Annotated in this window: 423 protein-coding genes, 2 tRNA genes and 1 other RNA gene (1 of these 426 cut by a window edge); 167 read left to right on the top strand and 259 right to left on the bottom strand. The window is 69.1% G+C overall.

Annotation, left to right across the window (positions count from 1 at the left end):
* The 8 genes from QTI33_RS06425 to QTI33_RS06390 all read right to left on the bottom strand — a co-directional run.
* A protein-coding gene (locus QTI33_RS06425; protein WP_286504947.1) for an ABC transporter permease crosses the window boundary here: on the bottom strand, positions 1–1063 show its beginning. The gene continues 1454 nt to the left of window position 1, outside the view; the window shows 1063 of its 2517 coding nt (coding positions 1–1063); it begins with the start codon at positions 1061–1063; its stop codon lies beyond the left edge, outside the window.
* Between the two features lie 66 nt (positions 1064–1129).
* Positions 1130–3088 (bottom strand): oxidoreductase, encoded by a 1959-nt coding sequence (locus QTI33_RS06420; RefSeq protein ID WP_286504946.1) that lies wholly within the window; start codon positions 3086–3088, stop codon positions 1130–1132.
* Between the two features lie 22 nt (positions 3089–3110).
* A complete protein-coding gene (locus tag QTI33_RS06415; protein WP_286504945.1) occupies positions 3111–4217 on the bottom strand; it encodes an ABC transporter substrate-binding protein in 1107 nt (368 codons plus the stop codon).
* A 21-nt stretch (positions 4218–4238) separates the two neighbouring features.
* Positions 4239–5942, bottom strand: coding sequence for an ABC transporter permease subunit (locus QTI33_RS06410; RefSeq protein WP_286504944.1), 1704 nt, complete (start codon positions 5940–5942; stop codon positions 4239–4241).
* A complete protein-coding gene (locus QTI33_RS06405; RefSeq protein ID WP_286504943.1) occupies positions 5939–7039 on the bottom strand; it encodes an ABC transporter ATP-binding protein in 1101 nt (366 codons plus the stop codon). The genes QTI33_RS06410 and QTI33_RS06405 overlap by 4 nt, the downstream gene beginning before the upstream one ends.
* Before the next feature lie 33 nt (positions 7040–7072).
* Entirely contained in the window at positions 7073–7840 is a 768-nt protein-coding gene (locus tag QTI33_RS06400) for a class II aldolase/adducin family protein (protein ID WP_286504942.1), read from the bottom strand.
* Between the two features lie 36 nt (positions 7841–7876).
* Positions 7877–8512, bottom strand: a complete 636-nt coding sequence (locus QTI33_RS06395; RefSeq protein ID WP_286504941.1) for a helix-turn-helix domain-containing protein — start codon at positions 8510–8512, stop codon at positions 7877–7879.
* Positions 8513–8625: 113 nt separating this feature from the next.
* Positions 8626–9504: a formate dehydrogenase accessory sulfurtransferase FdhD gene (locus tag QTI33_RS06390; protein WP_286504940.1), complete on the bottom strand. Its 879-nt coding sequence runs from the start codon at positions 9502–9504 to the stop codon at positions 8626–8628.
* A 169-nt stretch (positions 9505–9673) separates the two neighbouring features.
* On the opposite strand from QTI33_RS06390, the gene QTI33_RS06385 reads away from it, so the two are divergent.
* Positions 9674–10195, top strand: coding sequence for a hypothetical protein (locus tag QTI33_RS06385; protein WP_286504939.1), 522 nt, complete (start codon positions 9674–9676; stop codon positions 10193–10195).
* A gap of 10 nt (positions 10196–10205) precedes the next feature.
* Here QTI33_RS06385 and QTI33_RS06380 read toward each other — a convergent pair whose 3' ends face one another.
* The 11 genes from QTI33_RS06380 to apbC all read right to left on the bottom strand — a co-directional run bounded on the left by QTI33_RS06380 (position 10206) and on the right by apbC (position 28096).
* Entirely contained in the window at positions 10206–10616 is a 411-nt protein-coding gene (locus tag QTI33_RS06380; RefSeq protein ID WP_286504938.1) for an FHA domain-containing protein, read from the bottom strand.
* A 106-nt stretch (positions 10617–10722) separates the two neighbouring features.
* Complete coding sequence (gene fdhD, locus QTI33_RS06375) at positions 10723–11628, bottom strand: formate dehydrogenase accessory sulfurtransferase FdhD (RefSeq protein ID WP_444814814.1); 906 nt, start codon at positions 11626–11628, stop codon at positions 10723–10725.
* Complete coding sequence (locus QTI33_RS06370; protein ID WP_286504937.1) at positions 11625–13919, bottom strand: FdhF/YdeP family oxidoreductase; 2295 nt, start codon at positions 13917–13919, stop codon at positions 11625–11627. Before QTI33_RS06370 ends, fdhD begins: the two co-directional genes overlap by 4 nt.
* Before the next feature lie 111 nt (positions 13920–14030).
* A complete protein-coding gene (locus QTI33_RS06365; protein ID WP_286504936.1) occupies positions 14031–15224 on the bottom strand; it encodes a YncE family protein in 1194 nt (397 codons plus the stop codon).
* Between the two features lie 47 nt (positions 15225–15271).
* On the bottom strand, positions 15272–18466 hold the full coding sequence (locus tag QTI33_RS06360; protein WP_286504935.1) for an autotransporter family protein: 3195 nt from the start codon (positions 18464–18466) through the stop codon (positions 15272–15274).
* A gap of 117 nt (positions 18467–18583) precedes the next feature.
* Entirely contained in the window at positions 18584–19486 is a 903-nt protein-coding gene (locus tag QTI33_RS06355) for a LysR family transcriptional regulator (RefSeq protein WP_286504934.1), read from the bottom strand.
* The gene (gene fdhF / locus QTI33_RS06350) at positions 19468–22359 is read right to left on the bottom strand and encodes a formate dehydrogenase subunit alpha (protein WP_286504933.1); all 2892 of its coding nucleotides are present in this window, start codon (positions 22357–22359) and stop codon (positions 19468–19470) included. The genes QTI33_RS06355 and fdhF overlap by 19 nt, the downstream gene beginning before the upstream one ends.
* Positions 22356–24188, bottom strand: a complete 1833-nt coding sequence (locus QTI33_RS06345; protein WP_286504932.1) for an NAD(P)H-dependent oxidoreductase subunit E — start codon at positions 24186–24188, stop codon at positions 22356–22358. The genes fdhF and QTI33_RS06345 overlap by 4 nt, the downstream gene beginning before the upstream one ends.
* 51 nt (positions 24189–24239) lie before the next feature.
* A complete protein-coding gene (locus QTI33_RS06340; RefSeq protein WP_286504931.1) occupies positions 24240–25934 on the bottom strand; it encodes an OFA family MFS transporter in 1695 nt (564 codons plus the stop codon).
* Positions 25935–26043: 109 nt separating this feature from the next.
* Entirely contained in the window at positions 26044–26988 is a 945-nt protein-coding gene (locus QTI33_RS06335) for a LysR family transcriptional regulator (protein ID WP_286504930.1), read from the bottom strand.
* 16 nt (positions 26989–27004) lie between these two features.
* Entirely contained in the window at positions 27005–28096 is a 1092-nt protein-coding gene (gene apbC, locus QTI33_RS06330) for an iron-sulfur cluster carrier protein ApbC (protein ID WP_286504929.1), read from the bottom strand.
* 47 nt (positions 28097–28143) lie between these two features.
* Between apbC and QTI33_RS06325 the strand changes: the two genes are divergently transcribed.
* Positions 28144–29376 carry a patatin-like phospholipase family protein gene (locus QTI33_RS06325; protein ID WP_286504928.1) on the top strand — a complete coding sequence of 411 codons (1233 nt, stop codon included), beginning with the start codon at positions 28144–28146 and terminating at the stop codon, positions 29374–29376.
* On the opposite strand, the gene QTI33_RS06320 is transcribed toward QTI33_RS06325, so the two are convergent.
* On the bottom strand, positions 29351–29818 hold the full coding sequence (locus QTI33_RS06320) for a GNAT family N-acetyltransferase (RefSeq protein ID WP_286504927.1): 468 nt from the start codon (positions 29816–29818) through the stop codon (positions 29351–29353). The genes QTI33_RS06325 and QTI33_RS06320 overlap by 26 nt on opposite strands.
* 56 nt (positions 29819–29874) lie before the next feature.
* On the opposite strand from QTI33_RS06320, the gene metG reads away from it, so the two are divergent.
* Genes metG through QTI33_RS06305 form a run of 3 tightly spaced genes read left to right on the top strand, consistent with a single transcriptional unit; the run spans position 29875 to position 33863 of the window.
* Complete coding sequence (gene metG / locus QTI33_RS06315; RefSeq protein WP_286504926.1) at positions 29875–31953, top strand: methionine--tRNA ligase; 2079 nt, start codon at positions 29875–29877, stop codon at positions 31951–31953.
* A 9-nt stretch (positions 31954–31962) separates the two neighbouring features.
* The gene (locus QTI33_RS06310) at positions 31963–32169 is read left to right on the top strand and encodes a hypothetical protein (RefSeq protein WP_286504925.1); all 207 of its coding nucleotides are present in this window, start codon (positions 31963–31965) and stop codon (positions 32167–32169) included.
* A gap of 29 nt (positions 32170–32198) precedes the next feature.
* On the top strand, positions 32199–33863 hold the full coding sequence (locus tag QTI33_RS06305) for a SulP family inorganic anion transporter (RefSeq protein ID WP_286504924.1): 1665 nt from the start codon (positions 32199–32201) through the stop codon (positions 33861–33863).
* Between the two features lie 4 nt (positions 33864–33867).
* Here QTI33_RS06305 and QTI33_RS06300 read toward each other — a convergent pair whose 3' ends face one another.
* Together QTI33_RS06300 and QTI33_RS06295 are read right to left on the bottom strand one after the other, a co-directional pair.
* Positions 33868–34353, bottom strand: a complete 486-nt coding sequence (locus QTI33_RS06300; RefSeq protein ID WP_444814813.1) for an outer membrane protein assembly factor BamE — start codon at positions 34351–34353, stop codon at positions 33868–33870.
* Positions 34354–34365: 12 nt separating this feature from the next.
* Positions 34366–35043 carry a hypothetical protein gene (locus tag QTI33_RS06295; RefSeq protein ID WP_286504923.1) on the bottom strand — a complete coding sequence of 226 codons (678 nt, stop codon included), beginning with the start codon at positions 35041–35043 and terminating at the stop codon, positions 34366–34368.
* A 105-nt stretch (positions 35044–35148) separates the two neighbouring features.
* Between QTI33_RS06295 and QTI33_RS06290 the strand changes: the two genes are divergently transcribed.
* The gene (locus QTI33_RS06290; RefSeq protein WP_286504922.1) at positions 35149–35355 is read left to right on the top strand and encodes a DUF3460 family protein; all 207 of its coding nucleotides are present in this window, start codon (positions 35149–35151) and stop codon (positions 35353–35355) included.
* Between the two features lie 127 nt (positions 35356–35482).
* A complete protein-coding gene (locus tag QTI33_RS06285) occupies positions 35483–36280 on the top strand; it encodes a segregation and condensation protein A (RefSeq protein ID WP_286505140.1) in 798 nt (265 codons plus the stop codon).
* A gap of 27 nt (positions 36281–36307) precedes the next feature.
* Here QTI33_RS06285 and QTI33_RS06280 read toward each other — a convergent pair whose 3' ends face one another.
* The 4 genes from QTI33_RS06280 to QTI33_RS06265 all read right to left on the bottom strand — a co-directional run bounded on the left by QTI33_RS06280 (position 36308) and on the right by QTI33_RS06265 (position 38600).
* On the bottom strand, positions 36308–37309 hold the full coding sequence (locus QTI33_RS06280; protein ID WP_286504921.1) for an NAD(P)H-dependent glycerol-3-phosphate dehydrogenase: 1002 nt from the start codon (positions 37307–37309) through the stop codon (positions 36308–36310).
* Positions 37310–37331: 22 nt separating this feature from the next.
* Complete coding sequence (gene secB, locus QTI33_RS06275) at positions 37332–37796, bottom strand: protein-export chaperone SecB (RefSeq protein WP_286504920.1); 465 nt, start codon at positions 37794–37796, stop codon at positions 37332–37334.
* A gap of 114 nt (positions 37797–37910) precedes the next feature.
* On the bottom strand, positions 37911–38171 hold the full coding sequence (gene grxC / locus QTI33_RS06270; RefSeq protein ID WP_286504919.1) for a glutaredoxin 3: 261 nt from the start codon (positions 38169–38171) through the stop codon (positions 37911–37913).
* A gap of 21 nt (positions 38172–38192) precedes the next feature.
* Entirely contained in the window at positions 38193–38600 is a 408-nt protein-coding gene (locus QTI33_RS06265; protein ID WP_286504918.1) for a rhodanese-like domain-containing protein, read from the bottom strand.
* A 72-nt stretch (positions 38601–38672) separates the two neighbouring features.
* Here QTI33_RS06265 and gpmA point away from each other — a divergent pair, with 72 nt between their 5' ends.
* From gpmA to QTI33_RS06250, 3 genes are all read left to right on the top strand, one after another.
* Positions 38673–39416 (top strand): 2,3-diphosphoglycerate-dependent phosphoglycerate mutase, encoded by a 744-nt coding sequence (gene gpmA / locus QTI33_RS06260; protein ID WP_286504917.1) that lies wholly within the window; start codon positions 38673–38675, stop codon positions 39414–39416.
* 99 nt (positions 39417–39515) lie between these two features.
* On the top strand, positions 39516–40958 hold the full coding sequence (locus tag QTI33_RS06255) for a S41 family peptidase (protein WP_286504916.1): 1443 nt from the start codon (positions 39516–39518) through the stop codon (positions 40956–40958).
* A gap of 53 nt (positions 40959–41011) precedes the next feature.
* Positions 41012–41773, top strand: a complete 762-nt coding sequence (locus QTI33_RS06250; RefSeq protein WP_286504915.1) for a HesA/MoeB/ThiF family protein — start codon at positions 41012–41014, stop codon at positions 41771–41773.
* Positions 41774–41781: 8 nt separating this feature from the next.
* Here QTI33_RS06250 and QTI33_RS06245 read toward each other — a convergent pair whose 3' ends face one another.
* Positions 41782–43827 (bottom strand): AsmA family protein, encoded by a 2046-nt coding sequence (locus QTI33_RS06245; RefSeq protein ID WP_286504914.1) that lies wholly within the window; start codon positions 43825–43827, stop codon positions 41782–41784.
* A 5-nt stretch (positions 43828–43832) separates the two neighbouring features.
* Entirely contained in the window at positions 43833–44036 is a 204-nt protein-coding gene (locus QTI33_RS06240) for a hypothetical protein (RefSeq protein ID WP_286504913.1), read from the bottom strand.
* Between the two features lie 275 nt (positions 44037–44311).
* Between QTI33_RS06240 and QTI33_RS06235 the strand changes: the two genes are divergently transcribed.
* Entirely contained in the window at positions 44312–44716 is a 405-nt protein-coding gene (locus QTI33_RS06235) for a response regulator (RefSeq protein ID WP_286504912.1), read from the top strand.
* Between the two features lie 18 nt (positions 44717–44734).
* On the opposite strand, the gene QTI33_RS06230 is transcribed toward QTI33_RS06235, so the two are convergent.
* Entirely contained in the window at positions 44735–45367 is a 633-nt protein-coding gene (locus tag QTI33_RS06230) for a response regulator (protein ID WP_028249172.1), read from the bottom strand.
* Between the two features lie 107 nt (positions 45368–45474).
* On the opposite strand from QTI33_RS06230, the gene QTI33_RS06225 reads away from it, so the two are divergent.
* The 6 genes from QTI33_RS06225 to QTI33_RS06200 all read left to right on the top strand — a co-directional run bounded on the left by QTI33_RS06225 (position 45475) and on the right by QTI33_RS06200 (position 48965).
* Complete coding sequence (locus tag QTI33_RS06225; RefSeq protein ID WP_444814812.1) at positions 45475–46815, top strand: CHASE3 domain-containing protein; 1341 nt, start codon at positions 45475–45477, stop codon at positions 46813–46815.
* Positions 46816–46989: 174 nt separating this feature from the next.
* Entirely contained in the window at positions 46990–47154 is a 165-nt protein-coding gene (locus QTI33_RS06220) for a DUF1328 domain-containing protein (protein ID WP_286504911.1), read from the top strand.
* Positions 47155–47205: 51 nt separating this feature from the next.
* Positions 47206–47580 (top strand): hypothetical protein, encoded by a 375-nt coding sequence (locus QTI33_RS06215; protein ID WP_286504910.1) that lies wholly within the window; start codon positions 47206–47208, stop codon positions 47578–47580.
* 26 nt (positions 47581–47606) lie between these two features.
* Positions 47607–47987, top strand: a complete 381-nt coding sequence (locus tag QTI33_RS06210; protein ID WP_286504909.1) for a hypothetical protein — start codon at positions 47607–47609, stop codon at positions 47985–47987.
* A complete protein-coding gene (locus QTI33_RS06205) occupies positions 47977–48423 on the top strand; it encodes a hypothetical protein (RefSeq protein WP_286504908.1) in 447 nt (148 codons plus the stop codon). The genes QTI33_RS06210 and QTI33_RS06205 overlap by 11 nt, the downstream gene beginning before the upstream one ends.
* Positions 48420–48965, top strand: a complete 546-nt coding sequence (locus QTI33_RS06200; protein ID WP_286504907.1) for a ferritin-like domain-containing protein — start codon at positions 48420–48422, stop codon at positions 48963–48965. The genes QTI33_RS06205 and QTI33_RS06200 overlap by 4 nt, the downstream gene beginning before the upstream one ends.
* A 65-nt stretch (positions 48966–49030) precedes the next feature.
* Here QTI33_RS06200 and QTI33_RS06195 read toward each other — a convergent pair whose 3' ends face one another.
* The 20 genes from QTI33_RS06195 to serA all read right to left on the bottom strand — a co-directional run bounded on the left by QTI33_RS06195 (position 49031) and on the right by serA (position 67975).
* The gene (locus QTI33_RS06195) at positions 49031–49444 is read right to left on the bottom strand and encodes a BON domain-containing protein (RefSeq protein ID WP_286504906.1); all 414 of its coding nucleotides are present in this window, start codon (positions 49442–49444) and stop codon (positions 49031–49033) included.
* A gap of 20 nt (positions 49445–49464) precedes the next feature.
* Positions 49465–49662 carry a CsbD family protein gene (locus QTI33_RS06190; RefSeq protein WP_286504905.1) on the bottom strand — a complete coding sequence of 66 codons (198 nt, stop codon included), beginning with the start codon at positions 49660–49662 and terminating at the stop codon, positions 49465–49467.
* 120 nt (positions 49663–49782) lie between these two features.
* The gene (locus QTI33_RS06185) at positions 49783–50637 is read right to left on the bottom strand and encodes a DUF429 domain-containing protein (protein WP_286504904.1); all 855 of its coding nucleotides are present in this window, start codon (positions 50635–50637) and stop codon (positions 49783–49785) included.
* Between the two features lie 16 nt (positions 50638–50653).
* A complete protein-coding gene (locus QTI33_RS06180) occupies positions 50654–51076 on the bottom strand; it encodes a BLUF domain-containing protein (protein WP_286504903.1) in 423 nt (140 codons plus the stop codon).
* A gap of 12 nt (positions 51077–51088) precedes the next feature.
* A complete protein-coding gene (gene folE, locus QTI33_RS06175; protein ID WP_286504902.1) occupies positions 51089–51820 on the bottom strand; it encodes a GTP cyclohydrolase I in 732 nt (243 codons plus the stop codon).
* Positions 51821–51887: 67 nt separating this feature from the next.
* Complete coding sequence (locus tag QTI33_RS06170) at positions 51888–52646, bottom strand: endonuclease/exonuclease/phosphatase family protein (protein WP_286504901.1); 759 nt, start codon at positions 52644–52646, stop codon at positions 51888–51890.
* Positions 52646–53110 (bottom strand): dihydroneopterin triphosphate diphosphatase, encoded by a 465-nt coding sequence (nudB, locus tag QTI33_RS06165; protein ID WP_286504900.1) that lies wholly within the window; start codon positions 53108–53110, stop codon positions 52646–52648. The genes QTI33_RS06170 and nudB overlap by 1 nt, the downstream gene beginning before the upstream one ends.
* A gap of 39 nt (positions 53111–53149) precedes the next feature.
* Entirely contained in the window at positions 53150–53368 is a 219-nt protein-coding gene (locus QTI33_RS06160; RefSeq protein WP_286504899.1) for a prevent-host-death protein, read from the bottom strand.
* 99 nt (positions 53369–53467) lie between these two features.
* Positions 53468–55273 (bottom strand): aspartate--tRNA ligase, encoded by a 1806-nt coding sequence (gene aspS / locus QTI33_RS06155; protein WP_286504898.1) that lies wholly within the window; start codon positions 55271–55273, stop codon positions 53468–53470.
* Between the two features lie 33 nt (positions 55274–55306).
* The gene (locus QTI33_RS06150) at positions 55307–55927 is read right to left on the bottom strand and encodes a DUF502 domain-containing protein (protein ID WP_286504897.1); all 621 of its coding nucleotides are present in this window, start codon (positions 55925–55927) and stop codon (positions 55307–55309) included.
* Between the two features lie 11 nt (positions 55928–55938).
* Complete coding sequence (locus tag QTI33_RS06145; protein ID WP_286504896.1) at positions 55939–56283, bottom strand: FmdB family zinc ribbon protein; 345 nt, start codon at positions 56281–56283, stop codon at positions 55939–55941.
* Positions 56284–56368: 85 nt separating this feature from the next.
* On the bottom strand, positions 56369–57817 hold the full coding sequence (locus QTI33_RS06140) for a high affinity choline transporter 1 (protein WP_286504895.1): 1449 nt from the start codon (positions 57815–57817) through the stop codon (positions 56369–56371).
* A gap of 16 nt (positions 57818–57833) precedes the next feature.
* Positions 57834–59399, bottom strand: a complete 1566-nt coding sequence (ubiB, locus tag QTI33_RS06135) for a ubiquinone biosynthesis regulatory protein kinase UbiB (RefSeq protein ID WP_286504894.1) — start codon at positions 59397–59399, stop codon at positions 57834–57836.
* Positions 59396–59947 carry a ubiquinone biosynthesis accessory factor UbiJ gene (locus tag QTI33_RS06130; RefSeq protein WP_286504893.1) on the bottom strand — a complete coding sequence of 184 codons (552 nt, stop codon included), beginning with the start codon at positions 59945–59947 and terminating at the stop codon, positions 59396–59398. Before QTI33_RS06130 ends, ubiB begins: the two co-directional genes overlap by 4 nt.
* Before the next feature lie 58 nt (positions 59948–60005).
* Positions 60006–61055, bottom strand: a complete 1050-nt coding sequence (locus QTI33_RS06125) for a Tim44 domain-containing protein (RefSeq protein ID WP_286504892.1) — start codon at positions 61053–61055, stop codon at positions 60006–60008.
* A gap of 29 nt (positions 61056–61084) precedes the next feature.
* On the bottom strand, positions 61085–61816 hold the full coding sequence (gene ubiE, locus QTI33_RS06120) for a bifunctional demethylmenaquinone methyltransferase/2-methoxy-6-polyprenyl-1,4-benzoquinol methylase UbiE (protein ID WP_286504891.1): 732 nt from the start codon (positions 61814–61816) through the stop codon (positions 61085–61087).
* 70 nt (positions 61817–61886) lie between these two features.
* On the bottom strand, positions 61887–62318 hold the full coding sequence (locus tag QTI33_RS06115; RefSeq protein ID WP_286504890.1) for a gamma-butyrobetaine hydroxylase family protein: 432 nt from the start codon (positions 62316–62318) through the stop codon (positions 61887–61889).
* Positions 62318–62755 carry an HIT family protein gene (locus QTI33_RS06110; RefSeq protein ID WP_286505138.1) on the bottom strand — a complete coding sequence of 146 codons (438 nt, stop codon included), beginning with the start codon at positions 62753–62755 and terminating at the stop codon, positions 62318–62320. The genes QTI33_RS06115 and QTI33_RS06110 overlap by 1 nt, the downstream gene beginning before the upstream one ends.
* Before the next feature lie 5 nt (positions 62756–62760).
* On the bottom strand, positions 62761–66648 hold the full coding sequence (locus tag QTI33_RS06105) for a DUF3683 domain-containing protein (RefSeq protein ID WP_286504889.1): 3888 nt from the start codon (positions 66646–66648) through the stop codon (positions 62761–62763).
* 97 nt (positions 66649–66745) lie between these two features.
* Complete coding sequence (serA, locus tag QTI33_RS06100; RefSeq protein WP_286504888.1) at positions 66746–67975, bottom strand: phosphoglycerate dehydrogenase; 1230 nt, start codon at positions 67973–67975, stop codon at positions 66746–66748.
* A gap of 185 nt (positions 67976–68160) precedes the next feature.
* Between serA and ugpB the strand changes: the two genes are divergently transcribed.
* The 6 genes from ugpB to QTI33_RS06070 all read left to right on the top strand — a co-directional run bounded on the left by ugpB (position 68161) and on the right by QTI33_RS06070 (position 75704).
* Entirely contained in the window at positions 68161–69471 is a 1311-nt protein-coding gene (gene ugpB / locus QTI33_RS06095; RefSeq protein ID WP_286504887.1) for a sn-glycerol-3-phosphate ABC transporter substrate-binding protein UgpB, read from the top strand.
* A 171-nt stretch (positions 69472–69642) separates the two neighbouring features.
* Entirely contained in the window at positions 69643–70524 is an 882-nt protein-coding gene (ugpA, locus tag QTI33_RS06090) for a sn-glycerol-3-phosphate ABC transporter permease UgpA (RefSeq protein ID WP_286504886.1), read from the top strand.
* Complete coding sequence (gene ugpE, locus QTI33_RS06085) at positions 70524–71375, top strand: sn-glycerol-3-phosphate ABC transporter permease UgpE (RefSeq protein WP_286504885.1); 852 nt, start codon at positions 70524–70526, stop codon at positions 71373–71375. The genes ugpA and ugpE overlap by 1 nt, the downstream gene beginning before the upstream one ends.
* 46 nt (positions 71376–71421) lie before the next feature.
* Positions 71422–72429, top strand: coding sequence for a sn-glycerol-3-phosphate ABC transporter ATP-binding protein UgpC (gene ugpC / locus QTI33_RS06080; RefSeq protein ID WP_286504884.1), 1008 nt, complete (start codon positions 71422–71424; stop codon positions 72427–72429).
* On the top strand, positions 72426–73163 hold the full coding sequence (gene ugpQ / locus QTI33_RS06075) for a glycerophosphodiester phosphodiesterase (protein ID WP_286504883.1): 738 nt from the start codon (positions 72426–72428) through the stop codon (positions 73161–73163). The genes ugpC and ugpQ overlap by 4 nt, the downstream gene beginning before the upstream one ends.
* Before the next feature lie 75 nt (positions 73164–73238).
* Entirely contained in the window at positions 73239–75704 is a 2466-nt protein-coding gene (locus QTI33_RS06070) for a DUF3772 domain-containing protein (protein ID WP_286504882.1), read from the top strand.
* Here the strand turns inward: QTI33_RS06070 and QTI33_RS06065 are convergent.
* On the bottom strand, positions 75701–75982 hold the full coding sequence (locus tag QTI33_RS06065; protein WP_286504881.1) for a hypothetical protein: 282 nt from the start codon (positions 75980–75982) through the stop codon (positions 75701–75703). The two genes, QTI33_RS06070 and QTI33_RS06065, sit on opposite strands and share 4 nt — an antisense overlap.
* A gap of 81 nt (positions 75983–76063) precedes the next feature.
* Between QTI33_RS06065 and hemA the strand changes: the two genes are divergently transcribed.
* The 7 genes from hemA to paeA all read left to right on the top strand — a co-directional run bounded on the left by hemA (position 76064) and on the right by paeA (position 82720).
* Positions 76064–77347: a glutamyl-tRNA reductase gene (gene hemA, locus QTI33_RS06060; RefSeq protein ID WP_286504880.1), complete on the top strand. Its 1284-nt coding sequence runs from the start codon at positions 76064–76066 to the stop codon at positions 77345–77347.
* Positions 77348–77435: 88 nt separating this feature from the next.
* On the top strand, positions 77436–78524 hold the full coding sequence (prfA, locus tag QTI33_RS06055) for a peptide chain release factor 1 (protein WP_286504879.1): 1089 nt from the start codon (positions 77436–77438) through the stop codon (positions 78522–78524).
* Between the two features lie 38 nt (positions 78525–78562).
* Complete coding sequence (prmC, locus tag QTI33_RS06050) at positions 78563–79375, top strand: peptide chain release factor N(5)-glutamine methyltransferase (RefSeq protein WP_286505137.1); 813 nt, start codon at positions 78563–78565, stop codon at positions 79373–79375.
* A 30-nt stretch (positions 79376–79405) separates the two neighbouring features.
* Positions 79406–79732, top strand: coding sequence for a Grx4 family monothiol glutaredoxin (gene grxD / locus QTI33_RS06045; RefSeq protein ID WP_286504878.1), 327 nt, complete (start codon positions 79406–79408; stop codon positions 79730–79732).
* A 13-nt stretch (positions 79733–79745) separates the two neighbouring features.
* Positions 79746–80240, top strand: a complete 495-nt coding sequence (locus QTI33_RS06040; RefSeq protein ID WP_286504877.1) for a cupin domain-containing protein — start codon at positions 79746–79748, stop codon at positions 80238–80240.
* Positions 80241–80349: 109 nt separating this feature from the next.
* On the top strand, positions 80350–81345 hold the full coding sequence (locus tag QTI33_RS06035; RefSeq protein WP_286504876.1) for an AAA family ATPase: 996 nt from the start codon (positions 80350–80352) through the stop codon (positions 81343–81345).
* Between the two features lie 49 nt (positions 81346–81394).
* On the top strand, positions 81395–82720 hold the full coding sequence (paeA, locus tag QTI33_RS06030) for a polyamine export protein PaeA (RefSeq protein WP_286504875.1): 1326 nt from the start codon (positions 81395–81397) through the stop codon (positions 82718–82720).
* Here paeA and QTI33_RS06025 read toward each other — a convergent pair.
* Together QTI33_RS06025 and QTI33_RS06020 are read right to left on the bottom strand one after the other, a co-directional pair.
* Entirely contained in the window at positions 82698–83339 is a 642-nt protein-coding gene (locus tag QTI33_RS06025) for a lytic transglycosylase domain-containing protein (protein WP_286504874.1), read from the bottom strand. The two genes, paeA and QTI33_RS06025, sit on opposite strands and share 23 nt — an antisense overlap.
* Before the next feature lie 10 nt (positions 83340–83349).
* Positions 83350–85098 carry a proline--tRNA ligase gene (locus QTI33_RS06020; protein WP_286504873.1) on the bottom strand — a complete coding sequence of 583 codons (1749 nt, stop codon included), beginning with the start codon at positions 85096–85098 and terminating at the stop codon, positions 83350–83352.
* 125 nt (positions 85099–85223) lie between these two features.
* Here QTI33_RS06020 and QTI33_RS06015 point away from each other — a divergent pair, with 125 nt between their 5' ends.
* Positions 85224–85880 carry an RNA pyrophosphohydrolase gene (locus QTI33_RS06015; protein ID WP_286505136.1) on the top strand — a complete coding sequence of 219 codons (657 nt, stop codon included), beginning with the start codon at positions 85224–85226 and terminating at the stop codon, positions 85878–85880.
* Positions 85831–86373 carry a CNP1-like family protein gene (locus tag QTI33_RS06010; protein ID WP_286504872.1) on the top strand — a complete coding sequence of 181 codons (543 nt, stop codon included), beginning with the start codon at positions 85831–85833 and terminating at the stop codon, positions 86371–86373. Before QTI33_RS06015 ends, QTI33_RS06010 begins: the two co-directional genes overlap by 50 nt.
* Before the next feature lie 19 nt (positions 86374–86392).
* Here the strand turns inward: QTI33_RS06010 and proB are convergent, their stop codons facing one another.
* From proB to rplU, 4 genes are all read right to left on the bottom strand, one after another.
* The gene (gene proB / locus QTI33_RS06005; RefSeq protein WP_286504871.1) at positions 86393–87532 is read right to left on the bottom strand and encodes a glutamate 5-kinase; all 1140 of its coding nucleotides are present in this window, start codon (positions 87530–87532) and stop codon (positions 86393–86395) included.
* Entirely contained in the window at positions 87529–88596 is a 1068-nt protein-coding gene (gene cgtA, locus QTI33_RS06000; RefSeq protein ID WP_286504870.1) for an Obg family GTPase CgtA, read from the bottom strand. Before cgtA ends, proB begins: the two co-directional genes overlap by 4 nt.
* A gap of 70 nt (positions 88597–88666) precedes the next feature.
* Entirely contained in the window at positions 88667–88924 is a 258-nt protein-coding gene (gene rpmA, locus QTI33_RS05995) for a 50S ribosomal protein L27 (protein WP_286369136.1), read from the bottom strand.
* Positions 88925–88936: 12 nt separating this feature from the next.
* Positions 88937–89248, bottom strand: coding sequence for a 50S ribosomal protein L21 (rplU, locus tag QTI33_RS05990; RefSeq protein ID WP_286369298.1), 312 nt, complete (start codon positions 89246–89248; stop codon positions 88937–88939).
* A gap of 207 nt (positions 89249–89455) precedes the next feature.
* Between rplU and QTI33_RS05985 the strand changes: the two genes are divergently transcribed.
* The 10 genes from QTI33_RS05985 to QTI33_RS05940 all read left to right on the top strand — a co-directional run bounded on the left by QTI33_RS05985 (position 89456) and on the right by QTI33_RS05940 (position 99035).
* A complete protein-coding gene (locus QTI33_RS05985; RefSeq protein WP_286505135.1) occupies positions 89456–90448 on the top strand; it encodes a polyprenyl synthetase family protein in 993 nt (330 codons plus the stop codon).
* Between the two features lie 59 nt (positions 90449–90507).
* A tRNA-Pro gene (locus QTI33_RS05980) sits at positions 90508–90584 on the top strand.
* Positions 90585–90958: 374 nt separating this feature from the next.
* A complete protein-coding gene (gene pilB / locus QTI33_RS05975; protein WP_286504869.1) occupies positions 90959–92692 on the top strand; it encodes a type IV-A pilus assembly ATPase PilB in 1734 nt (577 codons plus the stop codon).
* Positions 92693–92746: 54 nt separating this feature from the next.
* Entirely contained in the window at positions 92747–93970 is a 1224-nt protein-coding gene (locus tag QTI33_RS05970; RefSeq protein WP_286504868.1) for a type II secretion system F family protein, read from the top strand.
* On the top strand, positions 93970–94821 hold the full coding sequence (locus QTI33_RS05965; RefSeq protein ID WP_286504867.1) for a prepilin peptidase: 852 nt from the start codon (positions 93970–93972) through the stop codon (positions 94819–94821). The genes QTI33_RS05970 and QTI33_RS05965 overlap by 1 nt, the downstream gene beginning before the upstream one ends.
* Positions 94822–94834: 13 nt before the next feature.
* Complete coding sequence (gene coaE, locus QTI33_RS05960; protein ID WP_286504866.1) at positions 94835–95437, top strand: dephospho-CoA kinase; 603 nt, start codon at positions 94835–94837, stop codon at positions 95435–95437.
* 81 nt (positions 95438–95518) lie between these two features.
* Complete coding sequence (locus QTI33_RS05955) at positions 95519–97012, top strand: MBOAT family O-acyltransferase (RefSeq protein WP_286504865.1); 1494 nt, start codon at positions 95519–95521, stop codon at positions 97010–97012.
* Between the two features lies 1 nt (position 97013).
* Positions 97014–98027, top strand: a complete 1014-nt coding sequence (locus QTI33_RS05950) for an alginate O-acetyltransferase AlgX-related protein (protein WP_286504864.1) — start codon at positions 97014–97016, stop codon at positions 98025–98027.
* 31 nt (positions 98028–98058) lie between these two features.
* Complete coding sequence (zapD, locus tag QTI33_RS05945) at positions 98059–98814, top strand: cell division protein ZapD (RefSeq protein WP_286504863.1); 756 nt, start codon at positions 98059–98061, stop codon at positions 98812–98814.
* Positions 98815–98822: 8 nt separating this feature from the next.
* Complete coding sequence (locus QTI33_RS05940; RefSeq protein ID WP_286504862.1) at positions 98823–99035, top strand: DNA gyrase inhibitor YacG; 213 nt, start codon at positions 98823–98825, stop codon at positions 99033–99035.
* A gap of 3 nt (positions 99036–99038) precedes the next feature.
* Here the strand turns inward: QTI33_RS05940 and QTI33_RS05935 are convergent, their stop codons facing one another.
* From QTI33_RS05935 to secA, 4 genes are read right to left on the bottom strand one after another with little or no spacing between them, the layout of a single operon-like run.
* A complete protein-coding gene (locus QTI33_RS05935; protein ID WP_286504861.1) occupies positions 99039–99467 on the bottom strand; it encodes an NUDIX domain-containing protein in 429 nt (142 codons plus the stop codon).
* Positions 99464–100336: an ATP-binding protein gene (locus QTI33_RS05930; protein ID WP_286504860.1), complete on the bottom strand. Its 873-nt coding sequence runs from the start codon at positions 100334–100336 to the stop codon at positions 99464–99466. The genes QTI33_RS05935 and QTI33_RS05930 overlap by 4 nt, the downstream gene beginning before the upstream one ends.
* A complete protein-coding gene (gene argJ / locus QTI33_RS05925; protein WP_286504859.1) occupies positions 100333–101562 on the bottom strand; it encodes a bifunctional glutamate N-acetyltransferase/amino-acid acetyltransferase ArgJ in 1230 nt (409 codons plus the stop codon). Before argJ ends, QTI33_RS05930 begins: the two co-directional genes overlap by 4 nt.
* Positions 101563–101584: 22 nt before the next feature.
* The gene (gene secA / locus QTI33_RS05920; protein ID WP_286504858.1) at positions 101585–104362 is read right to left on the bottom strand and encodes a preprotein translocase subunit SecA; all 2778 of its coding nucleotides are present in this window, start codon (positions 104360–104362) and stop codon (positions 101585–101587) included.
* Positions 104363–104563: 201 nt separating this feature from the next.
* Here secA and QTI33_RS05915 point away from each other — a divergent pair, with 201 nt between their 5' ends.
* A complete protein-coding gene (locus tag QTI33_RS05915; protein ID WP_286504857.1) occupies positions 104564–104872 on the top strand; it encodes a hypothetical protein in 309 nt (102 codons plus the stop codon).
* A gap of 22 nt (positions 104873–104894) precedes the next feature.
* Here QTI33_RS05915 and QTI33_RS05910 read toward each other — a convergent pair whose 3' ends face one another.
* From QTI33_RS05910 to petA, 7 genes are all read right to left on the bottom strand, one after another.
* A complete protein-coding gene (locus QTI33_RS05910; RefSeq protein WP_286504856.1) occupies positions 104895–105572 on the bottom strand; it encodes a PepSY-associated TM helix domain-containing protein in 678 nt (225 codons plus the stop codon).
* A gap of 24 nt (positions 105573–105596) precedes the next feature.
* Positions 105597–105672, bottom strand: a tRNA-Thr gene (locus tag QTI33_RS05905).
* Between the two features lie 44 nt (positions 105673–105716).
* Positions 105717–106286, bottom strand: coding sequence for a ClpXP protease specificity-enhancing factor (locus QTI33_RS05900; RefSeq protein ID WP_286504855.1), 570 nt, complete (start codon positions 106284–106286; stop codon positions 105717–105719).
* A gap of 19 nt (positions 106287–106305) precedes the next feature.
* Positions 106306–106917 (bottom strand): glutathione S-transferase N-terminal domain-containing protein, encoded by a 612-nt coding sequence (locus QTI33_RS05895; RefSeq protein ID WP_286369119.1) that lies wholly within the window; start codon positions 106915–106917, stop codon positions 106306–106308.
* A 91-nt stretch (positions 106918–107008) separates the two neighbouring features.
* Positions 107009–107764, bottom strand: coding sequence for a cytochrome c1 (locus tag QTI33_RS05890; protein ID WP_286504854.1), 756 nt, complete (start codon positions 107762–107764; stop codon positions 107009–107011).
* Between the two features lie 16 nt (positions 107765–107780).
* Positions 107781–109181, bottom strand: coding sequence for a cytochrome b (locus QTI33_RS05885; RefSeq protein WP_286504853.1), 1401 nt, complete (start codon positions 109179–109181; stop codon positions 107781–107783).
* Between the two features lie 13 nt (positions 109182–109194).
* Positions 109195–109818 (bottom strand): ubiquinol-cytochrome c reductase iron-sulfur subunit, encoded by a 624-nt coding sequence (gene petA / locus QTI33_RS05880; protein ID WP_286504852.1) that lies wholly within the window; start codon positions 109816–109818, stop codon positions 109195–109197.
* Between the two features lie 176 nt (positions 109819–109994).
* On the opposite strand from petA, the gene mscL reads away from it, so the two are divergent.
* Positions 109995–110423: a large conductance mechanosensitive channel protein MscL gene (gene mscL / locus QTI33_RS05875; protein WP_286504851.1), complete on the top strand. Its 429-nt coding sequence runs from the start codon at positions 109995–109997 to the stop codon at positions 110421–110423.
* A gap of 8 nt (positions 110424–110431) precedes the next feature.
* Here the strand turns inward: mscL and pdxA are convergent, their stop codons facing one another.
* Together pdxA and QTI33_RS05865 are read right to left on the bottom strand one after the other, a co-directional pair.
* Positions 110432–111487 (bottom strand): 4-hydroxythreonine-4-phosphate dehydrogenase PdxA, encoded by a 1056-nt coding sequence (gene pdxA / locus QTI33_RS05870; RefSeq protein ID WP_286504850.1) that lies wholly within the window; start codon positions 111485–111487, stop codon positions 110432–110434.
* A complete protein-coding gene (locus tag QTI33_RS05865; RefSeq protein WP_286504849.1) occupies positions 111484–112257 on the bottom strand; it encodes a Nif3-like dinuclear metal center hexameric protein in 774 nt (257 codons plus the stop codon). The genes pdxA and QTI33_RS05865 overlap by 4 nt, the downstream gene beginning before the upstream one ends.
* A gap of 162 nt (positions 112258–112419) precedes the next feature.
* Here QTI33_RS05865 and QTI33_RS05860 point away from each other — a divergent pair, with 162 nt between their 5' ends.
* On the top strand, positions 112420–113583 hold the full coding sequence (locus QTI33_RS05860) for a S1C family serine protease (RefSeq protein ID WP_286504848.1): 1164 nt from the start codon (positions 112420–112422) through the stop codon (positions 113581–113583).
* 162 nt (positions 113584–113745) lie between these two features.
* Here QTI33_RS05860 and tatC read toward each other — a convergent pair whose 3' ends face one another.
* From tatC to QTI33_RS05815, 9 genes are all read right to left on the bottom strand, one after another.
* Positions 113746–114543, bottom strand: a complete 798-nt coding sequence (gene tatC / locus QTI33_RS05855) for a twin-arginine translocase subunit TatC (RefSeq protein ID WP_286504847.1) — start codon at positions 114541–114543, stop codon at positions 113746–113748.
* Positions 114544–114605: 62 nt separating this feature from the next.
* Entirely contained in the window at positions 114606–115064 is a 459-nt protein-coding gene (gene tatB / locus QTI33_RS05850; RefSeq protein ID WP_286504846.1) for a Sec-independent protein translocase protein TatB, read from the bottom strand.
* Positions 115065–115077: 13 nt separating this feature from the next.
* A complete protein-coding gene (gene tatA, locus QTI33_RS05845; protein ID WP_286504845.1) occupies positions 115078–115323 on the bottom strand; it encodes a Sec-independent protein translocase subunit TatA in 246 nt (81 codons plus the stop codon).
* A 65-nt stretch (positions 115324–115388) separates the two neighbouring features.
* The gene (locus tag QTI33_RS05840; RefSeq protein WP_286504844.1) at positions 115389–115748 is read right to left on the bottom strand and encodes a histidine triad nucleotide-binding protein; all 360 of its coding nucleotides are present in this window, start codon (positions 115746–115748) and stop codon (positions 115389–115391) included.
* Positions 115738–116127: a DUF4870 family protein gene (locus tag QTI33_RS05835; RefSeq protein ID WP_286504843.1), complete on the bottom strand. Its 390-nt coding sequence runs from the start codon at positions 116125–116127 to the stop codon at positions 115738–115740. The genes QTI33_RS05840 and QTI33_RS05835 overlap by 11 nt, the downstream gene beginning before the upstream one ends.
* Before the next feature lie 14 nt (positions 116128–116141).
* Positions 116142–116525: a phosphoribosyl-ATP diphosphatase gene (locus QTI33_RS05830; RefSeq protein WP_286504842.1), complete on the bottom strand. Its 384-nt coding sequence runs from the start codon at positions 116523–116525 to the stop codon at positions 116142–116144.
* Positions 116522–116923: a phosphoribosyl-AMP cyclohydrolase gene (gene hisI / locus QTI33_RS05825; protein ID WP_286504841.1), complete on the bottom strand. Its 402-nt coding sequence runs from the start codon at positions 116921–116923 to the stop codon at positions 116522–116524. Before hisI ends, QTI33_RS05830 begins: the two co-directional genes overlap by 4 nt.
* A gap of 14 nt (positions 116924–116937) precedes the next feature.
* Positions 116938–117717, bottom strand: a complete 780-nt coding sequence (gene hisF, locus QTI33_RS05820) for an imidazole glycerol phosphate synthase subunit HisF (RefSeq protein ID WP_286504840.1) — start codon at positions 117715–117717, stop codon at positions 116938–116940.
* A 23-nt stretch (positions 117718–117740) separates the two neighbouring features.
* The gene (locus tag QTI33_RS05815; RefSeq protein ID WP_286504839.1) at positions 117741–118580 is read right to left on the bottom strand and encodes a D-hexose-6-phosphate mutarotase; all 840 of its coding nucleotides are present in this window, start codon (positions 118578–118580) and stop codon (positions 117741–117743) included.
* Positions 118581–118669: 89 nt separating this feature from the next.
* On the opposite strand from QTI33_RS05815, the gene QTI33_RS05810 reads away from it, so the two are divergent.
* Positions 118670–119977 carry a dicarboxylate/amino acid:cation symporter gene (locus QTI33_RS05810; protein WP_286504838.1) on the top strand — a complete coding sequence of 436 codons (1308 nt, stop codon included), beginning with the start codon at positions 118670–118672 and terminating at the stop codon, positions 119975–119977.
* A gap of 9 nt (positions 119978–119986) precedes the next feature.
* Positions 119987–120925, top strand: coding sequence for an amino acid ABC transporter substrate-binding protein (locus QTI33_RS05805; RefSeq protein ID WP_286504837.1), 939 nt, complete (start codon positions 119987–119989; stop codon positions 120923–120925).
* A gap of 1 nt (position 120926) precedes the next feature.
* Here QTI33_RS05805 and hisA read toward each other — a convergent pair whose 3' ends face one another.
* From hisA to QTI33_RS05640, 33 genes are all read right to left on the bottom strand, one after another.
* The gene (hisA, locus tag QTI33_RS05800; protein ID WP_286504836.1) at positions 120927–121667 is read right to left on the bottom strand and encodes a 1-(5-phosphoribosyl)-5-[(5-phosphoribosylamino)methylideneamino]imidazole-4-carboxamide isomerase; all 741 of its coding nucleotides are present in this window, start codon (positions 121665–121667) and stop codon (positions 120927–120929) included.
* Between the two features lie 101 nt (positions 121668–121768).
* The gene (gene hisH / locus QTI33_RS05795; RefSeq protein WP_286504835.1) at positions 121769–122425 is read right to left on the bottom strand and encodes an imidazole glycerol phosphate synthase subunit HisH; all 657 of its coding nucleotides are present in this window, start codon (positions 122423–122425) and stop codon (positions 121769–121771) included.
* Positions 122426–122427: 2 nt separating this feature from the next.
* Entirely contained in the window at positions 122428–123057 is a 630-nt protein-coding gene (gene hisB, locus QTI33_RS05790) for an imidazoleglycerol-phosphate dehydratase HisB (protein ID WP_286504834.1), read from the bottom strand.
* The gene (gene hisC / locus QTI33_RS05785) at positions 123054–124145 is read right to left on the bottom strand and encodes a histidinol-phosphate transaminase (protein WP_286504833.1); all 1092 of its coding nucleotides are present in this window, start codon (positions 124143–124145) and stop codon (positions 123054–123056) included. Before hisC ends, hisB begins: the two co-directional genes overlap by 4 nt.
* Before the next feature lie 17 nt (positions 124146–124162).
* Positions 124163–124552 carry a hypothetical protein gene (locus tag QTI33_RS05780; RefSeq protein WP_286504832.1) on the bottom strand — a complete coding sequence of 130 codons (390 nt, stop codon included), beginning with the start codon at positions 124550–124552 and terminating at the stop codon, positions 124163–124165.
* Complete coding sequence (locus QTI33_RS05775; protein ID WP_286504831.1) at positions 124519–125070, bottom strand: WcaF family extracellular polysaccharide biosynthesis acetyltransferase; 552 nt, start codon at positions 125068–125070, stop codon at positions 124519–124521. Before QTI33_RS05775 ends, QTI33_RS05780 begins: the two co-directional genes overlap by 34 nt.
* Positions 125067–126113 (bottom strand): glycosyltransferase, encoded by a 1047-nt coding sequence (locus QTI33_RS05770; protein ID WP_286504830.1) that lies wholly within the window; start codon positions 126111–126113, stop codon positions 125067–125069. The genes QTI33_RS05775 and QTI33_RS05770 overlap by 4 nt, the downstream gene beginning before the upstream one ends.
* A gap of 19 nt (positions 126114–126132) precedes the next feature.
* Complete coding sequence (gene hisD, locus QTI33_RS05765) at positions 126133–127455, bottom strand: histidinol dehydrogenase (RefSeq protein WP_286504829.1); 1323 nt, start codon at positions 127453–127455, stop codon at positions 126133–126135.
* The gene (gene hisG / locus QTI33_RS05760) at positions 127452–128090 is read right to left on the bottom strand and encodes an ATP phosphoribosyltransferase (protein WP_286504828.1); all 639 of its coding nucleotides are present in this window, start codon (positions 128088–128090) and stop codon (positions 127452–127454) included. Before hisG ends, hisD begins: the two co-directional genes overlap by 4 nt.
* Positions 128087–129373 (bottom strand): UDP-N-acetylglucosamine 1-carboxyvinyltransferase, encoded by a 1287-nt coding sequence (murA, locus tag QTI33_RS05755; RefSeq protein WP_286504827.1) that lies wholly within the window; start codon positions 129371–129373, stop codon positions 128087–128089. Before murA ends, hisG begins: the two co-directional genes overlap by 4 nt.
* Positions 129374–129391: 18 nt before the next feature.
* Positions 129392–129634 carry a BolA family protein gene (locus QTI33_RS05750; protein ID WP_286504826.1) on the bottom strand — a complete coding sequence of 81 codons (243 nt, stop codon included), beginning with the start codon at positions 129632–129634 and terminating at the stop codon, positions 129392–129394.
* A 147-nt stretch (positions 129635–129781) separates the two neighbouring features.
* A complete protein-coding gene (locus QTI33_RS05745; protein ID WP_286505134.1) occupies positions 129782–130546 on the bottom strand; it encodes an ABC transporter permease in 765 nt (254 codons plus the stop codon).
* Positions 130546–131493 (bottom strand): ABC transporter ATP-binding protein, encoded by a 948-nt coding sequence (locus QTI33_RS05740; RefSeq protein WP_286504825.1) that lies wholly within the window; start codon positions 131491–131493, stop codon positions 130546–130548. Before QTI33_RS05740 ends, QTI33_RS05745 begins: the two co-directional genes overlap by 1 nt.
* Before the next feature lie 296 nt (positions 131494–131789).
* The gene (locus QTI33_RS05735; protein WP_286504824.1) at positions 131790–132062 is read right to left on the bottom strand and encodes an STAS domain-containing protein; all 273 of its coding nucleotides are present in this window, start codon (positions 132060–132062) and stop codon (positions 131790–131792) included.
* 6 nt (positions 132063–132068) lie between these two features.
* On the bottom strand, positions 132069–132722 hold the full coding sequence (locus tag QTI33_RS05730; protein WP_286504823.1) for an MlaC/ttg2D family ABC transporter substrate-binding protein: 654 nt from the start codon (positions 132720–132722) through the stop codon (positions 132069–132071).
* A 129-nt stretch (positions 132723–132851) separates the two neighbouring features.
* A complete protein-coding gene (locus QTI33_RS05725; protein ID WP_286504822.1) occupies positions 132852–133598 on the bottom strand; it encodes an MlaA family lipoprotein in 747 nt (248 codons plus the stop codon).
* Positions 133595–134089 carry an outer membrane lipid asymmetry maintenance protein MlaD gene (mlaD, locus tag QTI33_RS05720; protein WP_286504821.1) on the bottom strand — a complete coding sequence of 165 codons (495 nt, stop codon included), beginning with the start codon at positions 134087–134089 and terminating at the stop codon, positions 133595–133597. The genes QTI33_RS05725 and mlaD overlap by 4 nt, the downstream gene beginning before the upstream one ends.
* 27 nt (positions 134090–134116) lie before the next feature.
* Positions 134117–134899, bottom strand: a complete 783-nt coding sequence (mlaE, locus tag QTI33_RS05715) for a lipid asymmetry maintenance ABC transporter permease subunit MlaE (protein WP_286504820.1) — start codon at positions 134897–134899, stop codon at positions 134117–134119.
* Positions 134896–135720: an ABC transporter ATP-binding protein gene (locus QTI33_RS05710; protein ID WP_286504819.1), complete on the bottom strand. Its 825-nt coding sequence runs from the start codon at positions 135718–135720 to the stop codon at positions 134896–134898. The genes mlaE and QTI33_RS05710 overlap by 4 nt, the downstream gene beginning before the upstream one ends.
* Before the next feature lie 146 nt (positions 135721–135866).
* A complete protein-coding gene (locus tag QTI33_RS05705; protein WP_286504818.1) occupies positions 135867–137345 on the bottom strand; it encodes a glutamate synthase subunit beta in 1479 nt (492 codons plus the stop codon).
* Between the two features lie 31 nt (positions 137346–137376).
* Complete coding sequence (locus QTI33_RS05700; protein WP_286504817.1) at positions 137377–142119, bottom strand: glutamate synthase-related protein; 4743 nt, start codon at positions 142117–142119, stop codon at positions 137377–137379.
* Positions 142120–142303: 184 nt separating this feature from the next.
* The gene (locus QTI33_RS05695) at positions 142304–142999 is read right to left on the bottom strand and encodes a transposase (protein WP_286504816.1); all 696 of its coding nucleotides are present in this window, start codon (positions 142997–142999) and stop codon (positions 142304–142306) included.
* A gap of 42 nt (positions 143000–143041) precedes the next feature.
* A complete protein-coding gene (locus tag QTI33_RS05690) occupies positions 143042–143902 on the bottom strand; it encodes a class I SAM-dependent methyltransferase (RefSeq protein ID WP_286504815.1) in 861 nt (286 codons plus the stop codon).
* Positions 143899–144471 carry a DUF1415 domain-containing protein gene (locus tag QTI33_RS05685; RefSeq protein WP_286504814.1) on the bottom strand — a complete coding sequence of 191 codons (573 nt, stop codon included), beginning with the start codon at positions 144469–144471 and terminating at the stop codon, positions 143899–143901. The genes QTI33_RS05690 and QTI33_RS05685 overlap by 4 nt, the downstream gene beginning before the upstream one ends.
* Complete coding sequence (locus QTI33_RS05680) at positions 144468–145718, bottom strand: MFS transporter (RefSeq protein WP_286504813.1); 1251 nt, start codon at positions 145716–145718, stop codon at positions 144468–144470. Before QTI33_RS05680 ends, QTI33_RS05685 begins: the two co-directional genes overlap by 4 nt.
* 49 nt (positions 145719–145767) lie before the next feature.
* Positions 145768–146898, bottom strand: a complete 1131-nt coding sequence (locus QTI33_RS05675) for a deoxyguanosinetriphosphate triphosphohydrolase (RefSeq protein WP_286504812.1) — start codon at positions 146896–146898, stop codon at positions 145768–145770.
* Between the two features lie 19 nt (positions 146899–146917).
* Positions 146918–148018: a 3-dehydroquinate synthase gene (gene aroB, locus QTI33_RS05670; RefSeq protein ID WP_286504811.1), complete on the bottom strand. Its 1101-nt coding sequence runs from the start codon at positions 148016–148018 to the stop codon at positions 146918–146920.
* Positions 148019–148073: 55 nt separating this feature from the next.
* Entirely contained in the window at positions 148074–148619 is a 546-nt protein-coding gene (locus tag QTI33_RS05665; RefSeq protein ID WP_286504810.1) for a shikimate kinase, read from the bottom strand.
* A gap of 22 nt (positions 148620–148641) precedes the next feature.
* Entirely contained in the window at positions 148642–150756 is a 2115-nt protein-coding gene (locus QTI33_RS05660) for a type IV pilus secretin PilQ (RefSeq protein ID WP_286504809.1), read from the bottom strand.
* The gene (locus QTI33_RS05655) at positions 150753–151292 is read right to left on the bottom strand and encodes a pilus assembly protein PilP (RefSeq protein ID WP_286504808.1); all 540 of its coding nucleotides are present in this window, start codon (positions 151290–151292) and stop codon (positions 150753–150755) included. The genes QTI33_RS05660 and QTI33_RS05655 overlap by 4 nt, the downstream gene beginning before the upstream one ends.
* Complete coding sequence (locus tag QTI33_RS05650) at positions 151289–151972, bottom strand: type IV pilus inner membrane component PilO (protein WP_286504807.1); 684 nt, start codon at positions 151970–151972, stop codon at positions 151289–151291. Before QTI33_RS05650 ends, QTI33_RS05655 begins: the two co-directional genes overlap by 4 nt.
* 6 nt (positions 151973–151978) lie before the next feature.
* The gene (locus QTI33_RS05645) at positions 151979–152593 is read right to left on the bottom strand and encodes a PilN domain-containing protein (RefSeq protein WP_286504806.1); all 615 of its coding nucleotides are present in this window, start codon (positions 152591–152593) and stop codon (positions 151979–151981) included.
* Complete coding sequence (locus QTI33_RS05640; RefSeq protein WP_286504805.1) at positions 152590–153669, bottom strand: pilus assembly protein PilM; 1080 nt, start codon at positions 153667–153669, stop codon at positions 152590–152592. Before QTI33_RS05640 ends, QTI33_RS05645 begins: the two co-directional genes overlap by 4 nt.
* 241 nt (positions 153670–153910) lie before the next feature.
* On the opposite strand from QTI33_RS05640, the gene QTI33_RS05635 reads away from it, so the two are divergent.
* Positions 153911–156313 carry a penicillin-binding protein 1A gene (locus QTI33_RS05635; RefSeq protein ID WP_286504804.1) on the top strand — a complete coding sequence of 801 codons (2403 nt, stop codon included), beginning with the start codon at positions 153911–153913 and terminating at the stop codon, positions 156311–156313.
* A gap of 11 nt (positions 156314–156324) precedes the next feature.
* Here the strand turns inward: QTI33_RS05635 and cyaY are convergent, their stop codons facing one another.
* Both cyaY and QTI33_RS05625 read right to left on the bottom strand, forming a co-directional pair.
* On the bottom strand, positions 156325–156657 hold the full coding sequence (gene cyaY / locus QTI33_RS05630; RefSeq protein WP_286504803.1) for an iron donor protein CyaY: 333 nt from the start codon (positions 156655–156657) through the stop codon (positions 156325–156327).
* 46 nt (positions 156658–156703) lie between these two features.
* Entirely contained in the window at positions 156704–158632 is a 1929-nt protein-coding gene (locus QTI33_RS05625; RefSeq protein WP_286504802.1) for an acyltransferase family protein, read from the bottom strand.
* Positions 158633–158664: 32 nt separating this feature from the next.
* Here QTI33_RS05625 and lptM point away from each other — a divergent pair, with 32 nt between their 5' ends.
* Positions 158665–158898 carry an LPS translocon maturation chaperone LptM gene (gene lptM / locus QTI33_RS05620; protein ID WP_286504801.1) on the top strand — a complete coding sequence of 78 codons (234 nt, stop codon included), beginning with the start codon at positions 158665–158667 and terminating at the stop codon, positions 158896–158898.
* Positions 158895–160181 carry a diaminopimelate decarboxylase gene (lysA, locus tag QTI33_RS05615; protein WP_286504800.1) on the top strand — a complete coding sequence of 429 codons (1287 nt, stop codon included), beginning with the start codon at positions 158895–158897 and terminating at the stop codon, positions 160179–160181. Before lptM ends, lysA begins: the two co-directional genes overlap by 4 nt.
* On the opposite strand, the gene msrQ is transcribed toward lysA, so the two are convergent.
* From msrQ to QTI33_RS05590, 5 genes are all read right to left on the bottom strand, one after another.
* Entirely contained in the window at positions 160171–160821 is a 651-nt protein-coding gene (gene msrQ / locus QTI33_RS05610; protein ID WP_286504799.1) for a protein-methionine-sulfoxide reductase heme-binding subunit MsrQ, read from the bottom strand. The two genes, lysA and msrQ, sit on opposite strands and share 11 nt — an antisense overlap.
* Before the next feature lie 10 nt (positions 160822–160831).
* Positions 160832–161830, bottom strand: coding sequence for a protein-methionine-sulfoxide reductase catalytic subunit MsrP (gene msrP, locus QTI33_RS05605; RefSeq protein WP_286504798.1), 999 nt, complete (start codon positions 161828–161830; stop codon positions 160832–160834).
* 115 nt (positions 161831–161945) lie between these two features.
* Positions 161946–163262 (bottom strand): c-type cytochrome biogenesis protein CcsB, encoded by a 1317-nt coding sequence (ccsB, locus tag QTI33_RS05600; RefSeq protein ID WP_286504797.1) that lies wholly within the window; start codon positions 163260–163262, stop codon positions 161946–161948.
* Complete coding sequence (locus tag QTI33_RS05595) at positions 163259–165409, bottom strand: cytochrome c biogenesis protein ResB (RefSeq protein WP_286504796.1); 2151 nt, start codon at positions 165407–165409, stop codon at positions 163259–163261. The genes ccsB and QTI33_RS05595 overlap by 4 nt, the downstream gene beginning before the upstream one ends.
* 105 nt (positions 165410–165514) lie before the next feature.
* Positions 165515–166189: a c-type cytochrome gene (locus QTI33_RS05590; protein ID WP_286504795.1), complete on the bottom strand. Its 675-nt coding sequence runs from the start codon at positions 166187–166189 to the stop codon at positions 165515–165517.
* Positions 166190–166259: 70 nt separating this feature from the next.
* Here QTI33_RS05590 and yihA point away from each other — a divergent pair, with 70 nt between their 5' ends.
* Positions 166260–167018: a ribosome biogenesis GTP-binding protein YihA/YsxC gene (yihA, locus tag QTI33_RS05585; RefSeq protein ID WP_286504794.1), complete on the top strand. Its 759-nt coding sequence runs from the start codon at positions 166260–166262 to the stop codon at positions 167016–167018.
* A gap of 49 nt (positions 167019–167067) precedes the next feature.
* On the top strand, positions 167068–167979 hold the full coding sequence (locus QTI33_RS05580) for an alpha/beta fold hydrolase (RefSeq protein ID WP_286504793.1): 912 nt from the start codon (positions 167068–167070) through the stop codon (positions 167977–167979).
* 57 nt (positions 167980–168036) lie between these two features.
* Here QTI33_RS05580 and QTI33_RS05575 read toward each other — a convergent pair whose 3' ends face one another.
* Both QTI33_RS05575 and QTI33_RS05570 read right to left on the bottom strand, forming a co-directional pair.
* Positions 168037–168924, bottom strand: a complete 888-nt coding sequence (locus QTI33_RS05575; protein WP_286504792.1) for an LpxL/LpxP family acyltransferase — start codon at positions 168922–168924, stop codon at positions 168037–168039.
* Complete coding sequence (locus QTI33_RS05570) at positions 168921–169799, bottom strand: lysophospholipid acyltransferase family protein (protein ID WP_286504791.1); 879 nt, start codon at positions 169797–169799, stop codon at positions 168921–168923. Before QTI33_RS05570 ends, QTI33_RS05575 begins: the two co-directional genes overlap by 4 nt.
* A gap of 186 nt (positions 169800–169985) precedes the next feature.
* Here QTI33_RS05570 and metK point away from each other — a divergent pair, with 186 nt between their 5' ends.
* Complete coding sequence (gene metK / locus QTI33_RS05565) at positions 169986–171167, top strand: methionine adenosyltransferase (protein ID WP_286504790.1); 1182 nt, start codon at positions 169986–169988, stop codon at positions 171165–171167.
* 6 nt (positions 171168–171173) lie between these two features.
* Here metK and QTI33_RS05560 read toward each other — a convergent pair whose 3' ends face one another.
* The 5 genes from QTI33_RS05560 to QTI33_RS05540 all read right to left on the bottom strand — a co-directional run bounded on the left by QTI33_RS05560 (position 171174) and on the right by QTI33_RS05540 (position 177591).
* On the bottom strand, positions 171174–171803 hold the full coding sequence (locus QTI33_RS05560) for a phosphoribosyltransferase (protein ID WP_286504789.1): 630 nt from the start codon (positions 171801–171803) through the stop codon (positions 171174–171176).
* Positions 171804–171826: 23 nt separating this feature from the next.
* Complete coding sequence (locus tag QTI33_RS05555) at positions 171827–173956, bottom strand: TonB-dependent receptor domain-containing protein (RefSeq protein ID WP_286504788.1); 2130 nt, start codon at positions 173954–173956, stop codon at positions 171827–171829.
* An 84-nt stretch (positions 173957–174040) separates the two neighbouring features.
* Entirely contained in the window at positions 174041–174256 is a 216-nt protein-coding gene (locus QTI33_RS05550; protein WP_286504787.1) for a hypothetical protein, read from the bottom strand.
* Entirely contained in the window at positions 174253–175437 is a 1185-nt protein-coding gene (locus QTI33_RS05545) for a PepSY-associated TM helix domain-containing protein (protein ID WP_286504786.1), read from the bottom strand. Before QTI33_RS05545 ends, QTI33_RS05550 begins: the two co-directional genes overlap by 4 nt.
* A gap of 21 nt (positions 175438–175458) precedes the next feature.
* Positions 175459–177591 (bottom strand): TonB-dependent siderophore receptor, encoded by a 2133-nt coding sequence (locus tag QTI33_RS05540; RefSeq protein ID WP_286504785.1) that lies wholly within the window; start codon positions 177589–177591, stop codon positions 175459–175461.
* A 172-nt stretch (positions 177592–177763) separates the two neighbouring features.
* On the opposite strand from QTI33_RS05540, the gene QTI33_RS05535 reads away from it, so the two are divergent.
* The 6 genes from QTI33_RS05535 (at position 177764) to groL (ending at position 184373) form a co-directional block, all read left to right on the top strand.
* Entirely contained in the window at positions 177764–179335 is a 1572-nt protein-coding gene (locus tag QTI33_RS05535; RefSeq protein ID WP_286504784.1) for a phospholipase D family protein, read from the top strand.
* Between the two features lie 10 nt (positions 179336–179345).
* Complete coding sequence (locus QTI33_RS05530; RefSeq protein WP_286504783.1) at positions 179346–180008, top strand: HAD family hydrolase; 663 nt, start codon at positions 179346–179348, stop codon at positions 180006–180008.
* 30 nt (positions 180009–180038) lie between these two features.
* Entirely contained in the window at positions 180039–181694 is a 1656-nt protein-coding gene (gene pgm / locus QTI33_RS05525) for a phosphoglucomutase (alpha-D-glucose-1,6-bisphosphate-dependent) (protein WP_286504782.1), read from the top strand.
* A gap of 95 nt (positions 181695–181789) precedes the next feature.
* Positions 181790–182038: a hypothetical protein gene (locus tag QTI33_RS05520; RefSeq protein ID WP_286504781.1), complete on the top strand. Its 249-nt coding sequence runs from the start codon at positions 181790–181792 to the stop codon at positions 182036–182038.
* Between the two features lie 343 nt (positions 182039–182381).
* On the top strand, positions 182382–182672 hold the full coding sequence (groES, locus tag QTI33_RS05515) for a co-chaperone GroES (protein WP_068675691.1): 291 nt from the start codon (positions 182382–182384) through the stop codon (positions 182670–182672).
* 48 nt (positions 182673–182720) lie between these two features.
* Positions 182721–184373: a chaperonin GroEL gene (groL, locus tag QTI33_RS05510; RefSeq protein ID WP_286369040.1), complete on the top strand. Its 1653-nt coding sequence runs from the start codon at positions 182721–182723 to the stop codon at positions 184371–184373.
* An 82-nt stretch (positions 184374–184455) separates the two neighbouring features.
* On the opposite strand, the gene QTI33_RS05505 is transcribed toward groL, so the two are convergent.
* The 3 genes from QTI33_RS05505 to tal form a co-directional block, all read right to left on the bottom strand.
* Positions 184456–184806 (bottom strand): DUF805 domain-containing protein, encoded by a 351-nt coding sequence (locus tag QTI33_RS05505; RefSeq protein ID WP_286504780.1) that lies wholly within the window; start codon positions 184804–184806, stop codon positions 184456–184458.
* Between the two features lie 93 nt (positions 184807–184899).
* Positions 184900–186456 (bottom strand): glucose-6-phosphate isomerase, encoded by a 1557-nt coding sequence (gene pgi, locus QTI33_RS05500; RefSeq protein ID WP_286504779.1) that lies wholly within the window; start codon positions 186454–186456, stop codon positions 184900–184902.
* Positions 186456–187403: a transaldolase gene (tal, locus tag QTI33_RS05495; protein WP_286504778.1), complete on the bottom strand. Its 948-nt coding sequence runs from the start codon at positions 187401–187403 to the stop codon at positions 186456–186458. The genes pgi and tal overlap by 1 nt, the downstream gene beginning before the upstream one ends.
* 113 nt (positions 187404–187516) lie before the next feature.
* Here tal and QTI33_RS05490 point away from each other — a divergent pair, with 113 nt between their 5' ends.
* Positions 187517–188185, top strand: a complete 669-nt coding sequence (locus QTI33_RS05490) for a lipocalin family protein (protein WP_286504777.1) — start codon at positions 187517–187519, stop codon at positions 188183–188185.
* Here QTI33_RS05490 and QTI33_RS05485 read toward each other — a convergent pair.
* From QTI33_RS05485 to QTI33_RS05470, 4 genes are read right to left on the bottom strand one after another with little or no spacing between them, the layout of a single operon-like run.
* A complete protein-coding gene (locus QTI33_RS05485; RefSeq protein WP_353506308.1) occupies positions 188131–188766 on the bottom strand; it encodes an HAD-IA family hydrolase in 636 nt (211 codons plus the stop codon). The genes QTI33_RS05490 and QTI33_RS05485 overlap by 55 nt on opposite strands.
* A 23-nt stretch (positions 188767–188789) precedes the next feature.
* Positions 188790–189836, bottom strand: a complete 1047-nt coding sequence (locus QTI33_RS05480; RefSeq protein WP_286504775.1) for an ABC transporter ATP-binding protein — start codon at positions 189834–189836, stop codon at positions 188790–188792.
* A 13-nt stretch (positions 189837–189849) separates the two neighbouring features.
* Entirely contained in the window at positions 189850–192060 is a 2211-nt protein-coding gene (locus QTI33_RS05475; protein WP_286504774.1) for an ABC transporter permease, read from the bottom strand.
* A 4-nt stretch (positions 192061–192064) separates the two neighbouring features.
* Positions 192065–193084, bottom strand: a complete 1020-nt coding sequence (locus QTI33_RS05470; RefSeq protein ID WP_286504773.1) for an ABC transporter substrate-binding protein — start codon at positions 193082–193084, stop codon at positions 192065–192067.
* A gap of 137 nt (positions 193085–193221) precedes the next feature.
* On the opposite strand from QTI33_RS05470, the gene zwf reads away from it, so the two are divergent.
* Positions 193222–194691 carry a glucose-6-phosphate dehydrogenase gene (gene zwf, locus QTI33_RS05465; RefSeq protein ID WP_286504772.1) on the top strand — a complete coding sequence of 490 codons (1470 nt, stop codon included), beginning with the start codon at positions 193222–193224 and terminating at the stop codon, positions 194689–194691.
* Positions 194692–194828: 137 nt separating this feature from the next.
* Here the strand turns inward: zwf and QTI33_RS05460 are convergent, their stop codons facing one another.
* From QTI33_RS05460 to QTI33_RS05430, 7 genes are all read right to left on the bottom strand, one after another.
* A complete protein-coding gene (locus tag QTI33_RS05460) occupies positions 194829–195821 on the bottom strand; it encodes an ABC transporter ATP-binding protein (protein WP_286504771.1) in 993 nt (330 codons plus the stop codon).
* Positions 195818–196810, bottom strand: coding sequence for an ABC transporter ATP-binding protein (locus QTI33_RS05455; RefSeq protein WP_286504770.1), 993 nt, complete (start codon positions 196808–196810; stop codon positions 195818–195820). Before QTI33_RS05455 ends, QTI33_RS05460 begins: the two co-directional genes overlap by 4 nt.
* A 1-nt stretch (position 196811) precedes the next feature.
* Positions 196812–197723, bottom strand: a complete 912-nt coding sequence (locus QTI33_RS05450) for an ABC transporter permease (protein ID WP_286504769.1) — start codon at positions 197721–197723, stop codon at positions 196812–196814.
* Between the two features lie 88 nt (positions 197724–197811).
* Positions 197812–199395: an ABC transporter substrate-binding protein gene (locus QTI33_RS05445; RefSeq protein WP_286504768.1), complete on the bottom strand. Its 1584-nt coding sequence runs from the start codon at positions 199393–199395 to the stop codon at positions 197812–197814.
* A gap of 27 nt (positions 199396–199422) precedes the next feature.
* Positions 199423–200676: a M20 aminoacylase family protein gene (locus QTI33_RS05440; RefSeq protein ID WP_286504767.1), complete on the bottom strand. Its 1254-nt coding sequence runs from the start codon at positions 200674–200676 to the stop codon at positions 199423–199425.
* Positions 200677–201657 (bottom strand): ABC transporter permease, encoded by a 981-nt coding sequence (locus tag QTI33_RS05435; protein ID WP_286504766.1) that lies wholly within the window; start codon positions 201655–201657, stop codon positions 200677–200679. It lies immediately after the preceding gene.
* Positions 201658–201818: 161 nt separating this feature from the next.
* Positions 201819–203090 carry a porin gene (locus tag QTI33_RS05430; RefSeq protein WP_286504765.1) on the bottom strand — a complete coding sequence of 424 codons (1272 nt, stop codon included), beginning with the start codon at positions 203088–203090 and terminating at the stop codon, positions 201819–201821.
* 282 nt (positions 203091–203372) lie between these two features.
* Here QTI33_RS05430 and coq7 point away from each other — a divergent pair, with 282 nt between their 5' ends.
* Complete coding sequence (coq7, locus tag QTI33_RS05425; protein ID WP_286504764.1) at positions 203373–204002, top strand: 2-polyprenyl-3-methyl-6-methoxy-1,4-benzoquinone monooxygenase; 630 nt, start codon at positions 203373–203375, stop codon at positions 204000–204002.
* A 1-nt stretch (position 204003) separates the two neighbouring features.
* Here coq7 and QTI33_RS05420 read toward each other — a convergent pair whose 3' ends face one another.
* A complete protein-coding gene (locus QTI33_RS05420) occupies positions 204004–204453 on the bottom strand; it encodes an OsmC family protein (protein WP_286504763.1) in 450 nt (149 codons plus the stop codon).
* A 251-nt stretch (positions 204454–204704) separates the two neighbouring features.
* On the opposite strand from QTI33_RS05420, the gene ilvA reads away from it, so the two are divergent.
* Positions 204705–206255 (top strand): threonine ammonia-lyase, biosynthetic, encoded by a 1551-nt coding sequence (gene ilvA / locus QTI33_RS05415; RefSeq protein ID WP_286504762.1) that lies wholly within the window; start codon positions 204705–204707, stop codon positions 206253–206255.
* Here ilvA and QTI33_RS05410 read toward each other — a convergent pair.
* Positions 206252–206743 (bottom strand): type II secretion system protein N, encoded by a 492-nt coding sequence (locus QTI33_RS05410; protein WP_286504761.1) that lies wholly within the window; start codon positions 206741–206743, stop codon positions 206252–206254. The two genes, ilvA and QTI33_RS05410, sit on opposite strands and share 4 nt — an antisense overlap.
* 22 nt (positions 206744–206765) lie before the next feature.
* On the opposite strand from QTI33_RS05410, the gene gspG reads away from it, so the two are divergent.
* The 12 genes from gspG to QTI33_RS05350 all read left to right on the top strand — a co-directional run bounded on the left by gspG (position 206766) and on the right by QTI33_RS05350 (position 218365).
* A complete protein-coding gene (gspG, locus tag QTI33_RS05405) occupies positions 206766–207206 on the top strand; it encodes a type II secretion system major pseudopilin GspG (protein WP_286504760.1) in 441 nt (146 codons plus the stop codon).
* On the top strand, positions 207181–207684 hold the full coding sequence (locus QTI33_RS05400) for a prepilin-type N-terminal cleavage/methylation domain-containing protein (RefSeq protein ID WP_286504759.1): 504 nt from the start codon (positions 207181–207183) through the stop codon (positions 207682–207684). The genes gspG and QTI33_RS05400 overlap by 26 nt, the downstream gene beginning before the upstream one ends.
* Entirely contained in the window at positions 207681–208052 is a 372-nt protein-coding gene (gene gspI, locus QTI33_RS05395; RefSeq protein WP_286504758.1) for a type II secretion system minor pseudopilin GspI, read from the top strand. The genes QTI33_RS05400 and gspI overlap by 4 nt, the downstream gene beginning before the upstream one ends.
* Entirely contained in the window at positions 208052–208702 is a 651-nt protein-coding gene (locus tag QTI33_RS05390; RefSeq protein WP_286504757.1) for a PulJ/GspJ family protein, read from the top strand. The genes gspI and QTI33_RS05390 overlap by 1 nt, the downstream gene beginning before the upstream one ends.
* Positions 208699–209799, top strand: coding sequence for a type II secretion system minor pseudopilin GspK (gspK, locus tag QTI33_RS05385; protein ID WP_286504756.1), 1101 nt, complete (start codon positions 208699–208701; stop codon positions 209797–209799). The genes QTI33_RS05390 and gspK overlap by 4 nt, the downstream gene beginning before the upstream one ends.
* A 129-nt stretch (positions 209800–209928) precedes the next feature.
* Complete coding sequence (gspL, locus tag QTI33_RS05380) at positions 209929–211137, top strand: type II secretion system protein GspL (RefSeq protein ID WP_286504755.1); 1209 nt, start codon at positions 209929–209931, stop codon at positions 211135–211137.
* The gene (locus tag QTI33_RS05375; protein WP_286504754.1) at positions 211134–211703 is read left to right on the top strand and encodes a type II secretion system protein M; all 570 of its coding nucleotides are present in this window, start codon (positions 211134–211136) and stop codon (positions 211701–211703) included. The genes gspL and QTI33_RS05375 overlap by 4 nt, the downstream gene beginning before the upstream one ends.
* Before the next feature lie 8 nt (positions 211704–211711).
* Positions 211712–212506 (top strand): type II secretion system protein N, encoded by a 795-nt coding sequence (gspN, locus tag QTI33_RS05370; protein WP_286504753.1) that lies wholly within the window; start codon positions 211712–211714, stop codon positions 212504–212506.
* Between the two features lie 2 nt (positions 212507–212508).
* Positions 212509–214791 carry a type II secretion system secretin GspD gene (gspD, locus tag QTI33_RS05365; protein WP_286504752.1) on the top strand — a complete coding sequence of 761 codons (2283 nt, stop codon included), beginning with the start codon at positions 212509–212511 and terminating at the stop codon, positions 214789–214791.
* Between the two features lie 17 nt (positions 214792–214808).
* Positions 214809–216224: a type II secretion system ATPase GspE gene (gene gspE, locus QTI33_RS05360; RefSeq protein WP_286504751.1), complete on the top strand. Its 1416-nt coding sequence runs from the start codon at positions 214809–214811 to the stop codon at positions 216222–216224.
* Positions 216225–216230: 6 nt separating this feature from the next.
* Positions 216231–217463 carry a type II secretion system inner membrane protein GspF gene (gene gspF / locus QTI33_RS05355; protein WP_286504750.1) on the top strand — a complete coding sequence of 411 codons (1233 nt, stop codon included), beginning with the start codon at positions 216231–216233 and terminating at the stop codon, positions 217461–217463.
* A gap of 2 nt (positions 217464–217465) precedes the next feature.
* Positions 217466–218365, top strand: a complete 900-nt coding sequence (locus tag QTI33_RS05350) for a 5'-nucleotidase (protein WP_286504749.1) — start codon at positions 217466–217468, stop codon at positions 218363–218365.
* Here the strand turns inward: QTI33_RS05350 and QTI33_RS05345 are convergent.
* Genes QTI33_RS05345 through QTI33_RS05335 form a run of 3 tightly spaced genes read right to left on the bottom strand, consistent with a single transcriptional unit; the run spans position 218362 to position 222138 of the window.
* The gene (locus QTI33_RS05345) at positions 218362–220026 is read right to left on the bottom strand and encodes a putative 2-aminoethylphosphonate ABC transporter permease subunit (RefSeq protein WP_286504748.1); all 1665 of its coding nucleotides are present in this window, start codon (positions 220024–220026) and stop codon (positions 218362–218364) included. The genes QTI33_RS05350 and QTI33_RS05345 overlap by 4 nt on opposite strands.
* Complete coding sequence (locus QTI33_RS05340; RefSeq protein WP_286504747.1) at positions 220023–221090, bottom strand: ABC transporter ATP-binding protein; 1068 nt, start codon at positions 221088–221090, stop codon at positions 220023–220025. The genes QTI33_RS05345 and QTI33_RS05340 overlap by 4 nt, the downstream gene beginning before the upstream one ends.
* Positions 221091–221100: 10 nt before the next feature.
* Positions 221101–222138, bottom strand: coding sequence for a putative 2-aminoethylphosphonate ABC transporter substrate-binding protein (locus tag QTI33_RS05335; protein ID WP_286504746.1), 1038 nt, complete (start codon positions 222136–222138; stop codon positions 221101–221103).
* Positions 222139–222326: 188 nt separating this feature from the next.
* Here QTI33_RS05335 and QTI33_RS05330 point away from each other — a divergent pair, with 188 nt between their 5' ends.
* Positions 222327–224093, top strand: a complete 1767-nt coding sequence (locus tag QTI33_RS05330; protein WP_286504745.1) for an ABC transporter ATP-binding protein/permease — start codon at positions 222327–222329, stop codon at positions 224091–224093.
* Here the strand turns inward: QTI33_RS05330 and queC are convergent.
* The 5 genes from queC to QTI33_RS05305 form a co-directional block, all read right to left on the bottom strand.
* Positions 224072–224773, bottom strand: a complete 702-nt coding sequence (gene queC, locus QTI33_RS05325; protein WP_286504744.1) for a 7-cyano-7-deazaguanine synthase QueC — start codon at positions 224771–224773, stop codon at positions 224072–224074. The two genes, QTI33_RS05330 and queC, sit on opposite strands and share 22 nt — an antisense overlap.
* A 5-nt stretch (positions 224774–224778) precedes the next feature.
* Positions 224779–225216, bottom strand: a complete 438-nt coding sequence (locus QTI33_RS05320) for a TA system VapC family ribonuclease toxin (RefSeq protein WP_286504743.1) — start codon at positions 225214–225216, stop codon at positions 224779–224781.
* A complete protein-coding gene (locus QTI33_RS05315) occupies positions 225213–225440 on the bottom strand; it encodes a hypothetical protein (RefSeq protein WP_286504742.1) in 228 nt (75 codons plus the stop codon). The genes QTI33_RS05320 and QTI33_RS05315 overlap by 4 nt, the downstream gene beginning before the upstream one ends.
* A 71-nt stretch (positions 225441–225511) precedes the next feature.
* Entirely contained in the window at positions 225512–225973 is a 462-nt protein-coding gene (locus QTI33_RS05310; protein WP_444814811.1) for a cyanophycin metabolism-associated DUF1854 family protein, read from the bottom strand.
* A 2-nt stretch (positions 225974–225975) separates the two neighbouring features.
* On the bottom strand, positions 225976–228252 hold the full coding sequence (locus QTI33_RS05305) for a cyanophycin metabolism-associated ABC transporter (protein ID WP_286504740.1): 2277 nt from the start codon (positions 228250–228252) through the stop codon (positions 225976–225978).
* Between the two features lie 127 nt (positions 228253–228379).
* On the opposite strand from QTI33_RS05305, the gene QTI33_RS05300 reads away from it, so the two are divergent.
* The 5 genes from QTI33_RS05300 (at position 228380) to QTI33_RS05280 (ending at position 235621) form a co-directional block, all read left to right on the top strand.
* Entirely contained in the window at positions 228380–230620 is a 2241-nt protein-coding gene (locus tag QTI33_RS05300; protein WP_286504739.1) for a cyanophycin synthetase, read from the top strand.
* A 37-nt stretch (positions 230621–230657) separates the two neighbouring features.
* Complete coding sequence (gene cphA / locus QTI33_RS05295) at positions 230658–233225, top strand: cyanophycin synthetase (protein ID WP_286504738.1); 2568 nt, start codon at positions 230658–230660, stop codon at positions 233223–233225.
* A gap of 148 nt (positions 233226–233373) precedes the next feature.
* Positions 233374–233724 (top strand): hypothetical protein, encoded by a 351-nt coding sequence (locus QTI33_RS05290; protein WP_286504737.1) that lies wholly within the window; start codon positions 233374–233376, stop codon positions 233722–233724.
* A 110-nt stretch (positions 233725–233834) separates the two neighbouring features.
* Positions 233835–234086 (top strand): hypothetical protein, encoded by a 252-nt coding sequence (locus QTI33_RS05285; protein ID WP_286504736.1) that lies wholly within the window; start codon positions 233835–233837, stop codon positions 234084–234086.
* Between the two features lie 38 nt (positions 234087–234124).
* A complete protein-coding gene (locus QTI33_RS05280; RefSeq protein WP_286504735.1) occupies positions 234125–235621 on the top strand; it encodes a CYTH and CHAD domain-containing protein in 1497 nt (498 codons plus the stop codon).
* A gap of 25 nt (positions 235622–235646) precedes the next feature.
* On the opposite strand, the gene QTI33_RS05275 is transcribed toward QTI33_RS05280, so the two are convergent.
* The 9 genes from QTI33_RS05275 to QTI33_RS05235 all read right to left on the bottom strand — a co-directional run bounded on the left by QTI33_RS05275 (position 235647) and on the right by QTI33_RS05235 (position 247378).
* Positions 235647–237386: an IlvD/Edd family dehydratase gene (locus QTI33_RS05275; RefSeq protein ID WP_286504734.1), complete on the bottom strand. Its 1740-nt coding sequence runs from the start codon at positions 237384–237386 to the stop codon at positions 235647–235649.
* Between the two features lie 9 nt (positions 237387–237395).
* Positions 237396–238436, bottom strand: coding sequence for a galactofuranose ABC transporter, permease protein YjfF (gene yjfF, locus QTI33_RS05270; protein WP_286504733.1), 1041 nt, complete (start codon positions 238434–238436; stop codon positions 237396–237398).
* Positions 238433–239476 carry an ABC transporter permease gene (locus QTI33_RS05265; protein WP_286504732.1) on the bottom strand — a complete coding sequence of 348 codons (1044 nt, stop codon included), beginning with the start codon at positions 239474–239476 and terminating at the stop codon, positions 238433–238435. The genes yjfF and QTI33_RS05265 overlap by 4 nt, the downstream gene beginning before the upstream one ends.
* The gene (locus QTI33_RS05260; protein ID WP_286504731.1) at positions 239473–240996 is read right to left on the bottom strand and encodes a sugar ABC transporter ATP-binding protein; all 1524 of its coding nucleotides are present in this window, start codon (positions 240994–240996) and stop codon (positions 239473–239475) included. The genes QTI33_RS05265 and QTI33_RS05260 overlap by 4 nt, the downstream gene beginning before the upstream one ends.
* 1 nt (position 240997) lies before the next feature.
* On the bottom strand, positions 240998–242209 hold the full coding sequence (gene mmsB / locus QTI33_RS05255; RefSeq protein ID WP_286504730.1) for a multiple monosaccharide ABC transporter permease: 1212 nt from the start codon (positions 242207–242209) through the stop codon (positions 240998–241000).
* Positions 242199–243722 carry a multiple monosaccharide ABC transporter ATP-binding protein gene (mmsA, locus tag QTI33_RS05250; protein WP_286505133.1) on the bottom strand — a complete coding sequence of 508 codons (1524 nt, stop codon included), beginning with the start codon at positions 243720–243722 and terminating at the stop codon, positions 242199–242201. Before mmsA ends, mmsB begins: the two co-directional genes overlap by 11 nt.
* Positions 243723–243763: 41 nt before the next feature.
* A complete protein-coding gene (gene chvE / locus QTI33_RS05245; protein ID WP_286504729.1) occupies positions 243764–244834 on the bottom strand; it encodes a multiple monosaccharide ABC transporter substrate-binding protein in 1071 nt (356 codons plus the stop codon).
* 67 nt (positions 244835–244901) lie between these two features.
* Positions 244902–245867 (bottom strand): ABC transporter substrate-binding protein, encoded by a 966-nt coding sequence (locus tag QTI33_RS05240; RefSeq protein WP_286504728.1) that lies wholly within the window; start codon positions 245865–245867, stop codon positions 244902–244904.
* 56 nt (positions 245868–245923) lie between these two features.
* A complete protein-coding gene (locus QTI33_RS05235) occupies positions 245924–247378 on the bottom strand; it encodes an aldehyde dehydrogenase family protein (RefSeq protein ID WP_286504727.1) in 1455 nt (484 codons plus the stop codon).
* 88 nt (positions 247379–247466) lie between these two features.
* On the opposite strand from QTI33_RS05235, the gene QTI33_RS05230 reads away from it, so the two are divergent.
* The 3 genes from QTI33_RS05230 to QTI33_RS05220 all read left to right on the top strand — a co-directional run bounded on the left by QTI33_RS05230 (position 247467) and on the right by QTI33_RS05220 (position 249867).
* Positions 247467–248426: a LysR family transcriptional regulator gene (locus QTI33_RS05230; protein WP_286504726.1), complete on the top strand. Its 960-nt coding sequence runs from the start codon at positions 247467–247469 to the stop codon at positions 248424–248426.
* A gap of 218 nt (positions 248427–248644) precedes the next feature.
* Complete coding sequence (locus QTI33_RS05225) at positions 248645–248998, top strand: alpha/beta hydrolase (RefSeq protein WP_286504725.1); 354 nt, start codon at positions 248645–248647, stop codon at positions 248996–248998.
* A gap of 203 nt (positions 248999–249201) precedes the next feature.
* Positions 249202–249867, top strand: coding sequence for a response regulator transcription factor (locus tag QTI33_RS05220; protein WP_286504724.1), 666 nt, complete (start codon positions 249202–249204; stop codon positions 249865–249867).
* 3 nt (positions 249868–249870) lie between these two features.
* Here the strand turns inward: QTI33_RS05220 and QTI33_RS05215 are convergent, their stop codons facing one another.
* The 3 genes from QTI33_RS05215 to QTI33_RS05205 are packed head-to-tail and all read right to left on the bottom strand — an operon-like array spanning position 249871 to position 251673.
* Entirely contained in the window at positions 249871–250437 is a 567-nt protein-coding gene (locus QTI33_RS05215) for a hypothetical protein (RefSeq protein ID WP_286504723.1), read from the bottom strand.
* A gap of 17 nt (positions 250438–250454) precedes the next feature.
* Positions 250455–250850: a hypothetical protein gene (locus QTI33_RS05210; protein WP_286504722.1), complete on the bottom strand. Its 396-nt coding sequence runs from the start codon at positions 250848–250850 to the stop codon at positions 250455–250457.
* 10 nt (positions 250851–250860) lie between these two features.
* The gene (locus tag QTI33_RS05205) at positions 250861–251673 is read right to left on the bottom strand and encodes a hypothetical protein (RefSeq protein ID WP_286504721.1); all 813 of its coding nucleotides are present in this window, start codon (positions 251671–251673) and stop codon (positions 250861–250863) included.
* A gap of 227 nt (positions 251674–251900) precedes the next feature.
* Here QTI33_RS05205 and QTI33_RS05200 point away from each other — a divergent pair, with 227 nt between their 5' ends.
* Entirely contained in the window at positions 251901–252284 is a 384-nt protein-coding gene (locus QTI33_RS05200) for a hypothetical protein (protein ID WP_286504720.1), read from the top strand.
* Between the two features lie 40 nt (positions 252285–252324).
* On the opposite strand, the gene QTI33_RS05195 is transcribed toward QTI33_RS05200, so the two are convergent.
* The 4 genes from QTI33_RS05195 to QTI33_RS05180 all read right to left on the bottom strand — a co-directional run bounded on the left by QTI33_RS05195 (position 252325) and on the right by QTI33_RS05180 (position 255820).
* Complete coding sequence (locus QTI33_RS05195; RefSeq protein WP_286504719.1) at positions 252325–252666, bottom strand: hypothetical protein; 342 nt, start codon at positions 252664–252666, stop codon at positions 252325–252327.
* 82 nt (positions 252667–252748) lie between these two features.
* Positions 252749–253624 carry a hypothetical protein gene (locus QTI33_RS05190; RefSeq protein WP_286504718.1) on the bottom strand — a complete coding sequence of 292 codons (876 nt, stop codon included), beginning with the start codon at positions 253622–253624 and terminating at the stop codon, positions 252749–252751.
* Between the two features lie 74 nt (positions 253625–253698).
* The gene (locus QTI33_RS05185) at positions 253699–255144 is read right to left on the bottom strand and encodes an NAD-dependent succinate-semialdehyde dehydrogenase (protein ID WP_286504717.1); all 1446 of its coding nucleotides are present in this window, start codon (positions 255142–255144) and stop codon (positions 253699–253701) included.
* 58 nt (positions 255145–255202) lie between these two features.
* Positions 255203–255820, bottom strand: a complete 618-nt coding sequence (locus tag QTI33_RS05180; protein ID WP_286504716.1) for a FecR family protein — start codon at positions 255818–255820, stop codon at positions 255203–255205.
* Between the two features lie 236 nt (positions 255821–256056).
* On the opposite strand from QTI33_RS05180, the gene QTI33_RS05175 reads away from it, so the two are divergent.
* On the top strand, positions 256057–256500 hold the full coding sequence (locus QTI33_RS05175; RefSeq protein ID WP_286504715.1) for a glycine zipper 2TM domain-containing protein: 444 nt from the start codon (positions 256057–256059) through the stop codon (positions 256498–256500).
* A 3-nt stretch (positions 256501–256503) separates the two neighbouring features.
* Here the strand turns inward: QTI33_RS05175 and QTI33_RS05170 are convergent, their stop codons facing one another.
* The 15 genes from QTI33_RS05170 to QTI33_RS05100 all read right to left on the bottom strand — a co-directional run bounded on the left by QTI33_RS05170 (position 256504) and on the right by QTI33_RS05100 (position 273433).
* Entirely contained in the window at positions 256504–257550 is a 1047-nt protein-coding gene (locus QTI33_RS05170; protein WP_286504714.1) for an AI-2E family transporter, read from the bottom strand.
* 11 nt (positions 257551–257561) lie between these two features.
* Entirely contained in the window at positions 257562–259016 is a 1455-nt protein-coding gene (locus QTI33_RS05165; RefSeq protein ID WP_286504713.1) for an efflux transporter outer membrane subunit, read from the bottom strand.
* Between the two features lie 11 nt (positions 259017–259027).
* Positions 259028–260692, bottom strand: coding sequence for a proton-conducting transporter transmembrane domain-containing protein (locus tag QTI33_RS05160; protein WP_286504712.1), 1665 nt, complete (start codon positions 260690–260692; stop codon positions 259028–259030).
* Positions 260689–262206 (bottom strand): complex I subunit 5 family protein, encoded by a 1518-nt coding sequence (locus QTI33_RS05155; protein WP_286504711.1) that lies wholly within the window; start codon positions 262204–262206, stop codon positions 260689–260691. The genes QTI33_RS05160 and QTI33_RS05155 overlap by 4 nt, the downstream gene beginning before the upstream one ends.
* 12 nt (positions 262207–262218) lie before the next feature.
* Positions 262219–262563, bottom strand: coding sequence for an NADH-quinone oxidoreductase subunit K (locus QTI33_RS05150; protein WP_286504710.1), 345 nt, complete (start codon positions 262561–262563; stop codon positions 262219–262221).
* Positions 262560–263504 (bottom strand): hydrogenase subunit MbhD domain-containing protein, encoded by a 945-nt coding sequence (locus QTI33_RS05145; protein ID WP_286504709.1) that lies wholly within the window; start codon positions 263502–263504, stop codon positions 262560–262562. Before QTI33_RS05145 ends, QTI33_RS05150 begins: the two co-directional genes overlap by 4 nt.
* A gap of 58 nt (positions 263505–263562) precedes the next feature.
* On the bottom strand, positions 263563–263856 hold the full coding sequence (locus QTI33_RS05140) for a cation:proton antiporter (RefSeq protein WP_286504708.1): 294 nt from the start codon (positions 263854–263856) through the stop codon (positions 263563–263565).
* The gene (locus QTI33_RS05135) at positions 263853–264134 is read right to left on the bottom strand and encodes a monovalent cation/H+ antiporter complex subunit F (RefSeq protein WP_286504707.1); all 282 of its coding nucleotides are present in this window, start codon (positions 264132–264134) and stop codon (positions 263853–263855) included. The genes QTI33_RS05140 and QTI33_RS05135 overlap by 4 nt, the downstream gene beginning before the upstream one ends.
* Positions 264127–264639: a Na+/H+ antiporter subunit E gene (locus QTI33_RS05130; RefSeq protein ID WP_286504706.1), complete on the bottom strand. Its 513-nt coding sequence runs from the start codon at positions 264637–264639 to the stop codon at positions 264127–264129. Before QTI33_RS05130 ends, QTI33_RS05135 begins: the two co-directional genes overlap by 8 nt.
* On the bottom strand, positions 264636–265223 hold the full coding sequence (locus tag QTI33_RS05125; RefSeq protein WP_286504705.1) for a hypothetical protein: 588 nt from the start codon (positions 265221–265223) through the stop codon (positions 264636–264638). Before QTI33_RS05125 ends, QTI33_RS05130 begins: the two co-directional genes overlap by 4 nt.
* 15 nt (positions 265224–265238) lie before the next feature.
* Positions 265239–268298, bottom strand: a complete 3060-nt coding sequence (locus QTI33_RS05120; RefSeq protein WP_286504704.1) for an efflux RND transporter permease subunit — start codon at positions 268296–268298, stop codon at positions 265239–265241.
* Positions 268295–269404 (bottom strand): efflux RND transporter periplasmic adaptor subunit, encoded by a 1110-nt coding sequence (locus QTI33_RS05115; RefSeq protein ID WP_286504703.1) that lies wholly within the window; start codon positions 269402–269404, stop codon positions 268295–268297. The genes QTI33_RS05120 and QTI33_RS05115 overlap by 4 nt, the downstream gene beginning before the upstream one ends.
* Positions 269405–269436: 32 nt before the next feature.
* Positions 269437–270627: an arginine deiminase gene (locus tag QTI33_RS05110; RefSeq protein ID WP_444814815.1), complete on the bottom strand. Its 1191-nt coding sequence runs from the start codon at positions 270625–270627 to the stop codon at positions 269437–269439.
* A 116-nt stretch (positions 270628–270743) separates the two neighbouring features.
* Positions 270744–272165 (bottom strand): basic amino acid/polyamine antiporter, encoded by a 1422-nt coding sequence (locus tag QTI33_RS05105; RefSeq protein ID WP_286504701.1) that lies wholly within the window; start codon positions 272163–272165, stop codon positions 270744–270746.
* A gap of 122 nt (positions 272166–272287) precedes the next feature.
* Entirely contained in the window at positions 272288–273433 is a 1146-nt protein-coding gene (locus QTI33_RS05100) for a tetratricopeptide repeat protein (protein WP_286504700.1), read from the bottom strand.
* 256 nt (positions 273434–273689) lie between these two features.
* Between QTI33_RS05100 and QTI33_RS05095 the strand changes: the two genes are divergently transcribed.
* From QTI33_RS05095 to QTI33_RS05085, 3 genes are read left to right on the top strand one after another with little or no spacing between them, the layout of a single operon-like run.
* Entirely contained in the window at positions 273690–274742 is a 1053-nt protein-coding gene (locus QTI33_RS05095; protein WP_286504699.1) for an SAM-dependent methyltransferase, read from the top strand.
* Positions 274735–275538, top strand: a complete 804-nt coding sequence (locus QTI33_RS05090; protein WP_286504698.1) for a DUF1295 domain-containing protein — start codon at positions 274735–274737, stop codon at positions 275536–275538. The genes QTI33_RS05095 and QTI33_RS05090 overlap by 8 nt, the downstream gene beginning before the upstream one ends.
* Positions 275535–275960 (top strand): DUF2177 family protein, encoded by a 426-nt coding sequence (locus QTI33_RS05085; protein WP_286504697.1) that lies wholly within the window; start codon positions 275535–275537, stop codon positions 275958–275960. Before QTI33_RS05090 ends, QTI33_RS05085 begins: the two co-directional genes overlap by 4 nt.
* 8 nt (positions 275961–275968) lie before the next feature.
* Here the strand turns inward: QTI33_RS05085 and QTI33_RS05080 are convergent, their stop codons facing one another.
* Positions 275969–276625, bottom strand: coding sequence for a ChrR family anti-sigma-E factor (locus tag QTI33_RS05080; protein WP_286504696.1), 657 nt, complete (start codon positions 276623–276625; stop codon positions 275969–275971).
* Entirely contained in the window at positions 276622–277185 is a 564-nt protein-coding gene (locus QTI33_RS05075) for a sigma-70 family RNA polymerase sigma factor (RefSeq protein ID WP_286504695.1), read from the bottom strand. Before QTI33_RS05075 ends, QTI33_RS05080 begins: the two co-directional genes overlap by 4 nt.
* A 202-nt stretch (positions 277186–277387) precedes the next feature.
* Between QTI33_RS05075 and QTI33_RS05070 the strand changes: the two genes are divergently transcribed.
* The 5 genes from QTI33_RS05070 to QTI33_RS05050 all read left to right on the top strand — a co-directional run bounded on the left by QTI33_RS05070 (position 277388) and on the right by QTI33_RS05050 (position 281737).
* The gene (locus QTI33_RS05070) at positions 277388–278746 is read left to right on the top strand and encodes an NAD(P)/FAD-dependent oxidoreductase (protein WP_286504694.1); all 1359 of its coding nucleotides are present in this window, start codon (positions 277388–277390) and stop codon (positions 278744–278746) included.
* Positions 278743–279540, top strand: coding sequence for a DUF1365 domain-containing protein (locus QTI33_RS05065; RefSeq protein WP_286504693.1), 798 nt, complete (start codon positions 278743–278745; stop codon positions 279538–279540). Before QTI33_RS05070 ends, QTI33_RS05065 begins: the two co-directional genes overlap by 4 nt.
* Positions 279537–280769: an SAM-dependent methyltransferase gene (locus tag QTI33_RS05060; protein ID WP_286504692.1), complete on the top strand. Its 1233-nt coding sequence runs from the start codon at positions 279537–279539 to the stop codon at positions 280767–280769. The genes QTI33_RS05065 and QTI33_RS05060 overlap by 4 nt, the downstream gene beginning before the upstream one ends.
* Before the next feature lie 76 nt (positions 280770–280845).
* Positions 280846–281403 carry a fasciclin domain-containing protein gene (locus QTI33_RS05055; RefSeq protein ID WP_286504691.1) on the top strand — a complete coding sequence of 186 codons (558 nt, stop codon included), beginning with the start codon at positions 280846–280848 and terminating at the stop codon, positions 281401–281403.
* Between the two features lie 46 nt (positions 281404–281449).
* The gene (locus tag QTI33_RS05050) at positions 281450–281737 is read left to right on the top strand and encodes a DUF4148 domain-containing protein (RefSeq protein WP_286504690.1); all 288 of its coding nucleotides are present in this window, start codon (positions 281450–281452) and stop codon (positions 281735–281737) included.
* On the opposite strand, the gene QTI33_RS05045 is transcribed toward QTI33_RS05050, so the two are convergent.
* A complete protein-coding gene (locus QTI33_RS05045; protein WP_286504689.1) occupies positions 281734–282213 on the bottom strand; it encodes an Lrp/AsnC family transcriptional regulator in 480 nt (159 codons plus the stop codon). The two genes, QTI33_RS05050 and QTI33_RS05045, sit on opposite strands and share 4 nt — an antisense overlap.
* A gap of 142 nt (positions 282214–282355) precedes the next feature.
* Between QTI33_RS05045 and QTI33_RS05040 the strand changes: the two genes are divergently transcribed.
* Together QTI33_RS05040 and QTI33_RS05035 are read left to right on the top strand one after the other, a co-directional pair.
* Positions 282356–283552 carry an amino acid aminotransferase gene (locus tag QTI33_RS05040; RefSeq protein WP_286505132.1) on the top strand — a complete coding sequence of 399 codons (1197 nt, stop codon included), beginning with the start codon at positions 282356–282358 and terminating at the stop codon, positions 283550–283552.
* A complete protein-coding gene (locus QTI33_RS05035; RefSeq protein WP_286504688.1) occupies positions 283549–283923 on the top strand; it encodes a RidA family protein in 375 nt (124 codons plus the stop codon). Before QTI33_RS05040 ends, QTI33_RS05035 begins: the two co-directional genes overlap by 4 nt.
* On the opposite strand, the gene QTI33_RS05030 is transcribed toward QTI33_RS05035, so the two are convergent.
* Entirely contained in the window at positions 283920–284318 is a 399-nt protein-coding gene (locus QTI33_RS05030) for a tautomerase family protein (RefSeq protein ID WP_286504687.1), read from the bottom strand. The two genes, QTI33_RS05035 and QTI33_RS05030, sit on opposite strands and share 4 nt — an antisense overlap.
* Positions 284319–284427: 109 nt before the next feature.
* On the opposite strand from QTI33_RS05030, the gene QTI33_RS05025 reads away from it, so the two are divergent.
* Together QTI33_RS05025 and QTI33_RS05020 are read left to right on the top strand one after the other, a co-directional pair.
* Positions 284428–285297 (top strand): LysR family transcriptional regulator, encoded by an 870-nt coding sequence (locus QTI33_RS05025; RefSeq protein WP_286504686.1) that lies wholly within the window; start codon positions 284428–284430, stop codon positions 285295–285297.
* A 24-nt stretch (positions 285298–285321) separates the two neighbouring features.
* A complete protein-coding gene (locus QTI33_RS05020; RefSeq protein ID WP_286504685.1) occupies positions 285322–285993 on the top strand; it encodes a M23 family metallopeptidase in 672 nt (223 codons plus the stop codon).
* 18 nt (positions 285994–286011) lie between these two features.
* Here QTI33_RS05020 and QTI33_RS05015 read toward each other — a convergent pair whose 3' ends face one another.
* The gene (locus QTI33_RS05015; RefSeq protein WP_286504684.1) at positions 286012–286995 is read right to left on the bottom strand and encodes an ABC transporter substrate-binding protein; all 984 of its coding nucleotides are present in this window, start codon (positions 286993–286995) and stop codon (positions 286012–286014) included.
* 139 nt (positions 286996–287134) lie between these two features.
* Here QTI33_RS05015 and QTI33_RS05010 point away from each other — a divergent pair, with 139 nt between their 5' ends.
* On the top strand, positions 287135–289606 hold the full coding sequence (locus QTI33_RS05010) for a sensor histidine kinase (RefSeq protein ID WP_286504683.1): 2472 nt from the start codon (positions 287135–287137) through the stop codon (positions 289604–289606).
* Complete coding sequence (locus tag QTI33_RS05005; RefSeq protein WP_286504682.1) at positions 289603–290742, top strand: adenylate/guanylate cyclase domain-containing protein; 1140 nt, start codon at positions 289603–289605, stop codon at positions 290740–290742. Before QTI33_RS05010 ends, QTI33_RS05005 begins: the two co-directional genes overlap by 4 nt.
* A 9-nt stretch (positions 290743–290751) precedes the next feature.
* On the opposite strand, the gene QTI33_RS05000 is transcribed toward QTI33_RS05005, so the two are convergent.
* The 3 genes from QTI33_RS05000 to QTI33_RS04990 are packed head-to-tail and all read right to left on the bottom strand — an operon-like array spanning position 290752 to position 292345.
* Complete coding sequence (locus tag QTI33_RS05000; RefSeq protein WP_286504681.1) at positions 290752–290874, bottom strand: hypothetical protein; 123 nt, start codon at positions 290872–290874, stop codon at positions 290752–290754.
* A gap of 60 nt (positions 290875–290934) precedes the next feature.
* Entirely contained in the window at positions 290935–291132 is a 198-nt protein-coding gene (locus QTI33_RS04995) for a hypothetical protein (RefSeq protein WP_286504680.1), read from the bottom strand.
* A 46-nt stretch (positions 291133–291178) separates the two neighbouring features.
* Positions 291179–292345: a helix-turn-helix transcriptional regulator gene (locus tag QTI33_RS04990; protein ID WP_286504679.1), complete on the bottom strand. Its 1167-nt coding sequence runs from the start codon at positions 292343–292345 to the stop codon at positions 291179–291181.
* Between the two features lie 103 nt (positions 292346–292448).
* Here QTI33_RS04990 and QTI33_RS04985 point away from each other — a divergent pair, with 103 nt between their 5' ends.
* Positions 292449–292877: a hypothetical protein gene (locus tag QTI33_RS04985; RefSeq protein ID WP_286504678.1), complete on the top strand. Its 429-nt coding sequence runs from the start codon at positions 292449–292451 to the stop codon at positions 292875–292877.
* Between the two features lie 103 nt (positions 292878–292980).
* Entirely contained in the window at positions 292981–293778 is a 798-nt protein-coding gene (locus tag QTI33_RS04980; RefSeq protein WP_286504677.1) for a helix-turn-helix transcriptional regulator, read from the top strand.
* Positions 293779–293845: 67 nt separating this feature from the next.
* Here QTI33_RS04980 and QTI33_RS04975 read toward each other — a convergent pair whose 3' ends face one another.
* Together QTI33_RS04975 and glmS are read right to left on the bottom strand one after the other, a co-directional pair.
* Positions 293846–294661 carry a galactosyl transferase gene (locus tag QTI33_RS04975; RefSeq protein ID WP_286504676.1) on the bottom strand — a complete coding sequence of 272 codons (816 nt, stop codon included), beginning with the start codon at positions 294659–294661 and terminating at the stop codon, positions 293846–293848.
* Between the two features lie 186 nt (positions 294662–294847).
* Complete coding sequence (gene glmS / locus QTI33_RS04970; protein ID WP_286504675.1) at positions 294848–296728, bottom strand: glutamine--fructose-6-phosphate transaminase (isomerizing); 1881 nt, start codon at positions 296726–296728, stop codon at positions 294848–294850.
* A 134-nt stretch (positions 296729–296862) separates the two neighbouring features.
* Between glmS and QTI33_RS04965 the strand changes: the two genes are divergently transcribed.
* Positions 296863–297342: an Lrp/AsnC family transcriptional regulator gene (locus QTI33_RS04965; protein ID WP_286504674.1), complete on the top strand. Its 480-nt coding sequence runs from the start codon at positions 296863–296865 to the stop codon at positions 297340–297342.
* Between the two features lie 19 nt (positions 297343–297361).
* Here QTI33_RS04965 and glmU read toward each other — a convergent pair whose 3' ends face one another.
* Entirely contained in the window at positions 297362–298798 is a 1437-nt protein-coding gene (gene glmU, locus QTI33_RS04960; RefSeq protein WP_286504673.1) for a bifunctional UDP-N-acetylglucosamine diphosphorylase/glucosamine-1-phosphate N-acetyltransferase GlmU, read from the bottom strand.
* 25 nt (positions 298799–298823) lie between these two features.
* Between glmU and QTI33_RS04955 the strand changes: the two genes are divergently transcribed.
* Both QTI33_RS04955 and QTI33_RS04950 read left to right on the top strand, forming a co-directional pair.
* Positions 298824–299699, top strand: coding sequence for a DUF6279 family lipoprotein (locus tag QTI33_RS04955; protein WP_286504672.1), 876 nt, complete (start codon positions 298824–298826; stop codon positions 299697–299699).
* A 64-nt stretch (positions 299700–299763) separates the two neighbouring features.
* Positions 299764–300696: a hypothetical protein gene (locus QTI33_RS04950; RefSeq protein ID WP_286504671.1), complete on the top strand. Its 933-nt coding sequence runs from the start codon at positions 299764–299766 to the stop codon at positions 300694–300696.
* Here the strand turns inward: QTI33_RS04950 and QTI33_RS04945 are convergent.
* From QTI33_RS04945 to QTI33_RS04935, 3 genes are all read right to left on the bottom strand, one after another.
* Positions 300681–301970 (bottom strand): lipopolysaccharide biosynthesis protein, encoded by a 1290-nt coding sequence (locus QTI33_RS04945; protein ID WP_286504670.1) that lies wholly within the window; start codon positions 301968–301970, stop codon positions 300681–300683. The two genes, QTI33_RS04950 and QTI33_RS04945, sit on opposite strands and share 16 nt — an antisense overlap.
* A 108-nt stretch (positions 301971–302078) precedes the next feature.
* Positions 302079–302867, bottom strand: a complete 789-nt coding sequence (locus QTI33_RS04940; RefSeq protein WP_444814810.1) for a Crp/Fnr family transcriptional regulator — start codon at positions 302865–302867, stop codon at positions 302079–302081.
* Positions 302857–303993 carry an acyltransferase family protein gene (locus QTI33_RS04935; protein ID WP_286504669.1) on the bottom strand — a complete coding sequence of 379 codons (1137 nt, stop codon included), beginning with the start codon at positions 303991–303993 and terminating at the stop codon, positions 302857–302859. The genes QTI33_RS04940 and QTI33_RS04935 overlap by 11 nt, the downstream gene beginning before the upstream one ends.
* A 232-nt stretch (positions 303994–304225) precedes the next feature.
* On the opposite strand from QTI33_RS04935, the gene QTI33_RS04930 reads away from it, so the two are divergent.
* Entirely contained in the window at positions 304226–304621 is a 396-nt protein-coding gene (locus QTI33_RS04930; RefSeq protein ID WP_286504668.1) for a BLUF domain-containing protein, read from the top strand.
* A gap of 18 nt (positions 304622–304639) precedes the next feature.
* On the opposite strand, the gene QTI33_RS04925 is transcribed toward QTI33_RS04930, so the two are convergent.
* Positions 304640–304954 (bottom strand): DUF2917 domain-containing protein, encoded by a 315-nt coding sequence (locus tag QTI33_RS04925; RefSeq protein WP_286504667.1) that lies wholly within the window; start codon positions 304952–304954, stop codon positions 304640–304642.
* Between the two features lie 144 nt (positions 304955–305098).
* On the opposite strand from QTI33_RS04925, the gene QTI33_RS04920 reads away from it, so the two are divergent.
* Positions 305099–306082, top strand: a complete 984-nt coding sequence (locus tag QTI33_RS04920) for a LysR substrate-binding domain-containing protein (RefSeq protein ID WP_286504666.1) — start codon at positions 305099–305101, stop codon at positions 306080–306082.
* A gap of 90 nt (positions 306083–306172) precedes the next feature.
* On the opposite strand, the gene QTI33_RS04915 is transcribed toward QTI33_RS04920, so the two are convergent.
* Positions 306173–306790, bottom strand: coding sequence for a 5-formyltetrahydrofolate cyclo-ligase (locus QTI33_RS04915; RefSeq protein WP_286504665.1), 618 nt, complete (start codon positions 306788–306790; stop codon positions 306173–306175).
* Positions 306791–306799: 9 nt separating this feature from the next.
* Between QTI33_RS04915 and QTI33_RS04910 the strand changes: the two genes are divergently transcribed.
* The 4 genes from QTI33_RS04910 (at position 306800) to QTI33_RS04895 (ending at position 310836) form a co-directional block, all read left to right on the top strand.
* Entirely contained in the window at positions 306800–308821 is a 2022-nt protein-coding gene (locus QTI33_RS04910; RefSeq protein ID WP_286504664.1) for a lytic transglycosylase domain-containing protein, read from the top strand.
* A gap of 19 nt (positions 308822–308840) precedes the next feature.
* The gene (locus QTI33_RS04905; protein ID WP_286504663.1) at positions 308841–309473 is read left to right on the top strand and encodes a mechanosensitive ion channel family protein; all 633 of its coding nucleotides are present in this window, start codon (positions 308841–308843) and stop codon (positions 309471–309473) included.
* Positions 309474–309555: 82 nt separating this feature from the next.
* Positions 309556–310119, top strand: coding sequence for an MgtC/SapB family protein (locus QTI33_RS04900; protein WP_286504662.1), 564 nt, complete (start codon positions 309556–309558; stop codon positions 310117–310119).
* Positions 310120–310152: 33 nt separating this feature from the next.
* Entirely contained in the window at positions 310153–310836 is a 684-nt protein-coding gene (locus tag QTI33_RS04895) for a glutathione S-transferase family protein (RefSeq protein WP_286504661.1), read from the top strand.
* Between the two features lie 421 nt (positions 310837–311257).
* Here QTI33_RS04895 and QTI33_RS04890 read toward each other — a convergent pair whose 3' ends face one another.
* The 3 genes from QTI33_RS04890 to QTI33_RS04880 are packed head-to-tail and all read right to left on the bottom strand — an operon-like array spanning position 311258 to position 312809.
* Complete coding sequence (locus QTI33_RS04890; RefSeq protein WP_286504660.1) at positions 311258–311692, bottom strand: hypothetical protein; 435 nt, start codon at positions 311690–311692, stop codon at positions 311258–311260.
* The gene (locus QTI33_RS04885) at positions 311686–312318 is read right to left on the bottom strand and encodes a peptidoglycan recognition protein family protein (RefSeq protein WP_286504659.1); all 633 of its coding nucleotides are present in this window, start codon (positions 312316–312318) and stop codon (positions 311686–311688) included. The genes QTI33_RS04890 and QTI33_RS04885 overlap by 7 nt, the downstream gene beginning before the upstream one ends.
* 8 nt (positions 312319–312326) lie before the next feature.
* The gene (locus QTI33_RS04880) at positions 312327–312809 is read right to left on the bottom strand and encodes an Hcp family type VI secretion system effector (protein WP_286504658.1); all 483 of its coding nucleotides are present in this window, start codon (positions 312807–312809) and stop codon (positions 312327–312329) included.
* A gap of 203 nt (positions 312810–313012) precedes the next feature.
* On the opposite strand from QTI33_RS04880, the gene QTI33_RS04875 reads away from it, so the two are divergent.
* The 4 genes from QTI33_RS04875 to otsA all read left to right on the top strand — a co-directional run bounded on the left by QTI33_RS04875 (position 313013) and on the right by otsA (position 318352).
* A complete protein-coding gene (locus QTI33_RS04875) occupies positions 313013–314278 on the top strand; it encodes a multifunctional CCA addition/repair protein (protein ID WP_286504657.1) in 1266 nt (421 codons plus the stop codon).
* A 62-nt stretch (positions 314279–314340) separates the two neighbouring features.
* Entirely contained in the window at positions 314341–315108 is a 768-nt protein-coding gene (gene otsB, locus QTI33_RS04870; RefSeq protein WP_286504656.1) for a trehalose-phosphatase, read from the top strand.
* Complete coding sequence (locus QTI33_RS04865) at positions 315105–316970, top strand: glycoside hydrolase family 15 protein (protein WP_286504655.1); 1866 nt, start codon at positions 315105–315107, stop codon at positions 316968–316970. The genes otsB and QTI33_RS04865 overlap by 4 nt, the downstream gene beginning before the upstream one ends.
* Positions 316967–318352 carry an alpha,alpha-trehalose-phosphate synthase (UDP-forming) gene (otsA, locus tag QTI33_RS04860; protein ID WP_286504654.1) on the top strand — a complete coding sequence of 462 codons (1386 nt, stop codon included), beginning with the start codon at positions 316967–316969 and terminating at the stop codon, positions 318350–318352. The genes QTI33_RS04865 and otsA overlap by 4 nt, the downstream gene beginning before the upstream one ends.
* Positions 318353–318362: 10 nt before the next feature.
* Here the strand turns inward: otsA and QTI33_RS04855 are convergent, their stop codons facing one another.
* Both QTI33_RS04855 and QTI33_RS04850 read right to left on the bottom strand, forming a co-directional pair.
* Positions 318363–318776, bottom strand: a complete 414-nt coding sequence (locus QTI33_RS04855) for an energy transducer TonB (RefSeq protein WP_286504653.1) — start codon at positions 318774–318776, stop codon at positions 318363–318365.
* A 72-nt stretch (positions 318777–318848) separates the two neighbouring features.
* Complete coding sequence (locus QTI33_RS04850) at positions 318849–319175, bottom strand: hypothetical protein (protein WP_286504652.1); 327 nt, start codon at positions 319173–319175, stop codon at positions 318849–318851.
* Between the two features lie 176 nt (positions 319176–319351).
* On the opposite strand from QTI33_RS04850, the gene QTI33_RS04845 reads away from it, so the two are divergent.
* Positions 319352–320821 carry an aminotransferase-like domain-containing protein gene (locus tag QTI33_RS04845; RefSeq protein WP_286504651.1) on the top strand — a complete coding sequence of 490 codons (1470 nt, stop codon included), beginning with the start codon at positions 319352–319354 and terminating at the stop codon, positions 320819–320821.
* Positions 320822–320830: 9 nt separating this feature from the next.
* Here the strand turns inward: QTI33_RS04845 and QTI33_RS04840 are convergent, their stop codons facing one another.
* The 4 genes from QTI33_RS04840 to QTI33_RS04825 are packed head-to-tail and all read right to left on the bottom strand — an operon-like array spanning position 320831 to position 323889.
* Positions 320831–321757, bottom strand: a complete 927-nt coding sequence (locus QTI33_RS04840; protein WP_286504650.1) for an ROK family protein — start codon at positions 321755–321757, stop codon at positions 320831–320833.
* Between the two features lie 8 nt (positions 321758–321765).
* The gene (locus QTI33_RS04835; RefSeq protein ID WP_286504649.1) at positions 321766–321960 is read right to left on the bottom strand and encodes a DUF2905 domain-containing protein; all 195 of its coding nucleotides are present in this window, start codon (positions 321958–321960) and stop codon (positions 321766–321768) included.
* A gap of 9 nt (positions 321961–321969) precedes the next feature.
* Positions 321970–322752, bottom strand: coding sequence for a histidinol-phosphatase (hisN, locus tag QTI33_RS04830; protein ID WP_286504648.1), 783 nt, complete (start codon positions 322750–322752; stop codon positions 321970–321972).
* A gap of 39 nt (positions 322753–322791) precedes the next feature.
* On the bottom strand, positions 322792–323889 hold the full coding sequence (locus tag QTI33_RS04825) for a class I SAM-dependent methyltransferase (RefSeq protein WP_444814809.1): 1098 nt from the start codon (positions 323887–323889) through the stop codon (positions 322792–322794).
* A gap of 21 nt (positions 323890–323910) precedes the next feature.
* Here QTI33_RS04825 and QTI33_RS04820 point away from each other — a divergent pair, with 21 nt between their 5' ends.
* The 10 genes from QTI33_RS04820 (at position 323911) to QTI33_RS04775 (ending at position 341852) form a co-directional block, all read left to right on the top strand.
* On the top strand, positions 323911–324708 hold the full coding sequence (locus tag QTI33_RS04820) for an SDR family oxidoreductase (RefSeq protein WP_286504646.1): 798 nt from the start codon (positions 323911–323913) through the stop codon (positions 324706–324708).
* Positions 324705–325094, top strand: coding sequence for a dihydroneopterin aldolase (locus QTI33_RS04815; protein WP_286504645.1), 390 nt, complete (start codon positions 324705–324707; stop codon positions 325092–325094). Before QTI33_RS04820 ends, QTI33_RS04815 begins: the two co-directional genes overlap by 4 nt.
* A gap of 1 nt (position 325095) precedes the next feature.
* Positions 325096–326004: a tRNA 2-thiocytidine(32) synthetase TtcA gene (ttcA, locus tag QTI33_RS04810; protein ID WP_286504644.1), complete on the top strand. Its 909-nt coding sequence runs from the start codon at positions 325096–325098 to the stop codon at positions 326002–326004.
* Between the two features lie 2 nt (positions 326005–326006).
* Positions 326007–326657, top strand: coding sequence for a DUF4136 domain-containing protein (locus QTI33_RS04805; protein ID WP_286504643.1), 651 nt, complete (start codon positions 326007–326009; stop codon positions 326655–326657).
* Between the two features lie 4 nt (positions 326658–326661).
* The gene (locus QTI33_RS04800) at positions 326662–327300 is read left to right on the top strand and encodes a histidine phosphatase family protein (RefSeq protein ID WP_286504642.1); all 639 of its coding nucleotides are present in this window, start codon (positions 326662–326664) and stop codon (positions 327298–327300) included.
* A 383-nt stretch (positions 327301–327683) separates the two neighbouring features.
* Entirely contained in the window at positions 327684–334349 is a 6666-nt protein-coding gene (locus QTI33_RS04795) for a polyketide synthase (RefSeq protein WP_286504641.1), read from the top strand.
* A gap of 11 nt (positions 334350–334360) precedes the next feature.
* On the top strand, positions 334361–339367 hold the full coding sequence (locus QTI33_RS04790) for a non-ribosomal peptide synthetase (RefSeq protein WP_286504640.1): 5007 nt from the start codon (positions 334361–334363) through the stop codon (positions 339365–339367).
* 10 nt (positions 339368–339377) lie between these two features.
* Positions 339378–340103, top strand: a complete 726-nt coding sequence (locus tag QTI33_RS04785) for a 4'-phosphopantetheinyl transferase family protein (RefSeq protein ID WP_286504639.1) — start codon at positions 339378–339380, stop codon at positions 340101–340103.
* Positions 340100–340906: an alpha/beta fold hydrolase gene (locus tag QTI33_RS04780; protein ID WP_286504638.1), complete on the top strand. Its 807-nt coding sequence runs from the start codon at positions 340100–340102 to the stop codon at positions 340904–340906. Before QTI33_RS04785 ends, QTI33_RS04780 begins: the two co-directional genes overlap by 4 nt.
* Positions 340899–341852: an alpha/beta fold hydrolase gene (locus tag QTI33_RS04775; RefSeq protein ID WP_286504637.1), complete on the top strand. Its 954-nt coding sequence runs from the start codon at positions 340899–340901 to the stop codon at positions 341850–341852. The genes QTI33_RS04780 and QTI33_RS04775 overlap by 8 nt, the downstream gene beginning before the upstream one ends.
* Positions 341853–341870: 18 nt before the next feature.
* Here the strand turns inward: QTI33_RS04775 and QTI33_RS04770 are convergent, their stop codons facing one another.
* The gene (locus QTI33_RS04770) at positions 341871–345005 is read right to left on the bottom strand and encodes an efflux RND transporter permease subunit (RefSeq protein WP_286504636.1); all 3135 of its coding nucleotides are present in this window, start codon (positions 345003–345005) and stop codon (positions 341871–341873) included.
* Positions 345002–346243: an efflux RND transporter periplasmic adaptor subunit gene (locus QTI33_RS04765; RefSeq protein ID WP_286504635.1), complete on the bottom strand. Its 1242-nt coding sequence runs from the start codon at positions 346241–346243 to the stop codon at positions 345002–345004. Before QTI33_RS04765 ends, QTI33_RS04770 begins: the two co-directional genes overlap by 4 nt.
* 203 nt (positions 346244–346446) lie before the next feature.
* Here QTI33_RS04765 and QTI33_RS04760 point away from each other — a divergent pair, with 203 nt between their 5' ends.
* From QTI33_RS04760 to mdoH, 7 genes are all read left to right on the top strand, one after another.
* A complete protein-coding gene (locus QTI33_RS04760; RefSeq protein WP_286504634.1) occupies positions 346447–346944 on the top strand; it encodes a hypothetical protein in 498 nt (165 codons plus the stop codon).
* A gap of 117 nt (positions 346945–347061) precedes the next feature.
* Positions 347062–348429: a tRNA (N6-isopentenyl adenosine(37)-C2)-methylthiotransferase MiaB gene (miaB, locus tag QTI33_RS04755; RefSeq protein WP_286504633.1), complete on the top strand. Its 1368-nt coding sequence runs from the start codon at positions 347062–347064 to the stop codon at positions 348427–348429.
* A complete protein-coding gene (locus tag QTI33_RS04750) occupies positions 348429–349856 on the top strand; it encodes a sensor histidine kinase (RefSeq protein ID WP_286504632.1) in 1428 nt (475 codons plus the stop codon). Before miaB ends, QTI33_RS04750 begins: the two co-directional genes overlap by 1 nt.
* Before the next feature lie 32 nt (positions 349857–349888).
* On the top strand, positions 349889–350536 hold the full coding sequence (locus QTI33_RS04745) for a hypothetical protein (protein ID WP_286504631.1): 648 nt from the start codon (positions 349889–349891) through the stop codon (positions 350534–350536).
* A 49-nt stretch (positions 350537–350585) separates the two neighbouring features.
* Positions 350586–352016, top strand: coding sequence for a sigma 54-interacting transcriptional regulator (locus tag QTI33_RS04740; RefSeq protein WP_286504630.1), 1431 nt, complete (start codon positions 350586–350588; stop codon positions 352014–352016).
* A gap of 195 nt (positions 352017–352211) precedes the next feature.
* Complete coding sequence (locus tag QTI33_RS04735; RefSeq protein ID WP_286504629.1) at positions 352212–352415, top strand: hypothetical protein; 204 nt, start codon at positions 352212–352214, stop codon at positions 352413–352415.
* Between the two features lie 5 nt (positions 352416–352420).
* Positions 352421–354418 carry a glucans biosynthesis glucosyltransferase MdoH gene (mdoH, locus tag QTI33_RS04730; protein WP_286504628.1) on the top strand — a complete coding sequence of 666 codons (1998 nt, stop codon included), beginning with the start codon at positions 352421–352423 and terminating at the stop codon, positions 354416–354418.
* 63 nt (positions 354419–354481) lie between these two features.
* Here mdoH and ffh read toward each other — a convergent pair whose 3' ends face one another.
* Complete coding sequence (gene ffh, locus QTI33_RS04725) at positions 354482–355867, bottom strand: signal recognition particle protein (protein WP_286504627.1); 1386 nt, start codon at positions 355865–355867, stop codon at positions 354482–354484.
* An 80-nt stretch (positions 355868–355947) separates the two neighbouring features.
* On the opposite strand from ffh, the gene QTI33_RS04720 reads away from it, so the two are divergent.
* From QTI33_RS04720 to QTI33_RS04685, 8 genes are all read left to right on the top strand, one after another.
* Complete coding sequence (locus QTI33_RS04720) at positions 355948–356757, top strand: cytochrome C assembly family protein (RefSeq protein WP_286504626.1); 810 nt, start codon at positions 355948–355950, stop codon at positions 356755–356757.
* On the top strand, positions 356754–356993 hold the full coding sequence (locus tag QTI33_RS04715) for a PP0621 family protein (protein ID WP_286504625.1): 240 nt from the start codon (positions 356754–356756) through the stop codon (positions 356991–356993). The genes QTI33_RS04720 and QTI33_RS04715 overlap by 4 nt, the downstream gene beginning before the upstream one ends.
* 22 nt (positions 356994–357015) lie before the next feature.
* Complete coding sequence (locus QTI33_RS04710; protein WP_286504624.1) at positions 357016–358704, top strand: sensor histidine kinase; 1689 nt, start codon at positions 357016–357018, stop codon at positions 358702–358704.
* Between the two features lie 4 nt (positions 358705–358708).
* On the top strand, positions 358709–360232 hold the full coding sequence (locus QTI33_RS04705; RefSeq protein ID WP_286504623.1) for a sigma-54-dependent transcriptional regulator: 1524 nt from the start codon (positions 358709–358711) through the stop codon (positions 360230–360232).
* Positions 360225–360809 carry a 1,6-anhydro-N-acetylmuramyl-L-alanine amidase AmpD gene (ampD, locus tag QTI33_RS04700; protein ID WP_286504622.1) on the top strand — a complete coding sequence of 195 codons (585 nt, stop codon included), beginning with the start codon at positions 360225–360227 and terminating at the stop codon, positions 360807–360809. Before QTI33_RS04705 ends, ampD begins: the two co-directional genes overlap by 8 nt.
* Before the next feature lie 339 nt (positions 360810–361148).
* Positions 361149–364067, top strand: coding sequence for a ribonucleoside-diphosphate reductase subunit alpha (locus tag QTI33_RS04695; protein WP_286504621.1), 2919 nt, complete (start codon positions 361149–361151; stop codon positions 364065–364067).
* A 149-nt stretch (positions 364068–364216) separates the two neighbouring features.
* A complete protein-coding gene (locus QTI33_RS04690) occupies positions 364217–365440 on the top strand; it encodes a ribonucleotide-diphosphate reductase subunit beta (RefSeq protein WP_286504620.1) in 1224 nt (407 codons plus the stop codon).
* 197 nt (positions 365441–365637) lie between these two features.
* Positions 365638–366117 carry a histone H1-like DNA-binding protein gene (locus QTI33_RS04685; RefSeq protein WP_286368894.1) on the top strand — a complete coding sequence of 160 codons (480 nt, stop codon included), beginning with the start codon at positions 365638–365640 and terminating at the stop codon, positions 366115–366117.
* A gap of 63 nt (positions 366118–366180) precedes the next feature.
* On the opposite strand, the gene QTI33_RS04680 is transcribed toward QTI33_RS04685, so the two are convergent.
* From QTI33_RS04680 to QTI33_RS04650, 7 genes are all read right to left on the bottom strand, one after another.
* Complete coding sequence (locus tag QTI33_RS04680) at positions 366181–367083, bottom strand: carbohydrate kinase family protein (RefSeq protein ID WP_286504619.1); 903 nt, start codon at positions 367081–367083, stop codon at positions 366181–366183.
* A gap of 44 nt (positions 367084–367127) precedes the next feature.
* Positions 367128–368378, bottom strand: a complete 1251-nt coding sequence (locus QTI33_RS04675; RefSeq protein WP_286504618.1) for a zinc-ribbon and DUF3426 domain-containing protein — start codon at positions 368376–368378, stop codon at positions 367128–367130.
* A gap of 45 nt (positions 368379–368423) precedes the next feature.
* A complete protein-coding gene (gene prmA, locus QTI33_RS04670) occupies positions 368424–369308 on the bottom strand; it encodes a 50S ribosomal protein L11 methyltransferase (RefSeq protein WP_286504617.1) in 885 nt (294 codons plus the stop codon).
* 14 nt (positions 369309–369322) lie between these two features.
* The gene (gene accC / locus QTI33_RS04665) at positions 369323–370672 is read right to left on the bottom strand and encodes an acetyl-CoA carboxylase biotin carboxylase subunit (protein ID WP_286504616.1); all 1350 of its coding nucleotides are present in this window, start codon (positions 370670–370672) and stop codon (positions 369323–369325) included.
* Positions 370673–370674: 2 nt separating this feature from the next.
* Positions 370675–371139, bottom strand: a complete 465-nt coding sequence (gene accB, locus QTI33_RS04660; RefSeq protein WP_286504615.1) for an acetyl-CoA carboxylase biotin carboxyl carrier protein — start codon at positions 371137–371139, stop codon at positions 370675–370677.
* Positions 371140–371254: 115 nt separating this feature from the next.
* Positions 371255–371788, bottom strand: coding sequence for a TlpA family protein disulfide reductase (locus QTI33_RS04655; protein ID WP_286504614.1), 534 nt, complete (start codon positions 371786–371788; stop codon positions 371255–371257).
* Complete coding sequence (locus tag QTI33_RS04650; protein ID WP_286504613.1) at positions 371785–372384, bottom strand: hypothetical protein; 600 nt, start codon at positions 372382–372384, stop codon at positions 371785–371787. The genes QTI33_RS04655 and QTI33_RS04650 overlap by 4 nt, the downstream gene beginning before the upstream one ends.
* A 67-nt stretch (positions 372385–372451) precedes the next feature.
* Between QTI33_RS04650 and mpl the strand changes: the two genes are divergently transcribed.
* Together mpl and QTI33_RS04640 are read left to right on the top strand one after the other, a co-directional pair.
* Positions 372452–373855: a UDP-N-acetylmuramate:L-alanyl-gamma-D-glutamyl-meso-diaminopimelate ligase gene (gene mpl, locus QTI33_RS04645; RefSeq protein WP_286504612.1), complete on the top strand. Its 1404-nt coding sequence runs from the start codon at positions 372452–372454 to the stop codon at positions 373853–373855.
* Between the two features lie 7 nt (positions 373856–373862).
* Positions 373863–374363, top strand: coding sequence for a cupin domain-containing protein (locus tag QTI33_RS04640; protein ID WP_286504611.1), 501 nt, complete (start codon positions 373863–373865; stop codon positions 374361–374363).
* Positions 374364–374388: 25 nt separating this feature from the next.
* Here the strand turns inward: QTI33_RS04640 and QTI33_RS04635 are convergent, their stop codons facing one another.
* The 3 genes from QTI33_RS04635 to rodA all read right to left on the bottom strand — a co-directional run bounded on the left by QTI33_RS04635 (position 374389) and on the right by rodA (position 378692).
* Positions 374389–375507, bottom strand: coding sequence for a 3-deoxy-7-phosphoheptulonate synthase (locus QTI33_RS04635; protein WP_286504610.1), 1119 nt, complete (start codon positions 375505–375507; stop codon positions 374389–374391).
* Between the two features lie 291 nt (positions 375508–375798).
* On the bottom strand, positions 375799–377259 hold the full coding sequence (gene tldD / locus QTI33_RS04630; RefSeq protein ID WP_286504609.1) for a metalloprotease TldD: 1461 nt from the start codon (positions 377257–377259) through the stop codon (positions 375799–375801).
* A gap of 278 nt (positions 377260–377537) precedes the next feature.
* Complete coding sequence (rodA, locus tag QTI33_RS04625; protein WP_286504608.1) at positions 377538–378692, bottom strand: rod shape-determining protein RodA; 1155 nt, start codon at positions 378690–378692, stop codon at positions 377538–377540.
* 80 nt (positions 378693–378772) lie between these two features.
* Here rodA and QTI33_RS04620 point away from each other — a divergent pair, with 80 nt between their 5' ends.
* Genes QTI33_RS04620 through ruvC form a run of 8 tightly spaced genes read left to right on the top strand, consistent with a single transcriptional unit; the run spans position 378773 to position 386350 of the window.
* Positions 378773–379363, top strand: coding sequence for a YqiA/YcfP family alpha/beta fold hydrolase (locus tag QTI33_RS04620; protein ID WP_286504607.1), 591 nt, complete (start codon positions 378773–378775; stop codon positions 379361–379363).
* Between the two features lie 36 nt (positions 379364–379399).
* On the top strand, positions 379400–381457 hold the full coding sequence (locus tag QTI33_RS04615; protein ID WP_286504606.1) for a ribonuclease catalytic domain-containing protein: 2058 nt from the start codon (positions 379400–379402) through the stop codon (positions 381455–381457).
* Positions 381454–382311 (top strand): energy transducer TonB, encoded by an 858-nt coding sequence (locus QTI33_RS04610; protein ID WP_286504605.1) that lies wholly within the window; start codon positions 381454–381456, stop codon positions 382309–382311. Before QTI33_RS04615 ends, QTI33_RS04610 begins: the two co-directional genes overlap by 4 nt.
* Positions 382308–383168 carry a shikimate dehydrogenase gene (gene aroE, locus QTI33_RS04605; protein ID WP_444814808.1) on the top strand — a complete coding sequence of 287 codons (861 nt, stop codon included), beginning with the start codon at positions 382308–382310 and terminating at the stop codon, positions 383166–383168. The genes QTI33_RS04610 and aroE overlap by 4 nt, the downstream gene beginning before the upstream one ends.
* Positions 383165–383914, top strand: a complete 750-nt coding sequence (gene mtgA / locus QTI33_RS04600) for a monofunctional biosynthetic peptidoglycan transglycosylase (protein WP_286504603.1) — start codon at positions 383165–383167, stop codon at positions 383912–383914. The genes aroE and mtgA overlap by 4 nt, the downstream gene beginning before the upstream one ends.
* Positions 383915–383940: 26 nt before the next feature.
* Complete coding sequence (locus QTI33_RS04595) at positions 383941–384732, top strand: lysophospholipid acyltransferase family protein (protein WP_286505129.1); 792 nt, start codon at positions 383941–383943, stop codon at positions 384730–384732.
* On the top strand, positions 384733–385797 hold the full coding sequence (locus QTI33_RS04590; RefSeq protein ID WP_286504602.1) for a phosphatidate cytidylyltransferase: 1065 nt from the start codon (positions 384733–384735) through the stop codon (positions 385795–385797).
* A gap of 4 nt (positions 385798–385801) precedes the next feature.
* Positions 385802–386350 (top strand): crossover junction endodeoxyribonuclease RuvC, encoded by a 549-nt coding sequence (gene ruvC / locus QTI33_RS04585; protein WP_286504601.1) that lies wholly within the window; start codon positions 385802–385804, stop codon positions 386348–386350.
* Between the two features lie 64 nt (positions 386351–386414).
* Here ruvC and QTI33_RS04580 read toward each other — a convergent pair whose 3' ends face one another.
* From QTI33_RS04580 to QTI33_RS04435, 30 genes are all read right to left on the bottom strand, one after another.
* Positions 386415–386591 carry a hypothetical protein gene (locus tag QTI33_RS04580; RefSeq protein WP_286504600.1) on the bottom strand — a complete coding sequence of 59 codons (177 nt, stop codon included), beginning with the start codon at positions 386589–386591 and terminating at the stop codon, positions 386415–386417.
* A 13-nt stretch (positions 386592–386604) separates the two neighbouring features.
* Complete coding sequence (gene lpxC / locus QTI33_RS04575; RefSeq protein ID WP_286504599.1) at positions 386605–387528, bottom strand: UDP-3-O-acyl-N-acetylglucosamine deacetylase; 924 nt, start codon at positions 387526–387528, stop codon at positions 386605–386607.
* Positions 387529–387608: 80 nt separating this feature from the next.
* Positions 387609–388814: a cell division protein FtsZ gene (gene ftsZ, locus QTI33_RS04570; RefSeq protein ID WP_286504598.1), complete on the bottom strand. Its 1206-nt coding sequence runs from the start codon at positions 388812–388814 to the stop codon at positions 387609–387611.
* 161 nt (positions 388815–388975) lie between these two features.
* A complete protein-coding gene (ftsA, locus tag QTI33_RS04565; protein ID WP_286368870.1) occupies positions 388976–390205 on the bottom strand; it encodes a cell division protein FtsA in 1230 nt (409 codons plus the stop codon).
* 22 nt (positions 390206–390227) lie between these two features.
* A complete protein-coding gene (locus QTI33_RS04560) occupies positions 390228–391010 on the bottom strand; it encodes a cell division protein FtsQ/DivIB (RefSeq protein ID WP_286504597.1) in 783 nt (260 codons plus the stop codon).
* Positions 391010–391993: a D-alanine--D-alanine ligase gene (locus QTI33_RS04555; RefSeq protein ID WP_286504596.1), complete on the bottom strand. Its 984-nt coding sequence runs from the start codon at positions 391991–391993 to the stop codon at positions 391010–391012. Before QTI33_RS04555 ends, QTI33_RS04560 begins: the two co-directional genes overlap by 1 nt.
* Entirely contained in the window at positions 391990–393441 is a 1452-nt protein-coding gene (murC, locus tag QTI33_RS04550) for a UDP-N-acetylmuramate--L-alanine ligase (protein ID WP_286504595.1), read from the bottom strand. Before murC ends, QTI33_RS04555 begins: the two co-directional genes overlap by 4 nt.
* Before the next feature lie 154 nt (positions 393442–393595).
* On the bottom strand, positions 393596–394657 hold the full coding sequence (gene murG, locus QTI33_RS04545; RefSeq protein ID WP_286504594.1) for an undecaprenyldiphospho-muramoylpentapeptide beta-N-acetylglucosaminyltransferase: 1062 nt from the start codon (positions 394655–394657) through the stop codon (positions 393596–393598).
* A gap of 76 nt (positions 394658–394733) precedes the next feature.
* Positions 394734–396026 (bottom strand): putative lipid II flippase FtsW, encoded by a 1293-nt coding sequence (gene ftsW / locus QTI33_RS04540; protein WP_286504593.1) that lies wholly within the window; start codon positions 396024–396026, stop codon positions 394734–394736.
* Positions 396023–397735 (bottom strand): UDP-N-acetylmuramoyl-L-alanine--D-glutamate ligase, encoded by a 1713-nt coding sequence (murD, locus tag QTI33_RS04535; protein WP_286504592.1) that lies wholly within the window; start codon positions 397733–397735, stop codon positions 396023–396025. Before murD ends, ftsW begins: the two co-directional genes overlap by 4 nt.
* Positions 397736–397739: 4 nt before the next feature.
* Positions 397740–398918 carry a phospho-N-acetylmuramoyl-pentapeptide-transferase gene (gene mraY, locus QTI33_RS04530; RefSeq protein WP_286504590.1) on the bottom strand — a complete coding sequence of 393 codons (1179 nt, stop codon included), beginning with the start codon at positions 398916–398918 and terminating at the stop codon, positions 397740–397742.
* Positions 398919–398972: 54 nt separating this feature from the next.
* Positions 398973–400430, bottom strand: coding sequence for a UDP-N-acetylmuramoyl-tripeptide--D-alanyl-D-alanine ligase (locus tag QTI33_RS04525; protein WP_286504589.1), 1458 nt, complete (start codon positions 400428–400430; stop codon positions 398973–398975).
* A complete protein-coding gene (locus QTI33_RS04520; protein WP_286504588.1) occupies positions 400427–401935 on the bottom strand; it encodes a UDP-N-acetylmuramoyl-L-alanyl-D-glutamate--2,6-diaminopimelate ligase in 1509 nt (502 codons plus the stop codon). The genes QTI33_RS04525 and QTI33_RS04520 overlap by 4 nt, the downstream gene beginning before the upstream one ends.
* Positions 401935–403683 carry a peptidoglycan D,D-transpeptidase FtsI family protein gene (locus QTI33_RS04515; RefSeq protein ID WP_286504587.1) on the bottom strand — a complete coding sequence of 583 codons (1749 nt, stop codon included), beginning with the start codon at positions 403681–403683 and terminating at the stop codon, positions 401935–401937. Before QTI33_RS04515 ends, QTI33_RS04520 begins: the two co-directional genes overlap by 1 nt.
* Positions 403683–404024: a cell division protein FtsL gene (ftsL, locus tag QTI33_RS04510; RefSeq protein ID WP_286504586.1), complete on the bottom strand. Its 342-nt coding sequence runs from the start codon at positions 404022–404024 to the stop codon at positions 403683–403685. Before ftsL ends, QTI33_RS04515 begins: the two co-directional genes overlap by 1 nt.
* A 1-nt stretch (position 404025) precedes the next feature.
* Positions 404026–404952: a 16S rRNA (cytosine(1402)-N(4))-methyltransferase RsmH gene (gene rsmH / locus QTI33_RS04505; RefSeq protein ID WP_286504585.1), complete on the bottom strand. Its 927-nt coding sequence runs from the start codon at positions 404950–404952 to the stop codon at positions 404026–404028.
* 8 nt (positions 404953–404960) lie between these two features.
* Positions 404961–405389, bottom strand: a complete 429-nt coding sequence (gene mraZ / locus QTI33_RS04500) for a division/cell wall cluster transcriptional repressor MraZ (protein ID WP_286505128.1) — start codon at positions 405387–405389, stop codon at positions 404961–404963.
* A gap of 261 nt (positions 405390–405650) precedes the next feature.
* Complete coding sequence (hslU, locus tag QTI33_RS04495) at positions 405651–406973, bottom strand: ATP-dependent protease ATPase subunit HslU (protein ID WP_286504584.1); 1323 nt, start codon at positions 406971–406973, stop codon at positions 405651–405653.
* A gap of 17 nt (positions 406974–406990) precedes the next feature.
* The gene (gene hslV / locus QTI33_RS04490) at positions 406991–407539 is read right to left on the bottom strand and encodes an ATP-dependent protease subunit HslV (protein WP_286504583.1); all 549 of its coding nucleotides are present in this window, start codon (positions 407537–407539) and stop codon (positions 406991–406993) included.
* 53 nt (positions 407540–407592) lie between these two features.
* Positions 407593–409161 carry an STAS domain-containing protein gene (locus QTI33_RS04485; protein ID WP_286504582.1) on the bottom strand — a complete coding sequence of 523 codons (1569 nt, stop codon included), beginning with the start codon at positions 409159–409161 and terminating at the stop codon, positions 407593–407595.
* 31 nt (positions 409162–409192) lie between these two features.
* The gene (gene dksA / locus QTI33_RS04480; protein WP_286505127.1) at positions 409193–410023 is read right to left on the bottom strand and encodes an RNA polymerase-binding protein DksA; all 831 of its coding nucleotides are present in this window, start codon (positions 410021–410023) and stop codon (positions 409193–409195) included.
* Between the two features lie 261 nt (positions 410024–410284).
* A complete protein-coding gene (locus QTI33_RS04475) occupies positions 410285–411331 on the bottom strand; it encodes a CobW family GTP-binding protein (protein WP_286504581.1) in 1047 nt (348 codons plus the stop codon).
* A gap of 80 nt (positions 411332–411411) precedes the next feature.
* Positions 411412–412614: a class I SAM-dependent rRNA methyltransferase gene (locus tag QTI33_RS04470; protein WP_286504580.1), complete on the bottom strand. Its 1203-nt coding sequence runs from the start codon at positions 412612–412614 to the stop codon at positions 411412–411414.
* Complete coding sequence (locus QTI33_RS04465) at positions 412611–413642, bottom strand: tyrosine recombinase XerC (RefSeq protein WP_286504579.1); 1032 nt, start codon at positions 413640–413642, stop codon at positions 412611–412613. The genes QTI33_RS04470 and QTI33_RS04465 overlap by 4 nt, the downstream gene beginning before the upstream one ends.
* On the bottom strand, positions 413626–414243 hold the full coding sequence (locus QTI33_RS04460; RefSeq protein ID WP_286504578.1) for a YdcF family protein: 618 nt from the start codon (positions 414241–414243) through the stop codon (positions 413626–413628). The genes QTI33_RS04465 and QTI33_RS04460 overlap by 17 nt, the downstream gene beginning before the upstream one ends.
* Positions 414240–414929 carry a DUF484 family protein gene (locus QTI33_RS04455; protein WP_286504577.1) on the bottom strand — a complete coding sequence of 230 codons (690 nt, stop codon included), beginning with the start codon at positions 414927–414929 and terminating at the stop codon, positions 414240–414242. Before QTI33_RS04455 ends, QTI33_RS04460 begins: the two co-directional genes overlap by 4 nt.
* A complete protein-coding gene (dapF, locus tag QTI33_RS04450; RefSeq protein ID WP_286504576.1) occupies positions 414926–415801 on the bottom strand; it encodes a diaminopimelate epimerase in 876 nt (291 codons plus the stop codon). The genes QTI33_RS04455 and dapF overlap by 4 nt, the downstream gene beginning before the upstream one ends.
* A 43-nt stretch (positions 415802–415844) precedes the next feature.
* The gene (locus tag QTI33_RS04445) at positions 415845–416345 is read right to left on the bottom strand and encodes an ABC transporter ATP-binding protein (protein WP_286504575.1); all 501 of its coding nucleotides are present in this window, start codon (positions 416343–416345) and stop codon (positions 415845–415847) included.
* A 24-nt stretch (positions 416346–416369) separates the two neighbouring features.
* Positions 416370–416870 (bottom strand): nucleoside deaminase, encoded by a 501-nt coding sequence (locus tag QTI33_RS04440; protein ID WP_286504574.1) that lies wholly within the window; start codon positions 416868–416870, stop codon positions 416370–416372.
* Positions 416871–416893: 23 nt separating this feature from the next.
* Complete coding sequence (locus QTI33_RS04435) at positions 416894–418090, bottom strand: amidohydrolase family protein (protein ID WP_286504573.1); 1197 nt, start codon at positions 418088–418090, stop codon at positions 416894–416896.
* Positions 418091–418253: 163 nt separating this feature from the next.
* Between QTI33_RS04435 and QTI33_RS04430 the strand changes: the two genes are divergently transcribed.
* The 3 genes from QTI33_RS04430 to QTI33_RS04420 all read left to right on the top strand — a co-directional run bounded on the left by QTI33_RS04430 (position 418254) and on the right by QTI33_RS04420 (position 421301).
* Positions 418254–418874 carry a sensor histidine kinase gene (locus QTI33_RS04430; RefSeq protein WP_286504572.1) on the top strand — a complete coding sequence of 207 codons (621 nt, stop codon included), beginning with the start codon at positions 418254–418256 and terminating at the stop codon, positions 418872–418874.
* A 125-nt stretch (positions 418875–418999) separates the two neighbouring features.
* The gene (locus tag QTI33_RS04425) at positions 419000–420610 is read left to right on the top strand and encodes an ATP-binding protein (RefSeq protein ID WP_286504571.1); all 1611 of its coding nucleotides are present in this window, start codon (positions 419000–419002) and stop codon (positions 420608–420610) included.
* A 10-nt stretch (positions 420611–420620) separates the two neighbouring features.
* The gene (locus QTI33_RS04420; protein ID WP_286504570.1) at positions 420621–421301 is read left to right on the top strand and encodes a response regulator; all 681 of its coding nucleotides are present in this window, start codon (positions 420621–420623) and stop codon (positions 421299–421301) included.
* A gap of 4 nt (positions 421302–421305) precedes the next feature.
* On the opposite strand, the gene QTI33_RS04415 is transcribed toward QTI33_RS04420, so the two are convergent.
* The 3 genes from QTI33_RS04415 to QTI33_RS04405 form a co-directional block, all read right to left on the bottom strand.
* Positions 421306–422280 (bottom strand): magnesium and cobalt transport protein CorA, encoded by a 975-nt coding sequence (locus QTI33_RS04415; protein ID WP_286504569.1) that lies wholly within the window; start codon positions 422278–422280, stop codon positions 421306–421308.
* 63 nt (positions 422281–422343) lie between these two features.
* Complete coding sequence (locus QTI33_RS04410) at positions 422344–423123, bottom strand: slipin family protein (protein ID WP_286504568.1); 780 nt, start codon at positions 423121–423123, stop codon at positions 422344–422346.
* A 3-nt stretch (positions 423124–423126) separates the two neighbouring features.
* Positions 423127–424449, bottom strand: coding sequence for an NfeD family protein (locus QTI33_RS04405; protein ID WP_286504567.1), 1323 nt, complete (start codon positions 424447–424449; stop codon positions 423127–423129).
* Between the two features lie 106 nt (positions 424450–424555).
* On the opposite strand from QTI33_RS04405, the gene QTI33_RS04400 reads away from it, so the two are divergent.
* Together QTI33_RS04400 and QTI33_RS04395 are read left to right on the top strand one after the other, a co-directional pair.
* Complete coding sequence (locus QTI33_RS04400; RefSeq protein ID WP_286504566.1) at positions 424556–426241, top strand: MBL fold metallo-hydrolase; 1686 nt, start codon at positions 424556–424558, stop codon at positions 426239–426241.
* On the top strand, positions 426238–426948 hold the full coding sequence (locus QTI33_RS04395) for an RNA pseudouridine synthase (RefSeq protein ID WP_286504565.1): 711 nt from the start codon (positions 426238–426240) through the stop codon (positions 426946–426948). Before QTI33_RS04400 ends, QTI33_RS04395 begins: the two co-directional genes overlap by 4 nt.
* Before the next feature lie 27 nt (positions 426949–426975).
* Here the strand turns inward: QTI33_RS04395 and rnpB are convergent.
* Positions 426976–427312, bottom strand: an RNA gene (gene rnpB, locus QTI33_RS04390) — RNase P RNA component class A.
* Between the two features lie 69 nt (positions 427313–427381).
* On the opposite strand from rnpB, the gene cysK reads away from it, so the two are divergent.
* Positions 427382–428302 carry a cysteine synthase A gene (gene cysK, locus QTI33_RS04385; protein WP_286504564.1) on the top strand — a complete coding sequence of 307 codons (921 nt, stop codon included), beginning with the start codon at positions 427382–427384 and terminating at the stop codon, positions 428300–428302.
* Between the two features lie 74 nt (positions 428303–428376).
* Positions 428377–430038, top strand: coding sequence for an NAD(P)/FAD-dependent oxidoreductase (locus tag QTI33_RS04380; protein WP_286504563.1), 1662 nt, complete (start codon positions 428377–428379; stop codon positions 430036–430038).
* A 53-nt stretch (positions 430039–430091) separates the two neighbouring features.
* Here the strand turns inward: QTI33_RS04380 and htpX are convergent, their stop codons facing one another.
* From htpX to QTI33_RS04345, 7 genes are all read right to left on the bottom strand, one after another.
* Positions 430092–430967, bottom strand: a complete 876-nt coding sequence (gene htpX, locus QTI33_RS04375) for a protease HtpX (protein ID WP_286504562.1) — start codon at positions 430965–430967, stop codon at positions 430092–430094.
* 152 nt (positions 430968–431119) lie between these two features.
* Positions 431120–431890, bottom strand: coding sequence for a DUF3025 domain-containing protein (locus tag QTI33_RS04370; RefSeq protein WP_286504561.1), 771 nt, complete (start codon positions 431888–431890; stop codon positions 431120–431122).
* Positions 431891–431897: 7 nt separating this feature from the next.
* Positions 431898–432689, bottom strand: coding sequence for an NYN domain-containing protein (locus QTI33_RS04365; protein ID WP_286504560.1), 792 nt, complete (start codon positions 432687–432689; stop codon positions 431898–431900).
* Positions 432686–433726, bottom strand: a complete 1041-nt coding sequence (pyrC, locus tag QTI33_RS04360) for a dihydroorotase (protein WP_286504559.1) — start codon at positions 433724–433726, stop codon at positions 432686–432688. The genes QTI33_RS04365 and pyrC overlap by 4 nt, the downstream gene beginning before the upstream one ends.
* Before the next feature lie 26 nt (positions 433727–433752).
* Entirely contained in the window at positions 433753–435192 is a 1440-nt protein-coding gene (locus QTI33_RS04355; RefSeq protein ID WP_286504558.1) for a UdgX family uracil-DNA binding protein, read from the bottom strand.
* Positions 435192–436454 carry a putative DNA modification/repair radical SAM protein gene (locus QTI33_RS04350; protein ID WP_286504557.1) on the bottom strand — a complete coding sequence of 421 codons (1263 nt, stop codon included), beginning with the start codon at positions 436452–436454 and terminating at the stop codon, positions 435192–435194. The genes QTI33_RS04355 and QTI33_RS04350 overlap by 1 nt, the downstream gene beginning before the upstream one ends.
* Before the next feature lie 92 nt (positions 436455–436546).
* Positions 436547–437461 carry a LysR family transcriptional regulator gene (locus QTI33_RS04345; RefSeq protein WP_286504556.1) on the bottom strand — a complete coding sequence of 305 codons (915 nt, stop codon included), beginning with the start codon at positions 437459–437461 and terminating at the stop codon, positions 436547–436549.
* A gap of 132 nt (positions 437462–437593) precedes the next feature.
* On the opposite strand from QTI33_RS04345, the gene QTI33_RS04340 reads away from it, so the two are divergent.
* The 9 genes from QTI33_RS04340 to QTI33_RS04300 form a co-directional block, all read left to right on the top strand.
* The gene (locus QTI33_RS04340) at positions 437594–439717 is read left to right on the top strand and encodes a 3-hydroxyacyl-CoA dehydrogenase NAD-binding domain-containing protein (RefSeq protein ID WP_286504555.1); all 2124 of its coding nucleotides are present in this window, start codon (positions 437594–437596) and stop codon (positions 439715–439717) included.
* A 73-nt stretch (positions 439718–439790) separates the two neighbouring features.
* Complete coding sequence (locus QTI33_RS04335) at positions 439791–440981, top strand: acetyl-CoA C-acyltransferase (protein ID WP_286504554.1); 1191 nt, start codon at positions 439791–439793, stop codon at positions 440979–440981.
* 10 nt (positions 440982–440991) lie between these two features.
* Entirely contained in the window at positions 440992–442200 is a 1209-nt protein-coding gene (locus QTI33_RS04330) for an acyl-CoA dehydrogenase family protein (protein ID WP_286504553.1), read from the top strand.
* Positions 442201–442336: 136 nt separating this feature from the next.
* On the top strand, positions 442337–443473 hold the full coding sequence (locus QTI33_RS04325) for an acyl-CoA dehydrogenase family protein (RefSeq protein WP_286504552.1): 1137 nt from the start codon (positions 442337–442339) through the stop codon (positions 443471–443473).
* Positions 443473–444672 (top strand): CaiB/BaiF CoA transferase family protein, encoded by a 1200-nt coding sequence (locus QTI33_RS04320; RefSeq protein WP_286504551.1) that lies wholly within the window; start codon positions 443473–443475, stop codon positions 444670–444672. Before QTI33_RS04325 ends, QTI33_RS04320 begins: the two co-directional genes overlap by 1 nt.
* 19 nt (positions 444673–444691) lie before the next feature.
* Positions 444692–445690: a Bug family tripartite tricarboxylate transporter substrate binding protein gene (locus QTI33_RS04315; RefSeq protein ID WP_286504550.1), complete on the top strand. Its 999-nt coding sequence runs from the start codon at positions 444692–444694 to the stop codon at positions 445688–445690.
* Between the two features lie 66 nt (positions 445691–445756).
* The gene (locus tag QTI33_RS04310) at positions 445757–447676 is read left to right on the top strand and encodes an acyl-CoA synthetase (RefSeq protein ID WP_286504549.1); all 1920 of its coding nucleotides are present in this window, start codon (positions 445757–445759) and stop codon (positions 447674–447676) included.
* A 39-nt stretch (positions 447677–447715) separates the two neighbouring features.
* The gene (locus tag QTI33_RS04305) at positions 447716–448714 is read left to right on the top strand and encodes a Bug family tripartite tricarboxylate transporter substrate binding protein (RefSeq protein ID WP_286504548.1); all 999 of its coding nucleotides are present in this window, start codon (positions 447716–447718) and stop codon (positions 448712–448714) included.
* Positions 448715–448744: 30 nt separating this feature from the next.
* Positions 448745–449338 (top strand): electron transfer flavoprotein subunit beta/FixA family protein (locus QTI33_RS04300; RefSeq protein WP_286504547.1); only part of this gene is annotated, 594 nt, incomplete at its 3' end.

The raw sequence follows: 449338 nt of genomic DNA, 5'->3' as shown, positions 1-449338 counted from the left end.
TGGGCGCCGGCAGCGCGCTCTCGACCAGGCCGGCCAACAACAGCACGAAGACGTAGTGCACGCCGTAGCCGATGGCCACCCCCAGCGCGCTGGCGATCAGCCCGATGACGGCGAACTCGAAGGCATACGCGCCGGCGATGGTGCGCTGGCTCTGGCCCAGCACGCGCAGCATCGCGCAGTCGTCGAGATGGCTGGCCGCGAAGCCGCGTGCCGCCAGCGCCACGGCGACGGCCGACAGCAGCGCGGCCAGCAGCGCCACCAGGTTGAGGAATTTCTCGGCCCGGTCGAGCGTCTGGCGCATCTCGGGGCGGCCGCTCTCGAAAGATTCGAGGCGGGCGCCACGCAGTTCGCCCTTCTTGATCGAGGCATCGACCTCGTCGCTGAAGCGCTTGACCGCGGCCGTGTCGCCCGCCACCGCGAAGCGGTAGCTGACGCGGCTGGCCGGCTGCACGAGCCCGGTGCGGGCGATGTCGGCCTGGTTGAGCATCACGCGCGGCGCGAAGCTCATGAAGCCGGCGCCGCGGTCGGGCTCCAGCGTGATCACGCGGGCGATGCGCAGGCCGGCATCGCCGAGCAGCAGCGTGTCGCCTACCTGGAGCGCCAGCGCGTCGAGCAGCGGGCCGTCGACCCAGGCCTCGCCGGGCGCGGGCACTTCGCGCGTCGCCTGCCCCGGGCCTTCGGCGTTGGCCGCGACCTGCACCGCGCCGCGCAGCGGATAGCCGGCTGCGACCGCCTTCAGCGCCACCAGCTTGCTCGCCCCGCCCTGCCCCTCGCTGGCGCGCGCCATGGTCGGGAAGCCGTAGGTGCTGGCGCCCTGCAGCCCCAGGGCCCGCGCGCGCTCGACGAAGGCCGGCGGCGTAGGGTTGTCGCTCGCCAGCACCGCGTCGCCGCCGAGCAGCTGGCGCGCGTCGCGCTGCAGCCCGCCCTTGAGCCGGTCGGCGAAGAAGCCGACCGCGGTCAGCGCCGCCACCGCCAGCAGCACGGCGACGATCAGGAGACGGAGTTCACCGGCGCGCAGGTCGCGCCAGAGCGTGCGCCAGCCGAGGCGAAGAAAGGCATTCATGGGCCCGACGATAGCCGATGACGGATTCGCCGGTGTCCCGCCGGGGATGCCGCCGGCCGCCGGCCGTCACAGCCGCCAGGCGACCTGGAGCCCCTCGTAGATCGCTTCCTCCACGGTTCTGGGCGCAAGGCAATCGCCGATGGCGTGGATCTCGGGGGCCATGCCTTCCGATTCGAGGAACAGGCGGTCCTCCGGCAGGTGTCCCTGGCTCAGCACCAGGGTGTCGACCTCCTCGACCACCAGCGGCGCATCGCTCGCGATGTGCTGCATGTAGACGGAGCGCCCCTCGTAGCCGTAAAGCCGGGCGTAGCAGAGGATGTCGACGCCCAGGCGGTGCAGCTGGGCCACGATGTCGTCGCGGACGTAGGAGGGCAGCGATTCGCCGGCATGGGTGCCGTTGACGGCCAGCCTGACCTTGCAGCCGTTGCGAGCCAGCAAGGTCGCCACGCCCGAGCCGATCCAGTCGGAGCGCCAATCCGCCACCAGCACCGACGAACCGACCTCGACCTGGGCGCGCAGGACCTGCCAGCAATCGACGACTTGCAGCTCGCCGCTGCCAATGAGCTCCGGCGTGCGCGGACGGGCGCCGGTGGCGAAGACCAGCGCGTCCGGCGACTCCCTCGCGATCCGCTCCCGGTCGACCCGGACGCCCTTGATCACGCGCACGCCCGAATGCGCGAGTTCGCGCAGCAAGTTGGTTGTCACCCCGCCGAACTCCGCGCGGCCCGGCAACAGTTGCGCCAGCCCGACCTGCCCGCCGAGCGCCTGTGCCGCCTCGTAGAGCGTCACCGCGTGGCCTCGCTGCGCGGCCACGACCGCAGCCTTCATGCCCGCAGGGCCGCCACCGATCACCATCACGCGTTTCGGCTTCGGACTGCGGCGGACGGTTCCGTACCGGAGCTCACGGCCGGTCTCGGGCTGCTGGATGCACGAGATGGGGAAGCCGCGCTGGAACCGGCCGATGCAGGACTGGTTGCAGGCGACGCAGGCGCGGATGTCGTCGGACCTGCCCAGGCGCGCCTTGTTCGGCATCTCGGGGTCGGCGATCAGCGCCCGCGTCATGCCGCACATGTCGGCCTGGCCGGCGCCGAGGACGGCCTCCGCCTCCTGCGGCTGGTTGATCCGGCCCGCCAGCAGCACAGGCTTGGAGAGCGCCGCCTTGAATCGCGCGCCCGCCGGCGCTAGATAGGCATTCGGGATGGTCATGGGCGGGACGATGTGGACCGCGCCGCCCAGGGAAGCCGATGTGCCGAAGGTGAGGCCGAAGAAGTCGACCCGATCCTGGAGCGCGACGCAGGCGGCCAGGGCGGCCTGTTCCGTGAGGCCGTCTTCATCGTGTTCGCCCGCCGAGATGCGAAGACCGACCACGAAGTCATCGCTGGTCGCGACGCGCACGGCATCGAGCACCTGGGCCAGGAACTGCAGCCGATTCTCGTCGCTGCCCCCGTACTCGTCCTCCCGGTGATTGACGCTCGGGTTGAGGAATTGGGAGGGCAGATAGCCGTGGCTGGCGACGATCTCGACGCCATCGAGCCCGGCCGCAAGAACCCGCCGCGCACCCGCCGCATAGCCGGCCACGATGTCGCGGATCATGGCGCGGCTCAAGGGTCGCGGCACGACGCGGAAGCGTTCGTTCGGCACGGCGGACGACGAGTACGCCACGGCCTGCAAGCCATCCGCCGTTTCCATGACCTCCCGCCCCGGATGGAAGAGCTGCGCGAACACCGCGCAGCCTTCTGCATGACAGGCCTGGGCGACGCGCCGGTAGCCTTCGATGCAGTCGTCGTCGGTGGCCATCAGGCTGCGGGCGGTGTAGCGCGCCGTCTCGTGAATGCCCGCGACCTGCATGATGATCAGGCCCGCGCCACCCCGGGCCCGCGCCGCGTGATAGGCCACCAGTTCATCGCTGACCCGGCTGTCGATCGGCAGCACCGTGTCGTGCCCGGTGGACAGGATCCGGTTCTTGATGGAGAGGCCGCGGACCTTCAGCGGCGAAAAAAGACGGGGGAAGGAAGGACCGGTCATGGGGTCGTGCACCTCGTTGCTTCTAGCCCGCGAAGAGCGCCGAGTACTGTCGGAGCGTGGCCTGGTAGTTGTCTGCCCACCACCGGGTGTCCACCTTGCATTGAACGGCCATGTTCTCCGGGCTTCCCGGATTGCTTTGGCGAATGTCCTCGGGACTCGCCGTCGTGGCCTGGTGGGTGGTCGGCCCCACCCCCAGCTGGCGCAGGAGCACCAGTTGCGGTTCCACCGTCTGGACGAAGGCCAGGAAGCGCCATACGTCGTCGCCCGCAGGATTGCCTTTGGGGACCGACCACGCGTCATTCGCGGCAACGCCTTCATGCCAGGTGAAGTCGATCGCGCCGGCCGTCTCCTTGCGCAGCAAGGTGGCACGCGAATGCCAGATCGAGGCCATGCTCACCTCGCGCTGGCGGACCATCTGCTGGCTCTCGGCACCGGAGTCCCACAGGATCACATGGGACTTGAGCGCCTCGAGCCTGCGCAACGCGCGCGGCACGTCCATCGGAAACACCTGGTCCTTCGCGACGCCGTCCGCCATCAACGCGGCTTCGAGCGCGCCGCCCATCCATTTCCACAGGGCTCGCTTGCCGGGAAACTTCTCCACATCCCAGAAGTCGCTCCAGGCGCGCGGCGGGTTCTTGCCGAATCGCCTGGCGTCATAGGTCAGGACGTGGCTGACCAGGTAGGCCGGGACACCGAACTCGCTGGCGGTGCCTGGCAACTGGTCCCGGCCCACGATGGCGTAGTCTATAGCCCGCAGGTAGCCCTGCTTGCCGAGGCTGATCGCGCTGAAGGCGTCGATCGCCATGGCGTCCCACACGGTGCGCTGGTTGTCGACCATTGCCTTGATCTTGCCCTCCAGCGGGCCGACATCGAACACCACGGCGCTGCCGGTGGCCTTGGCATAGGGCGATCCGAACGCCGCCTTCATCGCCTTGGTGGAGTCCCCGCCCCAGTTGGCGACGACGATCTCCTTGGCGGCGGCCAGGCTCTTCGAGGCCGCGCCGAGCAGCAGGGTCGGCGCGATGCCCGCCGCTGCGCAGGCACGGATGAATTCGCGGCGCCCCGCCGGGGTTCGGGGCCGCAGGACCCTCGCCTGTTCGATCAGCTCCAGCAGATACTTCTCGTTCATCTCAGTCTCCCTTTTTGTCTTTCAGATGTCCGTGCCAGTTCGACGGCGGGCCTTCCTGCCCGCCCGCACGGCATGCACGAGCATGGCCACGCAAGTCAGCAGGATGAACACGCTCGAGACGGCGGCGATGGACGGATTGACGTTGTCCCGGATGCCGTCCCACATGCGGCGCGGCAGGGTGACGATGGCGCGACCCGAAATGAACAGCGTCACCACCAGCTCGTCCCATGACAGGATGAAGGCGAACAAGGCCCCCGATGCGATGCCGGTGCGGATCGACGGGACAATGACGTGCCACAGGGTCTGCCAGGTGTTGGCGCCCAGATTCCTGGCAGCCAGCTCGATCTTCCGGCCCAGGGTCGACAGCGACGCCGACACCGTGACCACCACGTAGGGGACGTTCAGGATCGCATGGGCGACGACCAGGCCCACATAGCTGTCCAACAGCCGCAGGTCGGCCCAGAGCTTGTAGAACACCAGGGCGGAGACGATGGGCGGGACGATCATCGGCAGCAGCAGGAACACCCTCACGGCCTCGCTGGCACGCGACGAGATCTTCCACAGGCCGATGGCCGAAAGCGTCCCCAGCACCACCGCGATCGCGGACGAAGCCACCGCCACGACGAAACTCTGGGCCATGCTGCCGCGCCACTCCTCGTCCTCGAAGATCTGCCGATAGTGGCGCAGCGAGACCTCGTCCTGCGGCATCGACAGGTATTCGTGCGGCGTGAGCGACACCGGGAATGCCACGAGGATGGGGACGACCAGCAAGGCGATGAAGCACCACGCCGCGCCGACGACCAGCCTGGACTGCCACTTCGAAGAAGCATTCATTGCCTGTTCCTCACTTGGCGCCGAACAGCTGGCGGACGTCGAGGACCGGGCCACCAGCGCCAGGATCGACAGCACCGCCATCAGCAGGATGGCCGCGAGCGCCGTCGCCAGGCCCCAGTGGGTGAGCGTCAGCATCTCCATGTTGATGTACTCCGAGACCATCACCGTCCTGCCGCCGCCCAGGATCACCGGCGTGACGAAGAAGCCGAGCGAGAAGATGAAGACCAGGATGCCGGCGCCGGCGATCCCCGGCAGGGACATGGGCAGATAGACGCGAAAGAACGTGGTCCAGCCGCCCGCCCCCAGTCCTCGCGCGGCCCGCACGAACACCGGATCGATGCCCTGGAGGTTCGAGAACATCGGCAGCACGGCGTAGGGGACCATGTAGTGCACCATGCCGATCACGACGCCGACCTCGCTGCGCACCATGGCGATGGGATCGCCGATGACCCCCAGCGCCATCAGGGCGCTGTTGACGGGGCCCGTATCCCCCAAGGCATAGACCCATGCGAAGGCCCGGATCAGCACGGAGATCCAGAACGGCAGCAGCACGCCGAACATCATCGCGAGGCGCTGCCGCGGGCCGACATGGACCAACGCATAGGCGATCAGGTAGCCGATCAGCACGGCCAGGAGCGTGGTGAACAGGCAGATCCGCAAGGTCCTGGCCAGGATCCTCAGGACGGCGGGGGTCGTGAAGATTTCGCGGTAGTTCTGCAGGCCGACAGCCGGTTCGGAAAGGCTGATCCACAGCACATGGAGCAGCGGCAGCAGGTACACGACGACCAGCATCGCGACCACCGGCGCGATCAGCAGCCAGTATCGGTCCCACGGGAGCCTGGCCGGCCGCGCCGACGGGCCGGCAGGCGAGACTGCGCTTGCACCGTTCATGGCGACGGGCCTTCCAGCACGGGATGCGCCGCGTCCTCGTCCCAGGTGATGTGAAGCTGCTTGCCGAGTTCGGGTGCCACCGGGGATTGCCAGGCCGGCGCGGTCACCAGGACGGTCCCGAGATCGTCGGTGCGCAGCGTGTAGTGGAAATAGGAGCCGAAATAGTTGAAGTGCGCCAGCACGCCGGTCAGGCGGTTCACCTTGTCCACCGGCTCCCGCTCGCAGAGGCTGATCTTTTCGGGCCGCAGCGCCAGCACGATCCGGTCGCCCGACTGGCCCGCGCCGGCGATCTGTCGGAACCTTCGCTGCCCGGCCTGGTAGACGACGGCTTCCCCATCGCGCTCGACGACCGCGCCTTCGATGAAGTTGCTGTCTCCGAGAAAGCTGGCGCAGAAGCGATTGACGGGCCGCTCATAGAGTTCGTCGGGCCGCCCGATCTGGACCAGCCGGCCGTCGCACATGATGGCGATGCGCCCCGACATCGAGAGCGCTTCTTCCTGGTCGTGGGTGACGAAGAGAAAGGTGGCGCCCAGGCGCTCGTGCAAGGCCTTCAGTTCGATCTGGACTTCGGCCCGCAGCTTGCGATCGAGCGCGCCGAGCGGCTCGTCGAGGAGCACGATGTCCGGCTCGAAGACCAGCGCACGCGCCAGGGCCACGCGCTGCTGCTGGCCGCCGGACAGCTGCTTCGGAAGTCGGTCGGCCAGGTGGTCGAGGCGGACCATTTCCATGGCGTTCCTGACGCGTTCTACCGCCGTGCTGCCGCCGATGCCCCGCACCCGCAACGGAAAATGGATGTTCTCCGCCACGGTCATGTGCGGAAAGAGCGCGTAGCCCTGGAACACCATGCCGAAGTTCCGGCGCTCGGGCGGAAGGTCGACGATGCTCCGGCTGCCGACGCGAATGTCGCCCGATGAAGGCTGCTCGAAGCCCGCGACCATCATCAGCAAGGTCGACTTGCCGGACCCGGAGGGGCCGAGAATCGTCAGGAACTCGCCATGGGGCACATCGATGGAGGTTGCATGGAGTGCCACCACATTGCCGTAGCGCTTCGACACCGCGTCGATGCGGAGCGCGTGCGCCGTGTCTTTCGAATTCATGGGTCTCCCCCGGGGGTCCGCCGAACGCCACGTTCAGCAGCAGTAAGAGGACGCGTCGCCGACCAGGCGACGAACGGATCTCCAGGCCAGGTCCACCACCGCATCGGAACTGGCGATGTCGTATTGGCGGCAGGTCCTGGCCCGGATGTGTTCCGGGGGCAGTCGCAGCGCCGCGCCGCCTGCCATTGCCTGCACCTGCGCCTGGCAGGCGCGCTCGAGGAAATAGATCTGGTCGAAGGCCTGCGCGATCGACCGGCCCACGGCCAGCAGGCCGTGGTTGCGCAGGATCATCGCCATGTGCGGCCCCAGATCCCGGACCAGGCGCTCGCGCTCGTCGAGATCGAGGGCGATGCCTTCGTAGTCGTGGTAGCCGAGCCTTCCGTAGAACTTCAGCGCATGCTGGCTGAGTGGCAGCAAGCCGTCGTGCTGGGCCGACACCGCGATGCCGGCGGCGGTGTGCGTGTGGATGACGCAGGCGACATCCTCGCGCGCGGCGTGGATGGCCGAATGGATCGTGAACCCGGCGGCGTTGACGCCATCGTCGGGCTCGCCCCCATCGACCCGGCGGCCGTCGAGGTCGATCCTGACCAGATCGCGGGCGCGCATCTCATGGAACAGCACGCCATAGCGATTGATCAGGAACTGCGGCGCGGCGCCGGGAACGCGCGCGGAGATGTGCGTGTCGATCAGGTCGGTCATTCGGAAATGCGCGACCACGCGGTACAAGGCGGCCAGTTCGCAGCGCGCCTGCCATTCGGCCTCGGTGCAGTGCCCGATCGCCATGCTTGTCTTTGTTGTCATTCCTCTCCCCTGTTCCATGCGCCCGCGGCGCCCTGCTCAATAGCTCGGCGGCGTCACGACCCAGATCACCACCGTCTGCACCGCCCCGTTGTTCCTGTAGCGATGCGGGACGGAGCTCTTGAAAGAGAAGCTGTCCCCTTCTTCGCAAACGAAATGCTCGTCGCCTACCCAGAACTCGAGTGCGCCGGCCAACACGACGCCGGCTTCTTCGCCCTCATGGAAGTAGCTGGTCTCGCCGCTTCCCGAGCCCGGCTCGAAGACCGACATCAGCAACTCGAGTTCGCCCTCGAGACTTGGCGACAACAGATGGTCGGTGACGCCGTCGGCATAGCTCAGCTTTCGGCGGTCCGCCTTGCGAACCACCATCTTTCGGTGCGAAGCCGCATTCGTCTCGTGAAAGAAGAAATTGATCTTGACGCCGAGCGCTTCGCCGAGGGCCTGCAGTTCCGCGACCGAGGGCTTGGTGAGGTTGCGCTCCAGCTTGCTGAGGTAGGCCACGGAGCGGCCGATGCGCCGGGACAGGTCCGCGAGCGTCATTCGCCTGGCCTTGCGCAAGCCCCGGATGTCTTCGCCGATGCGTTCGTCGTCCAACGCGCCCGTGGAACGCTCGGTGCCTGCGCGCGCCGCCGGCTGCGCCGTCGGGGCCTTGGGGGTGTTTTTCCGCTGGGCCATGAGTGCGCCCATCGTAGGCGCGTCAGGAAAAATTCTCCTGGCTATTTTCCCCTAAGAAAATTTGATGAGCTTTTTTTCCAACAGGATGTAAGTCCTCGCGGGGGGCGAGCCCGTCAGGCCGACGATGACGAGAGCAAGGCCGGCTGCAGCACCAGCCGCTGCACCCCCGCGAAGCAAAGGAAGCGACGGTTCGTCGCCCGCCCGATCGCGCACAGCCCGACCCGCTGCGCGACCTCGTGGCCCATCTGCGTGATGCCGCTGCGCGAAACGACGATCGCCACGCCCATCTGCGCCGACTTGATCACCATCTCGCTGGTCAGGCGGCCGGTGGTGTAGAACACGCGCCCGCCGGCCAGCCGCGGCTGCATCGCGATCCAGCCGGCGATGGTGTCGATCGCGTTGTGGCGCCCCACGTCCTCCACGAAGCACTGCATGCAGGCCTGGTCGCCCTCCTCCAACGTGAACAGGGCGCAGCCGTGCACCGAGCCGGCCGACTTGTAGGTGCTCTCCTGGAGGCGGATCGCGTTGACCAGCGCATAGAGCTGGGCCTGGGTCATGCGGGTGTCGGGCAGTTGCAGGCTGTCGATACCGGCCATGAGTTCGCCGAACACGCTGCCCTGCCCGCAGCCCGTGGTGACCACCTTCTTCGCGGTCCGTTCCTCGATGCGGTCGATGCCGGCATGGGTCTTGACGGCCGCGGCGCCGACCTCCCAGTCGACCGTGACCGACTCGACGTCGGCCGCGGATTCGATCAGGCGCTGGTTCAGCAGGTAGCCCAGCACCAGCAGCTCCGGCTGCGCGCCCAGGGTCATGAGCGTGACCAGTTCGCGCCGGTCGACATAGATCGTCAGGTCGCGTTCGGCAGGAATCGACACCCGGCTCGACGCCCCCTGCTCGTCGACCACCTCGACCTCGCGCGTGAGCGGTGCCCGCGCCTGCGTCAGCCGCGGAAGGGCCGCTGCCGCGGCCGACGGAGATTGAAGATTCACCATGCAGGGACGATAGCCGAAGCCCGCGCACCCGTGGCCGAGTCACATCCTGAAGCAAGCTCGGCACGGATTTCGTGACAAAGGTCCGCACGAAAACGAAACCTTAGTTCTCATTTTCCGGGCTTGACCGGTTTCTGCGCTCCAATGGACGCATTCCACCGGAGATCCCCCCATGAGCTACTACGAACACCTTCACGCACTCGAATCGCTCGAGGTGACCGTGTCCGAGCTGCTGATGGCGACCCCGGACATGAGCGATCCGCTGCTCGACCCCTCGGTCCACCAGGTGCTCAGGCTGCTGCGCGACCAGCATGGGATGGAGGCCGCTTTCGCCTGCGAGTTCGTCGACGGCCGCCTGGTCTCGCACCGCCGGCAGGACGCGCAGCGCGCCCAGTTCATCGACGAGCAGGCCGAGCCGCTCGAACTGGCTTTCTGCAAGCAGGTGCTGCGCGCCAAGGTACCCGCGGGCTGCTACCTGAGCGCACCGGTGGTGCTGGCCAACGGTGCGATCTACGGCACCTTCTATTCGTTCAGCTTCAATCCCGATCCGGCGCTGGAGGCGCGCGACCTCAAGAAGCTGGAGCTGGCCGCGCAACTGGCGGCCCGGCTGATCGCCGAACGCCGCCAGGCGACAGCCATGCCGGCCCAGGCGATGGCGCCGCAAGGCCGGCCGATGGCGGCGCAGTACGCCTGAGCCCTGAAGGTCAGCGGGCGAACACGCGGCGCTCGGGCAGGCGCCGGTTCACGCTGCGCGCCATCGACGCATCGATCCCCACGAGCTCGCCCGGCTGGGTCATGAGCCGAAGCGCATCGACCGGCGGCAGGGCGCGGCTGTAGAGAAAGCGCAGCTGGCAGTCGCCGACCACGATCGCGTCGCCGTTGACCAGGGCGTGCATCCTGACCTTCTCGTTGTTGACGTAGGTGCCGTTGCGGCTGCCCATGTCGGTGAGCATGAAATGCTCGCCGGTCCACTCGATCGCCGCGTGATGCCGGCTCACGCGCTGGCTGTCGATGCAGACGCTGTTGCTGCCGGACCGCCCGATGGTGGTGATCGGACTTGCGATGTTGACCTGGCGCACGCTGCTGTTTCGAGCCAGGATGATCAGTCTTGCCATACCCCGTTCCTGTGGTTCATTGAACTGGGATCGAGCTTAGGACTTAAGTGCGCCTTCGAAAGAAGGAAACAGAAGGCTTAATCCATTCCTGTTCGTTTCAGGGGCGTCAAGTTTTGGCATCCGGCGCCCGGCCGGCCGCGTAGCGCACGCCGCGGGGGGCCCGGCAGAGGCCCCACAGCCGCAGGCCGGCCAGCTGGGCGACCTGCACGCCCATCGCCGTCGGCGCCGAGATGGTGGCGATCGCGGCGATGCCGAGGCGCGCGCACTTGCGCACCAGTTCGTGGCTGCCGCGGCTGGACAGGACGACGAAGCCGGGCTCGCTGAGCCGGCCGGCGCGCGCCAGCGTGCCGAGCAGCTTGTCGAGCGCGTTGTGGCGGCCCACGTCTTCCAGCACGTCGGTCAGCTCGCCGCCCAGGGTGGCCCAGCCGGCCGCGTGGATCGCGCCTGCCTCGGCATTGAGCACCTGGCGCGCCGGCAGCGCCGCGAAGGCACGCAGCACCGTCGGCAGGTCGACCCGCTCGATCCAGGCGCGCCGCGCGACCGGGGGGCTCTGCAGGTCGAGGGCCGCGAAGCTCTCGACGCCGCAGATGCCGCAGCCGGTGCGCCCGGCCATGCTGCGCCGGCGGCCCTTGAGCCGCTCGAAGCTGCGCGCCGAAATCTCCAGGTGCACCTCGATGCCGTCGATGCCTTCGGGCAGGCCGGCCTCGCGCGCATCGACCCGCCGCTGCGAGATGCCGCGGCAGTCGCGCACGTGGTCGAGGATGCCCTCGCTGAGCGCGAAGCCGAGGGCGAAGGCCTCCAGGTCCTGCGGGGTGGCCATCATCACCGCGTGCGAGACGCCGTTGAAGACCAGCGCCACCGGCACCTCGGTCGCCAGCACGTCGCCGCGCGCCAGGCCCGCCGCCGGCGCACCGGCCTCGCCGAACACGCGCACGCTCCGGTGCGACAGCGGCGCCAGGGCCTCGACCTCGACCTCGACCTCGACGTCGGGGTCGACCAGGGCGCTCGTCACAGCGGCCCCGCCGCGTGCGGCAGCAGCACCACCGGGATCGACTTGGACGCCGGCGTGCCGGCCTCCAGCGCCACCGAGTCCAGCGGCACCAGGGGATTGGTCTCGGGGTAGTAGGCCGCGAGGTTGCCGCGCGGAATGTCGTAGGCCACCAGCTTGAACCGGTCGGCCCGGCGTTCCTGGCCGTCGTCCCAGACGGTGTGGATGTCGACCCAGTCGCCGTCCTTCAGCCCCAGCGCCCGGATGTCCTCGGCATGGATGAAGACCACCCGGCGCTGGCCGAAGACCCCGCGGTAGCGGTCGTCGTGGCCGTAGATGGTGGTGTTGTACTGATCGTGCGAGCGGGTGCTCAGCAGCGTGAACACCACCGTGTCGGTCCGCCGGGCGCGCGCCCGGTGCGAGGGCGTGTCCTGCGGCACCGCATGGGTGAAGAAGACGGCCTTGCCGGCCGGCGTGGCCCAGTCGCGCCGGGCGGCTGGATTGGGCAGGCGGAAGCCGCCCGGGGCGGCGACCCGGCGGTTGAAATCCTTGAAGTCGTCGAACACCGCCTCGATCCGGTCGCGGATGCGCCCGTAGTCCTCGATCAGCGCCAGCCAGGGCGTGCGGCTGCGCGCCCCCAGCGTGGCGGCGGCCAGCCGCGCCACGATCGCCGGCTCCGACAGCAGGTGCTCCGAGGCCGGCGCGTTGATGCCCACCGAGATGTGGACCATGCTCATCGAGTCTTCGACCGTCACGCCCTGCAGGCCGCCGGCCTGGCGGTCGACCTCGGTGCGGCCCAGGCAAGGCAGGATCAGCGCCTCGCGCCCGTGCACCACGTGGCTGCGGTTGAGCTTGGTCGTGACGTGCACCGTGAGATCGCAATGGCGCAGCGCCCTCCAGGTCTCGTGGGTGTCGGGCGTGGCGGCGGCGAAGTTGCCGCCGAGCGCGAAGAAGACCTTGCCGCGGCCGTCGCGCATGGCACGGATCGACTCCACCGTGTCCCAGCCGGGCTGGCGCGGCGGCTCGAAGCCGAAGACGTCGCGCAGCCGGTCCAGCAGTTCGGCGGGCGGCTTCTCCCAGATGCCCATGGTGCGGTCGCCCTGGACGTTGCTGTGGCCGCGCACCGGGCAGGCGCCGGCGCCGGGCCGGCCGATGTTGCCGCGCAGCAGCAGCAGGTTGACCAGCATCTGTATCGTGGCGACCGAATCGACGTGCTGCGTGATGCCCATGCCCCAGCAGACGATCGCCCGCTCGGCCTGGCGGTAGACCTCGGCGGCGGCCCGGATCTGTGCCTCGGACAGCCCCGACTCGCGCACCAGCAGCGCCCAGGATTCGGCCCGCAGGTCGGCCGCCAGGGCCTCGAAGCCCACCGAATGCGCGGCGATGAAGGCGTGGTCGAGCGTCGGCTCGCCGGCGTCCTCGCACTCGACCAGGTGCTTCATCATCCCCTTGACCAGCGCGAAATCGCCACCGACGCGCAGCTGGAAGTAGTGGGTGCTGATCGGCGTCGAGCCGAGCGTCGCCATCTCGAGCTTGTCCTGCGGGTCGGCGAAGCGCTCCAGGCCGCGCTCGCGCAGCGGATTGAAGCTCACGATCTTGGCGCCGCGCCGGTGCGCCGCGCGCAACTCGCCCAGCATGCGCGGATGGTTGGTGCCCGGGTTCTGGCCGAAGATGAAGATCGCATCGGCGTGCTCGAAGTCCTCCAGCGTGACGGTGCCCTTGCCGACGCCGATCTGCGGCCGCATGCCGCTGCCGCTGGGCTCGTGGCACATGTTGGAGCAGTCGGGGAAGTTGTTGGTCCCGTACTCGCGCACGAACAGCTGGTAGAGGAAGGCGGCCTCGTTGCTGGCCCGGCCCGAGGTGTAGAAGATGGCCTGGTTCGGATCGGGCAGCGCCTGGAGATGGCGGGCGATCAGCGCGAAGGCGTCGTCCCAGTCGATCGGCACGTACTTGTCGCTCGCGGCATCGTAGGCCATCGGATGCGTCAGCCGGCCCTGGTCCTCGAGCCAGAAGTCGCTCTGCGCGGCCAGCTGCCTGACGGTGTGCTGCGCGAACAGCTCGGGCCCGGCCCGGCGGGCGGTCGCCTCGGCCGCCACGGCCTTGGCACCGTTCTCGCAGAACTCGAAGGTCGAGGCATGGTTGCGGTCGGGCCAGGCGCAGCCGGGGCAGTCGAAGCCATCGGGCTGGTTGGCCGACAGCAGGGTCTTGGCCCCCTTCAGCGCGATGCTCTGCGCCCGCAGTGCCCGGGTCACGCTGCGCAGCGCGCCCCAGCCGCCGGCCGGCCCCTTGTAAAACTCGATTCTCTGTTCCTGCATGGCCGGCAGTGTTGGCGGCCGCCGCTGCAGCGTCAAATTGAATCGGGACATGCCGCGATTCAAAACGGAAATGATGCGGCCCGCGCGGCCGCATCCCCGGCCGGCGGGCGGTCAGTGCGTCAGGCGGCCGCGCATCGCCGCCGGATGGCCCGCCAGCCCGAACGACTTGCCGGTGTCGACCAGCGTGTCGCCATCGACCCGCAGGATCGAGATGTCCTGGTCGATGAAATTGCCCACATACAGGTACTTGCCGTCGGCGCTGAACACCGCGCCCTCGGGCAGCCCGCGCACCACCACTTCGTTGCCGCGCGTGACCTTCTTGCCGTCGATCTTGAGCGCCACCACCGAACCGTTGCGGTTGTAGAAGTAGGCGTTCTTCGCCGAATTGCTGCCGCGCAGGATCACCGCCACCGCCATCTTGCCGGTCGGGCTCACGGCCAGGCCCTCGGGGCCGTCGCCGACCACCACCTTGTCGATGACCCGTGGCGGCACGGCCTCGAGGTCGATGACGCTGACCGTGTCGACCTGGCCATCGGAGGCGCCCGCGTTGCCGTTGTCGGCCGTCAGCGCGAGCCTGCCGTCGGGCGTCACGTCGACGTTGTAGGGCCAGAGGCCGGCGGCCAGGTCGACCTTGCCGTAGCTGACCTTCTCGCCGACGACATCGAGCAGCGCGATCTTGTGGTTGGGGAACTTGGCCGCGAGCGCGCGCCGCCCGTCGGGCGTGAAGCGCACGTGCGACACCGATTCGCCCATCGCGACGGTGTCGATCAGCGTGACCTTCTGACCGGCGATGCGCAGCACGCTGACCGAGTTGTCGGCCCGGTTCGCAACCAGCGCCAGGGTGCCGGCGCGGTTGATCGCGAGGCCCGAAGGCTGCTTGCCGACCACGATCGTGTCGATCAGCTTCGGCGGCGAGGCGGCCAGGTCGATCACGAACAGGCGGTTGTCGGGCACCTGCCTGCGCACGCCGTTCTCCTCGACCACGTTGAGCGAATTGGCGACCAGCGCGAGCCGCTCGTCGGCCGTGATCGCGAGGTTGGTCGGCGGCCCGGCGATGGTGTTGTCGAGCGCCAGGGTGCCCAGCGATCGCGGCGCCAGCGGATCGGTACCGATGTCGATCACCTGCACGCTGTCGCGGCCCTGCGGCGCGAGCTGCACCACGCCGGCATCGTTCCACGACTGCTTCTCGTCGTTGGCGACCAGCATCAACTGGCGCTGCGAGGGTGCGGCGGCGGTGCCGGCGCAGCCCGACAGGGCAATCGCCAGGGCGGCGGAAGAGAAAAGAAACAAGAGGCGGGTTCGCATGGGCAGTGTCTCCGTGTTGTGGTTCGTCGGCAGGTCGGCATGGCGCTTCACCAGGTGTACTTGCCACCCAGTCGCAGGGTCGTGGCGCTGTAGCCCTGGCTGCCCCATTGGTAGCCCAGGTTGCCCCAGCCGGTCCAGCCCCGGCCCAGGTCGGCGTTGACGCCCACCTTCGCCTCGTAGCGGTCCTTCGGGTACATGTCCTTGAGCGCGACGCTGTTGAAGGCCAGCGCGTTGTCCACGCTGTCGTGCCACCAGTTGAGCGTCAGGTAGGGTTGGGTGCGCCGGCCCGCGTCGTTCACCCAGGTGCGCTGCGTGCGCATGCCCAGGCGCGAGATCCAGCCGCTGCCGTCGCTGCCGTCGATGCGCGTGCCGTTGACCTCGGCGAAGCCGTCCTCGCTGTACCGGATGTAGATCAGCTGGGCCTGCGGCTCGACCACCCAGTCGCTGTTCTCGCGGATGCGCATCGCATAGCCGGTCTCGCCCGACAAGGTGAGCACGCGCGAGTCGTAGCGCACCTCGGGCAGGGTGTCGCCCTGCACCGTGTTCTTGAACCAGCCGTAGCTGGCCCAGGCATCGGCATACCAGCCGAGCTTGTTGTCGTCGTTCTGGTACCAGGTGCCGTAGGCGCCCAGGTTCCAGCCGTCGGTCTTGCCGCGGGCCTGGGCCGGGTTGCCGGCCGCGGTGGCGTCGCTCCTGGCTTCGCCGTAGCCCAGCATGCCCCCCAGGTGCAGGCGGCCCGTGTCGCCCCCGACCGACCAGCGCGCGATGTCGCCGCCGCCCTGGACCAGCGAGCTGTCGGTGTCGACATCGAAGGTGCCGTCGCGGGAGGTCGAATCGACCTTGCGGCCGACCACCCGCAGCCAGGCCGAGCGGCGCTTGTCGTCGGGCTCGTCGAAGCGCTGGGTCTCGATCCACTGCGGCTCGCCCAGCCGGTCGTGCAGGCTGTGCAGGAACAGGCCGCCCGCCTGCCGTTGGTTGCCCAGGTAGGCACCGATCTCGGGGCGGTAGAGCGGCACCACGATCGGCGGCACGATGTCGGGGTTCGGCGGCGGCACGGGCGGCGGCACCGGCGGAACGATCTCGCGCTGCGAGCGCAAGTACCAGGCTTGCGGGTTGCTCGCGTCGAGGCTGCTTCGGAACAACTGGTACTCGTAGGGCCCCGCGACCACGCGGCTGCCGAGGACGAAGGCACCGGCGGCCGTGCTGCCGCCGTTGATCGCGTCGACCACCTGGATGCCGTTGCTCAGCGTCACGGCGCCGACGCCGCCGGCGTTGGTGATGCGCAGTCCGGTCAGGCCGGTGGCGGTGCCGCCGTTGATGACCAGGCGGTCCGACGGCGAGCCATCGCCGCCAAGGACGGTGTTGAGCCCCAGCGTGCCGCCCTGCCCCACGTAGTTCGCCACGCTCAGGGTCTTGAAGGCGCCGGCCGACGGCGGCGTGAAGGCCACCAGACCGGCGTTGCTCAGCGTCTGGGTGAGGACCGAGTTGCCGGTCACGTTCCAGCTGCTCGCCGCATCGACCGCGACGTTGGTGATGCCCAGGGCGGCGCCGCTCCAGCGCGAGCCGGTGGCCAGGCCGATGTCGACCCGGCTTTGCGCGTCGGCCCTGGCGTCGCCGGTCAACACGCTGGCGCCGGATGCGTCCAGCCGCAGGAAGGTCGCTTGCGTCCCGAAGCTGTTGGCGAAGGCATCCAGCAGCAGGCCGCTGCCTCCGCTGGCGACCGCGCCGTTCGACAGCTTGAGGTTCAGCGGCCCCTCGACTTCGATCGCGGTGGCCGCGGCGCTGACCAGGGAGCCGCCCGACAGGCTGACGTTGTTGACCAGGGCCGGCGTGTCGTTGTCCGAGTAGAGGCCCACCGTTCCGGCACCCTGGGCCAGCACCGCGGTGTTGGTCAGGGCGATCGAGGACGGGCCGTTGAAAGCTGCCGCCAGCAGCGCGGCACCCCCGCCCGTGGTCGTGACACGCGAATCGCGGGCCGTGATCGCGCCGTTCGAGTCGGCCTGCAGGCCGATCGAGATGCTGCCCGTGGTGCTGATCGTGTTGTCGATCAGGTCGATGGTGCTCGGGGTCGCGCTGGCGGAGCCGGCGAAGGCGCCCACGCCCCGGGCCGGGCTGACCTCGACGGTCGTCCCGGTGCTGGTGATCGCGCCCGCGTTGGCCAGCAGCCCGCCGATCGGCAGGCCGCTGGTCACGCCGAAGATCGAGCGCACCGGTCCGTCGACCGTCACGAGGTAGGCGGTGTTCAGCGTGTAGTAGGTCGGGTTGGTGGTGGCGTCGATCCGCAGCAGGCTGCGGCCCGACAGCGCAATGCGCGATCCCGGGCGCGCCCAGGCGCCGGCCGCGGCGTTGGCACCCTGCACCGTCAGGTCCTCGAGGGCGATCGAGCCGCCGTTGAGCGCCACCAGGCCGCTGCTCGCCGCGAAGCCGTCGGGCGCGGCCGCCAGGTTGACCGCCAGGCCGCGCCCGAGGGTGCCTAGCGGCACGGCCGTGTTGTCGACCGCGATGCCGACGCTGCTGCTGCCGTTGATCTGCAGCGTCGACCCCGGCACCAGCGACACCTGGCCGCCATCGTGCAGGTAGATCCCCATCGCCCCGCGGCCGCTCATCGTCACCGGGATCAGCGCATCGGCGATGACCCGGCTGCCGGCGCCCGAGGCGCCGAGTCCGACCGCATTGCCGAAGAAGCCGCTGGCCCCGCCGCGGCTGATGTTGGTGCCGGCGTGCAGGCGGACCGTGCCGCCGCCCTCGGCGATCGCGCCATGGCCGCTGGACGCGGCGCCGCTGGTCATGGCCACGCCGGTGGCATCGATGCTGCCGCCGATGGCGGCCAGCGCCGCGCCCACGCCGGTGGTGGCGATCGTCCCCCCGTTGGAGAAGTTCACGCTGCTCGCTGCGCCGTTGGCCAGCGCGCCGAGGCCGCCGCCGGTCTGGATGCCGACGCCGCCGGGCACCACGATCGCGCCGCCGTCCGCCCGCAGGGCGGTGCCGGTGGTGGTGGTCAGCGAGATCGGTCCGGGCACCGGCCCCGCCGCCGCGTCGAGGGTCAGCGTGCCGCCGGTGACATTGAGGGCAGGGGTCGGCGTGGTGATGGAGAAGACCGTGCTGCCCACGACCGTGCGCGGGGTCGAGACGTTGACGGTGCCCGTGATCGTCGGCGGGCTGGGCCCGATGTCCTGCGCCAGGACGGTCCCGGAGGCCAGCAGGAAGGCCGCCGGGGTGTATCGACTGCGTGGCCCTTGCATCGGATTCCTCCTCCAGGCTCGCTCCCCTGGGCGGCAATGTAGGCCCCGGCGGGCGGCGCGTACAGTGCCCTTTGGGTCATCGGAAGCTGCCCCAAGGGGCAGGCGAGCCCCCCGAGTTCAGCCCCTGGCCTTGGTCCGTCCGCCGAAGCGCGATTCGAGGAAGTCGAGCAAGGCCCGCAGCGCGGCGCTGTTGTGGCGCCGCTGCAGGTAGGCTGCCGACAGCCACATGTCGCTGCGCACGTAATCCTGCAGCACCGGCACCAGCTCGCCGTGGTCGATGTGCGGCTGCACCAGCATCTCGGGCATGTAGATCACGCCGAAGCCCTGCATCGCGACCTGGATCAGCGGCGCCGCCTCGGTCGCGTCCATGCGACTCTTCATCGCCACGTCGAAGGGTTTGCCGTCGACCTCGAAACGCCACTCCGGGTGGGCCCCCAGCCGGGTCTGGGTCAAGGCATCGTGGCTCGCCAGTTCCCGCGGGTGCACGGGCTTGCCGTGCTTGCGCCAGTAGAGCGGCGAGGCGCACACCACCAGGGCGCGGCGCGCCAGCTTGCGCACGATCAGGTTCTCGTCCTCGACCGGGCCGAAGTGCAGCGCCAGGTCGATGCCCTCCTCCGCCATGTCGGGCGCCCGGTTCAGCAGCTGCAGGCTGATGCTGACGTCGGGGTAGTGACCCATGAACTCGCCGATCAGCTTCGGCAGGTCGCCCTGGCCCGCCCCCAGCGGCGCCGAGATGCGCAGCCGCCCGGTGGGGTGGTTGGCGTGCTCCTGCACCTCGGCCTGGGTCAGCTCGAACATCTCCATCATCGGCTTGCTGCGCTCCAGCAGCAGCGCCCCGGCATCGGTCAGGCTGACGGCGCGCGTGGAGCGGTTGAGCAGCCGCACGCCCAGCCGCGCCTCGAGTTCGGCGATGTACTTGCTCACCGTGGCCTTCGACACATCGAGCTTGGTGGCGGCGCGGGAAAAGCTGCCGTGCGAGGCCACCTCGCGAAAGGTCTTGATCAGGTCGAGGCTGTCCATGGATGGGGTGGATTGTCCCCCGTCGCGCCGGTTCCGTAACCTGCGGCCGCCATCGGCCGGCCGCCCCGCTCGATGCGCACCGCGCAGTACTTGAACTCCGGGATCTTGCCGAAGGGGTCGAGCGCGGCGTTGGTCATCAGGTTGGCCGCCGCTTCGTAGTAGGCGAAGGGCACGAACACCGCCCCGTGCGGCGTGCCGTCGTCGCGCCGCACATGGATCGCCACCTCGCCGCGGCGCGACCGGATGGTGATCACGTCGCCCGGCGCCAGCCCCATCGCGTCGAGGTCGGCCTGGTGCATCGAGGCGGTCGCCATCGGCTCCAGCGCATCGAGCACGCTCGCCCGGCGCGTCATGCTGCCCGTGTGCCAGTGCTCGAGCTGGCGGCCGGTGATGAGCACGAAGGGGTAGTCGGCATCGGGCCGCTCGTCGGCCGGAATGATGTCGGCCGGCACCAGCTTCACGCGGCCGTCGGCGGTCGGGAAGCGGTCGATGAACACGGTCGGCTGGCCCGGATCGTCCGCGCTCAGGCAGGGGTACGTCACGCTCGACTCGCGCTGCAGGCGCTCCCAGGTGATGCCGCTGATGGCGGCATGCATGGCCTGGCGCATTTCGTCGTAGACCGCGGCCACGCCGCTTTCATCGCCTTCGTAGTGCCAGTCCAGGCCCATGCGCTGCGCGATCTGCTGGATGATCCAGAGATCGGGCCTGGCGTCGCCCGGCGGATCGAGCGCCCGCTTGCCGAGCTGCACCATGCGGTCGGTGTTGCTCACCGTGCCGGTCTTCTCTGGCCAGGCGCTGGCGGGCAGCACCACGTCGGCCAGCCAGGCGGTCTCGGTCATGAAGATGTCCTGCACCACCAGATGCTCCAGGCTGGCGAGCGCATGGCGCGCATGGTTCAGGTCGGGGTCGCTCATGGCCGGGTTCTCGCCCATGATGTACATGCCGCGGATCTTGTGCGGATCGTCGTCGGGCGCCAGCGCCTTGTGCATGATCTCGACCACGGTGTAGCCGGGCTTCTGGTCGAGCGGCATGCCCCAGAAATCTTCGAACCAAGCATGCGCTGCGGCGTTGTCGACGCGCTGGTAGTTGGGGAACATCATCGGGATCAGCCCCGCATCGCTCGCCCCCTGCACGTTGTTCTGGCCGCGCAGCGGATGCAGGCCGGAGCCGGGCTTGCCGATCTGGCCGGTGACCGTGACCAGCGCGATCAGGCAGCGCGCGTTGTCGGTGCCGTGCACGTGCTGGCTGATGCCCATGCCCCACAGCACCATCGCGCCCTTGGCGGTGGCGAAGGCGCGGGCGACTTCGCGCAGCGTCTCGGCCGGCACGCCGCAGATCGGCGCCATCGCCTCGGGGCTGTAGCCCTTGACGTTGTCGCGCAGCGCCTCGAAGTTGCTGGCGCGCTCGCGGATGAAGGCCTCGTCGACCAGGCCCTCGTCGATCACCGCGTGGATCAGCGCGTTGAGCATCGCGACATCGGTGTCGGCCTTGAACTGCAGGGTGCGCCAGGCATGCTTGCTGATGTCGGTGCGGCGCGGATCCGCCAGCACGATCTTCGCCCCGCGCTGGGCCGCGTTCTTCATCCAGGTGGCGGCCACCGGATGGTTGGCGGTCGGATTGGAGCCGATGACGAAGATCAGCTCCGCGTGCTCGACGTCGTTCACCTGGTTGCTCACCGCGCCCGAGCCCACGCCTTCGAGCAGCGCCGCGACGCTGGACGCATGGCACAGCCGCGTGCAATGGTCGACGTTGTTGCTGCCGAAACCGGTGCGCACCAGCTTCTGGAACAGGTAGGCCTCCTCGTTGCTGCCCTTGGCGGAGCCGAAACCGGCCAGCGCCTTCGGTCCGTGGGTGTCGCGCAGGTCCTTGAGCGGGCCGGCGGCGAGCGCCAGCGCCTCTTCCCAGCTCGCCTCGCGGAAGACTTCGCGCCAGTCGCCGGGGCGCGGCGCATCGTCGAAGCCCTTGGGCACGCCGGGCTTGCGGATCAGCGGCTTGGTGAGCCGCTGCGGATGGTGAGCGTAGTCGAAGCCGAAGCGGCCCTTGACGCACAGGCGGCTGTGGTTGGCCGGACCGTCGCGGCCGTCGACGCTGACGATTTTTTCGTCCTTGACGTTGTAGGTGATCAGGCAGCCCACGCCGCAGAACGGGCACACCGAATCGACCTGGCGATCGACTGCCTGCGAACCGATGAAGCTCTTGGGCATCAGCGCGCCGGTCGGGCACGCCTGCACGCATTCGCCGCAGGCCACGCAGGTGCTGTCGCCCATCGGGTCGTCGAGGTCGAAGACGATCTTCGAGTGCTCGCCGCGCAGGGCGTAGCCGATCACGTCGTTGACCTGCTCCTCGCGGCAGGCGCGCACGCAGCGGTTGCACTGGATGCAGGCGTCGAGGTTCACCGCCATCGCCGGGTGCGACAGGTCGGGCGCCGGCTGCTCGCGCCGCAGCGCCTTCAATTCAGGACGAACCGCGACATCGAGCTTCGCCGCCCAGTCGCTGAGTTCGCCATGCTGGCGGGTGGCGTCGTCGCCGATCCACTTGTAGCCCGCGTCCGGCATGTCCGACAGCAGCATCTCGACCACCATCTTCTGGCTCTTCAGGGCCCGTTCGCTGGTGGCGTGCACCTCCATGCCGGCGGCGACCGTGCGGCAGCAGCTCGGCGCCAGGGTGCGCTCGCCCTTCAGTTCGACCACGCAGGCGCGGCAGTTGCCGTCGGGGCGCAGGCCGTCCTTGTAGCAAAGGTGCGGAATGTCGACGCCGTGGCGTTGCGCCGCCTTCAGGATGGTCTCGCCCTCGAAGGCTTCCACGGTCCTGCCGTCGAGCCGGAACTCGACCGTCTGCGGCAGCAGTTCGGCCAGCTTGGCAGGCGCGTTCATGCGGTCTCCTGCGGAAAGTATTTCTGGATGCAGCGGATCGGGTTGGGTGCAGCCTGCCCCAATCCGCAGATCGACGCATCGCCCATGACCTGCGCGAGGTCTTCGAGCGTCGTGTTGTCCCACACCGGCGCCGCCATCAGCGCCGCCGCCTTCGCGGTGCCGACCCGGCACGGCGTGCACTGGCCGCAGCTCTCATGCGCGAAGAAGCGCATCACGTTGAGCGCGGCATCGCGCGCGCGGTCGTGCTGGCTCAGCACCATCACCGCCGCCGAGCCGATGAAGCAGCCGTGCGGCTGCAAGGTGTCGAAATCCAGCGGGATGTCGTTCATGGCGGCCGGCAGGATGCCGCCCGATGCGCCGCCCGGCAGGTAGGCGTAGAGCGCGTGGCCGTCCTGCATGCCGCCGCAGTATTCGTCGATCAGCTCCTGCACCGTGATGCCGGCCGGCGCCAGCTTGACACCCGGCGACTTCACGCGCCCGCTGACGCTGAAGCTGCGCAGCCCCTTGCGGCCATGGCGGCCGAAGCCGCCGAACCACTGCGGTCCCTTCTGCACGATGTCGCGCACCCAGTAGAGCGTCTCGAAGTTGTGCTCCAGCGTGGGCCGGCCGAACAGGCCCACCTGCGCGATGTAGGGCGGCCGCATCCGCGGCTCGCCGCGCTTGCCTTCGATGCTTTCGATCATCGCCGACTCTTCGCCGCAGATGTAGGCACCCGCGCCGCGGCGCAGTTCGATGTGCGGCAGCGGGCACGGCGGGTCGGCACGCAGCTTCGCGAGTTCCGCTTGCAGAAGCTCGCGGCAGTCGTGGTATTCGTCGCGCAGGTACAGGTAGCAGGCATCGATGCCCACGATGCGGGCAGCGATCAGCACGCCTTCGAGGAAGCGATGCGGATCGCGTTCGAGGTAGACCCGGTCCTTGAAGGTGCCGGGTTCGCCCTCGTCGATATTCACCGCCATCAGCTTGGGCGCCGGCTGGTCGCGCACGATGCGCCACTTGCGCCCGGTCGGGAATCCCGCGCCGCCCAGGCCGCGCAGGCCCGAGTTCTCCATCGCGAGGATCACCGTCTCGGCCTGCTTGTCGTTGTCGATCAGCGCCGCGGCCAGCTGGTAGCCGCCATGCGCGCGGTAGCTGGCGTAGTCGGTATAGGCAGGATGGACCTCGATCGCATCGGCCAGCGGCGACACGCCTCGCTCGGCCCACGCCGAGGGCTCGAAGCGCGCCACCGGCCGCGCAGGCCCGGGCGGCTGCGCCCGCAGCGCCTCGCCGGAGCGCAGCGCAGCCAGCACCTTGTCGGCCGTCGCCTGCGGCACCGCACGCTGGTGCACGGCCACGGCGGGCGCCTGCTCGCAGCGGCCCAGGCAGGGCGCCGCGATCACGCGCACGTCGCCGCGCCCGGCCTGGCCCAGCAGCGCGGGCAGCCGCGCGATCAGGTCCTGCGCGCCGGCCATCTCGCACGACAGGCTGTCGCACACGCGCACCGTGAGGCCGGGCGCCGCATCGCCGCCGCGGATGATGTCGAAGTGGTGATAGAAGGTCGCGACCTCGAACACCTCCGCCATCGGGATGTTCATGAGCTTCGCGAGGGCGACCAGGTGGTGGTCGTGCAGGCAGCCGTGGGCGTCGTTGACCTTGTGCAGGTATTCGATCAGCAGCTCGCGCGGGTAGCCGTCGCCGGGCCGCGGGCCCAGCAGTTCGCCGACCTGCGCCAGCGCATCCGCTTCGGGCTGCCGCCCCTTCAGCTTGCTCTTCTTGCGGATGCGCTCGCGCAACTGGTCGGGGGTTGCGACGACGACTTCCCTGATGGTCTCTTCGGTGCCTGGGTATTGCATTTGCCTCGGCCTTGGGCGCCCGCCGTTCGGCCGGGCGCCTGTCTCTCACGGTCAGTTGAAGAATTTCGCGGCGGCCACCAGTGTGCGGTAGACGCCCCAGGCCAGCGGAATGCCGACCGCCAGCCAGGCCAGTGCGACCACCAGCGGGCTGACCGCGTCATTGTGGCGCGCCGAGGCCGAACCCATCTCGGCGGCCACGGCCTTTTCATGTGCCAGCCTTTTCTCGTGCGCGAGTTCTTCGTCGCTCATGAAGTGCTTGTCCGCCACGGGCCGCACCAGCAGGTTGCAGACCAGCCCGATCACCAGCATGCCGACCAGGATGTACATGGTCTGGTTGTAGACCTGCTCGCGCGGAATGCCAAGCCCCAGCTGGTATTCGCGCATGTAGTTCACCACCACCGGCCCGAGGATGCCGGCCGTCGCCCAGGCGGTCAGCAGTCGGCCGTGGATGGCGCCCACCATCTGGGTGCCGAACAGGTCGGCGAGGTAGGCCGGCACGGTGGCGAACCCGCCGCCGTACATCGACAGGATGATGCAGAAGGCACCGACGAACAGCAGCTTGCTGCCGGCGCCGGCCGACGACGGGATGCTCCAGTACAAGAGCCCGCCGAGCACGAAGAAGACGGTGTAGGTCAGCTTGCGGCCGAGCTTGTCCGACAGGCTGGCCCAGAAGAAGCGCCCGCCGATGTTGAACAGCGACAACAGCGCCGCGAAGCCCCCCGCCACCGTGGCGATGGCCGCGAGTTCGGTCTTGTCGAGCTCGCCGAACTTCTTGGCGACCCCGATCAGGTTGCCGCCGAACACTTCCTGCAGCATCGGGCTGGCCATGCCGATCACGCCGATGCCCGCGCTCACGTTCATCGTGAGCACCATCCACACCAGCCAGAACTGGGGAATGCCCCAGACCTTCTTCACGTGCACGTGGCGCTGCGTGATCATGGCGTTGCCGGCCTGCGCGGGCGGCGGCGTCCAGCCCGCGGGCTTCCAGCCGGTGGCGGGCACCCGGTAGCCGAGCGCGCCGCCCATCATGAAGAGGAAGTAGACCAGCGCCATCACGACGAAGGTCTGCATCACGCCGACGTCGGTGGGGCTGGCGAAGCGCTTCATCAGGTCGACGGCGAGCGGCGAGCCGATCATCGCGCCGCCGCCGAAGCCCATGATGGCCATGCCGGTCGCCATGCCGCGGCGGTCGGGGAACCACTTGATGAGGGTGCTCACCGGCGAGATGTAGCCCAGGCCCAGCCCGATGCCGCCGATCACGCCCGAGCCGAGGATCATCAGCCAGAACTGGTGCAGATGAATGCCGATGGCCGACAGCATCATGCCGCCGCACCAGCACACGGCCGACACGACGCCAGCCTTGCGCGGGCCCGCGCGTTCGAGCCAGCCGCCCCACAGCGCCGCCGAGCAGCCGAGGAAGACGAAGAACAGCGTGTACATCCAGCCCAGCGTGGCGATGCGCCAGTCGCAGCCGCTGGCGAACAGCTCGGCGAAGAAGCTCATGTCCTTGGCGCAAGCCTGGGCCCCGGTGCCGGCGGTCGACAGCGCCTTCGACAGCGGCAGCCAGAACACCGAGAAGCCATAGGCCATGCCGATGCACAGGTGGATGGCCAGGGCGGCCGGCGGCACCAGCCACCGGTTGAAGCCCGGCCCGGCGATGATCCGTTCCTTGTCGAGAAAGCCGGGCTGCGGCCCGGTTGCGCCGATGCCGTCCCCGTCGAGGACGCCTGCGGATGAAGCTGCCATCTGTTTTTCTCCAGTTGTGGTGTGAACCCGAACGGCCCTCTTTGGGGCCCGTGGAGTGTCGACGCGCTTGTTACAAAACGTCAAGTAGGTATGACACTTGTATCCAAGCTCAGCCGCCCAGGGCACCGCTGTGCATGTCGACCTGGGCCTGCCATTGCGGCGTGCCCAGCAGCGCCAGCGCCGCTGCGAGGGCGCGCGACGGCCGCACGCCTTGCTGGGTCATGAAGCCGATCGGCGTCGTCAGCTCCGGCGCCACCAGCGGCAGCGCCTCGAGTTCGCGCTGGCTGCGCACGGCGGCGACCATAGCGCCCGGCAGCACGCTGCAGACCTCGCCGGCGACGACGCCGAGCACCAGCGTGAGCACCGAGTTGGTCTCGATCGCCGGCGTCACCGTCGCGCCCGCGGCCCGGAAGGCCTGGTCGACGATGGCACGGTTGTGCATGTCCGGCGTCAGCAGGCACAGCGGCTGCAGCGCCGCTTCGGCCCAGCCGATCGGCTGGCCGATCCGCAGCGCATCGGCCGCGGGGCGCGCGGCGCGGCGCAGCAGGAAGTAGTGCTCGATGCTTTGCGGCCACGCCTCCAGCTTGACGTCGCGCAGGTGCATGCGGTCGATGTAGCCCAGCGCCAGGTCCAGCGACAGACTTTCGAGGCCGGTCTCCAGCTCCTGCGAGCTCATCGTCAGCACCGCGGGCACGATGCCGGGGTGGCGCTGCTGCAGCAGCGCCGCGAAGCGCGAGAGCATCGGAATGGCCGTGGGCACGGCGGCCATGCGCAGGTGGCCGCAGGGCCGGCCCTCCTCGCTGCGCAGTTCCTGCTGCAGCACTTCGCTTTCGCGCAGCATGCGCTGGGCGGTCGCCAGAACCAGTTCGCCTTCGTGCGTCAGGCCCACGTAGCTGCGCCCGCGGCGCACGATGACCACGCCGTATTCGGCCTCCAGCGCCCGCAGCGCATTCGACAGCGCCGGCTGCGTGATGTGGCAGGCCTGCGCCGCCCGGCCGAAATGGCGATGCTCGTCGAGCGCGACGAGGTAGCGCATCGACGCCAGCAGGTTCATGCGTGCCGGCGCGGCCTCAGGTGTTCTTGCTGACGGTGATGGTCGGGAACTTGGCCGAGAAGTCCTTCGCCTTTTCGGCGATGCCCACGGCCACCCGCCGGGCGATGGCTTTGTAGATGCCAGCCACCGCACCGTCGGGGTCGGCCACCACCGTCGGCTTGCCGCTGTCGGCCTGCAGGCGGATGTCGATGTCGAGCGGCAGCGCGCCGAGGTAGTCCATCTGGTACTGCTCGGCCATCTTGCGGCCGCCGTCGGTGCCGAAGATGTGCTCGACGTGGCCGCAGTTCGAGCAGACGTGCACCGCCATGTTCTCGACGATGCCGAGGATCGGCACGCCGACCTTCTCGAACATCTTGATCCCCTTGCGGGCGTCGAGCAGCGCGATGTCCTGCGGGGTGGTGACGATCACGGCGCCGGTCATCGGCACCCGCTGCGACAAGGTGAGCTGGATGTCGCCGGTGCCGGGCGGCATGTCGACGATCAGGTAGTCGAGGTCTTTCCAGTTGGTCTGGCGCAGCAGCTGCTCGAGCGCCTGCGTGGCCATCGGCCCGCGCCAGATCATGGCTTCGTCGGCGTCGACCAGGAAGCCGATCGACATGACCTGCACGCCATGGTTGGACATCGGCTCCATGGTCTTGCCGTCCTCGCTCTCGGGACGGCCCTGGATGCCCAGCATCATGGGCTGGCTGGGGCCGTAGATGTCGGCATCGAGCAGGCCCACGCTGGCGCCCTCGGCGGCCAGCGCCAGCGCCAGGTTGGCGGCTGTGGTGCTCTTGCCGACGCCGCCCTTGCCCGAGGCCACGGCGATGATGTTCTTCACGTTGGGCATCAGCTGGACGCCGCGCTGCACCGCGTGGCTGACGACCTTGGTGGCGATGTTCACCGAGACGTTGTCCACGCCGGCCACGGTCCTGGCGGCCGCTACCAGCGCCTTGCGCAGCTCCGGCGCCTGGCTCCTGGCCGGATAGCCCAGCTCGATGTCGAACGAAACCTCCCCGTCGTGGATCTGCAGGTTCTTCAGCGCCTTGGTGCCGATGAAATCCTTGCCGGTGTTGGGGTCGAGGACGGCCTTGAGGGCCTCCGCGAGCGCCTCTTGCGTAACTGCCATTGATCACTCCTGAATGGCGCGTAGTCTAGGGCAGGTAGGCTCGGGCGATGATCCCTGCCCCCGATGTCCCTTCCGCCGCCGCCACCGGCCTGGTGCTGACCGGCGGCGGCGCCCGCGCCGCCTACCAGGTCGGCGTGCTGCAGGCGCTGGCCAGGCTGCGGCGCGCGGCCGGGGCGTCCTCCCAGGCCCCGCCATTTCCGATCATCACGGGCACCTCGGCCGGCGCGATCAATGCGGCCGCGCTGGCGTGCGGCGCCGACGACTTCGAGGCCACGGTGCGCCGGATCGCCCGCGTCTGGGCCGGGCTCGGGCCCGAGCGGATCTACCGCTCGGACGCCTTGCGCGTGCTGCGCAGCGATGCGCCCTGGGCGCGCCTGCTCTCGGCCGGCTGGCTGATCGCGCGCTGGCGCCGCAGCGGCTTGCGCTCCCTGCTCGACAACAGCCCCCTGCGCCGACTGCTGGAAGACCTGGTGCCGCTGGACCGGCTCGGCGAACTGATGGCCCAGGGCCACCTGGACGCGCTGGCCGTCACCGCCTCCAGCTATGGCTCGGGCGAGCACGTGACCTTCTACCAGGCCAGCGAGAAGCAGCAGCCCTGGGTCCGCTCCCGGCGGCTGGCGGCGCCGGTGCGCATCGTCCACGAGCACCTGCTGGCCTCGTCGGCGATTCCCTTCGTCTTCCCCGCGACCGCGCTGGAGATCGGCGGCCATGTCGAATACTTCGGCGACGGGTCGATGCGCCAGTCGGCCCCCCTGGCCGCCGCCATCCACCTGGGCGCGCGCCGCATCCTGGCGATCGGGGCCGGCCGCATGCAGGAGCCGGCCGACGTGCTGGCGCCCAATGCGCTGAGCGGCTACCCGTCGCTGGCGCAGATCGCCGGCCATGCACTGTCGAGCATCTTCCTCGACGCCCTGACCGCCGACGTGGAGCGCCTGCGCCGCATCAACGCGACCCTGGCCCTGATCCCGGCCGAAGCCCGCGCGGCCACTCCACTGGTGCCGGTCGAACTGCTGCTGATCGCGCCGTCGCAGCGCATCGACGCGATCGCCGCGCGCCACGTCCATGCCCTGCCGCCTGCGGTGCGCAGCCTGCTGGGGGAGCCGGCGGTGTCCCCGGCGGCGGCCGAGCTCAAGGGTTCGGCGCTGGCGAGCTACCTGCTGTTCGATGCCGCCTTCACGCGGGAGCTGATGGCGCTGGGCCGGGCCGATACGCTGGCCCAGCGCGATGCGGTGTGCGCGTTCTTCGGCTGGGGCGTCAGGGCGGCGAGCCCAGGCGCTTGACCATCCGCACCGCATCCTCCACGTCCTCGTAGTAGCCCGGGCTCGATCCGCATTCCGTGAAGCCGTGCCGGCCGTAGAAGGACTGGGCCGCACCGTTGCCGGCCCTCGCCTCGAGCCGGATCGCCCGGATGCCGGCGACGCCGGCGGTCGCTTCGAGCCAGGCCAGCAGGGCGCTGCCCAGGCCCGAGCGGCGCTGCGACGCCCGCACCGCGAGCAGCGAGATGTGGGCCTCCTCGTCGCCGTATTGCATGATGGCGAAGCCGAGCAGCACGCCGTCGCGCCGCGCCACCACCACGTTGGTCGCCTCGTCGCGGCTGGCGCGCAACACGCGCCGCTCGGTCCAGCGCCACGACAGGCCGTGCTCGATGGCGTCCCGGGAAAGCTCGGCGATCTCCCGGGCATCGGCCGCCTGGGCAAGGGTGATTTCGTAGGCGGTGATCACGGCTTCACTCCGGTTGCGGCAACGACTATAGCCCCGCGACCTAAAATGCACCCCCTATGTCCCAGCGCAAACTCTTCGTCACCACCGCCCTGCCCTACGCCAACGGCAAGTTCCACGTCGGCCACATCATGGAATACATCCAGGCCGACATCTGGGTGCGCTTCCAGCGCATGCAGGGGCACATGGTGCATTTCGTGGGGGCCGACGACGCGCACGGCGCGCCGATCATGATCGCCGCCGAGAAGGCCGGCGTGACGCCGCAGGCCTTCGTCGGCGAGATCGCCGCCGGGCGCCGCGAATACCTCGACGGTTTCCACATCCGCTTCGACAACTGGCACTCGACCGACAGCGCCGAGAACACCGAGCTCGCCCAGGGCATCTACCGCAAGCTCAAGGCCGGCGGCATGATCGCCACCCGCACCATCGAGCAGTTCTACGACCCGGTCAAGGGCATGTTCCTGCCCGACCGCTACATCAAGGGCGAATGCCCGGTGTGCCACGCCAAGGACCAGTACGGCGACGCTTGCGAGGTCTGCAGCAGCGTCTACGCGCCTACCGAGCTGATCAGCCCCTATTCGACCCTGACCGGCGCGACGCCCGAGCTGCGCAGTTCCGAGCACTTCTTCTTCAAGCTGTCCGACCCGAAGGTGGTCGACTTCCTCAAGACCTGGACCCAGGACGGCAAGCTGCAGCCCGAGATGGCGCGCAAGGCCAGCGAGTGGTTCGAGGCCGGCATGGCCGACTGGGACATCTCGCGCGAGGCGCCTTACTTCGGCATCGAGATCCCCGACGCGCCGGGCAAGTACTTCTACGTCTGGCTCGACGCGCCGGTCGGCTACCTCGCGAGCCTGAAGAACCACTTCGACAAGGGACAGGCCGCCAACCACTGGCACGCGCCGTCGCGCACGGCGCAGGGCTTCGACGACTTCGTCGCCGACCCGGCGGTGGAGCAGGTGCACTTCATCGGCAAGGACATCGTCTACTTCCACACCCTGTTCTGGCCCGCCATGCTGCAGTTCAGCGGCCGCAAGACGCCCAGCCAGGTCAACGTGCACGGCTTCATCACGGTCTCGGGCGAGAAGATGAGCAAGAGCCGCGGCACCGGCATCGACCCGCTCAAGTACCTGGCCATCGGCATGAACCCCGAATGGATGCGCTACTACATCGCGGCCAAGCTCAATGCCAAGGTGGAAGACGTCGACTTCAACCCCGACGATTTCATCGCCCGCGTCAACGCCGACCTGATCGGCAAGTACATCAACATCGCGAGCCGCGCGGCGGGCTTCATCGCCAAGCGCTTCGGCGGCCAGCTGGGCACGCCGTCGGCCGACGGTGCCGCGCTGCTGGCGTCGCTGCAATCGGCTTCGGCGCCGATGCAGGCGCTCTACGACAGCCGCGACTTCGCCCGGGCGCTGCGCGAGATCATGTTGCTGGCCGACAAGGTCAACGAATACGTCGACCAGAACAAGCCCTGGGAACTCGCCAAGAAAGAGGGCATGGAGGCCCGCCTGCAGGACGTCTGCACCACCTGCATCGAGGCCTTCCGCCTGCTGACGATCTACCTCAAGCCGGTGCTGCCCGCGCTGGCCGCGCAGGTCGAGGCCTTCCTGGGCTGCGCCCCGCTGCTGTCGGCCGACGCCGGCCGGCTGCTGGGCGCCGGCCACGCGATCAACGACTACAAGCACCTGATGCAGCGGGTCGACGCGAAGCAACTCGACCAGCTCTTCGAAGCGCCCGAGCCAGCCGCCGCGCCCGCGGACGCGACCGAGCTGCCCGGCGGCGAAGGCATCGCGCCGACCATCACCATCGACGAGTTCGCCAAGATCGACCTGCGCATCGCGAAGATCGTCGCCTGCCAGAAGGTCGAGGGCTCGACCAAGCTGCTCCACCTGACGCTGGACGCCGGCGAGGGCCGCACGCGCAACGTGTTCTCGGGCATCGCCTCGGTCTACCAGCCCGAGCAGCTGGTCGGCAAGCTCACGGTGCTGGTCGCCAACCTGGCGCCGCGCAAGATGAAGTTCGGCGTTTCCGAGGGCATGGTGCTGGCCGCCAGCCACGCCGACGAGAAGGCGAATCCGGGCATCCACGTGCTGGAGCCCTGGCCGGGCGCGACCCCGGGCATGCGGGTGCGCTGAGGGCCGACCATGCCGCATCGCCTGGTCCTGCTCCTCGCCCTGGCCGCCTGCACGGCACTCTCCGGCTGCGCGGTGGTCAGCGTGGCCAGCACCGCCGTCAGCGTCGGTGCCGGCGCCGTGGGGCTGGCGGCCGATGCCGCCATCGGCACCGTGCGCATCACGGGCAAGGCGGTCGGCGCCGCCGCCGATGCGGTGCTGCCCGGCAGCTCCGACTGAGTCTCCCGCGCGGCGTCCACAATGGCGCCATGACCTCGCCCCTGAAGCTCGCCGCCTTCCGTCCTCGACTGATCGACGCGCTGGCGGGCTACGACAGGAGCCGCTTCCTGAAGGACGTCGGGGCCGGCGCCACGGTGGGCATCGTCGCCCTGCCGCTGGCGATGGCCTTCGCGATCGCCAGCGGCCTGAAGCCCGAGGCCGGCATCTGGACCGCGATCATCGCCGGCTTCCTGATCGCATCGCTCGGCGGCTCGGCGGTGCAGATCGGCGGCCCGGCGGGCGCCTTCATCGTGATCGTCTACGGCATCGTCGAGCGCTACGGCGTGGCCAACCTGCTGATTTCCACGGCCTGCGCCGGCCTGCTGCTGTTCCTGATGGGGCTGCTGCGGCTCGGCACGCTGGTGCGCTACGTGCCGGTGTCGATCGTGATCGGCTTCACCAACGGCATCGCTGCACTGATCCTGATCTCGCAGATCAAGGACTGGCTCGGCTTGTCGATCGAAAAGATGCCGGCCGACATGTTCTCGCAGCTGCACACGCTGGCCACGCACCTCGACACCTTCAACCCGTATGCGTTCGGCCTCGGGCTGGCCTGCCTGGTGGGCCTGTTCGCCTGGCCGCACCTGCTGCGCGAGAAGACCCGCGTCGGCCAGACGGTGCGCATCGTGCTCGGCCGCTTCGCCAACACGGCCGCGGCGCAGGCCGGCTCCCGCGTGCCGGGCCCGATCGTGGCCCTGGTCACGCTGACGCTGGTGTCCTGGGGTTTCGACCTGCAGGTCGAGACCATCGGCACCCGATTCGGCGGGATCCCCCAGGGCCTGCCGGCTTTCGCGCTGCCCGACTTCTCCTGGGAGACGGTCAAGCAGCTGGTCACGCCGACCCTCACCATCGCCGCGCTGGGCGCCATCGAGTCGCTGCTCTGCGCACGCGTCGCCGACCAGGTCAGCGGCCTGCCGCGCCACGATCCCAACCAGGAGCTGATGGCGCAGGGCATCGCCAACGCGGTGGCGCCGTTCTTCGGCGGCATGCCGGCCACGGGCACCATCGCGCGCACCGTGACCAACGTGCGCGCCGGCGCCACCTCGCCGATCGCGGGCATCGTGCATGCGATCACCTTGATGGCCGTGGTGCTGGTCGCCGCGCCGCTCGCGCAGCACGTGCCGCTGGCGGTGCTTGCCGGCATCCTCGTCTCCGTGGGCTGGAACATGGGCGAATGGCGCGAGTTCTCGCCGGCCATGCTGAGGCGCTTCAGCCGCCACTACCGGCTGCTGATGCTGGGCACCTTCTTCCTCACCGTGGTGTTCGATCTCACGGTGGCGGTGCAGGCGGGAATCGTGCTGGCCTGCGCGCTGTTCGTGCGGCGCATGAGCCAGCTGTTTTCGGTCGAGCTGGTCGCGCTGGAACCGCCGGTGCTGACCTACCGGCTGCAGGGCGCGCTGTTCTTCGGCGCCGCCGCCAAGCTCGATCCGGTGGTGGCGGCCGTCGAGCGCGCGCCGCGCGGCATGACCGTGGTGCTCGACGCCATGCAGTTGTTCTCGATCGACGCCACCGGCATGGACGCGCTGCGCCAGCTGCACAAGGCGGTGCGCGAGCGCGGCGGGGTGCTGCGGGTGGAATCGCTGCAGGCCCAGCCGCGCGAGGCCTTCGAGCGTTCGGGGTTTGCGGCGGAGATGGCGGCCGCGGCCCCCGGATGAGCGATCAGGGCGCCTCGGTGCTGCGATCGGGCGAAGAGCCCGCGCTCGTCACGCGCTGGTCGTCATCGAGCGTCGCGGTGAACACCATCGGCGAGTTGGGCGGCTGCATCCAGCGCCATTCCCAGGCGGTCTCCTTCTTCAGCGGGTAGGGGATGCGCTGCGCCGGCTTTCCAAGCAGCCGGCGCAGGTCCTCCATCGCCATCCCCGGCTTCACCCGGGCGAAGTTCTCCGGCGTGAGCACCTGGCGCAAGGCCTTCATGCGGCCGTCGGGGCCGATCGTGATCATGTAGTTCTTCTGGCCTTGCGGCTGGCGGTTGTATTCGAACACTCGTCCGTCGGGCGCATCCCAGATGTTCTCCGGCTGGCCGAAGCGCGCGCGCACGTCGGCCTCGGTCGCCACGCCCTCCTCCAGCTCGGCGATGCGCTGCGGGTCGCAACCCGCGAGCGCCAGCAGCGCGGCCAGCCAGCCCACCGCGATCCGCGTGCGCAACCGTGCCGCCCGTCAGTTCTGCGCGAAGCAGAACAGCAGGCCGTTGCCGCCGGTCTTCTTCAGCGCGTCCAGGCTGCAGCCCTGCGTCGCGTGCGAGGAGTTCCAGGACTTGGCGGGCGCGCTCTCGTCCAGCCCGGTACGATCGTGGTGGCCGACGATCGCCGAGCCGTCACCGCCCTTGGTCCAGTTGCCGCAGGTGGTGTCCTTGGCATCGCTGGAGGCGCGGCCGTCGGGCGTCGAGCCGGTCAGGATGTCGTGCATGTTGACCGGATCGCCGCGGCCGCTCACGCCGTCGCCCTTTTCGGTGAGCGCGGTCTGCTTGGTGAGCTTGTTGGCGCCGTGCAGTTCGTCGACGTTGGCCGCGATCAGCTCGCCCTTGACGTTGTACCAGGGGCCGGTGCCGATGCGGTCGCGCGCGTTGACCGCCGGCGCACCTGCAGCCGCACTGGTGCTCAGGTAGGCGCGCCAGGTGCGCCCGCCGGCGCCCACGGCGGTCGCCAGGCTCTGGCAGACGCGGTCGGCGCCGGCCAGGCCGCCGAAGTCGGCGCCCTTGCCCGGATTCGAGCTGGTGACGAAGAAGCTCGCTTTGCTCTGCGGTGTGGCGGGCTTGGTGCTGCTGCACCCGATCATCAGCAAGGCGACCCCTGCGGCTGCGGCTGCGGCAAGGACCATCGAATTGCGGCGCGTCATCGGCATTCTCCTGGGTTGGAATCGGAGCCGCCACGCTAGCGCATGCGTCGGAACGCTTCAAGGCGGATTCCACCCGGTAAAATCCGCGCCAAAGGTCCCATTGCCATGTCCATCTTCGCCCGTCCCCACTACCAGTCCGAAATCACCAACTTCATCGAGCAGATGAAGGAGCAGAAGCCGACGCTGGAGGCCGAGCAGCGCGCCGGCCGCGCCCTGCTGTGGGACAAGCACCTCGACCGCAGCCTGCTCGAGGAGTACAGCGAGGCCAAGGTGCCCCAGCAGCCCTACGTCTACCAGACTCGCGTCAAGTAAGGTGATCATCCGGGCCGTTCCGGGTTCCGGCGGCCGCCGCCAGGGCGATGGCGGCGCGCCGGCCGACGACATCCGCTCGGCGCCGGAAGAGGTCATTGCGGACGACGGCAGCATCGTGCTGGCCGCCATGCCCGAGGTCATCGACCAGGTCGCCCTCGCCCGCCTCTACGGCGAACCCCTGTTCGCCTTGCCGAACGACCTCTACATCCCGCCGGAGGCGCTGCAGGTCTTCCTCGAGGCCTTCGAAGGCCCGCTCGACCTGCTGCTCTACCTGATCCGCAAGCAGAATTTCAACATCCTCGACATCCCGATGGCGGGGCTGACGCGCCAGTACCTGAGCTACGTCGACGAGATCCGCCAGACCAACCTCGAACTCGCCGCCGAATACCTGCTGATGGCGGCGATGCTGATCGAGATCAAGTCGCGCATGCTGCTGCCGCCCAAGAAGTCGGCCGAGGGCGAGGAAGCCGAAGACCCGCGCGCCGAACTCGTGCGACGCCTGCTCGAGTACGAGCAGACCAAGCTGCAGGCGGCCTCGCTGAGCGCCATGCCGCAGGCCGGGCGCGACTTCTGGAAGGCCCAGGTCTACATCGAGCAGTCGCTCAAGCCGCGCTTCCCGGACATGAACGTGGTCGACCTGCGCGACGCCTGGGCCGACATCCTCAAGCGCGCCAAGCTGGTCCAGCACCACAAGATTTCGCGCGAGGAGCTCAGCGTGCGCGAGCACATGAGCATCGTGCTGCGGCACCTGCAGGGGCGGCAGTTCGTCGAGTTCGAGAAGCTGTTCGACGTCACGCGCGGGACGCCGGTGCTGATCGTGACCTTCATCGCGATGCTCGAACTCGCCAAGGAAACCCTGATCGACATCACGCAGGCCGAAGCCTTCGCGCCGATCTACGTGCGGCTGGCGTACTCGCCGGCCTGAGCGCTCGCGGCCGCGCCGCAGCCAGGCTCAGGCCGATTCGACGCCCGGGTCGCGGCCCATCAGGCCGGCCACCGCTTCCGCCGGGGCCATGCGGCCATCCAGCACGGCCACCACGCTGTCGGAGATCGGCATCTCGACCCCCAGATGGCGCGCCCGCAAGACCACGGTGCGCGCGCAATAGACCCCCTCGGCCACGTGGCCCAGCGAATCGACCGCCTGCGACAGCGTGCGGCCCTGCGCCATCAGCAGCCCGACCTTGCGGTTGCGCGACAGGTCGCCGGTGGCCGTCAGGACCAGGTCGCCCAGCCCCGACAGGCCCATGAAGGTGTCGCTGCGGGCACCGATGGCGAGGCCGAAACGCGTCATCTCGGCCAATCCGCGGGTGATCAGGGCGGCCCGGGCATTGAGGCCGAGTTGCAGCCCGTCGGCCAGGCCGGTGGCGATCGCCAGCACGTTCTTGACCGCGCCGCCGACCTCGACGCCCACGATGTCGTCGTTGGCGTAGACGCGCAGCGCGGGGCCGTGAAAGGCCTCGACCAGCGCCTCGCGCACCGCCGCCAGGGGACTGGCGGCGACCAGCGCCGTGGGCCGGCCCTGCGCCACTTCCTGGGCGAAACTCGGTCCGCTCAGCACGCCGGCCTTCAGCGCCGGTGCCACGCGGGCCTGGATCTCGTGGGCCAGCAGCCCCAGGTCGGTGGATCCCGGTTGTGACGGCTCGACGCCCTTCGACAGCCATGCCACGGGACAGGCCAGCTCGCGCAGGGTGCCGAGCTGTTCGCGCAGCGCCGCCATCGGCGTCGCGACGATCACCAGTTCGGCCCCTTCGAACGCCACCGCGGCAGGTCCGGCGACGACGTTCAGGGCCGCAGGGAAAGGAAAGCCCGGCAGGTAGCGGGCGTTGGCGCGCGCCACCGCCATGGCCTGGGCTTGGGCGCCATCGCGGGCCCAGAGCGTGACCGCATGGCGGCCGGCGGCATTGATGGCCAGCGCCGTGCCCCAGGCACCGGCGCCGAGCACGCAGATCTTCATCGGCGCGGGCGCGTGGCCGGATTTACTGCGTGACGATCGGCGAAGCCTGGCCGGCGGCCTGGGCCTGCTGCTGTTCGAACATGGCCTGGAAGTTGATCTCGGCCAGGTGCACAGGCGGGAAGCCGCCGCGCTGGATAACGTCGGCCACGTTGCCGCGCAGGTACGGGTAGACGATCTGCGGGCAGGCGATGCCGAGGATCGGGCCCATCTGGTCTTCCGGCAGGTTGCGGATCTCGAAGATACCGGCCTGCTTGGCCTCGACCAGGAACACGGTCTTGTCGCCGATCTTGGTCTGGACGGTGGCCGACACGGTGATCTCGAAGATGCCGTCGGTCACGGGCTGGGCGTCGACGCCGAGCTGGATGTCGACCGTCGGCTGCTCCTGCTCCAGCAGGATGGCCGGCGAATTGGGCTGTTCGAGCGACAAGTCCTTCAGGTAGACGCGCTGGATCTGGAAAACGGGGTCTTGGGATTGCTGGTCGGCCATGGCTCTAACTTTCGAGGATCAAAACAAGGCCCGCCCGGGAAATGCTCCCGCAGCGGGCTTCTGAGGGGTCAGCCGGCGATTATCGCCCGGCCGCAAGGCAGGCCGGCGACAGGCTCAGGCGCCTTGCAACAGCGGCGTCAGGCCGCCGCGGCCGTCGAGCGCGATCAGGTCGTCGCAGCCGCCGACGTGGGTCTCGCCGATGAAGATCTGCGGCACCGTGCGCCGGCGCGTGAGGTCCATCATGGTGGCGCGCGCCTGGGGATCGCTGTCGATGCGGATCTCTTCGATCTGCTCGACGCCCTTGGACTTGAGGATTTGCTTCGCGCGAATGCAGTACGGGCAAACGGCGGTGGTGTACATCTTGACGGCTTGCATCGGGGCTATTTCGTGGAGGGTTCAGGCCTTTTCAAGCGGCAGGTTAGCGTCTTTCCAGGATTTGAGTCCGCCGGCGACGGCTTGGGCCTGTTCGTAGCCGAGCTTCTTGGCGGTCGCCACGGCGCGCTGGGCCCGCGCACCCGTTGCGCAGACAAGCAACAAAGGCAACGACTTGTTCTTGACCGCGCCCGGCAGCTTCTGCTCGAGCTGGTTCAGCGGCACGTTCTTGGCGCCGGTCACGTGGCCGGCGGCGAACTCTTCCGGCTCGCGGACGTCGACCACCACCGCACGCTCGCGATTGATCAGCTGCACCGCGCCCTGCGCCGTGAGCGAACCGGCGTTGGCGCCGCGCACCATCGGCCATGCCAGCATGCCGCCCGAGCTGAGCGCAATCAGGATCAGCATCCAGTTGTCGACAATGAATTTCACGGTGTTCCTTGAGTGGCAAACCCCGGATTTTAGAATGTCGGCTTTCCGAACGCGTTCCCAAAGGCCTCTCCCATGCACAAACTGGTACTGATCCGCCACGGCGAATCGACCTGGAATCTCGAAAACCGCTTCACCGGCTGGACCGATGTCGACCTCACGCCGACCGGCGTCGAGCAGGCCAAGCAGGCCGGCCGGCTGCTCAAGGCCGAGGGCTACGACTTCGATGTGGCCTACACCAGCGTGCTCAAGCGCGCCACCCGCACGCTCTGGCACACGCTCGACGAGCTCGACCGCACCTGGCTGCCCGTGATTCATTCCTGGCGCCTCAACGAGCGCCACTACGGCGGCCTGCAGGGCCTGAACAAGGCCGAGACGGCCAAGAAGTACGGCGACGAGCAGGTGCTGGTCTGGCGCCGCAGCTACGGCACGCCGCCGCCGCCGCTGGAACCCAACGATCCGCGCAGCGAGCGCGGCGATGTCCGCTACGCCAAGCTGGCCCCGGAGCAGGTGCCGCTGACCGAATGCCTCAAGGACACGGTGGCCCGGGTGCTGCCGTTCTGGAACGAATCGATGGCGCCGGCGATCCGCGCCGGCCGGCGGCTGGTGGTGGCGGCGCACGGCAATTCGATCCGGGCGCTGGTGAAATACCTCGACGGCATCTCCGACGACGCCATCGTGGGCCTGAACATCCCCAACGGCATTCCGCTGGTCTACGAACTCGACGACGAACTCAAGCCGCTGCGCCACTACTATCTGGGCGACGCCGACGCCGCCGAAAAGGCCGTGGCCGCCGTGGCGTCGCAGGCCAAGGCGTAACAAATATTCTTAATTTGTTCAAAGGGTCGCGGAACCCCGGCAGACAACTTGCTTCCAAGCTGTGTATATTGGTTTGACAGGCGACAAGGACACTTTCACATGGGCCAGAAAATGAAGATCACCGGCTGGGTCGCCGCGGGCGCCTTTGCCGGCGTGCTGACCACCGTCTCGTTACAAACCGTTGCGCGCGGATCGCTGGCTCCCCTGCCGCTCGAGGAATTGCAGCAACTGGCTGCGGTGTTCGGCATGGTCAAGAGCGACTACGTCGAACCGGTGGACGAGAAGAAGCTGATCTCGGACGCGATCTCGGGCATGGTCGCCGGGCTCGACCCGCATTCGCAGTACTTCGACAAGAAGTCGTTCAAGGAATTCCGCGAAGGCACGACCGGCCGCTTCGTCGGCGTCGGCATCGAGATCTCCCAGGAAGACGGCCTGATCAAGGTGGTGTCGCCGATCGAGGGTTCGCCCGCCTTCCGCGCCGGCCTCAAGCCGAACGACCTGATCACCAAGATCGACGACACCGCGGTGCGCGGCCTGTCGCTCAACGAGGCCGTCAAGCGCATGCGCGGCGAGGCCAACACCAAGGTGCTGCTGACGATCTTCCGCAAGGACGAGAACCGCACCTTCCCGGTCACGATCACCCGCGAGGAGATCCGCACCCAGTCGGTCCGCGGCAAGGTCATGGAGCCGGGCTACGCCTGGATCCGCCTGTCGCAGTTCCAGGAACGCACGGTCGACGACTTCGTCAAGAAGGTCGAAGAGATCTACAAGCAGGACCCGAACCTCAAGGGCCTGGTGCTCGACCTGCGCAACGACCCGGGCGGCCTGCTCGACGCCGCGGTCGCGATCTCGGCCGCCTTCCTGCCCGAGAACGTCACGGTGGTGTCGACCGACGGCCAGTTGGCCGAGAGCAAGTCGATCTACAAGGCGGCGCCCGAGTTCTACCAGCGCCGCGCCGGCAGCGACCCGCTGCGCAATCTGCCCGCCGCGCTCAAGACCGTGCCGCTGGTGGTGCTGGTCAACGAAGGTTCCGCCTCGGCCAGCGAGATCGTCGCCGGCGCCCTGCAGGACCACAAGCGCGCCACCATCATGGGCAGCCAGACCTTCGGCAAGGGCTCGGTGCAGACCGTGCGGCCCCTGGGCCCGGACACCGGCCTCAAGATCACGACCGCGCGCTACTACACGCCGAGCGGCACCTCGATCCAGGCCAAGGGCATCGTGCCCAACGTGCTGGTCGACGAGAGCGCCGAGGGCAGCCCCTTCGCCGCCCTGCGCATGCGCGAGGCCGACCTCGAGAAGCACCTGGCCAGCGGCCAGGGCCCCGAGAGCAAGGACCCCGAGCGCGAGAAGGCCCGCGACGAGGCCCGCAAGCGCCTCGAGGAAGAAGCGAAGAAGCCGCCGCAGGACCGCAAGGTGCCCGAGTTCGGCGCCACCGACGACTTCGCGCTGGCGCAGGCCGTCAAGAGCCTGAAGGGCCAGCCGGTGCTGGTCAGCAAGACCCAGGTCATCGTCGACAACAAGGAAGAGAAGAAGGACAACTGATCCCGGGCAGGCTCCCCAGGGGGCCCTCCCCGGCGCTCGGTTGCGCGCGGCGCATGGAAGACCAGGACCTGCTGCGCTATTCGCGCCACATCCTGCTGGAGGAATTCGGCATCGACGGCCAGGCGCGCGTGAGCGCCGCCCATGCGCTGGTGATCGGCGCCGGCGGACTCGGCTCGCCCGCCCTGCTCTACCTGGCGGCGGCCGGCGTCGGGCGCATTTCGGTGGTCGACGACGACGACCTCGACCTCACCAACCTCCAGCGCCAGATCGCGCACGCCACCGCCCGCGTCGGCATGCCGAAGGTCGAGTCGGCGGCCGAGGCGATGCGCGCCATCAACCCCGAGATCCGGATCGAGACCCACCGCCTGCGCGCCGACGCCGGCCTGCTCGACCGCCTGGTGGCCGGCGCCGACGTGGTGCTCGACTGCTGCGACAACTTCGCCACCCGCCAGGCGGTGAACCGCGCCTGCGTCGCCCATCGCAAGCCGCTGGTGGCCGGGGCGGCGATCCGCTTCGACGGCCAGCTCAGCGTTTACGACACCCGCGATCCGGCCTCGCCCTGCTACGCCTGCCTGTTCCCGCCGGAGGCCGAGTTCGAGGAAACCCGCTGCGCCGTGCTGGGCGTCTTCGCGCCGGTGGTCGGCACCATCGGCACCCTGCAGGCCAGCGAGGCCTTGAAGCTGCTGGCGGGCATCACGCCGTCGCTGGCGGGTCGGCTGCTGATGTTCGACGGCCGGCGCACGGCTTTCGACACGCTGGGCGTCGCGCGCGACCCCGCCTGCGGCGTGTGCGGCCACCGCCCGCCAGCGCCCTGAGCGCCTGCTCAGCTGCCGCTCGCCGGGGTCGGCTGCTGCTTGGCCTTGGCGGCGCCCGCCTTGGCGGCGCGCGATGACGGCGTCTTGGCCTCGGCCAGCACTTCGGTGCAGTCCGCATCCTTGCCCGGGCCGGTCTCGACCGTCGCGGCCAGCGCCAGCAGCGGATTGATCGCCGCCAGCGCCAGCGCCGCGGCGCCGCGGGCCGCCAGCGGCGCGACCTCCACGCCGGCCTTCGGCGCCGCGAAGGTGCCGCGCACCCGCAGCGGCGTGCGCAGCGCCAGGATGCTCTTGTCCTTCGGCTCCTGCTTGACGCTGAGGTCCATGCGCTCGTCGGCCAGGTTGATGCTGCCGGTGCCATTGAACACCGTGTCGCTGGTGTCGAACAGCAGGGTGCGGCCGGTCATCACGCCTTTCTCCACGTCGAAGGCCACGGCAGCGCAGCGCAGTTCCACGTTGTGGTCGCCTTCGAGCAGGAACTTGATGATCTCGCCGCCGTCGAGACCGAGGAACTCGAGCAGCAGGTTGCTGAACTGGCCGCGCCCGGTGAGCCCCGCGACGTCGCCGGAAGAGTTGGCCAGCCAGGCCGCCACCGAGTTGCCGCGCCCGGACAAGTTGATCCGGCCGTCGAGCTTTCCAAAACTGGTCTTCAGGGTTTCGACCTTCGGAATGAGCCGATTGAGCTGCATCCCGCGGATATCGAGCGCCGCGCGGATGTCGGCCGGGTTCTGCGTTGCATCGATGCGGATCGCGCCGGCGATCCGGCCGCTGGCCACGCCGAGATCGAGCGGGTCGAGGGTCAGCACGCCGTCCTTCAACTTGACCTGCACGCTGCCCTTGTCCAGCGGCAGCTCGCGCACGTTCTGGATCCGCTCCGCGGTGTAGCTGACATCGGCGTTCATGGCCCGCAGCCGCTCGAAATCCAGGGACGCGTCCGGCAGCACCTTGCGCGCGGGGTCGTCGCGCTTGCGCTTGTCGAGCTGGGCGATGCTGGGCGGTGCGGCCACGCCCTCGACCGCGTTGGCCGAGCGGGCGGTTGGCGGCAACCCGATCAGCGGGCCCAGATCGTCCATGTCCATGACCCGCGAGCGCAGCGTGCCGCCCAGGTGCGGCACCTGCTGCGACTTGTCGAACTGCATGTCGCCGCCGATGTCCGACAGGCCCAAGCGGCCCTTCAAGCCGCGCACTTCCCAGAGCGCGCCGTTCTTGCGCAGATTGCCGCTCAATGCGTAAGGGGGCGTCTGAGGCAGCGCGATGCCCAGGGCCGGATAGAGGCGGCCCAGGTTCGGCCCCCGCATCTCGATCTGGGCATCGAGGCCGTCGAGGTCGGCCAGCTCGGCCACCGTCCCCTTGCCCTTCAGGCGGGTCTGGGCGACCTTCAGGTCGATCTCGATCGGAAACGGCGGCTGCCCCACCGAAGTCAGCTGCAAGACGTTGCCGGTGCGTCCCACCGCGGACATCGGCTGCCCCCGATAGCGGCCCTTGATCTGGTAGTCGAGCGGCAAGTCGCCGCGGCTGCTGTCGAAGCTGAAATCCGCGTGCAGGTCGAGCGCCTGCGCCTGGGCAAGGAAGTCGACGCTGCCGCCGTCGACCTGGATCAGGCCGATGACCGGGATGGTGCCCGGGTCGGCACTGTCCTTGCCGAGCGCCCATGTCTTGCGGCCGTCCGCCTCCATTTCGAGTCCGAGCGAAGGGCCGCTCAGCATCAGTCGCGGCAGCACGATGCGGCGGCGCAGCAACTCCCAGAAGCGGATGTCGAACTCGGCCTTGTCGGCCCGAACCAGATAGGGGTCCCGGGCCCACGCAGGGTTGGCGAACTCGATGCCGTCGATCTTGACGGTCGCCTGCCGCCAGCCCAGGGAAACGTCCAGATGGCGCGTGATCTCGAACTTTCGCCCCGTCTTCTCGCTCACGTAGCGGTTGACCGGTTCGCGCAGCGTGTCCCACGGGAAAAAGGCCGCCAGCAGCACGAAGGCGGCGACGAGTCCCAGAACCAGCGCGCCGACCGCCACCCAGCGCCGACGGCGCGGCGGGGAGGCGACGGGCGCGGCGGTCATGGGCATCAGTCGATGGGCGAGCCCGTATGCACCGCGGTGACGCTCTGGGCAACCTCGCTCACGCCGACGGCAGCGATCCCTGCGGCAGCCGCCATCGTGGCGGCCTCGGCCAGTCGCAACTCTGCCATTGCCGGCTCCCCGCCAGCGACTGCAACACCGCCGGCAAGTGCCAGCAGAGCGATCGCGATGGAACCCCAGATGATATTCATGACCGCACCTTGCAGGATTGTGGAATGGACGGCGGGCTGCCGCCAGTGGATGCAAGCATGAATGCCGGTGCGCCGGCGACGGGTCGGCGGCCGAGCGCAAACGCTGTACGGCGTCGCCTACGGGTGCATTCCCATCGGCGCGTAAGAACCCGCCTACAGCCGCAGGCCGCGCAAACCTTCATCATGCGGACGGATAAATCCGTAGCATTGCCACTGCAGGCTTTCCTTGGGGACAATCCAGTCCAGCAAGGCGCGCCCGGGGGACAGCGGTTCTCATGGACCCAAGATTGAAAACCTACATCGTCGAAGACAACGTCACGATCCGAGAGAACCTCGTCGGCACTTTGGAAGAGCTCACGTGCATTTCGGCCATCGGATTTGCAGAGACCGAGTCCGAGGCCAGCCAATGGCTGACCGACCATGCCGACGACTGGGAGCTGGCGATCGTCGATCTGTTCCTGAAGCAGGGCAGCGGGCTGGGCGTGCTGCAGACCTGCCGCGCGCGCCGGCCGAACCAGAAGGTGGTGGTGCTCAGCAACTACGCCACCCCCGACATCCGCAAACGCTGCGCCCAGTTCGGCGTCGATGCGGTGTTCGACAAATCCAACGAGATCGACGGGCTGATCGACTTCTGCATCGAGCAGTCGTCGGCGCCGCGAGTCTCGCAGAACAGCTCCTGACCGACGCGGGGCGCAGGTTCAATCGATCAGCTTGTTCTTCAGCGCGTAGTAGGTCAGGTCGCTGTTCGATGAAAGATTCATCTTCTCCATCAGCCGCGTCCGGTAGGTGCTCACCGTCTTCACCGACAGCGACAGCGTCTTGGCGATGTCGCCCGCGGTTTCGCCCTTGGCCAGCTTGAGGAACACCTGAAACTCCCGCTCCGACAGTTGCTCGTGCGGCGCCGCGTCGTCCTTGCGGTCGAGTTGGCGCGCCAGCAGTTCGGCCACCGCCGGCGTGATGTAGCGCCGGCCGAGCGAGATGGTGCGGATCGCATTGACGATCTCGATCGGATCGCACTCCTTGTTCAGGTAGCCGCTGGCGCCCTGGCGAATCAGGTTCATCGCGTAGTGCTCTTCCGGATAGCCGCTGAGGATCAGGATGCCGACGTCGGGCGCCTTGGCGCGGATCATCGCCAGGGCGTCGATCCCGCTTTGGCCAGGCATCGAGAGGTCCATCACCAACACGTCGAGCTCGGTGGTCCGCACCAGCTCGATCGCCTCGCGGCCGCTGGCCGCCTCACCCACCACCCGCAGGTCGACATGCTCCGAGAAGAACTGCCGCAAGCCGGAGCGCACGATGGCGTGGTCGTCCACAATTCCGATCTTGATCATCTGTTACCTTCGTCTTTGTTTCGCGGCCTTTTGCGTCGCAACATGCCGGTCCCTGGTCGGATCCGATTATTCCCGAATTTGATCTGCAGGCATTGCTCGGAGACCTCATGCGCTGGTTAGCTTTTCCCAAGATGGCCCTCGGCCTGGCGCTCGCCGCCCTGGCGGCGCTGGCGCTGGTGGGCATCAACGAGGCAGGCTACCAGCAGTCGCACCGCGCCCTGCAGGATGTCGGCGACGCGCAGAAGGCCCGCGGCCTGCTCAACCTGGTGCTGCAGAACGTCCTCGATGCCGAAACGGGCCAGCGGGGCTTTCTGCTGACAGGGGAAGCCCGCTACCGCGAACCCTATGACCTCGCCGTCAAGCAGGTGGAGGGCAACCTGGCCACGCTCCAGGGCCTTTACGCCAGGCGCCCCACCGAGCTGACGCGGGTGGGCGAACTCTCCAAGCACGTGGCGCGCAAGCTCGCCGAAATGGAGATGAGCGTGCGCCTGCGCCAGAGCGGCAACGAGGACGCCTGGAAGTTCGTCATCACCACCGACGTCGGCCGCGAGGAGATGGAGGCCATCCGCCAGCAGGTCGGGCAGCTGATCGCGATCAGCAACGAAGAGCTGACGCGCAGCCAGCTCCAGATCGCCCGCTCGCTGCGCCTGGCTCGCATCGGCATCACCCTGGTCACGCTGGCAGGGCTGCTGGCGTTCTACCTCTACCTGCGCCAGACCCATGCGCTGCGCCTGGTTGGCGAGCGGCAGCAGGAGGCCCTGCAGCGCGAGCGCAACGCGCTCGAAGGCGAGGTGCGCGAGCGCACGGCGACGCTGGGCGAACTCGCCACCCACCTGCAGCAGGTGCGCGAATCGGAGCGCGGTTTCCTGGCGCGCGAGCTGCACGACGAACTGGGCTCGCTGCTGACGGCCGCCAAGCTGGACGTCGCGCGCCTGAAATCCAGGCTCAGCGATTCGCCCGACGCCACCCAGCGGCTGCAGCACCTGAACGAGCTGCTCAACAGCGGCATCGCGCTCAAGCGCCGGATCATCGAGGACCTGCGCCCTTCGTCGCTGTCCAACCTGGGTCTGGTTGCTTCGCTGGAAATCCTCGGCCGCGAATTCGCCGAGCAGTCGGGCATGGAGATCGAGATGGTGCTGGAGCCGGTCGACCTCGACGAGGACAACCAGCTGACGGCCTACCGGATGGTGCAGGAGAGCCTGACCAACATCGGCAAGTACGCGCAGGCCAGCGAGGCCAGCATCGTCATGAAGAACTACGGCAACCACGTGGTGGTCGAGGTGGTCGACAACGGCAAGGGCTTCGACACCCGGCACGCCCGTCCGTCGACGCATGGCCTGGCCGGCATGCGGCACCGGGTCGAAGCCGCCAAGGGCAAGCTCAGCGTGGCGTCGACGCCCGGCCAGGGCACCCACCTGAGCGCGATCCTGCCGGCCAGGCAGGCCTGACGCAACGGGCTGCGCGGCCCCGGCGCGCGCCCTTTCGGTTCTCTCCTACGCCCCCAGGCCGCTGCTGCTGACAGGGTCCCGGCGACCATCCCCTTAACGTGGATGCCAGGCCGTTCGGGACGCGAACGCGCTGGTTTTCACACCCACGGGGCCTTCCCTCGAAAAGGAGTCAGCATGTTGCACTACGCCGTCGTGTTCCTGGTCATCGCCTTGATCGCCGCGCTGTTCGGCTTCGGCGGCATCGCGGCCAGTGCCGTGGGCATCGCGAAGATCCTCTTCGTCATCTTCCTCGTCCTGGCGCTCGTGAGCTTCATCGCGGGCTTGATGCGACGCGGCTAGCGTCGTTACGATGGACAGGTCAAACAATCAACTTTCGGAAGGACTCATTTCATGAACACGAACACCAAGACGCCCGCACAGCTCGCCGAGGATGCGCGCCAGACGGCCAACGACGCGATCGACACCACGCGGGCCTATGCGCAGAACGCGGTCAATGCGGCCGGCGAGAAGGTGCGCGACCTGCGTCGCGATGCCGAACCGGCCGTGGAGCAGCTGGCGGCGCGGGTCCAGCAGGCCGTGCAGCGCGGCCTCGATGCCGCCTCGACCACCAGCGCCCGGGCCCAGCGACGCCTGGAGGCCGCCGCCGATGTCACCGGCAAGTACATCGCCGACCAGCCGGTTCGCTCGGTGCTTGTCGCCGCCGCGGCCGGGGCCGCCATCACGGCGCTGATCGTCCTCGCGAGCCGCCGTCGCGACGATTACTGAACCCCCGCACCGGCCGCCGCAGCACCATGTTCCATCCCATTGTCTCCACGGTGCTCGGTCACCCGGAACTCGTCGCCGAGCATCTCGCCAACTACGGGGCGCTGATCCGGGAGGAATCCCAGGCTGCGAGCCAGGGGCTCATCTCGAAGCTAATGGCCGGCGTGATCGCGGCTGTCAGCGGCATGCTGGCGCTGGGCCTGATCGGCGTTGCCGTGATGCTCGGCGTGCTGCATGGCAGCTTCCATTGGGTCTTGGCGGCGGTGCCCGGGGTGGCGGTCTTCATTGCCTTGGTCTCGGCGCTCGTCGCAGCGCGGCCCCGGCCTTTTCATGCCTTCGCCGACCTGCGCACTCAGCTCGACGCGGACGTACGGGCGCTGCGGGTGGCCGGAGAACGCCATGGCCGCTGAACACCAGCTTCTGACCGCCCAGCAACGGCTGGCGCTATCTCGCCGGGCCTTGGTCGCCCAGTTGCAAGGAGATCACCCTGAGCCGGCCAGGGACGAGTTGTACGCCTTGCCCGCACCTTCGGTCCGTCCGGCCGCCTTCGACCACTTCGCCTGGTCTTCGGTGGCCCGCGGGGTGGTGCGCCGCTGGTGGCGCCGGCATCCGGCGAATGCGGCCGGCCAGCTCGCGCGCCCGTTGCTCGATCGCTATGCGCGCGAGCAGCCGGCCAAGCTGGTCGGCGCGGCCGCCGCCGCAGGTGCCCTGGTGGTGCTGGTCAAGCCGTGGCGATTGCTCTCGATCACCGCGGTGCTCGCCGCGGTCGTCAAGACATCCGACGTCGCCGACATGGTGACGACGCTGATGCAGAAAAACGCAAACCCACGAAAGGATCCTCCATGACCTCCGCCGTCAAAGAACGCCATGAACCCCTGAAGCTCGACCAGGCCGCGATCGACAAGGCCTCCTCGAGCCTCGACGAAGGCGCAGTGACCCCCAGCTACGGGCCCTGGCGCGACGACATCGTCAAGCTGCTCAACGACGCCCTGGCCACCGAGCTGGTCTGCGTGTTGCGCTACAAGCGCCACTATTTCACCGCCAGCGGCGAGGCCTCGCCGGCCATCGCCGATGAATTCCTGGTCCATGCCAACGAAGAGTCCGCGCACGCGGACAAGATCGCCGAGCGCATCGTGCAGCTCGGCGGCGAGCCCGACTTCAATCCCCAGAGCCTGCAAGGCCGCAGCCACGCGCAATACGACGCGTCGCTCGAACTGCAGGCGATGGTGCGCGCCAACCTGGTGGCCGAGCGCATCGCGATCGAAACCTATCGCCAGATGATCGTCCTGATCGGCGACAAGGATCCGACGACCCGTCGCATGCTGGAGGAGATCCTGAGCGACGAGGAAGAGCACGCCGACGAACTGAAGGACTGGCTCGGCCACTGATCGCGTTGCCGCAGCCAGCAAAAAGCCCGGGCAACCGGGCTTTTTTGCTGGACGCCGCAGCGCGGCTACATCTTCACCTGGAGCTTGTTGTCGACCGTGCTCACGCCCTTGACGGACTTCGCGATCTCCTCGGCACGCGCCTTGGCGGCGGCGTTGGGGGCGGGTCCGCTCAACGTCACCTGGCCGCCCTTGGTGTCGACGTCGATCTTGATCGCACTCAGGTCCGGATCCTTGGCCAGGCCCGTCGATACGGCCGCCGTGATCGATGCATCGTCCACGGCGCCGGCCACCGATGCCGCGGCCGATTCCGTCTTGGCCTTCGCATCGGCGCCGGCCTGCTCGGTCTTGGCGGTGGCCGAGTCGACCTTCTTGCCCATGGTGTCGCCGTCGGTCTTGTTGCAGGCACCCAAGGCCAGAACACCGGCGGCCAGAAGCAACGCCAGCGCGCCGCGTCCGCTGGGTGTGTTCGATGGGGTCATGGATGGCTCCTTTCGCACGGTCACGGGTTCTGGGGATCGCTCTTCAGGGCGTCCTTGGTCTTTTCCTTCACGTCGCCATAGGTCTTCTGCACCTTGCCGGCGGCCTGGTCGACCAGGCCCTCGGTCTGCAGCTTGTCGCTGCCCGTCACCTTGCCCGCGACTTCCTTGATCTTGCCCTTGGCCTCTTCGACGCGGCCCGACACTTGGTCCTTGTTCATGGCGTTTCCTTCGCAAAATGGATGAATCGGTGGTTCGACCGAACCACTGCCTTCAATCTAGTGCGACGCCGCTGTCGCCACGGCGGGCAGCGGCTCGTCCTGCTGTAGGACCAGGGGAAGTCAGGCCGTCACGATCCAGCCCTCGACCGGGTCGATGGCCTCCGGCAGCCCGTAGCCGGGGCCCGGGCGGCTGTCGCGGCGGGCCTGGGCCCAGGCCGCCTGCATGAGGCACAAGACGGCGTCGAGACGGTCGCCCGTGGCGTCGGCGAGCAACGCCTCGCGCGCGCCCGGCGCCAGCGCGAGCCGCAGGCGGAGCCTTCCGCAGCCCCGCTCCAGCGCGGCCAGCAGGTCGGCGCGCGCCTGCTGGCGCTCGACGGTCTGGCGAGGCGCCGCATCGCTCTTGTAGCTGCGCCGGCCGATCAGTTCGCGCGCCAGCAAGCCCGGGTAGGCCTCCAACGCGATGCGCGACGCGCCCGCCACCCGCCCCGGCGGGTGCAGGCCGGGCAGTGCGGCGCCGGCGGCCAGCAACCGCGGCACGCCGGCATGCAGCATGAACGCCACCGGCGGATTGACCCATTTCATCGAGGGGCTGGATCCGGCCGGGCCATCGGTCTGCCGGTGCGCGAACTTCCCGCCGCTCGGCCGGGCGGCGCAGAAGGCCGCGAAAGTGCGTCGGATCTCGTCGCGCCCGAGGCCGGCATAGTGGGCGATCAGCGCCTCCCACGCCAGCGGCCAGCCGAGTTGCACCACCAGCTCGCGCGGCAGTCCGAACGGGAGATCGAAGGCACCCACCCAGGCCGGGAGCGTGCGCAGCCAGTGCCCCCAGGCGTCGAGCGCGGCGAAGGACTCGAAGCCAGCCAGGTCCACCCGGCTGCCGCAGGCCGCGCCGAGCGCGACCACGATCGGCTTGCGCGCCGTCGGCGCGCTCGAGAAATCGCAGCCGAGCAGTGGCGCTGCAGATGCGGAGGGTGGCACCCGCAGACCGGGGATTTCAGTGGCGCCCGACGATGGCGGCGGTGGCCATCAGTTCCTCGAGCAGCGCCAGCGAGACCTTGCCCGACACCGCGTACGGGTCGAGCTCCGGCCGCTCCGAGTACTTGAGCAGGGTCGAGGCGTTGAGCTTCGACAGGTTGACCTGGCCCATGGTCCAGCCGCCGAAGCGGCGCTCGGAGATTTCTTCGTAGTGCAGCAACACCACGTCCTTGTGGCGCGGATCGCGCTGGATGTGGCCGTAGAGCTCGCTGATGGCCACCCGGCCACCCTCGATGGCCTGCAGGAACACGCCGGCCCCGTAGCAGAGGATGCCGGTGACGCCGCAGGCGGTGTTGTGCGAGCGCGATTGGGCGAGGATGGCCTCGATGGCACCCTGGCTGGTGTCCACCGCGCGGCTGGCGTAGAGAAGGCGTACGAGCATGGTGTGTCCGGCTCAGCGCTTGCGCGGAAGGAGGGAGAGGAATTCGCGCCGCAGGTTGGGGTCCTTCAGGAAGACGCCGCGCATGACCGAGTTGATCATCTTGCTGTCCATCTCCTTGACGCCGCGCCACTGCATGCAGAAGTGCTCGGCCTCGACCACCAGCGCCAGGCCGTCGGGCTGGGTCTTTTCCTGGATCAGGTCGGCCAGCTGCACCACGGCTTCTTCCTGGATCTGGGGCCGGCCCATGACCCATTCGGCCAGCCGCGCGTACTTCGACAGGCCGATCACGTTGGTCTTCTCGTTCGGCATGACGCCGATCCAGAGCTTGCCGATGATCGGGCAGAAATGGTGCGAGCAGGCGCTGCGCACCGTGATCGGGCCGACGATCATCAGCTCGTTGAGGTGCTCCGCATTGGGGAACTCGGTCAGCGAGGGCGGCGGCACATAGCGGCCCTTGAAGACCTCGTTGACGTACATCTTGGCGACGCGGCGGGCCGTGTTGCCGGTGTTGTGGTCGTTGTCGAGATCGATCACCAGGCTCTCGAGCACGTCCTTCATCTTGCCCTCGACCTCGTCGAGCAGCCCTTCGAGTTCGCCGGGCTCGATGAATTCGGCGATGTTGTCGTTGGCGTTGAAACGCTTGCGGGCAGCGAGGAGACGCTCGCGAATCTTCACGGACACGGGCGTGCCCTCGTCTTCATCCCCTGCGGCGGGGCGCGGTACGGCGTCGATGGTCCTGAGCATGCGCCATCGTATCAGCGAATGGATTCCCACAAGCTCCCTAAGGCGCCCTCCCCGCCTGCCGAGGCAGCTATTGTTTTGATAGCGAAAAGTCGGTCACCAGCGGCAGGTGGTCGGACATGCGGGCCCAGATCGGGCCGCGCGGCACCACGCAGGCGACTGGCTCGACCTGGCGTCCGTAGATGAAGTCGAGCTGCGCGACCGGCAGCCGCGAGGGGTAGGTCAGCGTCCGCGGCCCGCGCAGGTCGCTGGAGTCGCGCATGCCCATGGCGTTCATCGCATAGCGCATGCGCGCACCCCAGTCGTTGAAATCGCCGGCCACCACCAGCGCCTCGCCCGGCGGGATCTCGCGCTCGACGAACTCGCGCAGCTGCGCGATCTGGCGGATCCGGCTGCCCTTGATCAGGCCCAGATGCACCACGATGGTGTGCACCGTGCGGCCGTCGAGGTCGATCGCCACGTGCAGCATTCCGCGCTGCTCGAAGCGGTGGTCCGAGATGTCCTGGTGGGTCTTGCGCAGCACCGGCCAGCGCGTGAGCAGCGCGTTGCCGTGCTCCCCATGCTTGGTGATCGCATTGGTCTCGTAGACTGCCGTGTAGCCCTCCGGGGCAAGGAAGTCCGCCTGCGGCAGCTCCGGCCAGCGATGGAAGCGCGCGGCCGCCTGGCGGTTCACCTTGCGGACTTCCTGGAGGCAGACGATATCGGCGTCCAGCTGCTCGATCGCATGGCCGAGGTTGTGGATCTCCAGCCGCCTGGCGGGGCCGATGCCCTGCACGCCCTTGTGGATGTTGTAGGTGGCTACGCGGAAGCTGGTCGCCGGAGGATTCATCACGCAAATTGTGGCAGCAGCAGGATGGCCGCGGCGTTGGTGGAGGAAAAAGTGGCCGCTGCCGCCTCCCGGTAGGGCAGCCAGCGCCAGGCCGTGTGCTCGCAAGGATCGAGCCGCGGCGCCAGCGGCGCCGGCAGGCAGAGGCTGAACAGGTGCTCGGTGTTGGCGCGCACGCCCGGCGCGTAGCGGGCGCGCCAGCGCGGCAGGATCGGGTAGACGTTGCGCCGCTGCCAGTCGAGCAGCCGCGGCGCCAGCGGGCTGCCCTCGCCGCACGGGATGCCGGTCTCTTCCTCGACCTCGCGCGCGGCGGTGCGCGCCAGCGGCTCGTCGTCGAAGTCCTTGCTGCCGGTGACCGACTGCCAGAGCTCGTCGTCGCCGGTGCGCCGGATCAGCAGGACCTCGAGCGCCGGCGTGTGGATCACGACCAGCACCGACTCGGGGATCTTGAACCGGGGACCGTCCATCACACGCCGCTGATCACTGCATCGAGGGCAGCGACGAGTTCATTGGCCTGGGCCATGCAGCGTCTGCCAAGGGCGCAGAACCTCGCCGAAGACCCCGATGCGTTCGGGCAACGCGTTCTGGGCCGCGATCCAGCAGGTTTCGTTGAACTCGTGCTGGCCAGCATCCGTCGACTTCGCCAGCGCCAGCGTCTCGGGCTCGCGTGCGGCCTGTCCGAGGCAGTCGAATTGGCTTCTTGCTTCAGTCGTACTGATCTGCATGAAGAATCCCGTTCACGAGCGATCAGCCATTCTAGCCATCGGCTCAGGGGCAAAAAAAGAGCGCCCGAAGGCGCCCCTGGTCTGCTGCCGCCGTGCACCTCAGGCGGCTTGCGGCGCGTTGCGCAGCTTGATGTGCAGCTCGCGCAGCTGCTTCTCGTCGACCGGGCTCGGCGCCTGCGTCAGCAGGTCCTGGGCGCGCTGGGTCTTCGGGAAGGCGATCACGTCGCGGATCGACTCGGCGCCGGTCATGAGCATCACCAGGCGGTCGAGGCCGATCGCGATGCCGCCGTGCGGCGGCGCACCGTACTGCAGCGCGTCCAGCAGGAAGCCGAACTTCAGCTGCGCGTCCTCGGCGCTGATCTTGAGCGCGCGGAACACCTTGCTCTGCACTTCTTCGCGATGGATACGGACCGAGCCGCCCCCCATCTCGATGCCGTTGAGCACCATGTCGTAGGCCTTGGCGATGCACTTCTCGGGCGCCGTGTCCATCAGATCCTCGTGGCCATCCTTGGGCGCGGTGAACGGATGGTGCACCGCCGACCAGCGCTGGCCTTCCTCGTCGAACTCGAACATCGGGAAGTCGACCACCCAGAGCGGCGCCCAGCGGTCGTCGAACAGGCCGTTCTTCTTGCCGAAGGCACTGTGGCCGATCTTGACGCGCAGCGCGCCGATGGCGTCGTTGACGACCTTTTCCTTGTCGGCACCGAAGAACAGGATGTCGCCGTTGCGGGCGCCGGTGCGGGCGATGATCTCGGCCAGGGTGCCGTCGTCGAGGTTCTTGACGATCGGGCTCTGCAGGCCTTCGCGGCCCAGCGCCGCGTCGTTGACCTTGATGTAGGCCAGGCCCTTGGCGCCGTAGATCTTGACGAATTCCTGGTAGCCGTCGATCTCGCCGCGCGACAGGCCGCCCTCGCCGCCGCCGCCCGGCACGCGCAGCGCCACGACGCGGCCGCCGGCCATGGTGGCGGCATTGGAGAACACCTTGAACTCGACCCGCTTCATGAGCTCGGTGAGCTCGGTGAACTCGAGCTTGACGCGCAGGTCGGGCTTGTCGGAGCCGTACTTGAACATCGCGTCGGCGTAGCTCATGGTCGGGAACACCGGCAGATCGATGGCCGCGGCATTGCGGAACACGTTGCGGATCATGCCTTCGAACATCTCGCGGATCTCCTCCTCCGACAGGAACGAGGTCTCGATGTCGATCTGCGTGAACTCGGGCTGGCGGTCGGCGCGCAGGTCCTCGTCGCGGAAGCACTTGACGATCTGGTAGTAGCGGTCGTAGCCGGCCACCATCAGCAGCTGCTTGAACAGCTGCGGCGACTGCGGCAGCGCGAAGAAGCTGCCGTCGTGCACGCGGCTGGGCACCAGGTAGTCGCGCGCGCCCTCGGGCGTCGACTTGCCGAGCATCGGCGTCTCGATGTCGATGAAGCCGTTGGCGTCGAGGAACTTGCGCGCCTCCATCGTGACCTTGTAGCGCAGCATCATGTTGCGCTGCATCGCCGGACGGCGCAGGTCGAGCACACGGTGCGTGAGGCGGGTGGTTTCCGAGAGGTTGTCGTCGTCGAGCAGGAACGGCGGCGTCACCGAAGGGTTGAGCACCTTCATCTCGTGGCAAAGCACTTCGATCTTGCCGCTCTTGAGGTTGTCGTTGACCGTGCCTTCGGGGCGCGCGCGCACCAGGCCCGTGACCTGCACGCAGAACTCGTTGCGCAGGCCTTCGGCGGCGGCGAAGGTGGCGGCGCGATCGGGATCGCAGACCACCTGCACGTAGCCTTCGCGGTCGCGCAGGTCGATGAAGATCACGCCGCCGTGGTCACGCCGGCGGTTGACCCAGCCGCACAGGCTGACGGTCTGTCCGAGCAGGGCTTCGGTCACGAGACCGCAATAGATTGAACGCATGGCCATAGATGGTTTCCCCGGCGCCGCATGGGCGCATTTTTATTTGATCGCGATCGTCGCGGGGCCGCCAGGAACGACCACCCCCATCGACACGATGTACTTGAGCGCGTCGTCCACGCTCATCTTGAGTTCGATGCAGTCGCTGCGCTTGAGCATCACGAAATAGCCGCCCGTCGGGTTGGGCGTGGTCGGCACGTAGACGCCGAGATAGTCACCGCCGCCCAGGTGGCCGACCACCTCGTGGCCGGGCGTGCCGGTCACGAAGGCGATGGTCCAGGCGCCTTCGCGCGGCCACTCGATCAGCACCGCGGTGCGGAAGGCATTGCCGTTCTCGGAGAACAGCGTGTCGGAGACCTGCTTGACGCTGGAGTAGATGGAGCGCACCACCGGGATGCGCCGCACCACGGCATCGCCCCAGCCGAGCAGGCGCTTGCCGACGAAATTGCTCGCGATGGCGCCGACCGACAGCAGGATGCCCAGGGTCAGCAGCACGCCCAGGCCGCGCACCTTGTGCTCGTTCAGGTACTGTTGCCACGTCTCGGGCAGCAGCCACAGCGTCTGGTCGAGGGTGCCGATGATCCAGTTCAGCACGCCCAGCGTGATGACCAGCGGCACGATGACCAGCAAGCCGGAGAGCAGCCATTTGCGCAGCGCGAGCATGGCGGGGCGCCTCAGTCGCTGCCTGAAGAGGCGGCCGGGGCCGGGGCCGGTGCCGCGGCGGGCGCCGGGGCGCTGGCGGGCGCGGGGGCCGGCGCCGCGGCCGAGCCGTCGACCGGTGCGGCGGCCGGGGGGGCAGCCGTCTTGTCGGCGCCATCGCCGCCCTTCTTGCCGCCGCCGTCGCGGAAATCGGTCACGTACCAGCCCGAGCCCTTGAGCTGGAAGCCGGCGGCCGTGAGCTGCTTGCTGAACGCGCTCGCGCCGCAAGCCGGGCAGTCCGAGAGCGGCGCGTCGGACATTTTCTGCAGCACGTCCTTGGCAAAGCCGCAGGCGCCGCACTTGTAGGCGTAGATAGGCATGGGATTGGGAAGCGAAAGGAGCGGCCGGCGGCCGCTCGCAAAGCCCTCGATTATAAGGGCGCCCCGCCCCCAGGGCGCGCGGGGGTCAGGCCGGGTCGACCGCCAGCGGCCGATGCGGCGTGCGGGTGTTGGACACCCACTGCGGCGCCAGCGAGCCGGCCACCATGCCGCCGAACGAAGCCAGCAGGCCGGCCAGCTGGGCCGGGAACTCCTTGCCCCACGGCAGGCCGAGGAACAGCAGCCAGGTCCCGATCCCCAGCACCACGGCGGCCACGGCGCCCTGGGTGGTCGCGCGCTGCCAGTAGAGGCCGCACACCAGGGGCACGAAGGCACCCACCAGCGGCACCTGGTAGGCCCCGGACACCAGTTCGTAGATCGGGGTGCCCTGCATGCGGATCGCATAGGCCAGCACCGCCGCGCTGAACACCAGCACCGTGATGCGCATCGTCATCAGGTTCGACTTGTCGCTGCCGGCGGGCCGGAACTGGCGCCAGATGTTCTCGGTGAAGGTCACGCTGGGCGCCAGCAGGGTGGCCGAGGCGGTCGACTTGATGGCCGACAGCAGCGCGCCGAAGAACAGCACCTGCATCACGAAGGGCATCTTCTGCAGCACCAGCGTCGGCAGCACCTTCTGCGGATCGTCCTTGAGCAGGTCGGCGGTCTCGGCCGGCATGATCAGCAGCGCGCTGGCCACCAGGAACATCGGCACGAAGGCGAACAGGATGTAGGCGATGCCGCCGATGACCGGGCCGCGCGTGGCCGACTTGACGCTGTTGGCCGACATGACGCGCTGGAACACGTCCTGCTGCGGGATCGAGCCCAGCATCATGGTGATCGCGGCGGCGAAGAAGAAGACCATGTCCTTGTAGCTCGGCTCCGGCCAGAACCTGAACAGGTCCTTGCTGACCGCGAAGGCCACCACCTTGTCGGCACCGCCGGCCATGTGGCCGGCGAAGACCGCGATCACGGCCAACCCCAGCACCAGGATGATCATCTGGATGAAATCGGTGACCGCGACCGACCACATGCCGCCGAACAGGGTGTAGGCCAGGATCGAGACGACGCCGATCACCATGCCCAGCGAGACCCCGATCGCGCCGCCCGAGAGCACGTTGAACACCAGGCCCAGCGCCGTGACCTGGGCCGACACCCAGCCCAGGTAGCTCAGCATGATGATCAGCGAGCAGGCGATCTCGATGGTGCGGCCGAAGCGCTCGCGGTAGTAGTCGCTGATGGTCAGCAGCGTCATGCGATAGAGCTTGCCGGCAAAGAACAGGCCGACCAGGATCAGGCAGGTGCCGGCGCCGAACGGGTCTTCGATCACGCCGTTGAGCCCGCCTTCGATGAACTTGGCCGGGATCCCGAGCACGGTCTCGGAGCCGAACCAGGTGGCGAAGGTGGTCGTGACGATCATGTAGAGCGGCAGGTGCCGGCCGGCGATCGCGAAGTCGGTGGTGTTCTTCACCCGCCGGGCCGCATACAGGCCGATGGCGATGGTGACCAGCAGGTAGACGAAGACCAGGGTCAGCAACACGGCAGCAATTCCTTCCTCAGAAAAGACGCACGCGCACCAGCACCTGCATCGCGATCAAGCCCAATACAAATCCCATGCCACCGTAGATGATCGCCTGCAGCAGCCGGTTGGTCCGCTTCTGGGCGGCCAGCAGTTCGAGCAGTTCGCGCCGGTGGTCCGGGGGGCGATTTTCCAGGAAATCGTGCATCAGCCGCGGCAGCTGCGGCAGCAATTTGGCATAACGCGGCGCCTCGGCGCGCAGCTGCTCGAGCAGCTTGCGGGGGCCGATCTGGTCGGTCATCCACTTCTCGAGGAAGGGTTTGGCGGTGTGCCAGAGGTCGAGTTCGGGATCGAGCTGGCGGCCCAGGCCTTCGATGTTGAGCAGGGTCTTCTGCAGCAGCACCAGCTGCGGCTGGATCTCGACCTGGAAGCGGCGCGAGGTCTGGAACAGGCGCATCAGCACCATCCCCAGTGAGATCTCCTTCAGCGGCCGGTCGAAGTAGGGCTCGCACACGGTGCGGATGGCCGCCTCGAGTTCGTCGATGCGGGTGCCGTGCGGGACCCAGCCGCTCTCCAGGTGCAGCTCGGCCACCCTCTTGTAGTCGCGGCGGAAGAAGGCGACGAAGTTCTGCGCCAGGTACTCCTTGTCCGACTCGGTCAGCGTGCCGATGATGCCGAAGTCGAGCGACACGTAGCGCCCGAAGCTGTCCGGCTCCAGGCTGACCTGGATGTTGCCGGGATGCATGTCGGCATGGAAGAAGCCGTCGCGGAACACCTGGGTGAAGAAGATCGTGACGCCGTCGCGCGCCAGCTTCGGGATGTCGACGCCGGCCGCGCGCAGGCGGTCGAGCTGGGCGATCGGCACGCCCTTCATGCGCTCCATCACCATCACTTCCGGGTGGCAGAAGTCCCAATACATCTCGGGGATCAGCACCAGCTTGAGCTTCTCCATGTTGCGCCGCAGCTGGGCCGCGTTGGCCGCCTCGCGCACCAGGTCGAGCTCGTCGTGCAGGTACTTGTCGAACTCGGCCACCACCTCGCGCGGCTTCAGGCGCTTGCCGTCGGCCGACAGGCCCTCGACCCAGCCGGCCATCATGGCCATCAGCGCCAGGTCCTTCTCGATCACGTCGCGCATGCCCGGGCGCAGCACCTTGACCGCCGCGTCGCGCACCGAGCCGTCGGCCAGGCGGACGGTGGCAAAGTGCACCTGGGCGATCGACGCGCTGGCCACCGGCGTCTCGTCGAACTGCACGAAGATGTCGCTCACCGGGCGCCGGAAGGCGCGCTCGATGGTGGCGATCGCCACCTTGGACGGGAACGGCGGCACCCGGTCCTGCAGCCAGGCCAGCTCGTCGGCGATGTCCGGCGGCAGCAGGTCGCGCCGGGTCGACAGCACCTGGCCGAACTTGACGAAGATCGGGCCCAGCCGTTCGAGCGCCTCGCGCAGCCGCTGGCCGCGCGGCGCGTCGAGGTTGCGCCCGACCGAGACGATGCGTGCGACCACCCGCAGCCAGGGCTTCTGGAAGCTGGTGAGGACGAGTTCGTCGAGGCCGTAGCGCAGTGCGACCCAGACGATGAAGGCGCCGCGGTAGATCCGCCTCATTCGGCTGCAGACCCGCCGGCCTTGCCCGGACGTTGGCCGACGAACTGCCGCAGCGCATCCACCACGCGGCGAGCCCCGGTCGCGACGGTGTGCGCGGGCACGTCGCCGATGGCGCGCGCCAGGTCGTCCTCGACGTCCCAGCGCACGTGGTCGACCAGCCAGTTGATCTCGGCCGCCAGCTGCACGTCGCCCTCGATGCGCACCGCCGGCTTCTCGCCCGAGAAGGCGGCGCGGGCCAGGCCGAAAGGCGAGGTCTCGGTGACGGTCAGCGTGAGTTCGGCGACGGCGCCTTCGGGCGCCAGGTCGAGCAGTCCGGCCGGCGTGGGGACGAACTGCATCGTGACGAAGCGCCACTCGAACTTCACCACCCGGCCCTGCAGCCGCAGCAGGCGCTGCTGGGCTTCGGGCTCCTGCTGGAGCACGTGGTTGAGGAACAGGACGGCGCGGTGCTGGATCTCGTGGACCGCCCACTCCGGCGGCTGCAGGCGGCTGCCGACGCGGTTCGCGAGGTCTTCCAGAAAAGCAAATGGGGACGATGGTGTAACCATGTCCCCATTATTCCCGCTCTTGACCCGGTCTTGCGACCGGGCCAAGGGAAGTTCGCGTCTATTGCAGCGCTTGGACGCCAGCCACCAGCCAGCCGCTGCCGCCCTTGGTGTCCTTGGTCATGTTCCAGACTTCGCGGAACGGGCTCGGGCCCGAGGACATGTCCTCGCGGATCATGCCCGAGAACTCGACGCTGGCCAGGTAGGCGTCGGGCAGTTCCTCGATGCCGAGCAGCTTGGCGTCGAGCATCACGACCTCGGTCTTGTTCGGCTGGCCGCCGGTGTGGGTCTCGCGCTCGGCGAGCTGCTGGCGGATCTCGCCGACCATGCCGTCGGTCATCATGGAGCGCAGGGTGCCGATGTCGGCGCGGTCCCAGGCGTCCTGCAAGGTCACGAAGTTGCGCTTGGCCGCCGTCAGGAAGCCGTCGGCGTCGAAGCCCGTAGGGATGCCCCAGGACTGCGAGCCGGCCAGGGCCGAACCGATCATGCTGCCGCCCGCGGCGGCGGCACCGGCCATCGACGAGCCGCCCGGGCGGTCGGCCGGATGGTCGGCAGGGGACGCGCCGGCATCGAAGGCGGCGGCATTGCTCTCCCAGGGCCTGGCCGAGGCGTCGTTGCCGACGTTGCGCGGGCTGTACTGGGGCGGCGCGGTGGCATCGGCCGGGCTGCCCGCGCCCTGGAAGGCGAAGCCGCCGGCGCGCGGCGAGGCCGCGGCACGCGAGCGGGCCGCGAAGATGCGCCAGACCACCACCGCGGCCAGCACCAGCAGGCCGATCAGCAGGATGTTGCCGAAGGCAGCGCCAAGGCCGAGCGAATGAGCGAGCCAGGCCAGGCCCAGGCCGGCCGCGAGGCCGCCGAGCATGCCGGCCCAGGGGCGCTTGGGCGCCGCGGCGGCGGGCGCCGCCGGCGCCGGCTTGGCGGCCGTGGCGTTGTTCGCGGTCTGCGCCGGCGCGCCGGGCGTCGCAGGTGCGGCAGGCGGCGTCGCCTGGCGCTGCGTCACGTTGCTGGACTGGCGGCCGAACGACTTGCCGCCACCCATGCGGGCGGCACTGGCATCGATGCTCACGACAGCCAATGCGCACACCAGCAACAAGGACCCAAACTTCTTCATGACGTCTCCTCTTCGGCCAAAAAACAGCTTCAACACTTGATTCCAACATGCAGGGCGACCACGCCGCCCGTCATGTTGTGATAGTCCACATGCCCGAAACCGCCCTCCTTCATGAGGGTCTTGAGGTCTTCCTGGGCCGGATGCATGCGGATCGACTCGGCCAGGTAGCGGTAGCTGGCGTCGTCGCCCGCCACCACCTTGCCCAGGCGCGGCAGCACGCTGAACGAATACCAGTCGTAGGCCTTGCGCAGCGGCTTGGCGACCTTGGAGAATTCGAGCACCAGCAACTTGCCCCGCGGCTTCAGCACGCGGTTCATTTCCTTCAGCGCCGCGTCCTTGTGCGTCATGTTGCGCAGGCCGAAGGCGACGGTCACGACGTCGAAATGGTTGTCGGGGAACGGCAGCTTCTCGGCATCGCAGACCAGCGTGGGCAGGACCACGCCGGCGTCGAGCAGGCGGTCGCGGCCGGTGCGCAGCATGGCTTCGTTGATGTCGGTGTGGACCACCTCGCCGCTGGCTCCGACCTTTTTGGCGAAAGCCAGCGCCAGGTCGCCGGTGCCGCCGGCGATGTCCAGCACCTTCGATCCTTCGCCGACGTTGGCAACCATCACCGTATAGGCTTTCCAGGCACGGTGGAGGCCCATCGACATCAGGTCGTTCATGAGGTCGTAGCGCGAGGCGACCGAGTCGAAGACGCCGCGCACGCGCGTGGCCTTGTCGCTTTCGTCGACCGATTCGAATCCGAAATGGGTGGTGCTCATCCCTCCGATGTTAGGCCGGAAGCGCTCACCTCAAGCCGGATACCCCGCAAGGAATCCGGAATTTCGTTGCTCAGTGGCTGCCGCAGGCGTGTCCGCCGTGGCCGGAAGCCGCGGCCTTGTCGGCCATCGGCGCGTCGCGATCGACGCCGGCCGCGGCCAGGCGCTGTTCGTACGCCGCCCACAGCTCGGCCTCCCGCGCGCCCAGGTCGTAGAGCAGGTCCCACGAGAAAATGCCGCTGTCGTGGCCGTCGCTGAAGCTCGGCTGCACCGCGTAGTTGCCGACCGGCTGCAGGTCGACCAGCTCGACCTGGCGCTTGCCCGTCTGCAGCACCTCCTGGCCGGGCCCGTGGCCCTGCACCTCGGCCGAGGGCGAATAGATCCGCATCAGCTCGAACGGGATGCGGAAGGTCGCGCCGTCGGAAAAACCGACCTCCAGCACGCGCGACTGGCCATGCACCGTGATCGACTGGGGGGTCGGTGCGCCCGCCTGCAAACCTGCCATCAGAAACTCCTTGTCGCCAGATGCTGGATCATCTCGCGTTCCAGCGCCGGCAGTTGTTGCGCGATGGCCTGCTCGCGCTGCGGATCGGCCGCGCGCTGGGCCTCGGCCCACACGGGCGAAGGAAAGCGGCTGTCCCAGTCGAAGCGCGCGATCACGTGCCAATGCAGGTGCGGCACCATGTTGCCGAGGGCCGCCAGGTTGATCTTGGCCGGCGACAGGTGGGCGCGCAGGCCTTGCTCCACCACGGCCACGGCCTCCATGCAGAGGGCGCGGTCCTCGGGCGCCAGGTCGGACCATTCGGCCATGTGGTCGGCCCAGACCACCCGGTAGAAGCCCGGAAAGCCCGCCTCGCCCGCATGGATGACGCGCAGCTTGGCGCCCTGGAAGACCACGCGACCGCCCGGCTCGTCGCACAGCGGGCATCCCGCGACACGCAGCGCCGTCACACCAGCACGCGCTCGATGCCACCCTGGTTGGCGGCCGCGACATAGGCCGGCATCCAGTCGGCGCCGAGGATCTTGTTGGCCATCTCGACCACGATGTAGTCGGCTTCGAGCAGGCCGTTGTTGAGGTCGTTGCCGTAGCGGCTCAGGCCCTGCAGGCAGCTCGGGCAGCTGGTCAGGATCTTGACGTTGGCCTCGGGCGCGACCTTGCCGGCATCGCGCAGCGCAGCTTCGCCTTTCTTGAGCTCTTCTTCCTTGCGGAAGCGGATCTGCGTCGAGATGTCAGGACGCGTCACGCCCAGCGTGCCGGATTCGCCGCAGCAGCGGTCGTTCTTGAGCACGTTGTCGCCCACCAGCGCCTTCACGGTCTTCATCGGGTCCTGCAGCTTCATCGGCGTGTGGCAGGGGTCGTGATACAGGTAGCCGCCACCGCCCGCATCGCCGAGCGTGATGCCCTTCTCGAGCAGGTACTCGTGGATGTCGATGATCCGGCAGCCCGGGAAGATCTTGTCGAACTGGTAGCCCTGCAGCTGGTCGTAGCAGGTGCCGCAGCTCACCACCACGGTCTTGATGTCGAGGTAGTTGAGCGTGTTGGCGACGCGGTGGAAGAGCACCCGGTTGTCGGTGATCATCTTCTCGGCCTTGTCGTACTGGCCGCTGCCGCGCTGCGGGTAGCCGCAGCACAGGTAGCCCGGCGGCAGTACGGTCTGCACGCCCGCATGCCACAGCATCGCCTGGGTGGCGAGGCCGACCTGCGAGAACAGGCGCTCGGAGCCGCAGCCCGGGAAATAGAACACCGCCTCGGTCTCGGGCGTGGTCGCCTGCGGGTCGCGGATGATCGGGACGTAGTCGGCATCCTCGATGTCCAGCAGCGCCCGCGCGGTCTTCTTGGGCAGGCCGCCCGGCATCTTCTTGTTGATGAAGTGGATCACCTGCTCCTTGAGCGGCGCCGGGCCCAGCGTCGCTGGCGGGGCGGCGGTCTGCTTCTTCGCCAGGCCGCGCAGCAGGTCGTTGGCCATGCGCTGGGCCTTGAAACCGATGTCGACCATGCCGGTGCGCATCAGCTTGATGGTCTGCGGGCTGGTCGCGTTGAGGAAGAACATCGCCGCCGCATTGCCGGGCCGGAACGACTTCTGCCCCATCTTGCGCAGCAGGTTGCGCATGTTCATCGAGACGTCGCCGAAGTCGATGTTGACCGGGCACGGCGTCAGGCACTTGTGACACACGGTGCAGTGGTCGGCCACGTCCTCGAACTCCTCCCAATGCTTGATGCTGACGCCGCGGCGGGTCTGCTCCTCGTACAGGAAGGCCTCGACCAGCAGCGAAGTCGCGAGGATCTTGTTGCGCGGCGAATAGAGCAGGTTGGCGCGCGGCACGTGGGTGGCGCAGACCGGCTTGCACTTGCCGCAGCGCAGGCAGTCCTTGACGCTGTCGGCGATGGCGCCGATGTCGCTCTGCTGCATGATGATCGACTCGTGCCCCATCAGGCCGAAGCTCGGCGTGTAGGCGTTGGTCAGGTCGGCATGCAGCGCCCGCCCGTCGGGGCCGGCATGCGCGCTGCCGCGCAGCAGCTTGCCCTTGTTGAAGCGGCCTTCGGGATCGACCTTCTTCTTGTAGTCGGTGAAGGGCTGCAGTTCGGCGTCGCTCAGGAACTCGAGCTTGGTGATGCCGATGCCATGCTCGCCCGAGATCACGCCGTCGAGGCTGCGCGCCAGCGCCATGATGCGCACCACCGCCGCATGCGCGGTCTGCAGCATCTCGTAGTTGTCGCTGTTGACCGGGATGTTGGTGTGGACGTTGCCGTCGCCGGCATGCATGTGCAGCGCGATCCAGACCCGGCCCTTGAGGACCTGCTGGTGGATGTCGTTGCAGGCCGCCAGGATCGGCGCGAACTCGGCGCCGGTGAAGATCGCCGCCAGCGGCTCGCGCAGCTGGGTCTTCCAGCTGGCGCGCAGCGCGTGGTCCTGCAGTTGCGGGAACAGGGCCTGGACCTGGTCGAGCCAGCCCTGCCACAGGGCGCGGACCTCGCGCACCAGCGCCAGCCCTTCGCCCACGCGGCCTTCCAGCAGCTCGGCGGCCGGCACGTCGTTGGCGTCCTCGCGCTTGCCCAGCGGCAGGTTGCCGCGGGCAAGGAAATCCTCCAGCGCATCGGCCAGCGCGATCTTGTTCTGCAGCGACAGCTCGATGTTGATGCGCTCGATGCCGTCGGTGTACTCGGCCATCCGCGGCAGCGGGATCACCACGTCCTCGTTGATCTTGAAGGCGTTGGTGTGCCGGCTGATGGCCGCCGTGCGCTTGCGGTCGAGCCAGAACTTCTTGCGCGCCTCGGGGCTGATGGCGATGAAGCCTTCGCCGCTGCGCGAGTTGGCGATGCGCACCACCTCGGAGGTGACGCGCGCCACCGTGTCGGCGTCGTCGCCGGCGATGTCGCCGAACAGCACCATCTTCGGCAGGCCGCCGTGGCGCTTGGACTTGGTCGCATAGCCGACCGCCTTGAGGTAGCGGTCGTCCAGGTGCTCCAGCCCCGCCAGCAGCACGCCCGAGCGCTTCTGCTCGGCGAACATGAAGTCCTTGATCTCGACGATGCTGGGCACCGCGTCCTTGGCATTGCCGAAGAACTCCAGGCACACGGTGCGGGTGTGGGCCGGCATGCGGTGCACGATCCAGCGGCAGCTGGTGATCAGGCCGTCGCAGCCTTCCTTCTGGATGCCGGGCAGGCCCGAGAGGAACTTGTCGGTCACGTCCTTGCCCAGGCCTTCCTTGCGGAAGGTCTTGCCGGGGATCTCGAGCCGCTCGGTGCGCAGTGGCGTCTTGCCGTCGGCGGCGAAGTACTGCAACTCGAACACGGCGCTCTCGGCGTCGTGGATCTTGCCGAGGTTGTGGCCGATGCGCGTGACCTCGAGCCATTCGGCGTCGGGCGTGACCATGCGCCAGGAGGCCAGGTTGTCGAGCGCGGTGCCCCACAGCACCGCCTTTTTGCCGCCGGCGTTCATCGCCACGTTGCCGCCCACGCACGAGGCCTCGGCCGAGGTCGGGTCGACCGCGAACACGAAGCCGCCGCGCTCGGCCGCATCGGCCACCCGCTGCGTGACCACGCCGGCCTCGGTCCAGATGGTCGCCACCGGGGCGTCGAGCCCCGGCAGCGGGCGCATCTCGACCTCGGTCATGGCTTCGAGCTTCTCGGTGTTGATGACCGCGCTGTTCCAGGTGAGCGGGATGGCGCCGCCGGTGTAGCCGGTGCCGCCGCCGCGCGGCACGATGGTCAGGCCGAGCTCGATGCAGCCCTTGACCAGGCCCGCCATCTCGACCTCGGTGTCGGGCGTCAGCACCACGAACGGGTATTCGACCCGCCAGTCGGTGGCGTCGGTCACGTGCGACACGCGCGACAGGCCGTCGAACTTGATGTTGTCCTTGGCCGTGACCCGGCGCAGCGCCCGGGTGGCCTTGCGCCGCAGCGCGGCGACGTCGCGGAACATGGCGTCGAAGGCGGTCACCGCCTGCGCCACCAGGTCGGTCAGCTCGCCGACCGAGACGTCGCGCTGGGCGTCGCTGGCGGGCGTGCGGCGCTTCTGCACCTCGCCCAGGCGGTGGTTGAGCGCCTCGACCAATTGGCCGCGCCGGCGCGGGTTGTCCAGCAGGTCGTCGACCAGGTAGGGATTGCGCTGGACCACCCAGATGTCGCCCAGCACCTCGTAGAGCATCCGGGCCGAGCGGCCGGTGCGGCGCTCGGAGCGCAGGCTCTGCAGCAGTTCCCAGCCGCGCTCGCCCAACAGGCGAATGACGATCTCGCGATCGGAGAAGCTGGTGTAGTTGTAGGGGATCTCACGCAGTCGCGCGGGCTCTGCGGCCTGCGACAACAACGCCGTCAACGCGGTCGGAGCATTCATCGGGGAGTGGCCTCGGTCGGGCGCTGCGCGCCCATCAACCAGGGGTGGGGATTTTAAGGCAGCACCGGCCGGCGTGCGGCGCCAGGGGCATCCGCCCCTAGAAGAGGACCCGGCTGCGGATCGTGCCGGGCACCTTGGCCAGCTTCTCGAGCGCGAGGTCGGACGAGGCGGCGTCGATGTCGGTCACCACGTAGCCGACCTTTTCGTTGGTCTGCAGGAACTGCGAGGCGATGTTGATCTGGTTGTCCGAGAAGATCCGGTTGATCTCCGACAGCACGCCCGGCACGTTGCGGTGCACGTGCAGCAGCCGGTGCTTGCCCGGGTGCGCCGGCAGCGCCACCTCGGGGAAGTTCACGGACGAGGTCGAGGTGCCGTTGTCGCTGTACTTCACCAGCTTTTCGGCCACCTCGAGGCCGATGTTGGCCTGGGCTTCCATGGTGGAGCCGCCGATGTGCGGCGTGAGGATGACGTTGTCGAGCCCGCGCAGCGGCGACTGGAACTCGTCCTTGTTGCTGCGCGGCTCGACCGGGAAGACGTCGACCGCGGCGCCCAGCAGCTTCCTGGCCTTGAGCGCCTCGGCCAGCGGCTCGATCTCGACCACCGTGCCGCGCGAGGCGTTGATCAGGATCGCGCCGGGCTTCATGGCGGCGATCTCGGCGGCGCCGATCATCCATTGCGTGGCCTGGGTCTCGGGCACGTGCAGGCTCACGATGTCGCTCTGCGCCAGCAGGTCGGGCAGCAGCCGCACCTGGCGCGCATTGCCCAGCGGCAGCTTGGTGACGACGTCGAAGAAGGCGACCTGCATGCCGAGCGCCTCGGCCAGCACCGACAGCTGGGCGCCGATCGAGCCGTAGCCGACGATGCCGAGCGTCTTGCCGCGGATCTCGAAGGCGTTGTCGGCCGACTTGAGCCAACCGCCGCGGTGGGCGACGGCGCTCTTCTCGGGCACGCCGCGCAGCAGCAGGATGGCCTCGGCCAGCACCAGTTCGGCGACCGAGCGGGTATTGGAATAAGGGGCGTTGAAGACCGCCACGCCGTGTTCGCGCGCGGCTTCCAGGTCGACCTGGTTGGTGCCGATGCAGAAGCAGCCCACGGCCACCAGCTTCTGGGCCTCGGCGAACACCTCGGCGGTCAGCTGCGTGCGCGAGCGGATCCCGAGGAAGTGGACGTCGGCGACGCGGGCCTTGAGCTCGGCGTCCGGCAGAGCGCCCGGGAGCGACTCGATGTGGCTGTAGCCGGCGGCCCGCAGCACCTCGACGGCCGAAGGGTGGATGCCCTCGAGCAGGAGAAACTTGATCTTGCTTTTGTCGAGTGAAGTCTTGCTCATTCCGGCGGCCAGGAAGTCGGGGGACGATGCTAGCATGGTGCGCCGCAGCATGCAGAGCCTGCCGCGGCGCACCAAAAGGGTTTCCCCCGTTGGTGGAGGCTGGGCCGCGCGCCAAGAATATGTGACGCTGTCGTGTCATACGCGCGACCTAGCATCCGCGCTTTCATTTCCCCTCAGGAGTCTTCATGCGATTCAAAACGCTCGCCATGGCATCGGCGCTGGCCGCAACGCTTTCCACATCCGCGTTGGCACAGACCGAGATCCAATGGTGGCATTCCATGACCGCCGTCAACGGCGAATGGGTCAACGACCTGGCCAAGCAATTCAACGAGAGCCAGAAGGAATTCAAGATCGTGCCGACCTACAAGGGCCAGTACGACGAATCGATGACCGCCGCCGTCGCCGCCTTCCGGGCCGGCAACGCGCCGCACATCCTGCAGGTGTTCGAGGTCGGCACGGCGACCATGATGGCCAGCAAGGGCGCCATCGTCCCGGTCGGCCAGGTCATGAAGGACGCCGGCGAGAAGTTCGACCCCAGCGGCTACATCCCCGCGGTGGCCGGCTACTACACGGCGCCCAGCGGCCAGATGCTGAGCTTCCCGTTCAACAGTTCGACCACCATCTTCTACTTCAACAAGGACGCCTTCAAGGCGGCCGGCCTGCCCACCGACAAGGCGCCCGCCACCTGGCCCGAGGTGGTGGCCGCCGCGGCCAAGCTCAAGGCCAGCGGCCACAAGTGCCCGTTCACGACCGCCTGGCAGAACTGGACCCAGCTCGAGAGCTTCTCGGCCTGGCACAACGTCGAGTTCGCGACCAAGAACAACGGCTTGTCCGGCCTGGACACCCGCCTGAAGGTCAATTCGCCGCTGCACCAGCGCCACATCGAGAACCTCGCGAGCATGGCCAAGCAGGGCCTGTTCATCTACAAGGGCCGCGGCAACGTGCCCGAGGCTTCGTTCGTGTCGGGCGAGTGCGCCATGATCGCCACCTCGTCGGGCTTCTACGGCAACGTGGCCAAGAACGCCAAGTTCGCCTACGGCCTGACCGCGCTGCCCTACTACCCCGACGTTCCGGGCGCACCGCAGAACACGGTCATCGGCGGCGCCAGCCTGTGGGTGATGGCGGGCAAGAAGTCCGAGGAGTACAAGGGCATCGCCAAGTTCTTCAGCTTCATCTCGACGCCTGAAGTGCAGTCGGCCAGCCACAAGCGCACCGGCTACCTGCCGATCACCACGGCCGCCTACCAGCTGACCGACAAGTCCGGCTTCTACAAGGAGAACCCGGGCACCGACGTCGCCGTGACCCAGATGATCCGCAAGGTGACCGACAAGAGCCGCGGCATCCGCCTGGGCAACTACGTCCAGATCCGCGCCATCGAGGACGAAGAGCTCGAACAGGTCTGGAGCGGCAAGAAGACGGCCAAGGAAGCGCTCGACGCCATCGTGACGCGCGGCAACGAGCAATTGGAAAAATTCCAGAAAGCCAACAAGGGCTGACAAGGGTTGGCGCCCTCGCAGCCCTTCCGGCACAAGACGGCACCCCTCCCAACCCTCCCCGCCAAGCGGGGAGGGCTCCTGTCGGCGGTGGTGGATCGCACGGTTGAGACACAGTTAGACTCGCAGCCCCGCCGGGCATAAGAATCGGCGGGGTTTCTTTTTGAGGGATTCATGGAAAAACGCGTCGTCTTTCGCTCGGGCTGGCTGCCGTGGGCGCTGCTCGCGCCGCAGATGATCGTCATCGTCGTGTTCTTTTTCTGGCCGGCCAGCCAGGCGCTGATGCAGTCGATGCAGATGCAGGACGCCTTCGGCACCTCGACCGAATGGGTGGGCCTCGACAACTTCAAGCAGTTGTTCGCCGACCCGAAGTACATCGAGTCTTTTGAGACCACGGCGCTGTTCTCGATCCTGGTCGCCTTCTTCGGACTCACGATCTCGCTGGTGCTGGCCGTCTTCGCGGACCGCGTCGTGCGCGGGGCGATGATCTACAAGACGCTGCTGATCCTGCCGTACGCGGTGGCACCCGCCGTCGCCGCGGTGCTGTGGGTCTTCATGTTCTCGCCCTCGCTGGGCGTGGTCGCGTATGCGCTCGCCAAGGTCGGCATCGACTGGAACCACCTGCTCAACTCGACCCACGCCATGACCTTGATCGTCATGGCGGCGGTCTGGAAGCAGATCTCCTACAACTTCCTGTTCTTCCTGGCCGGCCTGCAGTCGATCCCCAAGTCGCTGATCGAGGCGGCCGCCATCGACGGCGCCGGACCCTGGCGCCGCTTCTGGACCGTGCAGTTCCCGCTGCTGTCGCCGACCACCTTCTTCCTGCTGGTGATCAACGTGGTCTACGCCTTCTTCGACACCTTCGCGATCGTCGATGCCGCCACCCAGGGCGGACCGGGCCGGGCCACCTCGATCCTGGTCTACAAGGTCTACTACGACGGCTTCAAGGCGATGGACCTCGGCGGCTCGGCCGCGCAGTCGGTGGTGCTGATGGCGATCGTCGTGGTTCTCACGGTCGTTCAGTTCCGCTACGTCGAAAAGAAGGTGAACTACTGATGGTCGAGCGAAACCCCTCCCTGGGCATCCTGGCCCACGCCGTGATGATCTTCGGCGTGCTGATCGTCGCCTTCCCGCTCTACCTCGCGTTCGTCGCATCGAGCCACACGGCGCAGGAGATCGTGCAGGCACCGATGCCGCTTTTGCCCGGCGGCCACCTCTGGGAGACCTACAAGTCGGCCCTGTTCGGCCGCACGGCCGGCGCCGGCTCGACCGCGCCGGTGGCGCGCATGATGTGGGTCAGCCTGGTGACGGCGCTGGTCATCACCTTCGGCAAGATCGCGATCTCGCTGCTGTCGGCGTTCGCGGTCGTGTACTTCCGCTTTCCGTTCAAGTCGCTGTGCTTCTGGGCCATCTTCATCACGCTGATGCTGCCGGTCGAGGTCCGCATCGGCCCGACCTACCAGGTGGTGTCGGACCTCGGCATGCTCAACAGCTACGCCGGCCTGACGATTCCGCTGATCGCCTCGGCGACCGCGACCTTCCTGTTCCGGCAGTTCTTCCTGACCGTGCCCGACGAGCTGATCGAGGCCGCCCGCATGGACGGCGCCGGTCCGATGCGCTTCTTCTGGGACGTGCTGCTGCCGCTGTCGAAGACCTCGATCGCTGCGCTGTTCGTGATCCAGTTCATCTACGGCTGGAACCAGTACCTGTGGCCGCTGCTCGCGACCACCACCGAGGACATGTACCCGGTGGTGATCGGCATCAAGCGCATGATCGCCGGCGGCGACGGCCAGAACGAATGGAACATCGTGATGGCGACCGCGCTGCTGGCGATGCTGCCGCCGGCGCTGGTGGTGATCCTGATGCAGAAGTGGTTCGTCAAGGGCCTGGTGGACACCGAGAAGTGACTCGCCCGCCCTCCCCGGTCCACCCCATGCATTCAACTGACTAGATATGGCTGCTCTCTCACTTCGCAACGTCATCAAGCGCTACGGCCACGGCCCGAAAGCCAACCAGGTCATCCACGGCGTCAGCGCCGAGATCCCCGACCACGAGTTCATCGTCATCGTCGGCCCCTCGGGCTGCGGCAAGTCGACCCTGCTGCGCATGGTCGCGGGCCTGGAAGAGGTCAGCGCCGGCGAGATCCGCATCGGCGACCGGGTGGTCAACAACCTCGAGCCCTCGGAGCGGGACATCGCGATGGTGTTCCAGAACTACGCGCTCTACCCGCACATGACGGTGTTCGACAACATGGCCTATGGCCTGAAGATCGCCAAGGTGCCGGTGCCGGAGATCAAGACCCGGGTCGACAAGGCGGCCGGCATTCTCGAGCTCGGCCATCTGCTCGCGCGCAAGCCGCGCGAGCTCTCGGGCGGCCAGCGCCAGCGCGTCGCCATGGGCCGCGCGATCGTGCGCCAGCCGAAGGTCTTCCTGTTCGACGAGCCGCTGTCGAACCTGGACGCCAAGCTGCGCGCCCAGACCCGCCTCGAGATCCAGAAGCTGCACCGCGAGCTCGGCATCACCTCGCTCTTCGTCACCCACGACCAGGTCGAGGCCATGACGCTGGCCGAGCGGATCATCGTGATGAACGGCGGCGTGATGGACCAGTTCGCCACGCCCGAGGAGGTCTATTCGCGTCCCGCCACCACCTTCGTCGCCAGCTTCATCGGCTCGCCGCCGATGAACCTGCTGCGGCACGCACCCGGCGTGCGTCCCGGCATGATCCTCGGCATCCGGCCCGAGCACCTGAGCCTCGATGCCAACGGCTGGTCGGTGCAGGTCGAGCATGTCGAGCTGCTGGGCGCCGAGCGGCTGATCTACGGCCGCATCGGCGAGGAGCAGCTGATCATGCGGGTCGACGAAGGCCAGGCGCCGCCGGCCGCCGGCGACACCGTCAAGATCGCAGCCCGGCAGGACAAGCTGCACTGGTTCGACGCCGGCTCCGGAAAACGAAGCGCATGACCGGCTGGCCCTATCCGCGCTGGATCGCCCATCGCGGTGCCGGCAAGCTGGCGCCGGAAAACACGCTGGCGGCCTTCCGCCTCGGTGCCGCGTATGGCTTCCGGATGTTCGAGTGCGACGCCAAGCTGAGCGCCGACGGCGTGCCCTTCCTGCTGCACGACGCCACGCTCGAGCGCACCAGCAACGGCCGCGGGGTCGCCGGCGAGCTGCCATGGACGGACCTGTCGCAGCTCGATGCCGGCGCCTGGCACTCCCGCCGCTACGCCGGCGAGCCGCTGGCCAGCCTGGAGGGCCTGATCCGCTTCTGCCAGGCCAACCGGCATGCGCTCAACATCGAGATCAAGCCGACACCGGGCACCGAGCGCCGCACCGGCGAACTCGTCGCCAGCCACGCGGCGCGGCTCTGGACCGACGCGACCCAACCGCCCCCCTTCCTGACCTCCTTCGCGCCGGACGCCCTGCGCGGCGCCCTCGCCACCCAGCCCGGGCTGCCGCGCGGCCTGCTGCTGGACACGCTCACCACGGGCTGGCTCGACACCGCGCTCGAGCTCGGCTGCGTGGCGGTGGTCTGCAACTACGCGCTGTGGGACGCCGCCACCGTGGCGCAGGTGCACGCCGCCGGCCTGCGCGCGCTGAGCTACACCGTGAACGACGAATGGGCGGCCGAACGGCTGCTCGCGCTCGGCACCGATGGCATCATCACCGACCGCGTCGATCGCTTCAGTCCGGCCTGAAGGCCGGCCCGGCGCCGGCCCGAGCGCGCCCTCGGCCGACTTCGATCCGGCCCGCCGGCTTCTATGATGAAGGCCATGCGCTGGCTCCCCCGTCTCCCGGCCCTCCTGCTGGCTGTCGCGCTGTGCGGCAGCGTCGCCTGGGCACAGGGCCCCGCAGCGCCCGAGTCCTCCCCGACGGTGGCCTCGCTGCGCAGCCAGCTCGAAGCGATCCCGGCCACGGTGGAGACCAGCGCCGACGTGCGCGGCATGGTCGAGCAGCTCAACGCCATCAGCATCGCGACCGACAAGTTCATCGCCGCGCGCACCGGCGAGCTCAACGACATGAACGCGCGGCTCGGCGAACTCGGCAACGCGCCCGCGGCAGGCACCACCGAGAACCCCGACATCACCCGCCGCCGGACGGCGCTGACCCGGGATCGCAACGCGCTGGATGCCGACATCCGGCTGGCACGGCTGGTGTCGGTGGATGCGCAGCAACGCGCCAACGAGCTGCTGAGCAAGCGCCGCGCCCTGTTCGAGGCCCAGCTGACCGAGCGCGCGCCCTCGCCGCTCGGGCGGGAATTCTGGGAGGACATCGCCGACGCCTGGTCCGGCGACGTCGCGCGGCTCGGGCGGCTGGGCGCCGAGTTCGAAAGCGGCTTCGAGACCGCGCACGGCCCGGGCCACGCCGCCCCGGTGCTGGGCACGCTGGCCGCTGCCCTGCTGCTGGCGCTGCTGGGCAACTGGCTGGCCGAGCGGGCCCTGGCCCGGTTCGCCGCGCGCTTCCTGCCACCCGGGCGCCTGCGGCGCTCGCTGCTGGTGATCGCGATAGTGACCACCAACATGGTGCTGGTCGGCGTGGCCGCGCAAGGTGCTTTCTCGGTGTTCGACAACCATGGCGTCTGGGGCCCGCAGACCCGCAAGCTGGCGCAGGGCGTGGTCCAGTCCAGCATCTTCATCGCCTTCGTGGTCGGGCTCGGGCGCGCGCTGCTGTCCAACGGCCGTCCCTCGTGGCGGTTACCGCCGATCTCCGACCCGATGGCGCAACGGCTCGCGCCCTTCCCCTGGATCATGGCGATGGTGGCGATCGTGGTGTGGGCGCCGACCCAGGTCAACGCCGTGGTCGAGGCCAGCTTCGCCGCCGTGGTCGCCACCCACGTGATGACGGCCCTGATCCTGACCGGCATGATCGGCGCGATGCTGCTGCGCCTGCACGGCGCGCCGGTGGCCGAGCCGCCCGCGGCGGCGCCGCCGAAGGAAGCCCCGCCAGGCCCGGCACCGGCCGCCGACGCGCCCGAACCCGCCAAGGGCAGCCTGGACGAGCGGCCGATGTGGGTCGGCGTGCTGCTCGCCGCCGTGACGTTGATCCTGATCGGCATCTGGGTGCTGGTGGCGATCGGCTACGTCGCGATGGCGAGCTTCCTGGCCAGCCAGCTCACCTGGGCCGGCATCGTGGCCGCGGCCTTCTACGTGCTGTTCAAGTTCGCCGACGACCTGTTCGTGGCGGTGGTGTCGTCGCGCAGCAATTTCGGCCAGCGCCTTCAATTGAGCTTCGGCCTGGAGCCGCGCACGCTCGACCAGGCGGCGGTGGTGCTGTCCGGCCTGAGCCGCGTGATTTTGTTCTTCTACATGGTGATCGCGCTCGCCACGCCCCTGGGGACCAGCCCCGGCGAGGTCTACCAGCGCAGCGGCAAGTTCGGCAGCGGCGTCAAGATCGGCGAGATCCAGCTGGTGCCCGGGGCGATCATCAGCGCCGTCACGGTGCTGGTGGTCGGCTTCATCGCGCTGCGGGTGGTCAAGCGCTGGCTGGAGCAGCGCTACCTGCCGCATACCGGCCTCGAGCCCGGGATGCAGAGCTCGATCACCACCCTGCTCGGCTACGTCGGCGGGATCATGGTGGTCGCCTTCGGGCTCTCGGCGCTGGGCATCGGCATCGAGCGCATCGCGTGGGTGGCGAGCGCGCTGTCGGTCGGCATCGGCTTCGGGCTGCAGGCCATCGTGCAGAACTTCATCTCGGGCCTGATCCTGCTGGCCGAGCGGCCGGTCAAGGTCGGCGACTGGGTGGTGCTGGGCAATGCCGAGGGGGACGTGCGCCGCATCAACGTGCGCGCCACCGAGATCCAGCTGGGCGACCGCTCCACCATGATCGTGCCGAACTCCGAGTTCATCACCAAGACCGTGCGCAACATGACCCTCGCCAATGCCGAGGGACGGGTGCTGATTCGCCTGCCGATGCCGCTCACGACCCACGCGACGCGGGCCCGGGAAGTCATCCTGGCGGCCTTCGCCGACCACCCCGGCGTGCTGGCCAGCCCCGCCCCCTCGGTCACGCTCGAGGGCGTGGAGGTGGGATTCCTGATCTTCCAGGCCGTCGCCTACGTGCAAAGCCCCCGGCTGGCCGGCGGCGTGCGCAGCGACGTGCTGTTCGCCATGCTGGACGGCCTGCGCGCGGCCGACCTGCCGATGGCGGCCTATCCCGGGGCGTCCCCCTATCCGGGTGCGCCCGGTGCACCGGCAGCCGTGGCACCGCCGCCGCCGGTTCTTCCGGGTCTGGCGACCTAGGAACGGCGCCAGCTGCCCGCCAGCAGCCACTGGCTGGTGGCGCAGGCCAGCACCAGGGCGGCGTAGGTCGCCATCTTGCCGTCATGGCCGAAAAAGACCAGCCCGCCCGCCAGCACGGCCACGCCCACTATGAAATTGATAGCACCCTGGCGCCACCAGGACAGCGTTCTCGCGGCCTTTCGCATCGTCAGCCGGCCCAGCAGCGCGCAGAGGAAGCCGACCGCGAAGGCCGGCGCGACGAAATTGAGCAGGTGGTTGAAAAGGTCCAGCGGTGCCATGTCAGGGGATCGCCGATCGGATTGCGGCCTTTTTTCGGGCCGCGGGTGGTCCGGGCCTTGCCCATTTTATAATCAGCGGCTATGTCAGTCTGGGCCCTCGGCTTGAACCACACGACCGCGCCGCTCGACCTGCGCGGTCGTTTCGCGTTCGCCATCGACCAGATCGCCCCGACGCTGCACAGCCTGCGCCACTCTTTCGGCTCGAACCGCCATCCCGGTGTCGAGGCCGCGATCATCTCCACCTGCAACCGCACCGAGATCTATTGCGCCGCCGACCAGATCGCGCTCGAGCACACGGTCGACTGGCTGGCCCACAGCGGCGGCGTCTCGCCGGCCCTGCTGCGCTCGCACGCCTACACCCTGCACGACGACCATGCCGCGCGCCACGCCTTCCGGGTCGCGAGCGGGCTCGATTCGATGGTCCTCGGCGAGCCCCAGATCCTCGGCCAGATGAAGGACGCCGTTCGCGCCGCCGAAACCGCCGGCGCCCTCGGCAGCACCCTGAACCAGTTGTTCCAGCGCTCCTTCGCGGTCGCCAAGGAAGTGCGCACCGCGACCGAGATCGGCGCCCATTCGATCAGCATGGCCGCCGCCGCCGTGCGCCTGGCCGGCCAGCTGTTCGAGGACCTGCAGCACACCCGCGTGCTGTTCATCGGCGCCGGCGAGATGATCGACCTGGCGGCGACGCACTTCGCAGCCCGCCAGCCCAAGTCCATCGTGATCGCCAACCGCACGCTGGAGCGCGGCGAGAAGCTGGCCTCGCGCTTCGGCGGCGAGGCGATGCGGCTGGCCGACCTGCCGGCGCGGCTGGCCGAGTTCGACATCGTCGTGAGCTGCACCGCCAGCACGCTGCCGCTGATCGGCCTGGGCGCGGTCGAGCGCGCGCTCAAGGTGCGCCGGCACCGCCCGATGTTCATGGTCGACCTGGCGGTGCCGCGCGACATCGAACCCGAAGTGAAGGCGCTCGAAGACGTCTATCTCTACACGGTGGACGACCTCGCGCAGGTGGTGCAGCAGGGCCACGCCAACCGGCAGGCCGCCGTGGCGCAGGCCGAGGTCATCATCGATGCCGGCGTCCAGAGCTTCATGCACTGGCTCGACCAGCGCGGCACGGTGCCGCTGATCCGCCAGCTCAACGCCCAGACCGACGAATGGCGCGCCACCGAGCTGGCCCGCGCGCGCAAGCTGCTGGCCCGGGGCGAAGACGTCGACGCGGTGCTCGAAGCCCTGTCGCGCGGCCTGACGCAGAAGATGCTGCACGGCGCGATGGCCGAGCTGCATGCCGGCGATGCCGCCGCGCGCGAGCAGACGGCGCAGACGATCTCGCGCCTGTTCCTGCGCAACGAACCGCGCAAAGAGCGTTAGCGACGCTGGTCGTCCCGGCGGCACCGCGTGCCGCCACGCCCGCCGCCGCGCACCGGCTGCGCCCCTCCCTTCGCAACGCCCCTTTCCCGTGAAACCCTTCCTGCGTCACCAACTCGAGCGCTACGCCCAACGCCTGGCCGAACTCGACTTCCTGCTCTCGCGCGAGGACATCATGTCCGACATGGCGCAGTACCGCACCATCTCGCGCGAGCATGCCGAGGTGACACAGGTGGCCGGCCGCTACAGCCGCTACCTGCAGCGCGAGGCCGACCTGGCCAGCGCCCGCGAGATGCTCGACGAACCCGAGATGGCCGAGATGGCGCGCGAAGAGATCGCCGCCGCCGAGGCCGAGCTGCTGCAGCTCGACGACGAACTGCAGCGCCTGCTGCTGCCCAAGGACCCGGACGACGCCCGCAACGCCTTCCTCGAAATCCGCGCCGGCACCGGCGGCGACGAATCGGCGCTGTTCGCCGGCGACCTGCTGCGCATGTACACGCGCTACGCCGAGCGCACCGGCTGGCGCTGCGAGATCGTCAGCGAAAGCGAGAGCGAGCTCGGCGGCTACAAGGAAGTCGTGATCCGGATCGTCGGCGACGACGTGTTCGGCAAGCTGCGCTTCGAATCCGGTGGCCACCGGGTGCAGCGCGTGCCGGCGACGGAAACGCAGGGGCGCATCCACACCAGCGCCTGCACGGTGGCCGTGCTGGCCGAGCCCGACGAGGCCCAGGCGGTGCAGATCAACCCGGCCGACCTGCGCATCGACACCTACCGCGCCAGCGGCGCCGGCGGCCAGCACATCAACAAGACCGACTCGGCGGTGCGCATCACCCACATCCCGACCGGCATCGTGGCCGAATGCCAGGACGACCGCAGCCAGCACCGCAACAAGGCCAAGGCGCTGCAGGTGCTGTCGGCCCGGATCCAGGAAAAGGACCGCAGCGAGCGCGCCGCCAAGGACGCCGCCATGCGCAAGGGCCTGATCGGCACCGGCGACCGCTCCGACCGCATCCGCACCTACAACTTCCCCCAGGGCCGGCTCACCGACCACCGCATCAACCTCACGCTCTACAAGCTGCTGGCGATCATGGAGGGCGACCTCGGCGACGTGCTGGCGGCGCTGCAGGCGGCGCGCGAAGCCGAACAGCTGGCCGAACTCGAAGCCAGCCTGCCCGCGTGACCCGCTCGCCCGAACACCGGCCCTCGACCGCCGCGCAGATGCTGGCCGCGGCGGCCGCGCTGGGCATCGAGCGGCTCGACGCCCAACTGCTGCTGCTGCATGCGCTGGGCCGCCCCGCGGGCGAACGCGCCTGGCTGCTGGCGCACGACACCGACCCGCTGCCCGACACCGCCTGGCAGGCCTTCGAGCGGCTGTACGAGCGCCGCCTCGCCGGCGAGCCGGTGGCCTACCTGGTCGGCGAGAAGGAGTTCCACGGGCTGTGCCTTCGGGTCGACGCCCGGGTGCTGGTGCCGCGGCCCGACACCGAGACCCTGGTCGAATGGGCGCTGCAATGCCTCGACGGCCGCTCGGCCCCGGCCGTGCTCGACCTCGGCACCGGCAGCGGCGCGATCGCCCTGGCGATCCAGCATGCGCGGCCCGACGCCCGGGTGGCGGCGGTCGATGCCAGCGCCGAGGCCCTGGCGGTGGCCCGCGCCAACGCCGCCAGGCTGGACCTGCCGGTGCACTTCGCCGAGGCCGACTGGCTGGACGGCGCCGGCCACGGGCTGGACCTGATCGTCTCGAACCCCCCCTACATCGTGGCCGGCGACCCGCACCTGGCCGCCCTGCGCCATGAGCCGCTGCGGGCGCTGGTCGCCGGCGCCGACGGGCTGGACGACATCCGCCGCATCGTCCAGGCGGCGCCGGCGCACCTGGCCGACGGCGGCTGGCTGCTGCTCGAACACGGCTGGGACCAGGCCGACGCGGTGCGGCAGCTGTTGGCCGCGCGCGGCTTCGCCGAGGTCCAAAGCCGCGACGACCTCGCCGGCATCGCGCGCTGCTCGGGCGGAATCCGGCGCACAGTGAAATAATCCGCCCAATCCAATTTCCAGGAGTCCCCCATGTCCGATACCCAGCAACGCATCGACGATCTCGTCAAGAGCAATGACCTCGTGCTCTTCATGAAGGGCAATGCCAGTTTCCCGATGTGCGGTTTCTCGGGCCGCGCGATCCAGATCCTCAAGGCCGTGGGTGTCGACACCCGCACGCTCAAGACCGTCAATGTGCTGGACGACGCCGAAGTGCGCCAGGGCATCAAGGAATACAGCAACTGGCCGACCATCCCCCAGCTCTACGTCAAGGGCGAATTCGTCGGCGGTTCGGACATCCTGATGGAAATGTACGAATCGGGCGAGCTGCAGCAGATGCTCAACGGCAGTCCGGCCTGAGCCTGCCCGGGCGATGAGCCACGACCACGCGGATCACGGCCACGCCGAGCCGGCGTGGAAGCACGACGGCGTGCGCGTGATCCCCGGCAACCAGCTCGACACGAACACCGCCCAGACGCCCGGCATGAACCGGGCCGCTGCGATCGACTTCGCGCGCGTCGGGGCCCAGAAGCTCTGGGCCGGCACCGTCACCATCCACGCCAACGCCAAGACCGGCGCCCACCATCACGGCCACCTCGAATCCGTGATCTACGTGGTGCGCGGCCGGGCCCGCATGCGCTGGGGCGAGCAGCTCGAATTCACGGCCGAGGCCGGCCCGGGCGACTTCATCTACGTGCCGCCCTACGTGCCGCACCAGGAAATCAATGCCAGCGAGACCGAGGCGCTCGAATGCGTGCTGTGCCGCAGCGACGGCCAGGCGGTGGCGGTCAACCTCGACATCGAGCCGGCCGAGAAGCCGGAATCAGTGCTCTGGGTCGACCCCACCCATCCGCACGGCGGCGTGTGACCGCCGCGCGACAGAAGCGCAAAACCCGCCAAAACGAGAAAACCTGGGCATCCGGCGAACCCGGGCACGGCTTATGCTGTCCAAAGAGTGTTCGAAACCGGAGGTGTCCATGGATTCCCGCAGTCTCGTCCCCGCATCGCCGTCGTTCCAGCTGCCGGTCGCCAACCTGCGCAGCGTGTTCCAGACGCACGATGTCGAGCGCAAGCTCGCCAAGCTTCCCGAGCGCGAGCACGAACACCTGCGCACCACCTACGAGCGCATGCTCGAGCGGGGACCCGACCGCTTCCAGGTCAAGCCCAGCGGCGTGCCCGAGATGGCCTCGCTCTATGCCCAGCTGCCCAACTTCACCGAGGTCCTCGATGACGTCCGGCGCCATGTCGCCCTGGCGCAGGACAGCCGCGACGGCCTCGAGGTCACGCCGATGCTGCTGCTCGGTGCGCCCGGCATCGGCAAGACCCATTTCGCGAAGAAGCTGGCCGAACTGCTGGGCACCGGAATGTCGCTGGTGCCGATGAACTCCATGACCGCGGGCTGGCTGCTCTCGGGCGCCTCCTCGCAGTGGAAGGGCGCCAAGCCCGGCAAGGTGTTCGAGGCGCTGGTCGAGGGCCAGTACGCCAATCCGGTGATGGTGATCGACGAGATCGACAAGGCCGGCAGCGACAGCCAGTACGACCCGCTCGGGGCGCTCTACAACCTGCTCGAGCACGACACCGCGCACGCCTTCGTCGACGAGTTCGCCGAGGTGGCGATCGACGCCAGCCAGGTGATCTGGATCACGACCGCGAACGACGCGCGCGGCATCCCGGAGCCGATCCTCAACCGCATGAACGTGTTCGAGATCGAGTCGCCCTCGCCCGAGGCGGCGCGCCAGATCGCGCGCCAGCTCTACGACGCGATCCGCGGCGACCACGACTGGGGCCGGCTGCTGGCCGTGGAGCCGGCGCCGGACGTGCTCGACCAGCTCGCCACGCTGGCGCCGCGCGAGATGCGGCGCGCCCTCATGACCGGCTTCGGCAATGCCCGCCTGGCCGGGCGCGACGAGGTCCGGGTCGACGACCTGCCCCGCGTCAACGCGGCGAGAAGCCGGATCGGCTTCGTCCAATAGCGGGGCCCGCGCCGGTCATGGCACCATGGCGGTCTTCATCGACCGCACCATGACCCTGACACAGAGCCTGCTGATCATCGTCGCGCTGATCGCGACCAGCGCCTTCTTCTCGCTGGCCGAGATCTCGCTGGCCGCCTCGCGCCGCCTGCGGCTGCGCCAGATGGCCGACGAAGGCGACGCACGCGCCGAACGCGTGATGCGCGTCCAGGAACAGCCGGGCCACTACTTCACCGTGGTGCAGATCGGCCTGAACGCGGTCGCGATCCTCGGCGGCGTCGTCGGCGAGGGCGCGCTGAGTCCTTATTTCGCCCGCCTGTTCGGACTCTGGCTCAGCGCCGACGCGGCGCAGACCGCCGCCTTCCTGGCCTCCTTCATCACCATCATCTCGGTCTTCCTGGTGTTCGCCGACCTGTTCCCGAAGCGGCTGGGCATGAGCAGCCCCGAACTGCTGGCGGTGCGCATGGTCGGGCCGATGCAGGTGCTGATCACCACTTTCAAGCCGCTGGTCTGGCTGTTCACGGTCTCGACCGACCTGCTCTTCAAGCTGCTGGGCATGCCGCTCGCGCGCGACGAGAAGATCACCTCGGCCGACATCCTCGCCATGACCGAGGCCGGCGCCCGCGCCGGCGTGCTGGCGGTGCGCGAGCAGCAGGTGATCGCCAACGTGTTCGAGCTCGACACCCGGCTGGTCAGCAGCGTGATGACGTCGCGCGACCGCATCGCCTGGTTCCTGCGCGACGACCCCGAATCGGTGCTGCGCGCGCGCATCGTCGCCGAGCCCTTCTCCGCCTACCCGGTGTGCGACGGCGACATCGACCACGTACTGGGCTACGTCGACGCCAAGGACATGTTCCAGCGCGTGCTGAGCGGCCAGCCGCTGTCCTTCGACCATGGCCTGCCGCTGCACAAGGCCCTGGTGATCCCCGACCGGCTCTCGCTGACCGAGGTGCTCGAGCAGTTCCAGCAGGCCCACGAGGACTTCGCGATCATCGTCAACGAATACAGCCTGGTGGTCGGCGTCATCACGCTCAACGACGTCATGAGCACCGTGATGGGCGACCTGGTCGGCGCCCAGGACGAGGAGCAGCAGATCGTCCGGCGCGACGAGAACTCCTGGCTGATCGACGGCGTGACGCCGATCCAGGACGTGCAGCGCGCGCTCGACATCGAGAGCCTGCCGCACGACGACGAGTACGAGACCCTGGCCGGCTTCCTGATGGTGATGCTGCGCCGGGTGCCCAAGCGCACCGACAGCGTCAGCTGGGCCGGCTACACCTTCGAGGTGATGGACGTCGACAGCTACCGCATCGACCAGGTCATGGTGACCCGGGGCACCCGCCCGGGCCCGGCCGTCAGTCCAGCGGCCGGTCCTTGAAGACCCAAAGGCGCTGGTTGGCGAACACCGCGTCGGGATACGGCGAGCGTCCGCGGCTGCCGTTGTAGCGGCCGAGCGTCATGAACAGGTCGCCCCGCTCGCGGTCCAGGTAGTGGCGCAGGATCACGCAGCCGAAGCGCAGGTTGGTCTGCATGTGGAACAGCTTGGACGGGTCGCTGTCGCCGATCACGCGGGTCCAGAAGGGCATCACCTGCATGTAGCCGCGGGCCCCGGCGCTGGACACGGCGAACTTGCGGAAGTTGCTCTCGACCTGGACCAGGCCCATGACCAGGCTGACGTCGAGCCCGGAGCGCCGCGCCTCGTACCAGACGGTCTGCAGGAATTCCTTGCGCGTCGGCCAGTCGGGCAGCTTCTTCTTGAGCCGCTCGCTCATGGCGCCGAGCCAGCGCAGGTAGGCCATGCGGGCTTCGGTGTCGCCGAACTCCGGGATCGGCGGCGCCTTGTTCTGGATCGCCGAGCTCAGCGCGGTGCGCACCGAGTCGATCAGCGGCTCTTCGATCTGCGCCCCGGCGAGGGCGCTCTGCGGCAGCGCCAGCGAAAGCGCCCCCGCGGCCGCGCCGCCGAGGCACTGGCGCCGGGAAAGGCCGGGCGCGTTCAAGGCCGTCGGCTCAGGCCGCCGCCAGGCGGCCGGCGATGAAGTCGGCGATGCCGGCGGCCGGCACCTTGGTCGCCGCCGTGTCGCGGCGATGCTGGTATTCCAGCTGGCCTTCCTTGAGGCCGCGATCGGAAATGACGACCCGGTGCGGCACGCCGATCAGCTCCCAGTCGGCGAACATCGCGCCCGGGCGTTCGCCGCGGTCGTCGAGCAGCACGTCGACGCCGGCCGCGAGCAATTGCGCGTAGAGCGCCTCGGCCGCGGTCTTGACCTCGGCGCTGCGGTCCATCCCGATCGGGCAGACCACCACCGTGAACGGCGCGATCGCGTCGGGCCAGATGATCCCGCGCTCGTCGTTGTTCTGCTCGATCGCCGCCGCCGGCAGCCGCGTGATGCCGATGCCGTAGCAGCCCATCTCGAGGAACTGCGGCTTGCCGGCCTCGTCGAGGAAAGTGGCGTTCATCGGCTTGCTGTACTTGGTGCCGAGCACGAACACATGGCCGACCTCGATGCCGCGCTCGATCGCGAGCAGGCCGCGGCCGTCGGGCGAGGGATCGCCCGCCACCACGTTGCGCAGGTCGGCCACCGCCTCGGGCTCGGGCAGGTCGCGACCCCAGTTGACGCCGGTCAGGTGGAAGTCGACCTCGTTGGCGCCGCAGATCCAGTCGGCCATCACCGCGACTTCGCGGTCGGCGACGATCTTCACGGGCTGCCGGAGGTTGATCGGCCCCAGGTAGCCGGGCTTGCAGCCGAAGTGCTCCTCGATCTCCGCCACGGTGGCAAAGCGGAAGCCCTGGTCGAGGCCCGGCACCTTGCCCACCTTGATCTCGTTCATGTCGTGGTCGCCGCGCAGCAGCAGCAGCCAGACCTGCACCTTCTTGACGTTGCCGGCGTCGTCCAGTTCCTCGGTGGCCAGCACCAGCGACTTCACGGTGGTCGCCAGCGGCACGCCGAGCAGCAGGGCGACGTCCTCGCAGGTGGCCTTGCCGGGCGTCGGCGTCTTCGTGAGCGCGCCGGCGCCCGCAGGACGCGGACCGGCCGGCGCCAGCGCCTCGGCCTTTTCCATGTTGGCGGCGTAGTCGCTGTCGGGGCAGTAGACGATCGCGTCCTCGCCAGTGGCGGCGATGACCTGGAACTCCTGGCTGACGTCGCCGCCGATGGCACCGCTGTCGGCCGCCACCGCCCGGTAGCGCAGGCCGAAGCGGTCGAAGGCCCGGCGGTAGGCCTCCGACATGATCTTGTAGCTGGCCTTGGCGGCGTCGAGGTCGCGGTCGAAGCTGTAGGCGTCCTTCATGATGAACTCGCGCCCGCGCATCAGGCCGAAGCGGGGCCGGCGCTCGTCCCGGAACTTGGTCTGGATCTGGTAGAAGTTCTTCGGCAGCTGCTTGTAGCTGCGGATCTCCTGGCGCGCGATGTCGGTCACCACCTCTTCGCTGGTGGGCTGGATCACGAAGTCGCGGTCATGCCGGTCCTTGATGCGCAGCAGCTCGGGGCCGTAGCCCTGGAAGCGACCGGCTTCCTGCCAGATCTCGGCCGGCTGCACCACCGGCATCGCCAGCTCGACCGCCCCGGCCCGGTTCATTTCCTCGCGCACGATGGCCTCGACCTTGCGGATCACGCGCAGGCCCATGGGCATGTAGGTGTAGATGCCGGTGCCCAGCTTCTTGATCATGCCGGCGCGCATCATGAGGCGGTGGCTGGCGACCTCGGCGTCGGCGGGCGCTTCCTTGAGGGTGGAGATAAAGAATCGGGAAGCTTTCATCGGTCTCGCAGGGGGCTGGAACGGGTGGTCGGGAGGGCAGGTCCTGGGGGGTCCTGGAACCGGTCGCTTGCCGTGCGCAACCCGGCATGCATAATCGACTCAGTTCAAAAAATTGGGGTTTGATTATGCTCGACCGGGACGGCTTCAGGCCCAACGTCGGCATCATCCTGCTCAACCAGAGAAACCAGGTTTTCTGGGGCAAACGCATTCGCACCCATTCCTGGCAGTTTCCGCAAGGCGGCATCGATCGCGGCGAGAGTCCCGAGCAAGCCATGTTCCGGGAACTGCACGAGGAAGTAGGTCTCCATCCGGAGCATGTGCGGATCGTCGCCCGTACCCGCGACTGGTTGCGCTACGAGGTGCCGGATCGGTTCATCCGCCGTGACGCACGAGGCCATTACAAGGGCCAGAAGCAGATCTGGTATTTGCTGCAGCTGACCGGTCACGACTGGGATCTGAACCTGCGCGCCACCGACCATCCGGAGTTCGACGCCTGGCGCTGGCACGACTACTGGGTGCCGCTCGACGTCGTGGTCGAGTTCAAGCGCGGCGTCTACGAGATGGCGCTGACCGAGCTCGCCCGCTACCTGCCGCGGCAGGATTTCCGCAACCGCTTCCTGCGCAGCAATGTGCGGGCCCGCGAATTCGAGCGCCATCCGCCCGGCGCGGGCCACGAACCGACCTTCGAGCTGCCGCCCGGCGCCAGCTTCGATCCCAACCCGAATGCCAACCTTGCCAACGATCCTGCCTCGACCAACGACCCGTCCCCCTTCCCCCGCTAGCCGCGCCGGTCGCGCGCTCCTGCTGGCCTGCGCGCTGGGCGCCGCCGGCCTGGCCCAGGCCCAGCTGTTCGGCGATGTCGACTGGAAGGAAACCGAGGCGCCGCCACCGCCGGCGTTCGACCTGAACAAGCTGGTCCCGATCACCATGCCGCCCTACATGACGCTGAAGTTCGGCGTCGATCCGGCCACCATCAAGATCACCGGCGACGGCGTGGTGCGCTACGTGGTGGTGGCCACCCACAAGGAGGGCGGCGGCCTCAATGCCTTCTACGAAGGCCTGCGCTGCGCCACGGCCGAATACAAGAGCTACGCCCGCTTCACCAACGGCGCCTGGGACCCGACGCCGGCGCCCGAATGGAAGCGCCTGAGCGAACGCAACTCGATCTATACCAAGGCGCTGGCGGCGCAGGCCTTGTGCCGCGGCGATGCCCCGCGGGCCTCGGTGGGCGAGATGATTCGGGTGCTGAAGGCGCCGGTGCGCGAAGTCGAGTAAGCAGCGCCCCGCGGGGCGATCAGCCCTGCAGCAGCACCATGTTGTCGCGGTGCACCATTTCCGGCTCCGCCGCATAGCCCAGCAGGCGCTCGAACTCCGACGAGGGCTTGCGGCACAGCATCCGGGCCTCGACGCTCGAATAATTCGCCAGTCCGCGCCCGAGCTCGACGCCCTGGGCATCGCGGATGGCGATCACGTCGCCGCGCGAGAACTCCCCTTCCACCCCCGTCATGCCGATCGGCAGCAGGCTCTTGCCCTCGCCGCGGACCTTGGCCGCCGCCCCGGCGTCGACCAGGACCGCGCCGCGCAACTGCAGGTGATCGGCCATCCAGCGCTTGCGCGCCTGGTGCTTGGCGGTCTGGGCCACCAGCAGGGTGCCGATCGCTTCGCCGCGCGCCAGGCGCAGCAGGGCGTCGGGCTCGCGGCCCCAGGCGATCACGGTCGACGCGCCGGAGCCCGCGGCGCGCTTGGCCGCCAGGATCTTGGTGATCATGCCGCCGCGCCCGAGGCTGCTGCCGGCGCCGCCGGCCATGGCTTCGAGCTCGGGGTCGCCGGCGGCCGCCTCGTCGACGAAGCGGGCGGCCGGGTCCTTGCGCGGATCGGCCGTGAACAGGCCCTTCTGGTCGGTCAGGATCACCAGCGCGTCGGCCTCGACCAGGTTGGCGACCAGCGCCCCCAGGGTGTCGTTGTCGCCGAACTTGATCTCGTCGGTGACCACCGTGTCGTTCTCGTTGATGACCGGCACCACCCCCAGCGCCAGCAGGGTCACCAGGGTCGAGCGCGCATTGAGGTAGCGCTCGCGGTCGGCCAGGTCGGCGTGGGTCAGCAGCACCTGGGCGCTGCCCATGCCGTTGGCGCGCAGCTGGGTCTCGTAGACCTGCGCCAGGCCCATCTGGCCCACGGCGGCGGCGGCCTGCAGTTCGTGGATCTCGTGCGGGCGGCTGCGCCAGCCGAGGCGCTTCATGCCCTCGGCGATGGCGCCGCTCGACACCATCACGACCTCGCGGCCGTCGCGCACCAGCGCCGCCAGCTGCCGGCACCATTCGCCGATGGCCGCCTCGTCGAGGCCGCGCCCCTCGTTGGTTACCAGGCTGGAACCCACCTTGACGACGATGCGGCGCGCATCGCGCAAGACGGTGGAGCCGGAGGTCTCGCTCATGGTTGCAGGTCGGGAAAGCGTGGGTCGACTTCGACCGGCGGCTGCTCGGCCACCTGCTGCGCCTTGACGTGCTGGTAGATCGCCTGGACCAGCGGCTCGCAGCCTTCGCGCGTGAGGGCGGAGATCTCGAACACCGGCCCCTTGAAGCGCAGCCGCTTGACGAAATCCTTGACCTTCGCGGCCCGCTCGTCGTCGGCCACCATGTCGAGCTTGTTCAGCACCAGCCAGCGCGGCTTCTCGTGCAGCGCCTTGTCGTACTTCTTGAGCTCGCCGGCGATCGCCTTGGCCTGCGCGACCGGGTCCACGCCCTCGTCGAAGGGGGCCAGGTCGACCACGTGCAGCAGCAGCCGGGTGCGCTGCAAGTGGCGCAGGAACAGGTGGCCCAGCCCCGCCCCTTCGGAGGCGCCTTCGATCAGGCCCGGCAGGTCGGCGACCACGAAGCTCTGCTCCGGTCCGACCCGCACCACGCCCAGGTTCGGATGCAGGGTCGTGAACGGGTAGTCGGCGATGCGCGGACGGGCATTGGAGATGGCGCTGATCAAGGTCGACTTGCCGGCGTTGGGCATGCCCAGCAGGCCGACGTCGGCCAGCACCTTGAGTTCAAGCTTGAGGTTCTTCTTCTCACCCGGCCAGCCGGGTGTCTTCTGCCGCGGCGCCCGGTTGATGGCGCTCTTGAAGCGCATGTTGCCGAAACCGCCGTCGCCGCCCTTGGCGATCGTGATGACCTCCCCGGGCGTCAGCAGTTCGTAGAGCACCTCGCCGGTCTCGGCGTCCGAGATGATGGTGCCGACCGGCATCTTCAGCGTGACGTCGTCCCCGGCGGCGCCGAACATGTCGGAGCCCATGCCGTGCTGGCCGCGCTTGGCATCGTGGCGGCGCGAGAAGCGAAAGTCGACCAGGGTGTTGAGGTTCGAGTCGGCGACGGCGAACACATGGCCGCCGCGACCGCCGTCGCCGCCGTTCGGGCCGCCGAACTCCTTGTACTTCTCATGGCGGAACGACACGCAGCCGTTGCCGCCGTCGCCGGCGGCCACGTCGATGAAGGCTTCGTCCACGAACTTCATGAGAATGTCCAGTCTACAAAAGAAGAAGCCCCGGCAAAGCGGGGCTCCGAACAGATCGAAGTGACAGGCCTCAGGCCGGGGTCACGTTGACCGTGTGCTTGTTGAGTGCACCCTTGGTGCCGAAGGACACGGTGCCTTCGACCAGGGCGAACAGCGTGTGGTCCTTGCCGATGCCGACGTTGACGCCGGGGTGGAACTGGGTACCGCGCTGGCGCACGATGATCGAGCCTGCGCTGATCAGTTCGCCGCCGAAGCGCTTGACGCCGAGCATCTTGGGCTTGGAGTCGCGCCCGTTTCGCGTGGAGCCGCCGCCTTTTTTCTGTGCCATGGAATGTGCTCCTTAGCCGGCGATCGCGCCGATTTGCAGTTCGGTGAACTGCTGGCGATGGCCTTGACGTTTCTGATAGTGCTTGCGACGGCGCATCTTGAAGATGCGAACCTTGTCGTGCTTGCCGTGCGACAGGACCGTGACCGTCACCGTGGCGCCGGATACCAGGGGCGTGCCGACCTTGATTTCGCTGCCGGTTCCGACTGCGAGCACCTGATCGATCACGATTTCCTGGCCCACGTCCGCAGCAATCTGTTCTACTTTAATTTTTTCGCCGGAAGCAACGCGATACTGCTTGCCGCCGGTTTTTATGACCGCGTACATTATTGACCTCTTGGATAAAGATGGCTCCACGGCGAATTCCGTAGAGCCCACGATTATAGCACCCTGGCCGTTTTGCGCCACCTGGCGCGCCGAGGCCGTCCGGGGGGCGGGCCGGCCGTCCCTATAATCGTCGGCTTCCGGCCACCCGGCCTCCATGGCCGCCAGCGCCATCGTCGCACCTCCTGCTGCGCGCAAGCGCCCTTGCCTTTGTCAGTTCACGCCGCCGACACCTCCCCCGCCGCCGCCGTTCTCAGCCTGATCGCCGACGACATGGACAGCGTCGATCTCGTGATCGCGCGCCGCCTCGACACCGGCGTGCCGCTGGTCAGCCAGGTCTCGAAGTACATCATCTCCGCCGGCGGCAAGCGGCTGCGTCCGGCGCTGCTGCTGCTGATGGCGGGCGCCCTGGGCTACCGCGGCGAGCAGCGCTTCAACCTGGCCGCCGTGGTGGAGTTCATCCATACCGCCACCTTGCTGCATGACGACGTGGTGGACGAGTCCACGCTGCGCCGCGGCCGCCCCACCGCCAACGAATCCTTTGGCAACCCGGCCAGCGTCCTGGTCGGCGACTTCCTCTACTCGCGCGCCTTCCAGATGATGCTGGACGCCGACGACGTGCGCGTGATGCAGATCCTCGCCGAGGCGACCAACGTGATCGCCGAGGGCGAGGTGCTGCAGCTGATGAACATGCACGACGCCACCCTCGACGAGGACGCCTACCTGCGCGTCATCCGCTCGAAGACCGCCAAGCTGTTCGAAGCCAGCACCCGGCTGGCCGCCGTGCTGGCCGGGGTGACGCCGGAGGTCGAGGAAGCCTGCGCCACCTACGGCCAGGCCCTGGGCACGGCCTTCCAGGTCATCGACGATGTGCTTGACTACGCCGGGGACGCCAGCGAAACCGGCAAGAACGTCGGCGACGACTTGCGCGAAGGCAAGACCACGCTGCCGCTGATCCTCGCGATGCAGCGCGGCACGCCGGCACAGCAGGCGCTGATCCGCGGCGCCATCGAGGCCGGCGACACGACGCAGCTGCCGCAGATCGTCGCCATCGTGCGCGAAACCGGCGCCCTGGAGGCCACGCGCGCCGCCGCTGCCGCCGAGGCGCAACGCGCCATCGACGCACTTCGTGGTTTTTCTGCGAATCCGCATGCCGCGGCTTTGCTACAATTAGCGGCTCAGCTGCTTGAGCGGCGCGCCTGACGAACCACTCACACGAGTGAACGCCACGGTGGCGTCACAGTTCTCGCAATCAGCACCATCGGGGTGTAGCTTAGCCTGGTAGAGCGCTACGTTCGGGACGTAGAGGCCGGAGGTTCGAATCCTCTCACCCCGACCATTTTTCGCATCGCGTCGACCCGCTGGCGTCCATGCCATGTGGACCGCCCGCCGACGACACAGGCCCTGCGGCCCGGTCGCACCCACCCCTGCCCCAGCCAGCGCCGACAGCCTGTGCAGCGTCGCTGCAACAGCCCCTTCGGCGTCCCCGGGCGCTGTGCTACCCTCGACGCTCGGTGCGTCGAATGCACAGGGACAGCGGGCTCGCTCTGGAGCAGGGCAGTGCAAGGAGGTTCGAACCCTCTCACCCCCACCAGCCTTTCAGGGCTGTAATTGCCAAATGCTCCGCGGAACTGTTGCCGCGCAGCGGTTTACAGCGCTTGGGCGATCAGCGATGATCGTGAAGCAAATTTTCACGTTTCTTACATTCGTTGAATGGCCGCAGCCGAACCCCTCGTCAAAGACAGCTCGCCGATCGCCCTTCCTGGGCTTGCGCGCGCCCTGGTTTCGGCCGGCAAGCTCCCGGCCAAGACGGCCGAGGACATCTACCAGAAGTCGCTCAGCGGCAGGACCAGCTTCATCGCCGAGCTGACCGGCAGCGGCGCCGTGTCGGCGGCCGACCTGGCGCACACGCTGTCGAGCGCCTTCGGCGCCCCGCTGCTCGACCTCGACGCCATTGATTCCCAGCGCCTGCCCAAGGACCTGCTCGACCCCAAGTTGTGCCAGGCCTACCGGGTCGTGGTGCTCAGCAAGCGCAACAACCGTCTCATTGTCGCAACAGCCGACCCGTCGGACCAGCAGGCGGCGGAAAAGATCAAGTTCGCCTCCCAGATGGGCGTCGACTGGGTCATCGCGGAGTACGACAAGCTCTCGCGCATGATCGAGGCGGCGGCGGTGAGCGCCTCCGAGACCATCGACAGCATCATCGGCACCGAGTTCGAGTTCGACGAAGTCTCGGCCGACACCTCGAGCGAGAGCAACGACCCGGCGGTGGCCGAGGTCGAGGACGCGCCGGTCGTGCGCTTCCTGCACAAGATGCTGCTCGACGCCTTCAGCATGCGGGCCTCGGACATCCACTTCGAGCCCTACGAGCACAACTATCGCGTGCGCTTCCGCATCGACGGCGAGCTGCGCGAGATCGCCAGCCCGCCGACGGTCATCAAGGACAAGCTGGCCTCGCGCATCAAGGTCATCTCCCGGCTCGACATCTCCGAGAAGCGGATCCCGCAAGACGGCCGGATGAAGCTCAAGATCGGTCCCGAACGCGTGATCGACTTCCGGGTCAGCACGCTGCCCACGCTGTTCGGCGAGAAGATCGTGATCCGGATCCTGGACCCGAGCAGCGCCCGGCTGGGCATCGATGCGCTCGGCTACGACGCCGACGAGAAAGAACGCCTGCTCACGGCCATCGGCCGCCCCTACGGCATGGTGCTGGTCACCGGGCCGACCGGCTCCGGCAAGACGGTGTCGCTCTACACCTGCCTGAACCTGCTCAACAAGCCCGGCGTGAACATCGCGACCGCCGAAGATCCGTCCGAAATCAACCTGCCGGGCGTCAACCAGGTCAACGTCAACGACAAGGCCGGCCTGACCTTCGCGACCGCCCTGCGGGCCTTCCTGCGGCAGGATCCCGACATCATCATGGTCGGCGAAATCCGCGACATCGAAACCGCCGACATCTCGATCAAGGCGGCCCAGACCGGCCACCTGGTGCTCTCGACGCTGCACACCAACGACGCCCCGACCACGCTGACGCGGATGCGCAACATGGGCATCGCGCCCTTCAACATCGCTTCCAGCGTGATCCTGATCACCGCCCAGCGGCTGGCGCGGCGCCTGTGCACCGTGTGCCGGACGCCGACCGAGGTGCCGCGGCAAGCCCTGCTCGACGCCGGCTTCAAGGACAGCGACCTGGACGGCTCCTGGAAGCCCTACCACCCGGTGGGCTGCTCGGCCTGCAACAGCGGCTACAAGGGGCGCGTCGGCATCTACCAGGTGATGCCGATCACCGAGGAGATCCAGAAGATCATCCTGCGGGACGGCACCTCGCTCGACATCGCCAAGCAGTCCGAGGCCGAGGGCGTCAGGTCGCTGCGCCAGTCGGGCCTGCGCAAGGTCATGCAGGGGCTGACCTCGCTCGAAGAAGTGCTGGCCGTCACCAACGAATAAAACACGCGTCGATTCGCACGCATCAGCAGCAGCACACGGAGAAGCGGAGATCCCATGGCAACGGCAACAGCATCGTCCCGGACGGTCAAGGAATTCGTCTTCGAGTGGGAAGGCAAGGACCGCAACGGCAAGACCGTGCGCGGCGAAGTCCGCGCCGCCGGCGAGAACCAGGTGCAGGCGGCCTTGCGGCGCCAGGGCATCCTCACGACCAAGATCAAGAAGCGCCGGATGCGCTCGGGCAAGGCGATCAAGCCCAAGGACATCGCGATCTTCACCCGCCAGCTGGCCACCATGATGAAGGCCGGCGTGCCGCTGCTGCAGGCCTTCGACATCGTCGGCCGCGGCAATGCCAACCCGAGCGTGGCCAAGCTGCTCAACGACATCCGCAGCGACGTCGAGACCGGCACCTCGCTGTCGGCGGCGTTCCGCAAGTTCCCGAAGTACTTCGACAGCCTCTACTGCAACCTGGTCGAGGCCGGCGAGGCGGCCGGTATCCTGGAAGACCTGCTCGACCGGCTGGCCACCTACATGGAGAAGACCGAGGCGATCAAGTCCAAGATCAAGTCGGCGCTGATGTACCCGACCTCGGTCATCGTGGTGGCCTTCGTGGTGGTGGCGATCATCATGATCTTCGTGATCCCGGCCTTCAAGCAGGTGTTCACCTCCTTCGGCGCCGACCTGCCCGCACCGACCCTGATCGTCATGGGCATCAGCGAATTCTTCGTCTCCTACTGGTGGCTGATCTTCGGCGTGATCGGCGGCGGCATCTATTTCTTCCTGCAGGCCTGGAAGCGCAACGAGCGGGTACAGAAGGTCATGGACCGCCTGCTGCTGCGCCTGCCGATCTTCGGCACCCTGATCGACAAGTCCTGCGTCGCCCGCTGGACCCGCACGCTGGCCACGATGTTCGCCGCCGGCGTGCCGCTGGTCGAGGCCCTCGACTCGGTCGGCGGTGCCTCGGGCAATTCGGTGTATGCCGATGCAACGGTCAAGATCCAGCAGGAGGTGTCGACCGGCACCAGCCTGACCACGGCGATGACCAATGCCAACCTGTTCCCGTCGATGGTGCTGCAGATGACCGCGATCGGCGAGGAATCGGGCTCGATCGACCACATGCTGGGCAAGGCGGCCGACTTCTACGAGTCGGAAGTCGACGACATGGTCGCCGGCCTGTCGAGCCTGATGGAGCCCATCATCATCGTCTTCCTGGGCGTGATCATCGGCGGCATCGTGGTCTCGATGTACCTGCCCATCTTCAAGCTCGGCCAGGTCGTCTGATGTGGGTGTCGCAGGGGGTGGACGCCGCACTGGCCGGCGTGCTGGGGCTCTTGATCGGCAGTTTTCTCAATGTCGTGATCTACCGGCTGCCCAAGATGCTCGAGCGGCAGTGGGCGGCCGAATGCGCGAGCCTCGCCGACGGCGACGCGGCGGCAGCGCCCGCCCTCGAGCCCTTCAACCTGATGGTGCCGCATTCGCGCTGCCAGCAGTGCGGGCACGTGATCCGGTGGTACGAGAACATTCCGGTGCTGAGCTACCTGGCCCTGCGCGGCCGGTGCTCCTCCTGCAAGACGCCGATCGGCCTGCGCTATCCGGTGGTCGAGCTGCTGACCGGCGCCCTGTTCGCCTGGTGCGTCTGGCGCATGCCCGGCCAGTACGGCGCGCTCGCCTGGTGCGCCTTCGCCGCCGCGCTGCTGGCGCTGGCGCTGATCGACTGGGACACCACCCTGCTGCCCGACGACATCACCCTGCCGCTGCTGTGGGGCGGCCTGCTGGCGTCGATCGCCGGCTTCACCGGGGTGCCCCTCGCGCAGGCGGTCTGGGGCGCCGTGGCCGGCTATCTGTCGCTCTGGGCCATCTACTGGCTGTTCAAGCTGACCACCGGCAAGGAGGGCATGGGCTATGGCGACTTCAAGCTGTTCGCGGCCTTCGGCGCCTGGTTCGGCTGGCAGGCGCTGGTGCCGATCATCCTGATGGCGTCGGTGATCGGCGTCGTGGTCGGGCTCGCGCTCAAGTTCAGCAGCCGCCTGCGCGAAGGCGGCTACGTGCCCTTCGGGCCCTTCCTGGCCGCGGCCGGCTTCACGGCCATGATCTTCGGACCGGACGCGATCCTGCGCGCGGTCGGGCTCTGAAGGCGGGCGCACCATGCGCATCGGCCTGACCGGCGGCATCGGCAGCGGCAAGAGCACCGTCGCGTCGCTGCTGGTCGGGCTCGGCGCCAAGCTGGTCGATACCGATGCGATCGCCCGCGCGGTGGCGCAGCCCCAAGGCGCCGCCATGCCGGCGCTGGAGGCCGAATTCGGCCGCTCGGTGATCGCGGCCGACGGCGGCCTCGACCGGGCGCGGATGCGCGAGCTGGTGTTCGCGGATCCGGACGCCAAGCGCCGGCTCGAAGCCATCCTGCACCCGCTGATCGGCGTCGAATGCGAACGGCAGGCGGCGACCGCGGCGCCCGGCCAGACGCTGGTCTTCGACGTGCCCCTGCTGGTCGAATCCAGGCGCTGGCGCGCCATCGTCGATCGCGTGCTGGTGGTGGACGCTTCCGAGGCGGTCCAGCTCCATCGCGTGGTGGCACGTTCCGGCTGGGCGCCCGAGGCGGTGCGCGCCGTGATCGCGCAGCAGGCAGAACGCGGCCACAGGCGCGCGGCCGCCGATGCACTGATCTTCAACGAGACCTTGACGCTGGAGGAACTCTCCCTCGAAGTCCGGAGTCTTTGGAATCGCTGGGCCGGCACGGACACGCGATAATCTCCGGTCCGCCGGCGCGCGTGCGCCAGACAACAAGAAAACGGCGTGCGTTTCGACCCCGCGAGACAGCCCTCCCCCAAGATGCTTTTCAATTCGTACGCGTTCATCTTTTTCTTTTTCCCGATCGTGCTGGTCGGGTTCTTCCTGATCGGAAAGCGCAACGCACGAGCGGCCGCCGGATTTCTCGCGCTCGCCTCCCTGTTCTTCTATGGCTGGTGGAGCGTCCAGGCGCTGCCGCTGCTGCTCGGCTCGATCTGCTTCAACTACTGGGCCGGCCTGCGCCTGACCCCCGGCCCGGGACGCAACGACGTCGGCCGCAAGAAGATGCTGGTGTTCGCGCTGGTGGTCAACCTGGGCGTGCTGGCGGTGTTCAAGTACGCGAACTTCTTCGTCGCCAACGTCAACGACGGCCTCCTGGCCGCCGGCTACTCGCCGATCTCGATGCTGCACATCGCGCTGCCGATCGGGATCTCGTTCTATACCTTCACGCAGATCGCCTTCCTGGTCGACTGCTGGCAAGGCAAGGTGCACGAGCGCAGCTTCGTGCATTACGTGCTGTTCGTCACCTACTTTCCGCACCTGATCGCGGGCCCGGTGCTGCACCACGCGCAGATGATGCCGCAGTTCGCCAACCCGGCGACCTACCGGGTCGACTACGACAAGATCGCGCTCGGGCTGGCGATCTTCGTCTTCGGGCTGGCCAAGAAGCTGCTGATCGGCGACCCGATGGGCGAGTACGCCGACCTGATGTTCAACGGCGTCCACAAGGGCCTGACGCCGACGATGGGCACCGCCTGGGTCGGCGTGCTGGCCTACACGCTGCAGATCTACTTCGACTTCTCGGGCTACTCGGACATGGCCGTGGGCCTGTCGCTGTGCCTCGGGGTGCAGCTGCCGCTCAATTTCAATTCGCCCTACAAGTCGACCAACATCATCGAGTTCTGGCGCCGCTGGCACATTTCGCTGTCGACCTTTCTTCGCGACTACCTCTACGTGCCGCTGGGCGGCAACCGCAAGGGTCCGGGGCGGCGCTACCTGAACCTGTTCCTGACGATGCTGCTGGGCGGCCTGTGGCATGGGGCGGCCTGGACCTTCGTCATCTGGGGCGCACTGCACGGCTTCTTCCTGATGGTCAACCACCTCTGGAACGCCAAGGTGCGCCGCAATGCCAAGCCCGGCCGGGTGGCGCGCCTGCTCGGCTGGCTGCTGACCTTCGTCTGCGTGATGATCGCCTGGGTGGTGTTCCGGGCCGAGAGCATGCACGCCGCGACCACCATCTACCAAGCCATGCTCGGGCTGCACGGCACCTCCGATTCGGTGTTCAGCGAACTGGGGGCCGTGCCCTACCGCAAGAACGACTTCTTCCATACGCTGCTGGTCGGGCTGTTCATCTGCCTGGTGATGCCGCCGACCATCACGCTGCAGCGCTGGGTGCCGCAGTTGCAGGCGCTGGCCGGCCGGCCGCGCCTGGCCTGGGTGTTCACGGCGCTGATGGCCGCCTTCACGGTGTACCTGCTGGGCGTCTGCGTTTCGAAGCTGGGCTCGTACAGCCCCTTCCTCTATTTCCAATTCTGATATGACTCCCGCGAAACTCTGGCTGCGGATCTTCGGGGCCGGCTTCATCGTCATCATCGCGCTGCTGATCGTGACCCTGAAAACGCCGCCCTTCTACGGCGACATGACGCGCATCGGCCTGCTGTCGGAGTCCGCCTTCGGCTGGCGGATCGAACCACCGCACGTCGAGCCGAAGTACCTCGATGCGGTGCCGGTGGCCGACGCCGACATCGTCGTGATCGGCGACAGCTTCTCGATGTCGAACCGCTGGCAATCGATGCTCACCCGGGCCGGCTACCGCGTCACGACCACCTTCTGGGGCCAGATCAACGAGGAGCTCTGCGGCGACTTCGACGCCTGGCTCGATCGCGCGGGCTTCCGCGGCAAGCTGGTGATCGTCGAGAGCATCGAGCGCCTGGTGAACGACCGCATGGTTGCCACCCAGACCTGCAAGACGATGGCCAAGCCCTTCACGGCCGGCATCAAGCCCTTCTTCGAATCGCCCCCGTCGGTGCCGGTGCCGGCGCTCAACTGGGACGGCAAGCTGACCTCGGGCGTGCGGATCTACCGCAACACCCGGCGGGCGCGCGAGGCGACCGATCCGATCCTGTCGAACGACCGCATCCTGGTGCGACCGGTTCCCGAGGGCTGCGCGATGTTCAGCCACCAGCTGTGCGACAAGGTCCCATTCTGGCCGGCAGACGACGAGAACGGCGAGCTCACGGTGCAGCATGCGACCCAGATGAAGGCTTTCGGCGACGCCCATCCGCGGCGCACCGTGCTGTGGATGATCATCCCCAACAAGACCACCGTGTATGTCAAGCCGGAACATTCGAAAGATTTCGTGACGGCCTTCGGCGCCGCCGACCTGGGCCCCGACCTGTTCAGCCTCTCGTTCGAACAGAAAAAGAAGGTCCGCGACTATTTCTTCCCCAACGACACGCACCTGTCGATGCACGGGCAACTGGTGGTCGGCCAGCAGATGCTGGAGGCGGTGCGCAAGATCCTGCCGGCTGCCCCTTCGAAGGCCTCTTGAAGCTATCATCTGCAACCGGAAGCCCCCACGCGTGATCCTCTACGAGTACCCCTTCAACGAGCGCATCCGGACCTACCTTCGGCTGGAACACCTGTTCCGTCGCCTTGGCGAGCTGGTGCCGGCCGAGTCGCCGCTGCTGCATCACTACGCCCTCGTCACGATCTTCGAGATCATGGACGTGGCGGCGCGCGCCGACCTCAAGGCCGACGTGCTGCGGGACCTCGACAAGCACAAGAACGTCTTCAACAGCTACCGCGGCAACCCGGCCATCGCCGAATCGGTGCTGGACCAGGTCGTGGGCAAGCTCGAGAGCAACTTCACGACCCTCAATACCGTGCCGGGCAAGGCCGGGCAGGCCCTGACCGAGAACGAGTGGCTGATGAGCATCCGCAGCCGCGCCGGCATTCCGGGCGGCACCTGCGAGTTCGACCTGCCGGCCTACTACGCCTGGCAGAACCGCCGCGCCCACGAACGGCGTGCCGACCTCGAGCGCTGGTCGTCCACGCTGGCGCCGCTGGCCGAATCGATCTATCTGCTGCTCAAGCTGCTGCGCGACGCCGACGTGCCCTACAAGGTGATCGCGGCCAACGGCCAGTTCCAGCAGACCCTGCCGCAGGGCCGCAGCTTCCAGCTGCTGCGCCTGCGCATCGACCCCAAGCTCGGGCTGATCCCCGAGATTTCCGGCAACCGGCTGATGGTGTCGGTCAGGCTGATGCGCCATGGCACCGATGATCGCCTTCATCAAAGCACGGACGAGGCCCCGTTCGAACTGACCCTTTGCGCCTGAGACATTCGATGAGCGGTGCGACGAATTCCATCGGCGAGCGGATCGTCCGTTGCCCGGCATGCGGACTGGACAGCGTCTACGCCGCCAGCAACCCCTACCGGCCGTTCTGCAGCGCGCGCTGCAAGGGCATCGACCTGGGTGCCTGGGCCAGCGAAGAATTCCGGATGCCGGCCGATGCGCCGCCGGACGAAGATCCGTTCGGCGATCCGAAGCGGCAGTAGTGCCTAGGCTGCAGGCGGCTCGAAGACCAGCCCGCGTTCCTCGGCCAGCCAGGCCAGCACCGGCAGTGCGCCCGGCAGCACCGGCGTGACGTCGAGCGGCAGCTGCTGCCAGCACATCGCCTGCCCCTCGCGCATCTCGAATTCCCCGCTCCAGCGATGCACCTTGCACCAGTGCAGGCGCACCAGGGCATGCGGGTAGTCGTGCTCGGTGACCTTCCAGACCGCAGCGCCGGCGATCGTGATGCCGAGCTCTTCGTGCAGCTCGCGCCGCAGCGCCTGCTCGACGCTCTCGCCGGCCTCCAGCTTGCCGCCCGGGAACTCCCAGTAGCCGGCGTAGGGCTTGCCTTCGGGCCGGGTCGACAGCAGCAGCGCACCATCCTCGCGGATCAGGATGCCGACCGCGACCTCGGTGTGCTTGCGCGTTCCGGTCAAGCCGCACGTCCCGCGTAGTCGCGCGCGAACTGGTAGGCCACGCGGCCGCTGCGCGAACCGCGCTCGAGCGCCCAGACCAGGGCCTCGGGGCGCGCGGCCTCGACCGCCTTGGCGTCGACGCCGAACGAGGACAGCCATTGACCGACGATCGCCAGGTATTCGTTCTGGCTGAAGGGATAGAAGCTGACCCAGAGGCCGAAGCGCTCCGACAGCGAGATCTTCTCCTCGATCACCTCGCCCGGATGGACTTCGCCATCGTCGGTATGGGTGTAGCTGAGGTTGTCCTTCATGTACTCGGGCAGCAGGTGGCGCCGGTTGCTGGTCGCGTAGATCAGCACGTTGGGTGTCGACGCGGCGATCGAGCCGTCGAGGATCGACTTCAGCGCCTTGTAGCCCGGCTCGCCCTCGTCGAAGCTCAGGTCGTCGCTGAAGATGATGAACTTCTCGGGCCGGTTGGCCACCACCTCGATGATGTCGGGCAGGTCGGTCAACTCGGCCTTGTCGACCTCGATCAGGCGCAGGCCCCGCGGCGCATAGGCCTGCAGGCAGGCCCGGATCAGCGAGGACTTGCCGGTGCCGCGAGCGCCGGTCAGCAGCACGTTGTTGGCCGGCTTGCCTTCGACGAACTGGCGCGTGTTGCGCTCGATCTTCTCTTTCTGGACGTCGATTTCCTTCAGCGCGTCGAGCGCCATCGCGGCCACGTGGCGCACCGGCTCGAGCGTGCCGTGGCCGGAGCTGCGGCGGCGGTAGCGCCAGGCGATGGAGGCGCTCCAGTCGGCCGGCGCCGCGAGCGGCTGCGGCAGGATCGATTCGATGCGCGCGATGAGGTGCTCGGCCCGCTCGAGCAGGCGTTCGAACTGGACGTTCATGACCGGTAGTCGGCGTTGATGGAGACGTAGTCGTGGCTCAGGTCGCAGGTCCAGACGGTGTCGGCGGCGCTGCCGCGGCCGAGCGCGATGCGCACCGTGATCTCGCTCTGCTTCATGACGCGCTGGCCATCTTCTTCGCGGTAGGCCGGATTGCGCCCGCCCTTGACCGCCACGTGCACATCGTCGAGATAGAGGTCGATGCCGGTCTGGTCGAGGTCGGCGATGCCCGCATAGCCGACAGCCGCGAGGATCCGGCCCAGGTTCGGATCGCTGGCGAAGAACGCGGTCTTGACCAGCGGCGAGTGAGCGACCGCATAGGCGACCTGCCGGCACTCGGCCGCATCCTTGCCGCCTTCGACCCGGATGGTGATGAACTTGGTCGCGCCTTCGCCGTCGCGCACGATGGCCTGCGCCAGCTGGCGGGCGACGTTGCGCATCGCGTCGAGCAGTGCACGGCCTTCGGGCGATTCGAGCGACCCGATGGGCGCATGCGCCGCCTTCTGGGTCGCGATGACCACGAAGGAGTCGTTGGTCGAGGTGTCGCCGTCGATCGTCACGCGGTTGAACGAGGCGTCGGCGAGGGCCTTGGCCAGGGGCTGGATCAGCGCCGGGTCGATCTTGGCGTCGGTCGCCATGAAGCCGAGCATGGTCGCCATGTTCGGCCGGATCATGCCGGCGCCCTTGCTGATGCCGGTGACCGTGACGGTCGCGCCGCCGATCTGCACCTGCTGGCTGAAGGCCTTGGGCACGGTGTCGGTGGTCATGATGCCTTCGGCCGCCCGCGCCCAGTGGTCGGGCGCGGCATCGGCGAGCGCTGCGGGCAGGCCGGCTTCGATGCGATCGATTGGCAGCGGCTCCATGATGACGCCGGTCGAGAAGGGCAGGATCTGTTCGGGCGCCAGGTCCAGGTGGCGCGCCAGCGCGATGCAGGTGGCGCGGGTGCGCGCCAGTCCGTCTTCGCCGGTGCCGGCGTTCGCATTGCCGGTGTTGATCAGCATCGCCCGGATGCCGAAGTCGCGGGCCAGGTGCTCGCGGCAGACCTGGACCGGCGCCGCGCAGAAGCGGTTCTGCGTGAACACGCCGCCGACCGCGGCGCCTTCGTCGATCAGCACGACCGTCAGGTCCTTGCGGTTGGCCTTGCGCACGCCCGCTTCGGCGACGCCGATGCGAACGCCGGGCACCGCATGCAGCGCGGCGGGATCTGGAGCGGAGAGATTCACTGGCATGGAGAGATCCTGTCGATGGATGTCAGCTGAGCTTGCCGTGGCACTGCTTGAACTTCTTGCCACTGCCGCAGGGGCACGGATCGTTGCGGCCGACGCGCGCGAAGGCCGCGGCACCGGCGGAGAGGCCGCCGGCGAGCTGGCGACGCTGGCTTTCCTCGTCGACCCGGACCTCGACCTCGCCGGTTTCGGTCGGCGCGGTGTAGGTGATGTTGGCGAGGTTCTCGCCGCGGCTTTCCATCGCCTCGGCGGCCTCTTCGAGCTGTTCGCCCGACTGCACGCGCACCGTCATGAGCTGGCGCGTGACCTCGTTCTTGACCGAGTCGAGCAGCTGGCCGAAGAGCTCGAAGGCCTCGCGCTTGTATTCCTGCTTGGGCTGCTTCTGCGCATAGCCGCGCAGGTGGATGCCCTGGCGCAGGTAGTCCAGCGAGGCCAGGTGCTCGCGCCAGTGGGTGTCGATGCTCTGCAGCAGCACCATGCGCTCGAACTGGGTGAAGTTCTCCTGGCCGATCAGCGCCAGCTTGGCGTTGAAGACCTCGTTGGCGGCGGCCACCACCTTCTCGACCACCTCCTCGTCGCCGATCGCGGTCGCCGCCTCGACCTGCTGGCGCAGCGGGATCTCGAGGCCCCACTCGTCGCTCAGCACCTTCTCGAGGCCGGCCAGCTGCCATTGCTCCTCGACCGATTCGGCCGGCACGTACTGGCGCACCAGGTCGGTGAAGCAGCCTTCGCGCAAGGCCTCGATCTGGGCCGTCAGCTCGGTCGCGTCGAGGATGTCGTTGCGCTGCTGGTAGATCACTTTGCGCTGGTCGTTCGAGACGTCGTCGTACTCGAGCAACTGCTTGCGGACGTCGAAGTTGCGCGCCTCGACCTTGCGCTGCGCGCTCTCGATGCTGCGGGTCACGATGCCGGCCTCGATCGCCTCGCCGTCGGGCATCTTCAGGCGGTCCATGATCGCCTTGACGCGATCGCCCGCGAAGATGCGCATCAGCGGGTCGTCCAGGCTCAGGTAGAAGCGCGAGGAGCCCGGGTCGCCCTGGCGGCCCGAGCGGCCGCGCAGCTGGTTGTCGATGCGGCGCGACTCGTGGCGCTCGGTGGCGATGATGCGCAGGCCGCCCAGCGACTTCACGAACTCGTGGTCCTTGGTCCACTCGGCGCGCAGGCGGGCGATTTCCGCGGCCTTGGCCGCTTCGTCCCTGGACTCGTCGGCTTCCACCGCCTCGATCAGCTTCTCGACGTTGCCGCCGAGCACGATGTCGGTCCCGCGGCCCGCCATGTTGGTGGCGATCGTGATCATCTTGGTGCGCCCGGCCTGGGCCACGATGTCGGCTTCGCGCGCGTGCTGCTTGGCGTTGAGCACCTGGTGCGGCAGGTCGGCCTTCTCGAGCAGGCCGGCGATGATCTCGGAGTTCTCGATCGACGAAGTCCCGACCAGCACCGGCTGGCCGCGCTCGTGGCATTCGCGGATGTCCTGGATCGCGGCCTCGTACTTCTCGCGCGTGGTCTTGTAGACGCGGTCGAGCTGGTCTTCGCGCTTGCTCTGCCGGTTCGGCGGAATGATCATGGTCTCCAGGCCATAGATCTCCTGGAATTCGTAGGCCTCGGTGTCGGCCGTGCCGGTCATGCCGGCCAGCTTGCCGTAGAGGCGGAAGTAGTTCTGGAAGGTGATCGAGGCCAGGGTCTGGTTCTCGGCCTGGATCTCGACGCCTTCCTTGGCTTCCACCGCCTGGTGCAGGCCATCGCTCCAGCGGCGGCCGCTCATCAAGCGGCCGGTGAACTCGTCGACGATCACCACCTCGCCCTGCTGCACCACGTAGTGCTGGTCGCGGTGATAGAGATGCCGGGCCCGCAGCGCCGCGTTCAGGTGGTGCATCAGCGTGATGTTGGCCGGATCGTAGAGCGAGGCGCCCTCGGGCAGCAGCTTGAACTCGGACAGCACCTGCTCGGCCTTCTCGTGGCCGTCTTCCGTCAGGAACACCTGGTGGGTCTTCTCGTCGACCGTGAAGTCGCCCGGCTGAGTGACGCCTTCGCCGGTGCGCGGGTCGGCCTCGCCTTCCTGCTTGACCAGCAGCGGCACCACCTTGTTGATCGCCAGGTAGAGCTCGGTGTGGTCCTCGGCCTGGCCGCTGATGATCAGCGGCGTGCGGGCCTCGTCGATCAGGATCGAGTCGACCTCGTCGACGATCGCGTAGTTCAGCCCGCGCTGGACGCGGTCGCCCGGCTCGTAGACCATGTTGTCGCGCAGGTAGTCGAAGCCGTACTCGTTGTTGGTGCCGTAGGTGATGTCGCTGCCGTAGGCCTGCTGCTTCTCCTCGCGCGGCATCTGCGGCAGGTTGATGCCGACCGACAGCCCGAGGTAGTTGTAGAGCCGGCCCATCCACTGGGCGTCGCGGTTGGCGAGGTAGTCGTTGACCGTGACCACGTGCACGCCCTTGCCCGTCAGCGCGTTCAGGTACACCGGCAAGGTCGCCGTCAGGGTCTTGCCCTCGCCGGTGCGCATTTCGGAGATCTTGCCGTTGTGCAGCGCCATGCCGCCCAGCAACTGGACGTCGAAGTGGCGCATCTTCATGATCCGCTTCGAGGCCTCGCGCACCGTGGCGAAGGCCTCGGGCAACAGGTCGTCGAGCGACTCGCCCTTGGCGACACGGTCCTTGAACTCCTGCGTCTTGGCGCGCAGCGCCGCGTCGTCGAGCTTCTCGAAGGACGGCTCCAGCGCGTTGATGCGTTCGACCGTCTTGCGATACTGCTTCAGGAGCCGGTCATTGCGACTGCCGAAAATTTGAGTCAGGAAGTTGGTGGCCATGAATGGAGATCGATGCACACTCGCCGGATGCGGGCGCCTCGACCGAAATCCCTAAGATAGACAAGAGAACGAACTTGGGCGCGCTTGACCAAAAGGCAAGCGGGCCGGCGCGCAGGATGCCGGCAAACCGCTGATTTTAGCCACCTTGCCTCGACCTTCCGATCCGCCGCCCATTGCCCGCCAACCGCCCTCGAACCGTCCATGTACCGCCGTCTCAACCCCGCCGTCACCCTGCTCGAAGCCGCCGAGGGCTCGCCCACCCTGGCGGGCCTGGCAGCACGCGCGCGCGACGCCAACGAGCGGCTGGCGGCGGTGCAGGACCTGATCCCGGCTGAAATGCGCGCCGCGGTCCAGGCCGGACCGGCCGAGGCCGAGGTCTGGTGCCTGCTGGTGAACGGCAGCGCCGCGGCCGCCAAGCTGCGTCAGCTGGCGCCCCTGCTTCAGTCGCGGCTCAAGTCGCGCGGCTGGGACGTCTCGACGATCCGGATCAAGGTGATGTCGCGGCGCTGAGCCGCGCCGGGCACTCGGCGCTTCAGAGCTGCGCCAGCGCCAGGCCCACGGTGAGGGCGACCGAACTGCCGAAGATGGCCAGGCCGACCGCGCGGCGGCGGTGCGTGAGCATCCAGAGGATCACCCCCGAGATCGACAGGAAGATCAGGCTGCCGGCCAGGGTATCGACCAGCAGGATCCAGCCGACCGACATGCCGGTGCCCTTGTGCATGTTGGTCAGCGTGGCGACGAAGCCATTCTGGGTGGTCGTGACGCCGACCGAGCGGTTGCCGCGCCAGTACTCGGCCTGGACGATGGCGTCGGGTCCGCCGAAATTGAAGGTCCAGCGCTCGGGCTGCATCAGCGGGTCGGCGTGGCCCTTCTCGCCCCAGGCCACCGGTCGCGCGGGCTCGGTGCGCATCGAGTTCGGAGCTCGACTCTGATCCAGGGCCGCCTGCAGCCAGACGGCCATCTCCGCCGCGCTGGCCGGTGGCGGCTCGGGCAGCGCCAGCTGGGCGCTGGCGCGCTGCTGGGCCAGCGGCAGCTTGAGCACCGCGCGGTGGTTGAGCCAGATGCCGGCGGTGCCGAAGAGCAGGCCGAGGATCGCGCCCCAGAGGCCGATCCAGCCGTGGGTCTTGCGGATCCACTGCACGGCGGCGGCGCGGCGCTGCAGCGCCTGTGCGCGCCGGCCGGCGGCGAGAGCATTCGATGAGGTGTTCATGGGAGCGCCGGATGCGCCAGGAAATGGTGCCGCTTGTCGGAATCGAACTGACGACCTACCGCTTACAAGGCGGTTGCTCTACCAACTGAGCTAAAGCGGCGGGACCTGGATTTTAGCGGGCCGCAACGATGCGGGCCGCGCAGTTCACTTGATGCGCTTGAGCGACGGGCGCGCCCCGCCCCCGGCCGGCGGCCGTGGCGGGTCTTCGGGGTCCGGCGGCGGCGTGCTGCCGGGGGCGGCCGCCTCTTCGCCCTCCCCGGAGACCAGGTGCACCACCTTGCTGGCGTCGCCCTCGGTGCCGCGCGAGGCGTCGCGCAGCGGGGTCCGGGTCGATGCGGTCGACGGCGTCGCGGCGGCCGGTGCGGCAGCACCCCCATCGGCATGCGCCGGTGCCGGCGCCGGGAAGGCCATGCCCTGCCCGTTTTCTCGCGCATAGATCGCGATCACGCGCCCCACCGGCACGCTGATCTCGCGCGCCGTGCCGGCGAAGCGGGCCTTGAACTCGATGAAGTCGTTGCCGAGCTTGAGCGAGCTGGTCGCGTCGAAGCTGATGTTCAGCACGATCTCGCCGTTCTTGACGTACTCGCGCGGCACCTGCACCGTGTCGTCGACCTGCACCGCGACATACGGCGTGAAGCCGTTGTCGGTGCACCATTCGTACAACGCCCGGATCAGGTAGGGGCGGGTGGATGACGACTCGAGCGCGTTGATCATGGGCGACGGCGCAGGCGACTCACTTGCGCATGACCTTTTCGGACGGCGTCAGCGCCTCGATGTAGGCCGGGCGCGAGAAGATGCGCTCGGCGTACTTCAAGAGCGGGGCCGCGTTCTTGCTGAGGTCGATGCCGTAGTAGTCGAGGCGCCACAAGAGCGGCGCGATCGCGACGTCGAGCATCGAGAAGTTGTCGCCCAGCATGTACTTGTTCTTGAGGAACACCGGTGCCAGCTGCGTGAGGCGGTCGCGGATGTGCGAGCGGGCCTTCTCGAGCGCCTTCTCGTTGCCCTTGGTGGTGCGGTTCTCGAGCGTGGACACGTGCACGAACAGCTCCTTCTCGAAGTTGAGCAGGAACAGGCGCACGCGGGCGCGGTCGACCGGGTCGCCGGGCATCAGCTGCGGATGCGGGAAGCGCTCGTCGATGTACTCGTTGATGATGTTCGACTCGTACAGGATCAGGTCGCGCTCGACCAGGATCGGCACCTGCCCGTACGGGTTCATCACGTTGATGTCCTCGGGCTTGTTGTAGAGATCGACGTCGCGAATCTCGAAATCCATGCCCTTCTCGAACAGCACGAAGCGGCAGCGATGGGAAAAGGGGCAGGTCGTTCCAGAATACAGGACCATCATGGCGAAAGACTCCTAAAAATCAAAAAGAGTGGGTCGCGTCTGCAACCCACTCTGCGGGACCCGGCGCACGAGGCGCCGGATCGGCGTGGCATTACTTGACGTCTTTCCAGTACGAGGCATTGAGGCGCCACGTGAAGACGATCGCCATGACGAGGAACAGCAGCACCCAGACGCCGACGCGGATGCGGGTGTTCTGGGCCGGTTCGGCCATCCACTGCAGATAGCTGACGAGATCGCCCATGTTCTGGTCGAACTGGATCGGCGTCATGGTGCCGGGACTCACTTGCTCCCAGCCCTTGAACACTTCGGTCTCATGGCCGTGCGATTCGACCTTGTCGAAGACCGGACGGCGCTCGCCCTGCAGCTCCCACATCACGTGCGGCATCGCCACGGCCGGGAACGCGAGGTTGTTCCAGCCGGTGGCCTTGGTGTCGTCGCGGTAGAAGGTGCGCAGGTAGGTGTAGAGGTAGTCGGCGCCCGTGCCGCCGTGGCCGGCACGCGAACGCGCCACCAGGGTCAGGTCGGGCGGCACCGTGCCGAACCATTCCTTGGCCTGGCGCGGGTCCATGTTGACCCGCATGGTCTCGCCGATCTTGTCGGTCGTGAACAGCAGGTTGTCCTTGATCTGCTGCTCGGAGATGCCGAGGTCCGTCAGGCGGTTGAAGCGCATGAACGCCGCCGAGTGGCAGCTCAGGCAGTAGTTGACGAACAGCTTGGCGCCGTTCTGCAGCGCGGCCAGATCGGTGGTGCGATTCGGCGCCTTGTCCCAGGCGATGCCGCCTTCGGCGGCGTGTGCGCCGGTGACGATGCCGAGCGCCGCGATCAACGTGAGGATCAGTTTCTTCATTCTTGTCGTCTCCCGGTCAGTGAGCGTTGAAAACCACGCGCTCGGGGACCGGCTTGAATTCGCCGAGGCGGCTCCACCACGGCATCAGCAGGAAGAAACCGAAATAGAACAGCGTTCCGATCTGCGAGATGCGTTCGCCGATCGGCGACGGCGGCTGCACGCCCAGGTAGGCCAGCACCACGAAGTTGACGACGAACACGCCGTAGACATACTTGTGCCAGCTCGGGCGGTAGCGGATCGACTTGACCGGGCTGTGGTCCAGCCAAGGCAGGAAGAACAGGATGACGACCGCGCCGCCCATCACGACCACGCCCCAGAACTTGGCGTCGATCGACAGCATCATGGCGACCACGCCGACCGCGACCACCACGATGCCGACCTTGATGAAGGACGGGAAGCGAGCCTTCCAGACGCCGTAGGCGGCGGCAGCGACCACGCAGGCGATCAGCGCATACATCATCTCGCTGGTGATGGCGCGCAGCATCGAATAGAAGGGCGTGAAGTACCAGACCGGCGCGATGTGGTTCGGCGTCTTCAGCGAATCGGCCGGGATGAAGTTGTTGTACTCGAGGAAGTAGCCGCCGGCTTCGGGCGCGAAGAAGATCACGGCCGAGAAGATCGTCAGGAACACCACCACGCCGAAGATGTCGTGCACCGTGTAGTACGGGTGCGACGGGATGCCGTCGACCGGATGGCCGTCGGCGCCGCGGTTGGCCTTGATCTCGATGCCGTCGGGGTTGTTCGAACCCACTTCGTGCAGCGCGATCAGGTGGGCCACCACCAGGCCGAGCAGCACCAGCGGCACGGCGATCACGTGGAAGCTGAAGAAGCGGTTGAGGGTGGCGTCGCTCACCACGTAGTCGCCGCGGATCAGCAGGGCCAGGTCAGGACCGACGAAGGGGATGGCGGCGAACAGGTTGACGATCACCTGGGCGCCCCAGTAGCTCATCTGGCCCCAGGGCAGCAGGTAGCCCATGAAGGCCTCGGCCATCAGGCAGAGGAAGATCGCGCAGCCGAAGATCCAGATCAGTTCGCGCGGCTTGCGGTAACTGCCGTACATCAGGCCGCGGAACATGTGGAGGTAGACCACGATGAAGAAGGCCGAGGCCCCCGTCGAGTGCATGTAGCGGATCAGCCAGCCCCAGGGCACGTCGCGCATGATGTACTCGACCGAGCCGAAGGCCAGCGCGGCGTCGGGCTTGTAGTGCATCACCAGGAAGATGCCGGTCACGATCTGGATCACCAGCACCAGCATCGCGAGCGAGCCGAAGATGTACCAGAAGTTGAAGTTCTTCGGCGCGTAGTACTTGCCCCACTGGTCGTTCCAGAGCTTGGTCAGCGGGAAGCGGTTGTCGACCCAGTTGAGCAGCTTCTCGTTGGCTGGGGCGTTGGGGGAAATTTCGTGGAATTCAGCCATGTTCTTGTTCTCCTCAGGCCTTCTTGTCGTCGCCGATCAGGAGGCGCGTGTCGGAGAGGTACATGTGCGGCGGCACCGGCAGGTTGTCGGGCGCGGGCTTGTTCTTGAAGACCCGGCCGGCCAGGTCGAAGGTCGAGCCGTGGCAGGGGCACAGGAAGCCGCCCTCCCAATTGTCGGGCAGCGAGGCCTGCGGGCCCGGCTGGAAGCGGTCGGTGGGCGAGCAGCCCAGGTGGGTGCAGATGCCCACGACCACCAGGATCTCGGGCTTGATCGAGCGATGCTCGTTGCGCGCGTACTCGGGCGTGAACTCGTCGGGGTTGCGCTTCGATTGCGGATCGGCGAGCAGCGGATCGAGCTTGGGCAGTTCGGAGATCTGCTGGGGCGAACGCTTCAGGATCCAGACCGGCTTGCCGCGCCATTCGACGGTCATCTTCTCGCCGACCTGCAGCGCGCCGATGTCGGCTTCGACCGGGGCGCCGGCGGCCTTGGCCTTTTCCGACGGCTGGAACGAACTCACGAAGGGCACTGCGACGGCCACGCCACCCACTGCGCCGGCGCAGCCTGAGGCAATCAACCATGTCCGCTTGCTGGTGTCGATCCGGGGTCGGCCGGCGGTACTCGCGCTGCTGTCACTCATGGAGATCCTCAATCTTCTTCGGGGGGACTTGGGTCAACCAAGGATTGTAGCGGAGCGTAAAAGGCGAATTCAACGGCGCGAAGCGCCCGGCGCGCGGGCCTTCGACCGGGCGCAGACCGCACCCCCACCCCTATACTGGCCGGCGTTCAAAACCAACCCCAGACGAGGTGCACGACATGAGCTTTCTGAAAGAGTTCCGCGAATTTGCCGTCAAGGGCAACGTGATCGACCTGGCCGTCGGCGTGATCATCGGTGCGGCCTTCGGCAAGATCGTCGACTCGCTGGTGAGCGACATCATCATGCCGCTGGTCGGCCTCATCTTCGGCAAGCTCGACTTCTCGAACCTCTACATCGTGCTGGGCCCCAGACCGAGCGGCGTGGCCGACACGCTGGTCGAACTCAAGAAGGCCGGCGCACCGGTGCTGGCCTATGGCAACTTCATCACCGTGGCGGTGAACTTCGTGATCCTGGCCTTCATCATCTTTCTGATGGTCAAGCAGATCAACCGGCTGCGCAACAAGGCCGAAGCCCCGCCGCCGCCGCCGGCCACGCCTGAAGACGTGATGCTGCTGCGCGAGATCCGGGACAGTCTCAAGCGTCCCTGAGACCTTGGCTAGGCCCGCCCCACCAGCGACCGCGCCATCCGCACAGCCTCGATCAGGCTCGACGCATCCGCCCGTCCCGTCCCCGCGATGTCGAAGGCCGTCCCGTGATCGGGACTGGTCCGCACCAGCGGCAGGCCCAGCGTCACGTTGACGCCCTTCTCGACCCCCAGGTACTTGACCGGGATCAGCCCCTGGTCGTGGTACATCGCGATCACGACATCAAACTCGCCGCGGCCATCGGCCTTGGCACGGGCGCGCATGAAGACGGTGTCGGGCGCATGGGGCCCGTCGGCATCGATGCCTTCGGCGCGTGCGGCCGCGATCGCCGGCGCGATGATGTCGCGCTCCTCGGAGCCGAACAGGCCGCCCTCCCCCGCATGCGGATTGAGGCCGGCGACGCCGATCCTGGGCGCCCGCCCGAGCACCGCGCCGAGCGCACGGTGCGCGATCCGCAGCGTCTGCAGCACGCCATCGACGGTCACGGCCTCGATCGCCTGGCGCAGCGACATGTGGATGCTGACCAGCACGGTGCGCAGTTCGTCGTTGGCCAGCATCATGCGCACCGGCACTTCCGACAATGGCCGGGCCAGGTGGGCCGCAGCCTCGGCCTGCAGCAGTTCGGTGTGGCCTGGATACGGGAAGCCGGCCGCCGCGAGCGCCTCCTTGTGCAAGGGGGCGGTGACGATCGCGGCGATCTCTGCGCGCAGCGCCGCGCGCGCGGCCCAGACCACGCAATCGCCGGCGATGCGGCCGGCCTCGGCGCTGACCTGGCCCTGGACGATCGGTGCGCCCGTCGGCGCCACCACCTGCAGCACCGGGATGCAGCCGGCCGGCGCATCGCGCGCCTCGGCCGGCGTCTCGAGCAGCGCGACCGGCAAGGCCGGTGCGCCGATGGCGGCGATCGCCTGGGCGGCCCGCCGCACGGTCGCCAGGTCGCCGGCCACGAAGCAGCCGCGCAAGTCGCCGGCGGCGTCGCGAAAGGCCTTGGCGATGATCTCGGGGCCGATGCCGGCCGGGTCGCCGAGCGTGATGGCGATGGGGAGGGACGCGTCGTTGTTGCTCACGCCGGATTGTCGATGTCGATGAATTCGTGGGCCAGGCCCAACTGGGCGGCGACATGCGCCGCAACGGCCGGCGCCCCGTAGCGTTCGGTGGCATGGTGGCCGCAGGCCAGGAAGGCGACGCCCATCTCGCGGGCGTAGTGGGCCTGGGGCTCCGAGATCTCGCCCGTGATGAAGGCATCGGCCCCGGCGGCGATCGCGGCCTCGAAGTAGCTCTGCGCACCGCCCGTGCACCAGGCGATGTGGCGAATCGGGCGTGGCGCGCCTTCCACCAGCGTCACGGCCTTGCCGAGCGCCTTCTCGACGTGGGTGGCCAGCGCCTTCGCGTTCGGGAAGCCGTCGCCGTTGTCGCGCGCGCCGAGGAAGCCGAGCTCCTGCTCGCCGAAGCGGCCGGCCGAGCCCGGGTGCGCGACCAGGCCGAGCCGAAGCCCCAGCTGCGCGTTGTTGCCGAGCTCGGGATGGGCGTCGAGCGGGAGATGGTAGGCGAACAGGTTGACGTCGTCGCCGAGCAGCAGGCCCAGGCGCTGTCGCATCCAGCCCGTGACGCGCCCGTCCTGGCCGCGCCAGAACAGGCCGTGGTGGACGAAGATCGCGTCGGCTTCGGCATGGATCGCGGCTTCGATCAGGGCCCGGCTCGCGGTCACGCCGGAGACGATCTTGCGCACCGTGGTGCGGCCCTCGACCTGCAGGCCGTTGGGCCCGTAGTCCTTGAAGCGCGCGGGCGCCAGCAGCAGGTCGAATGCGTGCAGGAGTTCGTGGCGGGTCGTGCTCATCGCGCCATTGTGGCCCCGGCCGGCGCCCGGCGAGTTCCGGGAACACCGGCGCTGTTTCAAGGGTTTTCCCCAATTCCTTCCGAGCGACCGGGCCAGCGGCGGCGGGCCACCGAAGCGCAGAAACCTTTGGGGGACAATCGGCGCTTTGCTCCCCGCTTTTTCATGAAACGCACCTGGCTGCTGTTTGCCCAAGCCGTGACCGTCCTGCTGGCGGCCTATTTCGTCGTCGCCACGCTCAAGCCCGAATGGCTGAACCGGCGCACCGGTCCGTTCAACGGCCTGGTCTCGGTGGTCGAAGCCCCCGCTGCGCCGGCCGGGGGCATCGCCGCCGGCAGCCTGAGCGCCGCGGCCAAGAAGGCTTCGCCGGCCGTGGTCAGCATCAACACCAGCAAGGCGGCCCAGCGCTCGCCGCGCAGCAACGACCCCTGGTTCCGCTTCTTCTTCGGTAACCAGGGCGACCAGCCGCAGATCGGGCTCGGCAGCGGCGTGATCGTCAGCGCCGACGGCTACATCCTGACCAACAACCACGTGGTCGAGGGCGCGGACGAGATCGACGTCACGCTCAACGACAGCCGGCATGCGCGCGGCAAGGTGATCGGCACCGACCCCGACACCGACCTGGCGGTGCTCAAGATCGAGCTCGACAAGCTGCCCGTGATCGTGCTGGGCAATTCCGAGGCGCTGCAGGTGGGCGACCAGGTGCTGGCCATCGGCAACCCGTTCGGCGTCGGCCAGACCGTGACCAGCGGCATCGTCTCGGCGCTCGGGCGCAACCAGCTCGGCATCAACACCTTCGAGAACTTCATCCAGACCGATGCCGCCATCAACCCGGGCAATTCGGGCGGCGCGCTGATCGACGTCAACGGCAACCTCGAAGGCATCAACACCGCGATCTACTCCCGCTCGGGCGGCAGCATGGGCATCGGCTTCGCGATCCCGGTCTCGACCGCCAAGCAGGTGCTGGAGGACATCGTCAAGGCCGGCAAGGTCACGCGCGGCTGGATCGGCGTCGAGCCCAACGACTTGTCGCCCGAACTGGCCGAGACCTTCGGCGTCAAGGCCAGCAGCGGCGTGATCATCACCGGCGTGCTGCAGAACGGCCCGGCCGCCAAGGCGGGCGTGCGTCCCGGCGACGTGATCACGGGCGTGGCCGAGAAGAACGTGGGCAACACGCAGGAGCTGCTGAGCGCGGTGGCCGGCCTCAAGCCGGGCACGGCGACGCGCTTCGCGCTTCAGCGCGGCAGCGACAAGCTGGAACTGGACGTGACGCCGGGCCTGCGCCCCAAGTCGCCGGTGCGCCGGCTGCCGAGCAGCGACGCCGACTGAGCCCGCAGGCCGGCCCTGCCGGCACCGCGCTTGGTGTGCCACGCGCGCGACCCATGAAACCGGCGCGGCCCAATGCCGGGGATACCGCGGAACCGGCTTTGCCGGGCCGCTGGTATCGCCCCCTTCAAGGGGGGAGGCGCCGCAGGCGCTTCGGGGGGTGTTTCAGGACTGGGCCGAGTCGGCCCTTTCCTCTGGCGGCTTGCTGTACCGGGTGAAGTAGCGGGCGCCGATGATGCCGACCTCATACAGCAGGCACATCGGGATCGCCAGCGCGAGCTGCGAGACCACGTCGGGGGGCGTCAGCACCGCGGCGACCACGAAGGCCAGCACGATGAAATAGCCGCGGAACGAGCGCAGCTTCTCGATCGTGACGAGTTCGAAGCGCACCAGCAGCATCACCACGATCGGCACCTGGAAGGCGACCCCGAAGGCGATGTAGAGCGACAGGATCGCCTCCACGTAGGACGAGATGTCGGGCGTCGCGTTGACCGAGGGCGGCGTGAACTTCTGGATGAAGCCGAACATCTTGTCCAGCACGAAGAACTGCACGAAGGCGATGCCGCCGTAGGCCAGCAGGCTGCCGAAGAAGATCAGCGGCAGCGCGAACTTCTTCTCGTGGCTGTAGAGGCCGGGCGCCACGAACATCCAGGTCTGGTACATGAGCCAGGGCAGCGCCAGCAGCACGGACGTCATCGCCAGCACCTTGAGCGGCACGAAGAACGGCGAGAAGACGCCGATGGCGATCAGCTTGGCATCCGGCGGCATGTGGGCGCGGATCGGCACCGCGATCATGTCGATCAGCCCGGCCGGACCGGGCCAGATGGCCAGCAGCACACCGGCCACGACCAGGCCGTAGACGCAATAGAGCAGGCGATCCCGCAGCTCCATCAGGTGCTGGACGAAAGGCTGCTCGGTGCCGGCCAGTTCGTCTTCTTTGTTCTTGTCTGTGGGATCGGCCATGTGGGGACGCTGCGCTCAGAGGTCGGCGCACGCTGCGCGCCGCCCTTCGCTTGCTTTGGCGCCTAATTGATTTTGTGAGGGCGGTAGCGGGCGACGCGCGCCGCGCCCGAGAGCGCCTTGGTGCGCACGCCGTTGCGCGCCTTGTACCACTGCGGCGTGGCGCCCTGCTTCAGGCGCCAGTTCTTGCGTGGGTGCTTGTACTCGGGATAGACGGGCGTGGTGTCCGACAGCGCCGACAAGGTCTGGCCGCTTTCGGAGAACTGCTTCTCGAAGTCGCTGGCGCCAGACTGGATGCTCTGCTCGACGTCGCGCGCAGCCTCCTGCACGGTGTCTTTCATCTTGCGCAGTTCGTCGAGGTCCATCGACCGGTTGACTTCGGCCTTGACGTCGTTGACGTAGCGCTGCGCCTTGCCGAGCAGGGTGCCGACGGTGCGCGCCACGCGCGGCAGCTTCTCAGGCCCGATGACGATCAGCGCCACGGCGCCGATCAGGGCCAGCTTCGAGATGCCGAGATCGATCACGGAACGGTCTGGCTCAGGACTTCTGACGCGCTTCGACGTCGATCGTCGTCTTGTCGGCGGTGCTGTTGCCGCTCACCTGGGCGGTCGGGCCGGTGGTGGCGGCCGGGGCGTCGCTGCTCGCGCCGTCCTTCATGCCGTCCTTGAAGCCCTTGACGGCGCCACCCAGGTCGGAACCCATGTTGCGCAGCTTTTTGGTGCCGAAGATCATCACGACGACGAGCAGCACGATCAGCCAGTGCCAGATGGAAAGTGAACCCATGGATTACTCCTGAAGAATGTGTCGCATTTTAGTCGGGGCCGAATGACCGGCCGAAAGGATGGCTTTCAGCCGCGCAGCCAGGGCCGCGGACCGCCCATGACGTGCACATGGAGATGGTGCACCTCCTGGCCGCCCTCGGCGCCGGTATTGACCACGATGCGGAATCCGCCCTCGGGATACGGCCGGCAGCCCTGCTCGATCGCCAGCTTGGGCGCCAGGGTCATGATCCGGCCCAGCAGCGCCGCGTCGTCGGCCGTGACCTGCGCCATCGACGGGATGTGGCGCTTGGGGACGATCATGAAATGCACCGGCGCCCAGGGCGCGATGTCGTGGAAGACGAACAGTTCGTCGTCCTCGTACACCTTGCGCGAGGGGATCTTGCCGTCGATGATTTTGCAGAAGATGCAGTTCGGGTCAGATGACATGGCTGGTATCCATGGGGCGGCCCGCGTTCATGCGCACCATCCCCTTGATGATGCGATAGAGGAACCAAAGCGAAATCAGGGCCCAGGCGATCCAGCCCGGTACCAGGAAGAGCAGCCAGAGCCACGAGGTCAGGACGTACAGCACGCCGGCCCACAGCACCGAGCGGATGCGCCAGCTGAAGTGCGACGCCTGCCAGGTGCCGGCGGCGTCATCGCGCTTGACCAGGTCGATCACCAGCGCGATCACCAGCAGGCCGATCGAGGCCTGGGCGCCGGGCAGCACGGCGCCGATCGCCACCGCCAGGTGCAGGATGTAGCTGACCCAGCCCCAGGTCTTGAGCGAATCGTCGGGCTCGACGGTCACGATGTCGTTGGGCATGGCGTGCGCTCCTTTCAGTCGTTGGAAGCTTCGCGGTCCTGCGCCTTGCGCAGGGCCTTTTCCTCGATGCCGCTGGTGCCCTCGCGGCGCTCCAGTTCGGCCACCACGTCGGCCGGCGAGAAGCCGTAGTGCGCCAGCGCCACCATGCTGTGGAACCACAGGTCGGCCACTTCGTTCACCAGTTTGGCGCGGTCGCCGCCGTGGTCGGCATCCTTGGCCGCCATCACGACCTCGGTCGCCTCCTCGCCGATCTTCTTCAGGAAGGCGTCGGGGCCGCGGTGCAGCAGGCGCGCAACGTAGCTCTTGTCGGGGTCGCCGCCGCGCGCCGGCAGCCGGCTTTCGATCACGGCGGCCAGGCGCGCCAGGGCGTCTTCGGCGTTGCGGGGTTCGGTGCTCATCTGGGGGACGATGTGTAGATCGAGGCCGGGTCTTTCAAGACCGGCTCGGTCGCGACCCACTGGCCGTTCTCGTACTTGCTGAAGAAGCAGCTGTGGCGGCCGGTGTGGCAGGCGATGCCGGGCTCGTGGCCCTGCTGCGTGACCTTGAGCAGCACCACGTCGTTGTCGCAGTCGATCCGGATCTCGTGCACGGTCTGGACGTGGCCCGACTCTTCGCCCTTGAACCAGAGCTTCTGGCGCGAGCGGCTGAAGTACACGGCGCGGCCGAGCTCCGCCGTCCGGGCCAGCGCCTCGCGGTCCATCCAGGCGAACATCAGCACGTCGTTGCTGCCCTGTTCCTGCGCGATCACCGGCACCAGGCCGTTCGCGTCCCATTTCACTTCGTCGAGCCAGTTCATCGGGCTATTGTCGGTCACAGACGCACCGGGATGCCGCGCGCGGCCATCTGCCGCTTCGCTTCGCCGACGGTGAACTCGCCATAGTGGAAGATGCTCGCCGCCAGCACGGCATCGGCGCCGCCGGTCTGGATGCCGTCGGCCAGGTGCTCGAGGCTGCCGACACCGCCGGAGGCGATCACCGGCACGCTGACGGCATCGCTCACGGCCCGCGTGAGTTCGAGGTCGAAGCCGATCTTGGTGCCGTCGCGGTCCATGCTGGTCAGCAGGATCTCGCCGGCGCCGCGGCGCGCCATGTCGACCGCCCACTGCACCGCATCGAGGCCGGTGTTCTTGCGCCCGCCGTGGCTGTAGACGTCCCAGCCCGGGCCGCACCGGGCGGCATCCTCGGGCGTGCGCCGCTTGGCGTCGATCGCCACCACGATGCACTGGGCGCCGTATTTCTGCGAAGCGTCCTCGATCACCCGCGGATCGGCGATCGCGGCCGAATTGAAGCTGGTCTTGTCGGCTCCGGCATTGAGCAGTCGGCGGACGTCCGCCACCGTGCGAACGCCGCCGCCGACGGTCAGCGGAATGAAGACCTGGGAGGCCACCGCCTCGATGATCGGCAGGATCAGGTCGCGGCCGTCGCTGGTGGCGGTGATGTCGAGGAAGGTCAGTTCGTCGGCGCCCTGCGCGTTGTAGCGGGCCGCGATCTCGACCGGGTCGCCGGCGTCGCGCAGTTCGACGAAGTTGACGCCCTTGACGACGCGGCCGCCGGTGACGTCGAGGCAGGGAATGATGCGTTTGGCAAGCATGGTGTGGTTCGAGCGAAAGAGGTTCAGGCGACCCTGAGCTGTTGCCAGCCCTGCCATTGGGCGCCGGGCGCCAGCAGCACGGGTTCGTCGATGCGGGCGGCCTCGACGCAGAGCATGTGGCGCCAGCCGTCGTCGGGCAGGTCGTCGAGCTTGGCGGCGAGCAGCGGGCCCGGGTTCCAGACCACGGTCTCGGTGCAGCTCGCGCTTTGCGAGATCTCGAGTGTGCCCGAAGGCTGGACCAGCCGCAGCGGCCGGGCGGGCGCGGCGTAGACGCTGTCGAATTCGCTGCCGAAGGCCAGCGCCGGTGCCATCTCGACATGGCGGTCGTCGCGCACCGCATCCCAGCGGTTGGCGCCCTGCAGGCCCTCGAGCCGGGCCTCGGTGGCTTCGTCGACCCGCAGGTAGCTGTGCAGCGCGGCCGCGAAGGACCACGGCTCGCCGCCCATGTTGTCGATCGCCAGGGCGACGCGCAGCGAACGCGCGCCCAGCGTGACGGCCAGCCGGGCCCGGAACGCGTGCGGCCAGAGCGCCTGGGTGGCGGCGCCGTCGCGCAGGGCCAGCACGACGGTGTCGGGCTGGCCGTCGGCCTGCGGCTCGGCCGTCCAGGGCAGGTTGCGGGCAAAGCCGTGCTTGGGCAGCGGGCCGCGCTGGTTGAACTGCGGCCAGCAGACCGGGATGCCGCCGCGGATCGGGCTCTGGCCGTCGAAGCGGGCCTCGGGGCTCAGATAGAGCCGTTCGACGCCATCGGCCGTGGTCCACGACAACACATGAGCGCCGTGCAGCGCTACAGTGCAACTGTCGCCGCCGGGCAGCGCCAGCCGCACGGCCGGCTGGCCACGAAAGACGAGGGCTTGGAGGGTCATGGCCCGATTCTAGGTTTGGCCGGCGCTTGCGGTGGGGCACCGGCGACACGGATTCCGCTTCAGAACAACTCGCAACGAGGAGCGCCTCCATGAGAAGGAAACTGCCGCCGGCCGCCTGGATCCTGATCGCGATGCTGATCGGGATCGCCATTGGCTACATGGTGTTCGCCAACTTCCCGAACAAGAAGACCGCCGCCGAGATCGCGGGCTACATCTCGATCATGTCGGACGTCTTCCTGCGCCTGATCAAGATGCTGATCGGGCCGCTGGTGTTCTCCACCCTGGTCGTCGGCATCGCCCACATGGGCGACGCGGCCGCGGTCGGGCGGGTGTTCGGCAAGGCGCTGGGCTGGTTCATCACCGCCTCGCTGGTCTCGCTGCTGCTGGGCCTGCTGATGGCCAACCTGCTGCAGCCGGGCCACGACCTCGGGCTGCCCCTGCCCGAGATCGGGTCGTCCGCCAACCTCGCCACCTCCAAGTTCACGCTCAAGGATTTCGTCGGCCACGTGGTGCCGAAGTCCTTCGTCGAGGCCATGGCCAACAACGAGATCCTGCAGATCGTCGTGTTCTCGATGTTCTTCGGCGTCGCGCTGGCCTCGCTCGGCGAGAAGGCCCGCACGCTGGTCAACGCGATCGAGGAGCTCTCCCACGCCATGCTCAAGATCACCGGCTACGTGATGAAGCTGGCGCCGCTGGCGGTCATGGCCGCCATGGCGGCCACGGTCGCGGTCAACGGCCTGGGCATCCTGCTCAAGTTCGCGGTCTTCATGGGCGGCTTCTACCTGAGCCTGTTCATCCTGTGGGGGCTGCTGGCCCTGGCCGGGTTCTTCTTCCTCGGGCCGCGCATCGTGACGCTGCTCAAGCTGATCCGGGAGCCCTTCCTGCTCTCGTTCGCCACCGCCAGCTCGGAGGCGGCGTACCCCAAGATCCTGATCGCGCTCGACCGCTTCGGCGTCAAGCGCAAGATCTCCAGCTTCGTGATGCCGATGGGCTATTCGTTCAATCTCGACGGCTCGATGATGTACTGCACCTTCGCCGTGCTGTTCATCGCCCAGGCCTACGACATCCCGCTGTCCCTCGGCACCCAGCTCACGATGCTGCTGATCCTGATGCTCACTTCGAAGGGCATGGCCGGCGTGCCGCGCGCCTCGCTGGTCGTGATCGCCGCGACCCTGAACCAGTTCAACATCCCCGAGGCCGGGCTGCTGCTGATCCTCGGCGTCGACACCTTCCTGGACATGGGCCGGTCGGCCACCAACGCGGTGGGCAATTCGATCGCCACGGCGGTGGTCGCCAAATGGGAGGGCGAACTGCTCTCCGAAAGCGACGCCGCGGCCAACGCGCGGGCGATGGACGTCGAAAGCGCCGCCACCCTCGCCCATCCGGCGCATGCCTGAGGCCCCGAAATGAGCGCCGTCCGGGCCCTGGCGACCACCGCCGCGCTGCTGGCCGCACTGCTGGGCGCGGCGCCGGCGGCGTTCGCCCAGTCCGATCCGACGCCGGCGACGCCGGCCGCGCTCAGCGGCACGCTGGCCAAGGCACGGGCGGCGGGCGCGGTCGTGATCGGCTACCGCGAATCCTCGGTGCCGTTTTCTTTCCTGTCGCCGCGCAAGGAGCCGATCGGCTACTCGATCGAGCTGTGCAAGGCGGTGGTCGAGGCGATGGGCGATGCGGTGCACAAGACGCTGGAGATCCGGTGGCTGCCGGTGACGGCCGAGACCCGCATCGATGCCGTGGCGAGCGGCCAGGTCGACCTCGAATGCGGCTCGACCACCAGCAACCTCGAGCGCCAGAAGCGGGTCGCCTTCTCGCCGACGCTGTTCGTCTCGGGCACCCGGCTGCTGGTCAGGAAGGGTTCGCCGATCCAGTCCTTCCGCGACCTCGCCGGCAAGCCGGTCGCCGTGACCGCCGGGACCACCAACGAGAAGACCATGCGCGACCTGTCAGCGCGCTTCAAGCTGGGCCTGGAGCTGGTCGTTTCGCGCGACCACGCCGAATCGTTCGCGCTCGTGAAGTCCGGCAAGGTGGAAGCCTTCGCGACCGACGAGGTGCTGCTGTACGGCCTGATCGCGCAGGACCGGGGCGGCGCCCAGGGCTCGACCGACTACCAGGTGGTCGGCGACTTCCTGTCCTACGACCCCTACGGCGTGATGTACCGCAAGGGCGATCCGGAGATGGCGAAGGTGGTCAACGACACCTTCCAGGTGCTGGCCGAGGACGGGGAGATCGAGCGCCAGTACAAGCGCTGGTTCCTGCGCAAGCTGCCCACCGGCACCAGCCTCGACCTGCCGATGAGCCCGCAGCTGGAGACGATTCTCCAGGCGATGGCCATCAAGGCGGAATAGCCTAGACCGCGAGTTCGTCCGCGCGGGCCTGGGCGGCGGCGAAGTCCAGGTCGCCCGAATAGATGGCGCGGCCGCAGATGACGCCTTCGATGCCGTCCGCCTCGACCGCGCACAGCCGGTCGATGTCGGCCATGTTCGAGAGGCCGCCGGAGGCGATCACTGGGATCGTCAGTGCCTGGGCCAGCCGCACGGTGGCGTCGATGTTGATGCCCGACAGCATGCCGTCGCGGCCGATGTCGGTGTAGATGATCGACTCGACGCCGTAGTCCTCGAACTTCTTGCCGAGGTCGGCGACTTCGTGGCCGGTCAGCTTGCTCCATCCGTCGGTGGCGACCTTGCCGTCCTTGGCGTCCAGGCCGACGATGATGTGGCCGCCGAAGGCGCTGCAGGCGTCCTTCAGGAAGCCCGGGTTCTTGACCGCGGCGGTGCCGATGATGACGTAGCGCAGGCCGTCGTCGATGTAGCGCTCGATGGTGTCGAGGTCGCGGATGCCGCCGCCCAGCTGCACCGGGATGTCGTCGCCGACCGCCTTCAGGATCGCCTTGATCGCGGCATGGTTCTGCGGCTTGCCGGCAAAGGCGCCGTTCAGGTCGACCAGGTGGAGGCGGCGGGCACCGGCTTCGAGCCACTTGCGCGCCATCGCGGCCGGGTCTTCGCTGAAAGTGGTGGACTGGTCCATATCGCCTTGCTTGAGGCGAACGCAGTGGCCATCCTTGAGGTCGATCGCAGGAATGAGGAGCATGGTGGTGCGGGATTGCGGACGGGGAAAAGCGCGATGGTACTCAGAACCCGACGGGCCCGGCGGGCACAGGCCCGGGCCGAACGGTGGAGGCGTTCAATGCGTCAGGGGTTCCAGTGGAGGAAGTTTCGGTAGAGCTGCAACCCGTGGTCCGCACTCTTCTCCGGGTGGAACTGGGTCGCGAAAATATTATCGCGTGCCACGGCAGCGGTAAAGCGATCGCCGTAGTCGGCCTCGCCGGCGCTGTGCGCAGGATCGGCCGGCCGGGCGTAGAAGCTGTGGACGAAATAGAAATAGCTCTGGTCGGGCACCCCGGCCCAGACCGGGTGCGGCCGGGTCTGGAAAACCTGGTTCCAGCCCATCTGCGGCACCTTGAAGCGGCTGCCGTCCGGCTGCAGCCGGCCTTCGAGTTCGAACTTCCGGACCTGGCCCGGGATCAGGCCCAGGCCGTCGGTCGGGCCTTCGTCGCTGTGCGACAACAGCATCTGCATGCCGACGCAGACGCCGAACAGCGGCTTGCTGGCAGCGGCCTCGAGCACCGAGTCGAGCAGGCCGGAGTCGGCCAGCTCGCGCATGCAGTCGGGCATCGCGCCCTGCCCCGGCAGCACCACGCGCGTGGCCCGGCGCACCACGTCGGGGTCGGACGTGACGAACACCTCCACCCCGACCTGGTCGGCGGCGTGCTGCACGGCCTGCGACACCGAGCGCAGGTTGCCCATGCCGTAGTCGACCACGGCCACGGTGTTGTTGGCGGTGGACACGGTCAGAGCGAGCCCTTGGTCGAGGGGATGACGCCCGCGGAGCGCGGATCGAGTTCGAGCGCCGCCCGCAGCGCCCGCGCGAAGGCCTTGAACACGGTCTCGCACTGGTGATGCGCGTTGACGCCCTTGAGGTTGTCGATGTGCAGGGTCACGAAGGCGTGGTTGACGAAGCCCTGGAAGAACTCGTAGGTCAATTGGCTGTCGAAGGTGCCGATCATGCCGCTGGTGAAGGGCACGTCCATCACCAGGCCGGGGCGGCCGGAGAAATCGATCACCACGCGGCTCAGCGCCTCGTCGAGCGGCACGTAGGCATGCCCGTAGCGCCGGATGCCTTTCTTGTCGCCGACCGCCTTGGCCACCGCCTGGCCCAGCGTGATGCCGACATCCTCGACCGTGTGGTGGCCGTCGATGTGGAGGTCGCCCTGGCAGTCGATGTCGAGGTCGATCAGGCCATGGCGGGCGATCTGGTCGAGCATATGGTCGAAAAAGCCGATGCCGGTCGACAGCTTGGCGCGGCCGGTGCCGTCGAGGTCGACCTTGACCGTGATCTTGGTTTCGGCCGTGTTGCGCGTGACGGACGCCGCGCGCGCGCCGGTGGCAATGACGGCTTCGGGTGCCAGTGGGGTGTTCATAGTGAGGCTTCGAGGGCCGCGAGCATCTGCGCGTTCTCGTCGGCGGTTCCGACCGTCAGGCGCAGGCAGTTGGCGAGCAATGGGTGCATTTTAGAAACGTTCTTGACCAGCACGCCGCGAGCCTTCATGCCCTCGAAGGTCTTTGCCGCGTCGGGCACCCGGATCAGGATCATGTTGGCCTCGCTCGGCCAGCTTCGGACCGCCGGCAGGCGGGCCAGCCGCGCCACCACCACGGCGCGCTGGCTGCGGATCTCCGCCGCCTGGGCGGCGAAGACATCGGCGTGCTCGAGGGCGAAGAGGGCGCACTCGCAGTTCAGCACGCTGATGTTGTAGGGCGGGCGCACCTTGTCGATCTCGGCCACCAGCGCCGCCGGGCCCATCAGATAGCCCAGGCGGGCGCCGGCCAGGCCGAACTTGCTCAGCGTGCGCATCAGCAGCACGTGGCCGTGGCGGGCCACGCGGTCGATGTAGCTGCGGCCGGCGAACGGCTGGTAGGCCTCGTCGATGACCACCAGCCCGCCCTGGGCGGCCTGGGCCTGGACGATCTTCTCGATCACGGCGTCGTCCCAGAGGTTGGCGGTCGGGTTGTTCGGGTAGGCCAGGAAGACGATGGCCGGCTTCTCGCGGGCGATGGCCTCGAGCATGGCGTCCTGGTCGAGTTCGAAGTCGGCGGTGAGCGGCACGCCGACGAAGCGCAGGCCCTGCAGCTGGGCGCTCATGGCGTACATCACGAAGCCCGGCACCGGCGCCAGGACCGTGGCACCCGGCAGGTCGCAGGCGATCGCCAGCAGGGAGATCAGCTCGTCCGAGCCGTTGCCCAGCATCAGCGCGAAGCCCTCCGGCATGCCGGCGTGCGCCGCCAGCGCGCGCTGCAGGTCGGCGCCGCGCTCGCCCGGGTAGCGGTTCAGCGCCAGCGCGCCGAGCCGCTCGCCGAGGGCGGCCTGCAGCGCGGGCGCCAGGCCATGCGGATTTTCCATCGCGTCGAGCTTCAGCAGGCCGCGGGCGTCCTGCACGGCATAGGCATGCATGGACTGCACGTCGGCACGGATGCGGCCCAGGGCGCGGCGGGTATCTTCGGGGGCGGTCATTCGCAGTTCGTTCGGATTCAAGGGTTGCAGCGATAGCTGTTGCGCAGCGCCGCCGAGAGCACCAGCTGCACCGGCATGTCGGCCTCGTAGCTGTCGGCGTTGCGCGCCAGTTCGGATTGATAGAGGGAGCGCGCCATCACGGGCTCGAGCCGGCGGCCGTTGATGCAGAACAACGGCTTCTGGCCGGCGCGCTGCTCGGCCTCGTTGGCCTCGCGCAGGCCTTCCATGACGCCCACCAGGTAGTAGTTGGCGTAGGCCTTGCCGTCCTTCTCGTTGGCCTCGAGCGTGCGCAGTTCGCGGATCGACATCGCCGGGGCGAGCGCCGGCAGCACCAGCAGCAGCGCGCCGGCCGCGGCCGCGCGCCGGCCGCGGCCTAATCGTGCCGGCGCGGCTTGATGAATACGCATGGATTGCCTGCAGAAACCGACCAGGCTTCGAGATCGCGGGTCACGACCGAGCGTGCCCCCACCACGGCCCCGTCGCCGATGCTGACGCCCGGTCCGATGAAGCTCTGGGCGGCGATCCAGACCCGGTCGCCGACCTGGATGTCGTCCCAGATCAGCGGAAAGTTGGGAACGTTGTAGTCGTGGGAGCCGGTGCACAGCCAGACGCCCTGCGAGACGCAGGTGTTCGAGCCGATGCGGACTTCACCGAAGTTGTAGATGTCCACGCCCTCGGCGATCGCCGTGTAGTCGCCGATGTGCAGGTTCCAGGGCATCAGCACCTTCACGCCGGGACACACCAGCACGGCCTGGCCCACCCGGGCGCCGAAGAGGCGCAGCAGGCGCACGCGCAGCGGCGACAGCGCGCGCGGGCCCAGGCGGCCCAGCAGGGTCCAGACGACCATCCAGATCACCCGGCGCAGCTTGTGGCCCAGGCTCCACGGGTGCCGGCTGTTCTGGAGGTCCATCGCGTCCTGCTTCATGCGGCCCCCATCCGTGCAATGGCCCGGGTCACGGCCTCCATCGAGCGGTGCGCCCGGTGGGCCTGGACGGCCTCGGCCCGGGCCGGCTGGCGCGCCATCTCGACCGCCCGCTGCACGCAGTCGAGCAGTTCGGCGCGGTCCTGGTAGCAGACACCGGCCGGCAGCGGCAGGCCCACCTGGTCGCGCAGCGCGGGCAGGTCGGGCGCCACCACCAGGCAGCCCAGCCCGACCGCCTCCGCCAGCACGCCGGAGATCCGGTAGCTGTAGGCCGACTCGTCATAGGGCAGCACCACCACGTCGCAGGACTCGAGCGCGCGCAGGTAGTCGGCGCGCTGGGCGGTGTTCACGACGCTCGCACGGTCTTTCCAGCGCGCCAGGAAATCGGCGTCGGCGGTGCCGACCAGCAGTTCGATCGGCGGCGTGAAGCGGCCCTCGGCGCTGGCGCCGGCAATGGCCTCGAGCGCCCAGCGCGGCGACTTCTCGGCCCGGAAGCTGCCGATGAAGCCGACCACCATCTTCCGCCCGACCGGGTCGCGCACCGGCGCGCTGCGGGTGAGTTCCGGGATCGGCGTCGGCATGGCGATGATGCGCGACGGGTCCGGATGCGCCGCGACCGGGCGCCAGGTGTCGATCGTCTCATAGACGACGAAGCGAAAGCCGGCCGCATAGAGGATGCGCAGCATCAGCCGATGCACCGGATGCCGTGCCGCCTGGCCGACGTTGTGGTGGCACAGGAACCACAGCGAGCGCCGGCGCAGCCAGAGGGCCGGCGCGACCAGGAACAGCGGGACCGTCAGGAATTCGCGGATGAACAGCGTCCGCCCGCCCGCCGTCCAGGCCCTGGGAACCAGCCTCAGATGCCCGAAGAGCTTGCCCAGCAGGCCGCTGGCACGGGGCGGCAGCGGCGCGACATCGACCAGCACCGGATGCATGGGCACGCGCACCAGCTGCACGGTGCCGACGCGCCGGCAGGCCGGCCCGAGCATGCCGAGCGCACCGTGCGGGTCCCGGTAGCGCCGGAGGTAGCTGACGAAACTGCTCATGGCCGCAGGCTAACCGAAATCAGCGCTGGCGCAGCCGCATCTCGGCCGCCCGGGCGTGCGCCTGCAGGCCCTCGCCATGGGCGAGCACCGAGGCCACCTGTCCGAGCGCCTGGGCGCCCTCCTCGCTGACCTCGATCAGGCTCGAGCGTTTCTGGAAATCGTAGACCCCGAGCGGCGAGCTGAAGCGCGCCGTGCCGCTGGTCGGCAGCACGTGATTCGGGCCGGCGCAGTAGTCGCCCAGGCTTTCGCTGGTGTAGGCGCCGAGGAAGATCGCGCCGGCGTGCCTGAGCAACGGCTCCCAGCGCTGCGGCGCCTGGCTGCTGACCTCGAGGTGTTCGGGTGCGATGCGGTTGCTGATCTCGCAGGCCTCTTCCATGCTGCGCGTATGGATCAGCGCGCCGCGGCCGTTGAGCGAGGCGGCGATGATCGCGGCCCGTGGCATCGAGGGCAGCAGCCGGTCGATCTCCTGCTGCACCCGCTCGATGTAGCCGGCGTCGGGGCTGAGCAGGATGCTCTGCGCCAGCTCGTCGTGCTCGGCCTGGCTGAACAGGTCCATCGCCACCCAGTCGGCCGGCGTGCTGCCGTCGGCCAGCACCAGGATCTCGCTCGGGCCGGCGATCATGTCGATGCCGACCGTGCCGAACACGCGCCGCTTGGCGGCCGCCACGTAGGCATTGCCGGGCCCGGTGATCTTGTCGACCGCCGGAATCGTGGCCGTGCCATAGGCCAGCGCCGCCACCGCCTGGGCGCCGCCGATGGTGAAGGCGCGCGTGACGCCGGCCACGTGGGCGGCGGCCAGCACCAGGGGATTGCGCTCGCCGCCCGGCGTCGGCACCACCATGATGATCTCGCCGACGCCGGCCACGTGCGCCGGAATGGCGTTCATGAGCACGCTGGACGGATAGGCGGCCTTGCCGCCCGGCACGTAGATGCCGACCCGGTCCAGCGGCGTGACCTTCTGGCCGAGCAGCGTGCCGTCGGCATCGCGATAGCTCCAGCTCTCGCCGCTCGCCTTCTTCTGGGCCTCGTGGTAGCTGCGGACCCGGCGCGCCGCGGCCTCGAGGGCGCTCTTCTGGTCCGCCGGCAGCGCCTTGAAGGCGGCCCGCAGCTCGGCCGCCGTGAGTTCGAGCGCCTGCAGGCCGTCGACGTCGAGCCGGTCGAAGCGCCGCGTGTAGTCGAGCACCGCCTGGTCGCCCCGCTGTCGCACGTCGGCCAGGATGTCGGCCACCACCTGCTCGATGGCCGCGTCCGCTTCGGCCGACCAATGCAGGCGCGCCTTGAATTCGGCCTCGAAGGTGGCCGATGCGGTGGACAGGCGGGCGGGAGCGGCTTTCAGGTTCATGTCGGGAGGGCCGATGCGAAGGCATCGACGATGCGGCGGATCGCCTCTTGCTTGAGCTTGAGCGCGGCCTGGTTGACCACCAGGCGGGCGCTGATGTCCATGATGCGTTCGACCTCGACCAGCTGGTTGGCCTTGAGCGTGTTGCCGGTCGACACCAGGTCGACGATGGCATCGGCCAGCCCCGTGAGCGGCGCCAGCTCCATGCTGCCGTAGAGCTTGATCAGGTCGACGTGCACGCCCTTGCTGGCGAAGAACTCGCGCGCCAGGCCGACGTACTTGGTCGCCACCTTGAGCCGCGAGCCTTGCCGCACGGCCGAGGCGTAGTCGTAGTCGGCCCGCACCGCCACGCTCAGGCGGCAGGCCGCGATGCGCAGGTCGAGCGGCTGGTAGAGGCCCTGGTTGCCGTGCTCGAGCAGCACGTCGAGCCCGGTCACGCCGAGGTCGGCGCCGCCGTACTGCACGTAGGTCGGCACGTCGGAGGCGCGCACCAGCACCACCCGCACGTCGGGCCGGGTGGTGGCGAGGATCAGCTTGCGCGATTTCTCGGGGTCTTCCGTGACCTCGATGCCGGCCGCGGCCAGCAGCGGCAGGGTTTCCTCGAAGATGCGGCCCTTCGACAGCGCCAGCGTGATCACGGCTGCACCTCGGCCGGCCCCGCCACGCGCTCGATGTCGGCGCCGAGGCCGCGCAGCTTGCCTTCCATCCGGTCGTAGCCGCGATCCAGGTGGTAGATGCGGTCGACCAGCGTCTCGCCCTCGGCCACCAGGCCGGCGATCACGAGGCTGGCCGAGGCCCGCAGGTCGGTCGCCATCACGGTGGCGCCGGACAGCTGCGCCACGCCCTCGATCACCGCCACCTTGCCGTCGGTCTGGATCTTGGCGCCCAGGCGCAGCATCTCGTCGACGTGCATGAAGCGGTTCTCGAAGATCGTCTCGGTCACGGTCGAGGTGCCTTCGGCGATCGCGTTGAGGGCCATGAACTGGGCCTGCATGTCGGTCGGGAAGCCCGGGTATTCGGTGGTGCGGAAGCTCTGGGCCTTGAGCCGGCCCTCGCTCTGCACCCGGATGCCGCCCTCGACCGCCGCCACCTGGGCGCCGGCTTCGCGCAGCTTCTCGATCACGGCGTCGAGATGGTCGGCGCGGCCATGCCTCAGGAACGCCTCGCCGCCGGCCGCGGCCACGGCGCACAGGAAGGTGCCGGCCTCGATGCGGTCGGCCACCACCTGGTGGGTGCAGCCTTCGAGCCGCTCGACGCCCTGGATGCGGATGCGGCTGGTGCCGTGGCCCTCGATCTTGGCGCCCATGGCGATCAGCATCTCGGCCAGGTCGGCGATCTCGGGCTCCTGGGCGGCGTTCTCGAGCACGGTCTCGCCCTCGGCCAGCGCCGCGGCCATCATGAAGTTCTCGGTGCCGGTGACGGTCACCATGTCGGTCGTGATGCGGGCGCCGTGCAGGCGCGTGCGGCCACCGCCGATGCGCGCCACCATGTAGCCGTGCTCGACCACGATCTCGGCCCCCATCGCCTGCAGGCCCTTGATGTGCTGGTCGACCGGGCGCGAGCCGATCGCGCAGCCGCCCGGCAGCGAGACCTTGGCCCGGCCGAAGCGCGCCAGCAGCGGGCCGAGCGCGAGCACCGAGGCCCGCATCGTCTTGACCAGCTCGTAGGGCGCCTCGGGCACCTCCAGCGAACGGGCGTCGATGCGCACCGTGCCGTTGTCGTCGCGCTCCGCGCGCACGCCCATGTTGTGGACCAGCTTGAGCATGGTCGCGACGTCCTTCAGGCGCGGCACGTTGTGCAGCGTGACGGGGCGGTCGGTCAGCAGGGCCGCGCAGAGTTCGGGCAGCGCCGCGTTCTTGGCGCCGGAAATGAGTACCTCGCCGCGAAGCTTGCGCCCGCCGCGAATCAGAAGTTTGTCCATGAGGAATCCAGCGGAGGTCTAGCGAGACTGGCCGGCCCATTCGGCCGGCGTGAAGGTTTTCATCGAGAGCGCGTGCACTTCGTCGGTGTGCATTTTCGCACCCAGGGTGGCATAGACCCGCTGATGCCGCTGGATGGGGCGCTTGCCCTCGAACTCGGGCGAGACGATGGTGGCGTACCAGTGCCGGCCGTCGCCCTCGAGCGTGATGTGGTCGCAGGCCAGGCCGGCCTGGATGATCGATTGGAGTTCTTCGGCAGTCATGTCAGTTTCCAGCGTGTGATCGCGTGACCCGCGACGCATGAATCCGGCCCGGCGCAAGGCCAGGGATACCGCGGAACCGGCTTTGCCGGGCCGCTGGTATCGCCCCCTGAAGGGGGAGGCGCCGCAGGCGCTTCGGGGGTGTTTCATTCATCCGCGGATCTTGTAGCCGATGCGCAGCAGGTGGACGGCGATCGCGCTGACCACCAGCCAAGCACTTCCCACGATCGCCAGGCTCAGCCAGGGCGATGCATCGCTGATGCCGAAGAAGCCGTAGCGAAAGCCGTCGATCATGTAGAAGAAGGGGTTCAGGTGGCTCACCGTCTGCCAGAACGGCGGCAGCGAGCCGATCGAATAGAACACGCCGGACAGGAAGGTCATCGGCATGATCAGGAAGTTCTGGAACACCGCCATCTGGTCGAACTTCTCGGCCCAGAGCCCGGCGATCAGCCCCAGCGTGCCCAGGATGGCGGCGCCCAAGAAGGCGAACACCAGGATCCACAACGGCGCCACGAAGCCCGGCATCGCGAAGAAGGCCGTGACGATGAACACGCCCAGGCCCACCGCCAGCCCGCGCACGACCGACGAGCCCACGTAGGCGAGGAACCAGCCCCAGTGCGACAGCGGCGTCAGCAGCACGAACACCAGGCTGCCCATGATCTTGCTCTGGATGATCGACGACGAGCTGTTGGCGAAGGCGTTCTGCAGCACGCTCATCATCACCAGGCCGGGGACCAGGAAGGCGGTGTAGCTCACCGTGCCGAAGACCTTGACGTGGTCTTCGAGCACATGGCCGAAGACCGCCAGGTAGAGCACCGCCGTCAGCACCGGGGCGCCGACGGTCTGGAAGCCGACCTTCCAGAAGCGCAGCGTCTCCTTGTAGAGGAGCGCGCGCCAGCCCAAGGCGTTGATCATCATCGCGCGACCTCCAGCGGCGTCTGCTCGCCTGCCATCAGGTCGATGAAGACGTCCTCGAGGTCGGCCTTGCGCATCTCGACGTCCTCGACGTCGAGCCCGGCTTCGCGGATCGCCGCCAGCAGCTGCTCGACTTCATGGGCGTTCTGCGCCGGCAGCTGCACGATGCGGCCCGTGATGCGGGCGTTCTGGGCGATCGCCCAGGGCAGCATGCCGTCGGTCTTGAAGCGCAGCACGTTGCTGGCGGCCGAGCGCAGCAGCTCGCTGGTGCGGTCGAGCGCGATCACGCGGCCCTGCTTGAGCATCGCGATCCGATGGCACAGCGCCTCGGCCTCTTCGAGATAGTGGGTGGTCAGCAGCACCGTGCTGCCCTGCTTGTTGAGCTTGGCGACGAACTGCCACAGCGTCTGGCGCAGCTCGACGTCGACGCCGGCCGTGGGCTCGTCCAGCACGATCACCGGCGGCTTGTGCACCAGCGCCTGGGCGACCAGCACGCGCCGCTTCATGCCGCCCGAGAGCTGGCGCATGTTGGCGCCCGCCTTGTCGGCCAGCCCGAGGCTCTGCAGCAGTTCGTCGATCCAGGCGTCGTTGTTCTTGATGCCGAAATAGCCCGACTGGATCCGCAGCGCCTCGCGGACGTTGAAGAACGGGTCGAAGACCAGCTCCTGCGGCACCACGCCGAGCTGGCGGCGGGCCTGGGCATAGTCCTGCTGGACGTCGAAGCCGTGGACCGCGATGGCGCCGCTGGTCGGGCGCGACAGCCCGGCCAGCATGCTGATGAGGGTGGTCTTGCCGGCGCCGTTCGGCCCCAGCAGACCGAAGAACTCGCCCTCTTCGATCTGGAAGCTCACGTCATCGACGGCGCGGAGCCCGGGCTTGCCCTGGCTTCGTTGCTGGCGTGAGGGGGGATAGGTCTTGGAGACCGACTGGAAGGAGATCGCGGGCATGAGAGCCCGCTATTTTAAGCTCGCCCCCAGGTTGGCTCACTTCGTGTAGCCGCCCACCCCCTACCGGGGGCGCAGTCAGCGGCCCGGCAAAGCCGGTTCCGCCACTGCCCACGAACAGGCGTGCGCTGCGCGCCGCCGCGGAACAGGAACACGCACCGGGCCTCTTCGGCCGGCCCGCGGAGCCAGGCCCGTTGGTGAAACACCGCGGAACCGGCTTTGCCGGGCCGCTGGTGTTGCCCCCGGCAGGGGGTGGGCGCCCGGACACGAAGTGCCGGGCAACCTGGGGGCGAGCCCAATCAGGGCGCGGCGGGCAAAAGGCCTGCGATTCCGTACAGGGCGGCAAGCTCGCGCAGGCGGGCCGGCAACCCCTTGACCGCAAAGCCGCGCCCGAGCGCGCTGGACTCGCGCCGGCACTCCAGCAGCACCGCCAGCGCCGAGGAGTCGAAGTGGACCAGCGCGCTGGCGTCGACCACCGTGGCCGAGCCGGCCTGCCCGGCCAGGCCGCGCTGGAGCATGTAGGCGCAGGCCGGTGCCTCGTCGTGCGTCAACTTGGGTGGCAGCACCAGCATGGCCGATCAGCCCTTGCCGTTGTTCTTGTTGCGCGCCTCAAGGGCGGCGATCAGGCCGTCGATGCCCTTGGCGTTGATCTGCTGCGCGAACTGGGTGCGGTAGGTATCCACCAGCCACACGCCCAGGACGTTGATGTTGTAGATCTTCCAGCCGCCGGCCTCGCCCGGGGTCTTCTCGAGCCGGTAGTCGAGCTGGACCGGATCGCCGCTGCCCTTGACCTCGGTGCGCACCAGCACCTCCTTGTCGTCGGGCGAGCCGCGGAACGGGCGCACGAAGACGGTCTGGTCGCTGACCTGGTCGAGGGCGCCCGCGTAGGTGCGCACCAGCAGGGTCTTGAAGGCGTCCTCGAGCCGCTTCTGCTGCTCCGGCGTGGCCTGGCGCCAGGCCGGACCGACGGCCGAGGCCGTCATGCGCAGGAAGTTCACGTTCGGCATGATCTTGGTGTCGACCAGCTGCATGATCTTGGCGACATCGCCCGCCTTGATCGACTTGTCGGCCTTGATGGTGTCCAGCACGTCGGAAGACAGCCGCTTCACCAGCGCATCGGGCGCCTCGTCCGCGGCCAGGGCCGGGCGCACGAACCCGGCGGCGGCACCCGCCAGCAGCAGGCCGCCCAGCGCCCATCGTCCCAGGGTGCGGCGTTGAAGAATCTGGTTCATCGAATCAATCCCTTGTCATTCAAAAATGAGGCGTTCGCCCGACCGAGTTCGAGTCCACCCCACCCGGAGGGTTCCACATCGTGCGCCCGGGCCTGCAACCGAATGCAATGGCCCCGGCCGCGCAACGCCCTAGTTGCCGTCGTCGGGCAGGTTGCCGTCGTGCACTTCGTTGCGGCGGCGCTGCAGGAAAGCGTCGCGGGTGAAGGTATACCGGTCGAGCGCCGCATCGTCGAGCAGCTGGCCGACCCGCAGCAGGTTGGCCCGGATGTCGATCAGGCGGATAGCGTACATCGAGTTGCGCACCGAGATGTCCGACACGCCGCTCACCAGGTCGCCGCGGAGGTCGACCGGCAGTGCGGCGGTATCCCGCAGGGTGGAGGGGCCGAGAATCGGCAGCATCAGGTACGGGCCCGCCGGAACGCCCCAGCGGCCCAGCGTCTGGCCGAAGTCCTCGCTGTGGCGGTCGATGCCGAGTTCGGTCGCGACATCCAGGATCCCGCCGAGGCCGAAGACCGTGTTGACGTTCACGCGCATGAAGGTCTGCGCGCTGTCCTGCAGCTTGAGCTGCGCCACGCTGTTCACGAAGCTCCAGACGTCGGAGAGGTTGCCGAAGAAATTGTTCACGCCGGAGCGCACCGGCGAGGGCAGCACCTTGACATAGACCGTCGCGGCGGGCTTCAGGAGGGCGTCGTCGAGCGTGTTGTTGAAGCGGTAGACCTGGCGGTTGAGCGGCTCCAGCGGGTCGGCGGGATTGGCGTTCGGGCCGGTCGCGCAGCCGCTGGCCAGGACGAGGGCCCCGCCGGCCAGCGCGGCCCTCGCACCCGCGGCGAAGCGATGGCTCGCGGCCGAGCCGGCGAGGGGAGATCGTGGTTTCATTTCTTGTTGTTGTTGGCGTTGGCTGGCGGGTTGCTTCCTTCTGCCGCCTTGCTGTACAGGAACTGGCTGATCAGGTTCTCGAGCACGACGGCTGATTGGGTATCGGTCACGACATCGCCGGCTTGAAGGGTCTTTTCGTCGGCGCCGGCCTCGATGCCGATGTATTGCTCGCCGAGCAGGCCGCTGGTCAGGATCTTGAACGAGCTGTCCTTGGGGAAACTGTAGCGATTTTGCAGCGCCAGCGTCACGGCGGCTTGAAAGTTCTTGTCGTCGAACGTGATGGATTCGACACGCCCGACCACCACCCCGGCGCTCTTGACCGCCGTCTGCGGCTTGAGCCCGCCGATGTTGTCGAAGCGTGCGGTCACGGCATAGGTCTTCTGGAAGTTCAGGCTCAGCAGGTTGGCCGACTGCAGCGCCAGGAACAGCAGCGCCGCGCCGCCGATCAGCACGAACAGGCCGACCCAGATGTCATTGTTGGAACGTTGCATGTGTTGCACTCTCAGTGAACGTGGAGCCTAGATGCTGAACATCATCGCGGTCAGCATGAAATCGAGTCCGAGCACGGTGAGCGAGGCGACCACCACCGTGCGGGTGGTGGCGCGCGAGACTCCCTCGGGCGTCGGCTGGGCCTGGTAGCCCTGCAGCAGGGCGATGAAAGTCACGGCGACACCGAAGACGATGCTCTTGACGACGCCGTTGCCGACGTCCTTCCAGACGTCGACGCCGCCCTGCATCTGGCCCCAGAAGGCCCCCGCGTCGAGGCCCAGCATCAGCACCCCGACCACATAGCCGCCGATCACGCCGACCGCGCTGAACACCGCCGCCAGCAGCGGCATGGTGATCACGCCGGCCCAGAAGCGCGGCGCCAGGATGCGCTGGACCGGGTCGACCGCCATCATTTCCATCGCGCTGAGCTGCTCGCCGGCCTTCATGAGGCCGATCTCGGCGGTGAGCGAGGTGCCGGCGCGGCCCGCGAACAGCAGCGCCGCCACGACCGGGCCGAGCTCGCGCACCAGGCTCAGCGCGACCAGCAGGCCCAGCGCCTCGGACGAGCCGTAGCGCTGAAGCGTGTAGTAGCCCTGCAGGCCCAGCACGAAGCCGACGAACAGCCCGGAGACGGCGATGATCGCCAGCGAGTAGTTGCCCAGGAAGTGGATCTGGTCGCGCACCAGGCCGAAGCGGCGCAGGCTGCGCGCACCCTGCCCCACCAGCTGCACGAAAAGGCGCGCGCCCAGGCCGAGGTCGGCCAGCTTGCCGCGCACGGCGAAGCCGACATCGGCCGGCCTGTACCAGCTCATTCCCGTCCCCCCTGCGAGTTTCCGAAATCGGCCTCGACCGCCACCGCGGGGTAGTGGAAATGCACCGGCCCCTCGGGCAGCGCATTGACGAACTGGTGGACCAGCGGGTCGGCGCTGGCGCGCACCGCCTCCGGGCTGCCCTGGGCGGCGATGCCGCCGTTGGCGAGGATGATCACGTGGTCGGCGATGCGGAAGGTTTCCTCGAGGTCGTGTGACACGATCACGCTGGTGAGGCCCAGCGTGTCGTTGAGCTGCCGGATCAGCCGCGCCGCGGTGCCGAGAGAGATCGGGTCGAGGCCGGCGAAGGGCTCGTCGTACATGACGAGGTCGGGGTCGAGCGCGATCGCCCGGGCCAGCGCCACGCGCCGCGCCATGCCCCCCGAGACTTCGCTCGGCATCAGCTCGCGGGCGCCGCGCAGGCCGACGGCGTCGAGCTTCATCAGCACGATGTCGCGGATCAAGCCTTCGGACAGGCGCGTGTGCTCGCGCAGCGGGAAGGCCACGTTGTCGAAAACGCTCATGTCGGTGAACAGCGCGCCGAACTGGAACAGCATGCCCATGCGGCGCCGGGCGGCATAGAGCGCATCGGGCGCCATCCGGCCGACGTCCTGGCCGTCCACCAGCACCTCGCCACGGCGCGCCCGCACCTGCCCGCCGATCAGGCGCAGCACGGTGGTCTTGCCGCCGCCCGAGGCGCCCATCAACGCCGTCACCTTGCCGCGCGGCACGCGGAACGAGACGCCATCGAGGATGGCGCGGTCGCCATAGCCGAAGACGACGTCGCGAAACTCAACGAGGGAAGTGGCAGCTGATGGGTCCATGGCAATGAAAAAGCCGGGGCACCCCACATGAGGACATCCCGGCTCGCGGTAACAGCCAATGATAAGGGAAGCGCGTAACAGGCTGTGCCACGACTATTCTGAAAGTGAAACGGCCCCCAAGGGGCCGTTCCATGCCGCCTGCCGGTTCAGCGCGGCAGGTCGCTGAAGCCCATGAGGAATTCGTCGACCGAGCGCGCCGCCTGGCGGCCTTCGCGGATCGCCCAGACCACCAGCGACTGGCCGCGGCGGATGTCGCCGGCGGCGAACACCTTCGGCACGTTGGTCGCGTAGCCGCCGATGAAGTCGACGCTGGCACGGGCGTTGCCGCGGCCATCCTTCTCGACCCCGAAGGCATCCAGCACGTTGGCCACCGGGCTCACGAAGCCCATCGCCAGCAGCACCAGGTCGGCCTTGAGCACCTGCTCGCTGCCGGCCACCTCGACCATCTTGCCGTCCTTCCACTCGACGCGGACCGTCTTCAGGCCCGTGACCTTGCCCTTCTCGCCGAGGAATTCCTTGGTCGAGATCGCGAACTCGCGCTCGCAGCCCTCTTCGTGGCTGGAACTGGTGCGCAGCTTGTACGGCCAGTAAGGCCACGTCATCGGGCGGTTCTCTTCCTCGGGCGGCTGCGGCATCAGCTCGAACTGGGTCACGCTCACGGCCCCGTGGCGGTTGCTGGTGCCCACGCAGTCGGAGCCGGTGTCGCCGCCGCCGATCACGATCACGTGCTTGCCGTCGGCGCGCAGCTGGCCCTTGACCTTGTCGCCGGCATTGACCTTGTTCTGCTGCGGCAGGAACTCCATCGCGAAATGGATGCCGTCGAGATCGCGCCCCGGCACCGGCAGGTCGCGCGACTGCTCGGCGCCACCGGTCAGCAGCACGGCATCGAATTCCTTGTCGAGCTGCTCGGGGGTCACGGTTTCCTTGGCCCAGTTGGTGACCTTGGAGCCCTTGCCCAACGGATCCTTGGCCGCGCCGACCATCACGCCGGTGCGGAAGGTCACGCCTTCGGCCTTCATCTGCTCGACGCGGCGGTCGATGTGCACCTTCTCCATCTTGAAGTCGGGGATGCCGTAGCGCAGCAGGCCGCCGATGCGGTCGTTCTTCTCGAACAGGGTGACGTCGTGGCCGACCCGCGCCAGCTGCTGGGCCGCCGCCATGCCCGCCGGGCCGGAGCCGACCACGGCGACCTTCTTGCCGGTCTTGTGCTTGGCCGGACGGGCCGCCACCCAGCCTTCGTCCCAGGCCCGGTCGATGATCGCGTGCTCGATCGACTTGATGCCGACCGGATCGTCGTTCACGTTGAGCACGCAGGCCGCCTCGCAGGGCGCCGGGCAGATGCGGCCGGTGAATTCAGGGAAGTTGTTGGTCGAATCGAGCACCACGAAGGCGCTCTGCCAGTCGGCCCGGTACACCAGGTCGTTGAAGTCCGGAATGATGTTGTTGACCGGGCAGCCGCTGTTGCAGAACGGCGTGCCGCAGTCCATGCAGCGCGCGCCCTGGACCTTGGCCTGCGCCTCGTCGAGGCCGACCACGAATTCCTTGTAGTGCTTGACCCGCTCCTCGATCGGCTTGTAGCCCTCTTCGATGCGCTCATGCTCCATGAAGCCGGTGATTTTTCCCATCGTGCTTTCCTGTTCTGTTCGTTGTCGCTCTTCAGACCGCCGCCACCGGCTTGGCGGCCGCATGCGGCTCCATGCCGGCATGCGCGTTGTTGCCGCTGCTCGTGAGCTCGACCTCGCGGTCGTGGATTTCGGCCAGGGCGCGCTTGTACTCGTTCGGGAACACCTTGACGAACTTGGTGCGCGATACGGCCCAGTTGTCGAGCAGTTCGCGGGCGCGCTTGCTGCCGGTCCAGCGGTGGTGGTCCTCGAGCAGCTTGCGCAGCTGGGCCTCGTCGGTCTCGCCGTCGTGCCAGACCTTGCGGTGCACGCTGGCGGTCTGCTCGGCCGAGGTGAGCACCTTGTCGAGCGACACCATCGACAGGTTGCAGCGCGAGGCGAACTGGCCGTCCTCGTCGTAGACGAAGGCGACGCCGCCGCTCATGCCGGCCGCGAAGTTGCGCCCGGTCTGGCCCAGCACCGCGACCGTGCCGCCGGTCATGTATTCGCAGCCATGGTCGCCGGTGCCTTCGACCACCGCGGTGGCGCCCGACAGCCGCACCGCGAAGCGTTCGCCGGCCACGCCGCAGAGGTAGGCCTCGCCGGTGGTCGCGCCGTAGAGCGCGGTGTTGCCGACGATCGTGTTGCGCGCCGCCTCGCCGCGGAAGTCCAGGCTCGGGCGCACCACCACGCGGCCGCCCGACAGGCCCTTGCCGGTGTAGTCGTTGGCGTCGCCGATCAGGTAGAGCGTGATGCCGCGCGCCAGGAAGGCGCCGAAGGACTGGCCGCCCGTGCCTTCGAGCTGGATGCGGATCGAGTCGTCGGGCAGGCCCTGCGGGTGCACCTTGGTCAGCGCGCCCGAGAGCATGGCGCCGACCGAGCGGTTGACGTTGCGCGCCACCTCGATGAACTGCACCTTCTCGCCCTTGTCGATGGCCGGGCGCGAGCGCTCGATCAGCTTCACGTCGAGGCTCTTCTCGAGGCCGTGCTCCTGGTTCTCGACATGGAAGCGCGGCACGTCGGCCGGCACGTTGGGCTGGGCGAACAGGCGGCTGAAGTCCAGGCCGCGGGCCTTCCAGTGCTCGATGCCGGTCTTGGTGTCGAGCAGGTCGGCGCGGCCGATCAAGTCGTCGAACTTGCGGATGCCGAGCTGGGCCATGATCTGGCGCACTTCCTCGGCGACGAAGAAGAAGAAGTTCACCACGTGCTCGGGCTTGCCCGAGAACTTCTTGCGCAGCACCGGGTCTTGCGTGGCCACGCCCACCGGGCAGGTGTTCAGGTGGCACTTGCGCATCATGATGCAGCCCTCGACCACCAGCGGCGCGGTCGCGAAGCCGAACTCGTCGGCGCCGAGCAAGGCGCCGATGGCGACGTCGCGGCCGGTCTTCATCTGGCCGTCGGCCTGGACCCGGATGCGGCCGCGCAGGCGGTTCAGCACCAGGGTCTGCTGGGTCTCGGCCAGGCCAATCTCCCACGGGCTGCCGGCATGCTTGATCGACGACCAGGGCGAGGCACCGGTGCCGCCGTCATGGCCGGCGATCACGACGTGGTCGCTCTTGCACTTGGCGACGCCCGCGGCGATCGTGCCGACGCCCACTTCGCTCACCAGCTTGACGCTGACGCTGGCATGCGGCGCGACGTTCTTCAGGTCGTGGATCAGCTGCGCCAGATCCTCGATCGAGTAGATGTCGTGGTGCGGCGGCGGCGAGATCAGGCCCACGCCCGGCACCGAGTAGCGCATCTGGCCGATGTACTTCGTGACCTTGCCGCCGGGCAGCTGGCCGCCCTCGCCGGGCTTGGCGCCCTGCGCCATCTTGATCTGCACCTGGTCGGCCGAGGACAGGTACTCGGCCGTGACGCCGAAGCGCCCCGACGCCACCTGCTTGATGCGCGAACGCAGCGAGTCGCCGTCCTGCAGCGGCAGGTCGACCTCGACGTTGGCCTCGCCGATCACGCTCTTGAGCGTGTCGCCCATCTTGATCGGGATGCCCTTGAGCTCGTTGCGGTAGCGCGCCGGGTCTTCCCCGCCCTCGCCGGTGTTGCTCTTGCCGCCGATGCGGTTCATCGCCACCGCCAGGGTGGCGTGCGCCTCGGTGCTGATCGAGCCGAGCGACATCGCACCGGTGGCGAAGCGCTTGACGATCTCGGCGGCCGGCTCGACCTCGTCGACGGAGATCGCCTTGGCCGGGTCGATCTTGAACTCGAACAGCCCGCGCAGCGTCAGGTGGCGGCGGTTCTGGTCGTTGATCAGCTGCGCGTATTCCTTGTAGGTGCTGAAATTGTTGGCGCGCGTGCTGTGCTGCAGCTTGGCGATGGCGTCGGGCGTCCACATGTGCTCTTCGCCGCGGGTGCGCCAGGCGTATTCGCCGCCGGCGTCGAGCATGTGGGCCAGCACCGGGTCGTCGCTGAAGGCCGCCTTGTGCATGCGGATGCCTTCCTGGGCGATCTCGAACACGCCGATGCCCTGGACCCGGCTGGCGGTGCCGGTGAAGTACTTCTCGACCGTCTCGGTGTTCAGGCCGATGGCCTCGAACAGCTGGGCGCCGCAGTAGCTCATGTAGGTGCTCACACCCATCTTCGACATGATCTTCGACAGACCCTTGCCGACCGCCTTGACGTAGTTGTAGATCGCCTTCTCGGCGCTCAGGTCGCCGGAGAGGTCTTCATGCATCGCGGCCAGCGTTTCCATCGCCAGGTAGGGATGGACGGCTTCCGCGCCATAGCCGGCCAGCACGCCGAAGTGATGCACTTCGCGCGCCGAGCCGGTCTCGACGACCAGGCCGGCGGTGGTGCGCAAGCCCTCGCGCACCAGGTACTGGTGGATCGCCGACAGTGCCAGCAGCGCGGGAATGGCGACCTGCGTCGGGCCGACGTTGCGGTCGCTGACGATCAGGATGTTGTGGCCGCCCTTGATCGCATCGACCGCCTCGGCGCACAGCGAAGCCAGCTTGGCTTCGACGCCCTCGTCGCCCCAGGCCAGGGGGTAGGTGATGTCGAGCGTGTAGCTCTTGAACTTGCCCTGCGTGTACTTGCCGATGTCCCGCAGCTTCGCCATGTCGGCGAAGTCGAGGATCGGCTGGCTCACCTCGAGCCGCATCGGCGGGTTGACCTGGTTGATGTCCAGCAGGTTCGGCTTGGGGCCGATGAAGGACACCAGCGACATCACGATCGCCTCGCGGATCGGGTCGATCGGCGGGTTCGTCACCTGGGCGAACAGCTGCTTGAAGTAGTTGTAGAGCGGCTTGTTCTTGTTGGAGAGCACGGCCAGCGGGCTGTCGTTGCCCATCGAGCCGATGCCCTCCTCGCCGGCAGCGGCCATCGGGCTCATCAGGAACTTGATGTCTTCCTGGGTGTAGCCGAAGGCCTGCTGGCGATCGAGCAGGCTGACCTGGCTCGGCGGCGGCTGCACCGTCTCGGCCTCGACGCTGTCGAGCTTGATGCGCAGGTTCTCGATCCACTGCTTGTAGGGCTTGCTGTTGGCCAGCGTCGCCTTGACTTCCTCGTCGTCGATCATGCGGCCCTGCTCGAGGTCGATCAGGAACATCTTGCCGGGCTGCAGGCGCCACTTGCGAACGATCTTCTGCTCGGGCACCGGCAGCACGCCGGATTCGGAACCCATGATGACCAGGTCGTCGTCGGTCACGCAGTAGCGCGACGGACGCAGGCCGTTGCGGTCCAGCGTGGCGCCGATCTGGCGGCCGTCGGTGAAGACGATCGATGCCGGGCCGTCCCAGGGCTCGAGCATGGCGGCGTGGTATTCATAGAAGGCGCGGCGGCGCGGGTCCATGGTCGCGTGCTGCTCCCAGGGCTCCGGGATCATCATCATCACGGCCTGGCTGATCGGGTAGCCGGACATCGTCAGCAGTTCGAGGCAGTTGTCGAAGGTGGCGGTGTCGGACTGGCCGGCGAAGCTGATCGGATAGAGCTTCTGCAGGTCGGCGCCCAGCACCGGGGACGACATCACGCCTTCGCGCGCCTTCATCCAGTTGTAGTTGCCCTTGACCGTGTTGATCTCGCCGTTGTGGGCGACATAGCGGTACGGGTGGGCCAGCGGCCATTCCGGGAAGGTGTTGGTCGAGAAGCGCTGGTGCACCAGGCCCAGGGCCGAGACGCAGCGCTTGTCCTGCAGGTCGAGGTAGTAGGTGCCGACCTGGTCGGCCAGCAGCAGGCCCTTGTAGACCACCGTGCGGCTCGACATGCTCGGCACGTAGTATTCCTTGCTGTGCTTGAGCTTCAGGCGCTGGATGTTGGCGCTGGCGGTCTTGCGGATCACGTAGAGCTTGCGCTCCAGCGCGTCCTGCACGATCACGTCGTTGCCGCGGCCGATGAAGACCTGGCGCAGCAGCGGTTCCTTGGCGCGCACGTTGGGCGACATCGGCATCTCGCGGTTGACCGGCACGTCGCGCCAGCCCAGCAGCACCTGGCCCTCGGCCTTGATGGCGCGTTCCATCTCCTGCTCGCAAGCCTCGCGCGAGGCGTGCTCCTTGGGCAGGAAGATCATGCCGACGCCGTACTCGCCGGGCGGCGGCAGGGTCACGCCCTGCTTGGCCATCTCTTCGCGGTACAGCAGGTCGGGCAGCTGGATCAGGATGCCGGCGCCGTCGCCCATGAGCTTGTCAGCGCCCACTGCGCCGCGGTGGTCCAGATTCTCGAGAATCTTGAGGCCCTGCAGCACGATGGCGTGGCTTTTTTCGCCCTTGATGTGGGCCACGAAGCCGACGCCGCAGGCGTCGTGCTCGTCGGCGGCGGAATAAAGACCGTGTTCTTGGAGATGCTGGATCTCGGCAGCCGTCGTCATGGGCGTGCTCCTTCAGTTTTCGCAGGGAAAAGGAGCATATTGCTTTGCACAAATAATGCCAAACTCTTTAATTGGGGTCAGATTCCAATTTATTTCCGATAAATTTTGTCGGCTTTAAATCAGGGACACATCAAAAAGAGGAGCAAGAAATCAAGAAAGGGCAATGTATATCCACGCCTTTTTGCTACGACTTTCCAGGCAGCGGCGGCCTCCCGGCTCGCGCTTTCGCTGTACGGCGGCCTGTCGTTTTTTGTAACGAATCCACGAATTCAGGGTCGCCGGCGGCCCACCCGTGCAAGGTGGCTTCGGTCAGCAGCGCCTGCGCCGCGGCCGGAACGCCCGCGCGCACCATTTCGGCATAGGCGGCCTCGCGCGCGAAGGGCGTGTTGCCCAGCGTCCAGTAGAGGGGATGCGGCGTCAGCAGCTTGTCGTGCACCAGGCCGGCATAGTGCCCGTGGCTGGACCACGGATGCTCGCGGGCCTCCCCCACCATGCCGGCGCGCACCGGATTCAGGTCCATGTAGGCCATGCAGGCCAGCAGGTAGCGCTCGGTCTGGATCAGCGTCGACTTGTAGCGCCCCTCCCACAGGGTTCCGCTGCGCCCGTGCCGGTCGTTGAAGTAGCGGACATAGCGCCGGCCCACGGCCTGCATCCATTGCGGCAGCCCGTCGGCGGTCGACGGCGTGGCCAGCAGGTGGAAGTGGTTGTCCATCAGGACATAGGCGTGCAGCGCGATGCCGAAGCGCGCGGCGTTCTCGCCCAGCAGGCCGAGGAACATCTCGCGGTCGGCGCGGTCCAGGAACACCGGCTGCCGGTTGTTGCCACGCTGGATCACGTGATGCGGCTGGCCGGCGAGCGTGAGGCGGGGCAGTCGTGCCATGACGGAGGACGGCGCAGAACGATCGCGGGACGGGGCGCGGGCTCAGGCCAGCCGGAAGCGGGTCTCGAGCAGCGATGCCAGGCCGAACTGGTCGAGCAATTCGCGCAGCCGCTCGGCCGCGCTGGCTTTGCGCTGCCCGGTGCGGCGCGCGATGATGAGCTCGTTCTTCATGCTGTGCTCCCAGCCCACCAGCTCCGTCACCGTCACCTGGTAGCCGCTGGCTTCGAGGTACAGGCAGCGCAGCACGTTGGTGAGTTGGCTGCCGATCTCGCGCGTGTGCAGCGGATGGCGCCACAGCTCCGCCAGCGGCGTGCGAGACAGCGCCAGCGCCTTGGTCTCGCGCAGGCAGGCGGCGATCTCGGCCTGGCAGCAAGGCACCAGCACCATGAAGCGCGCCTGCTTGGCCAGCCCGAAGGCGATCGCGTCGTCGGTGGCCGTGTCGCACGCATGGAGCGCGGTGACGACATCGATGCGCGGCGGCAGTTCCGCCGCGGTCGCGGATTCGGCCACCGTCAGGTTGAGGAAGGCCATGCGCTCGAAGCCCAGCCGCGCGGCCAGCGCGCGCGACTTCTCGACCAGCTCGGCCCGGGTCTCGATGCCGTAGACATGGCCGGCGCCGCCCTGCTTGAAGAACAGGTCGTAGATGATGAAGCCGAGGTACGACTTGCCCGCGCCATGGTCGGCCAGCGAGGCCTCGGCCCCCTCGCCGGGGAGCTCGCGCAGCAGCTTCTCGATGAACTGGAACAGGTGGTAGACCTGCTTGAGCTTGCGCCGCGAATCCTGGTTGAGCCGGCCTTCGCGCGTGAGGATGTGCAGTTCCTTCAGCAGCTCGACCGACTGGCCCGGCCGCAGCTCGGCCAGCACTTCCGCCTCGGCCCTGGTCGCCTTCGCCGCCTTGTTCATGATGCACTCCCGGGCCCGACGTCGAGCGCGGCCCAGCCGTCGGCACCCAACGCTTCGAGCGTCTCGATGTTGCGGCCGAAGATCGCCTCGGCCTGCGGAAAGGCGTCCACCGCCCGGCCCACGCTGTCCTCGCGCAGCAGGTGCAGCGTGGGATGGGGCGCCCGGTTGGTGGCGTTCGTGATGTCGTCGGCCTCCGTGCCGCCGAACTGGAAGCGCGGGTGGAAGCTCGCCAGCTGGAGCACGCCGTCGAAGCCGGCGCGCGCCAGGCGCCGCTCGGCCCGCGCCGTGAAATCGTTGAAATCGAGAAAATCGGCCAGCGCGTTGGGGGCCATCAGCAGCGTCGTGTCGCGCGCCGACGCAGCGCTGGCGGCCAGCGCGTGGGCCTCGGCGAGCAGCGCGTCGATCAGTCCGGCCTCGTCGCCCGCCAGGTAGGCGGCATAGTGAACCTGGCCCCGCACGTGCACCGCCTTGGCGAAGGGGCACAGGTTGAGCCCGATCACGGCGCGCTCGAGCCAGCGCCGGGTGTCGGCTTCGGCTTGCGCGGCGGAAACCGGCGCGCCGTCGATCATGCCGCGCCCCTCCGGGCGACCGGCCGGGCCAACCGGGCCGCCAGGCCCAGGCCCGCCAGCGAGCACGACAAGGTGACGATCCAGGTCCATTGCCAGCCGCCCGTGCGATGGGCCAGCCAGGCCACGACCGGCGGGGCGACGAACTGCCCGAACGACGAGGCCTGCTGCATCAGGCCCACGGTGGTCGAGACCGTGGCGGGCCCTGGCGCCAGCCGCACGCTGAGCATGAACAAGGTCGCCGGCACCATGCCGCCGCCGAGCGAAAACAGGCAGACCGCCAGGTAGCGCAGGGCCGGCGGCAGGCTCCAGGCGGCCTCGGGCGGCCCGATCCGGAGAAAGGCCGCGACGCTCGCCAGTGCCATCACGACGAAGCCCCAGCGCAACAGCCGCACCGGCGGCAGCCCCTGCTGGAGCAGCCGGCCGCCGACCACGTTGCCGATGATGTTGAGGGCCGCGGCGAGCGCGGTCAGTGCCGCGTTCCAGCCGCTCGGGATGCCGGCGTCGACATAGATCGCCGGCAGGAATCCGATCACGGCGATCCACTGCGAGGCATAGACTGCGAACGCCAGCGCCAGCGTCCACGGACCGCCCGCGCCCAGCGTGTCGCGCAGGCGCACGCCCCACCCTTGCGACGAGCCAGCGGGCGCGGCGCCGCGACGGGCGCCGTCGGCCGGCACCACCAGCGCCACCCAGGCGGCCGCGCTGGCCGTAGCCGCCGCCAGGGCGAACCACCAGCCCGGCCAGCCGGCCCGGGCGATCAGCGCCGGCCCGACCAGCAGCGCCAAGGCGACGCCAAGCGGCATGTAGGCGCCCCAGAGTCCGATGGCCGCCTTGTCCGCGCCCACCGGCGCGACGGCACCGATCAGTCCGGGCCCCGGCATCACGGCCAGCAGGAAGCCGACACCCTCGAGCGCCCGCAGCGCGAGCAGCCAGGCGAAGGCCTGGGCCGGGTCGTCGATCCAGGCACCGACGCCGCCACCGATCGCGCTGGCGCCGGCGAGCAGCGCCAGTCCGGCCAGCATGCTGCGCCGAAGACCGATGGCATCCGCCATCAAGCCGACGCCCAGGCCCAGGCTCATGCCGGCGACCTGCACCAGCGAAAGCAGGAATCCCGCCTGCACCAGCCCGATGCCCAGGCTGGCCTGCAAGGCCGGCACGGCCGGCGGCAGCTTGCCGATGTGCAGCGCAGCGGCGACGCCGCCCGCGACGACTGCCAGCGCGGCGACCGGAATCCTCGGCCGGGTCACGAGGCCACCTCCGTGCTTCGCACTGCGGTGGGAGCGGGCGGAAGGGGGCTCATTGCACCCACCGCTGCCCCGTGAGGCGCTCGTACTCGCGGATCGCAAAGCGATCGGTCATGCCGGCGATGTAGTCGGCCACGCCGCGCTGCCGGTCGTCGCGCCGGGCGAAGGCCGCGGGCATCTCCGCGGGCGCCGCCAGGTAGGCATCGAACAGCGCGCGCACCACGCCCTGCGCCTGCTCGGCGGTCTGCACCACCTGCGGGTGGCGATAGAGATTGCGAAACAGGAAGCGCTTGAGCGCGGTCGATTCGGCCCGCATTCCGGTGCTGAAGAGCACCAGCGGGTCGCTTCGCCGCACCGCGTCGGCATCGGCCGGCGCGGCGGCCTCGAGCGCGCTGCGGGTGGCGTCGATGACGTCATAGACCTGGGCGCTCAGCATCCGGCGGATCGTCTCGTAGAGCACCCGCCGGCCTTCCAGCCCCGGGTGCTCGGCCAAGGCCGCGCGCCGGTGGCGATCGAACAGGGCTACCTCGCCCAGGTGCTCGATGCTGATCAGCCCCGACCGGACGCCGTCGTCGATGTCGTGGGCGTTGTAGGCGATCTCGTCGGCCAGGTTGCACAGCTGCGCTTCCAGCCCGGGCTGGGTTCGGTCGCAGAAGCGCCGCCCCACCCCGCCGGGCTCGGCGGCCTCGAGGCGCTCGGCATTGGCGCGCGAGCAGTGCTTGAGGATGCCCTCGCGGGTCTCGAAGCTCAGGTTGAGGCCGTCGTATTGCGGATAGCGGTGCTCCAACTGGTCGACCACCCGCAGGCTCTGCAGGTTGTGCTCGAAGCCGCCATGCGCCTGCATGCAGGCGTCGAGCGCATCCTGTCCGGCATGGCCGAAGGGGGTGTGGCCGAGGTCGTGGGCCAGCGCGATCGCCTCGACCAGGTCTTCATTGAGACGCAGCGCGCGCGCGATCGAGCGCCCGAGCTGCGCGACCTCGAGCGAGTGCGTCAGACGGGTGCGGAACAGATCGCCCTCGTGGTTGAGGAACACCTGGGTCTTGTAGACCAGGCGCCGGAACGCGGTCGAGTGGACGATGCGGTCCCGGTCGCGCTGGAAGGCGTCGCGGGTCGGCGCCGGCGCCTCGGCGTATCGCCGGCCGCGCGAGCGGGCCGGGTCGCTGGCGTAGGACGCGAGGCTCATCGCAGCAAGACCTGAGAATTCAAGCCGCGCAGCACTGCGCCAGGACGTCGCGCACCATGGCATCGGGCGCGCTGCGCACGACCGCCGAACCGGGCTTGTCGAGCACCACGAAGCGGATCTCGCCGGCCTCCGACTTCTTGTCGACCCGCATCAGTTCCAGGTAGCGCTCGGCGCCCAGGGCCGGCGCGACCACCGGCAGGCCGGCTCGCCGCACCAGCGCGGTCAGCCGCGCGACGAAGGCGGCATCGATGCCGCCGAGGCGCGCGGACAGCTGCGCTGCCAGGACCATGCCGCAGCCGACCGCCTCGCCGTGCAGCCATTCGCCGTAGCCGAGGCCGGACTCGATCGCATGGCCGAAGGTGTGGCCGAAATTGAGGATCGCGCGCAGGCCGGCTTCGCGCTCGTCCTGGCCCACGACCTCGGCCTTGATCTCGCAGCTGCGCTTGACCGCATGGGCCAGCGCCGCGGGCTCGCGGGCGATCAAGGCATCGATGTGGGTTTCGATCCAGGCCAGGAAGTCCAGGTCGTAGATCGGCCCGTACTTGATGACCTCGGCCAGCCCGGCGCTGAGCTCGCGCGGCGGCAGGCTGGCCAGCGTCGCCAGGTCGCACAGCACCAGCTGCGGCTGGTAGAAGGCGCCGATCATGTTCTTTCCCAGGGGGTGGTTGATCGCGGTCTTGCCGCCGACCGACGAATCGACCTGCGCCAGCAGCGTCGTCGGCACCTGCACGAAGGGCACGCCCCGCATGTAGCTGGCGGCGGCGAAGCCGGTCATGTCGCCCACCACGCCGCCGCCCAGCGCGAACAGCACCGTCTTGCGATCGGCGCCGCGGGCCAGCAGCGCGTCGAACACCAGGTTCAAAGTCTGCCAGTCCTTGTGCGCCTCGCCATCGGGGAGCTCGAGCACGTGCACCTCCCGGTAGCGGCCGGCCAATGCCGCGCGCAGGGTGGCCGCGTAGAGCGGTGCCACCGTGGTGTTGGTGACGATCAGGGCGCTGGCGGCCGACGGGGCGGCCGCGAAGCTGCGCGGATCGCCCAGCAGCTCGCTGCCGATCAGGATCTGGTAGCTGCGCTCGCCGAGCTGGATCTCGACACGTTCAGGAGGGACGGACAATGGCATCCCCCGAGTTTAGGTGCATGCGACGGCGCCGGCTCGGGCCCGGCCAGGGGACCGGTCAGTCCGGCAGCGGCCCGGGGTCGGGGGGCACGACCACGCCGGCGAGCTCCAGCTGCATCACGATGATGTTCACCACCACCGAGATCGACGGCCGGCCGGTCTCGACGGTTTCGTGGGCGGTCTCGCGGTAGAGCGGATCCCGCGCGTCATGGAGCTCGCGCAGCCGGCCCAGCGGATCGGCCACCTGCAACAGCGGGCGCTTGACATCGTGGCGCAGCCGGCGGAACAGGTCCTCGGGCAGCGAGCGCAGGTAAAGCACGTGGAAGCCGGCGCGCAGGGCCTGCCGATTGGCCTCGCGCAGTACGCAGCCGCCACCGGTCGCCACCACGCCGTGGGGCGCGGCCGCGAGCTCGGCGATGACGGCTTGCTCCAGGTCACGGAAACGGGCTTCGCCTTCGCGCTCGAAATAGTCGCGGATCGAGCAGCCGATCCGGTCCTCGATCACGTGATCGCTGTCGACGAAGGGAAGCTGCAGGCGCTGCGCAAGGCGCCGGCCAATCGCGGATTTGCCGGCGCCGGGCAAGCCGACGAGTGCGACCGCCACGCGGTGCAGGGAACGCCGCGCGTCAGCGCGCGGCGTTGCGATCGGTAATCATCTTCGGGGTGATAAAGACGAGCATTTCAGTCTTGTTGGCAACGCGATTGCGCGTCCGGAACAGCGCCCCGAGATAGGGCACTTCACCGAGCACCGGGATGCGCGATTCGTCGTTGGATTCGGTGAGTTCGAAGATACCACCAATGACGACCGTGCCGCCGTTCTCGACCAGCACTTCGGTCTGGACGTGCTTCGTGTTGATCGCGAAGCCGGCGGTGGTCGCCTGGCCCACCGTGTCCTTGTTGACGTCCAGCGTCAGGATGATGTTGCCCTCGGGCGTGATCTGCGGCGTCACTTCGAGCTTCAGGTTGGCCTTGCGGAAGGCGATCGAGGTGGCGCCGCTGGAGGTCGCGACCTGGTAGGGCAGCTCGGTGCCCTGCTCGATCAGCGCCTTGGTCTGGTCGGCCGTCACGACGCGCGGGCTCGACACCACCTTGCCCTTGCCGTCGGCTTCGAGGGCCGAGATCTCGAGGTTCAGGATCCGCGACAGGCTCGAGTTGAACAGCGAGATCGCGAAGGTGCCCGGCGCATTGCCGTTGCCGGAGACGCCGGTCGAGGGCAGGTTGACGAAGTTGCTGCCCGTCGGGGTCGAGATCAGGTTCGCAGCCGTCGTCGCGGTCCCGGGAATGAAGGTCGTCGGCCCGATCGCGTTGTTGCTGTTCAACGCGCCGCCGCCGAGGCGCACGCCCAGCGATTTGCCGAAGGTGTCGGAGGCTTCGACGATGCGGGCCTCGATCAGCACCTGGCGCACCGGGATGTCCAGCTTCTGGATCAGCTCGGCCACCTGCACCAGCCGCGACGGGATGTCCGAGACGAACAGCTGGTTGGTGCGCGATTCGGCGATCACGCTGCCGCGCGGGCTCAGGATGCGGGTCGTGTTGCTGCCGCCGCCGCCGCCGCTCGAAGCACCGGTGCCGGTCAGGCCCTGGGCGATCTGGATCGCCTTGGTGTAGTTGAGCTGGAACGACTGGGTCCGCAGCGGCTCCAGGTTCTGGATCGCGGCCTGGGCCTCGAACTCCATCTTTTCCTTGGCGTTGATCTCGTCCTTGGGCGCGATCCAGAGCACGCTGCCGTTCTTGCGCATGCCCAGGTTCTTGGCCTGCAGGATGATGTCGAGCGCCTGGTCCCAGGGCACGTCCTTCAGGCGCAGGGTCAGCGAACCCGTCACCGAGTCGGAAGTCACGATGTTGAAGTTGGTGAAGTCGGCGATCACCTGCAGCAGCGAGCGCACTTCGATGTTCTGGAAGTTCAGCGACAGCTTCTCGCCGTTGTAGCCGATGCCCTGCGTCAGCTTGGTCGGGTCGATCTTGCGCGGACGCACTTCGACCACGAACTGGTTCTCGCTCTGGTAGGCGCTGTGTTCCCACTCGCCGCGCGGCTCGATCACCATCCGGACGCGGTCGCCGACCTGCTGGGTCGTCACGAGCTGCACCGGGGTGCCGAAGTCGGACACGTCGAGGCGGCGGCGCAGGCCTTCGGGCAGGGTCGACTTGGTGAACTCGACCACCAGGTTCTTGCCCTGCTGGCGGATGTCGACGCCCACCTGGTTGTTGGCGAGATCGACGATCACGCGGCCGGTGTTGTCGCTGCCCAGCCGGAAATCGACATCGCGCAGCGGCAGCATGTCGCGGTTGCGGTTCTCGGCGAAGGCGGACGGCGTCGAAGCGGCCAGTGCGGCCCCCGCGACCGGCTCCAGCGAGACCAGCAGGGACTTGCCCTGGATCTCGGCCTTGTAGGCGGTGGCCTGCTTCAGGTTCAGGACCAGGCGCGTGCGTTCGCCGGCCTGGACCACGTTGACCGAGCGCAGGTTGCCCTGGTTGACCTCGATCGCGTTGCGGCCGATGGCGTTGGTCACGCCCGGGAAATCAAGCGCGACACGGGGCGGCGACTGGATCGCGAAGCCGGTCGGCGCCGCAGCCAGCGGCTGGCTGAAGTCGACCCGGATCACCTCGGCGCCGGACTGCATCGAACTCGTGACCGATTCGATCGCGTTCTGCGCATGAACGACTGCCGCAGCACCGAAAGCCACGATCGCAGCACCGGCCACGCGCAGCCACTGCGCGAGCATAGATTTTTGTTGGTTCATTTCGACCTCTCTTGCAACTGCAGCGTCGCCACGCGTTCGATCCATTCACCGGCGGCGTCCTGCACGATTTCACGCAAGCCGAGTTCGGTTTCGCTGATACGGGTGATGCGCCCGTAGTTGAGTCCCAGATAGTTGCCGACCCGCACCTGGTAGAGCAGCTTGTCGACGCTGATCAGCGCCACCGGCTGGCCGTTGCGGCTCAGGCTGCCGACCATTGCCATCGAGTCGAGCGGGAAGGCCTCCAGCGCTTCCTTGCGGCGCGCCAGCTCGGGCGCGATCAGGCCCGAGGTGCTGGGCTGGGCCGAGTCCCGGCGCAGCGCCTGCGTCAACTTCTGGATGTTGAAGGGGTCGAAGGCCGCGGCCTCGGTGTACGCCTGCGGCGTGAATTTCTTGGGCTCCGTGATCGGCGGCACGCTGGGCTTCACCTGCGCGCGCTGTTCGGCCATCCAGCGCTGGAGGTCTTCCTGCTCCGAGCCGAAGCAGCCGGTCAGCCCGACGGCTGCGACCGCGATCCATAGAAAGCTGAGCGTTCTCATTTCTTCTTGGCCCCCGCAGCCGCGGCGGCCGCGCGCTTCTGCGCCGCCTGCTCTTCCTCGTCGAGATAGCGGTAGGTGCGCGCCGTGGCGTCCATGACCAGCACCCCGTCCTTCTGCGGCGCCACCGAGAGGTTGTTCAGTGTCACGATCCGCGACAGGTTCGCGATGTCGGCGGCGAAGGCACCCATGTCGTGGTAGCGGCCGGTCACGCGCACCGCGATCGGCAGCTCGGCGTAGTAGTCCTTGACCGAAATCTGGCCCGGACGGAACAACTCGAACTGGAGGCTGCGGCCCAGGCCGGCCTGGTTGATGTCCGACAGCAGCGCGTCCATCTCGGCCTTGCTGGGCAGCTGCTTCTCGAGCAGGGTGACGTATTGCTGTACCTGCTCGCGCTGCTTCTTGAGCAGATCGAGGTTCGCGGCCTGCGCCACCTTCTTCTGGTAGTCCGCCCGGAGGGTGACTTCCTTCGCGCGCTCGGCCTCGAGCTCGTCGTTCGAATTGGTGAGCCAGACGAACCACAGCGCTGCCAGCACCGCCGCGACCACGGCCACGCACAGGGCGTAGCGCGGCAGTGGCGGCCAGACCGACGGATCGTTGGGGTTCAGCCCCTGGAACTGCTGGCCGAAGCGGCGCAGGGCCAGTGCGAAGTCGAACCTCTCGGAGGGGCGTTTCTTTGCCATGAGCGCTTACCCCTTCGCCTTGACGGCCGCCGGTGCGCCGGCGGGTGGTTTCTGGGCGTCGGTCGGCCGCTTGAGGCCGATGCGCATCCTGAAGTTGGCGACGCGCCGCTGGTCGCGCGCACTCAGGCTGACCGTCGCCGACGTGATCTCGATGAGCTCGGGCTTGACCAGCCACGGACTGCTGTTGCCCAGGTTGCGCAGCAGCTCGGAGACCCGCTCGTTCGACTGCGCCATGCCCTGCAGCGTGACGGTCTGGTTTTCCTGCTTCATGCTGGTGATGTAGACCCCGTCGGGCAGCTGCCGGACCAGCTCGTTGAGCAGGTGGACCGGCAGGTTGCGGTCGCCTTGCAGGTCTTCGACCGCCGTCTGGCGGGCGCGCAAGGCGGCGATCTCGGCCTGCAGCGTGGAAATCTCCTTGATTTCCGTTTCGAGTTTGGTGATCTCGGTCTTCAGCAGCGCGTTCTTCGACTGCTGGTTCGAGATCTGGGCCTGGAACCAGAGGAAGGCGGTGACCGCGATGAGCCCGCCCAGCACCGCGGAAAGACCCAGCGTGGCATAGAAGGTCTCGCGACGGCGCTTGCGCGCGGCCTCGCGGTGCGGCAGCAGATTGATCAGGATCACTGCAGGAACCTCCGCATCGCCAGGCCGCAGGACGTCAGGTACGAGGCCGCCTCGCGCCGCACCTTCTTCTCGCGGATGCCGCTGCCGATTTCCATGCCGTCGAACGGGTTGACCAGCGAACAGGCGAACGAGGTCTGGCGGGTGACGGCGCTGGTGAGGCCGGGCAGGCCGGCCGATCCGCCCGCCAGCAGCACGTAGTCGACGCGGTTGTGGGGCGTGCTGGTAAAGAAGAACTGCAGCGCCCGGGCGATTTCCTGCGCGATGCTGGCCACGAAGGGCTTGAGCACGCCGGCCGCGTAGTCGTCGGGCAGTTCCCCGCTGCGCTTCTTGGCCTCGGCCTCCTCGGCCGAGAAGCCGTATTGGCGAACGATCAACTGGGTCAGTTGGGCGCCGCCGAAAGCCTGGTCTCGGTCATACAGCACTTCCTGGTTGCGCAGCACCTGCATGCTGGTGGTGAAGGCGCCGACCTCGAACAGCGCGACCACGGCATCCTGGCCCTGGCCGGGGAGTTGCTCGATCAGGCGCGCCGTCGCCAGCCGGGAGGCGTAGGACTCGACGTCGAGGATCACCGCCTTGAGGCCCGAGGCTTCGGCCAGGCCCTGGCGGTCCTGCACCTTTTCCTTGCGGGAGGCCGCGATCAGGACCTCGACGTCGCCGGCCGAGTTGGCACTCTGCCCGATGACGCAGAAGTCCAGGCTCACCTCGTCCAGCGAGAACGGAATGTACTGGTTGGCCTCGGACTCGACCTGGATCTCGAGCTCCTGCTCGCTCATGCCGCCGGGCAGGATGATCTTCTTGGTGATCACGGCCGACGGCGGAAGGGCCAGGGCGACATTCTTGGTGCGGGTGCCGCTCTTGCGGACCACGCGCCGCACGGCCTCCGCGACCTCGTCGAACTTCTCGACGTTGCCGTCGGTGATCCAGCCACGTTCGAGAGGCTCGATCGCACAGCGCTCGAGCACCAGTTTGCCGCTCGCGTCACGGCCGAGTTCGACCAGCTTGACGCTGGACGAACTGACGTCGAGCCCGAGCAAAGGCGCGGGCTGGCGGCGAAACAACGATCCAAGAGCAGTCAAGTTCGATCCCATCCGTTTGTAACGATTGGAAATAATTGCGTGTGGTTGCATGCTAGCAGCAAGGTGCAAGCCCATCCAAGCGCCGAATCCCCGGTGAGTGAGCATTCGTTGTCAAAAGTCGACGTAACAGTTCGGAACTGCAACTTGCGTCACAAATAAGAGTACTTGGGTCCTAACTGCTACCGCGGCGCCGTCCTACGGCGGCGCGTTTTTATAATGCGCTCAGACTCCAACAGCCTCAATGCCCGAAAACTCTCGACCCAAAGGGCCTGCGAAGGCTCCCGCTCCCCAACGCCCGGCCTGGCTGAAATGGTTGCTTCGCCTGATCCTGTGGAGCCTCGGTCTGGTGGTGGCCGGGACGGTGGCGCTGATCTGCGTCATCGCGGTCGCGCTGGCGGTCGCCTACCCCAACCTGCCTGACATCTCCGAACTCGCCGACTACCGCCCCAAGCTGCCGCTGCGGGTGTTCTCGGCCGAGGGGATCCTGATCGGCGAGTTCGGCGAAGAGCGCCGCAACCTGACGCCGATCGCGACCATCCCCAAGGTGATGAAGGACGCGGTGCTGGCCGCCGAGGACGCCCGCTTCTACGAGCACGGCGGCGTCGACTACAAGGGCATGCTGCGGGCCGGCATGGCCAACATGAACCGGGCCAAGAGCCAGGGCGCGTCGACCATCACGATGCAGGTGGCGCGCAACGTCTACCTGAGCTCGGAAAAGACGCTGACCCGCAAGATCTACGAAGTGCTGCTGACCTTCAAGCTCGAGCACCTGCTGAGCAAGGACCAGATCCTCGAGATCTACCTGAACCAGATCTACCTGGGCAACCGCGCCTATGGCTTCGCGGCCGCCTCCGAGGCCTATTTCGGCAAGCCGCTCGCGGACATCACGATCGCCCAGGCGGCGATGCTGGCCGGCCTGCCGAAGGCGCCGGGCGCCAACAACCCGGTCAACAACCCGGCCCGCGCCCGCGGCCGCCAGCTGTACGTGATCGACCGCATGCAGGAGGCCGGCTTCATCAACGCCGACCAGGCCGCCCAGGCCCGCAAGGAGGAGCTGCACCTGCGCGACGCCGCCGACCCGACCCGCCTGCACGCCGAGTACGTGGCCGAGACCGTGCGCCAGCTCATGTACGCGCAGTACGGCGACAGCACCTACACGCGCGGCCTCAAGGTCTACACCACGCTGGTCGCGGCCGACCAGGCGGCGGCCTACCGCGCCTTGCGGCGCGGCATCATGGACTACGAGCGGCGCCAGATCTACCGCGGCCCCGAGAAGTTCGTCGAATTGCCGAACGACGCCAAGGAGCTCGACGAAGCGGTCGACGACGCCTTGGCCGACCACCCCGACAACGGCGACGTCATGTCGGCCGTGGTGCTGAAGGCCAACGCCAAGGAGATCCAGGCGGTGCGCGGCAACGGCGACGCGGTCCAGATCACCGGCGACGGCCTGAAGCCGGCCCAGTCCGGGCTGTCGGACAAGGCACCGCCCAACATCCGGATCCGCCGCGGCGCCGTGATCCGGGTCGTGAAGACGCCCAAGGGCGCCTGGGAAATCACCCAGCTGCCCGAGGTGGAAGGCGCCTTCGTCGCCATGGATCCGCGCGACGGCGCCGTCAAGGCGATGGTCGGCGGCTTCGACTTCGGCAAGAACAAGTTCAACCACGTGACGCAGGCCTGGCGCCAGCCGGGCTCGAGCTTCAAGCCCTTCATCTATTCGGCCGCGCTCGAGAAGGGCTTCACCCCCAGCACCGTGATCAACGATGCGCCGCTCTTCTTCGACGCCGGCACCACCGGCGGCCAGCCCTGGGAGCCGAAGAACTACGACGGCACCTTCGAAGGCGCGATGTCGATGCGCCGGGCGCTGATGAAGTCGAAGAACATGGTGTCGATCCGCATCCTGCAGTCGATCGGCACCCGCTATGCCCAGGACTGGGTCACCAACTTCGGCTTCGAGCGCGAGAAGCACCCGGCCTACCTGCCGATGGCGCTGGGCGCCGGCTCGGTGACGCCGATGCAGATGGCGACCGCGTATTCGGTGTTCGCCAATGGCGGCTACCGCGTCAACCCCTACCTCGTGACCCGGGTGACCGACCACAAGGACAAGGTGCTGGTCGACAAGCAGCCGCCGCTGCTCAACGAGACCTTGCGCGCGGTGCCGCAGCGCAACGCCTTCCTGATGGCCAGCCTGCTGCAGTCGGTGGCCAGCGGCGGCACCGCGGCCAAGGCGCAGGCGACGCTCAAGCGCACCGACATCTACGGCAAGACCGGCACCACCAACGACTCGCTCGATGCCTGGTTCGCGGGCTTCCAGCCTACCCTGGCGGCCGTTGCCTGGATGGGCTACGACACGCCGCGCAAGCTGGGCGACCGCGAGACCGGCGGCGGCCTGAGCCTGCCGATCTGGATCAACTTCATGGAGACCGCGATCAAGGGCGTGCCGGTGGCCGAGGTGCCGGCGCCACCGGGCGTGGTGAATGTCGGCGGCGAGTGGTATTACGACGACTACGCGCCGGGCCGCGGCGTCGCCAGCCTGGGCGTCGACAGCGGACCGACGCAGCCGGCGGAGGCGATCGCGGCACCGCCGATCAGCGCACCGGCGCCGGTCGAGGAGCGCAGCCGGATTCTCGATCTCTTCAGGAACTGAGCGCGCTGCGCTCAGCCGGCGATGAACTGCAGGGGCTGGCCCGCTTGCAGGGTCGCCTCGCGCGACAGGTTGCCGAAGAACTCCTCGCCGGTCTTGGTGTCGACCCAGCCCCGGCCGTCGTGCCGGTAGTGGTAGCCGCCGGAACGCGCGGCGAGCCAGATCTCCTGCAGCGGCTTTTGCAGGTTGACGATCAGCTGGCTGCCGTTGCGGAAGGTGATCGTGATCATTCCCCCGACGCGCTGGTTGTCGATGTCGACGTCGCTCTCGTCGTTGATGCGGTCGCAGCCACGCTCGATCGCTGCCAGTGCGGCTTCCGCGCGGTCCATGTATTCGGGGTCGGTCATCGAGGCTCTCAGTCTTGGAACAGAGCTCATTTTCCTGCATCCGGCTTCAGTTCATCGGCAGTGGGGCCGCCCACCCCGTCGAGCGCGCGGCGAGGAAACCCTCCGAGAACTTGCGCACTGCCGTCGAGGAGACATGGTTCCTGTCCCAGTAGAGGCCATAACCCTCCTTGATCGCCGGGCAGCGATCGGCATCGCAGAAGAACCCCGCCGGCTCGATGTAGCTGACATTGGCGTGTTTCGCCTGCAGGCCCCTGATGAACGTCCGGGAGGACGCGGCCTGTCGGTCGAATTCCTGTCGGCTCACCGAGCAGGCCATGGCCTGCGGCGAGTCCAGACACGCCGAAGCGGACTCGTTCAAATAAGGCGTGGGGCCCAGGATGAGAACGTCCCGCACCCGAGGCGCGACACGGGCGACCGTCGCCTCGATCTGGCGCGCGAAATCGTCCTCGCCGGCATGGGCCACCCAGGCCGCAGACAGGATCAAGGTATCGACCGCTTCCACTTCGCTGATCACCCGTGCGTTGAACTCCCTGCAGCGCTGCGCCTCCAGGAACCGCTTTCGATTGTCGTAATCGATCGCCGGCGGACAGGCGTCCCTGGAAAAACTGATCGCGGCAGCACCTTCGCGCTGCGCAAGCGCCCATGCGAACGGTTGCCATGCGAGCGCCGTGGAGTCGCCCCAGATGGCGACTCGCACCGGTTTGTCCACGTCTGAGTTGCAGCCGCGTTTCGGAACCTGAGTGACGGCCTCGTCGCCCACCGCGTGGCAACGAAAGCGGTTTTCGGGGAAGTCCCGGCTGATGCGCGCCGCCGGACTGTCTTCGCCCGGGCCTCTCACCATGGCGTCGGTGAAGACGACGCTGCAATAGGCGAGCACCAGCGATGTCAGCAGTCCCGCAAAGACCAGTTGGCGATCCGGCGTGGTCCGCGCGGGATGCCTGAGCGGGTTCTCGACCAGGCGGAAGCTGGCCCATGCGAGCGCCACCGACGCGGCACACAGAATGGCGCGCGTGAGCACCGGTGCCTGACCGGGGTGCACGGCGCGTGCCAGCGCGAGCAGCGGCCAGTGCCACAGGTAGAGCGAATAGGAAATCAGCCCGAAGAACAGCGCCGGGCGGGAGCGCAGCACGCCGCCGATCCGGCCGAGGTCGGCATTGGTGTGACTCGCGTACACGAGCATTCCAGCACCGATCACGGCGAGCGGAACGCGCACGCCGCCGGGCAGCGCCCCAGGCAGAAGGACCGCCACCACCAGCAGGCCGATGGCGCTGACCGCAAGAAGCCGGCTGGAGACGGGACGATGCCATGTCCGCAGAGCGATCAACCCGCCGGCGGCCAGTTCCCAGAATCTTGCGGGCATCTGGTAGAAGGCGGCATTCGGGCTGACCATGCCCAGGCCGAGCGCGATCAGGAACGAGCACAGCGCGCAGGCCGCGACGATCCCGAACAAGCGGCCGGGTCGCCGGCGCAGCACCAGCACCATCAAAAGCGGCCACAGCAAGTAGAACTGTTCTTCGACTCCGAGCGACCACAGATGCAGCAATGGCAGCCGCTCGACGACCGGGTCGAAGTAGCCCCCGGTATTGGCCTGAAAGTAGAGATTGCCCACGAACAGCAGGGACGCCGCCGCGGATCGCCCAACCGCCTCCACTTGTCCGATGCCCTGCAGCAGCAGGTCCGACGCCACCAGGGTGCAGGCGACCACCACCACCAGCATCGGAAAGATCCGGCGAACACGCCGCGCATAGAAGGCCGACAGGTCGATCGAGCCGGTCGACCGCCACTCGGCATGCAACAGGCGCGTGATGATGTAGCCGGAGATGACGAAGAAGACGTCCACCCCGACGAATCCGCCGGGAAAGACCGTTGGAAACGCATGGAAGCCGATCACCGACAGGACGGCGAGGGCACGCAATCCGTCGATTTCGGGCTTGTAGCCCAGCGTGGGCGATGACGGTTCACGTAAGGGTCGCAAGGCGTGTCCAGGTCGAAAAGTACAATTTCGCCATGTTGAAAGTTCGCCAAATTCTAGTGAGCGCCCTGGGCCTCGCCCTCTTCGGCGTCGGCCTCGCGGCCTGCGGCCAGAAGGGCGCGTTGTACCTGCCCACCGATCCGCTCGCCAAGGAACGCACCACGCTGCCCGGATTGCTGCTGCCCACGCCGCCCGCCACCGCTGCCGGCGATGCCCCCGCCAAGCCGCCGGCAGCCGCCGCCAGCGCCCCTGCAGGAGCCAGCCAGTGACCGCCACCACCGCCGCAAGGCTTCCGGGCCATCCCCACATCGCACGCCAGGACGGCGCGCTGCAGGTCGAGGGCCGGGCGCTCGCCGACCTGGCGCGCGAACACGGCACCCCCCTGTTCGTCTACTCGAAGCAATGGATGCTCGACGCCCTCGCCGCCTACCAGCGCGGCTTCGAGGGCCGCGATGCGCTGGTCTGCTACGCGATCAAGGCCAATTCCTCGCTGGGCGTGCTGCGCGTCTTCGCCGAGGCCGGCTGCGGCTTCGACATCGTCTCCGGCGGCGAACTGGCGCGGGTGCTGGCCGCCGGCGCCGACCCGGCCAAGGTGATCTTCTCGGGCGTGGGCAAGACCCGGGCCGAGATGCGGCAGGCGCTGGCGGCCGGCATCGGCTGCTTCAACGTCGAAAGCGAAGCCGAGCTCGACGTGCTCAATGCGGTCGCGCTCGAGGAAGGCCGCCGCGCCGCGGTCAGCATCCGCATCAATCCCAACGTCGACCCGAAGACCCATCCCTACATCTCGACCGGGCTCAAGGGCAACAAGTTCGGCGTCGCCCACGACCGCGCGGTCCCGATCTATCGCCACGCGGCCGCGCTCAAGGGCCTGCAGGTGGTCGGCATCGACTGCCACATCGGCTCCCAGATCACCGACGCCTCGCCCTACCTCGAGGCGCTCGAGCGCGTGCTCGACCTGGTCGAGGCGATCGAGGCGGCCGGCGTGCCGCTGGACCACCTCGACTTCGGCGGCGGCCTGGGCATCGACTACAACGGCGACACCCCGCCCGCCGCCGATGCGCTCTGGCAGCAGCTGCTCGCGCGGCTCGATGCCCGCGGCTTCGGCCAGCGCCGGCTGATCGTCGAGCCCGGCCGCTCGCTGGTGGGCAATGCCGGCGTGTGCGTGACCGAGGTGCTGTACCTCAAGCCGGGCGAGGAAAAGAACTTCTGCATCGTGGATGCGGCGATGAACGACCTGCCCCGCCCGGCCATGTACCAGGCCTTCCACCAGATCGTGCCGCTGGCCGAGCGCGCCGGCCCGGCCACGACCTACGACGTGGTCGGCCCGGTCTGCGAAAGCGGCGACTGGATCGGCCGCGACCGCGCGCTCCAGGTGGCATCGGGCGACCTGCTGGCGGTGCTGTCCGCAGGCGCCTACTGCATGGCCATGGCCAGCAACTACAACACGCGCGGCCGCGCCGCCGAGGTGCTGGTGAGCGGCACCCAGGCGACGCTGATCCGCCGCCGCGAGTCGATCGACGACCAGCTCGCGAGCGAACGTTTCAACGACTGACCGGCGCGCGGGGAGCCGCCGCGGCGATCGGCCGAGGCAGCTTCTTGTTGCGCATGAAGTTCCACACGCGCCAGCCGAGCAGCACGGCGATGATCGCGGCGTAGACGAACACTTCGGCGAAGTTGTTCTTGCCGGCCCGCATCCAGAAGAAGTGCAGCAGGCCCAGCCCGGCGATGCCGTAGACCAGCTTGTGCAGCGCCTGCCAGCGCTTGGCGCCCAGCGCCTTGATGGCGCGATTGAACGAGGTCGCGGCCAGCGGCGTCAGCAGCACGAAGGCCGAGAAGCCGACCAAAATGAACGGCCGCTTGGCGATGTCCTTGGCGATCTCGGGCACATCGAAGCCCATGTCGAACCAGCTGTAGCTCAGCAGGTGCAGCACCACGTAGAAGTAGGCGAACAAGCCCAGCATGCGGCGAAAGCGCGCCAGCGCGTTGACCTTGAGCGTGACGCGCAGCGGCGTCACCGCCAGCACGATGCAGATGAAGCGCAAGGTCCAGTCGCCGGTCGAGCGGATCAGGTATTCGGCCGGGTTGGCGCCGAGCCCGTCGGTCAGCGCGCCGTAGAACAGCCACGCGAAGGGCAGCAGGCAGAGCACGAACACCACCGGCTTGGCGGCCGGGTGCATCAGCAGCTTGTTCACGGCGCCGCGCTCAGTAGTTTTTCTTCAGGTCCATGCCGGCATACAGCTGGCCGACCTGGGCCTCGTAGCCGTTGAACATCTGGGTCTTGCTGCGCTTGGCGAACAGCCCGCCGCCGTCGCCGATGCGCCGCTCGGTCGCCTGGCTCCAGCGCGGATGGTCGACGTTCGGGTTGACGTTGGAATAGAAGCCGTACTCGTTGGCCGCGGCCTTGTTCCAGGCCGTGCCCGGCTCCTTCTCGACGAAGCGGATCTTGACGATCGACTTGGCGCTCTTGAAGCCGTACTTCCAGGGCACCACGATGCGCACCGGGGCGCCGTTCTGGTTCGGCAGCACCTCGCCGTACATGCCGAAAGTCAGCAAGGTCAGCGGATGCATCGCCTCGTCCATGCGCAGGCCCTCCGCGTAGGGCCACTCGAGCACGCGCGAGCCGACGAAAGGCATGGTCTTGGGATCGGCCAGCGTCAGGAACTCGACGTACTTGGCGTTGCCCTGCGGCTCGACCTTCTTGATCAGTTCCGACAGCGAGTAGCCGACCCAGGGGATCACCATCGACCAGCCCTCGACGCAGCGCAGGCGGTAGATCCGCTCTTCCTGGGCGCTGAGCTTGATCAGGTCCTCGATGCCGTACTTGCCCGGCTTCTTGACCAGGCCTTCGACCTCCACCGTCCAGGGCCGGGTCTTCAAGGTGCCGGCGTTCTTGACCGGATCGCCCTTGTCGGTGCCGAACTCGTAGTAGTTGTTGTAGCTGGTGGCGTCCTTGTAGTCGGTCAGCTTTTCCATCGTCTGGGCGCCGGGGACCGCCGATTTCGCGCCCGCCAGCGGCGCCAGCTTGCCCGGTGCCGCCGCCTGCGCCAGCGCGTCGCGCGCCGCCCAGGAAGCCATGGCCGCGCCGGCGGCGCCACCGGCCAGCCAGCGCAGCATGTCGCGCCGGCCTTCGTAGACGCCCTTCGGCGTGATCTCGCTCGAACGCGGATGGAGGAAGCCGTCGTCGCGGGAATGAATCAACATGGAATGCCTTTCGCCTGAAAACGCTCAGTCAGAGGGAGTTCGTTGCCGATGCAGATCCGGTTACGCTGCCCAGGCGCTTGCGGATCATTTCACGAGCGAAAGACCGGCTGCGCGGCTACAAAGTTCCGTAGCTGTGCAGCCCGCTCAGGAACATGTTGACGCCGAGGAAGGCAAAAGTGGTCACGGCCAGGCCGCCGAGCGCCCACCAGGCCGCCACGGTGCCGCGCAGGCCCTTCACGAGCCGCATGTGCAGCCAGGCCGCGTAGTTGAGCCAGACGATCAGCGCCCAGGTTTCCTTCGGGTCCCAGCTCCAGTAGCCGCCCCAGGCGTCGGCAGCCCACAGCGCACCCAGCACGGTGGCGATGGTGAAGAAGGCGAAGCCGACCGTGATCGACTTGTACATCACGTCGTCGAGCACCTCGTTGGCCGGCAGCCGCGCGGCGATGCGCTTGCGGCCCATCAGGATGCCGGCGGCGATCAGCGCCGAGATCGCGGCATAGCCGACCCAGTAGCTGCCGCCGGCCTCCTGCACGCGCTGGCGGAACGCCACCGGCACGAAGCACAGCGCCACGCCGAGCAGCCAGATCGGCGTCAGCTTGTACCAGCGGGTCTCGCCGGCCTGCTCCTTGATCAGGTAGGCGAAGGCCACCATGGCGGCGAGCGAGAAGGTGCCGTAGCCGATGAAGTTGGCCGGCACGTGCAGCTTCATCCACCAGCTCTGCAGCGCCGGCACCAGCGGCTGGATCTCGTGGGCGTCGCGCACCAGCGTGTACCAGAGCAGGAAGCCGACCGCGGCGCTGACCACCAGCATCACGAAGGCCCCCAGCGCGCGGGTGCGGTAGCGCCACTCGAAGTACAGGTAGAAGGTGGCGGTGAGCCAGCAGAAGAGGACGAACACCTCGTACAGGTTGCTGACCGGGATGTGGCCGATGTCGGGGCCGAGCTGGTGGCTCTCGTACCAGCGCACCATGGTGCCGATCAGCGCCATCGTGACCGCGGCCCAGGCCAGGCGCGAGCCGATCAGGTCCATGGCGTCGCCCTGGCGGCCGCTGAAGAAACCGATCCAGTAGAAGATCGTGCTCATGAAGAACAGCACGCTCATCCAGAGGATGGCCGACTGGCTCGAGAGGAAGTACTTGAGCTGGAACACCGTGTCCGCGCGCGCCAGGTCGCCCTGGTAGGACGCGATGGCCAGCAGCGCGGCGGCCGCGACCACGATCGCCAGCACCCGCAGCGGCCGCCAGAACCAGCCCAGCCAGACGGCGGCGGGCACGGCCGCCACCAGGATCGTCTGCTCGTAGTAGTCCATCGCGCCGTGGTAGCGCGAGAAGGCGAAGACGGCGCCAGCCAGCACCAGCAGCGCGAACACCCAGTCGAGGGCGTTGCGGCGCGAGAGCCAGCTGTCGTTGAGCGTGAGCGTGGTGGTCGTCATGACGCGGGGTCTTTCGTGATGGCGAGCAGCTTGTGCTTCAAGTGCTCGAATTCGCGGTCGCTGTCGATGGTCTTGCGGTTGACCGAGAAGGCCAGGGTCGCCGCCGTGCCCCGGGCGTTGTCGCCGTCCTGCGCGAGCCACACCCAGAGCCGGCGCTCGCGCACGTACAGCATCGCAAAAATGCCCACGATCAGCAACAGGCAGCCCAGATAGACGATGTTCTTGCCAGGGGCTCGTGCGACCTGGAAGACGCTGGCCTGGACCTGCTTGAAGTCGGTCATCATCATCGCGACCGGGGCCGGATAGAAGTGGGCGTCGCTGATCGCCAGCACCGCCTGCGTGAGGTAGCGCTGCGACGTCTCGTCGGGCGGCATGGCGGCCTGGCCGGCCTGCTCGCGGCTGAGGTTGAGCACCTCGAACAGCACGTCGTTGAGGATGCGCACCAGCACGGCGGCCGCGCGTTCGCGCTCGGCCTCGGGCACGTTGGCCTCCATGAACTCGGCCACCGCCTGCCAGCCGCCGCTGCTGATTGCATCGACCTTGGCGCGTTCCGTGCCGGCGAACAGCGCCAGCGCCCGGGCCGCGGAGGCGCGCAGCTGGGCTGCCAGCTCGGGGCGCTTGGGGTCGGTGGCGCGCGCGATGTAGCGGTCGAGGGCGCGGTCGCGCAGCCGCGCATCGGCCAGGGCGGCGCGCATGCGCACGAAGCCTTCCATCGAGCCCTGCTCGTCGGCCGGCACGCGCAGGTAGCGGAACGGGTCCTCCGGCCGCTCGCGCACCCCGAGCAGGAACACCGGCTGGCCGTCGCCGGTGTCGACCGGCACCATGTAGTTCTGGAACTCGCGCGCCTGCCCCGAGGCGTCGCGCAGCTTGTAGCCGATGCTGGGGCCGATGTTGCGCAGCACCTTGGGCTTGTTGGTCTTGTTGGCCGCGCCCAGGCGCGACTCGAGGTCGTGCCGCAGGTCGACCTTGCGCACGTCGGCGCCGCTGGTCATGGCGCCGCCGCCATCGGCGAAGTTCTCGACGTTGATCACGCGCAGCGCCACCAGCTCGAGCGTGAGCCGGTCGCTGCCGTTGGTGATCTCGCTGCTGGCGCCGATGGTGCCGTCGATCTCGAAGGGCTTGGCGGCCGCACCCATCGGCACCGCCTTGAGCTTCACGCTCGAGCCGCCGTCGTCGAAGCTCGACTGGTAGATCTCGACGCCCTTGTAGCTCGCCGGATGGTTGACCTCGATGCGCTTGGGCAGCTGCTCCCCGGTCTCGCGGTCGTGCAGCACCACTTCACTGGCGAACAGCTTGGGCATGCCGGTCGAGTAGTACTCGACGATGAACTTCTTGAGCTCGATCGAGAACGGCAGGTCCTGCAGCAGCACGCCGTCGGCCTGGTTCAGGATCGCGACGCTGGACTGTGCGCCCTCGGGCACCAGGATGTTGCCGCGGAAGGTCGGGTTGCGCGGCGACAGGCGATGCTCGGGCGCCACGTCCTTGATCAGGCCGCCGCCGGTGTAGACGCTCTTGCCGTTGAACCAGGTCTGGGCCCGCACCACGAGGTCGCCGTCGAACAGCCCGCCGATGCAGACCAGCACGATCGCGCCGTGGGCGGCGATGTAGCCGAGCTTGTGGGCTCCGCCGGCGCGCGCGGCGACCATCCAGCCCAGGCTGCGCCCTTCGGCCTCGCGGTGCTGGAGCTTGACCTTCCAGCCGCCGCCCGCCAGCAGCGCGCCGATGCGCTGGGCGGCGCCGTCGGGCGTCTCGGCCAGCACGGTCTCGGCGCGCTGGCCGAAGGCCTTCAGGCTCTGGGCCCGGATGCCTTCCTTGACGGTCTTCAGGTCGCGCAGGATGTGCGGCGTGTTGCGGGCGATGCACAGCGAGGTGCTGATCACCAGGAACAGCAGGATCAGCAGGAACCACCAGGCGCTGTAGATCGAGTCGAGCCGGGCGGCGCGGAACAGCTCGGCCCAGAAGGGGCCGAACTGGTTCACGTAGTTGCCGACCGGCTCGTGCTGCTTCAGCACGGTGCCGATGATCGAGGCGATGCAGATGATGGTCAGCAGCGCGATCGCGAAGCGCATCGACGACAACAGCTCCACCGCCGCGCGGACCGCGTGGGGGCCGCGGCGGACGCGAAGGCCGTGGGTGGAGACTGACATCGGTGCGAGGCGTGGAAAGCAAACAAGGCGGGCCATCCTGCCGGATGGACCCGCCTTGTTAGGAGTTTGTTATGGGCGGTTGGTTCAGGCGGGAGCGCCCGGCGTTCAGCGCAGGCCGGCGATGTAGTCGGCGACTGCGGTGATTTCCTTGTTGCTGAGCTTGGCCGCCACCCCGGTCATGACCGTCGAATTGAGGCGGGTGCCTTCGCGGAACAGGGTCAGCTGCTGCGCGGTGTACTCGGCGTGCTGGCCGCCCAGGCGCGGGTACTGGACCGGGATGCCGGCGCCGTTCGGGCTGTGGCAGCCGGCGCAGGCCGGGATCTGGCGATCGGCGATGCCGCCGCGGAAGATGCGCTCGCCCAGGCCGACCAGGTCCTTCTCCTTGGCGAAGCCCGGCTTGATCTTCTTCGAGGCCACGAACCAGGCGATGTTGCGCATGTCCTCGTCCGACAGGGCGGCGGCCATGGGCTTCATGATCGCGCTCTTGCGCTTGCCGGACTTGAAGTCCTGCAGCTGCTTGAGGATGTATTCGGGATGCTGTTGCGCCAGCTTGGGGTTCGCCGCGATGGCCGAATTTCCGTCCGCGTTGTGGCACGAGGCGCAGCTCTGGCTGTTGGCCGGCGTGGCATTGAAGACCGTGTCGCCCTTGGCGGGGTCGGGCTTCGGTGCCTTGGCGGGCGCCTCGGCAGCCGGCTTTGCAGCGGGCTCGTCAGCCGCGAAGCTGGCACTGGCGGCGGCGCCCAACAGGGCTGCAAGCAGAAATTTGGCAAACAACTTCATATCGGGGGCTTGGATTTATGGCGCAAAACCCGGCGATTCTACAATGGCGCCCCGTACCGAAAGCCCATCGATGACCACCCCGCCGCGGAAGCCCGCCGCCAGCTACTCCCGCAAAGCGACCGCCGTCGACCCCCAGGCGGCCGAACGCGCCCGCGTGGCGCGCGGCTGGCTGCACACCGCCCACTTCCTCACGAGCGCGCCCCAGCTCGAGCATCTGCCGACCTTCGACCTGCCCGAGATCGCCTTCGTCGGCCGCTCGAATGCCGGCAAGTCGACCGCCATCAACACCCTGACCCAGCAGACCCGGCTGGCCTTCGCCTCGAAGACGCCGGGCCGCACCCAGCACATCAACCTGTTCGGCGTCGGCAAGCAGAAGGTCGACGACGCGGTGCTCGCCGACCTGCCCGGCTACGGCTATGCGGCCGTGCCGAAGGAGGCCAAGCTGCGCTGGCAGCGCGTGATGGGCAACTACCTGATGACCCGTCCGAACCTGCGCGGCGTGGTGCTGATGTGCGATCCGCGCCACGGCCTGACCGAGCTCGACGACATCCTGCTCGACGTGATCCGGCCGCGGGTCGAGCAGGGGCTCAAGTTCCTGGTGCTGCTGACCAAGTCGGACAAGCTGACGCGCTCGGACGGCGCCAAGGCGCTGTCGATTGCGCGACTGCAGGCCGGCGGCGGCGAGGTCAAACTGTTCTCGGCCCTGAAGCAGCACGGCGTGGACGAGGCGGCCGAGCTGCTGTGGCGCTGGGCGCATCCGGAGGACGGGCAGCCCGCGCCACCTTCCGAGCCGCCACCCGAGCAAGCCCCCATCGACGAGCAGCCCTGACCCCGGCGCTGGCGCCTTCTCGCCGCATGGACAACGAAGGAGACCGCCTGTGATCGAGACTTTCGCCCGCGCCCTGCCGAACGGCACCACCCTGAGCTGCCGTGCGGCCGGCGCCCCCGGCCGGCCGCTGATGGTGTTCCTGCACGGTTTTCCCGAGGCCGCGTTCATCTGGGACGCGCTGCTCGAGCACTTCGCCGCGCCCGAGCACGGCGGCTTCCGCTGCATCGCACCGAACCTGCGCGGCTTCGAACGGTCCAGCGCCCCCACCGAGGTCTCGGCCTACCGCGCCCACCTCCTGGTGCAGGACCTCGCCGAACTCGCGGCCAGCGAGGACCCGGCCGGCCGCATCGAGGTGCTGGTGGCGCACGACTGGGGGGGCGCCTTCGGCTGGGGCTTCGGCAACCGGCACGGCGACCGGCTGGGACGCCTGGTGATCATCAACTCGCCGCATCCCGGCACCTTCGCACGCGAGCTGCGGAACAACCCGGATCAGCAGGCCGCCAGCGCCTACATGAACTTCCTGGCCCGGCCGGATGCCGAGGCGCTGCTGGCGGCCGACGACTACCGCCGCATGTGGCCCATGTTCCTCGGCATGAAGGCCGGCGCCGATGGCTTCGGCTGGCTCACCGACGCGGTCAAGGACCAGTACCGCGAGGTCTGGGACGCGGGCCTCACGGGCGCCTGCAACCTTTATCGCGTCACGCCGCTGAAGCCGGCCATGTCCGGCCAGCCGGCGCCCGCGATGCCGGACATGCCCCACGACAAGCTCACGGTCGCCGCGCCCACCCTGGTCCTGTGGGCGCTCGACGACAAGGCACTGCTGCCCGGGCTGCTGGAAGGCCTGGAGGGCTACGTGCCGAAGCTCGAGATCATCCGGGTGCCGGGCGCCACGCACTGGGTGGTGCACGAGCAGCCCAAGTTCGTCGCCGGCGAGATCGAGGCCTTCCTGCGCCACTCCTAGTCGGTCGAGGACAGAGCAAAAACTGCTGCGCAGTTTCCTGGTCTGTCCCGCAAAGTCCTAGTACACCGGTTTCTCGCCCTCTGGCCGGGTCTTGAAGCGCCGATGCACCCAGTAGTACTGCGACGGCATGGTGTCGATGTAGCCCTGCAGGCGCTGGTTCATGAGGGCGGTATCGGCCACCGCGTCCTCGCTCGGGAAGTCCTCCCAGGCCGGCAGCACCTCGATCTCGTAGCCGTCGCGGGTGAGCTTCGAGACCACCGGCACCACCTTGGCCCGCCCCAGCCGGGCGAAGCGCGACAGCGAGGGCACGGTGGCGGCCTGCACGCCGTAGAAGGGCACGAACACCGTCTGGTCGCGGCCGAAGTCCATGTCCGGCAACAGGTACAGCAGGCCGCCCTTGCGCAGGCCGGCGACGATCGGCTTGATGCCGTCGACCCGGTTCAGCGTGATCACGTTGCCGAAGCGCTTGCGGCCCTCGCTGACCCACTGGTCGACCATCGGATCGCGCTGCGTGGTGTAGATGGTGGTCGACGGCCGGTCGGTGTGCATGGTGAGCGCCGTGGCGGCCGCATCGAGCCCGTAGAAATGCGGCGCGAACAGGATCATCGGTTCGTGGCCGTGCGCGATCTCCTCGATCACGTCGGCCGTGCCCACCACCTTGAGGCGGCGCGCCACCACCGCTTCGGGCGCATGCCAGAGCCAGCTGCGGTCGAACCAGGACTGCGCCACGTAGACGAAGGTCTGACGCGCCATGCGGCGTCGTTCGGCCGCCGACTTGGCCGGAAAACACAGCGCCAGGTTGGTGTCGACCACGCGCCGCCGCGGCACCGCGAGCACGTGCAGCACGCGCCCGAGCACCGCGCCGAAGCCGCGCACCAGGGGGAATGGCACATGCGCCAGTGCACGCATGAAGCCGATGCCGAGCTTGGAAGTGAGCTTGCTCATGTCGCCGCCCCCACCGCCGCCTCGGCGCGCGGCTGCTTGTAGCGGGCGTAGTCCCAGACGTACTGGCCCGGCAGGGCGCGGATCAGCTTCTCGATGCCTTCGTTCATGGCGGTGGCGGCGGCCTCCGGTGTGGCCTGGGGGTCGCTCATCGCGGTGCCGTCGAAGGGCACGAAACGGATCGCGTAGCCGGCGCCGCGCGGCAGCCGCTCGCAGACGCCCAGGAACACCCGGGCGCCGGTCTGCTGCGCCAGGCGCGGCAGCAACGTCATGGTGTAGGCCGGCCGGCCCAGGAACGGCGCCCAGACCCCCTGCCCCAGCGGCGGCACCTGGTCGGGCAGCAGGCCGGTGTAGCCGCCGCCGCGCAGCGTGCGGATCAGGCCGCGCACGCCGGAGACGGTGGTCGGGAGGGTCTGCAGCCCGGGCCGGTCGCGCGAGCCGGCGATCAGGTCGGCCATGAATTTCTTGCGTGCCGGCCGGAACAGCGCCGTGATCGGGCCGTAGTCCTTGAAGAAACGCTCGCCCACCGCCTGGCCGAAGGTTTCCCAGCTGCCGAGGTGCGGCGACACCAGGATCACGCCCTTGCGCGCCGCCAGCGCGGCCTCGAAGGCCTCGATGCCGTCCCAGCGCACGATGTGCGGCAGCAGGCTCTCGTCGCGCGGACGGGCCCAGACCCAGGGCAGCTCGCCGACCATGGCGCCGGCGGCGGCGATCGCGGGACGGTACTGCGCCGGCGTGAAGCCCGCCGCCTCGGCGTTCTCCCGGAAACGGCGGCGGTAGTCGGGTGCGAACCACCAGACCAGCCAGCCCAACCAGCCGCCGACCGCATGCATCACGGGCAGCGGAACACGGGCGAGCAATCTGAACAAGGCAATCATCGAAACATGGGGATGGACAAGGACGCGCGCGCAGGGTACAGCGCGGCTCGGATAGAATGCAAATTGTCGCTGAGTTATGGAACTACTTGCAGGGCGACGTTAAACACCACTGCTAAAGCGTTCGCCAGAGCTCCGAAACGGGTTGGCAACGCGCCAATTGACCTGCTGCTACGGAGTTAGAAACACATGGCGAACGATTTCCTCTTCACTTCCGAATCCGTCTCCGAAGGCCACCCCGACAAGGTGGCCGACCAGATCTCGGACGCGATCCTCGACGCGATCTTCGAACAGGACCCGCGCTCGCGCGTGGCCGCCGAGACGCTGACCAACACCGGCCTGGTGGTGCTCGCGGGCGAGATCACGACCAATGCGCACGTCGACTACATCCAGGTGGCGCGCGACACCATCAAGCGCATCGGCTACGACAACACCGACTACGGCATCGACTACAAGGGCTGCGCGGTGATGGTCTGCTACGACAAGCAGTCGAACGACATCGCCCAGGGCGTCGACCATGCGAGCGACGACCACCTCAACACCGGCGCCGGCGACCAGGGCCTGATGTTCGGCTACGCCTGCGACGAGACGCCCGAGCTGATGCCCGCGCCGATCTACTACGCGCACCGCCTGGTCGAGCGCCAGGCCCAGCTGCGCAAGGACGGCCGCCTGCCGTTCCTGCGTCCCGACGCCAAGAGCCAGGTGACGATGCGCTATGTCGACGGCAAGCCGCATAGCATCGACACCGTGGTGCTCTCGACCCAGCACCACCCCGACCAGAGCGAGACGTCGACCAAGATGAAGGCCTCGTTCGTCGAAGCCGTGATCGAGGAGATCATCAAGCCCGTGCTGCCCAAGGAGTGGATCAAGGACACGCGCTACCTGATCAACCCGACCGGCCGTTTCGTCATCGGCGGCCCGCAGGGCGACTGCGGCCTGACCGGCCGCAAGATCATCGTCGACACCTACGGCGGCGCCTGCCCGCACGGCGGCGGCGCGTTCTCGGGCAAGGACCCGAGCAAGGTCGACCGCTCGGCCGCCTACGCCGCACGCTACGTGGCCAAGAACATCGTCGCCGCCGGCCTGGCGCGCCAGTGCCAGATCCAGGTCGCCTACGCGATCGGCGTCGCCAAGCCGATGAACGTGACGGTCTACACCGAAGGCACCGGCGTCATTCCCGACGAGAAGATCGCGGCGCTGATCCAGGAGCACTTCGACCTGCGCCCGAAGGGCATCATCCAGATGCTCGACCTGCTGCGCCCGATCTACGGCAAGACCGCGGCCTACGGCCACTTCGGCCGCGAAGAGCCCGAGTTCACCTGGGAAAGCACGGCCAACGCGCAAGCGCTGCGCGCGGCCGCCGGCCTGTAAGGCCCTTCAGCCTGCGTCCAGCAGGCGGCAGACCTCTTCGTCGGAGGTCTGCCCGAAATCCTGGTACCAGAGCCCCACCGCGCGAAAGTGTTCCGGCGTGAAGAGGCACACCACCTCGTCGGCCAGCGCGCCCAGCCCTTGCACCGCCTCGGTGGAGGCCACCGGCACGGCGACGATGACCCGCTGCGGGCGTCCCGCGCGCGCCGCCTGCACCGCGGCGCTCATCGTGGCGCCGGTCGCGAGGCCGTCGTCCACCAGGATGAGGACGCGGCCGGCCAGATCGAGCGGCGGTCGTCCTGCGCGATAGCGCTGCTCACGCCGCACCAGTTCGGCCTGTTCCCGCGCGACGACCGCTTCGAGTTCCCGTGCCGAGACCGGCCAGCCGCCGTCCACCTCGCCCATGACGCGCACGCCGCCGGATGCAATGGCGCCCATGGCATATTCTTCCTGCCCCGGAAAACCCAGCTTGCGCACCACCAGCACATCGAGCGGCGCGCCGAGCGCGCGGGCGACTTCCCAGGCCACCGGCACGCCGCCGCGCGGCAACGCCAGCACCAGGACACCAGGCCGCCCGCGCCAGGCTTGCAGCGCCTTGGCGAGCGCACGGCCGGCGTCGCGTCGATCCTTGAATTCCATGGGCTTCTCCCACAGTCCGCAACTCAGAAACGATACGCCGCACTCATGCCGATCGTCCAGTTGCGCCCAGGGGCTGGCTCGTAATAGCGGGCATTGCCCTCGTTGACGATCACCGAGCCGATGTACTGCCGGTCGAACAGGTTGTCGACCCGGGCGAACGCGTTCAGGTCCCAGCGCTGCCACTGCATCAGGTAGCCGGCGAACAGCGCGGCGACCGCATAGCCGGGCGCGCTCACGGTGTTGCGGTCGTTGGCCTCGACGCTGGCGAGTGCGCGCAGTTCGGTGCCGGCGCGCCAGCCCTGCGGCGGCACCCAGCCGAAGGAAGCGAACAGCGACTGCGGCGCGATGCCCGGAATCCGGTTGCCGCCCGGCACCAGGCCGGCCGCCGTGCACGGGACCGTGGTGCAAAAGGTGTCGCTGTAGCGGGCGTCGAGCCAGGTGTAGGCCAGCTGGGTGCGCCAGTGGTTCTCGCTCTCGTGCTGCCAGGCCAGCTCGAAGCCGTCGCGCGTGGTCCGTCCGGCGTTCTGGAAGGTGGCCCGGCCGCCGACATTGGTCGCGGTCACGATCTCGTCGCTGGTCCGGGTCTTGAAGAGCGCCGCCGTCAGCAGGCCGCCCGCCAGCCGCGCCTTGGCGCCGACCTCGACGCTGTCGTTGACCGCCGGCTGCAGCGCGAAGTTGAGCCCGCCCTGCCCGTCGGGACGGTACGACAGCTCATTGAGCGTCGGCGTCTCGAAGCCGCGGCCCACCGAGGTGTAGAGCGCGAGGTCGCGCGTGGCCTGGTAGCGCAGCGACGCCACCGGCAGCGTCTGGGTGTAGCGCGCGCTGCCGCTGTCGTTACCGTTGGCGCCGACGATGTAGTGGTCCTGCGAATCGAAGTCCACGCTGCTGCGGCGCACACCGGCTTCGAGCGTCCAGCGCTCGGCGAGGCGCCAGCTGCCCTGCACATAGGGGTCGAGGTTGTAGACCTCGTTGATCTCGTTGCGGCGCAGCCGCCCCTGGACACCCAGCACCGGCCGCGCGACCGAACCCAGGTAGTTCTCGTAGCCGGTGCGGTGCTCGCGCAGCTTGTTGTATTCCAGCCCGGCGACCAGCTCGAAGGGCCGGTCGGCCAGCTGCATCTGCGAGGTCCAGCGCAGGTCGGCGCCGCCGTAGTCGCGTTCCAGCCCGATCACGCCGCCGGCGCTGGTCGGGCTCAGCTGCGCGGCGGGCGGGATGGCCTGGTACTGCGAGGTCTTGCGCCCGCCGCCGTAGACCATCATGCGCAGCGCGTTGTCGCCGTCGAGGCGGCGCTCGTAGGTCAGGCCGGCCTGCGTCTGCTCGACGCTCTTGCGGGTGTCGTACTGCGTGGCGACGGCGGCGCTGCGCCGGTTCAGCGCGTACTGGTCGGCCGTGAGGCCGAGCGGGTCCTGCGCTTTCAGGTGCACGCTGTTGGCGACCAGGGTCAGCCGGCTGCCGTCGTCGAGCGCGAGGCCGAACTTGCCGTTGACGATGTTGCGATCGGCCGCGCTGTGGTCGCGGTAGCCGTCGGTCTCGAAGCGCCCGGCGCTCAGGAGGTAGTCGACCGCGCCGGAGGAGCCGCTGGCCATGACCCCGGTACGGGTCGTGCCGAAGCTGGCGGCCGCCAACGAGAAGGCGAGCCTGGGCGGTCCCTCGCCGGTCTCGGTGAAGGACTGCACCACGCCGCCCGAGGAGTTGCCGTAGAGCGCCGAGAACGGGCCGCGCAGCACCTCGACATGGTCCACGGAGCCGATGTCGATGTTGGAGGTCTGGCCCTGGCCGTCGGGCAGGGTCGCCGGAATGCCGTCGACGTACAGCCGCACGCCGCGCACGCCGAAGGTGGAGCGGGCACCGAAGCCGCGAATCGATATCTGCAGGTCCTGGGCGTAGTTCTGCCGGTTCTGGATCTGCAGGCCGGGCACGCCGCTCAGGCTTTCCGACAGGTTCACGCCGAGCCGGCTGTCGCGCATGTCCGCGCCCTCCACCCGGTCGACCGAGCCGGCGACGTCGAACAGGGGCGTCGGCCCGGCGGGTGTGGACACCGTGACCTCGCCCAGCGCCGGTGCGCTTGCGGCGCCGCTGGCGGGATCCTGGGCCTGGACCGGGAACCAGGCGGCGGACAGGAGGCAAGCGATGGCGGTGGCAGAAAATTTCATCGCTGGCGATTCTGCGTCGCGCGCTTCACCTGTCCCGGGTGGGCAATACCCTATGGCGCCCGGTGCGGGATGGCCACCGCGGGCCTAGTCGTCTTTGGTGCGACGGCCCCAGCCGCACCATGCGCCCACCACCACCGGAATGCCGAGCGTGACCCAGGCCACCGCATCGCCCACGCCGCCGTCGCTGAACAACGCCGACACCAGCCCCACCGCGGTGAGCACGCCGATCACGACGGGCCAGCCCCAGAGCCGCCAGGAGTGTCGCTCGTGCCTCGCGCGCCCGCTTCCGTGCCCGCTCATGTGCCGGCCTTCGCGGCCGCGCCGGACGGAGCCAGCGCGGCGTCCGCTTCCTGCAGGGCCGCCTCCGCTCGGGCCGCTGCCGGCACCGTGTTGGGGCGCTTCAGCCAGAGGTAGAGCCCGCTGCCCAGCACGATGATGGTGGCGATGTCGAGCAGCGCCCAGAGGATCTGCATCGGCATGCCGCCATAGTCGCCGAAATGCAGCGGCTGCGAGACCAGCAGCCCGGTCAGGTACCACGGAAGCCGCGGACTGGCGGTGATCTCGCTGGTCTTGGCATCGACCAGCACCGGCTGCAGCAGCCGCGAGGTGAAGGGTTCGTTGCCGCGCAGGAACACCGTGTGGTGATGCGGGCTGGAGAAGGAGGTGCCGGGAAAGGCGATGAACGACAGCTTGGTGTTCGGCGCCCGTTCGAAGGCGACGTCCAGCGCCTTCTGCACCGAGGCGCGCTCCGCCGTCGGCACCACCGGCTGCCCCTGGTACGGGTGCAGCAGCGTGCTGAGCTGGTCGTACTGCCAGTACTTGATGATCAGGTCGGCCCAGGTGTTGATCATGCCGGTGGCGCCCACCGTGAAGGCCCACACCAGCGTGACGATGCCCAGCAGGTTGTGCAGGTCCAGCCACTTCAGGCGCGGCCGGCGCTCGCGCCGCACGGTGCCGAAATCGAGCTTGCGCATGAAGGGCGCGTACAGCACCACGCCCGAGACGATCGCGACCAGCAGCAGCAGGCCCATGAAGCCCAGGAAGAGCTTGCCGGGCAGCCCCGCGAACAGGTCGACGTGCAGCTTGAACATGACGTACATGAAGCCTTCGTCGGTCGGCGGCTGCCCCAGCACCCGGGCGGTGCGGGCGTCGACCGCGACCGACTTGAAGTCGTCGGTCGGCGCCGGTGTCGGCGTCAGCGTGACGAACCACAGGGCGTCGTCGTCCTCGGGCTGCGACACGAACTGCACCACGCGATCCGGATACAGCGCCTTGGCGGCGTCGAGCACGCGGTCCAGGCTGGCGCGCGGCGTGTTGGCCGGCATCTTCGGCGCCTCGATCTCGGTGCCCAGCAGGTGGCCGATCTCGTGGTGGAAGATCAGCGGCAGGCCCGTCAGGCACAGCAGCAGCATGAACACGGTGCAGACCAGGCTGCTCCATTTGTGCACCCAGGCCCAGGTCTTGATTCGTCGGCTGTTCATCGCGGGAATTGTCCGTCAGACTCAGAATCGATAGGTCGCGCTGGCGATGGCGTTGCGGCGCGCCCCCCACCAGCAGTCGCCCCGGGACAGGCACACCGAGTTGTAGACCTTGTCGGTCACGTTGTTGATGTTGAGGGCCAGCCGCCACTTGGCCGTCTCGTAGGCCAGCACCAGGTCGAGCAGCGTCACCGCCGGCGTCTCGGGCGCCACGCCGTCGGTGAAGGCAGACATCCAGCGCACGCCGGCACCGGCCGAGAAGCCCGGCAGTCCGTTGACCGTGAAGCGGTACTTGCCCCACACCGCGGCCTGGTTGCGCGGCACCTGCGCCAGTTGCGGATCGACGTCGGTGTAGTTGTAGAAGCCCATCAGGTCCCAGTCGCGCGCCAGCGTGAGCTTGGCCTCGAGTTCCACCCCCTTGGTCTTCGTGCTGCCGGCCTGCAGGTAGTTGGTGCCGCCGCTCGCGTCCAGCACCAGGCGGTTGTCCTCGCGCAGGTCGTAGACCGCCGCCGTGAGCTGGATCGGCCGGTCGGCCGGCAGGTACTTGATGCCGACCTCCCACTGCTTGCCGCGCTGCGGCGTGAAGCGTTGGTTGTTGGCGTTGAGCCCGGCCACCGGCGTGAACGACTCGCCATAGCTCAGGTAGGGCGAGACGCCGTTGTCGGCCGCGTACATGAGCGAGAAGCGCTTGGTGGTCGCATGGCTCTTCTGGTCGTCGCTGCCGACCAGGCCGTTGGTGACGTCGTCGTAGCGCAGCCCGCCGAGCACGATCCAGTTCCTGGCGAACTTCATCTGGTCCTGCAGGTAGTAGCCGTACTGCGTCTGCGTCGATTTCGGACTGTCGACCAGATCGTAGGTGGGGAACGGCTGGCCGTAGACCGGCGCGTAGGCGTCGATCAGCGGTTGCCCTCCGCCCAGGTAGGTCGGGTAGTCGAAGCCCGAGCGCTTGTTCATCGAGTAGTCCGCGTAGTCGAAGCCGGCCAGCACCTGGTGCTGCACGCCGCCGGTCTGGAAGCGGCCTTCGACGTTCTGGTCGGCGGTCAGCATGTTGACCTTGGTGATGCTGGAGTCCCAGAAGCGCCCGAACAGCCGCTTGTTGACCGGATCGCCGGCCCAGCCGCCCGGCACCGTGAAGGCGTCGCCATAGAAGCCGGTGTAGTCGACGTCGTTGTGGGTGTAGCGCAGGTTCTGGCGCACCGCCCACTGGTCGTTGAAGCGGTGCTCGAACAGCCAGCCCGCGGTGGCGCGCTCGGTGTCGTAGCGGTCGTAGCCCGGTTCGCCGATGAAGCGGTTGGTGGCGAGCAGGCCGTTGGGATTCGGCAGCAGCATGCCTTCCCACGGGAAGAACTGCGAGGTCGAGCCCGACTTGTCTTTCTGGTAGAGCGCCTGCAGGGTCAGCGAGGTGGCCGCGTTCGGCCGCCAGGTGAGCGAAGGCGCGATCAGCTGGCGGTCGTCGCGCACGTAGTCCACCTGCGTGTCGGCATTGCGCCCGACCGCGATCAGGCGGTAGAGCCATTGGCCGTCCTCGGTCAGCGGGCCGGTCAGGTCGGTCTGCAGCTGGGCACGGTTCCAGCTGCCGAACTGCACGCCCACTTCGCGCTGGGCCTCGGCCAGCGGCCGCTTGCTCACCATGTTGATGATGCCGGCCGTGCTGCCCTGCCCGAACAGCATGGCCGAAGGGCCGCGCAGCACTTCGATGCGCTCCAGCGTGTAGGTGTCGGTGCGGGCGTTGCTGGTGTAGTAGTCGAAGTTCTTGCGCAGGCCGTCGAGGTACTCGTCGGGCGTGCCGCCGCGCACCAGCACGCTGTCGGTGCGCGAATCGACGCCGTAGGCATCCGATCGCACGCCGGCCGCGTAGGTCAGCGCGTCCTGGACATTGTTCGCGCCCTGGTCGGTCATCTGGTCGCGCGTCACGATCGTGACCGACTGCGGCGTCTCCGACAGCGGCGTGTCGGTCTTGGTGGCCGAGGTGGCGTTGCGGGCCCGGTAGCCGACCACCGGCGAGGTGGCGGTCTCGGTTTCGGCGTTGGCGTCCACCCGCACCTCCGGCAGCGTGGTGGCCGCCGGGGTCTGGGCCATCACCTGGGCCTGCAAAGGAAGCGAGAGGCAACCGGCGAACATGGCGGCGGCGCGGCGGCGACGGGGCGAGATCCTCATTGGAAGAATGGCTGTATTTTGCGATTGATAATGATTCGCATTCTATTCATGAACGAAGCCTGAACAAGTCCCGATGGGCGATGGGCCGCAACAATGCGGCTGGCCGGCTACGATCCGCGGGCCGCCCATCCGGGGCGGAGTCCCCTTCCGGTCGCCTTGCCGCGGTCCCCCAATGCTGCTTCGCTGCCTGGTCCTCGCCCTCGCCTGCCTGCTGTCGGCCTGCGCCGGGCTGCCGGCCGTCCCCGCGTCGCCCTACGTCCCGGCCATCGCGGCCTCGCCGTCCAACGAACTGGGCCGGCTGGCCGCGCCCTTCAACGGCTCGACCGAGGGCCTGTCCGGCGCCCGTGTGCTGGCCCAGGGCGCCTTCGCGCTGGACGCGCGGCTGGAGCTGATCCGGCGCGCCCAGTCCTCGCTCGACCTGCAGTACTACCTGCTGGGCAACGACAAGACCGGCAAGCTGATCCTGCGCGAGCTGCGCGACGCCGCCCGGCGCGGGGTGCGGGTGCGCCTGCTGCTGGACGATTTCTACACGACCAAGCTGGATCCGCTGCTGCTCGGCCTGGCCACCTGGCCGAACGTGGAGATCCGGCTGTTCAACCCCTTCGTGGCCGGGCGCGACCATTCGGCCACCCGCTGGATGGGCTTCGCGGCCGACTTCCGCCGCCTCAACCACCGCATGCACAACAAGCTCTTCATGGCCGACGGTGCTTTCGCGATCGCCGGCGGGCGCAACCTGGCGGACGAGTATTTCCTGCGCAGCGAGGGCGCCAACTTCATCGACCTCGACATGCTGCTGGCGGGACCGGTCGTGACCGAACTGCAGACCATCTTCGACAACTACTGGAACAGCGAGGTGGTCTACCCGCTGCACACCATCGTGCCGGCGATCGACTCGACCGCCGAGCTGCGGGCCGAGTTCGACCGGCGGACCTCGCGCAAGGAAGCGCCGCTGCCCCCGACACCGCCCGAGACCGACATGTTCGGCGACCCGCCGCTCGGCACCCTGATCGCCCAGGGCCGCTTCGAGATGATCCCGGCACGCGCCAACGCGGTGGCGGATTCGCCCACCAAGGCGCTGCAGACCGACGACGGCGAGTGGGCCCGCGAGCGCCGCCCCCCCACCGTGGCCGAGCGCATGCGGGTGCAGCTCGACCAGGCGCGCTTCAGCGTCGACATCGTGTCGCCCTACTTCCTGCCCGGCGAGGAGGGCATGGCGCAGATCGCCCGGCTGCGCGCCCGCGACGTCCAGATGAGCGTCGCCACCAACTCGCTGGCCGACACCGACGAGCCGCTGGTCAACATCAACTACAACAACTACCGCGTCGAGATGCTGCGGCTCGGCGTGCGCCTGTACGAAGTGAGCTCCGAACAGATCAAGCGCAGCCTGAACCTGCGCAAGGTGTTCCGCCAGTCGCGCGGCCGCCTGCACGCCAAGCTGGCGCTGATCGACCGCGAGTGGTCGCTGATCGGCTCGCTCAACTTCGATCCCCGTTCGGCCCACATCAACACCGAACTCGGGGTGCGCCTGGAGAGCTTCGAGGTCGCCCACCGCCTGCTCGATGCCTACCAGGTCGACAATGTCGAAAGCGCGTACGAACTGCGGCTGAAGCCCGGCACCGACAAGATCCAGTGGATCAGCACCGATGGCGAGGACGCGGTCTACGACGACGAGCCCGAGGCCAACATGCTGGTGAAGCTCAAGCTGCTGCTGTTCTCGTGGTTCGTGCCGAGCGACTTGCTCTAGGAGACTGCGGATGCAGGACATCGTCTTCTTGCTCGACGTCGACAACACGCTGCTCGACTTCGATGGCGTGCTCGACGACCTGCGCCGCCGCCTGGTCGACGACCTCGGCCCCGTGGGGGCCGAGCGCTACTGGCGCTGTTTCGAGCAATTGCGCGACGCGTTCGGCTACACCGACTACCTGGGTGCGCTGCAGCACTATCGCCTGGGCGAGCCCGGCGACCGGATGAGCGACCCCCGGCTGCTGCAGCTTTCGAGCTTCCTGCTCGACTATCCCTTCGCCGAACGGCTCTACCCCGGCGCCCTGCAGGTCATCACCCATCTGCAGCGCTTCGGCCTGCCGGTGATCCTGTCGGATGGCGACGTGGTGTTCCAGCCGCGCAAGGTGCAGCGCTCGGGCCTCTGGCGGGCGGTCGAGGGGCGGGTGCTGATCTACGTCCACAAGGAGCTGATGCTCGATGCGGTGCAAAAGCGCTATCCGGCCCGCCACTACGTGATGGTCGACGACAAGCCGCGAATCCTCTCGGCGATGAAGGCCGGATGGGGTGAGCGGCTCACCACGGTCTTTCCTCGCCAGGGCCAGTACGCGCTCGCCCCGCAGGCGTTCGCCGGCCAACCGGCCCCGGACATCACCATCGAGCGCATCGCCGATCTGTGCGCATGGCCCATCCTTTGAGACACTCGGGCATTGCCCAGGAGAGCATTCATGGCCTCACGACTCAGCCCCCTTGCCGGCCGACCGGCCCCCCCGGACAGCCTCATCGACGTCGACGCGCTGCGCGCCGCCTACCTCGCCGAGCGCCCCGACCCGGGGGTCGCGACCGAACGCGTCGCCTTCGGCACTTCGGGCCATCGCGGCTGCGCCTTCGAGCGTTCGTTCAACGAATGGCACGTGCTGGCCATGACCCAGGCGATCTGCGACCACCGCCGGGCGCAGGGCATCGACGGGCCGCTCTACCTCGGCATCGACACGCACGCGCTGTCGGCGCCCGCGGCCGCCAGCGCGCTCGAGGTGCTGGCCGCCAACGGCGTCGAGGTGATGCTGGCCAGCGGTGACGAATTCACGCCGACACCCGCGCTCTCGCATGCCATCCTCGGCTACAACCGCGGCCGCACCAGCGGCCTGGCCGACGGCATCGTGGTCACGCCCTCGCACAACCCGCCGCGCGACGGCGGCTTCAAGTACAACCCGCCCAACGGCGGACCGGCCGGCCAGGACATCACGGGCCCGGTGCAGGAGGCGGCCAATGGCTTCCTCGAGAAAGGCCTCGCGGGCGTGCGCCGGATGCCGCACGACAAGGCCCTCAAGGCGGCCACCACGCACCGCCACGACTTCCTGGCCGCCTACGTGGCCGACCTGGGCAATGTCATCGACATGGACCTGATCCGTGAAGCGGGCGTGCGCATGGGCGTCGATCCGCTCGGCGGCGCCGGCGTCCACTACTGGGGCGCAATCGCCGAGCGCTACCGGATCGACCTCAGCGTGGTCAGCGAGACGGTCGACCCCCGCTTCGCCTTCATGACGCTCGACTGGGACGGCCAGATCCGCATGGACCCGTCGTCGACCTACGCGATGCAGCGGTTGCTCGACATCAAGGACCGCTTCGACGTCGGCGTCGCCTGCGACACCGACCACGACCGCCATGGCATCGTCACCCGCAGCGCCGGCCTGCTGCAGCCCAACCACTACCTGTCGGTCGCGATCGACTGCCTGTTCCGCCACCGCCCGCAGTGGGGCGCCGATGCGGCGGTCGGCAAGACTGTGGTCTCGACGCGGCTGATCGATGCGCTGGCCAAGCGGCTCGGCCGCCGCCTCTACGAAGTGCCGGTGGGCTTCAAGTGGTTCGTGGAAGGCCTGGTCGACGGCTCGCTCGGCTTCGTCGGCGAGGAAAGCGCCGGCGCCACCTTCCTGCGCCGCGACGGTGCGGTCTGGACCACCGACAAGGACGGCATCACCGCGGCGCTGCTGGCCGGCGAGATCACCGCCCGCACCGGCCGCGACCCCGGCGCGCTCTACGCCGAATTGGCGAACGAGTTCGGCAACCCGGTCTCGAACCGCATCGATGCACCGGCCAGCCGGCAGCAGAAAAAACAGCTGTCGGCGCTGAGCCCGCAGCAACTGCACGCCACCGAGCTGGCCGGCGAGCCGATCGAGAGCGTGCTCAGCCATGCCCCCGGGAATGGCGGTGCGATCGGGGGCATCAAGGTGATCGCGCAGAACGGCTGGTTCGCCGCCCGGCCGTCGGGCACGGAGGACATCTACAAGATCTACGGCGAGAGCTTCCGCGGCGCCGAGCACCTGGAACGGATCCTGGCCGAGGCCCAGACCATCGTCGACGCGGCGATCTCGCCGACGTCCTGAAACCAAGACAAGCGGAGGATGCAGCCGCCGGCCATCGCCTACACCGAAGCCATGGCGCCCGCGCTATGAACGGCTTTTAAAGTTGCGGAGACCTCATGAATCTCGACTCACTGGTCAAGACCGTCAAGGATGCGGACGCCAACCGGCCCGACCTGCCGGGCGAGCACCTGATCGTGCTGGGCGTCGGCCTGCTGCTGATGATGGCCACGGGCCGCAGCCGGTCGCTGATCGGCAAGGCGCTGATCGGCGCCGCGGCGGGCGCCTTCATCGGCCGCGCAGCCAGCGGCACGGGCGGCGTCGCGCGGCTGGCGGCGCTGCTGCGGCCCGGCGCCCCGCGCGGCTGAAACGCCCGGGCGCGAACCCGGACCACCGTCGGCGGTGGTTCGGTCCGCCAGTTGCCGTTCGCGGATCAATGCCGCGAAGTTTCCGGTCCCGTGCTCGCCCTAGAACAAGACTGCAGTGTTCGACGCCAGCGTGCGGACGGCTCGTTTTCGGCGCGAGATACCCGAGCCCGGCACGGCTCGATGCCCCTGCAAAAACGGTCCCTGCGCCTTGAAATGGCCCAAAACACCCTTATGATTAGCACTCGTTGCAGTTGAGTGCTAACAGCGCCGTCTGCCCAACGATGTGGTATCGGCACAACGCCGACGCCCGACCCAACCCCGTTCCCATCAGGAGATGCAAGCAATGAAACTTCGTCCTTTGCACGATCGCGTGATCGTCAAGCGCATTGAAAGCGAAACCAAGACCGCCTCGGGCATCGTGATCCCCGACAACGCCGCCGAAAAGCCCGATCAAGGCGAAGTGCTGGCTGTCGGTCCTGGCAAGAAGAACGACAAGGGCGACCTGATCGCACTGAACATCAAGGTCGGCGACCGCGTCCTGTTCGGCAAGTACAGCGGCCAGACCGTTAAGGTCGATGGCGACGAACTGCTGGTCATGAAGGAAGACGACCTGTTCGCGGTCGTCGAGAAGTAAGCCCTTCTCCCTTCCACCCCCCAATCAACTGAATCTCGGAGAAATCTCATGGCAGCAAAAGACGTAGTCTTCGGCGGCGAAGCCCGCGCGCGCATGGTCGAGGGTGTCAACATCCTCGCCAACGCAGTCAAAGTGACCCTGGGCCCCAAGGGCCGCAACGTGGTGCTCGAGCGCTCCTTCGGCGCCCCCACCGTGACCAAGGACGGCGTGTCGGTCGCCAAGGAAATCGAACTCAAGGACAAGCTCCAGAACATGGGCGCCCAGCTCGTGAAGGAAGTGGCTTCCAAGACCTCGGACAACGCCGGTGACGGCACCACCACCGCGACCGTGCTGGCACAAGCCATCGTTCGCGAAGGCTTCAAGCTGGTCGCCGCCGGCATGAACCCGATGGACCTGAAGCGCGGCATCGACAAGGCGGTCACCGCCCTGGTCGCCGAGCTGAAGAAGGCTTCGAAGGCCACCACCACCTCGAAGGAAATCGCGCAAGTCGGCTCGATCTCGGCCAACAGCGACGAAACCATCGGCAAGCTCATCGCTGACGCGATGGACAAGGTCGGCAAGGAAGGCGTGATCACCGTCGAAGACGGCAAGTCGCTCGACAGCGAACTCGACGTCGTCGAAGGCATGCAGTTCGACCGCGGCTACCTGTCGCCCTACTTCATCAACAACCCCGAAAAGCAATCCGCGATTCTGGACAACCCCTTCGTGCTGCTGTTCGACAAGAAGATCAGCAACATCCGCGACCTGCTCCCCACGCTGGAACAAGTCGCCAAGGCCGGCCGTCCGCTCTTGATCATTGCCGAGGAAGTCGAAGGCGAAGCCCTGGCAACGCTGGTCGTGAACACGATCCGCGGCATCCTGAAGGTCGTGGCCGTCAAGGCCCCTGGCTTCGGCGACCGCCGCAAGGCCATGCTGGAAGACATCGCCATCCTGACGGGCGGCAAGGTCATCGCTGAAGAAGTGGGCCTGACCCTCGAGAAGGTGACCCTGGCCGACCTCGGCCAGGCCAAGCGCATCGAAGTGGGCAAGGAAAACACCATCATCATCGACGGCTCCGGCGCTGCTGGCGACATCGAAGCCCGCGTGAAGCAAGTGCGCGTGCAGATCGAAGAAGCGACCAGCGACTACGACCGCGAAAAGCTGCAAGAACGCGTGGCCAAGCTGGCCGGCGGCGTGGCAGTGATCAAGGTCGGCGCTGCCACCGAAGTCGAAATGAAGGAAAAGAAGGCCCGCGTCGAAGACGCCCTGCACGCCACCCGCGCTGCAGTGGAAGAAGGCGTGGTTGCCGGTGGTGGCGTGGCCCTGCTGCGCGCCAAGCAAGCCGTGGGCGACAAGCTCAAGGGCGACAACGCTGACCAGGACGCCGGCATCAAGCTGGTGCTCAAGGCCATCGAAGCGCCCCTGCGCGAGATCGTCAACAACGCCGGTGGCGAAGCCTCGGTGGTGGTGAACGCCGTGCTGGCCGGCAAGGGCAACTACGGCTTCAACGCCGCCAACGACACCTACGGCGACATGCTCGAGCTGGGCATCCTGGACCCGACCAAGGTGACCCGCACCGCACTGCAGAACGCCGCTTCGGTGTCCTCGCTGCTGCTGACGACCGAAGCCATGGTCGCCGACGCACCGAAGGAAGAAGCCGGTGCCGGCGGCGGCATGCCCGACATGGGTGGCATGGGCGGCATGGGCGGCATGGGCATGTAATCGCCCCCCGGCGCCAAGCCAATCCAAAAAGCCCCGCAGCTCGCGCTGCGGGGCTTTTTTTCGTTCCGGCGCTGGCGCGGCTTCAGATGCCGGCGGGCATGGCGCCGGACGGCGGCCCGTAGGCGTTCGACTCGGCCTGGCTGGGCTGGACCATGAAGTAGAGCAGCACCAGGGTGCCGATCACCGGCACCAGCCCGAGCAGCAGGAACCAGGCGCTGCGGCCCACGTCATGCAGGCGCCGCGCGCCGACCGCCAGCAGGGGCAGCAGGAACGCCAGCACCACCAGGTAGTACAGGAACTCGTGGATGAAGCCCGCCACGAAGGCCGAGATGACATAGGCCAGGATGAACCACCAGTATTCGGGCCGGGTCGCCCGGCCGGAGAACTCGACGTACTTGCGAAAGCAGGTCTGGACCGCCTGTTGAAAGTTCATGCGCAACTCCTCTTGATGTTTTCCCACGGGACAACCCCGGGACCATCATATCGAGCAGGCCGCCGCCGATGATGACGAAAGCCAAGGACGCGGCTAGGCGCGCGGGCGAAGCCGCGCCAGCAGGCCGGCCGTGGAAGCGTCCAGCCCCGCCGCGTCGCCCGACGCCAGCCGCGGCTCGATGTCCCGCGCCAGCACCTTGCCGAGCTCGACGCCCCACTGGTCGAAGCTGTTGATGCCCCAGAGCGCGCCGCTGGTGAACACCCGGTGCTCGTAGAGGGCCAGGAAGGCGCCGAGCGACTCCGGCGTCAGCTGCTCGAAGACGAAGAAGGTGCTCGGCCGGTTGCCGGGAAAATTCTTGTGGCCGCCGGCGTCGCGCTGGCCGAGCATGAGCGCCTGCGCCTGCGCCAGCGCATTGGCCAGCAGCTTGGAATGATGGCCGGGCAGATCGTGCGCCGCGTCGCGCACCGCGATGAATTCGAGCGGCGTCACGTCGGTGCCCTGGTGCAGCATCTGGAAATACGCATGCTGCCCGTTGGTGCCGGGCTCGCCCCACAGCACCGGCGAGGTGCCGAAGGTGAGCAGCTGGCCGGCCATGTCGACCTGCTTGCCGTTGCTTTCCATCTCGAGCTGCTGCAAGTAGGCCGGCAGGCGCTTCAGCGCGCTGTGGTAGGGCGCGATGCTGCGGGTCGTGAAACGGTGGAAATTGCGATACCAGACGTCGAGCAGGCCGAGCCGCACCGGCAGGTTCTGCGCCAGCGGGGCGGTGCGGAAATGCTCGTCCATCGCATGGGCGCCGGCCAGCAGGCCGCGGAAGCCGTCGGCACCGATGGCCAGCGCGATCGGCAGGCCGATCGCCGACCACATCGAATAGCGGCCGCCGACCCAGTCCCAGAAGCCGAAGGTGGTGTCGATGCCGAAGGCCTTCGCGGCCGCGACGTTGGTGGTGAGCGCCGCGAAGTGGCGCGCGATGTCGACGCCGCCCGATTGCTCGAACCAGCGCTTGGCCGACTGGGCGTTGGCCATGGTCTCGGCGGTGGTGAAGGTCTTCGAGGCGATCAGGAACAGCGTGTGCTCGGGCGCCAGCCCGCGCAGGATCCCAGCCAGCTCGTGGCCGTCGACGTTCGAGACGAAATGAAAGCGCTTGCCCGGCGCGACGAACTGGTCGAGCGCCAGCACCGCCATCTGCGGCCCGAGGTCGGAGCCGCCGATGCCGATGTTGACGACGTCGGTGATGGTCGAGTCCGAGCGCACCTTCTCGGCGTAGGCGAGCATCGCGTCCAACGTGGCCTGGACGTCGCCGAAGGCCCCGGCCAGGTCGCCGGCCACCGGCGCGGAGGCCGGGCGGCGCAGCAAGGTATGGAGCACCGCGCGGTCTTCGGTCGCGTTGATGTGGCGGCCCGCGAACATCGCGTCGCGGTGCGCCTCCAGACCGGTTTCGCGCGCCACGTCGAGCAGCAACTGCTCGGTGCGCGCATCGAGCAGGTTCTTCGACAAGTCGGCGAAGACGTGCGGTGCCGACTGGCTCAACGCCGCGAAACGCCCCGGATCGCCGGCGAAGGCCTGGCGGATGTCGAAGCCCAGGCCGATGCTGTCGTAATGCTTCTGGAGCGCGGCCCAGGCCGCCGTGCCGTCGCAGCGAATGCGGGTCATCACGCCTCCATCAGCTTTTCGAGCTTCACCGCGTCGGCGGCGAAGGCGCGGATGCCTTCGGCCAGCTTCTCGGTGGCCATGGCGTCCTCGTTCAGCGCGAAGCGAAACCCGGCCTGGTCGAGCGACACCTTCGGGATCTCCAGGCGCTGGGCCGCCTCGGCGTCGAGCGCGTGGGCGAGCGGGGCCTCGCTGGCGGCCAGCTCGGCCAGCAGTTCGGGGCTGATGGTCAGCAGGTCGCAGCCGGCCAGCGCGGCGATCTGGCCGACGTTGCGGAAGCTGGCGCCCATCACCTCGGTCGCGATGTCGTTCTTCTTGTAGTAGTCGAAGATCTGGCGCACCGATTGGACGCCCGGGTCGTTGGCCCCCGCATTGGCGGCCTCGTTCCACTGACTGGCCTGCGACTTCTTGTGCCAGTCGTAGATGCGGCCGACGAAGGGCGAGATCAGCTGCACCCGGGCGGCCCCGCAGGCCACTGCCTGGGCGAAGGAGAACAGCAGCGTCAGGTTGCAGTGGATGCCCTTCTGCTCGAGCTGGCGCGCCGCCTCGATGCCTTCCCAGGTCGAGGCGATCTTGATCAGCAGGCGCTTGGCGACATCGACGCCCTCGGCCCGATAGAGCGCGACGATGCGCTCGGCCCGGTCGATGGTCGCCTGGGTGTCGAAGCTCAGGCGCGCATCGACCTCGGTCGACACCCGGCCCGGGATGATCGACAGGATCTCGGTGCCGAAGCGCACCAGCAGGCGGTCGATGACCTCGTCGATCGGTTTCCCCTTGTGCTTCTTGACCACCTCGTCCAACAGGGGACGGTAATCGGCCTTCTGGACCGCCTTCAGGATCAGCGACGGATTGGTGGTCGCGTCCTGCGGCTTGAACTGGGCGAGCTGGCGGAAATCACCGGTGTCTGCGACCACGGTGGTCCATTGGCGGAGGGCATCGAGTTGGTTCATGCGGCCATTATCCCGCCGCAGCACTACATGGCGTGTGGTCCGTGACTGACGCGGCGCCCGCTTGACGCCCGCTAGGCTCGCCATTCGATTGATCGCTTTCCCGGAGAAATCCCATGCCCTACCGCCCGCCCCGTGCAACGCCGCCCGCCGCCTTCGACGACCGCGTCCACAGCGCCTCGATCGGAACCCTTGCGACGGCCTTCTGCGTCGGCGGCGCCCTGACCCTGCTGGCCCTCTCCGGTTCCCGCACGGCGCGGGCCCAGCCCCTCGCCGGCCCGGCCGATGGCGCGCCCCTGATGCGCGCACCGCTGCAGGTGGTGGCGCCGGTCGACCTCAAGCGCTATGCCGGGCTGTGGCACGAGCAGGCGCGGCTGCCCAACCGGTTCCAGAAACAATGTACCGGCGCCGTCTCGGCCGAGTACACGCCGCTGGAGGACGGCAGCGTCGAGGTGCGCAACCGCTGCATCCTGGCCGACGGCAGCTTCGACGAATCCGTGGGATCGGCGCGCGCCGTGCCGGTCGCCGGCCAACCGGGCGCCGGCCGCCTCGAAGTTCGCTTCGCGCCCGAGTGGCTCGGCTGGCTGCCGCTGGTCTGGGGCGACTACTGGATCCTCAAGCTCGACCGCGACTACCAGGTGGCGCTGGTCGGCACGCCGAACCGCAGGTACCTCTGGGTGCTGTCGCGGGCGCCGCGGCTCGACGACGCCGCGCTGCAGGCCGAACTGGACTACGCCCGCACGCTGGGCTTCGACGTCGACAAGGTCGAGCTGACCGGCAGGTAGCCGGCCAGTTGCGCCGGCAAGGCGGCGGGCCGCTCGCAGTGGATGGCCTGCCAACCGAGTTCGCGCGCCGCCAATACATTGGCCAGCGAGTCGTCGATGAAGACGGTGTGCCCGGCCGCGAGGCGGTACTGCGCGGCGAGCAGCTCATAGATCTCGCGCTGCGGCTTGATCATCTGGACGTCGCCCGAGAAGATGCCGCCGTCGAACCATTGGAAGAAGGGATGCCGGTACTCCAGCACCCGGGCGTAGGGCGACGGCATGTTCGACAGGTAGTACAGCCGCAGGTCCTCGCCGGCGTCGCGACGCGCCCGCAGGCCCGCCAGCAGTTCGACCGTGACGGCGATCGGCTCCAGCCGCTCGCCCATGGGCGCCAGCACTTCGCTCAGGCGGTCGGCCGGCAGCGCCAGCCGCAGCGCCATGCGGCCGATGGCATCGTCCAGGCTGTGGGTGCCGCGGTCGAAGCCCAGCCAATCCTCGTGATGGAACATCTGGCGCGCCAGCGCATGCGCGGCCTCGGCGGTGGGCGCGTGGGGCGCCAGCTGGTTCTGGACAAGGGCGACGGGCTCCCAGGTGAGGAGCACGGCTCCGAGATCAAAAACGACATTCATGCGGCAATGGGAACGACGGAAACGCCATGGCTGGCGAGGGACAGGGTGGTCTGCGCACCGGCGGCCAGCGGCCGCGTGAGGTCGGACGACACCACGAACACCGGGCCCAGCGCGGTGTCGAAAGCATATTCGTAAAAACTGCCCAGGTAGGCCGCCTTGCGCAGCGTCGCGGGCAGACCGATGGCGGCGCCGATCAGCCAGGCCTCGGGGCGCACCGCGACCTTGACGAAGCCCGGTGCCACGTCGTAGCGCGGCGCCAAGGTCAATGGGCCCAGTTCGACCCGCCCCTCGGGCGTCGCGAGGGCCGGGAACACCATCGCCTCCCCCATGAAGCCGGCGACGAATTCGCTGCGTGGATGACCGTAGAGGTCCTCTGGCGTGCCCTGCTGCGCGATCACGCCGTGGTCCATCACGATGATCTGGTCGCTGACCGCGAGCGCCTCGCTCTGGTCGTGGGTGACGTAGGCGACCGTCAACTGCAACCTTTGCTGCAGGTTGCGGATCTCCTCGCGCATCTCGCGGCGCAGCCGGGCGTCGAGGTTGGACAGCGGCTCGTCGAACAGCAGCACCGCCGGCTCCAGCACCAGCGCCCGCGCCAGGGCGACGCGCTGCTGCTGGCCGCCCGAGAGTTCGCTCGGCAGCCGCTGGTCGAAATCGACCAGCCCGACGCCCCTGAGCGCCTCGCGGGCACGCGCCGCCGCCTCGGGCTTGCGCAGGCCGCTCATGCGCAGGCCGTAGCCGACGTTCTCGATCACGTTCATGTGCGGGAACAGCGCGTAGCTCTGGAACATCATGCTGACGTTGCGCTCGGCCGGCCCCAGCGTGGTGACGTCGCGCCCGCCCATGAGGATGGTGCCCGAGGTCGGCGACTCGAGCCCTGCGATCATGCGCAGGGTGGTGGTCTTGCCGCAGCCCGAGGGCCCGAGGATGGTGGTGAGCGTGCCCGCGGGCACCTCGAAGCTGATGCCCTTGACGGCCAGCGGCGCCTTCGCATTGCTGCCGTAGCGCTTGGTGATGTTGCGCAGTTCGATGCCCTGGCTCATGTGTGCTCCGTGTTCAATGGGCGGCGACCGCGATGCTCGGCACGCCCTGCCTGCGCCGCCCCAGCTTGCGCTCGCCGACCAGCAGTTGCACCGCCGCGATCGCGACCGACATCAGGATCATCAGCACGGTGCAGTAGGCCAGCGCGATGCCGTAGTCGCCGTTGCCGACCCGGCCGATGATGTAGGTGGTCGCCAGCTCGTTCTCGGCCGTGACCAGGAAGATCACCGCGCTGACCGTGGTCATCGCCCGCACGAAGCTGTAGACCAGCGCCGCCACCAGGGCCGGCTTCAGCAGCGGCAGCACCACCTTGAACAGCGTCTGCGAGGTCGAGGCCCGCAGCATCAGCGAGGCCTCGTCGAGCGAGCGGTCGAGCTGCTTGAAGGCCGCCGTGCCCGCGCGCACGCCGACCGGCAGGTTCCGGAACATGAAGCACAGCACGATGATCAGGCCGGTTCCGGTGAGCTCCAGCGGCGGCACATTGAAGGCCAGGATGTAGCTCACGCCGAGCACCGTGCCGGGAATCGCGAAGGCCAGCAGGGCCGCGAACTCGAATGCGCCCTGCCCCTTGAACTCGTTGCGCGCCAGCAGCCAGGCGATCAGCAGGCCGAGCCCCGCGGTCAGCGGCGCCGAGATGCCGGCGAGCTTGACCGTGGTGATCAGCGAATTCCACGCCGTGCCGGCCCAGACGATGCCGAACTGCCCCCATTCGAGCGCGAACGCGGTCTTGAAATGGTTCAGCGTGAAGGTGTAGTCGCGGCCCCAGGTCTGGACGAAGCCGCCCGCGAAGGCGAACAGGTAGACCACCACCGTGAAGGCGATCCATGGCAGCGCGATGCCGTAGATGGTGCGGCGCACGCCGGCGGGCAGCGCCATCGCGATGCCGGCGTCGCCCTTGCCGCTGACCGTGGTGTAGTTCTGCTTGCCGAGCACGGCGCGCTGGAGCGCGAACACCCCGAGCGCGAACAGCGTCAGCACCCAGGCCAGCGAGGCGGCGCGGCCCTGGTCGTACTGGGCGCCGACGATGGCGAAGAAGATGTCGGTCGACAGCACCGAGAACTGGCCGCCCACCACCACCGGATTGCCGAAGTCCGCGATGCTCTCGATGAAGCCGACCAGGAAGGCGTTGGCGAGCCCGGGCTTGAGCAGCGGCAGGGTGACGGTGAAGAAGGTGCGGCGGCGGTCGGCGCGCAGCATCTGCGCCGCCTCCTCGAGGCTGGGCGCGACGCCCTGCACCACGCCGCGCATGATCATGAAGGCGATCGGCGTGAAGGCGAACAGCTGCGCCACCAGCACGCCCGGCATGCCGTAGAACCAGCGCGTGGGCTCGATGCCGAAGGCGCTCTCGAGCAGCTGGTTGACGACGCCGGCGCGCCCGAACAGCAGGATCAGGCCGAGCCCGACCACGAACGGCGGCGTGATGATCGGCAGCAGCGCCAGCACCCGCAGCGGCCCCTGCCAGCGCCGGCTGCCGCGCTCGGCCATCAGCGCCATCAGCGTGCCGAGGAAGGTGGTGCCGGCGGCCGTCAGCAAGGCCAGCACCAGCGTGTTCCAGGCCACGCCGCAGCGCACGCCGCCGGCCAGGCAGCCCAGGCCCCAGACCCGCTCGGTGCCGATGCGCGCCACGAAGGCCGCGAAGGACGCGCGGCCGTCCTCGTCCAGGAAGGCGCCGGCCAGCGCCTTGCTCACCGGGTAGGCGATGAACAGCGCCATCAGCACGCCGCAGCCGACCACCGCGCCGGAGACGAACAGGTCGCCCTTGAAGAAGCCGAGCCGCGCCAGCCCGAAGGCGGCGAGCAGGATCAGTGCCGAGAGCGCGATGAAGCCGCCGGCGCCGATGCCGAACTGGTTGACCGGCAGCTCGCCGAGCTGGGCATTGAGAACCGGCAGGTTCCAGCCGCGGGCGCCGATCAGGAAGGCGCTGAGCGCCAGGCCGATCGCGCCGACCGCGCCGCCCACCAGCAGCAGCCGGCCCTGGCCGCGGCCGGCGGGCAACAGGCCTCCCAGCACGCAGATCGCCAGCCCGAACAACCCGATCCAGAGCCAGCTGCGGTCCTGCAGCAGTGCCTGCATGACGCCGTTGGCGCCTTCGGCGGAACCGAAGACCTGCGGCAGCGCCTCCCACCAGCTGGTGTCCTGGATCGCATACCAAGGCAGCACGAGGTAGGCCAGCAGCCCCGCCGCGATGCAGGTCCAGACCGGGGCATTGGGGCGCCGGGAAGACATGCTCTCAGCGCGGCAGCGAGTTGACGTCCTTCTCCCAGCGCGCGATCAGGCGTTTGCGTTCGCCGCTGGCGCCGTACTTGGCGTAGTCGTAGTCGATCATCTTGATCTTCTTGAAGTCCGGCACGTTGCCATCGACCGGCGTTGCCTTGTTCGACGGCAGCTGGAACTGCTTGGCCGCGGCGCCGAAGGTCTGGGCCTGCGGCGTCAGCGCCCATTCGTAGAACTTCTTGGCCTCGGCCAGGTTGCGCGCGCCCTTGATGATGCTCATCGAGCCGATCTCGGCGCCCGTGCCTTCGGACGGCGTCACGGTCTCGACCGGAAAGCCCTGCATCCGCTCCTGCGGCGCATCGTGGACGAAGCTGATCGACACCGCGGTCTCGCCGCGCGCCACCGCCTTGATCGGGCCGGTGCCCGAGCGCGTGTACTGGCCCACGTTCTTGTGCAGGCCCTTGAGATACTCGAAGGCCTTGTCCTCGCCCATCAGCTGGACCAGGGTCGCGATCATCGTGTAGGCGGTGCCGCTGGAGGCCGGGTTGGCCACCTGGATGTCGCCCTTGTACTCGGGCTTGAGCAGGTCGGCCCAGCTGCGCGGCACGGCCAGCTTCTTCTTCGCGAGCAGTTCGGTGTTGTAGCCGAAGCCCAGCGGCCCGGAGTAGATGCCGACCGTCTTCCAGCCCGACTGCTGGGCCTGCTGCTGGGCCCACGGATAGAGCTGCGGCAGGCTGGGCGACTTGTATTCGAGCGTCAGGCCCGATTCGGCCGCCTGCAGATGCGGGTCGCCGGTGCCGCCGAACCAGACGTCGGTCTTGGGGTTCTCCTTTTCGGCGATCAGCTGCGCCAGCGCCTCGCCCGAGCCCTTGAGCGACATGTTGAGCTTGACGCCGGTGGTGCGCGCGTAGACCGTCGCAATCATGTTGCACCATTCGGCCTGCACCGAGCAGATGACGTTGACGGTCTGGGCCGAGGCGGCGCCGGTGGCGCCCAGCAGCGCAGCCGCCGCGGTCATCGCGAAAATTTTCTTCATCAGGACCCTGCTCCAGAGTAATAAGGCCCTCCCTGTTTCGTTTCAGCTTAGCGTGTAGTCATCGTTGCAACGATCGGTACAAGTACCATTCGCTGAAAGCCGCATGCTCGGCCCTCCACAACTACACGGATGTATCCATGAGTTTCGACCTCGTCCTCTTTGGCGGCACCGGTGACCTCGCATGGCGCAAGCTGATGCCGGCCCTGTTCCAGGCCTTCCGCCACGGCAGCCTGCCCGAAGGCGGGCGCATCATCGGCGTGGCGCGCGACGACCTCAGCGACGATGCCTACCGCGCGCTGATCCAGTCGCGCTTCGCGGCGGTCGAGGGCGCCAAGCGGCCCTCGCCCGAGGAGTTCAAGAAGTTCGCCGCCATGCTGTACTTCCAGCGCATGGACCTCTCGAAGCCCGAGGACTATGCCAAGCTCGCCGAACTGCTGAAGCAGCGCAATGCCGACACCGTCGTGATGTACCTCGCGACCGCGCCCGGGCTCTTCACCCAGGCGGTCGAACAGCTGGCCGTGGCCGGGCTCAACGGCCCGCACGTGCGGCTGGTGCTCGAGAAGCCGCTCGGCCATGACCTGGCGTCGAACCGTGAGATCAACAGCGCGGTGCGCAAGGTGCTGACCGAGCAGCAGGTGTTCCGCATCGACCACTACCTGGGCAAGCCCTCGGTGCAGAACCTGTTCGCGATGCGCTTCGGCAATGCGCTGTTCGAACCGATCTGGCGGCGCGAATACATCGCCAACATCCAGATCACGATCGCGGAGGACCTCGGCGTCGAGAAGCGCGGCGCCTTCTACGACCAGACCGGCGCACTGCGCGACATGGTGCAGAACCATGCGCTGCAGCTGGTCTGCGCGATCGGCATGGAACCGCCGATCAACGCCCATGCCGACGCCATCCGTGACGAGAAGCTCAAGGTGCTGCGGGCGCTCAAGCCCTGGAGCGCCGAATCGATCGGGATGCACGCGATCCGCGGCCAGTACACGGCCGGCACCGCCTACGGCGAGCGCGTCCAGGGCTACCGCGACGAGCCCGGTGTCGACCCCGAGAGCCGCACCGAGACCTTCGTCGCGCTGCGCACCGAGATCGCCAACTGGCGCTGGGCCGGCGTGCCGCTCTACATCCGCACCGGCAAGCGGCTGGGTTCGCGCGACGCCCGCATCGAGATCAGCTTCCGCCAGACGCCGCACGCGATCTACCGCGCACCCACCAATGCGGTCAACAAGCTGGTGATCAACCTGCAACCCAAGGACGGGCTCGAGCTGCACATGCTGGCCCAGGCGCAGGACAAGCGCCAGCGCAACGGCAACCGGCACGCCGGCCCGCAACTGGCACCGGTGCAGCTCGATCTCGACTTCGACAAGCGCTTCGGCACCGAGCGCGTCGGCGCCTACGAGCGGCTGCTGCTCGATGTCATCGACGGCCGGCTGAACCTGTTCGTGCGCAGCGACGAGCAGGAAGAAGCCTGGCGCTGGGTCGAGCCGCTGATCGACAGCTGGGCATCGGACGGGGCGCCGCGTCCGTATGCCGCCGGCACCTGGGGCCCGAGCGCGTCGAGCGCGATGATCGCCCGCGACGGCTACGCCTGGGGCGAAGAGCAATAGGTTGGCCCCCAGGTTGGCTCACTTCGTGTAGCCGCCCACCCCCTGCCGGGGGCAACACCAGCGGCCCGGCAAAGCCGATTCCGCGGTGTTCCACGAGGGGCCAGGCTGCGCCGACCTCGCAATGCACCGGCAGCGGATCAGTCTCTGTTTTCTTCCACCGCGTGGCAGGCCACCTGCACGCCGCGTAGCATCTGCAGCAGGGGCCGCTCGGTCTTGCAGCGCTCGTTGGCCAGCGGGCAGCGCGGATGGAAGGTGCAGCCGCTCGGCGGGTTCAAGGGGTTCGGCACCTCGCCCTGCACCGGCGTGCGGCGGCGGCCGGTGTGCTTCATCTGCGGGATCGCGTCGAGCAGCATCCGGGTGTAGGGGTGTTGCGGCGTGGCGAACAGCTGCGACTTGTCCGCCACCTCCACCAGCCGCCCGAGGTACATCACGCCGACCTGGTCGGCCACGTGCCGCACCACCGCCAGGTTGTGCGAGATGAAGAGGTAGGTCAGGCCCTGCGCGCGCTGCAGGTCCTTCATGATGTTGAGCACCTGCGCCTGCACGCTGACGTCGAGCGCCGAGGTCGGCTCGTCGCAGACCAGGAACTCGGGCTGGGTCGCCAGCGCCCGCGCGATCGAGATCCGCTGCCGCTGGCCGCCGGAGAACTGGTGCGGGTACTTCACCATGTCGAGCGGGCTCAGTCCGACCGACTGCAGCAGCTCGCCCACGCGTGCCTTGAGCGCCGGGCCTTCCTTCAGGATGCCGTGCTCGCGCAGCGGCTCGCCGACGATGTCCTCGACGATCCAGCGCGGGTTGAGGCTCGCGTAGGGGTCCTGGAAGATCATCTGCACCCGCCGGCGCAGCACGCGCCCCGCGGGGGTCTTGAAGGCGGCGTGCGCATCCTGGCCGTCGAACTGCATGCCGCCGCGGGTCGGCTCGTAGAGGCCGACCAGCAGGCGCGCCACCGTGCTCTTGCCGCAGCCGGACTCGCCCACCAGCGCCAGCGTCTTGCCGCGCTCGATCGAGAAGCTCACGCCGTCGACCGCCTTCAGCTGCACGCGCGGCTTGCGTTCGAGCACCCGGTTGAGCCAGGGCGGCGAGACGTCGAAGCTCTTCGCCAGGTCGTGCGCCTGGACCAGTGCCGTCATGCCATGCCCCCGTAGGCCGGCGACGCGGTGTGCACCTCGTGCAGCCAGCAGGCGGCGCGCGTCGCGCCGGCATTGAACAGCTCCGGCCGCTCGGCCAGGCAATGGTCGAACACCCGCGGGCAACGCGGGTTGTAGGCGCAGCCGCGCGGGATCGCGTTGAGGCGCGGCATCGCGCCATCGATCTGGTTCAGGCGTTCGCGGTCCATCGTCATGTCGGGAATGGCGGCCATCAGGCCCGCGGTGTAGGGATGGGCGGGCTGGTGGATCACCTCGTGCACCGGCCCGATCTCGGCCACCCGGCCCGCATACATCACGGCCACGCGGTCGCAGGTCTCGGCGATCACGCCCATGTCGTGCGTGATCAGCATCACGGCGGCGCCGCGATCCTTGCAGATGCCCTTGAGCAGTTCGATGATCTGCGCCTGGATCGAGACGTCGAGCGCCGTGGTCGGCTCGTCGGCGACGATCAGCTTCGGCTCGGCCGCCAGCGCCAGCGCGATCACCACCCGCTGCCGCATGCCGCCCGAGAACTGGTGCGGGAAGTGGTCGATGCGCTGTTCCGCCGCCGGGATGCCCGTGTCCTGCAGGAGGCCGATGGCGCGCCGGCGCGCCTCGGCCTCGCCGACCGGCAGGTGCGCGCGGATGGTCTCCATCAGCTGCCGGCCCACGGTGTACAGCGGATTCAGCGAGGTCAGCGGGTCCTGGAAGATCGCGCCGATCTTGCGCCCGCGGATGTGGCGCATCGCCTCGTGGCCCAGGTTGTCGATGCGCTGCCCTTCGAGCAGGATCTCGCCGCCGGCCACGCGGCCCGGCGGCTCCAGCAGGCCGATGATGGCGGCACCGGTGAGCGACTTGCCGGCACCGGATTCACCGACCACGCCGAGGATCTCGCCCGGGGCGATCTCGAAGGAGATGTCGTCCAGCGCGCGCAGCGTGCCGCGGCGGTGCGGGAATTCGACGACCAGGTTCCTGACTTGAAGAAGGCTCATATCAGCGCAGTCTCGGGTTGAGCGCATCGCGCAGCCAGTCGCCCAGCAGGTTGACGCTGAGCGAGATCAGCACCAGCATCAAACCCGGGAACACCGTGATCCACCATTCGCCCGAGAACAGGTAGTCGTTGCCGGTCCGGATCAGGGTGCCCAGCGAGGGCGAGGTCGGCGGCACGCCGACGCCCAGGAACGACAGGGTGGCTTCGGTGATGATCGCGGTCGCGACCTGGATCGTCGCCAGCACCATCACCGGCCCCATGACGTTCGGCAGCACGTGGCGCATCATGATGCGCCAGCGCGAAACACCGGTCACGCGCGCCGCCTGCACGTACTCCTTGCTGCGTTCGACCAGCGTCGAGCCGCGCACGGTGCGGGCGTACTGCACCCAGCCGGTCAGCGAGATGGCGACGATCAGCACGCCGAAGGCGACCGAGGTCGGCGCGTCGGGAAACAGCGCCCGGCCGACGCCGGCCATCAGCAGCGCGATCAGGATCGGCGGGAACGACAGCATGACGTCGCAGACCCGCATCAGGAAGGCATCGAGCCAGCCGCCCCAGAAACCGGCGAGCAGGCCGAGCATCACGCCGACCAGCACCGACAGCACCACCGAGACGATGCCCACCACCAGCGAGATGCGGGCGCCGTAGATCACGGCCGAGAGAATGTCGCGGCCCTGGTCGTCGGTGCCGAGCAGGTATTTGGCGGAGCCCTCGGGGCTCCAGACCGGCGGCAGGCGGGCATCGCCCAGTTCCAGCGTGGCCAGGTCGAAGGGATTGTGCGGCGTCACCCAGCCGGCGAAGACCGCGCAGAACAGGCACAGGAACGCGACGACGGCGGCCATCATGGCGACCGGCGAGTTGCGGAAGCTGTGCCCGACATCGCTGTCGAGCCAGCGCGCTAAGGTTTTTTTCATCGAGGAGCGAAAAGGAGGCGCTGATGGCCGGAAACGATCAGGCCGCCGCGGGTCGCCCGGAGGCGGCCCGCGGCGGCCGTCCGATGGCTCAAGGCTTGATGCTCATCCACTTGAAGTACATGAAGTTGTCGGCCAGCTGCGTCAGCTCGACCTTCTTGCTCACGCCCCAGGCCAGCGACTGCTGGTGCAGCGGCAGGTGGCCGACGTCGTCCATGTGGATCGTGAAGGCTTCCTTGATCATGGCGTCGCGCTTGCCCTTGTCGCTTTCGGACTGGATCTTCTTGGTCAGCTCGTCGAGCTTCGGATTGCAGTAGGCGCCGAGGTTGAACTGGCCCGTGCCCTTGTCGTCCGGGCAGGCGGTGAGCGACGACAGAGCGTTGTGCGCGTCGTAGGTGGTCGGGGTCCAGCCCAGCAGGTAGAAGCTGGTGTCGCGGCGCAGGATCTTCGGGAAGTAGGTGCCCTTGGTCTCGGTCGCGAGGTTGATCTTGACGCCGATCTTCGCCAGGTTGGAGGCCACGCTCTGGCAGATCTGGCCGTCGTTCACGTAGCGGTCGTTCGGGCAGTTCATCGTGACCTCGAAGCCGTTCGGGTAGCCCGCGTCGGTCAAGAGCTTCTTGGCGGCGTCGACGTCGAAGGGCAGGCGCTTGTCCTGCTGCTCGGTCCAGCCGTTGACGCCCGGGCCGACCAGCAAGGCGGTCGGGCGCGAGGCGCCGCGCATCACCGTCTTCTGGATGCCGACGATGTCGATGGCCTGGAAGAAGGCCTGGCGCACGCGCTTGTCCTTGAACGGGTTCTTGCCCTTGACGCTGGAATAGAGCAGCTCGTCGCGCTTCTGGTCCATGCCGAGGAAGATGGTGCGCAGCTCGGGCCCGGTGATGACGCGGGCGTTGGGGCTGGCCGTGATGCGCGCGATGTCCTGCACCGGCACCGGCTCCATCACGTCGACCTGGCCCGACACCAGCGCGGCGACGCGGGTCGCCGGGTTGGCGATCGGCGTGAAGACGATCTCCTGCGCGTTGCCCTCGATCTTGCCCCAGTAGTTGGCGTTGCGCGTGAACACGGTGCGCACATCGGGCTGCCGTTCGCGCACGCGGAACGGACCGGTGCCGTTGGCCTTGAACGAGGCGGTGTTCTCGATGCCCTTGCGCTTGTCGACCGGCTTGGCGGCGCCGTTCTCCTCGCACCACTTCTTGCTCATGATCATGGTCAGCGAGATCACGTCGGGCAGGATCGGGAAGGCGCCATTGGTCTCGATCTCGACCGCCAGGTCGCCCACCTTGCGGACTTCCTTGATGTCGCTCAGCGTGGCCTTCATGTCGGAGCCGTCGCCCTTGGCGCGGGCGAAGCTGAAGACCACGTCGTCGGCGCTGAACGGCGTGCCGTCGTGGAACTGCACGCCCTTGCGCAGCTCGAAGCGCCAGACGTTGGGCGAGGTCTGCTTCCAGCTGGTGGCCAGCAGCGGCGCCAGGCTCAGGTCCTTGTTGCGGCCGGTCAGGGTCTCGTAGACGTTGGCCGCGACGCTGAGCTGCAGCGATTCGTTGAGCGAGTGCGGATCGAGCGACAACGCATCGCCCTGGTTGGCGATGCGGATCGTCTGGGCACCGGCCATCAGGCTCGCAGTCGCCAGCACGGACAGGATCGCGGCCGCGACCACGCTTTTCTTCAGACTCATGGGAAGCACTCCTCGGGTTGGAAAGACTCAGGTGGCCGTCGAGACGGTCCTGCTTTGTGTTGTGCCGGCCTTGGCGGCCAGCGGCATGCCCTGCTCGACCAGGCCCGCGTGCAAGGCGGCGCCCAACGGCAGAATCTCGTCGTTGAAGTCGTACTGGCTGTTGTGCAGGAAGGCGCCGCCGCGGGCGTCCTGGCCGATGCGCAGATACGCGCCGGCCTTCTTCTGCAGCATGAAGGAGAAGTCCTCCGCGCCCATGCTGGGCTCCATGTTGCGCTCGACGTTGTGCGCGCCCACCAGGGCCTGCGCCACGTCGCCGGCGAACTGGGCCTCGGGCGCGGTGTTGATGGTGGCCGGATAGATGCGCTCGAACTTGACTTGGGCGGTGGCGCCGAAGCCCGCGGCCACCGCGCTGCAGAGTTCGACCAGGCGCCGCTCGACCTGCTCCTGCACGCGCGAGCTGAAGGTGCGCACGGTGCCAACCAATGTCGCCTTGCCCGGCACCACGCTCATTGCGCCGAGGTCGCCGGCGTGCACGGCGCAGATGCTGACCACCGCCGCATCGATCGGCCGCACGTTGCGCGACACGATGCTCTGCACCGCCGTGATGATGTGGGCCGACACCACCACCGGGTCGACCGTCAGGTAGGCATGGGCGCCGTGGCCGCCCTTGCCCGCGACCTCGATCGTGATGCGGTCGGCCGCGGCCATCATCGCGCCGCGATTGATGCCGACCGTGCCGGCCGGCATGCCGGGCCAGTTGTGCATGGCGTAGACCGAGTCGACCGGGAAGCGGTCGAACAGGCCGTCTTCGATCATCACGCGGGCACCGGCGAAGCCCTCCTCGCCGGGCTGGAAGATCAGCACCGCGGTGCCGTCGAAGTTGCGCGTCTCGGCCAGGTAGCGCGCCGCGCCGACCAGCATCGCGGTGTGGCCGTCATGGCCACAGCCATGCATCAGGCCGTGCTTGGCCGAGCGCCACTCGAAGTCGTTGTCCTCGGCCATCGGCAGGGCGTCCATGTCGGCGCGCAGGCCGAGCATGCGGCCGCTGGCCGTGGTCCGGCCGCGGATCACGCCAACCACGCCGGTCTTGCCGATCCCGGTGTGGATCTCGTCCACGCCGCAGGCCTTCAACGCCTCGTGGACGCGGCCCGCGGTATAGACCTCTTCGAAGCCGAGTTCGGGGTGCGTGTGCAGGTCGCGCCGGAACGCGGTCAGCTCGGGATGGAAGCGCGCGATGTGCGCAAAGGGCCTGCCGGCCGCCTGCAGTCGGGGTTCAGTCATTCAGTGGCCTCCGGCGTTGCTGATCCTCAACCTCGGGTCGACCACGAAATAGAGCAGGTCGACCACGAGATTGATGACGACGAAGATCAGGGCGATCAGGCACAGGTAGGCAGCCATCACGGGAATGTCAGCGAAGGTCACGGCCTGGATGAACAGCAGCCCCATGCCGGGCCACTGGAAGACCGACTCGGTGATGATCGAGAACGCGATCAATCCGCCGAGTTGCAGCCCGGTGATGGTCATCACCGGCACCAGCGTGTTCTTGAGCGCATGGCCGAAGTGGATCGCGCGGTCGGACAGGCCCCGGGCCCGCGCGAACTTGATGTAGTCGGCGCGCAGCACTTCGAGCATCTCGGCGCGCACCAGCCGCATGATCAGCGTCAGCTGGAAGATCGCCAGCGTGATCGCGGGCAGCACGATGTGCATCCAGCCGTCGGACTTCAGCAGGCCGGTGCTCCACCAGCCCAGCTGCACCGTCTCGCCGCGGCCGAAGCTCGGGAACCAGCCGAGGTGCACCGCGAACACCAGGATCAGCAGGATGCCGATCAGGAAGGTCGGCAGCGAGACGCCGACCAGCGACAGCGTCATGAACACTTGGCTGGTGAAAGTGCCGCGCCGCAGCGCCGTGTAGACACCCATCGGGATGCCGATGACCAGGGCCAGCACGGCGGCCACCAGCGACAGTTCGAGCGTTGCGGGGAAGCGCTCGCCGATCAGCCGCGAGACCTTGGCGCCCTGCCGCAGGCTGAGGCCGAACTCGCCCTGCGCCGCATTGACCAGGAAGTGCCAGAACTGCACGAAGAAGGGCTTGTCGAGCCCCAAGGCGGCGCGCAGTTCACGGATCTGCTCGGGCTTGGCGTCCTGCCCGAGCAGGAAGACGACCGGATCGCCCACGTACTGGAACAGGAGGAAGGCGAAGAAGGCGACCGCGACCATGACGATCACGGCCTGGATCAGGCGGCGCAGTACGAAAGCAATCATTCAGAAACAAAGGTGACCAATGATGCTAGCAGAGCAAGCTGCGTGCCCAAGGGGGAGTTCCCCGGGGGTGCGCCGCCGGTTCGGCCATGAAAAAAGCCACTCGACTTTCGTCGAGTGGCTTTCAAGACTTCCCATTGATGCTGGCTTGCGCCAGCGTCAGATCAGAAAGCGTGACGGATACCGAAGTCGTAGCCGGTCGAGGTCTTCGGCGTTTGCGCGCCAACCAGCGGCAGGGTCGTCGCCGTCGGGGCGTAGAAGTTCGGGCCGCCAACCGTCAGGTCAGCACCGTCCTTGTTCTTCAGGTAAGCGACGGTTGCGTACAGGGCCGTGCGCTTCGACAGGTTGTGCACGTAGCCGAGGGCGAACTTGTCAACCTTGGGATCCGGCAGACCGAACACTTGGCCAGCAGGCTGGGTGTCCTTGTAGCCGACGTGCGACCAGGCAGCGCGGATCAGGCCAGGGCCGACCGGCACGGTCACGCCGAGCAGGTAGCCGTCAGCGCTGGGTTCGCGGATGCCGAAAGCGTTGGCAACAGTGATGAAGCTGTTGTCTTGCTTGATGCTCGCGTTCGAGTATTCACCGAAGAGCTTGACGACGCCGAAGTCGTACGAAGCACCCAGGTTGATCGTGTCGAGCTTGGTGGTCGAACCGAGGTAGTAGTTCGAACCAACCGTGGCTTGAGCGTAAGCCAGAGCGACGTCCAGCGGGCCGTTGGCGTAGCCGATGCGGCCGCCGACGTAACCACCAGCGCGTTCGTTCAGGCCAACGTTGGCCAGAGCCGGGTTGGCGACGATGGCGGGGATGCCGGGAGGCGTCAGGCCAGCCGGATCGTAGCTCGTCTTTTCGTTGAACGCGTACATCACCTGACCGTAGAAACCACCCAGGTTCGGCGGCAGGAAGTAGCCGATCGAGTTGCTGGCGCGGACGTACGTGGTGTTGGCGGTGAAGCCTTGCGCAGCGCTGCCCGGGTTCGTGTAGCCGTTGGCGGTCGAGATCACGTTGGTGCCGACGCCGTTGGTGCCGAACGGATCGAACACGGTGTCGTTCCAGAACGTCGGGGTGTAGTCACGGCCGAGGCGGACTTCACCGAACGCGCCAGACAGGCTGACGGTCGAACGACGCTGCCAGTTTTGGCCGCCGCCGGTAGCAGTACCGGTGCCGTCGTCGTTGTTCAAAGCGCCTTCGAGCCAGAAGCTAGCTGCCAGACCACCACCGAGGTCTTCCGTACCACGGAAGCCCAGACGGCTGGAGTTGTAGCCGGAGTTGCGCAGCACGGTCTGGCTGGTCGTCACGCTGTTACCAAAAACGTTTTCCGACTTGTTCGAGAAGCCGCTGATGGTCGCGTCAACCACACCGAACAGGGTGACCGACGACTGAGCCGAGGCAATACCGGCAACAGCCAGAGCAGCCAGGGCAACTAGAGATTTTTTCATTGCAAGTTTCTCCAAGGTTAAACATAGGGCTCCGGTGCGAAGGGCTCACCGTGACTGGCACTTAGTGCTCCCACCGGACCCCGGGCCAACCTCCTTTTGGGAAGTTGTCGCTATTGCACCAGAGCCGCTTCGGGAGGGCAAAGCAAATCGCCCGAAAACGCGGCAGGGCGCGGCGTTTCGTTGCAGCGGTGCAACAAAGCTTTCGCCTGCTTCTCCGCTTCATGATGTGGAACGTTTGAGGCCCCGGCATGTGACATTTTGTATATCGGTTCCAATCACTTCATGAACCGAACGCTTGACTCCGTCCTGGGCGCGGCCGACGCGGCGCTGCGAACACTTTTTGCCAAGCCGCATGCGACGCGGGCGCTGCCCGCGCCCGGGGTGGCTGGCGGCAGCCTGAGCGAGGCCGAGCGGCGCGAGGCCGGCGCCCTGATGCGGGTCAACCATGTCGGGGAGGTGTGCGCGCAGGCACTCTATACCGCCCAGGCGGCGGTCACGCGGGACCCTGCCCTGCGGCGGCACTTCGAAGCGGCGGCGCGCGAGGAAACCGATCACCTGGCCTGGACCCGGCAGCGGATCGACGAGCTGGGGAGCCACGCCTCGGTCCTGAATCCGCTCTGGTATGCGGGCGCATTCGGGCTCGGACTGGTGGCGGGCCGCTTCGGTGATGCGACCAGCCTGGGCTTCGTGGCCGAGACCGAGCGCCAGGTCGAAGCCCACCTCGACGGCCATCTCGACCGCCTGCCGGCGGCCGACACCGCCTCGCGCGCCGTGGTCGAGCAGATGAAGCTGGACGAAGCCCGTCACGCCGCGCAGGCGTGGAACGCCGGGGCCGAGGAGCTGCCGGCGCCGGCCAAGGCGTTGATGCGGATGGCGTCCCGCGTCATGACCACGGTCGCCCACCGGATCTGAATCAGGCCTCCACCAGGTCGAAGCTGGTGGTGATCTCCGCTGTTTTCGCCAGCATGATGGTGGCCGAGCAGTAGGTGTCGTGGCTCAGGGCGATCGCACGCTCGACCGCCGCCGCCGGAATGCCCTTGCCGGCCACCGTGAAGTGCATGTGGATCTTGGTGAAGACCTTCGGGTCTTTCTCGGCCCGCTCGCTGGTCAGCTTGACACTGCAGCGCTCGACCTGGTGCCGGCCGCGCTTGAGGATGTGCACGACGTCATAGGCCGTGCAGCCGCCGGTTCCGGCCAGCACCGTCTCCATCGGCCGGGCGGCCAGGTTCTGGCCGCCGTTCTCGGGCTTGGCGGCATCCGGCGCGCCATCCATCATCAGGACATGGCCGCTGCCGGTCTCGGCGACGAAGCCCATCGCCGATCGGGTGCCGGCATTGCCGGTCCAACTCACTGTGCATTCCATCTTCAGCTCCGAAAAATCGCCGCACGGGCAAGGAAAGCGCCGTACGACGTGATTTAGTGTTCAAAATAAGCAACGGGCGTGTTGCATTGCAGCAATCAACCGATATACTTTATTTCATCGCACATCGACATATGTGCACCGGTTGTCTCCTCCACCCTCCCAATTGGTGGATTTAGCCCCGAGCCGCAAGGCCCGGGGCTTTTTTCTTGGGGTCGGGCCAGCGCATCGGCGAGGCCTATGATCGCGGCCCTATGTCTTCCCCGACCCCGCCCCTCACCCCTGCCGATTACCTCAAGAAGATCCTGACCGCGCGCGTCTACGACGTGGCGGTCGAATCGGCGCTCGAACCGGCCCGCGCCCTGAGCGCCCGGCTCGGCAACACCGTGCTGCTCAAGCGCGAGGACCAGCAGCCGGTCTTCAGCTTCAAGCTGCGCGGGGCCTACAACAAGATGGCGCAGCTGAGCGCCGAGCAGCTCGCCGCCGGCGTGATCTGCGCCTCGGCCGGCAACCATGCACAGGGGGTGGCGCTGGGCGCGCGCAAGCTCGGGGCGCGGGCCGTGGTGGTGATGCCCGTGACCACGCCGCAACTGAAGATCGACGCCGTGCGCGCGCTCGGCGGCGAGGTCCACCTGCACGGCGACAGCTATTCGGACGCCTACGGTTATGCGCTCGAGCAGCAGAAGCTGCACGGGCTCACTTTCGTGCACCCGTTCGACGACCCGGACGTGATCGCCGGCCAGGGCACGATCGCCATGGAAATGCTGCGCCAGCACCAGGGGCCGCTGCACGCCGTGTTCGTCGCCATCGGCGGCGGCGGCCTGATCTCGGGGGTGGCCAACTACATCAAGGCGCTGCGGCCCGAGATTCGCGTGATCGGCGTGCAGATGAACGACTCGGACGCGATGATGCAGTCGGTCGCCGCCCACCAGCGGGTGACGCTGCCCGACGTCGGGCTGTTTTCCGACGGCACGGCGGTCAAGCTGGTCGGCGAGGAGACCTTCCGCATCTCGAGCGAGTTGGTGGACGAATTCATCACGGTCGACACCGACGCGGTCTGCGCCGGCATCAAGGACGTCTTCATCGACACCCGCAGCATCGTCGAGCCGGCCGGTGCGCTCGCGGTGGCGGCGATCAAGCAGTACGTGGAGGCCCGCGGCACGCGCGGCGAGACCTATGCGGCGATCCTCTGCGGCGCCAACATGAACTTCGACCGCCTGCGCTTCGTCGCCGAGCGCGCCGAGGTCGGCGAGGAGCGCGAGGCGCTGTTCGCGGTGACGATCCCCGAGGAGCGCGGCAGCTTCCGCCGTTTCTGCGAGCTGGTCGGCCAGCTGCCCGGCGCCTCGCGCAACGTGACCGAATTCAACTACCGCATCAGCGACTCGAAGGAAGCCCATGTGTTCGTCGGCCTGACGACCTCGGCGCGCGGCGAATCGACCACCATCGCCGACACCTTCGTGGCGCACGGCTTCGGCGCCATCGACCTCACCCACGACGAACTCGCCAAGGAACACATCCGCCACATGGTGGGCGGCCGCACCGGCCTGGCGCAAGAGGAGCGGCTGCTGCGCTTCGTCTTCCCCGAGCGGCCCGGCGCCCTGCTGAAGTTTTTGAGCCTGCTGCGGCCGAACTGGAACATCAGCCTGTTCCACTACCGCAACCAGGGGGCCGACTACGGGCGCATCCTGGTCGGACTGCAGGTGCCCGCGGCCGAGCACGAGGCCTTCGATGCCTTCCTCCAGACGCTGGGCTACCCGTTCGTGGAAGAAACCAGCAATCCGGTGTACCGGCTCTTCCTGATCTAGTTCTGCGGCGGCAGGGGCGCAGGCGGGGTCATGACCGCCGTCGGCCGCGTCGGCAGCTGCAGCGTGAAGGCGGGCGCCGCGTCGGCGCTGGCGCCCAGGGCGGCGGCGCGGGCTTCGAGCGACTGCAGCACGTAGCCGTCGGCCACCGTGGCGCCGACCCGGAACGGCCGCGGCGGCTTGCCGTCGACGGCGATCAGCGCCACCCCCCGCTGGTCGGCATCGGCCACCACGCCCATGAGCGCGAAGCGGCTGGCGGCCTCCGGCGTCGCCGCCGCCGCGGCGGGGGTCGACACGGCGCCCAGCATCCGGGCCACTGCGGCCGGGTCCGGCGCCGCCTGCGGCGTGCCGGCCACCGGGGGCGGCGCCGGCGCGTCGGCAGGCGCAGCCAGCCGCAGGCCCCAGAACACGACGCTCGCGGCAGCCAATGCCCAGAGGGCGGTCGTGGCGGTGGCCGAAGGCCAGCGCGGGGAGGCGTAAGGGACTGACATGGGGCCGGATTATCATTCCTCCATGCCCATTTCCATCCGCTATCCCGCCCGCGCCCTCCAGCGCGGCTTCACCTTGATCGAGCTGATGGTGGTGCTGGTCATCATCGGCGTGCTGGCCGCGCTGATCGTGCCGAACGTGATCGAGCGGGCCGACGACGCCCGCGTCACCGCCGCCAAGACCGATGTCAACAACCTGATGCAGGCCCTCAAGCTGTACCGGCTCGACAACCAGCGCTACCCGAGCGCCGAGCAGGGGCTGCAGGCGCTGCTGGTGCGCCCCACCAGCGGGCCGGCGGCGCCCAACTGGAAGCCCTACGTCGAGAAGCTGCCGAACGACCCCTGGGGCCGCCCCTACCAGTACCTGAATCCGGGCGTCAAGGGCGAGATCGACGTGTTTTCGCTCGGCGCCGACGGCGAGCCCGGTGGCGAAGGCAAGAATGCCGACATCGGCAGCTGGCAGTAGCGCGCGCTGCCGCCAATCCGCTCCCGGCCGGCCCGACGCGAGCGGTTTCACGCTGCTCGAACTGCTGGTGGTGATCGCGATCATCGCGCTGGCCACCGCCGGTGTCGGGCTGTCGCTCAGGGACTCCGGCCAGGCCACGCTCGACCGCGAAGCCGAACGGCTCGCCGCCCTGCTCGAATCGGCGCGGGCGCAGTCGCGCGCCAGCGGCGTTGCGGTGCGCTGGCGCGTCACGCCCGACGGGCCCGGCAACTTCAGCTTCGACGGCCTGCCGGCGGGCGCGCTGCCGACGACTTGGCTGAGCGGGGGCATCTCGGCCCAGCCGATCGGTGTCGACGGCCGGGCCGCCGGCGCACTGCAGCTGGGCCCCGACCCGATCATCGCCGCGCAGCAGGTGCTGCTGAGCGCCGACGCCATGCCCGGACGCAGCCTGCGCATCGGCACCGACGGCCTGCGCCCCTTCACGGTCGTGGCGCCGTGACCCGAACCCGCCGGGCCGCGCGCGGCTTCACCCTGATCGAGGTGCTGGTCGCCCTCGGCATCGTCGCCATCGCGCTGATGGCCGGCACCCAGGCCACGATGGCGTTGACGCGCAACGCGCAGCGGCAGTCGGACGTGATGCTGGCCCAGATCTGCGCCGAGAACGAGCTGATCAAGGCCCGGCTGGCGCGGCAGATGCCGCCCGTGGGCGATGCCGGCAGTGTCTGCACCCAGGCCAACCAGAGCTTCGGCGTGACCGTGACGACCACGGCGACCCTGAATCCCAACTTCCGCCGGGTCGACGTCCAGGTGCGCGACGCCTTCGACGCGCCGGTGCTGCGGCTGTCGACGGTGGTGGGGCGCTACTGATGAGGCGCCCGGCCCGCGGCTTCACGCTGATCGAGCTGATGGTGGCGATCGCCGCCATGGCGCTGCTGGCCTTGATGAGCTGGCGCGGCCTCGACGCGATGGGACGCGCCCAGGCGCTGAACCGGGAGCGCGGCGACGCCGTGCTGACGCTGCAGACCACGCTGTCCCAGTGGAGCGCCGACCTCGACGCCATCGTGGCGCTGTCGCAGACCCCGGCGATCGACTGGGATGGGCGCGTGCTGCGGCTCACGCGCCGCAGCACCGACAGTGCGACGCCGGTGGTCTTCGTGGCCGCCTGGACGCTGCGGCCGGACCCCGCCGGCGGCACCCACTGGCGACGCTGGCAATCGCAGGGTTTCACGACCCGCGCCGAATGGCAGCAGGCCTGGGCCCAGGCCGCCGCCTGGGCGGCGGACGGCGGCAACAACACCGGCGGCGCGGACGTCGACCTGATTCCGCTCGACAGCTGGCAGCTCGCCTACTTCCGCAACGACGCCTGGACCCCGGCCACCAGCGCCGAGGCGCTCGGCACCACCTCGCCGGTGCCCGATGGCGTGCGCCTGACCCTGGCCCTGCCCCAGGGGCCGGCACTCGCGGGCCTGGTCACCCGCGACTGGGTGCGGCCCAGCTTGACGGTGCCGAAGTCATGAGGGCACCGCTGAAACGCCAGGCCGGCGCCGCGCTGCTCACGGCCATGCTGACCGTCACGCTGGTCGCCACCTTCGCCGCCGCCGCGCTCTGGCAGCAATGGCGTGCGGCCGAGGTCGAGGCCGCCGAGCGGGGCCGGACGCAGGCCGCCTGGGTGCTGGTCGGCGCCCTCGACTGGTCGCGCCTGATCCTGCGCGAGGACGCCCGGGCCGCCGGCAGCGGCGGCGTGGCCGCGGACTACCTGGCCGAGCCCTGGGCGATCCCGCTCGAGGAGGCCAAGCTGACCACCTTCCTGGCGGCCGACAAGAACATCGCCAGCGACGCACTGGAAGGGCTGCCCGAGGCCTTCCTGTCGGGCCGCATCATCGATGCCCAGTCCAAGCTCAACGCGTTCAACCTGGTGGACGCCGGCAAGCCGGTCAAGACGTCGGTGGACGCGTTCAAGAAGCTGTTCCAGCTGCTGGGACTGCCGGCCGAGGAGCTGGCGCTGATGACCGCCAACCTGCAACGCGCGCTGCCGGCCACAGCCAGCACCGCGGCCAGCACGACCACCGGGACCACCACGAGCACGACGAGTACGACGAGCAGCACGGCCAGCACCACGGCCGCGCAGACCACGACCGCCAGCAGCACCGCGCAAACCACCGTGACCAGCAGCGCCACCGGCCCCCTGGTGCCCCAGCGCACGGCCCAGCTGGTCTGGCTCGGCCTGTCGCCCGCCACCGCCGCGGCGCTGGAACCCTATGTGACGGTGCTGCCGACGCGGACGCCGCTGAACCTCAACACCGCCAGCGCCGAAGCCATCTTCGCCAGCACGCCGAGCCTGGACCTCGCCGGCGCCAAGCGCCTGGTCGCGGCCCGCACCCAGTCCTATTTCAAGACGCTGGCCGACGCCGGCGCGCTGGTCCAGCAGAGCTCGGCGCAGTTCACGCCGGACCAGCACGGCGTGTCGACCGGCTACTTCGAAGTGCTGGCCCGCCTGCGCATCGACCGGACCTGGGTCGAGGAACAGACCCTGCTGCAACGGGTCGGCATCGACGTCCGGATCGTGTGGCGGGAACGTGGCGCCGGCGCCACGCCGCCACCGGCCAGATCCTGACACAACACACCACCTGTCACCGAATGGGTCAAAAATAGGCGCAGCGCCCGTTGCACCTGAATAAGATGCTATCAATTCAGTAGCATCGCCAAGCAGCCCTCTCCTACAATCACCCTTCACTCCCAGTCCATGGCCTTGCTGCTTGTAACCATTCCTCTCGTTTCCGGCCTGGCGGCCGGCGAGTACGGCTGGGCGCTCTGGTCCAGCGATGGCCGCAAGCTGCGCTCGCAGGGCAGCGCCGCACCGGCCCTGCTGCCGAGCAGCGACGAGGTGATCCTCGGCGTCCCCGCCGCGGCGCTGTCGTGGCACCAGGTCACCCTCCCCCAGGGCAGCATGAGCGGGGCGGTGCGCCTGCGCTCGGTGCTCAACGGCCTGCTCGAAGACCGGCTGCTCGACGATCCCGAATCGCTGCATTTCGCCCTCGAACCCGGCGCCCGGGCGGCGGTGCCGGTCTGGGTGGCGGCCTGCAACCGCATCTGGCTGCGCAGCGCCGTGCAGGCGCTGGAGGCCGCGGGCCGGCGCGTGACCCGGATCGTTCCGGAGTTCGCGCCCCAGCCGGCCGGCAGCCCGCCGATGGTGTTCGCGATCGGCGACCCGGACGCGGCGCTGTGCATCGTCTGCGGCACCGAGGGCGTGGCCACGCTGCCGCTCGACGCCGCCGGCGTCGCGCTGGCCGGGCCGCTCCCCGCCGATACCACGGCACTGGCCGAGCCCGCGGTCGCCGAGCTGGCCGAAGCCGTGCTCGGGCGCCGGGTGCCGATCGTCAAGCCGGCCGAGCGCTGGCTGCAGGCCAGCCGTTCGCCCTGGGATCTGGCGCAGTTCGACCTGGCCTCGACGGGACGTGCCCGCGCCAGCAAGAAGGTGGCGGCCCTGGCGCGCGCGCTGTGGTACGGCCGCCGCTGGCGGGCGGCGCGCTGGGGCGTGCTGGCCCTGCTGCTGGCGCAGTTCGTCGGGCTCAACGCCTGGGCCTGGAAGGAGCGCAATGCGCTCGACGCCAAGCGCGGCGCGGTGCGCTCGCTGCTGACCCAGACCTTCCCCGCGGTCAAGCTGGTGGTCGATGCGCCGGTGCAGATGGCGCGCGAGGTCGCGGCCCTGCAACAGGCCACCGGCGGCGTCACGCCGTCCGACCTCGAACCGATGCTGGTCGCGCTGGCCGCCAGCCTGCCGCCGGGCCGCGTGCCCACGGCGATCGATTTCAGCGCCGGCCAGCTGCGCCTGCGCGGGCTCGGTCTGCCGGCCACGGAGTTCGCCAGCGTGAAGACCGCGCTGTCCTCGCGCGGCTACAGCGCGCGCACCGAGAGCGACCTGCTGCTGGTGCAGGCGGAGGCACAGCGATGAAGTGGCTCGAAGCCCTCGGCGCGCGGTGGCAGGCCTGGTGGCCCGAACTCGCGCCGCGCGAACAGCGCCTGGTCGCGAGCGCGGCCGCGCTGGTGGGCCTGGCGCTGGTCTGGTGGGTGGCGCTGGCGCCGGCCCTGGGCACCTTGTCCGCCGCCCCGGCGGAGCATGCGAAGCTCGATGCGCAGCTGCAGCAGATGACCGCCTTGCAGCAGCAGGCCAAGGCCCTGCAGTCGCAGCCCCGCGCCAGCCGCGACGATGCGATGCGCGCCCTCGAGGCCTCGGTGCGCGAGAACCTCGGGCCGAACGCCCAGCTTCAATCCGCCGGGGCCGGCGAGAACGCCACCATCGCGCTGCGCGCCGCGCCGGCCGACGCCCTCGCGCAGCTGCTCACGCAGGCGCGCGGCAATGCACGCGCGGTGCCGCGCGAAGTGCACCTGACGCGCAGCAGCGCCCCGCAGGGCGGCCCCGCCGGCCCCGGGGCAGCGCCGCCGCCCCCCGCCGCGCCGGCCGGCCCGCCCCGCCCGCGCTGGGACGGCACCCTGGTCATGGGCCTGCCGGCCCGCTGAGAGCGCGCATGGCAACTCCGTCCACCCCCCAAGCGTCCGGCGCCGGCTGGCGCTGGGCCGTGCTCGGCGCGTGCATCGGCGTGGCCCTCGCGTTGGCCGTGTTCGCGCCGGCGCGCTGGCTCGCGGCCGGCCTGGCGCAATGGAGCGACGGCCACCTGCAATTGATCAATGCGCGCGGCACGCTCTGGAACGGCAGCGCCGGCGTCGTGTTCTCGAGCGGGGCGGGCGGCGCCGAATCGATCTCGCTGCCCGGCCAGCTGGGCTGGACCCTGCGTCCGCGCTGGGACGGCATCACCGCCACGCTCGACCTGCCCTGCTGCGCGGCCAAGCCGCTCGAATTCAAGGGCCGCCCGCGCGCCGACGGCGTCGAGCTCGAGTGGCGCGACGGCCAGTCACGCTGGCCGGCGGCGATGCTGGCCGGTTTCGGCGCGCCCTGGAACACGCTCAAGCTCGAGGGGGCGCTCGACCTCTCGATGCAGGCGCTGGTGCTGCGCTGGAGCGGCCCCAAGCTGACCTTGGCCGGCCGGGCGACGCTCGACGCCACCGACATCTCTTCCAGCCTGTCGACCCTGAAGCCGATGGGCAGCTACCGGATCGCCCTCGAAGGCGGGCCGGTGCCTTCGCTGCTGCTGACCACCCGCGAAGGCAGCCTGCAACTGAGCGGCAGCGGCCGCTGGAACGGCACGACGATGCGCTTCGACGGCGAGGCCAGCGCTGCGCCGGGCCGCGAAGACGCGCTTTCGAACTTGTTGAACATCATCGGACGACGCGACGGCGCGCGCTCCCTCATCACACTGGGTTGACCATGACGAAGCCAAAGTCTTCTTCCGGCGTCCGCCTCGGCACCCTCGCGCTCGCCGCGCAGATGCTGATCGCGGCCTGCATTCCTTCCGCCTTCGCCCAGGACGTGCTGCGGCGCGGCGAGCCGATCACGCTGAACTTCAGCAATGCCGAGATCGAATCGGTGGCGCGCACCATGGCCGTCGTGACCGGGCGCGACGTGGTGGTCGACCCGCGCGTCAAGGGCACCATCACGCTGCAGACCGACCGCGCCATCGAACCGGCCGCGGCCTTCAACCAGTTCGCCGCCGCGCTGCGGCTGCAGGGCTTCGCGATCGTGCAGGCCGACGGCCTCTACAAGGTGGTGCCCGAAGCCGACGCCAAGCTGCAGAGCAGCACCGTGACGACCTCGACGCCCGTCGGGTCCAGCCTCAGCGGCAACCAGATCGTCACCCAGATCTTCAAGCTCAACTACGAGTCGGCCAACAACCTGTTGCCGGTGCTGCGGCCGCTGATCGCGCCCAACAACACGATCAACGTGAACCCCGGCAACAACTCGCTGGTGATCACCGACTACGCCGAGAACATGCGCCGGCTGGCCCGCATCGTGGCCGCGCTCGACGTGCCGAACGCCTCCGACATCGAGGTGATCCAGCTGAAGTACTCGGTGGCGACCGACATGGTGCCGCTGGTGACGCGGCTGATGGAAGGCGGCAGCACCACCCCCGGCGCCGGGGCGGCGCCGGGCCAGGCCGACGCCTCGTTCCGCACCACGCTGCTGGCCGAGCCACGCGGCAACGCGATCATCGTGCGGGCGGCCAATCCGGCACGCGCCCAGCTGGTGCGCACGCTGATCGACAAGCTGGACCGCCCGGCGATCGACACCGGCAACGGCGCGGCCGGCAACGTCTACGTGGTCTACCTCAAGAACGCCGACGCGGTGCGCCTGGCCACCACCCTGCGGGCGGCGATCTCGGCCGAGGCGCGCGGCGGCTCGGGCACCGGCGCCACCGGCAGCACGGCACAGGGCGGCACTTCGCAGGTGGCGCCGCAACTGGGCGCCAACCAGCAGAACACCGGCGCGAGCACCGCGGCGACCACGCCGGTCAACAACGCGAACCAGCCGTCGACCGGCGGCCAGATCCAGGCCGACCCTTCGACCAACTCGCTCATCATCACGGCCTCGGAACCCCAGTACCGGCAGCTCCGCGCGGTCATCGACAAGCTCGACGGCCGGCGCGCGCAGGTCATGATCGAAGCCCTGATCGTCGAGGTCAGCGCCACCCGGGCCGCCGAGTTCGGCGTCCAGTGGCAAACCGCGGTCGGCAACCGCGGCGTCATCGGCACCAACTCCAGCCTCACCGGCGCGAACATCCTGGCGCTGACCGCGGCGCTCGCCACCGGCACCACGGCGGCGCTGACGACCCTCGGCACGGGCATGAACATCGGCATCGGACGCCAGACCTCCGGCGGCTACGTGATCAACGCGATCGCCAACTTCCTCGCCCAGAACAAGGAAGGCAACCTGCTCTCGAAGCCGAACCTGTTGACCCTCGACAACGAGGAGGCCAAGATCGTGATCGGCCAGAACGTGCCCTTCGTCACCGGCCAGTTCACCAACACGGGCGCCTCGAACGGCTCGGTCAACCCGTTCCAGACCATCGAGCGCAAGGACGTCGGCCTGACCTTGCGGGTGCGCCCCCAGATCAACGAGAGCGGCACCATCAAGATGGTCGTCTTCCAGGAAACATCGACGGTGCAGGCAGGGACGGAGAACGCGATCAACGGCCCGACGACGAACAAGCGCTCGATCGAATCGAGCGTACTGGTCGAAGACGGCGGCCTCGTCATGCTGGGTGGCCTCCTGTCGGACAACTACAGCAACAGCCTGGAGAAGGTCCCGCTCGCCGGCGACATCCCGATCCTGGGGAATCTGTTCAAGAACGAGACCCGCTCCCGCGAGAAGGTCAACCTGATGATGTTCCTGCGCCCGGTGGTGGTGCGCGACGGCGCTGCCACCGAGAGCCTGGCCTACGATCGCTACCAGATGATTCAAAGCGCCCAGCAGCAAGGGCAGCCCGAAGGCGGCAACCTCATGCTGGACAACGTGCCCGACGCCGGCGTGCTGCCGCTGCCGCCCGTCCGCCCGACCAGCAGCGGCCGTGGCGGTGGCGGTGGCGGTGGCGCGTTCGAGGGTACGGTGCTCATCCCGCCGCCCACACCGACGTCGACGCGGCTCGCGCCGTCGCCGCTCAAGGGCGCCCTGCCGGCGACGGCCGACCCCTCGACCTCCCGCGAATTGCCGTAACGACGCCAAGAGCACCGATGCGCTACCCACTTCCCTACGCTTTCGCGCGCAGCCAGCAACTGCTGCTCGAAGAAACGGACGACGGCAACCTGACGCTCTGGATGCCGGCGGTGCCGCCGCGCAGCGCGCTCGGCGAGGTGCTGCGCAAGTTCCAGGTGAAGACCTTCGAGCCGCTCCCGCCCGACCAGCTCGCCAAGCGCATCAGCACCGCTTATGCGCAGGGCGAATCCAATGCGGCCGCGGTGGTGAGCGAAGTGCAGGGCGACGCCGACCTCTCGCGCATGATGCAGGAGCTGCCGGCGGTCGAGGACTTGCTCGAATCGGCCGGCGACGCGCCGATCATCCGGATGCTCAATGCCCTGCTCACGCAGGCCGCGCGCGACGGCGCGAGCGACATCCACATCGAACCCTATGAGCGGACCTCGTCGGTGCGCTTTCGCATCGACGGTTCGCTGCGCGAGGTGGTGCAGCCCAACCGCGCCCTGCATGCCGCGCTGATCTCGCGGCTGAAGATCATGGCCGACCTCGACATCGCCGAGAAGCGCCTGCCGCAGGACGGCCGCATCTCCTTGCGCATCGGCACCCGCGCGGTCGACGTGCGGGTCTCGACCCTGCCCTCGGCACACGGCGAACGGGCGGTGCTGCGGCTGCTCGACAAGTCCGAGAGCAAGCTGACGCTCGAGTCGGTGGGCATGCTGGGCGACACGCTGGCGCGCTTCGAACACCTGATCGGCCAGCCGCACGGCATCATCCTGGTCACCGGCCCGACCGGCTCCGGCAAGACCACCACGCTGTACGCCGCGCTCAGCCGGCTCGACGCCAGCAGCAGCAACATCATGACGGTCGAGGACCCGATCGAGTACGAGCTGCACGGCGTCGGCCAGACCCAGGTCAACGCCAAGATCGACCTGACCTTCGCCAAGGCGCTGCGGGCCATCCTGCGCCAGGACCCGGACGTGATCATGATCGGCGAGATCCGCGACTTCGAGACCGCGCAGATCGCGATCCAGGCTTCGCTCACCGGCCACCTGGTGCTGGCCACGCTGCACACCAACGACTCGGTCAGCGCCGTCACGCGCCTGACCGACATGGGCGTGGAGCCCTTCCTGCTGAGTTCCTCGCTGCTGGGCGTGCTGGCCCAGCGGCTGGTGCGCAAGCTGTGCCCGGTGTGTGCGCCGGCCGCCGGCCACGAGGCCCAGCCCGTGGGCTGCGAGGCCTGCGGCCACACCGGCTACCAGGGCCGCACCGGCATCTTCGAGCTGCTGGTGGCCGACGAGACCGTGCAGTCGCTGATCCACAACCGCGCCCCCGAGAGCCAGCTCTTCGTGGCGGCCGAGCGCGGCGGCCTGCGCTCGATGCGCGAGGATGGCGAACGGCTGGTCCAGGCCGGCATCAGCTCGCGCGCCGAACTGCTGCGCGTGACCCGCGACTGACGCCCGATGCCCGCCTATTCCTTCGAAGCCATCGACGCCCAGGGCCTGGCCCGCAAGGGCGTGCTGGAGGCCGACACGGCCCGCAGCGCACGCGGGATGCTGCGCGCCCAGGCCCTGATCCCGCTGTCGGTGACGGTGGTCGGCAGCGTCGAGAGCGGCGTGCCCGAGGTCGGAGGCTGGCGCCGGCTGTACGGCGGCGGGCGGATCTTCAACTCGACCACGCTGGCGGTCTGGACGCGGCAGATCGCGGGGCTGGTGTCCTCCGGCCTGTCGCTCGAACGGGCGCTGACCGCGCTGACCGACGAGGCCGAGACCGAGGCGCAGCGCAACCTGGTCGCCTCGCTGCGGGCCGAGGTCAACGCCGGCGCGCCCTTCGGCCGGGCGCTGTCGCAGCACCCGCGCGAGTTCTCGCCGATCTACGTCGCCGTGATCGGCGCCGGCGAGCAGAGCGGCAACCTGGGCCTGGTGCTCGAGCGCCTGGCCGACGACCTGGAGCAGCGCCAGGCGCTGCAGCAGAAGCTGGTCGGCGCCGCCCTCTACCCGGCGATCGTGACCCTGGTGGCGATCGTGATCGTGGTCTTCCTGGTCAGCTACGTGGTGCCGCAGGTGGCCAACGTCTTCGCCGGCACCAAGCGGGCCCTGCCGATCCTCACGGTGGCGATGCTGGCGCTGAGCGCCTTCGTTCGCAACTACGGCTGGCTGATGCTGGTCGCGGTCGTGGTCGCGGCCGTCGGCGCCCGGGTCGCCCTGGCGCGCCCCGCCATCCGCGAGCGCTTCGACGCCGCCTGGCTCAACCTGCCGCTGGTCGGCAAGCTGGCGCGCGGCTACAACGCGGCGCGCTTCGCCAGCACGCTGGCGATGCTGGCGACCGCCGGCGTGCCGATCCTGCGCGCGCTGCAGGCGGCCTCCGAGACGCTCAGCAACAGCGCCATGCGCGCCGATGCGCTGGATGCGCTGGTGCTGGTGCGCGAAGGCGCGCCGCTGGCCTCGGCGCTGGCGCAGAAGAAGCGCTTTCCCGGCATCGTCTCGATGTTCGCGCGCCTGGGCGAGCAGACCGGCACGCTGCCGCTGATGCTGCAGCGCGCCGCCAACCAGCTGGGCGCCGAAGTACAGCGCCGCGCGATGCACCTGGCCACCATCCTGGAGCCGCTGCTGATCGTGGCGATGGGCGGGGTCGTGATGCTGATCGTGCTGGCGGTGCTGATGCCGATCATTCAACTGAATCAATTCGTGAAGTAGCCATGGCGGCCTCACTCGACGACAAGCTGGTGGTGGCGATTTCCTCGCGCGCGCTGTTCAACCTCGAGGAAGAGAACCGGATCTTCGAATCGGGCGACGACGCGGGCTACATGAAGCTGCAGCTCGAACGGCTCGACGTCCCCGCCCAGCCGGGCATCGCCTATTCGCTGGTGCGCAAGCTGCTGCGCTTCAACGAAGCTGGCCAGCAGCGGGTCGAGGTCGTGATCCTGTCGCGCAACGACCCGGTGTCGGGCATGCGGGTGTTCCGCTCCGGGGTGGCCAATGGCATCTCGCTGCAGCGCGGCGTCTTCACGCAGGGCCGGCCGCCCTTCGGCTACCTGCGGCCGCTGCGCGCCCACCTGTTCCTCTCGGTCAATGCCGAGGACGTGCGCGAGGCGCTGGTAGCGGGCTTTCCCGCGGCCCGCGTGCTGGTCGAGTCGGTGCGGGCGAGCGATGCCTATCCGAACGAGGTGCGCATCGCCTTCGACGGTGATGCGGTGCTGTTCAGCGACGAGGCAGAGCGGGTGTTCCAGGCCGAGGGGCTCGACGCCTTCCAGTTGCACGAGTCCTCCAAGGCCGCGCTGCCGCTGCCCGAAGGACCGTTCAAGCCGCTGCTGGCGGCGCTGCACCGGCTGCAGCAGGCCGGCAGCCCCGACATGCGCATCCGCACCGCGCTGGTCACGGCGCGCAGCGCGCCAGCCCACGAACGCGCGATCCGCACGCTGATGAACTGGAACATCAAGGTCGACGAGGCCATGTTCCTGGGCGGCCTGCCCAAGGGCGAGTTCCTGCGCGAGTTCGAGCCCGACTTCTTCTTCGACGACCAGACCGGCCACGTCGACGCGGCGGCGCGCCATGTGCCCTCGGGGCACGTGAGCAGCGGCATCAGCAACCCGCGCTAGCGGCTGCGCCAACCCTCGGTCCGCGCCAGCACCGCACGCCCGGCCAGCGCGAACAGCCCGCGGCCGATGGCCGCGGTGAGCATGATCAGCGAGGCCATCGCCGCCGCCGGCGCCACGTCGCCGGCGTCGTCCATGTTCAGCACCGCGATCGCGGCCAGCGTGGTCTGGGGCGAATACAGGAACACCACCGCCGAGACGGTGGTCATCGCGTTGACGAAGAAGTAGCCGCCGACCTGCAGCACCGTGGGCAGCGCCACCGGCAGGTGCACGCGCCACAGCGTGCGCCAGAACGGCACGCCCATCGACTCCGCGACCAGCTCGTATTCGCGGTCGAGCTGGCGCAGCGCGGTGAGCGAGGTCAGGTGGGCGACCGAGAAGAAATGCGCCACGGTGCAGACGATCAGGATCGCCATGCCGCCGTAGAGCCCGTTGAGCGGATTCGAGGGTGCATTGAAGAAGAAGATGTAGCCCACGCCCAGCACCAGACCGGGCACCGCCAGCGGCAGGTTGGCCAGCAGGTTCAGCGCCTCGCGCAAGAGGCCGAAGTGGCGCGGCTTCTCCACCAGGTAGGCCGACAGGAAGGTGGCGGCCGCGCCGGCCGCCGCGGCGCCCAGCCCGAGCTTCAGCGAGTTGACATAGCTGCCCCAGCCGCCGCCATCCATGTTGCTGAAGTCGTAGTTCTTGAGCGACGGCGCCAGTTTGTAGGGCCAGTAGGTGGCGAGCGATGCGAACACCGCCATCCCGATCATCACGAGGATGGCCGCGGCGATCAGCAGGCAGACGCCGAGCAGCACGCGGTCGCGCAGCGCCACGGGCTCCGGCCGGTGCGGGGTCGCCCGGGCCGACATCGCGGCCGCCTGGCGCCGCCGCACCCGGCGCTCGACCGCGAACGACAGCACGGCCGGGATCAGGAGCACGAAGCCGACCACCGCACCCATCTGGAAGTTCTGCTGCCCGACCACCTGCTTGTAGATGTCGGTCGCCAGCACGCCGGTCTGGCCGCCCACCACCTTGGGCACGCCGAAGTCGGTGATGACCAGCACGAAGACCACCATGCAGGCCACGATCAGCCCGTAGCGCGAGGCCGGCAGGGTGACCGTGCGGAAGATCCGCCAGCGCGAGGCGCCGAGCGTCTGCGCCGCCTCGTAGAGCCGGCCGTCGGAGGTCGCCATCGCGGTGGTGAGGATCAGCAGCGCATGCGGCAGGGTCCAGAACACCGAGCCGAGCACGATGCCCAGCGGGCCGTAGATCGACAGGCCGCCCAGCCAGTCCTTGAAGAGGCCCTGGTTGCCGAACAGGTAGATCAGGCTGATCGCCGGCAGCAGCGAAGGCGCCAGCAGCGGCAGCAGCGCGACCGCGCGCAGCAGGCCCTTGCCGCGCATGCACGAGAGGGTGAGCGCATAGGCGTAGACGTAGGCGATCGCGGTGCACAGCACGGCACTCAGCGCGGCCAGCCAGACGCTGTTGAAGGCCGACTGCACCAGCGCCGGGTTGTCGAGGTAGCGGGCGAAGTTGGCCAGCCCGACGAAGGCCCCCGCATGGTTGAAGAAGCTCTGGCCCACCAGCGCGGCCACCGGCAGCGCGACGATCACCACCAGGGTGGCGAGCGCGAGCCCGAGGCCGGCCCCCGTGAGCCAGCGCTCGCGGTCGAGCGCCTTCAACGCGCCAGCACCGACAGCGCGTGCTGCGGCAGCTCGATGTGCACCATGCTGCTGGGCACCAGCGCCTCGCCGACCCGGTGGTCGGCCGGCAGTTCGGCCTCGATCTCGATCCCCAGCGGCTCGCAGGCCAGTCGGGCGGCGGTCCGGTTGCCGAGGAACTCGGTGTCGAGCAGCCGGGCCGCGAAGCTGTTGGCGCCCAGCCCGTCGCCGAAGCGACGCACCACCACCTGCTCGGGCCGGATGCCGACGGTGGCCTGCGCGCCCACCTGCAGCGCGCCGGGCGCGCATTGCAGCTCGCTGTCGCGCACCCGCACGCGGTCGCCGGCCAGCACGGTGGCGGGGAGCATGTTCATGCGGCCGACGAAGCTGGCGACGAAACGGGTGCGCGGGCGGTGGTAGAGCTCGCCGGGCGTGCCGGCCTGCTCGATGCGGCCGTCGTGCATCAGCACCACCCGGTCGGCCATCGACAGCGCCTCCTCCTGGTCGTGCGTGACCATGATCGTGACGATGCCCAGCCGCTTCTGCAGCGCGCGGATCTCGCCGCGCAGGCTGGCCCGCACCTGCGCGTCGAGCGCCGACAGCGGCTCGTCGAGCAGCAGCAGCCGCGGGTTGGGCGCCAGCGCGCGGGCCAGGGCCACGCGCTGCTGCTGCCCGCCCGACAGCTGCACCGGATACTTGTCGGCATGGGCGGCGAGGCCGACCAGGTCGAGCATCTCGCGCGAGCGCTTGGCCATCTCGCGCGCCAGCGCGCCGGTCGGATGCAGGCCGTAGGCGATGTTCTGCGCCGCCGTGAGATTGGGGAACAGGGCATAGGACTGGAACACCACGCCGAAGCCGCGCGCCGCCGGCGGCAGGCCCGCGATGTCCTGGCCGTTCAGCAGCAGTTGGCCGCGGTCCGCGCGCTCGATGCCGCAGACGATCCGCAGCAGCGTGGTCTTGCCGCAGCCCGAGGGCCCGAGCAGGCAGACGAACTCGCCGGGCTCGACATCGAGGTCGATGCCGTCCAGCACGCGGCTGGCACCGAAGGACTTGCCGACGCCACGCAGGGAAAGATAGGACGTCATGCGCCGGGTCTTACTGCGGCGGCGCCTTTTTTTCCGACTTCGACTCGTAGCGCTTCGACCACTCGGCCAGGATGCGGTCGCGGTTGGCGGCGGCCCAGTCGAAGTCGTTCCTGGCCAGCAGCTTCTCGACGTCGCCCGGCACGAATTCCAGCTTCTCCTGGATGCCCGGCAGCGCCAGCACCGCGAAGTTCTTGGCATAGAGCTCGTTGGCCTGCTTCGTGACCGCCCAGTCGGCCAGCGCCTTCGCGGCTTCCGGCTTCCTGGTCGTCTTCATGACGCCGGTGGCCTCCATGTCCCAGCCCAGGCCTTCCTTCGGCAGCACGATGTCGATCGGCGCGCCGTCGCGCTTGGTCTTGTTGGCGCGGTATTCGAAGGACATGCCGAGCGCGAACTCGCCGGCGCCGGCCTGGCGGCAGGGCTTGCTGCCGGACTGGCTGTAGATGCCGATGTTCTGGTGCAGCGCGTCCATGTACTTCCACGCCTTGTCTTCGCCCATCATCTGGATCCAGCCCGACACCATGAGGTAGCCGGTGCCCGAGGCGGCCGGGTTCGGCATCGTGATCTGGCCCTTGTAGACCGGGTGGGTCAGGTCGGCCCAGCTGGTCGGCTTGGGCAGGTTCTTCTTCTGCGCCTCGGTGGTGTTGAAGCAGATCGCCGACGACCAGACGTCCATGCCGACCCACTTGGGCGGGTTGGCGCTGTCGCGCATGGTCGGCTTGATGGCCTCGAGGCCCTTCGGCGCGTAGGGCTGCAGCATGCCTTCCTTGTCGAGCAGCATCAGCGAGGTGGCGGCCAGGCCCCAGACCACGTCGGCCTGCGGATTCGCCTTCTCGGCCAGCAGCTTGGCGGTCACGATCCCGGTGGAGTCGCGCACGAACTTGAGCTGGATCGAGGGGTTGTCCTTTTCGAAGGCCGCCTTGTAGGCCTGCACCTGGTCGGCCTCGAGCGCGGTGTAGACCAGGAGCTCGGTGCGGCCTTGCGCGACGGCGCCGGCGCCAAGGCCGAGCAGCACGACAGGCAGGAGGGATTGGAAGGTACGACGCAGCATGGGAAATTCCTATCGGGACACGGGAGAACAGCGCACGACGGTGCGCGAAGCCCGTCGATCATCGGCAGCGGATGTGACAGGCGTTTGTCAGCCGGACCCGGTTTTCAGCGCCGTTTAAGAAAGCGCGCCCGTGCGGGTTTAGGATGAAAGCAACGCGCCGCTCCCAGGCGTGAACCCACTCCCACGCCATGACTGCAAGCACCGGTTCCAAGAGCATGCTGACCACCCTGCGCCGCATCGGCGCGCTGGCGGCGCCCTACTTCAACTCCGAGGAGAAATGGCGGGCCCGGAGCCTGCTGGCGGCGATCGTGGCGCTCAACCTCGGCGTGGTCTACATGCTGGTGCTCAACAACCAGTGGTACGCGCGCTTCTACGATGCGCTGCAGAACAAGGACCAGGCGGTGTTCTGGCGCGAGATCGTCTACTTCTGCTGGATCGCGGCCGGCTTCATCGCGATCGCGATCCTGAAGTTCTACCTGACCCAGCTGCTGCAGCTGCGCTGGCGCGCCTGGATGACCCGCAGCTACCTGCAGCGCTGGATGGCCGACCGCACCTTCTACCGGCTCGAGCTGGCACGCTACGGCCAGCAGGACGGGCAGTCGCCGGACAACCCCGACCAGCGCATCCAGGAGGACATGCAGCTGTTCACCGACTACACGATGACGCTCTCGATGGGCCTGCTCAACGCGGTGGTCACGCTGGTGAGCTTCATCGGCATCCTGTGGGGCCTGAGCGGGGTGGCCAACTTCACGCTGCTGGGCCACAGCTTCTCGGTGCCCGGGTCGATGGTCTGGATCGCGCTGCTCTACTGCGCCGCCGGCACCGTCATCACCCACTACATCGGGCGGCCGCTGATCGGTCTCAACTTCCAGCAGCAGCGCTATGAAGCCGACTTCCGCCACCACCTGGTGCGGGTGCGCGAATACAGCGAGGCGATCGCGCTCGACCGCGGCGAGCAGGTCGAGCACGGCCAGCTCCAGCTGCGCTTCGGCGCCGTGCTGAAGAACTACCTGCAGCTGATCAAGAAGCAGAAGAACCTGGTGGCCTTCACGGCCTCGTTCGGCCAGGCCTCGGTGATCTTCGCCTTCATCGTGCAGGCGCCGCGCTTCTTCAGCGGTGCGATCCAGCTCGGCCAGCTGATGCAGGTCAACTCGGCCTTCGGCCGGGTCCAGGATTCGCTCAGCTGGTTCGTCGACAACTACGACCGGGTGGCCGTCTGGCGCGCCACCGCCGACCGGCTGAGCTCCTTCGAAGCCGCGATGCGGGCCAACGCCGGCGCCGCCAGCGCGCTCGAACGCACCCCGGCGGACAACGCCCGCGGCCTGCGCGCCGACGGCTTCGGCGTCACCCTGCCCGACGGCGCGCGCCTGATCGAAGGCGCCGCGCTGGCCGTCCAGCCGGGCGACACCGTGATGCTGCAGGGCCCGTCGGGCAGCGGCAAGTCGACGCTGTTCCGGGCCTTCGCCGGCATCTGGCCGTTCGCCAAGGGCCGGGTCTCGATGCCCGACAACACCATGTTCATCCCGCAGCGGCCCTATGTGCCGGACGGCCGGCTGCGCGACGCGCTGGCCTATCCCCAGCCGGCAGCCAGCTTCACCGACGCGCAGCTGGTGCAGGCCCTGAACGACGCCCTGCTGCCCGATCTCGCGCACCGCCTGGACGACCGCGACGCCTGGAGCCAGAAGCTCTCGGGCGGCGAACAGCAGCGCCTGGCGATCGCCCGCGTGCTGCTGCGCAAGCCGGCCTGGCTGTTCGCCGATGAAGCAACGAGTGCACTCGACGCCGACAGCGAGGCCACGCTCTACCAGCGACTGGCGGCGATGGTGCACGCCGCCGGCGGCGCCATGGTGTCGATCGCGCACCGGGCCTCGGTCGGCGACCACCACCAGCGCCGCTGGACCCTGGTGCCGCAGCCCGAAGGCAGCGGCGTGCGCTACAAGGTCGAGGCCACGTAGCCGGCCCAGCCGCGGGCCCGCAGTTCGCAGGCCGGGCAGCTGCCGCAGCCGTAGCCCCAGTCGTGGCGCTGCGTGCGATCGCCGAGGTAGCAGGTGTGGGTGTCCTCGACGATCAGCTCGACCAACGCAGCACCGCCGAGGCGCTGCGCCATGGCCCAGCTCTGCGCCTTGTCGATCCACATCAGCGGCGTCTCGATCACGAAGCGGCGGTCCATGCCGAGCGTGAGCGCGACCTGCAACGCCTTCATCGTGTCGTCGCGGCAGTCGGGGTAGCCCGAGAAGTCGGTCTCGCAGACGCCGGTGACGATGACCTCGAGGCCGCGCCGATAGGCCAGCGCGCCGGCCAGCGTGAGGAACAGCAGGTTGCGCCCGGGCACGAAGGTGTTGGGCAGGCCATTGGCCTGCATCTCGAAGGCGATGTCCTGGGTCAGCGACGAGGCGCTGACCTGGCCCAGCACGTCGACCGAGAGCAGGTGGTCGTCGCCGAGCCGGGGCGCCCACTGCGAAAAGCGCTCGCGCAGGCGGGCCAGCACTGTGAGCCGGGCGTCGAGCTCGACCCGGTGCCGCTGGCCGTAGTCGAAACCGATGGTCTCGACCCGCTCGTACTTCGCGAGGGCATCGGCCAGGCAGGTGGTGGAGTCCTGGCCACCGGAGAAAAGGACGAGGGCGGTGGTGTGCATGGTGTTCAGTCCGGGATCTTGATGTGGCGCTGCCGTTCGGCTGCGGTGGCGAGCAATTGCGCGATGCCGCCATCGAAAGTGAGCAGCCTGGCGCCGTGGCGCATGGCCAGCGTCAGAAGCCAGGCGTCGGTGATCTGCCGATGGCCGCGCAGGCCGCCGGTGCAGCAGCCCAGCACCTGCTCGATGCCGAAATCCAGCGCCAGGAAGCGATGCTTGGGATGCGCGGTATTGCGCAGCAGCACCTCGGCGATCTCGCCGATCGAGATGGCCTGGCCCGAGAAAGCCGGCTGCGAGATCACGCGCACGAAAGCGGCTTGCGTCAGTGCGCTGGTGGCCCAGCCCTCGCGCGCATGGCGCTGGAACCAGGTGAGCATGCGCGCGTGGTGCTCATGCGCCGGCCAGCCCAATGCGATCAGCGCATTGGCGTCCAGCAGCCAGCTCAAGGCGCGTCTTCCAGCAAATTCCTGACCTGGCGGCTGGTGACGCGGGGTGCATCGGCCGGCAGGTCGAACACCCAGACACCCGCCTTCTTGCGCACCGGCAGGCGCTCGCCGCCGCCGCGCCGGATCAGTTCGGAGATGGCTTGCCCGAGCTTCAGCGCGCGCGCCTGCGCATAGGCCTGGGCCACTTCGAAGGCGTCGTCTTCCAATGTGACCGTGGTGCGCATGGCTGATGCACTTTCATGGAGTTGATGCATTTCATTCTATTTGATGCACCTCCAAAAGCCCGCCGATGCCCCTACAGGAAGCGCTCCAGCAATTTGCGCGACCCCCGGTCCAGCGCCTTCACGTCAGGAATGCGGAACTGCACCCCGTGCGCGCTGGCGATCAGCAGTGCGCCACCTTCGAGCCGGCGGATGTCCTCCTCGGCCTTCAGCACGAAACTGGTCTCGCCGCGGTCGGTGCTGACGGTCCAGATGCTGGGCACGCCGAAGCTCGAGACCTTGTGCAGCCGCTGCAGCACGGGTGCGAAATCGCGCGGCGCGAGCTCCTCGCCCAGCAGCGCGCGCGCGCCGTCGGGCAGCTGGTCGAGGCGGTCGATCCAGAGCAGTTCGCGGCCGTCGGGCCCGACCAGCGAGAGCCCGTCGTCCGGCGCGGTCAACGGAAAGGCCCGCACCGGCACCACGCCCGCGTGGCGCTGGCCCTCGGCATCGGTCAGCACCAGCTGGCCGAAGCCATCGCGCTCGAGTTCGATGTTCATCATCATGCGTCCCCCGCCGGATGCGCGGCATGGCTGCCCAGCGCCAAGGCCACCGAGGCGCGCTCGGCCTGGGCGCCCGCGCTTTCGTCGTCGGCCTGGCGCAACTGCGCCTGGTAGAGCCGCCAGTAGGCGCCCTGCTTTTCCATCAGCGCGTCGTGCGGACCGACCTCGACCACCTCGCCGCGGTCCATCACCACCAGCCGGTCGGCCTTGCGCAGGGTCGACAGCCGGTGCGCGATCGCGATCGTGGTGCGGCCCTTCACGAGGTTGTCGAGCGCCTTCTGGATCTCCTTCTCGGTCTCGGTGTCGACCGCCGAAGTGGCTTCGTCGAGGATCAGGATGCGCGGGTCGATCAGGAGCGCGCGGGCGATGCTGATGCGCTGGCGCTCGCCGCCCGACAGGCCCTGCCCCCGCTCGCCCACCAGCGAGTCGTAGCCGTGCGCCAGCCGCAGGATGAAGTCGTGCGCATGGGCGGCGCGCGCCGCCGCGACGATCTCCTCGCGGGTCGCCTCGGGCTTGCCGTAGGCGATGTTCTGGGCGATGGTGCCGAAGAACAGGAAGGGCTCCTGCAGCACCAGCCCGACGTGACGCCGGTAGTCGGCGACCGCGAAGCGGCGGATGTCGCAGCCGTCGACCTTGATGGCGCCGTCGGTGACGTCGTAGAAGCGGCAGATCAGGTTCACCAGCGTGCTCTTGCCGGAGCCGCTGTGGCCGACCAGGCCGATCATCTCGCCCGGCTCGATCACCAGGTCGAGGTCGCGGATCACCGCCCGGCTGCCGTAGCGGAAGCCGACGTCGACCATCTCGATGCGCCCCTGCACGCGCTCCACCTTCACCGGGCTCGCCGGCTCGGGCACGTTGCTCACGTGGTCGAGGATGTCGAAGATGCGCTTGGCGCCGGCCGCGGCCTTCTGCGTCACCGAGACGATCCGGCTCATCGAGTCGAGCCGGGTGTAGAAGCGCCCGATGTAGGCGATGAAGGCGGTCAGCACGCCGACCGTGATGCGCCCGCGCGCCACCTGCCAGATGCCGAAGCCCCAGACCACCAGCAGGCCGACCTCGGTCAGCAGCGAGACGCTGGGCGTGAACAGCGACCAGGTCTTGTTGAGCTTGTCGTTGACCTGCAGGTTGTAGAGGTTGGCGGCGCGGAAGCGGTCGGCCTCGCGCTTTTCCTGGGCGAAGGCCTTGACCACCCGGATGCCCGGAATGGTGTCGGCCAGCACGTTCGTGACCTCGCTCCAGACCCGGTCGATCTTCTCGAAGCCGGTGCGCAGGCGATCGCGCACCACGTGGATCATCCAGGCGATGAAGGGCAGCGGCACCAGCGTCACCACCGCCAGCAGCGGGTTGATCGAGAACAGGATCACCGCGGTCATGGTGATCATCAGGACGTCGGTCAGGAAGTCCAGCGCGTGCAGCGACAGGAAGACGTTGATGCGGTCGGTTTCCGAGCCGATGCGCGCCATCAGGTCGCCGGTGCGCTTGCCGCCGAAGTAGTCGAGCGGCAAGGTCAGCAAGTGTTCGTAAGTGGTGGTCCGCAAATCGGCGCCGATGCGCTCCGAGACCAGCGCCAGCAGGTAGGTGCGGGCCCAGCCCAGCGCCCAGCCGACCAGCGCGGCGGCCAGCAGCGCGGCGAGGAACATCACGACCTTGGCGACCGCGATCTGCTGCCCGTTCTGGAACGGGATCAGGATGTCGTCCATCAGCGGGATGGTCAGGTAGGGCGGCACCAGCGTGGCGGCGGTCGAAGCCAGGGTCAGCAGGAAGCCGGCGATCAGCTGCTTGCGGTAGGGCTTGGCGAAGCGACCGAGCCGCAGCAGCACCCAGGTCGAAGGCGGCGCCTGCAGTTCGGGTTCGACGAAGGGCGCCTCGTCGGGCTCGGCGCCCGCCGCTGTCGCCTGCGCGACACCCTCGGTGCGGGCGTCGAACAGTTTCTGCAGCCGCAGCGCCGCCGGCTGCTGGGCCAGCGTGAAGCGCCAGCGGCCGAGTCGGCCTTCGGCCCCCACAAGGTCGAGCGTGCCGATGCCGGCATGGTCGCCGAGGTGGATTTCCAGGCCCGGCGTCGGGACCGGCCATTCGGACCATTGGCCGTCCGGAGACCGGGCCAGCAGGCGCTGGTCGGTCAGGGCCAGCAGGCCCGACTTGAATCGAAGTTGCCCGTCGAGGTCAACCGCCAGCGTCGCCAGAACGTTTTCCGCGACAGAGAGCCGACTTTTCAGAGCGTCTGAAGCCGCCTCCCCTTCGCCCCCCGGGGTTCCGACTGGATCGTGATGTTGCATTGTGTTTCTGTATCTCTGGCCCACCGACGGACCCTTCATGGCGCTCCCGGCGCGCCGATTCTGACCGATGGCCATGGGCGCGCTTGAGGGCGCATCCGTGCTCGGCCAAAGCACATCGAACGTTTTCATGACCCGTTTCGACGACATACGACTGCTGCGCATCAACTATTTGCGCGGCCCGAACCTCTGGACCTACCGGCCGGTGCTGGAAGTCTGGCTCGACCTCGGCGCCCTCGAAGACCACCCGTCCAACACCATTCCCGGCTTCACCGACCGCCTGACCACCTTGCTGCCGGCGCTGATCGAGCACCATTGCGGCGTCGGCGAGCGCGGCGGCTTCATCCAGCGCCTGACCGAAGGCACCTGGGCCGGCCACGTGATGGAGCACGTCGTGATCGAGCTGCTCAACCTGGCCGGCATGCCGACCGGCTTCGGCCAGACCCGCAGCACCTCGCAGCACGGCGTCTACCGCATGGTGTTCCGGGCCCGCGACGAGCAGGTCGCCCGGGTCGCGCTGGCCGAAGGCCACCGGCTGCTGATGTCGGCCATCAACGACCAGCCCTTCGGCGCCGCCGACGTCCAGCGTGCGGTCGACGCGGTCAAGGCCAAGGTCGAGGACTGCTACCTCGGCCCGAGCACCGCCTGCATCGTGGGCGCCGCCACCGACCGCGGCATCCCGCACCTGCGGCTCAACAGCGGCAACCTGGTGCAGCTGGGCTACGGCGCCAACCAGCAGCGCATCTGGACCGCCGAGACCGACTACACCAGCGCCATCGGCGAATCGATCGCCAGCGACAAGGAACTCACCAAGTCGCTGCTGGCCAGCTGCGGCGTGCCGGTGCCCGAGGGCCAGGTGGTGGCCAACGCCGAGGAAGCCTGGGAAGCCGCCGAGGACATCGGCCTGCCGGTGGCGGTCAAGCCCTCGGATGCCAACCACGGCCGCGGCGTCTCGCTCGAGCTCCACACCCGCGAGGAAGTCATGGCGGCCTTCGCGGTCGCCGAGCCTGAAGGCAGCGACGTGATGGTCGAGCGCTTCGTCCGCGGTTCCGAACACCGCCTGCTGGTGGTCGGCGGCCAGGTGGTCGCGGCCGCGCGCGGCGAGGTCATCACCGTGACCGGCGACGGCAGCGCCAGCGTGGCCCAGCTGATCGACAGCCAGCTCAACAGCGATCCCCGCCGCGGCGCCGAAGAGGAATATCCGCTCGACGTGATCGTCCTCGCGACCGACGCCAAGCTGCAGCTCGAGCTCAAGCGCCAGGACCTCGACGGCCAGGCCGTGCCCGCGGCCGGCCGGATCGTGACCATCCAGCGCAACGGCAACATGGCGATCGACTGCACCGACCAGGTGCATCCCGACGTGGCCCACGCGGCCGTGCTGGCCGCCCGCGTGGTCGGCCTGGACATCGCCGGCGTCGACCTGGTGGCCGAGGACATCTCGCGCCCGCTGGTCGCGCAGGGCGGCGCGATCGTCGAAGTCAACGCCGGCCCCGGCCTGCTGATGCACCTGAAGCCGGCCGTCGGCTCGCCGCGGCCGGTCGGCCGCGCGATCTGCGACCACCTCTTTCCGGACGACGCGCCGGGCCGCATCCCCGTGGTCGGCGTCGCCGGCTCGCAGGACACGGCCGTGCTGTCGCGCCTGGTGGCCTGGCTGGTCGGCCTCGGCGGCCGCCACACCGGCCTGGCCTGCCGCGACGGCCTGTTCCTCGAACGGCGCCGGGTCGACGCCCGCGACAGCGCCCACTGGGAAGCCGGCCGCCGGCTGCTCGTGAACCGCGCCGTGCAGGCGGTGGTGATCGAGAATGGCGCCGAGACCATCCTGCGCGACGGCCTGGCCTACGACCGCTGCGAAGTCGGCATCGTGACCGACCTCGAAGGCGCCCAGGCGCTGGGCGAGTTCGACATCACCGAGAGCGACCAGATGGTCCGGGTGCTGCGCACCCAGGTCGACGTGGTGCTGCCCGAGGGCACCGCCGTGCTCAACGCCGGCGATCCGCGCGTGGCCGGCCTGGCGCCGCTGTGCGACGGCGATGTCATTCTCTACGCCGCCGACCCGCAGGCCGAGGCGCTGGCCAAGCACCGGGAAGCCGGCGGCAAGGCGGTGCTGGTGCGCCAGGACCGCGTCGTGCTGGCCAATGGCAGCAGCGAATCCTTCCTGCCCGGCCTCGGCCGGCTGACCGTCTGGCGCGCCACCCACGCGGGTGTCAGCCTCGAAAGCCTGCTCGCCGCGGTCGCCGCCGGCTGGGCGCTGGGCATTCCGCTGAACCTGATCGGTGCCGGCGTCGAAGCCTTCGAAGCCGACCTGCAGGCGGCGCTGGCCTCGCTGCAGCTGTCACAGACCCTGATCCCCACCGAACAACAATTTGCCTGACCGGCCGGGCCTGCGGGCCCGCCGGCGCCTGAACGCCATGGAAGTCACTCGCATCCGCGCCCTCCGGGGCCCGAATCTGTGGAGCCGCCACACCTGCATCGAGGCGATCGTCTCGTGCAGCCCCGACGAAACCGCGATGGAGCGCCTGCCGGGCTTCGAAGACCGGCTGCGCGCGCTGTTCCCGACCATCGGCGAGCTGCACCCGGTCGTGCTCGGCCAGCCGCTGGCGGTCGCGCACGTGCTCGAGAACGCCGCCGTCGCGCTGCAGGCCCAGGCCGGCTGCCCGGTCAACTTCGGCCACACCTCGCGCACCATCGACGAAGGCATCTACCAGGTCACCTTCCAGTACAGCGAGGAAGCGGTCGGCCGGCGCGCGCTGGAACTGGCCCGGGCCCTGATCGACGCCGCCCAGGGCGGCACCGAATTCGACGCCACCGCGGCGATCACCGAGCTGCGCGACCTCGACGAATCCGAGCGTCTCGGCCCGAGCACCGGCTCGATCGTCGATGCGGCGGTCGCGCGCGGCATCCCCTACCGCCGCCTCACCAGCGGCAGCCTGGTGCAGTTCGGCTGGGGCTCCAAGCAGCGCCGCATCCAGGCCGCCGAGGTCGACAGCACCAGCGGCGTGGCCGAGGCCATCGCCCAGGACAAGGAACTCACCAAGCAGCTGCTCAATGCCGCCGGCGTGCCGGTGCCGCTGGGCCGGCCGGTGAGCGACGCCGACGACGGCTGGGCCGCGGCCCAGGCGATCGGCCTGCCGGTGGTGGTCAAGCCGCAGGACGGCAACCAGGGCAAGGGCGTCACGGTCAACATCACCAGCCGCGAGCAGCTGCTGGCTGCCTACGACTCGGCCGCCGCCTACGGCGAGGTGATGGTCGAGAAATTCCTGCCCGGCTTCGACTTCCGACTGCTGGTGGTCGGCGACCGGCTGGTGGCCGCGGCCCGCCGCGACCCGCCGCAGGTCATCGGCGACGGCGTCAAATCGGTGCGCGAACTGGTCGAGACGGTCAACCTGGACCCGCGCCGCGGCGAGGGCCATGCCACCTCGCTGACCAAGATCCGGCTCGACGACATCGCCATCGGCCGGCTCGAATCCCAGGGCCTGAAGCCCGACAGCGTGCCCGCGCTCGGCCAGCGCGTGGTGCTGCGCAACAACGCCAACCTGTCGACCGGCGGCACCGCCACCGACGTGACCGACACGGTGCACCCCGAAGTCGCCGCCCGCGCGGTCGATGCGGCCCAGATGGTCGGCCTGCACATCTGCGGCGTCGACATGGTCTGCGAGAACGTGCTGCGCCCGCTCGAGGAGCAGCACGGCGGGGTGGTCGAAGTCAATGCCGCACCCGGCCTGCGGATGCACATCTCGCCCTCCTTCGGCCGCGGCCGCGCGGTCGGCGAGGCGGTGATGGACACCCTCTTCGCCCACGGCGACGACGGCCGCATCCCGGTGGTCGCCGTCACGGGCACCAACGGCAAGACCACCACCGCGCGGCTCATCAACCACCTGCTGGCCGGCAGCGGCCTGCGCACCGGGATGACCAACACCGACGGCGTCTACGTCGACGGCCGCCAGACCGACAGCGGCGACTGCAGCGGCCCGAAGAGCGCGCGCAACGTGCTGCTGCATCCCGACGTCGATGCCGCCGTGTTCGAAGTGGCGCGCGGCGGCGTGCTGCGCGAAGGCCTGGGCTTCGACCGCTGCGAGGTGGCGGTGGTGACCAACATCGGCAGCGGCGACCACCTCGGCCTCAACTACATCACCACCGTCGAAGACCTGGCGGTGCTCAAGCGCGTGATCGTGCGCAACGTCGCGCCCGGCGGCTACGCGGTGCTGAACGCGGCCGACCCCAACGTCGCGGCGATGGCCACCAGCTGCCCCGGCAACGTGATCTTCTTCAGCGCCGACCGGACCCATCCGGTGATGGCCACCCACCGCGCGCAGGGCAAGCGCACGGTCTACGTCGACCAGGACGCGGTGGTCGCGGCCGAAGGCTCGTGGCGCGAACGCATCCCGCTGCGCGACGTGCAGATCACGCGCAACGGCACCATCGGCTTCCAGGTCGACAACGTGATGGCCTCGGTGGCCGCGGCCTGGGCCGTGGGCCTGGACTGGGACACCATCCGCAGCGGTCTCGCCAGTTTCAAGAACGACGCCGCCGGCGTGCCCGGCCGCTTCAACGTGATGGACTACCGTGGCGCCACCGTGATCGCCGACTACGGCCACAACACCGACGCCATGCGCGCCCTGGTGGCCGCGGTCGACACCATGCCGGCCAAGAAGCGCTCGGTGGTGATCAGCGGCGCCGGCGATCGCCGCGACTGCGACATCCGCGACCAGACCGCGATCCTCGGCCAGGCCTTCGACGACGTGATCCTCTACCAGGACGCCGCCCAGCGCGGCCGCGCCGACGGCGAAGTCATGGCGCTGCTGCGCCAGGGTCTGGAGGGCGCGGAGCGCACCCGCGCCATCGACGAGATCCGCGGCGAGTTCATCGCCATCGACACCGCGCTGGCCCGGCTGCAGCCCGGAGACCTGTCGCTGATCCTGGTCGACCAGGTCGAAGAGGCGCTGGCCCACCTGGCCAAGCGCATCGCGGCGGGCTGAACCGTCGGCGCGACGCTGTCCGACAGAAAAGCGCGCCTGAGGGAAGCCGGGCGCGGCCCCCTCGTCCCACACGCTCCTTGAGCCCCGGCCCCCACAGTGGCGACCTGGGGCGGCGCAAGTCCGCGCCGCCATGACTCAAGGAGTGACCATGAGAAACACACTGCGTTCCTGTTCCGCCGCCCTGCTGGCCGCCGGCAGCCTGTTCGGCGCCTCGGCCGCCTTCGCCGCCGGCCCGCCCCTCGGCACCCTGCCCTGCGACGGCATGATGCAGGACCGTGCAGCCTGCATGCGCGAGCGCGGCGCGGCCGCCGACACGGCGCGCCGCGGCGGCTTCCCCGCCCCGGACGCGTCCACCCTGCAGCAGAATGCGCTGGCCCGTTGCGCGCGCCAGCCAGACAGCGACCGCGAAGCCTGTGAAGCCCGGGTCATGGCCGGCAATGTGACCGGCAGCGTCCTTGGCGGCGGGGTGATCCGGCAAGCCGAAACGCCGGTTCGTTGAGCCTTGCATGACAAGCGGGGGAAACCCCAGGCTTGTCATGCGACTGTCACAATCCGCCCGGGGTGGCTGGCTATAGTCATGGGAATGTACTAACGAGGAAGCTTGTCCCCATGAACGCCATCAAGGTCGCCCGCCGATTCATCGAAACGGACCCGGCCGACGCGTCTGCCAAGATCCTCGCCCGACTGGTCCTGGCGCTCGAATCCGAGGCCAGTTTCGAGCTGGTCACGCTCTATGACCTCGACTACAAGAGCTTCCAGCTGGCCATGGACATCCTGAAGGAATGGCGGCTCGATCGCTACTACGCCAGCAAGTCCAAGCTGTACGATCTGTCGGTGCAGGTCAGCGAACTCAAGGAGTGAAGGCGGCACCCGATGCGGTCGGGTCCCCGTGTGGCCCCGTGGTCGAATTCGAGCTCAAGTTCCAGGTCGATGCCGCGCACCAGGCGGCGGTCGAAGCAGCGGTGGCGCGCGGGCGCTCGCACCGGGCGCATCTGCGCGCCCGCTACTACGACACGGCGGACGGCGCGCTGGCATCGCAACACATCGTGCTGCGGGTGCGCAAGGAGGACGGCGCCTGGGTCCAGACCGCCAAGGCCCCCGGTGAGCGCCTGGTCGAGCGTCTCGAACACAACGTCGAACTCCCTCCTTCCCGGGGCAACGATATGCCGCCGCCCGTGGTCGGCCGCCATGACGGCACGCCGGTCGGCGAACGGATCGCCGAGGCCCTGCGCCGGGCCGGCCACGACCCTGCCGCCGTCGCGCTGGTCCCCTTGTACGGCACCGACGTGTGGCGCACCACGCGCGAGATGCGCAGCGGCGATGCGCTGGTCGAGCTGGCCTTCGACCTCGGGTCGGTGCGCGCCGGCGACCGCACCCATGCGCTGCGCGAGCTCGAGATCGAGCTGAAGCACGGCAGCCCGGCGTCGCTGCTCGAACTCGCCGGCCGCTGGCGCGCGCGCTACGGCCTCTGGCTCGACACCGTGTCCAAGTCGCAGCGCGGCGAGCGCCTGGCCCGCGGCGTCGAGCACGGCGCGCCGGTCAAGGCCACGGCGCCGCGGCTGGACGCCGATGCGAGCGGCCCGCAGGTGTTCCGCGCGGTGCTCGACAGCTGCCTGAGCCAGATCCTTCCGAACGCCAGCGAGGTCGCGGCGGACAGCACCGATCCCGAGCATGTGCACCAGTTGCGCGTCGGCATCCGGCGCCTGCGCACCGCCCTGCGGGAGATGGCCGACTTCGCGCCGGCCATCGACCCGGCCTGGGAGCCGGCGCTGGCCGACACCTTCGGCGCGCTGGGCCGCCAGCGCGATCGCGAGCACGTGATGCGCAGCGTGCAGCCGCAGCTGGAAGCCCACGGCGCACCGCCCTGCAGCATCGCCGGGGCCTCCGATGCCAGCCCTTCGGCCGCGGCGACGGTGCGGGCCCCGGCCTTCCAGGCGGTGCTGATGAGCCTGATCGCCGCCTCGCTGCCCGGCGCCGCCGCGGCCGAGCCCGGCGCCAAGGCTCCCTCGGCCCGCAAGGCGCTGCGGGCCCGGCTCTCGAAGCTGCATCGGCAGGTGCTGCGCGACGGCAAGCGCTTCGAGAGCCTTGGCGCGCTCCAGCAGCACCGTGTGCGCAAGCGCCTCAAGCGCCTGCGCTACCTGGGCGAATTCGTGGCGCCGCTGTTCGGCCGCCGCGCCGCCGAACGCTTCCTGGCGCAACTGGAGCCGGCCCAGGACGCCCTCGGCGCCCACAACGATGCCGCAACCGCCATGGCCGCCTACCGCGCGCATGCCGCGAACGAAGGCGCCGCCTGGTTCGCGGTCGGCTGGCTGGCGGCCAACCATCCGGCCAGCGCCAAGCAGTGCCGCAAGGCACTCGCCAAGGTGGCCGACCTGACCCCGTTCTGGAAGCCCTGAAGGTCTCCGTGCAGGCCCTGCGGCCTCAATGGGAGTGCCGCGGCACGGCCGCACCGCGGCAGCCGACCAGAAAATCGAAATCGCAGCCCAGGTCGGCCTGCAGCACGTGGTCGACGTAGAGCCGCTGGTAGCCGCCACCGGTCGCGGGCGCGGCGCGGCCTGCGATCGCCTGCAGCCGCCCGGCCAGCTCGGCGTCGTCGATGTCCAGGTGCAGCCGTCCGGCCTCGCAGTCGAGTTCGATCCAGTCGCCGTCCTGCACCGCCGCCAGCGGGCCGCCGTCGGCCGCTTCGGGCGCGACGTGCAGCACCACCGTGCCGTAGGCGGTGCCGCTCATGCGGGCGTCGGAGATCCGCACCATGTCCTTGACGCCCTGGCGCAGCAGCTTCGGCGGCAAGCCCATGTTGCCGACCTCGGCCATGCCCGGGTAGCCTTTCGGCCCGCAGTTCTTCATCACCATCACCGAACTGGCGTCGATCTCCAGCGACTCGTCGACGATGCGTTCCTTGTAGTGCTCCAGGTTCTCGAACACCACCGCCCGGCCCCGGTGCCTGAGCAGTTCGGGCGAAGCGGCCGAGGGCTTGAGCACCGCGCCCCGCGGCGCCAGGTTGCCGCGCAGGATGCACATGCCGCCATCGGCGACCAGCGGATTGTCCAGCGGGCGGATCACCTCGTCGTTGAAGCTCGGCGCCTCGCGCACGTTGTCCCACAGCGAGCGGCCGTTGACCGTCAGCGCGCCGGGATGCGGCAGCAGGCCGTGCTCGCCCAGGCGGCGCAGCACGGCCGGCAGGCCGCCCGCGTAGTAGAACTCCTCCATGAGGAAGCGGCCCGAGGGCATCAGGTCGACCAGGGTCGGCGTGCCGCGGCCGAAGCGGGTCCAGTCCTCGAGCGCCAGCGCGACGCCGATCCGGCCGGCGATCGCCTTCAGGTGGATCACCGCATTGGTCGAGCCGCCGATCGCGGCGTTGACGCGGATCGCGTTCTCGAAGGCCTCGCGGGTCAGGATCTTCGACAGCGTGAGCCCCTCGCGCGCCATCTCGACCGCCCGCATGCCCGACATCTGCGCCAGCACGTAGCGCCGCGCATCGACCGCCGGGATCGCCGCGTTGTGCGGCAGCGAGGCGCCCAGCGCCTCGGCCATGCAGGCCATGGTCGAGGCCGTGCCCATGGTGTTGCAGGTGCCGGCCGAGCGCGACATGCCGGCCTCGGCCGACAGGAACTGGTGCAGGTCGATCTCGCCGGCCTTCATAGCCTCGTGCAACTGCCAGACGGCAGTGCCGGAACCGATGTCGCGGCCCTCCAGCTTGCCGTTGAGCATCGGCCCGCCGGTGACGACGATGGCCGGGATGTCGCAGCTGGCGGCCCCCATCAGCAGCGCCGGCGTGGTCTTGTCGCAGCCGGTGAGCAGCACCACGGCGTCGATCGGATTGCCGCGGATCGCCTCCTCGACATCCATGCTCGCGAGGTTGCGCGTCAGCATCGCGGTCGGCCGCAGGTTGGACTCGCCATTGGAGAACACCGGGAACTCGACCGGAAAGCCGTTTGCTTCTGATATACCGCGCTTGACGTGCTCGGCGATCTTGCGGAAGTGCGCGTTGCAGGGCGTCAGCTCGGACCAGGTGTTGCAGATGCCGATCACCGGCCGGCCGTCGAACTCGTGGTCCGGAATGCCCTGGTTCTTCATCCAGCTGCGGTACATGAAGCCGTTCTTGTCGGCCGGGCCGAACCATTCGGCGGAGCGCAGCTTCCGGGTCGGGGTGTCGGGCATGCGGCGGGCTCAGTGGCTGCCCGTGCCGCGCGCCGTGAACAGGCGCTGCAGCAGGCAGAAGACGAACAGCAGCACGCCCACCACGATGCGGGTCCACCACGAGCTCAGCGTGCCGTCGAAGGAGATCAGGGTCTGGATGATGCCCAGCATGAGCACGCCGAACAGCGTGCCCACCACGTAGCCGACGCCGCCGGTGAGCAGGGTGCCGCCGATCACCACCGCGGCGATGGCGTCGAGCTCGAGACCGATCGCATGCAGGCCGTAGCCCGACAGCATGTAGAAGGTGAAGACCACGCCACCCAGCGCCGAGCAGAAGCCCGACAACGTGTAGACGCCGACCACCGTCGAACGCACCGGCAAGCCCATCAACAGCGCCGACTGCTCGCTGCCGCCGATGGCGTAAACCGCTCGGCCGAAGGGCGTGAAATGGGCGATGAACACCGCCAGTGCCACCACCGCCAGCGCGATCAGCGCCGACACCGACAGCGAGGCATCGCCCCACACCGGCAACCGCCACTGCGAGACCTTGGCATAGAACTCGTTGGTGATGCTGATCGAGTCGATGCTGATCAGGTAGCACAGGCCGCGCGCGAGGAACATGCCGGCCAGGGTCACGATGAAGGGCTGCAGCCGGAAGCGCTCGATCAGCAGCCCCATGAAGGCGCCGAAGGCCGTGCCCATCGCCAGCACCAGCGGAATCACCAGCGCCGGGCTCCAGCCGTGCTTTTCGACCAGCGAGGCCGAGACCATGGTGGTCAGCGCGATCACCGAGCCGACCGACAGGTCGATGCCGCCGGACAAAATCACGAAGGTCATGCCGACCGCGACGATGCAGACGAAGGCGTTGTCGATCAGCAGGTTCAGGAACACCTGCGGCGAGAAGAAGCCGTCGTAGAAGACCGAGCCCAAGGTCGCCATCAGCATGAACAGCGAGATCGTCGCCGCCAGCGGCAGGTACTTGGGATTGAAGCGCGCGCCGCCCGGCCGGCCGTGCGCCGCCGCCGTCGCGCCCTCGGCCGCCGCGGTCTCGTTCGACACCAGCGCGCTCATCGCGTCGCCCCCCCGTGCGCCGGCCGCACCGCCAGCTGCCGCAGGCTGGCCCGGAACTCGGCCGACTGCAGCAGCATCACCACGAACACCACCACCGCCTTGACCACCAGGTTGATCTCGGGCGGCACGCCGAGCGAATAGATCGCATAGGTCAGGGTCTGGATGATCAGCGCACCGATCACGCTGCCGACCAGGCTGAAGCGCCCGCCGGTGAGCGCCGTGCCGCCGAGCGTCACGGCCAGGATGGCGTCGAGTTCGAGCAGCTGGCCGGCGTTGTTGCCGTCCGCGCTCTTGACGTTGGAGCTGATCAGCAGGCCCGCGATGCCGGCGCAGAGGCCGCAGAACATGTAGGCGCCGACCACGATGCGGCGCGCCCGCACGCCGGCGACCCGGGCCGCGCCCGGATTGATGCCGACCGCCTGGATGAACAGGCCGAGCGCGCTGCGCGTGATCGCCAGGTACAGCAGCGCGAAGACGAAGGCCGCGACGTAGACCGAGAACGGCAGCCCGAACAGGTAGCCGCTGCCGATGAAGAAGAAGGGCGCGTAGTAGATCGTGATGATCTGCCCGCCGGTGATGAGCTGCGCGATGCCGCGCCCGGCCACCATCAGGATCAGGGTCGCGATGATCGGCTGCATGCCGACACGCGCCACCAGCAGGCCGTTCCACAGGCCGCAGGCCAGCGCGGCGCCGAGCGCGCCGACGATCGCCAGCCACATCGGGAAGCGGCTCACCTGCGCCGCCGCGCCGTTGCTGACCACCAGCGAGCCGCCGATCATCCAGGCCGCGATGGCCGCCGCGATGGCCACCACCGCGCCGACCGAGATGTCGATGCCGCGGGTGGCGATCACCAGCGTCATGCCGAGCGACACCAGCACCAGCGGCGCGGCCCGGTTCAGGATGTCTATCAGGCTGCCGTAGAGATGGCCGCTGCGCCATTCGAGGTGCAGGAAGCTCGGATTGAAGGCGGCGTTGATCGCCAGCAGCAGCAGCAGCGTGACCAGCGGCCAGGCGAGGCGGTGTTTGAACAACTGCGTCATGCGTCCGCCGCGATCAGTTCGTAGACCGCGTCCTCGCTGCTGCCGCCGGGCAGTTCGCCGACCTTGCGCCGCTCGCGCAGCACCGCGATGCGGTGCGACACGCGCACCACCTCGTTCATTTCGGAGGAGATGAACAGCACCGCCATGCCGCCGCGCGCGAGCCGCAGGATCTCGTCCATGATCTCCTGCTTGGCCGCGACGTCGATGCCGCGCGTCGGCTCGTCGAGGATCAGCAGCCGCGGCGCGATCGCCAGCCAGCGCGCCAGCACCGCCTTCTGCTGGTTGCCGCCCGACAAGAGGCCGATCGGCGTCTCGATGCTGGCGGTCTTGATGCCGAGCGCCTTCACGAAGCGCTCGGCCAGCGCGGCCTGCTCGGCGCGCGACAGCGTGTTGCGCACGCCGCGCCGCGCCTGCAGTGCCAGCGCGATGTTCTCCCGCACCGACAGCTCGGCCACGATGCCGTCGGTCTTGCGCTCCTCCGGGCACAGCGCCAGGCCGTGCCGCACCGCATCGGCCGGGCTCGCCAGTTCGACCGCGACGCCGTCGACGCGCAGCCGCCCCTGGTCGGGCCTGGCCAGCCCGAACAGCAGCCGCGCCAGCTCGGTGCGGCCGGCGCCGAGCAAGCCGGCCAGGCCCACCACCTCGCCGGCGCGCACCCGCAGGTCGACCGGCTGCAGCTGCCCGCGCTGGCCCAGGCCCTCGGCCTCCAGCAGGGCCGGCGCCGCGGCCTCGATCGGCGGCAGCTCGGCGTGGCCGCTGGCCTGTGCCGCGAATTCGCGGCCGACCATCGCCGAGATCAGGGCCTGCGGCCCCAGCTCGGCGGGCGTCCATTCGCCGACCCAGCCGCCGTTGCGCAGCACCGTGATGCGGTCCGAGACCGCGTAGACCTGGTTCAGGAAATGCGTGACGAACAGGATCGCCAGGCCCTGCCCCCGCAGCCGGCGCAGCACGGCGAACAGGCTCTTCACCTCCTCGTCGTCCAGGCTCGAGGTCGGCTCGTCGAGGATCAGCACCTTCGACGACAGGCCCAGCGCACGCGCGATCGCCACCATCTGCTGCACCGCCACCGAGTAGCTCGACAGCAGCTGCGTGACGTCGATGTCGATCTCCAGCCGGGCCAGCAGCGCGCGCGCCTCGCGGTGCACCGCGGCCCAGTCGATGCGCCAGCCCTGGGCCGCGCCGCGGCGCGGATAGCGGCCGGCGAAGATGTTCTCGGCCACCGACAGGTTGGGGCAGAGATTCACTTCCTGGTAGACCGTGCTGATGCCCAGGTGCTGCGCGTCGAGCGGCGAGGCCGGCCGGATCGGCTGGCCGGCCAGCGCCATCTCGCCGGCATCGGCCGGGTAGACCCCCGTGAGCACCTTGATCAAGGTCGACTTGCCGGCACCGTTCTGCCCCAGCAGGGCATGGATCTCGCCGCCGCGAAGGCGCAGCGAGACGCCCGACAGCGCCGGCACGCCATTGAACTGCTTGTCGATGCCCGTGAGCTGCAGCACGGGCGCGCCCGTTGATGTGTCCATGCTATTTGTTCTTGTTGTAGACATCGACGAACACCGCCGCCAGCAGCACCAACCCCTTGATGACCTGCTGGTAGTCGATGCCGATGCCGAGGATCGACATGCCGTTGTTCATGACGCCCATGATGAAGGCGCCGATGACCGCGCCCATCACGCGGCCGACGCCGCCCGAGGCCGAGGCGCCACCGATGAAGCAGGCCGCGATCACGTCGAGCTCGAAGCCCAGGCCGGCCTTCGGCGTCGCGGTGTTGAGCCGGGCCGCGAACACCAGGCCCGCGAGCGCCGCCAGCACGCCCATGTTGACGAAGGTCAGGAAGGCCAGCCGCTGGGTCTTGACGCCCGACAGGCGGGCCGCCTTCTCGTTGCCGCCCAGCGCATAGATACGCCGGCCCACGGTGGTGCGATTGGTGACGAAGTCGTAGGCGACGATCAGCACCGACATCACGATCAGCACGTTGGGCAGCCCCTTGTAGGTCGCCAGCAGGTAGCTCAGCAGCAGGATGACGGCCGCGAAGAACAGGTTCTTGCCGAGGAAGAAGGCGTAGGGCTCGGTCTCCATGCCGTGCCTGGCCAGCTTGGCGCGGCCGCGCAGCTTGAAGAAGACCAGCGCCGCGGCGGCCAGCGCGCCGAGCAGCAGCGAGCTGGTGCGCAGGCTCTCGCCGCCCAGCGGGTCGGGCACGAAGCCCGAGCTGAGCTTCTGGAAGGCCTCCGGGAAGGGGCCCACCGACTGGCCCGCGAGCAGCGCCAAGGTCAGGCCCTTGAACACCAGCATGCCGGCCAGCGTGACGATGAACGACGGGATCCGGAAGAAGGCCACGAACCAGCCCTGCGCCGCGCCGATCGCGCCGCCGGCGACCAGGCAGACGATGAAGGTCGGCACGAAGTGCCATTCGTACTCGACCATCAGCACCGCCGCCAGCGCGCCGATGAAGCCGCACACCGAGCCCACCGACAGGTCGATGTGGCCGGCCACGATCACCAGCAGCATCCCCAGCGCCATGATCACGATGTAGCTGTTCTGCAGCAGCAGGTTGGTGAGGTTCAGCGGCCGCATCAAGGTGCCGTCGGTCAGCACCTGGAACAGCACCATGATCGCCACCAGCGAGATCAGCATGCCGTACTCGCGCAGGTTGTTCTTGAGGAAGCCGGCGTGCGCGCCCGGCGCCGCCGGCGCGAGGTGGGTGGCGGCCTTCACGGCGTCGAGTTCAGGCGGCATGGACGCTGCTCCCGGAAGCGACGATGACCCGCATGATCTTCTCCTGCGAAGCCTCGGCGGCAGGAAACTCGGCGACGAAGCGCCCTTCGTTCATCACGTAGATGCGGTCGCACATGCCCAGCAGCTCGGGCAGTTCCGACGAGATCATGAGGATCCCCTTCCCTTCGCTCGCGAGCCGCTCGATGATGGTGTAGATCTCGTACTTGGCGCCGACGTCGATGCCGCGCGTGGGCTCGTCGAGGATCAGCAGCTCGGGCTGGGCAAACAGCCATTTGCTCAGCACCACCTTCTGCTGGTTGCCGCCCGAGAGGTTCACCACGCGCTGGTCCACGCCCGCACAGCGGATGTTGAGCGCGCGTCGGTAGTCGTTCGCGACCTTGAATTCCCGGCCGTCGTCGATCACGCCGCGCTCGGACACGGCGGCGAGGTTGGCGAGGCTCACGTTCTTGCGGATGTCCTCCTCCAGCACCAGCCCGGCACTCTTGCGGTCCTCGGTGACGTAGGCGATGCCGTGGTCGATCGCCTTGCGGATGGTGCTCACATCGACTTCATGGCCGTGCATGTGCACCGAGCCGCTGATGCGCTGCCCGTAGGAGCGGCCGAACACGCTCATCGCGAACTCGGTGCGGCCCGCGCCCATCAGGCCCGCGATGCCGACGATCTCGCCGCGCCGCACGTGCAGGTCCACGCCCTTGATCTGTTCGCGGTCGGCGTGCAGCGCATGGTGCACGTGCCAGTCGCGCACCTCGAAGATGGTGCCGCCGATGTCCGGCCTGCGCTCCGGGTAGCGGTGCGCCATGTCGCGCCCGACCATGCCGCGGATGATCCGGTCCTCGCTGATCGGCGCGCCCCGGCAGTCCATGGTCTCGACGGTGGCGCCGTCGCGCAGCACCGTGATCGAATCGGCCACCTTGGCGATCTCGTTGAGCTTGTGCGAGATCAGGATCGAGGCGATGCCCTGCGCCTTCAGCTCCAGCAGCAGGCGCAGCAGGGCATCGCTGTCGCTCTCGTTCAGGCTCGCGGTCGGCTCGTCGAGGATCAGCAGCTTGACCTCCTTCGAGAGCGCCTTCGCGATCTCGACCAGCTGCTGCTTGCCGACGCCCAGGTTGGTGACGAGCGCCGTCGGCGGCTCCTTGAGCCCGACCTTGGCCAGCAGGGCGCGGGTGCGGGCGTAGGCCTCGAACCAGTCGATCACGCCGCCGCGCGCCGTCTCGTTGCCGAGGAAGATGTTCTCCGCGATCGACAGCAGCGGCACCAGCGCCAGCTCCTGGTGGATGATGATGATGCCGAGCTGCTCGCTGTCGGAGATGTCCCTGAAACGGCGCAGCTCGCCCTCGAAGCGGATCTCGCCCTGGTAGGAGTCGCAGGGATACACGCCGCTCAGCACCTTCATCAGCGTGGACTTGCCCGCGCCGTTCTCGCCGACCACGGCATGGATCTCGCCCGCGCGCACCGCCAGGTTGACGTTGTCCAGCGCGTTCACGCCGGGAAAGGTCTTGGTGATGCCGCGCATCTCCAGGATCACATCGTTCACCGTGTCTCCTTCCGCCCGGCCTACCTGATCTGGCTCTCCTTGTAGTAGCCGCTGTCGACCAGCGTCTGCTTCCAGTTCGAGGCATCGACGCTGACCGGCTTCAGCAGGTACGACGGCACGACCTTGACGCCGTTGTTGTAGGTCTTGGTGTCGTTCACCTCGGGCGTCTTGCCGGCCAGCATCGCGTCCACCATGCCCACCGTCACCTTCGCCAGCTCGCGCGTGTCCTTGAACACGGTGGAGGTCTGCTCCTTCTTCAGGATCGACTTGACCGACGGCACCTCGGCGTCCTGGCCGGTCACCACCGGCATCGGCTGCTGCGCCGAGCCATAGCCCACGCCCTTGAGCGACGAGATGATGCCGATCGACAGGCCGTCGTACGGCGACAGCACCGCGTCGACCCGGTCCTTGGTGTAGTAGGCCGACAGCAGGTTGTCCATCCGGGCCTGCGCCACCGCGCCGTCCCAGCGCAGGGTCGAGACCTTGTCCATGCCCATCTGCTTGCTGCGCACCACCAGCTTGCCGCTGTCGATGTAGGGCTTGAGCACCGACATCGCGCCGTTGTAGAAGAAGAAGGCGTTGTTGTCGTCGGGCGAGCCGCCGAACAGCTCGATGTTGTAGGGGCCCTTGCCCTCCTTGAGCTTGAGCGCGTTCTCGATGTAGCTGGCCTGCAGCACCCCGACCTGGTAGTTGTCGAAGGTGGCGTAGTAGTCGACGTTCTTCGAGCCCTTGATGAGCCGGTCGTAGGCGATCACCTTGACGCCCTTGTCGGCCGCCTTCTGCAACACGTCCGACAGCGTGGTGCCGTCGATGGCCGCGATCACCAGCACCTTGGCGCCCTTGGTCACCATGTTCTCGACCTGCGCCAGCTGGTTCGGGATGTCGTCGTCGGCGTACTGCAGGTCGGTCTTGTAGCCCTTCTCGTTGAAGTACTTGACCATGTTCGAGCCATCGGCGATCCAGCGCGCCGACGACTTGGTCGGCATCGAGATCGCGACCAGGCCCTTGTCCTGGGCCTGGGCCAGCGGCGCCAGGCCGAACAGCCCCAGGGCGGCGCCGGCCAGCAGGGTCTTGATGAAAGTGCGTTTCATGAGAAGGTCTCCTTGTTGTATTTGCAGACGCGCGGCGCAGCGCTGTCGCGCAGCGCCGCGCGCGGTCTCAGTATTTGCGATTGGGGAATTCGGCTTTCGCGACTTCCATCGGGAAGATCCCTTCCTTGGTCAGGATCCGCTTGGGCAGCGGCTTGCCGGCCTTGATGTCGGCCACCGCGGCCATCAGCTGCGGGCCCAGCAGCGGGCTGCATTCCACCGAGACGTTGAGCTTGCCGGCCATCATGGCTTCGAAGGCGCCCTTCACGGCGTCGATCGAGATGATGATGATGTCCTGCGCCGGCTTCATGCCGGCCTCCTCGATCGCCTGGATCGCGCCGATCGCCATGTCGTCGTTGTGCGCATAGAGCACGTTGATCTTCTTGCCCTCGGCCTTCAGGAAGGCTTCCATCACTTCCTTGCCCTTGGCGCGCGTGAAGTCGCCGGTCTGCGAGCGGATGATCTTGAACTTCGGGTCGGCCTTGATGATCTCCTCGAAGCCCTTCTTGCGGTCGATCGCCGGGGCCGAGCCCACCGTGCCCTGCAGCTCGACGATGTTGATCGGGCCGGCGTTGCCCTTCTCCTTCTCGACCAGCCAGCGGCCGGCCTTGCGGCCTTCCTCGACGAAGTCGGAGCCCATGAAGGTGACATAGAGCGAGTCGTCCTTGGTGTTGACCGAGCGGTCGGTCAGCACCACCGGGATCTTGGCCGCCTTGGCCTCGAGCAGCACCGTGTCCCAGCCCGATTCGACCACCGGCGAGAAGGCGATGACATCGACCTTCTGCGCGATGTACGAGCGGATCGCCTTGATCTGGTTCTCCTGCTTCTGCTGCGCATCGGAGAACTTGAGCTCGATGCCGGCTTCCTTGGCGGCCGACTTGATCGACTCGGTGTTGGCGGTGCGCCATTCGCTTTCGGCGCCGACCTGGGCGAAGCCGAGCACCGGCTTCTTCTGCGCGAAGGCCGTGGCCGGCAGCAGCGAGGACAGCGTGGCGGATGCGAGCGCGATGTTGAGCGTGCGACGGTTCAGTTTCATGATGTCTCCTGGTTGGCGTGGTGAAAAAAGCAACTCTTGTCGTTGTCGTTATGTGCTCAGGCCAGCACGTAGCCGGTCTTGACGCTGGTGTAGAACTCGGCCGCATGCCGGCCTTGTTCGCGCGGGCCATAGCTGGAGGCCTTGCGGCCGCCGAAAGGCACGTGGTAGTCGACGCCGGCGGTCGGCAGGTTGACCATCGTCATGCCGACCTTCGCATGGCGCTTGAAATGCATGGCGCGCGCCAGCGAACTGGTGCAGATGCCGGCGCAGAGCCCGTAGGGCGTGTCGTTGGCGATCTGCAGCGCATGCTCGTAGTCGTCGGCGCGCAGCACGCAGGCCACCGGCCCGAAGATCTCGTCGCGCGCGATGCGGTGCTCGGGCCGCGCCAGGAACAGCGCCGGGCTCATGTAGTGGCCGACGGTCGCACGCTGCAGCGCTTCGCCGCCCCAGACATGCTCGGCGCCCTCCTCGCGCGCGGCGCCGACGGCGGCGAGGTTGCGGGCCAGTTGGGCGCGATCGACCACCGGGCCGATGTCGGTGCCGCGCTCCAGCGCATGCCCGACCTTCAGCGCCGCCAGGCGCTGGCGCAGCCGCGCCACGAAGGCGTCGTGCACCGCAGCCTCGACGATCAGCCGGCTGGAGGCGGTGCAGCGCTGGCCGGTCGAGAAGTAGGCGCCCTGCACGGCGCAGTCGACCGCCCGGTCGAGATCGGCGTCGGCCAGCACCAGCAGCGGGTTCTTGCCGCCCATCTCGAGCTGCACCTTGGCCCGCCGCCGCGCCGCGGCCTGCAGGATCTGCTCGCCGGTGGCGACCGAGCCGGTGAAGCTGATCGCGTCCACGCCCGCGTTGTCGATCAGTGCCTGGCCGACTTCGCGGCCGCTGCCCATCACGAGGTTGAAGGTGCCCGCCGGCAGCGCGGCCCGGCTGATGATCTCGGCCAGCGCCCAGCCGCAGGCCGGCACCAGTTCGGCCGGCTTGAACACCACGCTGTTGCCATGGGCCAGCGCCGGCGCGATCTTCCAGGCCGGGATCGCGAGCGGGAAGTTCCAGGGCGTGATCAGTCCGACCACGCCGATCGGTTCGCGCGTCACGTCCACCTGCACGCCCGGGCGCACCGAGGCCAGCATCTCGCCGCCGCTCGCGCGCAGCGCCTCGCCGGCGAAGAACTTGAAGATGTGGCCCGCGCGTGCGGCCTCGCCCACCGCCTCGGGCAGGGTCTTGCCCTCTTCGCGCGCCAGCAGCAGGCCCAGTTCCTCGCGCCGGGCCAGGATCTCGCTGCCGATCTGGTCGAGCACGTCGGCGCGCCGCTGCGGCGCGCTCTGGCTCCAGTGCGGAAAGGCATCGGCCGCGGCGCGGACCGCCACCTCGGTCTGGCTGCGATCGGCGCGGGCGTATTCGGCCACCACTTCGCGGGTGTCGGAGGGGTTCTCGCTCAGGCCGGTCGTGACACCGCTCTCCCAACGGCCATTGATGTATTGCCGGGCTTTCTGTTGGAGGTCGCTGCGCTTCACGGTGACGCGAGTCTAGGAATCACACCCATATCTTTCCAATCAATATTTGGATGGAATGCATATCCGAAGAAGCATTCAGGTAAACCCCATGACCAACTACACGCACTGGTTCATCCGTGCGCGACTCAAGACGCGGCAGCTGCTGTTGCTGGTGGCCCTGGCCGAGGAGGGCAACATCCATCGCGCGGCCCAGGTGCTGAACATGACGCAGCCGGCGGCCTCCAAGCTGCTGAAGGACCTCGAGGACGTGCTCGAGGTGTCGCTGTTCGAGCGCCTGCCGCGCGGCATGCGGCCCACCTGGTATGGCGAGATCATGATCCGCCACGCCCGGGTCGCGCTGGCGAGCCTGAACCAGGCGCACGACGAACTCAGCGCGCTCAAGGCCGGCCGCGCCGGCCAGGTCAACATCGGCGTCATCACCGCCCCGGGCCTGGTGCTGCTGCCGCCGGCGGTCGCCGAGGTGAAGCGCGAGCAGCCCAACCTGCGGGTGTCGGTCGAGATCGAGACCAGCCCGGTGCTGCTCGAGCGCCTCGAGCAGGGCAAGCTCGACCTGCTGGTGGCACGGCTGTTCGCCGAGCACGACAAGACCAACCTGCGCTACGAAGCCCTGACCGAGGAGCCGGTCTGCGCGCTGGTGCGCCCGGGCCATCCGCTGCTCGGCGTCAGCGGCCTGAGCCTGCGCGACCTGGTGTCGGCCGGCTGGATCGTGCCGCCCGCCGGCAGCGTGCTGCGGCATCGCTTCGAGCTGATGTTCCAGGAGGAAGGGCTGGCGCCGCCGATCAACGTGATCGAGACCGCGGCGCTGCTCTTCATCACCCGCATGCTGCAGCAGAGCGACATGGTCGCGGTGCTGGCCACCGACGTGGCGCGCTACTACGCCGGCCACGGCATCGTGTCGCTGCTGCCGGTCGAGATGCCCTGCCACATGGACGCCTTCGGCATCATCACCCGCACCGACCGGCTGCTGTCGCCGGCCGCCAAGGTCATGATGAAGGCGCTGAAAGCGGCGAGTTTCAGCGCCTACGGCCGGCGCCTGGACCCGGACTGAGCACGCCATTGCAATTTCGCGATGCCGCGCCGCAACATCGGCGCGGATCGGTTATGCCGTCCTACCCTTCCCCCCACGCGAGCCGATTGTTTCGTTCCTGGCAACACCGCGGTTCGATTTCATTAGGGTTTTTACTTAGTTTTCAGCCTTAGACTTGCCTGGACGGACCGCTGCAGAGCCCTCCGCCCGTTCATCCAAACCAAACAAGGACAACTGAAATGAAGACCTCGCAAATCATCGCCGCCGCCACCCTGTCGCTGCTGGCCGCCGCCGGCGCCCAGGCCGAAACCTATGACGGCGTGCATGCGCTCACTTCCGCCAACAGCCGCGCCGAAATCAGCGCCCAGGCCGCTGTCGCCGCGCGCAGCGCGAATCCCTACGCGGAAGGCTACGGCAACGGCGTGACCGCCGTCGCCAGCACCCGCGACCGTTCGTCGGTGCGCAACGAAGCCGTCGCCGCCGCGCACCGGCCGAACCAGAACGTGCGGATCGAATCCTTCGCCAACAGCGTGATTCCGCCGCAATTCACCGGTCCGCGCACCGGCAGCACGACGCGTCAAGCCGCCCTCTGATTCCGCGGCTCCCCGAATCAACCGGCCCACGCCACGCGCGGGGCCGGTTTTTTTGCGTCCGCAAGAAATGACAAGCTCATTTAAGAGGACTAAATAACTACATAAATAGCTGAATGGGCCTCACTTACACCAAAGGGCAGCTTGTCATGCCCCCGGGGCGAGTGTTCAATGCACCTTCGCCTGCGGGCGCCTGGAGAATCGGCATGGGAAAGCAAATCAATGTGGCCGTGAACGGGGAATCGCCCGTCGTCCGGCTGATCGATGACGACATCGCCTTCCGGCGCGCCCTGCAGCGGCTCCTCAAAGGCGCGGGCCACCAGGTGATGGAATACGGGTCGGTCGGCGAGATGCTGCTCGAAGGCATCGGCGGCGCACCGGGCTGCCTGGTGCTCGACATCCACATGCCCGGTCCCAGCGGGCTCGACCTGCAGGAGATGGTCGCCAGCCAGCCCGAACCCCTGCCCGTGATCTTCGTGACCGCGGAGGCCACGGTGCACGAGACGCTGCGGGCCATGAAGGCCGGCGCCTCGGATTTCCTGTTCAAGCCGGTGGACAGCGAGACGCTGCTGACGGTGGTCCGCAAGGCGATCGAGGACGACGCCGTGCGGCGCCAGGCGCGCCGCCGGCTGTGCGCCCTGCAGACGCGCTATTCGCGGCTCAGCCCGCGCGAGAGGCAGGTCATGGAAATGGTCGTCAACGGCGCGCTCAACAAGCAGATCAGCGCCCAGCTCGGCGCCGCCGAACGCACCGTGAAGGCCCACCGCGCGCATGTCATGGAGAAGATGGAAGTGAGCTCCCTGGCCGACCTGGTGCGCGCCGTGGGACAGCTGGGCGTGACGCCGGACGGCGCCAGCCACGCCCGCGCCTGACGCTCAGCGAATGGACCGGGGGTCCTTCGAGAGCAGGCCGCTCGCCAGCAGGCACAAGCCGATGCCCAATGCGACGCCACCGATCAGCAGCCGGCGCGCGTCGACCGATCCGAAACCGAACAGCAAGCCCACGCCCAGCAGCAGCGTGCAGGCGCTGACCACCAGCGCCGGCACCACCCCGCCGCGCGGGCCGGCCGGCGCCGCGCTGCGGCCCCTCAGCGCGAAGAACAGCCCGAACACGCCGAGCGCCATGCAGGCCGTGATGATGGCGCCGAAGAAGGCGATCGAGCCCAGGATGCGGCCCTCGACGTCCGGGAAGGCGATCGCCACGAGGCCGATCAGCAGGCGCACCAAGGCGTCGGCCAGCACCAGCCCGAACAGCCACTGGTAGCGCGGCGACCTCGACACCGCGAAGGCCAGGGCCAGCCCGAGCAGGCCGTCGACCAAAGCGAAGGCGCCGTTGCGGCTCAACGACAGCGCCAGCGGAAGCGTCGCCGGCGCCAGCTTGGACAGCGCGAACAGCACGCTGACCGCGCCGCGAAGCAGAAGCACGATGCGCAGGGCGGGCATGAGCGCGGGGCCTCGGATCAGCCGCCGGTCCAGGGCGCCACCAGCTCCCACGGCGGCGTCTTGGACTTGGTGTTCTTGCAGAAGATGTAGCTGCCCGAGCCGAGCAGGTTCTTGTGTCGGTTCTCGATCTGCGCCAGCCGGCACGATGCCCGGCCCTTCGGATCCTTGGCCGGCGTGATGCTGCCGCTGCTGGCGGTGTCCGGGTTGTCCCAGCTGACCTTGACGCCGTCCGCGCCCGCGTCGAGCGCCCCGTAGACGGCCTTGTTCATCAGGGCCATGTCGGCCTTGTTGAACTTGGTGATCGGCGTTTCGCGCATGCCGTTGTAGTAGGTCAACGGCGTGGCGGCCGCGCCTGCCGCGCCGGCCATCGCCAGCACGATGGCCAGCCCCTTCAGTGTGTCGCTCGCACGCATGCCTGGCTCCTCATTTGGGAAGAACGAAATTGACCTGGAACCGGACGAACCAGTCGGATGCATTGTCGGGGCGGATCACGTTGTAGCCCGCACCGACGACGAAATTCATCGGCACGAAGCCCTCGGGCCGCACCAGCAGCGAATACGACACCCCGAGCGGCACCGTCCAGCGCTGGCTGGAGCGCTTCTGCTCCCAGTCGGCGGTGACGATCCCGATGTAGCCGAGCGACTGCTTCGAGTCCAGCCGGTAGCTGACGATGGGCTGGAGCGAGAAGGCACTCACGTTCGGCTGGCTGTCGTCGCCGGCGACGGACCAGACCTGGGTCGCCAGCGCGCCCACGGTCCAGGGGCCGGCCTCCTTGAGCCCGACCACCGCCGGCCCGAGCGACCATTTGCCCGCGCCCAGCCGGTCATCGGTGGCGGTGCGCAGGATCATCGCCGGCCCGAAGCCCCAGATCCATCCGCCTTCGCCCGTCGGCGGCGCGAAGAAGCCTTCGTAGGTGATGTCGCCGAGACCGTCCTTGCGGTCCTGGCCCGGCAGCACCGCGGGGTTCGACAGCAGCGGAACGATGGCGCGGTTGATCAGCGACCAGCCGCCGCCGATCTTGATCGGATAGACCGGCTGGATGTTGAGCGTGTACTGGGGCTTCTCGAAGGGCCCGGCGTTGTAGTTGGTGGTCCACTGGAACGGCAGGGTGACGATGTCGGCGATCGGGTTCGCCAGCTTCTTCTGCAGGTCCGCGTCGTCCTGGGCCCAGGCCCCGCAGGCCGCGAACGATGCCGCCGCCATGGCAGCCCGGAGGGGGCGCTTCGCGATCGTCATGCGGTCTCCTCGTGAAGGCGAGCGTTCCGGGCCGCTCCAGTTCGATTCGCCACCTCTGGCCACGCGGTCATCTTGGGTGACAGTGCCGGCGCTGCCCATTGGACCAACGGGCAAGCGCCATTGCCCTTTCGGGCAATCGGGCCGGGCCGGCCGGCGATGGCGCAACGGACCGCCGAGGTCGTACGATGGCGCCTGGGACTGTGCATTTCCAGGAAGCAGGGGGACAGATGGCAACGAGGTTCGACATCGCAGCCGTGGTGACCGCAGCGGTCATCGGCATGCCCATGGCGGCCGGCGCGCAGCAAGCCGGGCTCGGCGCGCCGATTTCGGGCGAACAACAGGAGGCCGACCTGCGCGTGATCGCCGCGCGCTGCGGCACGCCGGGCTTCGAGAAGGCCTTCTACAAGCAATCCAGGGCCGCGGTCGCGGCCGGCCTGGTGATCAAGAACCGGGACCCGGTGCAGGTCGAGAAGACCATCACCTCGCTGCGTCGCAGCCCCTTCGTGCTGGTCGCGACCCAGGCCGACTGCGCGGCCGAACTCAAGCGGCTGGCCGAGGTCCAGAAGCAGCGTGGCGAGCAGCTCCGGGGCGGCGCCGGACGAAAGAAATGAACGCGCGCCGGGGCGCCGGCCCGGCGCCGGGCAGCTGGCGCTAGAGCGCGCCGTACAGGCTCTCGCCAGGCTCGGCGCGGTCATGGCGCTTGGTCGCAGTCCGCAAGCTCAGTACCCAAAGCCGCGCATGGCGCTGCTCGCGGCTCTCGAAGCGTTCGGTGAATCGCCGGATGCCGGGCCGCTCGATGGCCGCGATGGTCATCCAGTCGGTGCCGCCGAAGGATTCGGCGTCGCTGCTGCGGTCGACCAGCGCCGGCCGCAGCGCCATCACCCATTCGGTCGGGACGCGCGGGTCGCGGTCCAGCATCCGCAGGGCGATCTTGGCCGCCATGGGGCTCAGCGACTGAACCTTGTGGAGGTGGAAATCCAGTTCCATGGACATGGGCGGCCCTTTCAGATACACCAGGATACATGTCCATCTGCCGCGGATGCAAGCGCGATTTCCCCTGGGCGAGGGCGCCGGCCTACTGGGTCTTCAGGCGCTTGTATTCATTGCGCTTCATCTCGAGGTAGTCGTTGCGGTCCACCTCGTGCAGCTGGCGCGCGTAGCGCTCGGTGCTGTCGAACCACTGGGCCAGGCGCTTGGGCACGTCGGCCTCGGCCGGCGAATCGAGGTAGGCGTCGATCGCGAGGTAGTAGCGCATCGTGTTGCGCTCCACGACGCCGAGCACCCCGCCGACCAGGCTGGGTTGGCCGGAAGCGTCCTTGCCCTTGGCGCTGAAGCCCACCTTGTCGCTGCCCAGGGTGGAGAGGTAGCCCTGCATCGCGATCCGGGCCGCGGTGCCGTAGGCGTAGGCGTAGGCCAGGTGGATGAAGGTCTTGCCGTTGGGCAGCGGCGTGGCCTCGAACTCGATGCGGTAGTCGCGCGTCGACAGCGGTCCCTTGTCGGCGCTCAGCCGGGCGCTCATGTAGTCGGCCGCCGAGACCGGCGGCTGCCAGACGAAGTCGATGCGCTGCGCATCCGACAGCGGCTGGTCGAACTTGCGGCCCACCGACACCGCCAGCGTGGTCGCCGTCCCGCCACCGCGCACGGCGCAATACTTGGTATTGAGGTGCAGCATCAGCACGTCGCACCAGACCGCCGGCTTGCCCAGCGCGGCGCTGACCTGGTCGAAGGGATGGTCGACCAGCGCGAAGATGTTGCCGCTCAGCTGGCCCGAGGCCTCGGTCGATTCGAGCACCAGCGGCCGGCCGAAGGCGTTCTTGTCGAACTGCGACTGGACCGCCTCGAACTTCGCCTGCAGCGCGGCGGCGCTGCCGAGCTGGGTCTGCGACCAGACCAGCGCCGGCAGCAGCAGGCAGACACAGACCAGGACCCGGCGAAGCAGCGTGTTTGGCATGCCCGCCATTGTGGTCCGCTGCGCCGGCGATGCAAGGGCCGCTCATCTGCGCGGCCCCGCGCCAGCGGCGCGCGTCAGACGGCCATGATGGAGACGGCCTTGGTGTTGAGGTAGTTTTCCATCGCCTCCGGACCGCCTTCCGAGCCGTAGCCCGAATCCTTGATGCCGCCGAACGGCATCTCGGGCGAAGGCGCGGCCGGCTGGTTGATCCACAGCATGCCGACTTCCATGCGCTGCGACAGCAGGTGCGCGTTCTTGATCGACTGGGTGAAGGCGTAGCCGGCCAGGCCGAAAGGCAGCCGGTTGGCCTCGGCGATCGCCTCGTCGAGCGAGTCGAAGCCGCGGATCGCCGCGATCGGGCCGAACGGCTCGTTGTTGAAGACGTCGGCCTCGAGCGAGACGTCGGTCAGCACCGTGGGCGCGAAGAAGTTGCCGCTGCTGCCGACGCGCTCGCCGCCGGTGGCCACCTTGGCGCCGGTGGCGCGGGCGTCGTCGAGCACCTTGGCCATGGCGCCGAGGCGGCGGGCGTTGGCCAGCGGGCCGAGCGTCGTGCCTTCGGCCAGGCCGTCACCGAGCTTCAGGCTCTCGGCATGCTTGACCATCGCCTGGGCGAAGGCGTCGCGGATGCTGTTGTGCACCAGGAAGCGGGTCGGCGAGATGCAGACCTGCCCGGCATTGCGGAACTTGGCGCCACCCGAGGCCTTGACGGCCAACTCGACGTCGGCGTCGGCCGCCACGATCACCGGGGCATGGCCGCCGAGCTCCATCGTCGCGCGCTTCATGTGCTGGCCGGCCAGGGCCGCCAGCTGCTTGCCCACCGGCGTCGAGCCGGTGAAGGTCACCTTGCGGATGATCGGGTGCGGAATGAGGTAGTTCGAGATCTGGGCCGGATCGCCGAACACCAGGCCGACGGTGCCGCGGGGCACGCCGGCATCGACGAAGGTCTGCAGCAGCGCGGCCGGCGAGGCCGGGGTTTCTTCGGGCGCCTTGCACAGGAAGGAGCAGCCGCTGGCCAGCGCGGCGCCGAGCTTGCGCACGATCTGGTTGATCGGGAAGTTCCAGGGCGTGAAGGCGGCGACCGGGCCCAGGGGCTCCTTCAGCACCAGCTGCTGCGCCGCCAGGTTGCGCGACGGCACGATGCGGCCATAGACGCGGCGGCCTTCGTCGGCGAACCACTCGATGATGTCGGCGCCTGCCAGCACCTCGCCGCGGGCCTCGACGAAGGGCTTGCCCTGCTCCAACGTGAGGATGCGGGCGATGTCGGCGGCGCGCTCGCGCAGCAGGCCGGCCGCCTTGCGCATGGTGGCGGCGCGCTCGTTGGCGGGAATCCGGCGCCAGGCTTCGAAGCCGCGCTGGGCCGCGTCGAGCGCGCGGTCGAGGTCGGCGGTCGCCGCGAAGGCCACCTTGCCGATCGGCTGGCCGGTGGCCGGGTTGATCACGTCCTGGGTCTTGCCGCTCGCGGCGTCACACCATTCGCCATCGATCAGCAGGCGGGTGTCGGGGTAGCTGGGGGTGGTCATGCGGAGTCCTTGAATTGCGAGACTGCCCGCAAGCGCAGCGGGCAGCCCGCCATCCTACCTAACTCGGCGGCGACCGTGGCGGCACCGCGCCGTTGGCCCGCACCCAGTAGAACTGCTTGGCGACGGCCGCCGCCTCGACCCGCAAACGCCGCATCGGCTTGACGCCGATCAGGCCGTCGACCGAACAATGGAGCGGCTCGCCCTCGGCGAGGCTGCGATGCGCATCGAGCATCGCGCGCAGCGACACCGAGGCGCTGTTGCGCCGGGCATCGACCGAGCGCACGAAGAAGCGTTCGCGGGTCGCGACCAGCTGGCTGCGGGCGCCCGGGTCGGCGCCGGTCCCGGCCGGCCGCACGCCCTTCCACGCCGCGTCGACGTCGAAGGCCAGCATCACGGCGTCGGGCGTGTCGATGCCCTTGAGCGAACCGCTCTGGGCGGCGGCCAGCCAGCCCAGCAGTTGCGGGGTCAGCTCGAAGGAGACCGAGTCGGGGGCCGCGCCGGGCAGTCCCGGCACTTCGACGAAGACCTGCCGGCAGCTGCGGCTCGCGCTTTCGACCCGTCGCGCCTGTTGCCGGCGCCGCGTGGCGCGCACATGGGCGAAGGCGGCGAAGCCGGCCACCGGCGCGGCGAAGGCCAGCACCTTGAAGGCATCGTAGCCATAGACGGCCAAGCTCATTCCCGCCCCCTCGGGCACGGACTGCAGCGACCCTGCACCGACCTCAGTTTCACGCTGGCTCCTCGTCGCGACACACCGCCCGTCCGAAGCGGCGAGGGCATGCGCTGAGCGTATATCGGCGGTGCGCGCCGAAACTTGAGGGACTCGCAGGTCGCCCGCGAGCGCCCGCTTGCGGCTATTCTGGAAAGCGGTGCGATCCGGCACCTCAAACCCTCAACACGCTCTGGAGGATCTACATGACAGCAAGGCTTTTCCACCGCATGGCAGCATTCGCGCTGGCCCTGGTGCTCACCGCGTGCGCGTCGCCCGGCTCGCAGACCGGATCGATGACGATCCGGCAAGGCAAGATCGAGCAGATCACGCCGACCACGATCGCCACCTCGCATCACACCGGCGTCGGCGCGGTGCTCGGCGGCCTGACCGGCCTGGGCATCGGCAGCCTGATCGGCGGCGGCACCGGGCGCGACGTTGCCATGGTGGTGGGGGCCATCGGCGGCACCATCGCCGGCAGCGAGGTCGCGCGCCGCTACGACACGCCGGTGGCCGGCCAGGAGATCTTCGTGCGCACCGACAGCGGCGTGCTGGTCGAGGTGACCCAGCCGGTCACGCCCGGGCTGCGCGTCGGCCAGCGGGTGTTCATCCAGGGCAACGGCGAAGCCGCCAGAGTCGTGCCGCAGTAGGCCCTAAGGCTTTCCGTTTTGCGAGAGCAGGACGGCGATCGGGCGGGTGCCGGGGAACTCCGAGAAGATGATGGTCATCATCGCGGTGATCGGCACCGCCAGGAAGGCGCCCGGCACGCCCCACAGGGCCACCCAGACCGCCAGGCTCACGAGGATCGCGAACGGGCTCAGGTTGAGCGAATTCCCCATGACGTAGGGGTCCAGGAAGTTGCCGATCACGAACTGGACCACCGCCAGCGACATCATGATCTGGATCGCCTCGCCGGCGCTGCCGAACTGGGCCACCCCCATCAGGCCCGGCAGCACGACGCTCAGGAACGAGCCGATGTACGGCACGTAGTTGAGCAGCGCGATCAGCACGGCCCAGAAGCCGGCGAACTCGAGGCCGGCGAAGCGCATGATGACGTAGCTGAGGGCGCCGAGCAGCACCCCGAGAAAGGTCTTCAGGGCCAGGTAGGCGCCGACCCGGGCATTGATATCGGCGATGACCTGCTTGATGCGCTGCGCCTGCTCGGGGCTGCGCGCGATGGCCAGGATCTTGACGTCGAGGTTGCTGCGCTCGACCAGCAGGAAGCAGGCATACAGCGCCACCACGATCACGGTGGCGAACAGCGACGACACCGAAGCCAGGGCCGATGCCGCCACCCGTTGCAGGCTCACCTGCGCCAGCAGGTCGCGCCGCAGCGTGGTCCAGGTCGGCTCGGCCTCGACCCGCATCAGCACCGCCACCCGCTGCACCGCCGCCAGCAGCGACTCCTGGTAGCGCGGCGCCATCGCGATCACGCTGTCCTTGTTGGCCAGGACGGTGTAGACCACCATGGCCAGCCCGAGCGCGATGATCAGCACCGAGAGGATCGAGATCACCAGTTGCGGCAGCGCTGGGCCCAGCAGCGGCACCTTGCCGATCAGGCGCGCCAGCCCGAGGATCACGTAGACCACGAAGACGCTGAACATGATCGGCACGAAGACGCCGCGCCCGATGTAGAACACCCAGCCGATCATCAACGCGATCGCCGTGCCGTAGACCAGGGTCTGGAAGCGCTCGTTCATGCGGCGGGGGTTCAAGGCGTGCGCTGGCCGCCGGCCATGCCGACCGGGCGCGGCGTCCGCGCATCGGCGACGTCGACCCAGCCGCCGCCCATCGCCTGGTAGACGTTGATCGCCTGCGCGTAGCGGTTGGCCTGCAGGTTCACGAACGCCAGCTCGGCCGCGAACAGCTCGTTGTCGGCCACCAGCACCTCGAGGTAGCCGACCAGGCCGGCCTCGAACTTGAGCCTGGACAGGCGCGCGAACTCGCGCAGCGCCCTGACCCGCCCGCGCTGGTACTCGACCCCCTCGATGCTCTTCTGGGTGCCGATCAGCGCGTTGTTGGTGTCGCGGAAGGCGCCCAGCACGGTCTGCCGGTAGACCAGCTCGGCCTGCGCCTTCTGCGCCTCGGCCGAGCGGACCTGGCCCTCGATGGCGCCGAAGGTGAAGATCGGGCCGGTCAGGCCGGCGACCACCGACCAGGTGGTGGCGGGCCCGGTCAGGAAGTTGCCGAAGGAGGTGCTGGTGGAACCCAGCGCGCCGGTCAGCGACAGGCTCGGGTAGTAGAGCGAGCGGGCGACCCCGATGCTGGCGTTGGCGGCCACCAGGTTCTGCTCGGCCGCCAGGATGTCCGGGCGCCGCTGCAGCAGGTCGGAAGGCAGGCCGGCCGGGATCAGCGGCGCGGCCAGCTCGTCGATGGTCTTGCCGCGCGGGATCGGCGCCGGGTCGCGGCCCAGCAGGATCGAGATCTGGTTCTCGAGCGCCGCGATCTGCTGCTCGAAGGTCGGGATCGCGGTCAGCGCCTGCTGGTACTGGGAGCGCACCTGCGTCACCTCGGTCTGCGAGACCAGCCCGCGCTTGAAGCGCAGGTCGAAGATGCGCGCGGTCTCGCCGAAGTTGGCGGCGGTGGACCGGGCGATCTCGAGCTGCCGGTCGAGCGCCCGCAGCGCGATGTAGCTGGCCGCCACCCCGGTCACGAGCGTCAGCACCACGCCGCGCTGGCCCTGCTGGCTGGCATAGACCTGCGCCTGCGCGGCCTCACTCAGGCGCCGGACGCGGCCGAAGAGGTCGACCTGCCAGCTCGCGTTGAGGCTGGCCTGGTAGAGCGAGAAGTAGTTGCCAGCCGGCTCGGGGATCGGCGGCTGGCCCTCGCGGCTGGCGCGCGTGCGCGCCGCCCCGGCGCCGTAGCCGAGCTGCGGATAGGCCTGCGAATCGGTGGTCGTCAGGGCGCCGAGGAACTGGTCGATGCGGGCCGCCGCGACCCGGACGTCGAGGTTGTCGCGCAGCGCGGTCTCGATCAGCTGGTTCAGGACCGGGTCGCCGAACTGCTCCCACCAGGGGGTGTTGGCCACCTCGGCGGCCATGGGGTAGTCGATCCGCCAGGCGGCCGGCGACTGCGTCGCGGGCCGGACGAAATCCGGCCCCACGGTGCAGCCCGCCAGGGCGACCCAAACCGCAGCGGACACTGCTGCCAGCGTTGACTTCCTCATCTCGTTCTCCTTCAGCCCAGTGCCATCAGCGCGCAGCCGAACAGCAGGGACACTACCAGCATCGCGATGCTCGCGACGGCCCAGCGCCGCGCAAAAGCGTCGATCGTTTCGAATCCGCGTCCCACCGCCATCGCCAGCCCGGCCAGCCGGCCCAGCGCGATCCCCAGATCGCCGGCCGGGATGCGCGGCAGATGGCGCCCGAGGCTGTCGAGGCCGAGCGCGATCGCGGCGCCGACCAAAACCGGCCACAGGGCCGCCCAGAGCGCGGCCGGCGACAGGGCGTCGGGCAGCGCGCCCAGCGGCAGCGCCAGGCAGAGCGCCCAGGGCAGCGCGACCGAAGCCAGCGCCATCCCGAGCCAGGCGACCGCCAGCACGGCCGGCGCGCGCGCGTCCGCATCGACCGCGGTGTCGGCGCTCAGGCGCCGCAGGAAATGGACCATCAGCAGCGTGGTGGCGATCGACGACAGCACCGCCACCGTGGCGGCCAGGCCGCTGCCCATCAGGTCCTTGGCCGCGTACTTGGCCAGCGCGCCGCCGGTGAGCGGCAGGCCGCCCAGCCCCAGCGCGATCACGGCCGCCGGCAGCAGCATCGGCCACAGATGGCGGCGGCCGGTGCGCATGACCACGCCGACGGCAAGGAACAGCGCCCCCTTCACCAGCAGGTGGTGCGCCGCATAGAACGCCGCGGCCGGCGCCGTGCCGGCGTCGCCCGCCGCCAGGCCCATGCCGATCACCGCCACCAGGAAGCCCATCTGGCTGACGCTGGAGTAGGCCAGGATCACCTTCGGCCGGGTCTGCGTGATGCCGATCGCGACCCCGTAGAGGGCGCCGAACAGCCCGACCGCGGCCAGCGGAAGACCGAATTCGGGCAGCGCGGTGTCGAGCGGCAGGAAGCGGATCAGCGCCAGGATGCTGGCCTTGACCACGGCACCGCTCATCACGGCCGCCGCCGGGATCGGCGCCGCGCCGTAGGCCAGCGGCATCCAGAAATGCAGCGGCACCAGCCCGGCCTTCATGCCGAGGCCGACGATCAGCAGCAGCAGCGTGAGATCGCGCCAGGGCGATCCCGGCAGCGCCGCGGCGGCGTCGCGGATCAGCAGGCTGCCGTCCGGCGTGGCCAGGGCCAGCAGCAGCAGGCCGGCGAGCAGGAAGGCCTCGGCCAGCAGCGCGAGCCCGAGATAGAGCGCGCTGGCGCGCAGCGCCTCGGGCCCGTCGCCCTGGAGCACCAGGCCGCTGGCACCCACGCTCAGCACCGCCAGCAGGAAGTAGAAGCCGATCAGGTCGGCCGCCAGGAAGACGCCGACGCAACCGGTCAGCGTCATCAGCCAGCAGACGATGAAGCCGTCGCTGCGCGGCCGCTCGCGCAGCCAGCGCGCGGCATAGGCGCCGGCCAGGATCCACAGCACAGAGGCCACGCCGAGCAGCATCGCGCCCGGCGCATCGAGCGCGAAGGTCAACGCGAAGGCGGCGTTACCCAGCACCAGGTCCGGCTCGCCGCCGGCCAGCAGGGCGGCTGCCAGCGCCGGCAGCGGCGCCAGCGCGAACAGCGCGGGCAGCCGGCGCCGCAGCCGCGGGAACGCGCACGCGAGCAGCAGCAGCAGCGGCACGCCGAGCGCCAGCGGCACCAGAACGGGCAGGTCGAAGACGACGGCGGCGAGCGTGGCGGAGCCGATCATCGCGCCCCCATCGACAGCGCGCCGGTGCGGCCGATCTGCGCCACGTCGAACGGCAGCAGCGCCGCCAGCCCGAGCAGGAACGAGCACAGCGCGAGCGCCAGCACCGCGCCCTGCTGGTAGCGCGGCACCCGCACCTTCGGCTCCCAGCCGAGCGGCGCCGGCGCCATCGCGCGCACCACCACCATGAACACATAGGCGCTGGTGAGCAACCCTCCGACCAGCATCACGGCCACCCACCACCACTGGGCGGTGGCGATCGCGGCCGACAGCAGCAGCCACTTGGCGAGGAAGCCGCCCGAGGGCGGCAGCCCGATCAGCGAGGCGCCGGCCAGGGCGAAGGCGGCCATCGTCATCGGCAGCGCCCGCCCGGTGCCGCGCAGGTCGGCCGTGCGGTCATGGCCGAGGGTGGCGTAGACCAGGCCGGCGGCCATGAACATCGCGGCCTTGGCGGTGGCGTGCGAGACCGCCTGCAGCAGCCCGCCGGTGACGGCGACGGCGCTGTCCAGCCGCGCAGCATCGAGCCCCGCGACCAGCGGGAACATCAGGAACAGGTAGCCGATCTGGGCCACCGTCGAGTAAGCGACCAGCAGCTTCAGGCGGGCCTGGCGCAGCGCGACCACGTTGCCGACCAGGATCGCCGAAGCGCCCAGCGCCCCCAGCAGCTGCGCCGAAGGCAGCGTCACGACGCCGGGGAAGACGTCGACCCACAGCCGCACGACCAGGAACCAGGCGCCCTTGATCACCAGCGCCGACAGCAGCGCGCTGGCGGCGGCGGGTGCGCCGGCATGGGCGGGCGGCAGCCACAGGTGGAGCGGGAACAGCGCGGTCTTGGCGAGCAGGCCGGCGGTCATCAGTGCCGCGGCACCCCAGGCCACGGGCTCGGCGCCGACGCGCTGCGCCAGCAGCGCGATGTCCAGCGTGCCGTAGGCGCCATACAGCAGGAAGACGCCCAGCAGATAGAGCATCGAGCCGGCCAGCGCGTAGATCAGGTAGCGCAGCGCGGCCTGCAGGGTTTCGCCGCGGCCGTCGAGGCTGACCAGCGGCACGCCGGCGAAGGTGAGCAGCTCCAGCGCCACGTACAGCGTGAACACGTCGCCGCTCACGAACACCAGGTTGAGCGACCCCCAGACCGCGAGCAGCAGCAGCCAGAAGGTCAGCGCGCCGCGCTTCTCGCGCACGCCGTCGGGCGTGCCGAAGTCGCCGTTGGCGTAGGTGCCGATGCCGACCACCACCACCATCACGAGCACCATCATGCAGACCGACAGGCCGTCGGCGCGCAAGGTGACGCCGAGCGGCGGCGCCCAGCCCCCGAGCAGGTAGACCAGGGCGTCGCCCGACACCCACAGGCGGTGGGCGATCGCCGCCACCAGCACCGCGCCGAGCCCGATGGTGAGCCAGGCCACCTGCTGGGCGCGCCGGCCGCCGAGCACGAAGCCCAGCATCAGCCCGACGAAGGGCAGCAGCACGGCCAGCACCAGCAGCAGGCCGCCGGTCGTCGTCAGGTCCACGGGCACGGAGGGCGGCACTTAGACCTCGCCCTCGGCGGCAGTCGGCTTGGGGGCGGCGGCTTGGGCGGTCAGCGAGGTCGAGCCGGTCTCTTCGAACAGCCGCAGCACCAGGGCGACGGCCAGCGCCGACGCCGCGAACGCCACCACCAGGGCAGTGATCAGCAGCGCCTGCGGCACCGGGTCGCCGCCCATGCCGGCGCCGGCGCCGCGGCGGGCGATCACCGCGCAGACCAGGAAGATCCCGTTGCCCATCACGTTGAAGGCCATGATCTTGCGCAGCGGGTGCGGGCTGACGATCAGGCCATAGAGGCCCAGCCCGACCAGCACGGCGGCGCACAGCCCGAGCAGCGTCGGCGTGTTCATTTCCCGCCCTCCTTGCGGCGCGGCGGTCCGGCCAGCAGCAGGGCCAGCGTGACCGCCAGCGACGGCAGCAGCGCCGCCTCGACGACCACGATCAAGGGCTTGGCGAAGCCCTCGGGATACCCCAGGAAGGCCCCCGCGATGCCGGCGCCGAGCAGTCCGATCGCGATGAAGACGAGCGGCCCGCCGGCCAGCGCGATCCGTACCCAGCGGCGGTCGACCGCGGGCGCATCGGAGAGCCCGGCCAGCATGACCAGCAGCCACATCGCGGCCAGCACCGTGGCGCCCTGGAACTTGCCGCCCGGATGGTCGGCGCCGACCCAGAGGATATAGACGCCGACGACGATCCCGATCGGCGGCAGCACGCGCGCGAAATAGCCCAGGATGCCGTTCGGATCCTCGGTCGGTGCCGGGCCCGGCCGCCCGCCCCAGAAGCGGTCGGGCGCCAGCGACCAGATGCCGACCAGGCCGAGCAGCAGCACGATGGCCTCGAGCAGCGTGTCCATCGCGCGGAAGGACATCAGCACGGCGGTGATCGGGTTGCCGACGCCGGTCGAGGCGATGTTCTGCGCCACCGCCGGCGCCAGGGTCGGTGCCGGGTCGGGCAGCAGCAGCACGCAGGCGCCGATGGCCGCGGCCACGGCGGCCGAGACGATCGCGGCCAGCACCCGGGTCAGCGCGCCGGGCCGCTCGGCCCAGGCCGGCGCCTCGGTGGCGCGCAGGCGGGCGGCGGCGGCGATCAGCAGCACGCCGGTCAGGCCGGCGCCGATCGCGGCCTCGGTCATCGCGACGTCGACCGCGCGCAGCTGCAGCCAGGCCAAGGTCAGCAGCAGGCCGTAGGGCACAAAGCCGGCGACGGCGGCGAAGGTGTCGCGCGCCACCAGGGTCCAGACCGCCAGCGCCATCAGCAGGCCGACCAACGCCAGGGTCAGGGCCTCGGTCACGGTGAAACCTCCGTGCTGCGCACTGCGGTGCGAGCGCCTTCGGGCGGCCGGGCGGCGCTCATGCCTCGGGCCCGCCGCGCCGCACCGCGCGCGCAATCAGCTGCGACACCGTGGCCGAGGCCAGCAGCACCATCAGCCAGACCAGGATCAGCTTGAGGCCGGCCAGCACGCCGTCCATCTGCGGCAGCAGGCCCATCACCACCAGGCCGAGCCCGAGGTTGTCGGCCTTGGTCAATGCGTGCAGCCGGGTAAAGGTGTCGGGGAACCTCAGCAGCCCCACGGTGCCGGCGATGAAGAAGAAGGCGCCCGCCACCACGGCGACGATGGTGAAGAGGTCGGCGATCGTCTTCATGGGCGCTCCTCGGGCTCGCCGGGCGGCGGGCGGGCGCCGGCCTTGACGAAGGCGATCGCGGCGAAGGCCGCCAGCACCGCCAGGATCAGCGCCAGGTCGACCACGGCGGCGGCGCCGATCGCCGCCCCCAGCAACAGCAGCGCCGCGATGCCGGCGGTGCCGAACAGCTGCACCGACATCATGCGGTCGACGTCGTCGGGGCCGCGCAGGATGCAGACCAGCCCGACCGCGACCGTCAGCAGCACGAAGGCCGAGGCGCCGAGCAGGAACTCAGTCATGGTGGCGCTCCCCCGCGACCAGCGCGCCGCGCAGGCGCTGCTCCTCGGCCGCCATCTGCTCGGCGACCGGCTCGTCGATGTCCAGGCAGTGGTAGATCATGCTGTGCTCCGAGTCGCCGACCGGCACCGAGCCCGGCAGCAGGCTGGTGATCGAGGCGAACTCGTTGCGCGCCAGGCCGGGACGGAAGCCGACCCGGTAGACGATGAAGCCCGGCTTCAACGGCATGCGTGGCGACAGCGCGCGGCGCGCCACGTCGACGCCCGCCAGCACCGACTGCCAGAGGAAATGCGGCAGGAAGCCGAGCAGCGCACCGAGGCGCAGGTGGCCGGCCTCGGGCGGGAGCAGGCGCATGCTGGCAAAGGTCCCGGCCAGCACCGCGATCAGGCCGACCGCCAGATCGGCGGGCTTGGCGCTGGGCATCAGCAGCAGCCAGAGCACGAACAGCAGTACGCCGCGAACCAGGGCCGTGGTGCGCCGGGAGGGCGGCGATGGGGCGGCCTTCATCCGCCCGTCCTCGCCCGGACCGCATTCAAGCGCACGCCGATCCGGCTCAGTCGCTCGTAGAGCCGGGCCTCGGTGCGCACCGGCCACCAGTCGTAGAGGAAGATCTCCATCGGCCGCCACAGGGCGACCCAGGCCCCGATCACCAGGCTCTCGTGGACCAGCGTGGCGTAGCGCGCCTTGCTGAACAGGCTGGCGAGCGATTCACCGATGAGGGCGGCGGCGCCGACGAACAGCACGCCGATCAGCAGGCTGATGCGGCCGGTACGGAACATCTTGCGCAAGCCTCGCCAGGTGGCCAGCGCCCGCTGGCGGAAATATTCGTCGACGGCCTCCTCCAGCATCGCCGCATCGGCCGCCGTGACGCTGTCGGCGTCCACGTGCACCACCAGTTCGAGCGGCCGCCCGGCCGGCACTTCCTGCGCCCAGTCGACGATGTAGGCCTGCGCCTTGGCATCCAGGTCGCGCTCGCGAAAGGGCGCCGGGTCCATCGAGTTGAACAGCTGCCTCAGCTCGGCCACGTGCAGGTCGAGCACGGCGTGCGCGCCGCCTGCCGCGGTTCCGGTGCTGGAGGGAGAGGCCTGCATGCGCGTCGACCAGGACTACGCCGGCTCGACCGCACCGGCCGGCCGGTCTTCCCTGCCGAACACCAGCACGTAGAGCGTCGGCAGGAACACCAGCGTGAGCAGGGTGGCGACCAGCAGCCCGCCCATGATGGCGAAGGCCATCGAGCCCCAGAACACCGTCGGCGCGATCGGAATCAGGCCGAGCACGGTGGAGATCGAGGTCAGCATCATCGGCCGCATCCGCGAGGTGGCCGAGGTCACCACGGCATCGAGCACGTTCATGCCCTCGGCCCGGTAGGTCTCGATCTGCACGATCAGGATCACGCCGTTCTTGGCGATCATGCCGATCAGCGCCAGGATGCCCAGGATGGCCACGAAGCCCAGCGGCCGGTTGAAGATCAGCAAGGTCAGCACCACGCCGATCAGGCCCAGCGGCATCACGCAGACCACCATCGCGAGGCGCCTGAAGCTCACCAGCAGCACCATCATGCTCAGCAGCATGAGCACGATCATCAGCGGCACGACGGCGAACACCGAGGCGCTCGACTCGGCGCTTTCCTCGGACAGGCCGCCGGTCTCGATCTTGTAGCCCTTGGGCAGACCGGCGTTGAGCTCCTTGATCTTCGGCGCCAGCGCCTCGACCACCGTGTCGGGCAGTGCGCCGTGGATGACGTCGGCCCGCACCGTGAGCGTCGGCACCCGGTTGCGGCGCCAGACCAGCGGCGACTCCTGCTCCTCCGAGAAGGTCGCGAACTGGCTCAGCGGCACCATCCGCCCGCTGGCGGTCGGCACCTGCAGCGTGCTCAGCGTCTGCAGCGACAGCCGCTGCTCGGCACTGGCCCGGGCGACCACGTTGACCAGGTAGATGTCGTCGCGCACCTGCGTGACCGGGGTCCCGGTGACGGTGGCGTTCATGATGGTGGCCAGCGCGGCGCTGCTGATGCCGAGCTGGCGCGCCTCGTCCTGGTTGATGCGGATGCGGATCTGCCGGGCCGGCTCCATCCAGTCGAAGTTCACGTGCCGGGCCTCGGGGTGGCCGCCGAGGACGCCCGCCAGCTCGAGCGAGATCCGGCGCACCTCGTCCTTGTCCGGCCCCATCACGCGGTACTGCAGCGGCCAGCCCACCGGCGGCCCGAGTTCGAGCGGCGAGATGCGCGCGACGATGTCCGGGAACTGCTCGGCCAGCGCCTTCTCGAGCTTGAGCTGCAGGCGGTCGCGGGCCTCGAGGTCCTTGGCGACCACGATCACCTGGGCGAAGAAGGGATTGGCCAGCTGCGCGTTGAGCGTGAGGATGAAGCGCACCGCGCCGCGGCCCACGTAGGTGCTGAAGTGGTCGACGTCCGGGTCGTCCTTGAGCAGGGCCTCGAAGCGCTTGGCTTCCTCCTCGGTGGCATAGATCGAGGCGTTCTGGCGCAAGGTCAGGTCGACCGTCAGCTCGGGCCGGTCGGAGGCCGGGAAGAACTGCTGCGGCACGAAGCGCACCAGGAACATCGACACCACGAAGGCGGCCAGCGTGAGGCCGATGGTCAGCCACTTGGCGCGGATCGCGCCCTGCAGGAAGCCGCCGAAGGCATTCAGGAACTTGCTCGGCTTGACCACCGCGTCGGCCTTGGGCGTCTTGAGCAGCGCCTTGCCGACCAGCGGCGCGAAGATCACGGCGCCGAGCCAGGACACGATCAGCGCGATCGCCACCACCGCGAAGATCGAGAAGGTGTATTCGCCCGCCGAGCTGCGCGCGAAGCCGATCGGCACGAAGCTGGAGATCGACACCAGCGTGCCGATCAGCATCGGCGCCGCCAGCGTGCGGTAGGCGAAGGTCGCCGCCTGGTCCTTGGTGTCGCCGGCCGCCAGCCGGTTGAGCATGGCGTCGACCGTGGTCATCGCGTCGTCGACCAGCAGGGTCAGCGCGATGATCAGCGCTCCGAGCGACACCCGGTGCAGGTCGATGTGGACGAAGTCCATGACCGCGAACACGATCGCCAGCGTGAGCGGGATCGACAGCGCCACCACGGCGCCCGGACGCACGCCCAGGCTCACGAAGCTGCACACCAGGATGATCGCGATGGCCTGCCACAGCGAGGCCATGAAGTCGTTGATCGCGACGTCGACGGTCACGGCCTGGTCGGCCACCAGCGTCGGCTCGATGCCATGCGGCAGGTTGGCCGTGACGTCGGCCATCACGGCCTTGATGTTCTTCCCCAGCGCCAGGATGTCGCCGGCGTCGCGCATCGCGATCGCCAGGCCGATCGCCGGCTTGCCGTTGACCCGGAACATCGGCTGCGGCGGATCGGAGAAGCCGCGGCGCACGGTCGCGATGTCGCCCAGGCGGATGTTGCGCCCGCCGAGCACCAGGTTGACCGACTCGATGTCGCGCTCGGAATCGAAGGCGCCGGTCACGCGCATGAACATGCGCTCCTGCTCGGTGTGCAAGGTGCCGGCCGGACGGATCACGTTCTGTGCCTGCAGCGCCTGCACGATCGCGCCATAGTCCAGCCGCAGGCCGGCCAGCCGTTCGGTCGAGAACTCGATGAAGATCTGCTCGTCCTGCGCGCCCAGCACCTCGATCTTCGAGACGTCGGGCACCTGCAGCAGCCGCGAGCGGGCCGACTCGACCTGGTCGCGCAGTTCGCGGAAGGTGAAGCCGTCGGCCGTGAAGGCATAGATGATGCCGAAGGTGCTGCCGAAGTCGTCGTTGAAGAAGGGCCCGACCACGCCCGACGGCAGCGTCTGGCGCATGTCGCCGATGTTCTTGCGCACCTGGTACCAGATGTCCGCCACTTCGCCCGGCGGCGTCGACTGCTTCAGGTCGACGAAGATCGTCGTCTGGCCGGCCGTCGTGTAGCTGCGCACGCGATCGAGGTGATGCGTTTCCTGCAGCGTGCGTTCGAGCCGCTCGGTGACCTGCGACAGCGTCTCGTCGACCGTGGCGCCGGGCCAGCCGGCGGCCACGATCATGGTGCGGAAGGTGAAGGTCGGGTCCTCGCCGCGCCCCAGCCGCAGGAACGACAGCGTGCCCGCGACGACCGCGACGATCATCAGGAACACCACCAGCGAGCGCTTCGAGAGCGCCCACTCCGACAGGTTCGGGCCGATCACTTCGCGGCCTCGAGCCAGCGGACCTTCTGCCCCGGCCGCAGGGCCTGGACCCCGGCGGTGACGATCACGTCACCCGGTGCCAGCCCGTTCGAGACCTGCACGCGGGCCGCGTCGTAGGCACGCACCTCGACGTTGCGCGGCGATACCGTGCCGGCCTTGGTGTCGACGATCCAGACGGCGGTCTGGCCGCCGCTGCGCATCAGCGCGCTGGCCGGGATGTCGAGCGCCGCCTCGGTGTCGAGCTTCATGCGGCCGGTGACGGTGCTGCCCAGGCGCATCGCGGCGGGCGGGTTGATCAGGCGCACGCGCACGGCGAAGGTGCCGGTGACCGGATCGGCGCGCGGCGACACCTCGCGCACCTTGCCCTGGGCCGTGACGCTCGGGTCGCCGCCCAGCGTGACCGTGATGTCGGGGTTGCGCGGCGCGATGTCCTTGATCTGCGCCGGGACGTCGAACACCGCGTCGATCGCGCCTTCGCGCGCGACCTGCACCACCATGCGGCCGGCGCCGATCACCTCGCCGGGCTCGGCGCCGCGCGCCGTCACCACGCCGGCGACGTCGGACAGCAGCCGGGTGTAGCTCAGCCGGTTCTGCGCGATGTCGACCAGCGACTGGGCCGAATTGACCTGCGACTGCGTGACCTTGAGCATCGCCTCGGCCTGCTCGAACGAGGCCCGCGAGACCGCGTTCTCGGCCAGCAGGTCGCGCATCCGGTTGAAGGTGTTGCGGGCCTCGATGCCCTGCGCCTGCGCCGCCGCGAGCTGGGCCCGGGCCGACTGCAGGCTGCTGTCTTCGTTCATCTGGTCGAGGCGGGCCAGCAGCTGGCCGGGCCGGACCCGGTCGCCGATGTCGACGTTGCGCTCGATCAGCCGGCCGTCGATGCGGAACGACTGGTTGACCTCGCTCTGGGCCTGCACGCGGCCCGTGAGCGACACCGAGTCGCCGACGGTGCGCCGCTCGATCGTGATCACGCGGACCGGCCGCACCTCCGGCGCGGGCGCCTCCTCGGCGCGCCTGCAGGCCGACAGGGACACCAGTGCCACGACGGCCAGCAGCGTCGTCGTCCCGGACCGGATTCCAAAGCGTTGGGCAGCGGATTTCTTCACATGCACGAGCTGGCTTCCTCTTTCATCTTGCGTCAGAAGTCGACCGGATCGCGAATGATCGGGCAGGTCATGCAATGGCCGCCTCCCCGTCCGCGGCCCAGTTCGGCACCGACGATGGTCACCACCTCGATGCCCTGCTTGCGCAGCAGCGTGTTGGTGTAGGTATTGCGGTCGTATGCATAAACCACGCCCGGTGACGCGCAGACCAGATTGGCGCCGCTGTCCCACTGGGTGCGCTCGCGCTGGTAGTCGCTGCCGCCGGCCTCGACCACGCGCAGCTTCTTGAAGCCCAGGGCCTGGGCCACGACGTCGACGAAGGGCTTGTTCTCGGCATGCAGTTCGACGCCGCTCGGATGGCTGCTGGGCCGGTACGAGTAGGTGCGGGTCTGGTTCATGAAGTCCGGCGCCAGCAGCACGCAGTCGCGGTCGGCGAAGGTGAACACGGTGTCCAGGTGCATCGCGGCGCGGATCTTCGGCATCGCCGCCACGATCACGCGCTCGGCCGCGCCCTTCTTGAACAGCGTGGCCGCCAGCTGGCTGATGGCCTGGCGCGAGGTGCGCTCGCTCATGCCGATCAGCACGTTGCCCTTGCCGATCGGCATCACGTCGCCGCCTTCGAGCGTGGCCAGGCCGTGGTCTTCGGTCGGGTCGCCCCACCAGACGTTGACCTTGCCGGCGAAGTCGGGATGGAACTTGTAGATCGCGGTGGTGAGGATGGTTTCCTCGTGGCGCGCCGGCCAGTACAGCGGGTTGAGCGTCACGCCGCCGTAGATCCAGCAGGTGGTGTCGCGCGTGTAGAGCGTGTTGGGCAGCGGCGGCAACAGGTATTCGGTGACGCCGGCGGCCTCGCGCACCACCGCCAGCGCCTTGCCGCCGACCGACTCGGGGAAGTCGTTGGTCGACAGGCCGCCGATCAGCGTCTCGGCCAGCTTGCGGTTGTCCAGGCCCTCGAGGTAGCTGCGCAGTTCGTCGATGAAGCCGAGGCCGACCTGGTCGGGCACCACCTGGTTGTCGAGGATCCACTTCTTGCCTTCGGGCACCGCCACCGTCTCGGCCAGCAGGTTGTGCATCTCGACCACCTCGATGCCGCGGTCGCGCATCTTGGTGACGAAATCGAAGTGGTCGCGCTTGGCGTTCTCGACCCACAGCACGTCGTCGAACAGCAGCTGGTCGCAGTTGCTCGGCGTCAGGCGCGAATGGGCCAGGCCCGGGGCGCACACCATCACCTTGCGCAGTTGCCCGACTTCCGAGTGCACGCCGAACGTTGTCTCTTTCGCTTCCGTAGTCGCCATGATGATCTCCAAAGATCCGATGAATGAACGGTATATCCAGCTTGTGACTAGATGGTGATGGTGCCGGTCGCGAGGCCGTAGATGCCGACCACGGCACCCACCACCGCGACCAGGAAGATGACCCAGTCGGTGACCGTGAAGACGGTCTTGCCCTGCTCGCGCCGGGCCCAGATGTAGAGCAGCGTGCCGGGCGCGTACAGCACCGCCGACAGCAGGATGAACTTGAGGCCGCCGGCGTAGATCATGAACACCGTGTAGATCACCGCCACCGACGCCATGATCAGGTCGCGCGTGCGCTCCTCGGGGCGCAGCTGGTAGGTCTCGGCGCGCTTCGAGATCATGAAGCCGTAGGCGGCCACGAACAGGTACGGGATCAGCGCCATCGCGCTGGTCAGGTTGAGCATCAGCGCGAAGGCGTCATTCGAGAAGTAGGTGGTGATCACCAGCAGCTGGACGATGATGTTCGACAGCCACAGCGCGTTGGCCGGCACCTGGTTGCTGTTCTCCTTGGCGAAGATCGCCGGCATGTCCTTGGTCTTGGCCGCGGTGAACAGCACCTCGGCGCAGATCAGCGACCAGGCCAGGTAGGCGCCCAGCACCGAGACGATCAGGCCGACGCTCACGAAGATGGCGCCCCAGTGGCCGACCACCGCCTCCAGCACCGTGGCCATCGAGGGTTGGCGCATGCCGGCGATGTCGGCGCGCTGCAGCACCGCGTAGGGCAGCATCGACACCAGCACCATCAGGCCGGTGACGCCGATGAAGCCGATGATGGTGGCCTTGCCGACATCGGCGCGCTCCTTGGCGAAACGCGAATAGACGCTGGCGCCCTCGATGCCGAGGAACACGAACACCGTGACCAGCATGGTGGCGCGCACCTGCTCGAAGATCCCGCCCTCGAGGCCGCCGCCGTACAGGTTGGCCCTGAACAGGTCCATCTTGAAGGCGAAGGCCAAGAGCGCGATGAAGACCAGGATCGGGATGATCTTGGCGACCGTGACCACGCTGTTGATGAAGGCCGCCTGCTTGATGCCGCGCAGGATCATGAAGTGGAACAGCCAGATGCCCACCGATGCGACCACGATCGCCACCACCGTGTTGCCGTCGCCGAAGACCGGGAAGAAGGCGCCCAGCGTGGACTTGATGAGCACCCAGTACGACACGTTGCCGATGCAGCTGCCGATCCAGTAGCCGAAGGCCGACAGGAAGCCGGGGTAGTCGCCGAAGCCGGCCTTGGCATAGGCGAAGACGCCGGCGTCGAGGTCGGGCTTGCGCTCGGCCAGCGACTGGAAGACCCGCGCCAGCATGTACATGCCGGTGCCCGCGATGAGCCATGCGATGACGGCCCCGAGCGGGCCGGTCGCGTTCGCGAAGGTGCGCGGCAAGGAGAAGATCCCCGCGCCGACCATGCCGCCCACCACCATCGCAGTGAGCTGCATGCGCGACATCTTTTGGTCAGTCGAAGCCATTCCTACTCCTTGTTGTTCTACGCGATCACTTCAATCCGAGCCTTCGCTTGGCGCCCGCAGGATTGATCCGTCAATGAGGTTTGTCAAGGCGCACGCATACGCACGCCGCGAACCGCTCGTCCTCAGAAGGCCTTGCGGATGTTCAGCCAGAACTCCGTCGAGCTGTAGTTGAATCCGATCGAGTTGCTCTGGTCTCGAATCCAGAGCACCTCGGGCCGCAGCGTCCAGGTGGGCACGAACTCCCACACCAGGTAGGCACCGACCTCGTACAGGTTGTCCTTGCGGCGCAGCAGCACGCTGTTGTCGAGCGTGTCGGGGTGGAAGTGGATGCGGTCGTTGTTGAAGGCATCGTGCTCCCACCAGACGAAGGTGCCCCAGCCCACCTTGCTGTTGACGGTGAAGTCGAGCGCGGCGGTGGCGCCGTAGAAGCTGGAGTTGCCGTCCGGCCGGCTGGTCGCGAAATGCTGGCCGCCATGCGCGGTGAGCGTCAGGCTGCCGGCGCCGTCCAGCAGCGAATGCACCCAGCCGCCCGAGACTTCGGCGCTGGTGCGACTGCTGTCGCGCAGCCTGCCTTCGGGATAGCGGCGGCGGCGGTACTCGGCGCCCAGCGTGAGCTGGTTGTCGGGGTCGACGCGATAGCGGTAGTCGGCGAACAGGCCGGCGTCGTTGCGGTAGTCGCCGTCGCCGCGATAGCTGTTGCGCCCGCGGAGTCCGACCGCCAGGTTGCTGTCGCCGAACGAGCGGCTGCCGGCCAGGCGCCAGCGCAGGTCGGAGTCGTTGCGGCTGTCCGAGTTGTCGTAGTGGCGGAAGCGATAGTCCAGCGTGGCGTCGATCGCGTAGTCGTTCGGCAGCGCATAGTTCAGGCCACCGCCCGCGCGCGCGTTGTAGAAGGTGTCGCGGCGGTCGCCGCCGCCGAGCGCGTTGGTGCCGACGGTGCTGTTCACCCGGTAGCGCCCGATGCCGGTCTCGGCATAGCCGAAACCGGTGAGCGGCCGCTTGCCGTCCAGCGCCTGGGTCGCGGCCTGGTTGTAGATCTCGACCTGGCTCAACAGGTCCTGCGGCAGGTTGTCGAAGCGCAGCACGGTCTCGAACTCGATCTTCGCCTCGGCGTACTGCCCGAGCACGTAATAGGCGCGGCCGAGTTCCAGGTGCGCGGCGACCGTGCTCGGGGGCTGGGCCTGGGCAGCCTGCACCAGTTCGCGTGCCCGCGCCGGATCCGGTTCGGCCGCGAAGGCCGCCGCGGCAGCGAACAGTGCGATGGCGCCCACGAACGCGCACCGTGCACCATGGTGCCCGCCTTGTTTCCTCTCGCGTCGGCTCATTCAAGCTCCTCCTGAGGCCATGCCCCTTTTTTGGGCATTAAACACGGACGTTTCCTCATCGGCAATGCGAATGAACAGAACAGATACGTCTTGACAATGTTGGAAACACAACATCCATGCACCGCGCTGATCCAAACTGCCGCTGGCCGCGTACCAGAGACCGGGGCACTGCACCGGTGCCGACGTTCGAGGAAACGCAGGCATGCCGAATCACATCGCCGGAGCCATCGGCTGGGTCGAGAAGGGGCTGGTGCCGGACCGCGTCGTGCGCTTCGGCATCCGGCGCCTGCTGCAGGCGCGGCTGGCCGAACTCGGCGATGGCGACCGCGCGGCCAGCGCCAGGCTGACCCACGACTTCATCGCCTCGATGCGCAGCGCGGCGCTCGCGCCATGGCCCGACGCGGCCAACGCGCAGCACTACGAGCTGCCGGCCGACTTCTTCGGCGCCGTGCTCGGCGGCCACCGCAAGTACAGCAGCGGCTACTGGCCCGCCGCCGGCTGCACGCTGGACCAGGCCGAAGCCGCGGCGTTGGCGCTCACGTGTGAGCGGGCCGGGCTGGCCGACGGCCAGGAGGTGCTGGAACTGGGCTGCGGATGGGGGGCACTCAGCCTGTGGATGGCCGAGCGCCATCCGGCGAGCCGCATCACCGCCCTGTCCAACGCGCGGGGCCAGCGCCTTCACATCGAGGCCGAGGCGCGGCGCCGCGGCCTGCGCAACCTGCGCGTCGTGACCGCGGACATCAACGCCTTCGACACCCGCCAGCGCTTCGACCGGGTGGTGTCGGTCGAGATGTTCGAGCATCTGCGCAACTGGCCGCAGGCCTTCGCCAACGTCGCGCGCTGGCTGGCGCCGCAGGGCCGATTCTTCATGCATGTCTTCGCGCACCGGGACACGCCCTACGCCTTCGTCGCGCGCGACGACAGCGACTGGATGAGCCGCCATTTCTTCACCGGCGGCATGATGCCCAGCGACGCGCTCGCGGCCCGCTGCCAGGACAGCCTGCGGCTGCTGGAACAGTGGCGCTGGGACGGCACGCATTACCAGCGCACGGCCGAGGCCTGGCTCGCCAACATGGACCGCCGGCAACAGGCCCTGCGCCCGCTGTTCGCGGCCACCTACGGTGCCGAGGCCGCCATCTGGTGGAACCGCTGGCGCGTGTTCTTCATGGCGGTGGCCGAGCTGTTCGGCTTCGCCGGCGGACGGCCGTGGGGTGTGAGCCACTACCTGTTCGAGCCGGCGCAACGCCATGATTGACGATTCGCCGATGGCATTGCCCGCGCTGGCCGGCCTGGCCCTGATCGCCGGCCTCGCCGTTCTGACCTGGCTGGTCAGCCTGCGCCAGCGCGACGCCAGCCTGGCGGACCGCGCCTGGCCGGCCTTCATCGGCGGCGCCGCGCTGGTCTACCTGGCGCTGCTGCCCGGCACCGGCGTGCGGGCCTGGCTGATGGCGGCGCTGTGCATCGTCTGGGCCCTGCGCCTCGCTCTCTACATCCACCGGCGCAACCGCGGCCGCGGCGAGGATCGGCGCTACCAGCAGATGCGGGCACGGCACCAGCCGCACTTCGGGCGCAAGAGCCTCTACCTGGTGTTCGGCTTGCAGGGCATGCTGGCCTGGGCCGTGACGGCGCCGCTGCTGGTCGGCATGGCGGGCGGGCGGGCGCTGGGCGGACTCGACGCCGCCGGTGCGGCGCTGGCGGCGTTCGGCATCGCCTTCGAGGCCATCGCCGACGCCCAGATGGCGCACTTCAAGTCCCAGTCGTCGCAGCGCGGCCGGGTGATGGACCGCGGCCTGTGGCACTACAGCCGCCATCCGAACTATTTCGGCGAGGCCTGCGTCTGGTGGGGGTTGTGGCTCATGGCCCTCGCGGCGGCCGGCTGGGGCGCCGCCTGGGCCGCCCTCTCGCCGGCGCTGATGACGCTGCTGCTGCTGCGGGTGTCGGGCGTGCGCCTGCTCGAGCAGGACATCGCCGAACGCCGGCCGGCCTACCGCGGCTACGTCGCGCGCACCAACGCCTTCATCCCGGGGCCGCCGCACAAGGACCCGGCATGAGCTTCAGGCAGTTCGCGATCGCCTACGGCGCCACCGCGGCCGTCTTCCTGGGGCTCGACGCCCTGTGGCTGACCACGATGGCGGACCTGCTCTACCGGCCGGCGCTCGGCCACCTCCTGCGCGAGCGCTTCGCGCCCTGGCCCGCCATCGTCTTCTACGCGGTCTACGTCGCGGGCGTGGTGGCGTTGGCCGTCGCCCCCGCGCTCGGCCGGCGGCAATGGCGCGGCGCGCTCGGCAGGGGGGCGCTGCTCGGCCTCGTCGCCTATTCCACCTACGACCTCACCAACCAGGCGACCCTGAAGGACTGGCCCTGGCACGTGACCTTGGCCGACCTCTGCTGGGGCGTGTCGGCCACCGCGGTGGCGGCGGCCGCCGCCTGCTGGCTGGCGAGCCGCCCGAGCCGCCCTGGCGCGGCCGCCTGACGGGGGCCCTACATCCCGACCAACGAGCCCAGCATGCGCGCCAGCGCGCCCTCGAACAGCACCCGGCCCTCGACCGAGGCCAGGCAGATGCACTCGCCGGCCGCCAGCACCTTGGGCTGGTGGCGGATGTCGCCATCGGTCTCGTCGAAATCGCCCGCGCCGAAGAGGGCCCGGCCGTCGTGGAAGGCGCCATGCAGAACCTGGGTCAGCTCGCTGTGGCTGTGGGTGTGGACCGGCAGTTCCCGGCCGGCACCGATGCGCAGCAGGAAGACATTGGCCTTGGGGTCGCCAGGCAGCGTGACGCGGCTCCAGCGCATGCCGGGCCCGAGCCAGCGCCACGCGGTCGCGCTGCAGCCGCGCAGCGCACGCGGCCAGGCCATGCCCTGCGGCAGCGGCGGCCGGCTGGCGCGTCGCAGCGCGGGCTTCGCCTGCGGCGGCGCCGGCGCATCGATCGCGGCCAAGGTGCGCGCCAGCGCCTGCGAGGGCAGCACGGCCGGCGCCAGCTGCTCCAGCATGGCGCCGCCGATCGATTCGAGTTCGCGCAGGCGCGCCTGGCATTCGCCGCAGCCCTCGACATGGCTGGCGACCAGCAGCGAATGCCCGCTGGAAAGGGTGCCGGCCGCCTGGGCCAGCAGGAGTCCGTCGTCCGGGTGATGGTGGATCATGGTTCGAGCGCGTCGAGCAAGCGACGCAGATGGTTCACGGCAAGCCGCACGCGCGACTTGACGGTGCCGAGCGGGATGCCCAGGTCGTGCGCGATCCGCGCATGCGGCTGCTCTTCGTAGAACGACAGGTGCAGCACCTGTGCCTGCTCGGCGGGCAGCCGCGCGAAGGCCTCGCGCACGCCGCGCGCGCGCCGCCCGGCGCGCAGCTGCTCGTCGAGCCCCAGCGCGGTGTCGGGCAGTTCAGCGACCTCGTCGTCGTCGCCGTCGACGAAGCTCGCCCCGCCCTGGCGCCGGAAGTGGTCGACCCGCAGGTTGCGGGCGATGGTGAAGATCCAGGTCGAGACACCGGCCTGGCGCGGGTCGAACATCGCGGCCTTGCGCCAGACGCTGATCAGGGTCTCCTGCGCCAGTTCCTCGGCCAGGCCCTCGGCACTGCCGCCGCGCATCAGGTAGGCCTTCACGCGCGGCGCGAAATGGCGGAACAGCACGGCGAAAGCCTGGCGATCACCCTCGCGGGCCACGGCCAGCAGCATCTCGCTGAGTTCTTCGCTAGTCGGCATCGCACCCCGGTTCTGATGCAGCGTCAGTGTCGAGCGGCCAGGGGGCCTGGGCAATACAGGCCTTGCGGCCGCTGCGGAGGGCTGTCGCACGGTGATCATGCCGTTGATACGCACCGGCGGCGAAATTAGATCACAGCGTTTGCTGATCCAAAACCGCCCGGCCGGCGTAGAACCCAGGTCACCCGTGCCAGGACCCGCCGCCATGAGAACCCACTTCACGCCCGACGGCCCCCCTGCCCCGCGCGCCGCCGACCGGCCGGCGCTGGCCATCGCCGTCATCGGCAGCGGCATCGCCGGCCTCTCGGCCGCCTGGCTGCTGGCGCAGCGGCACCAGGTCACGCTGTTCGAGGCCGATCGCCGGGCCGGCGGCCACAGCCATACGGTCGACGTGCCGTCGGCTGGCGGCCCGATCGCGGTCGACACCGGCTTCATCGTCTACAACGAAGCCGCCTACCCGAACCTGAGCGCGCTGCTGGCGCACCTGGCGGTGCCGACCCGGCCCGCCGAGATGTCCTTCGCCGTGAGCCTCGACCAGGGCGCGCTGGAATATTCGGGCAGCGGCCTGCGCGGCCTGTTCGCGCAGCCGGCCAACCTCGCGCGGCCGCGCTTCTGGTCGATGCTGCGCGACCTGGTGCGCTTCTACCGCCAGGCGGCCGGCGACGCCGAGCGCTTCGGGCCGATGCCGCTCGACGTCTACCTCGACCTGCGCGGCTACGGACGCGCCTTCCGCGACGACCACCTGTACCCGATGGCCGCCGCCATCTGGTCGACCCCGGCGGCGCAGATCGGCCGCTACCCGACCGAGGCCTTCATCCGCTTCTGCGAGAACCACCAGCTGCTCGAACTCGGTGGGCGCGACGCCTGGCGCACCGTGCAGGGCGGCAGCCGCAGCTACGTGCAGCGGCTCGCCGGCCTGCTCGGCGACCGGCTGCGGCTGGACAGCCCGGCGATCGAGGTGCGGCGCGACGGCCAGGCCGCTTTCGTGCGCTGCGCCCCCGGGGCCGCGGCCGAGCGCTTCGACCACGTGGTGATCGCGACCCACGCCGACCAGGCACTGCGGCTGCTGGCCGATGCCAGCGCGCACGAGCGCCGGCTGCTCGGCGCCTTTCGCTACAGCCGCAACCGCGCCGTGCTGCACAGCGACGCCACCCTGATGCCGCGGCGCCGCGCCGTCTGGTCGAGCTGGAACTACGTCGCCGACCGCCGCCGCAGCGACGCCCTGAGCGTGACCTACTGGATGAATCGGCTGCAGGGCATCGCCGAATCCACGCCCCTGTTCCTGACACTCAATCCCTGGCGCGACCCGGCGGCCGGCCACCTGATCCACAGCGAGGTCTACGAGCACCCGTTGTTCGATGGAGCCGCGCTGCGCGCGCAGGGCGAACTCTGGTCGCTGCAGGGCCGCGGCCGCACCTGGTTCTGCGGCGCCTATTTCGGCTCGGGCTTCCACGAGGACGGGCTGCAGGCCGGACTCGCCGTGGCCGAGGCGCTCGGGCAGGTGCGCCGTCCATGGCGGGTCGCGAACGAGTCGGGGCGGCTGCGGCTGCCGGCCGAGACATGAGCCTCCGCCCGGACGAATCGGCGCTGTACGTCGGCCGCGTGATGCACCAGCGGCTGCGGCCGGTCCGCCATCGGCTGGACTACCGCCTGTTCTCGCTGCTGCTGGACCTGGACGAGCTGGCCGATCTGGATCGCCGGCTGCGCCTGTTCTCGCTCGACCGCTTCAACCTCTTCAGCCTGCACCAGGCCGACTACGGCGATGGCCGCGGCCTGCGAGCGCATGTGGAGCGGCAGCTCGCCGCCGCCGGATTGCCCACCGGCGGCCCGATCCGCCTGCTGAGCATGCCGCGCATCCTCGGCCATGCCTTCAATCCGCTGTCGGTCTACTTCTGCCTGCGGCCGGACGGCGTGCTGCAAGCGATCCTCTACGAAGTCAACAACACCTTCGGCGAACGCCACGGCTACCTGATCCCGGTCGACGAAGCCGAAGCCGGCGGCGAATCCATCCGGCAGCAGTGCGACAAGCGCTTCCACGTCTCGCCCTTCCTGGGGCTCGACATGCACTACGGATTTCGCATTACGCCGCCGCGGGCCGGGCGCGCGGGCCTGGTCATCGGCGTGGATGCGAGCGACGCCGGGGGCGTGCTGCTGCACGCGCGGCTCGACGCGCGGCGCCGTCCGCTCGGCGACGCCGCGCTGCTGCGCGTCTTCTTCACCCACCCCCTGCTGACGCTCAAGGTCGTGGCGGGGATCCACTGGGAAGCGCTGAAGCTGTGGACGCGGGGCCTGCGCCTGCACGCGCGCCCCGCGCCGCCGGCCACGCCGGTCTCCATCACCAAGGCCCGAGATCCATGAGCGCACCCTCCTCTTCCTCCCACGGCTTCGGCGGCGACGACCGCGCCGGCGGCGGCCCGCTGCGCCAGCTGCTCGCGCGGCTGCTGCGCAGCCTGAGCCAGGGTGCGCTCCACGTGCAGCTGCCGGACGGCCAGCGCATCGCGGGCCGCGCCGCGGCGGACGGACCGCAGGCCTCGATCACGCTCAACCGCTGGCGTCCGCTGCTGCGGCTGCTGCTGCAAGGCGACCTCGGGCTGGCCGCCTCGTACCGCGATGGCGACTGGTCGACGCCGGACCTGGCCGCGCTGCTCGAGTTCGGGATTCGCAACGAAGCCAGCTGGGGCCGGGTGCTCGAAGGCTCGTGGTTCGCGCGCCGCCTGGGCGACCTGTTCCGCCTGCGCCGCGCCAACACGCGGCGCGGCAGCCGGCGCAACATCGCCTTCCACTACGACATGGGCAATGACTTCTATGCCCAATGGCTGGACCCGGCGCTGATCTACTCGAGCGCGCTCTACGCCCGCGGCGACGAATCGCTCGAAGCGGCGCAAGCCGCCAAGATCGATCGCATCGTCGCGCTGCTCGACCTGCCGCCGCGATCGACGGTGCTCGAGATCGGCTGCGGCTGGGGCGCGCTGGCCACGGCACTCGCGTCCCGCCACGGCGCCCGCGTGACCGGCCTGACGCTGTCGACCGAACAGCTGGCCCACGCCCGGGCACAGGTGCGCGCGCAGGGGCTCGCGGACGTCGACCTGCGCTTGCAGGACTACCGCGATATCGAAGGCCGCTACCAGCGCATCGTCTCGATCGAGATGCTGGAGGCGGTCGGCGAGCGCTACTGGCCGTTGTACTTCGACACGCTGCGCGAGCGGCTCGCGCCCGGCGGCTCGGGCGTGCTGCAAGTCATCACCATCGCCGAAGACCATTTCGACCGCTATCGGGCCAGCACCGACTTCGTGCAGCGCTTCATCTTCCCGGGCGGCAAGCTGCCATCGGTGCGCGCGATGACGGCGCACGCCGAGCGGGCAGGCCTCGTGCTGCAGACGGCCGAATCCTTCGGCGCGAGCTATGCGCTCACGCTGGCCGAGTGGCGTCGCCGCTTCCATGCGGCCTGGCCGGCCATCGCCGCGCTGGGCTACGACGATGCGTTTCGCCGGCTGTGGGAGTACTACCTGTGCTATTGCGAAGCGGGCTTTCGCACCGGCCGCGTCGACGTCGGTCTCTTTAATTTCTCGCACGCCTCCCAACGCTGATCTGCGGCGCCCGCACCTGCGTATCAAGAGCAGCCGTCGCGCATCTCGCGGCGGTGCATTCAACCAGGAGCACTCCATGCAGATCAGATTCCAACGCGCCGCTTCCATCGCCCTCGCCGTCTCGCTCGCCGTCGGCGCCGCTTCGGCCATGGCGCAGGTGATGGTCGGCGGCGCACCGATGCTGCCGACCAAGGACATCATCGACAACGCGGTGAATTCGAAGGACCACACGACGCTGGTGGCGGCGGTCAAGGCCGCGGGCCTGGTCGACACGCTCAAGGGTCCGGGCCCCTTCACGGTGTTCGCGCCGACCAACGAGGCCTTCGCCGCGCTGCCCGACGGCACCGTCGACATGCTGCTGAAGCCGGAGAACAAGGGCAAGCTCGGCACCATCCTCACCTACCACGTGGTGCCGGGCAAGATCGACGCCGCGACCCTGATGAAGGAGATCAAGGACGGCGGCGGCATGGCCTCGCTGAAGACCGTGGCCGGCGGCGCGCTGACCGCCAAGACCGCCAATGGCAAGGTGATGGTGGTCGACGCCAACGGCAACGCGGCCAACGTGACGATCGCCGACGTCGTGCAGTCCAACGGCGTGATCCACGTGGTCGACAAGGTGCTGCTCCCAAAGTAAGGCCCCGGCGCAGCGCCACGCTCATCCATTTCACGAGGACAACGCCATGAACTCCAGACAGATCGCGATCGCGGCCCTGTGCGGCCTCTCGGCTTTCGGCGCGCGGGCTTTCCAGGGCGAGCAGAACCCGCTGCCGCCGCCGCCCTTCCAGTCGATGCAATCGCGCGCCGAGGTGCGGGCGCAGGCCCTGCAGCCGCTGCCGATCAGCAACGGCGGCACCGGCGTCGCGGCGCGGGTCGGCATGGCCGACCGCGCGCAGGTACGCGCCGGCGCGCGCGCCATCAGCGCCGAAGGCGCGGCGGCCTACGGCGACACGACCACCCGCGTGCGCTAAGCCGGAACCGGCGGAATCGGCAGGTCGTCGAAGCGCCGGAACTCCTGCAGCGAAAAGCTGCTCTGCACCTGCCTGGCCCCCGGCAGGCGCTGCAGCCGGGTGGTCAGCAGGGCCGAATACGCATCGAGGTCCTCGGCCACCACCATCAGCAGGAAGTCGGCGTTGCCGCTCATGCCGTGGAACATCACGACCTGCGGGATCGCCAGCACGGCCTCGACGAACTCACGCGAGCGAGCTTCGGTCTGAAACTCGATGCTGATGCTGACGAAGGCCACCACTCCGTAACCCAGCGCCCGGCGATTCAGCCGCGCGTGGTAGCCGTCGATCAGGCCCGACTCTTCCAGGCGCTTGATGCGGCGCCAGCAGGGCGATTGCGACAGCCCGGTCATCTGCGCCAGCTCGCCGGTGGTCAGGCGGGCGTTCTGCTGCAGGGCGGCAAGCAGCTGGCGGTCGGTATCGTCCGATTCGATCTGCATAAAAAAACCCGACATTGACTACATGGGGACAAAATTATGCGCCAATCAAAAATTTGTTGGCACGGCGATCCTTCGAATCAAGAATCCTGGCCCAGCCTTGCCTTTTTCGATGGAATCCTTCATGACCGCCCCCACCTCCTCGCTGTTCAGCCACGTCCCGCCCTACGCCGGCGACCCCATCCTCTCGCTGATGGAGGCCTTCCAGGCCGATCCGCGTCCGAACAAGGTCAGTCTCAGCATCGGCGTCTATTTCGACGATGAAGGCCGCCTGCCGGTGCTGCCCTCGGTACGCCAGGCCGAGACCGCGCTGTCGCAGGACATCGGGGCCCGGCCCTACCTGCCGATCGAAGGCATCGCGGAGTTCCGCGCCGCCGTCCAGCGCCTGCTGTTCGGCGCCGGCCACGAAGCCGTCGCCAGCGGCCGCATCGCCACCTTGCAAACCCTCGGCGGCTCCGGCGGCCTCAAGGTCGGCGCCGACTTCCTGCGGCGCTACTTTCCGGGCGCCGGGGTCTGGGTCAGCGACCCCACCTGGGACAACCACCGCGCGATCTTCGAGGGCGCCGGCCTCGACGTCCACAGCTATCCCTACTACGACCCGGCCACCGGCGGCCTCTCGTTCGACCGCATGCTGGCCAGCCTCGACGCCCTGCCGCCGCGCAGCATCGTGCTGCTGCACGCCAGCTGCCACAACCCGACCGGGGTCGACCTCTCGAAGACCCAGTGGCAGGCACTGATCCCGGTGCTGCGCGAACGCGAACTGATTCCCTTCGTCGACATCGCCTACCAGGGGTTCGGCGACGGCCTCGACGAAGACGCCTGCGCGCTGCGCGCGCTGGCCGACGCCGGCATTCAGTTCTTCGCCGCCAATTCGTTCTCGAAGAATTTCTCGATGTACGGCGAGCGCTGCGGCGGCCTGAGCGTGGTGTGCAGCGACCGCGACGCCGCCGACACCGTGCTGGGGCAGCTGAAGGCGACGGTGCGCCGCAACTACTCGACGCCGCCCACGCACGGCGCTCGCGTCATCACCCGGGTGCTGAACGACCCCACCCTGTTCGCGCTCTGGCGCGACGAGACGGCCGCCATGCGCCAGCGCATCCGCGCCATGCGCGAACGCCTGCTGGCGGTCCTCGACGAGAAGTTCCAGGGGCGGCGCGACTTCGGCTACCTGGTCCGGCAGCGCGGCATGTTCAGCTACACCGGCCTCGACGAATCGCAGGTGGCGCGGCTGCGCGACGACCACGCGGTCTACCTGGTGCGCTCGGGCCGGATGTGCCTCTCGGGGCTGACCGGCGCCAATGTCGACCACGTGGCGCAGGCGATGGCGGCGGTGCTCGCGTGAAGCAGGTCGTCGACACCGGCCTGCCGCCGCTGGCGCAGCCCTTCTCCTGGGCGGTCAAGGCCAGGGGCCTGCTGTTCACGGCCCACGGGCCGGTGCGCGCCGACGGCAGCATCGACACCGGCGCCATCGAGGACCAGGCCCGCCTCACCTTCGGCAACCTGCAGCGCGCCGTCGCTGCCGCCGGCGGCGGCCTCGGCGACGTCACCCAGGTGCTGATCTACATGACCGACGTCAACGACATGCCGCAGATCGACCGCGTGTACCGCGAGTTCTTCGCGCCGCCCTATCCGAACCGCTCGAGCATGGGCGTCTCGGGGCTGGTGGTGCCGGGCATGAGGATCGAGATCGTCGCCTACGCGGTGATCGACTAGGCCCCCGCCTGCTGGTGCCGGAACTCCTGCGTCCGGCCGCCGTAGCCGTAGGCCGCGGCGCGGGCATCGATCAGGTGCACGTACGAGACCTCGTGCAGGTTGCCCCGCAGCGCCGCCATGGCATCGAAGACCGCGCGCAGGTAGCGGGCCTTCTCGGCCTTGGTATTGGTCTCGTCGGTGATGCTGATGTCCAGGTGGAAGGCCGACTTCCCGAGTTCGGCGAGCGACCGGCCGCCGATGAACCAGCTCTCGGCGGCGATGTACTGCACCGTGGTCGCGATCACGGGCAGCTGCTTGTCGAGCACCGACTGGGTCAGCTCGGCCACGGTGTCGACCACCTTGCGCGTGAGCTGCGGGTCGGGCTGGCCGGACAGATGAATGACGATGTGGGGCATGGCGATGTGTCCTTTCTCCGTGAACGAGCCCCCATTGTGGGAACAGCGCATCCTCCTGAAAAGCAGGAAGATATGATGCATGTCATCTATTTTTTGAATGGATATGCGCATGCAGCCCCTCGATCTCGAACAGCTCAAGACCCTGGTCGCCGTGGTCGATGCGGGCAGCCTCACGGCGGCGGCGCCGGTGGTGTTCCTCTCGCAGTCCGCCGTCAGCGAGCAGATGCGCAAGCTCGAAGCGCGCTGCGGCCATGCGCTGCTGACCCGCAGCAAGGCCGGCGTGGCGCCGACGCCCGCGGGCCTTCGCCTGCTCGGCCATGCCCGGCGCCTGCTCGCCGCCAGCGACGAGGCCCTGCGCGACCTGAGCGGCGAGACGCTGCAGGGCGAACTGCGGCTGGCCGTCACCGACTATTTCCGGCCCGGTGAGCTGAGCCGCCTCCTGAGCCGGCTCGGGCAGGACTACCCGCAGCTGCGCCTGCACGTCAGCGTGCTGCAGGGCAGCGCGATGGAAGCCGCCTTCGGGCGCGGCGATTTCGATATCGGCCTGGCGATGCGGATCAACCCCGCGGCACCCCGGGCCGGCGCCCGGGGGCCGGTCTCGCCATGGCGCCGCGAAGCACTGGCCTGGGTCGCCGCCGAGGGCCTTCGCATCTCGCGCGGCGAGCCGCTGCGGCTGCTGGTGCTGCCCGACAGCTGCTCGCTGCACCAGTTCACGCTCCGGCTGCTGCGCCAGCGGCGCGTGCCGCATGCGGTGGCGCACGTCGCCTCGGGCGTGGCGGGGCTGCAGTCGGCCCTGGCGGCGGGGCTGGGCGTGGCCTGCCTCAACGAATCGGCGCTGTGCCCCGGCGTGGCGAGGCTGCCGGCGCCGCACGGCCTGCCGGCGCTGCCGCGCGTCGCCTTCCAATTCCTGCCGGCCCGGCGCGGCGAGGCCGAACTCGTCACGCGCGTGCGCGCGCTGCTGGCCTCCCAGCTGGGCTGAGTCGGCTGCCTTTAAAGTCGAACCATGACAGCTCAGTACAGGACATTCATCGGCCGCCAAGCGGTGGCCATCGCCTGCGCGGCAGCGGGCGTGCTGCTCGTCGGTTGCGCGTCGACATCTTCAACTCCGCCGAAGCGGGCAACGCCGGCCGCCGCCCCGTCGGAGGCCGCCGCCAGCCCCGGTGCCCGCGCCAATCCGAGCGCCCGCGCCGAGTCGTCGCGCAGCGCCAAGGCGGCCAAGCCGAAGCAGGAGAAAGCGCCACCGCGCAACCGCTCCGACAAGCCGCAAGCCACGGCCAAGGTCGACCGCAGCTTCCTGCGGCCCGCGGGCGGCGCGGTGGTGTCGCGCTTCGACGGCGGCGCGAACAAGGGCGTGGACTTCGGCGGCGCCAAGGGCGATCCGGTGCGCGCCGCCGGCGACGGCAAGGTGGTCTTCGCGGCCGCCACGCTGCGCGGCTACGGCCGGCTCGTGATGATCAAGCACGACGCCACCTACATGTCGGCCTACGCCCACAACAGCGAGCTGCTGGTGAAGGAAGGACAGGCCGTCAAGCGGGGCCAGGTCATCGCCCGCATGGGCAACACCGAATCCGCCACCGTGAAGCTCCACTTCGAGCTGCGCCGCAACGGCAGTGCGATCGACCCGATGCCGTTCCTCACCGCCAGCGCGGGCGGCGGCAATACGGCCGACGACTGAGCGCCCCCACGCCGGGGTTCACTGGATGATCCGGTCGGCCCGGTTCAGCACGGCACGCGGAATGGTCACGCCGAGCCGCTTGGCGGTCTGCAGGTTGATCAGCAGTTCGAACTTGGTCGGCTGCTCGATCGGCAGGTCCGCGGGCCGGGCGCCCTTCAGGATCCGGTCGACGTAGCGGGCGCCGTCCTTGCCTTCCATGCCGTAGCCGGGCCCGTAGGCCATCAGGCAGCCGTTCTCGGCATAGTCGCCGCGGGCACAGATCGACGGCAGCCGGTGGGCGATCGCCAGTTCGGCGATCTGCCGCTGGTTCGAATTGGCGACCGGGTTCAGCGTCACCCACACGGCGCCGCTGCGCGCCTTGACGGCCGCCTTGAAGGCCTCCGCATAGCTGTCGGCGCTGCTGGCCTCCATCGAATAGAGCTGGAGGCCGAGCTTCTCGGCCGGGACCTGGCTGGCTTCCCATTGGGGCACGGAGCCGGGCGCGCGGGGGTCCCACAGCACCGCCACCCGGGTGATGCCAGCCAGCGTCTCCTTCAGGATCTCCAGCCTCTTGCCGGTGAGGATCGCCGCCACGTTGGTGATGCCCGTGCTGTTGCCGCCGGGCCGCGCCAGGCTTTCGGCGAGCCCGGTGGCGATCGGGTCGGTCACGCCCATGAAGACGATCGGCACGGTCTTGGTCGCCTTGCTGGCCGCCTGCGCCGCGTTGGTCGTGACGGCGACGAGCACGTCGATGTCCAGCCGGATGAGTTCGTCGGCCAAGGTCGACAGGCGCTGCAGGTCCTGGCTCTCGTGGCGGTAGTCGATCAGGATGGTCTGTCCTTCGACATAGCCAAGATCGCGCAGCCCCCGGCGGAACGCCTCCAGCCGCGGCGCGTCGGCGCTGGCCGAGACGGCTGCCAGGTAGCCGAGGCGCGGAATTTTCTTCGGCTGCTGGGCCCGCGCCAGTGAGCCGGCGAGTGCCAGCGCCACGCAAAGAAGAATCCACCACCACCTGCTGCGCATCATGTCTCCTCGGGGCCGGCCGCCGCGCCCAGCGATTTTGCGCCGCCGCGGCGTCGCGTGCGCGCTGGGGCATGTCGGCCATGAGGCCTACGCAGCCGGGCTTCCCATCGCGCGGGCGACGATGTCCAATCGACAGGCCATGACGGCTCCGGATTCGTTTCCCGCCTCGCTTTCCGGCGAGCTTGCCTCGACGGCCCACGGCCGGCGCTCTGCCCTTTTGTCGGAGGGCACGCGCGATGTCCACCGGGGCCGCCTGTTCCGCAAGTACCTGCTGCTGATCCTGTCGCTGGTGACCACGGTGCTGCTGGCATCGAGCGCCATCAGCCTCTATTTCTCCTACCAGGAGAACAAGTCGGCCCTGGCCAGCCTGCAACACGAAAAGGCGGTGGGCGCGGCGTCGCGCATCGAGCAGTACGTGCAGCAGGTGTCGGAGCAGCTGGCCTATGCCTCGCTGGCCCAGCTCGACGCCTCGGACCTGGAGTCCCGGCGGGCCGAATTCTGGCGGCTGCTGCGCCAGGCGCCCGAGGTCACCGACATCGCCCAGCTCGACAGCACCGGGCGCGAGCAGATCGAGGTCTCGCGGGTCGGCATGGACGTGCTGGGTTCCGGCCGCAACCGGGCGTCGGAGGCCGCCTTCCGCGGCGCCCTGCCCGACGCGCCCTGGTTCGGCCCGGTGTACTTCAACCGCGGCACCGAGCCCTACATGGCGGTCGCGATCCGCGCCGGCGGCCCCAAGGGCCCGGTCACGGTCGCCGAGCTGAACCTGAAGTTCATCTGGGAGGTGGTCTCGCGCATCCACATCGGCGAAGCCGGCAAGGCCTACGTGATCGACAGCAACGGCCTGCTGGTGGCCGACCCCGACATCGGCCTGGTGCTGCGCAAGACCAGCCTGGCCGCGCTGCCGCACGTGCAGGCGGCGGCCGGCGGTGCGCCGCAGGGCCAGGCGATGGTGTCGCGCGACCTGCAGGGCGCCTCGGTCCTGACCTCGATGGCGCCGATCCAGCCGCTGGGCTGGAAGGTGTTCGTCGAGCAGCCGATCGGCGAGGTCTACGCCAAGCTCAACGACTCGTTCCTGCGCGCCGCGGTGCTGCTGCTGGCCGGGCTGGTGATCTCGGCACTGGCGGCCTCGCTGCTGGCGCGCAGCATGGTGCGGCCGATCCGCACCCTGGCGCGCGGCGCGCGGCGCATCGGCCAGGGCGACCTCAACCAGCAGATCGAGGTCCGCACCGGCGACGAGCTCGAAGGCCTGGCCCACCAGTTCAACCGGATGTCGGCCCAGCTGCGCGAGTCCTACGGCGAGCTGGAGCGCAAGGTCGAGCAGCGCACCGCCGAGCTGAGCGCGGCGCTCGAGCACCAGACCGCGACGGCCGAGATCCTGCGCGTGATCAGCCGCTCGCCGACCGACCTGCAGCCGGTGCTCCAGGCCGTGGCCGAGCGCTCGGCGGCGCTGTGCCGGGCCTACGGATGCAGGATCTGGCTGCCGGAGGAAGACCACCTGCGCTCCATGACCGGCTACCTGGGCGTGCGGGGCGACGAGGCGGTGGCCGGCCGCGACGAAGTCCTGCCGCTCGGCCGCGGATCGGTGGTCGGCCGCGCCTTCGCCGAGCGCCGGACCGTCCATGTGCAGGACGTCACGCGGCTGTTCGATGCGGAGTACCCGGAATCGCGCGAGCCCCAGACCCGCCACGGGTTCCGGACCGTGCTGGCCGTTCCGATGGTGCGCGACGGCGCCTCGGTCGGCATCATCGCCGTGATGCGCCGGCAGGTGCAGCCGTTCTCGAATGCCGAGGTCCGGCTGGTCGAGACCTTCGCCGACCAGGCGGTGATCGCGATCGAGAACGCGCGCCTGTTCCGCGAGATCGAGGAAAAGAGCCGCCAGATCGAAGTGGCCAACCAGCACAAGTCGGAGTTCCTGGCCAACATGTCGCACGAACTGCGCACGCCCCTGAACGCCATCATCGGCTTTTCCGAGGTGCTGACCGAGCGGACCTTCGGCGCGGTCAACGACAAGCAGATGGAATACCTGCGCGACATCCATTCGTCCGGCCAGCACCTGCTGACCCTGATCAACGACGTGCTGGACCTGTCGAAGATCGAGGCCGGGCGGATGGAGCTGGACCTGAGCTGCTTCGACCTTGGCCTGCTGCTGGAGAACGCCCTGACGCTGGTGCGCGAGCGGGCGCAGCGCAGCGGCCTCTGGCTGTCGCTGGAAGTCGGCGACGGGCTCGCCGAATGGGTCGCGGATGCGCGCAAGGTCAAGCAGGTGGTGGTGAACCTGCTGTCGAACGCGGTGAAGTTCACGCCGGCCGGCGGCCAGGTACGGCTCATGGCGCGGCGCATCGAGGGCGCCGACGGCCACCCCATGGCCGAGGTGAGCGTGGCCGACACCGGCGTCGGCATCGCGCCCGAGGACCACGACTGGGTGTTCGACGAGTTCCGCCAGGCCGGCGACGACTACCTGCGCAAGGCCGAGGGCACCGGCCTGGGCCTGTCGCTGGCGCGCCGTTTCGTCGAGCTGCACGGCGGCACGCTGGCGCTCGACAGCCGCCTGGGCGAAGGCGCCACCTTCACCTTCTCGCTGCCGCTGATGATGCTCGAGGCCGTCGAATGAATGCACAAGAGAACGCTCATATCCTGGTGGTCGACGACGTCGACAAGAACGTCCGGCTGCTCGCCGACATCCTGACGGCGCGCGGCTACCGCACCAGCACCGCGGCCTCGGGCGAAGAGGCGCTGGCGCGCATCGCCGACGACCCGCCCGACCTGGTGCTGCTGGACGTGATGATGCCGGGCATGAACGGCTACGACGTCTGCCGGGCCATCCGCGCCGACCCGGCCCAGGCCGTGCTGCCGGTGGTGCTGGTGACGGCGCTGAATCCCGAACAGGAGCGGGTCAACGGCCTGAACGCCGGGGCCGACGACTTCCTGAGCAAGCCGATCCATCAGGCCGAGCTGCTGGCCCGGGTGCGCTCCCTGCTGCGCGTGAAGACGCTGTACGACGAGGTGCAGCGGCAGCGCGCCGAGCTGCTGGCCTGGAACCGCACGCTCGAGCAGCGCGTCGCCGAAAGCGTGCAGCAGCTGGAGCGCGTGGGCCAGCTCAAGCGCTTCTTCTCGCCGCAGCTGGCGCAGGCGATCATCGCCGGCGGCGCCGACGATCCGCTGCGCAGCCACCGGCGCGAGATCACCGTCGTCTTCCTGGATCTGCGCGGCTTCACCGCGTTCACCGAGACCGCCGACCCCGAGGAAGTGATGGCGGTGCTGGCGCAATACCATGCCGCCATGGGCCGGCTGGTGCTCGACCACCAAGGCACGCTGGAGCGCTTCTCGGGCGACGGCATGATGATCTTCTTCAACGACCCGCAGCCCGTGGACGACGCGCCGGCCCGCGCCTTGCGCATGGCGGTCCAGATGCAGCGCGAGATGACGGCCCTCAGTGGGCAGTGGCGGCGGCGCGGCTACGACCTGCACATGGGCGTCGGCATCGCGCAGGGCTTCGCCACGCTGGGCGGCATCGGCTTCGACGGCCGCATCGACTACGGCGCCATCGGCACCGTCACCAACCTGGCGGCCCGGCTCTGCGGCGAAGCGGCGGGCGGCGAGATCCTGGTCTCGCAGCGCATCAAGGCGGCCCTGCAGGACATGGCGCTCGAGGCCGAATGGTCGATCGAGGCGGTGGGCGAACTGGAGCTCAAGGGCTTCCACCGCAAGGTGGCCGCCTGGCGCGTGTTCGGCGACCTGGATGGCTGAGGCGACGTTTCAGGCCGCCCGCAGCAGGAGGACCAGCTCGGAGGTCAGCACGATCCAGCCCATGATCAGCAGCAGCCAGGCCGGCGGCCATGTCAGGCGCCGAAGCAGCACGAGCATCGGGTAGAGCAGCATCGCCGCATTGTCCGGGCGACCCGGTGGCGGGCGAATCCCACCGAAGGGGGAGGCTGGCGCTCAGCGGCTGGACAAGGAACCCGAGGCGGTGTCGAAGCCCAGGGTCGTGGCGCATTCCCGCGCCAGGGCGGCCGAGCGCGAGACCTGCTCGCTCATCCGATCGTTCAGATGCCGGCCGCCGCGCCATGCCATCCAGACCCAGCCCGACGCCACGGCGACCAGGCTGGCGCCAAGCCAGATCAGGTGAACGAACTCCATCGACAAGCTCCTCGTATTGGAGGCGCGAGTCTGGCCGCATGCCGCGTCACCGGCATCCCACGGATTGGGGATGCGGCGCCCGGACCGGCGGCGTGGCGCGATGCAGCAGGCCCAGCAGGTCGGACTGCCTGGCGGTGCCGGTCTTGGAGAAGATGCGCTGCAGGTGCGTGCGAACGGTCGGCTCGCTGATGCCGAGCATCTCCGCCACCGCCATCCCTCCGAGTCCTTGCGCAAGCGCCATCAGCACGCGCAGCTCGGCGCCGGTCAGCCCGTGCAGCCGCGCAAAGGCTTCGCCCGGCATCAGCGGGACCTCGATCGGGTCCTGCACGAACACGGCCACCGATGCGGCGAACGGTGCCAGGATCCCGCTGCGCTGGCCGTTCTCGATCGGCAGCAGGGTGGCGACGTAGCCGCCGCCGACACCGTCCGGGATCGCCACGGCATGCGCGCCCGGGGGCATGGCCGGCTCTGCCCGCGCCGCGTCGTCGATGCTGCTCGCGAGGGCCGCGCGCGCCGCCGGATCGACGGCGGACAGCCGGTTGTGGGCCAGCCGGATCGCGTGGCCCGCCCTGACCTGCCGTTCGGCAGCGGCGTTCATGTAGACCACGTGCCCGTCGCGGGCCGTGAGGAAGACGCCGGCGGCGAGTCCGTCCAGCGTCTTCTCGAGCATTTCCGAGCGGAGTGCGCGGATGTCGAGCGCATCGGAAATCGCGAGCGCGCGGCAGACGTGCGGCGCCAGGAGCCTGAACAGCCGCAGGTCGTGCTGCTGGTAGTACGGCTTCCTGTCGTTGCGCGACGCATGCAGCGACGCCATCCGCCCCCCGGTGCGCAGCGCGGGAAACCAGATCATGTCGGTCAACCCGTAGGGCGCCAGCACTTCGCGGTAGAAGCGGCTTTCGAGCAGCTGCCGGGGCTCCATGGCGAGGGAGTTGACGTCCCCCACGTTCGAGACGATGTCCGCGGCGGCCATCGGGCTGTCAGCGAACCGGCTGCCCAGCGTCTGCAGGAATTCGGGCTGGTAGCCGAACACGAACAGCTGGTCGTTGCGCACCTGCTGGAGATCATGAACGCAGATGCCGCCTCCCGTGCTGGCGCACAGGTCGGCGACCGAGCGACAGGCGGCGGGCCAGCGCTCGGGGTCGAGGGCGCAGTCGTAGATCGCGCCGATCACGTCGGACAGCTGCCCGGCCGTCACGCCTTCCAAGTCGATCATGTGGAGTTCCTTTCAGCGCGTTCGTCATTGCTTCGGATGACGCCGAACCCGGGGCGATTGCCTACGCTTGCGGGCATCACGTATTTCCGAAGGAAGGTTGCCGATGTTCCATCGCGTCATTCGAAGCCTCGCCAGCGCTGCCGGGAGGACCTCCGCAGGCTACGTCGTCACGCTGCTCGCCTGCGTTCTGCTGGCGTACGCGTGGAACAGCCCGATCGTGCATGTCCAGGCGGCGATGAAACATCCCGTGGACACGCGCGGCGTCCCCTCTGCAGCGCCGGACGCCCCGCGATTCGACGCCCTGCGGCGCGAGGCGGCGAGCGGCGACGAGCGCTCCAACCTCGAGCTCACCGCCGCGCTGCTCGACCGGTACGACGTGGCCGGCGAATCGGACGATCTCTACGAGGCCCTGGAATGGATGGACAGGCGCTGGGACGTCTCCGATCGGACCGAGCTGGTGGGCCGCGTGGTCGCGAACTACTGCGGCCAGCGCGTGGTGCAGTGGCACCGGCTGTGCGTGTTGGGCGAATGACCGGTAGGTGAAGGCTGCCATGAGGCTCGATGCGATGCCCTGAATATCGTGCGCCTCGACGCGCCGGGGTACTACCTGGATAGGTGGTACCGTGCGAGGCGACATGCATCCATCCACCGATTCCACGCCATCGAGCAACGACGAGGTCTACGCGCTATGGGATCGGTTGGCCGAGTTCTCGGTCGGCGACGGCGATGCGGCGCTCGCCCACCTGCTGGCCGCGCTGTGCGCCATGTTCGCGGCACGGAATGCGCTCTGGGCCGTGGTGGTGCGCCTGCCTTCGGCGGCGCCGGGCGACCCTCTGCTCGGCTGGCGTCCCCGCCTGGTTCGGCTCCTGCATCCGGTTCCGGCGGCCGCGGCGTCGGTGCAGGCGCAGTTCGATGCGCTCTGGTCCGCCGACATCGACCTGTCGCAGATCGTCGCAGTGACCGGTGACGAGCCGTTCCGCACGCGCCGGCTCTTCGACGCGCTGCCGCCCGCGTGGTTCGAGGGCGACCACTACCGGCGTCACTACCTGGAAGTCGGCCACGCCGACAGCCTGTCGATGCGCTGCGCGCTCAACGACGACGTGCGGATCCACCTGTTCGTCTTTCGCGACGCACCGACACCGCGCTTCTCCGCCGCGGACTGCAGCCTGCTCGATTTCGTGATGCGCGGGTTGCGATGGTTCTATCGGCAGCAGCTGCTGAGCCACGGGCTTCTGATCGCCAATGCGCCCCTCACGCCGGCCGAGCGCAGGGTGCTGCTCGGGATGCTCGACGGGCAGGTCGAAAAGCAGATCGCACAGACGCTGGACCAGAGTCCGAACACCACGCACTTCCACGTCAAGTCGATCTACAGCAAGTTCGGCGTCCGGAATCGCGCGGCGCTGACGGCGCTGTGGCTGGGCAAGCTGCGCTAGCGCCTGCGGAGGAACCCGGGGAAGTCGCTGCCTTGGCGCAGCTTGGGAAGCTTCAGTTCAACGCCAGTCAACGGCTCTTGCCAACTGCTTCGCCCATTCCGAATTCTCGCATCAGCGCGGGAGTCAGGCGTTTCAGGCGTAGTGAATTGCGAACCAGAACGTTGGGTCGCATCAGCACATTCTTGCGCAGAATGAATGTCCGCCAGATGGAACGCGACAAGCTGTGAGCATTGCTGTGCCCGATGCGGTACACGGCTCCAGGGAACGGCAAGAGTTGGAGCGGTGTCCCCGCAGCGACGAGATCTTCCGTCGTTTGGCCGTGTTGCCCCAACCAGCGCACATGTGGCCGTGGCGCATCAGCCACCGACAGTGGAATCTTCATCAAGTCCCGATGCAGGATGTGGGTCGTACCGCAGGCCTTGTGGAGCGTCGGATGGGCGAAAGCCCACTGGCTGCCTTCCGACCAGCAATAACCGTTTCCGATATACCACCCGTGTTCATCTCGATGGCGCGCAGCGAACCCTGCCAAGCGCGAGGACACGAAATCGTCGTCATCAACCACCATGTAGTAGTCACTGTCGGGGGCGTGTACCAAGCCCGCTGCGACGCGCTGGCCCTTGTCGTACCTGAATATTTCGAACTTGTCCTCCGGTGTCGGAATATTCACGTCATGCGCCGGATTTGGCGGGAAATCGACCCAAGCCACGCTGAATCGCGGCGGCAAAGGCGGCAAGTCCGAGCCCGTATTTGCGACCACGACCGCGCGCCACTCATCTGACTCCTGACCAGCGATGGAGGTCGCAGTTTGTTTGAGTACCTGTTTGACACGCGACCAGTCCCGCGCATTTTGCGGATGTCGTACAGGCACGATGAAGGTCAGCATTGGAAGAATCCCATGGGTCGTACGGAAGTGATGCGCGTCCGGTTTCGACGAAAATCGTATCTAGACGTTAACATCGGTAGCGGCGGTTATAACCTATCGCGCTCAAGAAACAGTACGGAAGTTCACATTTTTAGTGCTTGAGGCACCGCCTTGCAGGCGACCAGTGGCAGCACTCATGCATCCGCCCTATTCCACCGTCACGCTCTTCGCCAGGTTGCGCGGCTTGTCCACGTCGGTCCCACGCGCGCAGGCCGTGTGATAGGCCAGCAGCTGCAGCGGCACGACGTGCAGCAGCGGCGACAGCGCGCCGTAGTGCTCCGGCATGCGGATCACATGGACGCCCTCGCTGTTCTCGATCCGCGTGTCGCCATCGGCCAGCACGTACAGCACGCCGCCGCGAGCGCGCACTTCCTGCAGGTTGCTCTTGAGCTTCTCGAGCAGCGCGTCGTTGGGCGCCACCGTCACGACCGGCATCTCGCTGGTCACCAGCGCCAGCGGCCCGTGCTTGAGCTCGCCGGCGGCGTAGGCCTCGGCGTGGATGTAGGTCACTTCCTTGAGCTTGAGCGCGCCTTCCAGCGCGATCGGATAGTGCAGGCCGCGGCCGAGGAAGAGCGCGTTCTCCTTGCGCGCGAAATCCTCCGACCAGCTGATGATCTGCGGCTCCAGTGCCAGCACCGACTGCAGCGCCACCGGCAGGTGCCGCATCTCCTTGATGTAGCGCGCCTCGTCGGCCTCGCCGAGCCGGTCCTTGGCCTGCGCCAGCGCCAGCGTGAGCAGGAACAGCCCCGCCAGCTGCGTCGTGAAGGCCTTGGTCGACGCCACGCCGATCTCGACACCGGCACGCGTGATGTAGGCCAGCTTGCATTCGCGCACCATCGCGCTGGTGGCGACGTTGCAGATGGTCAGCGTCTGTTCCATGCCCAGCGAGCGCGCATGCCGCAGGGCCGCCAGCGTGTCGGCGGTCTCGCCCGACTGGCTGATCGTCACGACCAGCGTCTTCGGATCGGGCACCGAGTCGCGGTAGCGGTATTCGCTCGCGATCTCGACCTGGGTCGGGATCTTCGCGATGCCCTCGAGCCAGTACTTGGCGGTGCAGCCGCTGTAGTAGCTGGTGCCGCAGGCCAGGATCAGCACCCGGTCGATCTCCTTGAACACGCGCCAGGCCGCCGCGCCGGGCACGCCGTCGACCGCGGCGCCGTCGAACAGCTCGGGCACGATGCCCGCCACGCCTTCGAGCGTGTCGGCGATCGCGCGCGGCTGCTCGAAGATCTCCTTCTGCATGTAGTGCCGGTAGGGGCCGAGTTCGGCGGCGCCGCTGTGGGCGTGCACGGTGCGCACCGTGCGGGCCACCGGCTTGTGGGTCCGGTCCACGATCCAGTACTTGCCGGGCTGGATGTCGACCACGTCGCCCTCCTCGAGGTAGACGATCTGGTCGGTCACGCCGGCCAGGGCCATCGCATCGCTGGCCAGGAAGTTCTCGCCGCCGTCCTGGCCGACGCCGAGGATCAGCGGCGAGCCGGCGCGGGCGCCGACCACCCGCTGCGGCTCGTCGCGGCAGATGGCCGCGATGGCGTAGGCGCCGTGCAGCTGCTTCACGCTGGTCTTCACGGCCTCGAACAGGTCGCCGTCGTAGTGGCTGTCGATCAGGTGGACGATCACCTCGGTGTCGGTCTGGCTCGCGAACACGTAGCCCTTGGCCTGCAGCGCGGCGCGCAGCGCCTCGTGGTTCTCGATGATGCCGTTGTGGACCAGGGCCACGCGGCCGGGCCGTGCGCTCCCGGCATCGGCCCCCGGGCCGTGGCTGAAATGCGGATGGGCGTTGTGCACTGCCGGCGCGCCGTGGGTGGCCCAGCGCGTGTGGGCGATGCCGGTACTGCCCTCGATGTGGTCGTCGCGAACGTGCGCCAGCAGGTCGGCGACCCGCGAGGTGGTGCGCGCGCGCTGCAGGCCGTGGGCGTTGACGGCCACGCCGCACGAGTCGTAGCCGCGGTATTCGAGCCGCTGCAGGCCCTGAACCAGGACCGGGACGATATTGCGACCGGAAACGGCGCCGACGATGCCACACATGTGATCTGCTCCTGAGGTTGGAGCCGTGATGCTAGGCCTCGTCGATTGAAATTTGAGATCGATTCAGTGGCTTATTTGTCGAAATATTTCACAAATCGGATGTCATCTAGAATTATTTCATAATTGATTCTTAAATGAAATCCGAAGATCTCGACGATATCGACCTCCGCCTGCTCGATGCCTTGCAGCGTGACACGTCCACCAGCAACCAGTCGCTGGCGGAGCGCCTGAACATCTCGCCTCCGACCTGCCTGCGGCGGCTGCGGCGCCTGCGTGCGGGCGGATGGATCGCCAGCGAGGTCGCTTTGCTGGACCCGGTGCGGCTCGGGCCGCTGCTCACCGCGGTCATCGAGGTCTCGCTCGACCGGCAGGATGCGGGCTCGCTGGAGGCCTTCGAGCGGCGGGTCGCCCCGGACGACGCGGTGCAGCAGTGCTACCGCGTCTCGCCCGGACCGGATTTCGTGCTGGTCGTCACCGTCCGCGACATGCCCGGCTACCAGGCGCTGGCGCAGCGGCTGTTCACCAGCGACGCCAACGTGCGCAACGTCAAGGCCTTCTTCAGCCTGCACCGGGCCAAGTTCGCGCCGCGGGTGCCGTTGCCCGGCCCCGCCTGAACACGCGATGCCGCCGGCGCTATGCCTTCGGGGCCTTCTGCGGCCGCTGCCAGTCGGCGTAGCTGGCCTGCTTGGCGCGCGAGATGGTCAGGGCGCCGGGCTCGGTGCTCTTGATGATGGTCGAGCCGCCGCCGATGGTGCCGCCGGCGCCGATCGTGATCGGCGCCACCAGCACGCAGTTGCTGCCCACGTGGACGTCGTCGCCGATGATCGTGCGGTGCTTGTTGGCGCCGTCGTAGTTGGCCGTGATGCTGCCGGCCCCGTAGTTGACGCGCTGGCCGACCGTGGCGTCGCCCAGGTAGGCCAGGTGGTTGGCCTTGGCGCCGGCCGCGAGGGTGGAGTTCTTGACCTCCACGAAGTTGCCGATGTGCACCTCGGCGCCCAGCCGGGCCCCGGGCCGCAGCCGCGCGAACGGCCCGACCAGGGCGCCGGCGCCCACCGTCACGCCGGCCTTCTCGCCGTCGATGTGGGTGAACGGATGGATCACCGCGCCGGTCTCGATGCGGGCATTGGCGATCACGCAGTTGGCGCCGATGCGCACGTCGGCGCCGAGCGACACCGCGCCCTCGAAGACGCAGTTGACGTCGATCTCGACATCGGATTCGCAGACCAGCGTGCCGCGCAGGTCGAAGCGCGCCGGATCGGCCAGCCGGACGCCCTGCGCCATCAGGGACTGCGCCAGGCGCAGCTGGTGGGCGCGCTCGAGCGCCGCCAGCTGGGCCGGGCTGTTGACGCCTGCCACCTGCAGGGCGTCGTCGGTGCGGTGCGCGACCACCGGGACGCCGTCCACGGCGGCGAAGCCGACGATGTCGGTCAGGTAGTACTCGCCTTGCGCGTTCTTGTTGTCCAGCCGCGCCAGCCAGGTCTTGAGCAGCCGGGCCGGCACCGCCATCACGCCGCTGTAGATCTCGCGGATGGCGCGCTGCGCCTCGGAGGCGTCCTTTTCCTCGACGATCGACTGGACCTCGCCTTCGTCGTCCTGCGGCCCCTGGACCCGGATGATGCGGCCGTAGCCCTTGGGGTCGTCGACCTGGATGGTGAGCAGCGCCAGCCGGCGGCCGGCGCTCTCGGCCACCAGCGCCCGCAGGGTGTCGCCGCCGATCAGCGGCACGTCGCCCGACAGCACCAGCACCGTGCCATCGTCGGGCAGCAGCGGCGCCGCCTGCTGGACGGCGTGGCCGGTCCCGAGCTGCGGCATCTGGCGCGCGAACTGCGGCGTCGCGCCGGCCACGGCGCCCTCGAGGGCGGTCTCGACATCGGTGGCGCCATGGCCGGTCACGACCACGACATGGCGGGCGCCGATGCCGGCCGCGGTATCGATCACATGGGCGATGAGCGCGCGCCCGCCCAAACGATGCAACACTTTGGGCAGGCTGCTTTTCATGCGCGTGCCCTTTCCGGCCGCCATGATGACGACGTCGACCGGCTCCTGGTTGTCTTCCTGAATCTGATTCATGCCAATTTCCCGAATGCGTTGCGCAATGCTGGCGCGGATTATCGGCGCGCTGATGGCCGCCGCCCTGCTCGCTTCCTGCAGCGCGCTCAAGCTTGCCTACAACAACCTGCCCGAAGTCGGCTACTGGTGGCTCGACGGCTACGTCGACTTCGACGACGCGCAGACGCCGCGGGTGCGCGAGGAACTGCAGCAGCTGCTGGCCTGGCACCGGCGCCACGAGCTGCCCAAGCTCGCCGCCCTGCTGCAGCAGGCCCAGGCCCTGGCGCCGGGGGAGATCACGCCGGCGCAGGCCTGCGAGCTGCTCGACGCCTTCCGCGCGCGCTTGATGACGGTGGCGGATCGCGGCGCGCCGGCCGGCGCCGAACTCGCGCGCAGCCTGAGCGAGGCGCAGTTGCGCCAGATCGAGCGCAAATACCAGAAGACCAACGCCACCTACGCCGAGGATTGGCTCGAGCGCAGCCCGGCCCGGCAGCGCGAGAAGCGCTACGACCAGTTCCTCGATCGCAGCGAGGATTTCTACGGCCGTCTCGACGCCGGCCAGCGCGAACTGCTGCGCCAGCAGATGGACCGGTCGGCCTTCGATCCACGCGAGGTCGACGCCGAGCGCAGGCGCCGCCAGCAGGAAGTCCTGGCCCTGCTGCGCCGGGTGCAGGCGCAGCAGCTGCCGCCGCGCGAGACGCAGGCGCTGATCCAGGCCTACGTGCGCCAGGTGTCCGAGCCGGCGCCGGGCCCGACCGCCGCGCGGCAGGCGGCGATGATGCAGGAGGCCTGCGACACGATGGCGCTGCTGCACAACCGCACCACCGCGGCCCAGCGCGAGAAGGCGGCGCGGCGCTTGCAAGCCTACGCCGACGACCTGCGCCAACTGGCGGATGTCCGAGGCGCCGCCGACACACCCTGAACTGGTCCTGAACCTGTTTTGTAGAACGTTTGTTTACAATCGACCCAAATCGTAACCAGAATCCATGACCATCACGCTCTGCACTCTGTTCGAAGGCAACTACCACTATGGTGTTGCCGCACTGTCGAATTCGCTGATCGCCGCGGGCTTCGCGGGCGATTTCTGGGTCGGCTATCGCGGTGAGTTGCCGGCGTGGATCGTGGATTCCCCCGACTTCGACCGGGCCAGCGGCGAATTGCGGGTCGCGCCGACGCTGAAGCTGCACATGGTGCAGATCGACACCCCGCTGCACTTCGCCTACTACAAGCCGACCTTCCTGCGCGAGGTCTTCGAGCGGCACGCCCCCGAGGCGACGGTGGTCGCCTACCTGGATCCGGACATCGTCCTCAAGTGCAAGTGGCCGTCATTCGCCGCCTGGTTCTCGGACGACGGGATCTCGCTGTGCGAGGACGTCAACCCCAACTTTCCCGAGCGGCACCCCAAGCGCCTGCAGTGGCGGCGCTTTTTCGAGTCGCGCGGCGTCACCTCGCAGCGCGGCGTGGCGCGCTACTACAACTCCGGCTTCATCGGCGTGCCGCGCGCGCACATGACCTTCCTGGATCTCTGGACCCACCTGTGCGACCTGGTGGTCGACCACAACCAGGGCCTCAAGCACCTGAAGGCCGGCGACGCGAGCTCCATTTTCCATTCGACGGACCAGGACGCGCTCAACCACGCCCTCACCGTGAGCACGGTGCCGCTCAACACGGCCGGGCCCGAGGCCATGGACTTCATGCCGGGCGGCTACTACCTGTCGCATGCCATCGGCTGGCTCAAGCCCTGGGGCGGGCGGCACATCCGCCAGGCCCTGCTCGGCATGCCGCCCTCGCCGGCGACCAAGGCGTACTACAACTTCGCCAACCATCCGATCAAGGTGTTCGGCTCGGCCGACTTCACGCGGCGCGTGTGGTCGCACAAGCTCGCATCGGCCATCGGCCGCTTCTACAGGCGGGACTGAGGCTCCTCGACGCCCCACTGCCGCCAGCGCAGGATCAGCAGGCCGTACTGGAAGACGAAATTGGCGACCCCGGTCGCGATGGCGAAGCCCAGGATCGAACGCAGGTCGCTGATGCCGATCACGGCCAGGTACAGCGACTGGATCGCCAGCGTCACGGCGATGCTGTAGGTCTGGCCCGCAGTCGCGCCTCGCACCGTCAGCGAACTGAAGGCATAGCCGGCCGCGCTGGCGAGGATCGACGACAGGAAGATCATCCAGACCAGCGGCTCCATGCTGCGGTACTTCTCGCCCAGCAGCAGGATCCAGTACTGGGGCAGGAGGTAGGCGCTCAGCAGCAGCACGGCCATCATGCCGAGGTAGGCCAGGTGGGCCCGCCACATGATCGCGCGCACCTCGCGCCCGGGCTTCGCCCGCGCCACCGCCGGGAACAGCAGGATGCCGGTGACCCGGTCCACGATCATCAGCGCCATCGCCAGCCGTCCGAAGGCGCCGACCTCCGCCATCATGTTGGAGGTGCCGAACAGCGACACCAGGAACACCGTGATGACGCCCTGCAGCTGGTAGAAGATCGCCGGCAGCACCAGCGGCTTGGCGATGCGGATCACCTCGGCATCGACCCGCTTGGCGTCGGCGGCATCGAGCCGGTGGTCCGGGACCTGGCGGGCCGCGAGATCGCGCCGCATCAGCGCGATGCTGGCGACACTGGCCGCCGTCGTGGCCGCCACCACGCCGGCCACCGCCCACGACCCCAGGGGCAGCGCGAGCACCGCGCAGACCAGAGCGATGCGGACCACGGTCGAGATCAGGCCGATCCGGCTCAGGCTCGTCACATGGCCCAGGATGGTCAGCACCGTGCGCAGGTAGTGGTCGCGCAGCGAGGTCAGCACCGCCGCCATCGCGAACACCGAGGCCAGCAGATAGCCGGCGTTGATCCAGCCGTGTTCGCGCGAACCGATGAACCAGTAGGGCACCACGATCACGACCCCGGCGGCCAGCAGCATCCAGCGCCGGCGAAACACCTGCCGGCAGGCGCCCACCACCCACAGCAGTTCCCGGGCACGCTGCCCCACCACCGGCAGGCAGCAATGGGCCAGCCCGAGGTCGGTCACGCCCAGCAGCAGCGTGAGGCAGGCGAACAGGAAGGTGTAGGCGGCGTACTGGTCTTTCGGCAGCACGTTGACGATCAGCAGGCCGGCCAGACCCCCGGCGACCACGCCGAAGGTCTCGACGCCGCCGACCATGGCGATCTGGCGCAGACGGGCAACAAGATTCACTGGCGGGCGGCGTCGGTCATGTGGATGGCCGGCGTGGGCCGGAGGCGAATTCGAGCGGGCCCGGAACCGGGCGAGGGCTCTACGATACGCGAACGCAGCCGCCTTCACTCAGATCAGCGGCAAAGGCTGCATCGGCCGTTCGAAATAGTCGCCCAGCGTCTCCAGGGCATGCGGCTCCAGGATGCGCAGCCAGCCGCTGTCGAGCTTGTAGAGCCCCAGGCGCTGCAGGCGCCGCAGCGTCTTGTTGGTGTGCACCAGCGACAGGCCCAGCGCATCGGCGATGTGCTGCTGGTTGAACGGGAACTCGGCCCAGCCTTCGCGCACCATGCCGACGCGCTCCGCACGCCGGTACAGCTGCATCAGCAGCATCGCGACCCTTTCGCTCGCGTTGCGCCGGCCGGCCGTCACGAGGTTGTCGTCGACCAGCTTCTCCTCTCGCGCCGCCAGCCAGGTGATGTGGTAGCCGAGCTTGGGACGGGCGTGGAACAGGTTCCACAGGGTGTCGCGCTCGAAGCTGCACATCGTCGTGTCGGTCACGGCCTCAACGCCGTGCGTATGGCCGTCGGCGAATTCATCCTGCAGGCCGATGAAGTCGCCCGGCAGCAGGAAGCTGAGGATCTGGCGCCGGCCGTCGCTGAGCGTCTTGTAGCGGAAGGCCCAACCCGAATACAGCGTGAAGAGCTGGGCAGAGGGCCGGTCCTCGCCGACGATGACGCCGCCGGCCTCGACCACCCGGGTGCCGCTGCGGAAGGACTGGATGGTGCGCACCTCGTCGGAGCCGACCGCGAGAAAGGCGGGGTTGGCGCGCAGCGTGCATTCCTCGCAAGGGTGCGCACACCGCGGTGGGTGGGATGGCGCCGGATAGTCCTCGAACTTCACCCGCGCACTATAGGCCACGCCAGCGCGAATCGTTGCGCTCGGCCCTGGGTGCTGCCGGTGGCAGCCGTCTTGCCAATGCGACCAGCCGGTCGATCAGGGCCGACATGAGCGTCTTCAGCCTGGCCTCCATGAATTTCACGATCACCACCGAAGCGATCACCGTGGCGACATAGGAACCGGCGACCGACAGCGAATCGGGCAGGCCCCCCCGGTCCCTCAGGAAGGGAATGATCCGCGCCGCGAAGCTCTCGTGCACCAGGTAGAGCGGATAGGTCGCCAGCCCCAGGGTTCGCAGCAGCGAACGCAGGCTCGGCCGGCGGCCCGCGCCCTGGCGCGCCGGGATCCGGATCACTCCAACGGCGCTGCAGTACAGGAACACCACCGCCAGGACCCAGACCCCCAGGGCCTCCAGATACAGCGTGCTGGTCGTCAGGTCGTTGCCCCGGGCCGGCGCCGTCTCGAAGCTGGCCGTCAGCCAGATCTCGACCGCGGACATCGCCGCCGCCAGCACGAAAAGGAATCTGTGATTCATCTTGCCGCCGTTGCGCGAGGCGAGCCAGATGAAGATGCCGAGAGCGAAGAACTGACCGTGCCTGATCAGCGGGATGTTGATCGGGCCGTAATTCCAGATCAGCCCCGGGTCGTCCCACCAGGCCAGCTCGCCGCCCAGAAGGTAGACGTTGTAGGGAATGCTCAGAAAACTCAGGAAGATCGCCAGTCTCTCCAGCCGGTTGTGGATGTTCAGCCTGATCAGGGCGAACACCAGCAGATAGAAGAACATCTCGATCGGCAGCGTCCAATACGACCTGGCGATCCAGGGCCCGACCGGCCTGATGAAGAACGAGTTTTCGACCGCCACCCGGCCGACGCCCGGCCCGCCGGTCCCGGTCCACAGCAAGGCGGCGCCGATCACCGTCGTGATCATCGCCGCCGGATAGAGACGCAGCACCCGGCTTTTCAGAAACCGCCCCGCGCCGACGTTCTCGGACGAATTGGCGATGACGAAGCCGGACAGGACGAAGAAGATCTGGACACCCACCCAGCCGAACGGGATGGCCTCGTCGAGATCCGCGTAGTGCGTCGTCAAATGAAAGATCGCCACCATGCTCGCGGCAAAGAACCTCAGCAGATCGAGCTCGTACAAATATCGCTTTTCGTTGTGCATCGAGACGAGATTTGGCCTGCCAAACGAACAGGCGGCTGCCTGTGCGGCTCGCAGAGGTGAACGGAAATCGGAAAGAGGAAGGCCCGGATGCGCAGACCATTATGACCAACAGACGCATCAGCCCCCGCCCCAGGGGCCGCGGTGTGTCTTTTGACATTTCTGGGACGCCTGCAAGCTTCTAGACTGCGCTCGCACGCAACCTAGCCCCCGAATGCCGGAACTCGAAGAAATTCTCTATTGCAGCCTGTTGGCGCCCGACCAACCCACCCAGATCGTCGGCCGGATCGTGACCCACGCGCGCGCACGCAACGCCAGCGAGGGCATCACCGGCCTGCTGGTGTTCGACGGCATGCGCTTCTGCCAGCATTTCGAGGGGCCGCCGGAGACGGTGCGCGCACTGCTGGCGCGGCTGGAGGCCGACCGGCGCCATACCGAGCTGTGCGTGCTGCACCAGGGCGAGCTGGCCGCGCGGCGCTACCAGCGCTTCGAGATGGGGCTGGCCGAAGTCGAGTTCCAGGACGACCTGGCCGACATCACGCTGCTGCAGGGCGACGAAGCCCTGCAGCGCTTCATTGCGCTGCGGCCGCGCTTCGACATCGGCGGCTGAGCCCCGGGCGGCCGAGGCTCAGGCCGCGGCGTCCCAGCTGTAGGTGGCGCCGTGGCTGTCCCACGGCTCCATCACGATCCGCTCGCCGGCGGCCACGGCCAGCGACTCGCCCGGCGCCAGCACCAGGTCTTCGCTGCCGGCATGGGCGGAGGCGTCGCGGGTCACCCAGACCCGGCCCTGGCGGATGCGCAGCACGCTCGCGCCGGAGGCCTTGAGGCTCATGGCGTGGCCGGCATCGAGCTGCCAGGCACCACGACGCACGGCCGGCGGCACGGCAGCCGGACGAGCCAGGGTGGCGGACGAAAGCGAGGGCGAGGTGTAGACGGCGGACATGACGGACTCCTGAGGTGACTGTGCGCAAAGGCGCGCTTCGGGAATGAATGATCTTCCCGGGCTCGTTGGCAGTCCAATGAAAACGGGGTAGCCTACTGATTCCGGTTTCGCATCAATCCACCATCGCCCGAGCCCCCGCCCTCCGTGCTCCATTCCCAGACCCACCTGCGTTCCCGGCCGATCTCGGCCGGCCATCTGCGCGCCTTCGAGGCGGTCGCCCGGCACCTGAACTTCCGCGCCGCGGCCGAGGAAATGGCCCTGACCCAGTCGGCCGTCAGCCGCCAGATCCAGTCGCTCGAGGAAGAGGTCGGCGTCAGCCTGTTCCTGCGCCACACGCGGGCGGTGGAGCTCACCGGCGCCGGGGCCCAGCTGCTGCTGGCGGTGCAGCAGTCGCTGCCGCGCATCGACGGCGCGGTGCGCCAGATCCGCCAGAACGCGGGCCGCAAGAGCGTCTCGCTCACCACTTTCGCCTCCTTCGCCTCGATGTGGCTGATCCCGCGCCTCGAGGCCTTCCAGCGCGACAACCCCGAGATCGACATCCGCATCGACGCCAGCGACGTCGCGCTCGACATGGACATCGCCGACGTCGACATCGCGCTGCGCTACGGGCCGCGCGAGCACATGCCGGCGGGCGCGCACCGGCTGTTCGGCGAGACCATCACGCCGGTGGCCAGCCCCTGGCTGATCAAGAGCAACCCGGCGATCAAGGCGCCGGCCGACATCGCCCGCTTCACCCTGATCGAGGCCGGCGACGCCCATCGCACCCACCTCGAGTGGCTGACCTGGCGCCGCTGGTTCGAGGTCAACGACATGCTGCGGGCCCAGCCGCGGCGCTGGCTGTACTTCAACTACGCCTACCAGATGGTGCAGGCCGCGCTGACCGGCCAGGGGGTGGTGCTGGCGCGCAGTTCGCTGATCGCCGAGAGCCTGGCCAACGGCGACCTGGTCGAGGTGCTGCCGCACCACCGCATGGATTCGCCGATGGCCTACTGGCTGATCACCGGCCCGCGCAGCGCGCCCCGGCCCGAGATCCAGGCCTTCTGCGAGTGGCTGCAGGCCCAGGCCGCGACGACCCGGGAGACGATCGGCGAAGTGCCCGACCCCGACACCGTCGACCAGATGGACTGAATGTGGCGCCCGCGCTCCCTCACTTCGTGTGGTCGCTGCCCCCCGAGGGGGCCGCAGGCCGCCTTGGGGCGGCCCGGCGCCGGCCTGAGGTCACCCTATCGGCCAGACGACCCCGTTGTCGTTCAGGATGGCGTCGAGCGGCAGATCGTGCGCCTCGGGCTCGAATTCGTCGAGGAAACCGCCCGTGTAGCCCAGCCCGACCGTGAACGGGCGCGGCTCCAGCGCCGCCAGCGTGCGGTCGTAGAAGCCGCCGCCGTAGCCCAGCCGGTAGCCGCCCGCGCTGTAGCCCAGGCAGGGCACGAACAGCAGCGTCGGCACGATCAGTTCGGTGTCCTTGGGCTTGGGGATGTCGAAGGCGTCGTTCTCCATCGGGCAGCCGGGATACCAGGCGTGGAAGGTCAGCGTCTTGTGGACCCGGTCGACCACCGGCAGGCCGATGCGGCGGCGCTGCGGCTCGTCGAGCAGCTCGCCGTCTTCCTTCCAGCGGTGCAGCGCCGGCAGCGGGTCGAATTCGCCCTTGATCGGCCAGTAGGCGCCGATGACGGTGTCCGGCCGGCCCACCAGCCAGATCCGCATCACGCGCTGGAGCAGGTCGGCGCGCGCGAGGCGGTCGGGCATCGCCAGGCGCTGCTCGATCAGCGCGGCACGCAGTTGTCCCTTGAGAAAAGTGGCCGTTTCCGAGGTGTCGGCACCCTTTGACTTGTCCATAATCCCCCGATGCAGTTCGCAAGCATTTTGGCATCCGCGCGGCGCCTTCCCCGCACCTCTTTTTCCACCCTCGCTTTTTCGCTCGCCCTGGCCACCACCGCCCTGTGGCAGCCGGCCCGCGCGCAGAGCGCCGGCGACGACGTCCTGCTGCAAATGAAGCAGGCCGCCCAGCGCGGCGACAAGGCCCGGCTGTCGGCCCTGCTGCCGCAGGCGCGCGGCCATGCGCTCGAACCCTGGGCCGCCTACTGGGAGCTGAAGGCCCGGCTGGGCGAAAGCAGCGCCCAGGAAGTGCAGGATTTCCTGGCCCGCTACGCCGGCACCTACCAGGAAGACCGGATGCGCAACGACTGGCTGCTGCTGGCCGGCCAGCGCCGCGACTGGGACAGCTTCAGCAGCCTGCACCCGGCCTACCGCATGAACGACGATGCCCAGGTGAGCTGCTACGCGATCCTGGTCGAGACGCTGCGCTCGGGCAGCGCCACCCAGGCCCAGGCCGACGAGGTCCGGCGCCACTGGTTCGCCCAGCGCGAGCTCGACGACGGCTGCCTGACAGCCGCCGACCGCATGATCGGCGCCCGCCTGATGTCGCCCAACGACGCCTGGAAGAAAGCCCGGCTGGCGATCGAGGCCAACCGGCCGCAGGCCGCCCGCGCCGCGGTCACGCTGGTGGCGCCGGACGCCATCGCCCTGTTCGACGAGATGAACGCCAGCCCGGCCAAGTTCCTGGCCGGCCGCGCCACCGCGGTCGCCAAGTCGCGCCGCGAGCTGGTGGTGCTGGCCCTGATCAAGATGACCGTGGCCGACCCGGCCGTGGCCGCCGCCCAGCTCGAGGGCAAGTGGGACAGCACGCTGTCGACCGAGGAGCGCAACTGGCTCTGGGGCGCCATCGGCCGCCAGTTCGCGACCAAGCTGTCGCCGCTGGCCGGCAGCTATTTCGCCAACGTCACCAAGCTGGGCGACCTGAGCGACGACATGCTGGCCTGGAAGGCCCGCGCGGCGCTGCGCACGGGCAGCTGGAAGGACGTGCAGGCCGCCGTCGACGCCATGGGCCCAACGCAGCAGCAAGACCCGACCTGGGTCTACTGGAAGGCCCGCGCCCTGCTGGCCGGCGGCGGCGAGGAGCGCCGGGGCCAGGCCCGCATCCTGTTCGAGAGCATCGCCGGCACCCGGGGCTTCTACGAACTGCTGGCGCTCGAGGAGCTCGGCCAGCGGGCCGCCGTGCCGACCAAGCCGGCGCCGCTCACGCCGGAGGAAAAGGCCGCCGCCCGCAACAACCCGGCGCTCAACCGCGCGCTCTACGCGATCGCGATCGGGCTGCGCCCCGAAGGCACGCGCGAATGGAACTACGCCACCAACCTGCACGACAAGGGCGGCCTGGGCGACCGCGAACTGCTGGCCGCCGCCGACCTGGCCTGCCAGCGCGAGGTCTGGGACCGCTGCATCAACACCAGCGAGCGCACCAAGGGCGTGATCGACGTCGACCAGCGCTTCCCTATGCCTTTCCATGACGCAGTGCTGCGCAAGAGCCAGGAGATCGGCCTCGACCCGGCCTACGTCTACGGCCTGATCCGCCAGGAAAGCCGCTTCATCATGGACGCGCGCTCGGGCGTCGGCGCCTCCGGCCTGATGCAGGTGATGCCCGCCACCGCGCGCTGGACGGCCAAGAAGATCGGCCTGGCCGACTTCACGCCGGGCCAGATCACCGACCGCGACACCAACATCACGATCGGCACCAACTACCTCAAGCTGGCGCTGGACGACTTCGACGGCTCGATGGCGCTCGCCGCGGCGGCCTACAACGCCGGCCCGGGCCGGCCGCGCAGTTGGCGCAACGGGCCGACCATGGAAGCCGCGATCTGGGCCGAGAACGTGCCCTTCAACGAGACCCGCGACTACGTCAAGAAGGTGCTCGCGAACACCACCAACTACGCCGCCGTGATCAGCGGCCAGCCGCAGTCGCTCAAGTCGCGTCTGGGCAGCGTGGGGCCGCGCAACGCGGCCGAGCCGGAGCCCAACAAGGACCTGCCTTGAGGCGCTCGCGAACCGGGCAATGAACCGAACCCTGCAAGGCCTGCGCGCCCAGCTCCCTCCCTGGGCCATCGAATGGCTCGAAGTCATCGTCCCGCTGGCGCAGGTGGCGCTGATCCTGCTGGGCGCCTGGCTGCTGGTGCGCTTCGCGCGGCGCCTGATCGAGCGCGTGACCACCGGCTACGCGTTGCACGGCAACGTGGACCTGGTCACGCGGCGCACGGTCGCCTTCCTGATCTATGGCGGCGCGCTGCTGTGGGGCCTGGAGCGGCTGGGCGTGTCCGGCACCGTGCTGTGGACCGCCTTCACCAGCTTCGCCGCCGTCGGTGCGGTGGCCTTCTTCGCCGCCTGGAGCGTGCTGTCGAACATCTTCTGCGCGCTGCTGATCTTCACCACCCGGATGTTCTGGCCCGGCGACACGATCGAGGTGCTCGAGAACGGCGAGAAGCCGGGCCTCAAGGGCCGGGTGATGGACATCAACCTGGTCTTCACCACGCTGGAGGAAAGCGGCAGCGCGCAGGGCGGGACCACGCTGAAGATCCCCAACAGCATGTTCTTCCAGCGCGCCGTGCGCCGCTGGCACGGCAGCGCGCCGGCGCTGCCGCCCACGCTCGACCTGGCGCCACGGCCCGTCGACGAGGCGCCGCCCGGCTGAGCGGCGCGAAAGTGCCGCCGTCCTACAGTCGGGCGCGCGCCGCCCGGCGACACTGCGGCCACCCCCGACTACCAGCCGCAGCATGGCCGCCTCCGTCTGGGCGGCGACCACCGAGGTGCTCGCCGCCGAGTTCTCCGACGTTCCCGATCTCCCGCAGGTGCTGCGCATCGCCGTGCGCCTGACGCTGGCCTCGGTGCTCGGCTTCCTGCTCGGCTTCGAGCGCGAGCAGCACGGCAAGGCCGCGGGGGTGCGCACCCACATGCTGGTGGCGATCGGCTCGGCGATGTTCGTGCTGGTGCCGCAGCAGGCCGGCATCCAGCCGGCCGACATGAGCCGGGTCATCCAGGGCCTGGTGGCGGGCGTGGGCTTCCTGTGCGCCGGCACCATCCTCAAGCAGGGCCGCGACGAGCAGCAGGTGCAGGGCCTCACGACCGCGGCCGGCCTGTGGATGACGGCCGCGATCGGCATGGCCTGTGGCCTCGGGCGCGAGGTGACCGCCGTGCTGAGCGCCCTGCTGGCGCTGGCGGTGCTGTCGCTGGTGCCGCGGCTGGTGGCGCTGATCGAGCGGGTGGTCGGGCCGCCCGCCGACGACGGCGCGAAGCCCCGGGTGATCGCCGCGCCGGACGACCCGGCCGGGCCCCGCTAGCATCGGGGGCTTTGCATCACCTTGGAGGCCCCCATGACCCAGCTCTACATCGGAAACAAGAACTACTCGTCGTGGTCGATGCGACCCTGGGTGCTCATGAAGCAGGCCGGCATCCCGTTCGAGGAAGTGGTGCTGCGCTTCGACTCCTTCGACACCGGCTCGCAATTCAAGAACGCCATCGGCGCGCTCAACCCGGTCGCCAAGGTCCCGGTGCTGGTCGACGATGGCCTGGTGGTCTGGGACACGCTGGCCATTGCCGAGTACCTGGCCGAGACCCATCCCGACAAGAAGCTGTGGCCGCAGGCGGTGGCCGACCGCGCCCGGGCGCGCAGCATCTGCGCCGAGATGCACTCGGGATTCGGCGGGCTGCGCGGCCATTGCGGCATGAACATCGAGGCCTCGCTGCCCGAAGTCGGCGCCCGGCTGCTGCGCGAACAGCCGGAGGTGAAGTCCGACCTGGAACGCATCGTCCAGATGTGGGGCGACCTGCTGGCACAGCACGGCGGGCCGCTGCTGTTCGGCGAGTTCACGATCGCGGACGCCTACTTCGCGCCGATCGGCACCCGCATCAAGACCTACGGCCTGCCGGTGCCCGCCGCCATCAGCGCCTACATCGAACGCGTGCAGGCCCTGCCGGGCGTCAAGGCCTGGATCGACGAGGCGCTGGCCGAGAAGGACTTCCTGCCCTTCGAGGAGCCCTACCGCAGCGCCCGCTGAGCCCCCGATCGCCCGGGCGCTCGGCCTGGTGCAGGCGGTGGGATCGTTCCACTTGTTGTGTCTGTAGAACAAAGAAACAGAATCACCTCGATTGAAGACCACTCGAATGCAGGTCCAATCCCCGAAAGAGCCGTCGCTGAATGTCAACGTTCCCATTGCATTGCAAGGAGAATAACACTCCGGCGTACCAATGTAGCTTTCGATTTGGTAAGCCTTGTTGGAATAGTTCCTAACCTGCTTGAGCGTCGGCTTAAATGCCTTGCACAACTCCTTGGTTCGTTCATCCGATTACTGGTCAATCCGTCACCTTTGATTTCCAGCTTATGAACGGTCCTGGCTTCACTGCTGACGCCTTGGGCCAGTGACAAGGCGAGAACCATGGACTTCAAGTTCCGCTATGCATTTAGCCATCACGTCGTACTCAACAATTCCCTTCGTTTCCTGCACCATACGAACAAGCGGTTGGGTCAAACCATTTGTTGTTCTTATAGAACAGATAGACGTGATCGTCTTCATTCCAAGTCAATGAGCCAGCACCGCCCGACGATATTGCCCACTCTGCCTTCCCAAGGTCGCTGAAAACGATTGTTCCCGAAGCAACGCAAGGGGCGTATCGATCGTTTGTGCCATAAGTCCTGGGGACCGAATAAGCCTTCTGAAAGTAGTTTTTTACCTGTCGGGCAGTGGGCCTGAACTTCTTGCACGCATTGTTTAACCATTCTTCCTTTGGATTCATGTTGATTCCTGTTTTCGAGATGGTTACGCTTTTGATAGTTCTGGCGTTTGCGCAAACAGATGCAAGGGTCAGGGGCAATGCAAATGCCGCAACGAAGAAGGTCCTGGTCAGATTCACCATTTTGCAGTGCTCGCCTCAGTCTCGTTCTTTCTGCCGATGGCAGGATGTCGATAAATTTCCCCCATCGAAACATTGAACGTTTCCACAAGCTCTCGAATAAGCCATTTTAGTGACGCATTTTGCCTCTCATTTACAGGCTCAAATATCTCGCGATCTGTCGGACCAGTAGCAAGTCCGGCAATTTCTACTCCAATCGCGTCTTCGTTCATTGGGAAACGGGCAGGGAAATTTTTTACTTTTTCGTTTGCGTGAATTGCTTTAGCCCTGTCGCTGTTGCCCTTGATTTTCTCCAAGGCGCGGGCGCTTTTCAGTTCAGTGGGCGCGCATTTTTGCGTAACAACACATCTTGACTGCAACGAACCTACATGGTTGGCAACCCTGAAGAGCGATGCTGTCTGATAAACCTGTCCATCCTTGTCAATCATGAAATGAGCTCCATTTGGCGCCGTGCCGTCGGGTCTTTTTTGAGAATACGAATTGAAAGCGCCCTGCGCAGTGGGGCTGTTTGTCTGGTGAACCACGATGCCATTCACCGCACTTAACTTTCCACGCTCAATGAGCGGAAATATTTTGACCTTGATCCGTTCGGCGTCAACGATTCCGACACGATCGATATAGAGTCCCATGCCACCCCCTATTTTTCGGTGTTTTTCTGGATGTCGAAGCTCATCGACACCGTGCCGCCGGAACCACCCTGCTGGTTCTGGATGGTGTACTCCTGCTTCACTCGCGCGAATGAGAGACTGACCGTCTCTCTTGCCTGCCGCATGGTGGTCTTGAGGCTGAGGGCAACCTGGGTCACGATCACATCGTCCATCGCGATCTTGAGAAACTCCAGCGGCTTCTCGCCCGCCTTTCTCACGACGAGCGTGGCCGTTTCGATGTGTTTGCCGGTCAAGCAGTGCTGCATTAGGTTAGGGCTCGCGCGGTCCACGTAATGATCGAAGGAGAAGTCATGCACGGTGGCCTTGCCCGCACCGCCTCCCGTGCCGGAGTGCATGCTGGACGCCTGCGTGACCTCCCACTCCCAATCCAGGACTTCAATTTCGTGCTTATGGGTGGCGTCTTGCGACTCACCGTTGATCCCGGTCAATTTCATAAAGATGTCTTGCGACAATTTGGCTCCTCAATCAGTGTGTTGCAGGGCGCGACAACGCGGCGCCTGAAGGATTAGCGTCCATCGCCAACACCAGGGGCAAGAGGAAAGGTCTGCGCCATCGGGGACTGCGTCTGAAAGACGCCTTGCCAGGCTGCCGTCACCACGACCCCTTTCGACGCGCCGACGCACCCATGCGGACAGCGGCGCTCTAGACTCCCGGCATGCAAACCTATCTCGTCGGCGGCGCGATCCGCGATGCGCTGCTCGGCCGCGCCGGCAGCGACCACGACTGGGTCGTGGTCGGCGCCACGCCCGAGCAGATGACGGCGCGCGGCTTCCTGCCCGTGGGGCGCGACTTCCCGGTCTTCCTGCACCCCGAAACGCGCGAGGAATACGCCCTGGCGCGCACCGAGCGCAAGAGCGCGCCGGGCTACCGCGGCTTCGTGGTGCACGCGGCGCCCGACGTCACGCTCGAGCAGGACCTGGCGCGGCGCGACCTGACGATCAACGCGATCGCGCTGTCGGCCGACAAGCTCGTCGCCTCGGACCGGCTGGACATCGACCCGGCCGACCTGGTCGACCCCTTCCACGGCCAGCGCGACCTGCAGCGCAGGCAGCTTCGCCACGTGACCGAGGCCTTCCGCGAAGACCCGGTGCGCATCCTGCGGGTCGCGCGCTTCGCGGCCCGCTTCGCCGATTTCGAGGTGGCGCCCGAGACCCTGGTCCTGATGCGCGAGATGGTCGAGGCCGGCGAGGTCGACGCCCTGGTGCCCGAGCGGGTCTGGCAGGAACTGGCACGCGGCCTGATGGAGGGCCGGCCCTCGCGCATGTTCGAGCTGCTGCGCGCCTGCGGCGCCCTCGCGGTGCTGCTGCCCGAGGTCGACCGCCTGTGGGGCGTGCCCCAGCCCGAGGCGCACCATCCCGAGATCGACACCGGCGTGCACCTCATGATGGTGCTCGACATGGCGGCCCGGCTCACGGCGCCGCTGGGCGTGCGCTTCGCCTGCCTGGTGCACGACCTCGGCAAGGGCACGACCCCGACCGACGCCCTGCCGCGCCACATCGGCCACGAGCAGCGCAGCGCCCGGCTGCTGCGCGCGGTCTGCGAGCGCTGGCGGGTGCCGGTGGAGGTGCGCGAGCTGGCCGACGTGGTCGCCCGCGAGCACGGCAACATCCACCGCAGCGGCGACCTGAATGCCGCCGCCATCGTCCGCCTGCTCGAACGCTGCGACGCCTTCCGCAAGCCCGAACGCTTCGACGAGGTGCTGCTGGCCTGCGAGTGCGACGCACGCGGGCGCCTGGGCCTGGAGGACACGCCCTACCTGCCGCGCCCCAGGCTGCTGGCCGCCCTGGCGGCAGCGCGTGCCGTGGCCACCGAACCCATCGCCCGCGAAGCCCAGGCGAGCGGCGCCGCCGGCCCGAAGATCGGCGAGGCCATCGCGCGGGCCCGGGTGGCGGCGGTCGCGGCCGCCCTGCCGGCACACTGAGTTTCGATTAGGGACATTGGCCGACGCGCCGCGGCGCGCGACTCTGCTATGGTTTTCCCTCCATGCAGAAGCCTCCCCGACTCCCGCCCGACGCGGCCCTGTTCCTCGACTTCGACGGCACGCTGGTGGACCTCGCCGAAACGCCCGAGGCCATCCACGTGCCGCCGGCCATGGTGGGGCTGCTCGGCGACCTCCGCGACCTGCTGGGCGGTGCGCTGGCGGTCGTCTCCGGGCGCCAGATCGACGTCCTCGACCGCTTCCTGGCCCCGTTGCGCCTGCCCGCCGCCGGCGAGCACGGCGTCCAGCGCCGCGATGCCGAAGGCCGCATGCAGGAGCAGCGCGCCCCCGAGCTGACGCGGGTCCTCGATGCCGCCAACGAACTGGCGCGGGTGCACGAAGGCCTGCTGGTGGAGCGCAAGCACGCCGCCATCGCCCTGCACTACCGGCTGGCGCCGCAGCTCGAAGCCGTCTGCCGCGACGCCATGGCGCGCATCATCTTCGACCAGCCGCAGCTGGAACTCATGCACGGCAAGTTCGTCTTCGAGGTCAAGCCCGCGGGCATCCACAAAGGCGGCGCCATCGCCGCCTTCATGGAAGAGGCGCCGTTCGCCGGCCGGGTGCCGGTGTTCGCCGGCGACGACACCACGGACGAGAACGGCTTCGCCGTGGTCCAGCCGCGCGGCGGCATCGCGATCAAGGTGGGCTCGGGCCCCAGCCAGGCGCTGCACCGGCTGGACTCGCCGCGGGCGGTGTTCGAGTGGCTGATCGCGGCCCGCGACCAGCTGGCCTCGCCGCCCCCTCCCCCCATCCCGAAAAGGACCGACGAATGACATCCGCCACCGCAGAGGCCGCCGCCGGAGACCACGCGGGCGCCTCCCCGACGCCCGCGCCAGGGGGCTTCGGCCCGCCGGCGCCCGCCTCGCTGGATGTCGGCGTGATCGGCAACTGCGCCTACAGCGCCCTGGTCGACGCCCGCGGCCGCGTGGTCTGGTGCTGCCTGCCGCGCTTCGACGGCGACCCGGTCTTCAATGCGCTGCTCGACCCTGGCGCGGACGCCAGCGCCTGGGCCATCGAGATCGAGGATTTCGCCTCCTCGACCCAGTGGTACGAGCCGAACACCGCGGTGCTGCGCACCCGGCTGTTCGACAGCGCCGGCCAGGGGATCGAGATCACCGACCTGGCGCCGCGCTTCCACAGCCGCTCACGCTACTTCCGCCCGCTCACGATGGTGCGGCGGGTCAAGCCGATCCAGGGCACGCCGCGGATCCGCGTGTCGCTGGCGCCGCGCTTCAACTGGGGTGCGATGGCGCCGACCATCACCCGGGGCAGCAACCACATCCGCTACGTCGGGCCCGACTTCACGCTGCGGCTCAACACCGACGCCTCGGTCTCGCACATCCTCTCGCGCCAGCCCTTCGTGCTCTCGCGCGAACACAACTTCGTGCTCGGCGCCGACGAAACGCTGACCGACGGCATCGCCGACACCGCGCGCCACTTCGAGCAGGAGACCATCGCCTACTGGCGCACCTGGAGCAAGCGGCTGGCGATCCCGTTCGAATACCAGGATGCGGTGATCCGCGCCGCGATCACGCTCAAGCTCTCGCTGTACGAGGACACCGGCGCGATCGTCGCCGCGATGACCACCAGCATCCCCGAGGCGCCGGGCAGCCAGCGCAACTGGGACTATCGCTACTGCTGGCTGCGCGACGCCTTCTTCGTGGTGCGCGCGCTCAACAGCCTGTCCGAGGTGGGCACCATGGAGGACTACCTGCGCTGGCTGTCGAACGTGGTGATCGGCTCGCACGGCGAGCACATCCAGCCGCTCTACGGCATCGGGCTCGAGCCCGAGCTGCCCGAGTCCTTCGTCGAGGGCCTGGGCGGCTACCGCGGCATGGGACCGGTGCGCGTCGGCAACCAGGCGCAGGAGCATTTCCAGCACGACGTCTACGGCAACATCGTGCTCGGGGCAGCCCAGTCCTTCCACGACCACCGGCTGCTGAGCCGGGCCGGCGTCAATGAATTCCCATACCTGGAGGCGGTCGGCGAACAGGCGATCCGGGTCTACGGCACGCCCGACGCCGGCATGTGGGAGCTGCGCACCCGGGCCCGCATCCACACCAGCTCGGCGCTGATGAGCTGGGCCGCCTGCGACCGGCTGGCGAAGATCGCGCGCACCCTGAACCTGCCCGAGCGGGCGGCCTACTGGCACGGCCATTCGTCGCGGATGCGCGAGGAGATCCTGGCCAGGTCGTGGTGCGAGGAACGGCAGGCCTTCGCCGAGAGCTTCGGCGGCCACGAGCTCGACGCCAGCGTGCTGCTGATGGTCGAGGTCGGACTCATCGACGCCCGCGACCCGCGCTTCATCTCGACCGTCGAGGCGATGGAGAAGTCGCTCTGCGACGGCCCCTACATGCGCCGCTACGAGGCCGCCGACGACTTCGGCAAGCCCGAGACCGCCTTCAACATCTGCACCTTCTGGCGCATCGACGCCCTGGCCAAGATCGGCCGCAAGGCCGAGGCACGGCAGATCTTCGAGACCATGCTGGCGGCGCGCAACCCGCTCGGGCTGCTGTCCGAGGACACCCACCCCGAGACCGGCGAGATGTGGGGCAACTTCCCGCAGACCTACTCGATGGTCGGCATCATCAATGCGGCGGTGCGGCTGTCGGCGCCCTGGGATTCGTGCATATGAGCCGCCTGGTCGTCGTGTCCAACCGGGTGGCCGACCCGCGCAAGCCGGCCGCCGGCGGCCTGGCCGTCGCGCTCGGCGAAAGCCTGCAGCAAAGCGGCGGCCTGTGGTTCGGCTGGAGCGGCGCGATCGTCGAGGAGGGCCCGACCGGCGAGGGGGAGCTTCACAGCCAGCAGGCCGGCAAGGTCACGCTGGCCACCATCGACCTGAGCCGCGAGGACCACGACAGCTACTACCAGGGCTACAGCAACGACGTGCTGTGGCCGGTGTTCCACAACCGGCTCGACCTGGCGCATTTCGATGCCGGCTTCATCGGCGGCTACCGGCGCGTGAACCAGCTGTTCGCCCGCAAGCTGATGCCGCTGCTCCAGCCCGACGACATCATCTGGGTCCACGACTACCACCTGATCCCCCTGGCCGCGGAGCTGCGCGCCATGGGGTGCCGGCAGCGCATCGGGTTCTTCCTGCACATCCCGCTGCCGCCGCAGATCATCATCGCGGCCATTCCGCAGCACGAGTGGCTGATGCGCTCGCTGTTCGCCTACGACCTGATCGGCTTCCAGGCCCAGCAGGACGTGCAGCACTTCGAGCACTACGTGCGCAACGAGGCGCACGGCGACCTGCTCGGCGACCACCTGTACCGCGCCTACGGCCAGACCGTGCGCTGCAACGCCTTCCCGATCGGCATCGACGTCGACGAATTCGCCGCGCTCACGCACGCCAAGGAATCGCGCGACATGTACGAGACCATGAAGCGCGAGTATTCGAGCCGCCGCCTGCTGCTGGGCATCGACCGGCTCGACTATTCGAAGGGCATCCCGCAGCGCGTGCGCTCGTTCCGCGAACTGCTGGCCAACTACCCCGAGAACCGCCGCAGCGCGACCCTGATCCAGATCGCCTCGCCGACGCGCGAGACGGTCGACGCCTACGGCGACATCCGGCGCGAGCTCGAATCGCTCTGCGGCGCCATCAACGGAGACTACGGCGAACTCGACTGGATGCCGGTGCGCTACATCCACCGGATGGTGGCCCGCAAGCGCGTGCCCGGCCTGTGCCGCGCCGCCGCGGTCGGGCTGGTGACGCCACTGCGCGACGGCATGAACCTGGTGGCCAAGGAGTACATCGCGGCCCAGGACCCGGCCGACCCGGGGGTGCTGGTGCTGTCGCGCTTCGCCGGCGCGGCCGAGCAGCTCAAGGAAGCGCTGCTGGTGAACCCGTACGACACCCACGGCACCGCCGAGACCGTGCAGCAGGCGCTGCAGATGCCGCTGGAAGAGCGCCGCGAGCGGCACCAGAAGCTGCTGGCGCGCATCCGCGAGCAGGACGTGCACTGGTGGCGCGAGGGCTTCCTGAGCGCCCTGCGCGCGGCGGCGAACGAGCGCTGAGCCCGCAAGCCTACTTGGGCATCTCGGCGTTGACCGGCGCCAGCACGAAGTTGATCGGCACCTCGCGCCAGGTGATGGTGCCGTCCTGCGGCAGCGGCTTGAACTGCCAGCGCCGGACGGCGTCGACGGCGGCCTGGTCGAGCCGGTTGAAGCCGCTCGACTTCTGAACCTCGACGCGCGTCGGCCGGCCGTCGGGCCCGGTCAGCACGCGCAGCAGCACCTGGCCCTGTTCGTTGTTCATCTTCGATTCGGACGGATAGACCGCCGGCGCATTGGGCGTCTGCGGCTTCCAGTCGGCCGTCTCCCCGGGGCCCACGGCCTGGCTCGCGCACCCCGCCGCCAGCAGGGCTGCGAGGAGCGGCGGGGCGAGCGTGGCGGACAGGCGCGTGCGCAAGGCACGAACGGAGGCGGCGGATCTGACCATGGGCATTCCTTTTCTTCGAAGTCGCGCACCGCGCCGAGCGCAGGCCTGCGCAGTATAGGAAGCCCGCCAGGCCTAGCCGCGCCAGGCGACCTGGCCGGTGAGCAGCTGCACCAGCCGCGCCACCAGGGGGGCGGCCGGCGCCGGCCGTGCGGCCGGCAGGGCCCGGAACTCGGCCGGCGACAGGGCGCAGACCTCGATCCAGCCGCCGCGCTCGACCACGTGGACATCGCCCGCCTGCAGCGGCGTCCTGACGCTGAACACGGTCTCGCCGAACCAGCCCGGCGGCGACACCAGGTCGACGCGGCCTTCCAGCACCCACAGCGCATGGCCGGGATCGACCGCCACGCGCAGCGCCTGGCCCGGCAGCAGCCGCGTGGTTTCGTGAAGCTCGCTTGTCATGGACACCTCGGAAGGTTGGTGGGGATGGGGTCATCGTAGGCAGGCGGGCGCTCAAAAAACAGGCACAACAACCGCCCTTCGAGGGCAGAACAGAAGCCGGTGGCGGCCTTCTGTTATGGTCGTTCTTCTAGAATCTGCATCTGTTTAAGACCGGGGGCGTGCGCCAGCATCGAGCCATGGAACAGGCACCTCTCTACCGCCAGCTGGCCGCCCACTACCTGGACGCGATCCAGGCCGGCTCGCTCAAGGCGGGCGACAAGCTGCCCTCGCTGCGGGCGCTGATGCGGCTGCACGGCATCAGCCTGTCGACCGCGCTGCAGCTGTGCCGCACCATGGAAGCCGAAGGCTGGGTCGAGGCCCGCGACCGCTCGGGCTACTTCGTGCGGCGCCCGCGCCGGCTCGCGATCGCGGCCATGGAAGAGCCCGCCGCCGACGTGGCGCCCGATCCGGCGCAGTACGTCGGCATCCATGCGAAGGTCTCGGAATTCGTCGCCCGCAGGCGCCAGGGCGAGGTGCGGATCGACTTCTCGCTGGCGCGCGGTGCGCCGGAGCTCTATCCGGCGCAGGCGCTGCAGGCGATCATGATGCGGCTGCTGCGCCAGCGGCCCGCCCTGCTGACGACCGCCGCGCCCTCGCGCAGCCTCACGCCCTTGCGCGAAGCGGCGGCGCGGCGCGGACTGCGCGCGGGCATGACGATCGCGCCCGAGGAGGTGCTGTCCACCAACGGCTGCATCGAGGCGCTCAACCTGGCGCTGCGCGCCGTGGCCCAGCCCGGCGACACGGTGGCGGTCGAGTCGCCCACCTTCTACGGGCTGCTGCAGGTGCTCGAGAGCCTGGGCATGCGGGCCGTCGAGATTCCCACCAGCCCGCAGACCGGGCTGTCGGTCGAGGCCCTGGAGATGGCGCTCGAGGCCTACGACAACATCAAGGCGGTGGTGGTGGTGCCGCATCTGCAGAACCCGCTGGGCAGCGTCATGCCCGATGCCCACAAGCAGCGCCTGGTCGCGCTCTGCGAGCAGCACGGCGTGGCGCTGATCGAGGACGACACCTACAGCGAGCTGCTCGACACCGAGACGCCGGCGCGGGCGATCAAGTCATGGGACCGCACGGGCAACGTGATCCACTGCGCCTCGCTGCACAAGATCCTGGCGCCGGGCATGCGGCTGGGCTGGATCTCGGCCGGCCGCTGGCATGGAAGGGTCGAGATGCTCAAGTACACGCAGACCCGCAGCAACGAGGAGCTCTCGCAGTGGACGGCCGGCGAGTACATGGCCACCGGCGCCTTCGACCGCCATCTGCGGCGCCTGCGCGAACGGCTGCGGGAACAGCGCGAGCGCACGGCCGACGCCATCGCGGCGCACTTCCCCGCCGGCACGCGGCTGAACCTGCCGCCGGGCGGACTGCAGCTGTGGGTGGAGCTGCCCGACCGGCTGCCGTCGATGACCGTGTTCGACCGCGCCTTGCGCGAGGGCATCCTGGTGGCGCCCGGCGCCCTGTTCTCGAACTCGTCGCGCTTCGACCACTACCTGCGCATCAATTGCGGCTGGCCCTTCACCGACGCCATCGAGGGCGGGTTGCGGCGGCTGGGGGAGATTGCTTGCGAAGCGGGGGCGGGGCGAGGGGTGGGGGTGCGGATGGCGGCCTGAGGGCGGCACTCAATCGAGCAGCGCCATCGCCCCGTAGTCGCCCACCCGGTCGCCCAGGCCCGCCGCCACCAGCACCGCCCCCCGGGTCAGGGCCGCGAGCTTGCCGTCGATCTGGGCCTGCAGCCGCGGCAGCAGGAAGTCGCGGTTGTTCCAGAACACGCTGCCGCCGAGGCTGATGCGCTGCAGGTCGAGGGTGGCGACCAGGTTGAAGAGCATCCGGCCCATCACGCGGCACAGCGCGTCGGTGGTGGCCAGGGCCTTGGCTTCGCCGCGGGCGGCATCGGCGAACAGGTCGGCCGCCGGCTCGCCGAAGCGGCGGGCGATCGCGTTGCCGGCCACCAGCCCCTCGACGTCGCCGAAATTGCCGCAGCCGCACAGCGCCTGGTTGTCGTCGTCGGACACGAAGCTGTGGCCGGCATGGCCGGCATTGCCGTTCTTGCCGCGCAGCACGTGGCCGTCGACGCACAGCCCGACGCCCACGCCGGTGCTCCAGGTGACGTAGGCGCAATGGTCGGCGCCCTGCAGCGCGCCCCAGCGGCGCTCCGCCTCGAGGGCGGCCACCGCGTCGTTCTCGACCCGCACATGGGCGAAGCGCCGCTTGAGCGGGGCCTCGATCAGCGCCGTCATCCACTGGTTCGGCAGCCCGCGCGCCGGGCCCGCGATGCCGCCGCAGATGTTGGGCGACGCCAGCTCGACCATGCCGTCGCGGATCTCGAACGGGCCGGCCGACGAGATGCCGACACGGTCGATCGAGGCGCTGGCGATGTTCTGTTCGGCGCAGGCCTCGTCGATCAGCCGCAGGATCTGCAGCGCCACCGCATCGTTGCCGCCGGTCTTGGCGGTCGGTTCGCTGCGCCGGCCGACCAGCGGCGTGTGGCTGTCGGCCGAAAGGCTCACGGCGATCTTGGTGCCGCCGATGTCGACGCAGGCTCTCATGGGTGCCTTCAGATCCATCGCGCCACCAGGGCCGCGATCATGCTCAAAACGACCGTGCTGGCGATCGGCAGCTGCCATTCGCGCCCGAACGCACGGAACTCGAAATCGCCCGGCAGCCGCCCGAAGCCGAAGCGCCGCAGCCAGGCCGTGAGCCCGCTCATGAGCACCAGGGCCAGGACGACGACGATCAGCCAGCGAATCATGGATGCAGTTTAGGCCGCGAGCAGGTCCAGCGCCTGTCGGTGGAGTTCGCGCGTGGCGGCGGCCACCACCCGGCCGTCGGACTGCAGGCCCAGCGGCCGGCCCTGCCAGTCGGTGACGATGCCGCCGGCGGCTTCGATGAGGCCGGTCGGGCCGAGGTAGTCGTAGGGCTGCAGGCCGGTCTCGACCACCAGGTCGATGGTGCCGCCGGCCAATTGGGCGTAGCCGTAGCAGTCGCCGCCGAAGCGGCGCATCGCGCAGCGGCGGCTCAGCCGCTCGAAGGCGGTCCAGTCGGCGGCGTCGAAGATGTCGGGCGAGGTGGTCACGATGCGGGACTCGGCCACGGTGGCGCAGGTGCTGACGCGCACCGCGCGCCCGTTGCGCTGGGCCCCGGCGCCGGCCTGGCCGACCCAGCGCTCGCCGAGCACCGGCATGTCGACCATGCCGAGTTCCACCCGGCCGTCGCGCAGCAAGCCGATCAAGGTGCCCCAGAGCGGCGAGCCCGTGATGAAGCTGCGCGTGCCGTCGATCGGGTCGAGCACCCAGACGCGCTCGGCATCGACCCGCTCCAGCCCGTGCTCCTCGCCGTAGATGCCGTCGGCCGGGCGTTCGGCGCCGAGGATCTCGCGCATCGCGGCCTCGGCGGCGCGGTCGGCCTGGGTCACGGGGCTTTCGTCGGCCTTCGAGATGACGTCGAGCGGGGTGCGGAACAGGCGCATCGAGTGCGAGGCCGCCGCATCGGCCAGGGCGTGGGCGACGCGCAGGTCGTCGGCCGGGGTGAAGGTGGAACTCATGGGAGGATTAGAACCCAGCCTCCGCCGCAGCCGCGGCCGTCACAGCGTGTGGCTGCGGTCGCCCTCGGCGAAGCCGATCGCATCCCAGGGCTCGCCCACCGCGAAGCCGATCACCTTGAACAGCTCGCCCATCTCGTGTTCGTGGATCAGCCGCGCGGCCATCGCGCGTTCGGCCAGCGGGGCGGCCTCCATCATCGGCAGGATGCCGGCGTTGAGCAGGAAGCGCGCCTGGCTGCAGTAGCCCAGCACCTGGAGGCCGGCGTCCTGCCCCGCCAGCGCCACGCCGGTGAAGTTGACGTGGGCCGTGATGTCCTTGGCGCCGACGTCGGCCAGCGGATCGCCGTCGGCCTGGTGGCCGCGGTGGCACATCACGGTGCCCATGTGGCGCTGCGGGTGGTAGTACTCGGCCTCCGGAAAGCCGTAGTCGATGAAGAAGGCGGCGCCCTGCTTCAGCCGGTCGGCCAGGGTGGCGACGAAGGCCTCGGCCTGCGGGTGGATCTCGGTCAGGTAGTCGTGCGGGCCGGCCACCTCGACCGGCGGGCGCAGCGCGGTCGGCCGGTCGGCCCAGGCGAAGCCGTCGCCCTGGCGCACCACGCCGCGCTCGTGCCATTGGCCGGCGGTGCGCACCAGCAGCTGCACCGGCATCGCATCGAGCACCTCGTTGCCGACCACCACGCCGCGCATTTCCGGCGGCAGCTCGGCCAGCCATTCGACCTTGGCGGCATGCCCGGCGAGCGTCTGCTGCTGGCGTTCGCGCAGCGTGCCCGAGAGATCGACGATGCGGTAGCGCTCGACCTTGTCGCCGAGCGCATCGAGCAGCTGCAGGGCCAGCGCGCCGGTGCCGGCGCCGAACTCCCAAAGCTCCCGCGTGCCGGTCTTGTCGAGCGCCTCGGCCACCTGCACCGCCAGGGTGCGGCCGAACAGCGGCGTCAGCTCGGGGGCGGTCACGAAATCGCTGCCCGAGGCCGGCATCCGGCCGAATTTGCGGCTCGCGCTGGCGTAGTAGCCCAGGCCCGGGGCGTACAAGGCCAGGGCCATGAAGCGGTCGAACGGCAGCCAGCCGCCGGCCCGCTGCAGCGAGGCATCGATAATCTTGGTCAACGGGGTGGCGCGTTCGGCGCCCTGCTCCAGGTTCATAAGTAACGGAAATCTATCAGGATGGCTGAATCGACCCCACGCCGAGGCGTGCTCGTGACCGGCGGCGGCCAGCGACTGGGCGCCGCGGTCTGCGAGGCCTTCGCGCGCGCGGGCTGGCGGGTGGTGTGCCAGTACCGTGCCTCGCGCGTGCCGGCGCTGGCATTGTGCGCGCGCCTGACCGACGAAGGGCACGAGGCCACGGCGGTGGAGGCCGACATCGGCAGCGAGCCGGGCCGCGTCGCGCTGGTCGACCAGGCCTCGGCCGCCGGGCCGCTGGCCTGCGTCGTCAACAACGCCTCGGCCTTCGACCCCGACACCGGGCTCGACTTCGACGCCGACGCCGCGCTGCGCCAGCTGGGCGTGAACCTGATCGCGCCGCTGTCCTTCGCCCGGCTGCTGGCGCAGCGCGCCGCGCCCGGCGACGGCATCGACCGCTCGGCCATCCACGTGCTTGACCAGAAGGTCTACAACCTGAACCCCGACTATTTCTCCTACACCGTGTCCAAGCTGGCGCTGGAGCGTGCCGTGGCGCTGCAGGCGCAGGCGCTGGCGCCGGCGCTGCGGGTCTGCGGCGTGGCGCCGGGCATCCTCTACCGCAGCGGCCCGCAGACCGAGGCCAATTTTGCCCGGGCGCGCCAGGCCAACCTGCTGCGCCGCCCGATCGACCCGGCCGACGTCGCCCGCGCCTGCGTCTTCCTCGCCGCCACGCCCAGCGTGACCGGCACCACCCTTAGCGTCGACAACGGCCAGCACCTGGTGCCGCTGGCGCGCGACATCATGTTCGTCGTCGACGAACTGCTGAAAGCCACCCCTTCATGACCACCGCCGCCCTCGACCCCCTTCTGCTGACCTGCCGGCGCGTCTTCCTGCGCGACTACGAGGTCTGGATCAACATCGGCGTGCACGAATTCGAGAAGCGCGCCGAGCAGCGCGTGATCATCAACGTCGACCTCTACGTGCCGCTCGACGTCTCGACGCCGAAGGCGGACGAACTCGACGAGGTGGTCGACTACGACTTCATCCGCCGCACCGTCGCCACCCGCCTGAGCAAGGGCCACATCCACTTGCAGGAAACGCTGTGCGACGACATCCTCACGCAGGTGCTGGCCCATCCGAAGGTGCAGGCGGCGCGGGTGTCGACCGCCAAGCCCGACGTGTACCCCGATTGCGACGCTGTCGGCGTCGAAGTGTTCCGGAGCAAGTGACATGAGTGCCGTATGGATCGACGAGACGCCCTCGTCCAACAATGCGCTGAAGATCGAGCGTGAAACCCACAAACTCGAGAAGCGGCTGTGCCGCGAGGTCGGCCGTGCCATCGTCGACTACAACATGATCGAGGAAGGTGACAAGGTCATGGTCTGCGTGTCGGGCGGCAAGGACAGCTACGCCCTGCTCGACATCCTGCTCAAGCTGCGGGCCCGGGCGCCGATCCATTTCGACATCGTGGCCGTCAACCTCGACCAGAAGCAGCCGGGCTTCCCGGAAGAGGTGCTGCCGGCCTACCTGAAGGCCCTCGGCGTGCCCTTCCACATCGAGGAGCAGGACACCTACTCGATCGTCAAGCGCGTGATCCCCGAAGGCAAGACCACCTGCGGCCTGTGCAGCCGGCTGCGCCGCGGCATCCTCTACCGCGTGGCCGACGAGCTGGGCGCCACCAAGGTCGCGCTGGGCCACCACCGCGACGACATGCTGCAGACCTTCTTCCTCAACATGTTCTTCGCCGCCAAGCTGAAATCGATGCCGCCCAAGCTGGTGAGCGACGACGGAAAACACATCGTGATCCGGCCGCTGGCCTACGTGGCCGAGAAGGACCTGGTGCGCTGGGCCCAGCACCGCGAATTCCCGATCATTCCCTGCACCTTGTGCGGCAGCCAGGAGAACCTGCAGCGCAAGCAGGTCGGCGAGATGCTGCGCGAGTGGGAGCGCAAGTTCCCGGGCCGGATAGAGAACATGTTCAGCGCCATGCAGAGCATCGTGCCCTCGCACCTGCTCGACACCCGGGCCTTCGACTTCAAGGGGCTGAAGGCCACCGGCGTGGCCGACGCCGAAGGCGACAAGGCCTTCGATCCGCCGGAATTCCCGGCGCCGTCGCCGCTGCGCATCGTGCAGCTCTGACCATGAAGGCCGTGCTCGCCGCCCTGCTGGTGGTACTCGGCCTGAGCGGCTGCGCCACGCGCTGGGTGGTCGACAGCGAGGTGCGCAGTTTCTCGGGCATGGACGGCGTGCCTGCCGGCGCCAGCTACCGCTTCGAGCGCCTGCCGTCGCAGCAGATCGACGCGGCGGCGCAGCAGCAGCTGGAGGCGTGGGCCGGCGCGGCCCTCGACGGCGTCGGCCTGCGGCACGACGACGGCGCCCCGCAACTGAGCGCCCTGATCGGCGCCCGCGTGGTCTCCGAGCTTTCGCCCTGGGCCGACCCCTGGATGTTCGGGAACCCCTGGCCGGGCTGGGGCGGCGCAGGCTGGTGGGGCCCCCGGGCGCCGGGCTGGGGTCCGCGCGGCTGGTACGGGGGCGGCTGGTACGGCGGCGGCTATTGGGGGCCGGCGTTCGGGCCGCCACCGACGCCGTGGTTCGGCCGCGAGGTCAGCATCGTGCTGCGCGAACTGCCGTCGAACCGGGTGGTCTACGAGACGCATGCCCGCAACGACGGCCCCTACAGCAACAGCGCCGCCATCCTGCCGGTGATGTTCCAGGCCGCGCTGCAGGGCTTTCCGAATCCGCCGCCGGGCGAGCGGCGGGTGGACATCGAGCTGCCGCGCAACAGGAACTGAAGCCATGGAAGCCACCCGCGTCATCGCCGTGCGCCACGGCGAAACCGCCTGGAACGTCGACACCCGCATCCAGGGCCAGCTCGACATCGGGCTCAACGACACCGGCCTCTGGCAGGCCAGGCGGGTCGCCCGGGCGCTCGAAGAGGAGCCGATCGCGGCGATCTATGCCAGCGACCTGTCGCGCGCCTGGCAGACCGCGCAGGCCATCGCCCAGCCGCGCGGCATGGCGGTGGCCGCCGACCCCGGCCTGCGCGAGCGCGCCTTCGGCCTGTTCGAAGGCCGCACCTTTGCCGACATCGACGCCAGCCTGCCGGCCCAGGCCCGGCTCTGGCGCACCCGGGACCCCGCATTCGCGCCGGAAGGTGGCGAGTCCTTGCTCACATTCAAGGAACGTGTCACCGGCACGGCCGCGCGGCTCGCCGCCCGGCACCCGGGCGAACTGGTCGTCCTGGTCGCCCACGGCGGCGTGATGGACGTGCTCTACCGCAGCGCCACCGGCCAGGAACTGCAGGCGCCGCGGACCTGGGCCCTGGGCAACGCGGCCATCAACCGCCTGCTGTGGACGCCGCAGGGCTTCACCCTGGTCGGCTGGGCCGACGTCGCTCACCTGGACGACGACACGCTCGACGAAGCTTCGGCCTGAGCGCTCCGCACCCTGGCACGCTCTGTGCACATCACAAATAGAACTTTCCTATCGATTTAGTCGCAAGAACCGGCGCCACACGTCAGCTTTTTGTACTCATTTCGGAGAAACGGGGGCACAATGCCCCGGCGCTCTTGTCGTTTGTCAAGAAAGTAATAGCAACCAAGTGCGTCCGATGTAGCGGCCGCGACGAGGGATGTATGCCTTTCAGCATGACTTTCGGCAGGTGGCGAACGATGGGTCCCGAGTGCAAGATGCGACAGAACGGCAAATTGACTGCTTTGTTATTAGTCCCTGTACTTCGACACATCGTGTTGCGTTGATTTCGAGCTGATGGAGAGAGGGATTCCAAGGTGAGCACATTCGTACCCCTACACCAACGCGTGGCCGTGCTTGCGGCCGCGCAGCCCGGTGCCGTGGCGGTCAGCGACGGTAGCGAATCCATCACTTACGAGCAGCTGAACCGGCGCGCCAACCAGCTGGCGCGCCGCCTGCAGCGCGCCGGCGCGGGCCGCGACCAGCTGATCGCCATCGGCCTGGAGCGCTCGGTCGACATGGTGGTCGGCCTGCTCGCGATCCTGAAATCGGGCGCCGCCTACCTGCCCATCGATCTCGACTACCCGATGGAGCGGATCGAGTTCACGCTCGGCGATGCCCGGCCGGTGGCCTTGCTGACCTCGTCGGCCAGCGCGGCCGCCTGGCCGAAGACCGACGCACCGGTGGTGCTGGTCGACGACGCCACCCTGGCCGGCGAAGAGGCCGGCGACATCGGCGGCGCCGACCCCGAGGCCCTGGCCTATGTGATCTACACCTCCGGCTCCACCGGGCGGCCCAAGGGCTGCCTGGTGACCCATGCCAACGTGGCGCGCCTGTTCGACGCCACCGACGCCTGGTACGGCTTCGGCGCCGACGACGTCTGGACCTTCTTCCACTCCCACGCCTTCGACTTCTCGGTCTGGGAGATCTGGGGCGCGCTGGTCTACGGCGGCCGGGTGGTGGTGGTGCCCTACACGATCACCCGTTCGCCGGCCGAGCTGCTCGACCTGCTGGTGCGCGAGCGGGTCACGGTGCTCAACCAGACGCCGTCGGCCTTCCGCTCGCTGGTCGAGGCCGACCGCCGCGCCGCCCTGCCGCCCGAGGCGCTGGCGCTGCGCTACGTGATCTTCGGCGGCGAAGCGCTGTCCTTCGAGACCCTGCGCCCCTGGTTCGAGCGCCACGGCGATGCCCGCCCGCAGCTGGTCAACATGTACGGCATCACCGAGACCACGGTCCATGTGAGCTACCGGCCGATCGCCCGCGAAGACCTCGAGGCGCGCCGCGGCAGCATGATCGGCCGGGCGATCCCCGACCTGCGCATCGACATCCTCGACGCCCGGCTGCAGCCGGTGGCGCCCGGCGAAACCGGCGAGATCGTGGTCAGCGGCGCCGGCGTGAGCAACGGCTACCTGCGCCGCCCCGAACTGACGGCGGAGCGCTTCATCGACTGGACCGATCCGGCCAGCGGCCAGACGCTGCGGGCCTACCGCTCGGGCGACCTGGGCCGGCGCGGCGCCGACGGCGACATCGAGTGCCTGGGGCGGATCGACCACCAGGTCAAGATCCGCGGCTTCCGCATCGAGACCGACGAGATCGAGACCCTGCTGCTGCGCCATGCCGAGGTGCGCGAATGCGCGGTCATCGCCCGCACCGACACGCCCGATGGCGAAGCCCGGCTGGTGGCCTACGTGGTGCCGAAGGCGCAGCCCCTGCCGATGGCCGAGCTGCGGGCCCTGCTGGCGAAGGACCTGCCGCAGTTCATGCTGCCGTCGGCCTTCGTCGAACTGGCGGCCCTGCCGATCACCGAGAACGGCAAGCTCGATCGCCGGGCGCTGCCGGCGCCGCCGCGCCAGCGGCCCGAGCTGGCCTCGGTCTATCGCGAGCCGGCAGGCCGGCTCGAAGCCCGGGTCTGCCAGGTGTTCGCCGAAGTGCTCGATCTCGACCGCGCGGGCGCGCTCGACAACTTCTTCGAGCTGGGCGGCACCTCGCTGGCGGTGCTGCGCGTGATGCGCGAGCTCGAAGGCGCGGGCTCGCGCCGGCTGGTCGCCAACGACTTCTTCCAGGACCCGACGCCGCGCGCGCTGGCGCTGGCCCTGGGCGAGCCGCAGCCGGAGGCTGGCGTGGCCGCTGCCGCGCCCCTGGCGCCGCCGCCGGCCGCCGCGCTCGAACCGGTGGCGATCATCGCGATGGCCGGCCGCTTTCCCGGCGCCGCGGACGTCGAGCAGTTCTGGGACAACCTGCGCGCCGGCCGCGACACGATCCGCTTCTTCGACGACCTCACGCTCGACCCGTCGGTCGGCGCCGCGCTGCGCAGCGACCCGGCCTACGTGCGGGCCCGCGGCGTGGTCGACGGCATCGAGATGTTCGATGCGGCGCACTTCGGCATCAGCCCGAAGGAAGCCGAGGTGATGGACCCGCAGCAGCGCCTGTTCCTCGAGCTCTGCTGGGAATGCCTGGAGCGCGGCGGCTACGCGCCCGACAGCACGCCCGGACCGGTCGGCGTGTTCGCCGGCATGTACGGCAACAGCTACTTCCAGCACCACCTGCTGAGCCGCCCCGACCTGATCGAGCAGCTCGGCGAACTGCCGGTCAGCCTGGCCAACGACAAGGACTTCATCGCGACCCGCGTGGCCCACCGGCTCAACCTGACCGGCCCGGCGATCAGCGTCCACACGGCCTGCTCGACCTCGCTGGTGGCGGTCGCCCAGGCCTTCTCGGCGCTGCGCAACGGCGACTGCGACATGGCCCTGGCCGGCGGCGCGGCCGTGACCTGCCCGCCGAACAGCGGCTACCTCTACCAAGAGGGCGCGATGCTCTCCCCCGACGGCCATACCCGCAGCTTCGACGCCAAGGCCCAGGGCACGGTGTTCAGCGACGGCGCCGCGGTGGTGCTGCTCAAGCGCCTGTCGGCCGCGCTGGCCGACGGCGACCCGATCCATGCGGTGCTGCGCGGCGCGGCCGTCAACAACGACGGCGGCGTCAAGGCCAGCTTCACCGCACCCAGCATCGACGGCCAGGCCCGGGTGGTGACGGCGGCGCTGGCCTCGGCCGGCGTCGATGCGCGCAGCATCTCCTACGTCGAGACCCATGGCACCGCGACGCCGATGGGCGACCCCATCGAGATCGCCGCGCTGGCCAAGGCCTACGGCGCCCACACCGCCGACACCGGCTTCTGCGGCGTCGGCTCGGTCAAGAGCAACATCGGCCACCTGGTGGCGGCCGCAGGCGCCACCGGGCTGATCAAGACCGCGCTGGCGCTGCGCGAGCAGGTGATCCCGGCGTCGCTGCACTTCGAGTCGCCCAATCCGGCCATCGGCTTCGATGCCACGCCCTTCCGCGTGGTCGACCGGCTGCAATCCTGGCCGCGCGGCGCGACGCCGCGGCGCGCCGGCGTGAGCTCCTTCGGCGTCGGCGGCACCAACGCCCACGTGGTGGTCGAGGAAGCCCCGCCGGCACTGGCCGCCGACGCCGGCAGCGGGCCGCAGTTGCTGCAGCTGTCGGCGCGCACGCCGACCGCGCTGGCGGCGGCCGTGGCGCGCCTGGCCGACCATCTCGCCGCCCATCCGGATGCCTCGCTGGCCGATGTCGCCCACACGCTGCGGGTGGGCCGGAAGGCCTTTGCGCACCGCGCCTGCGTGGTCGCCGAATCGGCCGCCCAGGCGGTCGAGGCGCTGCGCACCGACGACCCGTCGCGCCGCACCACGGGCGAGATCGCGGCCTGGGTGCCGCAGGCCGTGTTCCTGTTCCCGGGCCAGGGCGCGCAGTACGCCGGCATGGGCCAGGCACTCCGCGCCGGCGAGCCGGTGTTCCGCGCCGCCTTCGACGAATGCCTGCAGGCCTTCGAGGGCGTGCTGCCCTTCGACCTGCGCGAACGCATGTTCTCGGACGACGAGGCGGCGCTCAAGCCGACCTCGGTGACCCAGCCCGCCACCTTCGCGCTCGAATACGCGCTGGCGCGCCAGCTGCAGTCGCTCGGCGTCCGGCCGGCGGCGCTGATCGGCCACAGCGTCGGCGAATTCGCCGCTGCCGTGCTGGCCGGCGTCATGCAGCTGGGCGACGCGGCGCGGCTGGTGGCCCGCCGCGGCGCGCTGATGCAGGCGATGCCCGAGGGCGACATGCTGTCGGTGCGGATGCCGGCGGCCGAGCTGTCGGCACAGCTGCCCGAGGGCATCTCGCTGGCGGCCGAGAACGGCCCGAGCGCCTGCGTTGCCGCCGGCCCGGCGGCGCTGATCGAATCGTTCCGCCAACGGCTCGAAGCCGCGGGCGTGGCGGCCAAGCTGCTCCAGACCTCGCATGCCTTCCACTCGCAGATGATGGAAGGCGCGGTCGCGCCGTTCGAGGCGCTGGTGCGCGAAGTCCGGCTGGCGGCGCCGACGACCCCGATCTACTCGACCTTGACCGGCCGCCTGCTCAGCGATGCCGAGGCGATCGACCCGGCCTACTGGGCCCGCCACCTGCGCGAGACGGTGCGCTTCGCCCCGGCCGCCCTGGCGGCGCTGGCGCAGACCGAGCACCCGCTGTTCATCGAACTGGGGCCGCGCAACACTTTGACGACGCTGGTTCGCCAGCATGCGACGCGGCAGCGCCCGGTGAGCGCCGTGGCCCTGCTGGCCGATGCGCCCGCGCGCGAATGCGCGAGCTGGCGGCTGGCCGCCGGCCGCCTCTGGACGCTCGGCCTCGACATCGACCCGGGCCGGCTCGACACCCGCGCCCGCAAGCAGCGCCTGGAGCTGCCCACCTATCCGTTCGAGCGCAAGCGCTTCTGGGTCGATATCGCGACCCCTGCCGCGGCCGCCCCCGCGACCGTTCCTTCTTTCTCTGTGCCACCCTCCTCACCGATCCCGGAGTTGACAATGACTGTCGCCGTTCCTGCCGCCAGCGCCGCCCCTGCGCGACGCGCTTCCCTCGCCATCCGACTGCGCGACCTGTTCGAGGAACTCTCGGGCATCGCCATGGCCGACGTGGCCGGCACCTCGCCCTTCGTCGAGATCGGCCTCGACTCGCTGACCCTGACGCAGGCGGCGATCCAGGTGAAGAAGCAGTTCAAGGTCAACCTGAGCTTCCGCCAGCTGATGGAAAGCTACCGCAGCTTCGACGCCCTGGCCGAGTTCCTCGATGCCAACCTGCCGCCGGACCCGGTGGCCGCGGTCGCTGCGGTGGCACCCGCTGCGGTGGCGGCTGCCGTGGCGCCACAGCCGGCCGCCGTCGCATGGACAGCGGCAGCACCGGTGGCGCTGCCCGTGGCCGGTACCGCCGCCGGTGCCGGCACGCTGGTGCAGCAGGTGATCGCGCAGCAGATGCAATTGATGCAACAGCAACTCGCATTGCTGTCGGCGGCGCCGCCGATGCCGGCCAGCCCTGGGCTGACGGCAGCGGCGGTGGAGCAACCCACGCCCATGGCCACCGCCGCGGCCACGGCGTCCACATCGCCCGCAGCCGCCGACGCCGAAGAGCCGGCGCCGCTGCAGAAGTACGACGTCAAGAAAGCCTTCGGCGCGATCGCCCGCATCCATACCCAAAGCAAGGAACCGACCGAGCGCCAGAAGGCGCGGCTGGCCGCCTTCATGCGCCGCTACACGGAGCGCACGGCCAAGAGCAAGGCCTTCACCGAACGGCACCGCCCGCAGATGGCCGATCCGCGCGTGGTCAACGGCTTCCGGCCGGCCACCAAGGAGATCACCTACCAGATCGTGGTCGAGCGCTCCAAGGGCTCGCGCGTCTGGGATCTCGACGGCAACGAATACGTCGACGTGCTCAACGGCTTCGGCATGAACCTGTTCGGCTGGCAGCCCGACTTCATCAACGACGCGGTGCGCGCCCAGCTCGACCGCGGCTACGAGATCGGGCCGCAGCATCCGCTGGCCGCCGACGTCTCCGAACTGGTCTGCGAGCTGACCGGCTTCGACCGCGCGGGCCTCTGCAACACCGGTTCGGAATCGGTGATGGCCGCGATGCGGATCGCGCGCACCGTCACCGGCCGCAGCACGGTGGTGATGTTCACCGGCTCCTACCACGGCACCTTCGACGAGGTGCTGGTGCGCGCCGGCCGCAATGCCAAGGGCATGTCGGCGGCGCCCGGCGTGCTGCAGGGCATGTTCGGCGAGATCCGGGTGCTGGACTACGGCACGCCCGAATCGCTCGAGTTCATCCGCACCCACGGCGACGAGCTGGCCGCCGTGCTGGTCGAGCCGGTGCAGAGCCGCCGGCCCGACTTCCAGCCGCGCGAGTTCCTGCGCGAACTGCGCGCCATCACCGAGAAGTCCGAGACCTGCCTGATCTTCGACGAGGTCATCACCGGCTTCCGCTGCGACCTGCACGGCGCCCAGGCCCTGTTCGGCGTGCGCGCCGACCTGGCCTGCTACGGCAAGGTGATCGGCGGCGGCTTCCCGGTCGGCGTGATCGCCGGCAAGCGGCACTACATGGACGCGCTCGACGGCGGCGCCTGGCAGTACGGCGACGACTCGGTGCCGACCGTCGGCGTGACCTATTTCGCCGGCACCTTCGTGCGCCACCCGCTCGCGCTGTCGGCCGCCAAGGCCGCGCTGGAGCACCTGAAGCGCGACAACGGCGCGCTGCAGCAGACGCTGAACCTGCACACCGCGGCCATGGCCGACGAGTTGACGGCCTTCTGCCGCGAGGTCGGGGCGCCGATCGAGATCCGCTACTTCTCCTCGCTCTGGCGCGTGACCTGGCTGGAAGACCATCCGCTGCAGGACCTGCTGTTCGCGATGATGCGCAGCCGCGGCGTGCACATCCTCGACAACTTCCCCTGCTTCATGACGACCGCGCACAGCCAGCAGGACATCGCGACCATCAAGTCCGCCTTCAAGGAATCGGTGGCAGAGTTGCAGGATGCCGAGCTGCTGCCGCGCCGCGCCGTGACCAAGCCCGACGTCGATCCGTCGCAGCCGCCGGTGCCCAACGCCCGCCTGGGCCGCGACCGGGACGGGCAACCGGCCTGGTTCGTTCCCGATCCCGCCGCCCAGGGCAAGTACGTGAGGTTCCAGGCATGATGGCTGCAGTCATGGACACACCCGAAGACGACACCGCCGAGTTCGACCCCTTTGCGGGTGGCTCGATCGAGCAGGTCGTCGCGACCACCGAGGCCCAGCGCGAGGTCTGGCTCGGCGACCGGCTGGGCCAGGATGCCTCGCTGGCCTACAACGAGGCGACCGCCCTGCGGCTGCGCGGCGCACTGGACGACCAGGCCCTGGCCAAGGCGCTCGATCGCCTGGTCGAGCGCCACGACGCGCTGCGCGCGACGATCTCCCCCGACGGCACCCAGCTGCTGATCGGCGGCGCCACGCCGGTGCCGCTGGCCCGGCACGACCTCGGCGCCCTCGACGAGGCGGGCCGGCGCCAGGCCATCGAGGCCCAGGGCGCCGCCGCCGTGCGCGAACCGTTCTCGCTCGAGCACGGCCCCCTGTTCCGCGCCGCCCTCTCGCGGCTCGCCGCCGACGAGCACGTGCTGCTGCTGTCGGCGCACCACGCGGTGTGCGACGGCTGGTCGTGGGGCGTGATCACCGAGGACCTGGGCCGGCTCTATGCCGAGGAGCTCGGCGCCGGCCCGACGCCGGATGCGCCGGCGCGCTACGTCGACTACGCCGCCTGGGAGACCGACGAAGCCGCCGGCCCGGCGATGCAGGCGCATGTCGACTACTGGCTCGCGCGCTTCGCGGGCGGCGCGCTGCCGGTGCTCGAGCTGCCGCTCGACCACGCGCGCCCGGCCGTGCGCACCTTCCGCTCGCAGCGCATCGACCACCTGCTCGAACGCGAGCTGGTCGACGCCCTGCGCAAGCTGGGCGCGGCCTCGGGCACCAGCCTGTTCGCCGCCATGCTCGGCGGCTTCGCCGCGCTGCTGCACCGCCTGACCGAGCAGGACGACCTGGTGGTCGGCATCCCGGCCGCCGGCCAGATGGCCAGCGACATGCCCACGCTGGTGGGCCACTGCGTCAACCTGCTGCCCTTGCGCCTGGCGGTCGACGCCCAGCTGCCGTTCCAGACGCTGGTGCGCCAGTCCGGCACCCTGCTGCTGGACGCCTTCGAGCACCAGACGCTGACCTATGGCGCGCTGCTGCGCAAGCTGCCCGTGCCGCGCGACCCGAGCCGGCTGCCGCTGGTCAACGTGATGTTCAACGTCGACCGCGACGCGGTCGCCGGCCAGGGCACCTTCCCCGATCTGGACGTGGCGCTGAGTTCGGTGCCGCGGGCCTACGAGAACTTCGAGCTGTTCCTCAACGTCACGCCGGTGGCGGGCGGGATGCAGGTCGAGACCCAGTACAACGCCGACCTGTTCGACGACCAGACCGTGCGCCGCTGGCTGGCGATGTTCGAGTGCCTGCTGCGCTCGGCCGTGCGCGATGCCGGCCAGGGGATCGCGGCCCTCGACATGCTGCCGGCCGCCGAAGAAGCCGCCGTGCGCGCGCTGCAGCCGGCGGCGACGCCGCTGGCCGGACTGCCGCTGATGCATGCGGGTTTCGTGGCCCAGGCCGCCGCCACGCCGGAGCGCGCGGCGCTGCGCGACGGCGCCGCACGCTGCAGCTACGCCGAGCTCGACCAGCAGTCCAGCCGCCTGGCGCGCGCCCTGCGCGAGCGCGGCGTGCAGCGCGGCCAGCGCGTGGGCCTGTGCCTGAACCGCGGCACCGACATGGTGGTGGCCCTGCTGGCGGTGCTGAAATCCGGCGCCGCCTACGTGCCGCTCGATCCCGAGTTCCCGCAGGCCCGCCTCGACTATTACGCCGAGGACGCCGGCCTCTCGCTGCTGCTCACGCAATCGTCGATCGCCAGCGCGCCGCGCGCCTGGCGCGACGATGCCGCCGGGCGGCTGTTCGAGATCGACACCGACGCCGCCTGGCGCAGCCAGTCCGGCGCGCCGCTGGCGGCCGGCCCGCTCGACGCCCAGGCGGACGATGCGGCCTACGTGATCTACACCTCGGGCTCCACCGGCAAGCCCAAGGGCGTCTGTGTGCCGCACGGCGCGGTCGCGAATTTCCTGCAGAGCATGCGCAGCGAGCCCTCGATCGCCGCCGACGACCGGCTGGCGGCCGTGACCACGCTGTCCTTCGACATCGCCGTGCTCGAACTGCTGCTGCCGCTGCAGGTCGGGGCCGAGATCGTCATGGTGCCGCGCGAGGCCGCCATGGACGGCCAGGCGCTGGCCACCCTGCTGGACGACAGCGGCGCCACCATGATGCAGGCCACGCCGGGCATGTGGCGCCTGCTGGTCGACGCCCAGTGGCCGGGACGCCCGGGCTTCCGGGCGCTGGTCGGCGGCGAGAGCCTGCCGGCGGACCTGGCCCATGAACTGCTGCGGCGCTGCGGCGAGGTCTGGAACATGTACGGGCCGACCGAGACCACGGTCTGGTCGACCCTCTGGCGCGTCAGCGCGGCCGGCCTGGCCGAGCGCAGCGTGTCGATCGGCCGCCCGATCGCCAACACCACCGTCTGGATCGTCGATGCCCAGGGCAAGCCCTGCGCGATCGGCGTCCCCGGCGAGATCTGGATCGGCGGTGCCGGCGTCACGCTCGGCTACCTCGAGCGGCCCGAGCTGACCGCCGAGCGCTTCGTCCAGGCCCGCCTGGACGGCACCCCGGCGCGGATGTACCGCACCGGCGACCGCGGCCGCTGGCGCAACGACGGCCTGCTGGAGCACATGGGCCGCTTCGACTTCCAGGTCAAGGTGCGCGGCTACCGCATCGAGCTCGGCGAGATCGAGGCCCGCTGCGACGAAGCCCCCGGCGTCGCGCGCAGCGTGGTGCTGGCGCGCGAAGACCAGCCCGGCGACGTCCGCCTGGTCGCCTACCTCGCGATGACGCCGGGCGCGGTGCTCGACGAAGCCGCGCTGCGCGAACAGCTGCGCGCCCGCCTGCCGCAGTACATGCTGCCGCAGCACGTGATGGCGCTGCCGGCGCTGCCGCTGCTGCCCAACGGCAAGGTCGACCGCAAGGCGCTGCCGCGCCCGACCGAGCTGCCGGCGCAGGCCGGTGAACGGCTGGCGCCGCGCAACGAGCGCGAGAAGCGCGTGCTGGCGACCATGGAAAAGGTGCTCAACCTGCCTGGCCTCGGCATCCGTGACGATTTCTTCGCGCTCGGCGGCCATTCGCTGCTGGCGGCCCGGCTGGCGACGCTGCTCGGACGCGAATTCGAACTGAAGGTGCCGCTGCGCACGCTGTTCGAGGCGCCCACGGCCGAACGGCTGGCGGCCGCCATCGATGCGCTGAGCGCGCACGGCGCCCCGCGCGCCGAGCCGATCCCGCGCCAGCCCGGGCGCCGCAGCGCGCCCCTGACGCCGATGCAGGACCGCGTGCGCTTCGTCGAGGAGATGCACCCGGGCCGCTCGACCTACAACGCGCCCTCGGCGCACCGCTTCGGCGGTCCGCTGGACGTCGCCAAGTTCGAGGCCGCCGTGCGCGCCATCATCCAGCGCCAACCCACGCTGCGCACCTCCATCGGCCCCGATCCGCAGACCGGCGCACCGGCCGCCCTGATCGCCCAGCAGATCGACTACCGGCTGCCGGTGGTCGACCTGAGCGGGCTTGGCGCCGAGGAGCGCGAGGCCGCCCTGGCGGCCCGGATGCGCGAGCTGGCCGACCGCGCCATCGACATCCGCCAGGCGCCGCTGTTCCATGCGACGCTGTTCCGGATGGCGGCCGACGACCACGTCTTCGTCTTCGTGCCGCACCACCTGATCTGGGACGGCTGGTCCTTCGACATCCTGCAGAACGAGCTGTCGGCCGTCTACGGCGCGCTGGTCCGGGGCGAACCCGACGGGCTGCCGGCGCTCGAAGTGACCCACGGCGACTACGCCGAGTGGTTCGCGCGCTGGCTCGAGACGCCCGACTGCGAGGCCCAGCTGAAGTTCTGGAAGGACCGCTTCGCGAACTCGCCGACGCCGAAGGCGCCGCGCACCGACATGCCGCGCCGCGCCGGCATGAGCGGCCAGGGCAGCTCGCACTGGATCCGGGTCGACCTCGAGCTCACCGAGCGGCTGCGCGAGCTGAGCCGCCGCCACGACGTGACGCTCAACATGCTGACGCTGGGCGTGTTCATCCTGATGATGGGCCACATCGTGCGCAGCCGCTCGATCGTGATCGCCACGCCGGTGCGGGTGCGCGAGGCGCCGGAACTCGAATCGGTGATGGGCTTCTTCAACAACCTGCTGCCGCTGTCCTTCCAGATCGATTCGTCGCTCGGCTTCGGCGACTTCATGCGCTACGTGAAGGCGGAGCTGCTGACGGTCATGGGCGCCCAGCAGATCCCGTTCGAGCGGCTGGTCACCGAGCCCGAGTTCGTCGAGCGGGCCCAGGGCGTCGGCCTCTACCAGGCGCTGTTCTCGTTCCAGGATGCGCGCGAGCGCTCGCTGACCATGGGCGGCCTGGCCGATCGCCAGCTGCACCTGACGCAGAGCGGCGCCACCGACGACCTCGGCCTCTGGCTGATGGAAAAGCCCGGCGGCCTCGAAGGCGCGGTGATCTACAACACCGACATCTATCTGAGCGAGACCGGCGCCGCGTTCAAGGAGCGCTACGTCGAGCTGCTCGCCAAGCTCGCCGACCAGCCGGGGCAGACGCTCGCCGCCCTGACGGATGCCGGGGACTCGGCCAGCGCGCGCTACCTGGAGCGGCTGGCCGCGAGCGACGAGCCGGCCGCCCCGGCGCCCGCCGCAGCGACCGGGCCGGTGCTCGCCGCGGCATCGTCGAAGCAGACGCTGCTGCTGCCCGAGCAGGCCCGGCTGGCCCAGATCTGGGCCAGCGCGCTCAGCATCGACGTCAACGAGATCAGTCCGCACGAGACCTTCTTCGACCTCGGGGGCGACTCGCTGCTCGCGATGCGCGTGATCCAGCAGGCCGAGCAGGTGATGGGCTTCAGGGTCGAGCCGCGCCGCTATGTGTTCGAGACCCTGGGGCAGCTGGCCTCGGCCGCCGCGGGCACGCCGCTCGACGCGGCGCCGGTCGAGGCCATGGCGCCGCAGGCCGAGGCGCGGCGCGGGCTGCTGGGACGCGTGTTCTCGGGCTGGGGCCGCAAGGGCTGAGGGGCGCGCCATGACCCTCGTGCAGCTTCCCGCCACCGCGCACTGCCAGCTGTGGCGGGCCGACCTCGACAGCGCGCCGACCCCGGCCGCCGTCGCCTGCCTGTCCGACGACGAATGGGAACGCGCCCGGCGCTTCGTCTTCGCCCGCGACCGGCATCGCTTCGTCGCCGCCCATGCCGCGCTGCGCAGCACGCTGGCCCAGCAGACGGGCATCCCCGGCGCCCTGCTGGACTTCACGCTCGGCGCCTTCGGCAAGCCCGTGCTGGTCGAACCGGCGGGGCTGCACTTCAACCTCAGCCACAGCCAGTCGGTCGCCCTGATCGCGATCGGCGACGATTCCGAGATCGGCGTCGACGTCGAGCTGCTGCGCCCGATGCCGGATGCCGCCGCACTGGCCGCCGACTACTTCACCGCCGCCGAACAGCGGGCACTGGCCTCGTTGCCGCCCGAGCGGCGCGACCGGGCCTTCCTGGTCGGCTGGACGCGCAAGGAGGCCTGCCTCAAGGCCGTCGGCACGGGGCTCGGCATCGATACGCGCAGCTTCGAGGCCGGCCTGGACGAGGACGCGCTCGAAGTCCGGCTGCCCTTAGAAGGCCGGGTGGCGCGCCTCGCCCTGCGCTCCTTCGACGGCGGCGAGGGCGTGGTGTGCGCCATCGCCCGGGTGCTCGATTCCGACATGGCGGCACCCGCCGCCGCGCCACGCCCCGTCTTCCAAGACAACGAGACCTACGCATGACCCCGATGCTCTTCGGACCGCCGCAGCGTCGCCTGTTCGGGCTCTTCCATCCGCCCGAACGCGAGCGCGACATCGCGGTCCTGATCTGTGCGCCGTTCGGGCAGGAAATGGTCCGCACCCACCGGCTGTTCCGGGTCCTGTCCGACCGGCTCGCCCGCGCCGGCGTGGCGGTGCTGCGCTTCGACTGCCACGGCACCGGCGACTCGTCCGGCGAGGACACCGACGGCGACCTCGAAGGCTGGCGCCGCGACGTCTGCACCGCCCACGAAGAGCTGCACCGGCTGACCGCCCCGCGGCGCATCGTGTGGCTGGGCTCGCGCCTGGGCGCCACGCTGGCGGTGCTGGCGGCCCGCAGCGGCCGCAGCGACCCGTCGCAGGTCATCCTCTGGGACCCGATCGTGGACGGCGCGCTCTACCTCGACGCCATGCGCGAGAGGCATGTCTCGGCGCTCGAGGCCTCCTACTGGATTCCCGACCGTGCCTGGCGTCGGCGCCTGGCGGCCGACAAGGACGCCTTCACCGACGAGCTGCTCGGCTTCGCCGTCTCGCCCACGCTGCGCAACCAGCTGCGCGCGCTCACCCCGCAGTCGCTCCAGCTCACGGCGTCGCATGAGACCATCGTGCTGGCCGACCCCGAGGACGAAGCCGCCAACCGCTGGGCGCAGATGCAGGTCGAGCGCCAGATCCCGGTCCGGCTGTCGCCGTTCCAGCACTCGCTGGTCTGGACTTCCGACCCGTTCCCGAACAGTGCCATGGTCCCGGCCGAGGCTTTGCAACGCTTGGTGGCAGAAATCAATGGATGACTACAACGAAACCCCTGTGCAGTTCGGGCCGGACGGCTCGCTGATCGGCATCATCACGACGCCCGGCGACGGTCCGATGGCGCCGGTCGCCTGCATCCTGATGAACATGGGTGCGATCCATCGCATCGGCCCCCGGCGCGCCAACGTGAAGCTGGCGCGGCAGATGGCCGCGCGCGGCATCAGCAGCATCCGCGTCGACCTGGCCGGGCTCGGCGACAGCCGGCCGGCCAGCGAGACGGCGGACTTCAGGACCCAGGCGGTGCTGGACGTGCAGGCCGCCATGAACCTGGTGGGCACCATGCTCGGCGTCCATCGCTTCGTGCTGATCGGCCTGTGCTCGGGCGCCCACAACGGCCTTTCCATCGCCGTCGCGGACCCGCGCCTGGTCGGCCTCCTGATGTTCGACGGCCCCAACTTCCCCGGCCGGCGCGCCCGCTGGGAACGCAGCTTGCACCGGGCGCTCGCGGATCCCAAGCCGGGCGCCTTCTTCGGCCGCGTCGTGGGCGTGATCCGGCGCACGCTGCTGCCGGCGCAGCAACAGCAGCCGGCCGGCAACCAGAACATCTTCGACTCGACCGGTCCGCGCGACTCGGCCGACTACTTCTGCCGCTCCATGAACCTGCTGGCGGAGCGGGGGGTGGCGACGATGATGTTCTTCACCGGCAGCGTCCAGGCGAAGGACCGCCGGCGCGACCTGCTCGGGCCCTTCGGCAAGGAACCCTTCGCGCGCCAGCTCGAGTACCGCTTTGTCGCCGAAATCGACCACGGCCTGACCTCGCAGGCATCCCAGCAGACCTTCATGAACCTGGTGTGCGACTGGGCCCTGCGCGTGATCCACGGCGACGGCAGCGCGCCGGCGCAGTCGGCCGCGGCCGGCGGGCAACCGGGCCGCGGCACGCGGCCCTCGCCCAGCCTGGCGACCAAGCTCGAACACGTGGGCTCCTGAGAACCCCGCGCCGGGCCCTCAGGCCGCGGCGGCGTGCTCGCCCGGCAGCGCCTGCAGCGGCCCGCTGCCGCTGTAGCGGTCGAGCGCCAGGTAGATCGCCGGCGTGATGTAGAGCGTGATCACCTGCGAGAAGATCAGCCCGCCGACCACCGCGACACCGAGCGGCTGGCGCAGCTCGGCACCGGCGCCGAGGCCGAGCGCCAGCGGGAGTGCCCCCATCATGGCGGCCAGCGTGGTCATCAGGATCGGCCGGAAGCGCAGCCGGCAGGCCTCCCGGATCGCGTCCTGGGGCCGCATGCCCTCGCTGCGCTGGGCCTCGAGCGCGAAGTCGATCAGCATGATCGCGTTCTTCTTGACGATGCCGATGAGCAGCAGAATGCCGATGGTCGCGATCAGGGTCAGGTCGAAGCCGAACAGCTTGAGCGACAGCAGGGCGCCGACCGCCGCCGACGGCAGGCCGGCGAGGATGGTCAGCGGGTGGATGTAGCTTTCATAGAGCACGCCGAGCAGCACGTAGATCACCAGCACCGCCAGGATCAGCAGCGCGGCCTGGCTGCCCTGCGAACTCTGGAACACCGCCGCGTCGCCGCCGTAGCTGGTGATGATCGATTCGGGCATCTTGAGATCGGCCTTGAACTGGTCGATCTTGGCGGTGGCGTTGCCCAGCGGCACGTCGGGCGCGAGGTTGAACGACACCGTCACCGCCTGCAGCTGGCCCTGGTGGTTGACCGAGGTCGGCCCCACCGTGCGCTTGACGGTCGCGAAGGCCGACAGCGGCACCAGCTGCCCGGCCTTGTTGCGCACCGACAGGCGCGACATGTCCTCCTCGAAGCGGCGGTCGTCGTCGGCCGCCGAGAGGATCACCTGGTAGGTGTTGCTGGCGCCGTAGATGCTGCCGATCTGGCGGTCGCCGTAGGCGTTGTAGAGCGCGGTGCGCAGGTCGCCGACCGCGACGCCGAGCACGCCCGCCTTGTCGCGGTCGATGTCCAGCGTGGCCTGCAGGCCGCGGTTCTGCGAGTCGCTGGTGACGTCGCGGAAGGCCGGGTCGGCGCGCATCTTCTCCATCAGCCGGTCGGCCCAGACCCCCATGGTGCCGGCGTTCACGCTCTGCAGCGTGTACTGGAAGCGGGCCTTGCTCTGGCGGCCGCCCAGGCGCAGGTTCTGCACCGGCTGCATGTAGACGGCGATGCCCGGGATCTCGCGGAAGCGCTTGCGCAGCGACTCCAGCACCTGGGCCATCGGCGGGCGCTGGCTGCGCGGCTTCAGCACCGCGAACAGGCGGCCCGAGTTCTGCGTCGCGGTCGGGCCGCCGACGCCGATGAAGGAGTTCACGTAGTCGACGCTCGGGTCGTCCTGCAGCGCGGCGGCCACCCGGTCCTGCAGCGCCTTCATGGCCGGGAAGGAGATGTCCTCGGCGGCCTCGGTCGTGATCTGGATCTGGCCGATGTCCTCCTCGGGGAAGAAGCCCTTCGGGATCGTGATGAACATCCAGGCCGTGAGCGCGAAGGTCGAGGCGGCGAGGATCAGCATCAGCGGCCGCTGGCCGAGCGTCCAGTCGAGCGAGCGCATGTAGCTGCCGTGCACCCAGCGGTAGCCGCGCTCGAAGGCGCGGCCGATGGCGGTGCCCGGCTCGGGATGCTGCTCCTCGTGGTCAAGGGTGCCGTGGGCGCGCGGCGTGTGCTTGAGCAGCCGGCTGGCGAGCATCGGCACCAGGGTCAGCGAGACGATCGCCGAGACCATCACCGCCAGCCCGACCACCACCGCGAACTCGTGGAACAGGAGGCCGATCACGCCCGGCATGAAGAAGATCGGGATGAACACCGCCACCAGCGAGATCGAGATCGAGATGATCGTGAAGCCCACCTCGCGGGCACCGCGCAGCGCCGCGGCGAAGGGCTCCATGCCCTTCTCGACGTAGCGCATGATGTTCTCGAGCACCACGATGGCGTCGTCCACCACCAGGCCGACGGCCAGCGTGATGCCCAGCAGCGAGACGTTGTCCAGGCTGTAGCCGAAGGCGTAGAGCAGCGCCACCGCGCCGATCAGCGAGATCGGGATCGTCAGCGCCGGGATCAGCGTCGCCACCAGCCGGTGCAGGAACAGGAAGATCACCAGCACCACCAGCAGGATGGTGCCCAGCAGCGTCAGCTGCACGTCGTGCACCGCCTCGCGGATCGACAGCGAGCGGTCGTTGACCAGGTTGATCTCGACCGATTGCGGCAGCTCGGCCTTGAAGCGCGGCATCAGCGCGCGCACCGCGTCCACCACCTGCACCGTGTTGGCGTTGGGCTGGCGCTGGACCGCCAGCGAGATCGAGCTTTCGCCGTTGAAGCTGCTGGCGGTCTTGACCGACTCGAAGCTGTCCTCGATGGTCGCCACCTCGTCCAGCCGCACCGGCGCGCCGTTGCGCTGGCCGACGATGACCTTGGCGAAATCGGCGGCCTTGAGCAGCTGCTCGTTGGCCTGGATGGTCAGCGTCTGGCGCGGGCCGTCGAGCACGCCGACCGGCGTGTTGGCGTTGGCCAGCCGAACCGCATTGGCCAGTTCGTCGAGCGTGATGTTGCGGGCATTGAGCAGGTCGGCGTCGGCCTTGATGCGCACCGCGAAGCGCTTCTGGCCGTAGACCGCCACCTGCGCCACGCCGTCGATGGTCGACAGGGTCGGCGAGATCAGGTTCTCGGCATAGTCGTTGAGCTCGGCCGGCGTCATCGAGTTCGACACCATCGCGATGAACAGCACCGGCGCGTCGGCCGGATTGACCTTGCGGTAGGACGGCAGCTGCGTGAGCTCGGCCGGCAGCTGCCGCTGGGCCCGCAGCAGCGCCGCCTGGACGTCGACCGCGGCGGCGTCGATGTCGCGCGTGCTGACGAATTCGAGCGTGACCGAGGTCACGCCCTGGGTGTTGACCGAGCTGATGGTCTGCAGCCCGGGGATGGTCGAGAACTGCTTCTCGAGCGGCAGCGCGACCGACGAGGCCATGGTCTCGGGGCTGGCGCCCGGCAGCTGGGCCGAGACGTTGATGACCGGCGTGTTGTAGCTCGGCAGCGCCGCCACCGGGATCTGGAAATAGGCAAAGATGCCGATCACCACCACCGCGGCGGAGAGCAGCACCGTCATCGCAGGACGACGGATGCACAGCTCGGAGATGTTCATGTGCGCTCCCGCTCCGCGACGACGCTGGCGCTGGAGGGCGCGACCGAGGCCGCGCTGCCCGGCGAGGGCCCGGGCGCCGCGTTGCCGGGCTGCTGTGGCTGCTTGTCGGGTTGCGCCTGGGGTGCGTCGATGCGCACCTTGCCGCCGGGGCGCACGTTCTGCTTGCCCTCGATGACCACCTGCTCGCCGGGCTCGACGCCCTTCACCACCACCTGGGTGCCGAAGTTGTAGATCGCCTGCACCTTGCGCCGGGCGGCCTTGCGCTCGGCATCGACCACGTAGACCGAATTGCCCTCGGCCAGCATCATCAGGGCCGACGCCGGAAGAACGGTGGCGCCGTCGATGGTGCGCACCGTGACCCGGGTCTCGACGAACTGGCCGGGCCAGAGCGCCTGGTCGGCGTTGTCGAACACCGCCTTGGCGCGCACCGTGCCGATCAGCGGGTCGACCGTGTTGTCGACGAAGCTCAGCGTGCCCTTGAGCGGCGCCTTGCGCCCGGCCACCACGGCCTCGACCGGCGTGTGCTCGCGCGCCGCCTGCAGCAGGTCCTGCAGCTTGCCTTCAGGCACCGGGAAGCTGACCGCGATCGGGTCGAGCTGCGTGATCGTGACCAGCGACAGGCTGGGCTGCACCAGCGTGCCCGGGTAGATGTTGACCGCGCCGATGCGCCCGGCGATCGGCGCCTTGAGCGTGGCATAGCCGAGCGCCACCTGCGCCGACTGCACGGCCGCCCGGTCGGCCGCCACCGCGGCGCGCTGCGCGTCGAGCTGCGACAAGGTCGCATCGGCAGCGCTCTTGGCGATGAAGTTCTGCGCCACCAGGTCCTGGCTGCGCTTGTACTGGCGCTCCAGGTCGGCCAGCATGGCCTCGTCGCGCTGCTGCTGGGCCCGCGCCTTGGCGAGGTTGGCCTGGTCCGGCCGGTCGTCGAGCGTGAAGAGCAGCTGGCCGGCCTTGACGAACTGGCCTTCCTTGACGTGCACCTCGCGCACCGTGTTGGTCACCTGCGGCCGCAGGTCCACGCTGTTGAGCGACACCACGCTGCCGTTGACCTGGACCGTGACCGGCACGTTCTGCCGCTGGGCCGCCGCCAGCGTGACCAGCGCCGGCGCGCCGGCGCCGGGAGCGGCGGCCTGGGTGGCCGCGGCGCTGCGGGTCTTGGCACCCGACCACCACCAGCCGCCTGCCGCGACCGCGACGACCAGCACGCCGGAAAGGGCGAGAACGAGATTCTTCTTCATGGGGTTCCAGATGGATCGGATGGATCGAGGGGCGCGGTCACACGAAATATCGCGGCGGCAACTATTGGAGCAGCGAGCCGGGAAAAGAGCCCGCGCTCACCGTAAAGAAATGTAAAGCGTCTGGGCAGAATGGCACGTTAGGCGAATCATTCTGCGCCCCCGGGCCGCTAGAATCCGCGCTCCACAGCCTCTGGATGTAACCCATGAATCGCTGCAAGAAGCCTTTTTCCAGCCTCCTGCCGATCGCCCTGGCGGCCCTGATCGCGCCCGCCGGCGCGTTCTTCGCTGGCCCCGCCGCGGGCCAGGAGCTCGACCCTTCGGCGACCCAGAACGAAGCCGCCAATGGCGGCCGCAACTTTCCGTCCGGCACCCTGCGCGGCAGCTTCATGGTCGTGAACCCGCCCGAGATCCAGCTCGACGGCAACGCCGAGCGGCTCGCCCCCGGTGCCCGCATCCGCAGCGCCGACCGCATGCTGGTGATGCCGGCCGCGATCACCGGCCAGAACCTGCTGGTGAACTACACCCGCGACGCCGCCGGCCTGGTGCGCGACGTCTGGATCCTGAGCCCGGACGAAGCCCGCGCCAAGCGCGCCTCGGCCGAGAAGCCGCTGCTGAATTTCTGGCCCTTCGTGTCGGCCGACAGCGGCCCGCGCGACGACGGCAGGACGCCCTTCAACCAGCTGCCCACCTTCGGCCAGTAGACCGGCTTCGCCGGTCCCTGGCCTGCGGCCGTCCTGACGAGGGCCGCATTGCGGCGCATGGCTTCCTGCGCCGCTCGGATCGACTGCTCACGCCAACCTGTTTCCCGGGAGAGCCCCATGACCCCCAAAGTTTTCATCAAGACCTTCGGCTGCCAGATGAACGAGTACGACTCGGACAAGATGGCCGACGTGCTGCGTGCCGCCGAAGGCTACGAGCCGACCACCAATGTCGACGAGGCCGACCTGATCCTCTTCAACACCTGCTCGGTGCGCGAGAAGGCCCAGGAGAAGGTGTTCTCCGACCTCGGCCGCGTCAAGCACCTGAAGGCCAAGGGCGTGAAGATCGGCGTCGGCGGCTGCGTCGCCAGCCAGGAGGGCGCCGCCATCATCGCCCGCGCGCCCTATGTCGACGTGGTGTTCGGGCCGCAGACGCTGCACCGCCTGCCCGAGATGCTGAGCCAGGGCGCCCGCGAGGGCCGCCCGCAGGTCGACATCAGCTTCCCCGAGATCGAGAAGTTCGACCACCTGCCGCCGGCCCGGGTCGAGGGCGCCACCGCCTTCGTCTCGATCATGGAAGGCTGCTCGAAGTACTGCAGCTACTGCGTGGTGCCCTACACCCGCGGCGAGGAGATCAACCGGCCGCTGGACGACGTGCTGGTCGAGATCGCCGGGCTGGCCGACCAGGGCGTGCGCGAGGTCACGCTGCTGGGCCAGAACGTCAACGCCTACCGCGGCCGCATGGGCGACACGGCCGAGATCGCCGATTTCGCCACCCTGATCGAGTACGTCGCCGAGCTCCCGGGCATCGAGCGCATCCGCTACACCACCAGCCACCCGAACGAGTTCACCCAGCGGCTGATCGACACCTACGCCCGGGTGCCCCAGCTGGTGAGCCACCTGCACCTGCCGGTGCAGCACGGCAGCGACCGCATCCTGATGGCGATGAAGCGCGGCTACACGGCGATGGAATACAAGAGCACGGTGCGCAAGCTGCGCGCGATCCGCCCGCAGCTCGCCCTCAGCAGCGACTTCATCGTCGGCTTTCCGGGCGAGACCGACGAGGACTTCGACAAGATGATGCGGCTGATCGAGCAGCTCGAGTTCGACGCCAGCTTCAGCTTCATCTTCAGCCCGCGGCCCGGCACGCCGGCGGCGGCGCTGCACGACGACACGCCGCACGCCGTCAAGCTGGCGCGGCTGCAGCAGCTGCAGGCCGTGATCGACGGCAACGTCCGGCGCTTCGGCGAGAGCCGCGTCGGCACGGTCCAGCGGGTGCTGGTCGAGGGCGCCTCGCGCAAGGACGCGGGCGAGCTGATGGGCCGCACCGAATGCAACCGGGTGGTCAACTTCGAGGGCGATGCCCGCCTGGTCGGCCAGATGGTCGACCTGCGCATCACGCGCTCGCTGGCCTACACGCTGCGCGGCGAGGTCCTCACCAGCGAATCCACCGCCGCCGGCCGTTCGGCCGCGCTGCCGGTCGCCTGATGGCGAAGCTGAGCGCAGCCCGCGGCTCGTTCCAGCAACTGCTGCTGTTCGCGTTCCTGCTGATCACCGCGCTGCTGGTGGGCGTGGCGCTGCGGGCGGTGTTCCAGTACGACATCCTGATGACCCAGAGCCGCGACGCCGCGGCGCGCGCCCTCACGCTGTCGGGCGCCGCCCAGTCGCTGGCCGAGCGCAGCGCCGCCATGGAGCGGGCCGGGCGCCAGTCGCTGGTTCTCAACGACGGCGTCCTGCGGCGCCGCTTCGAGGACGCCGCGCGCGACGCCCGCCAGGTGCTCGGCCGGCTGTCCGCCAACGGCCTGGGCCCTGAAGGTCCGGACAAGTGGCGCGAGCAGCTGGACGTGATCCAGGGCCTGATGAGCGGCGCGCCGGAAACCTCGCTGGCGCGCGAAAGCTCGATGGCCGTGCAGTTCCGCGAACTCGATGCGCTCAATACCCAGATCGCGCAGCAGGCGCAGTTCCTGATCGAGACCCAGAACAACGAGCTGGCCGAGCGCATCGAAACCGCCCGCAAGCGGCTGATGCGGCTGGTGATCGCCGCCAGCGCGCTGGCCGCCGCACTGGCGCTGGCCTTCGGGGTCTGGCTGGCGCGCCCCTTCAAGCGGCTCGAGCGCGCGATCGTCGGCCTGGGCGAGAACCGGCTCGACGTGCCGATCGACATCCGCGGGCCGGCCGACATCCGCCGGGTGTCGCAGCAGCTCGAATGGCTGCGGCTGCGCCTGACCGAGCTCGACGCCGACAAGGCACGCTTCCTGCGACACGTGTCGCATGAACTCAAGACCCCGCTGGCCGCGCTGCGCGAAGGCGTCTCGCTGCTGGAAGACGGCGTGACCGGCGCGCTCAATCCGGCCCAGCGCGAAGTGACGCAGATCCTGCAGCAGAACACGGTCGCCCTGCAGGGCCAGATCGAAGCCCTGCTGCGCTTCAACGCCGCCGCCTTCGAGGCCCGCGAACTGCGCCGCGAGCGCACGCCGCTGCTGCCGCTGATCGAAGAGCAGATCGAGGCCCAGCGGCTGCAATGGCAGGCCAACGGGCTCACGGTGCGCGCCGAGGGCGAGCCGATCTCGGTGGTGGTCGACCCGGTCAAGCTCGGCACCGCGGTGGCCAACCTGCTGTCGAACGCGATCCGCTTCTCGGCCCGCGGCGGCACCATCACGCTCACGGTGTCGAGCACCGCCGACACGGCGCAGATCGACATCGCCGACGCCGGCCCCGGCATCGCCGACGGCGACCGCGACCGTGTCTTCGAGCCTTTCTACCGCGGCGAGCGGCAGCCCCAGCACTCGGTCAAGGGCACCGGCATCGGGCTGTCGATCGTGCAGGAGTACATTGCAGCCCATGGCGGCCGCGTCACGCTGCTGCCCGAGGGACCGGGGGCGCGATTCCGCATCGCGCTGCCACGCTCCGCCTGACATTTATCGCCCACGCGCCAATTCCGAGGTCCATGTTTTCTTCGATCTTTCGCAGATCCGCCATCGGCATCAGCTGTGCCGTGCTGCTGCTCGCCGGCTGCGCCGCCCCGCCCAAGCCCACACCCGAGCGGGTGGCGGTGGCGGTCGCCGCGCCGCCCCCGCCGCCGCCGGTCACCCCGGTCGAGGCCGAGCCGCTGGCGCTCGCGACCCAGCCCGCGGGCATCTTCACCCAATGGACCCAGGGTCCGGTGGGCGCCATGCTGGCCTATGCCGACAAGGTGCGGCCGCTCGGCCCGCCCGAGCTGGCGGCCGAGCTCAACCGCCTGGGCGACCTGGTCGAGACGCCCGCGGTGCAGGTGCAGATGGCGATCGTGCTGGCCCAGACCCGCGTCCCGGCCGACCTGGCGCGCGCCGTCAGCCTGCTGCAGCGCGTGAACGCCAACCCCTCGGCCGACGCCCTGCCGCTGCAGCCGCTCGCCCGCACGCTGGCGGCGCGCTACGCCGAACAGCGCAAGGTCGAGGACGACCGCGACAAGCAGGCGCAGCAGCTGCGCGACAGCCAGCGCCGCATCGACCAGCTCAACGACCGCATCGAAGCGCTGCGCGCCATCGAGCGCAGCTTCGCGCGGCCGAACCCGGCGCCGGCCGCGGCGCCGGCGACGACGAGGCCCGCGCCATGAGCACCCGCCCGGCGGCTCGCACCGCAGAGCGGCGCACGGAGGCCGCTCCATGAGCACGGCGCCGCACAAGCTGCCCGACGACGCTTCCGCCGCAACGCCGGCGCGCGGCGCGCGCCTGCTGGTGGTCGACGACGACGCCGACATGCTGCGCCTGCTGTCGATGCGGCTGATGTCGGCCGGCTACCAGGTCACGGCCGTGACCTCGGCCGAATCGGCGCTGACCCAGCTCGAGATCGAGCATCCGCAGCTCGTGCTGTCCGACGTCCGGCTGCCCGGCCGCGACGGCCTGGCGCTGTTCGACGAGATCCGCAAGCGCCATCCGACCTTGCCGGTGATCCTGCTGACCGCGCACGGCACCATTCCCGACGCGGTCGAGGCCACGGCGCGCGGCGTCTTCACCTACCTCACCAAGCCCTACGACGCCCGCGAGCTGCTCGAGAAGATCGCCCAGGCGCTGGCGTTGGGCTCGCCGCCGGCCGCGCCCGGCAAGGGCGGCGATGAAAGCTGGCGCGCCGAGATCGTCAGCCGCAGCAACCGCATGGCCGAGTTGCTGGCCGAGGCCCGGATGGTCGCCAAGTCCGACGCCAGCGTGCTGCTGCGCGGCGACAGCGGCGCCGGCAAGGAAGTGTTGGCGCGCGCCATCCACCGTGCCAGCGCGCGCGCCGACAAGCCCTTCGTAGCGGTCAACTGCGGCGCCATCCCCGAGGCCCTGCTCGAGTCCGAGCTGTTCGGCCACATGAAGGGCGCCTTCACCGACGCGGTCGCCAACCACAAGGGCCTGTTCCAGCAGGCCGACGGCGGCACCCTGCTGCTGGACGAGATCGGGGACATGCCGCCGGCGCTGCAGGTCAAGCTGCTGCGGGTGCTGCAGGAGCGCGCGGTGCGCCCGCTCGGCGGCAGCCAGTCGATCGCGGTCGACGTCCGCATCATCTCGGCCACCCACCGCGACCTCGACGCCGCGATGGAGGCCGGCCAGTTCCGCGAAGACCTGTACTACCGCCTCAATGTCGTGACACTCAGCCTGCCGCCGCTGTCGGCGCGGCGCGAGGACATTCCGTTGCTGGCCAACCACTTCCTGCAGCGGCTGTCGACCAAGTACGGCAAGCGGCTGTCCGGCTTCGCGCCCGAGGCGCTGAAGGCGCTGACCACCGCGTCCTGGCCGGGCAACGTGCGCCAGCTGTTCAACGTGGTCGAGCAGGTGTGCGCACTGTCGAGTTCGCCCTTGATCCCGCTGGCGCTGGTGCAGCGGGCGCTGCGCGTTCCGAGCGTCGAAGTCCAGACCTATGCCGAGGCCAAGCAGCGCTTCGAACGCGACTACCTGGTGGGCCTGCTCAAGCTGACCGACGGCAATGTGGCCGACGCCGCCCGCCTGGCCGACCGCAACCGCACCGAGTTCTACCGCCTGCTGCAGAAGCACGAACTCACGCCCGGCCACTTCAAGGCCGAGACGCCGTCGCCGGGGAGCGAAACCGGTCGCTGACCAGCGACACGCCAAGTCATTGATTTCATTGGGCTTTGTCAGTCAGGCTCGCAGGCTGTCGGGCCCAGGCGACAAATCCAGGGGTCTGGCGGCCCGTTTCGCCCGCCAGCCCCCGCGAAAAGCCTGAAATTCAGTCCAAGCGATTGATTTCAAAGGGTTTTTCGGCCCTGGCACAGGGTTTGCCCCTGTACAGGCATGACAGCACTCAACAGCCCCACTTTCGCACTGCGTCCGCAGCGCGACGGCCTGCGTCAAAAGCAGTTTTCCCTCTCGCGGCCCCGTGCCGCGGGTCAGTTGCTGGCATCCCAGGCGGGAGCCGGCCATTTCGCGCCCGAGAGCGTGTTCAAGCGCTTTCCGGCAATCGGCGACACGCCCTCGTTCGACAAGCAACGCGGCTGAAGCACATGAAGCCCACCCACTACGCCCAACCGAAGCTGCTGGCCGAGAGCGATTTCTCGCACCGCAGCACGCTGCGCGAGGAACGCCACCCGAATTCGGTGACGGCCCCCCCCATCAATCGCGGCTCCATGGCGCCCCGCCCCTGGCGCGGCTTCTGGAACAGCATCGGCACCGCCCTGCTGGTCAAGCTCGGCGCCGGCCGCCACGCCGTCGCCCAGACCGCGCCCTCCGCCCGGCAACCGTGGCAGCGGGCCGCGGCCCAGCGCCGCCTCGCCTTCCTGGCGTTGACGGTGCTGAGCACGGTGGCGGCCGCGACGCTGTTCGCCCGCGTCCAGCCCGACTACGACAACCTGTGGCTCGAGTACAGCCAGATCGCGCTCTACGCCGTGCTGTCGGGCTGGGTCGTGACCGGTTTCGTGACCGCGCTGATGGGCTTCTATGTCTCGGTGCGCGGTGACAAGCACGCGCTGTCCGCCAAGCAGGTGGCCGACCATCCGATGAACCCGGAGGCACGGACGGCGATCATCATGCCGATCTGCAACGAGGACGTGGCGACCGTGTTCGCCGGCCTGCGCGCCACCTGCGAATCGGTGGCCGCCACCGGCCACGCGAAGCAGTTCGACGTCTTCGTGCTGTCCGACAGCTACACGCCCGAGATCGCCGCCGCCGAGCGCGCCGCCTGGGAAGACCTGCGCGCCGCGCTGGCCGACAGCCCGAACCAGCCGCAGGTCGAGGTCTACTACCGCCTGCGCACCCGCCGCAGCCACCGCAAGGCCGGCAACGTGGCGGACTTCTGCCGCCGCTGGGGCAAGGACTACCGCTACATGGTCGTGCTCGACGCCGACAGCGTCATGAGCGGCGACTGCCTGACCGCGATGGTCAAGCTGATGGAAGCCAACCCCAGCGCCGGCATCATCCAGACCGCGACCCAGGCCATCGGCCACGTCACGCTGCATGCCCGCGCCCAGCAGTTCGCCTCCCGCATGACGGGCCGCCTGTTCACGCTCGGCATGCAGTTCTGGCAGCTCGGCGAGTCGCACTACTGGGGCCACAACGCGATCATCCGCGTCCAGCCCTTCATGGACCATTGCGCGCTGGCCCCGATCAAGGGCAGCGGCGGCATGTCGGGCGGCATCATGTCGCACGACTTCGTCGAAGCCGCGCTGATGCGCCGCGCCGGCTTCCATGTCTGGCTGGTCGCCGACCTGGTCGGCAGCTACGAGCAGCAGCCGCCGGACCTGCTGTCCGAACTGCAGCGCGACCGCCGCTGGTGCCAGGGCAACCTGCAGAACGCCCGCCTGATGGCCGAGCCTGGCCTGCACCCGGTGCACCGCGCCATGTTCGTCACCGGCACCATGGCCTACCTCTCGGCGCCGCTGTGGCTGGCCTTCCTGACCCTGGGCACGGCGCTGTGGCTGACCGGCTCGAGCGTGGTCGAGCATTGGCTCGCGATGCCGATGGAACTCGTCGGCCTGTGGCTGTGGACCCTGTGCCTGCTGTTCCTGCCGCGCATCCTGGGCCTGGTCGCGGTCGTGATCCGCGGCGAGCAGCGCCAGTTCGGCGGCATCGGCGGCCTGCTCAAGAGCGCCACGCTCGAAAGCGCGATGGCCATCGTCCAGGCCCCGGTGCGGATGCTGGCCCACTCGCTGTTCGTGGTGGTGGCCCTCACCGGCCTCAAGCTCGACTGGAAGTCGCCCCCGCGCGAAGCCGCCGCCGTCTCCTGGCGCATCGCGGTCTCGCAGCTGGCACCGATGTCCTTCGTGATCGCCGCGCTGGCCGTCGGCATCGCGCTGATCGACGCCAGCGCCCTGACCTGGCTGATGCCGGTGGGCCTGCCGCTGCTGCTGGCGATCCCGCTGACGGTGCTGACTAGCCAGATCGGCTTCGGCATCGCGCTGCGCGAACGCGGCTTCCTGCTGATCCCCGAGGAATCGCGCTCGCCGGCGGTGCTGCGCAGGGCCTGGATGCATGCGCTTCGGCTGTCGCGTCCGGTTGCGGCCTGAGTCCACGGCAGCCCCACGAAAAAGCCCCGCGATGCGGGGCTTTTTTCATTGGGGTGCAGACGTTCAGAAGCGCGGCATCCCGCCGCCCCCGCCCATGCCCGGCATGCCCTTCATGCCCCCCATGCGCTTCATCATCTTCATGAGGCCGCCGCCCTTCATCTTCTTCATCATGGTCTGCATCTGCTCGAACTCGTTGAGCAGCCGGTTCACTTCCTGAACCTGAACCCCGGCGCCGGCGGCGATGCGGCGCTTGCGGGTGGCCTTGAGCAGCTCGGGCTTGCGACGCTCCAGCGGCGTCATGCTGTTGATGATGCCTTCCTTGCGCCGGATGTCGCGCTCGGCCCGGGTCATGTCGGCCTCGGTGGCCTTGGCCGCCATCTGCGCCGGCAGCTTGTCCATGATGCTGGAGAGGCCGCCCATCTGCTTCATCTGCTGCAGCTGGCCCAGGAAGTCGTTGAGGTCGAAGCCGGCGCCGCTCTTGACCTTGGCCGCCAGCTTCTGCGCCGCGGCGACGTCGACCCCGGCCGTGACCTGCTCGACCAGCGCGACGATGTCGCCCATGCCCAGGATGCGGCCGGCGTGGCGCTCGGCATCGAACACCTCGAGGCCGTCGATCTTCTCGCTGACGCCGGCGAACTTGATCGGCACGCCCGTGACCTGCCGCACCGACAGCGCGGCCCCGCCGCGTGAATCGCCGTCGGTCTTGGTCAGGATGATGCCGGTCAATGGCAGCGCGTCCTTGAAGGCCTTGGCGGTGTTGATCGCGTCCTGGCCCTGCATCGCGTCGACCACGAACAGCGTCTCGACCGGGTCCAGCGCCGCGTGCAGCTGCTGGATTTCCTGCATCAGCACCTCGTCGATGGCGAGGCGGCCGGCGGTGTCGACCAGCAGCACGTCGAAGAAGTGCCGCTTGGCGTGGTCGAGGGCGGCGCGGGCGATGTCGAGCGGCTTCTGGTCCGGCGTGCTCGGGAACCATTCGGCTCCGGCCTGCCTGGTCACCGTCTTGAGCTGCTCGATGGCGGCCGGCCGGTAGACGTCGCCCGACACGGTCAGCACCTTCTTCTTGCGCTTCTCGATCAGGTGCTTGGCCAGCTTGGCGGTGGTGGTGGTCTTGCCGGCGCCCTGCAGGCCGGCCATCAGGATCACGGCCGGCGGCTGGGCGGCCAGGTTGATGTCGGCCACGCCCTCGCCCATGGTGGCGGCCAGCTCGCGGTTCACGATGCCGACCAGCGCCTGGCCCGGCTTCAGCGAGCCCAGCACTTCCTGGCCGAGCGCCTTTTCCTTGACGCGGGCGACGAAGTCGCGCACCACCGGCAGCGCGACGTCGGCCTCGAGCAGGGCCATGCGCACCTCGCGCAGCATGTCCTGGACGTTGCTTTCGGTGATGCGGGCCTGGCCGCTGACCTGTTTGACGAGGCGGGAGAATTTTTCTGTGAGGGCGCTGGCCATGATGCTTCCCGCTGGACGGGACCGGTATGAAGACGGGAGCGGCGGCATTCCGCAGAAGGCGAGAAGCTAAACTCCAGCCGATGATTTTAGCGATCCCCTCCCCGCTCGGCGTGGCACTGGGCATCGCCACCGCCGCCGCCTATGGCGTCACCGCCGCCGCCGCCTCCCGGCTCAGCCGCGCCTCGACCCAGGGGCTGCTGGCGCTGGCCTGGCTGCTGCATGGCCTGACGCTGGCCACCGGGCTGGTCGGCGGCACGCCGCGCTTCGGCTTCGCGCCCGCGATTTCGGTCACGGCCTGGCTGGTGCTGACGGTCTACGCCATCGAAAGCAGCCTCTACCCCCAGCTCAAGGTGCGCCGCGCGCTGGCGGTGCTGGGCGCGGTCGCGGTGATGCTGGCCGTGCTGTTGCCCGGCACGCCGCTGCACGTCTCGGCCTCGCCATGGCTGCCGTTGCACCTGGCGCTGGGCATCGCTTCCTATGGCCTGTTCGGCGCCGCCGTGGTCCACGCCTGGCTCATGACGCGGGCCGAGAAGCAGATCCGGCTCGCCGCCGAGCCGCAGGGCGGCGTGCCGCTGCTGACGATGGAGCGGCTGACCTTCCGCTTCGTGACCGCCGGCTTCGTCCTGCTGTCGGCCACGCTGCTGGCCGGCCTGCTGTTCAGCGAGACGCTGTACGGCGGCGCGGTGCGCGGCTGGAAGTGGGACCACAAGACCGTCTTCTCGGTGCTGGCCTGGCTGACGTTCGCGATCCTGCTGACCGGGCGCGCGCGCTTCGGCTGGCGCGGGCGCACCGCGCGGAGGGTGCTCTACGCGGGCTCGGCGCTGCTGCTGCTGGCCTACGTGGGTTCGCGCTTCGTGCTCGAAGTCGTCCTTTCTCGCGCCACCTCATGAAATACCTGCTCGTCTTCGCCGTGGTCTTCATCGCGGTCTGGCTCTGGCGCAAGAACCGCCGCGAAGAGATGCAATCGCGCCCGCCGCCGCCGCCCAAACCCCCGGCCGTCGGCGCGCCGCAGGCCATGGTGCGCTGCGCGCACTGCGGGCTCCACCTGCCCGCCGCCGACGCCATCGCCGGTCCCGGCGGCGCCGTGTTCTGCAGCGTCGCCCACCGCCAGGCCGCGAGCCCATGAAGCACCCCGCGGCGCGCCTGCCATGACGGCGCTCCTGCGTGCCAGGGGCGAGCCGGCGACGGACTGGAGTTCGCTCGAACAGTTCAACGGCCAGAGCACGGCGCTGAAGCGCCTGTGGCGCGGCTTCGTGGCCGCACGCTGTTTCGTGGCGATGGTGCTGCTGCTGCTCCAGGGCCTGGCCTTCATGCTCGGTCAGGCGACGCAGTCGGCGGCGGTCGCCTTGTGCACCGGCTATCTGGTCGCCGCCTTGCTGGCCGCGCGCTATGCGCCGGTGCAGCAGATCCGCAGCCTGGGCCGGACCTGGCTCGCGACCATCGGCATCGACCTGGTCGTCTTCGCCGCGCTGCAAGTGCTGCAGGTCGGCGGCATCAACTACTCGCCGCTGTTCGCGCTGCCGGTGCTGATGGGGGCCGTGCTGGGCAGCGGCGCCGTCGGGCTCGGCACCACCGCGGCCGCCACGCTGCTGCTGCTGGGCCACGCGACCTGGTACTGGCTCGAGCAGCCGGCCGACACCTCGCCGCGCTTCGTGCAGGCGGCCCTGACCGGCACCGGCCTGTTCGTGGTCGCGCTGATCGCCCACGAAATGGCGCGCCGGCTCACGCGCGAGGAAGCGCTGGCCCAGCGCAACCGCAGCGCGGCGCAGATGCACGCGCTGGTCAACGACCTGGTGATCGAGACCCTGAGCGAGGGCGTGCTGGTGCTCGACTCGGAGGGCCAGGTGCATGCCGCCAACCCCGCCGCCGATGCGATCCTGGGCCAGGGCCTGGCCCAGATGGAGCTGCCGTTCACGCTCAACGCCCACCCGGCCTGGGTCGCGCTGGCCGCGCTGGCGCGCCAGACCTTCGCCCGGCGCAGTCCGCAGTCGAAGGAGATCCCGGTCGCCCAGGCCCAGGGCGCGGCGCGCGAGGTGCGGGTGCGCACCCGGCTGACCCGCTCGCCGGACCCCAGCTCGGAGAGCCTGTGCGTGATGTTCCTGCAGGACCTGCGCGAGCTGGAGGCCCGCATCCGGACCGAGAAGCTGGCCGCCATGGGCCGCATGTCGGCCGCCGTGGCGCACGAGATCCGCAATCCGCTGGCCGCGATCACCCAGGCCAGCGCCCTGCTGGCCGAGGACCTGGTCGACCCGGCGCATCGCCAGCTGACCACCATGGTGCAGCAGAACGCCCAGCGCCTGTCGCGCATCGTCGACGACGTGCTCGACGTCGCCCGGGCCCGGCAGCAGCGCGTGCTGCCGCTCGGCGAGCAGGTGGCGCTCGACGCCACCGTCCGCACCCTCGCCGAGGAGTGGGTGCTGCATTCGCAGCGCCAGGGCGTGCTGCTGGTGCTCGACGCCCCGGGCCGCGACGTCCGCTTCGACACCGAGCACCTGCGCCGCATCCTCGTGAACCTGCTCGACAACGCGGCCCGCTACGCCGGCGACCGCGACGGCTCGATCCAGGTGGCGACCCGGCTCAACCCCGCGGGCCGGGCCACGCTGCAGATCTGGAGCGACGGCGCGCCGCTCGAGCCGGCGGTGCAGCGGCACCTGTTCGAGCCCTTCTTCTCGTCCGAGAGCCGCTCCAGCGGCCTGGGCCTGTTCCTCTGCCGCGAGCTGTGCGAGCGGCACGGCGCCACCATCGGCTACGAGCGCCGCGCGCTGTCGGCGGCCGGCCCCGAAGGCAACGAGTTCTTCGTTTCGTTTGCCGACGCCGAGACCCGGCTGACACAATAGCCGCGTGAGCACCCCCCATCCGTCCACGCCGCGCCCCGCCCAGATCCTGGTTGTCGACGACGAACCCGATCTGCGCACGCTCTATGAACTCACGCTGCTGCGCGAGGGCTACCGGGTCGAGGCCGCCGGCAGCGTGGCCGAGGCCTCCCAACACCTGGACGCCGGCCGCTTCGACGCCGTGATCACCGACATGCGGCTGCCCGACGGGCTCGGCATGGAGATCCTGCAGCGCATCCAGCAAGACCAGCGCGGCGAGCGCTGCGTCGTCATGACCGCCTACGGGTCGGCCGAGAACGCGGTCGAGGCCCTCAAGGCCGGCGCCTTCGACTACCTGACCAAGCCGGTCGACCTGAAGCAGTTCCGCGCCGTGGTGGCGTCGGCGGTGAAGGCCACCGCCCAGCTGGCCGGCGCGCGCGTGGCCCGGCCGGTCGACGACCGGGTCGACGACGGCGCCAAGATCGCCAGCGCGGTCGGCAGCGGCGGCGCCGCCGCCCTCGAGCGCCTGGTCGGCGATGCCGAGCCGATGCGCCTCGTCAAGGCCCGCATCGCCAAGGTGGCGCGCGGCATGGCGCCGGTGCTGGTGCGCGGCGAATCCGGCACCGGCAAGGAACTGGTCGCCCGCGCCGTCCATGCCTGCAGCCAGCGCAGCGACGGCCCCTTCGTGGCGGTCAACTGCGGCGCCATTCCCGAGAACCTGCTCGAGGCCGAGTTCTTCGGCGCCCGCAAGGGCTCCTACACGGGCTCCGCGCAAGACCGCGACGGCTATTTCCAGGCCGCGCGCGGCGGCACGCTGTTCCTCGACGAGATCGGCGACCTGCCGCTGGCCATGCAATCCAAGCTGCTGCGCGCGATCCAGGAACGCAGCGTGCGCCCGATCGGCTCGACCCAGGAAGACGCGGTCGATGTCCGCATCGTGAGCGCCACCCACAAGGACCTGCAGGCCGAAGTCCAGGCCAGCCGGTTCCGCCAGGACCTGTTCTACCGCCTCAACGTGATCGAGATCGCGGTGCCCGCCCTGCGCGAGCGCCGCGGCGACCTGCCGGCGCTGTGCAAGGCCCTGCTGGCGCGGATCGCGCGCGATGCCGGCATGCCGGTGCCGACCTTGTCGGCCGAGGTGCTGCAACTGCTCGCCGAGCACCCGCTGCACGGCAACGTGCGCGAACTCGAGAACCTGCTGCACCGGGCCGTGGCCTTGAGCGACGGCGACATGCTGCACCTCGACTTCGTCGACAGCACCCTGCAGCCGAGCGAGCTGCCGCTGCGCGAGCCGGCCGCACCGGCCTACGCCGCCCCACCCCCGGCCGCAGCCACCACCTCGGCGCCGCCGAGAGGGGCCGCCGAGGTGCCGAACGACCTGCAGGGTTATCTCGACCAGCAGGAGCGCGAGATCCTGATCCGCGCACTGCAGGAGACCGGCTTCAACCGCACCGCGGCGGCGGCCCGGCTGGGCCTGAGCCTGCGTCAGATCCGCTACCGGATCGCGCGCCTGGGCATCGCGACCCCGAACGGCGACGGCGTCGATGAATGAGCCCGGCCTCTGGCGGGACGGCTGGTATCGCTTCGCGCGCCCGCTGCGCTCGCCCAACTTCGGGCCCCGGCCGGCCGGCGCCGACATCGACCTGATCGTGCTGCATTCGATCAGCCTGCCGCCGGGGCAGTACGGCGGCGACGAGGTCCAGCAGCTGTTCACCAATCGCCTCGACTGGGATGCGCATCCCTATTTCGGCAGCATCCGCGGCCTCGAGGTCTCGGCGCACTTCTACGTGCGGCGCAATGGCGAGCTCTGGCAGTTCGTGAGCTGCGACGACCGCGCCTGGCATGCCGGTGCGTCGTCCTGGCGCGGCCGCGCGAACTGCAACGACGATTCGATCGGCATCGAACTCGAAGGCATCGAGGGCGGGCTCTTCGAAAATGCCCAGTACGAAACCCTGGCCAGCCTGTGCCCGGCGATCGCGCAGCGCCATGCGATCCGCTTCGTCGCCGGCCACCAGCACATCGCACCCGGCCGCAAGGATGACCCGGGCGCCGGCTTCGACTGGCGCCTGCTGCGTGAGCAGCTCGGCTGGGCGGGCGCGATGTTTCCCCCGGACACGATCGGGCGCTAGTTTTTTTCAATCGCCGGGCACCTCGCGATGCACCCGCACGGCGGCTCGCCCGTGGCGGACCGCGTGCAGCAACCATGCGGTTTCCAGGCCCAAAAACGGCCGCAACGCCCGTCGGACGGGGGCTGCGCTACCGTCGACCAACGGCCACGGGGCACAAGCGCATTCCAGCCCCGCCATGCACCTGAAAACATTTTTTAACATTTATGGAAAACGCTACATCTAGTGGGTTGTAGACCCATGAGACCCTAGATATAGTGTGTCCTGCCCGGCGCTCGACGCCCAAACCCATGGCCGCCCTGGCACCGCCGCCCCAACAAGAATTGCCAACCGAGGTTTCGCATGCAAACTGCCCTGAGCACCCCTTCCGCCTCCCATTCCGCTTCCTCGACGCCGCTGCAGCAGCGCGACGTCGCCGGCTCACCCGCCGGCAACGCGCTGGCCCACTACCAGATCATCCGCCGCAACGGGGCGGTCGTGCCCTTCGAGCCCAACAAGATCGCGATCGCGATGATGAAGGCCTTCCTCGCGGTGCACGGCACCCAGGGCGCGGCATCGGCCAGCGTGCGCGAGACGGTCGACACGCTGACCCAGGCCGTGGTGCGCGCGATGGTGCGCTCGCGTCCGGGCGGCGGCACCTTCCACATCGAAGACGTGCAGGACCAGGTCGAGCTCGGCCTGATGCGCGGCGGCCACCACGAAATCGCCCGCGCCTACGTGCTGTACCGCGAGCGCCGCTCCCAGGAGCGCAGCAAGCAGGGCGAGCAGGAAGCCCCGATCGCGGTCTCCACGCTGCACGTGCTGGACCGCGGCGAGCGCGTGGCGCTCGACCTCAACGAGCTCAAGGGCCTGATCGAATCCGCCTGCACCGATCTCGGTGACAGCATCACGGCCGGCCCGATCGTGGCCGAGACGATGCGCAACCTCTATGACGGCGTGCCGCTCGACGAGGTCTACAAGGCCTCGATCCTGGCTGCCCGCACGCTGATCGAGAAAGATCCCGACTACACCTTCGCCACCGCCCGCCTGCTGCTGCACACGATCTTCAAGGAAGTGATCGGCCGCGAAGTGCCGCTGGCCGAACGGGCCCAGGCCTACGCCGACTACTTCCCGCACTTCATCAAGAAGGGCGTCGACAACGAGCTGCTCGACGAGAAGCTGCTGCAGTTCGACCTGGCCCGGCTGGGTGCGGCGCTCAAGCCCGAGCGCGACCTGCAGTTCGACTACCTCGGCCTGCAGACCCTGTACGACCGCTACTTCCTGCACGTGCGCAAGTCGCGCATCGAGCTGCCGCAGGCCTTCTTCATGCGCGTCGCGATGGGCCTGTCGCTGGGCGAGATCGACCGCGAAGCCCGCGCCATCGAGTTCTACGAGGTGATGTCGTCGTTCGACTTCATGTCGAGCACCCCGACCCTGTTCAACAGCGGCACCCTGCGCTCGCAGCTGTCGAGCTGCTACCTGACGACCGTGCCCGACGACCTGGACGGCATCTACGAATCCATCAAGGAAAACGCGCTGCTGTCCAAGTTCGCCGGCGGCCTGGGCAACGACTGGACCCGCGTGCGCGCGCTCGGCAGCCACATCAAGGGCACCAACGGCGAATCGCAGGGCGTCGTGCCCTTCCTCAAGGTGGTCAACGACACCGCCGTCGCCGTCAACCAGGGCGGCAAGCGCAAGGGCGCGGTCTGCACCTACCTGGAAAGCTGGCACCTCGACATCGAGGAATTCCTCGAGCTGCGCAAGAACACCGGCGACGACCGCCGCCGCACGCACGACATGAACACGGCCAACTGGATCCCCGACCTGTTCATGCGCCGCGTGATGGAAAAGGGCACCTGGACCCTGTTCTCGCCGTCGAACGTGCCCGACCTGCACGACAAGTTCGGCCTCGACTTCGAGACCGCCTATGTCGCCTACGAAGAGAAGGCCGCGCGCGGCGAGATCACGCCGAGCCGCACGCTGCAGGCGTCGGACCTCTGGCGCAAGATGCTCACGATGCTGTTCGAGACCGGCCATCCCTGGATCACCTTCAAGGACGCCTGCAACGTGCGCTCGCCGCAGCAGCACGCCGGCGTGGTCCATTCGTCGAACCTCTGCACCGAGATCACGCTCAACACCAGCGACACCGAAACCGCGGTCTGCAACCTCGGCTCGGTCAACCTGCTGCAGCACTTGAAGGACGGCAAGGTCGACCAGGCCAAGCTCCAGCGCACCATCTCGACCGCGATGCGGATGCTCGACAACGTCATCGACATCAACTACTACGCGGTCAAGAAGGCGCGCGACTCCAACCTGCGGCATCGCCCGGTCGGCCTCGGCCTGATGGGCTTCCAGGACGCGCTGTATGAACTGCGCATCCCCTACGCCTCGCAGGAAGCCGTGCAGTTCGCCGACGAATCGATGGAAGCGATCTGCTATCACGCCTACTGGGCCTCGACCGAACTGGCGCGCGAACGCGGCAAGTACTCGAGCTACAAGGGCTCGCTGTGGGACAAGGGCGTGCTGCCGCCCGACACCCTCGACCTGCTCGAGAAGGCCCGCGGCGGCTACGTCGAGGTCGACCGCTCGGCCACCCTCGACTGGGACGCGCTGCGCCAGAAGATCAAGGCCGACGGCATGCGCAACTCCAACTGCGTCGCCATCGCGCCGACCGCCACCATCTCGAACATCATCGGCGTCGACGCCTCGATCGAACCCTGCTTCGGCAACCTGTCGGTCAAGTCGAACCTGTCGGGCGAATTCACCGTCATCAACCACTACCTGGTGCGCGACCTGAAGCGCCTGGGCCTGTGGGACGACGTGATGGTGATGGACCTGAAGCATTTCGACGGCTCGCTGCGCCCGATCGACCGCGTGCCGCAGGACGTCAAGGCGCTCTACGCCACCGCCTTCGAAGTCGAGACCACGTGGCTGGTCGAAGCCGCGGCACGGCGCCAGAAGTGGATCGACCAGGCGCAGTCGCTCAACATCTACATGGCCGGCGCATCGGGCAAGAAGCTCGACGACACCTACAAGCTCGCATGGCTGCGCGGTCTCAAGACCACCTACTACCTGCGCACGCAGAGCGCGACGCACGCCGAGAAATCGACCGTGCAATCGGGACGCCTCAACGCCGTGTCGTCGGGCAGCGGCGATGCGTCATCGGGCATGAGCGCACTCGAAGCGGCGGCGCGCGCAGCGCAAGCGCAACTCAGCGCGATGCCCGCCACCGACATCGCGTTCTGCGGCGTCGACGATCCGACCTGCGAAGCCTGCCAGTGATGTCGGCCTGAAGAGGCCATGGTTCGCGGCATCGGCCGACAAATTGCGATGCATGCGAACAACATAACGACCACATAATTGAAGCGCGATGTGAGGAGCACTTTGCAACTCACATCGTTGCTCACATAATTTGAGCATTGGATTTTTCTATGTTGACCTGGGACGAAGAAGTCAAGCCCTCCTTGCCAAAGGATCTGCCTCAAGGATTGCGGCACCCATCGAACAGCGGCGCGCCAGTCGCCCGCTCGTCGGAGTTCCCGACTTCGCAAATTGCTCCCCAAGTTGCTTCCGCTGCGCGCACGCTCGATGACGGCGCAGCACTGCGGCCCGCCGCAGCGCCCATCGCGCCGGCCGCACACCGCGTCAAGGCCGCCGACAAGCGCATCATCAACGGCCAGACCGACGTCAACCAGCTGGTGCCGTTCAAGTACAAGTGGGCCTGGGAAAAGTACCTCGCCACCTGCGCCAACCACTGGATGCCGCAGGAAGTGAACATGACGCGCGACATCGCGCTCTGGAAAGACCCCAACGGCCTGACCGAGGACGAGCGCCGCATCGTCAAGCGCAACCTCGGCTTCTTCGTGACCGCCGACTCGCTGGCCGCCAACAACATCGTGCTGGGCACCTACCGCCACATCACGGCGCCCGAATGCCGCCAGTTCCTGCTGCGCCAGGCCTTCGAGGAAGCGATCCACACGCACGCCTACCAGTACATCGTCGAGTCGCTCGGCCTGGACGAGAGCGAGATCTTCAACGCCTACAACGAAGTGCCGTCGATCCGCGAGAAGGACCAGTTCCTGATCCCGTTCATCGACGCCATCAGCGACCCGAACTTCAAGACCGGCACGCACGAGACCGACCAGACCCTGCTCAAGTCGCTGATCGTGTTCGCCTGCCTCATGGAAGGCCTCTTCTTCTACGTCGGCTTCACCCAGATCCTCGCGCTCGGCCGCCAGAACAAGATGACCGGCGCCGCCGAGCAGTACCAGTACATCCTGCGCGACGAGTCGATGCACTGCAATTTCGGCATCGACCTGATCAACCAGCTCAAGCTCGAGAACCCGCAGCTCTGGACGGCCGAGTTCAAGGCCGAGATCAAGGCCCTCTTCATGAAGGCCGTCGAGCTCGAGTACAAGTACGCCGAAGACACCATGCCGCGCGGCGTGCTCGGCATGAACGCCTCCATGTTCAAGGGCTACCTGCGCTACATCGCCAACCGGCGCGCGCAGCAGATCGGCCTCGAAACGCTTTTCCCGAACGAAGAAAACCCCTTCCCCTGGATGAGCGAAATGATTGACCTCAAGAAAGAGCGCAACTTCTTCGAAACCCGCGTGATCGAGTATCAATCGGGCGGTGCGCTCTCCTGGGATTGAAGCTTTCCGACAAGAACAAAGTGAATTCAGAAAAAGCGCTCAGCGACACACGGCACCGGAGAGTGCGGCATCGCTGAGGGCGCAGGTGTTCATGGTGCTGGAATCCGTTCCAACGCCATGAATCGCTTCACGCTGACCAACATGCGTGGAGTGCTTCAAAAGGTTGATTTTTTCAACTTGATCAAGGAGAAATAGAAATGGCAACTGCAAAGAAAGCGCCGGCTAAGAAAGCCGCTGCAAAGAAGGCCCCGGCAAAGAAGGCTCCTGCCAAGAAGGTAGTGGCCAAGAAGGCGCCGGCGAAGAAGGTCGCGGCCAAGAAGGCCCCGGCGAAGAAGGTTGCGGCCAAGAAGGTCGCCGCCAAGAAGGCGCCGGCAAAGAAGGCTCCCGCCAAGAAGGTCGTAGCCAAGAAGGCCCCGGCCAAGAAGGCGCCTGCCAAGAAGGCAGCAGCCAAGAAGGCCCCGGCGAAGAAGGCCGCAGCGAAGAAGGCGCCTGCCAAGAAGGCCCCGGCGAAAAAGGCTGCGGCGAAGAAGCCCGCTGCCAAGAAAGCCGCGAAGAAGCCCGCTGCCAAGAAGGCCGCGAAGGCTCCCGCCAAGGCTGCCGTCGCGCCTGCTCCTGCTGCGCAGACCACGCTGAACCCGCAGGCTGCCTGGCCGTTCCCGACGGCCAGCAAGCCCTGAGTCTTTCAGCGGCCTTGAAGGCACAAGCCCGGCATCGCAAGGTGCCGGGCTTTTTTCATGGGGTCAGAGGCCCAGCGCCTGGCGGTCGACCTGGTAGTTCTGCGGGCCGCGCTGGGCGATCTTGAGCGCGCCCAGGTGGTTGCCGAGCGCAGCGCAGCGCGCCAGCGGCCAGCCCTGCTCGAGGCCGAACAGCAGGGCCCCGCGCCAGGCGTCGCCGCAGCCGGTCGGCTCGATCACCGCCGCGGGCGTGACGGCGGGCACATGCTCGCGCTCGCCCTTCGTCCACACCTCGCAGCCCTCGGCCGCCAGCGTCACCACCAGGCCCTCGACCCGCTTCGAGATCTCCGCCAGGCTCCAGCCGGTGCGCTGCGACAGCATCTTGCCCTCGTAGTCATTGACCACCACCCAGCTCGCCAGGTCGACGAAATGCGCCAGCTCCTTGCCGTCGAACATCGGCAGGCCCTGGCCCGGATCGAAGACGAAGGGGATGCCGGCGGCCTTGAACTGCTCGGCGTGCTGGAGCATGGCGTCGCGGCCGTCGGGGGCCACGATGCCGAGCTTGATGTCGTCGCGCGCGGCGACCTTCGTGATGTGCGCCTGCTGCATCGCACCCGGATGGAAGGCCGTGATCTGGTTGTTGTCACGGTCGTTCATGATCATGGCCTGGGCCGTGAAGGTGTCGCCGACCTGGCGCACGAACTCGGTGCTGATGCCCAGCGAGCGCAGCCGCTCGATGTAGTCGGCGCCATCGCTGCCGACCGTCGCCATCGGCAGCGCGGTGCCGCCCAGGGCGTTGAGGCTGTAGGCGATGTTGCCGGCGCAGCCGCCGAAGTCGCGCCGCAGGCCGGGCACCAGGAAGGACACGTTGAGGATGTGCAACTGGTCCGGCAGGATCTGGTCCGCGAACCGCCCCTCGAAAGTCATGATGGTGTCGAACGCGAGAGAACCGCAAATCACTGCTGCCATGGAAGAGCCACTGGTTGGATTGAAGAAGCGAAAGGTCGTGGCGCTCAGGGATAGAGCGCCTCGAGACGAAAGCCGGCGACCGGCGGCATCGAGGCCGCCTCGGCGCCGCTGAGGCGAAGGGCCAGCGAGGCCGAGCGTTCGGCGCGCGCCGGCAGCACCGGCGGCGCACCGAAATCGGAAGGCATGAGCACGCGCCGCACCACGGCCCGCTCCTGGGTGTCGAGCAGCGACAACTCGACCGCGGGCATCGCCAGCGGCATGGTGGCGCTGTTGCGCACCGTGAAGCCGAGGTGGAAACCGTCGCCCTCCTTGTCGCGCGCGAACGAGGCGCCGTCGATCTTGATGTCGTTGATCTGCCGCAGGGCCGTCAGCGTGCAGCCGGTGACGCCGCACAGGGCGTCGAGCAGCGGCCGCAAGGCGGGCTGGCGGGCCGCGATCAGGTCGCGCTCCTGGTGCAGGACCTGGGCCAGCAGCAGCAGTGCGGCCAGCACGGCGGCGGCGACCAGCGAGCGCCGGACCGCGGGTCGACGCCAGCCGGCCTGGGCCTCGTCGAGGCCCAGGAACGCGGGCACCGGCTCGGCGTGAAGCGTTGCGCCCGATGCCGCGGCGACACCGCCCACACCCGGCTCGGAATCGCTCGCGGCCTGCACCACCGGCGCGAGCTCGGCTACGGCGGCGGCCTGTTCCTTGGCTTTGGCCCGGGCGATCTTGGCCGACTTGACGCGGGCGCGGCGCAGCGCCTTCTCGAGTTGCATGTGGCCGCTGTCGTCGGCCTCCGGCGGCGCACCCGCGCTGGCCAGGGCAGGACGCGAAGGCAACGTGAGATCGATGTCCGGGAAGGCCAGTGGCGGCGGCACCGGCGGCCGCACGGCCGTGCGGCCCTGGTCACCGAGCAGCAGCGAATCCGCATCGGGCCACGCCATGGGGCTCGCGGCGGAGAACACGCCAGCGGGGGTCAGCGGTGCCGGCCCCGAGGCCTGTTCGTCGTCGAAGAAATCGGACTCGGCGATGCCCTGCCCGGAAGCCCCGGCCGCTTCGACCGCCGCAGCCGCTGCTGGCTCCGGCTCCGGCTCCGCCTCGACGTGCGGCGGCGGCTCGCCCGGGTCCGGCTGCATGGGTTCCGGCGCCGCGTCCACAGGCGTGGAAGGGGCCTGCGGCGCCTCCTGCAGGTCGACGGTGGCGTCGAACACCTGGCTGCAGCGTCCGCAGCGCACCCAGCCGTCCGAGATGCGAAGCTGGTCCCTCACCACCTTGAAAGTGGTGTCGCACGCGGGGCAGCGGGTGACCAGGCTCATGTGGCGCCGATTGTATGGTTGCCAGGGGCAGCGGCCCCTGGCGCGCTACAGCCTGGCGGTCATCAGGATCCAGCCGTCCTCGCTGTCGCTGACTTCCAATGCCGCGTAGGGCGCATAGGCGGCTTTCAGCTCGTCGGCCTGGCGCTCGAGGATGCCGGCCAGCACCAGCGCCCCACCCGGCGCGACATGGGCGCAGAGCAGCGGGGCCAGCACCTTGAGCGGCGTCGCCAGGATGTTCGCCAGCACGACGTCGTAGCGGCCGGCCGATGCATCCGGCAGGCCGGCCTTCAACCGGACGCCGTTGGCGTCGGCGTTGAGTTCGGTCGACTCGACCGCAGCCGGGTCGATGTCCACCGCGTCGATGTCGGTGGCACCGTGCTTCGCCGCGCCGATGGCGAGGATGCCCGAGCCGCAGCCGTAGTCGAGCACGCGCCGGCCGGACAGGCCGCCGCGGGTGGCGATCCAGCGCAGGCACATGCGCGTGGTCGGATGCGTGCCGGTGCCGAAAGCCAGTCCGGGATCGAGCCGGATCACCTGGCGCGCCTGCGCCGGCGGCTCGTGCCAGGTCGGCACGATCCAGAACTCGGGCGTGATCTCGACCGGCGCGAACTGCGATTGCGTCAGCCGCACCCAATCCTGCTCGGGCACGTCGGCCAGGCCCAGCAGGCGGCACTCGGCAAAGAAGTCCTGCGCCTCGAGCAGCGCCGCCGCTTCGCGCGCCAGCGCCTCGGTGGCGAACAGCGCGATCACGCGCGAGCGCTGCCAGCCATCCTTCGGCGGCGGCATGCCGGGCTCGCCGAACAGGGCCTGCTCGGCGTCGGTCTGGGCGTCGGCGTCCTCGACCGATACGCTGAGCGCATCGAGCGCGTCGAGCGCATCGCTGACGGTCTCGACCAGGTCCTCGGGGGCCAGCAGGCGGAGTTCGAACATGGCTGGTCGCCCGCTCAGCGCTTGTGCGCCGCGAGCCACTCTTCCAGATAGTGGATGTTGGTGCCGCCGCCCATGAACTTGGCGTCGACCATCAGCTCGCGGTGCAGCGCGATGTTGGTCTGGATGCCTTCGATCACGGTCTCGTTGAGCGCCGTGCGCATGCGCGCCATGGCCTGCTCGCGGGTATCGCCGTAGACGATGATCTTGCCGATCATCGAGTCGTAGTTCGGCGGCACGAAGTAGTTGGTGTAGACGTGCGAATCCACGCGCACGCCCGGGCCGCCCGGCGGGTGCCACATCGTGATGCGCCCCGGCGAGGGCGTGAACTTGTAGGGGTCTTCGGCGTTGATGCGGCACTCGATTGCATGGCCGCGGACCTCGATCTGGCGCTGGGTGAACGGCAGCTTCTCGCCCGCCGCCACCATGATCTGCGTCTTCACGATGTCGATGCCGGTGGTGAATTCGGTCACCGGATGCTCCACCTGCACGCGGGTGTTCATCTCGATGAAGTAGAACTCGCCGTTCTCGTACAGGAACTCGAAGGTGCCGGCACCGCGGTAGCCGATCTTCTTGCAGGCCGCCGCGCAGCGCTCGCCGATCTTCTCGATCAGCTTGCGCGGGATGCCCGGCGCCGGCGATTCCTCGATCACCTTCTGGTGGCGGCGCTGCATCGAGCAGTCGCGCTCGCCGAGGTAGACCGCGTTCTTGTGCTTGTCGGCGAGGATCTGGATCTCGATGTGGCGCGGGTCCTGGAGGAACTTCTCCATGTAGACGGCCGGATTGTTGAAGGCCGCACCGGCTTCCGCCTTGGTCATCTGGATCGCGTTGACCAGCGCCGCCTCGGTGTGCACCACCCGCATGCCGCGCCCGCCGCCGCCGCCTGCGGCCTTGATGATGACCGGGTAGCCGATCGCCCGCGCGATCCGCTTGTTGGTGGCGGCGTCGTCGGACAACTCGCCCTCGGAGCCCGGCACGCAGGGCACGCCGGCCTTGATCATCGCCTGCTTGGCCGACACCTTGTCGCCCATGATGCGGATCGACTCGGGCGTCGGGCCGATGAACTGGAAGCCGCTCTGCTCCACCCGTTCGGCGAAGTTGGCGTTCTCGCTCAGGAAGCCGTAGCCCGGATGGATCGCCTCCGAGTCGGTCACTTCGGCCGCCGAGATGATGGCGGGCATGTTCAGGTAGCTCTGCGACGACGGCGCGGGGCCGATGCATACCGCTTCCTCGGCCAGCTTGACGTACTTGGCATCGCGATCGGCTTCGGAATACACCATCACCGCCTTGATGCCGAGTTCGCTGCAGGCGCGCTGGATTCGCAGCGCAATCTCGCCGCGGTTGGCGACCAATATCTTCTTGAACATGCTCACTCGATGATGAACAGCGGCTGGCCGTATTCGACGGCCTGGCCGTTCTCGCCGAGGATCTGGGTCACGGTGCCGGACTTGTCGGCCTCGATCTCGTTCAGGATCTTCATCGCTTCGATGATGCAGACCGTGTCGCCTTCCTTGACCTGGCTGCCGATTTCCACGAAGGCCGGAGCGCCCGGGCTGGAGGAGCGATAGAAAGTGCCGACCATCGGCGACTTGATCGCATGGCCGGTCGCCGCGGCCTCGGCTGGCGCAGCGGCGGGGACAGCAGCGGCCGGGGCAGCAGCGGCCGGCTGGGCGCCGGCTGCGGTTGGCGCGGACAGCGTCTGGACGTACTGGACCGGCGCGGCGACGCCACCCTTCACGATGCGGACCTTGCCTTCGGCTTCGGTGATTTCCAGTTCGGAAATGTTGGATTCGGACACCAGGTCGATCAGTGTCTTGAGCTTGCGTAGATCCATGGGACTCCAGCGCCGGCTTTGCCGGTCATTTGAATGTAACTCGCCTGAAGATCCGGTTATTTCGGCGTTTCAACGCCAACTACCGGATTTGTAGGGGCTGGATTCTAGCCGTGAACTAGGCCCGTCGCCATGCTTGAAGGTCGCCGGCGTCGAGCTTTCCCATTTTACGCGCCGCGATCGAGCCTCCCGCATCGATCACCAGGGTGAACGGCAGGCCACCCGCCGTGTTGCCCATCTGCTTGACCAGGTCGGTGCCCTGCAGCCCGGCCAGCCCGATCGGGTAGCTGACCGGCGTCCTGGCGAGGAACTTGCGCACGGCGCTGGGCTGGTCGATGGCCAAACCGACCACTTGCCAGCCGTTGCCGGCATTTTCACGAAAAAAAGCGTCGATCATCGGCATTTCCTCGACGCAGGGCGGGCACCAGGTGGCCCAGAAGTTGACCACCAGCGGCTTGCCGCGGAGGCTGTCGAAGACCACTTCGCCGCCCTCGGGGCGCTCGAAACGCTGAGCCCAGAAGGCCGCGTCGAGCTTCTCGCCGCCGCCCGCGCCACGGCGCTGGGTCCACCAGGCGCCGCCGACCCCGGCGGCCGCAGCGACCAGCGCCACGCCCCCATAGAGCCAGCCTCGGCGCGTCGGGCTCGAAGTCATCCGTTGTCCTTTTCTTTTTCCATCAGACGCCGCAGCGCCGCCAGGTTGCCGCGCGGCACCCGGCCCTGGGTGTCGGGCTTCAGCGCCCCACGCAGGTCGTCCAGGTCGTAGACCAGCAGGTGGACGCCGATCTCCTCGCCCAGCGCGCGGCTGGCGGCATGCACGCTGAGCGCCTCGACCTGCTCGCCGTGGAAGCCGGTGACCATCCGCGGCTCATAGTCGACGTGATGATCGATCAAGGCGATCTCGGCCGACTTGGAGTCGTCGCAGAACAGCTGGATATAAATGTCCGACAGCCGCGTCGCGGTGCCGTGCCAGACGGCGCCGCCGACATGGGGACGGAACTGCGCCATGCGCTCCATCCATTCGAGCGCCAGCAGGCGCAGCGCATGCAGCTCCTGCGGCTGGGTGTCGGCGCAGTAAAGTTGGATGTAGTCGCGGACTTCGGCCTCGACCTCATCGTTGTTCGGCAGCGCGGTGCGCGCGGGCAGCCCGAGATCGCGCACTGCCCGGCGCTTCGCGGGTCCGTATTCGAGCCCCTCCTCGACCACGAGGCGGGCCGCGGTGGCGGCGATTTCCTGCTTCGACGTGTCCATCGGTCCATTTTGCCCGGACTGCGCGGCTTGCATGCGGATGGCCCCTGCGCATCCCTAGAATCGACCGATGCACATTCACATTCTCGGCATCTGCGGCACCTTCATGGGCGGGGTGGCGGCACTTGCGCGCGAAGCCGGCCACCAGGTGACCGGCTGCGACGCCGGCGTCTATCCGCCGATGAGCGACCAGTTGCGCGCGCTCGGCATCGAGCTGATCGAGGGCTTCGGCGCCGACCAGCTGGCGCTCAAGCCGGACGTCTTCGTGGTCGGCAACGTGGTCTCCCGGGCCCGGCTGGCGGATGGCAGCCCCAAGTTCCCCCTGATGGAGGCCATCCTCGACGCCGGCGCGCCCTACACCAGCGGTCCGCAGTGGCTGGCCGAGCAGGTGCTGCAGGGACGCCACGTGATGGCGGTCGCCGGCACCCACGGCAAGACCACCACCACCTCGATGCTGGCCTGGATCCTCGAGCGCGCAGGCCGGGCGCCGGGCTTCCTGGTCGGCGGCGTGCCACTCGACTTCGGCGTCTCGGCCCGGCTGGGCACCGATGCAGCCGCCCCCTTCGTCATCGAGGCGGACGAATACGACACGGCCTTCTTCGACAAGCGCAGCAAGTTCGTCCATTACCGCCCACGCACCGCGATCCTGAACAACCTGGAATTCGACCACGCCGACATCTTCGACGACCTGGCGGCGATCGAGCGGCAGTTCCATCACCTGGTGCGCACGGTCCCCGGCCGGGGGCGGGTGGTGGTCAACGCCACCGAGGACAGCCTGCAGCGCGTGCTGGCCCAGGGCTGCTGGAGCGAGCTCGCGCGCTTCGGCGCCGGCGGCGAATGGCAGGCCGCGGGCCCGCACGACGCCTTCGACGTGCTGCGCGGCGGCGAGCGGGTCGGGCGGGTCGAATGGGCGCTGTCGGGCCTGCACAACCAGATGAACGGGCTGGCGGCGATCGTCGCCGCCGAGCATGTCGGCGTCGCGCCGGCCGCGGCGGCCGACGCCCTGGCCAGCTTTCGCAACGTGCGGCGGCGCATGGAACTGCGCGGCAGCGTGGAGCGCGCCACGGGGACGATCACCGTCTACGACGATTTCGCCCATCATCCGACCGCGATCCGCACCACGCTCGACGGCCTGCGCCAGAAGCTCGACGCCGCCGGGCACCGCCAGGACCGCATCCTCGCGGTGTTCGAGCCGCGCAGCAACACGATGAAGCTGGGCACCATGGCGGCCCAGCTGCCCTGGAGCCTGGAGGCCGCGGATCTGTCCTTCTGCCACAGCGGCGGCCTCGACTGGGATGCCGGCGCGGCCCTGGCGCCGATGGGCGCGCGGGCCCGCGTGGCGGATGCCATCGCGCCGCTGGTTGCGCAGGTCGCGGCGGCGTCCCGACCCGGCGACCACATCGTCTGCATGAGCAACGGCGGCTTCGGCGGCGTGCACGAGAAGCTGCTTTCGGCGCTGCGCGCGCCACAATGAGCGACTTATGCGCGCACGCCAACTGATCGAGACCCTGCAGCTGCAGCCCCACCCGGAGGGCGGCTGGTACCGCGAGATGTTCCGCTCTGCGGCCCAGGTGATGCCGGCCGACGGCCGGGCGGCGCGCGATGCGCTCACCACCATCTACTTCCTGCTCGAAGCCGGCCAGCATTCGCGCTGGCACCGGGTGCAGTCCGACGAGGTCTGGATCCATGTCGAAGGCGCGCCGCTGGCGCTGTGGACCAGCGACGCGGCCCTGCGCACACCGCCGGCCCATCTGCGACTCGGCCCGGTCGACGTCCACGGCACCCGGCCCCAGCACACCGTGCCGGCCGGCCAGTGGCAGGCGGCGCGGCCGATCGTCGGGCCGGCGGGCCCCGACTACACGCTGGTGAGCTGCACCGTCGGACCGGGCTTCGACTTCGACGACTTCGCCTTCATGCAGCCCGACGGCGACGAGGCGGCGCTGCTGCGCCACCACTGGCCGGATCTGGCGGCCCTGATCTGAGCCAGGCCGGCGCCGGCCCGGTGTTTCAGCCGCGGCGCTTCTTGACCGCCTGCGAGAGGATGTCCAGCACCTGGGTCGAATCCTCCCAGCCCAGGCAGGCATCCGTGATGCTCTGGCCGTATTCGAGCGCGTCGATCGGGTCCTTGCCGGGCGTGAACTTCTGCGCCCCGGCCTTCAGGTGGCTCTCGACCATCAGGCCGAACACGCTGTGGCTGCCGCCCGCGACCTGGTCCGCGATGTCGCGCGCAACCTCGATCTGCTTCTGGTGCTGCTTGCTGCTGTTCGCATGGCTGCAGTCGACCATCAGCTTGGGCGGCAGCTTGGCCGCCTCGAGGTCCTTGCAGGCCGCCGCGACGCTGGTGGCGTCGTAGTTGGGCGCCTTGCCCCCGCGCAGGATCACGTGGCAGTCGCGGTTGCCGTTGGTCTGGACGATCGCCACCTGGCCGTTCTTGTGCACCGACAGGAAGTGATGGCCGCGCGCCGCCGCCTGGATCGCGTCGGTGGCGATCCGGATGTTGCCGTCGGTGCCGTTCTTGAAGCCGATCGGTGCCGACAGGCCCGAGGCCAGCTCGCGGTGCACCTGGCTCTCGGTGGTGCGGGCGCCGATCGCGCCCCAGGAGATCAGGTCGCCGATGTACTGCGGCGAGATCACGTCCAGGAACTCGCTGCCGGCCGGCAGGCCCAGGCGGTTGATGTCGATCAGCAGCTGGCGCGCGATCCGCAGGCCCTCGTCGATGCGGAAGCTCTCGTCCAGGTAGGGATCGTTGATGAGCCCTTTCCAGCCCACCGTGGTGCGCGGCTTCTCGAAGTAGACCCGCATCACGATCTCCAGCGTGCCGGCGTGCTTGTCGCGCTCGACCTTCAGGCGGCGCGCGTAGTCGAGCGCGGCGGCCGGGTCGTGGATCGAGCACGGACCCATGATGACCAGCAGGCGGTCGTCCTTGCCGGCCATGATCTTGTGGATCGCATGGCGGGTGCCGGTGATCAGCGACTCGACCGGCGTCCCGGCGATCGGGAAGAAGCGGATCAGATGTTCGGGGGGAGGCAACACAGTGATGTCCTTGATGCGTTCGTCGTCGGTCCGGCTGGTTTTCTCGACGTTCGCGTACCAGGTGTCGCTGGGCGGGGCGGCTTTCGTGCTCATGTGTGCTTCCTTCGATGGGTCTGGGTGTCGGTGGGGCAAAAAAAAACCGCCGGTGCTTGGGGCACCGGCGGTTTTGGGAGGTTCTGCTGTCTGCTTGCTCTACTTGAGCGTCGCGCGCGCCTCTCGTCCGCCGGAAACCGGGAACCAAAAGAAGGCAAAGTAATAAGCGCGAGCTGCGGACATGGGAAAAGACTTTAGCACAGAAAAGGCCGGCGCCGGGCCGCCCCAAGGCGGCCTGCGGCCCCCTCGGGGGGCAGCGAGTACACGAAGTGACGGAGCGTGGGGGCCATTTCAGGCGGTACCGCCGACCGTCAGGCCATCGATGCGAAGCGTGGGCTGGCCGACGCCCACCGGCACGCTCTGGCCTTCCTTGCCGCAGGTGCCCACGCCCGAATCGAGCGCCATGTCGTTGCCGATCATGGTCACGCGCGTCAGCGCGTCGGGGCCGTTGCCGACGATGGTCGCGCCCTTGACCGGGTACTGGATCTTGCCGTTCTCGACCCAGTAGGCCTCGCTGGCCGAGAACACGAACTTGCCGCTCGTGATGTCGACCTGGCCGCCGCCGAAGTTGGTGGCGTAGAGGCCCTTCTTGATGCTGGCGACGATTTCTTCCGGCACCCGCTTGCCGCCCAGCATGTAGGTGTTGGTCATGCGCGGCATCGGCGCGTGGGCATAGCTCTCGCGGCGGCCGTTGCCCGTCGGCTTGGCCTTCATCAGGCGGGCATTGAGCGAATCCTGGATGTAGGCCTTGAGGATGCCGTCCTCGATCAGCACGTTGCGCTGGGTCGCGTTGCCCTCGTCGTCGACGTTGAGCGAGCCGCGGCGGTCGGCGATGGTGCCGTCGTCGAGCACGGTCACGCCCTTGGCCGCGACCCGTTCGCCGATGCGGCCCGAGAACGCGCTCGACCCCTTGCGGTTGAAATCGCCCTCGAGCCCGTGGCCGATGGCTTCGTGCAGCAGGATGCCGGGCCAGCCGGGGCCGAGCACCACGGTCATTTCGCCCGCCGGCGCCGGCCGCGAATCGAGATTGGTGAGCGCCGACTTGACGGCCTGGTCGACGTATTCGGCGATGTGCGCGTCGTCGAAGTAGGCCAGGCCGAAGCGGCCGCCGCCGCCGCCCGAGCCGACTTCGCGGCGGCCGTTCTGCTCGGCGATCACGGTGACCGAAAGACGCACCAGCGGCCGGACGTCGGCCGCCAGCGTGCCGTCGGCGCGCGCCACCAGCACCACGTCGTACTCGCTCGCCAGGCCGGCCATGACCTGCGCCACCCGCGGGTCGCGCGAGCGGGCCAGCTGCTCGACCTTCTCGAGCAGCTTGACCTTGGCCGTGCTGTCGAGCGTGGAGATCGGGTCGATGCCGTTGTAGAGCGAGCGGCTGCCGGCGATCTTGCGCGCCGGCGCCTTGACCCGCGCGGTCTTGCCGGCGGAGGAGATGCTGCGCACCGTGCGCGCCGCATCGAGCAGCGAGGCCTCGGAGATGTCGTCCGAATAGGCGAAGGCGGTTTTCTCGCCGCTGACCGCGCGCACGCCCACGCCCTGGTCGATGCTGAAGCTGCCGGTCTTGACGATGCCCTCTTCCAGGCTCCAGCCTTCGCTGCGCGTGTACTGGAAGTAGAGATCGGCGTCGTCCACCTTGTGCGCTTTGATTTCGGCGAGCGCACGCGACAGGTGCGATTCGTCGAGACCGAAGGGCGTGAGCAGGAGGTTCTGCGCCGTGGCGAGGCGCTCGATGGTGGGTTCGCGGGAAATCATCGAGGCATTCTATGGCTCCCCCCCAGGTCGCGCTCACTTCGTGTAGCGCTCCCACCCCCTGCCGGGGGCAACACCCGCGGCCCGGCAAAGCCGGTGCCGCGGTGTTCCACCAACGGGCCTGGCTGCGCCGGCCGATAGAAGGCAGGCGCCGTGCTTGATCTGCGGCGGCGCGCAGCGCACGCCTGTTCGTGGGCAGTCGCGGAACCGGCTTCGCCGGGCCGCTGACTGCGCCCCCTGAAAGGGGGTGGGCGGCTACACGCAGTGAGCCAGCCTGGGGGTCAGCTTTGTATCAATCGCTTGGCGCGCGAGATGGACATGAGGATGCCCAGCCCCAGCCCCAGGGTGACCATGGCGGTGCCGCCGTAGCTGATGAAGGGCAGCGGCACCCCCACCACCGGCAGGATACCGCTCACCATGCCCATGTTCACGAAGGCGTAGGTGAAGAAGATCATGGTGACCGCGCCGGCGAGCAGCCGGGAGAACAGGGTCGGCGCGTCGAGCGCGATCGCCAGGCCGCGGAAGATCAGGAAGATGAAGGCGGCAATCAGCGCCAGGTTGCCGGCCAGGCCGAATTCCTCGGAATAGGCGGCGAAGATGAAGTCGGTGGTGCGCTCGGGGATGAACTCCAGGTGGGTCTGGGTACCCTGCATGAAGCCCTTGCCGCCGATGCCGCCGGAGCCGATGGCGATCATGCCCTGGATGATGTGGAAGCCCTTGCCGAGCGGGTCCTTGGTCGGGTCGAGCAGCGTGCAGACGCGCTGCTTCTGGTAGTCGTGCAGGATCTTCCAGTCGAAGCCGTTGGCGCACAGCTGGGACTCGAAGCCGACGATCAGCGCCACCGCGACGATGCCGATCACCACCGGCGGCACGATCAGCTTCCACGACAGGCCGGCGAAGAAGATCACCGACAGCCCCGTGGCCAGCACCAGCAGCGCGGTGCCGAGGTCGGGCTGCTTCATGATCAGGCCGACCGGCACCGCCAGCAGCAGCGTGGCGACGATGAAGTCGAGCGGGCGCAGCTGCCCCTCGCGGCGCTGGAACCACCAGGACAGCATCAGCGGCATCGCGATCTTGAGGATCTCGCTGGGCTGGATCACGACGCCGACGTTGATCCAGCGCTGGGCGCCCTTCTTGGTGATGCCGAACAGCGCCACCGCCACCAGCAGCGCCACGCCGAGGGTGTAGATCGGCACGGCGGCCATCATGAGGCGCTGCGGCGGCACCTGGGCCACCACGAACATGATGAAGGCGGCCAGCAGCATGTTGCGGCCGTGGTCGACGAAGCGGGTGCCGTGGTCGAAGCCGGACGAATACATGGTCAGCATGCCGGCGCAGCCCAGCAGCAGCACGGCAAAGGCGAGGAAACCGTCGAAGCCCTGGAACACGGGCAACAGGCGCCGCGCGAGCGAAGGTTGGTTGAAGACGGCCGACATGGGGTCGGGATTATCGCCGCCCGAAGGCCTCCGGATGGGCCCCAGGGCCAATTCCGGGCCCGGTTCCGGATAATCGCGGCATGCCGCCCACCACCCACCTGCTCTACCTCCACGGCTTCCGCTCCTCGCCCCGGTCGACCAAGGCCAGCCAGATGGCGCAGCGCGTGGCCAGAATGCACCCCAACCTGCACTGGTGGTGCCCCCAGCTGCCGCCCTCGCCGCGCGAGGCGGTCGCGCTCGTGATGCGGGGCATCGCCGGCTGGCCGCGCAGCTCGATGGCGGTGGTGGGCTCGTCCCTCGGCGGCTTCTACGCCACCTATGTCACGGCCACCACCTATTGCCGGGCGGTGCTGCTCAATCCGGCGGTGGACCCGGCGCGCGACCTGGTGCGCCACATCGGCGACCAGACCCTCTGGCACGACCCGTCCGAGCATTTCCATTTCCGCCCCGAATACATCGCCGAGCTGCGCGCGCTCCAGGTCGGGCCGCTGGACCGGCCCGAGCAGGTCTTCGCGATCATCGCCAAGGGCGACGAGGTGCTCGACTGGCGCGACATGACGGACCGCTACCCGGGCAGCCGGATCCAGCTGCTCGAAGGCGGCGACCACGCGCTTTCGGATTTCGAAACCCAGCACCTGGACGACGTTCTGGCCTTCATCGACCCGGTCTGAGCGGCCTGCGCCGCTGCCCATGGGAGAATCCGCGCCATGTTTGTATTGTTCGAAGAAGCCGGCAAATACCTGGGCGGCCGCGTCCTGTCGGAGGCCGAGGCCTCGGCCCAGGTCGAGCTCGAGACCGGCAAGCGGGTCAAGGTCAAGTGCGCCAACATCGTGCTGCGCTTCGAGAAGCCGGCGCCGGCCGAGCTGATCGCCGAGGGCCGCGCGCTGGCCGCCACGGTCGACCTCGACCTCGCCTGGGAATTCGCGCCCGAGGGCGAATTCGGCTTCGACGAGCTGGCGACCGAGTATTTCCAGGCCCGTCCGACGCTGGTCCAGCAGGCCGCGGCGCTGCTGGGGCTGTTCGACGCCCCGCACTACTTCCGCCGCGCCGGCAAGGGCCGCTTCAAGAAGGCGCCGGCCGAGATCATCCAGCAGGCGCTGGCCGCGATCGAGAAGAAGAAGCTGGTGCAGGCCCAGATCGCCGAATGGGCCGGCCAGCTGGCCGCGGGCGTCTGCCCGGCGCCGGTGCGCGAGCAGCTGTTCAAGATCCTGTTCAAGCCGGACAAGAACGCGCCCGAATACAAGGCGGTCGTCGACGCCGCCCGCGCCACCCAGCGCCCGCCGCTCGAGCTGCTGAAGCAGGCCGGCGCCATCGATTCGGCCTACCAGTTCCACTGGCGCCGCTTCCTGTTCGAGAATTTCCCGAAGGGCACCGGTTTTCCGGCGCTGCAGGCGCCGGCGATCGCCGACGAGCTGCCGCTGGCGGCGGTGCAGGCCTTCTCGATCGACGATTCGCAGACCACCGAGATCGACGACGCCCTGTCGGTCCAGGGGCTGGGCAGCGGCACCGTGGTGGTCGGCATCCACATCGCGGCGCCCGGGCTGGCCCTGGTGCCGGGCAGCGCCATCGACCAGATGGCGCGCGCGCGCATGTCGACGGTCTACATGCCGGGCCACAAGATCACGATGCTGCCCGACCACGTGGTCGAGGCCTACACGCTGCAGGAAGGCCGCGACTGCCCGGCCGTCTCGCTCTACGCCACATTCGACGAAGAGACGCTGGCGCTCCAAGGCACCGAGACCCGGCTCGAACGGGTGCCGATCGTCGCCAACCTGCGCCATGACCAGCTCGACACGGTGATCAGCCAGGAATGGCTGGAAGACGCCTCCGTCGGCGCCGCGGAGACCCCGGAGACGCTGGCGCCGCTGCGCGCACCGCTGTCCTTCCTGTTCCGGCTGGCGAAGCAGCTGAAGGCACAGCGCGAGGTGGTGCGCGGCAAGCCCGAGAACTTCAGCCGGCCCGACTACACCTTCCGCCTGCTCGGCAACGACGGCGAGCCGACCGGCAACGAACAGGTGCAGATCGGCACCCGCCAGCGCGGCGCGCCGCTCGACCTGATCGTCTCCGAGGCGATGATCCTGGCCAACAGCAGCTGGGGCGGATGGCTCGGCGAGCTCGGCGTCCCCGGCCTCTACCGCAGCCAGGCCAGCCTGGCGCCCGGCATCAAGGTGCGCATGGGCACGCGGGCGCTGCCGCACGCGGGCCTCGGTGTGAAGAGCTACGCCTGGAGCACCTCGCCGCTGCGCCGCTACACCGACCTCGTCAACCAGTGGCAGATCATCGCGGCGGCGCGCCACGGCAAGACCGCCGCGCTGGCGGCGCCGTTCAAGCCCAAGGATGCCGACCTGTTCTCGATCCTCTCGGGCTTCGACGCTGCCTACAGCACCTACAACGGCCACCAGGGCGGCATGGAACGCTTCTGGACCCTCAAGTACCTGCAGCAGGAAGGCATCACCGAGCTCGAGGCGACGCTCATCAAGGAGCTGCCGAACGGCGCCCTGGCGCGGGCCGACCAGCTGCCGCTGGTGTTCGAGGTGACCGGCACGCAAGGCCTGCAGCGCGGCGCGCGGGTGCGCGTGCGGCTCGGCGAGGTCGACGAGATCGCGCTCGACGTCCATGGCACGGTCATCGAACGGCTCGATGCCGCACCGGCCGATGCCGCCGCGGACGACAGCGGCGAGGACGAGGAAGAAGTCGCCGGGCCGATCGCCATCGCGGTCGACCTCGCCGACAGCGAGGCCGCGCCGGAGAACGCACCGGCATGAACCTGCGCGACCTCAGCACGCTGCAGATCGCGCTCGGCCTGTCGGTCGCCGCGCATGCCGCCTTGCTGGCGGTCCGCTTCGTCGACCCGCAGACCTTCAACCGGGTGTTCCAGGAGACGCCGCTCGAGGTGATCCTGGTCAACGCCCGGACCAACGAGCGACCCGACAAGGCGCGCGCGATCGCCCAGGCCTCGCTGGCCGGCGGCGGCGACCTCGAGCGCGGCCGCGCCACCAGTCCGCTGCCGCCCTCCACCTTCACCGCCATCGGCGATTCGATGGAGGACGCCCAGCGCCAGGTCGAGGCCATGCAGCAGCAGCAGATGCTGCTGCTGGCCCAGATCAAGCAGCAGCTGGCCAACATGCCGGTGCCCGACCCGCGCGCCAAGGGCAACCCGAGCGAGAGCGCGGCACGCGAAGAGAAGCGCCGCCAGCTGGTCGAGCTGCTGGCCGAGATCGAGCGCCGCGTCAACGAAGAGAACGCCCGGCCCAAGAAGCGCTACATCAGCCCGGCCACCCGCGAGGCGGCCTACGCGGCCTATGTCGACGCGCTGCGGCGCAAGATCGAGGTGCGCGGCACCGAGAACTTCCCCGAAGCGGCGGGCAAGAAGCTGTACGGCGAGCTGACGATGATGGTGACCGTCAACCACGACGGTTCGATCCTCGCGACCGACATCGTCGAGGGCTCGGGCGACCGCACGCTCGACCGGCGCGCCCAGGCGATCGTTCGCAGCATCGGCAGCTTCGGCAAGTTCACCGACGCGATGCGGCGCCAGACCGACCAGATCGTGCTGCCCTCGCGCTTCAAGTTCACCCGCGACGAGACGCTGGAGACCCAGCTCTCGTCCCGACAATGAGCGGACAGACCATGACCGACTTGTATTGCGTGATGGGCCACCCGGTCGAGCACAGCCGCTCGCCCTGGATCCATGCCCGCTTCGCCGAGCTGACCGGACAGCAGCTGGACTACGGCCGCCGCCTGGCGCCGCTGGACGACTTCGCCGGCGCGGTGGCGGCCTTCCGCGCTCAGACCACGGGAACGGCGCGCGGCTGCAACGTGACGGTGCCTTTCAAGTTCGAGGCGGCGGCCCTGTCGCAGCACCTGACGCCGCGCGCGGCGCTGGCGCAGGCGGTCAACGTGCTGAGCTTCCGCGACGACGGCGTGCACGGCGACAACAGCGACGGCATCGGGCTGGTCAACGACATCCGGATCCACGCGGGCGTCGCGCTGGCGGGCAGCGAGCTGCTGCTGCTGGGCGCGGGCGGCGGCAGCGCGGGCGTGCTGGGGCCGCTGCTCGAAGCCGGCCCGCGCCGGGTGGTGGTGGCGAACCGCACCCTGTCCAAGGCGATCGCGCTGGTGCAGCGGCATGCGGCGCTGGCCTTGCAGCATGGGGTCGCGCTCGAGGCGCAGGCGCTCGACAGCGTGCCGGGCCGCTTCGACGTGCTGGTGAACGCCACCGCTTCCAGCCTTTCCGGCGGCGAAGTGCCGGTGCCGGCCAGTGTGCTGAAGCCCGGTGCACTGGCGGTCGACATGATGTACGGCGCGGCCGCGGCGGGCTTCATGGACTGGGCCCGTGCCCACGGCGCCGTGCCGCGCGACGGCCTCGGCATGCTGGTGGAGCAGGCCGCCGAGGCCTTCGAGATCTGGCGCGGCGAGCGGCCGCCGACCGCTGCGGTGCTGGCCGAGCTGCGCGCCCTCGTCGAGGCCAAGTGATCGCCGCCCTGCGCTGGTTCGGCTGCGTGCTGATCGCGGTCTTCGCGCTGCAGCTGTTCTTCATCCTCCGGATCGCCGCGATGGCGGTGATCGACCCGCAGTCGACGACCTTCCAGCGCTCCGAGGCCTGGCAGCTCGCGACCCAGGGGCGCAGCAACGGCGAACGCGAATGGCGCCAGCAGTGGGTGCCCTACAGCCAGATCTCGGACAGCCTCAAGCGCGCCGTGATCGCCAGCGAGGACAGCGAATTCATCTACCACCAGGGCGTGGAGTGGGAGGCCATCGAGCGGGCCCGGCAGCGCAATGCCAAGGCCGAGGAGATCGCCGCCAGGCGCGCCGCCCAGCTGCGCGCGCGCGGCAAGGCGCCGCGGCCGGCACCATTGCGCGGCGGCTCGACCATCACGCAGCAGCTGGCCAAGAACCTGCTGCTGTCGGGCGAGCGCACGATGCTGCGCAAGGGGCAGGAGCTGGTGCTGGCCACGGCGCTGGAGACCTTCCTGAGCAAGGAGCGGATCCTCGAGATCTACCTCAACAACGTCGAATGGGGCGAAGGCATCTTCGGTGCCGAGGCGGCGGCGCAGCACTACTTCAGGAAGCCCGCCGCACGCCTCGGCGTCAACGAGGCGGCCCGGCTGGCCGTGATGCTGCCGAGCCCGAAGTTCTTCGAGCGCCGGCAGGGATCGGGCTATCTGGCGAGCCGCACGGCGACGATCGCCGCGCGCATGCCGGCGGCCGAATTGCCCTGAGGACGGCCCCGTATCATCGGACCATGTTGCTTGCAAAGTTCACGGGCTGGGGGTTGCTGGGCCTGATCCGGCTGCTCACCGGCGCCCAGGCGCGCTGGTGGGGCTGCCCGCCCAAGGCCGAGCAGCGCATCTACTTCGCCAACCACCAGAGCCATCTCGACCTCGTGATGATCTGGGCCGCCCTGCCCGAGGAGCTGCGCGGCATCACGCGGCCGATCGCGGCGCGCGACTACTGGGCCAACACGCCCTTCAAGCGCTGGATCACGACCGAGGTGTTCCATGCGATCTATGTCGAGCGCGGCGGCGCGGCGCCGGTGGTGCCGCCGGCGCCGCCCGAGCCACCTGCCGCGGTCCGGATCGAACCCTCGCTCGACGAGGCGCCCGACGCATTCGCCGCGGCCGAGCCTGCCGGCGCCCAGTTCGAGATCCCGCTGTCGCAGCCGGCGCCTGAACCGGAGCCTTCGCCGCTCGCGCCGCCGGGCAGCGCCGAAGCACTGGCGCCGCTGCAGCCGCTGATCGACGCCTTGCAGAGCGGCTACTCGATCATCATCTTCCCCGAGGGTACGCGCGGCCACACCGGTGAACCGCAGAAGTTCAAGTCGGGGCTGTTCACGCTGGCCCAGATGTTTCCCGAGGTCGTGCTGGTGCCGGCCTGGATCGACAACGTGCAGCGCGTGATGCCCAAGGGCGAGGTGGTGCCGGTGCCGATCCTGTGTTCGGTCACCTTCGGCGCCCCCGTCCGGCTCGAGGAAGGCGAGGAACGCCGGCCCTTTCTCGACCGGGCGCGCGAGGCCGTGGTGGCGCTGCGGAACGTCTAGATGAACCAGTACCTGCGCAACCTCTCCCCGACGCACCAGGTCGCGGCCCTGTTCGTGATCGTCTTCGGGCTGCTGTTCATCGTCAGCACCGTCGCCTTCATGCTGAGCTTCAGGGAGCGCCGCAACCCGGTCCACGACGAGATCTGGCAGCGCGAGCTGCGGCATTTCCGCGCCCTGCTGAGCACCACCTGGTTCATGGTGGTGGTGTTCTGGGTCGGCTGGGCACTGGGCGAGAAGGTGGCGACGCTGCTGTTCGCACTGATCGCCTTCCTCGCGCTGCGCGAATTCATCACGCTGTCGCCGACCCGGCGCGGCGACCACCGCAGCCTGATCCTGGCCTTCTTCGTGGTGCTGCCGATCCAGTTCTGGCTGGTGGCGACCGCGCACTTCGACCTCTTCACGGTGTTCATCCCGGTCTACGTGTTCCTCGCCATCCCGGTCGTGAGCGCACTGGCCGACGACCCGAGCCACTTCCTCGAGCGCAACGCCAAGCTGCAATGGGGGATCATGGTCTGCGTCTACGGCATGAGCCATGTGCCGGCGCTGCTGCTGCTGTCCTTCCCGGGCTACGAGGGCAAGAGCGCCTTCCTGGTCTTCTTCCTGGTGATCGTGGTCCAGAGCTGCATGCTGGTGCAGCACCTGGTGTCGCGGCGCAAGGCGATGCCGGACGAGAGCGCGCCGGCACCCGAGCGCCTGCCGGGCCTGCTGGGCGCGGTCCGGCATCGGCTGTTCATGCAGCCGCCCTTCGCCCCGAACGTGAGCCGCAGCTTCAACTGGACCAGCTGGGCGCTCGGCATGGCGATCGCAGGCGTGGTCGGCGGCCTGTTCTCCTTCATCACGCCGTTCAAGTTCGGCCAGGCTTTCGCGATGTCGCTGATCGCCTGCGTGGCCGGCTCGATGGGCCACCTGGTGATGAAGGCGCTCAAGCGCGATCGCGGCATTCCCAACTGGGGCCGGCGCGGCGTCGGCGTGACCGGTGCCAACGGCCTGCTCGACCGGGTCGATGCGCTGTGCTTCGCGGCGCCGGTGTTCTTCCACGCCGTACGCTGGTACTTCCAGGTCTGAACGCATGCGCATCCTCGGCATCGACCCCGGACTGCAGACCACCGGCTTCGGCGTGGTCGACGTCGACGGCCACGCGCTGCGCTACGTCGCCAGCGGCACCATCAGCACCCGCCACCTCGGCACGGGCGAGCTGCCGGCACGGCTGAAGGTGCTGTTCGACGGCATCGGCGAACTGGCGGCGCGCTACCAGCCCGACGCGGCGGCGGTCGAGATCATCTTCGTCAACGTCAATCCGCAGTCCACGCTGCTGCTGGGCCAGGCCCGCGGCGCCTGCCTCACGGCCCTGGTGACGCGCGATCTTGCGGTGTCGGAATACACGGCGCTGCAGATGAAGCAGGCCGTGGCAGGCCACGGGCGGGCCGCCAAGGCGCAGGTGCAGGAAATGGTCAAGCGGCTGCTGCATCTGCCGGGGCTGCCGGGCAGCGATGCGGCGGATGCGCTCGGCATCGCGATCACGCATGCCCACGTGGGCGCTTCGCTGGCGCGGCTCGGGCAGGCGACGGTCCTGGGGCGCAGCACCAGCGGGCGCTATCGGGACGGCCGGACGCGCTGAGATCTAGTCAGTTGAGGACAGAGCAAAAACTGCTGCGCAGTTTCTTGGTCTGTCCCGCAAGGTCTCAGAAAGCCCGCTCGGCGATCAGCACCGCAAAGAAGCCGAAGGCCGCCAGCAAGGTCCACTTGAGCACGATCCAGCCGAAGCGCCGGTACTTGAGCTGCCCGGTGCCGGCATAGAACGCGAACGAGACGCCGGCCGCCAGCAGCAGCAGCAGGATGGCCCAGCGGAACAGCAGCATCGGCGGCGCCGCGCTACCAGGCGCGCGCGACTTCGGCGAAGCCGGCCGGGGCCCGCTTCTCGTCGTCGAAGGTCACGACCTCGTAGGCTTCCGGATGGGCGAGCAGCTCGCGCAGCAGCTTGTTGTTGAGCGCATGGCCGGAGCGAAAGGCGCTATAGGCCGCCAGCAGGGGCCGGCCGATCACGTACAGGTCGCCCATGGCGTCGAGGATCTTGTGCTTGACGAATTCGTCGTCGTAGCGCAACCCGCCGGCATTGAGCACCTTGGTATCGTCCATCACGATCGCGTTGTCGAGCCCGCCGCCGAGCGCCAGGCCCTTGGAGCGCATGTACTCGACTTCCTTGGTGAATCCGAAGGTGCGCGCGCGCGCGATGTCGCGGCTGTAGGAGCCGCTGCCGAGGTCGAACTCGACCCGCTGGCCGGTCAAGTTGACCACCCGGTGGTCGAAGTCGATCTCGAAGCTGAGCTTGTAGCCGTGGTAAGGCTCGAGCCGCGCCCACTTGGCATCGGCGCCCTCGCCTTCGCGCACCTCGACCGGCTTGGTGACGCGGATGAAGCGCCGCGCCGCCGCCTGCGGCACGATGCCGGCGCTCTGCAGCAGGAACACGAAGGAAGAGGCCGAGCCGTCGAGGATCGGCACCTCGTCGGCCGTGATGTCGATCAGCAGGTTGTCGATGCCCAGTCCGGCGCAGGCCGACATCAAATGCTCGACGGTCTGGACCTTGGCACCGCCCGCCGAGACGGTCGACGCCAGCCGGGTGTCGGTCACCGACTCGGCCGTCATCGCGATCTCGACCGGCTCGGGCAGGTCGACCCGGCGGAACACGATGCCATGGTCGACCGGCGCGGGCCGCAGCGTGAGTTCGACCCGCTGGCCGCTGTGCAGCCCCACGCCAACGGCGCGGGTGATCGACTTGAGGGTTCGTTGGGACAGCACGGAGGCCATTTTAGAGGCGCGCGCCGTCCGCAGCGCCGCACGCCTCGCTATGTCCCCGATAGCCGTCACCCCGCCACGCCTCAGTCGGCCTGGCGGCGCAGGAAGGCCGGGATCTCGAAATCGTCCATGCCGCCCGACGACAGCGCATCGACCTTGGCCGCGGCCATGGTGCGGTTGGTGCGCCACACGCTGGGCACCGCCATGCCGTCGTAGTTCGGCTGGCTGGCGGCGTGGCCGGTGCCGGCGCCGAGGGTCGGCACGGTGAACGGGATGTTGTCGGTGCCGGTGCGGATCACTTCGAGCGTCGGTGCCTGGCGGCGTGCGTCCTGGCGCGACAGGCCGGTGGCGACCACGGTGACGCGCATCTCGTCGCCGAGGGCGTCGTCGTAGGCGGCGCCGTAGATCACGTGCGCGTCCGGCGAGGCATAGGCGCGGATGGTGTTCATCGCGAGCTTCGATTCGCTCAGCTTGAGCGAGGACTTCGAGGCCGTCACCAGCACCAGCACGCCCTTGGCGCCCGACAGGTCGATGCCTTCGAGCAGCGGGCAGGCCACGGCCTGCTCGGCGGCGATGCGGGCGCGGTCCGGGCCGCTGGCCGCGGCCGTGCCCATCATGGCCTTGCCGGGTTCGCCCATCACGGTGCGGACGTCCTCGAAGTCGACGTTGACGCCGCCGTACTCGTTGATGATCTCCGAGATGCCGCCGACCGCGTTCTTGAGCACGTCGTTGGCATGGGCGAAGGCCTCGTCCTGCGTCACGTCCTCGCCGAGCACGTCGAGCAGCTTCTCGTTGAGCACCACGATCAGCGAGTCGACGTTGGCTTCGAGCTCGGCCAGGCCCTGGTCGGCATTGGTCATCCGGCGGCCGCCTTCCCAGTCGAAGGGCTTGGTCACCACGCCCACCGTGAGGATGCCCATCTCCTTGGCGATGCGCGCGATCACGGGCGCCGCGCCGGTACCTGTGCCGCCGCCCATGCCGGCCGTGATGAACAGCATGTGCGCGCCGGCGATCGATTCGCGGATGTCGTCGATCGCGGCTTCGGCGGCGTCGCGGCCCTTCTCGGGCTTGCTGCCGGCGCCCAGGCCATTGGTACCGAGCTGGATCGTCTTGTGGGCGTTGCTGCGCGACAGCGCCTGGGCATCGGTGTTGGCGCAGACGAACTGCACGCCCTGCACGCCTCGCTCCATCATGTGCGCGACCGCGTTGCCGCCGCCGCCGCCGACGCCGATCACCTTGATCTGGGTGCCCTGGTTGAACTCTTCGATCTCGATCATTTCGATAGCCATTTTTCTGACTCCTTGAATTTGCAGTTGCCGTTTATTGATGAATGAATTTGTTGTGGGTAGCCGGTGAGCGCGGTCAGGGCGGAGGTCCGGTTCGCCGCCATCGCTCGTTGAAATGCAGCGGAGGACTGCCCCGCGCCAGCCAGAGACAGTGGGGGTTCATGTCAGAAGTTCCCCACGATGAAGTCCTTGAAGCGCCCGAACGCGGTCTTCACCGAGCCGTTCTTCTGCGCCACCTTGAAGCCGCGCAGGCGTGCATAGCGCGCTTCTTCGAGCAGGCCCATGACGGTGGCGGCGCGCGGCTGCGCGACCATGTCCGACAGCGCGCTCGAATATTTCGGAATGCCGCGCCGCACCGGCTTCAGGAAGATGTCTTCGCCGAGTTCGACCATGCCCGGCATCACGGCGCTGCCGCCGGTCAGCACCACGCCGGACGACAGCACTTCCTCGTAGCCCGACTCGCGCACCACCTGCTGCACCAGCGAGAAGATCTCCTCGATGCGCGGCTCGATCACGCCGGCCAGCGCCTGCTTGCTCAGCATGCGGGGGCCCCGGTCGCCCAGGCCCGGCACCTCGACCTGGGTGTCGGGGTCGGCCAGCAGCTGCTTGGCGTAGCCGTTCTCGACCTTGATGTCCTCGGCGTCCTTGGTCGGCGTGCGCAGCGCCATCGCGATGTCGCTGGTGATCAGGTCGCCGGCGATCGGGATCACGGCCGTGTGGCGGATCGCGCCGTTGGTGAAGATCGCGACGTCGGTGGTGCCGGCGCCGATGTCGACCAGCACCACGCCGAGCTCGCGCTCGTCCTCGGTCAGCACCGCCAGGCTGGAGGCCAGCGGGTTCAGCATCAGCTGGTCGACCTCGAGGCCGCAGCGGCGCACGCACTTGATGATGTTCTCGGCCGCGCTCTGGGCGCCGGTGACGATGTGCACCTTGGCCTCGAGCCGCATGCCGCTCATGCCGATCGGCTCCTTCACGTCCTGGCCGTCGATCACGAACTCCTGCGGCTCGACCAGCAAGAGGCGCTGGTCGCTCGAGATGTTGATCGCGCGCGCGGTCTCGACCACGCGGGCGACGTCGGCCGGCGTGACTTCCTTGTCCTTCACCGCCACCATGCCGCTCGAATTGATGCCGCGGATGTGGCTGCCGGTGATCCCGGTATAGACCCGGCTGATCTTGCAGTCGGCCATCAGCTCGGCCTCCTTGAGCGCCTGCTGGATGCTCTGCACGGTGGCGTCGATGTTGACGACCACGCCGCGCTTGAGCCCGTTGCTCGGCGCGATGCCGAGCCCGGCCAGCTTGAGCTCGCCGTTGGGCAGCACCTCGGCCACCACCGCCATCACCTTGGCGGTGCCGATGTCGAGGCCGACGACGAGATCTTTGTACTCTTTGGACATGTGCTTCCTCTGTTCGCTCTCTCTATTTTTTCTTCGGGTCGGCAACGACCGTCGTCACGCCACGCAGCCGCAGCGCGTAGCCCTCGTTGTGTCGCAGGTCGGCGCCCTCGACCGCCGCCACCGTGCGCCCGTACTGGCCCGCCACCGGCGTCACCGTGCGCAGGAAGCGCTGCGTGCGCACCACCACCTCTTCGCCCTGGCCGCGCCCGAGCTCGAGCACGGCGCCGGTGTCGAGCTGCGCCCGCCAGCTGCCGCGACCACTGAGCGTGAGCTCGTCGATCGCGAGGTCGTAGGGCTGGAACAGCGGCGCCAGCACGCGGTACATGCCCAGCACCTGGCCGGCCTGCTCGGACGGGCCGTCCAGCCGCGGCAGGTTGTCGTCGACTTCGGCCACGTTGGCTTCGAACACCTCGCCGAAGCCGTTGATCAGCTTCGAGCCGGCCTCGTCGCCCCAGTGCGCCACCGGCACGTGCTCGATCAGCGTCGCGCGCAGCTTGTTCGGGAACTCGCGCCGCACCACCGCCTTGCGCACCCATGGCACCGACTCGAAGGCGGCGCGTGCGCGCGCCAGGTCGACCGTGAAGAAATTGCCCGCCAGCTGCGGCGCCACGTTGGCGCGCAGGGTGACTGCGTTGTTGTGCGTGACCTCGCCGTCGACCTTGATGCCGGCCAGCGGGAAGAAGGGTTGGCGCAGCACCCACCAGCCGCCCGCCGCCAGCAGCATGAGCGCGAACAGCGCGAACACGAGGGTCGCGAGCACGTTCATGAGCTTGACGTCGAAGGGGACGGAGATGCTGTCGGCCATCAGTTCGCCTCGCTGCCGATCGGCGTTCCGAAATCGAGCGTGGCCGTCGCCAGCACGCGCAGGCAGAGGTCCTCGTAGGCGATGCCGGCGGCCCGCGCCGACATCGGCACCAGCGAGTGGCTGGTCATGCCGGGCGAGGTGTTCATCTCGAGCAGGAAGGGCTTGCGGTCGCTGGCCCGGATCATCAGGTCGGCGCGGCCCCAGCCGCGGCAGCCGAGCTGGTGGTAGGCGGCCAGCGCGATGCGCCGGATCTCGTGCTCTTCGGCGTCGGGCAGCCCGCTCGGGCAGTGGTACTTGACGTCATCGGTGAAGTATTTGTTCTGGTAGTCGTAGGCACCTTCGGGCGCGGCGATGCGCACCACCGGCAGCGCCACGGCGTCGAGGCCGCTGCCGAGCAGCGCGCAGGTGACTTCCTGGCCCTCGATGAACTCCTCGCACAGCACGTCGGCGTCATAGCGCACCGCCAGCGCCACCGCATCCTGCATCTGCGAGTAGCCCTCGACCTTGGTGACGCCGATCGAGGAACCCTCGCGCGGCGGCTTCACGATCAGCGGCAGGCCCAGCACGTCGGGCACGGCGTTGATCTGCTCGCGGCTCTGCTGGTCGAAGGCCAGGCGCACGTAGCGCGGCGTCGGCAGGCCGTCGGCCTGCCAGATGCGCTTGGTCATGACCTTGTCCATGGCCACGCTCGAGGCCATGACGCCGGAGCCGGTGTAGGGAATGCCGAGCAGCTCGAGGGCGCCCTGCACGGTGCCGTCTTCGCCGTGGCGTCCGTGCAGCGCGACGAAGCAGCGGGCGAAGCCCTCGCGCTTGAGATCGGCCAGCTCGCGCTCGGCCGGATCGAAGGCATGCGCATCGACCCCGCGCGAACGCAGCGCCTCCAGCACGCCGGTGCCCGACATGACGGAAATCTCGCGCTCGGCCGAGCTGCCGCCGAACAGCACCGCCACCTTGCCCAGGGCCTGGGGTTCCACGACGCTCACAGCGCCCTCCCTTCGCGCGTGAAGCGCTCCGACTGTTGCGGCGCCTGGGCGCCGATCTCGACCACCTTGGCCGGCACGGCGCCGATCGAGCCGGCCCCCATGCAGATCAGGACGTCGCCCTCGCGCGCGTTGTCCAGGATCGCCTGCGGCATGGCCGCGATCTCGTCGACGAACACCGGCTCGACCTTGCCGGCGACCCGCAGCGCGCGCGCCAGCGAGCGGCCGTCGGCGGCCACGATCGGCGCCTCGCCGGCGGCGTAGACCTCGCCCAGCAGCACCGCGTCGGCCTGGCCGATGACCTTGACGAAGTCCTCGAAGCAGTCCCGCGTGCGCGTGAAGCGGTGCGGCTGGAAGGCCAGCACCAGCCGCCGGCCCGGGAAGGCGCCGCGCGCCGCTGCGATGGTGGCCGCCATTTCGACCGGGTGGTGGCCGTAGTCGTCGATCAGCGTGAATTGGCCCTGACGGCCGCCGGGCAGCGGCACCTCGCCATAGCGCTGGAAGCGCCGGCCCACGCCCTTGAAGTCGGCCAGGCCGCGCTGCACCGCCTCGTCGGGCACGCTGAGCTCGACCGCCACCGCGATCACCGCCAGCGCGTTGCGCACGTTGTGCTCGCCCGGCAGGTTCAGCACGATGTCGAGGTCGGGCAGCGTGACGCCGTTGCGGCGCTGGGCCGTGAAGTGCATCTGCGAGCCGACCGCGCGGACGTTGACCGCGCGCACCTGGGCTTCCTCGCCGAAGCCATAGCTGGTCACCGGGCAGGACACCTGGGTCACGACCTCGCGCACCGCCGCATCGTCGGTGCACAGGATCGCGACGCCGTAGAAGGGCATCCGGTGCAGGAAGTCGACGAAGGCCTTCTTGAGCTTCGCGAAGTCGTGCCCGTAGGTCTCCATGTGGTCGGCGTCGATGTTCGTGACCACCGCCATCACCGGCAGCAGGTTCAGGAACGAGGCGTCGGACTCGTCGGCCTCGACCACGATGTAGTCGCCGCTGCCGAGCTGCGCATTGGCGCCGGCGCTGTTGAGCCGGCCGCCGATCACGAAGGTCGGGTCGAACCCGGCCGCCGCCAGCACGCTCGCCACCAGGCTGGTGGTGGTGGTCTTGCCGTGGGTGCCGGCGATCGCGATGCCCTGCTTGAGGCGCATCAGCTCGGCCAGCATCATGGCGCGCGGCACCACCGGGATGCGCTTCTCGCGCGCCGCCACCACCTCGGGGTTGTCGGCGTTGACCGCGGTCGAGGTCACGACCGCGTCGGCGCCCGCGATATGGGCCGCGTCATGGCCGACGAAGGTCGCGATGCCGAGGCTGGCCAGGCGCTTGAGGGTGGCGCTGTCGGCCAGGTCGGAGCCCGAGATCTTGTAGCCCAGGTTGAGCAGCACTTCGGCGATGCCGCTCATGCCCGAGCCGCCGACGCCGACGAAATGGATGTGTCGAATGGCATGCTTCATACGCGACCTCCATGGATCGACGCTTGCCACACAGCGGCAAGCGCAGCGAAGCCCGTTCGGGAGATGCCGCGGAACCGGCTTTGCCGGGCCGCTGGCGTCGCCCCCTCGAGGGGGGACGCGGCTACACGCAGTGAGCAAGCGACGAGGGTGGGCATCACTTCGCAAGCTCCTCGCAAGCGCGGACGACATGGTCGACCGCTTCGGTTTTCTGCATCGTCTTGGCCTTCACGGCGCGTTCGAGGAGCGCAGCGCGCCCGGTGTTCTGTAGCAATTCGGCCAGCAATTCGGGTGTCAGTTCGGTTTGTTGAACGAGCCAGCCACCGCCGGCGTCGACAAGGAAGCGGGCATTGGTGGTCTGGTGGTCGTCCACGGCGGAAGGAAAAGGCACGAACAGCGCTGCTGCGCCGACGGCCGCGATTTCGGTGACGGTGCTGGCACCGGCACGGGCGACGACCAGGTCGGCGTCGGCATAGGCCTGCGCCGTGTCGTCGATGAAGGGCGTGAGTTCGCCGTCGACACCGGCGGCGGCGTAGTTGGCGCGCAGCTCGTCGATCTGCTTGGCGCCGCTCTGGTGCGTGACCTGTGGCCGCTCGGCCGCTGCGATCAGGGCCAGCGCCTTCGGCACCACGGCGTTGAGCGCCCGGGCGCCGAGGCTGCCGCCGACCACCAGCAGCTTGAGCGGACCGCTGCGGCCGGCAAAGCGGGTCGCCGGGTCGCCTTGCGACAGGAAGGCGGCGCGCAGCGGATTGCCGACCCACTGCGCCTTTTTGATGACGTTCGGGAATGCGGTGAAGACGCGGTCGGCCACGCTCGCGAGCACCTTGTTGGCCAGGCCCGCGACCGAGTTCTGCTCGTGCAGCACCAGCGGCTTGCCGAGCAGTACGCTCATCATGCCGCCCGGAAACGTGATGTAGCCGCCCAGGCCGACGACGACGTCGGGCTTGACCCGGCGCACGACCGAGAGGCTCTGCAGGAAGGCGCGCAGCAGCCGCATCGGCAGCAGCGCCAGCGTCAGCGGTCCCTTGCCGCGCACGCCGCCGAACTGCACCGGCTCGAAGGCGAAGCCGCGCGGCGGCACCAGCTTCTCTTCCATGCTGCCGGGCGCGCCGAGCCAGTGCACCCGCCAGCCGCGCTCGCGCAGGGCCTCGGCCACGGCCAGGCCCGGGAAGATGTGGCCTCCCGTGCCGCCCGCCATGACCAATGCCGTCCTGCTCATACGCGGCCTCCGCGCATCAGCGGCGCAGTCGCGCCGCAGCGCTTCGCGTTGACCCCGTTTTGGCGAAACCGCATCCTCATACGCGGCCTCCGCGCATGAGGACGCGGTTTTCATAGTCAATGCGCAGCACCACCGCCAGCGCCACCACGTTCATCAGGATGGCCGAGCCGCCGAAGCTCATCAGCGGCAGGGTCAGGCCCTTGGTCGGCAGCGCGCCGAGGTTCACGCCCATGTTGATGAAGGTCTGGAAGCCGATCCAGATGCCGATGCCCTGCGCCACCAGCCCGGAGAACACGCGGTCGAGCGCGATCGCCTGGCGGCCGATGTGCATGATGCGGCGCGTCAGCCAGAGGAACAGCGCAATCGCCAGCAGCACGCCGACCAGGCCGAACTCCTCGCCGATCACGGCCAGCAGGAAGTCGGTGTGGGCCTCGGGCAGCCAGTGCAGCTTCTCGACGCTGCCGCCGAGGCCGACGCCGAAGACTTCGCCGCGGCCGATCGCGATCAGCGAGTGCGACAGCTGGTAGCCCTTGCCGAGCGCGTGCTCCTCGCTCCACGGGTCGAGGTAGGCGAAGATCCGCTCGCGCCGCCAGGGGCTGGTCGCCACGATGGTGCTGAAGGCCACCACGACCAGTGCCGCGATGACGAAGAACATGCGCGCATTGACGCCGCCCAGGAACAGGATGCCCATGGCGATCACGGCGATCACCATGAAGGCGCCCATGTCGGGCTCGGCCATCACCAGCATGCCGACCACCACCACCGCGATGCCCATCGGCAGCACGGCGCGGAAGAAGCGCTCCTTGATCTCCATCTTGCGCACCATGTAGCTGGCCGCATAGAGCACCATCGCCAGCTTGGCCAGCTCCGAGGGCTGGAAGCGCATGAAGCCCAGCGGCAGCCAGCGGCGCGCGCCGTTGACGTTGATGCCGACGTGCGGCACCAGCACCGCCACCAGCAGCAGCAGCGAGGCGACGAAGAGCCAGGGCGCGGCGCGCTCCCAGGTCTTCATCGGCACCTGGAAGGCCAGCAGGCCGGCGATCGCGGCGATCACCAGCGAGGCGGCGTGGCGCGTGAGGAAGAAGGTCGAGCTGTAGCCGGCGCGGGCGAAGCGCGGGCTGTCGGACAGCGCGATCGAGGCCGAATAGACCATCACCAGGCCCCAGGCCAGCAGCGCCACCGTGACCCAGACCAGGGCCTGGTCGAAGCCGAGCACACGCACCGGCGCCGCCTTGGTCTGCGTCATGCCGGCGTTGCCGAGCCGCACCGGCAGGTGCATGGGCAGGGCATCGATGCCGCTCTTGGCGCGGCTGAACCAGCCGCTGAAGCGGCCGGTCTTGTTGGGCGTAGCGGCGGTCGCGCTGCTCATGGCGCCTCCTGCGCGGGGGTCGACGGCAGGTCGGCCAGCGCCTCGACGGCTTCGCAGAACACCGTGGCCCGGTGCGCGTAGTCGCGGAACATGTCGAAGCTGGCGCAGGCCGGCGACAGCAGCACGGCATCGCCCGGGTGCGCGCGGCCGGCCGCCAAGGTCACGGCCTCGGCCAGCGAGGCGGCGCCCAGCAGCGGGATGCCGGTGGCCGCCAGCGCGGCCTCGATCAACGGCGCGTCGCGGCCGATCAGGACCACGGCGCGGGCGTACTGGGCCACCGGCGCGGCCAGTGGCGTGAAGTCCTGGCCCTTGCCCTCGCCGCCGAGGATCACCACCAGCCGGCGCTCCTCGCCGAGGCCCACCAGCGCGGCGGCGGTGGCGCCGACATTGGTGCCCTTGCTGTCGTCGAAGTACTCGACGTCGCCGACGATCGCCACCGGCTCGACCCGGTGCGGCTCGCCGCGGTATTCGCGCAGGCCGTAGAGCATCGGCGCCAGCTGGCAGCCGGCTGCGGTGGCCAGCGCCAATGCAGCCAGCGCGTTGAGCGTGTTGTGGCCGCCGCGGATGCGCAGCGCGTTGGCGGGCATCAGGCGCTGGAAGAAGATTTCTTCGTCCTCCGCGGCGGCGCCGCGCTTGCGCTTCTGCGTCTCATCGGCTTCGAGTGCGCGCACCAGCCAGCCCATGCCGTTCAGGCGCTCGATGCCGTAGTCCCCCGGCCGCAGCGGCATCGCCGCGCCGAAGGTGATGACGCTGCGCGCCACCTGGCCCCGGGCCAGCTTGACCGGCGCGGGGCGCATGGCCATGACGGCAGCATCCTCGCGGTTGAGCACCATCACGCCCTTGCGGCCGAAGACGCGTGCCTTGGCCGCGGCGTAGGCGGCCATGTCGCCATGCCAGTCGAGATGGTCCTGCGACAGGTTCAGCACGGTGGCGGCAGTCGGCTCGAAGTCTTGCACGCCGTCGAGCTGGAAGCTCGACAGCTCGAGCACCCAGACCTCGGGCAGGTCGTCGGCGTCCATCCGGGCCGCCAGCGTGTCGAGCAGGGTCGGGCCGATGTTGCCGGCCACGGCGACACGCTTGCCGGCGCGCTCGACCAACTGGCCGGTGAGCGCGGTCACGGTGGTCTTGCCGTTGGTGCCGGTGATGGCCAGCACCGCGGGCGTGTAGCCCTTGGGCGCCGGCGGCACGACCACCGGCTCGGCCAGCGGCGTGAACGAATCGTCGTCGTCGTCGGGCAGCACGGGGGCGGGTTCGGCCGCATCGGCCGCATCGGCCGACTCGGGCTCGGCGCTGTCGGGCACGGGCTCCGTGGGCACGGCCGGTTCCGGCGCCACGACCGCTTCGATCGCCGGCACTTCTTCGACGATGCGCAGGTCCGCCAGCGCGCGCGCGAACAGGTCCAGCTCGCCGCCCACCGGCAGGCCCATCGCCCGGGCCGCATCGACCACCGGCGCCACCGAGGCCGGCGACAGCCCCGGCGAGCGGTACACCGCGCGCACCGGTGTGCCTTCGACCAGCGCGGCCGACAGGGGTCCGCCGACGAAGACGACGCCGGGCAGCTCGGCGCGCAGGGCCGCCAACTGCGGCGGCGCTTCGCGGGTGTCGGCGACCGTGAGCACGGCGCCATGGCGCGCGCACCAGCGCGCCATCGCCAGGCCGGACGCACCGAGGCCGAGGACGAGGACGTGGAGGTCTTTCAGGTGGCGCATGGTGTCAACGCAGCTTCAGGCTGGACAGGCCGACCAGGCACAGCAGCATCGTGATGATCCAGAACCGGACCACGACCTGCGTCTCGCGCCAGCCGCTCTTCTCGAAGTGATGGTGCAGCGGCGCCATCTTGAGCACCCGCCGGCCCTCGCCGAAGCGCTTCTTGGTGTACTTGAAGTACGCGACCTGGGCCATCACCGAGATCGCCTCGACCACGAAGATGCCGCCCATCACGAAGAAAACGATCTCCTGGCGCACGATCACGGCGATGGTGCCGAGCGCGCCACCGAGCGCCAGCGCGCCGACGTCGCCCATGAAGACCTGCGCCGGATGGGTGTTGAACCAGAGGAAGGCCAGGCCGGCGCCGGCCATGGCCGAGCAGAAGACCAGCAGCTCGCCGGAGCCCGGGATGTGCGGGAACAGCAGGTAGCGCGAATAGACCGCGCTGCCCGTGACATAGGCGAACACGCCGAGCGCCGAGCCGACCATGACGACCGGCATGATCGCCAGACCGTCGAGGCCGTCGGTGAGGTTCACCGCGTTGCTGGCGCCGACGATCACCAGGTAGGTCAGGATCACGAAGCCGATGCCGCCGAGCGGATAGCTGACTTCCTTGAAGAAGGGCACCAGCAGGTTGATCTTGGGCGGGAAGTCGAGGTCGAAGCCCGAGCGCACCCAGGCGTAGAACAGTTCGAGCACGCGCCAGTTGGAACTCTCGGAGATGCTGAACAGCAGGTAGAAGGCCGCCACCAGTCCGACCACCGACTGCCAGAAGTACTTCTCGCGCGAACGCATGCCCTCGGGGTCCTTGCGCACCACCTTGCGCCAGTCGTCGACCCAGCCGATGGCGCCGAAGCCCAGCGTGACCCACAGCACGATCCAGACGAAGCGGTTCGAGAGGTCGAACCAGAGCAGGGTCGAGAAGGCGATCGAGAACAGCACCAGCACGCCGCCCATGGTCGGCGTGCCGCTCTTGGTCAGGTGCGTCTCCATGCCGTAGCTGCGCACCTGCTGGCCGATCTTGAGCGCCGTCAGGCGCCGGATCACGAAGGGGCCGGCGGCCAGGCCGAGCAGCAGCGCAGTCAACGAGGCCATGAGGGCGCGGAACGTCAGGTACTGGAACACCCGCAGGAAACCGAAATCCGGCGACAGGCTTTGCAGCCACAGGGCGAGGCTCAGCAGCATGGGCGGAACCTCGGCGCGAACGGGGGCATGGGCGAACGGGCCTCGATGCGCGACTCAAGCGCCATGACCGGCCTCCTTGTCTTGTTGTTGTTGTTGCGATTCGGCCCAGCCGGCGGCGGCCTGGACCACGCGCTCCATCTGCATGAAGCGCGAGCCCTTGACCAGCATGCTGCCGGCCAGCGGCAGCTGCGCCCGCACGGCGGCGTTGAGCGAATCGATGTCGTCGAAATGGCGGCCCGCGGCCGCACCGCCCTGGAAGGCCGCGATGCTGTGCGCCGACTCGCGGCCGATCGCGTACACCGCGTCGATGCCGCGCTCGCGCGCCCGCTGGCCGACCTCGGCATGGAACTGCGGCCCCTGGTCTCCGACCTCGCCCATGTCGCCGATCACCAGCAGGCGCGGGCCCGGCAGCGCGGCCAGCACGTCGATCGCGGCCAGCATCGAATCGGGATTGGCGTTGTAGGTGTCGTCGACCAGCGTGATCGCCCGTCCGTCGGCCAGCCGCAGCGCGATCGCCCGGGAGCGGCCCTTGACCGGCTCGAAGGCGGACAGCCCTTCGGCGATCCGGTCGAGCGAGACGCCGCTGGCGAGCGCGCAGGCGATGGCCGCCAGCGCATTGATGACGTTGTGGCGCCCGGCGATGCCGAGCCCGAAGCGCAGCTCGCCCAGCGGCGTGCGGGCCTCGACCCGCCAGGCCCCATCGGCCCAGTCGGCGGACACCAGGGCGATGTCGGCATCGGCCTGGTCGCCGAAGCTCAGGCAGCGGCGCGACGCCCCGCGATGGGCGATCTCGCGCCACAGCGGCGCGAAATCGTCCGCATGCGGGAACACGGCCGTGCCTTGCGGCGGCAGGGCCTCGAAGACCGCGCCGTTCTCGCGCGCCACCGCCTCCACCGTGGCCATGAACTCCTGGTGCTCGCGCTGGGCGTTGTTGACCAGCGCGATGGTCGGCCGCGCGATCCGCGCCAGCCGCGCGATCTCGCCCGGATGGTTCATGCCCAGCTCGACCACCGAGCGCTGGTGGCGCGCACGCAGCCGCAGCAGGGTCAGCGGCACGCCGATCTCGTTGTTGAAATTGCCGGCCGTGGCCAGCGCGCCCTCGCCGCAGGCCGCGCGCAGGATCGACGCGATCATCTGCGTCACGGTGGTCTTGCCGTTGCTGCCGGTGACGGCGATCAGCGGCAGCTCGAACTGGGAGCGCCAGCCCGCCGCCAGGGCGCCGAGCGCGGCCAGGCTGTCGGGCACTTCGAGGCCCGCCAGGCCGGCGGCCTCGAGGCCGCCATGGGCGATCGCGGCCACGGCGCCGCGCGCCCGGGCATCGCCCAGGAACTGGTTGGCGTCGAAGCGCTCGCCCTTCAGCGCGACGAACAGGTCGCCGGCCGCGAGGCTGCGGGTGTCGGTGTGGACGCGCAGGATCGGCGTCGCCGGATCGCCGACCAGCCGGGCGCCCGGAATCCAGGCCAGGGCCTGGCCGAGCGTCATCATGGGGGTCGCAGCCTGCGCGACGGTCATGCGCCGCTCCTTGCCGTGAGCGCATCGAGCGCATGCGCGCGGTCCGAGAACGCGATCCGCTCGCCGGCGATTTCCTGCCAGGCCTCGTGGCCGCGGCCCGCGAGCAGCACCACGTCTTCCGGCCGCGCCTGGGCCAGCGTCTCGGCGATCGCCCGGGCCCGGTCGGGCTCGACCTGCGCCGCTTCGGGCCGCGCCAGCCCGAGCAGGATCTGGCTGATGATGGCCGACGGCTTCTCGCTGCGCGGGTTGTCGCTGGTGACGACCACGCGGTCGGCCTGCGTCTCGGCCACGGCGGCCATCATCGGCCGCTTGGCGCTGTCGCGGTCGCCGCCGCAGCCGAACAGGCACCACAGCGCGCCGCCGCGCTGGCGTGCCAACGGGCGCAGGCCGGCCAGCGCCTTGTCGAGCGCATCGGGCGTGTGGGCATAGTCGACCACCGCCAGCGGCCGGCCGGGCAGGCTCAGGCGCTCCATGCGGCCCGGCACGCTGTCGAGCCCGGTGCAGGCCCGCACCGCCGCTTCGAGCGGCAGGCCGAGCGCACGCAAGGCGCCGATCACGCCGAGCAGGTTGGCGACGTTGTACTGGCCGATCAGCGAGGTGGCCAGGCGCTGGGCCGGCGCGCCGTCCTCGACCACCGAGAAGGTCAGGCCTTCGGCGTCGTAGCCGATGTCCTGCGCCTTCAGCCGGGCCGGGGCGCCGGCGGCCGAGACGGTCCAGACGTCGAGCGCGCCGACGCCCTGCTCGACCAGGCCGGCCACCAGCGACGCGCCATGGAGGTCGTCGATGTTGACCACCGCGGCGCGCAGGCCGGGCCAGCGGAACAGCTCGGCCTTGGCCTGCCAGTAGGCCTCCATGCTGCCGTGGTAGTCCAGGTGGTCCTGGGTGAAATTGGTGAACACCGCCACCGTGATCCGGCTGCCGTCGAGCCGGCGCTCGGCGATGCCGATCGACGAAGCCTCGATCGCGCAGGCACCGAAGCCGCGCTCGACGAAGCCGCGCAGTTCGCGCTGCAGCATGACGGGGTCGGGCGTCGTCAGGCCGGTGTAGGTCAGATCGGGCGGCACGCCGATGCCCAATGTGCCGACCACGGCGCAGGGCGAGCCCACCGCATCGGCGGCTTCGGACGACAGCGCCTGCGCCAGCCACCAGGCGGTCGAGGTCTTGCCGTTGGTGCCCGTGACGGCGATCAGGTCCATGCTGGCCGAAGGGGTGTCGTAGTAGGCGGCCGCGATCGGGCCGGTCGCGGCCTTGAGGCCGGCGTAGGTGGCGATCGCCTCGCCCTCGAAGCCGAAGGCCGCGCTGCCCTCGTGCTCGACCAGGCAGGCCGAGGCGCCCTGGGCCAGCGCGCCGGCGACGAAGCGCCGGCCGTCGGTCGCCGCGCCGGGCCAGGCGATGAAGCCATCGCCGGCGCCGACCGCGCGGCTGTCGGCGTGCAGCGCGCCGCGCACGCGCGAACGCAGCCAGCGGGCGGCTTCGGCGGGGTTGTGCAGCGTCGTCACGCTCATCAGAAGCTCTCTTCCACACCCTTGGTCACGACCAGGGGTTTGACTGCCAGATCGGGCGCCACGTTCATCATGCGCAGGGTCTGCTGCACGACTTCGCTGAACACCGGCGCCGCCACCAGGCCGCCGAAGTACTGGCCGTTGCTGGGCTCGTCGATCATCACCGCGACGATGATGCGCGGCTTCTCGATCGGGGCCATGCCGGTGAACCACGAGCGGTACTGCTTGCTCGCGTAGCCGCGGCCGACCTGCTTGTGCGCGGTGCCGGACTTGCCGCCCACCGAATAGCCGACGGTCTGCGCCAGCGGCCCGGTGCCGCCCGGGCCGGCCGCCATCTGCAGCATCTTGCGCACCGCCAGCGCGTTCTGGGCCGAGAACACCTTGACGCCGACCGCCGGCTCGGTGCTCTTGAGGATGGTCGCCGGAATGACGTCGCCGTCGTGCGCGAACGCGGTGTACGAGTGCGCCATCTGGAACAGCGACGCCGACAGGCCGTAGCCGTAGGCCATCGTGGCCTGCTCGACCGGCTTCCACGACTTCCAGGGCCGCAGGCGGCCGGTGACGGCGCCCGGGAACTGGATCTGCGGCTTCTGGCCGTACCCGAGCGCGGTGTAGGTGTCCCACATCTCGCGCGGCGCCATTTTCTGGGCGATCTTGAGCGCGCCGATGTTGCTCGACTTCTGGATCACACCCTCGACCGTCAGCGAACCGTAGTTGTGGGTGTCGCTGATCGTGAAGCCGCCCAGGCTCATGCGCCCGGGCGCGGTGGAGATCACCGTCTGCGGCGTCACGCGGCCAGCCTCCAGCGCCATGCCGACCGTGATCGGCTTCATGGTCGAGCCGGGCTCGAAGGTGTCGGTCAGCGCCCGGTTGCGCAATTGTTCGCCGGTCAGGTTCTGGCGCCTGTCGGGCACGTAGCTCGGGTAGTTGGCCAGCGCCAGCACTTCGCCGGTGATGGCATCGAGCACCACCACGCTGCCGGCCTTGGCCTTGTGCATCGTCACGGCGTCGCGCAGCTTCTGGTAGGCGAAGAACTGCACCTTGCTGTCGACGCTGAGCTGGATGTCCTTGCCGTCCACCGGCGGCACCTGCTCGCCGACCCCCTCGACCACCCGCCCCAGGCGGTCCTTGATGACCCGGCGCGAGCCGGCCTTGCCGCCCAGGTCCTTGTTGAAGGCCAGCTCGATGCCTTCCTGGCCGTGGTCCTCGACATTGGTGAAGCCGACCACGTGCGCCGCCGACTCCCCCTCGGGGTACTGGCGCTTGTATTCCTTGCGCTGGTAGATGCCCTTGATGTTGAGCGCGGCGATCTGCTTGGCGATGGGCTCGTCGACCTGGCGCTTGACCCAGACGAAGGTCTTGTCCTCGTCCTCGAGCTTCTTGTCGAACTCCTTTTGCGGCATCTCGAGCAGCTTGGCCACCTGCCTGAGCTTGGCCTTGACCTCGGGGTCGTCGCGCTCGATGTCCTCGGGGATCGCCCAGATGCTCGGCGCCACCACGCTGGAGGCCAGCAGCAGGCCGTTGCGGTCGAGGATCCGGCCACGGTTGGCCGGCAGTTCCAGCGTGCGGGTGAAGCGGACCTCGCCCTGGCGCTGGAAGAAGGCGTTGTCGAGCACCTGCACGTAGGCGGCGCGGGCGGCCAGCAGCGCGAAGCCGCCGGCAATCGCGGCGACGATGAACTTGCTGCGCCAGACCGGCGTCTTGCTCGCCAGCAGCGGGCTGGTGGTGTACTGGACGCTGCGGCGTGGCATCAGTGCGCTCCCTTCGACGGTGCGGCGCGGCCCGCCGGCGCGGCGGGCGCGGGCGCCACCACGGCCGGGATCACGCTGCCGTCGGCGCGCACGTACTGCGTGATGGCCGGCGTCGTGGTCCGCATCTTGAGCTGCTCCTTGGCCAGCTTCTCGACCCGCAGCGGCGTGGCCTGGGCCCGCTTCTCGACCTGCAGCCGGTCACGGTCGAGTTCCAGCCTGCGGGCCTCGAGCTCGATGCGGTGCAGCTCGGTGAAGAGCTGGCGCGACATGTACTGGGTATGGACGAGGTACATCGCCGAGCCCAGCACGGCGATCAGCAGCAGCAGGTTGAGGCGGGCCATGTCAGAGCCCCTCGCTCGTACGTTGGGCGATGCGCAGGATGGCGCTGCGCGAGCGCGGATTGCCCTCGACCTCGGCCTTCGAAGGCTTGACCCGCGCCAGGGCCTTCAGCTTCATCGCCTTCGGCGCCGCGAAGGGCGCACGGCGGTCGTAGACCTCCTTCGAATGCTGGGCGATGAACTGCTTCACGATCCGGTCTTCCAGCGAATGGAAGCTGATCACGGCAAGCCGCCCCCCGGGCTGCAGCACGGCCAGGCTCGCCTCTAGCGCCTGTTGCAGCTCTTCAAGCTCGGCGTTGATGAAAATCCGAAGAGCCTGAAATGTGCGCGTTGCAGGGTTCTGGCCCGGCTCGCGGGTTTTGACCGCGCCAGCCACGAGCTCGGCCAGCTCGGCGGTGGTTGAAACTGGGCCCCGTTCTTGTCGGCGAGCAACAATCGCCTTTGCAATCTGAACAGCAAACCGTTCTTCGCCATAGTCACGAATCACCTCCGCAATCTGTTGCTGCTCGGCTGTCGCGAGCCATTCGGACACGCTCTCGCCGCGCGTGGTGTCCATGCGCATGTCGAGCGGTCCGTCGAAACGAAAAGAAAAACCCCGTGCGGGGTTGTCGATCTGGGGAGAGCTGACACCGAGGTCCATCAGCAGGCCTGCCACGCTGGCGCGCGGCAGTTCGCCCAGGTCCCTGAAGCCCTGGTGGCGGATGGAAAAACGCGCATCCTCGATGCGCGCTGCTTCGGCCACCGCTTCCGCGTCCTTGTCGAACGCGATCAGCCGGCCCGAAGGCCCCAGCCTCGCGAGGATCGCGCGGGCGTGGCCGCCGCGTCCGAAGGTGGCGTCCACGTAGGTGCCCGCGCCCTCCGAGGTCTCGGGGAAAAGTGCATCCACCGCTTCCTTCAACAAGACGGTGGTGTGGGTCCACGGCTGTTCCACTGCGCGCCTCAGAACGAGAAGTCCTGGAAAACGTCCGGCATCTGGCCCTGGGTGGCCTCGGCCTCCTTGGCATCGTAGGTCGCCTTGTCCCAGAGTTCGAAGTGGTTGCCCATGCCGAGCAGCAGGGCATCGCGCGAGATGCCGGCAGCGGCGCGCAGCTCGGGCGAGACCAGCACGCGGCCGGTGCCGTCCATGTCGACGTCCATCGCGTTGCCGAGGAAGACCCGCTTCCACCACTGCGCCGACATCGGCAGCGCGGCGATGCGCTCGCGGAACTTCTCCCACTCCGGGCGCGGGAACAGCATCAGGCAGCCGTGCGGATGCTTGGTGAAGGTGAGCTGGCCGCCGGCGGTCGCGCTCAGGACGTCACGATGCCGGGTCGGCACGGAGAGCCGCCCCTTGGCATCCAGACTGAGCGATGAAGCGCCTTGAAACACGACCACGAGACCCCGGTGGTGAGAATGGCCGCGAGGCCCGAATCAGGCCTCGCTCGACACTTTTTCCCACTTAACTGCACTTTTTTCCACTGTAGCAGGAAACGCCTACTGCGCAACCGGGGGTCGGGGGTATTTTTTGTAATGGAATCAACGACTTAGCGGTGTTTTCGCACCAACGAAAACACCGAATTCCGTTGCAAATGAAGCACTTAGCTCACGCACTGAATGTGTTGCGTGAAGCCCAGGCCGGGTGAGCGCCCGCTACAGGATGAAGCGAGAGAGGTCCTCGTCGTGACTTAGTGCCTGGAGGCGCTCGTCGACATAGGCGGCGTCGATGCGCACCGCCTGCCCATCCAGCTTGGCGGCATCGAAGCTGACTTCGTCGAGCAGGCGCTCCATCACGGTCGACAGGCGGCGGGCGCCGATGTTTTCGGTCCGCTCGTTGACCTCGAAGGCGATGCTCGCGAGCCGCGTGATGCCCTCGGCCGTGAACTCGAGCGTGACGCCCTCGGTCGCCAGCAGGGCCTGGTACTGCTTGACCAGCGAGGCCTGGGTCTGGGTCAGGATGCTCTCGAAGTCGGCCACCGACAGCGACTGCAGCTCGACCCGGATCGGGAAGCGCCCCTGCAGCTCGGGGATCAGGTCGCTCGGCTTGCTCAGGTGGAAAGCGCCGCTGGCGATGAACAGGATGTGGTCGGTGCGCACCACGCCGTACTTGGTGCTCACCGCCGTGCCCTCGACCAGCGGCAGCAGGTCGCGCTGCACGCCCTGGCGCGAGACATCGGCGCCCTGCGCCTCGCTGCGGGTCGCCACCTTGTCGATCTCGTCGATGAAGACGATGCCGTTCTGCTCGGCGTTGTGGATCGCCTGGCTGCGGATCTCGTCCTCGTTGACCAGCTTGGCGGCCTCCTCGTCGATCAGCAGCCGCATCGCCTCGGCGATCTTGAGCTTGCGGGTCTTGCGCTTGGCCTGCCCCAGCTGGCCGAACATGCCGCGCAGCTGCTCGGTCATTTCCTCCATGCCGGCCGGCCCCATGATCTCGAGCGGCTGGCGGGTCTCGGCCAGGTCGATCTCGATCTCCTTGTCGTCGAGCGCGCGCTCGCGCAGCTTCTTGCGGAAGGCCTGGCGGGTCGGGCTGGCGCCATCGCTGGCCGCGCCGTCGGGCAGCCGCGCCGGCGGCAGCAGCACGTCGAGGATGCGCTCCTCGGCCGCATCCTCGGCCCGCATGCGGACCTTGGCGCTCTCGGCTTCGCGGGTCTGCTTGATCGCGATCTCGGCCAGGTCGCGGATGATCGAATCGACGTCCTTGCCGACGTAGCCGACCTCGGTGAATTTGGTGGCTTCGACCTTGATGAAGGGCGCGTCGGCCAGCCGCGCCAGACGGCGCGCGATCTCGGTCTTGCCGACCCCGGTGGGGCCGATCATGAGGATGTTCTTGGGCGTGATCTCGGCGCGCAGCTTCTCCTCGACCTGCTGGCGGCGCCAGCGGTTGCGCAGCGCGATCGCGACCGCGCGCTTGGCCTGGGGCTGCCCGACGATGTGGTGGTCGAGCTCGGAGACGATTTCCTGGGGGGTCATGGACATGGAGGGGCTCGCGATTCTCAGAGGGTCTCGACCGTGTGGTGCATGTTCGTGTAAATGCAGAGTTCGCCGGCGATCTCCAGCGATTTCTTCACGATTTGCTCGGCGGGTAGATCGGAGTTGTCGAGCAGCGCCTTGGCCGCGGCCTGCGCGTAGGCGCCGCCGGATCCGATCGCGATGATGCCGTTCTCGGGCTCCAGCACGTCGCCGTTGCCGGTGATGATCAGCGAGGTGGTGGCGTCGGCCACCGCCAGCATGGCCTCCAAGCGGCGCAGCACGCGGTCGGTGCGCCAGTCCTTGGTCAGCTCGATGGCGGCGCGCGCCAGGTGCCCCTGGTGCTTCTCGAGCTTGGCCTCGAAGCGCTCGAACAAGGTGAAGGCATCGGCGGTGGCGCCGGCGAATCCGGCCAGCACCTTGCCGTGGTAGAGCCGGCGCACCTTGCGCGCCGTGCCCTTGATGACGATGTTGCCCAGCGTGACCTGGCCGTCGCCGCCGATGGCGACCTGGTCGGCGGCCCCGGCGAGCTTGCGGCGGACGCTGACGATGGTGGTTCCGTGAAATTGTTCCATCGAAGCAATTTCAGGGCGAAAGGCCCGATCTCAACCCCCGGCAGGCGCGCCGATCAGTCTTTTCTGAGGGCGACCGAGGCGTGGTCGGCGATGCCGATGACGTCGAAAAAGGCCGCGGCCAGGCGGTGGACATCGGTGAATTGCACGCTGCGGCCGCTGCCGTGATGGTCGCTGACCCAGTTGAGCAGGGTGCCGGCGGCGGCGAAATCGATCCGCACCAGCGCGGCGCAGGACACCACCGGCGACGCCGCGTCGCCCAGCTCGGCATCGAGGCGCTGCCAGGTCGAGAGCGACTCCCCGATCAGGTCGCCCACCAGCTGACTGTGGCCAGGCTCCGGCGCGGCGGACTTCGGCGCCTCGTCGGCACCGAAGGAGAAGGCCCGCACGGGCGGCGTCGCCGCCGGCGCGGCGTCCAGCGACGCGAAGTCGCCCTTGGGGTCTTCCCAGGGCGGCGGCGAGACTTCGTAGGTGATGCAGTAGTTGAGCGCCAGCAGTTCGAACTCGTCGCCGCGGTGCATCACCCGCAGGGCCGCCATGTGGAGCTGCCACCACACGGCATCGACGCCGCGGTCGTTGGCCGGCGTGGCTTCGGCGAGCACCAGCAGCAGCCGGTCGCCGCCGCGGAAGCGCAACTGCACGGTGGAATCGGCCCAATGGGTGAGCAAGGCCCGCAGCGGCCCGGCCGCATCGGGCTCGATGGCGTCCAGCGCGCTCCAGTCGAGCCGCCAGGACGGGCCGGCGGCGGCCAGGGCCCGCGTCAGGCCGATCAGGCCTTCGCGCGCGAGCCGCGGCGGGCTGGCCCAATCGGCGTCGCTCGCCGGCGCCGCTGCCGCCACGGGCTGGCCCGGGGTCGCCGCGCGGGCCGCGTTGGCCAGGGCACGGAACGAGATCCACTCGGGCGCGGCCTGCTTCATGCGCTGGGCATAGCGGGTGCTGGCGGCCACGAACTTCTCGGCGTCGCCGGTGGCGCGGTAGAGATCGAGCAGGGTGCGCCAGGTGTCGTCGTGGGCGCCGGTCGGGCTGTCGGGTGCCAGCGCCTGCAGCAGGATCGCCTCGGCGCCGGCGTCGTCGCCGTGGGCATAGCGGATCGCGGCCTCCTCGATGCTGCCGTCATGGGCAGGCAGCTGGACCTGCAGGCCCTGGACCCCGCCCTGCGGCACCCCGGGCACCGTGTCGGCATAGGCGCGCGCATGCTGTTCGGCCATGTGCGGCGGGCCATCGGCCGGCGCGCCTTCGGCGGCGGGCGCCGCGGCGCGGGGGTCGCGGCCCTTCCACCACTGCTGGGACATCTGCTCTTCGATCTCGTCGATCTTCTTGAGCGTGAGCGCCCGGCCATCGGACTTGTCGTTGGTGCTGCTGACGTTGAACGACGACGGCGTGGCCGCCGGATCCCGCCCGCCCGCCGCCTCGCGCTGGCGCAGCTTGCGCAGCATGTCGAACTCGCGGCGGCGCACGAAGTCGTTGCGCTGCCGCCGCTCGATCATTTCCTTGAGCATTTCGCGGCTGTAGCCGTTTTCGAGCGTCGACGACTCGTCGGCGTCGAGCTCGGACCAATCCTTGAGGGGATTGCGAACGAACTTCGCCACCTTCGACAGCAAGCGACCGGTTTCTTCCTTGGCCATGCGCAGCGTCTCCGTCCGGCTCCCTCGGTGATCAGTCGCCGAACATTTTCTGCTTCAGTTCGCGCCGCTGCTGTGCCTCGAGCGACAGCGTGGCGGTCGGGCGGGCCAGCAGGCGGCCGACGCCGATCGGCTCGCCGGTCTCGTCGCAGTAGCCGTAGTCGCCGGCGTCGATGCGCTGGATCGACTGCTCGATCTTCTTGAGCAGCTTGCGTTCACGGTCGCGGGTGCGCAGCTCGAGCGCATGCTCTTCCTCGATGGTGGCGCGGTCGGCCGGGTCGGGCACGACCACCGTGTCCTCGCGCAGGTGCTCGGTGGTCTCGCCGGCGTTCTCGAGGATGCCGCGCTTGAGTTCCTGCAGCTTCAGGCGGAAGAACGCCATCTGCTTCTCGTTCATGTACTCGTTGTCGGGCATCGCGATGACTTCGGCATCGCTCAGCTCCTCGGCCGACTTGGTCTTCCAGTTGTTGACCAGCTTCGGGTCTTTCTTGACCGCGATCGGCGGCGGCGGCACCAGCGCGTTGGAGCTGATCTGCACGAAGCTGGACTTGGCCGCGGTGGAAGCCACCGATTGCGGCATGGAAGGGACCGTCAGCTGCGACAGCCGCGACACACGGCCGCCGCGTGCGGGAGCGGGGGCGGCAGTCGTTGCGGGTGTCGCCGGGGCGGAAGTGGAAGAGGCGGCAGCCGTTTTTTTCATGGGACTCGATGGTGCAGGTGGCACGGCGTGGGCGCCGGCCGGTTTGGATGAGGGGGCGCCCGCGGCGGCCGCCGGCGCCTTGCTCTTGGCAGCGGGCTTGGGCGGCGCAGCAGCGGGTTTGGCGGAAACCTTCTTCGCCGCCGGTACCGCCTGCTTGGCAACCACCGTCTTCTTGACGGCCGGCTTCGACGCGGGCTTGGCAGTTGCGGCGGGTTTCTTCACGGTGACTGGCTCCTTCGGTGGACTCGGACGCGCATTCAGATCATGGGGGCTCGCCGATGGCGAACCCCGGGGTTATACCCCCGAATCCAGCCCCGAAACGCGCCCGACCCTATGCCGGAAGTCACACTTCGCCCAGAAGGACGTGTCTGGCTCCCGTAACAGGCGCGCGATTGTATAGAGAGAACCGTCCCGGGGGCGGTCAAATCAGACCAGACACTGGTCCAGACCCTGTTCCAGGATCTCGCGCGGCATGTCGATGCCGATGAACACCATGCGGCTGGTGCGCTTTTCGTCGGCGCCCCAGGCCGGCCCGAGGTCGCTGCCCATGAGCTGGTGCACGCCCTGGAAGATCACCTTGCGCTCGGTGCCCTGCATGTGCAGCACGCCCTTGTAGCGCAGCATCCGCGGGCCGTAGATGTTGACGATCGCGCCCAGGAAGTCCTCCAGCCGGGCCGGATCGAAGGCCCGGTCGGAGCGGTAGACGAAGCTCTTGACATCGTCGTCATGGTGGTGATGGTGGCCATGGCCTTCGTGCGCATGCGAGGGATGGTCGCAATGCTCGCCGTGGGCATGGTCGTGGTCGTGCGCCTCTTCTTCCTTGAGGAAGTCAGGGTCGATGTCCAGCTTGGCGTTGAGGTTGAAGCCGCGCAGGTCGAACACGTCCTTGATCGGCACTTCGCCGAAGTGCACCTTCTGCTGCGGCGCGCGCGGGTTCATGTGCTTGAGACGGTGGATCAGGGCCTCGGTTTCTTCCTCGGCGACCAGGTCGCTCTTGCTGATGAAGATCTGGTCGGCGAAGCCGACCTGGCGGCGCGCCTCCTGGCGGTCGTTGAGCTGCTGCGGGGCGTGCTTGGCATCGACCAGGGTCAGGATCGAGTCGAGCAGGTAGCTCTCGGCGATCTCGTCGTCCATGAAGAAGGTCTGCGCCACCGGGCCGGGATCGGCCAGGCCGGTGGTCTCGATCACCACCCGGTCGAAATCGAGCAGGCCCTTGCGCTTCTTGGCCGCCAGCAGCTGCAGCGCCTCGCGCAGGTCCTCGCGGATGGTGCAGCAGATGCAGCCGTTGCTCATCTGGACGATCTGCTCCTTCGACTCGGTGACCAGGATGTCGTTGTCGATGTTCTCCTCGCCGAACTCGTTTTCGATCACGGCGATCTTCTGGCCGTGGGCCTCGCTCAGGATGCGCTTGAGCAGGGTGGTCTTGCCGGAGCCGAGGAAGCCGGTGAGGATGGTGGCGGGAATGAGGGCCATGGGGATGCTCCGGGGGAGAAACGGGGGAAGGCGGGAAGTTTAGCGACGCCGCGGCAGCCGCGCCGCCGCAAGGGCAAAGCCTATTTGCGCACCACCACCAGGCCTTTCAAGTATTCGCCTTCGGGGAACTCGATGGTCATCGGATGGTCGGGCGCCGCGCCCAGGCGCTCGCTGATGTAGCCGTCGACCCCGGCGTCGATGCCGGCCGAGGCCACGATCTTGTGGAACAGGTCGGCGCCGATGCCGCCCGAGCACGAGAAGGTCAGCAGGTGGCCGCCCGGCGCCAGCAGCTTGAAGGCCTGCCGGTTGAGGTCCTTGTAGGCGCGCGCGGCGCGTTCGGCGTGGGCCACGGTGGGGGCGAACTTCGGCGGGTCGAGCACGATGGCATCGAACTGCCGCCCTTCCTCGACGAAGCGGCGCAGGCTGGCGTTGACGTCGGCATCGAGGAATTCGCAGGCAGCTTCGTCGAAGCCGTTCAGGGCCACGTGGGCCCGCGCGCGCTCCAGTGCCGGCAGCGAGGAATCGATCGAGACCAGCTCGGCACCCTCGACCGCGCCGGCCGCCTTCAGCCCGGCCAGGGCGGCGACCGTGAAGCCGCCGGTGTAGCAGAAGCAGTTCAGCACGCGGCGAAAGCGCCGCCGCGCGGCCAGCTCGGCGAAGCGCTGGCGGCTGTCGCGCTGGTCGAGGTAGAAGCCGGTCTTGTGGCCGGTCGCGATGTCCAGGCCCAGCTGCCAGTCGTGTTCGCGGATGCGCAGCTCGGTCGGGCCGCTGCCGCGCAGCCAGCCGGCCTGCGGCTTCAGGCCCTCGCGCTCGCGGCCGCTGGCATCGGAGCGCTCGTAGAGCTTGTCCAGGCCGGTGGCGGCGAGCAGCGCGTCGGCCAGCGGCGCCTTCCAGCGCTCGACGCCGGCCGACAGGAACTGCGCCACCAGCGTGTCGCCATAGCGGTCGACGATCAGGCCCGGCAGGCCGTCCGCCTCGCCGTGGACCAGCCGCACGCCGTCGCTCTGGAGTTCGAACAGCAGCCGGGCGCGGACCGCCTGCGCGACCCGGGCCGCCAGGAAGGCGGCATCGATGCGCTGTCCCTCGTCGAAGCTCCAGGCCCGGGCCCGGATCTTGGAATGCGGGCTGTAGGCGGCCCAGGCCAGGAAACGGCCGTCCTCGGCCTCGATGCGGACGGTTTCGCCGGCATCGCCGCCGCCCTTGGCGATCGCGGATTCGAACACCCAGGGGTGGCGGCGCAGCAGCGAGCGCTCCTTGCCGGGACGCAGACGCAGAAGCTTCATGAATGACCGTTCTTGTTGCCGCGGCGCGAGCCGCCGCCCGGCGGCGAGCCCTCGTCGCGCGCCTGGGCCCGGGGATGGGCGGCGTCGTAGGCCTTGGCCAGGTGCTGGAAATCCAGCCGCGTGTAGACCTGGGTGGTGGAGATGTTGGCGTGCCCCAGCAGCTCCTGCACCGCGCGCAGGTCGCTGCTGGATTGCAGCAGGTGGCTGGCGAAGGAGTGCCGCAGCATGTGCGGATGGACCGGCGCCGCCAGGCCGGCCTTGAGGCTGCGCCCGCGCAGCTGCTTCCAGACCGAATGGGCCGAGAAGCGGACGCCGTTGCGGCCGATGAACAGGGCCGCTGCGCTGCCGGGGTCGCGCAGCCGCGCCGCCTCGAGGGCCGCACAGCCGCCGCGCACGGCCAGCCAGGCGGCGAGCGCCTCGAGCGCCTTGCTGCCCACCGGCACCAGGCGGCGCTTGCTCCCCTTGCCCAGCACGTTGGCCTCGGCGGCATCGAGGTCGATCCAGCCCCGCGCCGTGGCGCTCGGCTGCACGTCCAGCCCAACCAGTTCGCCGACCCGCAGGCCGCAGCCATAGAGCAGCTCGACGATCGCGCGGTCGCGCGCCTCGTCCCAGGGGTCGGCCTCGGCGTCGTGCAGTTCGGCCAGCCGCACCGCCTCGTCGACCGCGAGCGCCTTGGGCAGCGGACGCGCCGCCTTCGGCGCATGGACGTCCTGGACCGGGTTGGCGCCGATCAGCCCCTCGTGGCCCAGCCAGCGGTAGAAGCTGCGCCAGCACGAGAGCACCAGCGCGATGCCGCGCGATTCGCGGCCGGCGCCGTGCAGCTGGGCCATCCAGCGGCGCACGTGGGCGGTCTGCACCTGCTCGAGCGCCAGGCCGGCGGCGGCGGCGTTGCGCGCCAGGGCCGCGAGATGGATGGCGTACAGCTCGACCGTGCGCGCCGCCAGCCGGCGCTCGACCCGCACGTGCTCGAGGTACTTCTCGATCGAAGCCGGCATCGCGGCCGGCGCCGCTTCAGTGGAGATAGCCATTGATCGCATTGTTCACGATCGCGAAAGGCTCGCGCAACGCACCCTTGAAGGCCATGCCCCAGGTCTGCCAACAGCTGCTCGGCGCGGCGGCGAACTGGACCTCGAACTGGCGGTCGAAACCGCTGGCATGCGCCAGCCGCTGCGCCCGCCAGAGGTGATAGGGCTCGGTGACGATGACCACGCTGTGGATGCCCGCGGCCTGCAGCACGGCACGCGACAGCGCCAGGTTCTCGCGCGTCGACTGCGAGCCGCCCTCGAGCAGCGCGCTGCCGGCATAGCCTGCGCTGCGCGCATGCCGCGCCATCGCTTCCGCCTCGATGCGGCCGTCTTCGTGATCGACGCCGCCCGAGAACACCAGTTGGCGGACCGCCCCGGCCTTGGCAAGGGCGACGCCGGCGTCGACCCGGCCGGTCATGCAGGGGTTGGGCCGGCCGTCCTTGAAGGCGCGGTTGCCGAGCACCAGGGCCGCATCGGCCGGACGTGGCGGCGGCTCGGCCAGGCGGGCGAGCGCGTTGCGCCACACCATCAGGTGGATCGCTGCATAGCTGGCCAGCAGGATCGCCAGCGCGCTCCAGGCGGCGCGCCGCAGGGTCCGGGTCAAGGCCGCAGCCGCGACAGGGCACCCGAGGCGAGCTCGGCGATGCGCTCCAGGAAGTCGGTGCCCATCTCGGGATTGAAGCGCTGGGCGTCCGGCGAGGCCAGCACCAGCAGGCCGAAGGCCGGGGCCTCGGGCTCGGGCCGCAGCGGGATCAGGGCGATCGACACCGCGGCCTGCGGCTCGGCCAGCCAGCCGGCCGCCTCGAAGCCGGAATTCAAGCCGCAATAGGGGGCGGTCAGCGAGGTGGCGAGCGCCTTGACGTCGTCGCTGACCCACTGGGCGTAGGCCTCGTCCAAATACGCGCCGTCGCAATCCCAGACCTTGATGGCGGTCTGCGGCACCAGGAACAGCGACTGCAGCTGGCCGGCGATCTGCGCCGGCAGCCCGCGCGGGTCGCGCGTGGTCAGCAGGCCGCGGGTCCAGCGCTGCAGGCGGTCGGCCGTGACCACGTTCTCGGTGCCGTGGCGCACCATGTCCATGACGCGGTGCTCGAGCGCCTTGATCTTCTCGCGCAGCATCTCGGCCTGGCGCTCCTGCAGGCTGACGGCACGGTTGCCGTGCGGGCTGGTCAGCTGGACCTGGCCGAGCAGCTGGGCATGGCGCTCGAAGAAATCGGGCGTGTTGGCCAGATAGTTGGCAATGTCGTCTTCGGTGATCGGGTTCATGGCGTTGGTGTTGGATTGGTTCATGACGGGTCCGGCACCTCGATGTCGCCCTCGAACACCGTGACCGCGGGGCCGGTCATCAGCACCGGGGCGCCCTCGCCGGCCCATTCGATGGTGAGCAGTCCGCCGCGGGTCTGGACGTCGACCCTCGTGTCGAGCAGGCCGAGCCGGATGCCCGCGACCACCGCCGCGCAGGCACCGGTGCCGCAGGCCAGCGTCTCGCCGGCGCCGCGCTCGAAGACCCGCAGCCGCACCTGGGCGCGGTCGACCACCTGCATGAAGCCGGCGTTGACGCGTTGCGGGAATCGCGGGTGGTGCTCGATCAGCGGGCCCTGCGCCGCGACCGGCGCGGTGTCGACGTCGGCGACGATCTGCACCGCGTGGGGGTTGCCCATCGAGAGCACGGCGACGGCCACGATCGCGCTGCCGGCATGGGTGTCGAGCGCCAGGTGCCAGGTGTGCCAGCCGCCCTCGGGCTGCGGGTCGAGCCCGGCGGGGTCGAAGGGCACGCGGGCCAGCTCGAACACCGGGGCGCCCATGTCGACCGTCACCCGGTCGTCGGCCTCCAGGCGCGGCTCGATCACGCCCGACAGCGTCTGCACCCGCACCGCGTCCTTGGCCGTCAGTTGGCGCTCGCGCACGAAGCGCATGAAGCAGCGCGCGCCGTTGCCGCATTGCTCGACCTCGCCGCCGTCGGCGTTGTGGATCACGTACTGGAAATCGACACCCGGCGCCGGCGACGGCCGCACCGAAAGGATCTGGTCGGCGCCGACACCGAAATGGCGGTCGGCCAGGAAGCGGTACTGCGCGGCATCGAGGCCGAGCGTGCCGCGGGTTTCGTCCAGCACGACGAAGTCGTTGCCGGCGCCCTGCATCTTGGTGAAGCGGATTCGCATCCCGGGATTATCGGCTGACCATCCCGCCGGCCCGGGGCGGACTTCAGAACTTGCGGTTGTAGGTGAAGATCAGGCCGGCGGTGCCGAGGGTCCCGATCTGCACGGCATCCGCCTTCGTGATCTTGTAGCCGATCGCGGGGATGATGCCGAGGCCGAAGCCGTCGTGATTGAACGGCACCTTGTCCTTGTACTCGCCCACGTAGCCGTAGATGATGCCGCCCGACAGCTTGAAGTAGAGCGAGGGGTTGCCGAACAGGTTGTCCCAGCGATAACCGTAGTAGGCATACGCGGACGCCTGGCCGAAAGAATTCTGGAACGCCGACAGGCCCCATATCCAGCCATCGGGCTGGTTGCGCTCGAGGCCCAGCAGGTACACGTGCGTGTGCTCGTCCTCATTGCTGAAATGGATCGCGAAAGGGCCGACGACCACCTCCCACCACGGTTTGCTGAATGAATCCTGAACATCCGTCGGCTGGCCGAAGGCCGTCTGCGATGCCAGGGAAATCAATGCCATGCCGAGGAGCGAACCGGTCCGGAATTTCATGTGGGCCGGATTCTGCCCGGAAGATCATCGAAATTCCACCTTTCGTGCTACAGCCCAATCTGAAAGCACCTGTATCGCATCGTCCGCCATGCGCTGCTCGGCCGGCGGCTGGCGTCGCTCCAGCGGCGCGCCGGCCTCGGCGCGCAGCGCCTCGACGTCGATCGGGTGGCGGGCCGCCGCCGGCACGCCCTCGAAGGCCGCGCCCGATTGCGCGAGCGAAGCGGCGTAGTAGAGCTGGCCGATGCCGGCGATCCGCATCGCCGCGACGCACAGGGCGCAGGGCTCGCACGAGGTGTAGAGCTCGCAGCCGCCGAGGTCGACGGTCTGCAGCTTGCGGCAGGCGTCGCGGATGGCCTCGATCTCGCCGTGCGAGGTCGGGTCGAAATGCGCCACCGAATGGTTGAAGCCCTCGCCGACGACCACGCCGTCCTTCACCACCAGCGCCGCGAACGGCTCGGTGCCGGGCGTCTGCAGGGCCTGGGCCGACAGCGCGATGGCGCGCTTCATGAATTGTTCCTGGTACATGGTGGCTGCTCCGTGGCGGGATGTCAGATCAGGCTGCCGTGGCGCGCGGCGATCCGGCCGCCGGCGACGACCAGGCGGCGCGGCGGTCGCGCCACGATGGCCTCGGCCACGCTCTGCGCATCGACCAGCACCAGGTCGGCCCGGTCGCCCGGTGCCAGGCCATAGGCCTCGAAGCCGCAGCCGCGCGCTCCGGCGTGGGTGACGCAGTCGAGCGCGACATCGAGTTCGTCGTCGCGGCGCAGGTTGTAGCGCAGGCCGATCAGCATCGCGCGCTCGAGCATGTCGGGGTTGCCGTAGGGCGACCAGGTGTCGCGGATCCCGTCGTTGCCGCCCAGCACCGTGAGCCCGGCCTGGCGGCAGGCCAGCAGGGGCGGCACGCTGCGCGACGGCGGCGCGCTGGTGATCAGCACCAGGCCGAGCTGCGCCATGCGCGCGATCAGGGGGTCGCGCTCGGGTGGCGGCAGGTCGCCGAGGCAGAAGCCGTGGCTGATCGCCACCTTGCCCTGCATGCCGAGCGCGGCCGTGCGGTCCATGATCAGGCCGAGCGAGAAGGCGCCCATCGCCCCTGGCTCGTGCAGGTGGATGTCGAGGCCGCAGCCGCGCCGCTCGGCGATGCCGAAGAGCGTGTCGAGCGAGCGCACGGGGTCGCCGTCGATCGCGCAGGGATCGAGCCCGCCGAGCAGGTCGGCGCCCTCGCCCATCGCCTGCTCGAGCAGGGCCGCGGTGCCGGGCCGCTGCAGCAGGCCCGACTGCGGGAAGGCCACGATCTGGATCTGCTGCAGGCCCTGCATCGCCTCGCGCGTGCGCGCCACACCCTCGAGATGGCGCAGCCCGGCCTGGGTGTCGATGTCGACATGGGTGCGCAGGCGGGTCGTGCCGCGGGCCAGGAAGGCCCGCGCCAGCGCCAGCGACTGGCCCGCCGCATCGTGGCCACTGGCCTGGCGGAAGGCGCGCTCGTTGTCGATCTTGTCGACCAGCCGGGCGCCGACTTCGTTGCGGTACCAGGGCATGCCCCAGAGGGTCTTGTCGAGATGGGTGTGGCCCTCGACCAGGCCGGGCAGCAGCAAGGCGCCGCCGCCGTCCTCGATGGCGACCGGTCCTTGCGGCGCCGCCTGGGCGCTGCCGATCGCCGCGATCCGGCCGTCGCGCAGCAGCAGGTCGACCGGCGCCCGGCCCAGCGGGCGAACGTTGCGAATCAGGAGGGCATCGGGCAGGGACATGGAGCGCTTCGGTGGCCGGGAGTGCGAAGCCTCGATGGTAAGCACCTCAGCCTGCCCGTCGAATGGGGAGACATCTTGAAGGCCCGGCGCGCTGGCCGGATGCTGTTGCGTCGAAGCCGCAGCCAGGGACTAATGCGCGGCATTGCCACTGACTTTCATTCCGATGAATCCGATTCCCGCCTGCATCGCCCTCCTCTTCGCGCTGCTGCTCTGCGTGCCCTGGCGCCTGCTGAGGCCGCGCAGCGCCAGCGCCGCCCCGCCGGCCATCGCGCAGCGCGCCCAGGTGCCCGGCCCGCGCAGCCACACCGACATCCGCCAGCTGCTGCACCAGATGTCGGAGTCGCTGCGCGGCCGGCTGCAGGCCGCGGGCATGGCGCTCGAACTGAGGCTGCCGGGCGACCCGCTGCCGGTGGTGCTCGACCGCTCCGGCATGCAGGAGGTGCTGGCCCGCATCGTCGAGTTGGCCTGTCGCGCGATGCACGCCGGCAGCACGCTGCAGGTGCTCGGGCGCATCGACGGCGTGCACGCGGTCGTCAACTTCATCGATGCCGCGCCCGGGCTCGACGAGCCGCGGCTCGCACGCTGCTTCGACGCTGTCGCCGCGCGCAGTCCCCGCTGGCGCAGCGACGTCGACGCGATCGCCAGCGTCGCGCTCTGCGAGCAGATCGTCAGCGAGCACCGCGGCCGGATCTACGCGGCGCCGTCGCCGCTGGGCAGCCTCGGCATCACGTTGCGGCTGCCGCTGGAGCGGGCATCGGCCGAGGCGGCACGCCTGCGGGCCTGAGCGCCACCCACGATTTCTCCCAGATCGCGGTGCACAGTCGCCGCACGGCCGCCGCCAGCAGCACGATCTCGTTCGCGACCTGGCGAGAATCCGCCGCGAGAATGTGTCTCGCCCCCTCGCCCACCATGCCCCGCCTGACGCTCTTCCGAAAGATATTCCTCGCGCTCGCCGTGCTGCTGCTGGCCCTGCTGCTGATCTTCGCCGGCTTCTCGCGGCTCGGCCTGCAGCGCGGACTCGGCCCCTACGTGGCGGAGGTGGAGCTGCGGCGGATGGACTGGTTCGCCGAGATCCTCAAGAAGCAGTACCTGGCCGCGGGCAACTGGAGTGCCTTGCGCGACGACGAGGACGCCTGGTTCCGCCTGCAGATGGAGCCGTTCCGGCCCCAGGGACCGCCCAGCAGCAAGATGCCGCCCCTGGGTCCGGAACGCGACCGCATGCGCCCCGTTCCGCCATGGCCGCCGTCGGACTTCCGGCCGCCGCCGTGGCAGGGCGACCCGCCCTTCAACCACGCGGACGGGCCGCGGCCGATGCAGTCGCCGGAGCTGCTGCCGCCGCGGCTGTCGCTGCCGCTGCCGCCACCGGGTGCGATGCGGGACCCGCGCAACCGCCCCGATTCGGTCTACCGCCGGCTGGGCCTGGTCGACGCCAGCGACCACTGGATCGCCGGTGCCCGGGTCGACCCGGCCACCGCCGCCCGGCTGCCGCTGCGCAACGGCGACCACGTCATCGCGGTGCTGCTGCTGGCGCCCCTGGAAGGCCTCGAGACCGAGGCCGACCGCGCCTTCGTGGCCCGGCAGTCGAGCTTCGTCATCTGGACCGGCATCGCCGGCTTCGCGATCGCCCTGCTGCTGGCGTGGCTGCTGGCGCGGCGCTGGTTCGCCCCGATCGCGGCGCTGACGCAGGGGGCCGAGCAGATCGCGCAAGGCCGGCTGGACGCCCGCGTGCCGGTGCGCGGACAGGACGAGCTGGCCCTGCTCGGGCGCACCTTCAACGACATGGCCGAGCGCCTCGACGGCATCGAAGCCTCGCGCCGGGCCTGGCTGGCCGACGTGGCGCACGAGCTGCGCACGCCGCTGGCCGCGATGCGCGCCGAGATCGAGGCGCTGCAGGACGGCGTGCGCAGCTTCGACGACAAGACGGCGCTGCGCCTGCACCGGCAGGTGATGCGGCTCGGCCAGCTGGTCGACGACTTGCGCAGCAGCATGGTCGAGCGCACCGACGCGCCGCCGCCGAAGGTCGCCGTCGACCCGCTGGCCTTGCTCGACGAGGCCCTGGCCTCGACCCGCGAGCGCTTCGCACAGCGCGGCATCGTCGTCGACGCCGCCGAGCTCGCGCAGCTGTCGGCGCAGCGGCGGCCCCTGCTGCAAGGCGATCCGCGGCGCCTGCACCTGGTCTTCATGAACCTGCTGGAAAACACGCTGTCCTATACCGACACCGGCGGGCGCCTGCGCATCGGCGCGCGGATCGAGGCCGGTGCCGGCAGCGAGCGGCTGGTGCTGCGATTCGACGACAGCCTGCCCGGCGTCACGGCCGCGGAGCTGCCGCGGCTGTTCGAGCGGCTGTTCCGCGGCGAGGGCTCGCGCAACCGGGCCCTGGGCGGCTCCGGGCTCGGGCTGGCGATCTGCCGCGTCACGGTCGAGGCGCACGGCGGCAGCATCGAGGCGGCGCCGTCGCCGCTGGGCGGGCTGCGCATCGTGTTGACCCTGCCCTTGACCGCCCCGGAACCGAACCCTTGAGGAACATCCCATGAAACGCATCCTGGTCGTCGAGGACGAGGACGACATCGCGTCGGTGCTGGTCGACTACCTGCAGCACGCCGGCTACCAGGCCGAGCGCGCCAGCGATGGCGAGCAGGCCCTGGCGCGGATGCTGCAATCACCGCCCGACCTCACGCTGCTCGACATCATGCTGCCGCGGCTGGACGGCATCGAGGTGCTGCGCCGGGCGCGGCTGCGCACCGCCAGCCCGGTCATCATGATCACCGCCCGCATCGAGGAGGTCGACCGCCTGCTCGGCCTGGAGCTCGGCGCCGACGACTACATCTGCAAGCCCTTCTCGCCACGCGAAGTCGTGGCGCGGGTGCGCGCCGTGCTGCGCCGCAGCGCGACGGACGACACGACGCCGCCAGCGCTGGCCCGCCTGCTGCTCGACGACACGCACTGGCGCGCCAGCCTCGACGGCGTCGCGCTCAACCTGACGCGGCTGGAATTCCGCCTGCTGCAGGCGCTGTCGCGCCAGCCGGGGCGCATCTTCTCGCGTGCGCAGCTGCTCGACCTGGCCTACGACGACACGGCCGACGTCACCGAGCGCGCGGTCGACAGCCACGTCAAGAACCTGCGCCGCAAGCTGGCCGCCGCGGCGCCGGGGGACGACTGGATCCGCTCGGTCTACGGGGTCGGCTTCGCGTTCGAGGACGCGCGCGCCTGAGCGCTCACACCCAGCCCGCGCGTCGGAAGCGGTAGTAGAGGTAGCCCGATATCGCGGCGATCAGCAGCAGGGCCGCCGGGTAGCCGAAGCGCCATTGCAGTTCGGGCATGTGCTGGAAATTCATGCCCCAGATGCCCGCGAACGCGGTGCAGACCGCGAAGATCGCCGCCCAGGCGGCCAGCCGCTTGGTGACCTCGCCATCCTCGATCGTGACCATCGACAGGTTGACGCTGATCGCCGTGCCGATGGTGTCGCGGCTGGCATCGACCGAGGCGTTGATGCGGCCCAGGTGGTCGACCACGTCGCGGAAATACTCCTGCGAGCCGGCGCAGATCTGCGGCACGCGGCCGCCGTGCAGCTTGCCGACGCCTTCGAGCAGCGGCGCGACCGCGTGCTTGAGCACCGTGAGCCGCCGCTTCAATGCGTAGAGCCGCTGGATGCTCTCGCGCGCCGAGCCCTTGGTGAAGATCCGCATCTCGATCGTCTCGAGCTCGACCTCGAGCGCGTCGATCACCGGGAAGTAGCGGTCGACCACCGCGTCCATCAGCGCATACAGCACGAAGCCGGGCCCTTGGCGCAGCAGTTCGGGCTCGCGCTCGCAGCGCTGGCGGACCTCGACGAAGCCGTGTTCGCTGCGGTTGCGCACCGAGACCACGTAGTTGCGGCCGACGAAGACGTCGACCTCGCCGACGCCGAGCTCGCCCTTGTCGAGCCCGCCCGGCTCCAGCAAATGCAGCACCGCGAACAGCGAATCGGCGTATTCCTCGACCTTCGGCCGCTGGTGGCCGTGCTGGGCATCCTCGACCGCCAGCGGGTGCAGGCCGAACTCGCCCTGCAGCTCGGCCAGTTCGGCGGCGGTGGCGTCGTGCAACGCCACCCAGACGAAGCAGCCGGGCAGCGTCAGGTAGTTGCGGATCTCGGAAACCGGAATGTCGGCGAGCTTGGAACCGTCTTCGTAGACGACGCAGTTGATGAGCATGGGAAGGGCCTGGACGAAGGAGACGAATGATCTTGCCACGCCCCGCGCGGCTGCGAGACCGGCTCAGGCGCGCGGCGGCCGCTCGTCCAGCCGCTGCAGCAGCGTGCCGATGAGATCGATCGGCAGCGGGAACACGATGGTCGAGTTCTTGTCGGCGCCGATCACCGTGAGCGTCTCCAGGTAGCGCAGCTGCAGCGCCTGCGGATGCCGGCCCAGGATCTCGGCCGCCTCGGCCAGCTTGACCGAGGCCTGCAGCTCGCCCTCGGCATGGATCACCTTGGCGCGCCGCTCGCGCTCCGCCTCGGCCTGGCGGGCGATCGCGCGCACCATGTTGTCGTTGAGGTCCACATGCTTGATCTCGACGTTGGTCACCTTGATGCCCCAGAGGTCGGTCTGGGACGCGAGGATCTTCTGGATGTCGAGGTTGAGCCGCTCGCGCTCGGCCAGAAGGTCGTCGAGCTCGTGCTTGCCGAGCACCGCGCGCAGGGTGGTCTGGGCCAGCTGGCTGGTGGCCTCGAAGTACTTCTCGACCTGGATCACCGCCTTCTCGGGATCGACGACGCGGAAGTAGAGCACCGCATTGACCTTGACCGACACGTTGTCGCGCGTGATCACGTCCTGGCTCGGCACGTCGAGCACCATCACGCGCAGGCCCACCCGCACCATCTGCTGCAGGCCGGGGACCAGGATCACCAGCCCCGGCCCCTTGACCTTCCAGAAGCGGCCGAGCTGGAACACCACGCCGCGCTCGTACTCGCGCAGGATGCGCAGCGAGGCCGCGGCGAGCATGGCCAGCAACAGGACGAACAGCGCCAGCAGCACCATGTTGAAGTTGAAGAACATGTCTCAAGCCCGCGCGGGGCCCTCCGGGTTGTCCTCCGCCACCTGCAGGGCCAGCCCCTGCACGCGCATCACGCGGATGCGGCGGCCGGCGCGCAGGCCCTCTGCGCCGCGCACCTTCCAGTAGTCGCCCTGGATCTGGGCCCAGCCCTCGCCGTCGGCGAATTCGACCAGTTCGCCGGTGGCGCCGACCAGCGTCGCGACCCCGAGCACCGGTGGCCGCCGCCGGCTCTTCGCGGCGGCACCGGCCACCACCACGATGAAGCCGGCCGAGACCACGGCCAACGCGCCGACCAGCCACAGCGGGACGCCGAAGCCCGGCGCGTCGTTGTCGATCAGCAGCACGGCGCCGATCGAGAAGGCGGCGATGCCGCCGACCCCGAGGGCGCCGAAGGTCGGCAGGAAGGCCTCGGCGATCAGGAAGGCCACGCCGAGGAAGATCAACCCCAGCCCGGCGTAGTTGACCGGCAGCATCTGCAGCCCGAACAGCGCCAGCAGCAGGCTGATCGCCCCGACCACGCCCGGCAGCACGAAGCCCGGGTTCGAGAACTCGAACAGCAGGCCATAGATGCCCAGCATCATCAGCACCAGCGCCAGGCTGGGCTCGGTGATCACCGACAGCACCCGGCTGCGCCAGTCGGCCTCGAACACCAGCACCTGGGCCTGCCGCGTCGACAGCCGAACAGCCCCCTGCGCCGTGCGCACCTCGCGGCCGTCGACCTGGCGCAGCAGGTCGGCCACATCCTGCGCGATCAGCGTGACGACGTTCTTCTGCAGTGCCTCGGCGGCCGACAGGCTGGCCGACTCGCGCACCGCCAGCTCGCCCCAGTCGGCGTTGCGCCCGCGCAGCTGCGCCAGGCTGCGCAGGTAGGCCGAGGCGTCGGCCAGCCGCTTGGCGGTCATCGCGTCCGGCGCGGACGGTGTCGGCGCGCCGATCGCCACCGGCGTCGCGGCGCCGAGGTTGCTGGCTGGCGCCATCGCGGCGATGTGGCTGGCGTAGAGGATGTAGGTGCCGGCACTGGCGGCGCGGGCGCCGTCCGGCGCCACGAAGCTCGCCACCGGGACCGGCGAGGCCAGGATGTCCTTGACGATGTCGCGCATCGAGGCGTCGAGGCCGCCGGGCGTGTCGAGCTGGATGACGGCGAGCCGGGCCTGTTCGCGGACCGCCAGCCGCAGGCCGCGGCGCACGTGGTCGACCGCGGCCGGGCCGATGGCGCCGTCGAGTTCCATCAGGACGACGGTGCCCGGTGAAGCGGGCGCGGAGGCGGCGGCAGGCACGGCTTGGGCGCCGGCCGCTCCCATCGCATGGGCGAGGAGGACCAGTCCCATCAGCCATGTGGTGGCGGACCGCATCCGATGATTCTAGGCACCGCCGCCGACCCTGTCACACGGGCGCCGTCGCACGCGGCGCCCGATCTCCCGATAATCGCGAGCCATGGTACGCCCCACCCAATATCTCCATCCCCAGCGCGAGCCGGCGCCGGTTCGCGCCGCCGCGACCGTGCTGCTGCTGCGCGACACGGCCGACGGCATCGAAGTGCTGATGACCCGGCGCTCCGCCAGCGCCAGCTTCGCGCCCGGCGCCTACGTGTTCCCCGGCGGGCGCATCGACGAGGGCGACACCACCGCCCGCGCCATCGCGACGCGCCGCCGCACCCAGAGCCGGGTGCAGCTCACCCAGGCCATCGCCGCCATCCGCGAGAGCTTCGAGGAACTGGGCGTGCTGCTGGCCCATCACCCCGACGGCCGGGCCGTCAGCGCCGAGGAAGTCGCCGCCATGGACCGCGGCACCGCCAGCACCACGGTGGCCTTCGCCGACCAGTGCGTGGCGCGCGGCCTGCTGCTGTCGACCGACAAGGTGTTCACCTTCGCCCACTGGATCACCGACCGCGACCTGCCCAAGCGCTTCGACGTCCCCTTCCTGGTGGCGCGCATGCCCGAGGGCCAGACCCCGACCGCCGACGAGACCGAGCAGTTCGAACCGTGCTGGGTGCGGCCGGCCGACGCGCTGGCGCGCCATGCGGCCGGCAGCTTCTTCATGATCTTCCCGACCGTGCGCACGCTCGAGCGCATGGTCGCCTACCCGACGGTCGACGCGGTGCTCGACGCCTGCGCCAACCGCGCCGGCGGCGAAGGCCCGATCTGGACCAGCTGCCCGCGCGCGGGCTGGCTGGCCGGCCAGGAAGCCCGCTACATGGAGACCGAGTCGGCCTTCGGCGAACTGGCGCTGGTCAGCCCCGACGGCCAGATCGTCCACACGCTGGACTGGCAGAGCACGCAGGCGGTGCCGCTCTTGAAGAACGTGCAGCGCCTGACCGCGCCGAATCCGAGCGCCATGACCGGCCCCGGCACCAACAGCTATATCGTGGGCGACGCCGACAGCGGCTACATCGTGATCGATCCCGGTCCGAACGACTTCGACCACATCGGCCGGCTGTGGCGCGCGACCCAGGGCGACATCCGGATGATCGTCTGCACCCACTCGCACGCCGACCATTCGCCCGGCGCCCTGCCGCTGCAGAAGCTGTGCAAGAGCCACCCCCCGATCCTCGGCCTGGCCTCGGCGCCGACCGCCCGCGCCACCGCCCGCTTCACGCCCGACCGGGTGCTGCAGGACGGCGAGCGCCTGGTCCTGACCACGCCGGCCATCAGCGACAGCGGCGAGACCCGGGTGCCGCTGCACACGCTGCGCGTGGTCCACACGCCGGGCCACGCGGCCAACCACCTGTGCCTGGTGCTGGAGGAAGACGGGCTGCTGTTCTCGGGCGACCACATCCTCAACGGCAGCACCACCGTGGTCGATCCACCGGACGGCAACATGAACGCCTACCTCGACTCGCTCGACAAGCTCGACGCCGCCTGCGCCGCCGGCGGGGTCGGCTTCATCCTGCCGGCCCACGGCTACGTGCTGGGCGAGGCCCGCGCCGCCATCGCCCACCTGAAGGCGCACCGCCTGAAGCGCGAGGCCAAGATCGCCGCCGCGATGCGCCAGCTGCCCGAGGGCACGCCCGAGCAGTGGCTGCCGCTGGCCTACGACGACGTGCCCGAGCGCATGTGGCCGGTGGCCGCGCGCTCCCTGGCGGCGCATGTCGAGCGCATCCGGCAGCTGGCCCAGCCATGAAGGACGCCGACGACGAAGGGATCCGGCTCGCCAAGCGGGTCGCGGCGCTGGCCGGCTGCTCGCGGCGCGAGGCCGAACTGCTGATCGAGAACGGCGCGGTGCGCGTCGACGGCCAGCCGGCGCTGGTGCCGCAGGCCCGGGTGCATGCGCACCAGCAGGTCGAGATCGAGTCCGGCGCCCGGCCCGAGCCGGTGGTGCCGGTCACCCTGCTGCTGCACAAGCCCGCCGGCATGGCGACCGAGACCGCGCACCGGCTGCTGGTGGCGGCCAACCACCACGAACCCGAACGCGCCGGCCTGCGCTTCCTGCCGCGCCACGTGGCGGCGCAGCGCTGCATGACGCCGCTGGAGACCGGCGCCAGCGGGCTGGTGGTCTTCACGCAGGAGTTCCGGGTCGAGCGCAAGCTGCAGGAAGACGCCGGCATCATGGAGCACGAGGTGATGGTCGATGTCGCCGGCCCGGTCGGCCCCGAGACGCTGGCCCGGCTGGAGCGCTCGCCGGCACGCGTCAGCATCGGCCAGCAGGCCGAAGGCCACACCGGGCTGCGCTTCGCGCTGAAGGGCGCGCGCCCGGGGCAGATCGCCCATATCTGCGACGACGCCGGACTGCAGATCCTGGCGATGAAGCGCATCCGCATCGGGCGGGTGCCGCTGTCGGGGCTTTTGCCCAGCCAGTGGCGCTATCTGACGCCCAGCGAACGCTTCTGAGCGGTGCGGCCGTCAAACGGAAATAAATTGTGGAGCACGCCTGTAAGCCGGATTCTGTGCACTGAAGGCTCTTGCGAGCTTCCAGCGTGACCGCCATTACTCTGGGCCGTTTGTCGCCAAACGGCTCGATGCCACCTACCCGCCAGCTCTGCGGAACCACATCGACGCTGGCCTACTTGGTGTTGCTGCGCGCAGAGATTGCCCGTTTCACCCGCCCGGGGTTGCCCCCGGCCGACTCGTCTCTGTTGCTCTGATCCTCACCTCGCGGTGGAGAGCGGTTAGCTCCTGCGCTGTCCTGTGCAGTCCGGACGTTCCTCCAGTGCGCTCTTTCGAGACTTGCACCAGCGGCGGTCCGGCGTGCTCCACCCGTGGATTATCGCCACAATGGCGCTCCCCCTTTTTCTGAGCTGGGGCCCGGCCCCAAGGAGACCGAATGAAAGCCGACACCATCCTGCAAACCATCGGCAACACGCCGCATGTCCGCATCCAGCGCCTTTTCGGCCACGCGACGCAGCAAGTCTGGATCAAGTGCGAACGCGCCAACCCGGGCGGCTCGATCAAGGACCGCATCGCGCTGTCGATGGTCGAGGACGCCGAGCGTTCGGGCGCGCTGAAGCCCGGCGGCACCATCGTCGAGCCGACCTCCGGCAACACCGGCATCGGCCTCGCCATGGTGGCGGCGGTCAAGGGCTACAAGCTGGTCCTGGTGATGCCCGACAGCATGTCGGTCGAGCGGCGGCGGCTGATGCTGGCCTACGGCGCCAGCTTCGACCTGACGCCGCGCGAGAAGGGCATGAAGGGCTCGATCGCCCGCGCCGAGGAGATCGTCGCCGGCACCCCGGGGGCCTGGATGCCGCAGCAGTTCAACAACCCGGCCAACATCGAAGTCCACGCGCGCACCACGGCCGAGGAGATCGCGGCCGACTTCCCCGAAGGCATCGACGTGCTGATCACCGGCGTCGGCACCGGCGGCCACATCACGGGCTGCGCCCGGGTGCTCAAGAAGAAGTGGCCGAAGCTGCAGGTGTTCGCGGTCGAGCCGGTGGCCTCCCCGGTGATTTCCGGCGGCCAGCCCTCGCCACACCCGATCCAGGGCATCGGCGCCGGCTTCATTCCGAAGAACCTCGACACCGCCCTGCTCGACGGCGTGCTGCAGGTCGACGCCGAGCCGGCGCGCGAGATGGCGCGCCGCTGCGCGCGCGAGGAAGGCATGCTGGTCGGCATCTCGTCGGGGGCCACCCTGGCCGCGATCGCGCAGAAGCTGCCGTCGCTGCCGGCCGATGCCGTGGTGCTGGGCTTCAACTACGACACCGGCGAGCGCTACCTGTCGGTGGATGGGTTCTTGCCTGCGTGAGACCTTGCTGCACCGTGCCCCGGGCCGGCATGGCGATAATCGGCACCCCTGCTTGATAAACACAAGCCCACGACATGCTGAGAATCTCCGAAATCAAGCTCCCCCTCGCCCACGACGGGGCGGCATTGCCCCAGGCCATCGCCTCCACGCTCGGCATCGCCGTCGAAGCCATGGCCGGCCACACGGTCTTCAAGCGCAGCTTCGACGCCCGCAAGGCCGAGTTGCTGCAGGTTTACATCGTCGACGTGGCGATCGCCGACCCGGCGCTCGAAGACCTGCTGCTGGCGAAATTCGCGGAGAACCCGCGCATCGGCGCCACTCCCGACATGTCCTGGCGGGCCCCGGTCCAGGCGCCGGCCGCGCTGCCGCTGCGCCCGGTGGTGGTCGGCTTCGGCCCCTGCGGCATCTTTGCCGCGCTGATGCTGGCCCGGATGGGCTTCCGGCCGATCGTGCTGGAACGCGGCAAGACCGTGCGCCAGCGCACCCGCGACACCTGGGGCCTGTGGCGCAAGAGCGTGCTGAACCCGGAGTCGAACGTGCAGTTCGGCGAAGGCGGCGCCGGCACCTTCTCCGACGGCAAGCTCTACAGCCAGATCAAGGACCCGCGCTTCCTCGGCCGCAAGGTGATGGAGGAGTTCGTCCAAGCCGGCGCGCCGCCCGAGATCCTCTACGTGGCGCACCCGCACATCGGCACCTTCAAGCTGGTCAAGGTGGTCGAGAACATGCGCGAGCAGATCGTCCAGCTGGGCGGCGAGATCCGCTTCGAGCAGCGCGTGACCGACGTGCTGCTCGAGGACGGCCCGGACGGCGGCAAGACGCTGCGCGGCCTGGTCGTGCGCGACCAGCAGACCGGCCAGGCCGAAGAGCTGCGCGCCGACCACGTCGTGCTGGCGCTCGGCCACAGTTCGCGCGACAGCTTCGAGATGCTGCACGCGCGCGGCGTCCACATCGAGGCCAAGCCGTTCTCGATCGGCTTCCGGGTCGAGCATCCGCAGGGCCTGATCGACCGCGCCCGCTGGGGCCGCCATGCCGGCCATCCGCTGCTCGGCGCCGCCGACTACAAGCTGGTGCACCACGCGAGCAACGGCCGCTCGGTCTACAGCTTCTGCATGTGCCCGGGCGGCACCGTGGTGGCGGCCACCAGCGAGCCGGGCCGGGTCGTGACCAACGGCATGAGCCAGTACTCGCGCAACGAGCGCAACGCCAACGCGGGCATCGTGGTGGGCATCGATCCGCGCGACTTTCCGGGCTGGGAGGAAGGCCGCACCGGCTCGGCGCTGGCCGGCATCGAACTGCAGCGCACGCTGGAGTCGAACGCCTTCGTGCTCGGCGGCGGCGACTACCGCGCGCCGGGCCAGCTGGTGGGCGACTTCATCGCCGGCAGGCCGTCCACCGCACTCGGCAGCGTGCTGCCCTCGTACAAGCCGGGCGTCACGCCCGGCGACCTGCACGCCGCGCTGCCGGCCTACGCGATCGAGGCCATGCGCGAGGCGTTTCCGGCCTTCGGCCGCAAGATCAAGGGCTTCGACCTGCACGACGCCGTGCTGACCGGGGTCGAGACCCGCACCTCGTCGCCGATCCGCATGACGCGCGGCGAGGACTTCCAGAGCCTCAACGTGCGCGGCCTGTACCCGGCCGGCGAAGGCGCCAGCTATGCGGGCGGGATTCTTTCGGCAGGGGTCGACGGCATCAAGGTGGCCGAGGCCGTGGCGCGCAGCGTCGTCCCGCGCGCCTGAGCGACCCAAGAAAAAGGCCGCCCGAAGGCGGCCTGGTCGCGCATGCGGGCGCTTCAGCCCGCCGAGTTCTGAAGCGCCGCGATGCGCTGCTCGATCGGCGGGTGGGTGGCGAACAGGCTGCCCAGCTTGCCCGTGATGCCCATGGCCTCGACCGTCTTCGGCAGCTCGCCGGGCGTGAGGCCGCCGAGCCGGGCCAGCGCGTTCACCATCGGCTGCTTGCGGCCCATGAGCTGGGCGGCGCCGGCGTCGGCACGGTATTCGCGCTGGCGCGAGAACCAGGCCACCACGATGGCGGCGGCAAAGCCGAGCACGATGTCGAGCACGATCGTGGTCACGAAGTAGCCGATGCCCGGGCCCGACGAGCGCTCGTCGTTGCGGCGCAGGAAGCTGTCGACCGCATAGCCGATCACGCGCGACAGGAACACGACGAAGGTGTTCATCACGCCCTGGATCAGGGTCATCGTGACCATGTCGCCGTTGGCGACGTGCGCCACTTCGTGGCCGATCACGGCCTCGACCTCTTCGCGCGTCATGTTCTGCAGCAGGCCGGTCGACACCGCCACCAGCGACGAGTTCTTGAAGGCGCCGGTGGCGAAGGCGTTCGGGTCGCCCTCGAAGATGCCGACCTCGGGCATGCCGATGCCGGCCTTGTCGGCGAAGTTGCGCACGGTCTGCACGATCCAGGCCTCGTCGGGCGTCTGCGGGTCGTTGATGATCCGCACGCCGGCCGACCACTTGGCCATCGGCTTGCTGATCAGGAGCGAGATGATCGCGCCGCCGAAACCCATGATCAGGGCGAAGCCGAGCAGCGCCCCGAGGTTGAGCCCGTTGGCCGTGAGGAAGCGGTTGACGCCCAGCAGGCTGGCCACCACGCCCAGGACCGCGACCACCATGACGTTGGTCAGGACGAAAAGAAGGATGCGTTTCAAGTTGGATTCTCCGTGGGAAAACAGGCGTTGTCCGCCTCTGGACATGAGGGTTGCGGCCCGGCTTGCAAGGGTTTGGACGCCATCATAGGAGCAACCATGGGAAGCAAGATTAAGTCCCGGAGCGCCGCCAGCGCACCGAATACCAACTGGAATCAGAAGGAATTCCCGGGCCCGGCGCGCGGTCGCCTGAACACGAACGGGTCGTCGTAGAAGCCCGGCGCCTCGTTGGCCGCCCACCAGCCCGGCACGCCCAGCACCGGCAGCGGCACGAAGGGCTTGGTGGCGAGCCAGGCCGGATCGAGCGCCGCCGCGATCCGGCCGTCGTCCGGGCCGAGCGACGGGCTGGCGCCCGGCGCCACCAGCACATGGGCCGTGGCCGCCTTGCGCGGCGCGGCCAGCTTCTCGAGCAGCGCGTGGCCGAAAACCTGCAGCCGGGCCTCGCGCCACAGCGCCCGCCGGGTGACGAAGAGCCGGTGCCAGTCGCGCGCGTGCAGCGCCTCCCACAGGGCGGGCGGGGCGTCGAGCAGCGCGCCGTTCTCGTCGAACAAGGTCAGCGCATCGCGCAGCGGCCCGCGCGTGGCACCGATGCCGGCGCGGGCGATCTGCGCCGCCTGCAGTTCGTTCAGGCGCCGCTTGGCGCGCGGGAAGCGCAGCCACACCAGGCCGTTGAAGAGATCGTGCAGGTTGTCGCGCGTCGGCACGCCGGCGGTGCGGAAGATGAAGGCCTCGTAGGCTTCGGCGCCCGCACTGTCGCCCGCCACGAAACGCAGCGGCCCGGCCGCCAGGTCGATGGGCGAGGGCTCGCCGGCCAGCGCCTCGGCCACGCCGGCGCCGGACGCGGTTCTGGCCGCCACCCGCTGCGCACCCGGCGCGAAGGGTGCCAGCCAGGGCGCTGCGGCGTCGACGGCCAGGCCGGCAGCCATCGCCGGCTCAGGCCGGCATCGGGCCGATGTACTGCACCTTGTTGGGCGTCTTCTCGGGCGTCAGCAGGAACAGTTCGGGGTATTTCTTGAACAGCTTGGGCGAGCTCGCGCTCTTGCCCAGCAGCTTGGCGGCGCGCAGCCGCTCGGCCGCGACATTGAGCTCGACCTTGTTGCCCATGCCGAGCTCGGCCACCGCGTCCAGGATGTGCAGCACGTCGTCGGGCAGCACCGGCGCGCGCGGCGCCGGCACGGGCGCTTCGGCCTTGGCGCGGCGCGGCGCGCGCGTGGCGCGCTTGGCGGCCGGCTTGGGCTCGGGCGCGGCCTTGGCGGCCGGCCTGGCCGCAGGGCGCGCCGCGGCCGCCTTCGACGACGCCGGATGGTGCTGCAGGTCGATGAAGCTGTCGTAGATCGCGACGGTCTCCTCGCCGGTCTTGCCCTGTTGCCCGATGCCGCAGACGCGGCAGCCCTTTTCGCGCAGCCGGATCACCAGCGGGGCGAAATCGGAATCCGAGGACACCAGCACCACCAGGTCCGGCCGCTCGGCGATGACCAGGTCGATGGCGTCGACCGCCAGCGCGATGTCGGTGCTGTTCTTGCCGGCCGACAGGTTGACCATCGGCCGCATCGACAGCCGCTTGAAGAGCGCCTGCTGCTTGAGCGCGGTCTCTGCATTGCAGTAGGCACGCCGCACGTGCACCGCGCCGTGCTCGGCCAGGGTGCGTTCGACCGCCTGCTCGATCACGTCGGCCGACACGTTGTCGGCGTCGACCAGCAGCATGACCCGCGCAGCGCCTTTCACGCCAGCCTCCAGGCCACGGTTTCGCCGCCGCGCAGGGGCTTCAGCGTGGCATCGCCGTAGGGCACGGTCTCGGGCACGGTCCAGCTTTCGCGCCGCAAGGTCACGCGGTCGGTGTTGCGCGGCAGGCCGTAGAAGTCGGGGCCATGGAAGCTGGCGAAGCCTTCGAGCTTGTCGAGCGCGCCGGCGTTGTCGAAGGCCTCGGCGTAGAGCTCGATCGCGGTCAGCGCGGTGTAGCAGCCGGCGCAGCCCAGCGCGTGCTCCTTGAGCGCGGCCGGATGCGGCGCGCTGTCGGTGCCCAGGAAGAAGCGGTCGCTGCCGCTGGTGGCGGCCTCGACCAGCGCGACGCGGTGCGTCTCGCGCTTGAGCACCGGCAGGCAGTAGTAGTGCGGCCGGATGCCGCCGGTGAAGATCGCATTGCGGTTGTAGAGCAGGTGGTGGGCCGTGATGGTGGCGGCGGTGAAGCGATTCGCGTCGCGCACGTAGTGGGCGCCTTCCTGCGTGGTCAGGTGCTCGAACACCACCTTGAGCTCCGGGAAGTCACGCCTGAGCGGGATCATCACGCGGTCGATGAACACCGCCTCGCGGTCGAACAGGTCGACCGCCGGGTCGGTCACCTCGCCGTGCACCAGCAGCAGCAGGCCGTGCTTCTGCATCGCTTCGAGCGTGGCGTAGGTCTTCTGGATGTCGGTCACGCCGGCATCGCTGTTGGTGGTGGCGCCCGCGGGGTAGAGCTTCAGGGCGCGAACGCCGGCCGCGGCGGCGCGCTCGATCTCGTCGGGCGGCAGCTTGTCGGTCAGGTAGAGCGACATCACGGGCTGGAACGCCGAGCCGGTGGGCAGCGCCTCGAGGATGCGGGCGCGGTAGTCGAGCGCCTGCTGCGCGGTGGTCACGGGCGGACGCAGGTTGGGCATGATCAGCGCGCGGCCGAACTGCTGCGCCGAATGCGGCAGCACGGCCTGGAGCGCGGCGCCGTCGCGCACATGCAGGTGCCAGTCGTCGGGGCGGGTGATCGTGAGGGTGTCTGCGGGGGTGGTCATGGGACGGATTGTCCCATCGCCCGGCCTCAGTCCCGCTGCCGGGCGAGCGCCAGGTCGGCCAGCCAGCGCGCCCAGGCGGCCGCCCGCTGGTCGTCGGGCAGCCGCAGCAGCGCCGACGGATGCTGCGTCACGAAGACCGGCAGGCCATCGCTGCGCTCCGTGAGCCAGCTCCCGCGCTCGGCTTGCACGGCCACCGGCCGGCCGAGCAAGGCGCGGGCGGCAGTGGCGCCGAGCGCGACCAGCGCTCGCGGGCGGACCAGCGCGATCTCGTGCGCCAGCCAGCCGGCGCAAGCCTCGGCCTCGCGCTGGGCGGCGGTCTTGTGGATGCGGCGCTTGCCGCGCAGCTCGTACTTGAAGTGCTTGACGGCGTTGGCCAGGTAGACCGCATCGCGCGGCCAGCCCAGGCGCGCCATGGCCTGGTCGAGCAGCTGCCCGGCCGGACCGACGAAGGGCCGTCCGGCCAGGTCTTCCAGGTCGCCGGGCTGCTCGCCGACCAGCATGTGCGGCGGCTGCAGCGGTCCCTCGCCGCAGACCGCCTGCGTCGCCAGCGCACCGATCGGGCAGGCCCGGCAGGCGTTGGCGGCGAGACGCAGTTCGTCGATCGACTGCGGCACGGCGCCTTGCGCCGGCAGCGGATGCAGCGGGATCGGCGCCCGGATGCGCCGCGCCGGCGTCGGCGGCGCCTCGATCATGGCGCGGCTGCGCTCACCGGCCGCCGCCGACAGCGGCTCGATCAGCGCCGCCTCGGGCAGGTTGTGCCAGTAGCGGCGGGGCATCTCGCGCCGCATCATCGCGAGCTTGAGCCGGGCCGGGTTGAAGATGTGGGCGTAGTAGGTCAGCCAGAGCGACTCGCCGGCATCGGGCGGCGGCTTCTCGCGGCGGTCGGCGCCGGGGCCGAAGCGCAGCTCGGCGCCGTCCCATTCGACGCAGCGTTCGGGCGTCAGGATGGCCCAGCGCATGCGGGCGAAGCGGCGCATGAAGAACGGCGCATTGGCTTCGACGATGTGGTGCTCGGGCTCGAACCAGGCGACATGGCGATCGCCGTCGACGCGGGTGAAGCGCACGAAGGCCCGCATCTTGTGGATGTCGCGCCGGACCTCCCTGGCGAGTTGCTGCGCGCGCAGCATGTCGGCGTCGAGCGGATCGTGCCGCAGCGCCGGCTCGTGCAGCAGCCGCCACAAGAGCCGGTAGAGCAAGGTGAAGCGCTGGGGTTCGCCGTGCAGCAGGGCGTCGCCGCAGAGGGCCGCGAACGCGGCGGGCACCCGAGGCGCCGCGGGCGCCGCCACCGGGGGCCCGCCCTCGGCCGGCAAATCGGCCCAGAGCGCGCCCGACAGGCCGTGCTGCGCGGCGTCGTCCGACCAGTCGACCGCGCCGGGATCGACCCCTTGCGCGAGCAGCCGGCGGGCTTCGCGCCTGAAGCCTTCGCTGTCGGCCGCGCCGTCGAGCCGCACGCAGGTCCGGGGCATCAGAACAGGACCTCCTGCCGCTGACGGGCCTGGCGCGCCCGCGCCTCGCCATGCGCCCGGCCCGCCGCCGCCGGCCGATGGCCGTCGACCTGCACGAAGGGCAGCACCTTGCGCGCCGGCACGTGCAGCCGCTGCAGGTCCTCGGCGCGCAGGCGCCGCACGCGCCGGGCCTGCAGCAGGCTCGCGACCGCCTTGACGCCGAGGCCGGGCACGCGCAGCAGCCACTCGCGCGGCGCCGTGTTGAGGTCGACCGGAAAACGGTCTTCATGCGCCAGCGCCCAGGCCAGCTTGGGATCGACATCGAGCCGCAGCAGCCCGTCGGGCGCAGCCACGATCTCGTCGTGCGCGAAGCCGTAGAAACGCATCAGCCAGTCGGCCTGATACAGCCGGTGCTCCCGCATCAGCGGCGGCGCCTGCAGCGGCAAGGCGCGCGCCGCATCGGGAATCGGGCTGAAGGCCGAGTAGTACACGCGCTTCAGGCGGTAGGCGCCGTAGAGCGTGGCGCTCGACGCCAGGATGCCGCGGTCGTCGGTGGCGTCGGCGCCGACGATCATCTGCGTGCTCTGCCCGGCCGGCGCGAAGCGCGGCGGCTTCGCGGCGCGGGGCGAGGCCGACGGCAGCGCGCGGATCGGCAACACACGGCGGCTGGCGTCCTCGCGTTCGTCGATGTGCAGGCGCAGCCGCGCCATCGAGCGCCGGATCGCGCCCTCGTCCTTCTCGGGCGCCAGCGCCTTCAGGCCGGCGGCCGTCGGCAGCTCGACGTTGATGCTGAGGCGGTCGGCGTAGCGGCCGGCGCGCAGCAGCAGCTCGTCGCTGGCATCGGGGATGGTCTTCAGGTGGATGTAGCCGCGGAAGTCGTGGTCTTCGCGCAGGGCGCGGGCCACTTCGACCACCTGTTCCATCGTGTGGTCGGGCGACTTGATGATGCCGCTGGACAGGAACAGGCCCTCGATGCAGTTGCGGCGGTAGAAGTCGAGCGTGAGCTGCACCACCTCGTCGACGCGGAATCGCGCGCGCGGCACGTTGCTGGAGGCCCGGTTGACGCAGTAGAGGCAGTCGTACTGGCAGTGGTTGGTCAAGAGGATCTTGAGCAGCGAGATGCAGCGGCCGTCGGGCGCGTAGCTGTGGCAGATGCCGGCCCCCTCGGTCGAGCCGATGCCGCGGCCGTCGAGCGAGTCGCGCTTTCGGGTGCCGCTGGAGGCGCAGGAGGCGTCGTACTTGGCGGCGTCGGCGAGGATGGCGAGTTTCTGCTGGAGGTCCATGGCGGGCGCCGGATACTGGATGAATAACCAGTATTCTGACCGCGTTGCAAGACCCTCCGGGGCGCGCTGGCATCCGCGCGAAACGACGCCCGCTAGGTGGCCGGCGGCCCGGCGGCAGCGCCGCCACGCACCCGCTCCAGGATGAAATCGATGAAGGTCCGGATGGCCCGCGTGTGCTGCCGGTTCGGCATGTAGAGCATGTACATCCCGGTGCCGAAGATGCTGAGCCGCCAGTCGTCGAGCGTGGTCAGGACCTCGCCGCGCCGGATGTCGTCGAGCACCACGTAGTCCGGCACCAGCCCGATGCCCAGGCCGGCCAGGATGGCCTGGCGCAGAAACAGGAAGTTCTCGGAGATCAGCGTCGGTTCGAGGATCACCTCGCGCCGCTCCTCGCCCTGGTAGGCCGACACGCGCAACTGGCGGCCGACGACGGCCGAGGTCACCACCGGCGCGCCCTGCAACTGGTCGAGCTGGGTCGGCAGCCCGTTCGCCTCGGCATAGCCGCGCGATGCGCAGGCCACGTAGCGCACCGGCCCGAGTTCGCGCGCCACCAGGTTCTGCGGCGGCTCGGGGATCACGCGGATCGCGATGTCGACCTCGTCGCGCAGCAGGTCCTCGATGCGGTTCTCGAACAGCACGTCGAGCACGATGCCCGGGTACATCCGCTTGAAGTCGATCAGCCAGCCCGACATCACGAGCTGGCCGTAGCCGCTCGGCACGCTCAGGCGCACCCGCCCCTGCAGGCTCTGGCCCAGCGTGGTGACCGACTCCCGCGCCGCCAGCAACTCGCCCTGGATCGCCAGGCCGTGCTGGTACAGGCGCAGGCCGATCTCGGTCGGCTCGGCGCGCCGCGTGGTGCGGCGCACCAGCTGGGCGCCGACCGAGCGCTCGAGCTGGTTCAGGTGGTAGCTGACATTGGCGCGGCTCATCTTCAGCCGGCGCGCGGCCGCGCTCAGGTTGCCGGCGTCGAGGATCTCGACCAGCAGGGTCAGCGATTGCAGGTCCATGGCGATCAATTGTGTCAAAAATCCTTTGACAGTCTGTCAATGGCCAATGCAATTGTCAAAGACCGGAGCCGGATCAAGAATGCGGGGTTCATCCCGGGATGAACCGTCCTCTCAAGCAATCGGAGACATGCCATGGCCCAGACCACCCCCTCTTCCGCCTCCCCCGTGAGCTTCACGCGCCAAGCCGACGTGCTGGTCGTGACCATCGACAACCCGCCGGTCAACGCGTTGGGCGTCGACGTGCGGCGCGGCCTGGCCGCCGCGATCGCCGCGGCCGAGGCCGACGGCGAAGCGAAGGCCGTGCTGATCGTCGGTGCCGGACGCAACTTCATCGCCGGCGCCGACATCCGCGAGTTCGGCCAGACCCCGCAGCCGCCGTCGCTGCCCGAGGTCTGCCTGGCGATCGAGAACTGCAGCAAGCCGGTGGTGGCCGCGATCCAGGGCGCAGCGCTGGGCGGCGGGCTCGAGATCGCGCTGTCCGCCCACTACCGCCTGGCCGTGCCCTCGGCCAAGCTGGGCCTGCCCGAAGTCGCGCTGGGCCTGCTGCCCGGCTCCGGCGGCACGCAGCGCGCGCCGCGCCTGATCGGCGCCAAGGCGGCGCTCGAACTGATCCTCAGCGGCCGCCACGCCGGCGCCAAGGAAGCGCTGGCGCTGGGCCTGGTCGACCGCCTGGGCGAAGGCACCGACGCCCTGCCCGAAGGCCTGGCCTATGCCCGTGAACTGATCGCCGCCCGAGCGCCGGTGCGCCGCACCCGCGACGCCCAGGCACTGGCCGATGCCGAAGCCAGCCGCGCCGCGCTGGAAGCCGCACGCGCCGACACCGCGAAGAAGAGCCGCGGCCTGTTCTCGCCGATGAAGATCATCGAAGCTGTCGAAGCCGCCCTCACCAAGCCCTTCGACGAAGGCATGGCGCTCGAACGCAAATTGTTCCTGCAATGCATCGACAGCCCGCAGCGCGCCGGCCTGATCCACGCCTTCTTCGCCGAGCGCGAAGTGCTCAAGGCCCCCGAGACCAAGGCCGCCAAGCCGCGCGCCCTGGACTCGGCCGGCATCATCGGCGGCGGCACCATGGGCGCCGGCATCGCGGTGGCGATGCTCGACGCCGGCGTGCCGGTCACGATGATCGAGCGCGACGATGTGCAACTGGCGCGCGGCCGCGCCAACGTCGAGAAGGTCTACGACGGCCTGGTCAAGAAGGGCCGCATGACGCCCGAGGCCAAGGACGGCGTGATGGCGCGCTTCTCGGGCTCGACCTCCTACGATGCGCTCGCCAAGGCCGACATCGTGGTCGAAGCGGTGTTCGAGGACATGGCGGTCAAGAAGGCCGTGTTCGCGGAACTCGACCGCGTCTGCAAGCCCGGCGCGGTGCTGGCCACCAACACCTCCTACCTCGACATCGACGAGATCGCGGCCAGCGTCTCGCGGCCCGGCGACGTGGTCGGCCTGCACTTCTTCTCGCCGGCCAACATCATGAAGCTGCTCGAGATCGTGGTGCCGGCCCAGGTCAGCGCCGACGTGGTCGCGACCGGCTTCGAGCTGGCGAAAAAGCTCAAGAAGGTGCCGGTGCGCGCCGGCGTCTGCGACGGCTTCATCGGCAACCGCATCCTCGCGGTGTACCGCCAGGCCGCCGACCACATGATGGAAGACGGCGCCTCGCCCTACGAGATCGACGCCGCGGTGCGCAACTTCGGCTACCCGATGGGCCCGTTCCAGGTCTCGGACCTGGCCGGCGGCGATATCGGCTGGGCCACGCGCAAGCGCAAGGCCGCCACCCGCGACCCCCAGGCGCGTTACGTTCAGGTGGCCGACCGCATCTGCGAACGCGGCTGGTTCGGCCAGAAAACCCAGCGCGGCTACTACCTCTACCCCGAAGGCGCGCGCACCGGCCAGCCCGATCCCGAAGTGCTGGCCATCATCGATGCCGAGCGCCAGCGCGCCGGCATCACGCCGCGCAGCTTCAGCGAGGACGAGATCATGCGCCGCTACATGGCGGCCATGGTCAACGAGGGCGCCAACGTCGTGCACCAGCGCATCGCGCTCAGGCCGCTCGACGTCGACGTGACCTTCCTGTACGGCTACGGCTTCCCGCGCTTCCGCGGCGGTCCGATGAAGTACGCCGACATGGTGGGCCTTCCGAAGGTGCTGGCCGACATCCGGGAGTTCGCCCAGCAGGACCCCGTGTTCTGGAAGCCCTCGCCGCTGCTGGTCGAGCTGGTCGAACGCGGCGCGGATTTCGCCAGCCTCAATCAAGACTGAGACCTTGCGGGACAGACCAACAAACTGCGAAGCAGTTTTTGCCCTGTCCTCAACTGACTAAGGAGCCATCACCATGCGCGAAGCCGTCATCGTTTCCACCGCCCGCACCCCGCTCACCAAGGCGCACCGCGGCGAATTCAACATCACCTCCGGCGCCACGCTGGCCGCCTTCGCGGTCAAGGCCGCGGTCGAGCGCTCGGGCCTGGACCCGGCGCTGATCGAGGACGCGATCCTCGGCTGCGGCTACCCCGAAGGCACGACCGGGCGCAACATCGCGCGCCAGAGCATCGTCCGCGCCGGCCTGCCGATCTCGATCGCCGGCACCACGGTCAACCGCTTCTGCGCCTCGGGCCTGCAGGCGATCGCCATCGCGGCCGGCCGCATCGTGGTCGACGGCGCCCCGGCGATGATCGCCGGCGGCGTCGAGAGCATCTCGCAGATCCGCAGCCGCAGCGCCACCGATGCCGGCGACAGCGGCATCGACCCCTGGATCCAGGAACACAAGCCGGCGCTCTACATGGCGATGATCGAGACCGCCGACATCGTGGCCCAGCGCTACAAGATCGGCCGCGAGGCGCAAGACCGCTTCTCGGCCGAAAGCCAGCGCAAGACCGAAGAAGCGCAGCTGGCCGGCCGCTACAAGGAAGAGATCGTGGCCTGCACCACCACGATGGCCGTGACCGACAAGGAAACCAAGGCCGTCACGCAGCGCGAAGTGACCGCCACCGAGGACAACTGCAACCGCCGCGGCACCACCTACGAGGCGCTGGCCAAGCTGCAGCCCGTGATGGGCGCCGACAAGTTCATCACCGCCGGCAATGCCTCGCAGCTGTCGGACGGGGCCTCGGCCTGCGTGCTGATGGAAGCCAAGGACGCCGAGCGCGCCAACCTGAAGCCGCTGGGCGCCTTCCGCGGCCTCGCGGTGGCCGGCTGCGAGCCCGACGAGATGGGCATCGGCCCGGTGTTCGCGGTGCCCAAGCTGCTGGCGCGCCACGGTCTCAAGGTCGACGACATCGACCTGTGGGAGCTCAACGAGGCCTTCGCCTCGCAATCGATCTACTGCCAGGAAAAGCTGGGCATTCCGTCGGAGCGGCTCAACGTCGACGGCGGCGCGATCTCGATCGGCCACCCCTTCGGCATGACCGGCGCGCGGCTCGCGGGCCACGTGCTGATCGAGGGCAAGCGGCGCGGCGCGAAGTACGCGGTCGTCACGATGTGCATCGCCGGCGGCATGGGGGCTGCGGGATTGTTCGAAATCTACTGAGACATCAGCGATGGACTTGAATTTCACTCCCCAAGAAGAAGGCTTCCGCAGCGAAGTGCGCGCCTTCCTGGCCGACAAGCTGCCGGCCCGCCTCTCCGACAAGGTCGCCACCGGCAAGCACCTCTCGAAGGCCGACATGCAGGAATGGCACGCCATCCTCAACGCCCGCGGCTGGCTCGCCAACCACTGGCCCGAGCAGTACGGCGGCCCGGGCTGGAGCGCGATCGAGAAGTTCATCTTCGAGAACGAATGCGCGCTGGCCCATGCGCCGCGCATCGTGCCCTTCGGCGTCAACATGCTCGGCCCGGTGCTGATCAAGTACGGCAACGAGGCGCAGAAGCGCCACTGGCTGCCGCGCATCCTCGACGGCAGCGACTGGTGGTGCCAGGGCTACTCCGAACCCGGCGCGGGCTCCGACCTGGCCTCGGTCAAGACCCAGGCGGTGCGGGGCATCGATGCCCAGGGGGACCACTACATCGTCAACGGCCAGAAGACCTGGACCACCCTCGGCCAGCACGCCGACATGATCTTCTGCCTGGTGCGCACCAACCGCGAGGCCAAGAAGCAGGAAGGCATCAGCTTCCTCTTGATCGACATGAAGTCGCCCGGCGTCGAGGTGCGCCCGATCATCACGCTCGACGGCGAGCACGAGGTCAACGAGGTGTTCTTCTCCGATGTGCGGGTGCCGGCCGAGAACCTCGTCGGCGAGGAGGACAAGGGCTGGACCTGCGCCAAGTACCTGCTGACCTACGAGCGCACCAACATCGCGGGCGTCGGCTTCTCGGTGGCCGCGCTGGCGCAGCTCAAGGCGATCGCTGCCAGGCAGACGAAGAACGGCCGGCCGCTGGCCGACGATCCCGCCTTCGCCGCCCGCCTGGCCAAGGTCGAGATCGACCTCGAGAACATGAAGACCACCAACCTGCGCGTGATCGCGGCCGTGGCCGGCGGCGGCGTGCCGGGGGCCGAGAGCTCGATGCTGAAGATCCGCGGCACCGAGATCCGGCAGGAGATCTCGTCGCTGGCGCGGCGCGCGATGGGCGCGCAGGCGCGGCCCTTCGTGGCCGAGGCGCTCGAGGGCGGCTTCGAGGGCGTTCCCTTCGGCCCCGAGTACGCTGCCGCCGCGGCAGCGCGCTATTTCAACAACCGCAAGCTGTCGATCTTCGGCGGCTCCAACGAAATCCAGAAGAACATCATCTCCAAGATGATCCTCGGGTTGTGATGGCACACCCCCAGGTTGGCTCACTTCGTGTAGCCGCCCACCCCCTTGCAGGGGGCAATACCAGCGGCCCGGCAAAGCCGGTTCCGCGGTATTCCTGGAATGAGACAAATCGCGCACCGCGCGCCGGAGTATGGGTATGAATTTCGAACACAGCGAAGACCGGCGCATGCTCGCCGACAGCATGAACCGCTTCATCGCGGAACAATACGCCTTCGACACCCGCGACCGCATCGCCAAGTCGCCCGAGGGCTTCAGCGCCGAGATCTGGCGCCAGTTCGCCGAGCTCGGCGTGATCGGCGCGCTGTTCGGCGAGGCCGACGGCGGCTACGGCGGCGGCGGCTTCGACATCGCGGTGGTCTTCGAGGCGCTGGGCCGCGGCCTGGTGGTCGAGCCGCTCTTGGGCGCGGTGATGGCCGGCGAGGCGATCTCCGCCGCCGGCAGCGCGGCGCAGAAGAGCCTGCTGGCCGAGATCATCGGCGGCACCACCGTCGCGGCGCTGGCCCACGACGAAGACGGCGGCCACTACGAACTCGCACGCGTCCAGACCCGCGCCGTGCGCAGCGGCGATGGCTGGGTGCTCGATGGCGCCAAGGTCGTGGTGCAGCAGGGTGCGCAGGCGAAGCTGTTCGTGGTCTCGGCGCGCACCGCGGGTACGGTCGACGACGAAGCCGGCATCTCGCTGTTCCTGGTGCCGGCGAAGACGGCCGGCCTGACGGTGCGGGACTGCCCCGCGATCGACGGCGGCCGCGTGGCCGAACTGCGCTTCGACAAGCTCGCGCTCGGCGCCGACGCCCTGCTCGGCACCGAAGGCCAGGGCCACGCCACGCTGGAGCGCGCCGTTGCCCGCGGCCTGCTGGCCCTGTGCGCCGAATCGCTCGGCGCCATGGAAGCGGCCAAGGCGGCCACGCTCGACTACCTGCGCACCCGCAAGCAGTTCGGCCTGCTGATCGGCAGCTTCCAGGCCCTGCAGCACCGCATGGCCGACCTGCTGCTCGAGATCGAGCAGGCCCGCTCGGCCGTCATCAACGCCGCGGCCGCGATCGATGCCGACCGCCTGACGCGCGAGCGCGCCGTGTCGGCGGCCAAGTTCAGCATCGGGCGCATCGGCGCGCGGGTGGCCGAAGAGAGCATCCAGCTGCACGGCGGCATCGGCATGACCTGGGAACTGCCCCTGGCCCACTACGCCAAGCGGCTGGTGATGATCGACCACCAGCTCGGCGACGAGGACCACCACCTGCAGCGCTACATCGCGCTCGGCAAGGAGCTGCACTGATGACCGGCGCCCTGCCCCTGTCCGGCGTCCGCGTCCTCGACCTCTCGCGCATCCTGGCCGGCCCCTGGTGCGGCATGGTGCTGGCCGACTTCGGCGCCGAGGTGATCAAGGTGGAGCATCCGGTGCGCGGTGACGACACCCGCGACTGGGGCCTGCGCGTGGGCAAGACCGAGACCGCCTACTTCAACAGCGTCAACCGCAACAAGCGCTCGGTCGCCATCGACCTGCAGACCGCCGAAGGCCAGGAGATCGTGCGCGAGCTGGTCAAGAAGAGCGACGTGCTGATCCAGAACTTCAAGTTCGGCGGCATCGACAAGCTCGGCCTCGGCTACGAGGCGCTGCGCGAGATCAATCCCGGGCTGATCTATTGCTCGATCTCGGGCTACGACCGCACCGGCCCCGAGGCCGCGCGGCCGGGCTACGACCTGGTGGTGCAAGGCGAGGCCGGCCTGATGGCGATGAACGGCGAGGCCGACCAGCCGCCGCTCAAGTTCGGCGTCGCCGCGGTCGACCTGTTCACCGGCATGTACTCGGCCCAAGCCATCCTCGCGGCCCTGTTCGAACGCCAGAAGACCGGCCGTGGCCGCCACGTCGAGATGGCGCTGTTCGACTGCGGCCTGATGATCACCGCCTACTACGGCCTGGAGGCGCTGCTGCTGGGCGAAGACCCGCCGCGCTACGGCAACGCCCACCCGTCGATCGTGCCCTACGGCGTGTTCGACGCCGAGGACGGCCCGCTGGTCATCACGGTCGGCAACAACAGCCAGTTCGCGCGCTTCTGCACCGACGTGATCGAACGGCCCGACCTCGCGGCCGACGAGCGCTTCAAGACCAACATCCTGCGCGCCGCGAACCGGGCGGCGCTGATGCCCGAGATCAACCGCGAGCTCGGCCGCCGCAAGCGCGGCGCGCTGCTTGCGCAGCTGGCGCGCGCGGGCATCCCGTGCGGCGAGGTGCTCGGACTGCTCGAGGCGCTGCAATCCAAGCGCGCCACCGAGGCCGGTCTGGTGACCACCCAGCCGCACCCGGTGGCCGGCACGGTCAACGTGCTGGCGCCCCCCTACCGCTTCGACGGCGAGCGGCTGCCGGTGCGCAACGCGCCGCCCCAGCTCGGCGAAGGCACGCACGACGTGCTCCAGTCGCTGCTCGGCCTTTCCGACGACAAGCTTTCCCAACTGAAATCCCTCGGCGTCCTCTGACGCCATCGAAACCTGCCCGATGTCTTCCCGCTTTCCCGCTTCCCTTCGCAACCCGGCGCGCCGTGCCCTGCTCGCCCTGGCCCTGCCGCTCATCGCCGGCGGCGCCTTCGCCCAGGCTTTCCCGGCCAAGCCGATCACGATCATCGTGCCCTTCCCGGCCGGCGGCCCGACCGACGTCGCGACCCGCATCATCGGCCAGAAGATGGCCCAGGGCCTCAAGCAGCCGGTCCTGATCGACAACCGCGGCGGCGCCTCGGGCACCATCGGCGCAGCCATCGCGGCCAAGGCCGCACCCGACGGCTACACGCTCGTGATGCTGGCCACGCCGACCCTGCTGGCCGGCCATCTCTATGGCCCGACCAGCTACGACATCTTCAAGAACTTCACGCCGGTCGGCACCACCTACGACCTGCCGATCGTGATGGTCGTGAACCCCAAGTCGCTGCCCGATGTCACCGGCCTGCAGCCGCTGATCGCCAAGGCCAAGGCCGACGGCGGCAAGTTCAACTACACCACCGCGGGCGCCGGCAGCTTCGGCCACCTGACGACCGAAAGCCTGAAGAACGTCGGCCACTTCGACATGCAGCACGTGCCCTACCGCGGCAGCGCGCCGGCCGTGACCGACCTGATCGGCGGCCAGGTGCCGATGATGTTCTCGGACCTGATCGCGGTGCTGCCGCACATCCGTTCGGGCACCCTGCGCGCGATCGCGGTCGGCTCGTCCAAGCGCCTCGGCCTGCTGCCCGACGTGAAGACCGTCGCCGAACAGGGCTTCCCCGGTTTCGATGCGACTTCGTGGGGCGGCATGCTGGCGCCGGCCGGCACGCCCAAGGACGTGATCGCGCGCCTGAACGCGGAACTCAAGAAGGCGCTGGCCGACAAGGAAGTGCAGGACAAGCTCGAAGGCGTGGGCACCTTCGCGGCCTTCCAGACGCCCGAGCAGATGACGGCCCGCATGCGCCAGGACCACGAGCGCTGGGGCAAGGTGATCCGCGACAACAACATCAAGAACCAGTAGCCGACGGTAGGCGCCGCGGCCCGCGCGGCGCATGATCGCGCAACGACATTTGCAGGAGACAGGACCATGAGCGCAGCGCCCTTTCGCGCATCGTTTCCGATTCGCAGCCTCGACGACATCCGAAAGCTCGAGGCCGCGCCGCTGGCCGACGCGCTCACGGTGCGCAGCACCTACGAGATCTTCCGCAACGCCGGCGCGGCCTTCGGCGACAAGACGGCGCTGACCTTCCTGCGCACCGGCGACCCGGCCGACGCGCCGATCCGCTGGTCCTATGCGCAGCTGCTGGCCGGCATCCACCAGACCGCGAACCTGCTGCACCGGCTCGGGGTCGGGCCCGACGACGCGGTGGCGGTGCTGCTGCCGGGCTGCCTCGACTACCACCTGGCGCTCTGGGGCGGCGAGGCGGCCGGCATCGTGCAGCCGCTCAATCCGCTGCTGACCGACGAGAAGCTGGTGGCGCTGATGACCGCGGGCCGCGCCAAGGTGCTGATCGCCTACGGCTCGGACGCCGAGTCCGGCATGTGGTCGAAGGCGATGCGCCTGCGCGGCCAGGTCCCCACCCTGAGCACGGTGCTGCGGGTGGCGCCGCACGACGAGGCGCCCGGCAGCGCCGGCGACCTGCCCGCGGGCGTGGCCGACTTCGGCGCCCTGCGCGCCGCCGAGCCCGACGACCGGCTGGCGAGCGGCCGCGACATCCAGCCGGGCGACATCGCCGCCTACTTCCACACCGGCGGCACCACCGGCGCCCCGAAACTCGCGCGCCACAGCCACGGCGCGCAGGTGTTCACGGCCTGGGCCAGCGTCAACATGACCGGCCAGGGGCCGAACGATGCTTCGATCAACGGCTACCCGCTGTTCCATGTCGCCGGCGTGCTGCCGGCCTCCCTGGCCTCGCTGTCGGCCGGCGTCGAGGTGATCATCCCGACCACCGCGCTGCTGCGCAACAAGCAGGTGCTGGCGAACTACTGGCGGCTGGTCGAGACCTACCGGCCGACGTCGCTGTCGGCGGTGCCCACGGTGCTCGCGGCGCTGGCCAACGTGCCGCTGGACGGCGCCGACATCTCGTCGATCCACTACTGCCGCACCGGCGCCGCGGTGCTGGCGCCCGAGCTTGCGGCCCGCTTCGAGCGGCTGTTCGGCCTGCACGTGCACGAGAGCCTGGGCATGACGGAGATGGCCGGCATCTCGACCATCACGCCGCCCGGCGTGGTCGGGCCGGCGGGCTGCGTCGGCTTCCGGCTGCCCTATTCGCAGCTGCGCATCGTGGCGCTCGACGCCGACGGCAACGCCAGCGAGCGCGACCTGCCCGCAGGCGAGCAAGGCATGGTGCTGTTCAAGTCGCCCAACCTGTTCTCGGGCTTCGTCGATCCGGCCGACAACGCGAAAGCCTTCACGGCCGACGGCTGGCTCGCCACCGGCGACCTCGGCTGGCTCGACGGCGAAGGACGCCTGAACCTCAGCGGCCGCTCCAAGGACCTGATCATCCGCAGCGGCCACAACATCGATCCGAAGGTGATCGAGGACGCGCTCGGCGCCCACCCCGCGGTGCAGCTGTGCGCCGCGGTCGGCGCGCCCGATGCCTACGCCGGCGAACTGCCGGTGGTGTTCGCGACCCTGATCCCCGGCGCTTCGGCCAGCGAAGCCGAACTGCTCGACTTCACCGCCGCGCGGGTCGACGAGGCGCCCGCCAAGCCGCGTTCGGTGATCGTGATCGAGGCCATGCCGATGACCAATGTCGGCAAGATCTACAAGCCCGAGCTGCGCGCGATGGCCGCCCGCCGGGTGGCCGAGGCGATGGTCGGCGAGGCCTGCGCCGCACTGGGCCTGGACGCAGCGGCCCGGCCGCAGGTCGAGGCCGATGGCGACACCGCGCTCAAGGTGCGCATCGATGCCGCGGCCGCGGGCGCACAGGCCGAGCCGCTGCGCCAGCAGTTGCAGCAGGCGCTGGGCCGGCTGCCTTTCAAGACGCAGGTCGTCCTGCAATAGCGACCGCTCCCTGACAAGCCAACGAACCTGGAGACACCCATGACCCCATCGACCACGACCCGCCGGGCCTGGCTCTGCGCCGCCGCCTCGGCCGCCGCGCTGTGCGGCCTCTCGGCGGCCCAGGCGCAGCCCGCCTGGCCCAGCAAGCCGATCAAGATGGTCGTTCCCTTCGCCGCCGGCGGCGCCACCGACGTGCTGGCCCGCGTGATCGGCGAGAAGCTGGCGGCCGGCCTGGGCCAGCCCGTGATCATCGACAACAAGCCCGGTGCCGCCGGCATCATCGGCACCGACGCGGTCGCCAAGGCGGCGCCGGACGGCTACACCATCGTGCTGTCGCTGAGCAATTCGCTGTTGACCAACCAGTTCCTGTACGAGAAGCTGCCCTACGACACGCAGCGCGACCTGACGCTGGTCTACCAGATCGCGATGGCGCCGCTGGTGCTGGTGGTGCATCCGAGCGTGCCGGTCAAGACCGGCCCCGAACTGCTCAAGTACGTGAGCGAGAACAAGGGCAAGCTGGCCTACGGCTCCTATGGCGTGGGTGCCTATCCGCACCTGGCCGGCGCCCACATGAGCCTGACGCAGAAGGCCGACATGAACCATGTCGCCTACAAGGGCGAGGCACCGATGCTGCAGGACCTGATCGGCGGCCAGATCCAGATGGCCTACGCCAGCGCGCTGGTGGCCAAGCCGCACATCGAGGCCGGCAAGCTCAAGGCCATCGGCGTTACCGGCGAACGCCGGATGAGCACGCTGCCCAATGTGCCGACGCTGGCCGAACAGGGCCTGAAGGACGAGGCCTACCGGGTCACCGGCTGGCTGGCGATCGCGGCGCCGGCCAACACGCCGAAGCCGATCGTGCAGCGGCTGGCCGACGAGGTGCGCAAGGCGACGCAGCAGCCCGACGTGCAGGCCAAGGTCGCGGCGATGGGCTTCGAGATCAAGGACAGCTCGCCCGAGGCCTTCGCGGCCGCCTACCAGAAGGAGCGCCCGATCTGGGAGCGCCTGATCAAGCAGTCGGGCGCCAAGCTCGAGTGAATTCACATCAAGACTGAAGGAGTGCCAACCATGAAGATCCTTGTTCCCGTCAAACGGGTCGTCGACTACAACGTGAAGGTGCGCGTGAAGAGCGACGGCACCGGCGTCGACATTGCCAACGTCAAGATGAGCATGAACCCCTTCGACGAGATCGCCGTCGAAGAGGCGGTGCGCCTGAAGGAGAAGGGCGCCGCCACCGAGATCATCGCGGTCTCGTGCGGCGATGCGAAGTGCCAGGAAACCCTGCGCACCGCGATGGCCATCGGTGCGGATCGCGGCATCCTGGTCGAGACCACCGAGGAGCTGCAGCCCCTTGCAGTCGCCAAGCTGCTGAAGGCGCTGGTCGACAAGGAGCAGCCCGGCCTGATCATCCTGGGCAAGCAGGCGATCGACGACGACGCCAACCAGACCGGGCAGATGCTGGCCGCGCTGGCGGACCTGCCGCAGGCCACCTTCGCATCGAAGGTGGAAGTCGCCGGCGACAAGGTCAACGTGACCCGTGAAGTCGATGGCGGCCTGGAGACCATTTCTCTTTCGGTGCCCGCGGTCATCACGACCGACCTGCGCCTGAACGAGCCGCGCTATGTGACGCTGCCGAACATCATGAAGGCCAAGAAGAAGCAG

The organism is Variovorax davisae, assembly GCF_030316845.1.
Lineage (GTDB): Bacteria > Pseudomonadota > Gammaproteobacteria > Burkholderiales > Burkholderiaceae_C > Variovorax > Variovorax davisae.
The sequence above is the reverse complement of the archived record's forward strand: the minus strand, read 5'-3'. Positions and strand labels throughout refer to the sequence as shown.

Coding starts and splice junctions, on each gene's coding strand:
- QTI33_RS06420 (WP_286504946.1), bottom strand. CDS start 3,088: ATGACCGGTCCTTCCTTCCCCCGTCTTTTTTCGCCGCTGAAGGTCCGC.
- QTI33_RS06415 (WP_286504945.1), bottom strand. CDS start 4,217: ATGAACGAGAAGTATCTGCTGGAGCTGATCGAACAGGCGAGGGTCCTG.
- QTI33_RS06410 (WP_286504944.1), bottom strand. CDS start 5,942: ATGAACGGTGCAAGCGCAGTCTCGCCTGCCGGCCCGTCGGCGCGGCCG.
- QTI33_RS06405 (WP_286504943.1), bottom strand. CDS start 7,039: ATGAATTCGAAAGACACGGCGCACGCGCTCCGCATCGACGCGGTGTCG.
- QTI33_RS06400 (WP_286504942.1), bottom strand. CDS start 7,840: ATGACAACAAAGACAAGCATGGCGATCGGGCACTGCACCGAGGCCGAA.
- QTI33_RS06395 (WP_286504941.1), bottom strand. CDS start 8,512: ATGGCCCAGCGGAAAAACACCCCCAAGGCCCCGACGGCGCAGCCGGCG.
- QTI33_RS06390 (WP_286504940.1), bottom strand. CDS start 9,504: ATGGTGAATCTTCAATCTCCGTCGGCCGCGGCAGCGGCCCTTCCGCGG.
- QTI33_RS06385 (WP_286504939.1), top strand. CDS start 9,674: ATGAGCTACTACGAACACCTTCACGCACTCGAATCGCTCGAGGTGACC.
- QTI33_RS06380 (WP_286504938.1), bottom strand. CDS start 10,616: ATGGCAAGACTGATCATCCTGGCTCGAAACAGCAGCGTGCGCCAGGTC.
- QTI33_RS06370 (WP_286504937.1), bottom strand. CDS start 13,919: ATGCAGGAACAGAGAATCGAGTTTTACAAGGGGCCGGCCGGCGGCTGG.
- QTI33_RS06365 (WP_286504936.1), bottom strand. CDS start 15,224: ATGCGAACCCGCCTCTTGTTTCTTTTCTCTTCCGCCGCCCTGGCGATT.
- QTI33_RS06360 (WP_286504935.1), bottom strand. CDS start 18,466: ATGCAAGGGCCACGCAGTCGATACACCCCGGCGGCCTTCCTGCTGGCC.
- QTI33_RS06355 (WP_286504934.1), bottom strand. CDS start 19,486: ATGGACAGCCTCGACCTGATCAAGACCTTTCGCGAGGTGGCCTCGCAC.
- fdhF (WP_286504933.1), bottom strand. CDS start 22,359: ATGAACGCGCCTGCCAAGCTGGCCGAACTGCTGCCGCAGACGGTCGAG.
- QTI33_RS06345 (WP_286504932.1), bottom strand. CDS start 24,188: ATGCAATACCCAGGCACCGAAGAGACCATCAGGGAAGTCGTCGTCGCA.
- QTI33_RS06340 (WP_286504931.1), bottom strand. CDS start 25,934: ATGGCAGCTTCATCCGCAGGCGTCCTCGACGGGGACGGCATCGGCGCA.
- QTI33_RS06335 (WP_286504930.1), bottom strand. CDS start 26,988: ATGAACCTGCTGGCGTCGATGCGCTACCTCGTCGCGCTCGACGAGCAT.
- apbC (WP_286504929.1), bottom strand. CDS start 28,096: ATGGCAGTTACGCAAGAGGCGCTCGCGGAGGCCCTCAAGGCCGTCCTC.
- QTI33_RS06325 (WP_286504928.1), top strand. CDS start 28,144: ATGATCCCTGCCCCCGATGTCCCTTCCGCCGCCGCCACCGGCCTGGTG.
- metG (WP_286504926.1), top strand. CDS start 29,875: ATGTCCCAGCGCAAACTCTTCGTCACCACCGCCCTGCCCTACGCCAAC.
- QTI33_RS06310 (WP_286504925.1), top strand. CDS start 31,963: ATGCCGCATCGCCTGGTCCTGCTCCTCGCCCTGGCCGCCTGCACGGCA.
- QTI33_RS06305 (WP_286504924.1), top strand. CDS start 32,199: ATGACCTCGCCCCTGAAGCTCGCCGCCTTCCGTCCTCGACTGATCGAC.
- QTI33_RS06295 (WP_286504923.1), bottom strand. CDS start 35,043: ATGACGCGCCGCAATTCGATGGTCCTTGCCGCAGCCGCAGCCGCAGGG.
- QTI33_RS06290 (WP_286504922.1), top strand. CDS start 35,149: ATGTCCATCTTCGCCCGTCCCCACTACCAGTCCGAAATCACCAACTTC.
- QTI33_RS06285 (WP_286505140.1), top strand. CDS start 35,483: ATGCCCGAGGTCATCGACCAGGTCGCCCTCGCCCGCCTCTACGGCGAA.
- QTI33_RS06280 (WP_286504921.1), bottom strand. CDS start 37,309: ATGAAGATCTGCGTGCTCGGCGCCGGTGCCTGGGGCACGGCGCTGGCC.
- secB (WP_286504920.1), bottom strand. CDS start 37,796: ATGGCCGACCAGCAATCCCAAGACCCCGTTTTCCAGATCCAGCGCGTC.
- grxC (WP_286504919.1), bottom strand. CDS start 38,171: ATGCAAGCCGTCAAGATGTACACCACCGCCGTTTGCCCGTACTGCATT.
- gpmA (WP_286504917.1), top strand. CDS start 38,673: ATGCACAAACTGGTACTGATCCGCCACGGCGAATCGACCTGGAATCTC.
- QTI33_RS06255 (WP_286504916.1), top strand. CDS start 39,516: ATGGGCCAGAAAATGAAGATCACCGGCTGGGTCGCCGCGGGCGCCTTT.
- QTI33_RS06250 (WP_286504915.1), top strand. CDS start 41,012: ATGGAAGACCAGGACCTGCTGCGCTATTCGCGCCACATCCTGCTGGAG.
- QTI33_RS06245 (WP_286504914.1), bottom strand. CDS start 43,827: ATGACCGCCGCGCCCGTCGCCTCCCCGCCGCGCCGTCGGCGCTGGGTG.
- QTI33_RS06240 (WP_286504913.1), bottom strand. CDS start 44,036: ATGAATATCATCTGGGGTTCCATCGCGATCGCTCTGCTGGCACTTGCC.
- QTI33_RS06235 (WP_286504912.1), top strand. CDS start 44,312: ATGGACCCAAGATTGAAAACCTACATCGTCGAAGACAACGTCACGATC.
- QTI33_RS06230 (WP_028249172.1), bottom strand. CDS start 45,367: ATGATCAAGATCGGAATTGTGGACGACCACGCCATCGTGCGCTCCGGC.
- QTI33_RS06225 (WP_444814812.1), top strand. CDS start 45,475: ATGCGCTGGTTAGCTTTTCCCAAGATGGCCCTCGGCCTGGCGCTCGCC.
- QTI33_RS06220 (WP_286504911.1), top strand. CDS start 46,990: ATGTTGCACTACGCCGTCGTGTTCCTGGTCATCGCCTTGATCGCCGCG.
- QTI33_RS06215 (WP_286504910.1), top strand. CDS start 47,206: ATGAACACGAACACCAAGACGCCCGCACAGCTCGCCGAGGATGCGCGC.
- QTI33_RS06210 (WP_286504909.1), top strand. CDS start 47,607: ATGTTCCATCCCATTGTCTCCACGGTGCTCGGTCACCCGGAACTCGTC.
- QTI33_RS06205 (WP_286504908.1), top strand. CDS start 47,977: ATGGCCGCTGAACACCAGCTTCTGACCGCCCAGCAACGGCTGGCGCTA.
- QTI33_RS06200 (WP_286504907.1), top strand. CDS start 48,420: ATGACCTCCGCCGTCAAAGAACGCCATGAACCCCTGAAGCTCGACCAG.
- QTI33_RS06195 (WP_286504906.1), bottom strand. CDS start 49,444: ATGACCCCATCGAACACACCCAGCGGACGCGGCGCGCTGGCGTTGCTT.
- QTI33_RS06190 (WP_286504905.1), bottom strand. CDS start 49,662: ATGAACAAGGACCAAGTGTCGGGCCGCGTCGAAGAGGCCAAGGGCAAG.
- QTI33_RS06180 (WP_286504903.1), bottom strand. CDS start 51,076: ATGCTCGTACGCCTTCTCTACGCCAGCCGCGCGGTGGACACCAGCCAG.
- folE (WP_286504902.1), bottom strand. CDS start 51,820: ATGCTCAGGACCATCGACGCCGTACCGCGCCCCGCCGCAGGGGATGAA.
- QTI33_RS06170 (WP_286504901.1), bottom strand. CDS start 52,646: ATGAATCCTCCGGCGACCAGCTTCCGCGTAGCCACCTACAACATCCAC.
- nudB (WP_286504900.1), bottom strand. CDS start 53,110: ATGGACGGTCCCCGGTTCAAGATCCCCGAGTCGGTGCTGGTCGTGATC.
- QTI33_RS06160 (WP_286504899.1), bottom strand. CDS start 53,368: ATGCAGATCAGTACGACTGAAGCAAGAAGCCAATTCGACTGCCTCGGA.
- aspS (WP_286504898.1), bottom strand. CDS start 55,273: ATGGCCATGCGTTCAATCTATTGCGGTCTCGTGACCGAAGCCCTGCTC.
- QTI33_RS06150 (WP_286504897.1), bottom strand. CDS start 55,927: ATGCTCGCGCTGCGCAAATGGCTGCTCTCCGGCTTGCTGGTCATCGTG.
- QTI33_RS06145 (WP_286504896.1), bottom strand. CDS start 56,283: ATGCCTATCTACGCCTACAAGTGCGGCGCCTGCGGCTTTGCCAAGGAC.
- ubiB (WP_286504894.1), bottom strand. CDS start 59,399: ATGAGGCGGATCTACCGCGGCGCCTTCATCGTCTGGGTCGCACTGCGC.
- QTI33_RS06130 (WP_286504893.1), bottom strand. CDS start 59,947: ATGGTTACACCATCGTCCCCATTTGCTTTTCTGGAAGACCTCGCGAAC.
- QTI33_RS06125 (WP_286504892.1), bottom strand. CDS start 61,055: ATGAAGAAGTTTGGGTCCTTGTTGCTGGTGTGCGCATTGGCTGTCGTG.
- ubiE (WP_286504891.1), bottom strand. CDS start 61,816: ATGAGCACCACCCATTTCGGATTCGAATCGGTCGACGAAAGCGACAAG.
- QTI33_RS06115 (WP_286504890.1), bottom strand. CDS start 62,318: ATGGCAGGTTTGCAGGCGGGCGCACCGACCCCCCAGTCGATCACGGTG.
- QTI33_RS06105 (WP_286504889.1), bottom strand. CDS start 66,648: ATGAATGCTCCGACCGCGTTGACGGCGTTGTTGTCGCAGGCCGCAGAG.
- serA (WP_286504888.1), bottom strand. CDS start 67,975: ATGAGCAAGACTTCACTCGACAAAAGCAAGATCAAGTTTCTCCTGCTC.
- ugpB (WP_286504887.1), top strand. CDS start 68,161: ATGCGATTCAAAACGCTCGCCATGGCATCGGCGCTGGCCGCAACGCTT.
- ugpA (WP_286504886.1), top strand. CDS start 69,643: ATGGAAAAACGCGTCGTCTTTCGCTCGGGCTGGCTGCCGTGGGCGCTG.
- ugpE (WP_286504885.1), top strand. CDS start 70,524: ATGGTCGAGCGAAACCCCTCCCTGGGCATCCTGGCCCACGCCGTGATG.
- ugpC (WP_286504884.1), top strand. CDS start 71,422: ATGGCTGCTCTCTCACTTCGCAACGTCATCAAGCGCTACGGCCACGGC.
- ugpQ (WP_286504883.1), top strand. CDS start 72,426: ATGACCGGCTGGCCCTATCCGCGCTGGATCGCCCATCGCGGTGCCGGC.
- QTI33_RS06070 (WP_286504882.1), top strand. CDS start 73,239: ATGCGCTGGCTCCCCCGTCTCCCGGCCCTCCTGCTGGCTGTCGCGCTG.
- QTI33_RS06065 (WP_286504881.1), bottom strand. CDS start 75,982: ATGGCACCGCTGGACCTTTTCAACCACCTGCTCAATTTCGTCGCGCCG.
- hemA (WP_286504880.1), top strand. CDS start 76,064: ATGTCAGTCTGGGCCCTCGGCTTGAACCACACGACCGCGCCGCTCGAC.
- prmC (WP_286505137.1), top strand. CDS start 78,563: ATGCTGGCCGCGGCGGCCGCGCTGGGCATCGAGCGGCTCGACGCCCAA.
- grxD (WP_286504878.1), top strand. CDS start 79,406: ATGTCCGATACCCAGCAACGCATCGACGATCTCGTCAAGAGCAATGAC.
- QTI33_RS06040 (WP_286504877.1), top strand. CDS start 79,746: ATGAGCCACGACCACGCGGATCACGGCCACGCCGAGCCGGCGTGGAAG.
- QTI33_RS06035 (WP_286504876.1), top strand. CDS start 80,350: ATGGATTCCCGCAGTCTCGTCCCCGCATCGCCGTCGTTCCAGCTGCCG.
- paeA (WP_286504875.1), top strand. CDS start 81,395: ATGACCCTGACACAGAGCCTGCTGATCATCGTCGCGCTGATCGCGACC.
- QTI33_RS06020 (WP_286504873.1), bottom strand. CDS start 85,098: ATGAAAGCTTCCCGATTCTTTATCTCCACCCTCAAGGAAGCGCCCGCC.
- QTI33_RS06015 (WP_286505136.1), top strand. CDS start 85,224: ATGCTCGACCGGGACGGCTTCAGGCCCAACGTCGGCATCATCCTGCTC.
- proB (WP_286504871.1), bottom strand. CDS start 87,532: ATGAGCGAGACCTCCGGCTCCACCGTCTTGCGCGATGCGCGCCGCATC.
- cgtA (WP_286504870.1), bottom strand. CDS start 88,596: ATGAAGTTCGTGGACGAAGCCTTCATCGACGTGGCCGCCGGCGACGGC.
- rpmA (WP_286369136.1), bottom strand. CDS start 88,924: ATGGCACAGAAAAAAGGCGGCGGCTCCACGCGAAACGGGCGCGACTCC.
- rplU (WP_286369298.1), bottom strand. CDS start 89,248: ATGTACGCGGTCATAAAAACCGGCGGCAAGCAGTATCGCGTTGCTTCC.
- pilB (WP_286504869.1), top strand. CDS start 90,959: ATGGCCGCAGCCGAACCCCTCGTCAAAGACAGCTCGCCGATCGCCCTT.
- QTI33_RS05970 (WP_286504868.1), top strand. CDS start 92,747: ATGGCAACGGCAACAGCATCGTCCCGGACGGTCAAGGAATTCGTCTTC.
- QTI33_RS05965 (WP_286504867.1), top strand. CDS start 93,970: ATGTGGGTGTCGCAGGGGGTGGACGCCGCACTGGCCGGCGTGCTGGGG.
- coaE (WP_286504866.1), top strand. CDS start 94,835: ATGCGCATCGGCCTGACCGGCGGCATCGGCAGCGGCAAGAGCACCGTC.
- QTI33_RS05955 (WP_286504865.1), top strand. CDS start 95,519: ATGCTTTTCAATTCGTACGCGTTCATCTTTTTCTTTTTCCCGATCGTG.
- QTI33_RS05950 (WP_286504864.1), top strand. CDS start 97,014: ATGACTCCCGCGAAACTCTGGCTGCGGATCTTCGGGGCCGGCTTCATC.
- QTI33_RS05940 (WP_286504862.1), top strand. CDS start 98,823: ATGAGCGGTGCGACGAATTCCATCGGCGAGCGGATCGTCCGTTGCCCG.
- QTI33_RS05930 (WP_286504860.1), bottom strand. CDS start 100,336: ATGAACGTCCAGTTCGAACGCCTGCTCGAGCGGGCCGAGCACCTCATC.
- argJ (WP_286504859.1), bottom strand. CDS start 101,562: ATGCCAGTGAATCTCTCCGCTCCAGATCCCGCCGCGCTGCATGCGGTG.
- secA (WP_286504858.1), bottom strand. CDS start 104,362: ATGGCCACCAACTTCCTGACTCAAATTTTCGGCAGTCGCAATGACCGG.
- QTI33_RS05915 (WP_286504857.1), top strand. CDS start 104,564: ATGTACCGCCGTCTCAACCCCGCCGTCACCCTGCTCGAAGCCGCCGAG.
- QTI33_RS05910 (WP_286504856.1), bottom strand. CDS start 105,572: ATGAACACCTCATCGAATGCTCTCGCCGCCGGCCGGCGCGCACAGGCG.
- QTI33_RS05900 (WP_286504855.1), bottom strand. CDS start 106,286: ATGATCAACGCGCTCGAGTCGTCATCCACCCGCCCCTACCTGATCCGG.
- QTI33_RS05895 (WP_286369119.1), bottom strand. CDS start 106,917: ATGATGGTCCTGTATTCTGGAACGACCTGCCCCTTTTCCCATCGCTGC.
- QTI33_RS05890 (WP_286504854.1), bottom strand. CDS start 107,764: ATGAAGAAACTGATCCTCACGTTGATCGCGGCGCTCGGCATCGTCACC.
- QTI33_RS05885 (WP_286504853.1), bottom strand. CDS start 109,181: ATGGCTGAATTCCACGAAATTTCCCCCAACGCCCCAGCCAACGAGAAG.
- petA (WP_286504852.1), bottom strand. CDS start 109,818: ATGAGTGACAGCAGCGCGAGTACCGCCGGCCGACCCCGGATCGACACC.
- mscL (WP_286504851.1), top strand. CDS start 109,995: ATGAGCTTTCTGAAAGAGTTCCGCGAATTTGCCGTCAAGGGCAACGTG.
- QTI33_RS05865 (WP_286504849.1), bottom strand. CDS start 112,257: ATGAGCACGACCCGCCACGAACTCCTGCACGCATTCGACCTGCTGCTG.
- QTI33_RS05860 (WP_286504848.1), top strand. CDS start 112,420: ATGAAACGCACCTGGCTGCTGTTTGCCCAAGCCGTGACCGTCCTGCTG.
- tatC (WP_286504847.1), bottom strand. CDS start 114,543: ATGGCCGATCCCACAGACAAGAACAAAGAAGACGAACTGGCCGGCACC.
- tatA (WP_286504845.1), bottom strand. CDS start 115,323: ATGGGTTCACTTTCCATCTGGCACTGGCTGATCGTGCTGCTCGTCGTC.
- QTI33_RS05840 (WP_286504844.1), bottom strand. CDS start 115,748: ATGTCATCTGACCCGAACTGCATCTTCTGCAAAATCATCGACGGCAAG.
- QTI33_RS05835 (WP_286504843.1), bottom strand. CDS start 116,127: ATGCCCAACGACATCGTGACCGTCGAGCCCGACGATTCGCTCAAGACC.
- QTI33_RS05830 (WP_286504842.1), bottom strand. CDS start 116,525: ATGAGCACCGAACCCCGCAACGCCGAAGACGCCCTGGCGCGCCTGGCC.
- hisI (WP_286504841.1), bottom strand. CDS start 116,923: ATGAACTGGCTCGACGAAGTGAAATGGGACGCGAACGGCCTGGTGCCG.
- hisF (WP_286504840.1), bottom strand. CDS start 117,717: ATGCTTGCCAAACGCATCATTCCCTGCCTCGACGTCACCGGCGGCCGC.
- QTI33_RS05815 (WP_286504839.1), bottom strand. CDS start 118,580: ATGACCCTCCAAGCCCTCGTCTTTCGTGGCCAGCCGGCCGTGCGGCTG.
- QTI33_RS05810 (WP_286504838.1), top strand. CDS start 118,670: ATGAGAAGGAAACTGCCGCCGGCCGCCTGGATCCTGATCGCGATGCTG.
- QTI33_RS05805 (WP_286504837.1), top strand. CDS start 119,987: ATGAGCGCCGTCCGGGCCCTGGCGACCACCGCCGCGCTGCTGGCCGCA.
- hisA (WP_286504836.1), bottom strand. CDS start 121,667: ATGCTCCTCATTCCTGCGATCGACCTCAAGGATGGCCACTGCGTTCGC.
- hisB (WP_286504834.1), bottom strand. CDS start 123,057: ATGAACACCCCACTGGCACCCGAAGCCGTCATTGCCACCGGCGCGCGC.
- hisC (WP_286504833.1), bottom strand. CDS start 124,145: ATGACCGCCCCCGAAGATACCCGCCGCGCCCTGGGCCGCATCCGTGCC.
- QTI33_RS05780 (WP_286504832.1), bottom strand. CDS start 124,552: ATGCGTATTCATCAAGCCGCGCCGGCACGATTAGGCCGCGGCCGGCGC.
- QTI33_RS05775 (WP_286504831.1), bottom strand. CDS start 125,070: ATGAAGCAGGACGCGATGGACCTCCAGAACAGCCGGCACCCGTGGAGC.
- QTI33_RS05770 (WP_286504830.1), bottom strand. CDS start 126,113: ATGAGCAGTTTCGTCAGCTACCTCCGGCGCTACCGGGACCCGCACGGT.
- hisD (WP_286504829.1), bottom strand. CDS start 127,455: ATGAACCTGAAAGCCGCTCCCGCCCGCCTGTCCACCGCATCGGCCACC.
- murA (WP_286504827.1), bottom strand. CDS start 129,373: ATGGACAAACTTCTGATTCGCGGCGGGCGCAAGCTTCGCGGCGAGGTA.
- QTI33_RS05750 (WP_286504826.1), bottom strand. CDS start 129,634: ATGACTGCCGAAGAACTCCAATCGATCATCCAGGCCGGCCTGGCCTGC.
- QTI33_RS05745 (WP_286505134.1), bottom strand. CDS start 130,546: ATGATCAACGCCTTGGGCTGGCGCGCGCTCCTCTACAAGGAGACGCTG.
- QTI33_RS05740 (WP_286504825.1), bottom strand. CDS start 131,493: ATGCCCGCGATCTCCTTCCAGTCGGTCTCCAAGACCTATCCCCCCTCA.
- QTI33_RS05735 (WP_286504824.1), bottom strand. CDS start 132,062: ATGCTGGTGCTGCCACCCAAGTTGACGCACGACGAGGCACCGGCCTGC.
- QTI33_RS05730 (WP_286504823.1), bottom strand. CDS start 132,722: ATGAACCAGATTCTTCAACGCCGCACCCTGGGACGATGGGCGCTGGGC.
- QTI33_RS05725 (WP_286504822.1), bottom strand. CDS start 133,598: ATGAAACCACGATCTCCCCTCGCCGGCTCGGCCGCGAGCCATCGCTTC.
- mlaD (WP_286504821.1), bottom strand. CDS start 134,089: ATGCAACGTTCCAACAATGACATCTGGGTCGGCCTGTTCGTGCTGATC.
- mlaE (WP_286504820.1), bottom strand. CDS start 134,899: ATGAGCTGGTACAGGCCGGCCGATGTCGGCTTCGCCGTGCGCGGCAAG.
- QTI33_RS05710 (WP_286504819.1), bottom strand. CDS start 135,720: ATGGACCCATCAGCTGCCACTTCCCTCGTTGAGTTTCGCGACGTCGTC.
- QTI33_RS05705 (WP_286504818.1), bottom strand. CDS start 137,345: ATGGGAAAAATCACCGGCTTCATGGAGCATGAGCGCATCGAAGAGGGC.
- QTI33_RS05700 (WP_286504817.1), bottom strand. CDS start 142,119: ATGACGACGGCTGCCGAGATCCAGCATCTCCAAGAACACGGTCTTTAT.
- QTI33_RS05695 (WP_286504816.1), bottom strand. CDS start 142,999: ATGGCACGACTGCCCCGCCTCACGCTCGCCGGCCAGCCGCATCACGTG.
- QTI33_RS05690 (WP_286504815.1), bottom strand. CDS start 143,902: ATGAACAAGGCGGCGAAGGCGACCAGGGCCGAGGCGGAAGTGCTGGCC.
- QTI33_RS05685 (WP_286504814.1), bottom strand. CDS start 144,471: ATGATCGACGGCGCGCCGGTTTCCGCCGCGCAAGCCGAAGCCGACACC.
- QTI33_RS05675 (WP_286504812.1), bottom strand. CDS start 146,898: ATGAGCCTCGCGTCCTACGCCAGCGACCCGGCCCGCTCGCGCGGCCGG.
- aroB (WP_286504811.1), bottom strand. CDS start 148,018: ATGCCATTGTCCGTCCCTCCTGAACGTGTCGAGATCCAGCTCGGCGAG.
- QTI33_RS05660 (WP_286504809.1), bottom strand. CDS start 150,756: ATGAACCAACAAAAATCTATGCTCGCGCAGTGGCTGCGCGTGGCCGGT.
- QTI33_RS05655 (WP_286504808.1), bottom strand. CDS start 151,292: ATGAGAACGCTCAGCTTTCTATGGATCGCGGTCGCAGCCGTCGGGCTG.
- QTI33_RS05650 (WP_286504807.1), bottom strand. CDS start 151,972: ATGGCAAAGAAACGCCCCTCCGAGAGGTTCGACTTCGCACTGGCCCTG.
- QTI33_RS05635 (WP_286504804.1), top strand. CDS start 153,911: ATGCCCGAAAACTCTCGACCCAAAGGGCCTGCGAAGGCTCCCGCTCCC.
- cyaY (WP_286504803.1), bottom strand. CDS start 156,657: ATGACCGACCCCGAATACATGGACCGCGCGGAAGCCGCACTGGCAGCG.
- lptM (WP_286504801.1), top strand. CDS start 158,665: ATGTTGAAAGTTCGCCAAATTCTAGTGAGCGCCCTGGGCCTCGCCCTC.
- msrP (WP_286504798.1), bottom strand. CDS start 161,830: ATGTTGATTCATTCCCGCGACGACGGCTTCCTCCATCCGCGTTCGAGC.
- ccsB (WP_286504797.1), bottom strand. CDS start 163,262: ATGACGACCACCACGCTCACGCTCAACGACAGCTGGCTCTCGCGCCGC.
- QTI33_RS05595 (WP_286504796.1), bottom strand. CDS start 165,409: ATGTCAGTCTCCACCCACGGCCTTCGCGTCCGCCGCGGCCCCCACGCG.
- QTI33_RS05590 (WP_286504795.1), bottom strand. CDS start 166,189: ATGAAGTTGTTTGCCAAATTTCTGCTTGCAGCCCTGTTGGGCGCCGCC.
- yihA (WP_286504794.1), top strand. CDS start 166,260: ATGACCACCCCGCCGCGGAAGCCCGCCGCCAGCTACTCCCGCAAAGCG.
- QTI33_RS05575 (WP_286504792.1), bottom strand. CDS start 168,924: ATGAGCAAGCTCACTTCCAAGCTCGGCATCGGCTTCATGCGTGCACTG.
- QTI33_RS05570 (WP_286504791.1), bottom strand. CDS start 169,799: ATGATTGCCTTGTTCAGATTGCTCGCCCGTGTTCCGCTGCCCGTGATG.
- metK (WP_286504790.1), top strand. CDS start 169,986: ATGGCGAACGATTTCCTCTTCACTTCCGAATCCGTCTCCGAAGGCCAC.
- QTI33_RS05560 (WP_286504789.1), bottom strand. CDS start 171,803: ATGGAATTCAAGGATCGACGCGACGCCGGCCGTGCGCTCGCCAAGGCG.
- QTI33_RS05555 (WP_286504788.1), bottom strand. CDS start 173,956: ATGAAATTTTCTGCCACCGCCATCGCTTGCCTCCTGTCCGCCGCCTGG.
- QTI33_RS05550 (WP_286504787.1), bottom strand. CDS start 174,256: ATGAGCGGGCACGGAAGCGGGCGCGCGAGGCACGAGCGACACTCCTGG.
- QTI33_RS05545 (WP_286504786.1), bottom strand. CDS start 175,437: ATGAACAGCCGACGAATCAAGACCTGGGCCTGGGTGCACAAATGGAGC.
- QTI33_RS05540 (WP_286504785.1), bottom strand. CDS start 177,591: ATGAGGATCTCGCCCCGTCGCCGCCGCGCCGCCGCCATGTTCGCCGGT.
- QTI33_RS05535 (WP_286504784.1), top strand. CDS start 177,764: ATGCTGCTTCGCTGCCTGGTCCTCGCCCTCGCCTGCCTGCTGTCGGCC.
- QTI33_RS05530 (WP_286504783.1), top strand. CDS start 179,346: ATGCAGGACATCGTCTTCTTGCTCGACGTCGACAACACGCTGCTCGAC.
- pgm (WP_286504782.1), top strand. CDS start 180,039: ATGGCCTCACGACTCAGCCCCCTTGCCGGCCGACCGGCCCCCCCGGAC.
- QTI33_RS05520 (WP_286504781.1), top strand. CDS start 181,790: ATGAATCTCGACTCACTGGTCAAGACCGTCAAGGATGCGGACGCCAAC.
- groES (WP_068675691.1), top strand. CDS start 182,382: ATGAAACTTCGTCCTTTGCACGATCGCGTGATCGTCAAGCGCATTGAA.
- groL (WP_286369040.1), top strand. CDS start 182,721: ATGGCAGCAAAAGACGTAGTCTTCGGCGGCGAAGCCCGCGCGCGCATG.
- QTI33_RS05505 (WP_286504780.1), bottom strand. CDS start 184,806: ATGAACTTTCAACAGGCGGTCCAGACCTGCTTTCGCAAGTACGTCGAG.
- pgi (WP_286504779.1), bottom strand. CDS start 186,456: ATGACCCGCATTCGCTGCGACGGCACGGCGGCCTGGGCCGCGCTCCAG.
- tal (WP_286504778.1), bottom strand. CDS start 187,403: ATGAACCAACTCGATGCCCTCCGCCAATGGACCACCGTGGTCGCAGAC.
- QTI33_RS05490 (WP_286504777.1), top strand. CDS start 187,517: ATGCCCTACCGCCCGCCCCGTGCAACGCCGCCCGCCGCCTTCGACGAC.
- QTI33_RS05480 (WP_286504775.1), bottom strand. CDS start 189,836: ATGAGCCAGGGCATCGAACTGCGCAACATCACCAAGCGCTACGGCAGC.
- QTI33_RS05475 (WP_286504774.1), bottom strand. CDS start 192,060: ATGTCTTCCCGGCGCCCCAATGCCCCGGTCTGGACCTGCATCGCGGCG.
- QTI33_RS05470 (WP_286504773.1), bottom strand. CDS start 193,084: ATGAAGAAAATTTTCGCGATGACCGCGGCGGCTGCGCTGCTGGGCGCC.
- zwf (WP_286504772.1), top strand. CDS start 193,222: ATGAGTTTCGACCTCGTCCTCTTTGGCGGCACCGGTGACCTCGCATGG.
- QTI33_RS05460 (WP_286504771.1), bottom strand. CDS start 195,821: ATGACGGCACTGGTCCAGGCGCACGACCTGGCGAAGAGCTTCGACGTC.
- QTI33_RS05455 (WP_286504770.1), bottom strand. CDS start 196,810: ATGAGCCTTCTTCAAGTCAGGAACCTGGTCGTCGAATTCCCGCACCGC.
- QTI33_RS05450 (WP_286504769.1), bottom strand. CDS start 197,723: ATGAAAAAAACCTTAGCGCGCTGGCTCGACAGCGATGTCGGGCACAGC.
- QTI33_RS05445 (WP_286504768.1), bottom strand. CDS start 199,395: ATGAGTCTGAAGAAAAGCGTGGTCGCGGCCGCGATCCTGTCCGTGCTG.
- QTI33_RS05440 (WP_286504767.1), bottom strand. CDS start 200,676: ATGACTGAACCCCGACTGCAGGCGGCCGGCAGGCCCTTTGCGCACATC.
- QTI33_RS05435 (WP_286504766.1), bottom strand. CDS start 201,657: ATGATTGCTTTCGTACTGCGCCGCCTGATCCAGGCCGTGATCGTCATG.
- QTI33_RS05430 (WP_286504765.1), bottom strand. CDS start 203,090: ATGAAAAAATCTCTAGTTGCCCTGGCTGCTCTGGCTGTTGCCGGTATT.
- coq7 (WP_286504764.1), top strand. CDS start 203,373: ATGAACCGAACGCTTGACTCCGTCCTGGGCGCGGCCGACGCGGCGCTG.
- QTI33_RS05420 (WP_286504763.1), bottom strand. CDS start 204,453: ATGGAATGCACAGTGAGTTGGACCGGCAATGCCGGCACCCGATCGGCG.
- ilvA (WP_286504762.1), top strand. CDS start 204,705: ATGTCTTCCCCGACCCCGCCCCTCACCCCTGCCGATTACCTCAAGAAG.
- QTI33_RS05410 (WP_286504761.1), bottom strand. CDS start 206,743: ATGTCAGTCCCTTACGCCTCCCCGCGCTGGCCTTCGGCCACCGCCACG.
- gspG (WP_286504760.1), top strand. CDS start 206,766: ATGCCCATTTCCATCCGCTATCCCGCCCGCGCCCTCCAGCGCGGCTTC.
- QTI33_RS05400 (WP_286504759.1), top strand. CDS start 207,181: ATGCCGACATCGGCAGCTGGCAGTAGCGCGCGCTGCCGCCAATCCGCT.
- QTI33_RS05390 (WP_286504757.1), top strand. CDS start 208,052: ATGAGGCGCCCGGCCCGCGGCTTCACGCTGATCGAGCTGATGGTGGCG.
- gspK (WP_286504756.1), top strand. CDS start 208,699: ATGAGGGCACCGCTGAAACGCCAGGCCGGCGCCGCGCTGCTCACGGCC.
- gspL (WP_286504755.1), top strand. CDS start 209,929: ATGGCCTTGCTGCTTGTAACCATTCCTCTCGTTTCCGGCCTGGCGGCC.
- QTI33_RS05375 (WP_286504754.1), top strand. CDS start 211,134: ATGAAGTGGCTCGAAGCCCTCGGCGCGCGGTGGCAGGCCTGGTGGCCC.
- gspN (WP_286504753.1), top strand. CDS start 211,712: ATGGCAACTCCGTCCACCCCCCAAGCGTCCGGCGCCGGCTGGCGCTGG.
- gspD (WP_286504752.1), top strand. CDS start 212,509: ATGACGAAGCCAAAGTCTTCTTCCGGCGTCCGCCTCGGCACCCTCGCG.
- gspE (WP_286504751.1), top strand. CDS start 214,809: ATGCGCTACCCACTTCCCTACGCTTTCGCGCGCAGCCAGCAACTGCTG.
- gspF (WP_286504750.1), top strand. CDS start 216,231: ATGCCCGCCTATTCCTTCGAAGCCATCGACGCCCAGGGCCTGGCCCGC.
- QTI33_RS05350 (WP_286504749.1), top strand. CDS start 217,466: ATGGCGGCCTCACTCGACGACAAGCTGGTGGTGGCGATTTCCTCGCGC.
- QTI33_RS05340 (WP_286504747.1), bottom strand. CDS start 221,090: ATGACGTCCTATCTTTCCCTGCGTGGCGTCGGCAAGTCCTTCGGTGCC.
- QTI33_RS05335 (WP_286504746.1), bottom strand. CDS start 222,138: ATGCTGCGTCGTACCTTCCAATCCCTCCTGCCTGTCGTGCTGCTCGGC.
- QTI33_RS05330 (WP_286504745.1), top strand. CDS start 222,327: ATGACTGCAAGCACCGGTTCCAAGAGCATGCTGACCACCCTGCGCCGC.
- queC (WP_286504744.1), bottom strand. CDS start 224,773: ATGCACACCACCGCCCTCGTCCTTTTCTCCGGTGGCCAGGACTCCACC.
- QTI33_RS05315 (WP_286504742.1), bottom strand. CDS start 225,440: ATGCGCACCACGGTCACATTGGAAGACGACGCCTTCGAAGTGGCCCAG.
- QTI33_RS05310 (WP_444814811.1), bottom strand. CDS start 225,973: ATGAACATCGAACTCGAGCGCGATGGCTTCGGCCAGCTGGTGCTGACC.
- QTI33_RS05305 (WP_286504740.1), bottom strand. CDS start 228,252: ATGCAACATCACGATCCAGTCGGAACCCCGGGGGGCGAAGGGGAGGCG.
- QTI33_RS05300 (WP_286504739.1), top strand. CDS start 228,380: ATGACCCGTTTCGACGACATACGACTGCTGCGCATCAACTATTTGCGC.
- cphA (WP_286504738.1), top strand. CDS start 230,658: ATGGAAGTCACTCGCATCCGCGCCCTCCGGGGCCCGAATCTGTGGAGC.
- QTI33_RS05290 (WP_286504737.1), top strand. CDS start 233,374: ATGAGAAACACACTGCGTTCCTGTTCCGCCGCCCTGCTGGCCGCCGGC.
- QTI33_RS05285 (WP_286504736.1), top strand. CDS start 233,835: ATGAACGCCATCAAGGTCGCCCGCCGATTCATCGAAACGGACCCGGCC.
- QTI33_RS05275 (WP_286504734.1), bottom strand. CDS start 237,386: ATGCCCGACACCCCGACCCGGAAGCTGCGCTCCGCCGAATGGTTCGGC.
- yjfF (WP_286504733.1), bottom strand. CDS start 238,436: ATGAGCGCGCTGGTGTCGAACGAGACCGCGGCGGCCGAGGGCGCGACG.
- QTI33_RS05265 (WP_286504732.1), bottom strand. CDS start 239,476: ATGACGCAGTTGTTCAAACACCGCCTCGCCTGGCCGCTGGTCACGCTG.
- QTI33_RS05260 (WP_286504731.1), bottom strand. CDS start 240,996: ATGGACACATCAACGGGCGCGCCCGTGCTGCAGCTCACGGGCATCGAC.
- mmsB (WP_286504730.1), bottom strand. CDS start 242,209: ATGCCGCCTGAACTCGACGCCGTGAAGGCCGCCACCCACCTCGCGCCG.
- mmsA (WP_286505133.1), bottom strand. CDS start 243,722: ATGCGCGGCATCACCAAGACCTTTCCCGGCGTGAACGCGCTGGACAAC.
- chvE (WP_286504729.1), bottom strand. CDS start 244,834: ATGAAACGCACTTTCATCAAGACCCTGCTGGCCGGCGCCGCCCTGGGG.
- QTI33_RS05240 (WP_286504728.1), bottom strand. CDS start 245,867: ATGAAACTGAACCGTCGCACGCTCAACATCGCGCTCGCATCCGCCACG.
- QTI33_RS05230 (WP_286504726.1), top strand. CDS start 247,467: ATGACCAACTACACGCACTGGTTCATCCGTGCGCGACTCAAGACGCGG.
- QTI33_RS05225 (WP_286504725.1), top strand. CDS start 248,645: ATGAAGACCTCGCAAATCATCGCCGCCGCCACCCTGTCGCTGCTGGCC.
- QTI33_RS05220 (WP_286504724.1), top strand. CDS start 249,202: ATGGGAAAGCAAATCAATGTGGCCGTGAACGGGGAATCGCCCGTCGTC.
- QTI33_RS05215 (WP_286504723.1), bottom strand. CDS start 250,437: ATGCCCGCCCTGCGCATCGTGCTTCTGCTTCGCGGCGCGGTCAGCGTG.
- QTI33_RS05210 (WP_286504722.1), bottom strand. CDS start 250,850: ATGCGTGCGAGCGACACACTGAAGGGGCTGGCCATCGTGCTGGCGATG.
- QTI33_RS05205 (WP_286504721.1), bottom strand. CDS start 251,673: ATGACGATCGCGAAGCGCCCCCTCCGGGCTGCCATGGCGGCGGCATCG.
- QTI33_RS05200 (WP_286504720.1), top strand. CDS start 251,901: ATGGCAACGAGGTTCGACATCGCAGCCGTGGTGACCGCAGCGGTCATC.
- QTI33_RS05195 (WP_286504719.1), bottom strand. CDS start 252,666: ATGTCCATGGAACTGGATTTCCACCTCCACAAGGTTCAGTCGCTGAGC.
- QTI33_RS05190 (WP_286504718.1), bottom strand. CDS start 253,624: ATGCCAAACACGCTGCTTCGCCGGGTCCTGGTCTGTGTCTGCCTGCTG.
- QTI33_RS05185 (WP_286504717.1), bottom strand. CDS start 255,144: ATGACCACCCCCAGCTACCCCGACACCCGCCTGCTGATCGATGGCGAA.
- QTI33_RS05180 (WP_286504716.1), bottom strand. CDS start 255,820: ATGAGCTTGGCCGTCTATGGCTACGATGCCTTCAAGGTGCTGGCCTTC.
- QTI33_RS05175 (WP_286504715.1), top strand. CDS start 256,057: ATGACAGCAAGGCTTTTCCACCGCATGGCAGCATTCGCGCTGGCCCTG.
- QTI33_RS05170 (WP_286504714.1), bottom strand. CDS start 257,550: ATGAACGAGCGCTTCCAGACCCTGGTCTACGGCACGGCGATCGCGTTG.
- QTI33_RS05165 (WP_286504713.1), bottom strand. CDS start 259,016: ATGAGGAAGTCAACGCTGGCAGCAGTGTCCGCTGCGGTTTGGGTCGCC.
- QTI33_RS05160 (WP_286504712.1), bottom strand. CDS start 260,692: ATGATCGGCTCCGCCACGCTCGCCGCCGTCGTCTTCGACCTGCCCGTT.
- QTI33_RS05150 (WP_286504710.1), bottom strand. CDS start 262,563: ATGAACACGCCGACGCTGCTCGGGCTGTGCGCCGCCGTGCTGGTCGGG.
- QTI33_RS05140 (WP_286504708.1), bottom strand. CDS start 263,856: ATGAAGACGATCGCCGACCTCTTCACCATCGTCGCCGTGGTGGCGGGC.
- QTI33_RS05135 (WP_286504707.1), bottom strand. CDS start 264,134: ATGACTGAGTTCCTGCTCGGCGCCTCGGCCTTCGTGCTGCTGACGGTC.
- QTI33_RS05130 (WP_286504706.1), bottom strand. CDS start 264,639: ATGAAGGCCGCCCCATCGCCGCCCTCCCGGCGCACCACGGCCCTGGTT.
- QTI33_RS05125 (WP_286504705.1), bottom strand. CDS start 265,223: ATGCAGGCCTCTCCCTCCAGCACCGGAACCGCGGCAGGCGGCGCGCAC.
- QTI33_RS05110 (WP_444814815.1), bottom strand. CDS start 270,627: ATGGTGTGCGCCCCGGGCCTGGCCCATTCGCGCCTGACGCCGAGCAAC.
- QTI33_RS05105 (WP_286504701.1), bottom strand. CDS start 272,165: ATGGCTTCGACTGACCAAAAGATGTCGCGCATGCAGCTCACTGCGATG.
- QTI33_RS05095 (WP_286504699.1), top strand. CDS start 273,690: ATGCCGAATCACATCGCCGGAGCCATCGGCTGGGTCGAGAAGGGGCTG.
- QTI33_RS05090 (WP_286504698.1), top strand. CDS start 274,735: ATGATTGACGATTCGCCGATGGCATTGCCCGCGCTGGCCGGCCTGGCC.
- QTI33_RS05085 (WP_286504697.1), top strand. CDS start 275,535: ATGAGCTTCAGGCAGTTCGCGATCGCCTACGGCGCCACCGCGGCCGTC.
- QTI33_RS05080 (WP_286504696.1), bottom strand. CDS start 276,625: ATGATCCACCATCACCCGGACGACGGACTCCTGCTGGCCCAGGCGGCC.
- QTI33_RS05075 (WP_286504695.1), bottom strand. CDS start 277,185: ATGCCGACTAGCGAAGAACTCAGCGAGATGCTGCTGGCCGTGGCCCGC.
- QTI33_RS05070 (WP_286504694.1), top strand. CDS start 277,388: ATGAGAACCCACTTCACGCCCGACGGCCCCCCTGCCCCGCGCGCCGCC.
- QTI33_RS05065 (WP_286504693.1), top strand. CDS start 278,743: ATGAGCCTCCGCCCGGACGAATCGGCGCTGTACGTCGGCCGCGTGATG.
- QTI33_RS05060 (WP_286504692.1), top strand. CDS start 279,537: ATGAGCGCACCCTCCTCTTCCTCCCACGGCTTCGGCGGCGACGACCGC.
- QTI33_RS05055 (WP_286504691.1), top strand. CDS start 280,846: ATGCAGATCAGATTCCAACGCGCCGCTTCCATCGCCCTCGCCGTCTCG.
- QTI33_RS05050 (WP_286504690.1), top strand. CDS start 281,450: ATGAACTCCAGACAGATCGCGATCGCGGCCCTGTGCGGCCTCTCGGCT.
- QTI33_RS05045 (WP_286504689.1), bottom strand. CDS start 282,213: ATGCAGATCGAATCGGACGATACCGACCGCCAGCTGCTTGCCGCCCTG.
- QTI33_RS05030 (WP_286504687.1), bottom strand. CDS start 284,318: ATGCCCCACATCGTCATTCATCTGTCCGGCCAGCCCGACCCGCAGCTC.
- QTI33_RS05025 (WP_286504686.1), top strand. CDS start 284,428: ATGCAGCCCCTCGATCTCGAACAGCTCAAGACCCTGGTCGCCGTGGTC.
- QTI33_RS05020 (WP_286504685.1), top strand. CDS start 285,322: ATGACAGCTCAGTACAGGACATTCATCGGCCGCCAAGCGGTGGCCATC.
- QTI33_RS05015 (WP_286504684.1), bottom strand. CDS start 286,995: ATGCGCAGCAGGTGGTGGTGGATTCTTCTTTGCGTGGCGCTGGCACTC.
- QTI33_RS05010 (WP_286504683.1), top strand. CDS start 287,135: ATGACGGCTCCGGATTCGTTTCCCGCCTCGCTTTCCGGCGAGCTTGCC.
- QTI33_RS05005 (WP_286504682.1), top strand. CDS start 289,603: ATGAATGCACAAGAGAACGCTCATATCCTGGTGGTCGACGACGTCGAC.
- QTI33_RS05000 (WP_286504681.1), bottom strand. CDS start 290,874: ATGCTGCTCTACCCGATGCTCGTGCTGCTTCGGCGCCTGACATGGCCG.
- QTI33_RS04995 (WP_286504680.1), bottom strand. CDS start 291,132: ATGGAGTTCGTTCACCTGATCTGGCTTGGCGCCAGCCTGGTCGCCGTG.
- QTI33_RS04990 (WP_286504679.1), bottom strand. CDS start 292,345: ATGATCGACTTGGAAGGCGTGACGGCCGGGCAGCTGTCCGACGTGATC.
- QTI33_RS04985 (WP_286504678.1), top strand. CDS start 292,449: ATGTTCCATCGCGTCATTCGAAGCCTCGCCAGCGCTGCCGGGAGGACC.
- QTI33_RS04980 (WP_286504677.1), top strand. CDS start 292,981: ATGCATCCATCCACCGATTCCACGCCATCGAGCAACGACGAGGTCTAC.
- QTI33_RS04975 (WP_286504676.1), bottom strand. CDS start 294,661: ATGCTGACCTTCATCGTGCCTGTACGACATCCGCAAAATGCGCGGGAC.
- glmS (WP_286504675.1), bottom strand. CDS start 296,728: ATGTGTGGCATCGTCGGCGCCGTTTCCGGTCGCAATATCGTCCCGGTC.
- QTI33_RS04965 (WP_286504674.1), top strand. CDS start 296,863: ATGAAATCCGAAGATCTCGACGATATCGACCTCCGCCTGCTCGATGCC.
- glmU (WP_286504673.1), bottom strand. CDS start 298,798: ATGAATCAGATTCAGGAAGACAACCAGGAGCCGGTCGACGTCGTCATC.
- QTI33_RS04955 (WP_286504672.1), top strand. CDS start 298,824: ATGCTGGCGCGGATTATCGGCGCGCTGATGGCCGCCGCCCTGCTCGCT.
- QTI33_RS04950 (WP_286504671.1), top strand. CDS start 299,764: ATGACCATCACGCTCTGCACTCTGTTCGAAGGCAACTACCACTATGGT.
- QTI33_RS04930 (WP_286504668.1), top strand. CDS start 304,226: ATGCCGGAACTCGAAGAAATTCTCTATTGCAGCCTGTTGGCGCCCGAC.
- QTI33_RS04925 (WP_286504667.1), bottom strand. CDS start 304,954: ATGTCCGCCGTCTACACCTCGCCCTCGCTTTCGTCCGCCACCCTGGCT.
- QTI33_RS04915 (WP_286504665.1), bottom strand. CDS start 306,790: ATGGACAAGTCAAAGGGTGCCGACACCTCGGAAACGGCCACTTTTCTC.
- QTI33_RS04910 (WP_286504664.1), top strand. CDS start 306,800: ATGCAGTTCGCAAGCATTTTGGCATCCGCGCGGCGCCTTCCCCGCACC.
- QTI33_RS04905 (WP_286504663.1), top strand. CDS start 308,841: ATGAACCGAACCCTGCAAGGCCTGCGCGCCCAGCTCCCTCCCTGGGCC.
- QTI33_RS04900 (WP_286504662.1), top strand. CDS start 309,556: ATGGCCGCCTCCGTCTGGGCGGCGACCACCGAGGTGCTCGCCGCCGAG.
- QTI33_RS04895 (WP_286504661.1), top strand. CDS start 310,153: ATGACCCAGCTCTACATCGGAAACAAGAACTACTCGTCGTGGTCGATG.
- QTI33_RS04890 (WP_286504660.1), bottom strand. CDS start 311,692: ATGGTGAATCTGACCAGGACCTTCTTCGTTGCGGCATTTGCATTGCCC.
- QTI33_RS04885 (WP_286504659.1), bottom strand. CDS start 312,318: ATGGGACTCTATATCGATCGTGTCGGAATCGTTGACGCCGAACGGATC.
- QTI33_RS04875 (WP_286504657.1), top strand. CDS start 313,013: ATGCAAACCTATCTCGTCGGCGGCGCGATCCGCGATGCGCTGCTCGGC.
- otsB (WP_286504656.1), top strand. CDS start 314,341: ATGCAGAAGCCTCCCCGACTCCCGCCCGACGCGGCCCTGTTCCTCGAC.
- QTI33_RS04865 (WP_286504655.1), top strand. CDS start 315,105: ATGACATCCGCCACCGCAGAGGCCGCCGCCGGAGACCACGCGGGCGCC.
- otsA (WP_286504654.1), top strand. CDS start 316,967: ATGAGCCGCCTGGTCGTCGTGTCCAACCGGGTGGCCGACCCGCGCAAG.
- QTI33_RS04855 (WP_286504653.1), bottom strand. CDS start 318,776: ATGGTCAGATCCGCCGCCTCCGTTCGTGCCTTGCGCACGCGCCTGTCC.
- QTI33_RS04850 (WP_286504652.1), bottom strand. CDS start 319,175: ATGACAAGCGAGCTTCACGAAACCACGCGGCTGCTGCCGGGCCAGGCG.
- QTI33_RS04845 (WP_286504651.1), top strand. CDS start 319,352: ATGGAACAGGCACCTCTCTACCGCCAGCTGGCCGCCCACTACCTGGAC.
- QTI33_RS04840 (WP_286504650.1), bottom strand. CDS start 321,757: ATGAGAGCCTGCGTCGACATCGGCGGCACCAAGATCGCCGTGAGCCTT.
- QTI33_RS04835 (WP_286504649.1), bottom strand. CDS start 321,960: ATGATTCGCTGGCTGATCGTCGTCGTCCTGGCCCTGGTGCTCATGAGC.
- hisN (WP_286504648.1), bottom strand. CDS start 322,752: ATGAGTTCCACCTTCACCCCGGCCGACGACCTGCGCGTCGCCCACGCC.
- QTI33_RS04825 (WP_444814809.1), bottom strand. CDS start 323,889: ATGAACCTGGAGCAGGGCGCCGAACGCGCCACCCCGTTGACCAAGATT.
- QTI33_RS04820 (WP_286504646.1), top strand. CDS start 323,911: ATGGCTGAATCGACCCCACGCCGAGGCGTGCTCGTGACCGGCGGCGGC.
- QTI33_RS04815 (WP_286504645.1), top strand. CDS start 324,705: ATGACCACCGCCGCCCTCGACCCCCTTCTGCTGACCTGCCGGCGCGTC.
- ttcA (WP_286504644.1), top strand. CDS start 325,096: ATGAGTGCCGTATGGATCGACGAGACGCCCTCGTCCAACAATGCGCTG.
- QTI33_RS04805 (WP_286504643.1), top strand. CDS start 326,007: ATGAAGGCCGTGCTCGCCGCCCTGCTGGTGGTACTCGGCCTGAGCGGC.
- QTI33_RS04800 (WP_286504642.1), top strand. CDS start 326,662: ATGGAAGCCACCCGCGTCATCGCCGTGCGCCACGGCGAAACCGCCTGG.
- QTI33_RS04790 (WP_286504640.1), top strand. CDS start 334,361: ATGGACACACCCGAAGACGACACCGCCGAGTTCGACCCCTTTGCGGGT.
- QTI33_RS04785 (WP_286504639.1), top strand. CDS start 339,378: ATGACCCTCGTGCAGCTTCCCGCCACCGCGCACTGCCAGCTGTGGCGG.
- QTI33_RS04780 (WP_286504638.1), top strand. CDS start 340,100: ATGACCCCGATGCTCTTCGGACCGCCGCAGCGTCGCCTGTTCGGGCTC.
- QTI33_RS04775 (WP_286504637.1), top strand. CDS start 340,899: ATGGATGACTACAACGAAACCCCTGTGCAGTTCGGGCCGGACGGCTCG.
- QTI33_RS04770 (WP_286504636.1), bottom strand. CDS start 345,005: ATGAACATCTCCGAGCTGTGCATCCGTCGTCCTGCGATGACGGTGCTG.
- QTI33_RS04765 (WP_286504635.1), bottom strand. CDS start 346,243: ATGAAGAAGAATCTCGTTCTCGCCCTTTCCGGCGTGCTGGTCGTCGCG.
- QTI33_RS04760 (WP_286504634.1), top strand. CDS start 346,447: ATGAATCGCTGCAAGAAGCCTTTTTCCAGCCTCCTGCCGATCGCCCTG.
- miaB (WP_286504633.1), top strand. CDS start 347,062: ATGACCCCCAAAGTTTTCATCAAGACCTTCGGCTGCCAGATGAACGAG.
- QTI33_RS04750 (WP_286504632.1), top strand. CDS start 348,429: ATGGCGAAGCTGAGCGCAGCCCGCGGCTCGTTCCAGCAACTGCTGCTG.
- QTI33_RS04745 (WP_286504631.1), top strand. CDS start 349,889: ATGTTTTCTTCGATCTTTCGCAGATCCGCCATCGGCATCAGCTGTGCC.
- QTI33_RS04740 (WP_286504630.1), top strand. CDS start 350,586: ATGAGCACGGCGCCGCACAAGCTGCCCGACGACGCTTCCGCCGCAACG.
- QTI33_RS04735 (WP_286504629.1), top strand. CDS start 352,212: ATGACAGCACTCAACAGCCCCACTTTCGCACTGCGTCCGCAGCGCGAC.
- mdoH (WP_286504628.1), top strand. CDS start 352,421: ATGAAGCCCACCCACTACGCCCAACCGAAGCTGCTGGCCGAGAGCGAT.
- ffh (WP_286504627.1), bottom strand. CDS start 355,867: ATGGCCAGCGCCCTCACAGAAAAATTCTCCCGCCTCGTCAAACAGGTC.
- QTI33_RS04720 (WP_286504626.1), top strand. CDS start 355,948: ATGATTTTAGCGATCCCCTCCCCGCTCGGCGTGGCACTGGGCATCGCC.
- QTI33_RS04715 (WP_286504625.1), top strand. CDS start 356,754: ATGAAATACCTGCTCGTCTTCGCCGTGGTCTTCATCGCGGTCTGGCTC.
- QTI33_RS04710 (WP_286504624.1), top strand. CDS start 357,016: ATGACGGCGCTCCTGCGTGCCAGGGGCGAGCCGGCGACGGACTGGAGT.
- ampD (WP_286504622.1), top strand. CDS start 360,225: ATGAATGAGCCCGGCCTCTGGCGGGACGGCTGGTATCGCTTCGCGCGC.
- QTI33_RS04695 (WP_286504621.1), top strand. CDS start 361,149: ATGCAAACTGCCCTGAGCACCCCTTCCGCCTCCCATTCCGCTTCCTCG.
- QTI33_RS04690 (WP_286504620.1), top strand. CDS start 364,217: ATGTTGACCTGGGACGAAGAAGTCAAGCCCTCCTTGCCAAAGGATCTG.
- QTI33_RS04685 (WP_286368894.1), top strand. CDS start 365,638: ATGGCAACTGCAAAGAAAGCGCCGGCTAAGAAAGCCGCTGCAAAGAAG.
- QTI33_RS04680 (WP_286504619.1), bottom strand. CDS start 367,083: ATGGCAGCAGTGATTTGCGGTTCTCTCGCGTTCGACACCATCATGACT.
- QTI33_RS04675 (WP_286504618.1), bottom strand. CDS start 368,378: ATGAGCCTGGTCACCCGCTGCCCCGCGTGCGACACCACTTTCAAGGTG.
- prmA (WP_286504617.1), bottom strand. CDS start 369,308: ATGTTCGAACTCCGCCTGCTGGCCCCCGAGGACCTGGTCGAGACCGTC.
- accC (WP_286504616.1), bottom strand. CDS start 370,672: ATGTTCAAGAAGATATTGGTCGCCAACCGCGGCGAGATTGCGCTGCGA.
- accB (WP_286504615.1), bottom strand. CDS start 371,139: ATGGATCTACGCAAGCTCAAGACACTGATCGACCTGGTGTCCGAATCC.
- QTI33_RS04655 (WP_286504614.1), bottom strand. CDS start 371,788: ATGACTTCGAGCCCGACGCGCCGAGGCTGGCTCTATGGGGGCGTGGCG.
- QTI33_RS04650 (WP_286504613.1), bottom strand. CDS start 372,384: ATGGACACGTCGAAGCAGGAAATCGCCGCCACCGCGGCCCGCCTCGTG.
- mpl (WP_286504612.1), top strand. CDS start 372,452: ATGCACATTCACATTCTCGGCATCTGCGGCACCTTCATGGGCGGGGTG.
- QTI33_RS04640 (WP_286504611.1), top strand. CDS start 373,863: ATGCGCGCACGCCAACTGATCGAGACCCTGCAGCTGCAGCCCCACCCG.
- QTI33_RS04635 (WP_286504610.1), bottom strand. CDS start 375,507: ATGAGCACGAAAGCCGCCCCGCCCAGCGACACCTGGTACGCGAACGTC.
- tldD (WP_286504609.1), bottom strand. CDS start 377,259: ATGATTTCCCGCGAACCCACCATCGAGCGCCTCGCCACGGCGCAGAAC.
- rodA (WP_286504608.1), bottom strand. CDS start 378,692: ATGTCGGCCGTCTTCAACCAACCTTCGCTCGCGCGGCGCCTGTTGCCC.
- QTI33_RS04620 (WP_286504607.1), top strand. CDS start 378,773: ATGCCGCCCACCACCCACCTGCTCTACCTCCACGGCTTCCGCTCCTCG.
- QTI33_RS04615 (WP_286504606.1), top strand. CDS start 379,400: ATGTTTGTATTGTTCGAAGAAGCCGGCAAATACCTGGGCGGCCGCGTC.
- QTI33_RS04610 (WP_286504605.1), top strand. CDS start 381,454: ATGAACCTGCGCGACCTCAGCACGCTGCAGATCGCGCTCGGCCTGTCG.
- aroE (WP_444814808.1), top strand. CDS start 382,308: ATGAGCGGACAGACCATGACCGACTTGTATTGCGTGATGGGCCACCCG.
- QTI33_RS04590 (WP_286504602.1), top strand. CDS start 384,733: ATGAACCAGTACCTGCGCAACCTCTCCCCGACGCACCAGGTCGCGGCC.
- ruvC (WP_286504601.1), top strand. CDS start 385,802: ATGCGCATCCTCGGCATCGACCCCGGACTGCAGACCACCGGCTTCGGC.
- QTI33_RS04580 (WP_286504600.1), bottom strand. CDS start 386,591: ATGCTGCTGTTCCGCTGGGCCATCCTGCTGCTGCTGCTGGCGGCCGGC.
- ftsZ (WP_286504598.1), bottom strand. CDS start 388,814: ATGGCTATCGAAATGATCGAGATCGAAGAGTTCAACCAGGGCACCCAG.
- ftsA (WP_286368870.1), bottom strand. CDS start 390,205: ATGTCCAAAGAGTACAAAGATCTCGTCGTCGGCCTCGACATCGGCACC.
- QTI33_RS04560 (WP_286504597.1), bottom strand. CDS start 391,010: ATGGCCGACAGCATCTCCGTCCCCTTCGACGTCAAGCTCATGAACGTG.
- murC (WP_286504595.1), bottom strand. CDS start 393,441: ATGAAGCATGCCATTCGACACATCCATTTCGTCGGCGTCGGCGGCTCG.
- murG (WP_286504594.1), bottom strand. CDS start 394,657: ATGAGCAGGACGGCATTGGTCATGGCGGGCGGCACGGGAGGCCACATC.
- ftsW (WP_286504593.1), bottom strand. CDS start 396,026: ATGAGCAGCGCGACCGCCGCTACGCCCAACAAGACCGGCCGCTTCAGC.
- murD (WP_286504592.1), bottom strand. CDS start 397,735: ATGCGCCACCTGAAAGACCTCCACGTCCTCGTCCTCGGCCTCGGTGCG.
- mraY (WP_286504590.1), bottom strand. CDS start 398,918: ATGCTGCTGAGCCTCGCCCTGTGGCTGCAAAGCCTGTCGCCGGATTTC.
- QTI33_RS04525 (WP_286504589.1), bottom strand. CDS start 400,430: ATGACCGTCGCGCAGGCTGCGACCCCCATGATGACGCTCGGCCAGGCC.
- QTI33_RS04520 (WP_286504588.1), bottom strand. CDS start 401,935: ATGAGCGTGACGACGCTGCACAACCCCGCCGAAGCCGCCCGCTGGCTG.
- QTI33_RS04515 (WP_286504587.1), bottom strand. CDS start 403,683: ATGCCACGCCGCAGCGTCCAGTACACCACCAGCCCGCTGCTGGCGAGC.
- ftsL (WP_286504586.1), bottom strand. CDS start 404,024: ATGGCCCGCCTCAACCTGCTGCTGCTGATCGCCGTGCTGGGCTCGGCG.
- hslU (WP_286504584.1), bottom strand. CDS start 406,973: ATGTCCATGACCCCCCAGGAAATCGTCTCCGAGCTCGACCACCACATC.
- hslV (WP_286504583.1), bottom strand. CDS start 407,539: ATGGAACAATTTCACGGAACCACCATCGTCAGCGTCCGCCGCAAGCTC.
- QTI33_RS04485 (WP_286504582.1), bottom strand. CDS start 409,161: ATGGCCAAGGAAGAAACCGGTCGCTTGCTGTCGAAGGTGGCGAAGTTC.
- QTI33_RS04475 (WP_286504581.1), bottom strand. CDS start 411,331: ATGGCCCTCATTCCCGCCACCATCCTCACCGGCTTCCTCGGCTCCGGC.
- QTI33_RS04470 (WP_286504580.1), bottom strand. CDS start 412,614: ATGAAGCTTCTGCGTCTGCGTCCCGGCAAGGAGCGCTCGCTGCTGCGC.
- QTI33_RS04465 (WP_286504579.1), bottom strand. CDS start 413,642: ATGGCTATCTCCACTGAAGCGGCGCCGGCCGCGATGCCGGCTTCGATC.
- QTI33_RS04455 (WP_286504577.1), bottom strand. CDS start 414,929: ATGAACCAATCCAACACCAACGCCATGAACCCGATCACCGAAGACGAC.
- dapF (WP_286504576.1), bottom strand. CDS start 415,801: ATGCGAATCCGCTTCACCAAGATGCAGGGCGCCGGCAACGACTTCGTC.
- QTI33_RS04445 (WP_286504575.1), bottom strand. CDS start 416,345: ATGAAATTCCGGACCGGTTCGCTCCTCGGCATGGCATTGATTTCCCTG.
- QTI33_RS04440 (WP_286504574.1), bottom strand. CDS start 416,870: ATGTACCAGGAACAATTCATGAAGCGCGCCATCGCGCTGTCGGCCCAG.
- QTI33_RS04435 (WP_286504573.1), bottom strand. CDS start 418,090: ATGTCCCTGCCCGATGCCCTCCTGATTCGCAACGTTCGCCCGCTGGGC.
- QTI33_RS04430 (WP_286504572.1), top strand. CDS start 418,254: ATGAATCCGATTCCCGCCTGCATCGCCCTCCTCTTCGCGCTGCTGCTC.
- QTI33_RS04425 (WP_286504571.1), top strand. CDS start 419,000: ATGCCCCGCCTGACGCTCTTCCGAAAGATATTCCTCGCGCTCGCCGTG.
- QTI33_RS04420 (WP_286504570.1), top strand. CDS start 420,621: ATGAAACGCATCCTGGTCGTCGAGGACGAGGACGACATCGCGTCGGTG.
- QTI33_RS04415 (WP_286504569.1), bottom strand. CDS start 422,280: ATGCTCATCAACTGCGTCGTCTACGAAGACGGTTCCAAGCTCGCCGAC.
- QTI33_RS04410 (WP_286504568.1), bottom strand. CDS start 423,123: ATGTTCTTCAACTTCAACATGGTGCTGCTGGCGCTGTTCGTCCTGTTG.
- QTI33_RS04405 (WP_286504567.1), bottom strand. CDS start 424,449: ATGGGACTGGTCCTCCTCGCCCATGCGATGGGAGCGGCCGGCGCCCAA.
- QTI33_RS04400 (WP_286504566.1), top strand. CDS start 424,556: ATGGTACGCCCCACCCAATATCTCCATCCCCAGCGCGAGCCGGCGCCG.
- QTI33_RS04395 (WP_286504565.1), top strand. CDS start 426,238: ATGAAGGACGCCGACGACGAAGGGATCCGGCTCGCCAAGCGGGTCGCG.
- cysK (WP_286504564.1), top strand. CDS start 427,382: ATGAAAGCCGACACCATCCTGCAAACCATCGGCAACACGCCGCATGTC.
- QTI33_RS04380 (WP_286504563.1), top strand. CDS start 428,377: ATGCTGAGAATCTCCGAAATCAAGCTCCCCCTCGCCCACGACGGGGCG.
- QTI33_RS04370 (WP_286504561.1), bottom strand. CDS start 431,890: ATGGCTGCCGGCCTGGCCGTCGACGCCGCAGCGCCCTGGCTGGCACCC.
- pyrC (WP_286504559.1), bottom strand. CDS start 433,726: ATGACCACCCCCGCAGACACCCTCACGATCACCCGCCCCGACGACTGG.
- QTI33_RS04355 (WP_286504558.1), bottom strand. CDS start 435,192: ATGCCCCGGACCTGCGTGCGGCTCGACGGCGCGGCCGACAGCGAAGGC.
- QTI33_RS04350 (WP_286504557.1), bottom strand. CDS start 436,454: ATGGACCTCCAGCAGAAACTCGCCATCCTCGCCGACGCCGCCAAGTAC.
- QTI33_RS04345 (WP_286504556.1), bottom strand. CDS start 437,461: ATGGACCTGCAATCGCTGACCCTGCTGGTCGAGATCCTCGACGCCGGC.
- QTI33_RS04340 (WP_286504555.1), top strand. CDS start 437,594: ATGGCCCAGACCACCCCCTCTTCCGCCTCCCCCGTGAGCTTCACGCGC.
- QTI33_RS04335 (WP_286504554.1), top strand. CDS start 439,791: ATGCGCGAAGCCGTCATCGTTTCCACCGCCCGCACCCCGCTCACCAAG.
- QTI33_RS04330 (WP_286504553.1), top strand. CDS start 440,992: ATGGACTTGAATTTCACTCCCCAAGAAGAAGGCTTCCGCAGCGAAGTG.
- QTI33_RS04325 (WP_286504552.1), top strand. CDS start 442,337: ATGAATTTCGAACACAGCGAAGACCGGCGCATGCTCGCCGACAGCATG.
- QTI33_RS04320 (WP_286504551.1), top strand. CDS start 443,473: ATGACCGGCGCCCTGCCCCTGTCCGGCGTCCGCGTCCTCGACCTCTCG.
- QTI33_RS04315 (WP_286504550.1), top strand. CDS start 444,692: ATGTCTTCCCGCTTTCCCGCTTCCCTTCGCAACCCGGCGCGCCGTGCC.
- QTI33_RS04310 (WP_286504549.1), top strand. CDS start 445,757: ATGAGCGCAGCGCCCTTTCGCGCATCGTTTCCGATTCGCAGCCTCGAC.
- QTI33_RS04305 (WP_286504548.1), top strand. CDS start 447,716: ATGACCCCATCGACCACGACCCGCCGGGCCTGGCTCTGCGCCGCCGCC.